The sequence below is a fragment of the Izhakiella capsodis genome (assembly GCF_900115045.1).
In the GTDB taxonomy this organism is placed as follows: Bacteria; Pseudomonadota; Gammaproteobacteria; order Enterobacterales; family Enterobacteriaceae; genus Izhakiella; species Izhakiella capsodis.
The window spans coordinates 1-339,167 of sequence record NZ_FOVC01000003.1 but is presented as its reverse complement, the minus strand read 5'-3'; the positions used below and the strand labels follow the sequence as shown (position 1 = coordinate 339,167).

General features: G+C 50.9%; 285 protein-coding genes, 4 tRNA genes, 12 pseudogenes, 3 CRISPR repeat arrays, 2 riboswitches and 1 other annotated feature. Of the genes and pseudogenes, 185 read left to right on the top strand and 116 right to left on the bottom strand.

Annotated elements, in window-relative coordinates:
- The first annotated feature begins 538 nt into the window (after window positions 1-538).
- Together metA and aceB are read left to right on the top strand one after the other, a co-directional pair.
- Window positions 539-1,468 carry a homoserine O-acetyltransferase MetA gene (gene metA, locus BM191_RS07575; protein ID WP_092876743.1) on the top strand — a complete coding sequence of 310 codons (930 nt, stop codon included), beginning with the start codon at window positions 539-541 and terminating at the stop codon, window positions 1,466-1,468.
- 256 nt (window positions 1,469-1,724) lie between these two features.
- Window positions 1,725-3,326, top strand: coding sequence for a malate synthase A (aceB, locus tag BM191_RS07570; protein ID WP_092876741.1), 1,602 nt, complete (start codon window positions 1,725-1,727; stop codon window positions 3,324-3,326).
- A gap of 471 nt (window positions 3,327-3,797) precedes the next feature.
- Here aceB and BM191_RS07560 read toward each other — a convergent pair whose 3' ends face one another.
- From BM191_RS07560 to iclR, 3 genes are all read right to left on the bottom strand, one after another.
- Window positions 3,798-5,099: a cytosine permease gene (locus BM191_RS07560; protein ID WP_092876737.1), complete on the bottom strand. Its 1,302-nt coding sequence runs from the start codon at window positions 5,097-5,099 to the stop codon at window positions 3,798-3,800.
- Window positions 5,100-5,107: 8 nt separating this feature from the next.
- Window positions 5,108-5,791: a helix-turn-helix transcriptional regulator gene (locus tag BM191_RS07555; RefSeq protein WP_092876735.1), complete on the bottom strand. Its 684-nt coding sequence runs from the start codon at window positions 5,789-5,791 to the stop codon at window positions 5,108-5,110.
- A gap of 717 nt (window positions 5,792-6,508) precedes the next feature.
- A complete protein-coding gene (gene iclR / locus BM191_RS07550; protein WP_092876733.1) occupies window positions 6,509-7,339 on the bottom strand; it encodes a glyoxylate bypass operon transcriptional repressor IclR in 831 nt (276 codons plus the stop codon).
- A gap of 197 nt (window positions 7,340-7,536) precedes the next feature.
- On the opposite strand from iclR, the pseudogene metH reads away from it, so the two are divergent.
- Window positions 7,537-10,791, top strand: a pseudogene (gene metH, locus BM191_RS07545) (methionine synthase); the annotation flags it as partial.
- A gap of 310 nt (window positions 10,792-11,101) precedes the next feature.
- On the opposite strand, the gene panS reads toward metH, so the two are convergent.
- Both panS and lysC read right to left on the bottom strand, forming a co-directional pair.
- A complete protein-coding gene (panS, locus tag BM191_RS07540; protein WP_092876731.1) occupies window positions 11,102-12,019 on the bottom strand; it encodes a ketopantoate/pantoate/pantothenate transporter PanS in 918 nt (305 codons plus the stop codon).
- A 269-nt stretch (window positions 12,020-12,288) separates the two neighbouring features.
- Window positions 12,289-13,641 carry a lysine-sensitive aspartokinase 3 gene (lysC, locus tag BM191_RS07535; RefSeq protein ID WP_092876729.1) on the bottom strand — a complete coding sequence of 451 codons (1,353 nt, stop codon included), beginning with the start codon at window positions 13,639-13,641 and terminating at the stop codon, window positions 12,289-12,291.
- Between the two features lie 82 nt (window positions 13,642-13,723).
- A riboswitch (Lysine riboswitch) is annotated at window positions 13,724-13,917 on the bottom strand.
- A gap of 413 nt (window positions 13,918-14,330) precedes the next feature.
- On the opposite strand from lysC, the gene pgi reads away from it, so the two are divergent.
- The 5 genes and pseudogenes from pgi to BM191_RS07510 form a co-directional block, all read left to right on the top strand.
- Window positions 14,331-15,977 (top strand): glucose-6-phosphate isomerase, encoded by a 1,647-nt coding sequence (gene pgi, locus BM191_RS07530; RefSeq protein WP_092876727.1) that lies wholly within the window; start codon window positions 14,331-14,333, stop codon window positions 15,975-15,977.
- A 121-nt stretch (window positions 15,978-16,098) separates the two neighbouring features.
- The gene (psiE, locus tag BM191_RS07525) at window positions 16,099-16,506 is read left to right on the top strand and encodes a phosphate-starvation-inducible protein PsiE (RefSeq protein WP_092876724.1); all 408 of its coding nucleotides are present in this window, start codon (window positions 16,099-16,101) and stop codon (window positions 16,504-16,506) included.
- A gap of 60 nt (window positions 16,507-16,566) precedes the next feature.
- Window positions 16,567-17,082: a chorismate lyase gene (gene ubiC, locus BM191_RS07520; RefSeq protein ID WP_092876783.1), complete on the top strand. Its 516-nt coding sequence runs from the start codon at window positions 16,567-16,569 to the stop codon at window positions 17,080-17,082.
- 14 nt (window positions 17,083-17,096) lie between these two features.
- Window positions 17,097-17,972 carry a 4-hydroxybenzoate octaprenyltransferase gene (ubiA, locus tag BM191_RS07515; RefSeq protein ID WP_092876722.1) on the top strand — a complete coding sequence of 292 codons (876 nt, stop codon included), beginning with the start codon at window positions 17,097-17,099 and terminating at the stop codon, window positions 17,970-17,972.
- Between the two features lie 349 nt (window positions 17,973-18,321).
- Window positions 18,322-18,741 (top strand): annotated as a pseudogene (locus BM191_RS07510) (amino acid deaminase); the annotation flags it as partial.
- A 155-nt stretch (window positions 18,742-18,896) separates the two neighbouring features.
- Here BM191_RS07510 and plsB read toward each other — a convergent pair.
- A complete protein-coding gene (gene plsB / locus BM191_RS07505; RefSeq protein ID WP_092876718.1) occupies window positions 18,897-21,371 on the bottom strand; it encodes a glycerol-3-phosphate 1-O-acyltransferase PlsB in 2,475 nt (824 codons plus the stop codon).
- Window positions 21,372-21,496: 125 nt separating this feature from the next.
- On the opposite strand from plsB, the gene BM191_RS07500 reads away from it, so the two are divergent.
- The 3 genes from BM191_RS07500 to dinF all read left to right on the top strand — a co-directional run bounded on the left by BM191_RS07500 (window position 21,497) and on the right by dinF (window position 24,002).
- On the top strand, window positions 21,497-21,856 hold the full coding sequence (locus tag BM191_RS07500) for a diacylglycerol kinase (protein WP_092876716.1): 360 nt from the start codon (window positions 21,497-21,499) through the stop codon (window positions 21,854-21,856).
- 116 nt (window positions 21,857-21,972) lie between these two features.
- Entirely contained in the window at window positions 21,973-22,587 is a 615-nt protein-coding gene (lexA, locus tag BM191_RS07495; RefSeq protein ID WP_092876714.1) for a transcriptional repressor LexA, read from the top strand.
- Between the two features lie 89 nt (window positions 22,588-22,676).
- Window positions 22,677-24,002 (top strand): MATE family efflux transporter DinF, encoded by a 1,326-nt coding sequence (gene dinF / locus BM191_RS07490; RefSeq protein WP_092876711.1) that lies wholly within the window; start codon window positions 22,677-22,679, stop codon window positions 24,000-24,002.
- Window positions 24,003-24,302: 300 nt separating this feature from the next.
- Here dinF and zur read toward each other — a convergent pair whose 3' ends face one another.
- The 5 genes from zur to betI all read right to left on the bottom strand — a co-directional run bounded on the left by zur (window position 24,303) and on the right by betI (window position 30,099).
- Window positions 24,303-24,824, bottom strand: a complete 522-nt coding sequence (gene zur / locus BM191_RS07485; protein WP_092876709.1) for a zinc uptake transcriptional repressor Zur — start codon at window positions 24,822-24,824, stop codon at window positions 24,303-24,305.
- Window positions 24,825-25,508: 684 nt separating this feature from the next.
- Complete coding sequence (locus BM191_RS07480; protein ID WP_143088802.1) at window positions 25,509-26,153, bottom strand: metal-binding protein ZinT; 645 nt, start codon at window positions 26,151-26,153, stop codon at window positions 25,509-25,511.
- 161 nt (window positions 26,154-26,314) lie between these two features.
- Complete coding sequence (betA, locus tag BM191_RS07475) at window positions 26,315-27,994, bottom strand: choline dehydrogenase (protein ID WP_092876707.1); 1,680 nt, start codon at window positions 27,992-27,994, stop codon at window positions 26,315-26,317.
- Window positions 27,995-28,009: 15 nt separating this feature from the next.
- Window positions 28,010-29,482 (bottom strand): betaine-aldehyde dehydrogenase, encoded by a 1,473-nt coding sequence (betB, locus tag BM191_RS07470; protein WP_092876705.1) that lies wholly within the window; start codon window positions 29,480-29,482, stop codon window positions 28,010-28,012.
- A gap of 2 nt (window positions 29,483-29,484) precedes the next feature.
- Complete coding sequence (betI, locus tag BM191_RS07465) at window positions 29,485-30,099, bottom strand: transcriptional regulator BetI (RefSeq protein ID WP_092876703.1); 615 nt, start codon at window positions 30,097-30,099, stop codon at window positions 29,485-29,487.
- Window positions 30,100-30,257: 158 nt separating this feature from the next.
- Here betI and BM191_RS07460 point away from each other — a divergent pair, with 158 nt between their 5' ends.
- On the top strand, window positions 30,258-31,814 hold the full coding sequence (locus tag BM191_RS07460; protein WP_092876701.1) for a BCCT family transporter: 1,557 nt from the start codon (window positions 30,258-30,260) through the stop codon (window positions 31,812-31,814).
- Window positions 31,815-32,271: 457 nt separating this feature from the next.
- Here BM191_RS07460 and BM191_RS07455 read toward each other — a convergent pair whose 3' ends face one another.
- The 3 genes and pseudogenes from BM191_RS07455 to BM191_RS07445 form a co-directional block, all read right to left on the bottom strand.
- Window positions 32,272-32,661, bottom strand: a complete 390-nt coding sequence (locus BM191_RS07455; RefSeq protein ID WP_092876699.1) for a hypothetical protein — start codon at window positions 32,659-32,661, stop codon at window positions 32,272-32,274.
- Window positions 32,662-32,967: 306 nt separating this feature from the next.
- Window positions 32,968-33,189, bottom strand: a pseudogene (locus BM191_RS17085) (ANR family transcriptional regulator); the annotation flags it as partial.
- A gap of 281 nt (window positions 33,190-33,470) precedes the next feature.
- Window positions 33,471-35,426: pseudogene (locus tag BM191_RS07445) on the bottom strand (DNA polymerase I).
- A gap of 149 nt (window positions 35,427-35,575) precedes the next feature.
- Between BM191_RS07445 and BM191_RS07440 the strand changes: the two are divergent.
- The gene (locus tag BM191_RS07440; RefSeq protein ID WP_092876697.1) at window positions 35,576-35,887 is read left to right on the top strand and encodes a hypothetical protein; all 312 of its coding nucleotides are present in this window, start codon (window positions 35,576-35,578) and stop codon (window positions 35,885-35,887) included.
- Window positions 35,888-36,038: 151 nt separating this feature from the next.
- Here BM191_RS07440 and BM191_RS07435 read toward each other — a convergent pair whose 3' ends face one another.
- The 6 genes from BM191_RS07435 to BM191_RS16775 form a co-directional block, all read right to left on the bottom strand.
- A complete protein-coding gene (locus BM191_RS07435) occupies window positions 36,039-36,731 on the bottom strand; it encodes a hypothetical protein (RefSeq protein ID WP_092876695.1) in 693 nt (230 codons plus the stop codon).
- Between the two features lie 107 nt (window positions 36,732-36,838).
- Complete coding sequence (locus BM191_RS07430) at window positions 36,839-37,387, bottom strand: DUF2815 family protein (RefSeq protein ID WP_092876693.1); 549 nt, start codon at window positions 37,385-37,387, stop codon at window positions 36,839-36,841.
- 394 nt (window positions 37,388-37,781) lie between these two features.
- Window positions 37,782-39,860: a GH39 family glycosyl hydrolase gene (locus BM191_RS07425; RefSeq protein ID WP_092876691.1), complete on the bottom strand. Its 2,079-nt coding sequence runs from the start codon at window positions 39,858-39,860 to the stop codon at window positions 37,782-37,784.
- A gap of 312 nt (window positions 39,861-40,172) precedes the next feature.
- The gene (locus tag BM191_RS16520; protein WP_143088800.1) at window positions 40,173-40,415 is read right to left on the bottom strand and encodes a hypothetical protein; all 243 of its coding nucleotides are present in this window, start codon (window positions 40,413-40,415) and stop codon (window positions 40,173-40,175) included.
- Between the two features lie 634 nt (window positions 40,416-41,049).
- Complete coding sequence (locus BM191_RS07420) at window positions 41,050-41,334, bottom strand: hypothetical protein (protein WP_092876689.1); 285 nt, start codon at window positions 41,332-41,334, stop codon at window positions 41,050-41,052.
- Between the two features lie 178 nt (window positions 41,335-41,512).
- Window positions 41,513-41,656 (bottom strand): hypothetical protein, encoded by a 144-nt coding sequence (locus tag BM191_RS16775; protein ID WP_177203308.1) that lies wholly within the window; start codon window positions 41,654-41,656, stop codon window positions 41,513-41,515.
- Window positions 41,657-42,260: 604 nt separating this feature from the next.
- Here BM191_RS16775 and BM191_RS17385 point away from each other — a divergent pair.
- On the top strand, window positions 42,261-42,392 hold the full coding sequence (locus tag BM191_RS17385) for a hypothetical protein (RefSeq protein WP_269017631.1): 132 nt from the start codon (window positions 42,261-42,263) through the stop codon (window positions 42,390-42,392).
- Between the two features lie 219 nt (window positions 42,393-42,611).
- Here the strand turns inward: BM191_RS17385 and BM191_RS07415 are convergent, their stop codons facing one another.
- From BM191_RS07415 to BM191_RS07395, 4 genes are all read right to left on the bottom strand, one after another.
- Window positions 42,612-44,366: a GH39 family glycosyl hydrolase gene (locus BM191_RS07415; RefSeq protein WP_230479541.1), complete on the bottom strand. Its 1,755-nt coding sequence runs from the start codon at window positions 44,364-44,366 to the stop codon at window positions 42,612-42,614.
- 42 nt (window positions 44,367-44,408) lie between these two features.
- The gene (locus tag BM191_RS07410; RefSeq protein ID WP_092876687.1) at window positions 44,409-46,163 is read right to left on the bottom strand and encodes a GH39 family glycosyl hydrolase; all 1,755 of its coding nucleotides are present in this window, start codon (window positions 46,161-46,163) and stop codon (window positions 44,409-44,411) included.
- Between the two features lie 47 nt (window positions 46,164-46,210).
- The gene (locus BM191_RS07405; RefSeq protein ID WP_092876685.1) at window positions 46,211-47,962 is read right to left on the bottom strand and encodes a GH39 family glycosyl hydrolase; all 1,752 of its coding nucleotides are present in this window, start codon (window positions 47,960-47,962) and stop codon (window positions 46,211-46,213) included.
- A gap of 574 nt (window positions 47,963-48,536) precedes the next feature.
- Entirely contained in the window at window positions 48,537-49,166 is a 630-nt protein-coding gene (locus BM191_RS07395; RefSeq protein WP_092876680.1) for a LexA family protein, read from the bottom strand.
- 112 nt (window positions 49,167-49,278) lie between these two features.
- Between BM191_RS07395 and BM191_RS07390 the strand changes: the two genes are divergently transcribed.
- From BM191_RS07390 to BM191_RS07280, 23 genes and pseudogenes are all read left to right on the top strand, one after another.
- Window positions 49,279-49,503, top strand: coding sequence for a helix-turn-helix domain-containing protein (locus tag BM191_RS07390; RefSeq protein WP_092876678.1), 225 nt, complete (start codon window positions 49,279-49,281; stop codon window positions 49,501-49,503).
- Between the two features lie 137 nt (window positions 49,504-49,640).
- Complete coding sequence (locus tag BM191_RS07385; RefSeq protein WP_143088799.1) at window positions 49,641-50,006, top strand: hypothetical protein; 366 nt, start codon at window positions 49,641-49,643, stop codon at window positions 50,004-50,006.
- Window positions 50,007-50,489: 483 nt separating this feature from the next.
- Window positions 50,490-50,900: an antiterminator Q family protein gene (locus tag BM191_RS07380; RefSeq protein ID WP_230479540.1), complete on the top strand. Its 411-nt coding sequence runs from the start codon at window positions 50,490-50,492 to the stop codon at window positions 50,898-50,900.
- A gap of 371 nt (window positions 50,901-51,271) precedes the next feature.
- Window positions 51,272-51,691 (top strand): NUDIX domain-containing protein, encoded by a 420-nt coding sequence (locus tag BM191_RS07375; protein ID WP_177203307.1) that lies wholly within the window; start codon window positions 51,272-51,274, stop codon window positions 51,689-51,691.
- Between the two features lie 227 nt (window positions 51,692-51,918).
- Window positions 51,919-52,368 carry a lysozyme gene (locus tag BM191_RS07370; RefSeq protein ID WP_092876670.1) on the top strand — a complete coding sequence of 150 codons (450 nt, stop codon included), beginning with the start codon at window positions 51,919-51,921 and terminating at the stop codon, window positions 52,366-52,368.
- Between the two features lie 310 nt (window positions 52,369-52,678).
- A complete protein-coding gene (locus BM191_RS07365) occupies window positions 52,679-53,371 on the top strand; it encodes a phage tail tip lysozyme (RefSeq protein WP_092876668.1) in 693 nt (230 codons plus the stop codon).
- Between the two features lie 117 nt (window positions 53,372-53,488).
- Entirely contained in the window at window positions 53,489-53,716 is a 228-nt protein-coding gene (locus tag BM191_RS07360; RefSeq protein ID WP_092876665.1) for an HP1 family phage holin, read from the top strand.
- 7 nt (window positions 53,717-53,723) lie between these two features.
- The gene (locus BM191_RS07355) at window positions 53,724-54,245 is read left to right on the top strand and encodes a lysozyme (protein WP_092876663.1); all 522 of its coding nucleotides are present in this window, start codon (window positions 53,724-53,726) and stop codon (window positions 54,243-54,245) included.
- Window positions 54,242-54,709: a lysis protein gene (locus BM191_RS07350; RefSeq protein ID WP_092876661.1), complete on the top strand. Its 468-nt coding sequence runs from the start codon at window positions 54,242-54,244 to the stop codon at window positions 54,707-54,709. The genes BM191_RS07355 and BM191_RS07350 overlap by 4 nt, the downstream gene beginning before the upstream one ends.
- 317 nt (window positions 54,710-55,026) lie before the next feature.
- A complete protein-coding gene (locus tag BM191_RS07345; RefSeq protein WP_230479539.1) occupies window positions 55,027-56,589 on the top strand; it encodes a GMC oxidoreductase in 1,563 nt (520 codons plus the stop codon).
- Window positions 56,590-57,052: 463 nt separating this feature from the next.
- Window positions 57,053-57,567, top strand: a pseudogene (locus BM191_RS07340) (phage gateway protein).
- 13 nt (window positions 57,568-57,580) lie between these two features.
- On the top strand, window positions 57,581-59,068 hold the full coding sequence (locus BM191_RS07335; RefSeq protein ID WP_092876659.1) for a DUF3383 domain-containing protein: 1,488 nt from the start codon (window positions 57,581-57,583) through the stop codon (window positions 59,066-59,068).
- A gap of 10 nt (window positions 59,069-59,078) precedes the next feature.
- Complete coding sequence (locus BM191_RS07330; protein WP_092876657.1) at window positions 59,079-59,531, top strand: phage tail fiber protein; 453 nt, start codon at window positions 59,079-59,081, stop codon at window positions 59,529-59,531.
- A gap of 40 nt (window positions 59,532-59,571) precedes the next feature.
- Window positions 59,572-60,030 carry a hypothetical protein gene (locus tag BM191_RS07325; protein WP_092876655.1) on the top strand — a complete coding sequence of 153 codons (459 nt, stop codon included), beginning with the start codon at window positions 59,572-59,574 and terminating at the stop codon, window positions 60,028-60,030.
- A gap of 82 nt (window positions 60,031-60,112) precedes the next feature.
- Window positions 60,113-61,789 carry a hypothetical protein gene (locus BM191_RS07320; protein WP_092876652.1) on the top strand — a complete coding sequence of 559 codons (1,677 nt, stop codon included), beginning with the start codon at window positions 60,113-60,115 and terminating at the stop codon, window positions 61,787-61,789.
- Window positions 61,786-62,292 (top strand): annotated as a pseudogene (locus BM191_RS07315) (phage baseplate protein); the annotation flags it as partial. The gene BM191_RS07320 and the pseudogene BM191_RS07315, both read left to right, overlap by 4 nt.
- A gap of 6 nt (window positions 62,293-62,298) precedes the next feature.
- Window positions 62,299-62,592: a phage baseplate plug family protein gene (locus BM191_RS17635; RefSeq protein ID WP_092876775.1), complete on the top strand. Its 294-nt coding sequence runs from the start codon at window positions 62,299-62,301 to the stop codon at window positions 62,590-62,592.
- Entirely contained in the window at window positions 62,585-63,400 is an 816-nt protein-coding gene (locus BM191_RS07305) for a baseplate hub protein (RefSeq protein ID WP_092876650.1), read from the top strand. The genes BM191_RS17635 and BM191_RS07305 overlap by 8 nt, the downstream gene beginning before the upstream one ends.
- Before the next feature lie 3 nt (window positions 63,401-63,403).
- Complete coding sequence (locus tag BM191_RS07300; protein WP_092876647.1) at window positions 63,404-64,096, top strand: Gp138 family membrane-puncturing spike protein; 693 nt, start codon at window positions 63,404-63,406, stop codon at window positions 64,094-64,096.
- Window positions 64,093-64,437 (top strand): hypothetical protein, encoded by a 345-nt coding sequence (locus BM191_RS07295; RefSeq protein WP_092876644.1) that lies wholly within the window; start codon window positions 64,093-64,095, stop codon window positions 64,435-64,437. The genes BM191_RS07300 and BM191_RS07295 overlap by 4 nt, the downstream gene beginning before the upstream one ends.
- On the top strand, window positions 64,430-65,617 hold the full coding sequence (locus tag BM191_RS07290; protein ID WP_092876642.1) for a baseplate J/gp47 family protein: 1,188 nt from the start codon (window positions 64,430-64,432) through the stop codon (window positions 65,615-65,617). Before BM191_RS07295 ends, BM191_RS07290 begins: the two co-directional genes overlap by 8 nt.
- On the top strand, window positions 65,614-66,267 hold the full coding sequence (locus BM191_RS07285; RefSeq protein WP_092876640.1) for a DUF2612 domain-containing protein: 654 nt from the start codon (window positions 65,614-65,616) through the stop codon (window positions 66,265-66,267). Before BM191_RS07290 ends, BM191_RS07285 begins: the two co-directional genes overlap by 4 nt.
- Before the next feature lie 3 nt (window positions 66,268-66,270).
- Window positions 66,271-67,209 (top strand): phage baseplate protein, encoded by a 939-nt coding sequence (locus tag BM191_RS07280; protein WP_092876637.1) that lies wholly within the window; start codon window positions 66,271-66,273, stop codon window positions 67,207-67,209.
- Between the two features lie 21 nt (window positions 67,210-67,230).
- On the opposite strand, the gene BM191_RS07275 is transcribed toward BM191_RS07280, so the two are convergent.
- The 4 genes and pseudogenes from BM191_RS07275 to BM191_RS07260 form a co-directional block, all read right to left on the bottom strand.
- Window positions 67,231-68,193: a glycosyltransferase family 2 protein gene (locus BM191_RS07275; RefSeq protein ID WP_177203306.1), complete on the bottom strand. Its 963-nt coding sequence runs from the start codon at window positions 68,191-68,193 to the stop codon at window positions 67,231-67,233.
- A gap of 41 nt (window positions 68,194-68,234) precedes the next feature.
- Window positions 68,235-68,627, bottom strand: coding sequence for a type II toxin-antitoxin system HicB family antitoxin (locus BM191_RS07270; protein WP_230479546.1), 393 nt, complete (start codon window positions 68,625-68,627; stop codon window positions 68,235-68,237).
- Between the two features lie 18 nt (window positions 68,628-68,645).
- Window positions 68,646-68,822, bottom strand: a complete 177-nt coding sequence (locus BM191_RS07265) for a type II toxin-antitoxin system HicA family toxin (protein ID WP_092876633.1) — start codon at window positions 68,820-68,822, stop codon at window positions 68,646-68,648.
- A gap of 107 nt (window positions 68,823-68,929) precedes the next feature.
- Window positions 68,930-70,013: pseudogene (locus tag BM191_RS07260) on the bottom strand (tyrosine-type recombinase/integrase).
- A gap of 115 nt (window positions 70,014-70,128) precedes the next feature.
- Here BM191_RS07260 and dusA point away from each other — a divergent pair.
- Window positions 70,129-71,130: a tRNA dihydrouridine(20/20a) synthase DusA gene (gene dusA / locus BM191_RS07255; protein WP_092876631.1), complete on the top strand. Its 1,002-nt coding sequence runs from the start codon at window positions 70,129-70,131 to the stop codon at window positions 71,128-71,130.
- A 581-nt stretch (window positions 71,131-71,711) separates the two neighbouring features.
- On the opposite strand, the gene BM191_RS07245 is transcribed toward dusA, so the two are convergent.
- Complete coding sequence (locus BM191_RS07245; RefSeq protein WP_092876627.1) at window positions 71,712-72,692, bottom strand: quinone oxidoreductase; 981 nt, start codon at window positions 72,690-72,692, stop codon at window positions 71,712-71,714.
- 99 nt (window positions 72,693-72,791) lie between these two features.
- Here BM191_RS07245 and dnaB point away from each other — a divergent pair, with 99 nt between their 5' ends.
- From dnaB to BM191_RS07190, 10 genes and pseudogenes are all read left to right on the top strand, one after another.
- Window positions 72,792-74,201: a replicative DNA helicase gene (dnaB, locus tag BM191_RS07240; protein WP_092876773.1), complete on the top strand. Its 1,410-nt coding sequence runs from the start codon at window positions 72,792-72,794 to the stop codon at window positions 74,199-74,201.
- A gap of 94 nt (window positions 74,202-74,295) precedes the next feature.
- Complete coding sequence (locus BM191_RS07235) at window positions 74,296-75,489, top strand: amino acid aminotransferase (protein WP_092876625.1); 1,194 nt, start codon at window positions 74,296-74,298, stop codon at window positions 75,487-75,489.
- A gap of 101 nt (window positions 75,490-75,590) precedes the next feature.
- Window positions 75,591-76,007 (top strand): secondary thiamine-phosphate synthase enzyme YjbQ, encoded by a 417-nt coding sequence (locus BM191_RS07230; protein ID WP_092876623.1) that lies wholly within the window; start codon window positions 75,591-75,593, stop codon window positions 76,005-76,007.
- A 1,439-nt stretch (window positions 76,008-77,446) separates the two neighbouring features.
- The gene (gene fimA, locus BM191_RS07220) at window positions 77,447-78,001 is read left to right on the top strand and encodes a type 1 fimbrial major subunit FimA (RefSeq protein WP_092876618.1); all 555 of its coding nucleotides are present in this window, start codon (window positions 77,447-77,449) and stop codon (window positions 77,999-78,001) included.
- A 69-nt stretch (window positions 78,002-78,070) separates the two neighbouring features.
- Window positions 78,071-78,607: pseudogene (locus BM191_RS07215) on the top strand (fimbrial protein).
- 125 nt (window positions 78,608-78,732) lie between these two features.
- Window positions 78,733-79,404 carry a fimbria/pilus periplasmic chaperone gene (locus BM191_RS07210; RefSeq protein ID WP_230479537.1) on the top strand — a complete coding sequence of 224 codons (672 nt, stop codon included), beginning with the start codon at window positions 78,733-78,735 and terminating at the stop codon, window positions 79,402-79,404.
- A 118-nt stretch (window positions 79,405-79,522) separates the two neighbouring features.
- Window positions 79,523-82,114, top strand: coding sequence for a fimbrial biogenesis usher protein (locus BM191_RS07205; protein WP_092876616.1), 2,592 nt, complete (start codon window positions 79,523-79,525; stop codon window positions 82,112-82,114).
- Window positions 82,115-82,135: 21 nt separating this feature from the next.
- Window positions 82,136-82,660 (top strand): type 1 fimbrial adaptor subunit FimF, encoded by a 525-nt coding sequence (gene fimF / locus BM191_RS07200; RefSeq protein ID WP_092876614.1) that lies wholly within the window; start codon window positions 82,136-82,138, stop codon window positions 82,658-82,660.
- A gap of 21 nt (window positions 82,661-82,681) precedes the next feature.
- A complete protein-coding gene (gene fimG, locus BM191_RS07195) occupies window positions 82,682-83,176 on the top strand; it encodes a type 1 fimbrial minor subunit FimG (RefSeq protein ID WP_230479543.1) in 495 nt (164 codons plus the stop codon).
- Between the two features lie 91 nt (window positions 83,177-83,267).
- The gene (locus tag BM191_RS07190) at window positions 83,268-84,134 is read left to right on the top strand and encodes a fimbrial protein (protein WP_407927865.1); all 867 of its coding nucleotides are present in this window, start codon (window positions 83,268-83,270) and stop codon (window positions 84,132-84,134) included.
- Between the two features lie 862 nt (window positions 84,135-84,996).
- On the opposite strand, the gene BM191_RS07185 is transcribed toward BM191_RS07190, so the two are convergent.
- Window positions 84,997-85,176, bottom strand: coding sequence for a hypothetical protein (locus BM191_RS07185; RefSeq protein WP_092876608.1), 180 nt, complete (start codon window positions 85,174-85,176; stop codon window positions 84,997-84,999).
- 62 nt (window positions 85,177-85,238) lie between these two features.
- Here BM191_RS07185 and BM191_RS07180 point away from each other — a divergent pair, with 62 nt between their 5' ends.
- Entirely contained in the window at window positions 85,239-85,583 is a 345-nt protein-coding gene (locus BM191_RS07180) for a hypothetical protein (RefSeq protein ID WP_092876606.1), read from the top strand.
- 133 nt (window positions 85,584-85,716) lie between these two features.
- On the opposite strand, the gene BM191_RS07175 is transcribed toward BM191_RS07180, so the two are convergent.
- Both BM191_RS07175 and uvrA read right to left on the bottom strand, forming a co-directional pair.
- The gene (locus tag BM191_RS07175; RefSeq protein ID WP_092876604.1) at window positions 85,717-86,778 is read right to left on the bottom strand and encodes an NAD(P)-dependent alcohol dehydrogenase; all 1,062 of its coding nucleotides are present in this window, start codon (window positions 86,776-86,778) and stop codon (window positions 85,717-85,719) included.
- Between the two features lie 335 nt (window positions 86,779-87,113).
- Complete coding sequence (uvrA, locus tag BM191_RS07170; protein WP_092876602.1) at window positions 87,114-89,945, bottom strand: excinuclease ABC subunit UvrA; 2,832 nt, start codon at window positions 89,943-89,945, stop codon at window positions 87,114-87,116.
- A gap of 252 nt (window positions 89,946-90,197) precedes the next feature.
- On the opposite strand from uvrA, the gene BM191_RS07165 reads away from it, so the two are divergent.
- Complete coding sequence (locus BM191_RS07165) at window positions 90,198-90,731, top strand: single-stranded DNA-binding protein (protein WP_092876600.1); 534 nt, start codon at window positions 90,198-90,200, stop codon at window positions 90,729-90,731.
- A gap of 426 nt (window positions 90,732-91,157) precedes the next feature.
- On the opposite strand, the gene BM191_RS07160 is transcribed toward BM191_RS07165, so the two are convergent.
- The 3 genes from BM191_RS07160 to BM191_RS07150 are packed head-to-tail and all read right to left on the bottom strand — an operon-like array spanning window position 91,158 to window position 93,345.
- Window positions 91,158-92,537 carry a PTS ascorbate transporter subunit IIC gene (locus BM191_RS07160; RefSeq protein WP_092876598.1) on the bottom strand — a complete coding sequence of 460 codons (1,380 nt, stop codon included), beginning with the start codon at window positions 92,535-92,537 and terminating at the stop codon, window positions 91,158-91,160.
- Between the two features lie 38 nt (window positions 92,538-92,575).
- A complete protein-coding gene (locus BM191_RS07155) occupies window positions 92,576-92,848 on the bottom strand; it encodes a PTS sugar transporter subunit IIB (RefSeq protein WP_092876596.1) in 273 nt (90 codons plus the stop codon).
- Window positions 92,849-92,859: 11 nt separating this feature from the next.
- Complete coding sequence (locus BM191_RS07150; RefSeq protein ID WP_092876594.1) at window positions 92,860-93,345, bottom strand: PTS sugar transporter subunit IIA; 486 nt, start codon at window positions 93,343-93,345, stop codon at window positions 92,860-92,862.
- A 502-nt stretch (window positions 93,346-93,847) separates the two neighbouring features.
- Here BM191_RS07150 and BM191_RS07145 point away from each other — a divergent pair.
- From BM191_RS07145 to licT, 4 genes are all read left to right on the top strand, one after another.
- The gene (locus tag BM191_RS07145; protein ID WP_092876592.1) at window positions 93,848-94,582 is read left to right on the top strand and encodes a GntR family transcriptional regulator; all 735 of its coding nucleotides are present in this window, start codon (window positions 93,848-93,850) and stop codon (window positions 94,580-94,582) included.
- Between the two features lie 157 nt (window positions 94,583-94,739).
- Window positions 94,740-95,177: a DUF3828 domain-containing protein gene (locus tag BM191_RS07140; RefSeq protein WP_092876590.1), complete on the top strand. Its 438-nt coding sequence runs from the start codon at window positions 94,740-94,742 to the stop codon at window positions 95,175-95,177.
- A 916-nt stretch (window positions 95,178-96,093) separates the two neighbouring features.
- Window positions 96,094-96,270 (top strand): hypothetical protein, encoded by a 177-nt coding sequence (locus BM191_RS16770; RefSeq protein ID WP_177203305.1) that lies wholly within the window; start codon window positions 96,094-96,096, stop codon window positions 96,268-96,270.
- A gap of 1,672 nt (window positions 96,271-97,942) precedes the next feature.
- Window positions 97,943-98,776 carry a BglG family transcription antiterminator LicT gene (gene licT, locus BM191_RS07135; protein ID WP_092876588.1) on the top strand — a complete coding sequence of 278 codons (834 nt, stop codon included), beginning with the start codon at window positions 97,943-97,945 and terminating at the stop codon, window positions 98,774-98,776.
- A 580-nt stretch (window positions 98,777-99,356) separates the two neighbouring features.
- On the opposite strand, the gene BM191_RS07130 is transcribed toward licT, so the two are convergent.
- Entirely contained in the window at window positions 99,357-99,971 is a 615-nt protein-coding gene (locus BM191_RS07130; protein WP_092876769.1) for a phage repressor protein CI, read from the bottom strand.
- 90 nt (window positions 99,972-100,061) lie between these two features.
- Here BM191_RS07130 and BM191_RS07125 point away from each other — a divergent pair, with 90 nt between their 5' ends.
- The 3 genes from BM191_RS07125 to BM191_RS07120 all read left to right on the top strand — a co-directional run bounded on the left by BM191_RS07125 (window position 100,062) and on the right by BM191_RS07120 (window position 101,751).
- Complete coding sequence (locus BM191_RS07125) at window positions 100,062-100,301, top strand: regulator (protein ID WP_092876586.1); 240 nt, start codon at window positions 100,062-100,064, stop codon at window positions 100,299-100,301.
- Between the two features lie 423 nt (window positions 100,302-100,724).
- Window positions 100,725-100,853 carry a hypothetical protein gene (locus BM191_RS17380; protein WP_269017629.1) on the top strand — a complete coding sequence of 43 codons (129 nt, stop codon included), beginning with the start codon at window positions 100,725-100,727 and terminating at the stop codon, window positions 100,851-100,853.
- Between the two features lie 709 nt (window positions 100,854-101,562).
- Window positions 101,563-101,751 (top strand): hypothetical protein, encoded by a 189-nt coding sequence (locus BM191_RS07120; RefSeq protein WP_092876584.1) that lies wholly within the window; start codon window positions 101,563-101,565, stop codon window positions 101,749-101,751.
- A 797-nt stretch (window positions 101,752-102,548) separates the two neighbouring features.
- Here BM191_RS07120 and BM191_RS07115 read toward each other — a convergent pair.
- Window positions 102,549-102,624: transfer RNA gene (locus tag BM191_RS07115), tRNA-Ile, on the bottom strand.
- 799 nt (window positions 102,625-103,423) lie between these two features.
- On the opposite strand from BM191_RS07115, the gene BM191_RS07110 reads away from it, so the two are divergent.
- The 4 genes from BM191_RS07110 to BM191_RS07095 all read left to right on the top strand — a co-directional run bounded on the left by BM191_RS07110 (window position 103,424) and on the right by BM191_RS07095 (window position 108,308).
- Window positions 103,424-104,809: an MFS transporter gene (locus tag BM191_RS07110; protein WP_092876582.1), complete on the top strand. Its 1,386-nt coding sequence runs from the start codon at window positions 103,424-103,426 to the stop codon at window positions 104,807-104,809.
- Window positions 104,810-104,840: 31 nt separating this feature from the next.
- Entirely contained in the window at window positions 104,841-105,875 is a 1,035-nt protein-coding gene (locus tag BM191_RS07105) for a LacI family DNA-binding transcriptional regulator (RefSeq protein WP_092876580.1), read from the top strand.
- Window positions 105,876-105,902: 27 nt separating this feature from the next.
- Window positions 105,903-106,889 carry a nucleoside hydrolase gene (locus BM191_RS07100; RefSeq protein WP_092876578.1) on the top strand — a complete coding sequence of 329 codons (987 nt, stop codon included), beginning with the start codon at window positions 105,903-105,905 and terminating at the stop codon, window positions 106,887-106,889.
- Between the two features lie 207 nt (window positions 106,890-107,096).
- Window positions 107,097-108,308: an MFS transporter gene (locus BM191_RS07095; RefSeq protein ID WP_092876576.1), complete on the top strand. Its 1,212-nt coding sequence runs from the start codon at window positions 107,097-107,099 to the stop codon at window positions 108,306-108,308.
- 46 nt (window positions 108,309-108,354) lie between these two features.
- Here the strand turns inward: BM191_RS07095 and BM191_RS07090 are convergent, their stop codons facing one another.
- Window positions 108,355-108,819 carry a YbaK/EbsC family protein gene (locus tag BM191_RS07090; protein WP_092876574.1) on the bottom strand — a complete coding sequence of 155 codons (465 nt, stop codon included), beginning with the start codon at window positions 108,817-108,819 and terminating at the stop codon, window positions 108,355-108,357.
- A 318-nt stretch (window positions 108,820-109,137) separates the two neighbouring features.
- Between BM191_RS07090 and BM191_RS07085 the strand changes: the two genes are divergently transcribed.
- A complete protein-coding gene (locus BM191_RS07085) occupies window positions 109,138-109,386 on the top strand; it encodes a DUF1435 family protein (RefSeq protein WP_230479536.1) in 249 nt (82 codons plus the stop codon).
- Between the two features lie 77 nt (window positions 109,387-109,463).
- On the opposite strand, the gene BM191_RS07080 is transcribed toward BM191_RS07085, so the two are convergent.
- The 4 genes from BM191_RS07080 to rsmC form a co-directional block, all read right to left on the bottom strand.
- Window positions 109,464-109,550, bottom strand: a tRNA-Leu gene (locus tag BM191_RS07080).
- A 32-nt stretch (window positions 109,551-109,582) separates the two neighbouring features.
- Window positions 109,583-109,669: transfer RNA gene (locus BM191_RS07075), tRNA-Leu, on the bottom strand.
- Window positions 109,670-109,701: 32 nt separating this feature from the next.
- Window positions 109,702-109,788 (bottom strand) — tRNA-Leu (locus BM191_RS07070).
- Window positions 109,789-109,942: 154 nt separating this feature from the next.
- Window positions 109,943-110,971 carry a 16S rRNA (guanine(1207)-N(2))-methyltransferase RsmC gene (gene rsmC, locus BM191_RS07065; protein WP_092876570.1) on the bottom strand — a complete coding sequence of 343 codons (1,029 nt, stop codon included), beginning with the start codon at window positions 110,969-110,971 and terminating at the stop codon, window positions 109,943-109,945.
- 106 nt (window positions 110,972-111,077) lie between these two features.
- Between rsmC and BM191_RS07060 the strand changes: the two genes are divergently transcribed.
- The 13 genes from BM191_RS07060 to deoD all read left to right on the top strand — a co-directional run bounded on the left by BM191_RS07060 (window position 111,078) and on the right by deoD (window position 122,973).
- Window positions 111,078-111,488 (top strand): DNA polymerase III subunit psi, encoded by a 411-nt coding sequence (locus BM191_RS07060; RefSeq protein WP_092876568.1) that lies wholly within the window; start codon window positions 111,078-111,080, stop codon window positions 111,486-111,488.
- Window positions 111,457-111,897: a ribosomal protein S18-alanine N-acetyltransferase gene (gene rimI / locus BM191_RS07055; RefSeq protein WP_092876566.1), complete on the top strand. Its 441-nt coding sequence runs from the start codon at window positions 111,457-111,459 to the stop codon at window positions 111,895-111,897. Before BM191_RS07060 ends, rimI begins: the two co-directional genes overlap by 32 nt.
- Before the next feature lie 31 nt (window positions 111,898-111,928).
- Window positions 111,929-112,627, top strand: a complete 699-nt coding sequence (yjjG, locus tag BM191_RS07050; protein ID WP_092876564.1) for a pyrimidine 5'-nucleotidase — start codon at window positions 111,929-111,931, stop codon at window positions 112,625-112,627.
- A 229-nt stretch (window positions 112,628-112,856) separates the two neighbouring features.
- Window positions 112,857-113,627 carry a hypothetical protein gene (locus tag BM191_RS07045; protein ID WP_143088797.1) on the top strand — a complete coding sequence of 257 codons (771 nt, stop codon included), beginning with the start codon at window positions 112,857-112,859 and terminating at the stop codon, window positions 113,625-113,627.
- A gap of 137 nt (window positions 113,628-113,764) precedes the next feature.
- On the top strand, window positions 113,765-115,354 hold the full coding sequence (gene prfC, locus BM191_RS07040) for a peptide chain release factor 3 (RefSeq protein WP_092876560.1): 1,590 nt from the start codon (window positions 113,765-113,767) through the stop codon (window positions 115,352-115,354).
- 284 nt (window positions 115,355-115,638) lie between these two features.
- Complete coding sequence (osmY, locus tag BM191_RS07035; protein ID WP_092876558.1) at window positions 115,639-116,253, top strand: molecular chaperone OsmY; 615 nt, start codon at window positions 115,639-115,641, stop codon at window positions 116,251-116,253.
- Between the two features lie 124 nt (window positions 116,254-116,377).
- Window positions 116,378-116,539, top strand: a complete 162-nt coding sequence (locus BM191_RS07030) for a DUF1328 family protein (RefSeq protein WP_092876556.1) — start codon at window positions 116,378-116,380, stop codon at window positions 116,537-116,539.
- Window positions 116,540-116,711: 172 nt separating this feature from the next.
- Window positions 116,712-117,764, top strand: a complete 1,053-nt coding sequence (locus tag BM191_RS07025) for a patatin-like phospholipase family protein (protein ID WP_092876553.1) — start codon at window positions 116,712-116,714, stop codon at window positions 117,762-117,764.
- Entirely contained in the window at window positions 117,761-118,540 is a 780-nt protein-coding gene (locus tag BM191_RS07020; protein WP_092876551.1) for a TatD family hydrolase, read from the top strand. Before BM191_RS07025 ends, BM191_RS07020 begins: the two co-directional genes overlap by 4 nt.
- A gap of 266 nt (window positions 118,541-118,806) precedes the next feature.
- Window positions 118,807-119,586, top strand: a complete 780-nt coding sequence (gene deoC, locus BM191_RS07015) for a deoxyribose-phosphate aldolase (RefSeq protein WP_092876549.1) — start codon at window positions 118,807-118,809, stop codon at window positions 119,584-119,586.
- 58 nt (window positions 119,587-119,644) lie between these two features.
- Window positions 119,645-120,913, top strand: a complete 1,269-nt coding sequence (gene deoA / locus BM191_RS07010) for a thymidine phosphorylase (protein ID WP_092876547.1) — start codon at window positions 119,645-119,647, stop codon at window positions 120,911-120,913.
- Window positions 120,914-120,975: 62 nt separating this feature from the next.
- On the top strand, window positions 120,976-122,199 hold the full coding sequence (gene deoB / locus BM191_RS07005; RefSeq protein WP_092876545.1) for a phosphopentomutase: 1,224 nt from the start codon (window positions 120,976-120,978) through the stop codon (window positions 122,197-122,199).
- Between the two features lie 54 nt (window positions 122,200-122,253).
- Complete coding sequence (deoD, locus tag BM191_RS07000) at window positions 122,254-122,973, top strand: purine-nucleoside phosphorylase (protein WP_092876543.1); 720 nt, start codon at window positions 122,254-122,256, stop codon at window positions 122,971-122,973.
- 225 nt (window positions 122,974-123,198) lie between these two features.
- Here the strand turns inward: deoD and BM191_RS06995 are convergent, their stop codons facing one another.
- Window positions 123,199-123,885: a YtjB family periplasmic protein gene (locus tag BM191_RS06995; protein WP_092876541.1), complete on the bottom strand. Its 687-nt coding sequence runs from the start codon at window positions 123,883-123,885 to the stop codon at window positions 123,199-123,201.
- A gap of 111 nt (window positions 123,886-123,996) precedes the next feature.
- Here BM191_RS06995 and serB point away from each other — a divergent pair, with 111 nt between their 5' ends.
- Genes serB through nadR form a run of 3 tightly spaced genes read left to right on the top strand, consistent with a single transcriptional unit; the run spans window position 123,997 to window position 127,665 of the window.
- Window positions 123,997-124,974 carry a phosphoserine phosphatase gene (gene serB / locus BM191_RS06990; RefSeq protein ID WP_092876539.1) on the top strand — a complete coding sequence of 326 codons (978 nt, stop codon included), beginning with the start codon at window positions 123,997-123,999 and terminating at the stop codon, window positions 124,972-124,974.
- A gap of 11 nt (window positions 124,975-124,985) precedes the next feature.
- Window positions 124,986-126,368, top strand: a complete 1,383-nt coding sequence (gene radA / locus BM191_RS06985; protein WP_092876537.1) for a DNA repair protein RadA — start codon at window positions 124,986-124,988, stop codon at window positions 126,366-126,368.
- 58 nt (window positions 126,369-126,426) lie between these two features.
- Complete coding sequence (nadR, locus tag BM191_RS06980) at window positions 126,427-127,665, top strand: multifunctional transcriptional regulator/nicotinamide-nucleotide adenylyltransferase/ribosylnicotinamide kinase NadR (protein ID WP_092876535.1); 1,239 nt, start codon at window positions 126,427-126,429, stop codon at window positions 127,663-127,665.
- 49 nt (window positions 127,666-127,714) lie between these two features.
- Here nadR and ettA read toward each other — a convergent pair whose 3' ends face one another.
- A complete protein-coding gene (gene ettA, locus BM191_RS06975) occupies window positions 127,715-129,382 on the bottom strand; it encodes an energy-dependent translational throttle protein EttA (RefSeq protein WP_092876533.1) in 1,668 nt (555 codons plus the stop codon).
- Window positions 129,383-129,736: 354 nt separating this feature from the next.
- Complete coding sequence (gene deoR, locus BM191_RS06970) at window positions 129,737-130,507, bottom strand: DNA-binding transcriptional repressor DeoR (RefSeq protein WP_092876767.1); 771 nt, start codon at window positions 130,505-130,507, stop codon at window positions 129,737-129,739.
- 271 nt (window positions 130,508-130,778) lie between these two features.
- Here deoR and sltY point away from each other — a divergent pair, with 271 nt between their 5' ends.
- A complete protein-coding gene (gene sltY / locus BM191_RS06965; protein WP_092876531.1) occupies window positions 130,779-132,701 on the top strand; it encodes a murein transglycosylase in 1,923 nt (640 codons plus the stop codon).
- Window positions 132,702-132,755: 54 nt separating this feature from the next.
- On the top strand, window positions 132,756-133,085 hold the full coding sequence (trpR, locus tag BM191_RS06960; RefSeq protein ID WP_092876529.1) for a trp operon repressor: 330 nt from the start codon (window positions 132,756-132,758) through the stop codon (window positions 133,083-133,085).
- Here trpR and yjjX read toward each other — a convergent pair.
- Window positions 133,077-133,604 carry an inosine/xanthosine triphosphatase gene (gene yjjX, locus BM191_RS06955; RefSeq protein ID WP_092876526.1) on the bottom strand — a complete coding sequence of 176 codons (528 nt, stop codon included), beginning with the start codon at window positions 133,602-133,604 and terminating at the stop codon, window positions 133,077-133,079. The genes trpR and yjjX overlap by 9 nt on opposite strands.
- A gap of 51 nt (window positions 133,605-133,655) precedes the next feature.
- Between yjjX and gpmB the strand changes: the two genes are divergently transcribed.
- The gene (gene gpmB / locus BM191_RS06950; RefSeq protein WP_092876524.1) at window positions 133,656-134,303 is read left to right on the top strand and encodes a 2,3-diphosphoglycerate-dependent phosphoglycerate mutase GpmB; all 648 of its coding nucleotides are present in this window, start codon (window positions 133,656-133,658) and stop codon (window positions 134,301-134,303) included.
- A gap of 125 nt (window positions 134,304-134,428) precedes the next feature.
- Here gpmB and robA read toward each other — a convergent pair whose 3' ends face one another.
- Window positions 134,429-135,313 (bottom strand): MDR efflux pump AcrAB transcriptional activator RobA, encoded by an 885-nt coding sequence (robA, locus tag BM191_RS06945; protein WP_092876522.1) that lies wholly within the window; start codon window positions 135,311-135,313, stop codon window positions 134,429-134,431.
- Between the two features lie 206 nt (window positions 135,314-135,519).
- Between robA and creA the strand changes: the two genes are divergently transcribed.
- Window positions 135,520-135,990, top strand: a complete 471-nt coding sequence (gene creA, locus BM191_RS06940) for a protein CreA (RefSeq protein WP_092876520.1) — start codon at window positions 135,520-135,522, stop codon at window positions 135,988-135,990.
- Between the two features lie 43 nt (window positions 135,991-136,033).
- Here the strand turns inward: creA and arcA are convergent, their stop codons facing one another.
- Window positions 136,034-136,750 (bottom strand): two-component system response regulator ArcA, encoded by a 717-nt coding sequence (gene arcA / locus BM191_RS06935; protein WP_092876765.1) that lies wholly within the window; start codon window positions 136,748-136,750, stop codon window positions 136,034-136,036.
- Between the two features lie 595 nt (window positions 136,751-137,345).
- Here arcA and BM191_RS06930 point away from each other — a divergent pair.
- The 5 genes from BM191_RS06930 to thrC all read left to right on the top strand — a co-directional run bounded on the left by BM191_RS06930 (window position 137,346) and on the right by thrC (window position 143,079).
- On the top strand, window positions 137,346-138,047 hold the full coding sequence (locus BM191_RS06930) for a tRNA/rRNA methyltransferase (protein WP_092876518.1): 702 nt from the start codon (window positions 137,346-137,348) through the stop codon (window positions 138,045-138,047).
- Between the two features lie 193 nt (window positions 138,048-138,240).
- Window positions 138,241-138,312 (top strand): thr operon leader peptide, encoded by a 72-nt coding sequence (gene thrL, locus BM191_RS17510; RefSeq protein ID WP_407927864.1) that lies wholly within the window; start codon window positions 138,241-138,243, stop codon window positions 138,310-138,312.
- Window positions 138,248-138,369, top strand: a sequence feature (Thr leader region). (Overlaps the previous gene by 65 nt.)
- 25 nt (window positions 138,370-138,394) lie before the next feature.
- Window positions 138,395-140,857, top strand: a complete 2,463-nt coding sequence (gene thrA, locus BM191_RS06920; RefSeq protein ID WP_092876514.1) for a bifunctional aspartate kinase/homoserine dehydrogenase I — start codon at window positions 138,395-138,397, stop codon at window positions 140,855-140,857.
- A gap of 2 nt (window positions 140,858-140,859) precedes the next feature.
- A complete protein-coding gene (gene thrB, locus BM191_RS06915) occupies window positions 140,860-141,789 on the top strand; it encodes a homoserine kinase (protein WP_092876512.1) in 930 nt (309 codons plus the stop codon).
- A 3-nt stretch (window positions 141,790-141,792) separates the two neighbouring features.
- Window positions 141,793-143,079: a threonine synthase gene (gene thrC / locus BM191_RS06910; protein WP_092876510.1), complete on the top strand. Its 1,287-nt coding sequence runs from the start codon at window positions 141,793-141,795 to the stop codon at window positions 143,077-143,079.
- Between the two features lie 69 nt (window positions 143,080-143,148).
- On the opposite strand, the gene yaaA is transcribed toward thrC, so the two are convergent.
- The gene (yaaA, locus tag BM191_RS06905; RefSeq protein WP_092876508.1) at window positions 143,149-143,925 is read right to left on the bottom strand and encodes a peroxide stress protein YaaA; all 777 of its coding nucleotides are present in this window, start codon (window positions 143,923-143,925) and stop codon (window positions 143,149-143,151) included.
- A gap of 238 nt (window positions 143,926-144,163) precedes the next feature.
- Here yaaA and tal point away from each other — a divergent pair, with 238 nt between their 5' ends.
- The 5 genes from tal to nhaA all read left to right on the top strand — a co-directional run bounded on the left by tal (window position 144,164) and on the right by nhaA (window position 150,881).
- On the top strand, window positions 144,164-145,117 hold the full coding sequence (gene tal / locus BM191_RS06900) for a transaldolase (protein ID WP_092876506.1): 954 nt from the start codon (window positions 144,164-144,166) through the stop codon (window positions 145,115-145,117).
- A gap of 145 nt (window positions 145,118-145,262) precedes the next feature.
- A complete protein-coding gene (gene mog / locus BM191_RS06895; RefSeq protein WP_092876503.1) occupies window positions 145,263-145,856 on the top strand; it encodes a molybdopterin adenylyltransferase in 594 nt (197 codons plus the stop codon).
- Window positions 145,857-146,279: 423 nt separating this feature from the next.
- The gene (dnaK, locus tag BM191_RS06890; protein WP_092876501.1) at window positions 146,280-148,199 is read left to right on the top strand and encodes a molecular chaperone DnaK; all 1,920 of its coding nucleotides are present in this window, start codon (window positions 146,280-146,282) and stop codon (window positions 148,197-148,199) included.
- Between the two features lie 111 nt (window positions 148,200-148,310).
- The gene (gene dnaJ, locus BM191_RS06885) at window positions 148,311-149,447 is read left to right on the top strand and encodes a molecular chaperone DnaJ (RefSeq protein WP_092876499.1); all 1,137 of its coding nucleotides are present in this window, start codon (window positions 148,311-148,313) and stop codon (window positions 149,445-149,447) included.
- Between the two features lie 255 nt (window positions 149,448-149,702).
- Entirely contained in the window at window positions 149,703-150,881 is a 1,179-nt protein-coding gene (nhaA, locus tag BM191_RS06880; protein WP_092876497.1) for a Na+/H+ antiporter NhaA, read from the top strand.
- Between the two features lie 87 nt (window positions 150,882-150,968).
- Here the strand turns inward: nhaA and rpsT are convergent, their stop codons facing one another.
- Entirely contained in the window at window positions 150,969-151,232 is a 264-nt protein-coding gene (gene rpsT, locus BM191_RS06875; RefSeq protein WP_078002786.1) for a 30S ribosomal protein S20, read from the bottom strand.
- Window positions 151,233-151,549: 317 nt separating this feature from the next.
- Here rpsT and ribF point away from each other — a divergent pair, with 317 nt between their 5' ends.
- The 8 genes from ribF (at window position 151,550) to carB (ending at window position 163,139) form a co-directional block, all read left to right on the top strand.
- The gene (ribF, locus tag BM191_RS06870; protein WP_092876495.1) at window positions 151,550-152,488 is read left to right on the top strand and encodes a bifunctional riboflavin kinase/FAD synthetase; all 939 of its coding nucleotides are present in this window, start codon (window positions 151,550-151,552) and stop codon (window positions 152,486-152,488) included.
- Between the two features lie 30 nt (window positions 152,489-152,518).
- Window positions 152,519-155,335, top strand: coding sequence for an isoleucine--tRNA ligase (gene ileS / locus BM191_RS06865; RefSeq protein WP_092876493.1), 2,817 nt, complete (start codon window positions 152,519-152,521; stop codon window positions 155,333-155,335).
- Window positions 155,335-155,841, top strand: a complete 507-nt coding sequence (gene lspA / locus BM191_RS06860; RefSeq protein ID WP_177203304.1) for a signal peptidase II — start codon at window positions 155,335-155,337, stop codon at window positions 155,839-155,841. Before ileS ends, lspA begins: the two co-directional genes overlap by 1 nt.
- Before the next feature lie 3 nt (window positions 155,842-155,844).
- Entirely contained in the window at window positions 155,845-156,315 is a 471-nt protein-coding gene (gene fkpB, locus BM191_RS06855) for an FKBP-type peptidyl-prolyl cis-trans isomerase (protein ID WP_092876489.1), read from the top strand.
- Window positions 156,296-157,249 (top strand): 4-hydroxy-3-methylbut-2-enyl diphosphate reductase, encoded by a 954-nt coding sequence (gene ispH / locus BM191_RS06850; protein ID WP_092876487.1) that lies wholly within the window; start codon window positions 156,296-156,298, stop codon window positions 157,247-157,249. Before fkpB ends, ispH begins: the two co-directional genes overlap by 20 nt.
- Before the next feature lie 214 nt (window positions 157,250-157,463).
- On the top strand, window positions 157,464-158,285 hold the full coding sequence (gene dapB / locus BM191_RS06845; protein WP_092876485.1) for a 4-hydroxy-tetrahydrodipicolinate reductase: 822 nt from the start codon (window positions 157,464-157,466) through the stop codon (window positions 158,283-158,285).
- Between the two features lie 466 nt (window positions 158,286-158,751).
- A complete protein-coding gene (gene carA, locus BM191_RS06840) occupies window positions 158,752-159,900 on the top strand; it encodes a glutamine-hydrolyzing carbamoyl-phosphate synthase small subunit (protein WP_092876483.1) in 1,149 nt (382 codons plus the stop codon).
- 14 nt (window positions 159,901-159,914) lie between these two features.
- Window positions 159,915-163,139, top strand: coding sequence for a carbamoyl-phosphate synthase large subunit (gene carB / locus BM191_RS06835; protein ID WP_092876481.1), 3,225 nt, complete (start codon window positions 159,915-159,917; stop codon window positions 163,137-163,139).
- 246 nt (window positions 163,140-163,385) lie between these two features.
- Here carB and BM191_RS06830 read toward each other — a convergent pair whose 3' ends face one another.
- Genes BM191_RS06830 through aldA form a run of 4 tightly spaced genes read right to left on the bottom strand, consistent with a single transcriptional unit; the run spans window position 163,386 to window position 167,594 of the window.
- A complete protein-coding gene (locus BM191_RS06830; protein ID WP_092876479.1) occupies window positions 163,386-163,979 on the bottom strand; it encodes a LutC/YkgG family protein in 594 nt (197 codons plus the stop codon).
- Complete coding sequence (locus BM191_RS06825) at window positions 163,972-165,363, bottom strand: lactate utilization protein B (protein WP_092876477.1); 1,392 nt, start codon at window positions 165,361-165,363, stop codon at window positions 163,972-163,974. Before BM191_RS06825 ends, BM191_RS06830 begins: the two co-directional genes overlap by 8 nt.
- 11 nt (window positions 165,364-165,374) lie before the next feature.
- On the bottom strand, window positions 165,375-166,121 hold the full coding sequence (locus tag BM191_RS06820) for a (Fe-S)-binding protein (RefSeq protein ID WP_230479535.1): 747 nt from the start codon (window positions 166,119-166,121) through the stop codon (window positions 165,375-165,377).
- Between the two features lie 36 nt (window positions 166,122-166,157).
- Window positions 166,158-167,594 (bottom strand): aldehyde dehydrogenase, encoded by a 1,437-nt coding sequence (gene aldA, locus BM191_RS06815; RefSeq protein WP_092876475.1) that lies wholly within the window; start codon window positions 167,592-167,594, stop codon window positions 166,158-166,160.
- A gap of 350 nt (window positions 167,595-167,944) precedes the next feature.
- Here aldA and rhaT point away from each other — a divergent pair, with 350 nt between their 5' ends.
- Window positions 167,945-168,979 (top strand): L-rhamnose/proton symporter RhaT, encoded by a 1,035-nt coding sequence (gene rhaT / locus BM191_RS06810; RefSeq protein WP_092876473.1) that lies wholly within the window; start codon window positions 167,945-167,947, stop codon window positions 168,977-168,979.
- Here rhaT and rhaR read toward each other — a convergent pair.
- Window positions 168,976-169,863, bottom strand: a complete 888-nt coding sequence (gene rhaR / locus BM191_RS06805; RefSeq protein WP_092876471.1) for an HTH-type transcriptional activator RhaR — start codon at window positions 169,861-169,863, stop codon at window positions 168,976-168,978. The genes rhaT and rhaR overlap by 4 nt on opposite strands.
- A 13-nt stretch (window positions 169,864-169,876) precedes the next feature.
- Window positions 169,877-170,704 (bottom strand): HTH-type transcriptional activator RhaS, encoded by an 828-nt coding sequence (rhaS, locus tag BM191_RS06800; RefSeq protein ID WP_092876469.1) that lies wholly within the window; start codon window positions 170,702-170,704, stop codon window positions 169,877-169,879.
- 311 nt (window positions 170,705-171,015) lie between these two features.
- Between rhaS and rhaB the strand changes: the two genes are divergently transcribed.
- From rhaB to folA, 5 genes are all read left to right on the top strand, one after another.
- Window positions 171,016-172,479, top strand: coding sequence for a rhamnulokinase (rhaB, locus tag BM191_RS06795; protein ID WP_092876467.1), 1,464 nt, complete (start codon window positions 171,016-171,018; stop codon window positions 172,477-172,479).
- On the top strand, window positions 172,476-173,732 hold the full coding sequence (locus tag BM191_RS06790) for an L-rhamnose isomerase (protein WP_092876465.1): 1,257 nt from the start codon (window positions 172,476-172,478) through the stop codon (window positions 173,730-173,732). Before rhaB ends, BM191_RS06790 begins: the two co-directional genes overlap by 4 nt.
- A gap of 8 nt (window positions 173,733-173,740) precedes the next feature.
- Entirely contained in the window at window positions 173,741-174,583 is an 843-nt protein-coding gene (gene rhaD, locus BM191_RS06785) for a rhamnulose-1-phosphate aldolase (protein WP_092876463.1), read from the top strand.
- On the top strand, window positions 174,573-174,887 hold the full coding sequence (gene rhaM / locus BM191_RS06780; protein WP_092876761.1) for an L-rhamnose mutarotase: 315 nt from the start codon (window positions 174,573-174,575) through the stop codon (window positions 174,885-174,887). The genes rhaD and rhaM overlap by 11 nt, the downstream gene beginning before the upstream one ends.
- Before the next feature lie 309 nt (window positions 174,888-175,196).
- A complete protein-coding gene (gene folA, locus BM191_RS06775; protein WP_092876461.1) occupies window positions 175,197-175,679 on the top strand; it encodes a type 3 dihydrofolate reductase in 483 nt (160 codons plus the stop codon).
- A gap of 111 nt (window positions 175,680-175,790) precedes the next feature.
- Here the strand turns inward: folA and apaH are convergent, their stop codons facing one another.
- The 6 genes from apaH to lptD all read right to left on the bottom strand — a co-directional run bounded on the left by apaH (window position 175,791) and on the right by lptD (window position 182,580).
- Window positions 175,791-176,621 carry a bis(5'-nucleosyl)-tetraphosphatase (symmetrical) ApaH gene (gene apaH, locus BM191_RS06770; protein ID WP_092876459.1) on the bottom strand — a complete coding sequence of 277 codons (831 nt, stop codon included), beginning with the start codon at window positions 176,619-176,621 and terminating at the stop codon, window positions 175,791-175,793.
- A 63-nt stretch (window positions 176,622-176,684) separates the two neighbouring features.
- A complete protein-coding gene (apaG, locus tag BM191_RS06765; protein ID WP_092876456.1) occupies window positions 176,685-177,062 on the bottom strand; it encodes a Co2+/Mg2+ efflux protein ApaG in 378 nt (125 codons plus the stop codon).
- Between the two features lie 4 nt (window positions 177,063-177,066).
- On the bottom strand, window positions 177,067-177,885 hold the full coding sequence (gene rsmA, locus BM191_RS06760; RefSeq protein WP_092876454.1) for a 16S rRNA (adenine(1518)-N(6)/adenine(1519)-N(6))-dimethyltransferase RsmA: 819 nt from the start codon (window positions 177,883-177,885) through the stop codon (window positions 177,067-177,069).
- Entirely contained in the window at window positions 177,878-178,870 is a 993-nt protein-coding gene (gene pdxA, locus BM191_RS06755; protein ID WP_092876452.1) for a 4-hydroxythreonine-4-phosphate dehydrogenase PdxA, read from the bottom strand. The genes rsmA and pdxA overlap by 8 nt, the downstream gene beginning before the upstream one ends.
- A complete protein-coding gene (gene surA, locus BM191_RS06750; protein ID WP_092876450.1) occupies window positions 178,860-180,155 on the bottom strand; it encodes a peptidylprolyl isomerase SurA in 1,296 nt (431 codons plus the stop codon). The genes pdxA and surA overlap by 11 nt, the downstream gene beginning before the upstream one ends.
- Before the next feature lie 52 nt (window positions 180,156-180,207).
- Window positions 180,208-182,580, bottom strand: a complete 2,373-nt coding sequence (gene lptD, locus BM191_RS06745) for an LPS assembly protein LptD (protein WP_092876448.1) — start codon at window positions 182,578-182,580, stop codon at window positions 180,208-180,210.
- 179 nt (window positions 182,581-182,759) lie between these two features.
- On the opposite strand from lptD, the gene djlA reads away from it, so the two are divergent.
- The gene (gene djlA / locus BM191_RS06740) at window positions 182,760-183,575 is read left to right on the top strand and encodes a co-chaperone DjlA (RefSeq protein ID WP_092876446.1); all 816 of its coding nucleotides are present in this window, start codon (window positions 182,760-182,762) and stop codon (window positions 183,573-183,575) included.
- A gap of 325 nt (window positions 183,576-183,900) precedes the next feature.
- Here djlA and rluA read toward each other — a convergent pair whose 3' ends face one another.
- The 3 genes from rluA to polB all read right to left on the bottom strand — a co-directional run bounded on the left by rluA (window position 183,901) and on the right by polB (window position 190,018).
- On the bottom strand, window positions 183,901-184,554 hold the full coding sequence (gene rluA / locus BM191_RS06735) for a bifunctional tRNA pseudouridine(32) synthase/23S rRNA pseudouridine(746) synthase RluA (protein ID WP_092876443.1): 654 nt from the start codon (window positions 184,552-184,554) through the stop codon (window positions 183,901-183,903).
- 54 nt (window positions 184,555-184,608) lie between these two features.
- Window positions 184,609-187,515: an RNA polymerase-associated protein RapA gene (gene rapA, locus BM191_RS06730; RefSeq protein WP_092876441.1), complete on the bottom strand. Its 2,907-nt coding sequence runs from the start codon at window positions 187,513-187,515 to the stop codon at window positions 184,609-184,611.
- Between the two features lie 142 nt (window positions 187,516-187,657).
- Complete coding sequence (polB, locus tag BM191_RS06725) at window positions 187,658-190,018, bottom strand: DNA polymerase II (protein WP_092876439.1); 2,361 nt, start codon at window positions 190,016-190,018, stop codon at window positions 187,658-187,660.
- Between the two features lie 187 nt (window positions 190,019-190,205).
- On the opposite strand from polB, the gene BM191_RS06720 reads away from it, so the two are divergent.
- Entirely contained in the window at window positions 190,206-190,973 is a 768-nt protein-coding gene (locus BM191_RS06720; protein ID WP_092876437.1) for a DedA family protein, read from the top strand.
- On the opposite strand, the gene thiQ is transcribed toward BM191_RS06720, so the two are convergent.
- The 8 genes and pseudogenes from thiQ to leuA all read right to left on the bottom strand — a co-directional run bounded on the left by thiQ (window position 190,960) and on the right by leuA (window position 199,857).
- Window positions 190,960-191,661, bottom strand: coding sequence for a thiamine ABC transporter ATP-binding protein ThiQ (gene thiQ, locus BM191_RS06715; protein WP_092876435.1), 702 nt, complete (start codon window positions 191,659-191,661; stop codon window positions 190,960-190,962). The two genes, BM191_RS06720 and thiQ, sit on opposite strands and share 14 nt — an antisense overlap.
- Window positions 191,645-193,255, bottom strand: a complete 1,611-nt coding sequence (gene thiP, locus BM191_RS06710) for a thiamine/thiamine pyrophosphate ABC transporter permease ThiP (RefSeq protein WP_092876433.1) — start codon at window positions 193,253-193,255, stop codon at window positions 191,645-191,647. Before thiP ends, thiQ begins: the two co-directional genes overlap by 17 nt.
- On the bottom strand, window positions 193,231-194,217 hold the full coding sequence (gene thiB, locus BM191_RS06705; protein WP_092876431.1) for a thiamine ABC transporter substrate binding subunit: 987 nt from the start codon (window positions 194,215-194,217) through the stop codon (window positions 193,231-193,233). Before thiB ends, thiP begins: the two co-directional genes overlap by 25 nt.
- Window positions 194,218-194,263: 46 nt before the next feature.
- Window positions 194,264-194,384, bottom strand: a riboswitch (TPP riboswitch).
- A 35-nt stretch (window positions 194,385-194,419) separates the two neighbouring features.
- A pseudogene (locus tag BM191_RS17080) lies at window positions 194,420-195,034 on the bottom strand (transcriptional regulator SgrR); the annotation flags it as partial.
- Window positions 195,035-195,173: 139 nt separating this feature from the next.
- Window positions 195,174-195,779, bottom strand: coding sequence for a 3-isopropylmalate dehydratase small subunit (gene leuD, locus BM191_RS06690; protein WP_092876425.1), 606 nt, complete (start codon window positions 195,777-195,779; stop codon window positions 195,174-195,176).
- Window positions 195,780-195,792: 13 nt separating this feature from the next.
- Window positions 195,793-197,193 (bottom strand): 3-isopropylmalate dehydratase large subunit, encoded by a 1,401-nt coding sequence (gene leuC, locus BM191_RS06685; protein WP_092876423.1) that lies wholly within the window; start codon window positions 197,191-197,193, stop codon window positions 195,793-195,795.
- A 4-nt stretch (window positions 197,194-197,197) separates the two neighbouring features.
- Window positions 197,198-198,289 carry a 3-isopropylmalate dehydrogenase gene (gene leuB / locus BM191_RS06680; RefSeq protein ID WP_092876421.1) on the bottom strand — a complete coding sequence of 364 codons (1,092 nt, stop codon included), beginning with the start codon at window positions 198,287-198,289 and terminating at the stop codon, window positions 197,198-197,200.
- Window positions 198,289-199,857 carry a 2-isopropylmalate synthase gene (gene leuA / locus BM191_RS06675; RefSeq protein ID WP_092876419.1) on the bottom strand — a complete coding sequence of 523 codons (1,569 nt, stop codon included), beginning with the start codon at window positions 199,855-199,857 and terminating at the stop codon, window positions 198,289-198,291. The genes leuB and leuA overlap by 1 nt, the downstream gene beginning before the upstream one ends.
- Before the next feature lie 460 nt (window positions 199,858-200,317).
- On the opposite strand from leuA, the gene BM191_RS06670 reads away from it, so the two are divergent.
- The 20 genes from BM191_RS06670 (at window position 200,318) to lpxC (ending at window position 222,562) form a co-directional block, all read left to right on the top strand.
- Window positions 200,318-200,536 carry a hypothetical protein gene (locus BM191_RS06670; RefSeq protein ID WP_092876417.1) on the top strand — a complete coding sequence of 73 codons (219 nt, stop codon included), beginning with the start codon at window positions 200,318-200,320 and terminating at the stop codon, window positions 200,534-200,536.
- A gap of 223 nt (window positions 200,537-200,759) precedes the next feature.
- On the top strand, window positions 200,760-202,484 hold the full coding sequence (gene ilvI / locus BM191_RS06665; RefSeq protein ID WP_092876415.1) for an acetolactate synthase 3 large subunit: 1,725 nt from the start codon (window positions 200,760-200,762) through the stop codon (window positions 202,482-202,484).
- Window positions 202,485-202,486: 2 nt separating this feature from the next.
- Window positions 202,487-202,978 carry an acetolactate synthase small subunit gene (gene ilvN, locus BM191_RS06660; RefSeq protein WP_092876413.1) on the top strand — a complete coding sequence of 164 codons (492 nt, stop codon included), beginning with the start codon at window positions 202,487-202,489 and terminating at the stop codon, window positions 202,976-202,978.
- Between the two features lie 192 nt (window positions 202,979-203,170).
- The gene (cra, locus tag BM191_RS06655; RefSeq protein ID WP_092876411.1) at window positions 203,171-204,181 is read left to right on the top strand and encodes a catabolite repressor/activator; all 1,011 of its coding nucleotides are present in this window, start codon (window positions 203,171-203,173) and stop codon (window positions 204,179-204,181) included.
- A 563-nt stretch (window positions 204,182-204,744) separates the two neighbouring features.
- Complete coding sequence (gene mraZ, locus BM191_RS06650; protein ID WP_092876409.1) at window positions 204,745-205,203, top strand: division/cell wall cluster transcriptional repressor MraZ; 459 nt, start codon at window positions 204,745-204,747, stop codon at window positions 205,201-205,203.
- A gap of 2 nt (window positions 205,204-205,205) precedes the next feature.
- Window positions 205,206-206,147, top strand: coding sequence for a 16S rRNA (cytosine(1402)-N(4))-methyltransferase RsmH (gene rsmH / locus BM191_RS06645; protein ID WP_092876407.1), 942 nt, complete (start codon window positions 205,206-205,208; stop codon window positions 206,145-206,147).
- A complete protein-coding gene (ftsL, locus tag BM191_RS06640; RefSeq protein WP_177203310.1) occupies window positions 206,144-206,464 on the top strand; it encodes a cell division protein FtsL in 321 nt (106 codons plus the stop codon). The genes rsmH and ftsL overlap by 4 nt, the downstream gene beginning before the upstream one ends.
- 15 nt (window positions 206,465-206,479) lie before the next feature.
- Complete coding sequence (locus BM191_RS06635) at window positions 206,480-208,240, top strand: peptidoglycan glycosyltransferase FtsI (RefSeq protein WP_092876403.1); 1,761 nt, start codon at window positions 206,480-206,482, stop codon at window positions 208,238-208,240.
- A complete protein-coding gene (gene murE, locus BM191_RS06630) occupies window positions 208,227-209,714 on the top strand; it encodes a UDP-N-acetylmuramoyl-L-alanyl-D-glutamate--2,6-diaminopimelate ligase (protein ID WP_092876401.1) in 1,488 nt (495 codons plus the stop codon). Before BM191_RS06635 ends, murE begins: the two co-directional genes overlap by 14 nt.
- A complete protein-coding gene (gene murF / locus BM191_RS06625; RefSeq protein ID WP_092876399.1) occupies window positions 209,711-211,072 on the top strand; it encodes a UDP-N-acetylmuramoyl-tripeptide--D-alanyl-D-alanine ligase in 1,362 nt (453 codons plus the stop codon). The genes murE and murF overlap by 4 nt, the downstream gene beginning before the upstream one ends.
- The gene (gene mraY, locus BM191_RS06620) at window positions 211,066-212,148 is read left to right on the top strand and encodes a phospho-N-acetylmuramoyl-pentapeptide-transferase (RefSeq protein ID WP_092876397.1); all 1,083 of its coding nucleotides are present in this window, start codon (window positions 211,066-211,068) and stop codon (window positions 212,146-212,148) included. Before murF ends, mraY begins: the two co-directional genes overlap by 7 nt.
- Window positions 212,149-212,150: 2 nt before the next feature.
- Window positions 212,151-213,467, top strand: coding sequence for a UDP-N-acetylmuramoyl-L-alanine--D-glutamate ligase (gene murD, locus BM191_RS06615; protein WP_092876395.1), 1,317 nt, complete (start codon window positions 212,151-212,153; stop codon window positions 213,465-213,467).
- Window positions 213,467-214,687, top strand: coding sequence for a cell division protein FtsW (gene ftsW, locus BM191_RS06610; RefSeq protein ID WP_092876759.1), 1,221 nt, complete (start codon window positions 213,467-213,469; stop codon window positions 214,685-214,687). Before murD ends, ftsW begins: the two co-directional genes overlap by 1 nt.
- A 3-nt stretch (window positions 214,688-214,690) precedes the next feature.
- Complete coding sequence (murG, locus tag BM191_RS06605; RefSeq protein ID WP_092876393.1) at window positions 214,691-215,749, top strand: undecaprenyldiphospho-muramoylpentapeptide beta-N-acetylglucosaminyltransferase; 1,059 nt, start codon at window positions 214,691-214,693, stop codon at window positions 215,747-215,749.
- Between the two features lie 77 nt (window positions 215,750-215,826).
- A complete protein-coding gene (gene murC / locus BM191_RS06600; protein WP_092876391.1) occupies window positions 215,827-217,302 on the top strand; it encodes a UDP-N-acetylmuramate--L-alanine ligase in 1,476 nt (491 codons plus the stop codon).
- Entirely contained in the window at window positions 217,295-218,215 is a 921-nt protein-coding gene (locus BM191_RS06595) for a D-alanine--D-alanine ligase (RefSeq protein WP_092876389.1), read from the top strand. The genes murC and BM191_RS06595 overlap by 8 nt, the downstream gene beginning before the upstream one ends.
- Before the next feature lies 1 nt (window position 218,216).
- Window positions 218,217-219,056, top strand: coding sequence for a cell division protein FtsQ (ftsQ, locus tag BM191_RS06590; RefSeq protein ID WP_092876387.1), 840 nt, complete (start codon window positions 218,217-218,219; stop codon window positions 219,054-219,056).
- Complete coding sequence (gene ftsA / locus BM191_RS06585; RefSeq protein ID WP_092876385.1) at window positions 219,053-220,309, top strand: cell division protein FtsA; 1,257 nt, start codon at window positions 219,053-219,055, stop codon at window positions 220,307-220,309. The genes ftsQ and ftsA overlap by 4 nt, the downstream gene beginning before the upstream one ends.
- Window positions 220,310-220,385: 76 nt before the next feature.
- Window positions 220,386-221,543: a cell division protein FtsZ gene (gene ftsZ / locus BM191_RS06580; RefSeq protein ID WP_092876383.1), complete on the top strand. Its 1,158-nt coding sequence runs from the start codon at window positions 220,386-220,388 to the stop codon at window positions 221,541-221,543.
- A 101-nt stretch (window positions 221,544-221,644) separates the two neighbouring features.
- Entirely contained in the window at window positions 221,645-222,562 is a 918-nt protein-coding gene (lpxC, locus tag BM191_RS06575; RefSeq protein ID WP_092876381.1) for a UDP-3-O-acyl-N-acetylglucosamine deacetylase, read from the top strand.
- Window positions 222,563-222,574: 12 nt separating this feature from the next.
- On the opposite strand, the gene BM191_RS06570 is transcribed toward lpxC, so the two are convergent.
- The gene (locus BM191_RS06570; RefSeq protein WP_092876379.1) at window positions 222,575-223,093 is read right to left on the bottom strand and encodes a DUF721 domain-containing protein; all 519 of its coding nucleotides are present in this window, start codon (window positions 223,091-223,093) and stop codon (window positions 222,575-222,577) included.
- A 21-nt stretch (window positions 223,094-223,114) separates the two neighbouring features.
- Here BM191_RS06570 and secM point away from each other — a divergent pair, with 21 nt between their 5' ends.
- The 3 genes from secM to mutT all read left to right on the top strand — a co-directional run bounded on the left by secM (window position 223,115) and on the right by mutT (window position 226,837).
- Window positions 223,115-223,621: a secA translation cis-regulator SecM gene (gene secM, locus BM191_RS06565; RefSeq protein ID WP_092876377.1), complete on the top strand. Its 507-nt coding sequence runs from the start codon at window positions 223,115-223,117 to the stop codon at window positions 223,619-223,621.
- Between the two features lie 61 nt (window positions 223,622-223,682).
- Complete coding sequence (secA, locus tag BM191_RS06560) at window positions 223,683-226,388, top strand: preprotein translocase subunit SecA (RefSeq protein ID WP_092876375.1); 2,706 nt, start codon at window positions 223,683-223,685, stop codon at window positions 226,386-226,388.
- 56 nt (window positions 226,389-226,444) lie between these two features.
- Entirely contained in the window at window positions 226,445-226,837 is a 393-nt protein-coding gene (gene mutT, locus BM191_RS06555) for an 8-oxo-dGTP diphosphatase MutT (protein WP_092876372.1), read from the top strand.
- A 28-nt stretch (window positions 226,838-226,865) separates the two neighbouring features.
- Here the strand turns inward: mutT and yacG are convergent, their stop codons facing one another.
- From yacG to coaE, 3 genes are read right to left on the bottom strand one after another with little or no spacing between them, the layout of a single operon-like run.
- Window positions 226,866-227,072, bottom strand: a complete 207-nt coding sequence (yacG, locus tag BM191_RS06550) for a DNA gyrase inhibitor YacG (protein ID WP_092876370.1) — start codon at window positions 227,070-227,072, stop codon at window positions 226,866-226,868.
- Between the two features lie 8 nt (window positions 227,073-227,080).
- Window positions 227,081-227,824, bottom strand: coding sequence for a cell division protein ZapD (gene zapD, locus BM191_RS06545; RefSeq protein WP_092876367.1), 744 nt, complete (start codon window positions 227,822-227,824; stop codon window positions 227,081-227,083).
- Window positions 227,825-227,828: 4 nt separating this feature from the next.
- Complete coding sequence (coaE, locus tag BM191_RS06540) at window positions 227,829-228,440, bottom strand: dephospho-CoA kinase (RefSeq protein WP_092876365.1); 612 nt, start codon at window positions 228,438-228,440, stop codon at window positions 227,829-227,831.
- A 211-nt stretch (window positions 228,441-228,651) separates the two neighbouring features.
- On the opposite strand from coaE, the gene BM191_RS06535 reads away from it, so the two are divergent.
- Window positions 228,652-229,692 (top strand): GMP reductase, encoded by a 1,041-nt coding sequence (locus BM191_RS06535; protein WP_092876362.1) that lies wholly within the window; start codon window positions 228,652-228,654, stop codon window positions 229,690-229,692.
- A gap of 31 nt (window positions 229,693-229,723) precedes the next feature.
- Here the strand turns inward: BM191_RS06535 and hofC are convergent, their stop codons facing one another.
- From hofC to nadC, 4 genes are all read right to left on the bottom strand, one after another.
- Window positions 229,724-230,920 carry a protein transport protein HofC gene (gene hofC / locus BM191_RS06530; RefSeq protein ID WP_092876360.1) on the bottom strand — a complete coding sequence of 399 codons (1,197 nt, stop codon included), beginning with the start codon at window positions 230,918-230,920 and terminating at the stop codon, window positions 229,724-229,726.
- Complete coding sequence (gene gspE, locus BM191_RS06525) at window positions 230,913-232,307, bottom strand: type II secretion system protein GspE (protein ID WP_092876357.1); 1,395 nt, start codon at window positions 232,305-232,307, stop codon at window positions 230,913-230,915. Before gspE ends, hofC begins: the two co-directional genes overlap by 8 nt.
- Window positions 232,307-232,750, bottom strand: coding sequence for a prepilin peptidase-dependent pilin (gene ppdD / locus BM191_RS06520; protein WP_092876355.1), 444 nt, complete (start codon window positions 232,748-232,750; stop codon window positions 232,307-232,309). The genes gspE and ppdD overlap by 1 nt, the downstream gene beginning before the upstream one ends.
- A gap of 191 nt (window positions 232,751-232,941) precedes the next feature.
- Window positions 232,942-233,832 (bottom strand): carboxylating nicotinate-nucleotide diphosphorylase, encoded by an 891-nt coding sequence (gene nadC, locus BM191_RS06515; protein ID WP_092876353.1) that lies wholly within the window; start codon window positions 233,830-233,832, stop codon window positions 232,942-232,944.
- 170 nt (window positions 233,833-234,002) lie between these two features.
- On the opposite strand from nadC, the gene ampD reads away from it, so the two are divergent.
- The gene (gene ampD, locus BM191_RS06510) at window positions 234,003-234,572 is read left to right on the top strand and encodes a 1,6-anhydro-N-acetylmuramyl-L-alanine amidase AmpD (protein ID WP_092876757.1); all 570 of its coding nucleotides are present in this window, start codon (window positions 234,003-234,005) and stop codon (window positions 234,570-234,572) included.
- Window positions 234,569-235,423, top strand: coding sequence for a beta-lactamase regulator AmpE (ampE, locus tag BM191_RS06505; RefSeq protein ID WP_092876351.1), 855 nt, complete (start codon window positions 234,569-234,571; stop codon window positions 235,421-235,423). Before ampD ends, ampE begins: the two co-directional genes overlap by 4 nt.
- Window positions 235,424-235,497: 74 nt before the next feature.
- Here ampE and aroP read toward each other — a convergent pair whose 3' ends face one another.
- Window positions 235,498-236,859 (bottom strand): aromatic amino acid transporter AroP, encoded by a 1,362-nt coding sequence (gene aroP, locus BM191_RS06500; RefSeq protein WP_092876349.1) that lies wholly within the window; start codon window positions 236,857-236,859, stop codon window positions 235,498-235,500.
- Between the two features lie 807 nt (window positions 236,860-237,666).
- Between aroP and BM191_RS06490 the strand changes: the two are divergent.
- Together BM191_RS06490 and BM191_RS06485 are read left to right on the top strand one after the other, a co-directional pair.
- Window positions 237,667-238,362: pseudogene (locus BM191_RS06490) on the top strand (IS1 family transposase).
- A 459-nt stretch (window positions 238,363-238,821) separates the two neighbouring features.
- Window positions 238,822-239,358 carry a hypothetical protein gene (locus tag BM191_RS06485; protein ID WP_143088795.1) on the top strand — a complete coding sequence of 179 codons (537 nt, stop codon included), beginning with the start codon at window positions 238,822-238,824 and terminating at the stop codon, window positions 239,356-239,358.
- Window positions 239,359-239,373: 15 nt separating this feature from the next.
- Here the strand turns inward: BM191_RS06485 and BM191_RS06480 are convergent.
- Window positions 239,374-239,773, bottom strand: a pseudogene (locus BM191_RS06480) (RNA-guided endonuclease TnpB family protein); the annotation flags it as partial.
- A gap of 364 nt (window positions 239,774-240,137) precedes the next feature.
- On the opposite strand from BM191_RS06480, the gene BM191_RS06475 reads away from it, so the two are divergent.
- From BM191_RS06475 to yacL, 15 genes are all read left to right on the top strand, one after another.
- Window positions 240,138-240,476, top strand: coding sequence for a hypothetical protein (locus BM191_RS06475; RefSeq protein WP_143088794.1), 339 nt, complete (start codon window positions 240,138-240,140; stop codon window positions 240,474-240,476).
- The gene (locus tag BM191_RS17505; RefSeq protein ID WP_177203302.1) at window positions 240,436-240,579 is read left to right on the top strand and encodes a helicase HerA domain-containing protein; all 144 of its coding nucleotides are present in this window, start codon (window positions 240,436-240,438) and stop codon (window positions 240,577-240,579) included. Before BM191_RS06475 ends, BM191_RS17505 begins: the two co-directional genes overlap by 41 nt.
- A 224-nt stretch (window positions 240,580-240,803) precedes the next feature.
- The gene (gene pdhR, locus BM191_RS06470) at window positions 240,804-241,568 is read left to right on the top strand and encodes a pyruvate dehydrogenase complex transcriptional repressor PdhR (RefSeq protein WP_092876755.1); all 765 of its coding nucleotides are present in this window, start codon (window positions 240,804-240,806) and stop codon (window positions 241,566-241,568) included.
- Between the two features lie 103 nt (window positions 241,569-241,671).
- Entirely contained in the window at window positions 241,672-244,335 is a 2,664-nt protein-coding gene (gene aceE / locus BM191_RS06465; RefSeq protein WP_092876343.1) for a pyruvate dehydrogenase (acetyl-transferring), homodimeric type, read from the top strand.
- A gap of 14 nt (window positions 244,336-244,349) precedes the next feature.
- Complete coding sequence (gene aceF, locus BM191_RS06460) at window positions 244,350-246,236, top strand: pyruvate dehydrogenase complex dihydrolipoyllysine-residue acetyltransferase (RefSeq protein ID WP_092876341.1); 1,887 nt, start codon at window positions 244,350-244,352, stop codon at window positions 246,234-246,236.
- 293 nt (window positions 246,237-246,529) lie between these two features.
- A complete protein-coding gene (gene lpdA, locus BM191_RS06455) occupies window positions 246,530-247,954 on the top strand; it encodes a dihydrolipoyl dehydrogenase (RefSeq protein ID WP_092876753.1) in 1,425 nt (474 codons plus the stop codon).
- A gap of 225 nt (window positions 247,955-248,179) precedes the next feature.
- Window positions 248,180-249,646: a CRISPR direct-repeat array (repeat unit 28 nt; unit sequence GTGCACTGCCGTACAGGCAGCTTAGAAA).
- Window positions 249,647-249,831: 185 nt separating this feature from the next.
- Window positions 249,832-250,545: a thermonuclease family protein gene (locus BM191_RS06450; RefSeq protein WP_230479534.1), complete on the top strand. Its 714-nt coding sequence runs from the start codon at window positions 249,832-249,834 to the stop codon at window positions 250,543-250,545.
- A gap of 772 nt (window positions 250,546-251,317) precedes the next feature.
- Window positions 251,318-253,915, top strand: coding sequence for a bifunctional aconitate hydratase 2/2-methylisocitrate dehydratase (acnB, locus tag BM191_RS06445; protein ID WP_092876339.1), 2,598 nt, complete (start codon window positions 251,318-251,320; stop codon window positions 253,913-253,915).
- A 290-nt stretch (window positions 253,916-254,205) separates the two neighbouring features.
- A CRISPR array of direct repeats spans window positions 254,206-254,713; the repeat unit is 28 nt; unit sequence GTTCACTGCCGTACAGGCAGCTTAGAAA.
- 256 nt (window positions 254,714-254,969) lie between these two features.
- Window positions 254,970-255,956 carry a type I-F CRISPR-associated endonuclease Cas1f gene (gene cas1f, locus BM191_RS06440; protein WP_092876337.1) on the top strand — a complete coding sequence of 329 codons (987 nt, stop codon included), beginning with the start codon at window positions 254,970-254,972 and terminating at the stop codon, window positions 255,954-255,956.
- A complete protein-coding gene (cas3f, locus tag BM191_RS06435; RefSeq protein ID WP_092876335.1) occupies window positions 255,953-259,195 on the top strand; it encodes a type I-F CRISPR-associated helicase Cas3f in 3,243 nt (1,080 codons plus the stop codon). The genes cas1f and cas3f overlap by 4 nt, the downstream gene beginning before the upstream one ends.
- Window positions 259,196-259,213: 18 nt before the next feature.
- On the top strand, window positions 259,214-260,539 hold the full coding sequence (gene csy1, locus BM191_RS06430; RefSeq protein WP_230479533.1) for a type I-F CRISPR-associated protein Csy1: 1,326 nt from the start codon (window positions 259,214-259,216) through the stop codon (window positions 260,537-260,539).
- Window positions 260,527-261,471, top strand: coding sequence for a type I-F CRISPR-associated protein Csy2 (gene csy2, locus BM191_RS06425; RefSeq protein WP_092876331.1), 945 nt, complete (start codon window positions 260,527-260,529; stop codon window positions 261,469-261,471). Before csy1 ends, csy2 begins: the two co-directional genes overlap by 13 nt.
- Window positions 261,472-261,484: 13 nt before the next feature.
- Window positions 261,485-262,483, top strand: a complete 999-nt coding sequence (csy3, locus tag BM191_RS06420) for a type I-F CRISPR-associated protein Csy3 (protein WP_092876329.1) — start codon at window positions 261,485-261,487, stop codon at window positions 262,481-262,483.
- 10 nt (window positions 262,484-262,493) lie between these two features.
- On the top strand, window positions 262,494-263,048 hold the full coding sequence (gene cas6f / locus BM191_RS06415) for a type I-F CRISPR-associated endoribonuclease Cas6/Csy4 (RefSeq protein WP_092876327.1): 555 nt from the start codon (window positions 262,494-262,496) through the stop codon (window positions 263,046-263,048).
- Between the two features lie 279 nt (window positions 263,049-263,327).
- A CRISPR array of direct repeats spans window positions 263,328-263,895; the repeat unit is 28 nt; unit sequence GTGCACTGCCGTACAGGCAGCTTAGAAA.
- Between the two features lie 147 nt (window positions 263,896-264,042).
- On the top strand, window positions 264,043-264,420 hold the full coding sequence (gene yacL, locus BM191_RS06410; protein ID WP_092876325.1) for a protein YacL: 378 nt from the start codon (window positions 264,043-264,045) through the stop codon (window positions 264,418-264,420).
- Between the two features lie 74 nt (window positions 264,421-264,494).
- Here the strand turns inward: yacL and speD are convergent, their stop codons facing one another.
- The 3 genes from speD to BM191_RS06395 form a co-directional block, all read right to left on the bottom strand.
- Entirely contained in the window at window positions 264,495-265,304 is an 810-nt protein-coding gene (gene speD / locus BM191_RS06405; protein ID WP_092876323.1) for an adenosylmethionine decarboxylase, read from the bottom strand.
- A gap of 26 nt (window positions 265,305-265,330) precedes the next feature.
- Window positions 265,331-266,188, bottom strand: a complete 858-nt coding sequence (gene speE, locus BM191_RS06400) for a polyamine aminopropyltransferase (protein WP_092876321.1) — start codon at window positions 266,186-266,188, stop codon at window positions 265,331-265,333.
- 104 nt (window positions 266,189-266,292) lie between these two features.
- Complete coding sequence (locus BM191_RS06395) at window positions 266,293-266,640, bottom strand: YacC family pilotin-like protein (RefSeq protein ID WP_092876319.1); 348 nt, start codon at window positions 266,638-266,640, stop codon at window positions 266,293-266,295.
- Window positions 266,641-266,803: 163 nt separating this feature from the next.
- Here BM191_RS06395 and cueO point away from each other — a divergent pair, with 163 nt between their 5' ends.
- The 4 genes from cueO to BM191_RS06375 all read left to right on the top strand — a co-directional run bounded on the left by cueO (window position 266,804) and on the right by BM191_RS06375 (window position 271,009).
- Window positions 266,804-268,429 (top strand): multicopper oxidase CueO, encoded by a 1,626-nt coding sequence (gene cueO / locus BM191_RS06390; RefSeq protein ID WP_092876317.1) that lies wholly within the window; start codon window positions 266,804-266,806, stop codon window positions 268,427-268,429.
- Between the two features lie 186 nt (window positions 268,430-268,615).
- The gene (hpt, locus tag BM191_RS06385) at window positions 268,616-269,152 is read left to right on the top strand and encodes a hypoxanthine phosphoribosyltransferase (protein WP_092876749.1); all 537 of its coding nucleotides are present in this window, start codon (window positions 268,616-268,618) and stop codon (window positions 269,150-269,152) included.
- Window positions 269,153-269,315: 163 nt separating this feature from the next.
- Window positions 269,316-270,242 carry an ABC transporter ATP-binding protein gene (locus BM191_RS06380; protein WP_092876315.1) on the top strand — a complete coding sequence of 309 codons (927 nt, stop codon included), beginning with the start codon at window positions 269,316-269,318 and terminating at the stop codon, window positions 270,240-270,242.
- Complete coding sequence (locus BM191_RS06375; RefSeq protein ID WP_092876313.1) at window positions 270,239-271,009, top strand: ABC transporter permease; 771 nt, start codon at window positions 270,239-270,241, stop codon at window positions 271,007-271,009. The genes BM191_RS06380 and BM191_RS06375 overlap by 4 nt, the downstream gene beginning before the upstream one ends.
- Before the next feature lie 70 nt (window positions 271,010-271,079).
- Here the strand turns inward: BM191_RS06375 and panD are convergent, their stop codons facing one another.
- The 8 genes from panD to sfsA form a co-directional block, all read right to left on the bottom strand.
- Window positions 271,080-271,460: an aspartate 1-decarboxylase gene (gene panD, locus BM191_RS06370; RefSeq protein ID WP_092876311.1), complete on the bottom strand. Its 381-nt coding sequence runs from the start codon at window positions 271,458-271,460 to the stop codon at window positions 271,080-271,082.
- A 99-nt stretch (window positions 271,461-271,559) separates the two neighbouring features.
- The gene (gene panC / locus BM191_RS06365; RefSeq protein ID WP_092876309.1) at window positions 271,560-272,414 is read right to left on the bottom strand and encodes a pantoate--beta-alanine ligase; all 855 of its coding nucleotides are present in this window, start codon (window positions 272,412-272,414) and stop codon (window positions 271,560-271,562) included.
- 15 nt (window positions 272,415-272,429) lie between these two features.
- The gene (gene panB, locus BM191_RS06360) at window positions 272,430-273,224 is read right to left on the bottom strand and encodes a 3-methyl-2-oxobutanoate hydroxymethyltransferase (RefSeq protein WP_092876307.1); all 795 of its coding nucleotides are present in this window, start codon (window positions 273,222-273,224) and stop codon (window positions 272,430-272,432) included.
- Window positions 273,225-273,269: 45 nt separating this feature from the next.
- Window positions 273,270-273,749 (bottom strand): 2-amino-4-hydroxy-6-hydroxymethyldihydropteridine diphosphokinase, encoded by a 480-nt coding sequence (folK, locus tag BM191_RS06355; protein ID WP_092876305.1) that lies wholly within the window; start codon window positions 273,747-273,749, stop codon window positions 273,270-273,272.
- Window positions 273,746-275,140 (bottom strand): polynucleotide adenylyltransferase PcnB, encoded by a 1,395-nt coding sequence (pcnB, locus tag BM191_RS06350; protein ID WP_230479542.1) that lies wholly within the window; start codon window positions 275,138-275,140, stop codon window positions 273,746-273,748. Before pcnB ends, folK begins: the two co-directional genes overlap by 4 nt.
- 58 nt (window positions 275,141-275,198) lie before the next feature.
- Window positions 275,199-276,107 (bottom strand): tRNA glutamyl-Q(34) synthetase GluQRS, encoded by a 909-nt coding sequence (gluQRS, locus tag BM191_RS06345; RefSeq protein ID WP_092876301.1) that lies wholly within the window; start codon window positions 276,105-276,107, stop codon window positions 275,199-275,201.
- A gap of 50 nt (window positions 276,108-276,157) precedes the next feature.
- A complete protein-coding gene (gene dksA / locus BM191_RS06340) occupies window positions 276,158-276,613 on the bottom strand; it encodes an RNA polymerase-binding protein DksA (protein ID WP_092876299.1) in 456 nt (151 codons plus the stop codon).
- Between the two features lie 179 nt (window positions 276,614-276,792).
- Window positions 276,793-277,497 carry a DNA/RNA nuclease SfsA gene (gene sfsA / locus BM191_RS06335; RefSeq protein WP_092876297.1) on the bottom strand — a complete coding sequence of 235 codons (705 nt, stop codon included), beginning with the start codon at window positions 277,495-277,497 and terminating at the stop codon, window positions 276,793-276,795.
- Between the two features lie 280 nt (window positions 277,498-277,777).
- Between sfsA and hrpB the strand changes: the two genes are divergently transcribed.
- From hrpB to BM191_RS17075, 3 genes are all read left to right on the top strand, one after another.
- Window positions 277,778-280,222, top strand: coding sequence for an ATP-dependent helicase HrpB (hrpB, locus tag BM191_RS06330; protein ID WP_092876294.1), 2,445 nt, complete (start codon window positions 277,778-277,780; stop codon window positions 280,220-280,222).
- 98 nt (window positions 280,223-280,320) lie between these two features.
- The gene (gene mrcB / locus BM191_RS06325) at window positions 280,321-282,828 is read left to right on the top strand and encodes a bifunctional glycosyl transferase/transpeptidase (RefSeq protein WP_092876292.1); all 2,508 of its coding nucleotides are present in this window, start codon (window positions 280,321-280,323) and stop codon (window positions 282,826-282,828) included.
- A gap of 174 nt (window positions 282,829-283,002) precedes the next feature.
- Entirely contained in the window at window positions 283,003-283,788 is a 786-nt protein-coding gene (locus BM191_RS17075; RefSeq protein ID WP_230479532.1) for an acid phosphatase, read from the top strand.
- Window positions 283,789-284,227: 439 nt separating this feature from the next.
- Here BM191_RS17075 and hemL read toward each other — a convergent pair whose 3' ends face one another.
- The 8 genes from hemL to BM191_RS16765 form a co-directional block, all read right to left on the bottom strand.
- Window positions 284,228-285,511, bottom strand: a complete 1,284-nt coding sequence (gene hemL / locus BM191_RS06315) for a glutamate-1-semialdehyde 2,1-aminomutase (RefSeq protein WP_092876289.1) — start codon at window positions 285,509-285,511, stop codon at window positions 284,228-284,230.
- Window positions 285,512-286,025: 514 nt separating this feature from the next.
- Window positions 286,026-286,289, bottom strand: coding sequence for a hypothetical protein (locus BM191_RS06310; protein WP_092876287.1), 264 nt, complete (start codon window positions 286,287-286,289; stop codon window positions 286,026-286,028).
- Window positions 286,290-287,066: 777 nt separating this feature from the next.
- Window positions 287,067-287,639: a class I SAM-dependent methyltransferase gene (locus BM191_RS06305; RefSeq protein ID WP_092876285.1), complete on the bottom strand. Its 573-nt coding sequence runs from the start codon at window positions 287,637-287,639 to the stop codon at window positions 287,067-287,069.
- Window positions 287,640-287,722: 83 nt separating this feature from the next.
- Entirely contained in the window at window positions 287,723-289,126 is a 1,404-nt protein-coding gene (locus tag BM191_RS06300) for a heavy metal sensor histidine kinase (protein WP_092876283.1), read from the bottom strand.
- On the bottom strand, window positions 289,110-289,811 hold the full coding sequence (locus tag BM191_RS06295; RefSeq protein WP_092876281.1) for a heavy metal response regulator transcription factor: 702 nt from the start codon (window positions 289,809-289,811) through the stop codon (window positions 289,110-289,112). The genes BM191_RS06300 and BM191_RS06295 overlap by 17 nt, the downstream gene beginning before the upstream one ends.
- The gene (locus tag BM191_RS06290; protein ID WP_092876279.1) at window positions 289,811-292,888 is read right to left on the bottom strand and encodes an efflux RND transporter permease subunit; all 3,078 of its coding nucleotides are present in this window, start codon (window positions 292,886-292,888) and stop codon (window positions 289,811-289,813) included. Before BM191_RS06290 ends, BM191_RS06295 begins: the two co-directional genes overlap by 1 nt.
- Window positions 292,888-294,018, bottom strand: coding sequence for an efflux RND transporter periplasmic adaptor subunit (locus tag BM191_RS06285; protein WP_092876277.1), 1,131 nt, complete (start codon window positions 294,016-294,018; stop codon window positions 292,888-292,890). The genes BM191_RS06290 and BM191_RS06285 overlap by 1 nt, the downstream gene beginning before the upstream one ends.
- A 492-nt stretch (window positions 294,019-294,510) precedes the next feature.
- On the bottom strand, window positions 294,511-294,675 hold the full coding sequence (locus tag BM191_RS16765) for a hypothetical protein (RefSeq protein WP_177203301.1): 165 nt from the start codon (window positions 294,673-294,675) through the stop codon (window positions 294,511-294,513).
- 337 nt (window positions 294,676-295,012) lie between these two features.
- Here BM191_RS16765 and clcA point away from each other — a divergent pair, with 337 nt between their 5' ends.
- Window positions 295,013-296,425, top strand: coding sequence for a H(+)/Cl(-) exchange transporter ClcA (gene clcA / locus BM191_RS06275; RefSeq protein ID WP_092876275.1), 1,413 nt, complete (start codon window positions 295,013-295,015; stop codon window positions 296,423-296,425).
- An 82-nt stretch (window positions 296,426-296,507) separates the two neighbouring features.
- Entirely contained in the window at window positions 296,508-296,852 is a 345-nt protein-coding gene (erpA, locus tag BM191_RS06270; protein WP_092876273.1) for an iron-sulfur cluster insertion protein ErpA, read from the top strand.
- A gap of 139 nt (window positions 296,853-296,991) precedes the next feature.
- On the opposite strand, the pseudogene btuF reads toward erpA, so the two are convergent.
- Window positions 296,992-297,821: pseudogene (gene btuF / locus BM191_RS06265) on the bottom strand (vitamin B12 ABC transporter substrate-binding protein BtuF).
- A 37-nt stretch (window positions 297,822-297,858) separates the two neighbouring features.
- Window positions 297,859-298,557, bottom strand: coding sequence for a 5'-methylthioadenosine/S-adenosylhomocysteine nucleosidase (gene mtnN, locus BM191_RS06260; RefSeq protein ID WP_092876270.1), 699 nt, complete (start codon window positions 298,555-298,557; stop codon window positions 297,859-297,861).
- 143 nt (window positions 298,558-298,700) lie between these two features.
- On the opposite strand from mtnN, the gene dgt reads away from it, so the two are divergent.
- The 3 genes from dgt to BM191_RS06245 all read left to right on the top strand — a co-directional run bounded on the left by dgt (window position 298,701) and on the right by BM191_RS06245 (window position 303,127).
- Window positions 298,701-300,206 carry a dGTPase gene (gene dgt, locus BM191_RS06255; RefSeq protein ID WP_092876268.1) on the top strand — a complete coding sequence of 502 codons (1,506 nt, stop codon included), beginning with the start codon at window positions 298,701-298,703 and terminating at the stop codon, window positions 300,204-300,206.
- 151 nt (window positions 300,207-300,357) lie between these two features.
- The gene (gene degP / locus BM191_RS06250) at window positions 300,358-301,782 is read left to right on the top strand and encodes a serine endoprotease DegP (protein WP_092876265.1); all 1,425 of its coding nucleotides are present in this window, start codon (window positions 300,358-300,360) and stop codon (window positions 301,780-301,782) included.
- A gap of 187 nt (window positions 301,783-301,969) precedes the next feature.
- Window positions 301,970-303,127, top strand: coding sequence for a CdaR family transcriptional regulator (locus BM191_RS06245; protein WP_092876263.1), 1,158 nt, complete (start codon window positions 301,970-301,972; stop codon window positions 303,125-303,127).
- Between the two features lie 28 nt (window positions 303,128-303,155).
- Here BM191_RS06245 and BM191_RS06240 read toward each other — a convergent pair whose 3' ends face one another.
- The 4 genes from BM191_RS06240 to map form a co-directional block, all read right to left on the bottom strand.
- Window positions 303,156-303,548, bottom strand: a complete 393-nt coding sequence (locus BM191_RS06240) for a DUF3461 family protein (RefSeq protein ID WP_092876261.1) — start codon at window positions 303,546-303,548, stop codon at window positions 303,156-303,158.
- 231 nt (window positions 303,549-303,779) lie between these two features.
- Complete coding sequence (dapD, locus tag BM191_RS06235; RefSeq protein ID WP_092876259.1) at window positions 303,780-304,604, bottom strand: 2,3,4,5-tetrahydropyridine-2,6-dicarboxylate N-succinyltransferase; 825 nt, start codon at window positions 304,602-304,604, stop codon at window positions 303,780-303,782.
- Between the two features lie 83 nt (window positions 304,605-304,687).
- On the bottom strand, window positions 304,688-307,315 hold the full coding sequence (gene glnD, locus BM191_RS06230; RefSeq protein WP_407927863.1) for a bifunctional uridylyltransferase/uridylyl-removing protein GlnD: 2,628 nt from the start codon (window positions 307,313-307,315) through the stop codon (window positions 304,688-304,690).
- A 212-nt stretch (window positions 307,316-307,527) separates the two neighbouring features.
- Window positions 307,528-308,322, bottom strand: a complete 795-nt coding sequence (gene map / locus BM191_RS06225) for a type I methionyl aminopeptidase (protein ID WP_092876255.1) — start codon at window positions 308,320-308,322, stop codon at window positions 307,528-307,530.
- Between the two features lie 345 nt (window positions 308,323-308,667).
- On the opposite strand from map, the gene rpsB reads away from it, so the two are divergent.
- The 19 genes from rpsB to tilS all read left to right on the top strand — a co-directional run bounded on the left by rpsB (window position 308,668) and on the right by tilS (window position 330,554).
- Window positions 308,668-309,393 (top strand): 30S ribosomal protein S2, encoded by a 726-nt coding sequence (rpsB, locus tag BM191_RS06220; RefSeq protein WP_092876253.1) that lies wholly within the window; start codon window positions 308,668-308,670, stop codon window positions 309,391-309,393.
- 186 nt (window positions 309,394-309,579) lie between these two features.
- Complete coding sequence (gene tsf, locus BM191_RS06215) at window positions 309,580-310,431, top strand: translation elongation factor Ts (RefSeq protein WP_092876251.1); 852 nt, start codon at window positions 309,580-309,582, stop codon at window positions 310,429-310,431.
- Between the two features lie 177 nt (window positions 310,432-310,608).
- Window positions 310,609-311,334, top strand: coding sequence for a UMP kinase (pyrH, locus tag BM191_RS06210; protein WP_092876249.1), 726 nt, complete (start codon window positions 310,609-310,611; stop codon window positions 311,332-311,334).
- A 141-nt stretch (window positions 311,335-311,475) separates the two neighbouring features.
- Entirely contained in the window at window positions 311,476-312,033 is a 558-nt protein-coding gene (gene frr / locus BM191_RS06205) for a ribosome recycling factor (protein WP_092876247.1), read from the top strand.
- A 129-nt stretch (window positions 312,034-312,162) separates the two neighbouring features.
- A complete protein-coding gene (ispC, locus tag BM191_RS06200; RefSeq protein ID WP_092876245.1) occupies window positions 312,163-313,359 on the top strand; it encodes a 1-deoxy-D-xylulose-5-phosphate reductoisomerase in 1,197 nt (398 codons plus the stop codon).
- Between the two features lie 182 nt (window positions 313,360-313,541).
- Complete coding sequence (gene ispU, locus BM191_RS06195; protein ID WP_092876243.1) at window positions 313,542-314,294, top strand: (2E,6E)-farnesyl-diphosphate-specific ditrans,polycis-undecaprenyl-diphosphate synthase; 753 nt, start codon at window positions 313,542-313,544, stop codon at window positions 314,292-314,294.
- Window positions 314,295-314,312: 18 nt separating this feature from the next.
- Window positions 314,313-315,170: a phosphatidate cytidylyltransferase gene (cdsA, locus tag BM191_RS06190; RefSeq protein WP_092876745.1), complete on the top strand. Its 858-nt coding sequence runs from the start codon at window positions 314,313-314,315 to the stop codon at window positions 315,168-315,170.
- 7 nt (window positions 315,171-315,177) lie between these two features.
- Complete coding sequence (gene rseP, locus BM191_RS06185) at window positions 315,178-316,527, top strand: sigma E protease regulator RseP (RefSeq protein ID WP_092876241.1); 1,350 nt, start codon at window positions 315,178-315,180, stop codon at window positions 316,525-316,527.
- A 111-nt stretch (window positions 316,528-316,638) separates the two neighbouring features.
- Entirely contained in the window at window positions 316,639-319,044 is a 2,406-nt protein-coding gene (gene bamA / locus BM191_RS06180; RefSeq protein WP_092876239.1) for an outer membrane protein assembly factor BamA, read from the top strand.
- A 124-nt stretch (window positions 319,045-319,168) separates the two neighbouring features.
- On the top strand, window positions 319,169-319,666 hold the full coding sequence (gene skp, locus BM191_RS06175; RefSeq protein ID WP_092876237.1) for a molecular chaperone Skp: 498 nt from the start codon (window positions 319,169-319,171) through the stop codon (window positions 319,664-319,666).
- Between the two features lie 3 nt (window positions 319,667-319,669).
- Window positions 319,670-320,692 (top strand): UDP-3-O-(3-hydroxymyristoyl)glucosamine N-acyltransferase, encoded by a 1,023-nt coding sequence (gene lpxD, locus BM191_RS06170; RefSeq protein ID WP_092876236.1) that lies wholly within the window; start codon window positions 319,670-319,672, stop codon window positions 320,690-320,692.
- A gap of 155 nt (window positions 320,693-320,847) precedes the next feature.
- On the top strand, window positions 320,848-321,303 hold the full coding sequence (fabZ, locus tag BM191_RS06165) for a 3-hydroxyacyl-ACP dehydratase FabZ (protein WP_092876234.1): 456 nt from the start codon (window positions 320,848-320,850) through the stop codon (window positions 321,301-321,303).
- Window positions 321,304-321,307: 4 nt separating this feature from the next.
- Window positions 321,308-322,096, top strand: coding sequence for an acyl-ACP--UDP-N-acetylglucosamine O-acyltransferase (gene lpxA / locus BM191_RS06160; RefSeq protein WP_092876232.1), 789 nt, complete (start codon window positions 321,308-321,310; stop codon window positions 322,094-322,096).
- Window positions 322,097-322,100: 4 nt separating this feature from the next.
- Window positions 322,101-323,246 carry a lipid-A-disaccharide synthase gene (gene lpxB, locus BM191_RS06155; protein ID WP_092876230.1) on the top strand — a complete coding sequence of 382 codons (1,146 nt, stop codon included), beginning with the start codon at window positions 322,101-322,103 and terminating at the stop codon, window positions 323,244-323,246.
- Window positions 323,243-323,869 (top strand): ribonuclease HII, encoded by a 627-nt coding sequence (gene rnhB, locus BM191_RS06150; RefSeq protein WP_092876228.1) that lies wholly within the window; start codon window positions 323,243-323,245, stop codon window positions 323,867-323,869. Before lpxB ends, rnhB begins: the two co-directional genes overlap by 4 nt.
- Before the next feature lie 28 nt (window positions 323,870-323,897).
- Window positions 323,898-327,380, top strand: coding sequence for a DNA polymerase III subunit alpha (dnaE, locus tag BM191_RS06145; protein ID WP_092876226.1), 3,483 nt, complete (start codon window positions 323,898-323,900; stop codon window positions 327,378-327,380).
- 12 nt (window positions 327,381-327,392) lie between these two features.
- Entirely contained in the window at window positions 327,393-328,352 is a 960-nt protein-coding gene (accA, locus tag BM191_RS06140) for an acetyl-CoA carboxylase carboxyl transferase subunit alpha (RefSeq protein WP_092876223.1), read from the top strand.
- A 408-nt stretch (window positions 328,353-328,760) separates the two neighbouring features.
- On the top strand, window positions 328,761-329,150 hold the full coding sequence (locus BM191_RS06135; protein WP_092876221.1) for a VOC family protein: 390 nt from the start codon (window positions 328,761-328,763) through the stop codon (window positions 329,148-329,150).
- A 54-nt stretch (window positions 329,151-329,204) separates the two neighbouring features.
- Window positions 329,205-330,554 (top strand): tRNA lysidine(34) synthetase TilS, encoded by a 1,350-nt coding sequence (gene tilS / locus BM191_RS06130; protein WP_092876219.1) that lies wholly within the window; start codon window positions 329,205-329,207, stop codon window positions 330,552-330,554.
- A gap of 114 nt (window positions 330,555-330,668) precedes the next feature.
- Here the strand turns inward: tilS and rof are convergent, their stop codons facing one another.
- Window positions 330,669-330,929, bottom strand: coding sequence for a Rho-binding antiterminator (rof, locus tag BM191_RS06125; protein ID WP_092876217.1), 261 nt, complete (start codon window positions 330,927-330,929; stop codon window positions 330,669-330,671).
- Window positions 330,910-331,116, bottom strand: a complete 207-nt coding sequence (locus tag BM191_RS06120; RefSeq protein WP_092876214.1) for a YaeP family protein — start codon at window positions 331,114-331,116, stop codon at window positions 330,910-330,912. The genes rof and BM191_RS06120 overlap by 20 nt, the downstream gene beginning before the upstream one ends.
- Window positions 331,117-331,249: 133 nt before the next feature.
- On the opposite strand from BM191_RS06120, the gene BM191_RS06115 reads away from it, so the two are divergent.
- On the top strand, window positions 331,250-331,804 hold the full coding sequence (locus BM191_RS06115) for a YaeQ family protein (protein WP_092876212.1): 555 nt from the start codon (window positions 331,250-331,252) through the stop codon (window positions 331,802-331,804).
- Entirely contained in the window at window positions 331,801-332,223 is a 423-nt protein-coding gene (arfB, locus tag BM191_RS06110; RefSeq protein WP_092876210.1) for an alternative ribosome rescue aminoacyl-tRNA hydrolase ArfB, read from the top strand. Before BM191_RS06115 ends, arfB begins: the two co-directional genes overlap by 4 nt.
- A gap of 110 nt (window positions 332,224-332,333) precedes the next feature.
- Here the strand turns inward: arfB and proS are convergent, their stop codons facing one another.
- The 6 genes from proS to metN all read right to left on the bottom strand — a co-directional run bounded on the left by proS (window position 332,334) and on the right by metN (window position 338,006).
- On the bottom strand, window positions 332,334-334,052 hold the full coding sequence (gene proS, locus BM191_RS06105; RefSeq protein ID WP_092876208.1) for a proline--tRNA ligase: 1,719 nt from the start codon (window positions 334,050-334,052) through the stop codon (window positions 332,334-332,336).
- A 107-nt stretch (window positions 334,053-334,159) separates the two neighbouring features.
- Window positions 334,160-334,867: a tRNA (N6-threonylcarbamoyladenosine(37)-N6)-methyltransferase TrmO gene (tsaA, locus tag BM191_RS06100; RefSeq protein ID WP_092876206.1), complete on the bottom strand. Its 708-nt coding sequence runs from the start codon at window positions 334,865-334,867 to the stop codon at window positions 334,160-334,162.
- A 52-nt stretch (window positions 334,868-334,919) separates the two neighbouring features.
- Window positions 334,920-335,321 (bottom strand): Rcs stress response system protein RcsF, encoded by a 402-nt coding sequence (gene rcsF, locus BM191_RS06095; protein WP_092876204.1) that lies wholly within the window; start codon window positions 335,319-335,321, stop codon window positions 334,920-334,922.
- A 150-nt stretch (window positions 335,322-335,471) separates the two neighbouring features.
- Window positions 335,472-336,290, bottom strand: a complete 819-nt coding sequence (locus BM191_RS06090) for a MetQ/NlpA family lipoprotein (protein ID WP_092876202.1) — start codon at window positions 336,288-336,290, stop codon at window positions 335,472-335,474.
- Window positions 336,291-336,328: 38 nt separating this feature from the next.
- Window positions 336,329-336,982 carry a methionine ABC transporter permease MetI gene (locus BM191_RS06085; RefSeq protein ID WP_092876200.1) on the bottom strand — a complete coding sequence of 218 codons (654 nt, stop codon included), beginning with the start codon at window positions 336,980-336,982 and terminating at the stop codon, window positions 336,329-336,331.
- Complete coding sequence (gene metN / locus BM191_RS06080) at window positions 336,975-338,006, bottom strand: methionine ABC transporter ATP-binding protein MetN (protein ID WP_092876198.1); 1,032 nt, start codon at window positions 338,004-338,006, stop codon at window positions 336,975-336,977. Before metN ends, BM191_RS06085 begins: the two co-directional genes overlap by 8 nt.
- A 185-nt stretch (window positions 338,007-338,191) precedes the next feature.
- Between metN and gmhB the strand changes: the two genes are divergently transcribed.
- Complete coding sequence (gene gmhB, locus BM191_RS06075) at window positions 338,192-338,752, top strand: D-glycero-beta-D-manno-heptose 1,7-bisphosphate 7-phosphatase (RefSeq protein WP_092876195.1); 561 nt, start codon at window positions 338,192-338,194, stop codon at window positions 338,750-338,752.
- The last annotated feature ends 415 nt before the right edge of the window (window positions 338,753-339,167 follow it).

The window sequence follows — 339,167 nt, the reverse complement described above, 5'->3', positions numbered from 1 at the left end:
GCCGATGGTAGTGTGGGGTCTCCCCATGCGAGAGTAGGGAACTGCCAGGCATCAAACAGAAGAAGAGACCCCGTGCCTGCGCACGGGGTTTTTTTATGGGCGTCATCCGGGCATGGGGTGTTGAGCAGGGGAAGAGACTCAGAGTAACCCTGTCAGAATGAACCTACTATCTGTATCTTTCTATAGTTGCCTCAGAGTATTTTGCAGTTTGTCTGGTATTTTCTCCACTGCCATCACCAACCACAGCAACTATCCGTAGGCTGTGTTCACAAAAGGCAAAATGCAGGGAAATACCTTATTTCCAGGAAAGTTTGGTCTGGCAGGTGTGATGCGTATGGAAAGGCAGCTGATCCCCTCGATGGTCCAGCTAGCGACGGCACGCTCATAATGGGCTATATTGACCTGCACATGTTAAAATCTGCGCCTGGTGAAACATTCTCAATCAACAAATGAACTCTCGACATTGAATAGTTTAGTGCGTATCTTTAGCCATCTGAATGTCTAAACGTAAGAGTGGCTGTGCTGAGGTTCCCCAACGATGCCAATAAGAGTTCCTGATGAATTACCTGCGGTAAACTTTTTGCGTAATGAGAATGTCTTTGTCATGACGTCCTCACGTGCGAAGATGCAGGAAATTCGTCCGCTCAAGGTGCTTTTACTCAACCTGATGCCGAAAAAAATTGAAACGGAAAACCAGTTTTTGCGGCTGCTTTCAAATTCACCGCTACAACTCGATATTCAACTGCTGCGTATTGATAACCGACAAACGCGTAATACACCCGTTGAGCATCTGGATACCTTTTACTGTAATTTTGAAGATATTCAGGAAGAGAATTATGATGGACTGATCGTTACTGGTGCGCCGCTTGGGTTGGTTGACTTTTGTGATGTTGCCTACTGGCCGCAGATTGCAAGGGTGATCAATTGGGCCAGGCAACATGTAACCTCAACGCTGTTTGTCTGTTGGGCTGTACAAGCCGCGCTGAATATACTTTATGGTATTCCCAAAAAAACCCGCCAGAATAAGCTCAGCGGTGTTTTTGAGCATCATATCCTTCATCCACATGCCCTGCTGACACGCGGATTCGATGATACATTCCTCGCACCGCATTCGCGCTATGCTGACTTCCCTACCCAGCTTATTCGTGATTACACTGACCTGGAAATATTTGCCGAAGCGGAACAGGTTGGAAGCTACCTTATGGGGACAAGAGACAAGCGTATGGCATTTGTTACGGGTCATCCGGAATACGATGCGCGGACGCTTGCCGACGAGTACTATCGGGACTGTGAGGTCGGCTTGACTCCGCAGATTCCTCATCATTATTTCCCGCAGGATAATCCGCAGCTTCCACCGTGCGCTAGCTGGCGTAGCCACGGCAATTTGCTAATCTCAAACTGGTTGAATTATTTCGTCTACCAAATCACACCATACGATCTGCGGCGCATGAATCCCACTCTGGAGTAATTAGAGTTCTGTCTCTATGACCCGGCGACAGCCGGTTTTTTATGCCCTGCAATCCTGTTGATATAGATAGGGTGTTATTTAAAAAAGAAATTTATGTTAAACATGCTCTTATGTTGAATCGAAATCAAAAATGGAAATAGTTTTTGATTTTAGCATTTCGATCGTTATGCTTGAGATCTTAAAGGTCAGCTATTTTTCATAGCTGATGCTGAGATGAACCGGCAATTTTTCTTCCTGACAGGTAGAGGAGCGAGAGATGACGCAACAAGCAATTAGCAACGATGAATTGGTATTTTTACAGGCTGCAGGTCAGGATGAGCAAAAAATTCTTACTGATAACGCCATTCAATTTTTGCGTGAGCTGGTCGAGCATTTCGCTCCCGAGCGTGAAGTGCTACTGGCTTCACGCCAACAGACTCAACGACGAATTGACGCCGGTGGGCTGCCTGGATTCGATAAGGAAACAGCTTCCATAAGAATGGAAAACTGGAAGATTCGCGGTATCCCCGATGATCTGCAAAAGCGCCGCGTCGAGATCACTGGTCCGGTCGAGCGCAAGATGATCATCAACGCTCTTAATGCTGACGTTGACGTATTTATGGCGGACTTTGAGGATTCTCTGGCACCTAGCTGGCAGAAAATTATTGAAGGTCAAATTAATTTACGCGATGCGGTTAACGGTACAATCAGCTATACAAGCAATGATGGTAAGATCTATCAGCTTCAACCCGATCCGGCAGTATTAATATGCCGCGTACGCGGTCTTCATCTGCCGGAGAAACATGTTTTGTGGCGTGATAAGCCGGTGCCTGGCTGCCTGTTCGATTTTGCCCTGTACTTTTTCCACAACGTGGATCGATTGTTAGAAAAGGGCAGCGGCCCCTATTTTTATCTGCCAAAAACGGAGTCATGGCAGGAAGCTGCATGGTGGAACAAAGTATTCAGTTACGCGGAAGATCGCTTCGCTCTGCTACGTGGAACAATCAAAGCCACGTTGTTGATCGAAACGCTGCCCGCAGTTTTTCAGATGGATGAGATCTTGTGGAACCTGCGCGATCACATCGTCGGCCTTAATTGTGGTCGCTGGGATTACATTTTCAGCTATATCAAGACGCTAAAGAACCACTCCGATCGCGTACTTCCCGATCGCCAGTCGGTCACCATGGATAAAGGTTTTCTGGACGCCTATTCCCGTTTGCTGATCCGAACTTGTCACCGTCGGGGCGCTTTTGCGATGGGGGGGATGTCAGCACTGATCCCTGTGAAAGATCCTGAGCATAATCGCGTGGTGCTTGAGCGCGTTTCTGCGGATAAACAGCGTGAGGCGAATAACGGACATGATGGCACCTGGGTTGCACATCCGGGACTGGCTCAAACCGCGATGGAGGTGTTCAATCGTGTGCTGGGAGACAGAAAAAACCAGCTGGATGTGAATCGTGCGGACGATGCGACTATCACCGCGTCGATGCTCCTGGAACCTTGCAAAGGGGAGCGAACAGAAGAGGGGATGCGCGCTAATATACGCGTGGCTTTACAGTACATTGAAGCCTGGCTCAATGGTAACGGCTGTGTGCCAATCTACGGTCTGATGGAGGATGCGGCCACTGCGGAAATCTCCCGTACTTCTATCTGGCAGTGGATCCATCATCGTAAAACATTATCTAACGGTAAAACCGTCACTCCTGACCTTTTTCGTCAGATGCTGGCCGAAGAGCTACAGGTTTTGCTGCAGGAACTTGGTGAATCTCGCTTCAGGCAGGGGCGTTTTGACGAAGCGTCACATTTAATGGAAACCATTACCACTTCGCCCGATCTGGTCAGTTTCTTAACCCTGCCCGGCTATCGCTTACTGGCCTGATGAAGTATGCCCACAACGCGCGTACTGACTGAATCGCACCGCTTAGCAGTGAGTGACAGCAGACGCGCTGTCCGGGATTATCCGTCCCTGCAGCGCCGAACAGATGATATCGTTGCGTTGCTCGTCGTATGCAGCCTTCAATCTGGCAAAACTGAAGAGTACGGCAATGACATCAAGCGGTTGGCAATGCCGATATTTCCGAAACTTTTACCTCATTACCTGTATTTCTGTCTGGATAAACATCTGGAAGACTCTCAGAAAGTCCGTACTCAGGGCTGCCCGATCCCGGTTAATGACAACATATATCCAGCAGCAGTAGCGTAACAGGCATAACAAAGATGTCGGCGGTGTCAGCGGTTGTTTCATTTTATTCACGCGGATTGTTCTGGATGGCTTCTACAACCCTGATCACATACTGTGGTGTATGCTCGCAGGAATGAACTTATTGCTGCTTTGCCAAGGCGTGAAAGTTTATTGTACGGGTTCTGCATCTTTTCGTGGTTCTGACATTTTTAGTCGGCTGGCGATGTATTTCAGAATGCCATAAGCCAGGCTGCCGACGAGCAGAGAGGTTAGTGCAGGTACGCCCTGGCTTATTACGTAACCAGCAATACCACCAGCGGCTGATGTCACAATAGCGCAGGTGCCAATTAGCGGCGCATCAGCGGGAAGCTCACCTTTCTGACGTGATTTTTCAAGTTCGCCACGGTGGGTGCGCAGAATGAAATAATCCGTTAGCATGACGCCAATCACAGGTGGGAAAAAGATGCCTAATAGCGTCAGGAAATCGACAAACCGATCGAGAATGCCAAATACCGATAGCAATGTACTCAGGATGCCGATTACCAGCGTCAGAATCAGGTATGACGATTTTTTACCACTGACTATTTCAATAAAGTTTGCCACGCCCAGTGATGAAGAATAGAGATTAAGATCGTTGACCCTCAGCGAAGAGAAAACCACAACCAGCAGGCCAACACCTGCTGAAGCTTGTGACATAATGGTCACGACATCGGGCGTATTCAGTTTCATTGCCAGAAATACCGCCAGACCATTTACGACATACTCACCCAGGAATATGGTTAGCAAAACCATCCATAGCACAGATGATTTGCTGCGACTGTAGCGAGTAATGTCAGGCGTAATCAGACTGGCTACAATAGCGCCACCAACGACCAGCGTAATCCCCGCGCTGAGCGTTAACTGTTGTTCTGAGGCTGCTGGCAGCGCAGGGCTGCCTTTGGCCAGTACAATGGATGTTATCCAGACTACGTTAATTAAAAACAGCGGGACGGCGATTTTGGCGGTGAAACGCAGCGCGCGGATACCGAAGGCAACCAATAATGTCAGAAAAATTCCAGAGAGTGCCGCCGCGGCTTTGAAGCTCAGTATGCCGCCAAGGGAAAAGCTTAAAGAGCGGGCAAACACCGCATTTTGCACACCGAACCATCCCATCAGGCTAACCGCCATGAGCAGACCAACAAGCGCAGAGCCGATGCGGCCGAATCCGCACCAACGGGATAGCATGCTACCTGATAATCCCTCTTTCATACCGGCGTAGCCGAGACCAAAAGTGGCAACGAAAAAGATGATGCTGGCAGCGCTAATCGCCAAAAATGCGTCTCTTATCGTCATTGAATGACCAAGAACGGCCCCAAGCATAAACTGATCCAGCGCGGTCAGCATTCCCATATGGATTAGCGCCAGGCTGAAGAAGGGCATTCTCCTTGTGACCGGTACCCTGCTGACGGTATAATTTTCTCCCGCGAGCATAAAAATCCTTATTTAATTAGAGTAATGCCTTTCTTTAAGAGTTTTGGTGGCAAATAATTAGCGAAGCCATGCTCATAACAGAAGGCTTTCAATTGAGATAACGAATGAACATCGGCTTTCTGAAAAATATTCTGAATACGGTTGTTGATAGTTTTCACCGTGTTTGTTCTTACACGGGCGATCTCTTTGGCTGATAAACCACGCATAAGATAGAAAATAGTTTCATTTTCCGCTTCGGTAAACAGATCGCAGTTCAAGGTAGTGGTGATGATTCCCGGGCTCTTGCTTTCGATGATAGTAACTAAATCGATTGCCAAAATTGGCTTGGCGCACCAAAGTATGGCAATGCAATCACCAGCATCATTGTATACAGGGTGTTTCTCACTGATGTATGGAATTAAAAACTTTGAACCAAACCAATAATGTGTTTCGATTACCGCAGACGATTTCCCGGTGCTTAACATTTGGTGATCGTGCTCAATCAACTCACCTTCCAGTTCAGCCCAACTTGCAGGGAACTCGCCATCTCTACGGCCTTCCACATCAAAAGACAATGGTGTATTTGTAAAGCGACGAGCTTCCTTATTCATAAATATGTGCGTTGAATCGGGTGCCTTGAGGCCCCAAGGATCGCTGAAGGCATTTATCATGGTGACCAGATGATTTATAGAGGAATTGTTGGGTCGTACCATAAATATTCAATCCTGCTGAGCATCTAAAATAATGATCCATCAATGAATCAGAGTTCTGAAACCGGCTGCCCTACTTAACCAACGACCTCATTTTGTTAAAAAATAATCTCGTGTCAATTACATACCATGTATAAGCTATCTGCATTTGATTAAATGGAGTGTTTCCCAAAAAACTGAATGCCAGAACGGTATTAGCCGATAAATGAGAGGGGATCAAGCGCTAATTAAGAACGACTTTAACTCTGCAACTCGCTCTGAGGGTTGAATGTTTTTTGACCAGATTCTTTTTAACCGATGGGTACTTTATTTTTTTACTTGGTTCAAAATTTGAATTAAGTCTTGACTTAATGAAGTCATTCATAAATACTTAGTTCCTTACCATATAGAAGTAAATTAAGCAAGAGTCGATTTATCTCTTGTTTCTCAACTAAAAAAATTAAGTTTAGAGTTGGTTACACCAGCGCCTTTGACTAATGAAAACTAGAAATTGTATCTTCGGCGTCAATTTAATAAGCTAACACCAGGGAATATATACAATTTATAAGGATTATTATGTATAAAGATATAGGAATCAGGGTGATACATATCTCTTCTTTATCATCACATATTGATTAAACTTAGTGATATGCAGGTAAGTATTTCTAACAACCTTACCTGGGGTAATTCCGTTAAAAACGAAGGGGCTATTGCTGCTCTTGCCATTTACCAGGGGGTTACTTAACTCGCCCCACCATATTGCTTAGTAATTTCCTTCGCCGCCTTAATCACCAGCGCGGCAAGCTCGGTAATACGGTCATCCGTGATACGTGAGGCCGGGCCAGAAATGGATATCGCCGCATAGGGTTCATGATATTCATCGTAGATACAGGCTGCAATGCAACGCAGGCCGAGCGCGTGTTCTTCATCATCCAGAGCGAAACCGCTACGACGTGCCTGTGCCAGGTCAGCTTTAAGATTCTGTGGGGCGGTCAGGGTTCGCGGCGTGAAGTGTCGCAATCCGCGCTGATGAAGCAGCGCTGAAACCCGCTCTTCACTCAGATTGGCCAGGAAAGCTTTACCCGCGCCAGAAGCGTGCATCGGCAACTTGCCGCCGATGGGTGCCGACATGCGCATTAGCTGGTGACACTGAACCTGATCGATAATCACCGCCTGATAATCGCTGTAATCCAGCACCGCCAGATTGACCGTTTCACCCGAGTCCTCCATCAGCTTACGCAGCATCGGATGCACCATTGCCAGCAGATTACGACTTTGCAGGAAGCTGCTGCCGATGACAAACATCCGGGCGCCAATGGTCCAGAGTCCAAGATCGCCAACCTGACGCACAAACCCCATCTGCTGCATGGTCATCAACAGGCGATGCGTGGTTGAGTTTGGCAGACCGGCCTGCTGAGCCAGTTCAGTCAGCGCGATGCTGCTCTGCGCTTCAGCAATCAACGCTAAGAGAGTCAGACCCCTGGTCAGTGACTGAACCTGGCCGGTTGGCTGTTGTGCCTGCGGTGCAGAGCGTGGTTTTTTGCCGCGTTTTGCGGGAGCGGGTGATGCCATGGCACATCTCCTGAATTTGTTTAGTGGAAATCATTTTCGTTTAGTGGAGGGGAATTGCAATCTATGGCTGACTGGTCAGATGAGAGAGCGGTCATTGATACTTCGCTCAGTACTGTTTGCTTTGCCGCCGTATAAAGTTATGACAGTAAGGACGGCTGGAAGTCATTTTTAATGAAAGCAGTACAAGGGGCGTCGCAGTGAGTGATAAAACGCTGGCGTTAACGCAGCAGTTAGCAAAGCGCATCATGGTTCTGGATGGCGGTATGGGAACCATGATCCAAAGTTATAAGCTGCAAGAGCATGATTTTCGCGGCGGGCGCTTCGCTGACTGGCAAAGTGACCTCAAAGGCAATAACGATCGGTTGGTATTGACCCAACCGGGTATTATCAGCGAAATACATAATGCCTATCTGGAAGCGGGCGCTGATATTCTTGAAACCAACACCTTTAACTCCACTCCCATCGCCATGGCGGATTATCACATGGCCTCGCTGTCGGCAGAGATAAATTTTGAAGCGGCCAGGCTGGCACGGATCTGTGCTGATGAATGGACGGCGCGAACGCCTGAGCGTCCACGTTTTGTTGCCGGGCCCCTGGGACCAACAAATCGCACCTGCTCAATTTCACCGGAAGTTATCGATCCCGCTTTTCGTAATATCACCTTTAATCAGCTGGTTACCGCTTATCAGGAGTCCACCCGTGCGCTGATAGAAGTAGGGGCCGATATCATTCTGATCGAGACTATTTTCGACACGCTCAATGCTAAAGCAGCGATTTTCGCCGTGCAGAGCGAATTTGATGAGCTTGGCATTCGGCTGCCGCTAATGATTTCCGGCACTATCACTGATGCCTCTGGTCGCACCCTTTCCGGTCAGACAACCGAAGCATTTTATAATTCTTTGCGCCATGCTGAGCCGCTTTCCTTTGGCCTGAACTGTGCGCTGGGCCCGGACGAATTGCGTCAGTATGTAGCAGAAATGTCGCGCATCGCCGAATGTTATGTCGCTGCTCACTCCAATGTCGGTCTGCCGAACGCTTTTGGCGAATATGATCTGAATGCGGATATTATGGCCGAGCAAATCGGCGAGTGGGCGCGCTCGGGCTATCTTAATATTGTCGGTGGCTGCTGCGGCACCACTCCTGAGCATATAGCGGCAATGGCGAATGTTGTCGCCGGCTTAGCACCACGTGCGTTGCCGGAAATGGCTGTGGCCTGTCGCTTATCGGGGTTGGAGCCGCTTGATATTAGCGCGGAATCACTGTTTGTTAATATCGGTGAGCGCACAAATATTACCGGGTCCGCCAGATTTAAGCGTCTGATTAAAGAAGGAAAATATAACGAAGCCCTGGATGTGGCACGTCAGCAGGTAGAAAGTGGTGCGCAGATCATCGACATCAACATGGATGAAGGGATGCTGGATGCAGAGGCGGCAATGGTGCGCTTCCTGAACCTGATAGCCAGTGAACCAGATATCGCCCGCGTTCCGATCATGATCGACTCCTCAAAATGGGCGGTGATAGAGAAAGGTCTACAGTGTATACAGGGCAAGGGTATCGTTAACTCTATCTCGATGAAAGAGGGCGTCGATATTTTCCTCCACCATGCCCGGCTGGTGCGGCACTATGGTGCTGCGGTGGTGGTGATGGCCTTTGATGAGGTCGGACAGGCTGACACTCGCCAGCGCAAAATCGAAATCTGCCAGCGTGCTTATAATATTCTGACCAAAGAAGTGGGTTTTCCGCCGGAAGATATCATCTTTGACCCCAATATCTTTGCTGTCGCGACCGGCATTGAAGAGCATAACAATTATGCAATGGACTTTATTGGCGTCTGTGAAGATATCAAGCGCGAACTACCCCATGCAATGATTTCCGGTGGTGTTTCTAACGTATCGTTCTCTTTTCGCGGCAACGATCAGGTGCGTGAAGCGATTCATGCAGTCTTTCTTTACTACGCCATTCGTAACGGCATGGATATGGGGATCGTTAACGCCGGTCAGCTGGCGATTTATGATGACTTATCGGCTGAATTACGTGAAGCGGTTAAGGATGTGATCCTTAATCGTCGCGATGACGCCACGGAGCGGAATCGTCGCGATGACGCCACGGAGCGGATGCTTGCGCTGGCGGAGAAATACCGTGGCATAAAAGACGACGCGCAAGGGAAGCCTGCGCTGGCAGAGTGGCGCGGCTGGTCAGTTGAAAGGCGGCTGGAATATTCGCTGGTGAAGGGCATCAATGAATTTATCGAACAGGATACCGAAACTGCACGCCAGCAGGTAACCCGGCCGATTGAGGTTATCGAAGGGCCGCTAATGGCCGGTATGAACGTCGTTGGCGATCTGTTCGGTGAGGGTAAAATGTTTTTGCCGCAGGTGGTCAAGTCAGCGCGTGTGATGAAGCAGACGGTAGCCTACCTCGATCCCTATATTGAGGCCAGCAAGGAAAAGGGGAGTAGCAACGGGAAAATAGTGCTGGCAACAGTTAAGGGTGACGTTCACGATATAGGAAAAAATATCGTAGGTGTGGTGCTGCAATGTAACAACTATGAAATTATCGATCTTGGCGTGATGGTGCCAGGTGACAAAATCCTGCAAACGGCTATCGACGAAAAAGCCGATATCATTGGACTTTCAGGTTTGATAACCTCTTCGCTGGACGAAATGGTTAACGTAGCCAAAGAAATGGAGCGGCGTGGCTTCAGCCTGCCACTACTCATCGGGGGAGCCACCACTTCAAAGGCGCACACGGCGGTAAAAATCGAGCAGAATTACAGCGGGCCGACGGTATATGTGCAAAATGCTTCGCGCACGGTGGGCGTCGTTTCTGCGCTGCTATCCTCAACGCTGAAAGAAAACTTCGTGGCACATATTCGTAAAGAGTATGAAACGGTGCGCATGCAATATGGTCGTTAAAAACTCCGCACGCCGCCGGTGAGTTTGCAGATTGCGCGTAACAACGGACTGGCATTTGACTGGGTAAATTATACGCCACCGCCTCCTAAAACAGTTGGCGTAAGCGAAGTGAGTGCTAACATCGACACCATGCGTGACTATATCGACTGGACGCCATTTTTTATGACCTGGTCGCTGGCCGGCAAGTATCCGCGCATTCTCGAAGATGATGTTGTTGGCGAAGAAGCACAGCGCCTGTTCGATGATGCTCACGTCATACTTGATATGCTCAGCGCGGAAAAAAGTCTTAATCCTCGTGGCGTCGTAGGGATTTTTCCGGCAAACCGGGTCGATGACGATATTGAAATATTCCGTGATGAGTCCCGTCAGGAGGTCATTGAAGTAAGTCATCACTTACGTCAGCAGACAGAGAAAATCGGGTTTGCTAATTATTGTATGGCGGATTTCATCGCAGAAAAATCCAGCGGTAAGGCCGATTATCTCGGCGCCTTTGCGGTGACCGGCGGCCTGGAAGAGGATGCGCTGGCTAAACGCTACGCTGGGTTACGCTACTGATTAGCGTCAGCTCTAATTGCTGGCGGAAAGACGCAGGAGTAAGCACGGTCACACCGGATGAATTTGCTTCTTGCCTTGCATTTCTCTCGCCTTACAAATAGTTGGTAAGCACTTACTTAATGTGTATTTTGTCGTCAGAAGGATTAATACCTTCACAAGTGCTTAAAGGCGGCACGGTTGCCGCGTCAATTTACAGTGGCCTGATAAGACGTGCCCGGCTGAAAGCGCCGTGTTAACAAAGTTAATCCGCGTCAGATAGAATTGCTATTTAACGGCCACGCCCCGAATAGGGCTATTTTTTTACCGTAGCCTTACCCGACCAGTAGCCCGCGAGCAGCGAACCGGACAGGTTGTGCCACACGGAGAACAGCGCGCCTGGCAGTGCGGCCAGCGGCGAGAAATAAAGGTTACCCAGTGTTGCCGCCAGACCAGAATTTTGCATACCGACCTCCAGTGACAGGGTGCGGCAGGTAGACTCATCAAATCCGAACAGTTTCCCCCCCCAGTAGCCGCCTAGCAGACCGATGACATTGTGCATGATTACAGCGGCAACAACGACCAGCCCTACCTGGCCGATAAACTTCTGGCTACCGCCAACTACCGCGCTGATAATCAGTAAAATACATACCATAGAGAAAGCAGGCAGGTAAGGCTCTACGCGCTTGACCAGGCGATTGAGTCCGTGATGAAAGATCAGACCCAACCCGATGGGAATAACGACGATTTGCACGATGCTCAGTAGCATGCCCGCGACATCGACCTGGATATGCGTATCCACATACAGACGCGTCAGCAGCGGCGTGGCAAATACGCCGACCAGTGCGGAAACCGAAGAGATAGTCACCGACAGCGCAACGTCCCCTTTCGCCAGATAGATCATCACGTTGGATGCGGTACCGCTGGCCACGCTGCCAACCAGAATCATCCCTGCGGCGAGGTCGGCAGACATGCCAAATAGCTTTGCCAGCGCCCATGCCGCCAGCGGCATAACCAGGTAATGTAAGAAGGTACCGGCGATGACCGGAGCCGGGCGTGCCATAACGCGTTTAAAGTCATCCAGGCTTAGCGTGACGCCCATGCCAAACATAATCAGCGTGAGCAACCAGGTAACGTATGGTCCGATTGGTGTGAAGACGCCGGGTGTATAATATGCGGCAACGGAAAGTAGGGCTGCCCAGAGTGGGAACAGTCGGGTGATATTGGCGAGCATAGCCTGTCCTGTTTTGAATTTTGTTTATTGGTTTTTAGCAGCGTATTTCCGGAACGAAAAAAATCCAGCGGGAGATCATTGCGCTATCAGGTTTCATCACGCACGATGGCGTATGTCACGCAGGGGATTGCGCTCATAATCATCGTTCGCCCGAAGGCTAAAAAGTATTGGCTGACCAAGCAGACGCACCTTAATAGCGAGTTTGAAACTCAGATAACTGTGCTTTGCCCGTCTCATGTGTTAGCTGACGGGCACGAGCGATGGATATATCAATCAAAAAGATTGTTGTGCAATGTCTGTATCACCTGCTCGGCATCGTCACCGGGCACTAAAAAGCAGAGGTTATAACTGCTGGCCCCATAGCAGATTAAACGCAGATTAAACGGCTCCAGTACGCCGAAAACTTCTTTGCCGACGCCGCGTGCCTGCGACAAGTTATTGCCAATCAGAGCCACCAGTGCCAGATTTTCTTCCACCTCCACCCGACACAGTGATGACAGTTCTGTCAGCAGCGACTGGGTGAGCAGATTGTCTTCCGTGGAGGTTGAGCCGGTGGTATCCAGGGTTAACGCAACGCTGACCTCCGAGGTGGTGATCAGATCCACTGAAATATTATGCCGGGCAAGAATGCTGAACACCTCAGCAAGAAAGCCACGAGCGTGCAGCATATTCAGGCTATGCAACGTCAGCAGCGTTTGTTTGCGACGTAGCGCAAGAGCGCGAAACAGCGGCGGGTTAGCGCTCTCAAGACAAACGCGGGTCCCACCTGCCTGTGGTGCCTTGCTGGAGCCAACAAAGACCGGAATGCCGTTGCGCACCGCCGGTAACAGCGTGGCCGGATGCAGCACTTTGGCACCAAACGTTGCCATTTCCGCTGCTTCTTCAAAGGTGATTTCATCAATGCGTTTGGCACCAGGCACAATACGTGGGTCGGTGGTGTAAATTCCCGGCACGTCGGTCCAGATATCAATGCGGCTGGCATACAGCGCTTCACCCAGCAGGGCGGCGGTATAATCACTGCCACCACGGCCAAGCGTTGTCGTGCGGCCTTTAACTTCACTGCCGATAAAGCCTTGGGTTACCATCAGCGCTTCATCGAGACGTGGCTTGAGCTGCGTGCCTGCAAGTTCCGCCAGTGTTAGGGTATCCGGCTCGGCGCGCCCGAAATGATCGTCAGTGCGCATGATTTTTCGGATATCAAACCATTGGGCATTGACACCGCGCTGGCGCAATATCTCCACGAACAGCAGGCTGGACATCAGTTCACCATGGCTGACCAGCTCATCGGTCAGCGCGTTGGACGTCGCTAATGCCGCCGCTTCGGATAGCATGGTAATGTTTTCCAGCATGCGATCGATTTCATCACAGATAATCTGCGGCTGTGCCAGTCGCTCGATAATCGCATGATGAATACGGCGGACTTCATCCAGCATAAAGACGCGCTGCGCCTGTTCTGGACCTTTAGCCAGCGAAACCAATAAGTTAGTGACGCCAGCCGCAGCAGAGAGCACCACTAAGCGGGAAGACGAATCGGAAAGTACCACATCAGCACTGCGGTTCATGGCATCAAAATCAGCCACGCTGGTGCCGCCAAACTTGGCGACAGTTAAAGCCTGGGACATAAAAAAACTACTCCGTGTCAGATGAGCCTTGGCACAAGGAAAGAGCAGGAACGGGGTAGACAGTAGAATAGAGAACTACGCGCCTCCCAGAAGCACCTCACCTTGCAGCGTATTCAATCGCAAATACGCCGGATGACAACCCAGGAGATTCAGCCCCTGTAGCCGATATGTACCACTCCGCATGGCACATATCTCGGCATCGCACCCCCCTCAGATGTGTTCACAGATTGCGGAATCTCCGACATCCTACCTGGGCGACGCGCCTCTTCTGGCTTGCGCTGCTGCGCAAGTAACGGTCTAGATTTATCGGGTAATCGCGTTACTGTCAATGACGGCTGTGTGACTAATTTTCATTAATAGTTACGATTTGACACTTATGACACAGCGCACCAGAAAGAAAAATGGGCTGAATGACAGTGACTATGCTGATCAACCTGGCTATTGATGTAACCAAACGTTGGTTGCCACGGAAGCACCAACGGTTGTAGCCTGCAAATGAGATGATGACGAACAGCAATGGCTCCCAGTGAGCGGATAAATCGAGTCATGGCGCATTGCAGCGGGTTTTCGACAGGTTCTTTTCAGTCCGCAGCGTGGCCCTGCAGAGATTTTTTCCTTTCGTCATCAGGAGTCGTCATACTACAACCAGCTGACCAGTTTTACGGTTTCTTAATGAGAAGAGTATCGTTATGAAAAATATCAACCCGACTAAAACCGCTGCCTGGCAGGCGCTAAAGCAGCATTATGAACAAATCAAAGATGTGCAAATTGCCGATCTTTTTGCGCAGGATAGCCAGCGTTTTTCTGCTTTTTCTGCCACCTTTGACGATCAAATGTTAGTGGATTACTCCAAAAACCGCATTACGCGCGAGACACTAACTAAGCTCCATGCGCTGGCGCGAGAGACTGACTTGCAAGGTGCGATCAAGTCGATGTTCTCTGGCGAAAAAATTAACCGTACTGAAGATCGTGCCGTGCTGCACATTGCATTGCGTAATCGCAGTAATAAACCGATTCTGGTGGATGGCAAGGATGTAATGCCTGAAGTTAATGCGGTGCTGGAAAAAATGAAAACGTTTTCCGAACGCATTATCAGTGGTGAATGGAAAGGCTATACAGGCAAGGCAATAACTGACGTGGTAAATATCGGCATTGGCGGCTCTGATCTCGGCCCGTATATGGTCACTGAGGCGCTGCGTCCTTTCAAAAACCATCTGACGATGCATTTTGTCTCCAACGTCGACGGTACGCATATTGTTGAAACGCTGAAGAAAACTAATCCTGAAACCACTCTGTTTCTTGTCGCCTCTAAAACCTTTACCACCCAGGAAACAATGACAAACGCCCACAGCGCGCGCGACTGGTTTCTGAAAACTGCCGGTGACGAGAAGCATGTGGCTAAACATTTTGCCGCGCTATCCACTAATGGCAAAGCGGTAAGCGATTTTGGCATCGACACTAATAATATGTTCGAATTCTGGGACTGGGTTGGGGGGCGTTATTCGCTGTGGTCAGCGATAGGCTTGTCCATCATCCTGTCCATTGGCTTTGATAACTTTGTCAGCCTGTTGTCAGGCGCGCACGCTATGGATAAGCACTTTTCAGAAACTGAACTGGAGAAAAACCTGCCGGTACAGTTGGCGCTGATTGGTATCTGGTACAACAATTTCTTCGGGGCGGAGACGGAAGCCATTCTACCCTACGACCAGTATATGCATCGTTTTGCCGCGTATTTCCAGCAGGGCAACATGGAGTCGAATGGTAAACATGTGGATCGCGATGGTAACCTGGTTTCCTGGCAGACCGGCCCAATCATTTGGGGCGAACCTGGAACCAACGGCCAGCATGCTTTCTACCAGCTGATTCATCAGGGTACGAAGCTTATTCCCTGCGATTTTATCGCCCCAGCGATTACGCATAATAAACTTGGCGATCATCATGAAAAATTGCTGTCGAACTTTTTTGCTCAGACCGAGGCGCTGGCCTTTGGTAAAACAAAAGAGGTAGTTGAAAAAGAGTATGCCGACGCTGGCAAGGACCCGAGCACTCTGAAGCATGTGGTACCGTTTAAGGTTTTCGAGGGCAACCGCCCAACCAACTCTATCTTGCTGCGGGAAATCACGCCTTACAGCCTGGGGGCGTTGATTGCGCTTTATGAGCATAAAATTTTCACCCAGGGGGCAATCCTCGACATCTTCAGCTTTGATCAGTGGGGCGTTGAATTAGGCAAACAGTTGGCAAACCGTATCCTGCCGGAGCTGAAAGGCAATGCGCAAGTTGCCAGCCATGACGGCTCAACGAACGGGCTGATTAACCGTTTTAAATCCTGGCGCTAGGCCGAAGGCTGGCTTAACCATTCAGGCTAATCAAGGCCAGCATTTATTTGCTGGCTTTTTGCCGTTTAGTTGTAGTGTCTTTTGAATTTTATTCAGATAATTCGCAGGTGGAGATGCATTTATGCATATTGGAAAGGTAGGGCTGAGGATTGCATTTGCAGGTCAGATGATATTAAACGTCGGTCTGATTGTGCTTGCATTAATTTTGATTACTTTTCTGGGTAAAGAGACGGTCTCTCTGGGAAAAGTATTATTTCTTGCGCCCGAGGACAGCTCTTCATATCTCTTGGTTGAAGGAATTGTTACCTATTTTCTCTATTTTGAATTTATTGCGTTAATTGTGAAATATTTCCAGTCTGGCTACCATTTCCCACTGCGCTATTTTGTTTATATTGGTATTACAGCCATTATCAGATTAATCATCGTCGATCATGATAGCCCGGCGGATACGCTGTATTATTCCGTAGCCATTCTGATCCTGATTGTGGGCCTGTTATTGCTTAACAGTTCGCGGCTGCAACGTGAATAATTCGCGCACACAGGCAAGCATCGGCGTTACACTATGGATCTGTTTTTACCGGAGAAAATGATGTCTCATCCCGCTTTGAATCAACTTTATACGCTGCGCTGGGCAGAGGCTGATAGCGCTGCGCCGCCGGATGCGATAAGTCACTGGCTGATGGAGGAGGACTCCATGACCCGCCGCTTTGAGCGTCATTGTCAGGCGGTGAGCGTGCGCATTCTGTGTGAAGCGTTTATTACCGCGCAACAGGTCGGCGAAGAGCGAACACTTTTTCCTGAAGAAGATGAGCGCTACTGGCTACGTGAGGTCATACTTTACGGTGATGACGAACCCTGGCTTGTCGGGCGAACGCTGGTGCCTGAATCAACCCTGAACGGGCCGGAAAAGATGCTACAAAACCTCGGTACCCGACCACTTGGACGCTATCTGTTTGCCAGTTCGACGCTGACGCGTGATTTCATTGAGATAGGTCGCAGTGAGGGCCTGTGGGGCCGGCGCTCACGGCTCAGACTTTCCGGTAAGCCGCTGCTGTTAACTGAGCTTTTTCTCCCTGCCTGCCCCCTTTATCATACGGTGCTTTAGCGGAGTTGCAGCGGATGGAACAGAGTTTAAAAATGAGTAAGTGGCAGGCGTACTGCCGCCTGATGCGTATCGATAAACCTATTGGTACCCTGCTGTTATTGTGGCCTACCGGCTGGGCGCTGTGGCTCTCCGGTCAATCGCTGCCGCCGTTGAAAGTGCTGGTGGTTTTCGTGCTGGGCGTGTTTGTCATGCGTGCCGCCGGCTGCGTGATTAATGACTTCGCCGATCGTCATATTGACGGGCATGTAAAGCGCACACGCGAACGGCCGCTGGCGAGCGGTGCGATCAGCGTCAAAGAGGCGAAAATTCTGTTTGTCGCGCTGGTTATTACCGCGTTTGTGCTGGTACTGACGATGAATAGCCTGACTATTTGTCTCTCTTTCGGTGGGCTGGCGCTGGCATCGCTCTATCCATTTATGAAACGTTATACCCATTTGCCACAGGTGGTGCTGGGCGCGGCCTTTGGCTGGGCGATCCCGATGGCATGGGCGGCGGTAAGCGATACGTTGCCGCTGGTCTGCTGGCTGCTATTTTTCGCTAATATCTGCTGGACTGTGGCCTACGATACGCTGTACGCAATGGTAGACAGAGACGATGATTTAAAAATTGGTGTGAAATCCACCGCCATTCTATTCGGACGTTATGACAAACTGGTCGTCGGATTACTGCAAATAGCTGCCTTGCTACTTCTGATTGTGGTCGGCGTGAAAATGCAGCTCAACGCTTTTTATTATGCAGGCCTGCTGTTCGCCGCCGCACTGTTTATTTATCAGCAAATAACCATCGTCGGTCGCGATCGGCAGGCATGTTTCCAGTCCTTTCTCAATAATAATTACGTTGGGCTGGTCATCTTTGCTGGCATCGTTGCTGCACTCATTACTCGCTCATGATCGCGCCTGAGCGCGATCATGAGCGGGCGGCAAGTATGGGTACTCAGCCTGATCCAAACGGCTACTTATACGCAATCGATGTATTCTTAACTGAGGCCTGTAAGCGTTGTCAAAAGTAATATTGGCGACATTTCTCATTTGGCTACGCTTCATGCTATTCCACTACCTTCGTTGGATAATAAAAAGAAGAAATGATGTTAGGTTTATTGATGGCTAATGTTTTTCAAACTAAGAATAACTGATTCAAAAAATTCAGCCAGGTCGGTCTTTCATCTGAGTAAATATTTTTAGGAGTAGCTGTATTATGAAATATTATGATGATTACTCCCGTGACCCATAAGTCTGCTTCACCCATGAAGGGGGGATTTATCAGCATGCGCTAAGGGCGAGAGATAATGTCGCAAACGATGCGGGAGGCAATTTAGTTTCGGCGCTGGAACTGGCGGCACTGGTGCAATCGGTACCGGAGCCGGACAGTGCCATTGTTAATTTCGGTAAGCGCGACAGCGCTTTTGATGCCGGCCTGCCACAGCCCGTTGCTCATTATCGTCAGGGAAAAACCTTGCCAGTCCCCACGTCGTTAGTTGAAACGGTGGGCATGATGGATCAGTATGCCATGCTGAAGTTAAAACATGGTGCACAGCTGCAGGTCGGCGACATGTTGCTGTTCAGCACTTCACATCCCTGCCTGACGTTCGACAAGTGGCAGGTGTTGCTGCTGGTGGATGATGATTATAACCTGCTGGATGAATTGGCAACGGCGTTTTAACTGCGTTACAGCGGCCTGTGTGAGGGTGCCGTGTTGATTTTTCAGGGAGGTGGCAGGCTTGGTTAGCGTGGTGCTCTGCGTTATCTGAGCGCTGGTAGACAGGCAGCGCGCCCCATAGCGGGGCGCGTAGGATCGAGCGACAGACTGCGGCTACTTTACGCCCGAGGCTCTTTTTCCGACAGTGAGGTATTGGCTAGCTGTAGCGCTCCTTCCGTCGAGGCGGCGCTTTCGATAGTCATACGTACATCCTGCATGATAAGGTCGGCCAACAGCTGATAAACCCGCTGGGTTCGATCAACCTGAGCATCACCGGTGTCGCTGATGTAGCCTTCATCGCGTAGCGTCAGCACCAGAGAGCTGAAAACCGCTTTATCAATAAACTCTGGTGCGTTAATACCATGCAGCACTGACAGGCGCTGTGCCAGAGTCCGGCTCTCTTTTTCCAGCGTTCCACGATTAATTGAGGGGTTAGCGCTGAGGATAGCGAAGGTAATGGCATAGCGCTGTAGCGTTTCACGCACCCCGGCGGCCAGCAACTGAAGAGTGCGCAATCTGGCATTGCTGATGCGCACCTTCTCTCCTTCAGTAATGAGTAGTTCCTGGCGGCTCATTTCGTCGATTAACGCCACAAGCAGAGCGGGTAAGGACTCTTTATCCCAGCGCAGGAATAGCTCGCTTTTCAGCATCGGATAAAGCACGCTAACCTGACGCAACAACTCTACGCGGGTAATTTCGCAATGTTGGGTGACGATTAGAGCCAGCAGCGATGGAATGACCAGCATATGATGGATATTGTTGCGGTAATAGGTCATCAACACCGCCTGCTCGCGCGGCAGAACGATAATTTCGCCGAAATTATCCTCTTCGATGTCGAATTTATTCATGCCAATGGCGTGCTCCAGCATGACTTCCGGAGTGAGGTCCGGCACTGTTGAGTATTCAGAGTAGGGAACGTTACGCAGTAACTCCTGATAGCAAGCAAGCTGCTCGATGAGCTGTTCTCGGGTCAGTGAACGCTGGCGTGAAGCCAGCAGCGCGGTTACGCAGAGGTTCATCGCGTTCGCAGCACCGGCATTATTAATCCGTACCATCACTTCATGCGCAATGTCATTAACTGTCGGCGTAAGCCATGCGGGTCGCTGTGCCTCGATAGGGTCGATCGCCTCACGCCATTCCGGAACCTGCTTGTTCAGATAGCTTACCAGAGGCAACGGCTCGCCGAAGTTAACGTAGCCCTGGCCGAGGTTACGCAGTTTACGCAGCCCGCGCAGCATCTGTATAAAGCCCTCTTTTTCTTTAGCCGCGCCGCGTAGCTCTTTGGCGTAGGTGGCCACCTCCATGACGTGTTCGTAACCGATGAAAATAGGGACCAGGGTAATCGGACGATTGCCGCCGCGTAGCATTGCCTGGAGAGTCATCGACAGCGTACCGGTTTTAGGATCGAGCAACCGGCCAGTGCGCGAGCGGCCGCCTTCGATAAAGTACTCTACTGAGTAGCCTCGGTTAAACAGCTCACCCAAATATTCGCGAAAGACCGTAGAGTAAAGCTTATTACCTTTAAAGGTCCGGCGGATGAAAAAGGCGCCGAGATGGCGGAAAATAGGCCCGGCAGGCCAAAAGTTCAGGTTGATGCCGGCAGCGATGTGCGGCGGGACCAAACCCTGATGATAAATCACGTATGAGAGTAGCAGGTAGTCCATATGACTACGGTGGCAAGGCACATAGACCAGCTCATGGCCGTCCTGCGCCAGCTGGCGGACACGCTCTGCGCCGCTAACGTTGATACCTTTATAAAGGCGGCTCCAGGTCCAGCCCATCACCCGGTCGGTGATGCGAATGGCTTCATAGGTAAAGTCGGCGGCGATTTCCTCCATCATCTCGATGGCGGACTGTTGCGCCTTATCATGAGCGATCTTTTTACTACGAGCTTCATCTTCAACTGCTTTGGCGATGGCTTTCGATTGCAGCAGCCTGGTGAAGAGATCGTGACGTACAGGCATGCGAGGCCCAACCGCCGCAAGACGCTGTCGGGCGAAGTGCATACGTGCTACACGGGCTAACTTCTGGGCGATAATTTTGTCGGTGCCGTGCTCGCTCGCCATGTAGCGCAGCGAGACGATGGCTGAAAAGCGTACAAAGCTATCGCGGCCGAGCCATAATATAGCGAAGAATTTCTGCACGCCGTTTAGCTCGCGCAGATATGGCTGCTGATGGCCCTGAATTTCGCGCCCTGGCGCACGGCCAAACATGACCGAAACCGGTATCATCTGTACGTCGAGATCGGGATTGCTACGGTGTAGATCGAGATACTCGTGGAATAACTTCACCGATTCAAGATTTGGCACGAAATAGGGGAAAACTCGTGGGCCATCGTGGATGAAAACGTAGCGAGGCAGTTCGGTGCCGTCGATCTCCAATGGTTCCAGCGGGTCTGGCAATTCATGTTTACGACATTCAGCACGCAGCGTTAGCAAATCGACCTTAGAGTCATATGGCAGTACGTACATGATAGGACGAGAGCGATCTAATCCCCGTTCAGCGAGCGGATCAGTCGGAATCGACTTACTTTTTACCAGGAATTTTAACGGAATATTCAGTAAGTTATAAAAAAAATTACGCCAACCTGACATAGACGGATAAAGCCTCTTGTTAGCAAAGCGCCGCAAGCATACCAGAATGCAGCGATTAAATCTGTTGGTGTGTATGATGTGCATCAACCAACATGGACGCCAATTTTCTCAAAGGGTTCCCTATCATGGCAAATAACACGACTGGCCTGACGCGCATTATTAAAGCCGCTGGATATTCATGGAAGGGGCTGAGGGCGGCCTGGCGCAGCGAAGCGGCATTCCGTCAGGAAGCCACGGTCGCGCTTATTGCTATCATCATTGCTTGCTGGCTGGATGTTGAGGCGATCGTCCGGGTTATGCTCATTGGCTCGGTAGTGCTGATTATCATCGTTGAAATCCTCAATAGTGCCATTGAATCGGTTGTCGATCGTATTGGCAGTGAAATTCACCCACTCGCGGGTAAAGCGAAAGATCTCGGCTCGGCAGCCGTACTGTTGACAATATTACTCGCGATTTTCATCTGGCTGACATTACTCTGGCCATAGCTGCGAAATCGCTTCCAGATATTGATATTGGTCGGCGATTACTAAAATTTTAAGTTTTCATCCATTAAATAGCTGTATATACTCACAGTCAACTGTATAAACAACCAGGGGGCAGGATGAAAGCGTTAACCGCAAGGCAGCAACAGGTCTTTGACCTGATACGAGAGCATATTAGTCAGACAGGAATGCCCCCAACGCGTGCTGAAATTGCCCGGCAACTTGGTTTCCGTTCGCCGAATGCAGCTGAGGAACACCTCAAGGCGTTGGCTCGTAAGGGCGTCATTGAGATCGTATCAGGTGCGTCGAGAGGCCTTCGTTTGCTACAGGAAGAGGAGGACGATCCGGGACTGCCGCTGATTGGTCGCGTCGCTGCGGGGGAGCCTCTGTTGGCTCAACAGCATATTGAAGGACATTATCAGGTTGATGCCAGCCTGTTTAAACCTCACGCTGACTTTTTGCTGCGCGTCAGCGGTATGTCAATGAAAGACATTGGGATTATGGATGGTGATTTGCTGGCGGTGCATAAAACTCAGGACGTTCGTAATGGTCAGGTGATCGTGGCGCGTATTGATGATGAAGTCACGGTAAAACGTTTGAAGAAGCAGGGTAATATTGTTCGGCTTCTGCCTGAAAACAGTGAGTTCAAGCCTATTGAGGTTGACGTTCGTCAACATAATTTAACCATCGAAGGGCTGGCCGTTGGTGTCATCCGTAACGGTAACTGGCTGTAGCTCGTTACTGAAACAACGTTGCTTTTGCTCACTGAACCTCATCGCTGCCCGTCAGGGTAGCATTGGTTATCCTATCCAATCTTATACCCATGCGATTTTTCTCTTCTGCGGATAAACAACTCTGGCTGTTAGCGCTGCCAATGATCCTTTCTAATATCACCGTGCCTATGCTGGGGCTGGTGGATACAGCGGTTATCGGCCATCTTGATAGTCCTGTCTATCTTGGCGGTGTTGCTGTGGGAACTACGGCGACCAACTTGCTATTTATGCTGCTGCTATTTTTACGTATGAGTACCACGGGCCTGACTGCCCAGGCTTACGGCGCTGACAATAAACCCGCGCTGGCCCGAGCGCTCATGCAACCTCTATTGATGGCAGTCATTGCCGGTGTTGTTTTAGTGGCGCTGAAAACGCCGCTAACACGGCTGGCGGTTAGCGTTGTTGGTGGTAATGAGGCGATATTAAATCAGGCCGCCGCCTTCATGCATATTCGCTGGATGAGCGCACCGGCAACGTTGGTAAATATGGTGCTTTTGGGGTGGCTGCTTGGCGTGCAGTATGCCCGCGCGCCAGTGATCCTGTTAGTGATTGGCAATCTGGTTAATATTTTGCTCGATCTGTGGTTTGTGCCGGTACTCGGGTGGGGTGTCAGGGGTGCGGCAGCGGCGACAGTTATTGCTGAATACTGCACCCTCGCCAGCGGGCTGGTTATGGTCTGGCATGTTCTGCGACTGCGTGGCGTAGCCCTGCGTCTGTTGGGTCAGGCCTGGCGTGGCGGCTATGGTTATTTGTTACGATTGAATCGCGATATCATGCTGCGTTCGTTAATGCTGCAGCTTTGCATGGCCTCCCTAACGGTAATTGGAGCCAGGCTTGGAAGTGATATTGTCGCGGCGAACGCGGTTCTGCTGATGTTTCTGACGTTTACCGCATATGCCCTCGACGGATTTGCCTACGCAGTAGAGGCCTGTTCAGGTAAGGCAGTTGGTGCAAAGGATTCAAGTCAATTGCTCCACGTCTGGCATGCAGCCTGTCGTCAGGCCGGGCTGCTGGCTCTGCTTTTTTCGCTGCTATATTTGGCTGCCGGTCGCTATATCGTTTCATTACTGACTTCGCTACCGGCAGTCCAGACCCAAGCCGGGCATTTTCTCGTTTGGCAGGTTATTTTGCCGTTGATCGGGGTTTGGTGTTTTTTGCTGGATGGCATGTTTATTGGTGCGACCCGCGCCAGAGATATGCGCAACAGCATGGCGGTAGCAATGGCGGGGTTTGGCTTGATGTTGCTGACTATTCCCCTATTAGGTAATCACGGCCTTTGGCTGGCGGTCACAACGTTTTTATTACTCAGGGGCGTAGCGCTCTGGTGGATCTGGCGTAGGGAATGGTTGCAGGGTCGTTGGTTTAACTATGTCTGACTGGCGAGACCTCTATCCGGCGTATTTTTAAACCTTTTCGACCATTAAGCTATCCCAACGTATGAGTGAGTGAGCGCCATTATTTATCGATCTATAACGTGAGATAGCTTCGTGGCGATCTACTAATGGAACTGGCAGGAAAATTTCAGGCATGTTACGGCTACGAAAAAGATCGGACTGAAAAAGAAGTGAGCGATGGGCAACGCACTCACCACTCTCAGGGGTAATCAGTGCTATGCTCTTTGCGGGATGAAGCTTCACCCCCCGCACGGGGCGTGAGCCTCTTTCGCATACCTTGTTCTATCTGCCTCGCTTTTTAGCCGCTACCGCTACGCTGTGATCGTGCTGGCAACTCTCCTGCTGCGTACAGGCTTCAACTTCTGAGCAATCAGCACAAAGTCCGTGGGCTTCAATAACCATGTTGCGCAGAGCAAATCTCTCCCTTGAAGCCAGGGTGGCAATAATGGCTTCGATACCGTCAGCATGCTGCTCTGCTACACTACCGCAACGCTGGCAAATCAGCATCGCGGAGATGTGGGCCGGCCCTTCAAAGTGATGGCAGACCATATAACTATTGGTTGATTCCACGCGATGAATGAAACCTTGTTCCAGCAGGAAATCAAGCGCACGGTAAATGGTCGGAGGCTTCGCCTGGGGTTCTGAAATGCGCAGTAAGTCCAGTAGATCGTAGGCACTGATAGCGCCACTCTGCAGTGTCATCAGACGAAGCACCTCCATACGCTGCGGCGTCATGCGCACATTACGCTGCTGACAAAGCTTCTCTGCCTGCCCAAGGATGTGTTCAGCACTCACCGTCGCCATCTTTTCTCCTGCCCTACGCCTGATTACGAACGTTATTTTATCACAGTTTTCCAGTCAGTACCGTGTAAAGCGCGTGGGCTCTTTTCTGCTTGCAGGAAACGTGTCTGGCGTGAAAAAGCTTATATAATATCGTCAGATATATAGATATTTAATAATGTTATTTTTGTCTGGGAAAGTATCAATGAAATAATTTTTAAAATGAGATTGACTCAATATTAAGACATATAACTCAGGATAAGGTTATCAGTAGAAATAGATATAATCTGTAGACTGAATATTCTTATAAATTATATCCGTTACAGCTCGATGATAAAGGAATAAAAATATTAATCCATTGAATAGCATCTTTCTTATTCGCTAAATATAAGTTAATGGCGCCTGGGTTTTGTCCTGCCTTTGTGGGGAGGGTTTCTTTGACCTTGCCGGTATGGCTGGGGAGGGCCGTACTTATGGCGTGATTGTCCAGGCTGGCTTTACGTTCTTATGCAAGCCAGGCCGGTGACGACGTTTAGCCTGACAGAACGGCGTTATTTTAACGCCGTGAGGTAATGCACCCACCGGCCTGCGATCCGTTATTGATATCAACTACGGGCGGTCGTTAACAGCGGAGCTTTCTTTTTTGCTTGAACCCCAAATGCTGCTGCTAACCCGGTTGACTGCACGTATTCGCTTCTTTTACGGTGTTCATTCCAGCATTAAATCCGCTACGATCTGTTCGTTATTCATTTTCGCCGGGAAGAATGTCGGCCAGTTGGTCAATTCTTTTTCCAGCTGAACATGACTTTCGTTGCCAAAGAAAATGTGAAAGTGCGCGGCTTGAGTGGGTTCAATGTCATGATCGCTAAACTGGACAAATTTTGGCGCGTTAGCATCGCCACTGCTGCGGGTGAACAAATAACGCACGCCTTTTCTGCCGGAAGGATAGTGTAAAATTTTGAATCCGCTATAGGCATAAATACCTTTCGATGTTTTTCCTTGTTGGGTAAAGCTAATGCTGTCAGGTGTAATCGTAATAGCCGTTATATCGCTGGCGTAGCCCTTCTTATAGTAAGCCTTGTACTCTGCAACGGTTTTGTCTTTATTAATTGCGGCCTTATGTTCAAAAACTTCATCCAGAGTACCGTTTTGCAACAGTGGGTAGAGTGATTTCCAGCTGCCCTGCCAGTCTGCTAATGTACGATTCTGCACGTCGGCATTATCAAATACTCCCTGGTGGATCTGCTTATGGTCATGATGATGATGGCCGTGCGCCAGCGCTGGCGTAGACAGGACGGCATAGCTCAGGCTGAGAGCCATCGCTGCGGACTTGAAAGAGATTGATCGTGTCATTACAGCTCCCGAAGTATTAAAAGTAAGTAAAAACCGCTGTAAATTATGTTATAACGTAACAAATTACAACCCTGTAATTCGTCAACCAATCAAGAAGTGTTCACTGATGGGGGAGGCGGGCGGTACGCGGCAAATCACCGCGCACCGGAGGAAAGGTGGAATTAAGCTTTACTGACGCGTACCGGCGCGCCGTTGGCTACGTAATAGGGCGTATCAACGCGCGGCAGTGCCGAGCGGCCACGGATCATATCGGCGATTTTCTCGGCAATCATGATGGTTGGCGCATTCAAATTCCCGGTCGTAATCTGCGGCATGATGGAAGCATCTACCACCCGTAATCCCTCCATGCCATGTACCCGACCATCATGACCTACAACCGCCATATCGTGATAGCCCATAGCGTTAGTACAGGAGGGATGATAAGCCGTCTCAGCATGTTGGCGCACAAACGCATCCAGCTCAGCATCGCTTTGCACGCTATCGCCAGGAGAAATTTCACGACCGCGATAGGCATCCAGCGCTGGCTGATGCATGATTTCACGCGTAATACGGATCGCGGCGCGAAATTCTTGCCAGTCTTGATCGTGCGACATGTAGTTAAACAGAATACTCGGATGTTCGTGAGGATCTTTTGAACGCAGATGTACCCGGCCACGGCTGGGAGAGCGCATCGAACCAACGTGAGCCTGAAAACTGTGTGATTTGATCGGGTTGCTTCCGTTGTAATTAATCGCCACCGGCAGGAAATGGTACTGAATATTCGGCCATTCGAATTCGGTATCGGAGCGGATAAATCCGCCAGCTTCGAACTGATTGCTGGCACCAATGCCGCTGCCGTTTAACAGCCACTCCACGCCAATCGCCGGTTGATTATGCAGTTTCAGCGCGGGCGAAAGTGAAACCGGCTGCTTACATTCATATTGCAGATACATCTCCAGATGATCCTGCAAATTAGCGCCCACACCCGGCAGCGCCTGCACAATTTTAATATCCAGTTGCTTGAGTAGCTCACCAGGGCCGACGCCGGAGCGCTGCAGGATCTGCGGTGAGGCGATGGCACCGGCACATAGCAGAACTTCACGACGCGCATGGGCTTTGTGAGACTGATTATGCTGCAACCAGCTAACGCCATAAGCACGGTTATTATCAAATAAAATGCGGTCGGTAGTGGCGTGTACCTCGATGGTCAGATTGGGGCGCGAACGGGCCTGATCTAAATAGCCACGGGCGGTGCTGGCCCGACGGCCTCGTGGCGTCACGGTGCGATCCATCGGGCCAAATCCTTCCTGCTGATAGCCATTCAGATCGTCGGTACGCGGATAACCGGCCTGTACGCCTGCGTCGACCATTGCCTGGAACAGCACATTGTTACCCTGTTCAGGGGTAGCAACGCTGACCGGGCCGCTATCGCCATGATAGGAATTGCCTCCGATGTCACGTGACTCGGCAAATTTAAAATAGGGCAGGCAGTCCAGATAACTCCAGCTCTCCAGACCTTGCTGCCGCGCCCAGTTGTCATAGTCCATCGCGTTACCGCGAATGTAACACATGCCGTTGATCAGCGATGAACCGCCCAATCCTTTGCCTCGTCCGCACTCCATGCGGCGGTTATTCATCCAGGGCTCCGGGTCGGTCAGATAGGCCCAGTTATAGCGACGTCCCTGTAGGGGATAGGCCAATGCGGCGGGCATCTGGGTGCGAAAGTCCAGACGATAGTCCGGGCCGCCGGCCTCCAGCAGCAGCACGCTAACGTCCTTATCTTCAGTCAGGCGGGTGGCCAGAACATTGCCTGCCGATCCCGCGCCAATAATGATGTAATCATATTCCCGGTTAGTACTCATAACGCGCTCCTTTTTTTAAAACACAGAGGCGAAGGGCATCAGCTCCACCTGAACTGATTTGATACGGGTATAGTGAGCCAGCGTGGAAAGGCCATTTTCCCGACCAACACCGGACTGTTTGTAGCCGCCAACCGGCATTTGAGCAGGCGATTCTCCCCAGCTGTTTATCCAGCAAATACCGGCCTCCAGCTGATGGATGATACGGTGGGCTCGTACCAGGTCCGGCGTCACTACACCGGCCGCCAGGCCAAAGTGAGTATCGTTAGCACGGCGAATAACCTCGTCTTCATCGTCCCAGGTCAGAATGCTCATTACCGGGCCAAAGATCTCTTCTTTAACGATGGTGTGACGATCTTCGCAGTCGGTGAAGATAGTCGGCTGGACAAAAGCCCCTTCGGCACAGTCCCCAGAAGTTTCTCGTGCTCCGCCAGTGAGCAGCGTTGCTCCCTCCTGCTGGCCTAGCCTAATGTAGCGCAATACATTTTCCATGTGTGCAAAGCTGACCAGCGGGCCGAAGTTAGTCTCCGCATGGGTCGGCTGGCCGAGGCGAATGCGGCTGGTTCGTAGCAGCAGGGCTTGCTCGAATGTCGCTTTTTGTGAACGATGAACAAAAACGCGTGTCCCGTTGGTACATACCTGACCCGAACTGTAAAAGTTCGCCATCATGGCGATATCCGCCGCCTGATCAATATCGGCATCCGGTAGGATGATGAGGGGGGATTTGCCACCCAGCTCCATGGTGACCTCTTTGAGCGTTGATCCGGCAGCGCTCGCCATAACTTTTTTGCCGGTTTCGACACCGCCGGTAAACGAGATCTTTTCAATGCGCGGATGCTCGGTTAGCCATTGTCCCACCTCGCGGCCTGCCCCCTGCACCACGTTAAATACCCCGTCTGGTAATCCCGCTTCGGTATAAATTTCCGCCAGTTTCAGCGCTGAAAGCGGCGTAACTTCACTGGGTTTGAAAATCATGGCGTTACCAGCGGCCAGGGCCGGGGCGGATTTCCACAGGGCTATCTGAATTGGGTAGTTCCAGGCGCCGATGCCTGCGGTAACGCCAAGTGGTTCGCGGCGGGTATAAAAGAAACTTGTTTCGCGCAGCGGGTACTGCTCGCCCTCAATGGCGGTGGCCAGACCAGCATAGTATTCCAGCACGTCGGCACCGGTGACGATATCAACGGCTGAAGTTTCTGAAATGGGTTTGCCGGTATCCAGAGTTTCCAGCTGGGCCAGTTCGTCATTGCGTTCGCGCAGGATAGCCACGGCGCGGAGCAGAATACGTGAGCGCTCGGTTGCGGTCATTGCTGCCCAGATACGCTGTCCTTGTTCGGCACTGGCTACCGCTCGCTCGACGTCAGCTTCGCTGGCGCGCTGTACCTGGGCAAGAACTTCGCCGTTAGCTGGGTTGATGCTCTGGAAAGTCTCATTGCTGCTGGCATCGCTTAGCTTGCCGTGTATATAGAGTTTTTGCAGAGAAAATCTAGCCATTATCAAATATCCTTAGGTTGATGCTTTATCGGAGAATCGCTTGAAGCCAGCTTCTGAGCAACATAATCACGGGCGATTAGGCTGGCTTGCTGAGCATCAAAATCCTGACCGGTCAGGCTGCCACGCAGCCAGAGACCGTCAATCAGCGCCGCCAGCCCCTGGGCTGCGGTGCGGGCGTCCTGTTTGCTTAACGCGCGCCGAAATTGATAGCTGAGGTTGGAATAAAGGCGGCGATCGTTAGCACGTTGCAGGCGGCGCAAATAGGCGCTATGCATACTGGCTGCCCAGAAGGCCAGCCAGGCGCGCATTGAGTTCTGGCTGGTCTGACTAAGGTGAAAGTTACCGTCAACGATGGCGATCAGCTGGGATTGAATATCGTGATCGGCCAGTGCCCGGCGCTCCGCGACGGCATCACGCAGTTCGCGCAGAATTTTGCGCATCGTGGCATGTAATAACCCTTCTTTATCGCCAAAGTAATGGCTGACGATCCCGGTCGACATGCCCGCCTCTTTGGCCACCAGCGATAACGTGATACCCGCCAGACCCACTCTGCCGATGGTTTCAAATGCGGCGTTAATTAACTGCTCCTTACGTTGCTCTGGGATGTCTTTGCGCACGTTGATGCTTCCCCTGATTAAATTTTATTTATTATTCTATTCATTGATTGAACGTTCAATCAATAGCGCATATGCTACAAATATGTCAAATAAATGTGGCTTTGTGTTAAATATTTGTTTTTTATAAGTCACTGTCACCTGCCTTGCGGAAAAACGTTATGACAGTTATCAGCCAGCAATCTGAAGAAACGAGTCTATCCATCAAGGTTAACTATCCGGTATTCATTGGGTCCGCCGCCGTGATCCTAATCCTCGGCCTGCTTATTGTTTTTTACCCACAAACCAGCCAGCAGTGGCTGAACAGTGCTCAAGGATGGGTCGCTGATGCCTTCGGCTGGTATTACATGTTGTTGATGGTGGTTTGTATGGTGTTCGTTTTCTGGCTCGCGTTGTCGCGTTTCGGCCAGTTGAAGCTGGGAAAAGAGGACGAAAAGCCTACTTTTTCTTATCTGTCCTGGGTGGCGATGCTGTTTTCAGCAGGGATTGGCATTGCGCTGGTTTATTACGGTGCTTATGAGCCGCTTGACCACTTCTTGCAGCCGCCGGAAGGGCAAGGGGGAACGGTTGAGGCGGCACGTCAGGCAATGGCGATTACCTTCCTGCACTGGGGGCTGCACGGCTGGGCGCTGTATGCGTTAATCGCCACTGCGCTTTGCTGGTTTGCTTATCGCCGCGGCCAGCCGCTGGCGTTGCGCTCCGCGCTGTATGCGCTGTTTGGCGAGCGTATTCATGGCTGGCGGGGGCACCTGGTGGACAGCTTCGGCATACTGGTTACGGTGATCTCGATGGTGACTAATCTGGGAATCGGTGCGCTGTTGGTTAACTCAGGGCTGCATTATCTGTTTAACATACCGCAGAACAACGCGGTGCTGTTAGTGTTGGTGGTGGTGATGATGATTGTGGCAACCCTTGCTGCGGTCACTGGCATCGAGAAAGGCATCGCCATGCTATCGAACGTGAATGTGGGTTTGCTCTGCCTGATGCTGCTGTTTATTTTTGTTAGCGGGCCAACCGTGAATATGCTTAACGGTTTACTACAGAATACCGGTGATTATCTGACCGCGTTGGTTGGTAAGAGTTTTAATGTTTATCTTTATGGTAAGGCCCGTCAGTGGCAGGGGGCATGGACGGTTTTCTACTGGGCGTGGTGGGTGGCATGGGCGCCGTTCGTTGGCCTGTTTATTGCGCGTATCTCCCGTGGACGCACTATCCGGGAGCTGATTTTCGGCGTACTGTTAATTCCTCTCGGCTTTACCCTCGCCTGGCTATCGCTATTTGGTAATACGGCTATCAGCCTGGTGCTGCAAAATGGCGAGGCTATCTTAGGCAAAATTGCGATATCTGATCCGCCGATGGCGGTCTTTAAGCTGCTGGAGTTCCTGCCCTGGAGCAATTTTACCGCTGGCTTTACCGTGGTGATTAGCTTCATGCTGTTTCTGACGCCGGTGGATTCCGGCACGCTGATGATTGCCAATCTCTCCAGCGTCGGCGGCGAGGTCAGCGATGATGCTCCCGCATGGTTGAGGATTTTTTGGGCGATTGTCACCACAGTGGTTTGTGTCGCGCTACTTTATGCTGGTAGCTTCAGCGCCATGCAAACTGCCGTGGTGTTATGTGGATTGCCGTTTTCGGTGGTCATTATTTTGTATGTCGTCAGCCTCTATCGTGATTTGCAGCAGACGATGAGGCTGCAGGTGAGTACGCAAACGCGTTGAATCTTAATAACCTTAACCAGGCCGACACGCCGTCGGGCTGGTTGGTTGGACTGACGGTATTGGACGGATAAATGTATGCTATTGCTGACGACACTATCGTCAGGCAATACATCCGTTTTTGCATTTCAATTTATTATGACCTGACGTTTTTATCCGCCCGGTTTTCCACGCTTTCGGTAAATGATTGAATTTACTCCGGATTAAATTGAAGTGCTATTTTAGGGTATTGCGGCGAGAGGGGAGACAGGCGGGATGTTGCACTTACTTTTATCAATAAACTTCGCCAGGTCGCTGACCTGAACCCGGTGAAGGGATTTTGGCGATGTTGCCAGTGTGAGGGGATTGTGTCAGATCATCCCATTTTGCCTTTTATCCGTGCTTTCCCGGATAACCTTCAGACAGGTAGGCCGTGAAATTGTTGAAATTACAAACGTCGCCATCAGCAAAAGTACCTTATTCATTTTAAACTCCGGCTTGCTACTGCCTTAGGCCAAATATCCTGCACTTCAGGTTTTGAAGCGTGCGGCTGCATAATCCGTTCGTTTACGGTATTTGCGGCAACGAATAAATACCGGATGATTTGTCCGGCCTGTATCTGACGGGTTGATTCTGCAGATTCGATAATTTTCGAGTGTGTTTCCAGCCTACCCGTGGGAGATAAGCGCCAGGATGTTGCGTCGTGAATTTCTGACCCGCTACCCTTAACGTCGGTATAAATAGCGCTTCTGGCGGTTTGCTGGCACTTCACCGCCTTAGCCGCGTTATTCTGTGCGTCAATATCTAAACCGTTCAGCTCGGGGAAAAATGAGGTTTGGTAAGCGTGGGTGAACGGGAATATCTGTCGCACGCTGTTATTCCTGTAACAGCCTCGCACGATGGCGGGGATGGTTTAGCAACGGTGTGACGCGTTACCATCCGACCGTATTCCCGTTTCGCTTGCGTTTCCTGTCGTCGACCCTTTAAGTATCTCTTGTGTCTGACTGGCGCAATTTTTGCGGCCTTAGCGTTGCATTCAATGAATATCGCCTTGCCTGCAGAGCGTGGAACCGGCTGGTCAGGAACGGCGAGCCTGAGGGATATAAACTCGCAGGCGATGGCGCACCCCTTTTTCCCCTTTGCTACCAGCGGCTTTTCGATGCGGGATTAATGCGCGCAGGTCATCGGCAAACGCCGCCTTGAGCTTTTCCCGAGCGATCTGCATCAGGCAAAAATCAGCGCGGTTTTCGCTCCACTGCTGGTTAGCTTCGTTGCGTGAAAAGCGGCTGGCTTTTGTCCATACCGCTGCCGCCTGGCGGTAATCACCCGCGCGCTCAATACGTGCAGCCTCACGCGCAGCCCGGTAATACAAAGGGCTGTCATAATTTTTAAAAGACATAAGGATTCGCCTCGGTCAGTTGATAACGCCGACAGTTTTCTTATCGGAATAAACATCTTCGCCGTCACTGTGAGACGGCGATACGGGATGAATAGGGTTTTGAGTTCACTTCAATCTTTGCGCAGAAATGTCAATACTGAGCGCAGCACGCCATCATTGCGGCCCGGTCAATGTTTAATTGAGCCAGGCTATTTTGCACCCGATACCGGGATGCTAAAGAATCAGTCCTTGCGGTATCGATATGCCTCGAACCCTTCCGCTGACAGCGGCAGGTCTGAAGCTCATGTAGGGGGAGTGGCGAGCAGGGTGCTCAGACGTTCGTGGGGATAATCCTCGGCGTCAGGCGTTCACGTTAAAATCTCATCATGTACCGTCAGTATGATGTCGTAGCCGTTGTCCTCGACGGCGGACATATTCGCTGCCATCACATCACGGGCGGTCGCCTGGGTTACATTTTCCGCCAATTTTCCGGCGTAGGTTTGCAGGCGCTGCCATTTGCGGGTGTAGGTGTTGATGCCTATATAGCTGATCTTGCCGCTGTCGTCGATACGTGCGCCGGGGTAGCAGACTGCCCGGCCAGATGGAAGTTGGATACGGAGCCAGCTTCCCTCGCGGCGAAGTTTTAGTTTGCGGCAGGAAAGGGTTATGCCGGGGGTAGCAATGGCACAGCGGGTGGCGTCCTCCAGCGCATATCAGAAAGATACCGTTTCAGGATGGGCGTTGCGCCACAAACGTTTCAGCGAATCGCAGGTAATAAAAACCGCCTGCGAAAGGCCGAAAGTATTGTTCTGTTCCGTTGAGACTTGCCACCAACTTCGGGCCTCGCGCTGTACCGCTGCGGGAACTTCCGGCAGGGCGATAGCGGCGGGTTCTTCCAGGTCCAGACCGTAAGCGGCGGCGAAGGTCAGAAACGCGGCACGCCTCCCTGGTAACCCAGCCCTAATTCTAAAACGTTACCCGTCTGGGGCAGGCCTTTCATGACCACATCAGGGCTGATGCGAAAAGCGCGGGCGTAAGCCAGTGTATAAAGGTCAGGCCCGGCGCCCGCATCATAATCCCGGAATGCCTCCAGCTTCCATTGTTCTCCGGCCAGCCACGCCAGTATGTGCCTCTCGATGTTGTTAAGATCGGATACCACCAGTTTTTTACCGGCGGAGTCCATGATGCAATCGCGCAGGGCGCAACCGGTCAGTTGCATCACATCCTCGTAAAGCAGGTCGGCGCACCCGGCTTTCAGAGCGTCAATGCCCGCGTCGATGTCGCCTTGTTCTAACATTGGACGGCTGAGATTTTGCGGCTGGAACAGCCGCCCGGCCCGCGATGCGCCGCAAAATAGCAACGTTCCGCGGAGGCGTCCGTCGCCGCTGACGCTTTTCAACAGGGCTTTGTACTTACTGGTGCTGGTGGCGCTGGCCTGTAATCGCAGGGAAAGTAATTCTTTTACCGCCGGGGGTAAATCCGGGTCGGCGATGCGCCGCTCCAGCGTACTTTTTTGTATATCCGGTAAAACCACGCCGTGAGACACAACGAGATGCTTTAGCAGGGCGTCGCGTTGCGTGGCCGTTTGTATTTCACCCTCCGTCATTTGTTGCGTTCGTTTTGCCAGGCTTTTTGTTTTTCCCTTACGGCGATAACCGTGCTCTCGGCCAGTGCCACATCGCAGCTGAAACTGCGATCGTTTATGCGCTGGTCCCGGTGCCACAGCGCCAGCTCATGGCCTGAGTAATTCAAGCCAGGTAGTTTTTTGTCGTTCTCGCGCATGGCGTCAATATCCAGCCGGCGTACTCAATGAATGGCTGCCAGTCAACAGAATGTGTTTTGACAGTAGCGCGGCGAATAGCGCTGTTTTATGGGCGTGGCTTGCAAAATAGCTGAATCAGTTGCTTACCGGCCTTATCTTTGGCTTTATCCTGAGAAACGCTGAGGATGTCGTATAAATCGCCCAGCAAACCCGGCAGGCCGTGCGCCAGCGATCTGACCACTGTATCCCGCCAGCGCTCAACGCCACCGGCGGCGACACCCGGCATGGTGTGATTCAACACTGTGCGGTCGAAATGGCTATTGTGGGCGTAAATCAGCACATCCGGGTTTTTTAGCGCCAGTCGACGTTTCAGAGGAATTTTGGTTCCGGCTGTAACGTCCTGTATCTGTACGGGGTCATCATCATCAATCGCCCAGGCAAAAAGCATAACTTCGGCATGCTCAGCTTAGGCGGGTGTACCATTATTGATTAGAATTTTACTTTAATCTTTAAGGGCCTAACCATAATATTTTGGGCATAAAGCAATCTTGCATATTTCTCTGGTCGAATAGTTTTGATTGTTTTTTTGTAGTGATTTTTGTTTTGTTTTGTTTTGTTTTTATCTTCATTTTTATGGGAGAAAATATGAAAATAGTAAGCAATTTGCGGGCAATAATTTTTAAGCGTAGCTACGGATCTTTTGATTTAGCCGGAAAGAATCCTAAAAAATCCGATGTTGCTAAAAATATAGATTCTGTTATACAAGCAAACGGCATTCGTTTTCTAAATGTTCCGCATTCTGATTCAAAAGCTGCTAATTCTACTCGAGTTGATGCTTCAATTGGATTGCCAGTGCTAAAAACACTAAGGTCTAATATTCATAGACTAAACCTTTTTTCATCTTACAGTAATAAAGGGGAGGGGGAGATTACCAAAATAGATGAAAGGCTAATCTGAAGTTATTAAGGTGTTTCTTGATTTTTAAATTATTACAAAATACGCTACCCGGTGTTTTACCGGGTAGCGTATTTTGACCATGATTGTGAGCCGAAGGTGCTGGCTTCGGTTAACTGGCTTTAATGCTGTCAATAAAAAATCAAAGCGTCAATTAATCAGTTTTACCTATATTGATCTGCGCCTGCATGGAAAGTTGTGACGAGATATCCATTAATACATATAAATCTCTGCGGCGGGTCCATAGTTGCCATGATTTTTCGTCATACCAACCGGGCAATCGTAAATTTTTAGGCGCATAAGCGGCTAATTTTCTATTCTCACAGGTCATAATGCAGCGCTTTACATGATCCCGATGTCCAATGACAGCGACACAGCCTAATGCCGATGGATTATTTTTGAAATGAGTTGTGATGATAGATTCAACCACACCATCAGTGCTCAAATAAATCAGCTCACCTTTCTCATTCCAGTAAGGTTCAATTGAATTAACATCACAAGATGGAATGTCCGGATAATCTCCAGCTTCGAAGTAGCGAGCGATTTCCCATTGCATAAACATAGGCACTCTTTTTTTACGATATAGATCAGCACAGCAATCTGCTAATTCCTTATTCATCGGCCCCGGTTCCGCCAGCGCATTTTTATCATCACTGGCGTTAGGACGATTGCCAAAAGCGAACGCAATGACGTTATCTACCGCACAGATGTCCATCTCTTTCGGGGTGAAGGTAAATATCTTATCGCTAATATAAGGCTCAAGAGTTTCTGCTGTTTTCTTATCAGATAATTCGAGCGTTAACTTGCTATCCAGAATTTTATCGAAATTAGATATTGGTAATGTCATTATATCTCCTGCAGACGTAGTGAAAAAAAAGATGTTCATAGATGTTACTGGAGCGATGTTACTGGCGCGGAGTAGCTGCCTTATTTTTACTGTATTAACATTGGCATTCAGATCAGCAATTCGGCGTCAACACCTGCACTCATATCGTCAAAATCGTTTTCGGTTGTCATGCCGCCGCCAGCGAACGCATCACCATCGCGGCAGAACTGCACGCCACCCAGTGACGCGTTAATACGTTTGCCAAAATTGTTATCCATCGCCCAGATATCGATTGTGGCGTTAACGTAGCAACCAGCATATGGCTTGCCATCGGCAGTGGTCAGCACCGAGCGATTACGGTCAATAACCAGTGGTCGTACTTTGTTGCTGGCGGAGAGAAACTTATTACCAGAATAGTCCTCGTATTCCACTTTTTCATCGCCATCGTGCAGGCAGACTTTCAGACCGGAGCGTAGGGATTTCAGAACGCTGTCGGCTTTCGGTCCCCATTTATCTTTAGCGACCTGCGCGATAGCTGCATCAATGTCTTTCAGGCATGGATGATCAACCGGAAAAATAAAGGTAGCGCTAAAGCGGGGAGCATCTTCACCGTTAACCGTTTTAGGTTCAAACAGAGCGGGAAAGGCTAATCGCACGTTATTCAGTTTAACTTTCATAAATAATTACCTTAATTTAGCTCAAGAGTCAGTATTTTTAATGCCATCAAAGCTATTTACGGTATTGCTATTGATTGAATATTTTGTGGAGGAATTAGGTGCTGTAATTTTTCGTCAGAATGAATAATTAGGTCTTTTAATTTATACAGCGCTATGTTTTTTTAAACCTAATTTACTTAGGTTAAATAATGGATGCTTTTTCACTTTCCATTAACTTTTACTTCGAATCTTTGATGAATTGAATTTTACCCATGCGCTAATCTGGATTAATATGCTATAGGTAAACGTTAATCTTTCGTTGAAAAAGAATGATAAATTTCGCCTTGATGCATATAACGATATCCAATTAATAGATTTCGATTCAAATATAGGATGCCTCAATATGAGTGGTCTTTCATTTTATATAAAAAGTTAATTCTCCTGTAGAGCTTCTTTTACTAAAAAAACGATAATAGATTATAAAATCTAACTTACCTATCAAAGCGCTTCTCAAGTGTCCGGATTGATTAAATTTCAGACTTCCTTCTACGATGTTTGATGCAGTGTTACGCGCTCTTACAAGTGCTGCATAGTTATTTTTTCTAAGTCTGAAGAGCCTACAATTGTAATTATTGTTAGTGTATTTGAAATAAACTACCTCACCGGCATTAACGTAAAAGTCCTGATTGGAAGGCCAATGACTGACATATACTCCTCTTTTCATTGTGTAAATATAAGTAGCTTTTCGATTAACAGGGACTGGATTAGGTTTAGGGCGGGATGTTACGTTACTCAGCTCCAACGAATAAAAAGTAACCGTTGATGTCTTCGCCCCAGAATCGTCTATTATCAAGTCATTATTTTCAAATCTGAAAGTGACTTCATTCGTAATGTCAGGTGCTAAGACGCTATCCAGATTACCCCCTTCTTTGATTCTATAGGCTGTCAGTTTGCAGGAGTTATAGCGCATGTTGCTGAGTTGAATGCTCAGACCATTATTGCTGCTTTTATAGTCTCGTGAGACTGCATTTAGCACACCATGTACAGGAAGCTGCCGCACTGTGCCTTTTGGTGGAACATAATTATCGGGATGTATAGTCGTAGGGTCAACGTTACCAAACCATTCCTTTTTACTCACGTCATCGGTTAACTGCTCAATCTGGCGATTCCCATCCACATAATGTTGAGGATATAGCGGTGATTCTTTAGGCGGATTTGCTGTTGAGAAATCACGATCGACAACATAATTTGCGGCCAAAATATTTATCTTGTTTCCTGCACTGCTCTTGCAAGCGATAACGCTTAGACCACTTGAAAAATCTTTGTTACCTGAGATGATATCAGGCGTTTCCAGCAGTCTGGAGAACATGTGAAAGGCCTGAGCGGAATAGGTAAAAAAATGGCCCGAATTATTAAAAAGACCGAATGATGAAGCGTCTCCACGATAATAATGCGCCAGATCAACTTTTGTATATTGCATATAGATCAAGGTTGAGGCTATATAAGCAGCATTCTTTGCGCTTTGAAGTTTTGAAAATATGTTTTTGTGAGCAAAGGGGGTTGAATTCCATTCGGAGCAAATACTTTCAATATCATCATATTTATATTTTCTTAATGTATTTTGGATTTGATTGCCAATGGTAATAATATTTTGCGGATCGGATGTGCTGTTTCCGTAATAGTGCCATGAAACGAAATCTATTGGCACGTTATTATTCCTACAATACTGTAGCAATCCTTCTATATACGCTCCTCCTGGGTTATAGCCATTCGCGACACCAGCACCACCGACTTTCGCTGATGGATCAATAGATTTAATCTTTTTTGCTATTTTTGCGTAGAATTCGTAATAATCTTGCGGGTTATTACTATTCCAGAATTGTGGTAGGTCTGGCTCATTCCATATCTCCCAATAGATTATTTTCCTGGGTAATCCTACGGCATCGTAGTTCAGTGAGTATCGTTTTACTAATGCGTCTACCAGCGTAGCATAGATATCGAAATTTTGCGGTAGTTCATTGCTCCCGCGATTTGTTCTACCCACTCTGAATAAAATATCACGCTGTACTTTTGGGTTTGAATTGTTGGATAAAACCTCAATAAAATGCTGATCTGTCATTGCATAGTTAGCATCTTTGAGAGCAAGTTCAGCATTATTACTTCTCATGCCTGCGGCTGCATTAGGAAAAATTGTCCTGATATTTCCTATAGATGAAATCAATTTCAATGCGGATTTTAGATAATTTGATGGGATGTTAGGAATGAACTGGCTACCTTGGTCGTTTTCAACAAAATAATTATCAAGGTCTCCAATGCCCAGATTATCGTGGAATCTGAGATATCTGATACCTAGTTGATTAAACTCATTATCCAAATTGGGTAACCCCGGAGCGATGCTTTTCGGGGTACCATTAACACCATTAATTTCTTTTAATTTTCCCTGCTTACCGGCGTTAGAATCCACTGTTAATGTATCAAAACTGATTAATTTCATTTATTTCCCTTTCCTACTTGAGCGTTCCGGCGGCAATGCCGGTGCTTTTATCTTAAAATTCGTTTTAGGTTGAAACTTGAACGTCAGCAAAAAATGCCCCTGTGGTGGAACTGCGCGTATACAGGTAATACAACGAAGAACAGTTTAATTGTTCAGGTTGAAACATAAGCCTGGAAGGCTAATGGCACGCTATCCCGTTTATAGGCATCAATAATTTCCCTGAATTTAAAAGCGAGGATTAGCGGCTTCAACATTATCGACGACATTCATGGAATTGACAGTTGATACCGGTTTCGAGTCAGGCTTCGGGGTTCATGCTGTTAGCCTTTTGGAAAAATTATCAGTGCAATAATCATCTTCCGGCAGCTGGCGCTGATAACCCCCGATGTGTACAGCTTCTGCGCCAGTAGGGCGTTGATAATCTCCCCAATTCAAATCGGCGCGTACAGTGATTGAGCAATATTTCGGCTTCTTCTCCGCTGCGACAGAGGCCGTTAGCGACTTACCCTGCACCAACTTATAACCCGATATGCAACGATCGGTTTTTTCTCTCAAGGGATAAGCGCCGGTCGAATAGCTTCGGAGCTGTCAATCGCAGCGCGAACGGCCAATTGCGGTAATTCCACCGTGATGTCTTTTACTTTCTGCCCAGAACCTCAGGATTCTACAGAGCATTCGTATTCTCTAATGTGGTTAATGATCGCAGCGTCTGCGGGAGTGAACTATTCGGAATGCTGAGCGTGAGGTCACACTTCTCTTTTACTATAAACAATGCACCTGCATCCACGTCGCCCAGATACTCATTAACGTTATCCGTTCTTTCTTGGAATGCAGGTGGCACCAGAAACATTTTGTCAATGAAAATATACACTGGAGTGCCGAGATAAGTGCGGGTATCACAGCCGACGTTATAGGGTGGACAGGTCAGGCAGTTACATCGCACCGCATCCGTCTACTGGTGTTACGTAGTCCTTCCTTCGATTAACAGGTTGTTTCGCCTGGCTCAAATTGTTCTGCGGAAAGCGGCTTGCCTTGTTGGAAAAGTCAAGCATGGCTGCGCAGTATTTTTGATACCTGCGCCAGCGTTTGCTATGCCAGCATCACAACGTCTGCAAGATTTTCCTGTGGTACTTACCCCAGCCTCTGCACGCTGGATCTGTTCAGAATTTCCACCGCTTTATGATGATAGTCAGCAGTTGACAACTTTATAATCAGCGCTCACGTTCGCGCGCGGGGCAATTTTTACCAGCTTGCAATCCATCAGCGCAAGGCGTGATGCTTCACTGAACCGATCGCGCTTAATGTCATTCTCATTAGAGCGCGCTTTTTTGACCTGTTCTGTCTTAAGATTTTTAGCGCTTTCGCCGAACAGCTTTGCCAGCGTGTGGATAAGGCGAATATCCAGCGATTCGATATCTGGCGGTTGTGGCTGCTGTTGTGGCTGATACCTACCCTGTTTAATCCTATTGTTCACATTAACATCAATTGTCGCTAATGACGCGCAGGTCTCTCCCGCTACGTCGGTTTTTATCTCGTTCGACGTTTTGCACCAGAAAGGGCCGTTGCATTTTTCTATTCTGGCATGGGTTTGCTCAGTCCCCAGCTGTGGCTAGGTAGCCGGGTAAAAAGGACTGTCGCGCTCATAAGCTATCTCAGCGATAAAGGATGATCGGAAAGCGAGCTTCAGGGTTTCGTTTCAGTTCGTCGCGTTTACGCAACCAGCGCAGGCGGCGGACAGTGTTACTGACTGTCGCGGTGTCCACTGGGATGGTGATGACTTTTCCGGAGTGTCGCATCGAGTGAGGTCTCCTCTCGTATCAGAAATCAGGTTTTAACCGGGTAACTCGGATTCGGCTAAAATACCGATGGCGTGGGAAAAAAATTTAACCTGGCGTTGAGTCAAATGCTGGTTAGTCATACAAAATATATTGGTATTTTAAACGGCATGATGAAGTATAATTTCACGTTGACATTCAGGAAGGCTCTGATGCCTTAAATTGGTAACAGATCGGTAACGGAGTAGCACTGGTTTGCCACGGTTTACGGATAAATTCTCTCCGCAGCGGATGAGCCATCGCTTGGAGATGCCTGAGCGTTATTCAGAGTCTCATGCAGACCCGGTCAATACCTGCCAGTGCAACCCGGACGCATTGGTGAGAGATGAATCACGGCATTGAGTCTGTATCTTTCGCAGGCCGATAATCTAGAATTCTGAATTAATTTATATTATTACGTTACTTCAGACTCAACGCTCCTCTACTGGTCTGTTCGCTCAGAGCGAGGCCGGAGCATCCTGTTGGGAGCGATTCATACCGGCATAGACGCCCCTGATTAGGCTTGGCGACGGGGGCCTGACGAAAGAAACACTGTTTGCGGCTCTGGGGGTAAACAGACATATGGATGTGTGGCCGTTCAGATCAACAGTCAGGTAAGGATGCTCCACTGGGTACTGATCTTGATAAAAGTTTCGAAGATTTGCTGCCGACACCCAACAAAGCTCATGCTGGCGAAAAACCCTATCCTGTGCTGTAAAGTAGTTTGGACAATAAAAAAATCGCGTGATGTCACTACTTCTTCAGGTTATACAGCTTAAGGGAGTAGTGAGATAGCCGCGAAAAGACCGGACAATAACATGCGTGCATTGGGGTAGAAGTTTAACTATCTTTTATCTGCGGCACGGTCAGATACTATTCTGAAAACGGTGAATTAACTGACAAAAGTTTAATGCAGCAGGGGCCGCCACATGCAATTTTAGCTTAATGAAATTGTGTATAGAGTTACTGTTGAAGTTATTATTGAATCATCTGTAAGTGTAAGGTCATTGCTTGCAATACGTACGGCAGGCAAAGTTCTTGTTGGTGGAGACATAGAAGACAAATCCCCCCCTTCTTCAATTCTGAAGGCAGTGATAGATATGTTATTGTAACCAATATTCTTTATGGTCAGGGAAAGACCATTATCACTTTCAGAGTAATTTCTACTGTGTGCGGCTAATTTACCGTATACAGGGGGATTAGGCACAAGATTTGTATTTTTTATCACGTTATCTGGTTTAATATTATTGGGATTCACGCCACCGAACCATTCATTGAGACTCCACTCATCGGTAAGTTGATCGAGCGTACGGTTAGTATCTAAATAATGTTGTTTATAAACATCCGTTTCTGCTGGCTTAAGGTTCGGATTTGAGAAGTTGTTGTCAACATGGAAATTAGATACCAAAATGTTAATTTTATTACCGGCTGCATTTTCACAAGCTAAAATTGTTATACCTGTACCAAAGTTTTTTTCCTGTTGAAGAATATAAGGTGTTTCAAACATTCGGGCATAGAGGTTGAATGCTTGGGCTGCGTAAGTACAAAAACTTTTGAAGTTTTTATTAACGGGGTTCGGATTATCATTGAAAAGGCCAAATGAAAGTGCATCTCCACGATAGAAATATGCTTTGTCTACTTTACAGTACTGCATATAACTGAGCGTTGAGGCTATAAATGCCGCGCCCTTGGCCATTTGTATTTTAGTAAATGTATTTACGCTTGCAAACGGTGATGAATTCCACTCTGTACAAATACTTTCTTTATCGCCATAACCATATTCAATCATAGATTTTTGTACTGCATTACCAATGTCAATAATATTTTGAGGATCTCCTGTCTCATGAGCATAATAATGCCAGGAAATAAAATCGAGTGGCGTGTCTGTTTCTTTACAATATTTAAGAAGGCCATCAATATAAGCGCCGCCTGGATTGTATCCAGCTGCTACCCCGGCGCCACCCACTTTTGCATCAGGATCTACAGCTTTTATCATTTTGGCCACTTTACTGTAGAATTTATAGAAATTCTGTGGATCATTATTGTTCCAGAAGATGTTGAGATCGGGTTCATTCCAAATCTCCCAGTACTTCACTTTTCTTGCTAATCCTGTTTTGACATAGTTCAGAGAATATCTGTCGACAAGTGTACTTATCAGAGTGGCATAGATGTCGGCGTCCTGAGGCATTTCGGATCCACCGTCCAACGTCCGGCCAATTCTGAACATCACCTGACGTTGTATATTTCCAGGATTGAGTGCTGGGTTATTAGCCAGAATGCGTTTAATATACATATCTGTCATAGTATAGTTGGCTTCTTTGAAGGCAAGATCAACATTGTTTGATCGCATACCGGCTGCGGCATTAGGATAAATAACCCGATGATTACCGATATCGGCAATAAGTTTTTTTGCTTTATCCCTCTCTGCTTCTGGAACATTTGGAATATACTGATCCTGATTCCCTCTGTTTCCTGGTTGAATATAGTTATCTATATCTCCGATACCCAGACAATCGTGCATTCGAATATGTGTTATACCCATCTGATTGAACTGGTCCTCGAGATCCGGAAAGCCAGGAGCTACAGAAACAGGTATTCCATTTACACCGTTGACCTCTTTTAGTAGACCGCCATTACCCGCTGATTGATCTCGTTTAGATTTATCAATCGTCATTTTTACTGGGTTTGACATTAGGACTCCTTACATTTAAAGAAAATAATATGTTTAGCTTAATTAAAAAAACTCAATGCTGTAGAGTGAAACAGTCGAGGCGGTTGCACCTGGATCTATGAATCTGAGTAATCCATCGTTTACATTTTTGATTCTTTCTCTCCTAAAAGTCGGAGGTGAAATGGAAGATAAATCTCCCCCCTCCTTAATTCTATAGGCTGTAATTTTTGCTTGAAAAAAATCGACATTTTCAATACGTATATCTACTCCCGAATCGCTACTCAGATAGTTTCTACGCTTAGCGACTACAACGCCGCTTGGGGGGATTTGTGAAACAACATTATTCTGTTGTACTTCATTATCTGTCTGAATAGTATTTGGTCTTATCCCGCCGAACCACTCGTTAATACTCCAATCATCATCAAGCTGGTCAAGGGTACGGTTACTATCAATATAATGTTGACGATATAGACTGGTATCTGATGGCGCGCTATCACCATTCGAAAAATCTTTATTTACTTTGTAATTGGCAACCAGAATATTGATTTTTGTACCGGTGCTATTTTCGCAGGCAAGCGTCGTAATGCCAGTGCCAAAATTATTATCCTGTTGAAGAATAAAGGGTGTTTCAAACATTCTAGTGAAAAGGTTGAATGCCTGTGCGGAGTAAGTACAGAAACTTTTGAAACTTGTATTAACGGGATTTGGATTGTCGTTGAAAAGACCAAAAGGAAGACCATCCCCACGGTAGTAAAAGGCTTTGTCAACTTTACAGTACTGCATATAACAAAATGTTGATGCTATATAAGCAGCATTTTTAGCACTCTGTACCTTAGTGAAAGTGTTTATCGTTGCGACCGGTGAAGAATTCCACTCTGTACATATACTTTCAATATCAGAATATCCATATCTAATCATTGCTTGTTGCACTGAGTTACCAACATCAATAACATTCTGGGGATCGGAAGTATTATTTGCATAATAGTGCCATGAAATAAAATCGATTGGTGTATCGGTCTCCCGGCAGTATCTGAGAAGGCCATCGATATAAGCGCCACCGGGGTTGTATCCGGCAGCCACACCGGCACCACCCACTTTTGCGTCTGGATCCACGGCTTTAATCATTCTTGCCACTTTTCTGTAAAAGTTATAGTAAACCTGTGGATTATTATTGTTCCAGAAAAATGTCAGATCAGGTTCATTCCAGATTTCCCAGTACTTGACTTTTCTGGGCAATCCTGTTTGAGCGTAGTTGAGTGAATACCTGTTGACAAGGGTACTGACGAGAGTGGCATAAATGTCTACGTTCTGAGGCACCTCATATCCACCATCCAACGTCCGACCAATTCTGAACATCAATTGACGTTCAATGTTTCCTGGATTGAGGTAAGGATTATTATTTAGAATGCGCCTGATATACGCATCTGTCATGCCATAGTTAACATTCCTGAAAGCAAGATCAACATTATTTGAACGCATCCCTGCTGCCGCATAAGGAAAAATAACCCGACAGTTTCCCATATCAGCTACAAATTTTTTAGCCCTATTCCTTTGCGATCTTGGTACATTTGGGATAAACTGATTCTGATTGTTTTTTCTGTTAATCTCAAAATAATTATCTAAATCACCAATTCCCAGTCCATCATGTAAACGGATATAAGTGATACCCATTTGATTAAACTGATCTTCCAAGTCAGGGAATCCGGGCGCGACAGAAACTGGAATTCCGTTAACACCATTTACTTCCTTCAACAGACCGCCGTGCCCAGCGTAATAATCTCTTTCAGATTTATTTATGTTTACTGAAAAGTAGGACATAATACCTCACTTAACAAAATGATAAGTAATATTTTCTTTTAAGAGATTTAATTCAGCTCAATCTCATACAATGTCACAGTGGATTCAGTGCAATTTTGATCACTAATTATTAGTTGTCCATTTTTTAAAATATAGTTAATTTCATAATTAGTATTTTTTATGTCAAAGGAGGATAGGCTTTTACCTTCCTGAATTCTTTTTACAGCAATGTTAACATTATTTGCTGCTATGTTATCCACAACAGTTATTAATCCACTATCACTGTGATAATAGTTTCTTTCATGGGCTGATAAATGGCCATTTACAGGTGGATTTGCGAGCTGAGCTTGTTGTTCTACAAAATTATCAGGTCTAATTAGATTGGGGTTTTTTCCGCCAAACCATTCATCCAGGCTCCACTGATCTGTCAGCTGTTTAAGACTTCTATTTGAATCTATATAATATTGCTTATAGATATCGTGTCCGGATGGGGGCACTCCACCATCGGTGAAATCCTTATCAACTTTATAATTTGAAATAAGAATCTTTAATTTTTTTTCATCCCAACTTTTACATGCAAGCATAGATATACCTGTATCTTCTGCTCCGTTCGTTTTCAGAATGACTGGGGTTTCCCTCATTTTCGAAAAAAGGTTGAAGGCTTGAGATGAATAGGTACAAAAACTCTTATATCTTTTATCCACTGGGTTTGGATTATCATTGAAAAGACCAAAAGAAAGACCATCACCTCGATAATAATATGATTTATCTACTTTACATTTCTGCATATAACAGAATGTCGATGCTATATAGGCTGCATTCTTCGCACTTTGTACTTTCGTATATGTATTCATCGTTCCTGTGGGAGATGAATTCCATTCTGTACAAATGCTTTCTATATCAGGAAAACCATATTTATTTAAAGCAGATTCAATTGATCTTGCAACATCTATGATATTTTTTGGATCACCAGTTCCATTTCCATAACAATGCCAAGAAATAAAATCAATTGGTGTTCCTGTTTCGTGGCAATATTTTAATAACCCATCTATATAATATCCACCAGGATTGTAGCCAAAGGCTACGCCAGCTCCACCTACTTTTGCCTCAGGGTCGACCGCCTTAATCATTCTTGCTAGTTTGCCGTAAAAGTCATAGTAGACCTGTGGATTATTACTGTTCCAGAAAAAAGTCAGATCAGGCTCATTCCAGATTTCCCAGTATTTGACTTTTCTTGGCAACCCGGTTTTATCATAGTTCAGGCAGTATCTGTCGACGAGGGTACTGACCAGAATGGCATAAATGTCGGCATTTTGGGGGACTTCACACCCACCATCCAGCGTTCGGCCAATTCTGAACATTAATTGACGTTCTAAATTCTGGGGATTAAGACCAGGATTATTGTTCAGGATACGCCTGATATAAGCATCGGTCATTGTATAATTTGCATCTTTGAAAGCAAGGTCAACATCATTCGAACGCATACCTGCTGCGGCATTCGGAAAAATAACTCGATGATTTCCCAAATCAGCTAAAAATTTCTTGGCCGTCCTTCTTTCATAATCTGGAACATTCTGAATTAACTGGTTTATATTATTTATTCTTTTTTCCGAGAAGTAATTATCGAGATCACCAATTCCCAGTCCATCATGTAAACGGATATCGGTAATCCCCATCTGATTAAATTGATCTTCTAAGTCAGGAAAGCCGGGTGCGAGAGAAACTGGTATTCCATTCACACCATTGATATTTTTTAAAATACTGTTTTTTCCGGCGGATAAATCACTTTGTGATTTATCTACTGTAATTATAATAGACATATCCTTATCCTCAATTAATTACATTTAGGGATTGATCGTCCTACCCATGTATAATCGCGTAGAAATTTAATTTTATTAACGATCACCTAGCTAACTCTTTATGAAAATCATTCTAAAGAGAGTTTATATTTATGGTAGGAACATAAACTGGATGAAGATTACTAACACGGTCAGATTAAAAGCTTTAACTATTTTTGTCCTGCTGCATTATGCTGTTATCAGCTTATTTGTCGTTTTCATAATGTTGTCTGATCATCTCGCAGATAAAGAGTTTTTAAACGCCTGCACTATTCAGCAGATATCTTTTTTGGTCTGTCATCTGCGGCGAATTTAATGAATCCGCACCGAGCTTGATAAGTTCACGTTGCCCCGTATTGCCGACATCCTGTCCCGCCACGGTTCCGACGCAGGGTTTAAAGTCGCGCCGTTCGACTCATGGTAAAATACAAGTAAAACTGTTAGAGGGTCAACAGGTTTTTGAGTATTTATGGGCATATTTAACTTAATTACTTGTTTTGAGGCCAAAAAAAAAGGAAGGCATTAGCCCTCCTTAGTTCGACAGGTGAGGTGCAGACTAGCGTTTTCTTCGGAAGATACGCTGTTCCACCATTGTACCCATCAGGGTTACCGGTTTTTCCCACGATCGGTAGGTGGGATAATCGCTATTAAGCGGGACAAGTTCGAAGGCTTCTTCTCCTTTAGCCCCATCCCCTACCGGTCGGTACTTTTTGAATGTGGCTACTGGGCTACCGTTGGAGGCAGCGACGAACTCACCGGGAACCGGGTACACATTTGCGTCGATGATCACAATATCCCCTTCCCGAAATTCTGGCTCCATTGCATCCCCCTGAATACGGAGCGCGAACGAACGCTCCGATAACGCCGAGGTCGTCAGCAGATAATCGCCATCCAGGGGCGCCGGTATGGGTCCGGCGTTGATGAGCGTCGCGGCTTGCGAATAACTCAGAACCGGCACTCTGCGTGCGATAAAACTGGAGTCGGGGACAACATCTCCGCCCAGTAGCAGCCATCTGGCATCGCATTCAAGAGCAGCAGCCAGAGCAAGAAGGTTGCGGGGTTTGAGCGTTTTTCCATTTTCGATAGCTTCTATCGATTGCTGGCTTATCCCGGCCCGTTTTGCGACTTCCGCTTGCGTCATGTCCAGTTCTGTTCTGCGCTTTTTTGTCCGACTGGCAAGATTCATGATTTGCTCCTTTATCTGGAGCTGATGGTTACAGATATATTTGTAATTGACAAACCGTATTGCTTGTGAATAAATAACAAGAAAAATTGTAAAAATACTGAGGGATTTCCCTATGAACCATGCCTCCCTTGCTTCCTGTATTAAAGAACGCTGCAAAACATTAGGCCTTATTCAGACATCCTTAGCTGAGCGTGTTGGTATGCGTCAGCAATCTGTTCAGCACCTGAAGTCCGGGGGGGCAACCCGTACCAGCTTCATTCTTAAACTGTTGAAAGTGCTGAAATGCGAGCCTGACTGGCTATTGCAAGGTGAAAACGCAGAGCAACAAGAGGCTTAACCCATGCCTATACATTACTCCGTGGGGCTGGGTGTAGACTGGCGCGGCGGTGGCAGTTGTTCACCTCAGTGGTAAGGACAGGAGATAAGGGATGCGCGGTTCTTCTGCTGCCTTTGCTAATGCCGATGCCATTCGCGTTGAGCGTAAACGAATACATCAGCTCTGAAGGGGAGATCTACGCTCCTGCCCGGCTGACCACGGAGCGTGTCTTTGAGGATGTGCCGCTGACGGAGATTGATCCGCTGATGCTGGAGAATAGCGATGCGGGGAGCAAAGGCAGCTGTGATGAATGCTGGATCAGGGAGAAGCTGGACGCTTCGGGCGGGTGTCTCAGCCGCGCTGTACTCCGCGAGCGATGGAAGAGTGAAACGGATAAAAGTGCGGGCCAGTTTCATACGGTTTTAGGGCGAATAAAAGGGAAGGCTCACATCAGAGAACATAACGGCGTAATTAAAAACGCTGCGGGGAGAGGTGTACCGGCAGGAGGGAATAACATTGTGTAATTTTACTCATTCTCCAGAGACGACAAATCCACATAAAATTGCAAATATTATGCAATATATATGCATAACTAACCAGTTCGACGCGGCATTTATTCCCTCGGCGCAACAGCAGGCGTCACAGCGCAACAGAAAATATTGCCCGGCTGATCCCACAGAATTAACTCCATGCAACACGCGCAACATGACGACCAGCGTTGCGCCTGGGTCGTTGCGTTTTTCAATCAATATTCAGAGGCAATGCATGTGTCAAATGCAGGTGAAAGACGGGGTGATAAAAACTACAGGTTTTGAAAGGAGAACATGGTATCCGGGATTTTGACTCAATGCAGCTTTTTGCTATTCGCCGCAGTGAGACGGGATCTCAGGCGCTCCCTGCCCGTAAACAGAGAGCCGCAGGGTGGGTTTAGCAATGAAAGACAGGCGCTACGGTGTTCAAAAAAATATTCCGGATATTTGCAGAGGTAAAAAGCGATGCGCAGAAATATGCAACAAGTTTTGGAGCGCTGGGGGCGGTGGGCCGCGAGCGAAGAGTATTGTTCGCTGCTGGATTGGCCAGCGATGTCAGTCACCTGTGTACGCAAACCGAAAGCCGGTAAGTCAGGTTGCTCTGACGAGGACGGATTGGCAATTGATACCTGCGTTGCGCACATGAGCACGGTCCGGCATGCCGAAGATATCCTGATCCTGGGGCAGCGTTTCATCGGGCACTATTCGCTGCGTCAGATCGCCGAAGTGATGAAAACCGATATCAACGTTGTGAGGAGGTCCCTACAAACCTCTGAAGCGTTCCTGTCAGGGTGCCTGGTTATGCTTGGCATCAGGCTGGATATGGACCTCGAAGTTGCAGAACAGGAACCTCTTGCGTGTACACAAAAACCTGTGCTATTCTTATAGCATCTAGAATAATAATTTGATTTCACAACCTCAATTTCAAAGCCCCGCCTCTTCGGATCCGGGGCTTTTGTGTTTCCGGACAACTGAAATACAAAACGGCTGGCGCGAAACGTTTATATGACGATTTTGCTGACCCCTACCTTGCGAGGTACTGAAATTGACAACATGAAAGTGCCATTTCCGCGCAATCTTTCTATTACTTGTTAAACGTCGTTGCCACCCTGTTTCTCACTGAAGGTCGGCTCCGGCGTGCAATGCACGGAACTTTTGCTTTCTGTATTGAAGTTATTCATCGTTTACTGGCTGGGGCGTCATTCAGTTTACATACCTTATACTACAGTAAAAGTAAGCATGAGGATGGAGATGAACTAATGCGTAAAAACTCAGTTTCTGACTTTGAATTCACAGGTGTCAAACTTGCCCTGATTTATAGAGATAAAATTGTCGTTATCCGCAGGGATAATAACCCCAACATCCCTTACCCTGATATGTACGATGTTACCGGGGGAACACGCGAGGGGAATGAGACTCCAATGGAATGTGCTTTTCGTGAGGCCAGGGAGGAACTTAATTTGTCACTGACATCGGAGTTAGTTATCTGGATGAAAAACTATTCTGATCATCCGCAGGGTTATTTTATGGTGTGTAACATCGAAAGATATCACGTGGATTCGATGAGGCTGGGTAACGAAGGTCAATACATTTCGCTTATGGATTTAAATAATTTCTTGAAATCTGAAAATGTCGTTCCTTTTGTCAAAGCAAGATTGAATGACTATATAACAAGTTAGAGATAAAACAGCTCTATACATTTTAAGAGGCACTGCTCAGGCGGTGCCTTTTTTCATTTAGTATCCCGGCGTTTTTTCTACCCTCAGTCGAGTCCGGGAATATATTAGCCGAAATGCAATGAATGCTGCTGCACAGATATTCCCGGTTTATTCAGGCTATGTGAGGAACAACTATATCAGCGAAAAAGTTCGCTGATGCGTCAACCGCAATACAGGAGATGATAATAATGCAAATCAGTAATAAAGGTCTTGATTTAATCAAAGAGTTTGAAGGGTGCAGCCTTGTCGCGTATCAGGATGCTGTAGGTGTCTGGACAATTGGTTACGGCTGGACGAATCCGGTCGATGGTGTGCCCGTTCACGTAGGTATGACAATTACCCAGGCAAAGGCGGATGAGCTACTGAGTGAGGGGGTTAAGCAATATGAGAAGCCAGTAAAAGACAACGTGACATACGCACTAACTCAGTATCAGTTTGATGCACTTGTCAGTTTTACCTACAACCTGGGCGCGACCAATTTCGCCAGTTCCACGCTGTTGAAAAAACTGAATGCGGGTGAAACCCAGGTGGCAGCAGATGAGTTCCTGCGCTGGAATAAAGCCGGTGGCAAGGTACTTTTTGGTCTGCTACGCCGTCGCGCCTATGAACGTGACATGTTCCTCGGTTATACAGCCTGATTATTGTTGATTAAGATTACGGCCTGAACCGATTTTGATGGGAAGGGGCCACCCTCTTCGATATCCAGAATGCGGGGGGATAGATCTCAATATTCAAGAGCGGATAGTTTCGCGTTCCGTGAATAACCGTTTAACGTAAATATGCCGGCCAGCCAAATATGAAAAGAGACGCAGAAAGTGGCGCGGAAATTGTGAGTTTATCTGCGTTAATCGAATTTACCTCTGACTACGCTCTGAATAATAACGAACATACTTATATAAGGAACCGACGAATAGCTATTCATATCATTTAAAATAAAGGAGGTTTGTTGTGGGACAAAAAGAGACAGCCACACAGATTTGGAGTTATCTCACCAGTCGAGGTTGGACGAAGGAATCTGTTGCTGCACTGTTGGGTAATATGCAATCTGAGAGCGGAATTATTGCTGATCGATGGGAGTCAGATTATGTAGGAAATATGTCAGGCGGTTATGGCTTAGTCCAGTGGACCCCGGCATCAAAATATATTAGTTGGGCTCAATCAAGCGGTCTTCGATATCAGGATGTCATCAGTCAATGTAAAAGACTGGAGTGGGAGGTTGTTAATAATCAGCAATTCTATCATCCGTCGATGACATTTGAGCAGTTTACTCAGAGCAGGCAATCACCTGAATATCTGGCGGATGTGTTTATACGTTACTATGAACGCCCGCTAAATCCGAATCAGCCTGCAAGGCAAACGCAGGCTCGCTATTGGTTCGACTTGCTAAATAAACTATCACCTAATGTGAAAACAGGAGAAACCACGATGCAATGTATTTATTGGAAACCAAATGCAAAGGGAACGGGTAATGATGGGTATTATTTTAATGGCGTCAGCTCAAAATATATTCCACATCCAGATTCAGTATCAATCTTGAAAACCATTTATAAAGATAACAATGGCAAGGACATTCCTGAATATCACTGGGTAAACAAAGCGCCATGGTGGATTAGGTTAGAAGCTGTTTGTGTAAAACAATAATTCATAGTCTATGCCCTCCTCCCGGAGGGCAAATTTACACAGTAAAAAAGACTTGGTTTCTGCCTGAGAGCTGGCGTTATTTCTTGCGAATGCCGCCCATGTGGGGAGGTGGAGATAATGAAAATGGATAAATACAGTTCCCAGATATCGTACTGGGTTGCCTCGATTTTAGCCGCCGCCGGGGCCATGACTTTACAGGATTGGGCCGTGCTGGTGGGGATTTTCGTGGCGATTGGTACCTTCGGTGTCAACTGGTACTACAAGCGCAAGTTGGTTAATAAGTTAACGGCTGCCGGCTATGACAAAAAAAAGGCGAGAGCGGCTTACCGGGCAATGAGCGAATGAGGCCACTATGTCAGCAAAAATGAAAACGAGTCTTGCTGGTGGCATGTGCTTCGTGGCGGTGATTATCGGAATGGTCATCGACAAAGGCCAGGTCCGCACCAATCAGCGGGGTCTTGAGCTTATCGGGAATGCTGAAGGGTGCAGGCGTGACCCGTATCATTGCCCGGCCGGTATCCTGACCGATGGTATCGGTAATACTCACGGCGTTAAACCCGGCATCCATAAAGCGGATAAGCAGATTGCCGTCGACTGGGAGAATAATATACTCGTCGCCGAGCGTTGCGTTAATCGTTATGCCAACGGTGCAAAGTTGCCGGAGAATGCATTTTCCGCCGCCGTAGAGATCACGTTCAATGTGGGCTGCCCGACCATGCAGAAATCAACGATGTTCCGTTTATTCCGACAGGGAAAGTTAGTCGCGGCATGTAACGAGCTACCGCGCTGGGTGTATGCCAACGGGAAAAAACTAAACGGACTGGTTACCCGGCGTGCGGAATCTGAGGCACTCTGCCTGGAGGGGGCGAAATGATTATCCCATTACGTCCGGGACAGATTGTGACGGGTCTGACGGTTTCAGTCATTATCGTTCTGGCGATACTGGCGTCTCACTACCGCAGTAATTACTACAAGGCGATTAAAAAGCAGCGTGAGTTTGTACAACTGGCAGAGGCCCGGCTGAATACGATAAATAACATGCAGCGCCAGCAGCGTGAAGTTGCCGCGCTTGATGCTAAATACATGAAGGAGTTGAATAATGCCAGACATGAAAATGATCGTCTTCGCGACGATGTGGCCACTGGCCGTCACCGGCTGCGTATCAAAGGCACCTGCTGTGTGCCCGAAACCTCCGCAAGTTCCGGCATGGGCAATGGAGGTACCGTCGAACTCAGTCGGGAAACTGGATCAACTCTTTTCGATATCAGAGCAGAAATAATTAACGATCAACATAAATTACGTTTTCTGCAGGATTATATAAGGTATCAGTGCCAGTAAAATACAGTCTGCAGATAATAAAATACCATGCCTGATTTTTCTTTGAATTTTCTTATAGTTATTAATTTGTGCAGTAATTATTTAAAATATCACGCTGAGTGTTTGATAAATTTAATATTCAATTCTCTTATTGCGCGACTGTTAATCGTTAGCGCGTAAAGCAGGGTTTGCTGAGAGTGATGTTTAAATATTAAAGTAATTCATAGGACATGCCGCTCAGTGACTGAGTTATATTAAAAATGTCATTATTAAATTATTTTTGCCACACCAGAAAATGTAGGTTATTTAAATTTTATCAACTGTGTGCAGGAGAATGTATGTCTATTTTTAACAAAATTAATTTCTATAAAAAAACTGTTCCGGAAATCTTTGAACAGAATGTGAAAGCGCCTGATGATGCTAAGGTCGTGATAATCGGCTCGGGATTTGGTGGGGCAGTTACCGCATTAAGACTGGCAGAAGCAGGTATTAAGTCCGTTGTTTTAGAGCGAGGGTTCCGCTGGCCAAAAGATGACCAGAGGAAGATTTTCACCAATGAAACACTGCCTGACGGCAGAGGGTTTTGGCATAAAAAAGGATTTTTTAAAGCGTTGAACACACTGCCAGTTTCGGTGGATGATTTTGGTGGGGTTGTTGACGTAACCAGCTATGAAAATATTGATGTCTGGAGAGGCGCATGCGTAGGTGGTGGCTCCATGGTTTATACCGGGGTGATGATTCAGCCGGAGCGTCAATATTTTGACCAGCTTTTCGAAGGAAGGGTTGATTATGATGAGATGAGCAATATTTTCTATCCAAAAGTAAGGAAAGCGCTTGAACTGAGCAAAATCCCCGATGATATCTATGAAAGTTCTCCTTTTGGTCATTCACGCGTATGGGATGAACAGTCCCGTAAAGCAGGATACGAACCTTATAAAGTGGATTCTGTTTTCAATGAAAATATTTTAAGGAAAGAACTGGATGGTGAATGCAGAGCGTCGGCTATTATAGGTGAAAGTACTTTAGGTAACAGCGATGGAGCAAAGTTTGACCTGACCCAGAATTATCTCCTGGATGCTGAATATTCAGGAATGACTGCGATATATCCTGGGCAAATAGTGGATAGCATTATTTCAGATGATGATGGATATCGTATTCAGGTGAAAAATACCGATCCGGAGGGTAACATTCTAGAATGCTATAATATTAAGTGTGATTACATATTTTTTGCTGCTGGATCAATCGGTACCTCTGAATTGCTAGTGAAAGCAAAAGCGCTTAATACTATCAAGGGAATGAATGAACATGTTGGAAAAGGATGGGGAACCAACGGTGATGCACTTGTTGTACGCTCTTTCAGTCAGCTAAAAGGCCTGACTCAGGCTGCACCCTGTGTATCAAAAATAGATGACGCTACTTCATCTGCAATGCCGGCCACACTTGAAAATTGGTATGCACCCGGGATACCGGTGAATATTGGGATCGCGGGTTCACTGGGGATGGCTTTTGATTTAAAAAATCGGGCAGAATTTAAATACAACGAGGAAAGTGATTCAGTTGATTTATTGTGGCCTGAAAACGGAAATGATGAAGCCGTTGATGCGATAAGAAAGGTTAATAATAAAATATGCCGTGAATCGCTCAGCATCCCCGGAGTACCCCTTCTGGTTCCCGATGTATCGGCCTCTTTTACTGCTCATCCGCTCGGCGGCATGGTACTTGGCATGGCGACTGATAATTACGGCAGAATTCATGGGGCGAAAAACCTTTATGTAATGGATGGCGCTGCTCTCCCCGGGAGTGCCGGGTTGGTAAACCCTTCTTTAACAATAGCGGCTCTGGCAGAAAGGAACATTCAGGAAATCATTAAAAATGACTTTCCTGATGAGTCTGTCATTTAAACAAAAGATTGCCTGCTGTCCTGATGAAGCAGGCTTAACCAGATAAATACACATTACCGATATTGCTGATACGCAATACGTTGTGCGGAGAAAGGATCATGTTTTCTTAATAAGATGAAAGAGGGTTTATCACGGTTAAGAAAATTAAAACTGATCCTGAAAAGTGGTAGTCATTATGTCAGCCTGCGGGCGGTCAGCGTCAGTCTGGTTCTAATCTCATCAAGCAGAAAACCCATAACAAAATCGCGGGTGGATATCGGGTAAATGTTGCAGAAGGGCACTTATGTGGTGGAGGAAAATTATGTCAGGCAATCTCTTTAATGCGACTGCATGGAGGAGTGGCAGCAGATGGCTATCTGGATTCGATTTATGTCTCATCTTTTAAACGAAGCCGGCAAATCGAAGGCGCAGAATCACCCGCCTGGATCGCTGGCATCTGTTCTTTGCTCTGAGGCTGTAAACTATGCTGGATAACGAGGTTTATACCGCCATCCGGCAACAGATACTGGTGCAAATGAATGACGCGGGATTTTCGCTGCCGGTTGTTGCCGGGTATCAGCCGATGAAACAGCAACAGGACGCACATTCAGTATTTTTTTTCCTGTTAGTGAGACAGGACGTGGATGGCCGGTGCGCAGCTATCAGGTGGTTGACGACGATGCGAACCACAAAGAAATCCAGTTAGTTGAAAAAACACTGCAGGTTCAGGGGCAGGTATCAGATAGCGATAAGTTCACGGCCACTGATCTTATTGCGACGGTTCGAATGATAGTGAACTCACTGTTTTTTGTTGATGCACTAAAAAAACACCGGGTAGGGGTACAGCGCGCTTCTGATATCCGAACCCCCTATTTTCTTAATGATCAGGGAGATTACCAACAAAGCCCCTCATTTGATTTTAATGTCACATTTCACCGCGAAATACGCCTGAACACCAAAGCAGTAACAGCGCTTTATCCTGATATTTATCGTATTTAATCAAGGTTTAACTATGCCAATTAAACAAACACGCTATGTCAGCATTGCGAGTGCGGTCATTGGCGCGTCTTCTGTACCGATGCGCAAACTGACGGGTCGCATATTTTCTCAACATGCAAAAATTCCAGCGGATGATGTGCTGGAACTCTCCAGCGCTCAGATTGATCAGTTTCTGGAGGCGAACTCTCCTGAAGCGAATTTTGCCCGACAATATTTCAGCTACACCAGTCCGGCTCCTGTTAATAAACCGAGGGCGTTGCAGGTCGCACCCTACAATCCGACCGGTCGTGCGCCAACTCTTTCGGGAGGCGATGCGGCCAGTCTGGATGCGTTGAAGGCGATCGCCAGCGGAACACTTAAGCTGACTATCGGTAATATCAGTAAAGTGCTGACCGCGATCGATCTTTCCAGTGTGATGGCCTATGCCGACGTTGCCTCGGCGATCCAAAAAAAGCTCAATGCTGAATCTGAACCCGCTTTTGCTTCTGCCAGAGTGTCCTTCATGGCCTCCGGCAGCACGTTTGAAATCAATGGCGGCGTGCCGGAGCAAGCCAGCATCAGCGTTGAGTCTTCCGCGCTCGCCGATGCGATGGGGTTGTCCCTCGGACAATCTCTACCGGGGAGTGCCGCACAAACCCCGCTTGAAGCCTTCATCGCGGCAGAGAACATCTCGGATTCATTCGGCAGTGCGACGTTCATTGACCCTTTAACGTGCGATCAGGCCGTTGTCCTTGCCCAATATGTGGCAGGTGAGAACGTGAAATACCAGTTACATCTGCATGTTTCCGCTGCGGATGCGGAGGCTTTCAGCGCGGCGCTGATCGGCACGGCGTCAACAGCGCTGAATCTTAAAACTGAGGATAACTTTTATGCTCAGGCGTTACCTATGGCGGTACTGGCGGCAACGGACTATGACCGCACAAACGCTACCACCAACTATATGTTTCGCCAGTTTGGCGTGACGTTCCCGTCACAGGTAACCACGGATCTGGATGCCGATAAGCTGGATAAGTTGCGCGTCAACTATTATGGAGAAACGGCGGTCGCAGGTTCACATATTGCGTTTTATCAACGTGGTTTTCTGTGCGGGCCGGATACCGCCCCACTGGACATGAGCGTTCATGCCAATGAGCAGTGGTTAAAAGCCTGGATTGCACAACAGTGGCTTTCGTTACTGCTGGCGACGCGTGGCGTCCCTGCCAACCGCGATGGTGAGGCCAGAGCAATGATGGTTCTCGCCGGCGCAGTGACCAAAGCGGTGGATAACGGCACCATTCTTCCCGGTAAGACACTATCAGATGCACAGAAACTCGCCGTCGTTGATGCGTCTGGCGACGATTTAGCCTGGCACGATATTCAGGATAAGGGCTACTGGTACAACGTACAGATCGTTGAAAATACCGGGCCGTCTGGTTCGCCGGAATACATGATGAAATATGTGTTGCTTTACGGTAAAGGCGACTGGGTACGTAAAATCGAAGGCTCTCACAACCTGGTGTAAGGAATAAATAATGAATGATGTATCCGCAACCGGTCTTAGCCTGCTGGTGCAGGCAAGCCAGACCTTTCCGTCAGGGATATTGCTAACGGCTTTCGCCGATGATGGCGATCCATTCGATTTGCCGACTGTCGATATCGCTAAAACCGGTATGGATATCAATGGCAATCTGGTGTGCTGGTCAACGCCCACCCCGCAGACGGTGACGATAAGCGTGCTGCCGGGCAGTGAAGAAGATCAGAATCTGGCGATCCTGTTGGAAGCTAACACGGCCAAACGTGGCCGCAGACATGCCGGAGATAACATTACGCTGGTGGCGTCCTACGGTGACGGCGCGACCACGACCGCGCGTAACGGGAAAATTACCAACGGCAGTCGGGGGAATTCTGCGACCAGCGCCGGGCGTCTTAAATCAAAGGTGTATACCTTTGTATTTCAGGACTTTGACTGTACGCGCGTTCGTTAACCTTCAGGCGGAATATTCCCGCCTTTCTATTGAGGTCATTATGCTGATTAAGCCAAAAGATATTGAAATAAAGGATGTTGACGGGGAGATGCACGCCTTTGTGATCAGTCGTTTACCCGCCACGCTGGGGCGTGAAATCCTGGCAAAATATCCGCTGTCAAACGCCCCTAAAATTGGCGACTACGAAATAAGCAAAGAAGCCATGCTAAAAATGATGGCCCATGTGGCGGTAATGCGCGATGGTGCGGAAATCTGTCTGAAAACTCAGACGCTGATTGATAACCATGTCCCGGACGGTGAAGCACTGATCCGTCTTGAGCTTGCTATGTTGAGGTACAACACCAGTTTTTTCGGCAACGCCGGGAGCAACGCTTTCCTGCCCTACCTGCTGGGCAAAATCAGCGATTCACTCCCGTCGATTATAAAAACGCTGATGGATTCTTTGCAGTCATCATCTCAGAAAAACTCGCCAGCTTCACCGAGCTCAAAACCTCTATAGATTTGGAGGAGGCGATGGACTTGTGGGAAATCGCTGTGACCAACCGCTATAACGAGGCGCTTGCCGCCGCAGGAAACCGATAATGCCGCTATTAGATGCCTTTGTGCAGGTGTATGAATTCGACACCCGGCAGGCTGATGCTGATTTTGATCATGTTCAGCATGCTATCGACGATATGATTGAGGGGATGAAACAGGCGCAAAATACCGGCGATAACGCCGCAAAAGTCGTCAGTAAATTTGCCGGCAGTGTGGAAGCCGGCATGGCGGTATTAGCTCAGAAAGCCCTTGGGTTGTTTGGCAAATTGTTGGATGTGTCATCACTCTTTAGCGACACCGCACTACGCGCACAGGAAGTTGAAGCGCTTGATCAGTTGAGTAAAAAATTAAACATGTCGGCGGCTGATGTGGATGCGTTTGCCGGCTCAGTTGCCGCGCTTGGCGGGACCAGAGAAAACGCGCAGGCGGATCTGACGGCGATGGCAAAAGCCTTTGGCGACACAACCGACTCGATGGAAAAAATTCTTGCGACAGCCGATGAAGTCAAGGGGATGAGCTTTGATGACGCGAAATCACGCCTTGCAGACTTTGGCGTGACGGACGACAAAACCATTGAGTTGATGATGAAAGGCCGCCAAGAGATGGCGCACATGATGAGCCTGCAAGAAGAGTACGCGAGCATCAATAAAGAGAGTATTGATCAGTCTCTGCGCTTCAACCAGGCCATGCGTGATTTAACGCAATCCTCCGTCCAGTTAAAAAACAGCTTTCTCGATAGGGTATTGCCGTTTCTGACTCAGGGCATGGAATGGCTGCGTCAATTTGTGCTGTTTTGCCAGCAGAATAAGAATCTGGTCAGCGGTTTTTTTCTTGCGATTGGTGCGGCGGTTGCCGCCTACTACGTGCCACCGATGCTGGTTGCGGCTGCTGCTACGCTGGCAGCAACCTGGCCGATACTCGCCATTATTGGCGTGATTGCTTTGCTTGCCGCCGCGTTCGCGCTGGTTTACGACGACATCATGAATTTTATCGACGGTAATGATTCGATGATCGGCCGCCTTCTCGATGCTTATCCCACACTTAAACAGGCCATTATGCTGCTGTGGGACGCATTCAAATTTCTGTTTGACTCCCTCACAGACACCGTGAATTTCGTTGCGGATACGGTGGTGGACGCTTACAGCAAAATGAATAACGGCCTGAACCAGTTTATTGGCTGGTTGTTGAACTCAGTAAACAGCCTGATTAAATGGGGATCACAATTTGGCAGCGTATTCGATCAGGTTGCGAATGCGGTTGTAGGCATATTCAGCTGGATGTGGGCGCAAGTGCAGAAGGTGATCGGCTGGATAAATGGCGGTCTGGATACAATTCAGAAAGGCTGGTCAAAAGTGAAGGGCTGGTTCGGTGCTGATGACGAAAAAGAACTCACCGTAGAGCGCAAAATCAGCGCTGAGGGAGAGGTAACGCACCGTATTCCCGAAGCTGAACGTCCCTTACCACAGCGGGATACTCAGAATATGGTCGAGCAGGGAAAAGCTCTGATTGCAGCAGCGAATAATCATCCCCTCAACTCCGTGACCAGCCAGGCAATCAGCAATAGTGCCAGCCTGAAGAATGAAACCACCCTGAATATCGGTGAAGTGAGGGTTGAAACAAAGGCAACCGATGCGGCAGGTATGGCGGCAGGCGCTAAAGAGGCGTTTCTGGAGCAGTTGCAGGATTTTGGGCAACAAACGCAAACGGGGCTGGCTATATGATCACTGACGTAAAAATCTTTGATATCGATAATTTTACCACGCTGTATGCCACCGCAAGCCCCATAAAAATCACTGTCAATGATGTGCGCAAGGCCACCATTTTTCAGGTCGAGTCAGGGGAAAATCGCAGCGATCATGTTGTTGTGCAGGCCGTAGAGATTAGCATGGACCTGATTTTGTCCGGTGATATCAACACTGTTTTTGGCCTGATGCAGCAAGCCTGGGAGCATAACAAGCTAGTGGGTATTCAGACCAAAGTCAAAATCTATCAACCTATGCTGCTCACTGATTTCAGTCACGACGAAAGCGTAGAAATGATCGATGCTATTCAGCTGTCTTTGCACTTCACCGAATGGCGTAGTGTGACCCCCGAATACGGCGCGCTTCCGCCAAAAAAAGTGCAGAAGCCGTCACAGTCCAGCACCGTCAAAAGGGGGTGTGCGCAGACCAAAGCTGTCTCAAAAGAACGGAAGAGTTCGTTGCTTGTCAGGCTAGCCGGAGGAAAAACAATGCGTGAAATACCGTTAAATCCGGTGCCAAACCAGCGCCTGCAAATCATCGTTGCGGATAATCTCTGGGATCTGACGATCAAAGCCGCGCGGAAGATGATGGTGTGCGATATTCGCTGCAATGAGAAGGTTGTCATGCTGGCAACCAGAGCGACAGCCGATGCGCCCTTGATCCCCTATACCCACCTGGCATTAGCCGGAAATTTTGCCTTTATCACCGAACAGGATGCCTTGCCCTGGTATGAAGCGTTCGGCAAAACGCAGAGCCTGATATTCTGGGGGCCAGATGATTGATTTACGACGGATCAGAGTAGGGATTGAGGTCAGCGGGCGCATGCAGTGGTACGAGGGGATGCGAGTACAGGCCAGCGGTACCAAATATGCGAATCCTTTGCAGAATGAATGCACCGTCAGTATTGATGGCCTGAATGCTACTACCCGCAATTGGCTTCTGACGGAAACCAGCCCTTATAACAAACGCAAACAGCCCGCCCGGCTAATACTGGAAGCTGGTCGGATAAGTACCGGCGTTTTTCGCCTTTTTTTCGGCGATATTGTCAGTGCTGAATCCTCCAGCCCGCCTGACGTGACATTATCGCTGAAAGCAAAAACGGGTAACGGCAGTGCCAGGGATATTGTGACAACGTCCTTCGGTGCCATGAGTAAGCTAAGTGACATCGCCGCAAGGATTGCACGAGACTGCGGTGTGCGGCTGGACTTTCAGGCGACGGATAAATATGTCGCTAACTGGTATTTTTGTGGCGCTACGCTGAAGCTGGTGGAGCGGTTGCAGGATGCGGGTGGCGTAAAAGCCTTTATTGATGATGATGTTCTGTATGTGAAGGATGCGGATAAAGCAGTCAAAGGGCGGATCAAGATCGTTAACCAGAATTCCGGGATGGTCGGGTTGCCCAAAGGCACCGAAAAAGGTCTCGACGTGAGCTGGCTTATCGACGGCGAATCCAGCCTGGGTGGTACATTACGGCTGGAGAGTAAATTCAATCCCACGTTGAACGGTGATTACCTTATCGAGCAGCTTAAATTCAATATCGCGTCACACGACAATCCCTTCTTCTATCAGGCCACCTGTAAACGGGTTTAACCAATGAATAAACCGAATAACGATATTGCCAGTGAATCCAGTCTGGCAGGGCAGCTTATGGGCGCTTTTCGTAACCTGATGATGAATACCGACGATATGTTACCCGCAACCGTGGTCAGTTATGACGATGCCACGAATCGCGCGGTGGTCAAGCCGCTGGTGATGATGGTGTCAACCGAAGGGCAGAGAATACCCCGTGCTCCGGTTCATAATATTCCTGTTTTCCGTTTTGGCGGGGGGGGGTTCTTTATCCGGGTTCCGCTTAAAGCGGGGGATTTTGGCTGGCTGAAAGCCAATGACCGCGATATCAGTCTGATTTTTCAGCGCGGGGGCCAGCAGGACGAGCCGAACACCCACCGATTGAAATCGTTCAGTGATGCGATGTTTTTTCCTGACAGCATCAAAGGCTGGGTGGTGGACGGTAAAAACATCGATGCACTGGTCGTGCAGACGCTGGATGGCAGTGTGTGCCTGGCGTTGCACAATGGGCAGGTGGTGCTCAATACACCTATGTTTGAAGTGAACGCCGCTGAGAGCATTTTTAATGGCAACGTGACGGTCAATGGCAACCATCAGACTCACGGTAACAGTGACGCAAACGGTGGACTGATGCGGCATAACGGTAAAAATATTGGTGCTCAGCACCTGCATGGCGGTGTTAAGTCGGGGGCGGACAGCAGTGGGGTGCCGGTATGATGACGTTTGATGTTACCGAAGGTAATGATATTTACCTCGGAAACGATGGCAACCTGGCGTTAGTGCGTGATGAAACGGCGGTGAAGAACTGCTGCATGCACTTTGCCAGAGCGTTACGGGGCGAGATGCTGCATAACATGGATCAAGGGATGCCGTACTGGAAAACCACCTTTGGTTGTCATGCTGATTTACCGATGTTTGAAGCCGCGTTCCGCGAGCGTATGCGCGAGATTTCACAGGTTCTGGCGATCGATTCTTTTTCTGCCTCTGTTGAAAACAATCAGCTCCATTACACCGCGGTGATCAGCACTATCTACGGGAGTATAACCTTCAATGTCTGATTATCAGTTTATAGCAAGCACAGGCGTGATTATCCCTGACACCTCCACGCTGCGTGAGCAGGTTGAGAATGAGTTCAGGGATGCGTTTGGTCAGGAAATCGACCTGTCGCCTGAAACCCCGCAGGGTGTGCTGGTAACCATGGAAGTGGAGAATCGGGATGCTATCGTCCGCAATAACGCAGAGCTGGCGAACCAGATTAACCCGGATATTGCCGGAGGGATCTTCCTTGATGCGATCTGGGCGCTATTGGGCGGGCAGCGATTGCCCGCCACGCCTTCCTTTTTGGCCAACGTTGAGTTTGCTGGCGTCCCACAAACCCTTATCCCGAAAGGCTCTCTGGCCACAACCGCGGCAGGTGATGCATTCGAAACGACACGCGTACTGATTATTGGTAATGAAGGGATCACTCAAGGGGATATGCGCTCGGTTGAAACCGGCGCGGTAGGTTGTGGTGCCGGAGAACTCGTCCGGGTGGCAAGTTCGGTTCTGGGCTGGGAAAAGGTAAGTAATCCAACCGGTGCGGTGCCGGGCAGGGTAGCGGAATCTGATATCCGTACCCGGCGGCGGCGCAGGAACACGCTTGCCAAAAATACCGTGAGTATTGGGTCGGCTATCACTTCCGCGCTGTACGATATCGAGGGCGTGGCATCGCTGTCGTATCGTGAAAATTATACCGATGCGGATCAGATGATTGATGGCGTTACGCTGGTCAAACACAGTATCTATGTTTGTGTCGATGGTGGGTTGCGTGAGGATATTGCTGCGGCCCTGCTACGAACCAAAACCGTCGGGGCGGCGTACAACGGCAGTGAAACGGTTGAGGTAACAGAGCCATACAGCGGTCAGGTGTATATCGTTAAATTTGACAGGCCAAAGGAAATTAATCTGCTCTGTCGGGTGACGGTGCGCAAAAGTGCCTATGACGCCCAGACGCTGATCCCCAATGCTGTTGAAAAGTGGGTAACGGGTGAAACGAACCTGGATGAAGGACTGGCGGTCGGGCGTGACGTTTCGCCGTTTGAAATTGCGGCGGCGGTCAATGCGGCTGAACCCCGATTGTTTGTGCTGAAGGTCGAGTTATCAACCGATGGGCTGAGCTGGTCCACCGCCGTGATCCCGGTGCAGATAAACGCGGTTGCCAGACTCCGGCGCAACGCCGTGCAGGTGGTTATCGTATGACAATACAGTCCTTCGATTTTCATTCAGACCTGCTGAGAGCCATCCTGTGGCAGTATGAAAATGCGGACAAGCTGAACGCGCTGGCCCGCGGTAAATCTGCGTATTTCAACCGGTCAACGGTCGCGTTCTGGCGCGACTGGTATCGCGATGTCTTCAATATCGATAGCGCGAATGATTTTGGTCTGGCGGTATGGGGACGCATTCTGGATGTACCGCTGGGTATTGATGTTCCTCCCAGCGACAAAAATAAAATCGGTTATGGTTTCGGCGCTAATAAACGCAATTTTAAAGCCAATTTCAGGCGCAACGCCGATTACACGCTGACGCTGACCACAGCGCAAAAGCGCCTGCTGGTGAGAATGCGCTATTTCACGCTAACGCAGAGTCCGACGATAACCAATATCAATCGATTCCTGGCGCGGTACTTCAGTAATGGAAACGGTAAGGTCGTTGTGCTCGATCCTCTCGATATGTCTTATATCTGGTATGTCTTTGATTTTAAGCCTGATGAAGGATTACGACTGCTGCTGGATAACTTCGATCTGCTCCCCCGACCTTCGGGCGTCGGGGTTAAATATCGTATTGTCACCCGCCCGGCATTTGGCGTTGGCGAAAAACGTAAAAACTTCACAGATACTTTCGGAAATTAAACCATGACAAAAATGTTTAAAACGCCCTTCGCTGCACAGGGTGACAGGGCTGTTGTGCCTGTTGAAACGCAGACTGACGGCTCGGTATCTTACACCCAGGGCTATGGCTATGATTATGAGCGTGACCAGACGACCGATCCGGCTGCGAAGGATATCGAGCGAGAGAAGATGAATGCGGTTTTCCACGATGTTACCGAGGCAGTGGGAGAGGTTCAGGCGTTCGGTGCCGCTGTTTGGTCTGAGGACGGTAAGCCTTACGCAATGCGGTCACAGGCTTACTATGGCGCAAAGCTGTGGCAATCGAAGATAGAAAATAATAACGAGGAACCCGGCAAAGGTAGCGGATGGATCGAATTTAAAGCGGATGTCGATCCCATTGAAATGCTTTACCCGGTCGGAATTGTGACCTGGTTTGCGCAGAATAAAGATCCGAATACGCTGTTTCCGGGAACAACGTGGAAATATATCGGTGAGAACCGCACGGTGCGTCTGGCCAGCGCCAGCGGCAGTGATGTGATGACCACGGGGGGGGCTGATTCGGTAACCCTGGCGGTAGATAATTTGCCAGCGCACGCGCATACTTTTTCGGCTAATACCAGTAGTTTTGATTATGGGACTAAAGGGACGAGTACATTTGATCACGGAATAAAACAGACTGATACGCAGGGGCAGCATACACATACAGTAAGTGCTGGTACGGCACAGGCCTATGGGACAGGGTCCTGTGACGCAAGGAGCGCGACACATGTGGATGGGACACTTACATCAGGATCTTCAGGAAATCATATTCACAATGTTTATATAGGTATGCATGGACATACAGTGGGTATTGGAGCTCATTCTCATTCTGTCTCGGGCACAACAGCAAATGCTGGATCAGATTCGGCAATGTCAGTAACCAACGCATTTATTAAGTTAATGGGCTGGTACCGTAGCGCATAAAATTCAGGCATCTTAGAATGCCTATTTTTTTCTAAAGGACAGGATGAGTTTAAAATATAATGGGAATAAATATATCGCAAGTCTCTTATGTGAAGGAAACTCCTGTGAGAAGTAAATCAATACTTTTTGCAATCTGATGATGTTAACAATCCCGACATCAAAGTTTTTACGGCTTATCATTAGGTATTTTATTAAATCAAAAATTCTTTTGGCTGCTGGATAAAGTACCTTTCTTATATCTTGATACTTATCTGTAGCCATTGACAGGCTTTTATATTTTTCAAGTATGCAAATTAAGTCTAAGATGTCCTTTTTTCTAAATGTTTGGCTTATGCTGCTTTCATTTGTACGATAATAAACAAGATTATTTTTAATTGGAAATACAGATTTTGAAGCTAAATATACTTGTGGAATGGTATACATGTCTTCGTAATGGTAGTTTTCAGGGAATTTAATTTTATGCGATTTAAATAGGTTGGCGTTGTAAACCCTTGCCCATGGAAACCACTGTGAATTTCTGAATGCCGGGGTTCGCTGGCTTACATTATTGAAACATACTTCATTGTCAAAGCTAACGATATTGAGTGTCTTATTTTTGTTGTCAGCAATGTTAAATTGACATGCGTTAAATTCGTATATATCATAATCGGAATATTCTAATATATTAGGGAATAACTCCCAAAAAAGTGGATAATAGTAATCATCAGAATCTAAGAAAGCAATATATTTTCCCGTACTGGCATTAATGCCGTTATTCCGAGCGGCGGACACCCCCAAGTTTTCTTGTGTCAATGTTTTTATTCTTTTAGTTGGATGTTTTTCAGATATTATTTTGATTTTTTCCAACGTATCATCTGTTGAACCATCGTTAACGATAATAAGTTCGCATGTTATTGGCATATAGTCCAAAACGGATGTCAGGCTTTCTTCAATGTATTGTGAACTATTATAGCAGGGTATTATAACGCTTAATAATGTTTCCAAATCGTTAATCCTTCTTTTATAATAAAAGCCCCTTGCGAGGCTTAACGTTTTTCGCGTCCAATCACTTTATCAGCCGCCACACGGGACAGGAAGCCGGAACGGCTACCGTACTCAGGGTGTGCAGCGACAAACTGATCGATACGGCGGATTAACAACGAGGGGAGCGTGACATTGATTTTTTCCACTTTACCCATCAACCGTGTAACGTCCACATCAAACAGCGCCCACAACACACCCGCATAATCGGGATCGGCCAGCCAGTTTTCCACGCTGGTGGCTTCCGGCACCGCTTCGCCATTTTCCACCAGTAATTCTATATGAGCATCGATAGCTTCACGCACGCTCTCAATCGCATCCTGAGAGTTGTCGCCGCCAGAGAAGCAGCCTTGAATATCGGGTACGCGAACGCCGAAGGATGAATCGCCTATATCAATAGCAACAGGGTATCACATTTAAACCTCCAGTAGATGGGGCTTAAGCACAGCCTGTTTTTTGATGCTTTTCAGTGTTGGTAGCGGTATGTCATTTTGTGGATGTTTTACCGTTATCCACCCTTTTTTCGTTGGGTGTTTGAACTGGTGATGGCTGCCTTTAACTCTCACCACATACCACCCATCGGCCTCTATCATTGCTGCTGCATTCTGCTAACCATCCTCCGACTCTCTGTGTTGATTTGATGGGGTTATAATAACCTTGGGTGTATTGAAGGTCAGGTATTTTAGGGTTATAGGGGTTATCATTTACAGATGGATTCGAATTTTTCAAGCAGGGATTTGGGGTATAGCTCCGTATAAACCTGCCATAAAACATTCAGCGAGCGACGGCCGGTAACCTGAGCAACTTCTTCAATGCTAAAACCTGCCTCAAAAGTCTGCTGGCGCCCTCACGGCGCAGATCGTGAAATCGCAGATCCTCAATGCTTAGTGAGTTCCTGACGCGTTGAAAATCCGCCGTTACGGAAAGGGAATTGTAGGGGAAAATCAACGCGCTGGTTTTGGGCTGGCGTTGCACTATGTCCCAGGCTTCGCCGAGCAGCGGAACCAGCATATGGTTACCTGTTTTTTTGCGCGGATCTTTTCTGTCTCTGACCAGTACGGCCTTTTGCTTTTCGTCCAAGTCTTCCCAACGGATTTTGCACACTTCGCCCACCCCCATACAACTGAGAATCGAAAAGTTCAGAATATCTACGAAGGGGATTTTTGCCGCGATGTGTTCGCTTCTGGACTCAAGCCCTGCCAGCAATCTATCCAGTTCATCGCTAACCGGGCGGCGGCTGCGCTTGGATTTGCCAATCAGCCCCATCTGGAGCAGTAACGGTCTTGCATCGGTTGCGGGGTTGGTTGTGTAGTCGATACCATAGACAGGTTTGGCAGACGCCAGAACGGAAGAAAGATAACTCACATCGTGGTTAACAGTGGAAGGGCCTGCACCAGCGCCGCATCTTTGGCGGCAATGCTCAATAACGTGGCTGGTCAAGAGGTCTGTGAGGGGGATTTTGGCTATATCGCAGTCCAGCAAATTATCATGTACATAGCGTTTAGTGTGCCCGGCTTTGCCGCCGAGGCTGGGATCATTGATGTAGCGTCTTAGCAGATCGCCAACGGCCATTTTGTTTGAGTCGTTGGCAGTCGGCACCCCATTTGTTTCCAGCTCAGCAACCCTGCCAGCACCCCATGTTTTTGCACGATCCTGTTTACTGAATGTCCGGTTCTGCCGGCAGATCTCTTACCCACCTTCTATCACGCCACGAAGTAACTGTAAGGTAACGTTCCGTCGGCGGTTTGGTGTTTTTCTATGCTATAGTAGGCCGCACTTTCCATTCAGCTCCCTAAAATAAGGGGGGCTGCTGGGGGCCCATAAAAAGCGACATTAAGATAAAAAATGCACGAAAATAGAGAATCTCCCAACCCGCACCAGAGCAGCGTAACTCGCGGCATGATGCCAAAATTCACCTCTCAACGATTCAGCGTGGCACCGATGCTTGACTGGACCGATCGCCACTGTCGTTATTTTCATCGTCAGCTGACCCGCCAGGCGTTGTTGTACAGTGAAATGGTGACGACGGGAGCGATTATCCACGGTAAAGGCGATTATCTGGCGTGGAATGAACAGGAGCAGCCGGTTGCATTACAGCTTGGTGGTAGCGATCCAGTCGCGCTTGCGCAATGCGCCCATCTGGCCGAACTGCGTGGTTATCATCAAATTAATCTTAACGTCGGTTGCCCCTCTGACCGTGTGCAAAATGGTCGCTTTGGAGCCTGCCTGATGGCCGAGGCGGTGCTGGTGGCGGACTGCATGAAAGCCATGCGTGATAAAGTATCCATCCCGGTTACGGTTAAAACCCGCATTGGCATTGATGAGCAGGATAGCTACGAATTTCTCTGCGATTTTATTGACACTGTCGCCGGTCACGGTGAGTGCGATACTTTTATTATTCACGCGCGTAAGGCCTGGCTCTCCGGCCTCAGTCCCAAAGAGAATCGCGAGATCCCGCCGCTGGATTATCCACGGGTATATCAGCTAAAGCGCGACTTTCCCCATTTGACGATAGCAATTAATGGCGGTATCAAAAGCCTTCAGGAAGCACAGCGTCATTTGCAACAGCTTGATGGTGTGATGATCGGTCGCGAGGCTTATCAGAATCCGGGACTGCTGGCCGGTGTCGATAGCGCCCTGTTTGGCGATGATTCTCCGGCCGTCAACCCTTTGGATGTGGTGCGCGCAATGTTTCCCTATATTGAGTGCGAGCTGAGCCGGGGGACCTGGCTTGGCCATATCACCCGGCATATGCTGGGCCTGTTTCAGGGGATACCGGGTGCGCGCCAGTGGCGTCGTCATCTGAGTGAAAACGCACACAAACCAGGAGCCGATGTTTCGGTCGTGGAAAAGGCGCTGTCGATGGTGGCCGATCGTCAGCCGCTGGTGGATAGGGTGTAAAACTCACTTTTATCACGTTATTTCCGCCAGTGTTTTGGACATGTCGATGTTCACTCTCACTGTAAATCAGCCTGTTAGTCAGGCCTGACCGTTGGCACGTATGATGAAATCCCTTCTTCAAGTCTTGTTTGCAGAACTGAAATGGAAATACTTTTAGTGCTGGTTTTTTTGGCGTGCTGGTGTTGATGGGCGTATCGCTATTTGGTGTGTTATTTGCGCTGCTGGCAGCCATTTTCTGATGTTTTTAGCGGCGCGCGGGTATTTGTTGTAAAAATGGTTCCCTGGGTGCTAATGACGCTGGCCGTTACCTGGATATGGCGTGCTCTCATTAAACTACGAGCCGGGAAGCGTTACCGGAATTACTGGCCTCAAATCGAAAAATTATTGAAGTATCGGGTCGCAACATGCGCGCGGGATCACATAGCGGCATTTTTTTTCTTTTTTCTGCATATAAACATTTTTTTTACTTATGGAATCTGTCAGGCTGACTTATAGCAAAGAATGAAGCTATTCATCGCGCAGTACCCTACATACCGCACGAACTAAAAAAATAAGCAGGGCCTCCGTCAGGAGGCCCTTTTTTATGGGATCAACAGGCAGGAACCTTGAGTTGCCCGACTTTCCAACGTGGCATGTGCCTTTTGTACCTCGCTGAGATCAAATTTCTGCCTCTCCGGCACATCGACATTGATTGCCCCACAGGCAATCAGTGCAAACAGTTCGTTGCTGGCAGTAACCAGCTCATCGTGACAGGTAATATAGCCGTCCAGGGAGGGGCGGGTAACGTACAGCGAACCTTTCTGGTTGAGGATCGCCAGGTTAACGCCGGTGACCGGGCCAGAGCTGTTACCGTAGCTGACCATCAATCCGCGCGGTTGAAGGCAGTCCAGTGACGCCTCCCAGGTATCTTTACCCACGGAGTCATAAACCACGCGGACTTTTTTATTATTAGTGAGTTCGGCAACGCGCTGCACCACATTTTCATGGCGATAATTGATCGCTGCCCAGGCTCCGGCCGCTTTCGCTCGTTGCGCTTTTTCCGCTGAACCGACGGTGCCGATTAACCGCGCGCCCAACGCTTTTGCCCACTGACAGGCGATCAGCCCGACACCACCAGACGCGGCGTGAAACAGGAACGTTTCTTCAGGTTGTATTTCATAGGTCTGACGTAGCAAATAATGCACCGTCAGACCTTTGAGAAAAGCGGCCGCTGCCTGTTCAAAACTGATGGCCGTAGGCAACTGGACCACTTTTTCTGCGGCAACGTTATGTAACGTGCTGTAAGCGCCCGGTTTCGACTGGGCGTATACCACACGGTCGTTGACCTTAATTCCCGTCACGCCAGCGCCTGTTTTAATCACTACCCCGGCGGCTTCTGTACCCAGTCCGGAAGGTAACGCAGTGGGGTAAAGCCCACTGCGTATGTAGGTATCGATGTAGTTAATGCCAATCGCTTTGTTTTCAACTTGTACTTCGCCGACACCTGGATCTTGTGGAGTAAATTCCTGAATTTCCAGTACTTCCGGTCCGCCATTGCGGGAAAACTGAATCTGTTTTGCCATGGTTATGCCTTTTGATTAGTCGGGGCTGGGGGGAGACGTCAGCTTGCTTAAAGGGTAAACTTGCGCGTCATCCATTCGATTTTTGGTAATGCATTCACTATGGCAGGAAATAAATCCACCAACAAATTTAACGAGCAGCCGCGCGATCGGCAGGTTGAAGGGCTGAAGCTGCCGCCCCATTCGCTGGAGGCGGAACAGTCGGTGCTCGGTGGGTTAATGCTTGATAATGAACGTTGGGACAGCGTATCAGAGCGGGTAGTGACGGATGATTTTTTCAGCCGCCCTCACCGTTTAATTTTCAGTGAAATGCAGCGCCTGCTGGAAGCCAGTCAGCCCATCGATCTGATTACGCTTTCCGAGTCTCTCGAAACCAGGGGTGAACTTGACATGGTCGGTGGCTTCGCCTATTTGGCTGAGCTGTCGAAAAATACCCCAAGCGCGGCGAATATCAACGCCTACGCCGACATTGTGCGTGAGCGCGCAGTCGTGCGCGAAATGATCTCGGTAGCTAATGAAATAGCCGATGCGGGTTATGATCCTCAAGGGCGATCAAGCGAGGACCTGCTTGACTTCGCGGAGTCCAACGTATTTAAAATTGCTGAAAAGCGCGCGAACAAAGATGACGGCCCTAAAAGCGTTGATCAGATTCTCGAAGCGACCATCTCACGGATTGAATCACTTTATCAGACGCCACATGACGGTGTTACCGGGGTGGATACCGGCTACCAGGACCTGAATAAAAAGACGGCGGGTTTGCAGCGATCCGATCTGATTATCGTTGCGGCGCGTCCTTCAATGGGTAAAACCACGTTCGCCATGAACCTGTGCGAAAACGCGGCGATGCTTCAGGAAAAACCGGTACTGATTTTCAGCCTTGAAATGCCCGGTGAACAGCTGATGATGCGTATGCTGGCCTCGCTATCACGCGTTGACCAAACCCGGATCCGTACCGGCCAGCTTGATGATGAGGATTGGGCGCGTATCTCCAGCACTATGGGCATTTTGCTGGAAAAGGAAAATATGTTCATCGATGATTCCTCCGGCCTGACGCCGACCGAAGTACGTTCGCGCGCGCGCCGTGTTTATCGTGAATGCGGTGGACTTAGCATGATCATGATCGATTATCTGCAACTCATGCGTGTACCTTCGCTCTCCGATAACCGTACGCTGGAAATCGCTGAGATTTCACGTTCGTTAAAAGCACTGGCGAAAGAGCTAAACATTCCGGTGGTTGCGCTGTCGCAGCTGAACCGATCGCTGGAACAACGCGCCGATAAACGCCCGGTTAACTCGGATTTGCGTGAATCTGGCTCTATTGAACAGGACGCTGACCTTATCATGTTTATCTATCGCGACGAGGTCTATCACGAAAACAGCGATCTCAAGGGGATTGCTGAGATAATTATCGGTAAACAGCGTAACGGACCGATCGGTAGCGTCCGTCTTACCTTTAATGGTCAGTGGTCACGATTTGATAACTACGCCGGGCCTGTTTACGACGAAGAGTAATTTTCTGGCGTCAGGCTGGCATCTGGCGGCCCGACCGCACCTACCTCTGCCTGCCGACAGAGCCTGCAACCCACGCAATATGGAGATCTGCACCATGTTCCAATACGTTGACGCCTACGCTGGCGATCCGATTCTCTCTTTAATGGAAAAGTACAATCAGGACGAACGCCTGCATAAGGTGAATTTGAGCATCGGCCTGTATTACAACGAACAGGGTGTTATTCCTCAACCGGACGCTGTCATTAAGGCTAAAGCTCGCCTGAATGCCCGGCCGCAAAGTGCATCAGTTTATCTGCCAATCGAAGGTCTGGCTGCATACCGCAGCAGCCTGGCGCCACTGCTATTTGGCGCTGACAGTTGCGCTTTAGCCGATGAGAGAGTGGCGACAGTGCAGACCCTGGGCGGCTCCGGAGCGTTAAAGGTGGGGGCAGATTTCATTAAACGTTATTTTCCTGACTCTCAGGTCTGGGTTAGCGATCCGACTTGGGAAAATCACGTGGCGATTTTTGCCGGTGCAGGATTTCAGGTTAACACTTATCCCTGGTATGACACACAAACTCACGGTGTTAACTTCTCCGCTTTTATTGCGGCGCTGAGTGCGCTGCCGGCGAAAAGCGTGGTGTTGTTGCACCCATGCTGCCATAACCCTACAGGGGCTGATTTAAACAATGCGCAATGGGATGAAACGATCGAGGTGCTGAAAGCGCGCGATCTGATCCCGTTTATGGATATCGCCTATCAGGGGTTCGGCGCAGGAATGGAGGAGGATGCCTACGCAATTCGGGCGATGACCGCCGCAGGTTTACCGGCGCTGGTCAGCAACTCTTTTTCAAAAATTTTCTCGTTGTATGGCGAGCGCGTTGGCGGATTATCCGTGGTCTGTGAAAGCGCAGAAGAAGCGGCGCGGGTACTGGGGCAACTCAAGGCCACGGTACGCCGAAACTACTCTAGCCCGCCGGACTTCGGCGCTCAGGTCGTTTCCTGCGTGCTGAATGACCCGGAACTTAAGGCAAACTGGCTGGAGGAGGTTGAGTCAATGCGCCGGCGTATTCTTAAAATGCGTCAGGCGCTGGTTTCGGCGCTGACGGCCGCGTTGCCCAGTAAAAACTTTGATTATTTGCTTACTCAGCGCGGCATGTTCAGTTTTACCGGACTCAGTGCGCAGCAAGTCGAGCGTTTGCGCGAGGAGTTTGGCGTCTATCTGATTGCGAGCGGCAGGATGTGCGTTGCCGGTCTTAGCAGCCGAAATGTTAATCAGGTCGCGGAAGCTTTTGCCGCTGTTATGTAACTCCCTGGTCGCACATCTTAGCAGGGCAAATGCGTGCCCTGTTTTTTATTCAGCTGACGGTGTACGGGCTTATCGCTAATATCTAACAAAAGGCAATCATCATGTGGTATCAGCAAACATTCTCCTTAACGGAAAAGTCACGTGGTTTTCATCTGGTAACGGATGAAATCGTCCACCAGGTTAGCGCTTTATCTCAGGTAGAAACGGGTCTGCTTCATCTGCTGCTTTTACATACTTCGGCTTCGCTGACGCTCAATGAAAATTGCGATCCGACGGTACGTTACGATATGGGGCAGCATTTCATGCGCTCTGTGCCGGAGGATGTACTCTGGCGGCATGATTATGAAGGCGCGGATGATATGCCCGCCCATGTTAAGTCTTCCACTCTTGGTGTATCGCTGATGCTGCCGGTAAGTAAGGGGCGCTTGCTACTGGGAACCTGGCAGGGCATCTGGCTGGGCGAACATCGTATTCGTGGCGGTGCAAGGCGTCTCGTTGTAACACTACAAGGTGAATAAAACCCATAAAGCGTCTCTATTTTTGTTTTTACCTGTCTGAATTACGCGATCCTCTTCGTATAACGGCCTGAGTTCATCGTGAAAGATGACTGGATGATATCACCGGCCATTAATCTGAATGGGATACCCCTTCATAACCTCCGCCATCCTGCTGAGACGATAAAAGTGCTGCCAGCAGGTACTTGACGAGTATGGCAGCTACGCAGAAAAGACTGCGTATGTAAAAGCCCATACAGAAATTAATAATTCGGGCATAACGTGCTTTTTGCGCGTGGCTATTCGTGAGTGTTTCTAAAGGGGATTTATACACTAACTTTTCATGTATCAGGATTATTCTTATAAACTCGCATTTTATTTATCAATTTGTTTAAGAAATCCTCTGGAGATTTTTATTAAAATATTATTATATCTATATTTTTTAGCTAATTATCAATTTAAGATTGTGATTTAATAACTTTTTAGTGTGAGTATTAAGATGGATTGTTAAGTTTTATTGATTTAATTTAGCGATCGATTTTTGTCTAAACAATAGTTTAAAGCTATCAATAAATTAATTTACGATGGTTAATAACGATTTTTCAACTAGTTGGAGTTTAGGTATTGTTTATCTTAATAATAGATGGAATTAATTTTTATTAATCTTTGGGGTATGTATAATTGTGGGGTATTTCCTGGTGAATGTATCTGCGCTTAGTTAGTACAGTTTTATCTCAGCATTTTAATGGTGTAGTTAATCATTCAACGTTATTTTTTGATTGAATGCTTAGTTAAGTAAGTAATTGGCTGGTTAAATATTTAATTTATTTGGTTCCGCTGTGGAAAACGAGGTTGTATCTACTTAGAAAGTATACATTTCGCGAAGTGCTGCTGCGCAACTGAATATATACAATAGATATGTTGTCACGATACATGATGACGCAGTGTTGTCGCTCGCTAAATATAACGCTCTGACACGATAAGGTAGCCATCATTTATTATCATATGGATACCAGTTCTCTATTGACTATTTCAAATGAAAAGGAGTTATAAATGTACTGAATAAATTTATTGGAGCGTTATCAGTGGGTTGTCACTATGCCTGCAGATTTTGCTGAAGACAGTTCCGCCGGTTGCACGATTAACTTTACCGGTGCTATTACTGGTAAAATATGTGCGATTAACGTCGACAAAGCTGCGTATTCCCGCGCGGTTGATATGCTGTCGTGTTATTCGACTGATAAGTTCCGTGGACGTAAGCATTTTGATTCAACAAGGGAATAAATTGACGTGACGATAAGCATACTCAAAAAACATATAAACAATTTAATTTGTTTTTGACTTTCCATCCTCTATTTTGCTCAAAAACACGCTGAAGAGAAACTGGAAAATCTGATTCATGTGAATCAAATTGTTACGCCAATTATTGGACTTTTCCTATCTAAAACATGGAGTTTAAACTTATGCGTAAGATCCGTTTTATAAATACCCTGATTGCTGCCTCTGTGATGACTGCCAGCCTGGCTCATGCAGAAACTACTCCCGTCACCGTTAACGGTGGTACCGTTCACTTTAAGGGTGAAGTTGTTAACGCTGCCTGCGCCGTTGACGCCGGTTCTATAGACCAAACCGTCCAGCTGGGCCAAGTCAAAAGTACCACACTGAGCGCGGTAGGCAAAACCAGCTCCGCTGTAGGCTTCAACATTCAGCTGGACGATTGCGATACCACCGTTGCCACCAAAGCGTCCATTGCATTCTCTGGTGTCACTGTCAATGCTGAGAACCCAACTGCTCTTGCTCTGGAGGGCTCTTCTGAGGGCGTCGCTACCAACGTGGGTGTGCAGGTTCTGGATAGTGCAGGTAAAGCGCTGGCATTCAACGGTACTGACTACAGTACTGCCGCCACCCTGTTTGACGGTAACAATACGTTGCCATTCCAGGCGCGTTATATCGCCACCGGTGCTGCCACCCCTGGTGCTGCCAACGCGAACGCCAACTTTAAGGTTCAGTATCAGTAATACTGGTTTGCAAGGATGCTTAATCAGGCCAGGGAGGCCTGATTTCAGCTATCGAAAAGGGAATAATCGATGTCCGAAGTCAGACTGAAACTTTTCCAACTTTTCATTGCTCCTCTGTCTATCGCCTGCAACAAGTGGGATCACAAATTACCTGTGGGGCAGTTGCACTCTCAGGGAGAGCTCATCGCTGAAGCCTGTATGGTTGAAGCGGGTGACAGGCAGCCAGTTGTTCGCATGGAACTGTTCAGCAGTAATCGCTTCGAGGATTCAGGGAATGAAGCCGAACCGATGCCATTCAGTTTGCATCTCCAGGGTTGTAATCCTAATGTCAGCGATCGCATCGGTATCGTCTTTTATGGCGTAGCCGATGGGAAAAAACCTGATGTTCTGTCGATTGGTGAAGGCGAGCGGACTGCGTCTGACATCGGCATCGGCCTGTTCGATGAACAGGGGAAACTCATACCCATCAATGCTGAACTTAAAACCTGGAAACCGCTGACTAAAGGAACGCGTATCTTGTAATTTGTTGCCAAATATCGGGCAACCGGCAATACGGTTATCGGTGGTGCTGCAAATGACCAGGCTTGGTTCTCTTTGACATACTAATAAAACTTTTGTCTTCGCGTATGACACTTTTATCTCAGATGAGATTAGCTCGCGCAAAAGGATAAAACGGCGGTTATCCGCCCCAAGAGGTTAACGTGATTAAAATGAAAACGACCGGAAAAGTCATGGGTTCACTGCTGGCTTTGGCAGTCTTATTTTTTACTTCGCATGCTGAAGCGGGCGTGGCTCTCGGGGCAACACGCGTTATTTATCCGGCAGGGCAGAAACAGGTCACTGTGGGTGTGAGCAATAATAATGATAAAGACACCTTTCTCATACAATCCTGGATCGAGAACGATAATGGTCAAAAAGAAGGCCGGTTCGTTATTACTCCGCCATTGTTTCTCATGCAGGGGAAAAAAGAAAATACGCTGCGTATTATCGATGCAACTAATAACGCCTTGCCTAAAGACCGCGAAAGTCTTTTCTGGGTCAACGTCAAAGCCATTCCTTCTCTGGACAAAGAAAAACAGAAAGAAAATACGCTTCAACTGTCGATAACGAGCCGAATCAAATTGTTGTATCGCCCACAAAATCTCAGTATGGCGCCTGATCAAGCCCCCGCAAAACTGACGTTTAAACGCGACGCGAACACACTGGTACTGAATAATCCAACCCCCTATTTTCTGACCGTCACAGAATTAAAAGCCGGCACACGTGTTTTAGCCAATGTCATGGTCCCACCTATGGGAGCGGCAACGGTGAAACTGCCAGGCGATGTTGGCAGTGTGATCACGTATCGCACGATTAATGATTACGGTGCGCTCACATCTGTGATGAAAGGCACTTTGCAGTAATGACCTGAGTTATTCACTAACACAATGGATTCAACAACGCAGGTAGCGTAGGACCGGCATTGAAGACGGTGTGCGATAGCGGCAAGTCTACCTGGTTTATGGAGCAGGCACGGATAACATGAATAGACACAACATCCAAGAGCGGGCGCTAAATAAAGCAATGCTTACGCCGTTGGTATTGCTCTTGGTGGTTTCGACATTTTCCGTGCGTGCAGACAAATACTTCAATCCCCGGTTCCTGTCTGACGACCCGGACTCAGTTGCCGATCTGTCCAGTTTCGAAAAGGGACTTGATGCGCCGCCGGGTACCTATCGTGTCGACATTTATTTGAATGGGGGTTACGTGACGACGCGAGACATCACCTTCGATAAAAGTGATGACGGTACGAAGTTGGAGCCGTGTCTCACTCGCTCTCAACTGGCTTCACTTGGCGTTAATACCCTGACCATTCCGGATATTGCCGCCATGAAGAGCACGGCATGCGTACCCTTTACACGAATTATTGCTGATGCCTCAAGTTCATTTGATGTCGGACGACAACGTCTTTCCATCAGTATTCCTCAAGCCTTCATGGGCAACCAGGCAAGAGGGTACATCGCCCCCGAGCTGTGGGATAATGGTATTACGGCCGGTTTGCTCAATTACAACTATACCGGCAGTGAAGTGCGCAGTCGCAATGGCGGCACCCGCAATTATTCTTATCTCAATCTGAAAACGGGTCTCAACCTGGGGGCATGGCGCCTGCGGGATAACTCAACCTGGAGTTACAGTAGCGGCACGGGATATAACGAAAATCGCTGGCAACATGTCAATACCTGGCTTGAACGTGAGATTGTACCCTGGCTCAGTCGGCTTACTATGGGTGACGGCTTTACGGCCGGTGATATCTTTGAAGGTATCAACTTCCGCGGCCTTCAGGTTGCCTCAGACGATAATATGCTGCCCGACAGTCAACGCGGCTTTGCTCCCGTTATACATGGAATAGCACGTGGTACCGCACGCGTATCGGTCAAGCAGAACGGATATGAAATATATCAGACCACGGTACCCGCCGGCGCATTCACTATCGATGACCTTTATGCGGCAGGAAACAGTGGCGATCTACAGGTGACGGTGAAAGAGGCGGATGGTTCCGTTCAGGTCTTTACCGTTCCCTTCTCATCCGTCCCGATGTTGCAGCGTGAAGGGCATGTGAAGTACGCGGTGGCTGCGGGACAATACCGCAGTGGTAATGAACAACAAGACATGCCGAAGTTTTTACAGGGAACGGCGCTTTGGGGATTGCCGAAAGGCTGGACGCTCTATGGTGGCACACGTGCCTCAAACAACTATCGTGCCTTTAACCTCGGTGTGGGGAAGAACCTGGGCTACCTCGGGGCGATATCCGCCGATATTACGCAGGCGAATGCTACCTTGTCTGATGGCAGCAAGCACCAGGGACAATCTCTGCGTTTTCTCTATAGCAAATCGCTCAATGAGTTAGGGACTAATTTCCAGCTGGTCGGATATCGTTATTCTACCCGGGGCTTCTATTCTCTGGCCGACACCGCGTGGCGGCGTATGAGCGGTTACTCCGTGATTAGTGAGGACGGGATCGTGAATCTCAAACCAAAGCTGACGGATTATTACAATCTGAATTACATCAAGCGCGGTCGCCTGCAGGCGACGGTGACGCAACAGGTAGGACGGACATCAACGATATACCTGACTGGCAGTCATCAAAGCTACTGGAATACCAGCCGTTATGATGAACAGCTGCAGATTGGTTATAACAGCACCATTCAGGATATCAGCTGGAGCCTGAGTTACAGTCTGTCCAAATATGCCTGGTCCGACGTTAAAGACCAACTTCTTGCTTTCAACATGAATATTCCACTTAGCCACTGGATGCGCTCCGATACCCCGTCAGTATTCCGAAATGCTATTGCCAGTTACAACACGTCGACAGATTTAAAGGGACGAACGACAAATACGGCCGGCCTTTACGGGACGCTTCTGGAAGACAACAACCTTAGTTATAGCGTGCAATCGGGCTATAACAGCGGTGGTAATGGCAACAGCGGCGCAACGGGCAACGCCACGCTGAATTACCTCGGCGCTTACGGCAACGTCAACCTCGGTTACAGCTACAGCGGTGACTATAAGCAGCTTTACTATGGTGCCAGTGGTGGTGTACTTGCCCACAGAAATGGCATCACCTTTAGCCAGCTACTCAATGACACCGTGGTGCTTATCAAGGCGCCGGGTGCGAAACACGTTTCTGTCGAGAATCAAACAGGGGTGCGTACAGACTGGCGCGGTTATGCCGTTCTCCCTTATGCGATGGAGTACCGTGAGAATCGGATATCGTTGAACACGAATACACTGGCGAATAACGTCGAGCTGGAGGATCCGGTATTAAGCGTCGTCCCTACACGGGGTGCCGTCGTGCGTGCGGACTTCAAGGCCAAAGTCGGGCTGAAGGTGCTTATGACATTGACAAACAACGGCAAGCCAGTGCCGTTCGGCTCTGTAGTCTCTTACGGAGATGGTCAGTCAGGCAGCATCGTGGCAGATGGCGGGCAGGTTTACCTTACCGGTCTTGCGCCAAAAGGTACCCTCAACGTGAAGTGGGGTGATAGCGAAAATGAGCGCTGCACGGCGACGTACAGTTTGCCGGCTGACAGTCAAAACCAGGCGCTGAGCTATGCCTCTGCCATTTGCCGATGATGAGTAAGAGATGAAAACGCAATGAAAAAATATTTTCTAATCCTGTGTTTATTGCCGTTTGCTGCCGGATATGTCCATGCGGCTGACAGTACTATCACCATCACAGGTTATTTAAAAGACAATGCCTGCTCGGTATCTGTTGACTCGCAGGATTTTACGGTGGATTTGCTGAGCACTGCGGCCAAGCAATTCAACCGGGTTGGGACCGTCACACCATCCATACCTTTCAAGATTGTCTTCGACAAGTGCGGCAGTTCCGTGACGGCAGTTCGCGTGGGGTATGTCGGAACCTCTGACAGCGACAACACTACCCTGTTAAAGATTGATGCTGGAACAAACGCCGCAAGCGGTATTGGGGTGCAAATACTGGATCGTGACCAGACTCCGATTCCATTAAATGCGGCTCAGGATTCCCTGAAGTGGATGACGCTGACGGCGGGCCAGCCCAATACGCTGGGCTTTTATGCCCGCTTAATGGCAACGCGCGCTCCCGTGATGGCAGGAACAGTGACAGCGACGGCCAATTTCACCTTAGAGTTTCAGTAAGGAAGTCTGAAGATGATCATTATGAAGAACATTATGCTGGCAGGGGCGTTGCTCTTTACTACAACATTCGCCGTGCATGCAGCTGACGTGACCATTACGGTCAACGGACGCGTAGTGGCAAAGCCCTGCACCGTATCCACGCCATCGGTAACGGTGAACTTGGGTGACCTTTTTTCTTTCAATTTTACACAGCCCGGTTCGGGCTCTGCCTGGCATCCGGTAACGCTGAATTTGACCAATTGTCCAATAGGTACCTCGCGAGTCACGGCCAAGTTCACGGGGACAACGGACAACACGGGATATTACAAAAACCAAGGTGGGGCAACCAATCTTCAACTGGAACTGCAGGACACCAGTGGCAATAACCTGAACAACGGAAAAACCAAGGCGGTTCAGGTTGATGATTCCACACAGTCAGCGAGTCTGCCATTACAGGTTCGTGTGTTATCAGTAAAAGGTAACCCGAAACAAGGCAGTATTCAGGCCGTGATTAATGTCACGTACACCTACGCCTAAATTGAGGAGTCACGTCATGACACTGGTTTCAAAACTAAAGAAAGTATTGAAGAAAAAAGAAGTTGCTGCCCTCGTGGCTTCTGTATGCCTGATGGCCTACTCATCCGGCGCTGATGCTTTTGCATGTCGGACTGCTGCTGGGGCTGAAATTCCAATTGGTGGAGGTAGCGCCGATGTGTATGTAACTCTAGCCCCTTCAGTTGGCGTAGGACAAAACCTTGTGGTTGATTTATCTACTCAAATTTCCTGCCGCAATGATTATCCAGATACATATATCGATTATGTATCTTTAATGAGTGGCTCTGCTTATGGTGGTGCATTAGAGAACTTTAAAGGAAGTATCGCCTACTCTGATAGAACGTACCCATTTCCTACTACTAGCGAGACAATAAAGTTAACATACAGATCTCGTACCCTTACTCCATGGCCAACTAAGCTATACCTAACTGCTCTTGGAAATGCAGGAAGCGGTGTTGCTATACAGGGAGGAAGTTTGATTGCAAAATTGAATATGTCTCAAACGAACAACTATGGTGATTTTAATACGTATGTATGGTATATATATGCCCTTAACTCTGTCGTTGTTCCCACTGGTGGCTGCGACGTGTCATCGCGCAACGTGACAGTGACTCTACCTGATTACCCCGGCACGGCTACTGTACCGCTGACTGTCCATTGCGGACAACACCAACAGCTGGCTTATTATCTGACCGGCACAACGGCTGATACGGCCAGCACCATATTTACCAATACGTCATCATCCAATCCAGCTACCGGCATTGGTGTACAGTTGTCTTCCCGAAATGGTGTACTAGCAGCCAATAAAAATGTGTCTCTCGGTACGGTCGGTACTAGTCCTGTCAGCTTGGGCCTGACGGCTTCCTACGCGCGAACCACGGGGCAGGTTGTAGCAGGTAATGTCCAGTCTATCATTGGAGTGACGTTCGTTTACGAGTAGTGCTGTTTAGGGTGTTATCAGGTTAATCGGTTTTGCTTCAAACGCGATACATGTGCACGTCATTTTCAGGCGACACATAACGCAATCTTTGAAACCTAAAGCTTCGAGGCGATGGTAGCGAATGGTGAGTGCTTCGCGTCGGTGAGAGGGTATAGAAAAGCAATTTCGAGTTTATGGATGCATGGTGACGAACCGTTTCAATATTTCGGGGGATCGACACCGCTACATAGTGCCTTCACGTTTTCACCAGGGAAGGTGGCTATTTGCAGCCCGATCGTTGGGGCTCTTATGCGGGGAGTGTTCAATACCATACCCTATACCCAAATATTTTATCTGCCCAGAGGCGAGAGGCGGCGATACCAACTGGAATAATTTACCGTTGAGAGATTTTTATAAGGTATCCGCAACCTCTGGCTCTCTGACGCGAATATCCCGTAGTGAGAGCTACTACTATCCGGCGTCATAAATATGCGCATTACCTGGGAGGATCAGCGCCTGACAAACCACGTGATTTTACGTGGGTGATCATTGCTGGCAATGATTCCATTTTTACTTCCTGAACTCGCGCTATTAACGAGGGCAAAAATATTGATAATGACTTCGGGCAAATTCCCGCATGACGTCTGTACGTGCCGGCAACGCAAAGTCGCTATCAGCGTCAGGGCAGTGTTCATTATTTCTGTAAACCCCGATCTGTATGCCTGTCAACATCACGTTATCTGCTGATGTTTAGCCTTTCTCCAATGCGGCGATAATGACCCTTAATCAGTATCCTGGCATTGAAATATATTAAGAAAATCATCAAATCAAGCCTGGCGATAGCATTCACACGCAGCAGCTAAACGGATTAGGCGCCACTCGACTAAATTTCTTGCGGGTGAAAATACCAGGGGCTGAAGTCAGCAAAGGCACGTTTATCAGTTCGGCAGTGTTGGTAATGAGTGCCGATTAAACGGTAAAGAGAATAGGCATTAGCATACTGAGAGACAAAGTTTTTCTGCGCCTGACTCGCTTTCGACAGCCAGGCGCTCTGTGTGATCATCGCAAACCTGCATACATCTCCGCCGACAGGGGGAATGGTAGCCATACTTCATAAACCGACAGATGAGTAATAGCGTTGTTACTGTCTGGCAGTGCGGCAAGAAAGCCCTGAGTGGTGGATATGGCGTGTATGAGCATAAAGCCATAATCCAGGACACTATCACAGGTCAGTATGGCTTTCACAGAAGTATCCTGCGTCAGCTCGCCCAGGCTTCAGTCCGCACCGATTCTTTTGCCAACTATCCTGTGCCGTTCGGGCGCATAATATTGAGAATGCTGATAGTCGGTCAGATAGTCCGCAGAGTGATTCGTGCCAGTGGCGATCTGACTGTCACACGAGAGATGGGTAAACACCTTCAGGTCGTTCGAAATAATGGTGCATCCAGCGGCGTGTTGGTACCGGACTAAATAGCGGTACTCTGCAGCTGCATGGGAGGGAAAAGTTATTTTTTCAGCATGTTGCGGTAAAATGCGGCTTTAGGGAGTTAATTATCCTCGTGCCCTGTAGATAAGGTGGACCGGGTTACCGGTCCACCGGTTATCAAGCTTTCTGATCACGCATCGATTTGATATCAATAACAAAGCGATATTTCACGTCGCTTTTCAGCATACGCTCGTAGGCGTCATTGATGTAGTCCATGTCGATCAGCTCGATGTCTGAGGTGAGGCCATGCTTACCACAAAAATCGAGCATTTCCTGAGTCTCGGCAATACCACCGATCAACGAACCGGCGATTGAACGACGCTTAAAGATCAAATTGGACACTGCCGGTGACGGGTGACTATGTTCAGGTACGCCGACCAGCGTCATGGTGCCGTCGCGCTTCAGCAGGGTGATGAACTGGTCCAGATCGTGCTGGGCGGCGACCGTGTTAAGGATAAAATCAAAGCTGTTGGTGTGCTGCGCCATCTGATCGGCATCTTTAGAAATAACCACTTCGTCTGCACCAAGACGCTTACCATCTTCTACTTTTGACGTTGAGGTGGTGAACAGCACGACTTTAGCACCCATTGCATGTGCCAGCTTAACGCCCATGTGGCCAAGTCCACCCAGGCCAACGATACCGACTTTATGCCCTGGGCCAACTTTCCAGTGGCGTAACGGCGAGTAGGTGGTGATCCCGGCGCAAAGCAGCGGAGCAACGCCTGCCAGCTCGAGATTTTCCGGTACGCGCAGCACGAAGTCCTCATGGACTACGATCTGGCTGGAATAGCCGCCATAAGTGTTGCTGCCATCGAAGCGGTCAGTGCCGTTATAAGTGCCGACGAAGCCGTTCTCACAGTATTGCTCCAGCCCTTCCTGGCAGCTGGGGCAGCTACGGCAGGAGTCAACCAGGCAGCCGACGCCAACGATATCGCCTTTCTTATATTTGCCAGCCTGTGAGCCAACGGCTGTAACGCGCCCGACGATTTCATGGCCTGGAACCACCGGAAAAACAGTGTTATGCCATTCGTTTCTTGCCTGGTGTAGATCGGAATGGCAGACGCCGCAAAACAAAATTTCGATCAGCACATCCTTCGCACGTAGTTCACGCGGCTGAAACGCAAAAGGAGCCAGTTTTGCTTTTGCGTCCTGAGCGGCATAAGCATGGGTTATCTTCATGATTTCTCCAGATTAAACGTTAAGAAGTGACGTTGAGATATATCCCACCAGCCAAAGACCTTGGATCACTGGCGGCGAGCGTGATGGGAAGCGGAGCAAAGCGCACCTGAAAACGCAGACCCCATCGAAGAACAGTAAGCATAGTCGTCAGAGCGCGAAGGGGGTATACCAGAAGCTGTTTAAATCTTGCCTGATTCTGCAAGAATTTAGCGGGTTCCAATAAGGTGGAGTAAAAAAAGATTTTTTATCATGTGATTACATCATGGCAAAATAACACGTTTGTACAAAACTCTTAACGGCGGGGCGGCATTGTTATGACCGCCCGCCGTTGGATCTCAACGCGGTTGGAGCATCGGTTTCAGAAAACGCGCGGTATGCGATTTTTCGCAATCGGCTACCGTTTCGGGCGTACCTGAAATCAGTATTTCACCGCCGCCACTGCCGCCTTCCGGGCCGAGATCAACAATCCAGTCAGCGGTTTTAATCACGTCGAGGTTGTGCTCAATCACCACGATGGTATTCCCCTGATCGCGTAGCTGGTGCAGTACGGCCAGCAGCTGCTGAATATCGGCAAAGTGCAAACCAGTTGTGGGCTCATCAAGAATATAGAGCGTCTGACCGGTACCGCGTTTCGATAATTCGCGTGCCAGCTTAACGCGCTGCGCTTCTCCACCGGAAAGGGTAGTTGCTGACTGCCCCAGGCGGATATAAGACAGACCAACGTCGATCAGCGTCTGCAGCTTACGCGCCAACGCAGGGACAGCATCAAAGAATTCACGGGCTTCTTCGATGGTCATTTCCAGCACCTCGTGAATGCTTTTACCTTTGTATTTGATTTCTAGTGTTTCGCGGTTATAGCGCTTGCCTTTACAGTGATCGCAGGGAACGTAGATATCCGGTAGAAAGTGCATTTCCACCTTGATCACCCCATCGCCCTGGCAGGCTTCACAGCGGCCGCCTCGGACGTTAAAGCTAAAGCGTCCGGGGGTATAACCGCGTGAGCGCGACTCCGGCACGCCGGAAAACAGCTCGCGCACCGGTGTGAAAATCCCGGTGTAGGTTGCCGGGTTAGAGCGCGGAGTTCGGCCAATTGGACTTTGATCAATGTCGATCACCTTATCGAAGTGATCGAGGCCGCTCACTGCACGATAAGGCGCTGACTCAGCCACGGTTGCGCCGTTAAGCACGCGTTGTGCCACCGGGAACAGGGTATCGTTAATCAGCGTTGATTTGCCGGAACCTGAAACCCCTGTGATGCAAGTGAACAGGCCCACCGGCAGCGTCAGCGTTACGTCTTTAAGATTGTTGCCGCTGGCTCCCACCAGCTTTAGCACCTTAGACGCATCGGCTTTAATCCGTTCATTTGGCACTTCAATTGCACGCTTGCCGCTCAGATACAGGCCGGTCAGTGAGTTTTCAACCGCCATGATTTCGTCTACGGTGCCTTCCGCGACGATTTCTCCGCCGTGAACGCCGGCTCCGGGGCCAATGTCGATAACATGGTCTGCCGCGCGAATGGCATCTTCATCGTGCTCAACGACGATCACGGTATTACCAAGGTTGCGCAGGTGGATTAGGGTCTCGAGCAGACGCTCGTTGTCGCGCTGATGCAGCCCTATTGAGGGTTCATCCAGTACGTACATTACGCCCACCAGACCTGCGCCAATCTGGCTGGCAAGGCGGATACGCTGTGCCTCTCCGCCGGAGAGGGTTTCCGCCGAGCGCGACATCGACAGATAGTTCAGGCCAACATTGACCAGAAAGCGCAGCCGGTCGCCGATTTCTTTAAGCACTTTTTCAGCAATTTTTGCACGTTGCCCGTTGAGTTTAATGTTTTGAAAAAACGTCATCGCATGACCGATACTCATATCTGAGATGGTCGGCAGCGTGGTATTTTCCACGAAAACGTGGCGCGCTTCGCGCCGTAAACGCGTTCCGTGACAGCTGGTACAGGAGCGGTTGCTAATAAATTTCGCTAACTCTTCACGTACCGCATTAGATTCGGTTTCTTTGTACCGGCGCTCCATGTTGTGCAGCACGCCTTCAAAAGCGTGACGGCGCACGGAACTGTCGCCACGATCGTTAATGTACTTAAACTCGATAGACTCTTTACCAGAGCCGTAAAGAATCACTTTTTTAACGTTTTCTTTCAGCGATTCAAACGGCGCGTCAACGTCAAAATGATAGTGATCCGCCAGCGAGCGCAGCATCTGAAAATAGTAGAAGTTACGGCGATCCCAGCCGCGAATGGCACCACCAGCCAGAGATAGCTCTTGGTTTTGTATGACGCGCTCCGGATCAAAATATTGCTGTACGCCGAGGCCGTCGCAGGTAGGACAGGCACCCGCCGGATTGTTAAATGAGAACAGGCGCGGCTCCAGCTCGTTCATGCTGTAACCACAAACCGGGCAGGCGAAGTTGGCCGAGAACAGTAGCTCTTCAGCCTTAGGGTTATCCATATCGGCGACTATGGCAGTTCCGCCGGAAAGCTCCAGCGTGGTCTCAAACGATTCCGCCAGCCGCTGAGCCAGATCGGCACGGACTTTAAAACGGTCGACCACGACCTCAATAGTGTGTTTTTTTTGTAGCTCCAGCTTGGGCGGATCGGAAAGATCACAAACTTCACCATCGATACGAGCGCGGATATAACCCTGAGTTGCGAGGTTTTCCAGCGTTTTAGTGTGCTCGCCTTTACGGTCTCGGACCACGGGTGCCAGCAGCATCAGGCGGGTGTCCTCTGGCTGAGAAAGCACATTGTCCACCATCTGACTGACGGTTTGTGCAGTCAGAGGCACATCGTGATCGGGGCAGCGTGGTTCGCCGACGCGGGCAAACAACAGGCGCAGATAGTCATGAATTTCGGTGATGGTACCGACCGTTGAACGCGGGTTATGAGATGTCGATTTTTGTTCAATTGAAATTGCTGGCGACAGTCCTTCGATATGATCAACATCGGGTTTTTCCATCAATGAAAGAAACTGACGCGCATAGGCGGATAGCGATTCGACATAGCGGCGCTGACCTTCGGCATACAGCGTATCAAACGCCAGCGAAGATTTGCCTGAACCGGAAAGGCCGGTCACGACAATGAGTTTATCCCGCGGGATGGTCAGGTTGATATTCTTTAGGTTATGGGTGCGGGCACCACGAACTTCTATCTTATCCATTCACTTTTCCCGGTTAACACAGATGCCGCCATGCCCCCGGCACGGCCAGAAAGAAACAGATTATTATGGCATAAAAATAACTGGCTGGATATACAGTGCAGCCAATGATAGCCAACGTTTTGTTCAACGAGGCGTTTTGGAATATGGGCCGTATAACACTAAAGCAAGTCGTTAACTCCGTATGCATATTTGCAATGTAATGATAGACTTTCTAAGTATAGAGTTGATTTAATTTCATCGGGAGAAATAAACATGGCCAGCAGAGGCATAAACAAAGTCATTCTGGTGGGGAATCTTGGTCAGGATCCAGAAGTACGCTATATGCCGAGCGGTGGCGCTGTTGCCAATATCACGGTAGCGACTTCGGAGAGCTGGCGTGACAAGCAAACCGGTGAACAAAAAGAGATTACTGAATGGCATCGCGTGGTGCTGTTTGGCAAGGTCGCTGAAGTTGCAGGTGAGTATCTGCGCAAAGGCTCTCAGGTGTACATCGAAGGCCAGTTGCGTACGCGTAAATGGCAGGATCAGGGCGGCCAGGATCGCTATACCACCGAAATCGTGGTGAACGTTGGCGGCACTATGCAGATGCTGGGTGGACGCCAGGGCGGCGGCGCACCGATGGGCGGTAGTGCTTCATCAGGTAACAATAATAACGGTTGGGGCCAGCCGCAGCAGCCGCAGGGTGGAAATCAGTTCAGCGGTGGCGGGCAGCCTCAGCCCCAGCAAAATAGCGCACCGTCTAACAACGAACCACCGATGGATTTTGACGACGATATCCCATTCTGAAACATGACAGATCGCTAACAACTTCTTTAACGTTAAGCCGCGCTCCGGGGTTTAACGTTATTCTCTCATCTGGCAACGTCTTAACCCTGCCATCAGACATGAAACAGGACGCACCCGGCGTGCCAGAAGGCCATTCAGGTGCTGGTAAGCCTGCAAGACTGAATTAACAGAGACAGATCTCTGCTTCCGGAATGCCTGCGAACAGGGTATCAGTACAATGTTTGAGTCGCCCGAAAAGCGCAGACAACAGCTTAGAGATGCTCTGTTTCTTCATCTCAAACGCACCTTTGGCCTTTGTATCTGTTAACGGTCTCTGGTTGATCCGCTGTTGAAGCGAACGGGCAAACTAATCCGGGTTAACTGGTTGGTCTGCGACGTATCACAAAGGCAGCTTGTGCTTTTCTCGGTTGATATGCCCCCGTTATATCAATTCTCACTCTTTTCGGTTGAGGTTCTATTTTTGCAGTGGGTCGAAAAATTAGAGATAACCAGCAAGGCAAAAATAGCAGTGATAATAGCGGTAATGGTGCCTTTATCCATAAAGCGCGCCATATTGCCGAGAATAATTCCCGCTACACCAAAATCGGTATCTGAGAACATGGTATTTGTCAGCCCCAGTGCGCCAAGCACCGGGAGCAGGGCGATGGGCAGGAAAGTAATTAAAATGCCGTGGGCGAAAGCGCCAAGGATTGCACCACGTCTGCCGCCAGTGGCGTTACCAAAGACGCCGGCTGTGGCACCGCAGAAAAAGTGCGGCACTACGCCAGGTAGGATCAGCACCCAGTGGAGCTGGCCAAGTAGGAATAGACCGACTAAGCCGCCGATAAAACTGGAGATAAAACCAACCAGTACCGCGTTGGGCGCATAGGGAAACACGATGGGGCAATCCAGTGCCGGACGGGCGTCCGGAACCAGTTTTTCTGAAAATCCAGTGAAAGCCGGGACGATTTCAGCCAGTATCAGCCGCACACCTTGCAAGATGATAAATACCCCGGCGGCAAAGGTGATAGCCTGAATAAATGAGTAGACCAGATAGTTTTGCCCCTGACTAAAGTGGCTTTCAACATACTGCTGGCCAGCGGATACGGACAGAATGAAATAAATTATCATCATCGTCAGGGAAATAGAGATGGTGCTATCGCGCAAAAAACTGAGGTTTTTTGGCATGTTCATCTCTTCTGTAGACTTTGACCCCTTGCCGACCAGAGAGCCAATCCAGCCCGAAAGGATATAGCCGATGGTCCCGGTATGGGCCAGTGCAACCTGATCGTTACCAGTGATTTTGCGCATGTGCGGCTGCGCCAGCGCGGGGAAAATAGCCATCATTAAACCCAACGCCAGAGAGCCGGTATAAATCATCTGTATGCCAGTAAAACCCGCTACTGACAAAATGATCGCCACCATACAAGCCATATAGAAGGTGACATGCCCTGACAGGTAGATATATTTCAGTCGGGTGAAGCGAGCAACAACAATGTTCGCTACCATGCCAAACGCCATAATCAGCGTGGTGGGTGCGCCATATTTTGCCAGGGCAATGGAGACCATTGCCTCATTATTAGGAATTATTCCCTGCACGTTAAATGCGTGCTTGAAAATATCCCCCAGCGGCGTGAGCGAGCCGACCAGCACCGAGGCACCACCGGCCAGAACTAAAAAACCCAGGATCGTTTTAACCGTGCCTTTAACTACGTCCGGGAACGGTTTCTTTTGTGCTATCAGGCCGCAAAGCGCAACCAGTCCGACCAGAATGGACGGCACCTTCATCACGTCTACAACAACCTGTAAAAGGCTTTGGATAAGCATATTAACCTCAGCGGTAAGGTTCCGAAGCAGTTTCGTTATCAGGCTTTGTTTAAGTAAGTGCGGAGCTTCTGCTCTAACTCTTTAATATCAATTATGCTGTTAACGATGATCATTTTATCTTCAGGTAAGTTAGCGCTGTAGGCGATATCCCTTCCCATGACAAAAACGTCGGCAATATCCGGGGTCACGGAACCCAGATCGGCGTGTTCGACTTCAGCAGAGATATCTAAATTCTTGAGAACCTTTTTAATATTCATTTCCATCATGAAGCTGCTACCAAGACCTGCACCACACACCGCCATGATTTTCATGTTATACCTCGTTAGTTATCAGCGTTAATTTGGGATAAACCCGCGTCATTTTCTGTCAGTAAAACGGCAGCCAGCTCCTGTTGGCTGCTGGTGTTGAAAATCTGCTGCATTTTTTCGTCGTCAGAAAGCACCTCAGCCAACTGCATCAGCATCTCAATATGGCTGTTGCTGTCTGGTGCGGAGAACATAAAAATAATGTCGACGGGATCGTTTTCACCGGCGTTGAAGTTGATGCCTGTGCCCAGCTTAACAACGGATAAGCCCAGTTTTTTAGCGCCTTCTTCTGGCCTGGCATGGGGCATTGCTATCCGTGGCGCGATGACAAAATAGGGTCCGATTTGCTGTTTTTGTTCGATAATTGCCTCAACGTAACGCTGCGAAATAGCTTCTGTTTTCAACAGTGGTCGACTCGCAAGAACAATGGCTTCCTGCCAGTCAGGGACGCTATCAGCGTACTGAATCGTATCTTTTTTCAACCAGTTAGTCAGATTTGCCATCGTGTTTTTTCCGCATAAGTCAGGGTGAAACAGTTTGTGTTGATTAACGCTTTTTTTAGTGCCCGCGTTGCACACGCATCTTGTGGCTAAGCTGTCCAGTCATCTTGTAACTTTCCCCTGGTTTTCTTCCCTCGCATTTCATAATGATCAATACTGACTCTCGATTGGTCAGGTTTATGATGAAATTATATTAATGTAACAAAAACAAAATACTAACGTATTTTATTAGCACTAGAGGCTACTATCTGCATTAACGTTTAGCGACTATTATCAGACTAAATAGCTTTAAGATGTATAGTCATCTTGATAATGAATCGGGATGTGTACAGATACAATATGCAGGATTAGAATCTATACTGAGACGCGGTTATCAAATGCAAATTCGTTAACCAGCTCACATTCTGATACGTCCGGGTAATTTGAAATAATTATTTTCTGACATATAAGGTCAGCTTTCTGGTCCGCCCCCGATATCCCTTCACATTGAGCAGGAAATATTCTGATGATCGATGGCATTACTGAAAAGCAAAAAGAAGTTGTCGATTACCTGCTGGAAAAAATTAAGCGGGAGGGGCTGTTGCCTGGAGATAAGCTTGATACTGAAATTGCCATTGCCAAAAACATTGGCATCACACGCGCGACTGTACGTGAAGCCACAAGGATTCTGATCGAAAACCAGCAAATTTATCGGGTTAAAGGTTCCGGGCTGTTTGTCGGATCAATCGGTAAAAATAATCATGCCGGCAGCTTTCATGCACTGTCTCCATTTGATTTTCAGGCGCAGAAGAAGGGCTATAAAGGCGTAAGGAAGGTGATCAACGCCAGCGTAATCAAAGTGCCCTCGCCGGATTTAGCCCAAGCGCTACGAATTAAAAACAGTGATAAAATATATAAAATATTGCGCCTTATGTGTTTTAACGATATCCCGGTGGCGCTGGAGTATATCCATTTACCGGTCAGTTTGTTTGAAAGTATGGAGTTCAGTCGGCTGGAGATCTCCAAATATTCTTACATTGAGCAAATCACGTCAAAGAAGGTGCAGCGTCGCGAGCAGAATCTTAATGCAATAAATGTCAGCGATATGCAGCAGATGACGCTGCTCAAACTGCAAAACAATGCTGCCGCTCTGGAAATAAGCGAGACGGTATATCTGGATGATGGTTCGCCCTGTGAAGTCAATATCGCCATTATCAACACCAACCTGTTGCAGCTGAGGCAAAATACCGAAAGAGTATAAACGCGGTGGATCGCCCTTTATTATCTTCAGGCCCAGTTTTTTGCCGGAGAGAGCAAGTTTTCTGGCTGAATTTTGTGCCGGTTTGCCCTACAATCTTCGGCGACAAGGGTATTTTGCGAACACAGTATGTCGTTTTCGCTTCACAGAGACAGTATTAATGAAAACATGGTTAACGGGGCTACTGCTTGGGCTGGCAGTTTTTCATGTTAGTGCACGGGATCCGGCATTATCACCGGAGATGACCAGTAGGGCATTTTACAGCTGGTATCTAGGCGCAATGAATAAAGATGAAAGCCCAATTGATGAGCACGACCCTAAGTTAAAGCAGTACGTGACGCAGCGCTTGATTGATCGTATTCAGGTACTCATTAAACGCCCTGAGGGAATGAATAATGATTACTTCCTGCAAGGTCCCGATTATGGCGATAGTTGGGTCGACAATATTTCAACACTGCCTTTTGAAGTGCATGGCGGCAGGGCTAACGGCGAAGTGTTGCTGGGATTGCCCGATGACCAGCAGCGACTTTTGTTGAAGATGAAAGATGAACACGGCGTCTGGAAGATCGATGATGTGGCAACGTTGACACCACGCTGATAACGGCGTGGAGTAAGAGACTAAATTCAGCGTTTTTCATACTGGCCCTTCGACATGCGCGGAAAGCTTAGCGGTAGTGAGAACAGATCGCAGGAGATAGGTTTAGCACTGATGGAGGCTCTGAGCTCTTCATCACTGACATAAAACGAACCTTTTTTGGTTATAGCGTAAATTCCGTCTTGTCATATTTTTTGCTCTGTAAATTATTCATGCAGATTAATAACTCCGGAGGCCGGGATAGGGCCAGTATTTTCGAATCAGCCTGAATACGATCTTCTGTTCTCTGAAAAGGAAGTGCAAACCTCGGAACCGATAGCTGGCAATGTATCATTATAATTTCTTCAGTATTACGATCTGTATTTAAGTTATTTGTTAATTAAATCTCATGTATTTTATATTATTTCCTGATACATCAATAATTTTAATTAGTTGTTTCGATAATGACAACCATCACAGAAATAAAAATCAAATCTATTTGGGGGTGGATAATTAATTTAACAGGTGATACTTTTCCTGAAGTAAATCAGGGTTGCTGCTGATTACAGGCAAAAATTAATCGGCTGACTTACTTGATGAGGTAATTTAAGCGGCTTAGGCTTTTTATTTTATGTGAGACGGATTAAGGTCAGATAAGCAATAGTCTTCACCAACACCAGGGTGGTTTTTTATAAAATATCAACAATAAATGACTGAGAAAAGCGAATGAAAGATACTCGCAATTTTTCTGATAATATTGTCATGGGGCGTCTTTACATCCTTTATCCGTTAGACGCGCCCTTTTAACATCGATGAATTACTGAAAAACAGTAAATTGGATATTATGTAAAAAATGTCTGGGTGCTAAATGCTACGGATTCACTATCCGGATCGGATATAGGAGAGCAGGTGGACTTGGTTCAGGGGTTATATCTGGATTATGACAGCGGATGATAGTGACGACATTCTGTTTTTTGCCGCTTCAAGGTACGGTGTGGCTAAACTCTATGAAAATAATAATTTTACCGGTAGAGACCTGCTTCAGGATAATAACGGTTATGCACAAGGTTTTAACAAGATCAGCCTGTTGTATGCTAAGGCCCTCTGGGGGAAATAAAGAACGTTACGCAGGTATCAATGTGGGTTGGAATCAATTTTAAAGGTTTTCGGCAATTAATATAATCCGTGGTCGCGCAGCATACAGTGCCAGTGAAGAAACAGAGCTTGCAACTGTCTGAGATAAATTCACATTTCGTGGGCAAGGGTTAACTTTTTTACGGCTTGAACTTACCAGATAAAAGTCGCTTTTTACACTGTCCAGTAATAAAAAAAATACCTTATAAAGTAACAAGTGCTGTTAGCTGGCAGCCTTTAAAAAGAAACTCTCAGGCTTATATCTGGAGTGACTGTAAGAGTAATAGCAGGCGACATGCCATTAAAGTGTTGGGGCATTTGATCTAAATTAGGATTCTGACCTGCTGGTTAAAGGCTAGGATTATCACAGTCAGGGGCAAGGAAATGGGGAAGTGCGCAAGAGATCAACTGCAGTGCGAGACATATCGTTGGCTTAATTGGTTATCGCTGAAAATCATCTGAAACCGGCCTGGCATGAATAATAAAACGCACATCTTGATAATACTATCGGTCGGTTTTACAGACATTTTGAAAAAAATACATGCGGTGCGTTCAACAATCCATCTGACGGTCCCGAAAATGATTGTATTAACAACGGCGAGAAAATGCTTTATCTGTAAATCCAGTATAAATTTAGTGACGGGTTTATCGACGGGATTAATGGCTATTACGTTTGTAAGGATGAGTAAATTGGTGTTAATTCAAAAAATCAGGAGTACGGTAGATTCTTTCGCTAGATGTAAAAATAAATATAGGACTTCTCATTCTCGTTAGTACCTGCTCATAGTTGATAATTAGAAAAGAAAAATCCTGATTAATCAGTGATAACAACTATTTCAATCTTGCTAAGGTGTGGGTGGCACTGTTGGTGTTAAGTACTGCGTAGATATTCTTCAAATAAACTTGAGTATAACATAAAAAACACTTAATTTTTTTGCATTGGTCAGTTGCTTTAGTTCAGATGTATGCGGGCCAATCCGTACTTATTATTCAATGACGATGGTTGTAAACAGGGGGGGAATAATTCTGGTACGGTTTCAGCTGCGGTACGTACGGTGCGTTAAGGTTATCCTTATATTGCTGTCGGCATTGATTACATTTTTACTAAACAGTACCAAAGATTAGATTGGCTATGTATCAAAAATATTTTATATAAGCATGTAAATACATATTTCTACTTATGGATATATTGGACCCAAAACTGCAGTGGGAAACGCCTGTATTACTGGGCAGAATTAACATGAGTATCAACAATCCGGCGTTGCCTGAATTGATAATGAAAGGGGCTGTGTACGTAGGTAATCAGCAACATCTGGCACCGTAATCTACTTATAAATATTATCGGTGGGTCGTACTCAACAGTTAATGAGTGAAGCATTTTTGGTTTCAGATGCTACTGATAGCAAAGATGCTGGTTGAATAAATGCTATACGTTTAGACCACCTTTGATGTCTTCTGGGATGGCCTGGCATAAAGACAGCCTGTGTAAAATACTGTCAAAACATTAGCCTCATCTTGGCACAATTTTAAAAACCTTATATTTAATAATGTTATAAGGGCATGATAATCTGACTCTAAAAATTATATGCGTTTACATATAAAACCTGATTTTTATGCCGTTGCATGAATTCAGGTTTTTTGTTTCCGGGGGGAAAATGAAAATTAGTAAAATTCTTAATAATAATGTGGTGTTGGTGTGTGATGAACATCAGCACGAGCAAGTCGTCATGGGGCGTGGTCTGGCATTTCAGAAACGGGTTGGTGAACTACTGGATGAAGCTAAAATAGAGAAGGTATTTCAACTGCAAAGCGATGAGTTGAGCCGTCGCCTGGGAGAATTGCTGGGCCGTATCCCGCTGGAAGTAATGACCACCTGCGATCGTATTATCGAGTTGGCCCGCACCAGACTAGGCAGCCTGCATGAAAGCCTGTATATCACCCTTACCGATCATTGTAATTTCGCTATTGAGCGTCACAGCAAAGGCGTTGAAATTAAAAACGTGATGCTCTGGGAGATAAAGCGTCTTTATCCACGAGAGTATGCCATTGGAGTAGAGGCGCTGACATTAATTGCACAGCGGCTTGGTGTGCAGCTAGCAGAGGATGAAGCCGGCTTTATTGCACTCCATCTGGTTACCGGACAGCTCAATAACCAAATGCCTGAGGTCGTGCATGTAACCCGTGTCATGCAGGAAATACTGCGACTGGTTAAATACCAGATGAATCTGGAATATGATGAGGAATCACTGAGCTATCAGCGGTTTGTCACACATCTGAAATTTTTTGCTCAGCGCATAATGACTCTGACTGTTGTTGCCGATAATGATGTCACTTTACATAGCGTCGTAAAGCGCAATTACTCCCGCGCCTGGCGCTGTGCGGAAAATGTTGGCCGCCATCTGCAGCAGAACTATCAACGAAAGCTGACTACTGAAGAGGTTATGTTTCTGGCTATCCATATCGAACGGGTGAGAAAAGAGGGAAGATGACCGCCGCGTCGCCAGGCGCGATTATCGACAGAGTGCGGTATGCGCTGCAGGTAAAATCTGCAATTTTCTGGTCAGCACCGGCGCTAAGTTGCCTGCATCGGTACCATACAAAAAAGAGACGAATCGCTGGAGTCTGAATGCCTGAGTGCGAAACCACAGTATGCTGCCCGACGACGCGTTTCAATATTACTATCAAAGCTAAGCAGTCTTTCCCCATTACCTCAGCCATGCCGCTATTGGCACCCAGCCTTGATCAATGGGATTATGGGTTAGCTTTATTAAACCAACGGTTGTGATAGGCTGGCCTCGCTTATCTCTACCGTTAAATAACAGCATTACCGTTAGCTAATTATCGTGCAGCTACAATTTGTTTTCTGAACAGATTCTTTTTTATTGTCTCACTGTACCATCATTGCCAGCGCATTTACTGCCTGATGCGCAGTCTGAACGCTCACCTTTTCCCGGAGTATGACTATTTTCGTATATATGATGGCTGTACTGTCAAAAACATCGGAGCCAAAGTGGCGATTGCACTTTATTCTCTGATGGCTGTTGTCTTGCCTTTAACAATTTATATTTGTCATTCCATGTACATTATTTTGCTGATCACTTTGCCGGTAACCTCAATATCCGATGTAGTACACTCGAAAGATGCCGGGCCATTCTCTACGCGCAGGCGGCCGCCCGGAAGACGGTAAACCTGCCTGATGCTCAAAAAACCATCCAATTCAATCAGCCAGATCCCATCGTTGATTTCACCCTTGAACTCATCCACCAGATAAAAAGAACCATCGAACTTTACCAGGAATACAGCCATCGCCCCCTGGGGAGTAAGACGCATGTCATAACGTACCTGTTCAATAGAGGAATAAACACCATTTGAGATTTCTTTAAGTTGCAAAAGCAACCCACTGTCGTCATGTGCGTTGTCTGTGGGTATTCCCTGACCCGTGGTAAGCCAGAGCATAGATACACCAGTATCAAGATGGCACGCAATAAGCCAGTCGTGTGGGTATGTGTCACGCATCCAACGGTTTGCCATTGTACTCTGAGATATGCCCAGCCGATCGCACAAAGCCTGCCGGGTACTGAACCCATAAGCCTGGAGAATACGGGTGATAGCTTCTTTACCGCCACTTTGAGATGTAAAGTGGTATTTTGATATCTCTGATGAGGTTGATTTAGGGCTTGTAATATTCAAAATGAGATCCTAATATCGGCCATGTGTTGTTGTGATAGTCCCGGATAGTGAAGTTATGAAACCCAAACTGAGGAATAGTGCATCATGAAAAGTAATTTTTCAATGCGCCCCAGCATCAATTTTGTGGTATCCGAACCATTTATTACACTGGATGAATTCTGTCGCCGCACTGGCTATAAACCGAGTTATGTCCGTCAGATGATTCGTGAAAATCGTTTGCCTTTGAGGAGAAACGCTGGCATCAGTAATCTTATTGAGGTCAACATGTTCGCGTTAACGATCGAAGCCGCTCAGGACTGCGAGTTCACAATGCATGCTTGTTAGTTTCATTTTGCGATGTTAAAGCTGGCATTAGGGTGTCCAGCTGGCTCATCCGAGCGCAATTAAGAGGAAATAAGGACAGGAAGGGTCGGAAGCATTTTTTCCCTATGGCAAGGATAAAATAGGTTTTTTCTGAAGAAAATGAAATATGCGGATTTGATAAAAAGGCACAGTGCTCAGTCTGTCACTCTGCCAGTGATGACTGGTGCTGGCGGCCTGAGGTGAACCTGGGGTAAGGCGATCCGCCCAGCGGCGATGTATATACGTTTATTACTCCGACGATTCTGCTCAGGACGATCGCTTTCATCTGAACTCAATTCCTGAACGCCCGCACCAGTAACCTGATATACCGCCACAGTGAGATGATAATCTGTGTTAACAGGTTATCGCTGGGGGCTGTAATGTGTGGGGATCGCGCAGCATACTATGCCATCATTAGCCGTGCTGCTGATTGCAGCACTCAGCGAAAGCAGCCCCGAATCTGAATTGATCGCCGCCACCGTTGAGCAAAGCAGTGCCATCTGGTTTTTATCTATCCCGCTCACCTTAAAATAGTGCAAAAGGCCGATGCGTTCCCGATGCCGCAATGCAGCATACTGGTGGCAATGTAAACTCACTTCGGTTGTGCTGTGTGGGCGAAAACAGCTGGCCTACAGGCTTAATGACGTTATGTCACTGGCCGCCTAATGTCGTGTGCAGAATTTGTACACATGGGACCCACTGAAAATAGGTTCGTTAAGCTGCAGGGGCTTATGAGGTAACCCCTGACCGTAGATTTGCATTTGCTGGATTCGGACTCGTTGAAATCATCACTTCCCTGTAAAAATTTGAACCAGCTAAAGCGCCCTTAACGAGTAGCCGTGATTGGTTTGCTCTCTGACAGTGAGATGTGGAAGAAAAAGCAGCTTCGTAAGTTGCGGATCTGGTTATCAGTCGTCAGGCCAACGTGTCCGAATAGTTACCAACAGGGCATAACACTTCAGGCAGCATAACGCAAACAAGCCTGATACGTTCGGCGGCAGTATACCGTTTGGTAGAGGAAGATTGGATAGTTTATATCGTAACCAATACTTATGTCAGGATGACAAAATGCGTCGACACTCAGGATGCGTTTGATCAGAGAAAAATAAAGATTAAAGAGACAGTTAAAGGAAAAACTTGTAAAAAACGCAAAATCATTTTACATAGTTACAGCCCTCATATACTGTATGTATAAACAGTATTGCTTAATGATTTTTACCCATAATGGCGACAGGAGGGAAGGATGATGGACTATCTTTCGGAGTCTTTAAAGCTTCAGCGTATAGATTTTTTTATTAAGCTGGTAGCAGCTACCGAATGCGACTACCAGGAAACGCGCATGGCTATCCAGTGGGTTTCCGAGTTGACTAATGAATTGGTAACAAATATCCGTGCCGATGAATGTAATCATTCAGCGGATGTTTCCAGATGAGGGAACTTTGGGCGACTTAAGATCAGGGGCGACCAGAATTAATGGGTTAGCCAGACCTCGCTGGATGCGGTTAAATCCACAATTCACCTTAGCTGGCGTCCTTTTATACAAGACCTAAGCCGTATCAATATACTAAGTACCCATGTACAGTCGCTAAGCAGAATGAATACTGGTTAAAGGAAAACCGCGTCCTGAATGTTGGACGGCAGGTATATCAGGACGATAGCGACCAGTATCAGAAAATTTTACCAGCGCCGGGACCTGATTCAAACGGCAGTAAAGTTGAGTAAACCGCGTAGCGCGGTGACCGAAACAATTACGAACGGTGTCTGTTGCGCTTCGTCGGCTAATTGTCAGATCTCCTCTCTTAGAGATGATCCGATAAGCTCAGGCTGCATCGGGACGGTTTTGTGTCCGTAGGCCTGTTCAACAACGTCGCGATAAAATCGGCATTACCGATGCGGGGGTCAATATCAGATAAACTATCAGTGATGAATCGAGGGATATCCTGATTAATGTTGTTACTTCTGCAGAAAAATTTCAGGAAAGGGTTAGCGCTGTGTGAAAAGGTAACGCCAGATTTGTTCAGTGTGGGGATACGTGGTGCATACGCAATTTCGCCATGACCATTCCTCTTCAGTGGTTAAGGGCTGGTAAATGTATGACATGAACTTACAGCGGTGAGTCTTTTGTGGGCAATTGAGATGCTGCCGCCATTCTATCGCCACTCGAAAACGAAGAAACAAAAAAGCCACCCTTGCGAGGTGGCTTAATTATATGATTCTAAAGCTAAAATTTGGTGGCCCCTGCAAGACTTGAACTTGCGACCAAGCGATTATGAGTCGCCTGCTCTAACCACTGAGCTAAGGGGCCGAGGCGCAGGATTATAAGATAACTGCGTTCGGCAATCCAGTGTTCAGCATACTGACTGCCGATTTTTCATGCGGTTGGCGCATTTTTCCTCGCTAAACGCGGAAAAGCGCGGGTGGCAAGCTAAATTGCTCCGCTTCCGTTTTCAGCCGCTATCACCTTGCCAGATAAGGGCCATTGAAGCTATTTCATTATAACCGTGCATTTTGTACTGGATTATGCATCAACAACCGACCTTATTTCATTGCGTTGCACCCAGAGTTGTCTGCCGTCCACTTAAGCAGATACGTGGTTTAGTCAGCCCTCCAGTCGTGGGATATGGCGCTATGGTTTCCCGGACACCCTGGCGATAGCTGGATCAATTTTCAATAATCAGCAACATTCGATGTCAGAAAAAGGCGATGTGGGACTGTGGGTACTACAAGCTCCCTAGATCCGTGAGGCCTTACGTGATTTGCTAAGTTTTCTATAACATATGAGTTTTCTTCATTATAAGACGACCCTACTTGCATAATCTACGCGCGTAGATATAATATTTTCAAGCAATCATCGCGGGATTATGCTGCATGAACGGCTCAGCAAGGTTTCACACACTTTTTGTATTGTTAAGAAAACCTGCTAAATAGTCGGAATTTAACGTTTTTGATACAGAATATGCGCGGATGCCAACACCAGGGGATCCTCTTCTGAACCTTCAGTTGGGTCAGTAAGCACGTATTCGCCGCGATGTTTGCTCCCTTCGCCAGTTGGGACATGTCAGGCGCAATACACCAACATATGCCTCAAAGAATGGATTGTTATCATGTCTGAAATACACCTTCCTGGCCATGCCGCTTCTGACGCGGCTGCTGATGCTCAATTAACGACTCCCCAGGGGCGCAAAGAGTTCTTGCGGGCCACGTTCTCATGTTGGTTAGGCACAGCGATGGAATACGCTGACTTCGCCCTCTACGGACTGGCGGCCGGCATTATTTTCGGCGATGTCTTTTTCCCACACGCGTCACCAGCTATGGCGCTGCTTTCCAGTTTTGCGACCTGGTCGGTAGGTTTTATTGCCCGGCCGATAGGTGCGCTGTTTTTTGGCTGGCTGGGCGATCGTAAAGGGCGCAAGGTGGTGATGATTGCTACCATTGTGCTAATGGGGCTTTCGACCATGCTGATTGGTCTTATACCCAGCTATAACTCAATTGGCGTCTGGGCGCCGATTTGTCTGGTGGCGCTGCGTTTCAGCCAGGGGTTTGGCGCTGGCGCTGAGCTGTCGGGCGGAACTGTAACTCTGGGTGAATATGCACCCACTCAAAAACGTGGCCTTGTGTCATCGATAATTGCACTTGGATCTAATACCGGTACTTTGCTGGCTTCATTGGTCTGGCTTCTGGTGGTACAAATGGATCCGCAGCATCTGCTCGCTTGGGGCTGGCGTATACCCTTCCTCTGTAGTGCGCTCATTGCGCTGGCGGCGGTGTGGCTTCGTCGTCAACTGCGTGAAACCCCCGTATTTGAACGTAAAAAACGTCAACTTGCTGCTCTGCGCGATGACTTGCAGACGCAGCAAAATCAGGCGAAAAATCCTGCGAGTGCCCATCGGGGTAATAAGGCTTTCTGGGTAATGCTCGGTCTGCGCATTGGTGAAAATGGCCCCTCTTATCTGGCGCAGGGTTTTATTGTCGGTTATGTGGTCAAAGTGCTGGCTGTTGATAAATCCATCGCAACGACGGCAGTTTTTATCGCGTCAATATTGGGTTTTGCCGTTATTCCTTTTGCCGGCTGGCTTTCAGATCGTTTTGGCCGTCGTATTACTTATCGTGGCTTCTGTTTACTGCTGATGCTTTATGCATTCCCCGCTTTTATGCTGTTAGATTCACGTGAACCCGTGATTGTTATTTCAACTATTGTGGTGGGGATGGCTCTGGCTTCACTGGGTATTTTTGGCGTTCAGGCGGCATGGGGCGTGGAGCTGTTTGGCGTGACCCATCGTTACACTAAAATGGCAATGGCTAAGGAGCTGGGATCGATCCTATCTGGCGGTACCGCGCCATTGATCGCGGCGGCGTTGTTCTCATGGAGCGGGCACTGGTGGACCATTGCCTGTTACTTTTTTGCTATGGCGACTATTGGTTTTCTGACAACATTTGTTGCGCCGGAAACACGCGGGCGCGATCTTAACTTACCTGAGGATGCGATATAGCCGCAGACCGAACAGATAAGGCAGGCAAATATTGGCAAAGCAGCAAGGTGCAGGGCGGGCAACACGAGCCGACGTGGCAAAAGAGGCCGGTACTTCTGTTGCGGTCGTGAGCTATGTCATGAATAACGGGCCGCGCCCGGTGGCGAAAGCGACGCGTGAAAGGGTGCTACAGGCGATTAAAAAGGTTGGCTATCGCCCTAACAGCGTTGCCCGCGCTTTGGCTTCTGGCACTACCAAGACCTTTGGTCTGGTAGTGCCGAATATATCTAACGTTTTTGTCGCTTCGCTGGCGCATGCTTTGCAGCAGGAGGTCCTGGCGAAAGGGCAGGTAATGCTACTTGGCGATGCCGGCGATAGTCGTCAGCGCGAATTGGAACTTATTAACAATCTGCTTGAGCGGCGCGTCGACGGGCTAATTTACATCAGCGTAGATCGTCACCCTTATATCGATCTGATCCAAGCATCGGCTACGCCGCTGGTGATGCTGGATCGCCTTGATCCTGGTGAGCACCATGTCAGTGTGTTACGCGTAGATGAACGTGCGGCAGCCTCTCAGGTCACCAGCCATCTGTTAAATCATGGTTATCAGAAGGTAGGAATTATCAGCGGCCCGCTTGAAATGATGAACGCTCAGGACCGTATAAACGGTTGGTGTGACGCGATGGCCGGGTTTGATCTGGCGGTTAATGAGCGCTGGATTTTTCCGGCGCCTTATACGCGTACGGGCGGTTATCAGGCGACGAAAGCGATGCTGGCGCAGGGGAGTTATCCACGCGCACTGTTTTGCAGTAACGAGCTACAGGCCATCGGCTGCGTGCGGGCTTTAGCCGATGCGGGGCTTAAGGTGCCTGATGACGTGGCGTTGGTTTGTTTTAACGGTACCGAACAGTCTGCATTCCATGTGCCCTCGTTAACCACCGTGCGTCAGCCGGTAAATGAGATGGCGCGTGCTGCTTTTGAAATGTTACAAAACTGGACGGCGGAGCCACTATTACGTGAATTCGCTCACCGTCTGGAAATCGGGGAATCCTGTGGTTGTCGCTTGCATAAGTTACCGCAGGAATAGCAATAAATCATAAACTTAAAGCTAAAAATGAACAGAGTTATTATCGATTGCGATCCGGGCAATGGCATCGCAGGATCGAATGTTGATGACGGTTTGGCGATTGCCCTCGCGCTGGCCGCACCGGAAATCTCACTTGAGCTGATTACCATTGTCGCGGGAAATACGCCGGTGACAACTGGCTATAGCGTTATTAAAGACCTGCTGCTCCGGCTCAATCTGGATATCCCCTTGGTGCGTGGCGCAAGCTGTGCGCTACTTGAACCCAGCCAGCCCTGGCGGGATATTTTGGATAATCGTCTGCAAGATCCGGCGCTAAAAAATTTGTGGCATGGAGTGCGTCAGCCGCAGCAATTTGACGCAGGTAGTGACGATGCAGCTGATGCGATCGGCCAGCTTATCTGTGATAATCCTGGTGAAATAACGCTGGTGGCTATTGGCCCGTTAACGAACGTTGCCCGTGCGCTGAAAAATTATCCGCAAATGGCCAAGGCAGTAAAAGAAATTGCCATTATGGGCGGCGTCTTTGCACTGGATGATTACATTAAAGACACCAATTTTGGCTTCGATCCGGAGGCCGCCTGGGAGGTATTGCACAGTGGTGCAAACCTTACGCTGGTGCCTATGGATGTGACCACTCAAACACTCATGACCCATCAGGATCTGCAGCGGCTGGCGAACATTGATCATCCACTGATGAATTTTGTTTGTGAAACGCTGCGCCCCTGGATTGATTACTCGATTGCTCAGCGTCATATTCCCGGCTGCTGGTTACATGATGCGCTGGTGGTAGCCTGGCTGTTGAATCCACGAGTTGCTACGGCCGCTGACTATTATGTCGATGTTGAATTACGTCCGGGCGTAACCCGGGGTAAGTCATGGCGCTACAGGCCACCATTGCGTCTTAACGTTGGTATTAATGAGCCAGCTGGTGGGTTGGTTCATGTGCTACAACAGGTTGATAATAGGCAACTTATCGCCATGCTTGAGCACTATTTCTCCGGCCTGATCCGCTGAAGATACCGGTGTTGTAATAGTTATTTACTTTCGGAATCGAACGCTGACAATTACTCTCGTTGTTGTTGTTTGTTACATGCTATAAACAACTGGTTAATATGTTTGCTGTGACGGCGCTGGCACGACTAACGGCCAGCGCTTGGTAACCGCGCTCATTTTAAAATTAGCCTGTGCCTGAGAGCCCGGCTGAATAAAGCGAGATAACCTATGTTTAGCTGGACACCGACTCAACGTAATGTGGCCTCGGCCTGCTTTGCGAGCTGGATGCTGGATGCGTTTGACTTTTTTATTCTGGTCTTCGTATTAAGCGATCTTGCCGATAATTTTCACACCAGCATTCCTCAGATTACGCTGGCAATAATGCTAACGCTGGCGGTACGCCCTCTGGGCGCTTTGCTGTTTGGCCGACTGGCGGAAAAATATGGCCGACGCCCGATTCTGATGCTTAATGTCGTTAGCTTTGCGCTGTTTGAACTGCTGTCTGCCTGGTCACCTACGTTAACGGCTTTCTTCGCCTTTCGGGTCATTTATGGCATTGCGATGGGCGGTGTCTGGGGTGTGGCCTCATCGTTGGCAATGGAGACCATCCCGGATCGTTCGCGCGGCTTAATGTCCGGTATATTCCAGGCTGGCTATCCTTGCGGCTATCTGCTGGCCTCAATTTGCTACGGCCTTCTTTACACGGTGGTTGGCTGGCGGGGGATGTTTCTTATTGGTGCTTTGCCCATTATGCTGCTGCCTTTCATCTATTTTAAAGTACCTGAATCGCCCGTATGGTTGGCGGCGCGCGAGCGTAAAGATAACGCAGCCTTAATGCCATTTATTCGTAGCCACTGGAAGCTCTGTTTCTATCTGGTCATTCTGATGGCGTGTTTTAACTTTTTCAGCCACGGCACCCAGGACTTGTATCCTACCTTTCTGAAAGTTCAGCACCATCTTGATCCTCATATCATCAGCCTGATCGCCATTGCCTACAATATTGCGGCTATGCTGGGGGGGATTTTATTCGGCGCGTTGTCGGAAAAGATCGGTCGTAAAAAAGCGATAATATTGGCGTCAGCATTGGCGCTGCCGGTACTGCCACTGTGGGCATTCTCCAGCGGTTCATTAATGATCGGTCTCGGTGCTTTTCTGATGCAGTTCATGGTGCAGGGCGCCTGGGGGATTATTCCTGGCTATCTGACCGAACTGGTGCCAGCAAACGCCCGGGCTGTGCTGCCCGGTTTCGTTTATCAGCTGGGGAATTTACTGGCATCGGTCAATGCCACGCTGCAATCGTCGATAGCGCAGAGGTTCAACGGCAATTATGGCCTTGCGCTGGCGTTGATTGCCGGGACAGTGGCGGTGCTAATCTGCGTTATTACATTTTTCGGACGTGAAACTCGAGGGATCGAAATATCGGGTGAGTCTGAGGCTTAAGATGACCGGTTCCGGTTCCGGTTCCGGTTGCGATCGGGAGCGGGGTTTATAACGGCTGGCAGACATCGACCCAACGAGCGTTGGTTAGCTCAGCCATACGCTGTGGGCTGATACGTACTGCGCTATTGATTGAGCCAGCGGCCGGCAGCACCTCATCATAGGTTTTTAATGAAAGGTCGCACAGGATGCTCAATGGGTTCTCTAACCCGAAGGGGCAAACGCCACCAACCGGGTGGCCGGTCCAGTTGACCACCTCGTCAACGCTTAGCATCCGGGCTTTAGCACCTAGCACCTCCTTCAACTTTTGATTATCAAGACGCGTGTCGCCCCGGGTAACAATCAGTATCACCTTATTCTTCACCATTAACGACAGTGTTTTAGCTATCTGGCCTGGTGAAACGCCGTGAGCACGGGCTGCCATCTCTACGGTGGCGGTGCTTTCGTTGAGTTCAATGATGGTCATATCGGGGGCGTGTTCGGCGAAGTAATCGCGCACGGACTCCAGGCTCATGGGGTGGCTCTCTACGGAAAAGCCAATGAATTTGCCATACTGTCAGCAATGTGTAAATCAGTCTGTCTATCCTGAGCGTTTTAGAATACCAACGGATTCAGCCTAATCGGATAAATAAAAAAATCTACCGGAAAGTTCAGCCAGATCGTTATTGAGAATATCGAATAGCGCGCCCAATGATTTTATCCCCTCCATGTCAGGTTAATTTGATGGCGATAAATTTGTCCCTATTTTGCACAATTAATAAAAGCTAGTATATGATTATGATAATCATTATCATTAAATCTGCATGGTAGTCATCGGCTGTCAATGGACGGGATGGGGGAAACGATGCTGGCTAAAACGCTTGAAAGTGGTTGGGGTGCAGTCGTAGCGCTGTTAGTGATGCCTTTACTTGCCTCAATGAAGCTTTCTTCTGAAACCTGGCGACTACTGATCGCACTGGGTTTACTGATGACGGTAGCGATGCTTTTCCATTCACGCCTGCGCCATTATATTCTGCTGCCTTCATGCATGGCGTTGGGTGCGGGATTATTGGCGGTTACGCTCCATGCTTCCTCGCAGTGAGCGTACAGGTAGCATAATCGCGATGAGTGGACTGCGGTTGAGAGAACGACGATATCTGATTTAAAACAAACAAGACGTGGTGCGAGGGGGGGGACTTGAACCCCCACGTCCGTAAGGACACTAACACCTGAAGCTAGCGCGTCTACCAATTCCGCCACCTTCGCACTGTATTATGTTGAAAGATTGAACCGTCGCATGGTGCGAGGGGGGGGACTTGAACCCCCACGTCCGTAAAGACACTAACACCTGAAGCTAGCGCGTCTACCAATTCCGCCACCTTCGCACTGTATTATGTTTTTCTATTTCTCCGTCGCATGGTGCGAGGGGGGGGACTTGAACCCCCACGTCCGTAAGGACACTAACACCTGAAGCTAGCGCGTCTACCAATTCCGCCACCTTCGCTTACCCGCAATACTCTTAGTATTGCAACCACGGGGGCGAATTCTAGTGTTTTTACAGGTCGCGTCAATGATTATTTCAATATGCTGATGAGATTACTGTAAAAACCACGCTACCACCGCCGCTAAGGATTACATCGACATCGCTAACTGATTAACTAACGTCGGGCTGTATGTCCATAGATGGCGCTATAGACTTTGAAACGCCCGGTTTGTGCCAATACCTGATGTTGGCCAAATACTTCATCCAGGATCTGCGCATAGGGCAAAAAAGCGTTAGCCACTATACGCAGCTCGCCGCCGCTGTTTAAATGCTTTACCGATCCGCGAATCAGCGCTTGTGCGGCATCCAGACTGGTTTGAGTGCCCTCATGGAACGGCGGGTTCGATAAAATGAGATCAAAGCGGGCAGTTACCTCGCTGAACACATTGCTGGCAAAAACCTCGCCGTCAAAGTTGTTGGCCGCCAGCGTGGCCTGGCTGGCGCTGATTGCGGTTGCGCTGGCATCGCACAGCCATAAGCGAACTTTAGGCGAATGGCTGGCCAGTACGGCAGACAAAACGCCTGCGCCGCAGCCGACATCCAGTACCTTCCCTTTCGTGTGCGGTTGCAGCGTTGAAAGCAGCAACGCGCTGCCTGCGTCCAGCCCGTCGCGACTGAACACACCTGGCAAGGTTTTGATTGTCAACCCGTTCAGCATGTAGCAATTCCACCAGGCGTCAGCGTCAAAGGTCGCCTGAGTTTCCAGTCTGCCGTGATAAAGCCCGCAGCGACGCGCGCTGTCAATTTTGCTGAGGCTACCAAAGTCTGAAAACATGTGTTCGGCGCTGCGCACGCCGCTGCGATTCTCGCCAACAATGAAAACATCGCTGCCTGCAGGTAGTAGTGACAACAGGTTTTGCAGCTGATAGCTGGCTTCTGGCTTATTCTTCGGCCAGTAATAAACGAGGGTATCGCAGTCTGCGGTTGTCTGGGCATCGGCTGTCAGGCCGTAGTGCGCACGTTCGCCCATCAGACGGTTCAGCGCCTGCCAGTGATGATATTGTTGACTGTATGCCTTGCTCAGCGCTGTATTCAGCTCGCCGGGCAGGCTATCTTGCAAGTCGCCGGCAAAAAGTACGCGGCGTTCGGTGAATTCATCACTGTGGCGCAGGATAACTTCGCTGGCCGGTGTATAAGCTGACATCAATGACTCCTGTGTAATCAGAACGGCGATTATAGTGGTTTGTTGGCACAGATTCGATGGGTTTGCTAGCATAGCCTGGCATTTGAACTGCCGGACAGGAGGCGTTATGTCGTCCAGACGCGACTGGTTATTAGAACAAATGGGGATAACCCAGTATCGCCTTCGCCGCCCTCAGGTACTGCGGGGGGAGATTGCCGTGGTAGTTCCGCCTTCAACGCAATTGCTAATTGTGACGGATGTGCCTCCTGCGGCGGATGAGCCTTTGATAGCCGATGTGCTTAAAGCGCTAATGCTGACTCCGGAGCACGTATTTACGCTGACACCCGATCAGCTGGCGATGGTTAGCACTACTCTCTCTTGCCCTCGGTGGTATCTGGGCGTTGACATTGCCAATTCGCAGGGGATTACGCTGGCCAGCCAGGCGCTGGAGACACTCTATTACGATGCCAATGCCAAACGGGCGCTCTGGCAGCAAATATGCAAATATGAACAACATTTCTTTACTGACAACCGCTGATCTTCAACGGGCGCTTGAAATCGAACGGCGAAGCCACGCTTTTCCCTGGAGCGCACAAACATTGAATGCCAATCAGGGCGAGCGGTTCCATAATTTGCGTCTCGAAAGTGATGGTGTTATGGCGGCATTCGCCATTACCCAGGTGGTGCTTGATGAAGCCACGCTTTTTAATCTTGCCGTCGATCCCGATTATCAGCGTCGGGGCTTAGGGCGCCAGCTGCTAAGCTATCTGCTTGGCGAGCTTCAACAGCAAAATGTTATGACGCTCTGGCTGGAGGTTCGGGCCTCTAATCAGCCCGCGTTGGCGTTGTATCAGCAGCTAGGGTTCAATGAAGTGTCATTACGACGCCATTATTACCCTACGGCGACGGGGCGCGAAGATGCCATCGTGATGGCGCTGACGTTATAACCTCTTTTTTTTTAATGACAGGATAAAAGTCATGCTGACAGACTGGGACTGGATCCTTTTCGATGCCGACGACACGCTGTTTCATTTTGATGCCTATGCCGGGCTTCAGCAGATGTTCAGGCGTTATGATGTCGATTTTACTCATGATGATTACACCGCTTATCAGGCGGTGAACAAACCGCTTTGGATCGCGTATCAGAATGGTGCCATTACCGCCCTGCAATTGCAGCACCGGCGTTTCGTCGGCTGGGCGGAAAAACTCAGGGTAGAGCCTCAGGAATTAAATGGCGGTTTTCTGGAAGCCATGGCGGATATCTGTTTGCCTCTGCCGGGAGCCGCCAGTCTGCTCAATGCGCTAAAAGATAACGTAAAAATGGGAATTATAACTAATGGATTCAGCGCGTTACAGAAGGTGAGGTTGGCGCGCACGGGTTTTATGGATCACTTCGAATTTGTTGTCATCTCCGAGCAGATTGGTGTGGCAAAGCCCCAGCCGGCCATCTTTGAGCATGCTCTCACGCTGATGGGCAATCCATCCCGCCAGCGGGTGATGATGGTGGGCGATAACCCTGACTCCGATATTCTCGGTGGCATTAATGCCGGTTTTACCACCTGTTGGCTGAACGCTGATGGCCGTGCGCAGCCGGAAACGATTAAGCCTGATTGGCAGGTTTCATCGCTCGCGGAGCTACAGGATCGCCTTCTGCCGGACGGCGTAGAGGGTCAATAATCAGTCCGGTATTCATCTTTGAAATCATCAATGAGTTTGTACAAAAGATGCAAATTATGAACCGCCGGGCGGGTTATTATGGAAACGTAAAAAGGGTGGCATTTTAACGGCCTTTCGGGCCACACTTCCAAAGCTGTCATCCACAAGGGGCCGGGACGAATGTCGCGCAGGTAAACGCCGTTTGTCTCAACGCGACAGCCCTTTGAGCGTGATGCCTCAGTCGGGAGCGATGTCTGCTGTGCAGGAAGACGATCACCTGACTGATATGCCGGGACTATATCTGAACAACGTCGATTTATCGAAAGGCTGTTGCTCTTTAATCGGAAACTCAATACACCAGGTAACTGCTGACCACTCTACATCTTTACTGTTGCAGCTGAGTCGGCGGCACCTGTCGTTGAGTGCTAGCGGAAGCATCGTAATGCTAAAAGTGATGATTGCAGTCATGATGGCTGCAGGCTTGACTTGCCAGCCAGTAGAAGCGGCTGAGGCCGCTGTATCCACGGGACATGATACCTTCGTCAACCAAATTGACAGATCGTTGCAGTTACACAAACAGGATTTTTTGGTGACGATCAACCAGCTTCCCGTGGCGCTGATGGAGCCGTGGAATGCGCAGCTCGCCGTTCGTCTGGGAACCATGTATAGCAGCCATTACGTCGGCGCCTCGCCGGAAAACAGTGAGTATAAGTTTTATCGCCATCGTTACGAAGACTTCACCCTCTACACCTCCAATCTTGATTGGGATAAGCAGCAGCGGAGTATCGACAGCTATCGCATTGCGCAGATTACATTGCTCTCCCCTGAGCTTATGACTGCTCGAGGGATCCACATAGGCTCTTCCGAGCAGGCGCTATTGCAAGCCTATGGTGCAGGGGTTCATGAGCGCTATAACGACGTCCAGCGTCGCACTTATCATTATCATGGTATGGAACTGGTGTTCACCCTTCAGCAGAGAGATGTCAGCGGTATCGCCCTGGTTTGGTCGGGGCGGCATTGATCCTCCGTTTGACAATCTCCTTACAGTGATTGTTTCTCATCGGCCAATCGGCGAAAATGCAGACCATTGTTATTAACGATGTGCTGTACGCTGGCCCTGAACTGGCGATGCGGCCTGACTGAGCGAATCAAATCGATATGTCTAATGCGCCATTTATGCAAGAGGTTGCGCGTCGCCGCACTTTTGCCATTATCTCTCACCCGGATGCCGGTAAAACCACCATCACTGAAAAGGTGCTGTTGTTCGGACAGGCAATTCAGACCGCAGGTACGGTAAAAGGACGCGGCTCCAGCCAACATGCCAAGTCAGACTGGATGGAGATGGAAAAGCAGCGTGGTATCTCAATTACCACTTCGGTCATGCAGTTTCCCTACCGTGAAGCGCTGATAAACTTGCTTGATACACCGGGGCATGAAGACTTCTCGGAGGATACTTATCGCACGCTGACCGCCGTCGACTGCTGCCTGATGGTAATCGATGCGGCAAAAGGGGTTGAGGATCGCACCCGTAAGCTGATGGAAGTGACGCGCCTGCGTGATACGCCCATACTGACGTTTATGAATAAGCTCGATCGTGATATTCGCGATCCGATGGAGTTGCTTGATGAAGTGGAAAGCGAACTGAAAATCGCCTGTGCGCCGATAACCTGGCCAATCGGCTGCGGTAAGCTATTTAAAGGGGTTTATCACCTTTACAACGATGAAACCTATCTTTACCAATCCGGTATGGGCCATACGATCCAGCAAAAACGCGTTGTTAAAGGGCTGAATAATCCTGAACTTGATGACGCCGTGGGTGAAGATCTGGCAAAACAGCTACGCGAGGAGCTGGAGCTGGTACAGGGTGCCTCAAATGAATTTGATAAAGACGCATTTCTGGCTGGCGCGCTGACACCGGTATTCTTTGGTACGGCTCTTGGCAACTTTGGCGTGGATCACATGCTCGACGGCTTGGTGAGCTGGGCGCCGGCACCGATGCCTCGGGTTACCGATACGCGTCGCGTTGAAGCTTGTGATGATAAGTTCAGTGGTTTTGTTTTCAAAATTCAAGCAAATATGGACCCTAAGCATCGGGATCGTGTTGCTTTTATGCGTGTCGTTTCTGGCAAGTATGAAAAAGGGATGAAGCTGCGCCAAGTGCGAACCGGTAAAGACGTTGTGATTGCCGACGCGCTGACCTTTATGGCTGGCGATCGTGCGCATGTTGAAGAAGCGTATCCGGGCGATATTATCGGATTGCACAACCACGGCACCATCCAGATTGGCGATACGTTTACCCAAGGCGAAAATATAAAGTTCACTGGTATCCCGAACTTTGCGCCGGAGCTTTTCCGCCGCATTCGCTTGCGTGATCCGCTGAAACAAAAACAGCTATTAAAAGGTCTGGTTCAGCTATCGGAAGAGGGGGCCGTTCAGGTGTTTCGCCCAATAGCCAATAACGATCTGATTGTTGGCGCAGTTGGCGTGCTGCAGTTTGACGTCGTGGTGGCCCGCCTGAAAAGTGAATATAACGTTGAGGCGATTTACGAGTCGGTCAATGTGTCTACCGCGCGCTGGGTTGAAAGCGTTGATGTTAAGAAGTTTGATGAATTTCAGCGTAAAAATGAAATAAATCTGGCACTGGATGGCGGTGATAACCTGACCTACATAGCTCCGACTATGGTCAACCTCAATCTGACTCAGGAACGTTTTCCTGACGTGACTTTTCGTAAAACCCGCGAACACTAAGCGCGTAAAACCCTGCCGTGCAGGTTTGTCTATCATGCTGGTGCTGATTTTCAGAGCCAGCTTTTTTTGGCTATTTTTGCAGAACCCTCCTAAAAAATCTGCTTTTCATCGTTTTTATACGCAAATCCTCCCTTTGCACAGGTGATATTCACCAAAAGCACTATATTAATTAACGCAGGACGCAAATTAATTCGGCATCAATGCCTTCATGTTTCCTGGTGGCCACGCCGTTTGTAGCTGGAAGTCTCACATTGTGGGCGGATTAAGTAAGAAGGAAGAGATCGATGAATAAAACGAAGCTGACAAAAAGCCTGATGGCAATCGTGATGGGGTCTGCCTTGCTAAGCGGTACCGCATTTTCAGAGGATACTTTTACGGGCCAGGCGAAAGCGGCGCTGAGCGATGCCGGGACGAAAATCGATAGTTCAATGAAAAAAGTCGATGGCTACATGAGCGACAGCAGTATCACCGCGAAAGTTAAAGCGGCCTTACTTAACGACAGCACAATTAAAAGCAGTGATATTTCTGTAAATACGCACCAAGGCGTGGTTACGCTGGAGGGGATTGTTCCTTCACAGGATCTGGCTGGAAAAACGGTGATGGTGGCGAAGGGCGTGACGGGCGTGCGGTCTGTCAGCGACAAACTGCGCGTTCAGGATAGCGCTCAGCAAACGTTCAAAGATTATGTGGGCGATGCTGCAACGACCAGTGAAATAAAGGCTAAGCTTATAGCTGATGACATTGTTCCATCAAGGAAAATCAAAGTAAGTACCACCAATGGCGTCGTGCAGCTCTCCGGAACGGTCGACAGTCAGGCGCAGTTACAGCGCGCCGAAGGGATAGCCAAAGCCATTGAAGGCGTCAAAAGCGTTAAAAATGATCTTACTGTAAAGCAGTAAAGTATTGAGACCGGGAGTGAGAGCACGGTTAGCCTGAAAGAATTCGGAAGAAATAGTCAGTGGCTATCTCGCGCTGATGAAAAACAGAAAGTAATTCAATTATTATTATGGTGAGGAGAGGCTTATGTTACGTTGGGGTATTATTTTTCTGATTATTGCTATTATTGCCGCCGCTCTTGGATTCGGAGGCCTGGCCGGTACCGCGGCGATGGCAGCGAAAATAGTGTTCGTTGTGGCAATTATTATTTTTCTGGTCAGCCTGTTTACCGGACGTAAACGGTTATAAGTTGGTAGGTCTTTCTGGTTTATCAGCCCGTACCAGCGACCGGCAATCAGGTTGAATGTAAAAAGGCATCTCTGCGGGATGCCTTTTTGTATTGGTGAATAGGCTTTTTTGGTACAGCGTTGCGCGTCATTTATCTGTTACGCTCAGGCTGTTTCGCTACGGAGCCAAGGATGTGGGTAAACATATTCCCGTCACGTTGGGTAACATCGAGCCGCTGATGCTGCAACCTTTCCGCTCAGGTAAACTGGCGCTGGTTTGTGAAGGGGGCGGGCAGCGCGGAATTTTCACCGCTGGCGTGCTGGATGCGTTTCAACGGGCGCGGTTTGATCCGTTCGATCTCTATCTTGGCACCTCAGCCGGTGCACAAAATCTTTCCGCTTTCGTCTGTGATCAGCCGGGTTATGCCCGACGTGTGATTACCTGTTACACCACCCGTAAACAGTTTTTTAACCCGTTGCGTTTTGTGCGCGGCGGCCATCTCATTGATCTCGACTGGCTGGTGGATACCACCAAAGCAGAGCTGCCGCTGGCGATGAATATTGCCGGTGTGCGTTTTGATAGTGGTAAAAACTTTTATATGTGTGCCTGTCGCAGTGATGATTATCAAGCTTTTTACTTTAAACCGACGCCGGATACCTGGCTGGATATCATCCGTGCTTCAAGCGCGATACCCGGCTTCTATCGACCCGGCGTGATGCTGGAGGGCGTGAGTTATCTGGATGGTGGTATTACTGATGCCATTCCGGTACGGGAAGCGGCGCGGCTGGGGGCGCAAACTATCGTTGTCATCCGAACCGTCCCCTCGAGGATGGTTTATGCACCGCAATGGATAAAGCGAGTGGAGCGCTGGCTAAGTGAAAGCGCTTTACAGCCGCTGGTCAATTTATTGCAGGTCCATGAGGCTAGCTATCGTGAGATCCAGCACTTTATCGATAATCCGCCAGATGGATTACGTATTCTCGAAATTTATCCACCGGAGCCGTTGATGAGCATGGCGCTGGGCAGCCGCGTCGCTTCGCTTAATAAGGACTATCACCTGGGACGTCGCTGCGGGCGTTACTTTCTTTCAACGATTGGGCGCTGGCTGGAAGGCGGTGAAATTTCCCTACCGCCACTTCCGGTGGTGCCGCCCGCGCCGGTAGCCAACTCGGTCAGTCTGAGGCCTCTGCCTGCTGATCCGTCGGTGGGAAACGATGCCGACTATAATGAGGGGTCGCGGGCATGAGCGCGACCTTTGTCGATACCCACTGCCATTTTGATTTCCCTCCTTTTAGCGGCAATGAAGCCCACAGTTTGCAACGCGCCGCCGCCGCAGGCATTGAAAAAATTATTGTACCCGCAACCGGGGCTGCCCGGTTTAACGGCGTGCTGAAGCTGGCGGATGCGTGGCCGCCGCTCTATGCGGCGCTGGGAATGCACCCCGTTTTTATCGACACTCATCGTGAGGATGACGATCTGGCCGTTCTGGCAGATCTCCTGCATCAGCGTCTCCCCAAGCTGGTGGCTATCGGCGAAATCGGCCTGGATTTATTTATCCCGCAGCCGCAGTTTGAGCGCCAGCTGGCGCTGCTGGATGCGCAGTTGCGGTTAGCCCGTGATTACGATCTTCCGGTTATTCTTCACTCCCGCCGTGCACACGATAAGCTCGCTCAGCGTTTGCGTCGAATCTGCCTGGGGCGCGGTGGCGTTATCCACGGCTTTGCGGGTAGCCTGGTCCAGGCCAGGGCTTTTATTGCACTTGGTTATAAAATTGGTGTGGGTGGCACAATAACCTGGCCACGTGCCAGCAAAACCCGCCAGACTATCGCTCAGCTGCCGCTCTCATCGTTGCTGCTGGAGACCGACGCGCCGGATATGCCATTGCAAGGGTATCAGGGCCAGCTTAACAGGCCAGAGCGTCTTGCTGATGTGTGGCGCGTGCTTTGCGAACTTCGCAGTGAATCACCACAGCTGATTGCCGAAACCATTCGCGCCAACACCCGCGCTCTGTTTGCTATCTGAGTCCGCCTTTTCTCTGAAATAACACCATCATCCGCCAGTAAAACAACCGCCGGGTCATTTCAATGTTATTTTTACAACATTCTCTGCCGGCGGGTTTTTTACCGGTTTCGAACTTTTAATTGTGATTAATAGTTAATTATTATCGAAATAATAACTTTTTAATTTCAGCGAGCCGATCAGAACCGTACGAATAGACTGATCGTAATGTTATAATAATCACATTAATCTCGATCATAACAATCCTGTCCTGTTAACCGGAGTACAAAATGACTGATATTAAAGCCACCGCCATTCGTGCGCTCAAGCTGATGGATTTAACGACCCTGAATGATGATGATACCGATGAAAAGGTCATTGCCCTTTGTCATCAGGCTAAATCTCCGGTAGGCAATACCGCCGCAATATGCATTTATCCGCGTTTTATTCCGATTGCGCGTAAGGCGCTGCGGGAGCAGGGAACGCCGGATGTGCGTATCGCCACGGTGACCAATTTTCCGCATGGTAATGACGATGTGCAAATTGCGCTGGCGGAAACCCGTGCCGCTATCGCTTACGGAGCCGACGAGGTCGATGTCGTGTTTCCCTATCGCGCCCTGATGGCAGGCAATCGGGATAGTGGTTTTGAGCTGGTTAAGGTTTGCAAAACCGCCTGTGATGAGTCCGGCGTACTGCTAAAAGTGATTATCGAGACTGGCGAGCTGAAACAAGAAGCATTGATCCGTGAAGCCTCAGAGATTGCCATTGACGCCGGGGCGGATTTTATTAAAACGTCTACCGGCAAGGTTGCGGTTAATGCCACGCCGCAATACGCCGAAATCATGATGCGCGTTATCAAAGATAAAGGCGTTGCGGACCGCGTTGGCTTTAAGCCAGCGGGGGGAGTACGAACTGTTGAAGACGCGGCGATTTATCTGCAGTTAGCCGATGACATTCTCGGTGCGGGCTGGGCTGAGGCGCGCCATTTCCGCTTTGGCGCTTCCAGCCTGCTGACCAGCTTGTTAAACGCAGCCGGTTATCGCAGCGTAGTCAGCGACAGCCAGTATTAATCTTTTTTCGCCCGCCGATCGGGCGCATTTTCTTTGTATGCCAGCACCGGAGGCACTGATGCTTCTTCCACAAGAAATCATTCGAAAAAAACGCGATGGCAGAGCGCTGGATGAGGAAGAAATTCGCTTTTTCATTAACGGCGTTCGTGACAATACTATTTCTGAAGGGCAGATCGCCGCGCTGGCGATGGCGATGCGCGACTCTGGTTCGGTGCTTAACTGGCAATCGCTCTCCCTTGATGGGCCGGTTGTTGATAAGCACTCCACCGGCGGCGTCGGCGATGTGACCTCCCTGATGCTGGGACCGATGGTGGCCGCATGTGGTGGCTACGTGCCGATGATTTCAGGCCGGGGCCTGGGGCATACGGGGGGAACGCTGGATAAGCTTGAGTCAATTCCGGGATTTGATATTTTCCCCGATGAAAGCCGCTTTCGCCGGATCATCAAGCAAACCGGCGTGGCCATTATCGGCCAGACCAGCGCGCTGGCCCCGGCCGATAAGCGTTTTTATGCCACACGCGACATTACGGCTACCGTTGATTCTATTCCGCTGATTACCGCTTCCATTCTGGCGAAAAAGTTAGCCGAAGGGTTGGATGCGCTGGTGATGGACGTCAAAGTGGGGTCGGGAGCGTTTATGCCGACCTTCGAACTCTCGCAGCAGCTGGCGCAGGCCATCGTGGGCGTGGCCAATGGCGCTGGCTGCCGGACCACGGCATTGCTCACTGACATGAACCAGGTACTGGCTTCCAGTGCCGGTAATGCGCTGGAGGTTCGGGAGGCGGTTGACTTCCTGACCGGCGAGCGCCGCCAGCCACGCCTGCTGGAGGTGACACTGGCGCTCAGTGCGGAAATGTTGATTTCAGGCGGTCTGGCGCAGGATGAACGCGATGCTCGCTGTCAGCTGCAGCGCGTTCTGGATAACGGCAGCGCAGCGGAAACCTTTGGTCGGATGGTCGCCGCACAAAGCGGCCTGAATGACTTTGTCGGGAGGATGGACAGCTACCTGCCCGCGCCGACGATAAGTAAGGCCGTGTTCGCTCAGCAGGCTGGCTATGTCACCCGGATGGATACCCGTGCGCTGGGAATGGCGGTGGTGAGTCTGGGGGGTGGGCGACGCCGCGCCAGCGATACCATTGATTACAGCGTTGGATTGAGTGAGGTGGTGCAAATGGGTGACTGGATCGATAGCACACGTCCACTCGCGGTAATTCATGCTGCCAGCGAAGATAGCTGGCTGGCAGCCGCAGAGGCCGTCCGGAACGCGATCATACCAGGCGATGAACCCGTAGATGAAACGCCACTTATTTATCGCAGAATTTCTTGAGAAACGGCATACTGATCTGATCGCTTAATTTCACCTGTCGCGTGTACACGCAGGAGGTTTGTATGAAACGTGCGTTTATTATGGTACTTGATTCATTTGGGATTGGTGCCAGTAAAGACGCCGATAAATTCGGCGACGCCGGATCTGACACCCTTGGGCATATCGCTGAAGCCTGCTTCAAAGGCGAGGCCGATAAAGGGCGCAAGGGACCACTCCATTTGCCGAATCTGACGGCCTTGGGGTTAGGTAAAGCGGCTGAAGAGTCAACCGGTCGCTTCCCGGCAGGACTCGACAGAAATGCAAAAATTACGGGCGCTTATGCTTATGCCAGTGAGCTATCCTCCGGTAAGGATACGCCGTCAGGCCACTGGGAAATCGCTGGCGTTCCCGTTCTGTTTGACTGGGGATACTTCAGCGATATTGAAAATAGCTTTCCGCAGGCGCTGCTGGATACCCTGGTGAAAAAGGCTAATCTGCCGGGTTATCTTGGCAACTGCCATTCATCGGGAACCGTTATCCTGGATAAACTCGGTGAGGAGCACATGAAAACCGGTAAGCCGATATTTTATACCTCCGCCGATTCGGTTTTCCAGATCGCCTGTCATGAGGAGACGTTTGGCCTGGATCGTCTGTACGCCTTGTGCGAAATCGCCCGCGAGGAGCTGACGAACGGGGGTTATAACATTGGCCGCGTTATTGCCCGGCCCTTTATCGGTAAAAAGGCCGGTGAGTTTGAGCGTACCGGTAACCGTCACGATCTGGCGGTGGAGCCACCCGCACCGACCATTTTGAAAAAGCTGGTTGACGAGCAGGGTGGGCAGGTCATTTCAGTGGGTAAGATCGCCGATATCTACGCCCAGGTGGGTATCACTAAAAAAGTGAAGGCAACCGGCCTTGATGCGCTGTTTGATGCCACGGTGAAAGAGATGAAAATGGCGCCGGATAATAGCATCGTATTCACTAACTTTGTGGATTTCGACTCGTCCTGGGGACATCGTCGCGATGTTGCTGGTTATGCTGCAGGTCTTGAGCTGTTCGATCGTCGGTTACCTGAGCTGATGGCGCAGATGAAAGAGGGCGATATTCTGATCCTCACTGCCGATCACGGTTGTGATCCCACCTGGCAGGGAACCGATCATACTCGCGAGCATATTCCGGTGCTGATTTACGGTCATGGGGTCAAGCCCGGTTCGCGCGGCTATCGCGATACCTTTGCTGATATCGGTCAGACGATAGCGAAGCATCTCGGTTTATCTGATATGGAATACGGTAAACCTATTCTGTAAATTTTGTTTATCACGCCGGATGGCTATCCGGCGAGCGCAATAATGAGGAATAACATGGCAACTCCACACATTAACGCTGAAATGGGCGATTTTGCTGACGTTGTTTTAATGCCTGGCGATCCACTGCGGGCAAAGCACATCGCGGAAAACTTTCTGGAAAGTCCGCGTGAAGTGAATAACGTGCGTGGCATGCTTGGCTATACCGGCAGCTATAAAGGGCGGAAAATTTCAGTCATGGGTCACGGAATGGGTATCCCTTCCTGCTCGATTTACACCAAAGAGCTGATCACCGACTTTGGGGTAAAAAAAATCATCCGCATCGGCTCCTGCGGCGCGGTACGCCCGGATATCAAACTGCGCGATGTGGTCATTGGGTTGGGTGCCAGCACCGATTCCAAGGTGAACCGTATGCGTTTTAAAGACCACGACTTTGCCGCCATTGCCGATTTTGACATGGCGCGCTGTGCGGTGGACGCGGCGAAAATGCTGGGCGTTGAGACGAAAGTTGGCAATCTGTTTTCCGCCGATCTGTTCTACAGCCCGGACCCGGAAATGTTCGATGTGATGGAAAAGTACGGCATTCTCGGTGTTGAAATGGAAGCTGCCGGAATTTACGGCGTGGCAGCCGAGTTTGGCGCCAAAGCACTGGCTATTTGCACCGTCTCCGATCATATTCGAACTCATGAGCAAACGTCGGCCGCTGAGCGCCAGACGACCTTTAACGATATGGTAAAAATTGCGCTGGAATCGGTGCTATTGGGTGATAAAGCCTGATACTGTTCAGGGGCTGGCCTCTTTCAGCCCCTTTTTTGGTTAACGGTATCTTCTCCGCTATCTTTTAGCCTGCGCTCTGAAGATCGACGTCAACCAGAACCTTGCAGACCAAACCAGCGTGAAAAATGGGGGAGTGGCTTAGCCAAAAGACGTTAATTTCGCCATTTGATCTAGGAAATGCTCAGGCGAAACGTCAGTAAACAGGTCCCGCGAAAATTCGTTTCGTTAATCTGAGGTTTTTTCGTTTTTCACATTCGGTTCGTTCGGCGGTAAATTTTCTTCTTTGATCTCATCTTCGCTAACCGGCTTACTGGCGGTCAAAAGAAAGGGCGATTGCTGCCAGTGAGTACGGCGATCGCGTAGCAGTGTGCGGGTCAGAATAATGCCGATGGCAAGCGACAGCAGCATCATTAAGCGCAGAACGTTGGTGGTGTTGTCCACCTGGCGTGATTCGGTTGCCAGCACGTGGGTGTCAAGGGTCAGGCGTAAAAATCCACGCGGCCCGCTTTTGCTTTCCAGCGGTTGTACAATCTGATGGTTGAAATAGCTGCCCGCACGCTTTCCGTCCAGTGCCAGCCGATCGCGCACGCTGATAGTCTGGCCGCTATGGGCGATCAGGCTTCCCTCACTGTCATAAACCGAAGCGTCAAGGATGCGACTGTTATCCGTTAATATGCTGAGTATTTCCGCGATTTTCGCCTGATTATCCTGCGGGTTATCCATCAGCGGCGTCAGGCTCCAGGCGACCTGACGGGTCAGGGTATGCGCCAGTTCCTCGCTTTGCTGCGACTGAACGCGCTGATGTCCCAGGCTGAACCAGGACGCACCCTGCATCAGTGCGACCAGCAGCGCGAGACAGATCAATACAATCACCGTGCGGTGCAAACGAAATTTGAGCTTGGTTTTAACCATGAGGCACCTTCATATTATGTACGGCCTTTCGACGCTTTATGTTGCCAGAAGCGCTGCGGACAAGGTAGCCTCTTGGGTGGTTAAAATATCCCCCTCTATACAGGAGCTGCGATGCCAAATCGTCTTACCTGGCGTGACCTGCCCGCCGATGTTTCCCTTTGGCCGGGATTACCCTTGTCGCTGAGCGGAGATGAAGTAATGCCGCTGGATTATCATGCCGGGCGTTCGGGCTGGCTGCTTTATGGCCGCGAGCTGGATAAAGCGACGCTGACCGCATTTCAGCATAGCCTGGGCAGCGCGATGGTGATCGTCAGCGCCTGGCGTATTGGGGATTACCAGGTCGTTCGCCTGGCTGGTCCGCTGACGCAAGGCGCGTTGATGCTTGCCCATGCATCAACGCTGGATGTGGCTCCGTTGACGAACCTTCCTACCCTGCGCCATCCCGGTCTGCTGGTCATGGATATGGACTCAACGGCAATCGAAATCGAATGTATTGATGAGATTGCCCGACTGGCCGGCTGTGGTGAACAGGTTGCGGACGTAACCGAGCGTGCCATGCGCGGTGAACTGGATTTTGCCGACAGTCTGCGCGAACGCGTGGCAACGCTTACCGGCGCGGATGCCGATATTTTGCATCAGGTGCGCGAAACCTTGCCGCTGATGCCGGGATTAACCGAACTGGTTGCCTTATTGCACGATCATGGCTGGCACGTGGCAATCGCCTCAGGCGGCTTCACATGGTTTGCTGACTATTTGCGAGACCGACTGCATCTATCGGCGGCGGTGGCCAATAAGTTGGAAGTAAAAGAGGGTAAGCTGACCGGCAGGCTGGTAGGTGACATCATCGATGCCCGTTTCAAAGCGGATACGCTGCTTAAATTGGCGAAGCAGTTTGAGGTGCCGCCTGAGCAGACCGTGGCCGTTGGCGATGGTGCCAACGATCTGCTCATGATGAAAACAGCGGCGTTGGGAATTGCTTACCATGCCAAGCCTAAAGTGAATGAGAAGGCGGAGGTTTCGATCCGTCATGCAGACCTGATGGGCGTCTGGTGTATGCTGAGCTGTACGTTCAGCGCAGATGAAAAATAGCAGAGGTTACGTTGGCGAAAGGGGCGAAACGCGCATTTGTTTGCAATGAATGTGGCGCAGATTATCCACGTTGGCAAGGGCAGTGCAGCGCCTGCCACGCCTGGAATACGATTACGGAAGTTCGGCTGGCGGCTTCACCAGGCGCTGGCCGTAATGAACGCCTGAGCGGCTATGCCGGCAGCGCTGGTGCCAGCCGCGTGCAGAAACTCTCCGAGATAAGTCTCGAAGCGCTGCCGCGTTTTTCCACTGGTTTTAAAGAATTTGATCGGGTATTGGGCGGCGGTGTGGTACCGGGCAGCGCGATACTTATCGGCGGGAATCCGGGTGCCGGTAAAAGTACTTTGCTGCTACAAACCCTTTGTAAGCTAGCCACGCAGATGAAAACGTTGTACGTCACCGGTGAAGAGTCGTTGCAGCAGGTTGCAATGCGCGCTCACCGGCTGGGATTGCCAACGGAGAATCTGCACATGCTGTCAGAAACCAGCATTGAGCAGATCTGTCTGATAGCGGAGCAGGAGCAGCCCCAGCTGATGGTGATTGACTCCATCCAGGTCATGCATATGGCGGATATTCAGTCATCGCCTGGCAGTGTTGCCCAAGTGCGGGAAACCGCCGCCTGGCTGACTCGCTTTGCTAAAACCCGTGGCGTGGCCATTGTCATGGTTGGGCACGTCACTAAAGATGGCTCGTTGGCGGGGCCGAAAGTGCTGGAGCACTGTATTGACTGTTCGGTCCTGCTGGATGGCGATGCCGACTCACGTTTTCGTACGCTTCGCAGCCATAAAAATCGCTTCGGCGCGGTGAATGAGCTGGGCGTATTCGCCATGACCGAACAGGGGCTGCGTGAGGTGAGTAACCCCTCAGCTATTTTTCTTAGTCGCAGTGATGAAGTCACTTCCGGTAGCTCGGTAGTGGTAGTCTGGGAAGGCACCCGGCCACTGTTGGTGGAGATTCAGGCGCTGGTGGATCATTCAATGATGTCTAATCCGCGCCGAGTGGCTGTTGGGCTAGAGCAGAATCGACTGGCTATTTTACTGGCGGTGTTGCACCGGCACGGCGGGCTGCAAATGGCCGATCAGGATGTGTTTGTTAATGTCGTGGGCGGGGTTAAAGTGACCGAAACCAGCGCCGATCTGGCGCTACTGCTGTCAATGGTGTCCAGCTTGCGTGATCGCCCACTGCCACAGGATTTGGTGGTGTTTGGTGAGGTGGGGCTGGCCGGAGAGATTCGCCCGGTGCCCAGTGGTCAGGAGCGTATTTCCGAAGCGGCGAAACATGGTTTTCGTCGGGCGATAGTTCCTTATGCCAATGTACCGAAGAAAGCGCCGGAAAATATGCATATTTTTGGGGTGAAGAAGCTGACTGATGCGCTGACGATCCTTGACGATTTCTAAGTTTCAGGCAGTGCTGCCATACTGAACAGCACTGCTTTTATTTTGCAGGAGGCGCAACTTGTCATCGTTTGACTATCTGAAAACGGCGATTCGTCAGCAGGGCCATACGCTACAGCAGGTGGCAGATGCCAGTGGGATGACCAAAGGCTATCTCAGCCAGCTGCTGAATGCGAAAATCAAAAGTCCCAGTGCGCTGAAACTGGAGGCGCTGCACCGTTTTCTTGGTCTGGAGTTTCCACGGCGCGAAAAAACGGTTGGGGTGGTATTCGGCAAATTTTATCCGCTCCATACCGGCCATATCTATCTGATTCAGCGGGCTTGCAGTCAGGTTGACGAGCTACATATCATCATGGGTTACGATGAACCGCGAGATTTACAGTTGTTCAAAAACAGCGCCATGTCTCAGCAGCCGACGATAAGCGACCGTCTGCGCTGGCTGCTGCAAACCTTTAAGTATCAGAAAAATATTCATATTCACTCTTTTAACGAGCAGGGTATGGAGCCTTATCCCCACGGTTGGGACGTCTGGAGCGAAGGCATCAGCGCCTTTATGGCTACGAAAGGGATCACGGCCGATCGGGTCTATACCAGCGAGGAAGGCGATGCACCTCAGTTTCGCCGCTGGTTGGGAATTGACGCGGTCGTCATCGATCCACTGCGTTCTTTTATGAATATCAGCGGCACACAGATTCGCCACAATCCATTCCGCTACTGGGAATATATTCCCACTGAGGTGAAGCCGTTCTTCGTGCGTACCGTCGCTATTCTGGGCGGCGAGTCGAGCGGCAAGTCAACGCTGGTGAACAAACTGGCAACAATCTTTAATACCACCAGTGCCTGGGAGTATGGACGGGATTACGTGTTTTCCCATCTCGGTGGCGATGAAATGGCTCTGCAGTATTCAGATTATGACAAGATTGCGCTAGGCCAGGCACAGTACATTGATTTTGCAGTTAAATATGCCAACCGTGTTGCCTTTGTTGATACCGATTTCGTTACCACCCAGGCGTTCTGCAAAAAGTACGAAGGCCGCGAGCATCCCTTTGTGCAGGCGCTGATCGATGAGTATCGTTTTGATCTGGTCATCCTGGTAGAAAACAATGTGCCCTGGGTTGCTGATGGTCTGCGCAGTCTTGGCAGCTCGGTCGATCGCAAAGAGTTTCAGTCGCTATTGGTTAGTTTGCTTGAAGCGAACCATATCCCCTACAAGCACGTGACCGAAGATGACTACGATCGACGCTTTATGCGTTGTATTGAGCTGGTACGGGAGATGCTGGGGGAGTCGGCCGGACAGTAAAGGCTCAGGAGACGCAGAAAAACGGCGGGAGATCCCGCCGTTTTTGCCGTTACTTGGTCATGCGCTTGTACTTCATGCGTTTGGGTTGCAACGCTTCGGCACCAAGCGTGCGCTTTTTATACTCTTCGTATTCGGTAAAATTACCTTCAAAGAACGCCACCTTGCCCTCGTCCTGATAGTCGATAATATGGGTGGCGATGCGGTCGAGGAACCAACGGTCATGGGAGATAACCATTGCGCAGCCCGGAAACTCAAGCAGCGCGGTTTCAAGGGCGCGCAGGGTTTCCACATCAAGGTCGTTGGTCGGTTCATCGAGCAGAAGCAGGTTACCGCCAACCTGTAGCAACTTGGCCAGATGCAAACGGCCACGTTCACCCCCAGATAGCTCACCCACGCGTTTTCCCTGATCCGTGCCTTTGAAGTTAAAGCGGCCAACGTAGGCACGACTGGGCATTTCAAAGGTACCGATTCGCATAATGTCCTGGCCGCCGGATACTTCTTCCCAGACGGTTTTTTTATCATCCATTGCGTCGCGGAATTGATCAACCGATGCCAGCTTCACGGTGTCGCCCAGCGCAATTGAACCGGAATCAGGTTGTTCCTGGCCGGACAACATGCGGAACAGGGTGGATTTACCGGCACCGTTCGGACCGATAATACCGACGATGGCACCTTTTGGCAGCGAGAAGGATAGGTTATCAATCAGCAGTTTATCGCCATAAGATTTACTCAGATTCTGTACTTCAACCACTTTGTCACCCAAGCGTGGGCCGGGTGGAATAAACAGTTCGTTGGTTTCGTTACGTTTCTGATAGTCAGTGCTGTTTAGCTCTTCAAAGCGCGCCAGGCGTGCTTTACCTTTAGACTGACGCCCTCGGGTACCCTGACGCACCCATTCCAGCTCTTTCTCGATTGATTTACGGCGAGCAGCTTCAGAAGAGGCTTCCTGCGCCAGACGCTGATCTTTCTGCTCCAGCCACGAAGAATAATTGCCTTCCCAGGGAATGCCTTCGCCACGGTCGAGTTCGAGGATCCAGCCGGCAACATTATCCAGAAAGTAGCGGTCATGGGTGATAGCGACCACCGTGCCTTCGAAATCGTGCAGGAAGCGTTCGAGCCAGCCAACTGATTCAGCATCGAGGTGGTTGGTAGGCTCATCGAGCAGCAGCATATCCGGTTTTTCCAGCAGGAGGCGGCAGATCGCGACGCGACGACGCTCCCCCCCGGAGAGATTTTCAATTTTTGCATCCCAATCTGGTAGGCGCAGCGCATCGGCAGCCCGCTCCAGCTGGTTATTCAGGTTGTGGCCATCATGGGCCTGGATGATCTCTTCCAGCTTGCCCTGCTCGGCTGCCAGTTTGTCAAAATCGGCATCCGGATCGGCGTACAGAGTATAGACTTCGTCCAGGCGTTTGAGAGCGTTGACGACTTCGGCTACCGCTTCCTCGACCGATTCACGAACGCTGTGCGTCGGATCCAGCTTTGGCTCCTGCGGCAGGTAGCCGATTCTAATGCCAGGCTGCGGACGCGCCTCGCCTTCAATATCTTTATCAATGCCTGCCATAATGCGCAGCAGGGTGGATTTACCGGCGCCGTTCAGGCCAAGAACACCAATTTTGGCGCCTGGGAAAAAGCTGAGAGAGATATTTTTCAGAATATGACGCTTCGGCGGAACGACCTTGCCGACGCGATGCATGCTATAGACAAATTGAGCCACGTTGCTACAAGCCTCTTAATGATAGGGTGGGTTGGGCGAAGCATGCCCACACTGAACCCGAAGTTTAGCCGTTTTCGCGGCTTAATCACAGCGATGTACCCAACCTCTTGCGCGATCCAGGTGTATGACTCCCTGTGTTTGCTTCTAATTTTTAACATTAAAAAAAATGCGATAGATATCAGGGGGGGATCGGTGCTAAAAAAAACCTGATGGCGGTCTGATTCAACAATTCCGCCAGATTTAGCGGAAGTGGGATTCATGGTCTCAGCGCAGAGCGATGAAAAGTCTGATCGGGTTTACTGTGCTAACCCCTGAGGGACGTGTTGCAAAATCGCCGGGCGCAAGTGGTGAAGCTCAGTTGTCGGCGACTGCCAGCCGCACCTGGTGTTCAGCCAGTTGGCGGTTCAAATCGCCTTGCGGAGCGAGATCGCTAATCAACATATCAAACTGCGAAAGCTCACCAATCCTTACGGGCAGTACCTTGTTGTATTTGGTGCTGTCGGCAACCAGGATTGACGTCTCGGCCCGCTGCAGCGCCCGATGTTTCATGGGTAGCTCGTTAAGGTTATAGCAGGTCACCCCCTGGTTCACGTTAATGCCGGCAGCGGAGATAAAGGCTTTATCAGGGCAAAGCGTCTCCAGCAAGCTGAGGGGACCCAGTGGCATGAAAATCGCGTTATCAGCGGAGAATTCACCGCCACTCAATAACACCCGGCAGGCGGGCTTTTCTTTCAGTGCGGCGAACGTATTCATGGCGTAACAAATAGCGGTAAAGGGGAGCTCTTCCGGTATTGCATCGATAATCCAGGGCATAGTCGTACCACAGTCGAAAAACAGAATGTCATCTGGCTCGATTAATTCTGCCGCAACACCAGCCAGCCGGCGTTTTCGCGCGACGTTTTGCGATTGCTGATCTGAAAGGAAATAGTGATGATGATGGTGGCGCAAATTGCTAACGATATAGCCGCCGAGCAGGACTAGGCCAGTGTTCTCTTCACTCATATCACGGCGTATGGTCATTTCTGATACACCAAGCAAGCGTGCCGCCTCTTTAAGGTGTATTTTATCTTTGCGTTTCAACGCATGGATAAGCTTACTGATGCGCTCATTGCGGCGGTTTTCCATCATAGCGTAGTCCGATTCCCGTGTTGTCAGCGCGTTACGTCACTATACATTTAACGCTGTTAGCCGCAAATAGTCGTTATCGACTGACACCACAGTCAGGCTTTATTACCCTCCTCTACAGGTTAACGGTGAAACCTTAGCCGTTAAAAGAGGTCAATTGCAGTGACAATTTGAATAATCGTCATGGTAACCAGCGCGCAGCCCGGTTAGCATGAGGAAAGATAACCCTGAAAGTTAACCCTATATTCCCGGGTAGCATGCGAGGACGGTCATGGTAAACAAATGGCAGTGGTGGATGGCGGGCACCTGTATGACGCTGGTGGTTGGAACGGCCCAGGCAGACTCGCTTGAGGCCCAACGCGATCGTTATCAGCAGATTAAGCAGGCCTGGGACAGCAATCAGATGGATCGGGTTGAGCAGTTGATGCCAGGCTTGCGCGACTACCCGCTCTATCCTTATCTCGAATATCGGTGGCTGACGCAGAATCTGCAAAACGAGACAAGCCTGGCGGTGCGACAGTTTATTCAGCGTTACCCTACCTTACCTCCAGTGCGCACGCTGGATTCGCGTTTTATTAACGAGTTAGCAAGACGTCAGGACTGGAAGGGGCTACTGAGCTTCAGCCCGCAAGAGCCGGGGCCCGTTGCCGCACGTTGTAACTGGTATTATGCAAAATGGGCGACTGGTCAGCAGGAGGTTGCCTGGCACGGTGCAAAAGATATCTGGTTACGCGGTACCGCTTTGCCTGCAGCGTGTAATAATTTATTTAACGTCTGGCAGGCCGCCGGGCAGCAGACTGCCGATGCCACGCTGGAGCGTATTCGTCTGGCAATGAAAGTCGGTAACGGTAGCCTGGTTGACGCTCTTGCAAAACAGCTTCCTGATGACTACAAAACCATCGGCCAGGCGATTATCCAATTGCAAAATGATCCCGACTCGGTTGAAAACTTTGCCGCTAAGGTGGGGCCTACCGATTTTACCCGTCAGCTGACCAGCTTTGCCTTCGCCAGACTGGCGCGCCAGAGCCCGGAAGATGCCCGCGCAATGATACCTACGCTTACCCGGCTGCAAAAGATGAGCGACCGGGAGGCTCAGGATCTGAAAGAGACGGTCGTCTGGCGTATTATTGGAACCGATGTGACTTCTGAGCAGGCGCGCTGGCGTGATAGTGTGATCATGGACAGTGAATCGGTATCTTTGATAGAGCGGCGGATACGTTTGGCGTTAGCCAATAACGATCTCCGGGGACTGAATACCTGGCTGGCACGTCTGCCTGTCGAGGCAAAAGAAAAGGAAGAGTGGCAGTACTGGCAGGCCGATTTACTGCTGTCTCAGGGGCGTAAAGACGAAGCGGATGCCATTCTGCGTAGGCTTATGCGGGAGCGGGGGTTCTACCCGATGGTAGCGGCGCAGCGATTAGGCGTCGCCTACCCTCTGCGGATTGATCCGGTGCCAGCAATCAGTGCAGAGGTCATTCAGGATGCAACGCTTGCCCGGATCCGTGAGCTGATGCATTGGGGAATGGATAACCTGGCGCGTAGCGAATGGGTTTCGCTGTTGGCTGGCAAAACTTCATTGCAACAGCAGGCGCTTGCCGGTTATGCGTTAAAGCATGACTGGTGGGATCTTAGCGTTCAGGCCACGATAACCGGCAAGCTGTGGAATAATCTCACCGAGCGCTTTCCCTTGGCATGGCGTGACGAGTTCACTCAATATACCCGTAATAAAGCGATTCCGGAAAGCTACGCAATGGCGATTGCGCGTCAGGAAAGTGCCTGGGACCCTAAGGCCCGCTCGCCGGTAGGTGCTTCTGGTCTGATGCAGCTGATGCCGGCTACGGCAGCTCAAACCGTGAAGATGTTCAGCATTCCGGGCTACATCAACAAAAGCCAGCTGTTAGATCCGCACACTAACATTGAAATCGGTACCGCCTATCTGGATTACCTATACCGTCAGTTTGGTAATAACCGCATATTCTCATCTGCCGCTTATAATGCCGGTCCTGGAAGAGTTCGCAGCTGGTTAAAAGCCAGTGACGGGCGTCTCGATCCCGTCGCCTTTATTGAAACGATCCCCTTCCCGGAAACCCGCCTTTACGTGAAAAACGTGCTGGCTTATAACGTCTATTATCGGCACTTTATGAAGCAATCGGACAAGCTGTTTTCCGCCGATGAATGGCAACGCCATTACTGAGGATCAAAACTGTGGTATGCTGCTGTACTAGTTAACGAGTATGGCAGCTTAAATATGTTTCAGCATCCGGCTTTTTCCGTCACCGATGATCGGCAGAGTGATGACTGGCTTCGCTTTGTGGCGCTGCTACAGCAGGCCTATGATGACGGCTTGCAGCTCCCGTTGTTACAACTAATGATGACCCCCGATGAGCGTGAAGCGCTGGGGACGCGGCTGCGTATTGTTCAGGAGCTGATGCGTGCGGAAATGAGCCAGCGTGAATTGAAGAATGAGCTGGGCGTCGGCACGGCCACCATTACCCGGGGTTCAAACAGCCTCAAAAGCGCGCCGCAGGCGCTGACAACCTGGCTTGAGGAGCGACTGCTTCAGCGCGGTTCAGTCTGAATTTTGCTGATAAATGGCATTGTGGAAAGGGCAGAGCGCCAGAATAACCGCCTGGTAATAAACGCGGGTGCGGCTCAGTTTCCCGGCGGTAAATGCGCCAATCGCGCCCCCTTTTTGTTTAATATTCTCAATGCCCGTCAGACGAGCCATCTCTTCACCCAGCTCTTTGCCATTAGCTATGCTCTGTACGATTACGCCGGGTAGCATAAAGCTGGCAGAGCGTGATTCACCGCGCTGAGTTTGATTTTCTACCACGACCCACGCAAAAGCGCTGCCATCTTCGACTCCTGCCTCGATCGCTACCCAAAAGTCAGCGTTTGGGCGAAGTCGACGAGCCTGAGCGACGCGCTGACGCGCCCCCGTACGTGTTTCCAGATTAGTCGTAGGCTGTGCTGCTACGCCACTGTCGACCTCAACCCCTTCTGTATGGCAGGATTGATGTTCAAATAAGTCGCTGAAGCCCTCAGAAATAGCCTGAATTTTGGCAGGATTAGTGGTGGCGGCGATAATTAGGTACATAATTATTCCAACGTAATTACGTGAATTTATTGCAGTATAACGGGAAAAAACATGTTACAGGTTTATCTTGTTCGCCACGGAGAGACTCTGTGGAACACCGAGCGGCGCTTACAAGGGCAATCTGACAGTCCCTTGACCGCTAATGGTGAATACCAGGCGCGGCAGGTGGCTGAGCGCAGCAAACAGCTCGGTATTACACATATTATTGCCAGCGACTTAGGACGCACCCGTAGAACGGCGGAGATCATCGCTAACGCCTGCGGATGTGAAACCCACGAAGACGCGCGCTTGCGCGAGCTTAATATGGGCGTACTGGAGCAGCGGCCGTTATCTTCACTGACCGATGAAGAAGAGGGATGGCGACGCGCACTATTGGACGGTACGGTTGATGGGCGTATCCCGCAAGGTGAGTCTATGGCGGAGATGGCAGCACGTATGCACGCAGTGCTGAATAGCTGTCTGGAACTGCCGCAAGGCAGCCGTCCATTGCTGGTTAGTCATGGAATGGCGCTGGGTGTGCTGATTGGTACCATTCTTGGGCTCGCACCATCCGCTGAACGTCGCCTGCGCTTGCGTAACTGTTCACTGTCTCGCGTCGATTATCAGCAAAGTCCCTGGCTGGCCCCCGGTTGGATAGTGGAAACGGCAGGCGATGTCACTCATCTGGACGGTCCGGCACTGGACGAGCTGCAACGCTGAGCAAGGCATTGTTGTAGTCGCCGACAATCCGGTCTGAGAAATCGTACCGCAAAAGATACACCCCGTAGACCGATGCAGCGGGGCGTCCTGCGGAGACTCATTTCTCACTACGCGGTTTTTCCGCGTTAGCCTAACAGCGTCTGGCGGCGGATAGGTATGAGATACTCACAGCGGATTTCGCTGGGTGGCTCCGGGCGCTTCTTACCGCCATGAGTGTAAAAGCGCTCGATGTCCTGACCAAAACGGCGCGTCAGCCCCAACGTTGGCATACAGGTGCCGTAAATCATCAGGATAAATTCCTGAAGCGCACCGGTCGGGCCTTCATAGCTGAACTGCACGTATTCTCCCGCTTCAAGCTGTAAAATCTGGCTGGACTGTAAATCCTGAGAAATTTGGTTTTCCGGCACCGCAGTGGTGTAAAGAATTTCCTGCTCGTCATCTTTCTCTTTGCTCGCACGCACCTGATGCAAGCCGTACAATACCGGCGGAACGGTATCGGTTTCCTGCAGAAATTGTTTCCAGAAATGGATTCGCATTTCGTCACGATAAAATGAGATTTGCTCAAGCGTGCAGCTATAGCTTTGCGTCTGTCCTATTAACCGCATTTCCGGCAGAGTGACATAAACGGGTTCGGGCAGCTTAAAATCATCCAGTCGGATGGGAGGACGTAATCCAAACGAATTCCAGTCTGAGGCGCGGCGATACCAGGCCGGAGTCTGATTAAATTGTTTTTTGAAAGCGCGGGTGAAAGTTTGCTGCGAATCAAAGCGATATTGCAGCGCGATGTCCAGAATCGGTCGGCTGGTTAAACGTAAAGCGACTGCAGCTTTAGACAGACGACGTGCCCGGATATAGGCGCCAATGGCATGGCCCGTTACGTCCTTAAACATCCTTTGCATATGCCATTTGGAGTAGCCTGCTTTCGCTGCAACGTTATCCAGCGATAAGGGCAGATCTAAGTGGCTCTCCAGCCATACAAGCAAATCACGAATGATACTGGCTTGGTCCATAATCGTCCTCAGTTTTTTGATCCTGGCGTGCCTGATGTAACTTCCTGAATAGTAGCATTGTTTGTAAAAAACGTTTCACGATCGAGTATTTCGGAATGTGTTCATCAACCACATATGTTGTTAATTCGACTGACAAGCGTTACATTCGGGCTGCGTCGATGTGGTTAACTTACAATGATGTTGATTTCACTAGCAATGGTAGGGTTATGAAAATACATAAAATTATAATAGTTTTAACGTTAATGGTATCGGCGGTGACGCATGCTGAAGAGATCGGTTCGGTGGATACCGTTTTCAAACTGTTTGGCCCGGATCATAAAATTGTCGTAGAGGCTTTTGACGATCCGGATGTCAAAAATGTAACGTGCTATATCAGTAGGGCAAAAACCGGTGGGATTAAAGGTGGGCTGGGCCTGGCCCAGGATACTTCCGATGCCGCCATCTCCTGTCAGCAGGTAGGCCCGGTCGCGCTGCCAGATAAAATTGTCCGGGGGAAAGCGCAGGGTGACGTGGTATTCCGCCAGCGTACGTCATTGATTTTTAAAAAGCTGCAGGTCGTTCGCTTTTATGACACCCGGCGCCATGCACTGGTATATTTGAGCTATTCAGATAAGGTAATTGACGGATCGCCAAAAAATGCCCTGAGCGCGGTACCAATTATGCCGTGGCATGAATAACAGCGCGGCAGGGTTGATTTGATGTCAGCCCTGCCGGTGACGCTTATTCTTGCAGATCACCGCAGAAACGATAACCTTCGCCGTGAATGGTGGCGATGATTTCCGGAGTATCCGGCGTAGATTCAAAATGTTTACGGATGCGGCGAATTGTTACGTCGACCGTGCGATCGTGAGGCTTCAGATCGCGCCCGGTCATCTTCTTCAGCAAGTCAGCGCGGGTCTGGATTTTTCCAGGGTTCTCGCAGAAGTGCAGCATGGCGCGAAATTCGCTACGAGGTAGCTTGTACTGCTCACCCTGTGGGCTCACCAGTGAACGACTGTTGATATCCAGTTCCCAGCCGTTAAACCTGTAGCTTTCAACCAATTTGCGATCATCATTTCCAACCGCCAGATTCATAGTGCGTGACAGCAGGTTGCGAGCGCGGATAGTCAGTTCACGTGGATTAAATGGTTTGGTGATATAGTCATCCGCACCGATCTCCAGACCGAGGATTTTATCCACCTCGTTATCCCGACCGGTAAGGAACATTAACGCGACGTTAGCCTGTTCTCTTAGCTCGCGCGCCAGCAATAAGCCATTTTTACCTGGTAAATTGATGTCCATAATAACCAGATTAATGTCGTTTTCCGTCAGAATATGATGCATTTCGGCACCGTCCGTAGCTTCATACACCATGTAGCCTTCGGCCTCAAAAATACTTTTGAGTGTATTACGAGTGACTAACTCGTCTTCAACGATCAGAATGTGCGGGGTCTGCATGAGTTCGCTACCTAAAATTGCCAACAAAAACGATATCAGAAAATTCGTCGCCTGCTGAGTGAGTAGCACTTAATATAGCGACGAGGCGAAAAATTATATTGCAAGTTATAACATTTGAATCACCAACATCTGCTTAACGATGCTACTGAAAGACTCCAAAACACGATTATCCGCCTGGCGAATATCCTATCCTATGAGCCGCGATATACCAGCAGAGACAGCATCCATTAAGTACAAAAACAACGCTAAGTTGACTTATATCAATTCAATTGTAGCATGTTAATAACGGCATGAAAAATGCCTGGTAGGATGGCATCCCGGTTTACAAAAACGCGTGTTTTTCCTGTTTTTTATATCAACACCGAATAACAAGCTTACTTACTCTTAAACAAAATCTATCCAAATGAAATAAAAGTAATTTATTAGTTTTTCTTTACCAAATAATGGCAGCGTAATCCTGAGGTTAACCAGGTTGAATAAATGGCGCTTTTAACCGGAGATTCTGTACGTTAATGTGATATACATTTGATGCCGCTATTCTTCGCGTCAAACCTGTCTAAATATTATATTTTTTCATGTCAGATTCAGGGTAGCTATGCAGTTTTCAATTATTCTTGTCTCTCCCGCGCGTCCGGAAAACGTTGGCGCGGCAGCCCGTGCAATGAAAACTATGGGCTTCAGGGAACTCAGACTGGTTGATTCCGGGGTACATCTGAGTTCGGCTGCGCGCGCCGTTGCACACGGGGCTAATGAGATCCTGGAGGCGGCCTCGGTTTGGCCAACTCTTGAAGCAGCGCTGGCCGATGTGGATTTCAGTGTGGCAACCACGGCCCGTAGTCGGGCAAAATTTCATTACTATGCAACGCCGCAGGAAGTGACCTCAATTCTTAGCGAAAAGCGGCGTTGGGCTGGGCGTATCGGTCTGGTGTTTGGGCGTGAAGATAGCGGCTTAACGAATGAGGAACTGGCGCTGGTTGATTTGCTAACTGGCGTGCCAATGATACAGGAATATCCCTCACTCAATCTCGGGCAGGCGGTTATGGTGTATTGCTATCAGCTTTCGTCACTGAGTCAGCACCCCGCGGGTACAGATGAGGCCTCGGACAGGCTGCAGCTGGCGGCTCTGCGTCGGCGTATGCATTGTCTCATCGGGCGGCTTGGTGTAAGCGATGATATTAAGTTGGTGGACTGGCTGGAGCAGCGCATTGGCTACCTGCAACAACGTGATACGGCGATGTTACATCGATTACTGCATGACATAGAAAAAAATCTTATAGATAAAAATAGTGGCGTATAGGCTTTTTAACAGAGTATTTACCTGGTAAATAGGGATAATAACCTCATATTCTTTATGCCTCGCTCTGAGTCGCGTTAAGGCATGTGGTTGCAAGTGGCTGGCTATTAAAATAAAAAAATTGACTTCATGGGCTGATTGCTTTACTCCTGAAAGCAGACGGATTTTTTATAACAGACAGATAACTCTACACAGCATGCGTAATCACAGCCTGACTATTACAACCATTATTACCACCACCCTTACCACAGGTAACGGTGCGGGCTGACGCATACAGGAAAAATAAAGAATAAGCCCGCACCTGACCAGTGCGGGTTTTTTTTTCGACTAAATTCAGGAGAAATCAAAATATGAGAGTGCTGAAATTCGGTGGAACCTCGGTGGCAAATGCAGAGCGGTTTCTGCTGGTTGCCAATATTCTGGAAAGTAACGCCCGCCAGGGACAGGTGGCAACCGTGCTCTCTGCTCCGGCTAAAATCACGAACCATTTGGTGGCGATGATTGAAAAAACCATCAGCGGTCAGGATGCACAGCCGAATATTAGCGATGCTGAACGTATCTTTAGCGATCTGCTAAAAGGCCTGGCACAAGCCCAGCCTGGGTTCGCCTACGACCGACTCAAGATCCTCGTCGACCAGGTATTTGCTCAGATCAGGCAGGTACTGCATGGTATCGTTTTGCTAGGGAATTGCCCCGATAGCATTAACGCCACCATTATCTGCCGTGGTGAAAAGCTTTCTGTCGCAATTATGGAGGCATTGTTGCAGGCGCGTGGTTATGCGGTTAGCGTCATCGATCCTGTCGAGAAACTGCTGGCTGTGGGCCATTATCTGGAGTCAACCGTCGATATTGCTGAGTCAACCCGTCGCATCGCTGCTACTCAGATACCGGCACAGAATATGATTCTGATGGCTGGATTCACCGCTGGCAATGAGCAGGGCGAACTGGTGGTTCTGGGACGTAACGGCTCAGACTACTCGGCGGCGGTACTGGCTGCTTGCCTGCGTGCTGACTGCTGTGAGATATGGACCGACGTGGACGGCGTTTATACCTGCGATCCACGCCAGGTTCCAGATGCACGCTTGCTGAAATCGATGTCTTACCAGGAGGCAATGGAGTTATCTTATTTCGGCGCCAAAGTGCTTCACCCACGTACTATCAGCCCCATCGCCCAGTTCCAGATCCCATGCCTGATTAAAAATACGGCCAAACCGGAGGCCCCGGGCACCCTGATTGGCGGCGGTGGCAGCGATGATGAAAACCCGGTTAAAGGGATCACCAACCTAAATAATATGGCGATGTTTAACGTCTCCGGTCCGGGTATGAAAGGCATGATTGGGATGGCGGCACGCGTGTTTGCCGCCATGTCCCGTGCGGGCATTTCGGTGGTTCTCATCACGCAATCTTCTTCAGAATACAGCATCAGCTTTTGCGTTCCGCAAAGTGAACAACAGCGTGCGCGGCGTATTCTGGAAGATGAGTTTTACCTTGAACTGAAAGAGGGTCTGCTGGAGCCTCTGGAGGTGATGGAGCGGCTGGCAATTATATCCGTGGTCGGAGATGGTATGCGCACGCAGCGCGGATTGTCCGCCAAATTCTTCGCAGCGCTGGCGCGCGCAAATATTAATATCGTCGCCATTGCTCAGGGTTCCTCTGAACGATCTATTTCAGTAGTGGTAAGTAACGACGATGTCACCACCGGCGTGCGCGTTGTGCATCAAATGTTATTTAATACCGATCAGATTATTGAAGTCTTTGTCGTCGGTGTTGGCGGCGTTGGCGCTGCGCTTCTCGAACAATTACAGCGTCAGCAACCCTGGCTCAAGAAAAAGCATATCGACTTGCGAGTATGCGGCATCGCTAATTCGCGAGCGCTACTGACAAATGTTCACGGTATTGATCTGAGCAACTGGCAGTCAGCGCTGAGTGATGTTAAAGAGTCATTTAATCTGGGGCGGCTGATTCGCTTGGTGAAAGAGTATCATCTGCTTAATCCGGTCATTGTTGATTGCACTTCCAGCCAGACCGTCGCCGATCAGTACGCTGATTTTCTGGCCAATGGTTTTCATGTTGTCACGCCGAACAAAAAAGCCAACACCTCTTCCTGGCGCTATTATCAGCAAATGCGTGCCGCCGCAGCGAAATCCCGGCGGAAATTCCTTTATGACACCAACGTTGGTGCCGGGCTGCCCGTTATCGAAAATCTGCAAAATCTCCTGAATGCCGGCGATGAGCTAATACGTTTTTCCGGCATTCTGTCCGGTTCACTGTCATTTATTTTTGGCAAGCTGGACGAAGGAGTTTCTTTGTCTGAAGCAACCCGCATGGCGCGCGAGTTGGGATATACCGAACCGGATCCCCGTGACGATCTCTCCGGCATGGACGTCGCGCGCAAGGTGCTCATTCTGGCGCGTGAGGCCGGATATCAGCTGGAACTTGAGGATATCGATATGGAGCCGATACTGCCGCAAGCGTTCAACGATATTCCTGACGTGGAGACCTTTATGGCGCGGCTCCCTGAGCTGGACGATGCTTTTGCTGCGCGTCTCGCTGCCGCCCGTGATGACGGACAGGTATTGCGGTTTGTGGGTGAAATTGCCGAAGATGGCCGCTGTAGCGTAAAAATAGCAGCGGTTGATAGTAATCATCCATTGTATAAAGTAAAAGATGGTGAAAACGCCCTGGCCTTCTACAGCCGTTATTATCAGCCGATCCCAATGGTTTTACGTGGTTATGGTGCGGGCAATGATGTTACCGCGGCCGGTGTATTTGCCGATTTGCTGCGTACGCTTTCATGGAAGCTGGGAGTGTGAAAATGGTAAAAATTTATGCCCCGGCCTCAATCGGCAATGTCAGCGTTGGATTTGACGTGCTGGGTGCCGCCGTCTCACCGGTTGACGGTACGTTGTTAGGTGATTGCGTAACGGCTGAACCGTCAATCGCGTTCCTGTTGAAAAGTGAAGGCAGGTTCGTCAGTAAACTGCCTGCTGATCCGAAAGAGAACATTGTCTGGCAGTGCTGGGATCGCTTCTGCGAGGCAATTGGTGAACGGGTGCCGGTAGCGCTAACGCTGGAAAAAAATATGCCGATAGGCTCCGGCCTCGGTTCCAGCGCCTGCTCGGTAGTTGCAGGGTTAATGGCAATGAATGAGTTTTGCAATAACCCATTGAGTGATAATGAATTGCTGGCACTAATGGGGGAGCTGGAAGGGCGTATCTCCGGCAGTGTTCATTATGATAATGTTGCGCCCTGTTTTCTCGGCGGCATGCAGCTGATGCTGGAGGAAAACGGCATTATCAGCCAGAACGTGCCTGGCTTCGGGGATTGGCTCTGGGTGATGGCGTATCCGGGAATCAAAGTGTCCACAGCGGAAGCGCGGGCGATTTTGCCCGCCCAGTATCGCAAAGAAGAGTGCATCCGTCACGGTCGTTACCTTGCCGGGTTTATTCACGCCTGCCATACAGGGCAGCCTCAGCTGGCGGCAACGCTGATGAAGGATGTGATTGCTGAGCCTTATCGCACCCGACTGTTGCCGGGATTTGCTGCCGCACGCCAGGCCGCGCAGGAAATCGGTGCGCTGGCCTGCGGTATCTCCGGCTCCGGCCCGACGCTATTTGCTGTGTGCGACAAGCCGGATACTGCGCGCAGAATGGCAGACTGGCTCAGTCAAAACTATGTACAGAACGATGAAGGATTCGTCCATATTTGCCGCTTAGATACGGCGGGCGCTCGTAAATTGGGATAATGCATGAAACTCTATAATCTTAAAGATCATAACGAACAGGTCAGCTTCAGCCAGGCGGTTAAACAGGGGCTAGGTAAACAGCAGGGATTGTTTTTCCCGCTGGAGCTACCGGAATTCGAATCCACCGATATCGACAACATGTTGGAAATGGATTTCGTCAGCCGTAGTAGCAAAATTCTTGCTGCTTTTATTGGTGATGAAATTACGCATCAGCAGCTTTCAGAACGTCTCAACGCCGCATTTAGCTTTCCGGCGCCGGTAAAACGCGTCACTGATGATATCGCCTGCCTGGAGTTATTTCATGGCCCGACACTGGCGTTTAAAGACTTTGGCGGCCGCTTCATGGCGCAGATGCTGCAATATGTCAGCGACAGCGAAGAACAAATCACCATCCTGACCGCCACTTCTGGCGATACGGGCGCCGCCGTTGCCCATGCTTTTTACGGTATGGAGAATGTGCGGGTGGTGATCCTCTATCCGCAGGGAAAAATCAGCCCGCTCCAGGAAAAACTGTTCTGTACTCTGGGCGGTAACATCCAGACGATTGCCGTTGACGGCGATTTTGATGCTTGTCAGTCGCTGGTTAAGCAGGCGTTTGACGATGAAGCGTTGCGTAAGGCGGTGGGGCTTAACTCCGCTAACTCGATCAATATTAGCCGCCTGCTGGCACAGATTTGTTATTACTTTGAGGCCGTGGCGCAGCTGCCGCAAGAGAGACGCAATCAGCTTGTTATTTCGGTGCCCAGCGGTAACTTTGGCGATTTAACCGCGGGCTTACTGGCTAAATCTCTGGGACTACCGGTGAAGCGCTTTATCGCCGCCACCAATGCCAACGATACCGTACCGCGCTTTCTGAAAAATAACGAATGGCAGCCTAATAAAACAGTGGCAACGCTCTCTAATGCGATGGATGTCAGTCAGCCGAATAACTGGCCGCGCGTAGAAGAATTGTATCGACGCAAAACCTGGCGGCTAAGTGAGTTGGTGAGTGCCTCTGTGAATGATGATACTACTCGCCGGGCAATGCGCGAGCTTAACAGCCTGGGCTATATTTCTGAACCTCATGCCGCTATTGCCTGGCGCTTGCTACGAGATAATTTGCAGGACGGTGAGTTCGGTCTGTTCCTCGGCACGGCGCATCCCGCCAAGTTTAAAGAGAGCGTTGAAGAAATTTTGGGGCAACAGCTGGTTCTGCCGCCGGCGCTGGCTGAAAGAGCGGATCTGTCGCTGCTTTCCCACCAGATGGCGGCTGATTTCAGTGCATTACGTCATTTTCTGTTAAAAAAATAGCGTTGCCCGTTTTAATGGCCCGGGTCCTGAAAAATTCATCAGGGCCTGGGAGTCATCACCCGATTTGATTCAGGCAGACTCCGGGCGTTTGAATACCAACTGGTTATCGTCGCTGCTCTGCGCATCAAAGCTATACCCTTCCAGATCAAACGCTTGAATCTGCTCTGGCTTAGCAATTCTATGTTGAATAATAAAACGACTCATCAAACCGCGCGCTTTTTTGGCATAAAAACTGATGACTTTGTATTTGCCGTTTTTCTCGTCAAGAAACACAGGTTTGATGATTTGCCCCTGTAATTTCTGAACTTTTACCGCTTTGAAGTATTCATCGGAGGCCAGATTGATGAGTATTTTATCGTCTTGCTCCGCCAGCGCCGCGTTCAGCATTTGCGTAATGGTTTCGCCCCAGAAGCCGTAGAGATCGCTTCCTGCCGGATTTTTTAGTTTAATCCCCATTTCAAGCCGGTAGGGCTGCATCAGATCGAGCGGACGCAGGACGCCGTATAATCCTGAAAGGATGCGCAGGTGCTGTTGAGCAAAATCAAAATCGTTTTCGCTAAAACTGTCAGCCTGCAAACCATTATAAACATCACCCTTAAAGGCCAGCAGCGCCTGACGGGCATTCTCCGGCGTGAAGTCGGGCTGCCAGTCGTTAAATCGATTTGCATTCAGTATCGCCAGCTTATCGCTGATATGCATCAGTGAACCGATTTTCGCCGGTGTTAGCTTACGTGCGATGTTAATCAATTTTTGCGCGTGATCGAGCAACTTAGGCTGAGTGAAACGGGTGGTTGCCAGTGGCGATTCATAATCTAGGGTTTTAGCCGGTGAAATGACCATTAACATGGTTGTATCCTTCAAAAATGGCTACCGCATGCGGCAGGTTCAGCAAAAGAACATTTTAACAAAAAACCGGCCAGGCAGGTGTAATTGCTGTTATAAGTCATGCTGCCCGTTCCGGCTCGCTTTTGATGCTGGGTGGCATGAATGCAGCGTTACCTTGCGCCCTCAGGCTCAAGTGATATTATCCCTCTCAGACATTTTCAACACCCCTGATGTATCCACTTTGATGAGAATGACAACTATGACGGACAAATTGACTTCCTTACGCCAGCTAACGACCGTTGTGGCCGACACCGGTGATATCGCGGCGATGAAGCTGTACAAACCGCAGGACGCCACTACCAACCCTTCGCTTATTCTCAATGCCTCACAGATTCCGGAGTATCGCAAGCTGATCGACGAAGCCGTCGCCTGGGCGCGCGATCAGAGCAGCAGTAAAGAGGAGCAGGTTCTCTATGCCTCTGACAAGCTGGCGGTTAACATCGGTCTGGAAATCCTTAAGCTGGTACCCGGCCGAATTTCTACTGAAGTTGATGCCCGCCTTTCTTACGACACCCAAGGCAGCATTAATAAAGCGCGCAGCCTGATCAAACTGTATAACGATGCCGGCATTAGCAACGAGCGTATTCTGATCAAACTGGCCTCGACCTGGCAGGGCATTCGCGCTGCTGAGCAGCTGGAAAAAGAGGGTATCAACTGTAACCTCACGCTACTGTTCTCCTTCGCTCAGGCGCGTGCGTGCGCAGAAGCCGGGGTGTATTTGATCTCCCCGTTTGTTGGTCGTATTCTTGACTGGTATAAGGCTAATACTGATAAGAAAGAGTATGCGGCACATGAAGATCCGGGTGTGGTATCGGTAACGGAAATTTACGATTACTACAAGCAACACGGTTATGAAACTGTGGTGATGGGGGCCAGCTTCCGTAACTCAGGCGAAATCCTTGAGCTGGCTGGCTGTGACCGCCTGACGATCTCTCCGTCTCTACTAAAAGAGCTGGCTGAGAGCGAAGGCAGCGTTGCACGTAAACTGTCCTATTCAGGCGAAGTGAAAGCGCGCCCGGCTAAGATGACCGAAGCTGAGTTCCTCTGGCAGCACAATCAGGATCCGATGGCAGTCGATAAGCTGGCTCAGGGCATCCGAAATTTTGCTATCGACCAGGGCAAGCTTGAGAAAATGATTGCAAGCCTGCTGTAATCCGGGACAACTTAACCAGGCGGCCTGTATGGAGTGCCTGGTTAACCCTTTATTGTTCTGGCACGTTGTATTCTTCCTGCTTTACAATCTCTTTAAAGTACGCAGCCCGTCAAATTGACGGCAGGACGGATATTGCGGTGACGCCATGACAAAATTACGTATAGGACTCATTTCTGTTTCAGACCGTGCAGCAAACGGTGTCTATCAGGATCAGGGGTTACCCGCGCTTGAAGCCTGGCTACAGAAAGCATTAATTACCCCCTTTGAGATAAAACAAAGGCTTGTTCCTGATGAGCAGCCGATCATTGAACAGGCTCTGCGCGAACTGGTTGACGAGCATTTTTGTCATTTGGTTCTCACCACAGGTGGAACTGGTCCGGCACGACGCGACGTAACTCCTGATGCTACCCTGGCTGTCGCCGATCGTGAAATGCCGGGATTTGGCGAGCAGATGCGACAGATTAGCCTCAACTTTGTTCCCACCGCTATCCTCTCCCGCCAGGTTGCCGTGATTAGAAAACAGTCGCTAATTATTAATCTTCCGGGACAGCCGAAATCTGTGCAGGAAACGCTGGAGGGGATTAAGGAAACGGAAGAACGTAAGGCGGTTCACGGTATTTTTGCTAGTGTTCCTTACTGTATTCAGCTGCTGGAAGGACCCTATATCGAAACCGATCCCCAGGTGATCATTGCATTCCGTCCTAAAAGTGCGAAACGCCAGACAAATTCCAGAACCTGATAACCTCAATGCCGCCAAGAATATTCGCGTATGTCAGCCGGGAAAATAGCGCCTTCAGGAGCGTGGTATAGCGTACAGAGACCGCACAGCGCGAAATAGATGTGCATGATGACAGTCTCGTCCGGCATCGCCGATCCTTGTTACGGTAGCACCTGAACACCGGCCACTCTCAGCCAGAGGGAACCCTATGATCTTCGTTATGCAAAGGCGAGGATAAAAGTCGCGAGGTTCAGCACTGCTGGCCGATAAAGCAAAATTTTTTTACCTTTCCCCCTTGATGCTGCCTAACCTGACCCCATCTTATTTGGCATCTGAGGCGCTGAACCTTAAAAAAGCCGGATGTCGGCGGTTGAAACTGCCAATTTAGCCCGCACTTATGGTTCATAACCTGATTAAAATCGAATTTTTGTAGGAGATGTTCAGATGGGTAAGATTATTGGTATTGACCTCGGTACGACTAACTCTTGTGTCGCGATCATGGACGGCGCTAAAGCGCGCGTGCTGGAAAATGCTGAGGGCGATCGCACCACGCCTTCAATTATTGCTTACACACAGGACGGTGAAACGTTGGTAGGGCAGCCGGCTAAACGTCAGGCTGTGACGAACCCTCAGAATACGCTGTTTGCGATCAAACGCCTTATCGGCCGCCGCTTTCAGGACGAAGAAGTTCAGCGTGATATCAAAATCATGCCGTATAAAATTACCCAGGCCGATAACGGCGATGCCTGGTTGGATGTAAAGGGCCAGAAAATGGCGCCGCCGCAGATTTCCGCCGAAGTACTGAAAAAAATGAAGAAAACGGCTGAGGATTATCTGGGCGAAGCGGTTACCGAAGCGGTTATCACCGTACCTGCTTATTTTAACGATGCGCAGCGTCAGGCGACGAAAGATGCTGGTCGTATCGCCGGGCTGGATGTGAAACGCATCATCAACGAACCTACGGCAGCAGCGTTGGCGTACGGTCTTGATAAAGGCCAGGGTAATCGCACCATCGCGGTGTATGACCTGGGTGGCGGTACCTTCGATATCTCTATCATCGAAATCGATGAAGTTGAAGGTGAGAAAACCTTCGAGGTGCTGGCAACTAACGGTGATACTCACCTCGGGGGTGAAGACTTTGACAGCCGTCTGATCAACTATCTGGTTGCTGAGTTTAAGAAAGATCAGGGCATCGATCTGCACAATGATCCGCTGGCAATGCAGCGCCTCAAAGAAGCAGCAGAGAAAGCTAAAATTGAGCTCTCTTCTGCCCAGCAAACTGATGTTAATCTGCCGTACATTACGGCGGATGCAACCGGTCCTAAGCATCTGAATATAAAAGTGACTCGCGCTAAGCTGGAGTCACTGGTAGAGGATCTGGTTAGCCGCTCTATCGAACCGCTGAAAGTGGCTTTGCAGGACGCCGGACTGTCAGTGTCTGATATCAACGATATTATCCTGGTTGGTGGTCAGACGCGTATGCCGATGGTTCAGGCGAAGGTTGCTGATTTCTTCGGAAAAGAGCCGCGTAAAGACGTTAACCCGGATGAAGCGGTGGCCGTCGGTGCAGCGGTTCAGGGGGGCGTGCTGGCCGGTGACGTTAAAGATGTATTGCTGCTGGACGTTACTCCACTGTCGCTGGGTATCGAAACCATGGGGGGCGTAATGACTGCGCTTATCAGCAAGAACACCACGATTCCGACCAAGCACAGCCAGGTGTTCTCAACGGCAGAAGATAACCAGTCAGCCGTAACGATCCACGTTCTGCAGGGTGAGCGTAAACGCTCTTCTGACAACAAGTCACTGGGCCAGTTTAACCTCGATGGCATTCAGCCCGCACCACGCGGTATGCCGCAGGTTGAAGTCACTTTTGATATCGACGCCGATGGTATCCTGCACGTTTCCGCAAAAGACAAAAATAGCGGTAAAGAGCAGAAGATCACCATTAAAGCTTCTTCCGGTTTGAGCGATGACGAAGTAGAAAAAATGGTGCGCGATGCCGAGGCTAACGCTGAGTCTGACCGTAAGTTTGAAGAGCTGGTTCAGGTCCGTAATCAGGGCGATCAGCTGTCTCACAGCACCCGGAAACAGCTGGATGAGGCGGGCGACAAACTGCCAGCTGACGACAAAACTGCTATCGAAACGGCGCTTAATGCTCTTGACAGCGCACTGAAAGATGAAGACAAAGCAGACATCGAAGCGAAAATCCAGGCGTTGGTTGAGGCGTCTGGCAAGCTGATGGAGTTTGCTCAGCAGCAGGCTCAGGCTGGTGCAGCAGAGGCGGGTGCTGGCGCGGATGCTTCAAAACGTGAAGATGATGTCGTTGACGCCGAGTTTGAAGAAGTCAAAGATAACAAAAAATAATGGCCCTTAGCGGGCGCAGATCTCTCCGCTCAGGGGAAGTCTGGTAACCAGCACGGGCGTCGGAGTTACATCCACGCCCGTGTACGCATGTTAAGGGGGATGAAAATAATAATGGCGAAACAAGACTACTACGAGATTCTGGGCGTTGCGAAGTCTGCGGATGAGAAGGAAATAAAAAAGGCGTATAAGCGTCTGGCAATGAAGTTTCATCCGGACCGCAATCCCGGTGATAAGGACGCTGAAAATAAATTCAAAGAAATTAAAGAAGCCTATGAGATCCTGACCGATGCGCAAAAGCGTGCGGCTTACGACCAGTATGGACACGCAGCTTTTGAACAGGGCGGAATGGGCGGTGGTGGCGCTGGTTTCGGTGGAGGCGGTGCTGATTTCAGCGATATCTTTGGCGACGTATTTGGCGACATTTTTGGTGGTGGACGCCGACAGCGTGCTGCGCGCGGTGCCGATCTACGCTATAACATGGAGCTGACGCTGGAAGAAGCGGTACGCGGCGTGACCAAAGAGATCCGCATACCCACGCTACAGGAGTGCGATGTTTGCCACGGTAGCGGCGCGAAAGCGGGTACGAAGCCGCAAACTTGTTCCACTTGTCATGGTGCCGGGCAGGTGCAAATGCGTCAGGGCTTCTTTAGCGTGCAGCAAGCTTGTCCAACCTGTCACGGTCGTGGCACGGTAATCAAAGATCCCTGCAATGCCTGCCATGGCCACGGTCGGGTTGAACGTTCGAAGACCTTGTCAGTTAAAATTCCTGCGGGTGTTGACACCGGCGATCGCATTCGTCTTACAGGAGAAGGGGAAGCGGGTGAGCAGGGTGCGCCAGCGGGCGATCTGTACGTTCAGGTTACGGTGAAAAAACATCCTATCTTTGAACGCGAGGATAACAACCTGTACTGCGAAGTGCCGATCAATTTCGCTATGGCAGCGCTCGGCGGTGAAATTGAGGTACCGACCCTGGACGGCCGCGTGAAGCTGAAAGTTCCGGCGGAAACTCAAACCAGCAAGCTATTCCGTATGCGTGGTAAAGGTGTTAAATCAGTACGGGGCGGTAGCGTAGGCGACTTACTTTGTCGCGTAGTGGTGGAAACGCCAGTGGGCCTTAACGAGCGACAGAAAGCGCTGCTTCAGGAGCTGCGTGAAAGTTTTGGCGGACCTACAGGTGAAAATAACAGTCCGCGGTCAAAAACCTTCTTTGACGGCGTGAAGAAGTTTTTTGATGACCTGACCCGCTGAGTTGTTGGCGTATCTCACGCGATAAAAAAACGGGAGCCTCAGGCTCCCGTTTTTTATGCCCGCAGACAGCAAGAAAATGGCACACCATCTTGACTATAGAGCGTGATAAATCAGAATAATATAAAAACTTTCAGCGTTAAAAATCGTCACGGGTGCCTGGAAATCGCGTGTAAAATTATCTGGAGCAATGTGGCTTTTCACCACCGGGGGCTGCGGTTAAACTGCAGAGCGCAATAATCTGTATCAGGACGAGCAGTGACACATAAACGAACTTTCAGCCATCTCATAAAAACTTTTCTTCACAGTGATGCCAGCAATGGCATTGTGATGATCATTGCGGCGCTGGGGGCTATTGTTCTCGCCAATAACGATGCAACGGTACAGGACTATCATCGTTTGTTGTCACAGCCGGTACAGATTCGCCTGGGCGTGCTGGAAATCAACAAGGATCTGTTGCTGTGGATCAACGATGCGCTGATGGCGTTGTTTTTCCTGTTGATTGGACTGGAAGTTAAACGGGAGCTGCTGATCGGTGAGCTGGCAAGTCGCAGCCGGGCAATTTTCCCGCTGATTGCCGCGCTGGGTGGCATGGTCGCTCCGGGATTGATTTTTTTCGCGTTTAATCATGCCGATCCCATTGCACGTAATGGCTGGGCTATTCCAACTGCCACCGATATTGCTTTTGCGCTGGGGGTACTGGCGCTGCTCGGTAGCCGGGTTCCTGCGGCGTTAAAAGTTTTTTTAATGGCGCTGGCAATCATTGACGATCTTGGTGCCATTATCATTATTGCGCTGTTTTATACTAATAACCTGTCGCTACTGTCACTCAGTATCGCGGCGGCGGCTCTCGTCGCGTTGGTGCTGCTTAATCTGTTCAACGTGCGTAATATTGCGGTGTATATGCTGGTGGGCGTTGTCCTGTGGACAGCGGTGCTCAAATCAGGGGTCCATGCAACGCTGGCCGGGGTGATTGTCGGATTCTGCGTGCCACTGGCGCAAAAGGAAGGATATTCTCCGGCTGAACAGCTTGCGCATAGCCTGACGCCCTGGGTTAACTGGCTAATATTACCGCTTTTCGCTTTTGCTAACGCGGGGGTGACTCTGGCGGGGATACACTTCTCGGATGTGCTGTCGCCTGTACCTCTGGGTATCACTCTTGGTCTGTTACTGGGTAAGCCTCTGGGGATCACGCTGTGTTGCTGGCTGGCTGTCAGACTGCGGCTGGCCGCACTACCCGACGGAACCCGTCTGAGTGATATTGCGGCAATCGGTGTGCTGTGTGGCATCGGCTTTACGATGTCTATTTTTATCAGCTCACTGGCGTTTGACGCCGCCCATGAGCAGCTGATGACATTCTCTAAACTGGGAATTCTGAGCGGCTCAATTCTTTCTGCACTGGCAGGCTATATGCTGCTGCGCACTAAGTTCAGATAGCAGACGTACGGACGAAGCACGATACGAAGGCAATAAAAAAGCCAACGCGGAGCGTTGGCTTTTCAAAGCTGATGATCAAACCGACCGTTAAGCCAGTTTGTTAATCTGCGCAGTCAGGCTGGCCTTATGACGAGCTGCTTTATTTTTGTGGATCAGACCTTTAGCAGCCTGGCGGTCCACGATCGGTTGCATGTCGTTAAATGCTTTCTGTGCTGCTTCTTTATCGCCAGTGGCGATAGCCGCGTGTACTTTCTTGATGAAAGTACGCATCATGGAACGACGGCTTGCGTTATGCTTGCGGCGTTTTTCTGACGTTACGACGCGTTTCTTAGCTGATTTGATATTAGCCAAGGTCCAACTCCCAAATGTGTTCTATTAGGACAAATCAAAGGCCGAGGACTATGCCTTTTCGGACTTCTGTTGTCAATGGATTTGTGCAAATAAGCGCCGTTTAAACCACAGCACCTGATTACGGATTCGATGGCGCAAGATCATACCAGCTTCGCCTCCGCGAATACAGCATTAAACGTAAAAAAGGATAGAAATCCGCCATAGCGGCGTTCTCCAGATTAAATGGTACCAGAAACAGGAGAAAGGGGGCATTCGCGGGTTAACCTTCCTCGCGGTACAAGGTATAATCCGCCGATTTCCAACCTGTTGGGTCAGCCATGAAGTTTATCCACGGCATACATAATCTGAAGGTACAGCATCGCGGCTGTGTGCTGACCATCGGTAATTTTGATGGCGTACATCGTGGCCATCAGGCGCTGCTTTTTCGCCTTTGCGAAGAGGGGCGGAAGCGTAAGTTACCGGTGATGGTCATGCTGTTTGAACCCCAGCCGATGGAGTTGTTCTCGCCGCAGATCGCGCCAGCAAGGCTGACGCGGCTACGTGAAAAACTGTGCTATCTGAAAAAGGCGGGTGTCGATGCGGTGCTTTGCCTGCGCTTTGACCGCAGGTTCGCCTCTCACTCTGCCGAAAGCTTTATCACCGATTTACTGGTCGACAAGCTGGACGTTCGTTTTCTGGCCGTCGGAGATGATTTTCGCTTCGGTACCGGGCGTGAAGGCGACTTCACGTTGCTACAGCAGGCTGGTAGCCGCTATGGCTTTGATGTTATCAGCACGCAGACCTTATGTGATAACGGCGTGCGCATCAGTAGTACCGCCATCAGGCAGGCTCTGGCGGACGATAAGCTGGATCTGGCGACCTCACTGCTGGGCCATCCGTTTAGCATCTCAGGTCGTGTTGTCTACGGCGATGCTCTCGGACGTACGATTGGTTTTCCCACCGCCAATATTCTCCTACGCCGTTCAGTGTCGCCGGTGCAAGGTGTTTATGCGGTGGAAGTGCATGGCCTGGGCGATAAGCCGCTGCCTGCTGTCGCAAATATCGGTAGCAGGCCAACGGTCGGCGGCGTACGCCGACAGCTTGAAGTCCATCTGTTTGATGTTGAAATGAATCTTTATGGCCGCCATATTAATGTGGTGTTAAAAGAGAAAATACGTGATGAGCAGCGCTTTGAGTCATTCGACGCGTTGAAGCAGCAAATCGCTAAAGATGTGGTGACCGCCCGACGATTTTTTGGGCTGAAAACACCGGTTTAAACAGAACCGAAATACGGAATCGAGAATCTGATGAGTGACTATAAATCAACCCTGAATTTGCCTGAAACGGGGTTCCCTATGCGCGGCGATCTGGCTAAACGCGAACCGGGAATGCTGCAACGCTGGAGTGATGACAACCTTTACGGCATTATTCGCGCGGCCAAAAAAGGGAAAAAAGCCTTTATCCTGCACGATGGCCCTCCTTATGCGAACGGCAGTATTCATATTGGTCACTCAGTCAATAAGATTCTGAAAGATATTATCGTCAAGTCAAAAGGCATGGCAGGGTTTGATTCGCCTTATGTGCCGGGTTGGGACTGTCACGGTTTGCCTATTGAGCACAAAGTCGAGCAGATGATCGGCAAGCCGGGCGAGAGAGTCAGCGCGGCTGAATTTCGCGAGGCGTGCCGGAAATACGCAGCAGAACAGGTTGAAGGCCAGAAAAAAGACTTCATCCGTCTTGGCGTGCTCGGCGACTGGGACCATCCTTATCTGACGATGGATTTCCAGACTGAAGCGAACATTATTCGTGCGCTGGCAAAAATTATCGGCAACGGTCATTTGCATAAGGGGGCTAAGCCGGTTCACTGGTGCCTGGACTGCCGCTCCGCGCTGGCAGAAGCCGAAGTCGAATACGATGACAAAATCTCGCCCTCGATTGACGTAACCTTTGATGCGGTTGATAAAAGCGCCGTGCAGGCTATATTCGGCGCGGCCGCGGTTAACGGTCCAATCGATCTGGTTATCTGGACTACCACGCCGTGGACAATGCCAGCTAACCGCGCTATTTCCCTGCATCCTGAATTTGATTATCAACTGGTGCAGATCGCCGATCGGGCGTTGATTCTGGCGAAAGATCTTGTCAGCAGCGTAATGGCGCGGGTTGGCGTTACTGAATGGACAGTGCTGGGCGAATGTAAAGGCACAGCGTTGGAGCGGCAACAGTTCAAGCATCCGTTTTTGAATTATCTCTCGCCGGTAGTGCTTGGAGAGCACGTAACGCTGGAAGCCGGTACTGGCGCTGTACATACCGCCCCGGGTCACGGTCCCGACGATTACGTTATTGGCCAAAAATATGGGATTGAGATCGCCAATCCGGTCGGCCCTGATGGATGCTACCTGCCGGGTACTTATCCGACGCTTGACGGCGTTAACGTATTTAAAGCCAACGATTTGGTTGTCGATTTGCTAAGGGAGAAAGGCGCGTTGCTGCACGTGGAAAAACTGCAGCACAGCTATCCGCACTGCTGGCGCCATAAAACGCCAATCATTTTCCGGGCTACACCGCAGTGGTTTATTAGCATGGATCAGAAGGGGCTGCGTGCGCAGTCGCTGAAGGAGATTAAAGGCGTGCAGTGGATCCCCGGATGGGGTCAGGCACGTATTGAATCGATGGTGGCAAATCGCCCGGACTGGTGTATATCCCGTCAGCGCACTTGGGGTGTGCCAATGGCGTTGTTTGTGCATAAAGAAACCGAACAGCTGCATCCCGATACTCTGGCGCTGATGGAAAAAGTCGCCCGACGTGTTGAGCAGGATGGCATTCAGGCATGGTGGGATCTCGATGCGCGCGAGCTAATGGGCGATGATGCCGACAGCTACACCAAGGTTCCGGATACCCTCGACGTCTGGTTTGACTCTGGCTCTACCAGCTTCTCCGTGGTGGATAACCGCCCTGAATTTGAAGGTCATCAACCGGATATGTATCTGGAAGGGTCGGATCAGCATCGCGGTTGGTTTATGTCGTCCCTGATGATCGGCGTGGCGATGAAAAATAAAGCGCCTTACCGCCAGGTTCTGACACACGGTTTCACCGTCGATGGTCAGGGGCGTAAGATGTCAAAATCCATCGGCAACACCGTGGCACCGCAGGACGTGATGGACAAACTCGGCGCGGATATTTTGCGTCTGTGGGTGGCCTCAACCGACTACTCCGGTGAGATGGCAGTGTCCGACGAAATTCTCAAGCGCTCGGCAGATACCTATCGTCGCATCCGCAATACGGCGCGCTTCCTGCTGGCAAACCTCGCTGGCTTTAATCCGGAAACCGATCGGGTGAAGCCGGAAGAGATGGTGGTTGTCGATCGCTGGGCCGTTGGACGGGCACAGGCCGCGCAGAAAGATATCATTGCCTCTTACGCCAGTTATGATTTTCATGAGGTCATACAGCGCCTGATGCAATTCTGCTCGATAGAGATGGGCTCTTTCTATCTGGATATCATTAAGGATCGTCAGTATACCGCTAAGAGCGATGGCCTCGCGCGGCGCAGTTGTCAAACGGCCTTGTGGTATATCGCTGAAGCGCTGGTGCGTTGGATGGCGCCGGTTCTCTCATTTACTGCTGATGAAATCTGGGGTTATCTGCCCGGCAAGCGTGAGCAGTATGTGTTTACTGGAGAGTGGTTCGACGGACTGTTTGGCCTTGAGGACGATGAGGCGATGAATGATACCTTCTGGGCCGATTTGCTGAGTGTGCGCGGTGAGGTAAATAAGGTGCTGGAGCAGGCGCGCAACGACAAACGCATTGGTGGTGCACTGGAAGCGGCGGTGACGCTCTATGCTGATGAAGCGCTGGCAGCCAAATTGATCAGCCTCGGCAATGAGCTGCGTTTTGTTCTGCTGACTTCCGGCGCACAGGTGGACGATTATGCTCTGGCCCCGCAAGAGGCCCAGCAGAGCGAATTGATAAAAGGGCTAAAAATCGGACTGCATAAAGCTGAAGGGAGTAAGTGTCCGCGCTGCTGGCACTATACTCATGATATCGGTCAGGATGCTGAGCATCCTGAACTCTGTGGCCGCTGTGTCACCAACGTAGCCGGGAACGGCGAAGAGCGTAAGTTTGCCTGATGAGTAAGCCTTTATTATCAACTGGATTACGCTGGCTCTGGCTGGCAGTGGTGGTGATTGCCGTCGATTTTGCCAGCAAACAGTGGGTTATTCACCACATGATGCTGCATGAGACACTGCCTGTTATGCCGTTTTTCAACCTGTTTTATGCTCACAATTACGGTGCAGCTTTTAGCTTTCTCGCCGACAAAGGCGGCTGGCAACGGTGGGTTTTTGCCGCCATTGCCATCGCTATTGTGATATCGCTGCTGGTGATAATGTATCGCTCAGCAGCGACGAAGTGGCTGAACAACGTCGCCTACGCGCTCATTATCGGTGGCGCGCTGGGTAACTTGTTTGACCGGGCATATCACGGATTTGTAGTCGATTTTATCGACTTCTACGTCGGTGAGTGGCATTTCGCCACCTTCAATATCGCCGACTGTGCCATCTGTATCGGTGCTTCGCTGATTGTACTGGAAGGGTTTATCACGCCGCCCGCTAAACAGGTGAAGGCCAAAGGGTAGGTTATGTCTGATTTTGTGCAGTGTGACAGTGCAGTACTTGTCCATTTTGTTATGAAACTGGAAGATGGCTCCATCGCTGAGTCGACAGCAGAGAATGGTAAACCTGCACTGTTTCGCCTGGGCGACAATAGCCTTTCAGACGGGATGGAAGAGCAGCTGCTCGGATTGCGTGCTGGTGAAAAAAAAAGCTTTTCGCTGGCACCTGATGACGCATTCGGCAAGATCAGTCCCGATTTGATTCAGTACTTCTCCCGGCGTGATTTTGTTGCCGCCGGGGAGCCAGAAATCGGTGCAATTATGTTATTTACCGCGATGGATGGCAGTGAAATGCCCGGCGTGATCCGCGAAATTTCCGGTGATTCTATCACCGTAGATTTCAATCATCCGCTATCCGGGCAGACGGTTCATTTTGAGGTTGAGGTGCTGGAAATAGATCCCAACCTGGAGGCTACCAATGCGAATACTGTTAGCTAATCCACGCGGCTTTTGCGCCGGTGTGGATCGCGCCATCAGCATTGTGGAGCGTGCGCTGGAAATGTATGGTGCGCCGATTTATGTGCGCCATGAGGTAGTGCATAACCGCTATGTGGTGAACAGTTTGCGCGAACGCGGTGCCATTTTTATTGAACAGATTTCAGAAGTGCCGGACGGTGCGATCCTGATTTTTTCCGCACATGGTGTATCTCAGGCGGTACGAGCGGAAGCCAAAGCGCGTCGTTTAACCATGCTGTTCGATGCGACTTGTCCTCTGGTCACCAAAGTTCATATGGAAGTGGCGCGAGCCAGCCGCAAGGGCGTTGAGGCGATCCTTATCGGCCACGCCGGGCACCCAGAAGTAGAAGGCACGATGGGCCAATATAATAATACTTCGGGCGGAATGTACCTGGTTGAATCTCCGGCGGACGTATGGAACTTGCAGGTTAAAGACGAGGATAACCTGTGCTTTATGACTCAGACGACGCTCTCCGTTGATGACACTTACGATGTCATTGATGCACTCCGCGCGCGTTTTACTAACATCGTTGGTCCGCGCAAAGATGATATCTGTTATGCCACCACTAATCGTCAGGAGGCGGTGCGCCATCTTTCTGCTGAAGCCCAGGTAGTACTGGTTGTCGGCTCCAAAAACTCGTCGAACTCTAATCGTCTTGCCGAGCTGGCTCAGCGTGCTGGCAAACTGGCAAAGCTGATTGATTCCGCAGAAGATATTCAGGAAGAATGGGTTAAAGACGTAGAGTGTATTGGCGTTACCGCAGGCGCTTCAGCGCCGGATGTATTGGTTCAGCAGGTTATTCAGCGCCTGCGTGAGCTGGGCGGTGAGCCTGCTATTGAGCTGATTGGCCGCGAAGAGAACATCGTCTTTGAGGTGCCTAAAGAGTTACGGGTTGATGTACGCCAAGTAGTATAACGGCAGTTCCTGCTTGTCTCACGAAACCCCGGAAGCGTGCAGCCCGTCTCCGGGGTTTATCTTTTCTGTCATTATATTTCCTGAACAAAATCTGTTTTACTGATACGACCTTTGGCTTAAATTCTTAACTCTGCGAGTTTAGAGGTGGTACAGGTAACGGCGCACCGTTAACCTGACGTTGTAATAACAGACAAGATTTCGGGAATGAATAGCTATGATTGAAGCACAGGTTCGCCTTGCCATTGTAGGGGCCTCGGGGCGCATGGGACGCCAGCTTATTGCCGCCAGTCATCAGATCCCTGGGGTTACGCTTGGTGCTGCGCTGGTGCGTGAAGGATCATCGCTGCTCGGCTCTGATGCAGGTGAACTGGCGGGCATTGGTGCTCTCGGTGTCAGGCTGCATCACAGTCTGGAGGCGGTAGCCGATGAGTTTGATGTACTGATCGATTTTACCCGCCCTGAAGCCTCGCTGCGCTATCTGGATTTTTGCCGACGCCATCATAAAGCGGTTGTTATCGGTACGACTGGGTTTGACGAACAGGCGCGTGCAGCGATTGAGGAGGCGGCAACTGAAACGGCCGTGGTGTTAGCGGCTAACTTCAGCGTAGGCTTGAATCTGGTACTCAAGCTGCTGGAAAAGGCGGCTAAAGTGATGGGTGATTACTGCGATATTGAAATTGTTGAAGCTCATCATCGTCACAAAGTAGATGCACCCTCAGGTACCGCGCTGGCAATGGGCGAAGCTATCGCCACGACAATGGGCTGGAAACTCAGCGAGCATGCTGTTTATGCCCGTCAGGGGGATACTGGCGAGCGCCCTTCAAACGCTATCGGTTTTGCGACGGTGCGCGCTGGCGATATTGTTGGCGAGCACACAGCAATGTTTGCTGACATTGGTGAACGTATAGAGATTAGCCACAAGGCTTCAAGTCGTATGACCTTTGCAAATGGCGCAGTTAGGGCTGCAATTTGGCTTAATGGTCGTAAAGATGGCTTATATGATATGAAAAATGTGCTGGATTTGGAAAATTTATAGTTTTTAATTATCGTCTCTATGCGATTTTTATTATTTTACTGGATTGTTTTTTATGGCAATAAGCATATTGCCATTTGTTTTTTATAATAAATGTGACTTTTCATCATTACTTATTGTTAAAACCTCAGTTTTATTATCTTTTCAGCTTAATTAATAGCACTTGAAAGTCAATTTTGATCATTTGGTTCGCTTTTCTTCCTTCTGAACAACTTAAAATGAATAACTTAGTCTGAAACGACACTTTTCCCACAATTATTACCTTTTTTCAGGGCAGAGAATCATTAAATGCACTGAATGACATAAAAATACAAAAAAATTACCCTCCGGAGTGGACAAGTATGAGGGCTAACCGTAGAATGCGCGCAATTTGCCAAAAATTGACCAGTCAGGCGGTTTTTGCATTGATTAGCCCCTGCCTATGAATTAATATGCAAATATATTGACTTTTTATTCCCTGGAGGACGTTTTGATTAAGTCAGCGCTATTGGTTCTGGAAGACGGAACCCAATTCCACGGCCGGGCCATTGGAGCAGAGGGGTCGGCCGTGGGGGAAGTCGTTTTCAACACCTCGATGACCGGTTATCAAGAAATCCTCACTGATCCCTCCTACTCCCGCCAGCTCGTCACTCTCACTTATCCCCATATCGGCAACGTCGGCACCAACGCCGCTGATGAAGAATCCACTCAGGTTCATGCGCAGGGACTGATTATTCGGGATCTTCCGCTCATCGCCAGTAACTTTCGTAATGAAGAGAGCCTGTCTGACTATCTCAAACGCCACCTTATCGTGGCAATCGCCGATATTGATACCCGCAAGCTGACTCGCCTGCTGCGTGAAAAAGGCGCGCAAAACGGCTGCATTATTGCCGGAGATAATCCGGACGCCGCGCAGGCGTTGCAGAAAGCGCAGGCGTTTCCCGGTTTAAAAGGGATGGATTTGGCAAAAGAAGTCTCGGTAACCAAGCCTTACAGTTGGCAGCAGGGAAGCTGGTGCCTTGAGAGAGTGCTGCCGGGGGCGCGAACCGCTGCAGAGCTGCCCTTACATGTGGTTGCGTATGATTATGGCGTTAAGCGTAACATTTTGCGTATGTTGGTCGATCGCGGCTGCCGCCTGACGGTTGTTCCGGCACAAACGCCAGCTGACGAAGTGCTGAAAATGAAGCCGGACGGCATCTTTCTCTCTAACGGTCCCGGCGATCCGGAACCCTGTGATTACGCCATCTCGGCGATTAAGCACTTTTTGACGACGCAAATACCGCTGTTCGGTATTTGTCTCGGTCATCAGCTGCTGGCATTAGCCAGCGGCGCGCGCACCATCAAGATGAAACTGGGCCATCACGGTGGCAACCATCCGGTAAAAGATCTCGATAATAACAGCGTGATGATCACCGCCCAGAACCACGGTTTTGCGGTTGATGAAAATGATTTACCGACAAATCTGCGGATAACCCATAAGTCGCTGTTTGATCACACGGTGCAGGGTATTCACCGTACCGATAAGCCGGCATTCAGCTTTCAGGGGCACCCCGAGGCCAGTCCAGGGCCACATGATGCTGCGCCGTTGTTTGATCATTTTATCGAGCTTATTGAAGCTTATCGTTCTACCGCCAGGTAACCAGGAGCTAATAAATGCCAAAACGCACTGACATAAAATCTATCCTGATCCTCGGCGCCGGCCCGATCGTTATCGGTCAGGCATGTGAGTTTGACTATTCCGGCGCACAGGCTTGTAAAGCACTGCGTGAAGAAGGTTATCGTGTCATTCTGGTTAACTCAAACCCCGCCACCATCATGACCGATCCCGAAATGGCTGATGCCACTTACATCGAGCCTATTCACTGGCAGGTGGTCCGCAAAATTATCGAAAAAGAGCGGCCGGATGCGCTACTCCCCACGATGGGGGGGCAGACGGCGCTTAACTGTGCTCTTGAACTTGAGCGACAGGGCGTGCTGGCGGAATTTGGCGTGACGATGATCGGTGCGACAGCGGATGCAATTGATAAAGCCGAAGATCGCCAACGCTTCGATAAGGCAATGAAAAATATCGGCCTGGGCACTGCCCGTTCCGGCATCGCTCATAACATGGAAGAGGCACTGGCCGTCGCCGCAGACGTTGGTTTCCCCTGCATTATTCGCCCTTCATTCACGATGGGTGGCACCGGCGGTGGCATTGCTTATAACCGTGAAGAATTCGAAGAGATTTGCGAGCGCGGCCTGGACCTCTCGCCAACCAGTGAGCTGCTAATCGACGAGTCATTGATTGGCTGGAAAGAGTATGAGATGGAGGTGGTGCGTGATAAGAACGATAACTGCATCATCGTCTGCTCAATAGAGAACTTCGATGCGATGGGCATTCACACGGGGGACTCGATCACCGTCGCGCCGGCACAGACCCTCACCGATAAAGAGTACCAGGTGATGCGTAATGCTTCGCTGGCGGTATTACGTGAAATCGGCGTTGAGACCGGTGGCTCTAACGTGCAGTTTGCGGTGAATCCACAAAATGGTCGGCTGATTGTAATTGAAATGAACCCGCGCGTATCACGCTCTTCGGCACTGGCATCCAAAGCGACGGGCTTTCCGATCGCCAAGGTCGCAGCCAAACTGGCCGTAGGCTATACCCTTGATGAGCTGATGAACGATATCACGGGTGGCCGCACGCCAGCTTCATTCGAGCCATCTATTGATTACGTGGTGACCAAGATCCCGCGCTTTAACTTCGAAAAATTCGCCGGGGCCAATGATCGTCTGACCACCCAGATGAAGTCGGTCGGCGAGGTGATGGCGATAGGCCGTACCTTGCAGGAGTCGATGCAGAAAGCGTTACGCGGGCTTGAGGTTGGCGTGAATGGATTCGATCCAAAAGTGACGGCAGAGGATGCAGATGCGGTAACGCGTATCCGCCGTGAGTTGAAAGATGCGGGTGCCGAGCGTATCTGGTACATCGCTGACGCTTTCCGTTGCGGGATGAGCATCGAGGATGTGTTTGCGCTGACCAACATCGATCGCTGGTTCCTGGTTCAAATTGAAGAACTAATACAGCTTGAAGCCAGCGTGGCACAGCAGGGAATAAAAAGTCTGAGTAAAGATGTTTTGCACGCCCTGAAGCGCAAAGGTTTTGCCGATGCCCGATTGGCCCAGCTGGTTGGTGTGGCCGAATCGGAGATCCGTCAGCTGCGCGATCAGTATGGCCTGCATCCGGTATATAAGCGTGTGGATACCTGTGCCGCCGAATTTGCGACCGATACCGCCTATATTTATTCAACCTGGGAGGAGGAGTGCGAGGCGAATCCTAACCCGCTGCGGGATAAGATTATGGTGCTGGGCGGTGGACCAAACCGTATCGGCCAGGGCATTGAATTTGATTATTGCTGCGTACACGCCGCGTTAGCGCTGCGCGAAGATGGTTTTGAAACCATCATGGTGAACTGTAACCCTGAAACGGTTTCAACCGACTACGATACCTCGGACAGGCTCTATTTCGAACCGGTCACATTGGAAGACGTGTTGGAAATCGTACGCATTGAACGTCCTAAAGGCGTCATCGTGCAATACGGTGGTCAGACGCCGCTCAAGCTAGCGCGAGCACTGGAAGCGGCTGGGGTACCCGTGATTGGCACCAGCCCGGATGCCATCGATCGGGCAGAAGATCGTGAGCGCTTTCAACAGGCGGTTGAGCGTCTTGGCCTGAAACAGCCAGCCAACGCGACCGTGACCACCGTTGAGCTGGCGGTAGAAAAAGCGGTCGCTATTGGTTATCCGCTGGTGGTGCGTCCGTCTTATGTGCTGGGTGGCCGGGCGATGGAAATCGTTTACGATGAAACCGATCTGAAGCGCTACTTTGCCAACGCGGTACAGGTATCTAATGATGCACCGGTACTGCTGGACCGCTTCCTGGATGATGCAGTCGAGGTGGACGTCGATGCTATCTGCGACGGTGAGCGGGTGCTTATCGGCGGCATTATGGAACACATTGAGCAGGCGGGCGTGCATTCCGGTGACTCAGCCTGTTCACTGCCGGCTTATACCCTGAGTCAGGAGATTCAGGATGTCATGCGCCATCAGGTAGAAAAGCTGGCCTTTGAACTTGGCGTACAGGGGCTGATGAACGTACAGTTCGCGGTAAAAGATAATGAGGTCTATCTGATCGAAGTCAATCCGCGTGCGGCGCGTACCGTTCCCTTTGTGTCTAAGGCAACCGGCGTACCCCTGGCGAAAGTGGCTGCGCGGGTGATGGCCGGGAAATCGCTGCTGAGTCAGGGGGTCACTGAAGAGATTATTCCGCCCTATTATTCGGTAAAAGAAGTGGTGTTGCCGTTTAATAAATTTCCCGGCGTAGATCCTATTCTTGGCCCGGAAATGCGCTCTACCGGTGAGGTTATGGGCGTTGGCCGGACGTTTGCCGAAGCTTTTTCCAAAGCGATGCTCGGTGTACAGAGTACGATGAAGAGAGGCGGGCGGGCATTGCTGTCGGTACGTGAGGCCGATAAGAAGCGAATTGCGGCCCTGGCAGATAAGCTACTGCAGTTCGGTTTTGAGCTGGATGCCACCCACGGTACAGCGGTGACGCTCGGTGAAGCGGGGATCAATCCACGCCTGGTGAATAAAGTTCACGAAGGGCGACCGCATATTCAGGACCGGATTAAAAATGGTGAGTACACCTATATCGTTAATACCACTGCCGGGCGCCAGGCCATTGAGGATTCAAAGCTCATCCGCCGCAGTGCTTTGCAATACAAAGTTCACTATGACACTACGATCAACGGCGGTTTTGCGACGGTGAATGCGCTCAACGCCGATGCGACAGGTCGGGTTATTTCAGTGCAGGAGATGCACGCGGAAATGCGGCGTTAATCCTTGCCAGAGGGGTTTAGAAATCCTCGCATTGCGGGGATTTTTTTCTCTGAGTGAAAAATTTTATTCGTCGCTCCGATGCAGAGGCGTAAGTCTAACGAGGTAGATTGCCTGACGCTCAGATGAATCGTTGCAGAAAATGAAACGGACAAATTCACACGGCGATTAAGTCAGAATTGGCCCGGCGACAGAAACCCTGACGGTATCGGTACAGTTGGACCATAAGTCGGACAGGCCGCATTACATTCAGTAAAAAATAACCCGCAGGCTGCGCACGCCTTGGGCGCCGGTAATCAATACACCTTCTATATCAGCGGTGGCCGAAGGCCCTGAAACCAGCACTGAATAATTGGCGCGCAAGAAATGTGGATTTTTATAGGCCTGGTGCAGATTTACAACAAGGGCATGGCTGTCGAGAAGCACCACCATATGCTGTGCCAGATATCCCAGCGCGTTTACGCAAAGCTCTTGCTCGCTGAAGTAAACAGAACCCGTTTCAATCACCCCGAAGCGCGCGCGCGCAATACCCACATCGACATCGTGCAGCGAAGCTGGCGAACAGTCAGACGTTATCGTCCGGTCACCCTGAACCTCATCAGTGGCAGAACAGAATACGCGCGCTTCAGGGAACAGGGATCGCACGTACGCTGTCAGGCGTTCGCGATCGAGGGGCTGGTCGATAAAGTGTCTGTCAGCAGTGCCGCCCATTAACTGCAAAGAGGTACTGAAAGCGGCGAGCGGGTCATCAACCTCCACCGCGAAGTCGGGAATATCAGGCAGCGGCTTACACGCAATGTGGTGCTGTCGCACCGCGTTGAGAATGGTTTCCCGACTACTCATGTTGTCCTCCTCTTTGTTTCTGACGCTGCTGATACCAACGGTGAAAGGATTGTTTGGGTATTTCAGGCAGCTCACGCTTCTCACCCCAGGCATTGAGTGGGTTATAAACCACGAAGCGCGGCAGTTTTGGCAAAAGTGTATTACTGGTATCAATCATTGCCCGATAAAGTTTGGGCGAAGCCAGCACTTTTCCAGCAGCCCGCATGGCAGCAGATTTAGCAAAGGGAAGTGCATTATTTTCGGCAACGATTTCACGCCATTTATAGATCTGTTCATGGATATTAATTCGCACCGGGCAAACCTGCGTGCAGCTGCCGTTGAGCGTCGAAGCAAAAGGCAGGCTGCTGTATTTTTTTAGATCCATCGTCGGATTGATAATGGCACCGATAGGCCCGGAGTAAACTGCGCCATAGCTGATACCACCGCTGCGCCGATAAACCGGGCAAGTATTCATACAGGCGCTACAGCGAATGCACTTAAGGGAATACCAGAAATCCGCCATAGCCAGCCGCTCACTGCGTCCATTATCCACCAGAATGAAGTGCATCTGTTTACCTGATCTGGGGGCGCGAAAATGTGACGTATACTGAGTGATTGGTGAACCCAGTGCGCTGCGGGAAAGCAAACGAATAAAAACGCCCAGATCGGCCACGCGGGGTATCACTTTCTCAATGCCAATCGAGGCGATGTGAAGATCGGGCACGTTGGCCGAGAGATCGGCATTGCCTTCATTGGTACACACGGTAAGCGTGCCGGTTTCAGCTACGGCGAAGTTGCAGCCGGTCATACCCGCCGTAGCGCCAAGAATGAGTGGACGGGTCTTTTCCCGTTGTTGGGCGGCCAGGTAGTAAGGATCGGCATTGGTAGCATCGGTATCGAGCGTTCTGGCGAAGACCTGAGCCACATCGCGCGCCAGTTTGTGTACCGCCGGTACGACAATATGGCTGGGCATCTCCTCATCTAACTGCTGAATGCGCTCGCCCAAGTCGGTTTCGACGACCTGAATGCCGCGCGCCTCCAGGTAGGGGCGCATATTGCACTCTTCAGTGAGCATGGATTTGCTTTTGACCAGCGTTTTCACCTGCTTTTCCGCCAGTATTTGATGAACAATCCGATTATGGCTATCGGCATTCTGTGCCCAGTGTACTTGCACTCCATTGGCAAGGGCATTCTGCTCAAACTGAACCAGATAGCGATCGAGATGGGCCAGGGTGTGCTCTTTAATTTGCGAAGCCAGGGTGCGAAGCTGCTGCCATTCTTCGGTGGATTTCATTTGCGCGTCACGTTTCTGACGTAGCGTCCACAAGCGATTATCCAAAAATTGTTGGTGTTCCGTACAGGCGAGAAACTGACGGGAATTTTTAGCATGATTAATCACTTTCACTGGCTGCCTCCTTAGTGCGTCGCGCCGTTCAGTATCTGAGCGATATGAATAAACTTGATGTTCATCCCCATGCGTTGCGCGCAGCCTTTTTGATGCATCAGACAGGACATGTCGGCAGAGACAATATATTCCGCCCCGGCGCGATGGTGATCATTGACTTTGTCGTAGCCCATCTTTGCCGAAACCGGTGCCTCGCTGACGCTGAACGTCCCCCCAAATCCACAACATTCATCGGGACGCTGTGGCGTGGTAAATTCAATGCCCTTAACCCTTTTCAGTAATGAAAGCGGCTTAGAAAAAAACGGGGCGTCTACCTCTGAGATTGAGGCTTGTTGTAGGCCGCGCAACGCACTGCAGCTGTTGTGCAGACCCACGCGATGAGGGAACTCTGCCCATGGAAATGACTGTACCTGAAGAACATCATGTAAAAACTCTACCAGCTCAAAGCTACTGGCCCGCACTTTTTTAACCTCTGGAGTCTGTGCTATGGCTGTGAGGTGGTGGCGTATGTGATGGATGCAGCTGGCGGAAGGACCCACAACGTAGTCATAATCACGAAAGTTATCCACCAGTAGCGCCTCGCAACCTGCGGCCGCATCCTTGCAGCCACTATTCGCCATTGGCTGACCACAGCAGGTCTGGTGCGGTGGATAATCAACATCGCAGTCCAAACGCTCCAGCAGTTCCAGCGTGGCGACCCCCACCTCCGGAAACCAGGCATCTATAAAGCAGGGAACAAACAGGGCGACTTTCATCATTTATCTGTCCTTGTTCCGGTGACGGTGTCGTCATCCTCAGAATTGTAAATAAGCGACGTGCGTTTGCAGATACTCATTCAGACCGTGGCGACCGTCAGCGCCGCCGGTCCCGGATTTACGCCAGCCGGCGTGAAATCCCTGCATTGCCTCAAAGTTTTCGCGATTGATGTAGGTTTCGCCGAACTTCAGCTGGCGCAGTGCCAGCATGGCAGTGTTCAGGTTCTGCGTATAGAGAGAAGATGTCAATCCGTATTCACTGTCATTAGCCATGGCGATAGCGTCGTCGAGCGTATCGAAGCGCGCGATGGGAAGCACCGGCCCAAATGTCTCTTCTTTCATGATGTCCATCTGTTGATTAACATCAGTCAACAGGGTTGGCGGGAAAAAATAGCCTTTACCTGGGTTACGCTTCCCGCCCAGTAGAAGCGTTGCGCCCTGACGTATCGCGCGTGCAACCTTCTCTTCCACAGCATTTAAAGCCGCATCGCTGATAAGTGGTCCCATATCCAGTCCGGAACGTGCGTTAGGATCCCCACACTGTACTCGAGCCATTTCATCAGTGATGCGGCTAATAAAGCGATCGTAAATACCGGACTGAACGTAAACGCGTTCAGCGCAGTTACAAACCTGCCCGCTGTTAATGACGCGCGAAGCCACAATGGCTTTGACCGCCAATTCCAGATCGGCATCGTCCATGACGATGGCGGGTGCTTTACCCCCCAGTTCTAACGAAACTTTGGTGATATTTTGCGCCGCGTTACGCATTGTTTCTGTTCCGGCACGCACGCTGCCCGTGAGGCTGACCATTGCCACTTTTGGATTGACAGCCAGCTCCTGCCCAACTTCTGGTCCGGTGCCGTAAACCACGTTGAATACCCCTTTTGGGAGTCCAGTCTCATGCACTATTTCGCAAAACAACGCGGCGTTAAGCGGCGTCAGTTCACTGGGTTTGATGACAATGGTATTGCCGGTGATCAGTGCAGGTGCCGCCTTACGGGCGATGAGGAAAAAAGGGAAATTCCACGGCAGAATGCCGGTAGTCACACCCAACGCTTTTTTAAAAACAAAGATATTTTCGTTAGGACGATCGCTATTGATAATCTCTCCCTCATAGCGCCTGGCCCATTCGGCCATGTAATCAAGATAATCGGCGGTGAAAAGCACCTCCGTTTTCGCCAGTTCCTGGGTTTTGCCCCCTTCAGCAACCAGCGTAGTACTGATGTGTGCCTGGCGCTGCCTTATGCCATCAGCGATTTTATGAAGCCAGACGCCGCGCTCTACTGCGGGTAATGCCTCCCAGCCTGCCTGCGCCTGTTCGGCGGCGAGCAGTGCCCGCTGTGCGTCCTGTCGGTTGCCCTCAGGTATGCGCGCAATGATTGCTTCGGTTGACGGATTAACCACTTCTATCCATTTGTCGTCCTGTGGGACGATGAATTCACCGTTGATATACATCTGTGACTGCGTGATAGCCATATCCGTCTCCGTAATAAATTAGTTACGCAATTGTTACTTTTTTGCTGCATCAGGACGAGGGTGCAGCAGTGACGTGGGTGTTACCTTTCTCTGGTTGCCATTTCGCTCTGAAAAGTGGCAATAAGTGCGATAAAGCCGATACCTCCCCGCTGCAGAGATCGAAGCACAGGCGCGATAAGGAGGAACTTCTTGAAACTGTGATCACAGTCAGTAGGAGTAGGCCATTATTGCCAGTTTTGAGCGCTGTCGGGCAGTCAGCGAAAGGCTGCCTGTTTTCACCCGGTCGTAGACTCAATCCTGTCCGGGCGGCATCAGGCTGCTCCTCGTCATCTGATCAAGGACAAATAACGATGAATAATGCCATTTTTGCCGGGATTCTATGGCACCTTGTGGGTGCAGCCAGCGCGGCCTGTTTTTACGCACCTTATAAAAAAGTACGGGGCTGGTCCTGGGAAACCATGTGGTCGGTAGGCGGTATAATGTCCTGGATCATTTTACCGGCGCTGGTGAGTTTCATCCTATTGCCGGATTTCTGGGGGTACTACCGGTCGTTCACCTCTTCCCAATTGCTGCCGATTTTTCTGTTTGGTGCTATGTGGGGTGTCGGAAACATTAATTATGGTCTGACGATGCGTTATCTTGGCATGTCGATGGGAATCGGGATTGCTATTGGTATCACGTTGGTCGTCGGTACGCTGATGACGCCCCTTTTACAGGGCCGCTTTATGGCACTTTTCAGTTCCACTGGCGGCCGTCTGACACTCTCAGGCGTGATGGTCGCGCTGGTGGGTGTGGCGATTGTCACTCGTGCCGGTATGATGAAAGAGCGGGCACTGGGCTTAGATGCGCAGGCGTTCAATCTGCATAAAGGCCTGTTGTTGGCGGCGATGTGTGGTTTCTTTTCCGCGGGCATGGCGTTTGCAATGCATGCCGCTAAACCTATGCATGTGGCTGCTGCTGCACTGGATGTCAACCCGCTCTATGTTGCTCTGCCCAGCTATGTGGTCATTATGGCGGGCGGTGCACTGGTTAACCTCGCGTACTGCTTCATCCGCCTGGCGGGGAAATCCAGCCTGTCATTGAAAGCGGATCTGTCACTGACCAAACCTCTGCTGATAAGTAATCTGCTGTTTGCCTTGCTGGGTGGAACAATGTGGTATCTGCAGTTTTTTTTCTACGCATGGGGACATGCCTGCATTCCGTCGCACTATGATTTTATCAGCTGGATGTTACACATGAGCTTCTACGTGTTATGTGGCGGTATTGTCGGGCTGGTACTGAAAGAGTGGAAAGGGGTTGGCCGCCGACCTGTAGGTGTACTCTCTTTGGGCTGCATAGTGATAATCATTGCCGCGAATATTGTCGGCCTGGGCATGGCAAGTTAGTCTGACGAGCGGCCTGAGGCCATCAGACGCCGCTTTTCTGTCTTCGTTTGCGTGGCGCCAATGAAACGCTGTCGCCATTCTGTGGGCGTCATCCCGGTTTGTCGGGTAAACACCACGGAGAAATAGTTGCTGTCGTCAAACCCGCAGCGAGCGGCGATTTCACCGATCAGGCCGTCACGGCTGCGTAGCAAGTGTCTGGCCTGGCAAAGTTGCAACTGACGAACATAGTGTCCGATAGTCATGCCGGTTTGTTGACGAAACAGCTGTTTTAATGCCCGCTCGCTGAGATGATGTCGCTGACAAAAACTGGCCAGATCGAGCGGTTGACCGGGATTGGCCTGGATTACTGCCATTAAAAGATCCAGCTGCTCTCCTTCAGGCAGTCGCAGCGAGTCGATAGCATAGCGATGCCGGCGCAGGACCAGCGCCAGCTGTAAAAACAGCGCTTCGGTCAGCTGTAAGGAGAGTAGATCGTTTTTGCGACACTCTTGCACCAGTTGTTTAATGACACTGCGGGCGAGCGCCATTCCCCGGGTTGTTAACCGCCAGTGAGCCGACTGTTTGTCATCATGGAGCGGCAGCAGCTGCGACCAGTCCAGTTCTAGTTTGAAGCGGTCAGGGCAATATAGAATATTATCCAGCACCAGATCATTCACCGAATCATAGCTGTGGCAATCCTGGTCTTTGATGTAAAAAAGATCGCCGCAGGTGACCAGCCAGGGGCGATCGTTCAGTACATGCTGTCCATTTCCCCGCCAGACCAAAACAATCTCACTGAACTGGTGACGATGTGGTGGAAACGATGGCTGGGGCGAGCGATCGACAACGGCGACAGGCATGCCGGGAGAAGGAAAGTAATCTTCACGCGTCAGAATAAGGGTCATGACGTCTTCCTTTTCATAGTGTCTGCTGACGCTCAGCGCGTGGCGTGCAGCCAAACTCGCGACGGAACAGGGTGGAAAAATGATTGCTGTCGGCGAATCCACAGCGAAAAGCGATATCCGTGATCCGGCTATCGCTGTGGCGCAGCTGATGGCGAGCCTGAAGCAGACGTAAACGCGTCAGGTATCGTTGCGGCGTACTGCCGGTGTGTTGCTTAAGTTGACGGTGCAGCGTACGTAGCGACAGTGAAAAACTCTGCGCCAGCGAGTGCCACTCCACCTCTTCACTGTAATGATTGTTCAGCCATTCCAACAGGCGAATCAGACGGGTATCAGCGCTGGTCGCGCCAGGCAATTCCTGAGCACTTTTATGCAGGCAGATGAGTAACTGCATAAATAGCGTTTCTTGCCACGCCTGGTTTTCCAGCGAATAGTGTTTGGATAACGCTGCCATATGATCGATTAAGTTTCTGGCCTGACGCAGCGCTGGCGGACTGATGCGCCAGCCCAGGCAATGATCGTGGGTTTGCTCATGGGGTAACCAATTTCGCAAGCCGTTAATGAAGTGAAACGCCTCAGGCCCCCGGTATAACACATTCGTTAAACAGAGATTATTTGTCTGTTCGTAAAGATGACGGTCTCTGTCACGTATGAAACAAACGCAACCTGTGGAAAGCGTTGCGGGCTTACCGTTAAGCACGTGTAAACCCGATCCTTGTTCAACCAAAACAATCTCATGAAAATCATGATGATGTTCCGGGAATATCTCCTGGGGTATTCGTGGTTCAATGGCGATCGGAAAAGCCCCGTCAGGAAAAAAATCAACGCTATGAAGTATGGCCATACTATCTCCTGCTTTAGAGAACCCGTCACCGATACTAAAACAGTGTTTCAAAGGCCTGCCTTAAATTTTGCGCGTTTAAGGACGGTTTTACCGCAGTAATTTTAAGAATTGTGAATGAATTTTTCCGAATTGCAGGCGCGATCAACTTTCTTTTAGCAAACGATTAACGTGTAACCGTTAGCAAAAATGTGAAAGTGCTCAGGCTTAACTTTCTCAGATTGCCAGCCGCAAGAGCCTGCTGGCAGCGCCAGGAAGGTAGCGGCAGTTAAGATTTGTAAACTGGCATTATTCTTTCTTCAGGATACAGTGCCATGACAATACGACACATTGCCGCCGTGGATCTTGGGGCATCAAGCGGCCGCGTGATGCTGGCGCGCTTTGACACCGTCAGTGGCGCACTTGGGCTGGTGGAGCATCACCGTTTCGTTAATCCGCTGCAAACCGGCCAGAAATACCAATGCTGGGATATTGATTTTCTTGAAAAGGAGATAGTGCAAGGTCTGAACACCTTGCCGGTGGTTCCATTTAGTCTGGGCATTGACACCTGGGGCGTCGATTTGGTGATGCTGGACAAACAGGCTGAACGACTCGGCCCGTGCGTGTCTTATCGTGATGCCCGTACAGACGGTCTGCTATCCCGGGCACAGCATGAGCTGGGATGCGAGCACATCTATCAGCGCACGGGCATTCAATTCCTGCCCTTCAACACTCTTTACCAGCTCCGTGCTTTTGCTGACACCGAGCCGGAACTGCACCGGCGTGTCGCCCATGTTCTGATGATCCCCGACTACCTGGCCTGGCGTTTGACGGGCGTAATGAATTGGGAGTACACCAATGCCACGACTACTCAGCTGCTCAATGTGCAGAGTGGTTTGTGGGACAAGCCACTACTGAACTGGTGCGGCGCGAAAGCGGCCTGGTTCGGAAAACCCTGTCAGCCAGGAAAACCTATTGGTCACTGGCAAAATGAGGCCGGTCAACGGATTCCAGTAGTAGCGGTGGCCTCGCATGATACCGCCAGTGCCGTATTAGCGACGCCACTTGAGGACAGAGACAGTCTTTTTCTTAGCTCCGGCACTTGGTCACTCATGGGCTTTGAGAGTGATAAACCCTGCATTGACCGGGCGGCCCTCGCAGACAACCTGACGAATGAAGGTAGCGTTGAAGGACGCTATCGGGTGTTGAAGAACATCATGGGTCTATGGCTGCTGCAACGGATGTGCGATGAACTAAACATCGGCGATCTGAGTGAGCTTATCAACGATGTCAACAGGCTACCCATCGGGCAATCGCTCATTCACCCCAATGACGCACGCTTTATTCATCCAACCAGTATGGTGAAGGAGATCCAGGACGCCTGCGCTGCCCAGAGTATGGCAATTCCGCAGAGCGGAGCAGAGCTGGCACGCTGCATCTTTGATAGTCTGGCACTGTTTTATCGTCAGGTTATGCAGTGTTTGACGCAGCATCATGGTCGGCCTTTCCGTTATATCCATATCGTGGGCGGTGGCAGTCAGAACAGGCTGCTTAACCAGCTTTGTGCTGATGCGTGTCAATTACCAGTGATTGCCGGCCCGGTTGAGGCATCGGCGTTGGGGAATATCGGCGCCCAACTGATCGCCAGCGGGGATCTTTACGATGCCGCTGCATTTCGTCACTGCATCAGAGATAACGCGCTGTTGACGCATTTTACTCCTCAACATAACCCCGCTCTTACTGCCTGCTGGCCACGCTTTCAGGCGCTGACACAACCGACCAAGGAACTTTGTCTATGACCAGGACCATCGAAGAGGCTTATGCGCTGGCGAAGCAACGCTTTGCGGATCACGGAGTCGACGTAGAGAAAGCGCTTACGAGACTGGATAGCCTGCCTGTATCAATGCATTGCTGGCAGGGAGATGACGTGCGCGGTTTTGAAAACCCTCAGGGAGAACTGACAGGCGGAATCCAGGCGACCGGTCATCATCCAGGGCGTGCTCGCAATGCCCAGGAGCTGCGTGCAGATATCGATAAAGCAATGTCGCTAATTCCAGGGCCTAAGAGACTTAATCTGCACGCTATTTATCTGGAGAGCGATGTTCCTGTAGCACGTGATGCGATCGAGCCACACCATTTTGCAGGCTGGGTTGACTGGGCGCGGCAGCAAGGTGTTGGCCTGGATTTTAATCCAACGTGTTTCTCTCACGCGAAAAGTGCGGATGGCTTCACTTTGGCGCATCAGGACCCATCGATAAGACGTTTCTGGATTGATCACTGTAAGGCCTGCCGACACATCTCTGCCTGGTTTGGTGAGCAGTTAGGTTCTCCCTCGGTAATGAATATTTGGGTACCGGATGGGATGAAAGATCTGACCATCGATCGTTACGCCCCGCGCCAGCGCCTGATGAGTGCCATCGATGACATCCTCAGCGAAAAGTTAAATTCAGCGCACCACATTGATGCGGTGGAGAGCAAGCTGTTCGGTATTGGTGCTGAAAGCTACACCGTTGGCTCAAACGAATTCTGTCTTGGCTATGCCGTCTCGCGTCAGATAGCGTTAACGCTGGATGCCGGGCATTTTCATCCTACCGAAGTCATTTCCGATAAGATCTCGGCGGCGATGCTTTATGTGCCTCGTTTGCTTCTGCACGTCAGTCGTCCGGTACGCTGGGATAGCGATCACGTGGTATTGCTGGATGATGAAACCCAGGCGATCGCCTGTGAAATTGTCCGACAGCAGTTATTTGATCGCGTCCATATCGGGCTGGATTTTTTTGATGCGTCGATCAACCGCATTGCGGCTTGGGTTATCGGCACCCGTAATAGTAAAAAAGCCCTGCTGCGTGCCTTGCTGGAGCCGGTTGATGCGTTAAAAAAACTGGAGTCAGAGGGAGATTACACTGCACGACTGGCCTCGCTGGAGGAGCAGAAAAGTCTGCCCTGGCAAGCAGTATGGGATCAGTGGTGCCTGCGGCATGACGTTCCGGTGGGTTCGGCCTGGCTGAGCGATGTCCGCCGCTATGAACAACAGATTCTGACTCAACGTTGAGGATTAGTATGCAAAATATTCTTTCATCCTGGTTTGTCCAGGGCATGGTTAAAGCAACCAGCGATATGTGGCTAAAGGGCTGGGACGAGCGCAACGGGGGTAATATCAGCCTGAGATTACTGGCCGAGGAGGTGGCACCCTTTCGTCAGGATTTCGTTGAGGAGCCTCGTTGTATAGCGCTGACTCAGCCAGCGCCTGAGCTGGCAAACTGTTGGTTCCTGGTAACGGGTTCAGGTAAGTTTTTTCGTAATGTCCAACTGGATCCCGCCGATAACCTGGTTTTACTTCAGCTCGATGAGCGAGGAGAGTCCTATCAGATTCATTGGGGGCTGACTCACGGTGGTTTACCCACCTCTGAACTCGCCTCGCACTTTCTGTCTCACGCGGTGCGTAAGACCCTGACTAATGGGCGTGATCGGGTGATTATGCATTGTCACGCTACCCACTTTATGGCGTTGAGCTATGTTGTTGAGCTTGATGAGGCGCGCTTTACCCGTTTGCTCTGGGAAGGGAGTACCGAGTGCCTGGTGGTGTTTCCCGAAGGAATTGGTATCGTTCCCTGGAGAGTGCCAGGCACGGACGGTATTGGCGCTGCGACTGCGGATAAAATGCAGCTGCACAGTCTGGTCATGTGGCCCTTTCACGGCATTTTCGGCGCCGGACCGACGCTGGATGAAACTTTTGGCTTGATCGATACGGCTGAAAAGTCGTCCGAGGTCATGGTGAAGGTGCTGTCAATGGGGGGAGTCCGCCAGACTATCAGTCGTTCGCAGCTGGTTGAACTTGGTAAACGTTTCGCCGTAGAACCCTGGGCAGCGGCGCTGAATGTCGAGGCAGCCGGTGTTTCGTAAAGCCTTCACGATGTCAGTTTATCCACAGTGTATTGCGGCCTATCAGCAGCGCCATAACCCGATCTGGCCGGAACTGGCCGCCATACTAAAAGCCCATGGCGCTCATAATTACAGTCTCTTTCTCGATGAACAGCGTTGTTTGTTGTTTGGCTATGTTGAGATCGAGTCTGAGTCCCGCTGGCAGGCAATCGCCCAAACTGAGATTTGCCAGCAGTGGTGGGCGTCGATGTGCGAGCTGATGCCGACTCATGCGGATAACCGTCCGGTGAGCGCCGATCTGCGCGAAGTATTTTTTCTTAAGTAATCGCATCGGATCGTCATCTCAGCGTTTCACGGATTTGGTAGTTGATACCCCACGTCGGTTTTCTTCAGCTATCGATGGCTAGCCCGATACTGTCAGCGCATACGGGAAATTTGCCGGGCGTCGACGCGTTGCTGATGACGATGTTAAGCGGCTTGATGTTTGTCCCGGCGCCTTAGAAAAACTGAGGGATAACCTGTCACAGGCAATGCTTAATACTGCCTTCATTGTTTAAATACGGACGGGAGGCTATCGACGAAAGTTTCGCCTTTGCGTATGATGGCGCGAATTTTCCACCCTGTGAGTTTACGGATGATGATAAGCCTGATTGCCGCTATGGCGGCAGACCGAGTGATTGGTATGGAAAATACAATGCCGTGGCATCTGCCTGCGGATCTGGCTTGGTTCAAGCAGCATACCTTAAATAAGCCGGTCATCATGGGGAGCCGTACCTGGGAGTCAATCGGTCACCCCTTGCCACTGCGCAAAAATATTGTTATCAGTCGTCAGCACGGCAGCGCCGAAGGCGCCATATGGGTCAACTCACTGCAGGAGGCGCTGGTGGCAGCCGGTGAGGCAGGGGAAGTCATGATTATCGGCGGTGGTGATATTTACCGTCAGTTCATCGATAAAGCGAACCGTTTGTATCTGACTCATATCGATGCTGAAGTGGAGGGTGATACGCATTTCCCTGACTACGAGCCAGCTCAGTGGCAATCTGTTTTCAGCGAATTTCACGATGCGGATGACAAGAACAGTCACCGTTGCTGCTGGGAAATACTTGAGCGTCGTTGAGATAACCGGTTGGCTTGCCGTTAGCACAGCGTTTGCTGCCAGAATTGATATGGAAAACGCCTGCCGATCAGCTTGTTGCGGCAGGCGTTTTTTGTTCAGGGGGGCGTATCGTTACTCATCAACAGATTGCTGGCGATTAGACGGCTGGCTGAAAAAGCGTCTGTCTTCCCAACGCAACAGGGTCAACGTACCACCCCAGCAGCAGCCGGTGTCCAGACCAACCACGCCCGGAGGGGTACCTTTGCCTTCCAGCGATGCCCAGTGACCAAAGGCCACCGTGTACTCACCGGTGACCGGACCCGGAATATCGAACCAGGGCTTAAGCGGCGGCGTTGCCAGCTCTGGCGGCTCTTTGCAGATCATATCCAGCTGTCCGTTAGGAAAGCAGTAGCGCATGCGGGTCAGCGCGTTACTGATGAAGCGCAAGCGTGATAAGCCGCTAAGTTCTTCTGACCAGTTATTCGGCATATCACCGTACATGGCATCAAGAAACAGTGGATAGCTGTCGCTGGCCAGCACTTTCTCTACCTCAGCGGCACAGCGTTTCGCGGTAGCAATATCCCATTGCGGCGTGATACCCGCATGGGCCATCACCAGCTTTTTCTCTTCATCTACCTGCAACAACGGCTGGCGGCGCAGCCAGTTTATAAGCGCGTCGATATCCTCCGCTTCCAGCAGAGAATTGAGCCGATCTTTAGGCTTGTTACGGGTGATGCCGGCGAATACCGCCAGCAAATGTAAATCGTGATTACCCAGAACCAGTCTGGCCGAGGAACCAAGTGATTTAATATAGCGCAGCACGTCCAACGAGGACGGACCGCGAGCCACCAGATCGCCGGTCAGCCAAAGTACATCCTGCTGTGGATTGAAATTTACCTGTTGCAACAACGATTGCAGCTCATCAAAGCAACCGTGAATATCCCCAATTAAGTAGGTGCTCATGCGTAAATCCTGGTGCGTCAGCGGCGGCCCTGCCGCTGTACAATGGAAAAAGATGTCTATGCGCTAGTGAATACAGGATTCAATGGCAAGGCGGAATACGGGAATATCAACCTGAAAACGCAGGCCTTCAGCATCCTGCATTTCATAATGGCCTTGCATCGTCCCCATCGGTGTTTCCAGAATAGCGCCGCTGGTATATTGAAATTCGCTGCCTGCAGCGATGTGGGGCTGTTCGCCAATCACGCCTTCTCCCCGTACTTCGGTTTCCCGCCCGTTACCATTGGTGATAAGCCAGTAGCGGTTAAGGAGCTGAATGCTATCGCGCCCAAGATTGCGAAGAGTAATGGTGTAGGCAAAAACGTAGCGCTCTTCAGCCGGTAAGGACTGCGAGGCAACGTAAACGCTCTGAACCTGAATGCAAATACGGGACGATTCATTCATGCTGTTACTCTCCAGGCGTCGGGTGGGCGCTCAGCCAGTTAGCTAACTGACAGTATTGCACGACGCTAAGATTTTCAGCGCGTAGCGTCGCGTTGATATTCATCGCATCCAGCGCGCTGGCGCTGAACAGATTGCTCAGCGAGTTACGCAGCGTTTTACGGCGCTGACCAAACGCGGTGGCGGTAATGTGGCTCAGCTTACGGATATCTTTAACCGGATGCGCCTGGGTTGCATGAGGTATGAGGCGGACGACGGCTGAATCTACCTTAGGCGCAGGCGTGAACGACTCTGGCGGTACTTCAAGAACCGGAATGATCTGACAATAATATTGCGCCATTACGCTCAGTCGGCCATAAGCTTTACTTCCTGGTCCGGCGACCAGTCGGTTTACCACCTCTTTTTGCAGCATGAAGTGCATATCCTGGATTGCGCCAGCATAGCTGAAAAGGTGGAACATCAGCGGCGTAGAGATATTGTAGGGCAGATTGCCAAATACCCGCAGCAACTGACCTTTTTCGCGGGCATATGCCGCGAAGTCGAAGCTCATGGCATCCTGTTGGAAAATTGTGAGCTTCGGCCCCAGAAAAGGGTGCGTTTTCAGGCGTGCAGCCAGGTCGCGGTCAAGCTCAATGACCGTCATGGCATCCACTTTTTCGCCTACAGGTTCGGTCAGCGCACCAAGACCTGGACCGATCTCAACAATCACCTGGTCTTTTTTGGGCTGAATAGCGGAAACAATGCTGTCAATAATATAGCTGTCGTTCAGGAAGTTTTGGCCGAAGCGTTTGCGGGCGAAATGGCCCTGATGAACTCGATTATTCATTGCTGGTTTTTATCATACTAATGGCGAGGTTAAGCGCTGTTATAAAGCTGCCCGCATCCGCCTCGCTCCGGCCGGCCAGTTCAAGCGCCGTGCCGTGATCGACGGAAGTACGGATAAATGGCAGGCCAAGGGTAATATTTACCGCGCGGCCGAACCCCTGATATTTTAGCACCGGCAGACCCTGATCGTGATACATCGCCAGTACTGCATCAGCATTTTGCAGATATTTGGGCTGAAATAGTGTATCAGCAGGTAATGGGCCGCTCAGTATCATTCCCTGCTCGCGTAGCTTGTTGAGTACGGGAATAATCGTATCAATCTCCTCCCGACCCATATGTCCGCTCTCCCCGGCATGAGGATTCAGGCCGCACACCAGAATATGCGGTTGGGCTTTACCGAACTTCTGCTGCAAGTCGCGATGGAGGATATGTATTACCTGAGACAGGCTTTCCCGGCTGATTGCAGCAGAAACATCTTTCAGCGGCAGATGTGTGGTTGCCAGCGCCACGCGTAGCGCTTCAGTCGCGAGCATCATGACTACCCGCTGGCAGCCTGCACGCTGTTCTAAGAATTCGGTATGGCCGGTAAAAGGGATGCCTGCATCGTTGATCACGCCTTTATGAACCGGGCCGGTGATCAGTGCCGCAAATTCGTCAGACAGGCAGCCATCGCAAGCGCGCGTCAGCGTTTCCAACACGTAATGACTATTTTCGACACAGAGTTCTCCGGCATTTACCGGATGAGGGAGATCAACAGGTAAGACGGTCAGCGTTCCGGCTTGCTGTGGTTGAGCCGCAACGTCTGATTGGTATTCACGCAGTCTGATATTAAGCCCCAACTGCTGAGCGCGTTCGCGTAGCAGCCGGGGTGAAGCACAGGCTACCAGCTCAACCGGCCATTGACGCTGGGCTAACGCCAGCGTCAAATCCGGTCCAATCCCGGCAGGTTCGCCGGGAGTTATCACCACGCGAACGTTATAAGGCATTCGGGGAGAGGATTTTCACGTAGGCGCTGGCGCGTTGTTCCTGCATCCAGGTTTGCGCTTCTTCGGCAAACTTACGATTAAAGAGCATGCGCCAGGCGCGCTCTTTCTCGGCCGCATTCGTATTATCAACCTTACGCGTACCCAACAGCTGGATCAGATGCCAGCCGTAGGATGAATGAACCGGGCCGCTTATTTCGCCTTTTTTCAGCTTAAGTAACGCATCACGGAATGCTGGATCAAACGCTTCTGGCGAGCTCCAGCCGAGATCGCCACCCTGGTTAGCGGAACCGGGGTCCTGCGAGTATTCGCGGGCAGCTGCGGCAAAGCTCAGCTTACCGCTGCGGATTTCACTTGCGATCTGCTCCAGCTTAGCGCGGGCTTGCTCATTGGTCATGACTGGCGATGTTCGCAGCAAAATATGCCGTGCGTGGACTTCAGTGACCGACACATTTTTATTGTTATCGCGGATGTCATTTACTTTCAGAATGTGAAAACCCGCACCGGAACGAATGGGCCCGATGATATCGCCTTTTTTAGCGGTCACCAGCGCTTCAGCAAACAGGGTGGGGATTTCTTGCAGACGTCCCCAGCCCATATTGCCACCTTTGAGGGCGGACTGATCGGCTGAATAGGTGATCGCCAGCTTGCCAAAATCATCGCCTTTTCTGGCTTCACCAATCAGTTTTTGCGCCAGTTTATCCTGCGTATCAACCTGCTGTTGAGTCGGATTTTCCGGCAGCGGCAGCAGAATCTGACTCAGATTGAATTCCGCGCCGGCGTCATTTTGTTTACTGATCTGCTTTGCCAGCGAATCCACTTCCTGAGGCAGGATCGTGATACGGCGACGAACTTCGGCGTTACGAATTTCCGCAATAGCCATCTCTTTGCGGATTTGCTCGCGATAAGCATTGTAATTCATGCCATCGCTAGCCAGTCTGCTGCGTAGCTGATCCATCGTCATGTGATTTTGTGAAGCAATATTGATAATGGCTTGATCCACCTGAGCATCCGTGATTTGTATGCCGGCCTGTTTTGCCATCTGCAGCAGGATTTGATCCATTATCAGCTTTTCCAGGATCTGATGACGTAGCACCTTGTCGTCCGGTAGCTGCTGACCCGCTTCATTCGCCTGTTTTTTCACCGACTGCATCATGCTGTCAACGTCACTTTCCAGGACTACGCCGTTATTTACTACGGCTGCAACTCTATCAATAACTTGTGGGGCTGCGAACGCGACGTTAGCGCTGAGCGCCAGGCCGAGAATCAACATTCTCCAGATCTTCATACATTTTCCATTCGTTTGTCTGCAATGCAGGTTTACTGGTCAATCGTCATAATCAGAATGCGGGCTGATAAGGCAGGATGCCCTGACGAAGCATCTTGTCCGTGCCCAGACTGTAGTCAGAACTCAGGCCGCGAAGTTCAATACTGAATGAGATTTGATTGTCATATTTACTTTCATCACGAGTGTAGTCCCAGTTAGTTATCTTACGTTCGTAACCAACGCGAATGGCATAGCAGCATGAGCTGTATTGTACGCCGAGTAGCTGGTCAGCCGGCTGTCTCGCTTTGGTGTCGTAATACCAGGCGCCCACCACTGACCAGGAGTCGGCAAATGGCCAGCTGGCGGTTGCACCCACCTGCGATATGCCTTGCTGATAGCCAGGATTCTGAATATTCGGCAGTGTTGCCTGAATATACTGTGGGCTGGTGTAACGATAGTTTAGCTGCAACACGCGGTCGGCATCGCGACGATATTCAAGTACCGCGTTGCCTGTGGTCACTGAGTTTAAACGGGCGTCATATTGCAGGCCGCCGCGCGTTGACCAGTTATCGTTTATCTTCCAGTAGGTATCCCCAGCCCATACGATGCTACCGGTATTATCTTTGTTACCATCAAAATAATTGTTCGTTACCCCGGTCCGCGAGGGAGTGAACGAATAGATTTGACCAATAGAAGCGTTAAAACGTTCCACCAGATCGTTATCAAAAATGCGTGTGGTGACCCCGGTTGTCAACTGGTTAGCTGAGGCGATGCGATCAAGACCACTGTAACTACGGTCGCGGAACAGGCCGCTATAGTCGCTTTGCAAGAGGGTTGAGTCATAAACGTTGATATCGCTCTGATTGCGATAGGGAATGTACAGATACTGTAAACGCGGTTCCAGCGTTTGGGTGTAGCCCGGCGACCAGTCCATGTTGCGGTCGAATATCACCCTACCGTCAGTTTTAAACTGCGGCATTACGCGATTTACCGTACCACGTAGCTGATTATTGCTGTCAACCTGCCGGTTATACCAGTTTATATCGTCCTGCTGATAGTGGGTGGCCAGCAGCTTGGCTTCAGTATTCAGGCTGGCCCAGCTGTTAGCAAGCGGCAAGTTTATCGAGGGCTCGATATGCAGGCGGGTTGCGTCAGGATAGTTTGAATTCACGTTGGTGAATTTTACCGCCTGAGCGTAAATGTGGCTGTCAAACGGTCCAAGATTATTTTTGTAATAATTCAGGTCGAGCTGCGGTTCGGCGCGATAGACGTTGTTGGTACTGTTGAGCTGGAATACCTGAAACTGTTTGCTCGATAAGGTGGCATCCCAGTTAGTGTCAGCGTAGCCCAGGCTGAACTTTTGCGTGGCATAGCCATCGGTTGAGTTGCCGTAGACAGAATCCAGATCGCTGAAATAGTAGGGATCGCTAACCCTGGTGTAATCGACGTTAAAACGCCAGTGTTGGTCATAGACGCCATTGTGCTGCCAGTAGAACATCCAGCGCTTGGTGTCATTTGGGTTACCGGCGTATTGACCATCTTCAATACGACTACGGTAAACTCTGTCCGATCCCATGTAGTCGAACTCCATCAAACCCGCGCCAGCTTTGCTCAGATAACGAAACTCGTTTTGTAACTGGAAGCCGCGCTTTTCGATGTAATGCGGGGTAATGGTCGCATCCGCTTGTGGCGCAATATTCCAGTAATAGGGCAGCATAAACTCAATGCCGCTGTTGTTTGCGAACTTCATGTTGGGGATTAAAAAGCCGGAACGACGGCGATCGCCCATTGGCAGCTGCAAATAAGGGCTATAAAACACCGGAATGGAGCCGATTTTAACGCGTGCGTTCCATATCTCTGCCAGCTGCTCTTTACGGTCCTGAATGATTTCAGAACCGGCGATACTCCAGCTATTGCTGCCCGGCAAACAGCTTGTGAAGGTGCCGTCTTTTAAAATGGTATAGCGACTGTTGTCGCGAAGTTCCATTTGCTCGCCCGTACCGCGCCCCTGGCGCCCGACCATCTGATAACTGCCATCCCAGACGTTAGTATCTTTGGTATTCAGATTTGACCAGGCTTTTGGCCCGCGCAAAATGACCTGGTTATCGTCGTAGTGAACATGGCCCAGCGCATCGACGGTACGCACCGTCGTGGTCTGACCATTCAGCTGCTTCTGGTGGAGTTGAACCTCGTCTGACCGCAGGCGGCGATTGCCTTGCTGAATGTCAACATCACCGCTGAAAACGGCGTTATCAGGAAATTTACTGTCGGCTTGATTTGATTTTATCGTTACCGGAAGGCTATTGGCATTGCCCTGGACAAGAGGGCGCGTATATTCGGGCACGCCAAGCATGCATTGCGATGCAAGGTCGTCGGCAAGTCCGCACTGGCTGTAAATTGCAGAGCCAATCAATGTGGCCAGCAGGGTTGGTAAACGTTTTTTCATACGAAGTATCAAAATTCCGTGATAACTGGTTTCAAGCCGACAAACGGTCAGAGACTAACTTACTCAACAGCGTTGCGCTAGTGTTAATCCTTGCTTTCCACGTTGCCGTTAGGCGCTGAGATAAATGACGGGTATGATAAAGCAATTTCTAGCCGGTTTCATGGCGAATTGAGGAGTTTATGCGCTACTGGGGAAAAGTTATTGGTTTAGTCCTTGGCTCACTAAGCGGCGGCGGTTTTTGGGCCGTGCTGGCAGGGATAATGATTGGGCATTTGGTCGATAAAACGCTTTCTGTCCCGCGACAGAGTTATTTTTCCAGTAATCAGGAACGCCAGTCTCTGTTTTTTCGAACGACCTACCAGGTCATGGGGCATCTGACAAAAGCGAAGGGGCGTGTCACCGACGTGGATATTCAGATGGCAACGCTACAGATGGATCGGATGCAGCTGCATGGCGATGCTCGTACCGCGGCACAGCAGGCTTTTCGCGAAGGTAAGCTAAGCGACTTCCCACTGAGACAGAAGTTACGCGAACTGAAAAACGCCTGCTTTGGTCGCTTTGACCTGATTCGCATGTTCCTTGAAATACAGATTCAGGCCGCCTTTGCCGACGGACAGCTGCATCCCAATGAACGCCAGGTGCTGTATGTTATCGCCGAGGAACTGGGTATCTCACGCATCCAGTTCGATCAATATCTGCGTATGATGACCAGCGGACAGCATTTTGGCGGCGCACAGGGGCAGAGCCGTCAGGGCAGATATCAGCAAGATGCGCGTGGGCCTACATTGCAGGACGCTTGCAGTGTACTCGGAGTCAAGGCTGATGATGACAATACCACGATTAAACGCGCCTATCGCAAGCTGATGAGTGAGCATCATCCGGATAAACTGGTCGCTAAAGGTTTGCCGCCACAAATGATGGAGGTGGCTAAGCAGAAGGCGCAAAGTATTCAGGCGGCGTATGATCTCATCCGCCGTGAGCGCGGGCTGAAATAAGTCCGGCTGACTGACCATTAGCCCTTTCAGCGGTGGGCTAATCAGGCCAGGCAACGGCGTTTATACACAACGGTTTCTGTTTGCTGTGAGGTCGATGATATATGGGGCGCTCTCTGCGCGCGGTCATCGCACTTACCGCTGCCGAAGAAGGGTTATTCTCATGCAGGTTACAACCTGCTTTCACTGCTTAAGTCTGTCAGATGAGCGATTCACCCTGTTTTTCCCGACGCGGTTTTCTCTTTTGCCGCATCCGGGAGAGTTTTAACCGCGTTGAGCAGAAAAATCGGGCAGGCAGCGGGTTCGCTGTGCTATCAGGCAGTGTGGATTAAAAATCTGCCGGTTGGCGAAAGGTCATGGGCGTGCCGTACCGGGGATGAGTGATAGTCAGCGATTCCGCATGCAGTTGCAGGCGAGGTGCCATCGCCAGCGCCGTTGGTGGCGCATAAAAGCCATCTCCGAGTATGGGATGACCGATAGCCAGCATATGCACACGTAGCTGATGTGAGCGGCCGGTAATCGGCTTGAGCTGGATGCGGGCGCTATTGTCCGGCTCAAGAGCAAGCACCTGCCATTCGGTCTGCGCGGGTTTACCGGTTTCGCTGCAAACTTTTTGTTTTGGTCGGTTAGGCCAGTCGCAGATCAGGGGTAAGTCTACCAATCCCCGCTCTTTTTCCGGATGCCCCCATATGCGCGCGATATAAATTTTTTGTGGTTCCCGCTCGCGAAACTGGCGCTTGAGGTCGCGCTCAGCGACTTTGTCGAGCGCGACTACTAAAATTCCGCTGGTGGCCATATCCAGGCGGTGAACCGACTCAGCCTGTGGGAAGTCACGTTGGATACGCGTCATAATGCTGTCATTGTGTTCAACCAGGCGGCCCGGAACTGACAGCAGCCCACTTGGCTTGTTGACCACCATAATATGCTCATCCTGATACAGGATATGCAGCCAGGGTTCGCGCGGCGGATGGTAGGGTTCCATTTACATGCTCACTCATTGATCAGAGAAAGGCTCCCCGTCCGGGGAGCGGGTTACTTACTGATGGGTCACCACAATCAGCCGCAGAGCGTCGAGCCGCCATCCGGCGTCATTGAGGCTATTGAGGACCTGCTGGCGGTTTTCCTCAAGCGCGGCAACTTCATCATCGCGGATGGTCGGATTAACCGCCCTTAGCGCTTCAAGTCGGTTCAGCTCTGCACTCAGGGTCTCATCAGCCTGATGCCGGGCATCAGCGATAATCTCCTGGGCCTTAGCAATAATGTGTGTCTCGCCCTGGATCAACATCTGATGCACTTCTTGCTGCACCGCGTTTACCAGCTTACTGCCGGTGTGGCGGTTAACCGCATTCAGCTGGCGATTAAAGCCCTCAAATTCTACCTTCTGCGCCAGATTGTTACCGCTGCTGTCGAGCAGCAGGCGTACTGGCGTTGGCGGCAGGAATCGCGTCAGTTGCAAATGCTTAGGCGCCTGGGCTTCAACGACATAGATTAGCTCAACCAGTAGTGTACCCACCGGCAGGGCCTTGTTTTTCAGCAGAGACAGGGCGCAGCTGCCGGTATCTCCGGACAGGATCAGATCCAGCCCGTTAAGGATCAGTGGGTGCTCCCAGGTCACATACTGTGCATCTTCACGCGACAGGGCCTTATGACGATCGAAGGTAATGGTGCAGCCATCTTCAGGCAGGCCAGGGAAGTCCGGTACCAGCATATGGTCAGATGGCGTCAGGACCAGCAGATTGTCGCTGCGGTCTTCCTGATTGATACCGACGATATCAAACAGATTCAGTGCAAAGTTCACCAGTTCAATATGGTTGTCTTGCTGTTCAATTTGCGCCGCCAGCTGCTGTGCGTGCTCACCACCATTGGAGTTGAGTTCGAGCAAGCGGTCGCGCCCCTGCTCCAGCTGCTGTTTGATCTGGCTATGCTGCTGGCGACAGGTTTGAATAAATGCATCCAGTCCGGCATCATTTTGCGGTTCGGCCAGATAGTTTATCAGCGTGCTGTAAACCTGATCGTAAATAGTGCGTCCGGTGGGACAAGTGTGCTCGAAAGCATCCAGCCCCTCGTGATACCAGCGCAGTAAAACCGCCTGGGCGGTTTTTTCCAGATAAGGCACCATGATCCGAATATCGTGGGCCTGACCTATGCGATCCAATCGACCAATGCGCTGCTCTAACAGGTCAGGATTAGCGGGTAGATCAAACATCACCATTTGGCTGGCGAACTGGAAGTTACGCCCCTCTGAGCCAATCTCGGAGCACAAAAGCACCTGAGCACCGTCCTCTTCGGCGGCGAACCAGGCGGCGGCACGATCACGCTCGATAATAGACAGCCCTTCGTGGAATACCGCCGCGCGGATCCCCTCACGTTCCCGCAAGACCTGCTCAAGCTGCAGTGCGGTTTCCGCCTTCGCGCAAATCACCAGGATCTTTTGCTGGCGGTTGCTGGTGAGGTAGCCCATTAGCCACTCAACGCGTGGATCAAAGTTCCACCAGGTGCCATTTTCACCCTCAAACGCCTGGTATATTTGTTCAGGATAGAGCATGTCACGGGCGCGATTTTCGGCGTTTTTATTGCCGTTCATAATGCCCGATACGTTAATTGCGGTCTGATACTGACTGGGGAGCGGTAGACGGATTGCGTGTAGCTCGCGATGAGGGAAGCCTTTTACCCCGCCACGCGTATTACGAAACAGCACCCGACTGGTTCCGTGACGATCCATCAGCATTGAAATCAGTTCGTGGCGGGCGGCATTTTTTCCTTCGCCCTGACCGTTAGCAACCTGTAATAGCGGCTCAATATCCTGTTCGCCGACCAGATCGTTCAGGCGATTCAGCGCCTGCCGATCTAACGCATTGTCGGCCAGCAATTCGGTCACCGCATCTGCCACCGGGCGATAATTCTGCTGCTCGGCAATAAATTGCTGGAAATCGTGAAAGCGACTTGGGTCAAGCAGTCGCAGGCGAGCAAAATGACTCTCCATGCCCAGCTGCTCAGGGGTGGCGGTAAGCAATAATACGCCAGGGATCTGTCGGACCAACTGTTCGATCACCTGATATTCACGGCTGGGATTAGCAGGCTCCCAGGCAAGATGATGCGCTTCATCCACCACCAGCAGATCCCACTCTGCTTCGGCCATCAAATCGAGACGCTGTTTATTACGCCTGACGAAATCCAGCGAGCAAATCACCAGCTGTTCGGTGTCAAACGGATTATCGCTATCATGCTGCGCTTCTGCATAACGTTCATCATCGAACAGGGCAAAACGCAGGTTAAAGCGACGCAGCATTTCTACTAGCCACTGATGTTGCAAGGTCTCAGGTACCACGATAAGCACCCGTGCGGCACGACCGGCGAGCAGCTGCTGGTGGATAATCAAGCCAGCTTCAATGGTTTTACCGAGGCCGACTTCGTCAGCCAGCAGTACGCGCGGCGCGTGACGGCGACCGACATCGTGAGCGATATGCAGCTGATGGGGGATCAGACTGGTACGCGCGCCGCGTAAACCGCTGATGTTCAGCCGGTATTGTTCGCTCTGATATTTACGTGCGCGATAGCGCAGTGCAAAGCGATCCATCCGGTCCAGCTGGCCGGCAAACAGCCTGTCCTGCGGTTTATTGAACACCAGCTTGCTGTCGAGCATGACTTCACGCAGCGCGACGTGCTGTTCACCGTTATCGGTGCGGGTGCCGAAATAGGTCAGTACGCCGTTCTCTTCGGTGACGTCCTCCACTTCCAGCTTCCAGCCTTCATGGCTGGTAATGGTATCACCAGGATTGAACATCACGCGGGTAACCGGGGAATCATTTCTGGCGTACAGACGGCTTTCGCCAGTAGCAGGGAATAGCAGGGTGATCATGCGTGTATCAATAGCGACCACGGTCCCTAATCCCAGTTCGCTCTCCGTGTCGCTAATCCAGCGTTGACCAAGTGTAAAAGGCATAAATAATCGGCTCAGCTCTCGTTTTGTTTAGTGCAGGCAATAGCCCGCGTGCCTGGCATTATTGCCCGGCTAATGATGAAGTATGGGTTATCTGTGACAGAAAGGGCGTTATGGTACTGGAAGGGAATGCTTTCGTCACCTGTCAAAAAAGCCCCGACTGCCCCGTAATCATGGTGGCAAAGTCCTCATGCAGAAATGGCAGTATGCCGTCAGCGACCGGCTGCAACTGGCGGGATAAATAATGCTCGTAATCAAGCGCTGTGGTACGGACCTCCAGTGGCTCCGGGCCGCTGGTGCACATCAGGTAGCGAATGCGTCCGCCGTTTTGATAGCGTAGTGGCCGTCCAAGTCGTTGATTCTGTTCATCGGCAATGCGGGCGGCGCGAACATGTGGCGGAACATTGCGTTGATAATCCTTGAGGGGGCGGCGTAGTCGTTTACTGTAAACCAGCCGATCGTCAAGCTTTCCGGCCAGCAGATCTTCCACCGTTTCCCGCACATAGTCCTGCCAGGGCTCGCCGCGAAAAATACGCCGATAAAGCCCCTGCTGAAACTGTTGTGCCAGCGGTGTCCAGTCGGTGCGTACGCTCTCAAGACCCTTGAACACCATGCGCTCCTCGCCGTCGTGGCGGATCAGACCCGCATAGCGTTTCTTGCTACCTTGTTCGGCACCGCGAATGGTCGGCATCAGGAAACGGCAAAAATGGGTTTCATATTCCAGTTCAAGCGCGCTGGTAAGGTTCAGCGTCTGACGCAGATGTTGCTGCCACCACAGGTTAACTGTATTAATCAGCTGCTGGCCGATAGCGTCGGCATCGGCTTCACTGTGGGCTGATTTTAGCCAGACGAAGGTGGAATCGGTGTCGCCATAAATGACGTCAAAGCCCTGATCCTCTATCAGACGACGCGTCTGCTGCATAATTTCGTGGCTGCGTAGCGTAATTGATGAGGCAAGGCGCGGATCAAAAAAACGACAGGCGCTGGTACCCAGCACGCCATAAAAGGCGTTCATGATAATTTTCAGCGCCTGCGACAGCGGTTTATTACCCTGTTTTTTCGCCCGTTCCCGCCCCTGCCAAATCTGGTTGACGATCGCCGGCAGGCAATGATGCTGCCGGGAGAAGCGCGCACCGCGAAAACCGGGTACCGAGTGGGCGTCATCCGGGTGCGCCAGACCGTCGCTCAGCCCGACGGGATCGATAAGAAAAGTGCGGATAATTGAGGGGTAAAGGCTTTTATAATCCAGTACCAGCACCGAATCATACAATCCTGGACGTGAATCCATTACGTAGCCGCCGGGACTGGCCTCCGGCGCCACCTCGCCCAAATTTGGAGCCACAAAGCCCATACGGTGCATTCGCGGCAAATAAAGATGGCTGAAGGCGGCAACGGAGCCACCGTGGCGATCGGCAGGAAGGCCGTTAACGCTGGCCCGCTCCAGTAAAAAAGGCATCAGTTGGGTATGCTGAAAAATGCGCGTAACCAGCTCGCAGTCTTTCAGGTTGTAGCGCGCCAGGGCGGGTTTATCTTGCGCAAATCGGCGATCTATCTCCTCCATGCGCTGCCAGGGATTATCGATTGCTTTACCCTCTCCCAGCAATGCCTGAGCAACACTTTCAAGGCTGAACGATTCGAAATTCCAGAAGGCCGACCTTAGCCCTTCGATGCCGTCAATGATCAGCCGCCCGGCAGCCTGGGCGAAGAATACGCCGGGTTTGAAACCGTGTTCCCGCCAGTCCAGCGGCTGCCTGCCACGGCCTAAAAGTAGTGCAACCCCATAGCGCTCAGCCTGCTTTTGTAGAACTTTGAGATCAAACTGGATCAGATTCCAGCCGATAATGACATCGGGATCATGGCGGACAAACCAGTCATTAAGCGCTGCCAGTAGCGCCGGACGGCTGGTAAAATAAACCAGATTGACGCCACTGTCGGCGGCATTACCGTTCTCCGGGCCAAGCATCAGCACATCGCGTTGCCCGCAGCCTTCCAGTCCGATACAGTAAAGCTCGCCATGGCGACTGGTTTCGATATCGAGCGATACCCATTTCAGCTGCGGGCGATAGTCCTCATTTGCTTTAAGGCGTACGTCAACATAGTGGCCTTGCTGGCGTTGAGCGCTAACCCAGACGGGGGCGGTAATAAATCGCTCCATCAGATATCGGTCGGGTGGTCGGATATCTGACTCGTATACGGTGATGCCTCCCTCCCTCAACCGTTTTTCCAGTTTCAGCAACTGGCGATACTGATGGCAGTAAAGCCCGACCACCGGACGCTGATGGAAATCGTTTAATTCGAGATGGACAAGGCGAAAATGCGACTCATTCTGCAGCAGCTCGCGTGCACGCCCCTGTTGATCTGCGGGAATAAAGGCGACCGACTCCTGTGCAGGTAGCACCAGCTGCTGTGGGCCGTGGTCTGTGGCCAGCCACAACGTTACCTGAGTTCCCGCCGGTGTATCACGCCAGTGGCGGGTGAGGACAAATCCTGCGAAAGGTTGCGTCATCAGAAAAACCGTTGAGAACTTTCATCTGTATAATCTGTTTATTTATACAGTATTTTTGACATATTACAAATTGGGTCGGCTAAAGATGCTGAAGATTTCGTTCGTAAGGCTATCAGATAATTTGTTGGCTTGACGCCTGGGGCGGCAGCCATGACAATTAGTTCCTCATTTTTCAGAGTGGTATTGAATGGAAGCCTGGCTGGAACATCTTATTACACAGTCTGCGGGCTGGGCGCTGTTTGCTATTGCGCTGGTGGTTTTTTTTGAGTCGCTGGCACTGCTGGGGCTGTTAATGCCGGGTACGGTACTGATGGCTTCTTTTGGTGCGTTGATCGGCAGTGATAAAATTGCACTATACCCCGCCTGGCTGGTGGCAACGCTCGCCTGTATGGCCGGTGACTGGGTTTCCTATCTGATTGGTCAGCGTTTTAAAGGGCCGTTGCACCGCTGGTCGCTTATTCAGCGTTATCGGCCTTTGATGGATAAAGCCGAGCAGGCGCTACACCAGCACAGCATGTTTACCATTATTGTTGGGCGCTTCGTGGGGCCGACCCGGGCTGTTATTCCGCTGGTGGCTGGCATGCTTGAGTTACCGGCGGCTAAGTTTGCTTTGCCTAACCTGATCGCCTGCTTACTCTGGCCACCACTCTATTTTATGCCGGGGATTTTGGCCGGCGTGGCAATTGATATCCCACAGGATGTTGGAAGTCATGCGTTTAAGTGGCTGCTGCTATTGGTGGCGCTGTTGGTCTGGCTGGCGGTCTGGCTATGCTGGCGCTGGCTGCGCGGTGAAAAACAACAGGATTGGGCCAGCGTCAGGCTACCGCCGTCACGCTTGCGCTGGCTGGCACCGCTGGTGCTGCTGATTGCGGCGCTGTCAGTGGTTGCCGGTGCTTTTCATCCACTTACGCCAACGTTTTTGCATCTGCTGGCGCAGGTTTTTATGGGCAGTTGATACCCAGAATGCGTGAGGCAACGCTGTCTGGGCGCTTTAGCTCGCTGCTGGGGCCATCCCAGGCAATTTGCCCGTCAACGATCAGCAACGAGCGTGTTGTAATGCGCAGTGCATCATCAATATTATGTGAAACCATAAGTAGCGTTATCCCTCGATCATCGCAAACGCGTTGTACCAGCTGTAACATCTCCTGTCGCAGTGCGGGGTCCAGCGCTGAAAACGGCTCATCCAGTAGCAGGATCGGCTGCTGGCGCACCAGGCAGCGAGCCAGTGCGGTACGTTGTCGTTGCCCACCGGATAGCTCTGCCGGTAGTCGGTGCAGCAAATCTTCTATCCCCGTCTGCCCGGCGATATCGCTTAACCTTTGCTTCTGAGCGCAGGTCAGCTTAAGACCAGGATGGATTCCGAGGCCAATATTTTCAGCCACGCTAAGATGAGGAAAAAGATTGTGCTCCTGAAACAGCATTGATACAGGGCGTTGCGCGGGCGTGCTGTTGGTGTGTGACTGACCGTTGAGCAGTAATTGACCGCTGCGAGCGGTCAGGAATCCGGCGATTAATGACAGCAGGGTGCTTTTACCTGCGCCACTCGGGCCGAAAATCGCCACCCGCTCACCTGGCGTCAGATGGAAGCTGAAGTTCATTAACAAAGGGTTGTACAGATAGGTCAGGTCAGTCAGGGTTAACATGGCGTTCCGGCAGTTTTTCAATCAGGGTAAACAGTAAAAAGCACATCGCCAGCAGAATCAGCGCGGTGACCGCCGCATCATTGCTACGATAGGAACCCATCTGCTGATAAAGGTAGAAAGGCAGGGTGCGGAAATTATCGTTTCCAAACAGAGCGACGATACCAAAATCGCCGATCGACATGACGCAGGCAAACGCCATTGCCTGCGATAAGGGGCGGCGTAAGGCACGGAGTTCGATTAACCGCAGTCGGTTCAGCCCAGAAATGTTCAGCGACAAGCAAAGGCGGTCATAGCGCCAGGCCAGATCCCGCATCGGGTGCTCCAGTACCTTCATGGCATAGGGCAGCGCCGCCAGCGCATTGGTAAACATCACCAGGCTGGCGGCAGACTGCGGCAGACCGACAGTGGCGTTAAGCAGTAAAAAAGCACCCGCTGCCAGTACAATACCCGGCATGGCAAGGATAAGCATACCGCTTAACTCCAGCATCTGGCCGGGCAGTGGGTGCTGTCGCATCCGCAGTTCGCGGCTGCTCCACAGTAGCATCATAGCCAGAATGACGCTGACCAGGCCCGCGCCCGCGGCAATGCGCAGCGAGGTGAACGCCGCGTCCCACAGTGCGGGTTGCTGTAATACTGTGCTAAAGCCACGGTGCAGGCCACTGGTGATCACCGCTATCAGCGGTGGCAGCAATAGCAGCAGTGTCAAAAGAATAATCACACCGTCACGAATGCGCTGCCACAGGCTGTCTTCGGGGTTGCGCCATCCCTGTCCGTTGCTTTCGCCAACGGGGAGCGCTCTGCTCAGGCGCTGGCTGAGCAGCACTAAGCCGAGGCAAAATAACAGCTGCAATAATCCCAGCAGCGCGGCGCGACCCGGATTGTAGTCGTAATTAAGCGCCTGATAAATAGCCAGCTCCAGGGTCGTGGTTTTCGGCCCGCCCCCCAGCATCATTACCGTGGCAAAGCTGGCGAAACAAAGCATAAATATCAGTGCGCCAACGGGCAAAACTTGTCGACGCAGCCAGGGCCATTCAACCAGGCGAAAATGGTTCATCCCACGTAGGCCAAGCTGTGCAGCCAGCTGGCGCTGCTCGCCGGGAATTTGCTCCAGCGTCTGTAGTAACAAGCGTGCGGCTAACGGCAGGTTGAAAAATACGTGCGCCAGTAAAATGCCTTGCAGACCGTATGGGCTAAAGCGCCACTCCACGCCAAGTGCGTTGGCTATCTGCGCCAACCAGCCTTCGCGACCATAGATGCTCAGAATGCCAAATACGGCTATCAGCGACGGCAATACCAGCGTCATGGCACACAGGCGCAATAGCTTCTCCCTGCCGGGAAAGCGGCGTTGATATAACGCTCTGGCTAATGGGATAGCCGGTAGTATTGACAGCAGGGCAGAGAGTAAAGCCTGAAAGAAAGAAAAACGCACCACGTGCCACAGGTAGCTATCCCGCCAGAGGGCGGAGAATGCACCCGGCGGGCTTTGCCACCAAAGCGCGCCAAATGCCGTTGCCGCTGTGGAGACCAGCAGCAGAGCGGCCAGCATGCCAGGGACAAGCCTGGCGATAATCAGCGGCTGACGGCGCGTTGCCATGCGGAAATCCATTTTGCACGTTGGCTGGCTACCTGCTGGGGGCTGTATTGTAGCGTGGCGACCGGTTTAATCAGCGTGGCAAAGCCCGCCGGCAATGGCACGTTGCCGACCGGATACATCCAGTTACCGGTTGGGATGGTTTTCTGAAAAGCATCGGAGACGATGAAGTGCATAAATTTCTGTGCCAGTTGCGGATGTTTGCTCGATTTAAGCTGCGCGGCGACTTCCACTTGCAGATATTGCCCTTCGCTGAAACTGGCCGCCGCATAATTATTTTTCTTCTCTTCTATCAGGTGATACGCGGGTGAGGTGGTGTAGCTGAGTACCATATCTGCCTCCCCTTTAAGAAACATACCATAGGCTTCACTCCAGCCTTTGGTGACGGTTACGGTTTTTTTCGCCAGCTGTTGCCATGCCTGGGGGGTTTGATCGCCAAATACTTTTTGCATCCATAGCAGCAGTCCCAATCCTGGGGTACTGGTACGTGGATCTTCGTATACCACTTTAATCGGTGCTTTGCCTTCAACCAGCGCTTTCAGACTTTTCGGTGGGTCAGGCAGGGTGTTTTTATTGTACACGAAGGCAAAATAACCGTAATCGAAAGGGACAAAGGTGCGGTTATGCCAGCCACCGGGTACGTTCAGCTGCTGGGTATCGACGTTGGATGGTGCAAAAAGACCGGTTTTCTCCGCTTCGGCCAGCAGATTGTTGTCCAGACCGACAACGACGTCAGCTTTGCTGTTTTTTCCTTCCATACGCAGGCGGTTCAATAGCGAAACACCGTCATCCAGCGTGACATACTTCAAACGACAATCGCACTGTTTATCAAAGGCTTTTTTAACCGCCGGTCCCGGCCCCCAGTCAGCTGAAAAAGCGCTGTAGGTATAAACCGTTAAAACTGGTTTATCAGCGAGTGCCGGGGCAGAAAAGAGAATTGCAGCAGGAAGAATATATTTTAACACTTTGCGCTCCAGGGCTTGATGTAAGAGATCGCAAAGGATTTGAGGGGATAGCCATAGTCTCAAATCCCTACGCCGGTATTGACCGGATCAGGTTCGACGGGTTTTCTCTCAGCCTGGTTTTAAACTTGCTGCGGCAAGTTTATCTCCTGGCACCCCGTTGAGAACGCCTGATTGTAATAGTTCCTGTGTCAGGGCGAAAGCTTTATGGCTGCGGTGGTGCAAACCAGGCGGATTTAAAATCAAACCAGCCGAGTGAGTTCATGCTCACACCGCGCATGCTGCGTTGATCGTGCAGCAAAAGCCAGTGATGAAAAAGAGGATGCAAGTATCCCTGTTCAATAAGCTGCTGGCACCATTCCGCCATAGGGAGCTGCCGTTGGCGCCAGCGCTGAGGGTCCTCTTCCCAAGGAAGATCAATGCAGTGCCGCAGTAGTGGAATGTCGTAGAGCATACTGAATAGAGAATATTCCAACGGCGGGGTGAAGTTTATACTGCCGAGCCAGAGATCGCTCTCTGTTTCGCCATAATACCCGCGGGCATACTCAACCTGGCGGGTCACCAGGGTGATACCTTAGGCAGCCAGTAAGGAGGCGAGCTGGTCGGCAATCGCCTGATGTTCGGTCTGATCGTGATACCAGGTGAGGGTGAGCATGGTCATGCCGTCGGGCTTCTCTTGAGGGGTTAGCTGTCGTCGGTGATGCCAGCGTGGCAGCAGACTATAAGCGGGTGACCAAAAGCGTTGATAGTTTATGCCGCTCTGACTCAGGATAGCGATGGGATTGAAGCGCGTGGTCACCGTTGCGCCCTGACACTCGTTAACTGAAAGGGGTATTTCCCGACCAGCGTGGGCGACGGTCTGCGCTGGAATTTTTTATGGCTGAATGAACCCGCTGGGGTTGGCATCGGAATAACCGCCAAAAGAGCGCGGCCCGCCGTCACGACGGGCGCGGATGGGATTAGTGCAGAAAAGCGGGCTGATTTGCTTCGTAGCGGGAAATCGCCTCTTCGTGTTGCAACGTCAGACCAATGCTGTCCAGACCGTTGAGCATGCAGTGGCGGCGGAAGCTATCAAGATCAAAAGCGTAATGTTTGTTTCCGGCAATGACGTCTTTCTTTTCCAGATCTACAGTGAACTGAATGCCCGGCTGGGATTGAACCAGACTGAATAACTCGTCAACCTGCTGTTCGCTCAGAATAACCGGCAGCAGCTGATTATTAAACGCGTTGCCGTAGAAAATATCGGCAAAGCTCGGGGCGATCACCACGTGAAAACCGAAGTCCGTCAGCGCCCAGGGGGCGTGTTCGCGCGATGAACCGCAGCCGAAATTCTCCCGCGCCAGCAGAATGCTTGCGCCCTTGAATGCCGGTTTGTTGAGTACAAACTGCGGATTCGGCTTCTCCCCGGCGTCATCCAGATAGCGCCAGTCGTTAAACAAATGAATGCCAAAGCCGGTACGCGTTACCTTTTGCAAAAACTGCTTAGGGATAATCGCGTCGGTATCAACGTTTGCCGCATCCAGCGGTGCAACAATGCCCGTATGCTGGATAAATTTCCTCGCCATGATTATCTCCTCCTCAGTTCAGTTGACGAATATCGGCAAAATGGCCGGTAACGGCGGCGGCAGCGGCCATCGCCGGGCTGACCAGGTGGGTACGGCCACCACGGCCCTGACGGCCTTCAAAGTTGCGATTGCTGGTTGACGCGCAGCGCTCGCCGGGTGCCAGCCGGTCATTATTCATCGCCAGGCACATTGAGCATCCCGGCAGGCGCCATTCGAAACCGGCTTCAAGGAAGATTTTGTCCAGCCCTTCGGCTTCCGCCTGGGCTTTAACCGGGCCGGAGCCGGGAACCACCATCGCCATTACGCCGGGTGCTACTCTGCGTCCTTTTGCGATTTCAGCAGCGGCGCGCAGATCTTCAATACGTGAGTTGGTGCAGGAGCCGATAAACACTTTATCGATTTTCACGTCGGTCAGGCGGACTCCCGGTTGCAGATCCATATAGGCCAATGCTTTTTCCGCAGAGGCGCGCTCAACCGGATCGGCGAAGTTGTCCGGATTGGGAATTTGCTGATCGACGGCGATAACCTGGCCCGGATTGGTACCCCAGGTCACCTGGGGGGCGATTTCAGCGGCATCAAGCGTGACAACGCTGTCAAATTTAGCGTTTGGTTCAGACTTCAGGGTACGCCAGTATTTAACCGCCTGCTGCCAGTGCTCCTCTTTCGGTGCAAACTGACGGCCTTTCAGATAGGCGAAAGTGGTTTCATCTGGCGCAACCAGACCCGCTTTAGCACCCATCTCAATCGCCATGTTGCACAGCGTCATGCGGCCTTCCATGCTCAGCGCTTCGATCGCCGATCCGCAGAATTCAACCACGTAACCGGTTCCCCCGGCGCTGCCGGTTTTACCGATGATTGCCAGTACGATATCTTTGGCGGTGATCCCCGGTGCGACTTCTCCTTCAACCTCGATCTTCATGGTTTTCGCCCGGCCCTGTTTCAGGGTCTGGGTTGCCAGCACGTGTTCCACTTCTGAAGTGCCGATACCAAATGCCAGCGCCCCGAAAGCACCGTGCGTGGCGGTGTGAGAATCGCCGCAGACAATAGTCATGCCGGGCAACGTCATGCCTTGCTCCGGCCCGATAACGTGTACGATGCCCTGATACGGGTGGTTAAGATCGTAGAGTTGAACGCCAAACTCGTTGCAGTTTTTAATCAGCGCTTGCATCTGGATGCGCGCCATTTCGCCGCTGGCATTGATATCACGCGTCTGGGTAGAGACGTTATGATCCATCGTCGCGAAAGTTTTTCCCGGCTGACGCACGGGGCGTCCATGAGCACGCAGGCCGTCAAATGCCTGCGGAGAAGTGACCTCATGGACTAAGTGACGGTCAATATACAGCAGTGGCGTTTCGTTGGGTGCTTCGTAGACGACATGTGCATCAAACAGCTTCTGGTATAAGGTTTTGCTCATTTTTTTATTTTCCTTCGGCGATGAAGCGGGCGATGATCGTGCCCATTTCATCGGTGCTAACAAACTGACCGCCGCCAGCCAGGTCGCGGGTGCGATAGCCTTTTTCTAACGCATTATTGATGGCGCTTTCAATCGCATTGGCGGCTTCATCGGCATTCAGGCTAAAACGCAGTAACAGCGAGAGCGACAGGATTTGTGCCACCGGGTTAGCAATATTTTTATCTGCGATGTCCGGGGCGGATCCGCCTGCTGGTTCATACAGACCAAAACCGTCGGCGTTGAGGCTGGCTGAAGGCAGCATGCCCATTGAGCCGGTTATCATGGCGCACTCATCGGAAAGAATATCGCCGAACAGGTTAGAGCAGAGCAGTACGTCAAACTGGGACGGATCTTTGATAAGCTGCATGGTGGCGTTATCAATGTACATATGGCTCAGCGCAACGTCCGGGTAGGCTTTAGCGATTTCGTTGACCACTTCGCGCCACATGACTGAGGTTTGCAGCACGTTAGCTTTATCAATAGATGTTACCTTGCGGCGGCGCTTACGCGCAGATTCAAATGCAACACGTGCGATGCGTTCGATCTCAAAGCGATGATAGACCTCGGTATCATAAGCGCGTTCATCAGAACCGCTGCCTTCACGGCCTTTGGGTTGACCAAAATAGATGCCACCGGTCAGCTCGCGTACGCATAAGATGTTGAAGCCGTTAGCGGCAATATCACTGCGCAGTGGGCAGAAAGCTTCCAGGCCTTTGTACAGGTTGGCAGGACGCAGGTTGCTGAATAGTTTGAAATGCTTACGCAGCGGCAACAGCGCACCGCGCTCTGGTTGCTCAGCGGGAGGCAGGTGTTCCCACTGGGGGCCGCCGACCGAGCCAAATAAGATGGCGTCAGCCTGTTCACAACCTGCGACAGTTGCCGGTGGCAACGGCTGGCCGTGACGATCGATGGCGATACCGCCGACGTCATATTCGCTGGTAGTAATAGGCATGTCAAACCGCTTACGTATCGCGTCCAGGACTTTTATTGCCTGTCTCATGACTTCCGGACCGATACCGTCGCCAGGTAATACCGCGATATGATAATCTTTAGACATTACACCGTTTCCTTCTGGTTCTGATTAGCTGATTTGCGTTGCAGTTCTTGTTCTACCTGACGTGCGCGCCAGATAGTATTCAGAGCGTTAATCATCGCTTTGGCTGAGGCTTCCACGATATCTGTTGCAAGGCCGACACCGTGAAACTTTCTACCGTTATAATTCACCACGATATCTACCTGGCCCAGCGCGTCCTTACCGTGACCTTTAGCGGTCAGCTGATACTTGATCAGTTCGGCATCATAGCCAGCAATGCGGTTAATCGCCTGATAAACAGCGTCAACCGGGCCGTTACCGTTAGCCGCTTCGGCTTTGATTTCCGAACCGCATTTCAGCTGTACGGAACCCGTCGCAAGGATGGTTGAACCGGATTGCACGCTGAAACTTTCCAGCTGGAAAAATTCTGGCTCTTCATGCTGCTTGTTGATAAATGCCAGAGCTTCCAGATCGTAGTCGAATACCTGTCCTTTCTTATCCGCCAGTGCTTTAAAGGCGTCATACAGCGTGTCCAGGTTATAGTCGGTTTCCTGGTAGCCCATCTCATCCATTCGGTGTTTCACCGCCGCGCGTCCTGAGCGCGAAGTCAGGTTCAGCTGCACCTGCTTCATGCCGATGGACTCCGGCGTCAGGATTTCATAGTTTTCGCGGTTTTTCAGTACGCCATCCTGGTGAATGCCGGAGGAGTGGGCAAAGGCATTGGTGCCGATAATGGCTTTGTGTGCCGGGATCGGCATATTACAAATCTGGCTGACGGTCTGGCAGGTGCGGTAAAGCTCGTGATGATTGATGTTCGTGTGAACATTCATCAGCTGACTGCGCGTTTTGATCGCCATAATGACTTCTTCAAGTGAGCAGTTACCCGCGCGTTCCCCCAGACCATTCATAGCCCCCTCAATCTGACGTGCGCCCGCCATCACGGCGGCCAGTGAGTTGCCTACGGCCATGCCCAGATCATCGTGGGTATGAACCGACAAAATTGCTTTATCAATGTTCGGTACGCGTTGACGCAGTTGAGCAAAAATAGTGGCGTACTCATGAGGCAGGGTGTAACCAACGGTATCGGGTATATTGATGGTGGTCGCCCCGGCATCGATTGCCGCTTCAACGACACGACACAGGTCGTCTATGGGCGTGCGGCCACCATCCTCACAGGAGAACTCAACGTCGTCAGTATAATTGCGCGCGCGTTTAACCATGTGTACCGCCCGTTCAATTACATCCGGCAGGGTGCTGTGCAGCTTGGTGGCGATGTGCATTGGCGAGGTGGCGATAAAAGTATGAATACGGAAGGCTTCAGCAACGCGCAGCGCTTCATAAGCGGCATCAATATCTTTCTCAACGCACCGTGCCAGTCCGCAAACGCGGCTATTTTTTATCTGACGGGCGATGGTCTTAACCGATTCGAAATCACCGGGAGAAGAAACGGGAAAACCGACTTCCATTACGTCAACGCCAACTCTCTCCAGTGCCAGCGCAATTTGCAGCTTCTCTTTAACACTCAGGCTGGCCTGTAATGCTTGTTCGCCATCTCGCAGAGTCGTGTCGAAAATGATGACTTGTTGGCTCATTGGATTGTTCCTTGTCGGTTTGTGTCGCCGTAGCAACATGCATAAAAAAACCCGCGACATGGCGCGGGTTTTTAGATCTTTTGCAGGTTTGGATTACTCAGTAATATCACCCACAAGTCTACCGCGCACAGTTAAGGCATCGAGTAGTAGACCTGATAGACGACGGGTATATGACATCACCTGCAAACCTCAATAAGTTATCAATGTATTAATTGGTACTTGATTTGGGGGGGGATGTCAACCACCAGGCAACCCCGGTTATTCACGCTCTACAGCGCGACAGGCTGTTCGAAAAAAAACGAGGCATCCAGCCAGGTGACTTTTGGTAATCTTATAATAATCAATGTTTTTATCATTTATATTCGACAGGATCGCTAAAAAATTAGCGTCATCAGGTCCTGATTCCATCCTTAGCTCAACAGCATATTTTTATGACGTATTGCCTGATTACCGGTGAAATATGTTGATTATATTTACTGTGCTGGTCGATCGAACTTTATCAGTGTCAGGCGATAAAAAAGTGCTTTGTGATGAGTCGGGGTTTCTTTCAATGACAAAATATAATCACGCCATGATTGTCATGTTGCAAAATAATCAACCAACGTTGGGCCTTTTTATTTTTCAGTTATGCGGCATTATTAGCTTTTGGCCAAAAATCATCAAAAAAGCATCAGCATAAACAGATTTAAATCATCCCCGATGGCGTTTGCCTGCCAGCCCTTCTGCGGTTAAGGTAATTTGGCAGATGCTATCAAATCATGCAGGGCAACGACTCTGTACCCAGCGTGGAAATGAATTCCATGCCCACAATAATGATTTCGACCTTGTCAGGCGGCCGTCACATCAGGCGTGTGGTCGTCGTTGCAGGTTAATTCGGTATCCCTTAAAGCCTGGAGGCAAAAATGGAGATGTTGTCAGGAGCTGAGATGGTGGTCCGGTCGCTAATTGACCAGGGCGTAAAACACGTATTCGGTTACCCTGGCGGAGCGGTTCTTGATATTTATGACGCTCTGCAAACGGTCGGCGGTATCGATCATATTTTAGTTCGCCACGAGCAGGGTGCCGTCCATATGGCCGATGGTTATGCGCGTTCGACCGGCGATACAGGCGTCGTACTGGTCACCTCCGGGCCGGGGGCCACCAATGCGATTACGGGCATTGCGACCGCTTATATGGATTCTGTTCCGCTGGTGATCCTGTCCGGTCAGGTGCCTTCTTCGCTGATAGGGTACGACGCATTTCAGGAATGTGACATGGTGGGGATTTCCCGTCCGGTGGTAAAACACAGCTTCCTGGTTAAGCAAACCGAAGACATACCCGGCATACTGAAAAAAGCCTTCTGGCTGGCGGCCAGCGGGCGACCCGGTCCGGTGGTTATCGATCTGCCTAAAGATATTCTTAATCCGGCCAACAAACTGCCTTACGCCTGGCCTGATAGCGTCAGTATGCGCTCTTACAATCCGACGACGCAGGGCCATAAAGGGCAGATTCGTCGTGCGCTTCAGACACTATTACAGGCGCAGCGTCCGGTGCTTTACGCTGGCGGTGGCGTGATTACTTCCGGCTGTGAATCGGCGTTATGCCAGCTGGCACAACAGCTTAGCTTGCCGGTGACCACGTCTTTAATGGGTCTGGGCTGCTTTCCGGGAACGCATCCTCAGAGCCTCGGCATGCTGGGTATGCATGGTACCTATGAAGCCAATATGACGATGCATAACGCCGACCTGATTTTTGCCGTAGGCGTGCGCTTTGACGATCGGACCACGAACAATCTTGCGAAATATTGCCCAAATGCCACTGTGTTGCACATTGATATCGACCCCACCTCGATTTCGAAAACCGTAGAGGCTGATATTCCTATCGTCGGCGATGCAAAGCGGGTTCTCGAGCAGCTGCTGGAACAACTGGCCCAGAGTGATAGCGGGCAAAATGACGATAGCCTGCGTGAATGGTGGCAGCAGATCGAACGCTGGCGCGGCCGGAAATGCCTGGCGTTCGATCGTCACAGTGAAACGATCAAACCGCAGGCGGTGATTGAAACTATTTACCGGTTGACAAAGGGCGAGGCCTATGTCGCTTCAGACGTGGGCCAGCATCAGATGTTTGCTGCGCTCTATTATCAGTTTGATAAGCCCCGTCGCTGGATTAACTCCGGTGGCCTGGGCACGATGGGCTTCGGATTACCCGCTGCGCTGGGTGTGAAGCTGGCCTTGCCGGATGAAACGGTTATTTGTGTAACCGGTGACGGTAGCATCCAGATGAATATTCAGGAGCTGTCTACCGCATTGCAATACGATCTGCCAGTGTTAGTGCTCAACCTCAACAACCGCTATCTCGGTATGGTCAAGCAGTGGCAGGATATGATCTATTCAGGGCGTCACTCCCAGTCATATATGCAGTCGTTGCCAGACTTTGTCCGCCTCGCAGAAGCCTACGGTCATGTGGGCATTTCGATAGAAAACCCGCCGCAGCTGGAAAGTAAATTAACGCAGGCGCTGGAGCAGCTTAGCAAAGGCCGGCTGGTGTTTGTTGACGTTGTCGTGGATGGCAGCGAACACGTGTATCCGATGCATATACGCGGTGGTGGTATGGATGAAATGTGGTTAAGCAAAACGGAGAGGACCTGATTATGCGTCGAATTTTATCGGTATTACTGGAAAACGAGTCCGGCGCATTATCCCGTGTAGTTGGCTTGTTCTCACAGCGCGGTTACAACATTGAAAGCCTTACCGTGGCACCGACTGACGATCCGACGCTGTCGCGAATGACCATTCAGACCGTCGGTGATGATAAAGTGCAGGAGCAGATTGAAAAGCAACTGCACAAGCTGGTTGACGTACTACGCGTCAGTGAACTGGTCCAGGGCACTTATGTTGAGCGCGAGATCATGCTGGTTAAGCTGCAGGCTAAGGGCTATGGTCGCGAAGAGGTTAAGCGCTGCGCTGAGATTTTCCGCGGGCAGATCATCGATGTCACGCCTTCGCTCTATACCGTGCAACTGGCAGGGACCAGCGACAAGCTGAATGCTTTTCTCGATACCGTGCGTGAAGTCGCAGAGATAGTCGAAGTGGTGCGCTCGGGCGTGGTGGGCGTCTCCCGTGGCGACAAAATTATGCGCTAGTCGAACCGTCAGCGAGTCAATGGTACGGAACCCGGCTGCGGCTGGGTTTTTTATTGTGCATAACAATAAGATCTCTCTGACGAAAGCTATTGCTCATCCACGCATTCTGCTATTGAATGTTAAGATTGATTTATCCATACCTGCACTATGGCTGGTAGAATGTCGGCGTAATAGGCGAATAATGGGGGATGTGTGAAACTGGATGAAATAGCGCGCCTCGCCGGCGTATCGCGCACCACGGCCAGCTATGTGATTAACGGCAAGGCAAGGCAGTATCGTGTCAGCGAAAAAACCGTCGAGAAAGTCATGGCCGTAGTGCGTGAGCATAATTATCACCCTAATGCGGTAGCGGCTGGCTTGCGCGCCGGGCGTACCCGTTCAATTGGTCTGGTGATCCCTGATCTGGAAAATACCAGCTATACCCGAATTGCCAATTATCTGGAGCGTCAGGCGCGTCAGCGCGGCTATCAGCTACTGATCGCCTGTTCTGAAGATTTGCCCGATAACGAAATGCGTTGCGTTGAGCACCTGCTACAGCGCCAAGTGGATGCCATTATCGTTTCCACATCGCTGCCGCCTGAGCATCCTTTCTATCAGCGTTGGATCAATGATCCATTGCCAATTATCGCGCTGGATCGCGCGTTGGACCGGGAGCATTTTACCAGCGTAGTGGGTGCCGATCAGGACGATGCCGAAGCGTTAGCCGGTGAACTGCGCAAGCTACCGGTAAACAACGTGCTTTATCTCGGCGCTCTACCGGAGTTGTCGGTGAGCTTTTTACGTGAAATAGGTTTTCGTCAGGCGTGGCAGGGAGATGAACGTCCCGTAGAATATCTGTATGCCGATAGCTTTGAGCGCCGCGCTGCGGCCAGCCTGTTTGAACAATATTTGCAGGACAAACCCATGCCTGAAGCCCTGTTCACCACCTCTTTTGGTTTATTACAAGGCGTAATGGATACCACGCTGAAACGTGAGGGGCGTTTACCGAAAGACCTGACCATTGCAACTTTTGGCGATCATGAATTACTCGATTTCCTTGAGTGTCCGGTTCTGGCTGTTGGCCAGCGCCATCGCGACGTTGCGGAGCGGGTACTGGAGCTGGTTCTCTCCAGTCTGGACGAACCGCGCAAGCCTAAGGTAGGTCTGACCTGTATCCGACGCAACCTGTTTCATCGCGGCTTGTTAAACCGCAGAACGTGCTAACTCTCCGTGGGGGTGACGCCCCCTTTCCTCCGGGTATGATTTAATATGCAATCTATGCTGTGGAATATAGTATTTATCCCTCAGCGGTACTTTCTGACAATAAAGGTTTCAAATTAATAGAAAACACAATATTCGGTACGGATTATTCTATTGGTTCTTTAAGAATAAACTTCCCCTGCCTTCTTGCGGGCATGCATCTTGTTCTGTTCGCGCGCGGCTTTTTGACATTACCGGATGGCGTTCTGCCGGGAAACATTTAGGAAATGACTTAAAATTCGCCTCGATCGCAAATTGAATGTATTAATTATTTTCCCCTCAATGTGGACGCTAATTTCCATTTTGCTGCGAAATTTTAGAAATTCTTGTCATTATTCATCGGGTTAATTTCTATTTTTGTTCAGGCTGATTTCATTTCTCACATTCTGATGCTTAAACCTGTTTAGAAATAATCACATTCGGCCGCGGCTGCGGCTTGACAATGATTTCCTTCGCTTCGTAAACTCCTTTAGTGGGAATTTGTGGGTTAAAGTGGCGAGAAAGGGTGACAGAGGGGTGAGGCTGGCATGTTCCGTGGAGCAACGTTAGTCAATCTCGATAGCAAAGGGCGGCTTGCGGTTCCAACGCGCTACCGTGAATTGTTAATCGGAGAATCACAGGGGCAAATGGTTTGTACCATTGACCTCCACCAGCCATGCCTGCTGCTTTATACCCTGCCTGAATGGGAAATAATCGAAGAAAAGTTGTCACGTCTGTCGAGTATGAACCCAGCTGAACGGCGCGTTCAGCGTTTGTTACTGGGTCATGCCAGCGAGTGTCAGATGGATAATGCCGGTCGCTTGCTGGTAGCGAATACGCTCCGCCAGCATGCCAGCCTGGTAAAAGAAGTGATGTTGGTCGGGCAGTTCAACAAGTTTGAACTCTGGGATGAGAAAGCCTGGTATCAGCAAGTCAAGGAGGATATCGACGCGGAACAATTGGCGCAGACACCCCTGTCTGAACGTTTGCAGGATTTGTCACTTTAGCTATGCAGGAAACTTTTAAACACACCACAGTGCTGCTGGATGAAGCCGTGAACGGCCTCAATATACAGTCCGATGGCATTTATATCGATGGCACCTTTGGACGAGGTGGGCATTCGCAACGGATCCTCTCACTGCTCGGCGAGGGAGGAAAGCTGTACGCTATCGATCGCGATCCACACGCCATTGCCGCCGCCGCTTTGATTACTGACCCCCGCTTTTCTATTATCCACGGTCCCTTTTCGGCGCTGGCTGAATACGTTGAAGAACGGGGTCTGAACGGCAAAATTAACGGCGTGTTACTCGATCTTGGCGTCTCCTCGCCGCAGCTGGACGATGCCGAACGGGGTTTTTCTTTTATGCGTGACGGTCCGCTGGATATGCGGATGGATCCCACGCGCGGGCTTTCGGCGTCAGAATGGTTGTTGCAGGCAGAGGAAAAAGACATCGCTTTTGTGCTGAAAACCTTCGGTGAAGAGCGCTTTGCTAAGCGTATTGCCCGTGCCATCGTCGAGCGAAACCGGATCGAGCCGATCGTTCGTACTAAAGATCTCGCGGCAGTTATTGATAGCGCTACGCCGGTTAAAGACAAATTTAAACATCCGGCGACACGTAGCTTTCAGGCTATTCGCATCTGGGTTAACAGCGAACTGAAAGAGATTGAGCAGGCGCTTAAAGGCGCGTTGGCGGTGCTGGCCCCGCACGGTCGTCTGTCAATTATTAGCTTTCATTCGCTGGAAGACCGGATTGTAAAGCGTTTTATGCGCGAGCAGAGCCGGGGTCCTCAGGTACCTGCTGGATTGCCGCTTACCGAAGCACAATTGCGCAGTCGCGGCGGTTTTCAGCTTAAAAATCTTGGGAAGATGATGCCGGGTGAGAGAGAAGTTGCCGCTAATCCGCGGGCACGTAGTTCAGTACTGCGCATTGCCGAACGGAACGCTTCCTGATGGCGGGAGAACGTCACAGCCTGCCGGGCGTTATTGGTGGCGATATTATGCGCCACGGCAAACTGGCCCTGCTGTTGTTGGCCGCAGTGCTGGTTTCTGCCGTACTGGTAGTGACTACCGTGCATAAAACCCGTCTGCTGACGGCGCAGCGCGAGCAGTTGATGCTGGAAAAGAATGCACTCGACATTGAATGGCGCAATCTCATCCTGGAAGAGAATGCGTTAGGTGATCACAGCCGGGTAGAAAGGATCGCGACGGAAAAACTGCATATGCAGCATGTCGATCCTTCGCAGGAACATATTGTAGTAGAGCCATAAGGACCGACGGACTCAATGAGAGCCGCAAACGCCCTGAAAAAGAAAAAGCAGGAACTGCATGCCAGCTTCGTAAGCTGGCGTTTTGCGTTGCTGTGCGGGGGAGTTTTGCTGGCATTGGGTGGATTACTGGCGCGGTTGGCCTGGCTGCAAGTTATCAATCCAGGCGAGCTGGTACGTGCCGGAGATATGCGCTCGCTGCGCGTCCAGGCAGTTCCTGCCGCGCGCGGTATGATTAGCGATCGTGCTGGTCGTCCGCTGGCGGTCAGCGTGCCGGTAAATGCCGTTTGGGCGGACCCGAAAGAGCTGAATGACCAGGGAGGCGTCAGTATTGATAACCGCTGGAGAGCGCTGTCCGACGCGCTTTCGATCCCGCTGGATCAGATCTCCGCACGCATTAACGTTAACCCTAAAGGGCGTTTTGTTTATCTGGCACGCCAGGTCAATCCGGACATCGGGGCCTACGTCAAAAAACTCACGTTGCCAGGGATCCACCTGCGCGAAGAGTCGCGTCGATACTATCCGGCAGGCCAGGTGACTTCGCACCTGATCGGCTTTACCAATATCGACGGTCAGGGTATTGAGGGTGTGGAGAAGAGCTTTGATAAATGGCTTACCGGTCAGCCTGGCGAGCGCACCGTGCGCAAAGATCGCTTTGGTCACGTCATTGAGGATATCTCTTCCGTCGATAGTCAGGCTGCACATAATCTGGTTCTGAGCATTGACGAGCGCCTACAGGCTCTGGTCTATCGCGAGTTAAATAATGCCGTTTCCTTCAACAAGGCGGAATCAGGTACCGCTGTACTGGTCGATGTTAATACCGGCGAGGTACTGGCGATGGCGAACAGCCCGGCATATAACCCCAATAATCTCAGCAACACGCCCAAAGACGTCATGCGTAATCGCGCAATTACCGATATTTTTGAACCCGGTTCGACAGTAAAGCCGATGGTGGTGATGACCGCTTTACAGCGTGGCGTGGTGCGTGAAAACAGCGTACTGAACACCGAGCCTTATACCATCAATGGCCATCCGATTAAGGATGTGGCGCGCTACAACGAATTAACCCTGACCGGGGTATTGCAGAAGTCGAGTAACGTAGGGGTTTCACGTCTTGCGTTAGCGATGCCATCCTCAGCATTAGTAGATACTTACTCTCGCTTTGGACTGGGTAAAACGACCAATTTGGGGTTGGTCGGAGAGAGCAGTGGCTTATATCCCCAAAAACAACGGTGGTCTGACATTGAGAGGGCCACCTTCTCTTTCGGCTATGGGCTAATGGTAACGCCGTTACAGTTAGCACGAGTCTATGCAACTATCGGCAGCTTTGGTGTGTATCGTCCGCTGTCAATTACCAAAGTCGACCCGCCTGTCGCCGGACAGCGCATATTTCCCGAGGACCTGGTGAAAACCGTGGTGCATATGATGGAGAGCGTAGCACTACCCGGCGGCGGCGGCGTTAAAGCCGCTATCAAAGGCTACCGTATTGCCATCAAGACCGGGACCGCGAAGAAAGTCGGTCCCGATGGCCATTACATCAACAAATATATTGCCTATACCGCTGGCGTTGCGCCTGCCAGCAAGCCGCGTTTTGCTCTGGTGGTGGTGATTAACGATCCCCAGGCCGGCAAATATTATGGTGGTGCAGTTTCCGCTCCGGTATTTGGCGCCATTATGGGCGGCGTGTTGCGAACAATGAATATTGAACCGGATGCATTGCCAGCCGGAGAAAATGAGATGGTTATCAATAAAAAAGAGGCCTCAGGTGACAGATCGTAATTTGCGAGCATTGCTGGCCCCTTGGGTAGCAAATGCGCCGGAGCGAGTGCTCCGGGACATGACACTGGACAGCCGCATCGCGGCTGCCGGCGATCTGTTTGTGGCTGTAAAAGGTCATACAGCGGACGGGCGCCGCTTTATCCCTCAGGCGATTGCTCAGGGTGTCGCGGCAGTGGTGGCTGAAGCGGAAGGCGAAGCCGCTGACGGGCAGGTAAGCGAAATGCACGGCGTGCCGGTAATTTATCTGGCTCAGTTGTCGCAGCGCCTGTCGGCGTTAGCCGGGCGTTTTTACGATAATCCGGCGGAAAAACTCAAGCTGATTGGCGTAACAGGCACTAACGGTAAAACCACAACAACGCAGCTGCTGGCGCAATGGGCGCAGCTGCTGGGGGATGTGAGTGCGGTAATGGGAACGGTCGGCAACGGCCTGTATGGCAAGCTGGTGGCAGCAGAAAATACCACCGGCTCGGCGGTGGACGTGCAGCATATACTTCATGGGCTGGTACGGGAAGGCGCTACGCTTGCAGCGATGGAAGTCTCCTCTCACGGACTGGCACAGCATCGGGTAGCCGCACTGCCATTTGCCGCCGCGGTATTTACCAACCTCAGTCGTGATCATCTGGATTATCACGGCGACATGGCGCATTACGAGTCTGCCAAATGGTTACTGTTTTCTGAACATCAGGTGGGTGAGTCGATTATCAATGCTGATGATGAGGTCGGGCGGCGTTGGCTGGATAATTTACCGGATGCCGTGGCCGTTACAATGGATAATAATCTGCGCCCTGGTGCTCACGGCCGCTGGTTACAGGCGAACGCGGTTGATTATCACGACAACGGCGCTCGTATCGTTTTTGATTCCAGCTGGGGTGCTGGCTGCATCGATAGCCGTCTGATGGGCGCATTTAACGTCAGCAACTTGTTGCTGGCACTGGCGACGTTGCTGGCACTTGGGTATCCGCTTGAGGCGCTGGTTAACAGCAGTCATCAGCTGCTGCCGGTATGCGGGCGGATGGAGGTATTTACTTCTCCCACTAAACCGACGGTGGTAGTGGATTATGCCCATACCCCGGATGCGTTGGAGAAGGCATTGCAAGCGGCCCGGTTACATTGCGAGGGTAAGTTGTGGTGCGTGTTCGGCTGTGGCGGTGACCGCGATAAAGGTAAGCGCCCACTCATGGGCGCGATTGCCGAGCAGTTTGCCGACGTTGTCGTCGTCACCGATGATAATCCGCGTAGCGAAGATCCGCAGGCAATTGTTCGCGACATTCTGACCGGATTGCTGGACCCCGGATGCGCCCGTGTGGTGATGGGCCGGGCGCAAGCGGTTACCCACAGCATTATGCAGGCAGCTGAAAACGATATCGTGCTGGTCGCCGGCAAAGGGCATGAAGATTATCAGATTATCGGTAACCGGCGGCTGGACTACTCAGACCGAACGACGGTCGCGCGCTTATTGGGGGTGATCGCATGATCAGCCTCACCCTGCAACAGCTGGCAACCGTGGTAGATGGAAAATTAATGGGTGACAGCCTGAACGTTGATCGCGTGACAACTGACACGCGCAGCGTAGCGTCGGGATCGCTGTTTATTGCCCTGAAAGGCGAGCGTTATGATGCTCATGATTTTGTTGGCGATGCTATCAGCGCAGGGGCAACATCTTTAATCGTAAGTAAGCACTTACAAGTAGAGGTGCCCCAGGTGGTGGTAGCTGATACGCGTATTGCCCTTGGGCAGCTTGCAGGTTGGGTGCGGCAGCAAAGCTCAGCGCGTGTCGTGGCGCTGACAGGCTCATCTGGCAAAACGTCGGTTAAAGAGATGACCGCCGCTATCCTGCGCTGCTGTGGCGAAACGCTTTATACCGCCGGTAATCTCAATAACGATATCGGCGTGCCGCTGACGCTGCTGCGCCTGACACCACAGCATCGCTACGCAGTGATTGAGCTGGGCGCCAACCATCAGGGCGAAATTGCCTATACCACTCATTTGGTGCGTCCCGAAAGCGCGCTGGTGAACAACCTTGCCGCCGCACACCTCGAAGGATTTGGCTCGCTGGCAGGAGTCGCGAAGGCCAAAGGCGAGATTTTCGCCGGTCTAACGCCGAAGGGTACCGCGATTATCAATGCGCAAAGTAACGATCGGGATAACTGGCAGACAGCGCTGGAAGATAAACGCGTCTGGCGTTTCTCCGCGGGCGATAGCTCGGGAGATGACTTCCACGCCAGTGACGTGCGTATCAGCGCGCAAGGATCGGCATTTACACTGCACACGCCTGTAGGTCACGTCGCCGTTCAGCTACCCTTGCCGGGGCGGCATAACATTGCGAATGCACTGGCTGCAGCGGCCCTTGCGCTGTCGGTTGATGCCCCGTTGACGGCGATCCAGCAGGGGCTGAAAACTTTACAGGCGGTGCCTGGACGCCTGTTTCCGATAGCACTGAGCCATGACAAGCTGCTGCTGGATGATAGCTACAACGCCAACGTTGGCTCAATGAAGGCGGCGGTACAGACGCTTGCAGAGATGCCTGGTTACCGGGTGATGATAGTCGGCGACATGGCAGAGCTAGGAGATGAAGCAGAAAGTTGTCATCGTCAGGTTGGTGAGGCAGCAAGGCAGGCGGGCATTGATAAGGTGCTAAGCACCGGTAAGCTGAGCCAAATTATCGCGGAAGCTAGCGGTGTTGGGGAACATTTTACTGATAAATCTACGCTGGCTGCACGCGCGCTGGCGCTGTTGAACGACCATCAGCAAGTGACTGTTCTGGTAAAAGGCTCGCGTAGTGCGGCCATGGAGCAGGTGGTGCATTACATGCAGGAGAAAGGCACATGTTAGTCTGGCTGGCCGAATATCTGGTCAAATATTACTCGGGTTTCAACGTCTTTTCTTACCTGACGTTTCGCGCCATCGTTAGCCTGCTGACTGCGCTGTTTATTTCTCTGTGGATGGGGCCCCGGCTCATCACGCGTTTACAGCAAATGTCTTTCGGCCAGGTCGTTCGCAGTGACGGACCAGAGTCACATTTCAGCAAACGCGGCACGCCGACGATGGGCGGCATCATGATCCTGACCTCAATTACCCTTTCAGTATTGATGTGGGCATACCCGTCCAATCCCTACGTCTGGTGTGTACTGGTGGTTCTGATTGGCTACGGCATCGTTGGCTTCGTCGATGACTATCGCAAGGTAGTCCGTAAGGATACGAAAGGGCTTATCGCCCGCTGGAAGTACTTCTGGCAGTCGCTGATTGCACTGGGAGTGGCATTTACGATGTATGCGGTCGGAAAAGATACCCCTGCTACTGAACTGGTTGTGCCGTTTTTCAAAGACATCATGCCTCAGTTGGGCCTGCTTTATATTCTGTTGTCCTATTTTGTCATCGTCGGCACCAGTAATGCCGTCAACCTGACCGATGGGTTAGACGGGCTGGCAATTATGCCAACGGTATTTGTTGCCGCAGGTTTTGCTCTTGTTGCCTGGGCTACCGGCAATATGAACTTCGCAAACTACCTGCATATTCCCTATCTGCGTCATGCGGGAGAGCTGGTGATTGTTTGCACTGCAATTGTTGGTGCGGGACTCGGTTTTCTCTGGTTTAACACCTACCCGGCACAGGTTTTTATGGGCGATGTGGGATCGCTGGCACTGGGTGGGGCATTGGGTACCATCGCGGTGCTGCTCCGCCAGGAGTTTCTGCTGTTGATTATGGGGGGGGTGTTTGTTGTCGAAACGCTCTCAGTGATTCTGCAGGTTGGCTCTTTCAAACTGCGTGGTCAGCGTATCTTTCGCATGGCGCCGATCCATCATCACTATGAATTGAAAGGCTGGCCCGAGCCGCGTGTCATTGTGCGCTTTTGGATTATCTCGCTGATGCTGGTGCTGATTGGCCTGGCAACGCTGAAGGTACGTTAACTATGGCTGAGTATCTGGATAAACAAGTTGTCATTATTGGGTTGGGCCTTACCGGCCTTTCCTGCGTTGACTTCTTTGTTGCCCATGGCGTGACGCCGCGGGTTATGGATACCCGAGTCGTTCCGCCCGGCCTTGAAAAACTGCCTAAAGACGTTGAGCGTTGGCTGGGATCGCTGAATAAAGAGTGGCTGCTGAACGCCGACTTGATTATTGTCAGCCCCGGCATCGCGCTCTCTACCCCTGAGCTGTCAGCGGCGGCAGAGGCCGGGGTTGAAATTATCGGCGACATCGAGTTGTTTTGCCGCGAAGCGCAGGCCCCTATCGTGGCAATTACCGGATCAAATGGTAAAAGTACCGTGACAACCTTGGTCGGTGAAATGGCGAAAGCCGCAGGCTGGAGCGTTGGCATAGGCGGTAATATTGGCTTGCCTGCTTTGATGCTGCTTGAACATCCCGCTCAGCTTTACGTACTGGAACTGTCCAGCTTTCAGCTTGAAACCACCTACAGTCTCCATGCCGCCGCCGCGACCATTCTCAACGTCACGGAGGATCATATGGACCGCTATCCGTTGGGGATGCAGCAGTACCGGGCTGCCAAGCTGAAAATTTATGAAAATGCAGGTGTCTGCGTAGTCAATGCCGATGACGCAATGACAATGCCGGTGCGCGGTGCCGATGCGCGTTGCGTAAGCTTTGGCATTGATGTTGGCGACTATCATCTCAATCGTCAGCAGGGGAGTACCTGGCTGCGTGTCAGAAGAGATAAGGTACTTGATACCGCAGAAATGAAGCTGTCGGGTCAGCACAACTATACCAATGCGCTGGCGGCGTTAGCGCTGGCGGATGCCGTTGGCCTGCCACGTGCATCCAGCCTGACTGCACTCATCAACTTCAATGGTCTCGCGCACCGTTTTCAGCTGGCACATGTTCACAACGGTGTACGCTGGATTAATGATTCAAAGGCGACCAACGTCGGCAGTACGGAGGCCGCCCTGAATGGCTTAGAGGTTGAGGGGACGCTCTGGTTACTGCTGGGCGGTGATGGAAAATCGGCGGATTTTACCCCGTTAAAACGCTACTTGCAGGGCGATAACCTGCGTCTGTTTTGTTTTGGGCGCGATCGTGCCGAGCTGGCGACGCTGCGTCCTGAGATCACCACGCAAACTGAAACCCTGGCGCAAGCGATGGCGCACATTGCACCGCAGGTCAAAGCGGGAGACATGGTGCTGCTGTCGCCGGCGAGTGCCAGCCTCGATCAGTTTAAGAACTTCGAACAGCGTGGCGAGGTATTCACACAACTTGCCAGGGAGTTAGGATGATGCGTATTCCGGGAATCACGCTGGTCAGCTCCCTGACGGGAGGCGTTGCAAACCGTCTTAAAGACTGGGTTATGGGGTCGAAGGAGAGCGACGCCAATGTCGTCGTTTTATACGATCGTACCCTGGTGTGGTTAACCCTCGGTCTGGCGGTGCTGGGATTCGTTATGGTCACCTCAGCATCAATGCCTATTGGTCAGCGTATGTCGAACGATCCCTTCTATTTCGCCAAGCGTGATGCACTTTACCTGGGCCTGGCGTTCCTTATGTCCTTAGTGACATTACGAATTCCCATGGAAGTATGGCAGCGCTATAGCAACGTCATGCTGTTGGGCACCATTGCCATGTTGCTCGTTGTTTTGGTGGTGGGGAGTTCGGTAAACGGCGCATCCCGCTGGATTGCGCTGGGACCGCTGCGAATTCAGCCTGCAGAGCTGTCGAAACTGTCACTGTTTTGCTATCTGTCCAGCTATCTGGTTCGCAAAGTAGAAGAAGTGCGTAATAACTTCTGGGGATTTTGTAAACCGATGGCGGTCATGGTCGTGCTGGCGGTGTTGCTGTTAGCACAGCCGGACCTGGGAACCGTGATCGTACTGTTTGTCACTACCCTGGCAATGCTGTTTCTCGCTGGCGCTAAGCTATGGCAGTTTCTGGCGATTATCGGCTCCGGCATGTTTGCCGTGGTGCTGCTGATTATCACTGAACCGTACCGTATACGCCGCGTGACCTCTTTCTGGAATCCTTGGGCTGACCCGTTTGGCAGCGGCTATCAGCTGACGCAGTCGCTGATGGCATTTGGCCGTGGTGAGCTTTGGGGGCAGGGATTGGGTAATTCGGTGCAGAAGCTGGAATACCTGCCGGAGGCCCACACTGACTTCATTTTCTCGATTATCGGCGAAGAGTTGGGATATATCGGCGTGGTATTAACGCTGCTGATGGTGTTCTTCGTTGCGTTTCGTGCGATGTCGATTGGTCGTCGGGCACTGGAAATCGATCAGCGTTTTTCCGGATTTCTCGCCTGTTCAATTGGTGTCTGGTTCAGTTTTCAGGCGCTGGTAAACGCTGGCGCGGCGGCAGGAATGCTGCCGACAAAAGGGTTGACGCTGCCGTTAATCAGTTACGGTGGCTCAAGCTTGTTGATCATGTCGACGGCGATTGTGCTGTTGTTACGCATAGATTTTGAAACGCGTCTTGCCAAAGCGCAGGCGTTTTCAAGGGGCTAATTGATGAGTGAAAAACGGCTGATGGTGATGGCAGGCGGAACCGGCGGACATGTGTTTCCGGGTCTGGCCGTGGCGCATCATCTTATGGAGCAAGGCTGGCAAGTGCGCTGGCTTGGCACCGCCGATCGTATGGAAGCTGATTTGGTCCCTAAGAATGGGATCGAGATAGATTTTATCCGTATCAGTGGATTACGTGGTAAGGGATTGAAAGCTCAGCTGTTAGCGCCGGTACGCATTATCAAAGCAACATGTCAGGCACGCGCCATTATGAAGCGCTGGCAACCCGATGTTGTGCTTGGCATGGGCGGTTACGTTTCTGGTCCCGGCGGTGTGGCTGCCTGGAGCTGCGGCATTCCGCTGGTATTGCATGAACAGAACGGTATTGCGGGAATGACGAATAAATGGCTGTCACATATAGCGAAAAAGGTTATGCAGGCGTTTCCAGGCGCGTTTGCGCATGCTGACGTGGTCGGTAATCCGGTCCGTAATGACGTGCTTGCATTACCGCTGCCTGAGGTGCGTTTTGCCGGGCGGGAAGGTCCGATACGCGTACTGGTTGTTGGCGGTAGCCAGGGGGCCAGAGTGCTGAACCAGGTAATGCCGAAAGTCGCAGCGCTGCTGGCAGGGAAAATAACCCTTTGGCATCAGGTAGGTAAAGGTGCGCTGGAAGAGGTAAATCAGGCGTATTTGCGGGCAAACCAGACGCAGCACCGGGTTGATGCGTTTATTGACGACATGGCCGCTGCCTACGCCTGGGCGGATGTCGTGGTCTGTCGTTCAGGCGCGCTGACGGTCAGTGAGGTCGCTGCCGCAGGACTTCCGGCGATCTTCGTCCCTTTTCAGCACAAAGATCGCCAGCAGTACTGGAATGCGCTGCCGCTGGAAAAAGCGGGCGCAGCAAAAATTTTTGAGCAGCCACAGTGTACCGCTGAAGCGATTGCCAGTACCCTGGCTGCGTGGGATAGGAATACCCTGATGGGTATGGCGAATAAAGCCAGAGGTGTCGCGATCCCGGACGCCACGGCGCGGGTTGCTGACGAAGTCATGCGGGCGGTTAAATAACCCAGTCACCATTGGGCTGAAACCCTTTTTTGTCCACAGATAACCAGAGCAAGGCGGATTAACCGCTGGTAGAGACGATGAATACACAACAACTGGCGAAACTGCGTTTAATTGTGCCCGAGATGCGTCGCGTCCGGCACATCCACTTTGTCGGCATCGGCGGTGCTGGCATGGGCGGTATTGCCGAAGTGTTGGCAAATGAAGGTTATCAAATCAGCGGGTCGGACCTGGCACCGAACGCGGTAACGCACCATCTGACTTCGCTCGGTGCCACGATTTATTTCAATCATCGGGCGGAAAACGTCAGTGATGCCAGTGTTGTGGTGGTTTCAACGGCGGTGTCTCAGGATAATCCTGAGCTGATTGCTGCACGTGAGGCGCGTATTCCGGTGATTCGTCGCGCTGAAATGCTGGCGGAACTGATGCGTTTTCGTCACGGCATTGCCGTTGCGGGTACGCACGGTAAAACCACCACTACCGCGATGGTCGCCAGTATTTACGCTGAAGGTGGTCTGGACCCAACCTTTGTCAACGGTGGATTGGTTAAGGCTGCAGGTACGCACGCCCGACTGGGAAGCAGCCGCTACCTGATCGCCGAAGCGGATGAAAGCGATGCGTCATTTCTGCATTTACAGCCGATGGTGGCCATTGTTACCAACATCGAAGCTGATCATATGGACACTTATCAGGGCGATTTTGAAAACCTGAAGCAGACCTTTATCAATTTCCTGCATAACCTGCCGTTTTATGGACGTGCCGTCATGTGCGTGGATGACGTGGTGATCCGCGATTTGATCCCGCGCGTGGGGCGTCAGGTGACGACGTATGGCTTCAGTGACGATGCGGATGTGCGGGTAGATAATTACCAACAGCGTGGCGCTCAGGGGCATTTTACGCTGGTACGTCAGGATAAACCGCTGATGCACGTTACCCTCAATGCGCCAGGACGACATAACGCGCTGAATGCGGCGGCGGCGGTGGCCGTTGCCAGCGAGGAAGGCATTGGTGATGACGACATTTTACGGGCGTTGGAAAGTTTCCAGGGAACCGGCCGTCGCTTCGATTTTCTCGGTGAGTTTCCGGTTGAGCCAGTGAACGGTAAGGCGGGAACGGCGTTATTAGTTGATGATTACGGTCATCATCCGACGGAAGTGGATGCCACTGTACAGGCCGCTCGTGCAGGCTGGCCGGAAAAACGACTGGTGATGATTTTTCAGCCGCATCGCTATACGCGAACCCGTGATTTATATGAAGATTTTGCCAATGTGTTGTCACAAGTTGATGTGCTGCTGATGCTGGATGTCTATTCAGCAGGCGAAGCGCCGATACCCGGCGCCGACAGCCGATCTCTATGTCGGACTATCCGCAACCGGGGCAAGATAGACCCGATTTTTGTTTCGGATCATGACATGGTGGCTGAAATGTTGTCACCGACGCTGAGCGGAAACGATCTTATTTTAGTACAGGGGGCCGGAAACGTAGGCCGTATTGCCCGCACCCTGGCGGAGCAGAAGTTAAAGCCTAATCCGATCAATGAGGAGCATCATGGCTGAGAAAGTTGCAGTATTGCTGGGTGGCACCTCTGCTGAGCGTGATGTCTCACTGCTATCGGGGCAGGCGGTACTGGCTGGTTTGCTGGAAGCTGGCATCGATGCTCACGCGGTTGATACGCGTGATGTTCCGGTACTTCGTCTGAAAGAGCTGGGTTTTGATAAGGCTTTTATTATTCTCCACGGTCGTGGTGGTGAAGATGGTCGTCTGCAAGCCGCGCTGGAGTTTCTCGGCATTCCTTATACTGGCAGCGGTGTGATGGCCTCGGCGATTGGCATGGACAAACTGCGCACCAAGCTAGTCTGGCAAGGTGCTGGCTTACCGGTTGCGCCTTACGTAACGCTTCATCGCCGGGATATGGCGCAGGGACTGCAGGCCGAGCATAAAGCAAATATTGATGCGCTGGGGTTACCACTGTTCGTTAAGCCAAGCAATGAAGGTTCCAGCGTAGGTATCACTCGCGTTAACCAGATGTCGCAACTGCAAGCGGCTATCGATGAAGCGTTTCGCTTCGACGATGAAATTCTGGTGGAGTCATTTCTGATAGGCCCGGAGCTAACGGTAAGTGTACTCGGTGATGAGGTGTTGCCATCGATCCGTATTCAGCCGGCTAGTGAATATTACGACTATGAGGCGAAATACATTTCTGATGATACGCAGTATTTCTGTCCGAGTGGGCTGAGTGCTGAGCAAGAAGCAGAGCTGAACGATATTGTGCTGCGGGCCTGGCGTGCGCTTGGCTGCCGTGGCTGGGGCCGGGTGGATTTGATGATGGGCGCCGACAATAAGTTTTACCTGCTGGAGGTAAATACCGCGCCGGGGATGACGGGCCACAGCCTGACACCTAAGGCAGCGAAACAAGCTGGCATGAGCTTTTCACAACTGGTAGTCCGTATTTTGGGGTTGGCCCGCTGATATGTCCCAGGCAGCGCTAAATGTACGTAACAAGAAAGCGGAACCTCATGTCCCGTCAGGACGTAGCAACGGATCGCGTCTGGCAGGGATCATTTTCCTGCTGTTCGTTATCGGCGTGATGCTGGCGTCCGGGCTGTTTGTGCTGAAGTGGATGAACGATTCGTCGAGGCTGCCGCTGTCACGTTTGGTGGTCACCGGGCAGACCCACTACACCACCACCGACGATATTCGTCAGGCAATATTGTCGCTGGGTGAGCCGGGGACATTCATGTCGCAGGATGTGAACGTTATTCAGCAGCAGATTGAGCGCCTGCCGTGGATTAAGCAGGTCAGCGTGCGTAAGCAGTGGCCAGATGAATTAAAGATCCATCTGGTTGAATATGTCCCGGTTGCGCACTGGAACGGTCTGCATATGGTTGATGCTGAAGGTAAATCTTTCAGCATTCCAGCCAATCGTATCGGCAAAGACAATCTGCCCTTGCTCTACGGGCCAGAAGGCAGTGAGAAGGAAGTGCTTGAAGGTTATTATCAGATGCGTGATTTGCTCGCGGCCAGCAAATTCAGCGTAAAGGCAGCTGCGATGACGGCGCGTCGCTCCTGGCAACTGACTCTAAGCGACAATATTCGCCTTGAGCTGGGACGAGATGACACGACCAGGCGGATTAAAACATTTATCGAGCTTTACCCGGTTCTGCAGCAGCAGGCCCAGAGTCAGAACAAGCAGATAAGTTATGTGGATTTACGTTATGACTCTGGCGCCGCCGTTGGTTGGGCACCGGCTCCGGTGACGCCACAGGTCAATAAACAGCAACAGAATCAGGCACAGGCTAAACAACAATGATCAAGTCAACCGACAGAAAACTGGTAGTTGGACTCGAAATTGGCACCGCGAAGGTGGCCGCTTTAGTAGGAGAAGTTTTGCCTGATGGCATGGTGAATATCATCGGGGTGGGAAGCTGTCCTTCCCGAGGCATGGACAAAGGCGGGGTCAACGACCTTGAGTCGGTAGTAAAGTGCGTTCAACGTGCGATTGATCAGGCGGAGTTGATGGCGGATTGCCAGATTTCATCCGTCTATCTGGCGCTTTCAGGTAAGCATATTAGCTGTCAGAACGAAATCGGTATGGTGCCGATCTCTGAAGAAGAAGTGACGGCAGAAGACGTTGATAACGTGGTGCATACCGCGAAATCGGTCCGCGTGCGCGATGAGCACCGTATCCTGCATGTTATTCCCCAGGAATATGCCATTGATTATCAGGAGGGAATTAAAAATCCTGTTGGGTTATCTGGCGTGCGTATGCAGGCGAAAGTCCATTTGATCACCTGTCACAATGATATGGCGAAAAATATCGTCAAAGCGGTTGAGCGCTGTGGCTTGAAAGTTGATCAGCTAATTTTTGCCGGTCTGGCCTCAAGCTATGCAGTGTTGACTGAGGACGAGCGCGAACTGGGCGTGTGTGTGGTGGATGTTGGCGGCGGCACGATGGATATTGCGGTTTATACCGGCGGTGCGCTGCGTCATACCAAGGTTATTCCCTATGCTGGCAACGTGGTTACCAGCGACATAGCCTATGCCTTTGGTACTCCCCCGACAGATGCGGAAGCCATCAAAGTTCGTCATGGCTGCGCGCTGGGTTCCATCGTCGGTAAAGACGAAAATGTTGAAGTGCCTAGCGTGGGAGGACGTCCGCCGCGTAGCCTGCAACGTCAGACCCTGGCTGAGGTGATCGAGCCTCGTTATACCGAATTATTGAACCTGGTGAATGATGAAATTCTCCAGTTGCAGGAGCAGTTGCGTCAGCAGGGGATTAAACATCATCTGGCGGCCGGAATAGTTCTCACCGGCGGCGCGGCGCAAATTGAAGGGCTCGCGGCTTGTGCTCAGCGGGTGTTTCACACCCAAGTGCGCATCGGGCAGCCACTGAATATCACTGGATTAACGGATTACGCGCAGGCGCCTTACTACTCAACAGCAGTAGGTCTGCTGCACTATGGAAAAGAGTCGCACCTTAGCGGCGAGACAGAGGTCGAAAAACGTGTTTCAGTTGGCAACTGGTTTAAACGGATCAACAGCTGGCTGAGAAAAGAGTTTTAATTTTTACAAAAGGAGATCATGCTAGCATTAATGAGTGATCTCCAGGTGAAATACGGGCACATAGCGGAGAGAAATTATGTTTGAACCAATGGAATTAACCAATGACGCGGTGATTAAAGTCATCGGCGTCGGCGGCGGCGGCGGCAACGCCGTAGAACATATGGTGCGTGAGCGCATCGAAGGCGTTGAGTTTTTTGCTGTAAACACTGATGCTCAGGCATTACGTAAAACGGCAGTCGGCCAGACTATTCAGATCGGTAATAACATTACTAAAGGTCTGGGTGCTGGTGCCAATCCGGAAGTTGGTCGCACTTCCGCTGAAGAAGATCGGGAGGCCCTGCGCTCTGCGTTGGACGGTGCCGATATGGTCTTTATCGCAGCGGGCATGGGCGGCGGTACCGGTACCGGCGCGGCGCCTGTGGTGGCTGAAGTGGCTAAAGACCTGGGTATCCTCACTGTAGCGGTAGTGACCAAGCCTTTTAACTTTGAAGGCAAAAAGCGTATGGCGTTTGCTGAGCAGGGGATCGCGGAGCTTTCCAAGCACGTAGATTCACTGATCACCATTCCGAACGACAAGTTACTTAAAGTGCTTGGCCGTGGTATTTCGCTACTGGACGCTTTTGGTGCGGCTAACGACGTATTGAAAGGTGCCGTGCAGGGTATCGCGGAGCTGATAACACGCCCTGGTCTGATGAACGTTGACTTTGCCGACGTGCGCACCGTAATGTCAGAAATGGGCTATGCGATGATGGGTTCTGGCGTCGCCTCTGGTGAAGATCGCGCGGAAGAAGCTGCGGAAATGGCTATTTCCAGCCCGCTGCTGGAAGACATTGATTTGTCTGGCGCACGCGGTGTGCTGGTTAACATTACTGCTGGCTTTGACCTACGTCTTGATGAGTTCGAAACCGTTGGTAATACTATCCGCGCTTTCGCCTCTGATAACGCTACCGTGGTGATCGGCACTTCATTGGACCCGGAAATGAATGACGAGCTGCGCGTAACCGTCGTAGCCACCGGTATTGGTATGGACAAGCGTCCTGAGATCACCCTGGTGACGAACAAGCAGCAGGCTCAGCCGATAATGGACCACCGTTATCAGCAACATGGCATGTCGCCGCTGCCACAGGAGCAGAAGCCTGCTGCTAAAGTGGTTAACGACACTGCTAACTCGCAATCGAACAAAGAGCCAGACTACCTTGATATTCCTGCGTTTCTGCGTAAACAAGCAGACTAGGAATTCACTCATAGTTAACATCTCCGCTCTTTGTGCTAAAATGTCCGACTGACAGTTCATTAAACTGTCGGCCGGGTCAGTAATTTTTGCGAGATAATGCGATGATCAAACAACGGACAATAAAACGGATCGTACAGGCGACTGGTGTCGGTTTGCATACTGGCAAGAAGGTCTCGTTGACGCTGCGCCCAGCGGCGGCTAATACTGGGGTCATCTATCGTCGCACTGACTTGAATCCGCCGGTAGATTTCCCCGCTGATGCAAAATACGTACGCGATACCATGCTGAGTACTTGCCTGGTGAATGATGAAGGCGTGCGTATTTCCACTGTGGAGCACCTTAACGCCGCCCTGGCTGGCTTAGGTATCGACAATATTATTGTTGAAGTCGATGCACCTGAGGTGCCGATTATGGACGGCAGCGCCGCGCCTTTCGTTTACCTGTTGGTGGATGCAGGTGTTGATCAGCTTAACTGCGCTAAACGTTTCGTTCGCGTTAAGCAGGCAGTGCGCGTTGGGGATGGCGATAAATGGGCTGAAATTAAGCCTTACAACGGTTTTTCGCTCGATTTCACTATCGACTTCCAGCACCCGGCGATCGACTCCAGTTCACAGCGCTATCAGATGAATTTCTCGACTGAAGGCTTTATGCGTCAGATCAGTCGCGCCCGTACCTTTGGCTTTATGCATGAAATCGAGTATTTACAGTCTCAGGGCCTGTGCCTGGGCGGTAGCCTGGATTGTGCCATCGGCCTGGATGATTTTCGCGTGCTGAATGAAGATGGTCTGCGCTTTGAAGATGAGTTTGTGCGTCACAAAATGCTGGATGCCATTGGCGACCTGTTTATGTGTGGCCATAACATTATTGGCGCGTTTACCGCATTCAAGTCAGGCCATGCTCTAAACAACAAACTCTTACAAGCGGTGTTGGCAAAACAGGAAGCCTGGGAATGGGCAACCTATGAAGATGAAGCCGATCTGCCTTTGGCGTTCAAAGCACCAAACCTGGTTTTAGCATAACCGCTGGTTGCCCTACTTATTACGACTGGTTTTACTGGTACCCCTCTCTCCGGCCAATGAGGCCAGTCGTTCTAATACTCCCCTTAATTTTTCCGGACTGCGTTCCGCAACGCTCAATAGCGCGGCCGCGCTGTCAGAACTGAGCTGACACCCCATATTTTTTTGCCCGCTCGATACCGGGTAGGCATGTTCTTGCGCAGTAGACGCCGTTTTCCCGGCCAGAGATGGATTAATACTGATGTCGATTGCGGTCAATGATGGTATTATCTGCGCTCGTAATGCAGAAAGCAGCTCAGGTTGTTCGTAGCGTAACCGCATCATCCAGCTGGCGTTGGCGACTTCCAGTACCAGTATACCCTGGCGGTAATTAGCCACCCTCACCCAGGGATGCATCTGAGAAGGTAGCAGCGCGCGAACCGTTTTGTTCAATTTGTTCAGAGCAACGGCGCGTTGCTGGATTTGTTGTAAGCATCCTGAATTTTGCGTTTCATCAAAAAGTTTTTCGATAGATTGTGGGCGACTGTTGCGCATCGCATACTCCGGTGGATAGGTGTGATTAGTATTTTAAATCGTTGGCGACAATTTGGCAGACGTTATTTTTGGCCGCACATCCTGTTAGGGATGGTTGCGACGGGCTTTGGTTTGCCAGTCGCTCACGCTAACGGGCAAAACAGCTTAACCGGCAGTGCTACCAGCAGCCTTAATATCCGGGCAGTCCCCCATCTTCATAGCCTGGCATTATGGCAGGAAACGCCACGACGTCCCGGCTTTTACGTCGATTACTGGCATCAGCATGCTATCCGAACCGTTATTCGCCATCTGTCTTTTACGCTGACACCCGCAGAATATTTACCTGCCAATGCGGATGTGTTACCGCTACACGTCGAGCGGCTTGCTTTACTGGATACGCTAAATGCCCTTTTAACCCACGAAGCCCGTCCGGCAGCGATCGTTCAGCTCAATCATACCTACCATTCACCCGCCCAGTTACCGTATCAGACCGCCAGCTGGCTGGCTGAGGTGGTGGGGATCCGCGCTGGTCCCTCTCAGCAAATCTGATCGAAAGCGTTTTTTATTTATATATAGCCGTCCGGAACGGTGCTGAGAGAATATTTTTATTATGTTGATTAAGCTATTAACTAAAGTTTTTGGTAGTCGTAACGATCGTACTCTGCGCCGGATGCGCAAAGAAGTTGAAACCATCAATCGTAAAGAGGTGGATTTTGAAAAACTCAGCGATGATGAACTGAAAGCTAAAACCGCCGAGTTTCGCGCCAGGCTGGAAAAAGGGGAAGTGCTGGAAAGCCTGATTCCGGATGCATTTGCTACCGTTCGTGAGGCCAGTAAGCGCGTATTTGGTATGCGCCATTTTGATGTTCAGCTGCTGGGTGGCATGGTGCTCAATGAGCGCTGTATCGCGGAAATGCGTACCGGTGAGGGTAAAACCCTGACTGCAACCCTGCCAGCCTACCTCAATGCCCTGAGCGGCAAGGGGGTTCACGTTGTCACCGTCAACGATTATCTTGCGCAGCGCGATGCGGAAAATAACCGTCCGCTGTTTGAATTTCTGGGACTGACGGTTGGCATCAACCTGCCCGGCATGCCTGCACCCGCTAAACGTGCGGCCTATGCTGCTGATATTACTTACGGCACCAACAATGAATACGGCTTCGATTACTTGCGCGATAACATGGCCTTCAGCCCTGAAGAGCGCGTCCAGCGTAATCTGCATTATGCACTGGTCGATGAGGTGGATTCTATCCTCATCGATGAGGCGCGTACCCCTCTGATTATATCCGGCCCGGCGGAAGACAGCTCAGAACTGTATATCAAGGTTAATAAAGTTATCCCTCATCTACAGCGCCAGGAAAAAGAAGACTCCGACACTTTTAAGGGGGAAGGGCATTTCTGGCTGGATGAGAAAGCGCGCCAGGTACACCTGACCGAGCGCGGTCTTGAGCTGATTGAAGAATTGCTGGTTAGTCAGAAGATCATGGACGAGGGCGAATCTCTCTATTCCCCTGGTAATATCATGTTGATGCATCATGTCACTGCTGCACTGCGCGCGCACGCGTTGTTCACTCGCGATGTTGATTACATCGTTAAAGATGGTGAGGTGATTATCGTTGACGAGCATACTGGCCGTACCATGCAGGGGCGTCGCTGGTCTGATGGTCTGCATCAGGCAGTAGAAGCAAAAGAAGGCGTGGAAATTCAGAACGAGAACCAGACGCTGGCCTCTATCACCTTTCAGAACTATTTCCGCCTATACGAAAAACTGGCTGGTATGACGGGTACTGCTGACACCGAAGCTTTTGAATTCAGCTCTATTTACAAGCTTGATACCATCGTAGTGCCCACTAACCGCCCAATGATCCGAAAAGATATGGCGGACCTGGTCTATATGACCGAAGCAGATAAAATTCAGGCCATTATCGAAGACATTCGCGAACGAACTGCTAAAGGTCAGCCGGTGCTGGTTGGTACTATCTCGATTGAAAAATCAGAGGTGATTTCTGAAGCATTAACGCGTGAAGGCATCAAACATAATGTCCTCAACGCCAAATTTCACGCCCGTGAGGCGGAGATTGTGGCTCAGGCCGGTCAGTCAGGTTCGGTGACTATCGCCACTAACATGGCGGGGCGCGGTACGGATATCGTATTAGGCGGTAGCTGGCAGGTTGAAATAGCTGAGCTGCAAGGGGCAACAGAAGAGCAGATTGCAGCGATTAAAGCGGCGTGGCAGGTACGCCACGATCAGGTGCTGGCAGCGGGTGGCTTGCATATTATTGGTACCGAGCGCCATGAATCGCGTCGTATTGATAACCAGCTACGCGGTCGTGCCGGTCGCCAGGGTGATCCCGGTTCATCACGCTTCTACCTTTCTATGGAAGATGCCCTGATGCGTATTTTCGCCTCTGACCGCGTGGCAGGCATGATGCGTAAACTTGGTATGAAGCCAGGCGAGGCCATTGAGCATCCGTGGGTAACTAAAGCGATCGCTAACGCACAACGCAAGGTCGAAAGTCGTAACTTTGATATTCGTAAGCAGCTGCTGGAATATGATGACGTTGCTAACGATCAGCGCCGTGCCATATACAGCCAGCGTAACGAGCTGTTGGATGTGTCTGATGTAAGCGAAACGATCGGCAGTATCCGCGGGGACGTATTTAAAACCGTTATCGATACCTATATTCCGCCACAGTCACTGGAAGAGATGTGGGATATTTCAGGCCTGCACGATCGCTTGAAAGCGGATTTCGATCTCAGTTTGCCGATTGATGAATGGCTGGATAAAGAGCCTGAACTACATGAAGAAACGCTACGCGAGCGGATTATGGAAAGCGCAGGCTCACACTACCTTAACAAAGAGGAAGTAGTGGGTGCTGAGATGATGCGTCACTTTGAAAAGGGCGTGATGTTGCAGACGCTGGATTCTTTGTGGAAAGAGCACCTCGCCGCAATGGACTACCTGCGTCAGGGTATTCATCTGCGTGGCTATGCTCAAAAAGATCCTAAGCAGGAATATAAACGCGAATCTTTCGCTATGTTTTCTGCGATGCTCGAAACGTTGAAATATGAGGTGATTAGCACCCTGAGCAAAGTTCAGGTGCGGGTGCCTGAAGAGATCGAGGAGATGGAAGAGCAGCGCCGTCTGGAAGCGGAGCGTCTGGCGCGGCGGCAGCAGCTCAGCCATGTTGATGATGATACCGAAGCCAGCATTGCCTTGGCCGCACAGGGCGGTGACCGCAAAATTGGACGTAATGACCCTTGCCCCTGTGGTTCAGGTAAAAAATACAAGCAGTGTCATGGCCGACTGGCCTGATTAAGCTAAGCTGTAAAGCGCCCGGCGGGGCGCTTTTTTATGACGGGAGATATGTAATGAAACACCTGCAGGTTGCCGTTGGTATTATTCGCAACGTACACGGTGAAATTTTTCTTACCCGGCGCCCGCCGACCTCACATATGGCGAATAGGTGGGAGTTTCCCGGCGGAAAAATTGAAGTAAACGAAACGGCACAGCAAGCGCTGGTTCGTGAATTACAGGAAGAAACCGGCATTGTGGTTACCCACTTCACGCCTTATGACCTGGTGGATCACCACTATTCTGATCTGCGGGTAACGCTGCACTTTTTTGTCGTCGAAGGCTGGCAGGGAGAGCCATACGGCCGGGAAGGACAGCCACAGCGCTGGGTTACGCAGCGGGAACTGGTTGCCGACGAGTTTCCACCGGCAAATCACAGCATCGTGGCGCGGCTTGTCGCCGAAGCCTGAAGCCTGGTAACTGCAGTTTCAGGCTGCTTTATTCGCGATCAAGCTGGTTTTCGCTCCAGTCGTCGCTGTCCGTTGAATCACTGCTGGCAGGTATACGCTTTTCTTCTGCTGCCCATTCGCCCAGATCAATCAGCTGACAGCGTTTACTGCAAAAAGGGCGCCACGGGCTTAGCGTTCCCCAAATTACCTGCTTACCACAGCTGGGGCAGACTACAAATGTAATATCGTCGGTCATGGTTTACCTCAGCAACAGGCCAGTTCAAAATCCAGTCGCGCTGGCACTGTACCGTGTTCATTGTTCAGCGGCATAAAGCGAATGGCGTAGCGGCTTTTATGGCCGGAGATCTGCGGATAAAGCGCATCCTCCAGCGTTAATTTAAGCCGCAGCAGATCGGCGCCTTCCGCATTATCCTGATAAAAGCCGTTAAGGCTGCTTTGATGATGAAAGACGCCAGACTGACGTATCAAATCCAGCACTAAAGTTAGCGCATCGCGTAGTGGTTCGAGCGATGCCAGCCAGCGCTCTGTCTGGGTATCACGGCTTTCCTGCGCCAGGTGGAGCCAGACATGAAGTGTTGGCAGATCAAAACTGCAACAGCCGCCAGGAATGCTCAGGCGCTGGCGGACCAAAGCAATCAGGCGGTCTTCGCGCAACAGCTGCCCTATCCGTGGAGCAGCCATCAGTCTGGCATGCTGCTGTATTAGTTTTTCAATTAGAGCAGAAATCACCTCTGTATCCGCGCCTGGTACGCCAATCCACGCCTGTAATTTATGCTGCTGACGATCCAGCTCTTTAATGATTTCAGTGCGTAGCTCACCGCGTTCAAAAACATCAAGCAGATCGGCAACATTACGAAAGAAGGCCATAGCGGTAAGATGATCGTTAATGGTGCGGCAGTGGTGAAGCTGCTGTAATAGAAATTCGATCCGCAGCCAGGTACGGATCTTTTCATTCAGAGGATGCTCAAAAAGTACCATTGTGGTCATACTGTTATTCCTGCTGTGCAGCAGCAGCCAGCGCCAGATAGCGCTGATGCAATTCGGTTACGCGGGGGATTACCGATTCCGGTGTCCCGCTGTTATCAATAATATCATTGGCTACGGCCATGCGTTCCTGGCGTGAAATCTGGGCCGCCAGAATATTTTCAGCCTGCTCCCGAGTCATACCGTCGCGGGCCATAGCGCGGATAAGCTGTGTTTCACGAGGCACGTCGACCACCAGCACGCGATTAGCCCGATGTTGCAGCTGGTTTTCAACTAGCAGTGGAACCACCCACAGGCGCCACGGTGAGCGCATCTGATCCAATTGCCGCTGGGTTTGCACATGGATGAGCGGATGGAGCAGGTTGTCCAGCCACAGCTTGTTTTCAGGATCAGTAAAAATGCGCTCGCGTAGCCTCCGTCGATCCAGAGTGCTGTCGGGCTGAAGGATCGCTGAACCAAAACGCTGAACTATCATTGCCAGTGCCTGGCTGCCGGGTTTGACGACCTCGCGTGCAACGTCATCGGCATCGATCCACTCAATTCCCAGCGAACCGAATGCTCTTGCAATTGTGCTTTTACCGCTGCCAATACCACCTGTCAGCGCCACGGTATAACGCATAAGCCTTCATTCCTTATTATGCTCTCCCGAGAGGGCCAGCGGTGAACATGTTTTGAACTGTTTGGATAATAGCAATGAAACGCCTCAAGGGAATGAATGAAATTGTAGCTTATCCCCGATAATTTTCGCAGTCTTGTCGCGGCGATTTTAGCGCGTATGATCGCAATGTATCGTGCGATATAACCCCCCACCGCGACAGGAATTTTGAGATATGCGTATAGAAGAAGATATCAAGCTCGGTTTTAAAGATGTGCTTATTCGCCCTAAACGCTCAACACTGAAAAGCCGTTCAGAAGTTGAACTAACGCGCACTTTTACCTTTAAACATTCTGCGCTTAGCTGGACTGGCGTCCCGGTGATCGCGGCGAATATGGATACCGTGGGCACTTTTCGTATCGCCGAAGCACTGGCAGAGTTCGATATTCTCACGGCTGTCCACAAGCACTACAGCGTCAATGATTGGCGAGCGTTTATTGCGCGTGCCTCTGTAAAAGTTCTGCAACACATCATGGTATCAACCGGTACTTCGGACGCAGACTTTGAAAAGTTACAGCAAATAGTCGCGCTTTCTCCGGCACTGAACTTTATTTGCATTGACGTTGCTAACGGTTACTCAGAGCATTTTGTCGAATTTTTGCAGCGGGCACGGGAAGCCTTCCCGACAAAAACTATTTGCGCAGGCAATGTAGTGACTGGCGAGATGGTCGAAGAGCTGATTCTTTCCGGTGCGGATATCGTTAAAGTGGGTATCGGACCCGGCTCTGTGTGTACAACGCGGGTCAAGACCGGGGTGGGGTATCCGCAGCTGTCGGCCGTGATTGAGTGTGCAGATGCCGCTCATGGTTTGGGCGGTCAGATTGTCAGTGACGGTGGCTGCTCAGTGCCGGGCGACGTAGCGAAAGCTTTTGGCGGCGGCGCAGACTTCGTTATGCTTGGCGGTATGCTCGCAGCTCATGATGAATGTGAAGGAAGCGTGATTGAAGAGCGTGGTGAAAAATTCATGCTGTTTTACGGAATGAGTTCGGAAACTGCCATGAAGCGCCATGTAGGCAGCGTGGCGGGTTATCGTGCCGCTGAGGGAAAAACCGTTAAGTTGCCGCTGCGTGGCCCGGTTGAAAATACGGCGCGCGATATTCTCGGTGGCCTCCGTTCAGCCTGTACCTATGTGGGGGCCGAACGGCTTAAAGAGCTGACTAAGCGAACTACGTTTATTCGCGTTGCCGAACAGGAAAACCAGGTGTACAACCGTTAACTTGCCATTCGCGCCCGCTTAGTGCGGGCGTTTAGCCCAGCGCGGAGCCTAGATTGAAAACCGGCAGATACATCGCAATGACCAGCGTACCGATAATGCCACCGACAACAACCATCATCATCGGTTCAAGCATGGCAGCCAGCGAATCTGCCAGATCCTGAGTCTGTACTTCATGCCATTTGGCAAGGCGACTTAGCATGTCGTCCAACGCTCCAGCCTCCTCGCCTACCTTAATGAGCTGATAACAAAGCGGCGTAAACTGTCGATGATTTTCAATTGCCAGATGCAACGGTTGACCCGCTTCAATATGGCGTTTAAGTGCGTTCAGAAGCGATTGCCAAATTCCAGAGGGCAGGGTTTCAGCTGTCGCGTTAAGCCCGTCAAGCAGAGGTAGCCCGGCGCGCTGTGTCAGGCTAAGCGTGATAAAGATCTGGCTGAGAACACCCCCGCGATACAGTGCTGAGATAAAAGGTAAACGTAGCGTAAGTCGCTGCGTAAAAAGGCGAACAGAGGGGCAACGCCGCTGCTGATAACGCCAGCCCAGCACCGCAAAAAAGAGCGTTACGATCAGCCATGGACTACTGCGCTGCAGTATGGATGAAAGTTGCATTACCGCACGGGTGAAGGCCGGTAGTTCGGCATCAAAATTTGCGTAGATCGCTACAAACTCAGGCAGTACAAACAGCAACATCGCGCTGCTGGTAGCTGCCGCTATCAGCAGAATAAACAGCGGATAACGTAGGGCTTTCTGCACTTTCTTTTGCAGTAAATGTTGGCGCTCCTGCTGTGCCGCAAGCTGCTGGCAACAGTTTTCCAGTTGACCGGTAAGTTCGCCAATGTGAACCATCGAGGAATAGAGCGGCGGAAAGACTTGCGGCCACTGTCTGAGCGCCTGAGCAAAAGAAATTCCCTGACTAATTTGGTCTGCCAGCTGTATCAGCAGGAGTTGCCAGGGCTTTTGCTGTCCTCTACTGAGCATAGTAAGGCTGGCTGACAGAGATAGTCCGGCTCTGAGCAGGGTGGCAATCTGTTGCATCAGCGTTATTCGTACCGCCTGTTGCCAGCTTCGGGAAAGATAGATCTGACGCAGGCGAATGCGCAGTGGTGTGAGCTGATTATCATGAAGATACTGGCAGAGGCGAGGGTAGTTTTGCTCAAGACGTTCCCCTTGCTGCCAGCAGCCAGCACTGTCTATCGCTTGCCAATGAAACAACATCGTTTTATTCATGGCAGCTGCCTGTAACCCGTTTAAGTTCCTCAAGGGTAGTATCGCCACGGTGCACAGCCTGAAGCCCTTCGGTAAATAATCGGCTGAGATTCTGCTCTTCCATCAGCGAATTTAAATGCTCCTGACTGGCATCATTGGCAATAGCTGCCTGTAATCGCCGGGTTACTGGTAAGACTTCGAACAGTGCCAGCCGGCCATAAAAGCCTGAAAAACACTGTTCACAGCCCGTGGCTTGCCAGTTTTGCAGCGGGCCTGACCAGAGAGAAGGTGAGAATGGATTGATACTGTCGCCGGACTGACGACAGTGAGGACATAAGCGGCGTACCAGACGCTGAGCAATCACCATTTTTAACGCCGGTCCGATCAGGTAGCCGGGCAATCCCATTTGCCGAAGTCGTACCAGCGTTTCCAGGGTGGAGTTGGTGTGCAGCGTGGACAGCACCAGATGACCGGTTTGTGCAGCATTGATGGCGATAGCTGCCGTTTCTGCATCGCGGATCTCGCCCAGCATGATGATGTCCGGGTCCTGGCGCAGCAGGGCGCGCAGTACCTGCTTGAAGCTTAAATCTATCTTGTTATTAACCTGGGTCTGAATAATGCCCCGCAGCGGGATTTCAATTGGATCTTCGACGCTGCAAATATTACGATGCGGCTGATTCAGCCAGTTCAGGGCGCTGTAAAGAGTAATGGTTTTACCGCTGCCGGTAGGTCCGGTGACCAGTATCATGCCTTGCGGCTGTTTTAGCGCCTGCTGAAAGTGTGTCAGCTGCGGTGCAGACATGCCTAGCTTATCAATATCGTGAGCATGATCCGTGTTATGGAGCAGGCGCAGCACGGCTTTTTCACCATATTGCGTTGGCAGGGTTGACAGACGAAATGATGTACTATGTCTTTGAGCATGTTGATGGGCAAACTGGCCGTCCTGAGGCGCACGCCGTTCGGCGATGTCGAGACGCGCCAGCACTTTAAGCCGGGCGATCAGCGCGTTACCGCTGGCAGGAGGCAGGGTGCTGGTTATCTGCAACACGCCATCTATGCGTAGCCGGATACGGCTCATATCAGCTTGTGGCTCAATGTGAATATCTGAAGCCCGACGTTCTAATGCCAGCGCCAGCAGGCGATCGAGCCTTGCGGCGGTCGCCAGATTTTCCTGATCGAGAAGGGGCGGTGCATCCGTACTGCTTTTATCCCGCCAGGCGGCCAGTTGTTCAACGCTCCAGTTGAGCAGCTCAACTGGAGCGCTACAGGTGAAGCGCAGCGCTTCAACCAGATCATCCTGTGGCAGACCTGCGGTTGCGACCTTAACGCGCTGCGTGCTGTTTTCGAGCAGAACAGCCTGGTAGCGCTGGCAAAGTGCATTCAGCATAGTTTCGTCAGCGATGCCCATCAGCGTTCGCTCTGGTCATCAAAACGAAATACCGATTCACACGCGCTTTTCAGCGAGCTCGCGGAGGTATTACAGACGCGCTGCCAGCGCATTATGCCTTGTTGAGCGTTCCAGTCCGGCGTCAGGGTTACTGTCAGGCCCTTCAGATTATCCTGCCCGCTAAGGGTAATGACGCCGGAGGCAACCTGGCTGCTGGCAATATAGCGGGACGATGTCGCGGGCGAAATGCCCGCGTTACCATCCGAGCAGTTACTGGTTTCGCCTTGTTCAACCGCGCAGATTTCAACCGCTGTTTTAAGCGGCATGGCGCTTTGTAGCATGTCCGTTAACGCTGCTTTTTGCAGGTAGTTTTGGTAAGCCGGCAGGCCAATGGCGCTGAGTATCGCCACAATAGCGATAACGATCATCAGCTCGATTAAGGTAAATCCTTGCTGGTCAGACATGGTGACTCCTGATAGTGAGTGGAGATCCCATCCTGAGCATTTGGCTGGACTTAACCAGCGCGTTGATTACGGTTATCGTGTTATCTCATAAGTAATTCATAGCGTTTCATCGAAGATGAGTAGTGGTGGAAGAGCACTCGCAAAAAAAGCCAGCATCAGGCTGGCTGTCAGGTGGAAAGTCACGAGCTGGCTCAGCGAAAGCGCATGGAGAGATCGAGGGCGTGAAGATGCTTTGTCAGGGCGCCAACAGAAATATAGTCAACGCCGGTTTCTGCAATAGAACGCAGTGTTTCAATAGTTACGTTGCCTGACACTTCCAGCAGTGCGCGACCGGCGGTAATTTTCACCGCTTCACGCAGATCCTCAAGGGCGAAGTTGTCCAGCATAACGATATCAGCGCCCGCATCCAGTGCTGCACTGAGCTCACTGAATGACTCCACTTCAACTTCGATCGGGATCTCCGGATGAAGCCATAACGCTTTTTCCACCGCCTGTGCAATCGAGCCGCTGGCGATAATATGATTTTCTTTAATCAAAAAGGCATCATAAAGGCCCAGGCGATGATTACTGCCACCGCCGCAAAGCACGGCGTATTTTAACGCGGTGCGCAAGCCTGGTATGGTTTTCCTGGTATCAAGCAGTTGGGTCTGGGTGCCTTTCAGCAGAGCGACATAGCGGCTCACCTGGGAGGCCACGCCAGACAGGGTTTGCACAAAATTTAGCGCCGTGCGTTCGGCGGTCAGTATCAGAGAAGCGGGGCCGCTGATTTCAAACAGCGGCTGGTTGGCCTGAATATCGTCGCCATCATCAACCAGCCAGGCGATCTGAGCACGGTTACCAAGCAGAATGAAAACCTCTTCAACCCACCGTTTACCGCAAAAAACGCCAGCCTCACGGGTTATCACTACCGCTTTTGACTTGGCATCAGCGGGTATTAATGCTGCGGTAATGTCACGCGATACATCAATTTTGTTGCCCAAATCTTCGCTCAATGCCTGGGCGACGCTGATGGGAATATCATGCTTAATACGTTCCATTAATATGTCTTTGCGGCTGTCAGGATCGTAACGGCGGCTGTTCATGGTACAAACTCCGGAAAACCAATAATGGGTCCGGGCATGCTAGCTTGTTTGCCCCGTGGTTACCAGCAGACGACCGAACGGAGAACGTTTAAATGGCTGGTCTGCGTTTACTCTCTTCCACGATAATTCATGCTAACCTGATGACAGGTCTGTTATATTCGGAGCAGCAGATGCAACTCGAAGCCGGTAGGCTAATCGGCGCACGTCAGGTCGCGTCGCCTCATCACAATTCCCGCCCGCACGGAGAACAGCCCTCTCTGCTGGTTATTCACAATATCAGTCTGCCGCCGGGTGAGTTTGGCGGCCCCTGGATTGATGCGCTATTTACCGGAACGCTCGATCCTGAGGCACATCCCTATTTTGCTGAAATTGCCGGGCTGTGCGTGTCGGCGCACTGTCTTATTCGTCGCGATGGTGAAATTGTGCAATATGTTCCTTTCAGCGAGCGGGCTTGGCATGCCGGCATTTCCTGCTGGCAGGAAAGAGAATGTTGCAACGATTTTTCCATTGGTATTGAGCTTGAAGGCACCGACACTCTGCCTTACACCGATCAGCAGTATCGCGCGTTGGTACAGGTTACGCGGCTATTAATGCAGCATTATCCACTGACTGTCGCCAATATTACTGGCCATAGCGACATCGCCCCGCAGCGAAAAACCGATCCCGGCGCAGCGTTCGACTGGCAACGCTACCATCAGATGCTTACCAAGGTTGCTCATCAGGAGGGTTCGAGCACATGACTCTTTTTAGTTTGTTACTGGTTTTAGGCTGGGAACGGTTATTCAAAATGGGCCAGCACTGGCAGATTGAGCACCGGATAGCGCCATTACTGCGTCGTCAGCGCCGCTATTCGCTGCTGCATACGCTGTTGCTGACACTCATGTGTATGGCGTTGACCGCAGTATGCATTCAACTACTGAAAGGATGGTTTTTTGGCGTACCCCTGCTGATTTTTTGGATTTTGATTGGGGTGCTTTGTATTGGCGCTGGCAGCGTGCGTCTGCACTATCATGCCTACCTGAAATCCGCCAGTCACGATGATACCGTTGCGCACCAGGCAATGGCGGAAGAGCTGACGCTTATCCACGGCGTACCGCACGATTGCGATGAGGTGACCTATTTACGCGAGCTGCAGAATGCGCTGCTGTGGATAAACTACCGCTTTTATCTCGGGCCAATGCTGTGGTTCGTGGCGGGAGGAAGATGGGGGCCGGTGCTGCTGGTTGGCTATGCCACGCTGCGTGCCTGGCAGAGCTGGCTGGCTCGCCACAAGACGCCTCTGGAACGCGCGCAATCAGGCGTTGATAACATTCTGCATTGGGTGGACTGGATCCCGGTAAGGCTGGTGGGGATTGCCTACGCATTACTTGGTCACGGTGAACGCGCATTGCCTGCCTGGTTTGCTTCACTTGGCGATCGGCACAGCGCACAATATCTTGTGTTGACACAGTTGGCGCAGTTTTCTCTGGCACGCGATCCCCATCGCGATAAGGTAGCGACGCCTCGTGCTGCGGTCAGTCTGGCAAAACGCATCTCCCTGGTGATGGTTGTGGTGGTTGCTTTACTGACGATTTACGGTGCACTGGTTTAAATACCCTCCGCACAGCGCAGGTAATGCATTAAAAAGGGAGCGTACGCTCCCTTTCTATCGACGTTCAGAATGCACTATTTCTTACGCTGCGCACTGATTTTCAACAGGTAGCCTATGGCCAGGATGAACAACCATACCGGGATCAGCCATACTGAAATCGCCATGCCGGGGGTGATAAGCATAATCACCAGAATGCCAGCGAGAAAAGCCAGGCACAGCCAGTTGCCGAACGGATAGATTAGCGCTTTGAAGCGGGTTTGAACGCCCTGCTGATCTTTCTTTTTACGAAATTTAAGGTGAGCGAGGCTGATCATCGCCCAGTTAATGACCAGCGTCGATACCACCAGTGACATCAGTAATCCGAAAGCTTCATCCGGCATCAGATAGTTAATCAGCACGCAGATAGCGGTTGCTGCCGCGGAAACCAGAATCGTGGTCACCGGAACGCCTCGGCGATCAACCCTGAGCAGCGACCTGGGGGCGTTACCCTGCTTCGCCAGACCAAACAGCATACGGCTGTTACAGTACACACAGCTGTTATAAACCGACAGTGCCGCGGTGAGGATAACCACGTTAAGCAGGTTAGAGACCGCGATGTCCCCGAGGTTGTGAAAAATCAGAACAAAAGGGCTGGTATCCTCGGTAACCTGCGTCCACGGCAACAACGACAGCAGCACGGCCAGCGATCCCACGTAGAAGATCAGAATGCGCCAGATAACCTGATTAGTGGCTTTTGGAATGCTTTTTTCCGGTTCGTCAGCTTCAGCGGCGGTAATACCCACCAGCTCCAGACCGCCGAACGAAAACATGATAATCGCCATCATCATCACCAGTCCGCTGACGCCGTGGGGGAAAAAGCCGCCCTGCGTCCAGAGGTTGCTGACAGTGGCCTGGGGGCCAGCCGCGCCGCTGAACAGCAAAACGCCACCGTAAATGATCATGCCAATGACCGCGATCACTTTGATAATGGCAAACCAAAACTCCATCTCACCGTATACTTTTACGTTGGTCAGGTTGATGGCGTTGATCAACACGAAAAACACCACAGCGGTGATCCAGCTCGGTATATCCGGCCACCAGAACTGTATATATTTACCGACGGCGGTCAGCTCGGCCATCGCGACCAGTACGTACAGCACCCAGTAATTCCAGCCGGAAGCGAAACCGGCGAAGTTGCCCCAGTATTTATAAGCAAAATGGCTGAAGCTACCGGCGACCGGCTCTTCGACAACCATCTCGCCGAGCTGGCGCATAATCAGAAAGGCAATAAAGCCTGCAATAGCATAGCCAAGTATGACGGCAGGACCGGCAGACTTAATTACGGAGGCGCTGCCCAGAAACAGGCCGGTACCCACAGCGCCCCCTAATGCGATAAGCTGAATATGGCGGTTTTTAAGCCCGCGCTTCAGTGTATCGCCGTTAACCTGACTATCCATTGTGTTTCCTCATCGCTAAGTTTCCTCACATCCGCAGGATGAATGTAAGTCTTTTTTCTCATTAATGTATTGAATAGTTTACACTATTTTCTACTGTGTTTTTTCTCTCTGCTGGTGTCGCGACAAGAATAGTGATAAGCGCGCGGCTTTGCACGCCCTTTCGCTTTCTGTGGATAATCAGGTTTGAAAAATTGTTACGCGTGCAGATGTTATCGCTGTTCTGTTAGCCATAACCGAAGCTGAGGAAGCCATAGGGCATGCCTTCCTCAGACCACCTGCAAACAAATACTGTATGGATATGGTTGGTTAACTCAAACTGGGCTGGTTCTATAGAATGACTCAAAATCTACCCAATAGATTTGTGAGAGCTTATTTGCGAGCTTCCCCACAAACCAGGAGGCTACCCGCGAACTGGAAACATTAAAAGCGATCCCTGAAACGTTGTTTCTGCACATAAGAAGCTAAGAGATACAAACAAAACTAACGTGGATTTTTCTAATTACATCCTAGAACCGCTACGCGAAAAGCGGGAAGAGACAGGGTTATCTGATCACTCACAGCATTCAACACCAATGCTTATGAGTTATATAAGATAACTCATGGGTTATGATGAGAATCACGTAAGGCATGTATTATGATGCCCGTCGTTTAGATGCTGTCCTGTAACGAGAAGCGCTGGAAGCATCTCAGGTACTGACAGGGCACAACAGCAGCTAATAGAAAATCAAATTAACACCGCCCGGTCTGAAAAGTCTTAACCTGCTTTGGTGATGCCTCCGATCGGTTGAGCTGATATGATGAACTCTTTTGAGACCTACAGCTTCATGGCATCCATCACCGTTCACTGTCATCGTTGCAACTCTGACCACGTATATCCCCATGGGAAGACCCCTGCCAGCCATCTTCGCTATCGTTGCCCTGTCTGTCCGCACGTGTTTCAGCTCACCTGCACCTGTGAAGCCCGCAAGCCTGGCGTCAAAGACAGGATTGTTGATATGGCGTTCAACGGCTCAGGTGTTCGTGATACTGCTCGCGTCCTCAAGATTGGCATCAACACCGTCATACGCGCCCTAAAAAACTCACCACAAGGCAAGTAACCTCCGATGACGTGGCGCTTATCTGTGAACCTGATGAGCAATGGGCCTGTGTCGGCAACAAACAGCATCGACACTGGCTTTGGTATGCCTTTGATACCAGGAGAAAACGAGTCGTGGCATATACCTTTGGCCCACGCAATGATGAGAAATGCCGTGGGTTGCTGAGCCTGCTTTCTCCATTGCAGACAGGCTTTATCACCAGTGGTAACGGGAAAGCTATGCCAGAGAGATGCTGAGCGAGATGCATCTGACCGGGAAGATATTCACCCGGCGTATCGAGCGTAATAACCTGACGCTCAGAACGCACATCAGTCGATTGGCTCGCAAGACCATCTGCTTCTCTCGTTCCATTGAACTCCACGAGAAAGTGATTGGTGCCTTTATAGGAAGGCACCATTTCAACTGATTGGAGGCATTACCCCTGCTTTTATAGCTTATGGAACAGTAGCGGAAGCCGTTTTCAGAGCCAGGGCAGTGGACACTTATCAGCGCTTAGGCTGAGCCAGACATTATTCCGTGGCGGAACCGTTGAGGAATGGGATCACATGTAAGTAAATGACAGATGAAATATTGTAAGGAAAACAGTTTAAGAAATATTTAGGGTTGAAATGGTATGGTAAAATGTGAAGAGTATTTTTGTAACCAATTAAAAAGGTACATGGAGATGATGCTAAAAAAAACGAATTGTACTTTATCAATCTGGGGCTTTGTGTTTTGTTTATTTTTTTCGTTCCCAACTTCTGCTCAAATCCTGAGAGCGTCATCCACTGGTTCAGGGTGGGGGGGAGTAAGGTTGTCAACATATTGGCCTACGCACTGGTCTGGTGTATCGTGCGACCCTCCTAAAGGAGCTGTATACGAGGGCTTGACTATTAAAATTACTAATTTTGGTGATTTTTCATGCAGTTGTGATGGAAAGATATGTTCGCTCACCGATGGTGGGACTGGGGACACGTATTTAAATTTTTCATTCCAGAACACGTCACCAAATTCATATTACGCACCTATTGTAAATATTTATGATGGAAAAAAGATAGTAGCACAAAAAGCTGAATCTGATATTTCTGCTTCAGTCAATGCATCGGTGGATGTAGTAGATAAAATTGATGTTCCAATAGGGATTAGTAATGGAAACTACACGGCAACACGCAATATTACCACTAACGCGTCAGGTGGTGGGATGTTAGTCTTCACTCCAGTAGGGGAGTCTAATTTTCAATTGAAAGACGCTGACAGTGTAATGAATTATACTATAACGCCTGTGAATGATCCCTCGAAAGAAGTAGGAGTAAATAAAGAAACTGAAAATGAGAGTTATAATATTAATTTTAACCCGGGAAACATGAAATTAACTCCGGGAATATATAGCGGTACTTTAACAGTCTTGTTGAAAGTAAGTTAACCCCGCTGAATACAGCAAGCGATATGTGGCTTCACGCCGGTTTGTACTGCCTTTTTTCTTACGTATTAACACTTTCTGTTTTCGGCGTAAATCACGACTGGCATTGACGAGATGGCGCGGATTAGCTTTTTTTACCATCCAATTCGATGGCAAGATGCGTTAGCGCCTTATCCAGCCCCGTGACATTTGATATCAATCTTAGTATTGGTGTCGCTCCTGTCCCGTCATCACAGAGTCACGCAGCATGATATTTCCCCGTTGCACTGCGGCTTAATGTGATGCTTTTTGACGTTCCAGTAATTTCACGGTGCAGCCGCGCTTCAATCGACGAGATTTTCGGCATTTCGATCGCACCGTCAAGCACTTTGACTCCAACACGGTGATAGCTCGACTGCTTGCCGTGTTTGCGTTTGAATGCAGCAAATGTGGCACTGACATATATGAATGTCACAGATAGTAAAAGTCATACCCAAGCGGGTGTTATCGAAACAATATTAACTATAAACAAAATTCAGCAGTTTATTCCACACTTGGAAATCTGGGATGTTCATAAACTTATAAATGAGATCCTTCAACCCTGAGCGAAAATTTAGCAGCCCTTCAATTTTCTGATACTGAACAATCTGGTAAGTTTGCTGCGGTCGATGTCCGCCGTGTCACGATTGATGTTTCAAATTTCGTACTTCTAACTTCCCCCTGCGATCGGTAATCTGATCGTGATTAGGAGCAGCGCCGACAGGGAGTCTCCGATCGCGATGGTGGAACGGGTAACCCACAGTATGCGTGATGAATTATCCGATGTTCTTCCAGAACAAAGTGAAGATGGAATACGGTTATCTATGCCCACAGATCTGGTTCGAGGAGTTTTGATTGGTACCTCTCGTACAGTTGATGGTGATAACAAAAATAGGTTCAAACGTGGAACCGATACTTTCCCTCTGATTGACCGTGATTGTTTCGTTATAGACGCGGCAAACTCCCAGAAGTTTATGGGTATCCCAGTTGCTGAATATACTGAAAACGAGCGTGTAAAGTTGGGGTATTTTGTTGCGGGCAGAAAGGCAGAGGCCGTTATTCGTGGGGACAAATTCTTCCCGCGCCCTCCTATTTTTATGTAGCATCGGCTCAGGTAAAAGCTATGCACTAGCTGTTATTTTAGAACGAGCATCGAAAATAAAATATCCGAACATCGTGGTATTTGATATGCAAACTTATGTCTAACCGCCGTGTGAGCGGTACTGATAGCGGAATGATACAAGTAATTAACAAGTTAGCGGCACATAGCACCAGATGAATAGGTTAAAAAAAAAGTGCTTGGGCAACATTTAGTCAACATTTTTAGCCAGCCAGGCGTATGGACACCAGGTGAATACTTTGTTACTTTAGCTGCTCAATTTGGTAATTGGTATTACCAATTTACTCTGGACAACGAACGTCGTGGGATGATGTCTTACTGTAAAATTCGCCAACCTAAATTATCGGATGCCATCGAACAGCAGCTTGAAACGCTCATCATGGAAGGCACGCTACGACCAGGCGAGAAACTGTTGCCCGAGCGGGAGCTGGCAAAACAGTTCGATGTTTCCAGACCCTCTTTGCGAGAAGCTATTCAGCGTTTAGAAGCGAAAGGCCTACTGCTACGCCGTCAGGGCGGCGGGACTTTTGTACAGCAAACGTTGTGGAAAAGCATGAGCGACCCGCTGATAGCGTTGCTGGCGAGCCATTCGGAGTCACAGTTCGATCTGCTGGAAACCCGCCACGCGCTGGAGGGCATAGCGGCTTATTACGCGGCCTTGCGCGGTACGGAAGAAGACCTTAAACGCATTGAAGATTGCCATGTTCAGATTCAGGCGGCGCAGCTTAGCGGCGACCTGGATGCTGAAGCCGATGCGGTCATGCAGTATCAGATCGCAGTCACAGAAGCGGCTCATAATGTGGTGTTGTTGCACCTGTTGCGTAGTATGAGCCCGATGCTAAAGCAAAACGTACACCAGAATTTTGAATTGCTCTATACGCGCCGGGAAATGCTGGCGCAAGTGAGCGAACACCGCGCCAGGATTTTTGCGGCAATAGTCGCCCGCGAGCCGGAAAAGGCCCGTGAAGCGTCACACCGTCATCTGGCGTTCCTTGAGGAAATCCTGCTGGAAAGAAGTCGGGAACAAACGCGGCGTGAGCGTTCGTTGCGACGGCTACAGCAGCGTAAGGATTAACGCGTCAGTAAATAAGACGCGGCAACAAAACCAGGAGCTGCATCTCAGCGTCAACAGGCTCCGGACTTATTCAACGTATTAGACACAGATAAGGAACACACCCATGTCAGAACTTTCACATAATGACGTGGACCCGATCGAAACTCGCGACTGGTTACAGGCGATCGAATCGGTAATCCGTGAAGAAGGTGTTGAGCGTGCGCAGTACCTGATTGACCAGGTGTTGGGACAGGCTCGGAAAGGTGGCGTAAATGTCGCTGCGGGCAGCACATCAAGCAACTACGTTAACTCTATAGCCGTTGAAGACGAGCCGGATTATCCGGGCAACACCGCACTGGAACGCCGTATCCGTTCAGCTATCCGCTGGAACGCGATTATGTCCGTGCTGCGTGCGTCGAAAAAAGATCTGGAACTGGGTGGTCACATGGCCTCATTCCAGTCTGCCGCCACCATTTATGAAGTCTGCTTTAACCACTTCTTCCGTGCGCACAATGAAAAAGACGGCGGTGATCTGGTCTATTTCCAGGGACATATTTCTCCGGGTATTTACTCACGTGCTTTTCTTGAAGGGCGTCTGACCGAAGAGCAGATGAACAATTTCCGCCAGGAAGTTCACGGTAAAGGGCTCTCTTCTTATCCACACCCTAAACTGATGCCGGATTTCTGGCAGTTCCCGACCGTTTCAATGGGCTTGGGTCCACTGGCGGCGATTTACCAGGCCAAGTTCCTGAAATACCTCAATCACCGCGGGTTAAAAGATACCGGTGCTCAGACCGTTTACGCCTTCCTGGGTGATGGTGAAATGGATGAGCCGGAATCCAAAGGCGCTATCACCATTGCCACGCGTGAGAAGCTGGACAACCTGGTGTTTATCATTAACTGTAACCTGCAACGCCTGGACGGACCGGTAACGGGTAACGGCAAAATCATCAACGAGCTGGAAGGTATTTTCGGCGGTGCTGGTTGGGAAGTGATTAAGGTTATCTGGGGCGGACGCTGGGATGAACTGCTGCGCAACGATACCAGCGGCAAGCTGATCCAGTTGATGAATGAAACTGTGGATGGCGATTATCAGACGTTCAAATCGAAAAATGGCGCCTACGTCCGTGAACACTTCTTTGGCAAATATCCTGAAACGGCTGAGCTGGTCAAAGACTGGTCAGATGATGATATCTGGTCGCTGAACCGTGGTGGTCATGATCCGAAAAAAGTGTATGCGGCGCTGAAAAAAGCGCAGGAAACCAAAGGCAAGCCAGTGGTTATTCTGGCGCATACCATCAAGGGCTATGGTATGGGTGATACCGCAGAAGGTAAGAACATCGCCCACCAGGTGAAGAAAATGAACATGGAAGGCGTTCGTTATATTCGCGATCGTTTCAATGTGCCTGTCGAAGATGACAAGATCGAATCGCTGCCCTATATCACCCTCGATAAAGATTCTGAAGAATACCAATACCTGCACGGTCAGCGTGAAAAGCTGGGTGGCTACCTGCCTAAGCGCCAGGCTAAATTCAGTGAAAAACTGGAAATACCTGCACTGGAAGAGTTCCAGCCGCTGCTGGAGGAGCAGAATAAAGAGATCTCGACCACCATTGCGTTTGTGCGTGCGCTGAACGTAATGCTGAAAAATAAATCTATCAAAGATCGCCTGGTGCCAATTCTGGCTGACGAAGCGCGTACCTTTGGTATGGAAGGCCTGTTCCGTCAGATTGGTATTTACAGCCCGAATGGTCAGCAATACATCCCGCAGGACCGCGAGCAGGTGGCTTACTACAAAGAAGACGAAAAAGGACAGATCCTGCAGGAAGGGATCAACGAACTTGGCGCGGGTGCATCATGGCTGGCGGCGGCAACGTCCTATAGCACCAACAACCTGCCGATGATCCCGTTCTACATCTATTACTCAATGTTCGGTTTCCAGCGTATTGGCGATCTGTGCTGGGCAGCGGGTGACCAACAGGCGCGCGGTTTCCTGGTGGGTGGTACCTCCGGTCGTACTACGCTCAACGGTGAAGGTTTGCAGCACGAAGATGGCCATAGCCATATTCAGTCTCTGACTATTCCAAACTGTATCTCCTACGATCCGGCTTATGCTTATGAAGTTGCTGTCATCATGCATGACGGTCTGGAGCGGATGTACGGTGAAGCGCAGGAAAACGTTTATTACTACATTACGACCCTGAACGAGAATTACCATATGCCCGCTATGCCGCAAGGTGTGGAAGAGGGGATTCGTAAAGGGATCTACAAGCTGGAAACGCTGAAAGGCAGCAAAGGCAACGTGCAGCTGCTTGGCTCCGGTTCTATTCTGCGTCACGTCCGTGAAGCGGCTCAGATCCTGGCGAAAGATTACGGCGTTGGCTCAGATGTCTACAGCGTAACCTCGTTTACCGAACTGGCCCGTGATGGTCAGGATTGTGAGCGTTGGAACATGCTGCATCCGGCTGCAGAACCGCGCGTACCTTATATCGCTCAGGTAATGAACGATGCGCCGGCGGTAGCCTCCACCGACTACATGAAGCTGTTTGCCGAGCAGGTTCGCAGCTATATCCCGGTTAGCGACTATCGCGTACTTGGAACCGACGGATTTGGTCGTTCTGACAGTCGCGAAAACCTGCGTCATCACTTCGAAGTTGATGCTTCTTACGTGGTGATTGCTGCCCTGGGTGAACTGGCCAAACGCGGTGAAATCGATAAGAAAGTGGTTGCCGAAGCGATCACAAAATTCAACATCGATGCCGATAAAGTCAATCCGCGTCTGGCATAAGAGGTAAAAGCGCAATGGCAATTGAAATTAACGTTCCGGACATCGGGACGGATGAAGTTGAAGTGACCGAAATCATGGTCAAGGTAGGCGACAAGGTTGACGCTGAGCAATCGCTGATCGTTGTTGAAGGCGACAAAGCTTCGATGGAGGTGCCTTCTCCACAGGCTGGTGTGGTGAAAGCGCTGAAAGTGGCGGTGGGCGACAAAGTCGAAACCGGCAAGCTGATCATGATTTTCGAAGCGGAAGAGGGCGTTCAGTCTGCCGCTGAAAAAGCGCCGGAGAAGGCAGGTAAAAACGAGGCCGCGCCAGCGACTTCTGCTGCGCCCGCCGCAGAACGCAAAGAAGTGAATGTTCCCGATATCGGCGGTGATGAAGTTGAAGTGACCGAAGTGCTGGTTAAAGTGGGCGACAGTGTAGACGCTGAGCAATCGCTATTAACGGTGGAGGGCGATAAAGCCTCAATGGAAGTCCCCGCGCCTTTCGCCGGTAAAGTGGCAGAGATCAAAGTCACTACCGGTGACAAAGTTTCAACTGGCTCGCTGATTATGGTGTTTGAGGTCGCAGGTTCCGGTACGGGTGTCTCTGCACCGGCAGCACCAGACAAAACGGCGTCCGCCGCCGCGCCTGCCCCCTCCGGCAGCAAGGAGGTCAATGTCCCGGATATCGGTGGCGATGAAGTTGAAGTCACCGAGGTGCTGGTAAAAGTGGGCGATAAAATCAGCGCTGAACAGTCGTTGATTGTGGTTGAAGGCGACAAAGCCTCAATGGAAGTCCCGGCACCTTTTGCTGGCAGCGTGAAAGAGATCAAAATCAGCATCGGCGATAAAGTAAAAACCGGCTCCCTGATCATGGTGTTTGAGGTTGAAGGTGCGGCCCCGGCGTCAGCGGCTAGCCAGCCAGCGGCACCGGCTGAGCAAAAATCTGCACCGGCCCCTGCCGCGGCGAACGCTTCAGGTAAAGAAGCGTTTGCTGAGAACGATGCGTATGTCCATGCCACTCCGGTGATCCGCCGCCTGGCGCGCGAATTTGGCGTTAATCTGGCGAAGGTGAAAGGCACCGGGCGTAAAGGGCGCATTCTGAAAGAAGACGTTCAGGCTTATATTAAAGAAGCACTGAAACGCGCCGAGTCTGCCCCAGCTGCTGCCGGCGGCGGTCTGCCCGGCATGCTGCCCTGGCCGAAAGTTGATTTCAGCAAGTTTGGCGACGTTGAGGAAGTTGAACTGGGTCGTATTCAGAAAATTTCCGGCGCTAACCTGAGCCGTAACTGGGTGATGATCCCGCACGTTACCCATTTCGATAAGGCTGATATCACCGATCTCGAAGCGTTCCGTAAGCAGCAAAATGTGGAAGCCGAGAAGCGAAAACTGGACGTAAAAATCACGCCGGTCGTGTTCATCATGAAAGCGGTTGCCGGTGCGCTGGAGCAGATGCCGCGTTTCAACAGCTCACTGTCGGAAGATGCGCAGCGCCTGACGTTGAAAAAGTACATCAACATTGGCGTGGCGGTAGATACGCCAAATGGCCTGGTGGTTCCGGTGTTCAAAGATGTGAACAAGAAAGGCATTATTGAACTTTCGCGTGAACTGATGGCGATGTCGAAGAAAGCGCGTGATGGCAAGCTGACAGCCGGTGATATGCAAGGCGGCTGCTTTACTATCTCCAGCCTCGGTGGACTGGGTACAACCGCATTTGCGCCAATCGTCAACGCACCGGAAGTGGCTATCCTCGGCGTTTCGAAATCCAGCATGGAGCCGGTTTGGAACGGTAAAGACTTCACGCCGCGCCTGATGCTGCCGCTCTCGCTTTCATTTGACCATCGGGTTATTGATGGTGCCGACGGTGCTCGTTTCATTACCATCATTAATAATCTGCTGTCGGATATCCGCCGCCTGGTAATGTAATCATTGTTAAGGCCGGCGTTTAGTCGGCCTTAATGTCAGTATTCAGGGAGCCGAAGCGGTTTGCAGTTTATTAACAATTCTGTAAACTCTAGCGGTGAAATTATCCCGGTTGAGAAAGGACTTAACGAGCCTGTTGTTTCAGGCGAGACTGGTGCAGTCAGTTTGTGTATTGCCCCGCATTAAGGACCCGGCGCGTACTGGACGTACGCAAAGCGTTCAGGCCTGGCAGAACGCAAAATGATCTTACCGGACAGGCTCTGCGTCTGACCGCCGGCAATAAACATGAGGTCATGATGAGTACAGAAATCAAAGCTCAGGTCGTGGTACTTGGAGCAGGCCCGGCAGGCTACTCTGCCGCATTCCGTTGCGCTGATTTAGGTCTGGAAACCGTCCTGGTTGAACGTTACAACACACTTGGTGGCGTTTGTCTGAACGTGGGTTGTATCCCTTCTAAAGCCTTGCTGCACGTGGCAAAAGTTATTGAAGAAGCCAAAGCGCTTGAGCAGCACGGCATCGTATTCGGTCAGCCGAAAACCGACATTAATAAAATCCGCACCTGGAAAGAGAAAGTCATTACCCAGCTGACTGGCGGGCTGGCGGGTATGGCGAAAGGCCGTAAAGTTAAAGTGGTCAACGGGCAGGGGAAATTTACCGGCGCTAATACGCTGGTGGTCGACGGAGAAAAAGAGTCCACCACGATCACTTTTGACAACGCCATTATTGCCGCTGGCTCCCGCCCTATCGAACTGCCGTTTATTCCTCATGATGACCCGCGCGTCTGGGATTCGACAGACGCTCTGGAGCTGAAAGTCGTTCCGGAACGTCTGCTGGTGATGGGTGGCGGCATCATCGGTCTGGAAATGGCGACCGTTTATCACGCCCTGGGTTCGCAGATTGACGTGGTTGAAATGTTCGATCAGGTCATCCCGGCGGCGGATAAAGACGTGGTTAAAGTCTTCAGCAAACGCATCAGCAAGCAGTTCAATTTGATGCTTGAAACTAAAGTCACTGCGGTTGAAGCGAAGAAAGACGGCGTCTATGTGACGATGGAAGGCAAAAAAGCGCCAGCAGAACCGCAGCGCTATGATGCGGTGCTGGTCGCGATTGGCCGCGTGCCAAATGGTAAAAACCTTGACGCCGGTAAAGCAGGCGTTGAAGTTGACGATCGCGGTTTCATCCGTGTTGACAAGCAGCTGCGCACCAACGTTCCGCACATTTATGCCATTGGCGATATCGTCGGCCAGCCGATGCTGGCGCATAAAGGCGTACATGAAGGCCACGTTGCCGCAGAAGTTATCGCCGGTAAGAAACATTATTTCGATCCTAAAGTTATTCCGTCTATCGCCTACACCGAGCCTGAAGTTGCCTGGGTGGGTCTGACCGAGAAAGAAGCGAAAGAGAAGGGCATCAGCTACGAAACGGCCACCTTTCCGTGGGCGGCTTCCGGTCGCGCCATCGCTTCTGACTGTGCAGACGGTATCACCAAGCTGATTTTTGACAAGGAAAGCCATCGGGTTATCGGTGGGGCGATCGTCGGTAGCAACGGCGGCGAGCTTCTTGGTGAAATCGGCCTGGCTATTGAGATGGGCTGTGACGCGGAAGATATCGCGCTGACTATTCATGCCCACCCGACGCTGCATGAATCTGTTGGCCTGGCGGCCGAGCTGTTTGAAGGCAGCATCACCGACCTGCCGAATCCCAAAGCGAAGAAAAAATAAGCCCATTCTGCTGACGAAGGCGGCTCCCGGATGGGGGCCGTTTTTTTTATGCCGCGTGACCGGGTCCCGGCGTCAGTCAGTGCGATTACTGGCATACCCTTTTTTTAAAGGCATTGCTAACACATTGATTTTATTAAGTCGTTCATTCGGGTAATAAAAAAGGGTTTGAGCGTAAAATTCACAGAAAATACTTTGCCGTCATTGTCTTAGCCGCTTATGATTCTTGTGCACTGCCGTACAGGCAGCTTAGAAATCAGTTAATCGTGACGACGGAGAAATAGTATAGTGCACTGCCGTACAGGCAGCTTAGAAAACTCACCAACAGAATCAAGCTGCGGCCCGTTAGTGCACTGCCGTACAGGCAGCTTAGAAAATTCCCGAAAGCTATGGATTTCAAGGATTTTAGTGCACTGCCGTACAGGCAGCTTAGAAACACCTGATGCAAAGGCTGAATGCCTTTGCCGAGTGCACTGCCGTACAGGCAGCTTAGAAATGCATGAATGGAGGTCATACTCCCTTCATGACGTGCACTGCCGTACAGGCAGCTTAGAAATTTTTATCTGTGCTCCTGGAATAGCTATTCCAGTGCACTGCCGTACAGGCAGCTTAGAAAGTAATATCTAACGGGATAAACGGGTGGCTTTCGTGCACTGCCGTACAGGCAGCTTAGAAATTCCGCTGCGGTGCCGATGTAGTTAATGTTGTGTGCACTGCCGTACAGGCAGCTTATAAAAGTCACGGCCGTCATCTGATATCAGAAATGACGTGCACTGCCGTACAGGCAGCTTAGAAAGCTACAGGATGCTGTTGATTTAGAAATAGCTAGTGCACTGCCGTACAGGCAGCTTAGAAAGTCTAATAAAATTTCAACAGACAGGATATTCAGTGCACTGCCGTACAGGCAGCTTAGAAAGCTGGTGGCAAGAAAAGACCAGACAGGCGCAAGTGCACTGCCGTTCAGGCAGCTTAGAAAGTTTCCTGTCCATCTTGTTCAAAGGGCGGGGGGTGCACTGCCGTACAGGCAGCTTAGAAATGCGGGGCCGGTTGTCAGATACCGTCCACGTAGTGCACTGCCGTACAGGCAGCTTAGAAAAATCACCGGCCACCGTCACCCGCTGTGAAACAGTGCACTGCCGTACAGGCAGCTTAGAAATTTTACGGCCCCGCAGGGCAGCAATACGCGACGTGCACTGCCGTACAGGCAGCTTAGAAATTCTCCCAAACCAAGGTTATCGAGAACCTTCTGTGCACTGCCGTACAGGCAGCTTAGAAAGGTTGGACCGGGCGTAAACTCATCAACGTCTGGTGCACTGCCGTACAGGCAGCTTAGAAAAATCAAAAATGCGCCAGTCGAATCAACTGTTGGTGCACTGCCGTACAGGCAGCTTAGAAACGTAACGCTATTATCATCTCCTGCAATAACATGTGCACTGCCGTACAGGCAGCTTAGAAAAAAAACCTGCGACGCATTAGAATCTACAAGAGGTGCACTGCCGTACAGGCAGCTTAGAAAAGCGACCTACCGCTTGAAGGCGGATGCTCTAGTGCACTGCCGCACAGGCAGCTCAGAGGATTGCATCATTTGCTTTCTTGTGTCCATATAGGTGTACTGCCGTACAGGCAGCTTAGAAATGCTGAACTTGCACCAGCGACCTAACGATCAGGTGCACTGCCGTACAGGCAGCTAAGGCGGTTTGCCAAGCCATTGCAGTACACGGATTAAACCGCCTGATTTATCTTTCCGCCGGTTTTTTCAGGCGTACCGCCCCTTTTTTGCGAGCGCCCTCGACGGGCTGTTAAAAAATCCAGATAAACGATGAGTCCCAGCGGTTAATTGGGTAGCCTGAACCGAAATCTACATCTCAGCGGGAGATTCGGTGACGGTGATAAAAAAGAGATATATTTTGCATTGCACCACCCGGCGCGTCAGGTTGCAAAAGGCTGTGTCAGAGCTGGCTGCGTTTTGCCGCCAGCCAGGGTCGATATTTCCCGCACTCTGCCGCAGAGCCGCTGACCTTTGTGCTTTGCACCACCGGCCAGTGAAAGGCTGGTCGCTTCTGGCGCTGAATCTCTTGCTGATAGTCATGCCCGTGCAGGCGGATATCCGTGGCAACGTGGTTTGGGTTTTCGACGGCGATACGGTGGCGATCTCTGACGGCCGCCAGCAGCGGCGCGTGCGACTGATCGGGATTGATGCGCCGGAGCGTAACCAGCCTTATGGAGAGCGTTCGCGGCAAGCACTCAACGTACTTATAAGCGGTAAAGTGGTCACCGCCAGGGGGGACACACAGGATAATTATGGCCGCCTGCTAGCGGTTATCTGGCTTAGTGGTCGTGATATGAATGCCCGGCAGGTGGCGGATGGCATGGCGTGGGCTTATCGCTTTCATCGTCAGGCCGGGGTGGCAGCCTATGCGCGGCTTGAAAAACAGGCCCGGCAAAACCGGCGGGGCTTATGGGCCGGAAAATCGATAATCGAACCCTGGCGCTGGCGTGCCGGCATTGTGAACCATGCAAAAAGGACGACACAAGCCTATCAATCATCACATCCGCGCCAGTCTGTCAGGTACGGAGAATTTATCCAGAACTGACTATTTTGCTGCTAACAGCAAAGGCGACAAAAGGCGTTGGATGGGGCGATAAATTTACTATGAGAAGATCCGTAAATCTGTCTGGCTGGGGGGTGTTTATCGCAAAAATGCGCGATGGTTTCTTCATGGCAGAAAGACCGTCCAAGCGTTATCTCCTTCTGTATTAACCATCACGCTTCTTTAGCTAACCGGAAGTTGAAAATAGCCAATTAATCTCTCCTGGCGAGGCGCTGTTATTCTGCGGTGCTGAAGGGTTTAACGGCAGAGCCAGCGAAAGCATGTCTGATCTGAAGTACCGCTGCGGTAGCGTTTCTGGCGTTAATGGTTTGGGAAGGTAATTAAATAAGCTGCTTTTTCAAAATGAATAAACCAGTGGAATCACCGACGTTCATTATTAATTCAGTCGTTTTATAAGTAGCTAAACATTAAATGGGTTAGCGCCAAAAAAACCCATGCCATCCTGTTTAATTTTTTAAAGATGGGCGTGATAAAAAGGGTTAATTAACCCGTGTTTTCTATCACTAAACGTCAATTTGTCGGCGGTTTGCTGCCCGGTATCTGGGTCATATTCGCAACGTTTGCCTGATAAATCGCGCGTCTTCAGGGAGTGATCTTGATGTTGCTTTTTTGTAAACAGATTAACATTGGCGGGGAACCCTGCTATGCTGGGCGACGCGGAACCGGGCGCTCTACCCTACCTTTCGAGCGTTATCACCGGCGGGAGCAGCTGGTGTCTCGGTAGCCACATAACAATGAGAGCGAGGAGAACGTCGTGCTAAAAGAATACCGTGAGCACGTTGAACAACGTGCCGCCCAGGGCATTGTCCCTAAACCGTTAGACGCTTCCCAGATGGCCGCGCTGGTTGAATTGCTGAAAAACCCACCCGCTGGCGAAGAAGAATTTCTGACTGACCTGTTAATCAATCGTGTACCGCCTGGCGTGGATGAAGCGGCCTACGTTAAAGCAGGCTTCCTGGCCGCCGTTGCCAGGGGTGAAGCCACCTCCCCACTGATTAGCGCTGAAAAAGCGGTTGCGCTGCTGGGGACTATGCAAGGCGGTTACAATATTCATCCGCTGATTGACGCGCTGGATAATGACAGGCTGGCACCCATCGCCGCCAATGCGCTCTCGCGTACGCTACTGATGTTTGACAATTTTTATGACGTTGAAGAGAAAGCTAAAGCGGGGAATCCGCACGCCCAACGGGTGCTGCACGCCTGGGCTGATGCCGAATGGTATTTAAATCGCCCGCCACTTGCCGAGAAAATTACCGTCACCGTGTTTAAAGTGACCGGCGAAACTAACACCGATGATCTCTCACCGGCACCGGACGCCTGGTCGCGCCCGGATATCCCGCTGCACGCGCTGGCGATGCTGAAAAACGCCCGCGATGGCATTGAACCTGATGAGCAGGGCAACATCGGACCCATCAGGCAGATTGAAGCTCTGCAGGCTAAAGGGTTCCCGCTGGCTTACGTGGGTGACGTCGTTGGAACCGGATCTTCGCGAAAATCCGCCACGAACTCGGTGCTGTGGTTTATGGGGGACGATATTCCCAACGTGCCGAACAAAAAGGGAGGCGGTGTGGTGCTGGGCGGCAAAATTGCGCCAATCTTCTTTAACACTATGGAAGATGCCGGTGCGCTGCCCATCGAGGTTGATGTTAATGAAATGAATATGGGTGATGTTATCGACATCTACCCGTACAAGGGCGAAGTGCGCAATCATCAGACCGGCGATCTACTGGCGACCTTTGAACTGAAAACGGACGTGCTGATCGACGAAGTGCGTGCCGGGGGCCGTATTCCGCTGATCATTGGTCGGGGTCTGACGACGAAAGCGCGCGAAGCGCTGGATTTGCCGCATAGCGATGTCTTCCGCAAGGCGAAAGACGTGGCGGAAAGCCAGCGCGGCTTCTCGCTGGCGCAAAAAATGGTGGGGCGCGCCTGCGGCGTGGAGGGTATCCGGCCTGGGGCTTACTGTGAACCTAAAATGACCTCGGTTGGTTCACAGGATACCACCGGGCCTATGACGCGTGATGAACTTAAAGATCTCGCCTGTCTTGGCTTCTCTGCCGATCTGGTGATGCAGTCATTCTGTCACACCGCGGCCTATCCTAAGCCGGTTGATGTGAATACGCACCATACGTTGCCTGACTTCATTATGAACCGTGGTGGTGTATCACTGCGTCCGGGTGACGGTGTCATCCACAGCTGGTTAAACCGTATGCTGCTGCCGGATACTGTCGGTACCGGCGGTGACTCCCACACGCGTTTCCCCATCGGGATCTCCTTCCCGGCGGGGTCTGGCCTGGTTGCCTTTGCCGCCGCGACTGGCGTGATGCCGCTGGATATGCCGGAGTCGGTGCTGGTGCGCTTTAAAGGTAACATGCAGCCGGGGATCACCCTGCGCGATTTGGTCCACGCCATTCCGCTGTATGCCATTAAACAAGGGCTGCTCACCGTTGAGAAAAAAGGCAAAAAAAATATTTTCTCCGGCCGCATTCTTGAAATTGAAGGTTTGCCGAAGCTCAAAGTTGAGCAGGCCTTTGAGCTGACCGACGCCTCGGCAGAGCGCTCGGCGGCAGGCTGTACTATTAAGCTGGATCAGGAGCCGATCATTGAGTATCTCAACTCGAATATCGTGCTGCTGAAGTGGATGATCGCTGAAGGCTATGGCGACCGCCGGACGTTAGAACGCCGGATCCAGGGCATGGAAAAGTGGCTGGCCGATCCGCAGCTGCTTGAAGGTGATGCCGACGCAGAGTACGCCTCGGTGATCGATATCGATCTGAACGAAATTAAAGAGCCGATTCTGTGTGCACCGAACGATCCGGATGACGCACGGCTGCTTTCTGAGGTACAGGGTGAGAAAATCGATGAAGTGTTCATCGGTTCCTGCATGACCAACATCGGCCACTTCCGTGCTGCTGGCAAGCTACTGGATAGCCACAAAGGTCAGTTGCCGACCCGCCTGTGGGTTGCCCCGCCGACTAAAATGGATGCCGCACAACTTACCGAAGAGGGCTATTACAGCGTATTCGGCAAAAGTGGCGCGCGCATTGAAATCCCCGGCTGTTCGCTGTGTATGGGGAACCAGGCGCGCGTCGCAGATGGCGCAACGGTGGTCTCGACCTCGACGCGTAACTTCCCTAACCGCCTCGGCACCGGCGCTAACGTTTACCTGGCCTCAGCGGAGTTGGCAGCCGTTGCGTCCTTGCTGGGAAAACTGCCGACGCCAGCGGAGTACCAGCAGTTTATGCATCAGGTGGATAGGACCGCCAGCGATACCTATCGCTACCTCAACTTTGACCGCTTGTCGCAGTATACGGAGAAAGCGGATGGGGTGATTTTTCAGACCGCAGTCTGACGCGAAAGCAACCCTGACAAAACCCGTGGCATAGCGCTGCGGATCTGCAGTAAAAACGGCCAGAGGTAACTCTGGCCGTTTTTTTGTGGGCAACGCTTAGTCTTATGAAGCGCGTCGCTGACGTTAGCTATGCCGGTGTGGAATACCTGTCCTCAGCAAAACCCTTTTTTATTCTCAATTTTTAACTCGTTGATTTATTGAATAAAGAAATGCCGCGCAGAAAAAAGGGTTTTTCCCGTCAGTTAGCGTTAAAGGCTTTACCAACAAGGCATTAGCGGATTATGATTCTTGTTCACTGCCGTACAGGCAGCTTAGAAATGTAACTAATAATAAAGGTGCTGTTTTCGGTGGTTCACTGCCGTACAGGCAGCTTAGAAATACGGTAGCAATACAGGTAACCGGATCAGATTGTTCACTGCCGTACAGGCAGCTTAGAAAATCGTCAAATTCGGATGGGGGTTTATCAGGTGGTTCACTGCCGTACAGGCAGCTTAGAAATGATAGACGCAATTAAAAATCTCCCTCTAAACGTTCACTGCCGTACAGGCAGCTTAGAAATGCATTCCAATTTGCAGCACTTCGCCGGTTTTGTTCACTGCCGTACAGGCAGCTTAGAAAGCCAGCGGCTTTTAGGAATAATTGGTGAGGGAGTTCACTGCCGTACAGGCAGCTTAGAAAATATCGACGCATGTTCCGGTATGCACCTCATGGTTCACTGCCGTACAGGCAGCTTAGAAATGTGCTCGCAAAACGTTTCGCCATCCAGGTTTGTTCACTGCCGTACAGGCAGCTCAGAAAAGTATTCGCTACCCGATTGAGTTGCTGGATGCTCACCGCCGCACAAAGGGTCTTTTCATTCGCCCTTCGCAGATTCATCACTCCGTTTAGATCAACGACGCCCCCCGCGCTATAACGTTTGGTGGCTAAAAGCGGGCCGCTTTTATCAGATTAATTCTCTGATAAGGAAACTTTATTTACAGAATGTTATTCAGATCTAATTTGTACGACATTCATTCCGGCTATTATTGATGTGAATTCTTGAAAGGATTTTGCCATGGGGACAGAGGACGTCAGGCCTTCGGATTTGAAAACTATTCTGCATTCAAAACGTGCCAATATCTATTATTTGCAACACTGCCGCGTGCTGGTTAAGGGCGGTCGGGTTGAATATGTTACCGAGCAGGGCAAAGAGTCGCTTTACTGGAATATTCCCATTGCTAACACAACGGTGGTGCTGCTTGGCACCGGAACGTCGGTAACCCAGCTCGCCATGCGGGAGTTCGCACGAGCGGGGGTGATGGTCGGTTTTTGCGGTGGGGGTGGAACACCGCTTTATGCGGCCAATGAATATGATGTGGCTGTTTCCTGGCTGTCTCCACAAAGTGAATACCGGCCCACCGACTATTTTCAAAAATGGGTTTCTTTCTGGTTTAAAGAGAAGCTGCGATTAAAGGCCGCAAAAAGTTTTCAATCGGTACGAATTAATCAAATTGAAATGCACTGGCACTGTTTAGCCTCAAAATCAGAAAACAATGTTAAGTTAGATCGGACACGCCTGAATACCCTGCTTGCGCAGGCGCGAGAAAATATGTCATCAGCGTCAACGCATAATCAATTAATGTTAGAGGAAGCGCGGTTAACGAAAGCGCTCTATAAAATCATGGCGCAGTCGGTCGGATATGGCGATTTTACCCGGGCAAAGCGCGGGGGCGGTAGCGATATGGCTAATCGCTTTTTGGATCACGGCAATTATCTGGCTTATGGTCTCGCAGCGGTGGCGGCATGGGTTAATGGTCTGCCCCACAGCCTTGCGGTGATGCATGGCAAAACGCGGCGTGGCGGACTGGTTTTTGATATCGCTGATTTAATTAAAGATGCATTGATCCTGCCACGTGCGTTTATTGCGGCCATGGCCGGTGAGGAAGAACAAGCGTTCAGACAGCGCTGCATGGCTGCTTTTCAACAGTGTGAAAGCCTGGATTTAATGATTACCACGCTGCAGGACGTGGCTGAAGAGCATGGACAGGCTGATTTGTCATGAATGTATTGCTCATTTCTCAGTGCACTCAACGCGCCCGTGACCAAACCTGTCGCATTCTCGATCAGTTTGCAGAACGCACCGGTACCGGTACCTGGCAGACGACGATTACATTTGAAGGGTTGAAGACGTTAAGAAAGCTATTGCGTCAGTCGGCCAGGCGTAACACCGCGGTAGCCTGCCACTGGCTAAGGGTCAGCGGTCGCAGCGAGTTGCTGTGGATTGTCGGTAATCTGCGTCGATTCAACGCCCTGGGCAGGGTGCCTACCAACAAAACCACGCTGGATGTGTTGCGCAACAAATCGGAGCATGGCTGGCACAGTGCTGAAAGTATCGCGCTGCTGGCGGCCATTGCCGGGCTTTTCCATGATTTTGGGAAAGCCGGAAGAAAGTTTCAGGAAACTCTTCACGAGATCAATAAACCGCGTTTTCAGCCCTACCGTCATGAATGGATCTCGGTCAGATTATTTCAGGCCTTTGTGGGCAAGCGTAGTGATGATGAGTGGCTTAGCAAGCTGGAAAACATTGAAGCGGATGATGAAAAAGCGCTATTAAAATGCCTGAAAAAGGATGATGCCGAAACCAGCGATAGCCCGTTTAAACAACTGCAACCAGTGGCGCAAGTGGTTGCCTGGCTGATTGTTTCTCATCACAGGTTACCGCAGCCAGTGTGTTCTGCTTCACAGCTGCCTGGCAGCGCCGACTGGTTGACGAAACAATTTATCGCTGACTGGAACGCGCTTAATCACCAGCATGCGATATGGAAGCAGCAGGATTTTACCCGCGTCTGGACCTTCCCGCACGGAACGCCGTTGCAGAGCGCCCACTGGCGTGAGAAAGCGCGGCAGATTGCAAAACGGGCAAAGCGCACGCCATCATTGAAAGCGTTTGGCTCACTGAGCCAACTGTTCAGTATGCATCTCGCCAGGCTGGTTCTGATGCTGGCTGACCACTATTACTCGTCACAGCCTGCATCACCCCACTGGCAGAGCGAGAGTTATCCGGTGTGGGCAAACAGCGATCGCCAAAGCGGCGAACTGAAACAAAAGCTGGATGAACATAATCTTGCTGTTGCCCATCACGCATTATTACTGGGTCGCTATCTGCCGCGAATGCGTCAGGATCTCCCGGCGATTGCCCGTCATAAGGGCTTCCGGCAGCGTGCCGCAGACGCGCGATTTTCCTGGCAAAATAGAGCCTGGGATGTGGCATCAGCTGTCCGTGAGCGAAGCGTTGAGCACGGCTTTTTTGGTGTTAACCTGGCATCAACCGGATGCGGTAAAACCTTCGCCAATGCTCGCATTATGTATGCGTTGGCGAATGAGGATGAAGGCTGCCGTTTCAGCATCGCTCTTGGGTTACGCACGCTGACGCTACAAACCGGTCAGGCACTACAATCCCGTCTGGGACTGGATGAGGACGATCTGGCGATGTTGACCGGCTCCCAGGCCGTCAGGGAGCTGCATCAACAGGCTGAAAAGCCCGAGCCCCCTGAGCGGGATGTCGGTAGCGCCAGTGCTGATGACTATTTCAGCGATCATCAGTATGTCCATTATGAGGGGATGGTCACTCATGGCCCCCTGCAGCGCTGGTTATCTTCGGATAAGCGCCTGAACCGGCTGGTCAGCGCACCGGTACTGGTGACCACCATCGATCATTTAATGCCGGCAACGGAAGGAGTGCGAGGCGGGAAACAAATCGCGCCCATGCTGCGCTTAGTCACCAGCGACCTTGTGCTTGATGAGCCAGACGACTTTGATGTTAACGATCTGTATGCCATGTGCCGCCTGGTTAACTGGGCGGGCATGTTGGGCGCACGGCTGCTGCTCTCCTCCGCAACCTTACCACCGGCCCACATTGAGGCGTTATTTAGCGCCTATCAGGCCGGGAGGATGGCCTGGAACCTGGCCTGTGGTGATGCGGCCGGCTCTGAGCGAATTTGCTGTGCCTGGTTCGATGAGAATGGCGCCCAGGCGGCGGAGGTTGCCGATATCGATCGCTATCGCGCCCGCCATTCTGCGTTTATCCGGCAGCGTGTTCAGGTGCTGGCAAAAGCACGGCGACTGCACTTTGCCAGACTGATAAATCCCGTCCCGGCCTCTTCGTTAGCAGAGGATGTTGTCGCGTCGCTGACCGAGGAAATCAGCCAGCAGATGCTGATTCTGCATCAATGTCACCACCAGATTCACCCCAGCGGTAAATCGGTATCACTTGGCCTGGTGCGGATAGCCAATATCAACCCCCTGGTCGCTATTGCTCGTGAGCTGATCTCACGCCCACTGCCGCCAGACTACGCTCTGCACTTTTGTGTCTATCACAGCCAGTTTCCGCTCGCCGTGCGTTCCCGTATGGAAAAACGACTCGACGCAGCGTTTGACCGCCACCAGGACGCGCATTTATGGCAGCAACCAGAAATTGCCCAGGCGATCCACGCTCACCCGGCGAAGCATCATATGTTTGTTGTGATAGGCACGTCTGTTATTGAGGTGGGGAGGGACTGGGATGCTGACTGGGGAATTATTGAGCCCAGCTCAATGCGCGCGTTGATCCAGTTCGCGGGGCGGATACAGCGCCACCGGCAACAGGTTCCACAGGTTGAAAATATCGTCATTCTTAACCGTAATATCCGGGCGCTAAGAGCGTTTGAACCAGCCTACTGCCAGCCTGGTTTTGAAACCAAACGCTGGCGATTGTTTTCACACGAGATAGGCGAACTGATAACGGATGGATCGGCGAATACGATCAATGCCATACCGCGGATTTCAGAGCAGGCTGAGGGAAACGCCTTTGCCGCGCTGGAACATCAGCGCCTGAGAAGTGCGCTGCTGGTCAGCCCCGATCCCCATCAGCCCGTCGCTGCACAGTGGTGGCAATTGCCCCTGACCTGGCATGCCATCATGCAGTCGCTGACGCCTTTCAGGCATTCGCAGCCAGAAGCGCAGTTTTTTCTGATGATGGATGACGATGACGAGGAGCCTGAATTTATGTTTCGCGATCGGCAAGGCGGCATGAAGGCCTCGGCCCAGTTCGAGTTTCAGAACCTGGCCTGTGGCGAACATATTCACCCCTGGTTTGAGATTGACTATCGCGATGTAATGCGCGATCTGGCAGAAGAACGCCGGATGGAGATAAGGGACGTTTGCCTGCGATACGGTGAGATCACGCTGGCGATCGGCAAAGACGACGCCGTCGATGACTGGTTGTACCACCCGTGGCTGGGGGTGTTCAGGAGTATCCGATGAGAGGGTTCAGGAGGAATTGTGTCTGAGGTTATTTTGAGGGATTTTATTTCCGACTATATTGCTGCCCGTAAGCAAGCCCGGCTGGAGGTTTTTGATAAAAGTGCCGCCCGCAGGCTGGCGGCTGATGCAGACCTGGCCGCTGAGCTTCAGCAGGAAAGGCAGGAACTGGAACAGCGTTACCAGCCTGCAAACTGGCTGACGGATGCCGCCCGACGCGCCGGGCAGATAAGCCTGGTGAGCCATGCGGCGAAATTTACCCATTCTGATTCAAAGAGCAGCAGCGTTTACAGTCGTCATCAGCATGATGAGGGGTATCTGGCCAGCGCCTCGCTGCCTAATCTGACAATGGACGCCGTTGGTAATGCGGCAGCCCTTGATGTGGCGCGCCTGCTACAGACAGAAACAGACGGAGATTCTCTTCTGGCCTGTTTACAGCGCGAGGATCACCGGCCTTTCGCCTTTTTCGCTCAGGATCGCCAGCAGCTGGACGAGTGGGTTCAGGGCTTCTCTCAGGTGCTCAATACCGGCGCGCCGGCGTCGCATAAGCTGTCTAAGCAAATCTATTTTCCTGTCGGAGGTGGTTATCATCTGCTTAATCCCCTATTTTCGACCTCACTGGCCCATGATTTGTATAAAAAGTTAAGCCATTACCGCTTTGGTGAAGAGGCAAAGACAATCAGACAGGCGCAGCGAAGCAAAACCTGGCACGATCAGCCGCTGGTCAGTTTTCCGGGTATTGCAGAGATACACTTTGGTGGCACCAAACCACAGAATATTTCGTCGCTCAACAGTGCACGGGGAGGGCGGCTGTGGCTGTTATCCAGCCGCCCTCCGATGTGGAAAAAGAGCAATAAGGCCCCGGAAAATCTCAAGTCATTATTCACACCAGGTGAGCGGTTTGATCGCGCCGCCACGGAAATCATAACCCTGATGGTGAACTTATTAACGCGCACGGGGGATTACACCAATCATCGCATCAGAGCGGCGATGGATGAGTATATTGATGCGCTGACCGACCGGTTATTTTTCATCAGCTACGAATTGCAACGGCCAGAATGGCGGGGCTGGACGCTGAAGTCTCCGGAATTAAAACGCCATCAGCAGTTATGGCTGGATCCCTGGCGTGGCAAAGACGATCGGCCGTTTCGTCTGGCGTGGCAAAACGACGACTGGCAGGAGGGGGTGACGGCTGATTTTGCGCGCTGGCTCAGCTTCCGGCTGAGTAAGCACTTGCCGGATATAGGTAGGGCAGAGAGGCAGCACTGGCAGAGCAGCCAGCACTTTCGCCGACGTTTACGCGAAATGGAAAGCATTATCGCGGAGGGGATCCGATGCGTACGTTAATTATTTTACCGCGTCTACAGATTGAAAATGCGAACGCGGTCGCCGGATTGACCTGGGGTTTCCCGGCGATTACCCATTTTCTTGGCTTTACGCATGCCCTGTCGCGAAAGCTAAGCCAGACACAGCGTTTGACGCTGGGGGGCTGTGCAGTCGTTTGCCATGATTACCAGGTCCACGCGTACTCCTCAGGCCGTGAGTATCAGTTCGCCCTGACGCGTAACCCGTTAACCAAAGAGGGTAAAACCGCCGCATTTAATGAAGAGGGACGGATGCATCTTACCGTCTCCCTGGTGATGGTGTGTGAGGGCGAAATTGAGGGGGGGACCTATGGCAGAAAGCCGTTAGCACAGCATCTGGCAAATCTGTGTCTGGGGATGAAGCTGGCCGGTGGTACCCTCGTTAATAAGACGCTGGATATCAGCGTGGTCGATTTCCCGGCCAGTGAAACCGAGCTGCGCTCAGCGCTGTGGCATTTGCTGCCGGGATTTGTGCTTTGCGATCGCACATCGCTGCTGGAGCAACATTACCGGGCATTACGATCTGAAAAGCCAGACGTGACGATGCTGGATGCCTGGCTTGATTTCTCTGCGTTGAAAATGCAGGCCGTGACGCCGGAAGCCGACGCGTCAGCAGCGGATATGCCCGCCCAATGGCGCTACTTGCCGAAGCCTGCCGCAGGCTGGCTGGTGCCGCTGTTGGTGGGTTATCAGCGTATTTCTCCGCTTTATCCACCTGGTCAGGTGTTAAATGCGCGTGACGCAGAGACTCCGTTCGCTTTCACCGAGGCGGTGTACGGCGTTGGCGAATGGTGCGGCGTCCAGCGGATCAACGAGTTAAACAGTGTTATCTGGCGTTATCAGACTTCTGAAAAGGGTTATTACTGCCGTAGCGAATCAGATGTTGTGGCGCACACTTCCTTACGACAAGGTTAAAAGGGACAACCACATGGCAAAGTCAACTTCAGCAATCAAAACCGCTTCTGTACTGGCATTTGAACGTAAACTGGCCGTATCGGATGCGTTTCTTTACGCCGGAAGATGGCAGGAAAATAACTGGCAGCCTGTTCCTGTCCAGCAAAAGGCGGTGCGCGGAACCATCTCTAACCGTCTGAAAAACCCAACGACGACCGATCCGGCGAAGATGGATGCGGATATCCAGAAAGCGAACTTACAGCGCGTGGATAGCGCGGCGTTATCTGCGGGTACCGATACCCTGAAAGTGGCGTTTACGCTACGCGTTTTAGGAAACTTATCAGCACCTTCCGTCTGTAATGATGTGGCTTATCAACAGGCACTGGGCGCCGTTATCGACGGTTATATTAGCGAGCACGGCTTTGATGAACTCTCCCGACGTTATGCGGCTAATCTGGCAAATGGCCGCTTCCTGTGGCGCAACCGGGTTGGCGCAGAGCATATCCAGATTAACGTCACCTCTGGCGAAAAAAGCTGGCTATTTAACGCCCATGATTATTCATTACGCGATTTTCCGAAAAATGATGCGCTTACCCCTCTGGCCAATGAAATCGCTAAAGGATTGAGCGGCGATCGCTTTGTGTTGCTTGACGTCGACGCCCGGATACGTTTAGGGGAGGGGCAGGAGGTGTTTCCCTCTCAGGAGCTGGTGCTCGACACCAATAGCAATAAAAGCCGGGTGCTTTACCAGATAAATAACATTGCAGGCATTCATTCACAGAAAATTGGCAACGCATTGCGGACGATTGATAGCTGGCATCCGCGCGTTGATGAACTGGGCCCCATTGCTGTCGAACCTTATGGCTCGGTGACCAGTCGCGGCGTGGCCTGCCGTCAGCCGAAAGAAAAACGGGATTTTTATACCCTGCTCGATAACTGGGTAATTAAAGGAAATAAGCCAGAGGTGGAACAGCAGCATTATGTTATGGCGGTGCTGATCCGTGGTGGTGTCTTTGGTGAAAAGGCGGAATGAGGAAACCGCGATGGATCACTATATTGATGTAACGCTGCTGGCCTATGCAGAACTGAGTGAAGAGACCTTAATGGCTACGCTGTTTACCCGGCTGCATCTGGCACTGGTCAGTCACGGATCAGAAAATATCGGCGTGAGTTTTCCTCTGCATGATATAAAGCCGGGCAACCTACTGCGTGTACATGGCGCTCACTCTGCACTGCAACAGCTTGAAAAAAGTGGCTGGCGAAACGGATTGAACGATTACTGCCAGGATTCCGGCATCCTGCCTGTTCCGGCTGGCGCTCAGTGGCGCACGGTGAACCGTGTGCAGGTTAAAAGCAATCCGGCGCGTTTGTATCGTCGCTCGGTGCGAAAAGGCTGGCTCACGCAAGAGCAAGCGGAAGAGCGACTGAATGCCGTAAGCGCTCAGCAGTGCCAGCTGCCTTATCTGAGTATCAAAAGCCGCTCTGGCGGACAATACTTCCGGCTTTTTATTCAGCACGGCGAGCTGGCTGAGTACCCGGTGGCGGGCCGGTTCAATAGCTATGGGCTGAGCCAGCAGGCCACTGTTCCCTGGTTTTAACGTCGAAAAACCGTTCCGCCGAGACGTCTGTTCTCCCGGGACGGTTTTCTCCGGTTATCAATAAACGCATGGTTGCTGCCGTAAAACTGGTCGGCACTGCCGCAGCGCCTCGGTGGGGTAACGCCGCACAAAGGCTAATTATCACCACACCCCTTTTTTATACGCCTGTAGTAACGCCTTGATTTATAAAGAGGGCATTCAGCGCCCGGAAAAAAGGGTTTTCGCCGCGAGCAGGCAAATAAGCCTGATAGGATAATGGGTTAGCGGGTAATCGCTCTTGTGCACTGCCGTACAGGCAGCTTAGAAAGAACTCGACGACGACACTTACCGCTTTATTTTGTGCACTGCCGTACAGGCAGCTTAGAAATTAAACGGCCCATTATCTGTTCCCGGAAAATAGTGCACTGCCGTACAGGCAGCTTAGAAAAGCTCCGCGTTGCGCTCAGTCGCTTCCATCATGTGCACTGCCGTACAGGCAGCTTAGAAAGCAGAGCTTGAAAAAATTCACGCTGAAATCGCGTGCACTGCCGTACAGGCAGCTTAGAAAGACTGGATACCAGATCGACCGGCCACTGCTATGTGCACTGCCGTACAGGCAGCTTAGAAATGCGAGTGTTGTCGCCGTCCGGCAGACGATCCGTGCACTGCCGTACAGGCAGCTTAGAAATTGCAGCCCCGGTCAGTGCAAAACGTCTTCAGGTGCACTGCCGTACAGGCAGCTTAGAAAGAAGTTGAGGATACGCCTGAGAACCGCCGAGCGTGCACTGCCGTACAGGCAGCTTAGAAACGTTTGAGAGCCGTTCGCCGCAAAGGCGTTAAGTGCACTGCCGCACTGGCAGCTCAGATAGGAAATAAATTGAGTTAACATCCGACTGTGCACACGCAAATTTTTGCAAGACAGCTGTTTTTCAGCGGCCCGGCTGCGATAATGCCCCTGTCAACGATAACGCTTACTGTGGAGCGTTAGTCGTACCAATCGTCAGAGGGCAGCGCTATGGAATATGAGCTATTACGCGATGTTACCGGCCAGCTAAAAATGCGTATGTCGATGGGCCATGAAGCGGTGGGCCACTGGTTTAATGAAGAAGTAAAACAGGATCTGGCGCTGCTTGCCGAGATTGAGCAGGCCGCCGCCAGCCTCAAGGGCAGCGAGCGTCAGTGGCAGCGTGTTGGCCATGAGTACACGCTGTGGATGGACGACCAGGAGGTGATCATTCGCGCCAACCAGCTCAATTTCGACGGCGATCAGCTGGAAGAGGGAATGCACTATTACGACGAAGAGAGCCTGGCGTTTTGCGGTGTAGAGGATTTTCTGCGGGTGATTACGGCCTGGCGTGAATTTGTCGTTCAGTATGGCGGGGGTCGCCAGTAGGGTTTTTTTCTAATGCTTGGGGGAAGGGCGAAACCAAAAGCGACCGCTGAGCGGTCGCTGTTAACATTAATCAATTACAGCGTTTTTAACCCAATTGTCGGGATATTACGGCCGTAATAAATCTCGCGCATCTCTTTCCACAGCAGGTCAGTAATGCGTTTATGCTCCTGCGGCGAAAGATCTTCTGGCCTGGTGTGAAACAGATAGTGCTTAAGATCGAACTCTTTCAGCAGCATCTTGGTATGAAAGATGTTTTCCTGATAAACGTTCACGTCAACCATGTCATACATCGATTTCATGTCTTCCGCCATGAAGTTCTGAATCGAGTTGATTGCGTGATCGATAAAGTGTTTCACGCCATTCACATCACGGGTAAAGCCACGTACGCGATAGTCGATGGTAACGATATCGGATTCAAGTTGATGGATAAGATAATTCAGCGCCTTCAGCGGTGAGATCACGCCGCATGTCGAGACTTCGATGTCCGCGCGAAAGGTGCAAAGCCCCCCTTCCGGATGGCTTTCAGGATAGGTATGAACGCAAATATGACTTTTATCGAGATGCGCGACGACCGCATTAGGTAGCGGGCCGGGGTTTTCCGATCTATCAATATCGCGCGGATCAACCGGCTCCTCACTGACCAGAATCGTCACGCTGGCACCCTGCGGTTCGTAATCCTGGCGGGCAATATTAAGAATATTGGCGCCGATGATTGAGCAGGTTTCACTCAGGATTTCGGTCAGTCGGTTGGCATTATATTGCTCATCAATATACGCGATATAGCCGTCACGCTCCGCTTCGGTATTAGCGTAGCAGATGTCATAGATACAAAAACTCAGGCTTTTGGTCAGATTATTGAAGCCATGTAGTTTCAGCTTTTGCAATTTCGTTCACCCCTTTAAATGGCTGCTCAGCTGCGCAGCGCATCCAACAGATATTGTGGCAAAGCAAAGCTTCCTGTATGAATTGCCGGATTGTAATAACGGCAGTTCAAACCAGCAGCATCAAAGCGGGCCTGGATCGTCCCGACGTCTAACTGGCGCAGTGCCGGATTATTGCTCGCCCAGGCAAAAGTCATAATCCCGCCGTAATAGGTGGGGATGGCTGCCTGATAAAAACTGACATCCTTGAAATAGTGGCTCAATTTACGATGGCTATTAACCGCCTCATCCTGTTGCAGGAAGCAGACGCCATTCTGGGCAACAAATATACCGCCTTCGTTGAGCGAGTTATAGCATCCCTGATAGAAATCGGACGTAAACAGACTTTCACCAGGACCGATAGGATCGGTACAGTCGGAGATGATAACGTCAAATTTCTCCTGACACTGGTTCACAAAATTGACGCCATCATCAATCATCAGCTTAAATCGCGGATCATCGTAGGCCCCTGCGCTGTGATTAGGCAGATACTGACGACAAAAATCGACCACCGTGGCGTCAATCTCGACCATGGTTATCTGCTCAACGTTTTTATGGCGCGTTACCTCGCGCAGCATGGCACCGTCGCCGCCGCCGATTATCAGCACCCGCTTTGCATTTCCGTGCGCCAGCAGTGGCACGTTGGTCAGCATTTCATGATAGATAAACTCATCACGTTCGGTGGTCTGCACCACGCCGTCCAGCGCCATAACCCGCCCAAGGGAGACGTTTTCAAAGATAATCAGATCCTGATGGTCGGTCTGATGGTGGTAAAGCACTTTATCAACGCTGAAGTATTGCCCGAAACCGTCATGAAGCGTTTCGAGCCAGGTCTCTTTACGAGTCATAGCGTGGTTCTCCTCATCTTCACCGCCACAAAAATGGCGCGATATGATAGCTAACTATGACCGTGGTTGCACGGTCAAGTTAGCAACAAAGAAAAGAAAAAAGATCACTTCACGTAGGCGAGCAGGCCGAGGGACTCCTGGGCCAGCTTTTTACATTTCGTCTCATTAGGAATCGCGATGCCGCTTAAGTCACGATAGCTGTATTCGTCCATCGCTCTCATATTGAAGCTATTATAGTTGCTGAGATCCCAGCGGTTCTGCTGGGCAAAAAACACTAGCGCGCGCCGTATCTGGGCGTCCGGCAAATTCTGATAACCACAATCATTTTTCAGATAGACGAAAACAGCGGTAAGGTCAGCCATATCTTCTGCCTCTGACTCGTTTAGCGCGAAGCTGCTAGCGGAAAATCCCAGCATTACCAGCAGCAACACCGCCTGAATACATTGCTTCATTACAATTCTCTTCTGTTCAACCTGCGTTGACGTTAGCACAGATAAAGACCTTTAATGAGACAAATATTATATTGTTGATAGTATTTTGTTGCCAAAATGATTGACCTTCCGCCAGGGGCAAGGGTTAGGCTGTGGTTTTCATGGCTACTGAAGGAGTTTTTGCATGCAAAGACGTGATTTCCTGCGATACAGCGCCGCGTTGGGCCTTACCTGTGGTTTTCCCTGCTGGCGCAGTGCGTCGGCGGCCGCGCAACCGCGTATATCTTTGCCCGTGCCGGATCTGCTCAAACCGGATGCCAACGGTCAGTTAACCTTGGTAGCACAGACCGGTGTCAGCCGCTGGCGAGGAACGTCCGCATCCAGCTGGGGCTACAATGGGAGCCTGCTGGGTCCGGCCATCCAGCTGCAACGCGGTACACCGGTTACGATAAATCTGCTCAACGCCTTGCCAGAGGTCACCACGGTTCACTGGCATGGGCTACTGATCCCCGGTAGTGCCGACGGCGGACCTCATTCACCGCTGGCTCCTGGCCAGCAGGTGAAAGTCCAGTTTACGCCGGATCAGCCGGCGGCCACCTGCTGGTTTCATCCTCATCTGCACGGCCGCACTGGCTACCAGGTGGCGCAGGGGCTGGCCGGTCTGCTTATGATTAATGATAACGCCAGCGGGCAAGTTAATTTGCCTCAGCAGTGGGGTGTCGATGATATCCCGCTGATTATTCAGGATAAGCGGCTGAATGGCCAGGGCCAGATTGACTATCAGCTTGATGAAATGGCGGCGGCGATCGGCTGGTTTGGCGACCTGCCATTAACTAACGGCGTGGTTTACCCCCACCAGGCGGTGCCACGCGGCTGGTTGCGCTTTCGTCTACTGAACGGCAGTAACGCCCGCACCTTAGACCTGAGAACATCAGATAATCGGCGGTTATATGTTATCGCCAGCGATGGTGGCCTGCTGGCCGAACCGGTCAGCGTTGAAACGTTGCAAATGCTGCCCGGTGAGCGCTTTGAGGTGCTGATTGATGCCCGTGATGGTAAAACCTTCGATATCGAAACGCTGCCGGTATCCCAGCCAGGGATGACGCTGGCTCCCTGGGATAAACCTCTGGCGTTGGTCACCATTCAGCCTCTGCACATTTTCAGCAGCGGCACGCTGCCAGATAGCCTGGTGAAGCTGCCGACGGTGGTCGTTCCTTGCGGGATAAACCAGCGTTTGCTACAGCTATCAATGGACCCGCAGTTAGATCAGCAGGGTATGGCGGCACTGATGGCGCGCTATGGCCAGCAGGCTATGGCGGGTATGACAATGGACAGCCACGGGCACGGCGAGATGGACGGCATGCCGGGGGCTAACCAGGCGCATGATAGTATGGCGGTTCAGCCGATGGATGAGCACGGCCACGGTGCGATGAACGGAATGCCAGCGAAAGAGCCACCCTACGATTTTCATCAGGGCAATAAAATTAACGGCCAGGCCTTCAATATGCACAAAACGGCGTTTGCCGTGCCGCAGGGCACCTATGAAAAATGGGTTATTTCCGGTGAGGGTGACATGATGCGGCATCCCTTCCATATTCACGGTACGCAGTTTCGCATTCTGTCTGAAAACGGCAAGCCGCCGGCAGCGCATCGTCAGGGCTGGAAAGATATTGTTGATGTCAACGGTGGACGTAGTGAGGTGCTGGTGCGTTTTGATCATCCAGCAGATGCCCAACATCCTTATATGGCTCACTGCCATTTGCTGGAGCACGAAGACACCGGCATGATGCTGAGTTTTACCGTCGCCTGAGGATCATGAACAGCCGATCGTGCGACTTTTCACATCCGACGGCAGTTGCTGATATAATCCGACGCCTACCTTATCCATCGATAACGTTAAGTTTATCGCCGTCGAGGGTTCCCTGACGTTTATTGGCAGGGGAGATCGATGCTGAACAGGAAACTAACTGATTAAAGTCAGTGAGATGTATTCATGATGAAACACACCGTTGATATTATGATCCCCGAACAGGAGATCGCCAGGCGCATTGCTGAACTGGGCAAGCAAATTACTGCTGATTACCGTGACCGTGGCACCGAAATGGTGCTGGTAGGATTACTGCGTGGCTCTTTTATCTTTATGGCCGATCTTTGTCGCGTCATTGAAGTTTCCCATGAAGTCGACTTTATCACCGCGTCCAGCTATGGCAGTGGCATGTCCTCAACCCGTGATGTGCGCATTCTCAAAGATTTGGATGAAGATATTCGCGATAAAGATGTGCTGATTGTTGAAGACATCATCGACTCCGGCAATACATTAAGTAAAGTGCGTGAAATTCTGCGTCTGCGTGAACCAAAATCGCTGGCGATTTGCACCCTGCTGGATAAGCCGGAACGCCGTGAAGTAGCGGTGGACGTTGAATATGTCGGGTTCTCTATTCCGGATGAGTTTGTTGTGGGGTATGGCATTGACTATGCCCAGCGCTATCGTCATTTGCCGTATATTGGCAACGTTATTCCGCTGAGCGAATAAGGTAGCACAATCAATTAAGGCCGGGCTTCCTGGCCTGCGTTATTATACTCCTTATAATTGCCGTTAATTCACCTGAATAGCATTGTGTTGCTGCACATGGCATCTGACACATGTTTTATATTACTCCCTCCTCATCGTACATTTAACAGGGTTTTACTGACTTATGATTTACGCTCTTGAGCTGGAAAAGCTCTCTAAAACCTACGCCGGCGGCGTTCAGGCGTTGAAGAGTCTCGACCTGAAAGTCGAGGCCGGTGATTTTTACGCGCTTCTTGGGCCGAACGGCGCCGGAAAATCGACCACCATAGGGATTATTAGTTCGCTGGTGAATAAAACCAGTGGCAGCGTGCGGGTCTTTGGTTATGACCTGAGTAAGGATATGGTGAACGCCAAACGGCAGCTGGGGTTGGTGCCACAGGAGTTTAACTTCAATCAGTTCGAGACTGTGCTGCAGATAGTGGTTAGTCAGGCGGGCTATTACGGCGTTGATAAAAAAGAGGCGCGCCTTCGTGCGCAAAAATACCTTACCCAGCTCGATTTGTGGGAAAAGCGCAATGAGCGCGCGCGTATGCTTTCCGGCGGAATGAAGCGGCGACTGATGATCGCCCGTGCACTCATGCACGAACCAAAACTGCTGATCCTTGATGAGCCTACCGCCGGAGTAGATATCGAACTACGTCGCTCGATGTGGAGCTTTTTGAAAGAGCTGAATGCACAAGGCACCACCATCATTCTGACCACCCACTATCTGGAAGAGGCGGAAATGCTCTGCCGGCATATTGGCATAATCCAGAGTGGCAAGCTGGTGGAAAATACCACCATGAAAGCGCTGCTTTCCAAGCTTGAATCGGAAACATTCATTCTTGACATCGCACCGAAAAGTGCGCTGCCGCAGCTGGAGGGCTATCGGTACCGACTGGTGGATACCTCAACGCTGGAGGTAGAGGTGCTGCGTGAACAGGGCGTTAACAGCGTGTTCAACCAACTTAGCGCTCAGGGGATACAGGTACTGAGTATGCGCAATAAAGCCAATCGCCTCGAAGAGCTGTTTGTCGATCTGGTTCAGAGCCACAAAGGAGAATCAGCATGAGCCATTTATATTGGGTAGCGCTGAAAAGCATCTGGGATAAAGAAGTTAACCGCTTTGCACGCATCTGGATCCAGACACTGGTGCCGCCGGTGATCACCATGACCTTATATTTTGTTATTTTTGGTAATCTGATCGGTTCGCGCATCGGTGATATGCATGGTTTCACCTACATGCAGTTTATCGTGCCGGGGCTGATTATGATGGCGGTGATCACAAACGCTTACGCTAACGTATCCTCTTCTTTTTTCAGCGCTAAATTTCAACGCAATATAGAAGAGCTGCTGGTCGCACCGGTGCCAACGCACATTATTATCTGGGGATATGTTGGGGGTGGCGTGGCGCGTGGCATATGCGTTGGTGTTATGGTGACGGCGGTATCTCTGTTTTTTGTTCCTTTCCATGTCTATAGCTGGACGATGGTGGCAGTAACATTGCTACTGACGGCGATCCTTTTCTCGCTGGCGGGTATGCTGAATGCCGTATTTGCCCGTACTTTTGATGATATCAGCCTGATACCGACTTTTGTGCTGACACCGCTGACCTACCTCGGGGGAGTGTTCTATTCACTGACGCTGCTGCCGGATTTCTGGCAGACGGTGTCTAAGCTCAATCCCATCGTTTATATGATCAGTGGTTTCCGCTATGGTTTTCTCGGCGTGAACGACGTCCCGCTTACCCTGACGCTTTCCGTTTTGATCGGTTTTATCGTGGTGTTTTACGCGCTGGTATGGCGCCTGATTGAACGCGGTCGCGGCTTACGTACCTGAGGTCTCGTGATAACCGTTGAAAAATCAGAAAAGCATTAAGGAAAGGGCGATAATATTCGCCCTTTTTTGATCAAGCCAGCTGGACAGGAAGCGCTTTAGCCAGGCGTTTCATCAGGTTATCACCTTCAAAATAAGCGACTTTGGGCTGCCACAAACGCGCTTGCTCATCCGCCACCTGTACGTAGGAGCAGATAATCAGGATATCGCCTTCACAGGCGCAGCGGGCAGCCGCACCGTTGACGGAGATAATTTTCGAGCCGCGTTCGGCGGCGATGGCATAAGTGGAAAAACGCTGACCGTTGGTCACGTTATAGATATCGATGGCTTCATATTCAAGGATGCCTGAAGCATCGAGGAAATTCTGGTCAATGGCGCAGGAACCTTCATAGTTAAGGTCTGCCTGGGTGACCTTAACGCGATGAAGCTTGCCCTGCAGCATGGTGCGAATCATACCTGTTACCTTCGTATTTACTCTGTTGCCATGATGCGTTCTGGCCGCGCTAACCGCGACGTGCCGCTGGCAAGTATTGTCAGAATTTGTGCAAAAAGTCTACCAGGTCAGTTCAACCTGCTGATTGTCGATAAGTCGGGTGTTTCCAAGCCAGGCGGCCATCAGGATCACCGCTCGCTGGCTGCCGTTGCCGGGCGTAAGCAGGCAGTCCGCGTCGCAGATGGCGATGCCGTCCGGGCGCAGGCCTTTCTCCATCAGCGCCTTTTCACCCTCAGCGATAATCTGTTCAATATTACGCTCACCGGCAGCCAGCCTGGCAGCCATTGATCCCATGACCTGGCTCAGGCCGGGGGCCAGCTTGCGTTCATCTTTCGTCAGGTTACCATTGCGTGAGCTGAACGCCAGGCCATCCGCCGCTCGCACTGTCGCTACACCTATTATCTCAATATCGTAACTCATATCCGCAACCATTTTGCGGATCAACGCCAGCTGCTGATAATCTTTTTCGCCAAAGCAGGCGATGTCTGGTTGAATCAGATTAAACAGCTTGCTGACCACGGTCGTGACGCCGCGAAAATGGCCGGGCCGACTGGCACCCTCAAGCCGCGAGGAGAGGCCCGGCACTTCCACAAAGGTCTGTTCATTGAAGCCCTGAGGATAAATGTCGGCCACAGTGGGGGCGAACACCAGATCCACATCGCATTTATTCAGCTTTTCGCAGTCGTCCTGTAGGGTTCGTGGATAGCGGACCAGGTCATCGGTACGTTCAAACTGCATTGGATTAACGAAAATGGACGCGACGACGATATCAGCCCGCGACCGCGCTTCGCCGATCAGACTGAGATGGCCATCGTGCAGATTTCCCATTGTGGGCACCAGCGCAATACGTTTACCTGCCAGACGCCAGCGGCGAATTACCCGGCGCAGCATGAGTTGTGTTTCAATAATCAGCACGGACACTCTCCTCCATTACTGGAAACTGTGTTCAGCGGCGGGGTAGGCAGTGCTTTCCACTTCCGCAATATACTGACGCACGGCGGCGCGAATATCGCCGCTCTGCGCAAGGAAATTCCTGGCAAATTTAGGAGTATGACCGCCGGTAATGCCGAAGGCATCGTGCATGACCAGGATCTGCCCGTCGGTGACGTTGCCGGCACCGATACCAATCACCGGGATCGACAACGCTTTAGTCACCCGTTCTGCCAGGGCCATCGGGATGCATTCCAGCACCATCAGCTGTGCGCCGGCGGCTTCCAATGCCAGGGCATCGGCCAGCAGGCGATCGGCTGTTTGATTATCACGCCCCTGTATTTTGTAGCCGCCAAAGATATTAACCGACTGCGGCGTCAGACCGAGGTGGCAGCACACAGGGACCGCGCGATCCGTCAGCCCCCGGACGGTACCGGCCAGCCATTCTCCACCTTCAATTTTGACCATGTTGGCACCGGCGCGCATTAACGCCCCTGCATTTTTCCAGCTTTGCTCTGGCGTGGCATAGGTCATGAAGGGCAGATCGGACATCAGCAGCGCCTGAGGGGCCCCCCGGCGCACAGCCTTTGTATGATAAACAATATCGTCGATCGTCACCGGTAGCGTTGAGTCATGGCCTTGCACGGTCATTCCCAGCGAATCACCAACCAGCATTACCTGAATGCCTTCTTCGGCAAACAATCTGGCAAAGCTGAAGTCGTAAGCGGTGATGGAGGCAAATTTCTTCCCCTGCTGCTTTAACTGGCGCAGTTGAGTGATGGTCATCGGTTTCATAATGCCCTCTGAGAAAATACGAATACGGCGCTATCTTAAAGGAAGTCACCAGAAGCGAATAGTGCTGCTATCGAGTCCGGCCAGCAGATCTGCTGCTTTTTTGCCGTTGGGTAAGGTGATCCCGGGTGAGAGTTCAACCAGTGGCAGCAGCATGAATGCGCGATTGTGCATATCGTAATGGGGGAGGATCAGGCGCGGCGTATTCAGCGTGAGATCGCCAAATAGCAGAATATCAAGGTCGATCGTACGTGGTCCCCAGCGCTCTGCTTTACGTTCCCGGCCCTGCTCCAGCTCGATACGTTGAGTATGGTCCAGCAGCGCCAACGGTGTCAGCGCGGTGTCCAGCTCAGCCACGGCATTGAGAAAATCAGGCTGGTACGGTGGACCGTACGGGGGCGTGCGGTAAAACGCGGAGAGGCGAATGAGCGACGTCTGCGGTACGGCATTCAATGCGAGCAGCGCGGATTCTACCTGGCGTAACGGTTCGGCCAGATTACTACCGAGCGCCAGATAAACCAGGGTCATTGGCTGGCGCCGCGGCGCGGTGCGCGTTGACGCGGGCGACGGGCGCGGCTGCGTGATGCCGGATCATTGCCAAGCTTATTCAACATCTCTTTTTGGTGTGGCGGCGTGGCGGCCTGAAATTCACCCCACCATTCGGCAAGCCGCTTCATTTCGGTATTGCCCTCAACTCCGGCACGCAGCGCCAGCAGGTCATAAGCCGCGCGGAATTTCGGGTGCTCCATCAGTTTCCAGGCGCGTTTGCCCTGACGCCGGGACATACGCAGCTGTAGCTGCCAGATATCACGCATCAGCGTGGTAAGCCGCTTTGGAATGGTCAGCGCGCGGCAGGCCTCATCAAGGACATCGTTAGTTGCCAATGCGAAGGCGTCAAACCAGGCGAGTCCGCCTTCCTGAGATATACGCTGCGCGGTTTCCATTACGGGATACCAGAACATGGCAGAAAATAAAAATGCCGGATTTACCCGCATTGCGTTGTGAATACGCGTATCGGTGTTTTTCAGCACCTGAACCAACATACGCTCCATTGAGGTATTACCCTCAGCAGTAAACAGGCGGTTGAGGAGCGGAAAAAGCGGTTGAAACAGCTGATATTCGCGTAGTTTAAGATAGGTGGCATGACCATGGCCTGCCTGAAGTAACTTGAGCGTCTCTTCAAACAGACGTGCCGGTGGAACATCGTTTAGCAAGGTTGCCAGACGTGGTAGCGGCTCTGCCGTTTCCGGCGCAATGCGCATATCCAGTTTGGCCGCAAAGCGTATAACGCGCAGCATACGCACGGGATCTTCGCGATAACGCATTTCCGGATCGCCGATCATGCGGATCACGCCCTGCTGTAGATCCTGTAGCCCACCGACATAATCACGTACGGTAAAATCGGCAACGCTGTAGTAAAGACTGTTAATCGTCAGGTCGCGGCGTTGGGCGTCGTCTTCGATCGATCCAAAAATATTATCGCGCAGTAGCATACCGTTCTGTCCGCGCTGCGAGCTAACCGATTCCTGCTCAGAGGTGTGATGGCCACGAAAGGTAGCCACTTCGATAGTTTCCGGACCGAACATAACGTGAGCAAGACGGAATCGACGACCAACTAAACGGCAATTGCGAAAAAGCTTCCGCATTTCCTCCGGGGTCGCATTGGTGGTGACGTCGAAATCCTTGGGCTTTTTATTGAGCAGCAAATCACGCACGCCACCGCCGACCAGATAGGCCTCGAAGCCCGCTTTGTTTAGCCGGTAGAGTACTTTAAGGGCATTCTCACTAATATCTTTGCGCGAAATGTTGTGGCGATCGCGAGGAATCACCGTCATCGGCGTGAGGTGGCTATTGTCAGCGGATGTCGCTTCATCGCGGTTCAAAATTTTGCGGCAAAAATTGGCAACTCGGGTAAAAATAGGACACCTCGACAGTGAGTCATTAACCTTGCGGTAAAAAACAGCGGCTAATCATAGCTCAGTGCGAATCATTTGAGAATGCTGTTGTGGCAACAAGGCCGTTTTGCGCATCATTGACCGGGATACTCGTTATATCCCATTGTGCAACGGCGGTGTTAAGCAGTGTTTCAACGGTCGTGTCCTCAACGCCTTCCGGTACCGCCTGACCTAAAAAGCGCAGTGCCTGACAGAGGGTAAAACGCGGATCGCCGTCGGGCAACGCGGCCGCATGATTCTGTTTGGAGAGCTTGTTGCCGTCAGCGTTGAGCGCCAACGGTAAATGTAGCCAGTGCGGTGCTTGCCAGCCTGCCTGTTGAAACAGCGTGATCTGACGCACGGTAGGTTCGATCAAATCGGCACCGCGTACCACCTCGGTGATCCCTTGAAAGTGATCGTCGACCACGACCGCCAAATTATAGGCAAACAAGCCATCGCGGCGATGAATAATAAAGTCTTCTTGCGCCAGCGCCGGTTCGCAAACGATTACCCCGCGGCGCTGATCGAAGAATTGCCGTATGGGATGATCCACTTTTAGTCGGATGGCGGCATTGTGCGGCCTCCGCTGGCGATAGCGACAGTCACCGTCATAATAGCCACCGATTTGCTGGATGCGGCTGCGATGACAGGTGCAGTAGTAGCTCATTCCGTTTTGCATTAGCTTGTCCAGCGCGGCGCGATAGGCTTCATGACGCTGCGACTGCCAGAGCACTTCACCGTCCCAGCGCAGGCCGTAATGTTCAAGCTGGGCGAGGATCTGGTCCGCGGCACCGGGCATCTCGCGCGGTGGATCGATATCTTCAATGCGCACCAGCCAGCGCCCCTGACGGGCGCGGGCCTGCAAATAGCTGCCAAGAGCAGCAATCAGCGAGCCAAAATGGAGAGGGCCGGAGGGAGAAGGCGCGAAACGACCGATATAAGGGCAGGTCATGGGTGTAATCTGTTCCGCAGCAAGATGATTGCTGCGGAACCTCAGGCTGATCAGCCAGCCATCTGTTTTTCGCGAATTTCGGCCAGCGTTTTGCAGTCAATGCACAAATCGGCGGTCGGACGCGCTTCCAGGCGGCGAATACCGATCTCAACGCCGCAGGATTCGCAGAAGCCAAAATCGTCGTCTTCCACTTTTTTCAGCGTTTTTTCGATCTTTTTGATCAGCTTTCGCTCCCGGTCGCGGTTACGCAGTTCGAGGCTGAACTCCTCTTCTTGCGCTGCGCGGTCAACGGGGTCGGGGAAGTTAGCCGCTTCATCCTGCATGTGTGATACCGTGCGATCCACTTCATCGCGCAGTTGATTACGCCATGCTTCAAGAATTTTCTTAAAGTGATTCAGCTGGGCTTCATTCATATACTCTTCGCCCGGTTTCTCTTGATATGGCTCCACCCCAGCGATGGCGAGAATACTCAGGGACGACGTTTTACGGCTTTGCCCTTCTTGCATGTTGTTTCTCCTGGATAACACGCCCAATCGATCCCCAAAGGGGAAAAACAGGCCGCTATAAATATCAGAAGCCGCTGAGGTTGGCAATTATTCCTGAACATGTCTTGACAAGCCTGTGAGGAAACGCGTAACAGTCTATTGACGCCAAACAGTCTTATAACAGTAAAGCAGCTAAATGATTACAGCTTTACCGCAACCGATGTTCTGAGCTGCATCCCTGTATGGGATAGCGACGCTTTATATGCCAGCACTTCAACGCCTTGCTGCTGTGCCTGTACCAGTAATTCTGCATAACGACTATCAATATGCCTGGCGGGGGATACGTCCTCAATTCCCGAGTGCATCACGGCAAACAGTAATACCGCCCGGTGGCCTTCTGAAGCAGCACTGATAAGTTCACGCAGGTGCTTCTGGCCCCGTTCGGTGACCGCATCCGGAAAGTAACCTTTACCTTGCTGTAACAGCGTCACGGATTTGACTTCAATATAGCAGTTAACCCGCCCTTCTGCCTGTAACATAAAATCAATTCGGCTGCGCTCGCTTCCATATTTAACCTCGGCTTTCAGCGTTTGATAACCAGATAGCGCCTGAACCCAGCCAGCTTGTAGCGCTTCTCTGACCAGCGCATTTGTTCGAAGGGTGTTGACGCTAATCCAGTGCCCTGCGCGGGTTTGGCTTAATTCCCAACTATGTGGGTATTTGCGCGTGCTGCTATCACTGGTTGAATACCAGACGGTATCGCCCGGTGTCGCGCAGCCGGTCATGGCGCCGGTGTTGGCGCAGTGAATGGTTAGCGTCTCGCCTTCGGCGCTGATCACGTCGGCCAGAAAGCGTTTATAACGGGTGATAAGCGTTGCCTGACGCAGTGCTGGGGAAAACTCCATAGGTTAATCCAGTTTCCAGTGTTGTAAGGCCTGATAGTCTGTTCGCCCAAGGTAAAGCAAGAGGCGTACAGGGTGACGCGAGCGGCGGGAAAATAGCATGAAGCCCGGAGGCGCTATCGCCACTGTTTCACGCGTGCTACGCCATGCTATGGCACCCACGCCGCAGGTGTAACGGCAAATAACCGCTGTCAGCTATCGGACATTTTGGGCTCAGACTCGCAGTCGTAAAGCTAAATGCTACAATGCTCGCCAGTTTGAGGCCAGTCCGGGGAGTAAGCAGGTGAATGATGGGGTACCCGTTAGTGAAGTCCTTTCCGAGGTGCTGGGTGCGCTGAGGCAGAACAATCAGGTGTTGCTGGCTGCGCCGACCGGCGCCGGGAAATCAACCTGGCTGCCACTACAATTATTGCAGCAGGCCTCGCTGCCGGGACGCATCATTATGCTGGAGCCGCGGCGGCTGGCGGCGCGTAACGTGGCACAGCGTCTGGCCGAACAGCTGGGAGAGCAGCCGGGGATCACGGTGGGCTACCGTATGCGCGGAGAGAGGGCGGTCAGTAAGGCAACCCGCCTTGAGGTCGTCACTGAAGGTATCCTTACCCGCATGTTGCAAAACGATCCGATGCTGGAAGGCGTCGCGCTGGTTATTCTTGACGAATTTCACGAGCGCAGTTTGCAAGCCGATCTGGCTCTGGCGCTGTTACTCGACGTACAGCAGGGGTTGCGCGACAATCTGAAAATATTACTGATGTCCGCCACGCTCGATAACAGCCGACTTCAGGAGCTGCTGCCTGAAGCACCGCTGGTCGTGTCGGCCGGGCGCAGCTGGCCAGTTGAGCGGCGCTATCAACCGCTGGATCTGGCCCTTGGATTTGAACAAAGCGTGGCGCGTCAGGCCAGTCAGATGCTGGTTGATGAAAAGGGGTCAATGCTGGTGTTTCTTCCTGGCATTGCGGAAATCCGTCGCGTTGAGCGTGAACTGCAAGCACGAGTAGCGCTGGATGTGGATATCTGTCCTTTATATGGCGCTCTACCGCTGGCTGAACAGCGTAAAGCGATATTACCGTCCCCTTCGGGACGGCGTAAGGTGGTACTGGCAACCAATATTGCCGAAACCAGCCTGACTATTGAAGGTATCCGGCTGGTGCTTGACTGCGCGTTGGAGCGGGTGACGATGTTCGATCCGCGTAGCGGGCTGAGTCGTTTGCAGACTCAACGCGTCAGCCAGGCATCAATGACCCAGCGTGCGGGGCGTGCGGGGCGGTTGTCGCCGGGGGTCTGCCTGCATCTGATTAGCGCGGAGCAGGCGGAGCGTGCTGCCGGACACGCCCAGCCAGAGATTTTGCGCTGTGACCTGAGCGCCTTCTGGCTGGAGCTGTTGCAGTGGGGGTGTGCTTCAGCGCAGGATTTAAACTGGCTGGATGCGCCACCGGAGAACAATCTACAGGCGGCGCGGCAGTTGCTTCGGCAGCTGGGCGCCACCGATGAACGGCATGCTCTGAGCCTGAAAGGTCGACGTATGGCAAAGCCAGGCATCGATCCGCGACTGGCCGCGATGCTGGTTACCGCCGCTGAGCTGGCACCCACGCAGCAGGCGACGGCGGCGCTACTGACGGCTATTCTTGAGGAACCACCGCGCGATGGCAGCGGTGATTTGTTAGCTGCTTTTCATCGGCCATCACCTCACTGGCAGCAGCGTGCGCGTCAGCTGGTCGGCAGTCCTCTGGACGCCGGGGTGAATGTCGATGCAATTGTCCCGCTGCTTGCCAGCGCTTTTGCCGATCGTCTTGCGCAGCGTCGTGGCGCGAGTGGCCGCTATTTGCTGGCAAGCGGTAGCGGTATCGCGCTGGCGTCGGATGCAGCGCTGGCGCACTATGAATGGCTGTTCGCGCTGGATGTCTTATTGCGCGATGGTCAGCCCGATGGCCGTTTGCGGCTGGGACTGGGCGTAGATGTCAATGCGCTTATCGCCCGATGTCCTGAATTGCTGCAAACGCAGACCGAGGTCGAATGGGATGAGGATCGGCTCACGCTGCGCGCCTGGCAACGAGAGCAGATCGGCCAGCTGATAGTCAAATCGCGCCCCATGCCACAGCCTGGCGAGGAGGAGTTGCATCAGGCTATGCTACGCTGGATAACGCATCGCGGTTTAATCGTGCTGAACTGGAGCAAGGCGGCAACGCAGCTACGACTGCGGCTTTACTGCGCGCACCGCTGGCTACCGGAACAAAACTGGCCAAAAGTCGAAGACGCAGACTTGATATTTACTCTTGATAAGTGGTTATTACCCGTAATGCGCGGCGTTAAGGATATAAAGGGATTATTAAATATCGATCTGTACCAGGCTCTCTTACACTTATTAACATGGTCGCAGCGCCAACAGCTGGATACTCTGTTGCCAACTCATTACACTGTGCCGACAGGAAATCGGCTGCCGATTGAATACCATGAAGACAAACCTCCTTTACTGGCGGTTCGGCTACAGGAGATGCTTGGTGAAGCGCAGAATCCCTGCATTGCACAGGGTCGTATTCCCCTTGTACTGTCCCTGCTGTCGCCTGCGCAGCGCCCGTTGCAGATAACACGCGACCTGGCTGCTTTTTGGCAAGGGGCTTATCATGACGTTAAGAAAGAGATGAAGGGGCGTTATCCTAAACATCTCTGGCCGGATGACCCAGCGTCGGCGTTGCCGACGCGCCGCACCAAAAAACACCTGCCGTCTAAGTAAACGGGAGTGCAATTCAGAAGGTTTCACTTCTGTCTGGCAATGAACAGTTGGAAAGTAAGCCGGTCTGGATGCCGGCTACCCCTGGAGAAAAGTAACCTATGTCTGGTAACGATCGCGAACCTATTGGGCGCAAAGGAAAACAGCCCAAACCGCCGCGCAGCCGCGTCAGGTGGGGTCGCCGGAAGGAAGAAGATTATGCAGATGATGATGATGAGGAGGTAACATTCGTGCCGCGTAAAGGTAAAGGTGGACCGCGGGGAGGTAAGCGACGCTGGCTTGGGCTGTTTATCAAGCTCTTTTTGCTACTCATCGTCATTATTATCGCCTACGGCTTCTGGCTGAATGCGAAAATTAGCAATCGCATTGATGGCAATGTGTGGCAGCTACCCGCGGCCGTATACGGTCGCATTGTCAGCCTTGAGCCGGGGATGACCTACAGCGAAAAAGAGATGATCGCGCTGCTGGATGGCACCCAGTATCGGGAGGTTTCCCGCATTACGCGTCCGGGAGAGTTTGCCGTCCACGGCAATAATATTGAGTTACTACGCCGTCCGTTTGACTTCCCCGATGGCGACGAGGGGCAGATCCACGCGCAGATGACCTTTAGCGGCAACACGCTAACAGAAATAAAGAATCTCGATAACGGCCGCAATTTTGGCTATTTCCGACTTGATCCACGTCTTATTACCATGTTGCAATCACCTAACGGTGAGCAACGCCTGTATGTGCCGCGTTCCGGCTTCCCAAATTTGCTGGTCGATACGCTGATTGCCACCGAAGATCGCCATTTCTATGAGCATGATGGTATCAGCCTCTACTCTATCGGCCGCGCTTTCCTGGCGAATCTTTCCGCCGGTCGAACCGTGCAGGGCGGCAGTACTTTGACGCAGCAGCTGGTTAAAAACATGTTTCTTAGCAGCGAACGTTCACTATGGCGTAAAGCTAACGAAGCTTATATGGCGCTGATCATGGATGCGCGCTACGGCAAGGAGCGCATTCTGGAGCTTTACCTGAATGAGGTTTATCTCGGTCAGGCAGGCAACGATCAGATCCGCGGCTTTCCGCTGGCCAGCCTGTACTATTTCGGTCGTCCCGTCGATGAGTTGAGCCTCGATCAGCAGGCGCTGTTGGTCGGGATGGTTAAAGGAGCGTCGTTATATAATCCGTGGCGCAATCCAAAGCTGGCACTGGAGCGACGTAACGTGGTGCTGCACTTACTGCTGCAGCAAAATTATATTGATCAGGATTTATATAACACCTTGTCAGCGCGTCCTCTCGGTGTGCAGCCCAGGGGGGGAGTACTCACTCCTCAGCCCGCTTTCATGCAAATGGTGCGTGAGGAATTGCAGGCTAAACTCGGTGACAAAATTAACGATCTTTCCGGCGTAAAAATCTTCACTACCCTTGATCCCATCTCTCAGGATGCTGCGGAAAAAGCGGTGGTTGATGGTATCGCGGCGCTACGTAAACAACGTGGTCTGAAAGATTTAGAAACGGCGATGGTGATTGTTGACCGCTTCACCGGAGAAGTGCGCGCGATGGTGGGCGGTGCCGATCCACAGTATCCCGGTTACAATCGCGCGATGCTGGCGCGTCGGTCGATCGGATCGCTGGCGAAACCAGCCACCTATTTAACGGCGCTGAGCCAACCGGATAAATACCGTCTGAATACCTGGCTGGGGGACACCCCAATCGCCATGAAATTACCAAATGGTCAGACATGGAAACCGCAAAATGACGATCGTCGTTTCAGCGGCCAGGTGAAGTTGATAGACGCGCTGGTAAACTCGATGAATGTGCCAACCGTTAATCTTGGCATGACGCTGGGGCTGGATTCGATCGTGAATACTTGGGGTAAGCTGGGAGCACCTGAAGATCAGATCCAGCCGGTGCCGGCAATGCTGCTCGGTGCGCTGAACCTGACACCGATCGAAGTGGCTCAGGCGTTCCAGACTATTGCCAGCGGCGGTGATCGTGCACCGCTATCAGCACTGCGTTCTGTTATTACTCAGGATGGGAAGGTGCTTTATCAGAGCTACCCACAGTCTGAACGCGTAGTGCCGGCTCAGGCAGCGTATCTCACGATGTATGCGCTGCAAAAGGTTGTGGTACGTGGTACAGCTCATGCTTTGGGTGCGCGCTTCCCGAATGCGCACCTGGCAGGCAAAACCGGTACCACGAATAACCAGGTGGATAGCTGGTTTGCTGGTATTGATGGTAAAGAAGTGGCTGTCACCTGGGTTGGCCGCGATAACAACAAGCCAACCAACCTGTATGGTTCCAGCGGAGCAATGCAGATTTATCGTCATTACCTGGATAATCAGCCGCCGCTGCCGCTGGTGCTGACACCGCCTGAAGGCATTACCTCAATGAATGTTGATGCCAACGGCAATTTTGTCTGCGGCAGTGACACTGACGTAGCGGGTACGCTGCCGGTTTGGACGACGGACGCGAATGCACTCTGCCAGCAGCAACAGCAGGATAGCCAACAGCAACAGTTACAGCAGCAACATATGTTGCCCGATCAACAGCCGCAACCTCAGGAGGAAAAAAAGGAGAGCGGCGGCGTAGCTGGCTGGATCAAGGAGATGTTCGGCAGTAAATAAGCGTATTTCACCTAACTTAAAAAGCCAGTCGCCTGCACGCCTGGCTTTTTTTTTAGAGGCAACACATTGAATTTTTAAGAAAATATGCAGGAAATTGTTGGTCACCGATCACAAATTTGGCTCAGTGGTTTTGGTAGCATTTGCGCGCTTTTTTAAAAAAACTAAGGAATAGAAATGAAAAAATCAGCATTGAGCGTAGCACTTTTTGCCGCATGTGGTCTGTTTATTACCACATCAACCTTTGCCGCCGATCAGTCAGGGAAAGACGCCGAAGTAACATGGCACAAGATGACCGGGCCAACTTTTCACGATGCGGCTCAGGCCTTCAGTAGCAAAGCTTATCTGCCGCCGCCGCCGAAAAAAGGCGACCCGCTGTTTGCGCTGGATATTGCTGAGTATAAAGCGGGCTACGCGCTGAAAGGTACACCGCGCTGGAAGCAGGCTACCGTGGATTCAGATATGAGCACGCCAAACGTGGCCCGCATTTTTTCCAAACCTTTTGGCTTAACGATCTCGCCGGAAACCACGCCGGCACTGTATCGGATCATGGATTATCTCAACGTAGATAGCGGCGACTATGCACCGGAAACGGCCAAGAAGTTTTATCTGCGTGAACGTCCTTTTGTTTACTTCAAACATCATACCTGCCAGCCGCTGGCGGAGGAGAACTCCATCCGAACTAACGGTTCTTACCCCTCAGGTCATACGGCCTATGCCACCAACATTGCGCTGATCCTGTCTCAACTGCGTCCGGATCGTGGCGACGCGGTGTTGAAACGTGCATGGGAGTATGGACAGAGCAGGGTTATTTGCGGTGCACACTGGCAAAGTGATGTGAATGCCGGGCGTTTCGTAGGCGGGGCTGAGTATTCACGTCTGCAAAGCATACCGGCGTTTCAGAAAGAGATGAAACAGGCACAGGAAGAAGTTAATCATCTTCTGAAAGAACAGCATGAGTAACATTGGCCGCTGAGGATTCAGCGGGGAGAATCCGCGTACTAATAGTAGCGCGTTGAGAACGTCGTCGTTGGCGGTTGCACCTCGCTGGATGCCTTAATGCAATGCGACGGGGACGCGCTGGTCTGTCTGCGTCTGCGACAGAGGGATATCAGCAATGTGTCTGATAGCAAACACATTGCCAGTCGTTAACAGACCGCTACTGGCGCTACGATTGCCAGATTGTTGCCAGTGTGCGTTTCCGCTTCTGATGCACAGACGAGCGCAATTTTTTGCGCCCGTCTGGCAGAAAATCATCCCATGTTCACGTGTTCCGACATGCAATCTTCAGGCTTAACGAAGCAGAGTTCAGCGTACCAAAGGAAGCCTCTGGCGGGCTGTTCGTCATTGGCAATTCAGCGCTTTATGGTCACTACAAGCTCCACGTAGTAAAAGCGAGTCGTTACGTTAATTTAGCAAACACCCGCCGGGCGGCAGCAACGGTGTCATTGATGTCCTGCTCATTGTGTGCAAGTGACATAAATCCAGCTTCAAACGCGGAAGGCGCCAGATAGACGCCTTGTTCCAGCATCAGATGGAAGAAACGCTTAAAGCGCTCCACGTCGCAGCGGGTAACATCCGCGTAGCAGGTGACGCGCTCGGCCTCGGTGAAAAACAGGCCAAACATGCCGCCAACGTTGTTAACCACCAGCGGAATGCCGTGCTCTTTGGCTGCATCAAGCAGGCCCTGAGCCAGCTGGTTGGTCAGCCCAGTTAGTGTTTCGTATACGCCGGTTTGTTTCAGCTCGTTGAGGCAGGCATAGCCCGCAGCCATCGCGATGGGATTACCCGAGAGAGTTCCTGCCTGGTAAACCGGGCCGGTCGGCGCTAATGCCATCATGATATCGCGGCGTCCGCCGAACGCGCCGACCGGCATACCGCCGCCGATAATCTTACCAAGACAGGTCAGGTCGGGCGTGACGTCATACCACTCCTGGGCGCCGCCCAGCGCTACGCGAAAACCGGTCATCACCTCATCGATAATCAGCAGTGCGCCAAATTCATCGCACAGACGGCGCAGGCCGGGTAAAAACGCCGGCTCCGGTGGTATGCAGTTCATATTGCCAGCAACCGGCTCGACGATGATGCAGGCTATCTCGTGTGGATGCTGAGTAAAAGCGGCGCGAACTGAGCTGAGATCGTTATAGGTGCACGTCAGGGTATGTTTAGCAAAGTCGGCGGGTACGCCGGGAGAGTTTGGCTGGCCCAGCGTTAGCGCACCGGACCCGGCTTTAACCAGCAGATGGTCAGCATGGCCGTGATAGCAGCCTTCGAACTTGATTAGCTTATCGCGGCCGGTAAAACCGCGCGCCAGACGAATAGCGCTCATGGTTGCTTCAGTGCCGGAGTTTACCATTCGCACCATATCCATGCTGGGAACCAGCTCGGTGACCAGACGGGCCATATCCACTTCCATCGCTGTTGGCGCGCCAAAGCTAAGCCCGTGGGTTGCGGCCTCAATGACTGCGTTGCGAATAGCGGGATGGTTGTGGCCCAGTACCATTGGACCCCATGAACCCACGTAGTCAATGTAGGCGTTATCGTCTGCATCGTACAGATAGGCACCGTTGGCGCGTTCAATAAACAGCGGTACGCCACCCACGCCGGTAAATGCACGTACCGGCGAGTTAACGCCGCCGGGAATGAGCTGCTGCGCCTGTGCAAACAGTTTTTCTGACTTACTCATGAGATCGCTCCTGAATCCGGGGAAGAGATATTACGCTCATTCTAAGAAATGCGGCGGGGTGGGGGAAGGGCTGATGGCATGACGGTTTTTTTAAATAGGAAATTTTCATCGTTTACGCCTTATCATGACTGAAGATTTCTTCAGATAAGGGCCCAAACTGCGTGATGTCTCGCAATGAGTACACATTTCGGCTTACAACCACGGAAAATGCATGTCAGGGACGCGTGGCTCGAACGAACAGGAATTCTTTTAATGGGAATGATATCGTTATGTTTGCCCGCAGTAACGGTATACGAAACCCCGAACGTCCTCGCCTGATGTTATCCGTAAAAACACGTCTGAAACTGCCCGACTGTCCGATATGTTAAGGGGGGGTAAGCCCCCCTGCGATTATCGATTAGTTTTCAACAGACCACTTACGTCAGTCGCTTACGGCCAGCGCGGCAATCATCAACACAATGCAATACCGTCAGGCATACTCACCACAGCCCGGTTAGTGTCTATCACTACTTTTCTATCCAACGAAAGAGGTTTTATTAGAGGTGTTATGTTGCTGATGCTTTCTGTTCTGTTTAGCAAGCTGATGTGAAGAACCCGTATTTATGGGAGTTAAATCAAAGGGATAGTCTGCATGCTCTTTATTCAGATCGGGATGCCAGGATACCGGTGAAAGTATCCAGGTTCCTCCCACCTTATTCACGCCTGCTTCGGCGACGCTTTGACCTGATGTGAATAATGTAGAAACCAGCAGTACCAGATAAATCATATTTCGTTTCATTGTGAGTGCTCCAGAAAAAATATCTTAGGTAGTTTGATTATCCTGGATGAGCAGTGACATGATGCAGTCTCAGGTATGACAATACTGTCATATTCGCATTACTCTCTCTTGGTTATTAATCTGCGATATAGCGAGAAACATATTGCAGTGGGTGTGAATACAGCAGCGGTGCGTAGTTTATGCTCTGAAACTGTGGTTTGGCTTAAATAGCCATGCGGCAACCTAGCTATTTAAACTTTTTTTCATTTTCTAATCGGAATGTAATATTCCACGTGGGATTTATTACCAAATAATCCTATTTATTTTCTCTGGGGGGTTGGATATAAGGAAATATTATTCCCGACAATTATTTTGCTGCTAAGGGTAGCGACCTTAATGGAAGGTGGAGCCTGTTGTGGATACCTGCAGAGGTTCGGGTCAGGAAAGCATCATCGGCTGATAGTATTGCGCCGTCGTATTGCAGGGCGTGGCATCAACCTGGCGCAGGTGAAGTCCAGTAAATATGGCGCAGAGCCGTGCTACGGATTTTTGAGGGATGGGAATATAGCGAGCGACTGTTTTTATCTGCTTAACGGCCAGGGTGCGGTCTAAGGAGCGGCTCAATGATAAGGATTTATTAGCGCTTTTCCCTTTGATGAAGCAGTGCGGTTAAATGCGCTAACTGCTATTCCACTCGTTCATTTTATCTCCGTTTTATAAGGAGCCTTATTATTGCATCCGCAAAGGCGTGGGAAGATAATAAAAAATAATTTCGTCCCCATACACTTAACTGAATTTTTATTTTCGTAGCGTACAGACATAGACCAGCGCCGGAGGTATGTTTTTTAACACCATTACACGCTGCCAGTCAAAATAGCGTGAGAGTAATTTTTCTGAAAATGGGCTGTACTGGAACTGGATAAATGTTCCCTGCGGTGACAAGTTGTGCTGGACCTGATGCATAATGCGTGTCACGACACGCAGCGGCATCGATAGCAGTGGCAGGCAGGAGAAAATAGCATCATAGGGGCGGATAAGCTGTTCTGCTGAGGCCGCAACAACGTTTAGCCTTTTGTTATTAATGGCCTGCAACTGTGGAATGAACTGTGGGTTAATCTCATAGGCATCCAACTGTGCGTCTGGGTGCATGCGCCACAGTACTTTTTTCGTCAGTACCCCGCTTGCCGAACCCAGTTCAGCAATAGTGAAAGTTTCGCTCCAGTCAATCTGGTTCATCATCGTGCGGCACAGGGTAGCAGAAGAGGGGATCACCGATCCCACCGTACGCGGAGAAGCGAGAAACTGACGAATATAGGATGTATAGACGTTAGACGTTGTTTTCGGGAGATCGGGTAAAGCGCGAGTTTGCATAGTATCCTCCATGGGGGAAGTGAATAGCGCGTATTATCCCCCTCTGGTAATGACCTGCACTCAACGGCCGCATGACAATCCTGTCATCTTAATGTGTTCTGTGGCAATACCAGTGTAAAACAACTACCTTTGCTTTCTTCACTGGTAACGATGATTTTACCGCCGTGCATTTCTGCGATAGTTTTTACCAGCGATAGCCCCAGACCGGTATTTTCAGCCTTGCTGCGGGCATCATCTCCCCTGTAGAAACGGTCAAAAATATGCGGCAAGTGCTCGTTGCTAATCCCTTCGCCGTTATCCTTCACGCTGAGCAATACCTCGTTATCTTTCTGTATTGCACTGAGCGTAATACAGCCCCCAACGGCAGTATGGCGTAACGCGTTAGACAACAGATTAGAAAGTGCTCGTTGTAAGTGAATTGGATCGGCGAAAAATGTCACATCACCTTCGCTGTTCAGGATAATTTGCTTCTCTTCTGCCAGCACGTCATAAAAATTCACCAACCGGGTAAACTCCGTTACACTGTTGAGTTGCTCAAGATGCAGCGGCTCACGACTGTTGTCAGCACGCGCCAGAAACAGCATGGAGGAGATCATCCGCGACAGGTGTTCTCCTTCCTCAACAATCGCGGCCAGGGTTTCGTTATATTCCTGCGGGCTACGGGCTTTGCTCTGCGTCACACTGGCAGCAGAGACAAGGTTATTGATCGGTCCGCGTAGCTCATGAGCAATATCTGAGGAAAAGCGGTTGAGCCGGGTAAAGGATGCCTCCAGCCGCATCATCATTCCATCGAATGAAGTAGAGAGAGTGTTGAGCTCCGAGGGCCACGCCTGGGAGGATAGCCGGGTATGCAAATCTTCAGCATGAATATGGGCGATTTCGTGACTCATGGTACGCAGTGGCGATAGCCCCCGTCTGGCAAGCCAGTAGCCAATAGCAGCAAACAGTACAATAGCCAGCGCGACGGCGCCCTGCATCCGTCCCCAGTAATCTTCAATTATCTGATTGTTTTGTGAAACATTAAGTGCAGCTTGTACCAGCCACTGATGATTGTCTTTAAGCGTAAAACTGGTGGAGGCTATCAGGTACTTCTCCCTGATATCATGATTACGGTAACGCCATGAAGTATAATTAAATGCTTTTGAGGGTGCAGGGAAGTCCTTCCGTGGCACCCGCATATTTTGCGACTGTGCCCATACTTTACCATCCGCGCTGATAATGCGTAGAGACAGTCGCTCCTGCCGTGCCACGGACTCAAACAACTCCTGTTGCCAGAGATCTTTTGAACCCTGCCGCTCGCTGATCGTGGTCGCAATTTCCTGTTGGAAATGCAGCGTACTGCGCAGCTCGTCCTCGTCCTTCTGGGTGAGCTGGCTACGCATAGTGGAATAAAGTAGGCCGGAAACACTGTACAGTACCAGCCCCATAGCGATGGAAAAGTAGAGCGTTAATCGTAAAGTAATGGGGTAATTACGTGGAAGCAGCATTGTTTCGCTCTTCCAGCACATAACCCGCGCCGCGCAGTGTATGTAGCAACTTTAGCTCATAGCCATCGTCAATTTTGCTGCGTAAGCGGCGGATCGCAACGTCAATAACATTTGTCTCCGGATCGAAATTCATATCCCATACCTGCTCCGCCAGTACCGTTCGTGACAACACTTCACCGCGGCGGCGCATGAGCAGGCTGAGCAACAGAAACTCTTTTTGGGTCAGCTCAATCCGTTTGCCGCTCCGTGATACGCGGTGCTTAAGGAAATCAAGTTGCAAATCGCTTATCTGCATGACTGACTCCTCCGCAGGGGAAGTCGCTACCGACTGCCTGCGCATAATCACCCGCACGCGCGCCAGTAGCTCACTGAAGGAGAACGGTTTAATCAGGTAATCCTCCGCGCCGAGTTCCAGGCCCCGCACCCGATCGTCAACATCGTCGCGTGCGGTCAGAAACATGACCGGCGTCAGCTTATCGGCCTGCCGCGCCAGTTCGAGGATTTTCCAGCCGTTCATCCCTGGTAGCATCACGTCGAGGATCGCCAAATCGTATTCATTAGTCAGCATATAATGCAGACCGTCAACGCCATCATTGGCGACATCTACGACAAAATCGTTCTCTTTTAGCCCTTTGGCAATATAGTCAGCGGCCATCGTTTGGTCTTCGACCAGCAGTAACCTCATTATGCCTCCACCCGCTCACAAAGCGGCGTTTGCTTGCCTGCGCTACGATCGAATAACAGATATAATACCGGGGTAATAAACAGGGTCACAAGCTGTGAGAATACTAATCCGCCAACCACTGTAACGCCCATCGGCTGACGTAGTGCAGACCCGGCTCCCCAGCCAAATGCAATCGGTAACGCCCCCATCATGGCACACATCGTCGTCATCATTATTGGCCGGAAACGCAGAATACAGGCCTGAATTATCGCGTCATGTGGCGATAATCCTTGAGTGCGCTGAGCAACAAGGGCGAAGTCAATCATCATTATGGCATTCTTTTTCACGATACCTATCAGTAGCAGAATGCCAATCATGGCGATAAAGGTCAGATCGAGATGTAGCAACCGTAGCGCCAGCAGTGCGCCGACAGCAGCGGATGGTAAACCGAGCAGGATCGTAAGCGGATGGACCCAGCTCTCATACAGCACACCCAGAATCACATAGATAACGGCCAATGCCATCACAATCAGCCAGATCTGGCTGGTCTGGGATTGCTGATACAGCGCAGCCTGCCCGGCATAGCTACCAAACACGGAATTCGGCATCTTGATCTCTTTCTGCACCTGGCTAATGGCGCGCGTGGCGTCAGACAGCGATTTACCCGGTGCCAGATCAAAAGATACCGTAATTGCCGGAAGTTGCCCCTGATGATTTACCGCCGTAACCCCCAGACTGCGCGTGATGTGAGTAAAGGTGGTTATCGGCAATAGCTGGTTAGACGACGATCGCACATAGATGTTCGACAAATCGCTCTCGTTTTGCCGGAATGCTTTACTGAGCTGCATGATCACCTCATAGCTGTCTTCCGGCGCATAAATCGTTGACACCTGCTGCGTACCAAAGGCGGCATACAGATTACTGCGGATCTGATTAATATCGACTCCCATCAGCGAGGCTTTGTTACGATCGATACGTAGATTCGCCTGTAAACCGTCAAGTTGCGCATCACTGTTAACGCCAACAAATACGCCGGTTTTTTTCATTCCGGCCATCAACGTGTTTGCCCAGTTATTTAACGATAGTCCGTTGCTGCTATTGACCGACTGCAGCGTGTATTGATAGGTGCTTTTTGCTGCGCGGCCACCTATCTTCAGATTCTGTACTGCGCTGAAGAACGGCGTTATTCCTGGCATGTAATTGGTTTCGGCGCGCATTCTCGTAATGACCTTCGCCATCGGTGGGCGCTGAGACTGATCTTTCAGCGTTAACATTAGCTGTGTGGTGTCGTGATCGACCTTCGACAGCACCGTACTGACTGCCGGGTCAGCAAGCAGCGTTTTGCCCAAACGCTCCGCTACCACCACTCTTGCTGCATAGGACATATCCTGCGGCGTATCAATATTGACCGTCAGCAGACCAAGATCTTCTTGCGGAAAAAATCCCTTTGGCGCAGTGATATATAGCACAGTAGTCAGGATCACTGTGGTCAGTGCTGCCAGTATCACCCACAATTTATGTTCTACTGCCCAGTACAGCGCCCGGGTATAGCTGCGCAGCATTGCGGCAAAGCCGCGTTCGAAAGCCTTACTCCAGGCCGGCTCTTGCACTTGCGTAGGCTTCTTTTTAATCAGCATCGGCACCAGCAGCGGGATCAGCGTCAGCGATGCTGCTGCTGAAACGACAATCGCCAGTGAAACTACCCAGGCAAACTCATGAAATAACAAGCCTAAGGTTCCGGGCATAAAGAAGATAGGAATAAACACCGCTACCAGCGACAACGATATCGACATGACAGTGAAAGCCACCTCACGCACGCCCAGTAGGGCGGCGCGCCAGCTCGTCTCCCCTTGCTCCCGATAACGCATAATATTTTCCAGCACCACAATGGCATCATCCACCACCAGACCAACGGCAATTGTCAGACCCATCAGCGAGATGTTATCAAGGCTCATGCCCAGTACATACATCAGCGCGAATGCCCCTAGCAGTGATACCGGAACGCTCAACGCCGGGATAAGCGTGGCACGGAAGTGTCGCAGGAACAGCATGATAACCATGATGACCAGCCCAATGGTCAGCACCAGTGTGATATTGACGTCATGTATCGCCTGGCGAATCGACACCGAGCGGTCATTAAGGAGCCGCATTCTGACCGAGGAGGGCATCTGCGCCTGCAGTTTGGGCAGCAGCTGCTTAATGGCGTCAATCGTGGAAACAATGTTTGCGCCTGGTTGGCGGTTAATACTCAACACAATAGCTGTATGACCGTTCACTGAGCTGTGGCTAAGTGTATTTTCGATGCTGTCCTGTACGTTGGCGATATCAGATAAGTGAATCGGATGTCCATTACGGGTGGCAATAATCACCTTGGCGAAATCGGCCGCATTCCTCAGATCGCCGCTCGTTTGTAGCATAATCATCTGTCGCTGGCCGTCCAGCTCGCCGATTGGCGAGTTGGAGTTGGCCGCTTTCAGTGCTGCTTGCACATCGGTGAGCGTGAGGCCCGCTGCGGCCAGCTTGTTCGGATCAACTTCCACCCGTACGGCATAACGTTTTTCGCCAATCACCGTCACTTCCGCCACGCCTGGAACGGTCGACAGCGCTGGCGAAATCAGGGTATCGACAAAACGGTCAAGGTTGGGGAGCGTCATTGATGGTGAATCGATAGCGATTGCGGCAATAGGTGCGTCGGCGGGATTGATCTTACGAAACGAAGGGGGGGTCGTCATCTGCGACGGCAGCTGTTTCATCGACTGATAGAGCGCCGACTGCACGTCTACGGCAGCAGAGTCAATATTTACCGATGAATCAAATTGAAGCACGATGCTCATTTCGCCCTGCTCACTTGCAGAGGTCATCATCGATAGCCCTGGCACTGTTGACAGGTTTTTCTCCAGCGGCGTCGCCACCGACGATGCCATGGTTTGCGGGCTGGCGCCAGACAATAACGCATCAACCTGGATAACAGGCATGTCAAACGATGGCAGCGCCGCTACGGGCAGTTTTGTCCAGCAGATTGCACCGGTAACAATCACCGTCAGCCACAGCAATATGACGGCAATCGGGCGCGAAAGGCAGCGTTCAGCAAATTTCATTAATTTTGCCCCACGGTCATCGCTTTCCCCACGACCTTAACGCTCATTCCTGGCCAGAGGTTATTACCACCTTCCACGACCACGTTCTCTCCTACTGTCACACCCTGGACGATTGCCATTCCCTGCTGTATGCGCAACAGTTTGACGGGGCGCGTGAATGCCTTATCCGCACTATCGACCAGATAAACAAATTGCCCCTGAGGACCGTTTTGTACAGCCTGGGGAGGAAGCACGACGGCATTTTGTGAACCCGCATCAATATGGACGACCTTATAGGTTCCAGGCCACAGTAAATTGTTGGAATTTGAGAATTGCGCCTTGAAGGAGATTGTGCCGGTATTGGTGCTGACGGCGTTATTGATAAAATTCAAATCCCCCGCGACCGCCTCTCCACGGGCATTTTTTACCCATACTTTTACCGGATCTTTTGATTGCGCAGAGAGTACGGCATTCAGATCAGCTTCCGGCAATGTAAACGAGACACCAATGGGATCGAATTGGTTAATGGTCACCATAGGAAGGCTACTTCCGGGCTGCACCAGACTTCCGGTATGTACGTTTAACGCCCCCGTTTTCCCGGATACCGGCGCATAAATACGCGTATAGCCAAGCTGCACCGCGGCAGTGCGGATATCCTGCTCTGCGGCATTACTTTGCGCACTATATTGCTGTACTGCACTTTTTAACGTATCCCAGTCAGAAGCCGAAATATAATGACGTGCTTTCAGGTCACGGCCTCGGGCGAGATCCTGCTGAGCTTTAACCAGTAATGCGTGGGATTCAGCAAAAGTTGCATTCGCGTGTCGCAATGATGCCTGCTGAGTACTGTCGTTCAAGGTAAACAATAGCTGCCCTTGTTTAACAAAATCGCCCTCTTTAAATGCCACTGACTTCACCGTTCCGTCGACCTGCGGCTGAATGTCTGCCTGATTTAGCGTGACGACATGCCCTTGTGTGGAAAATATAAGGGGAACCGACACGCTCTTCACTTGGGTCAGGCTGACGAGCGGTGCCGCTGTTTTATTTGCAGGCGCGGCATTATTGCTGTGACGAAAAATAAAAAAATAGAGAAGAAAAGCTGCCAATATCAGGCTGATAATAATCAGAGGCTTTGGGCGTGATAATTTCATAATGATTCACTTTCGGAGAAAAAGGGCATCATTCTATCCGGGGCGTCTCGACAGGGATCTGTTAGATAAATGACAATAATGTCATCTGATATAGCCGGATGGCTTTACACGACGTTTAACGACAGGCCTGACGATGCAGGGCTGCAGACAGGATAGGTCAACAGATAAGCAATAGTTGTATTTCAATTTAACCTGCCATGACATGGCTGGTGAAGGCTGAGTCGTAGTGAGATACCGGCCTGTATCAGACTATTTTCATAATAGACAATCATAAGAGGATCGTGCGGATTGACCTGATGATGCACCATCGACTGGCGTCGGTTGATCAGAAGAAATTGCCTTGTTTGCGGCACTGCGTGTTAATGAGGTGCATGGGTTGAATGGCAGCACATCAACAGGGCTTAAACGGCCGATGGAAGCGGTCGAAAATGGCAGCGGTTGACGGTTTTGTCCGATCATCTAAAGCTGCATAATGACTGGCGGCATCCGACGCTATAAAAGCGGGTTATAGGTACTGACATTTTCACGCCGGTCGTGAGTGTCGGCAACCAGCAGGGCTATATCCTGTGGCTGCTGAGTACCAGTACTGGTCAGATCGGATATTCTGACGACCGCCGCATTGCGCTGCAGAAAATATAACTGTGGACAGAGTTGCAAGTACTATTGCACCTGGCGCTGACAATGGAAACAGGATCTCAGTCAGTTGAAAAATGAATAACCAGCGACTCGGGTTGAGCCTTACTTTCACGCCAGCTGGCTAATTTCGAACCGGTACTAACACGATCACTGCTGGAAGACATGGTGGAGCAGTGTGACGCAAAACCGCTGAAATCAGAACATTGTTTAACCATCAGCTGGAGGCAGCCCGCACGGCGATCTGACAGAATACTGGTGGCCGGTATACCGAGATGACGATGTTGATTTACAGTTAATATGAGCAGAAATTCACGCTGACTACGAGTCGGAGGGATTTCGATTGCGAGCCGTGACAACGATGAACAGCAATACAAAATCACCTGAAGATCAGAAGGTCAATGCGCTACGTCGTACAGATTTCCTTCGTCTGGTACTGCGCCGAGACCATACGCCGATAAAAATACTGATGTTAGCGGCGCTGGTCGGTATTTTAGCTGGCCTACTCGGCGTAGGCTTTGAAAAAGCGGTTAATGCGATCATCGCGTGGCGACTGGGGATAGTATCCCACCGCGGGTATTGGTATCTACTCAGTGCTTCACTGGTCGTTATTATCTCCGCGCTTTTGGCGATGATCGGTTACTGGCTGGTACGTCGGTTTGCTCCGGAGGCCGCAGGGTCGGGTATTCCGGAGATTGAAGGCGCGCTGGAGGAGCTGCGACCAGTACGCTGGTGGCGGGTTATTCCGGTTAAATTCATCGGCGGTTTAGGTACACTCGGTGCTGGTATGGTGCTGGGACGGGAAGGGCCAACGGTTCAGATGGGCGGTAATCTTGGCCGTATGGTGGTCGATATATTTCGTATCAAACACCCGGAAACGCGCCATACGCTGCTGGCAACGGGGGCTGCCGCGGGCTTGTCAGCGGCGTTTAATGCGCCGCTTGCGGGCATTTTATTTATTATCGAAGAAATGCGCTTGCAGTTTCGTTACAGCCTGATCTCGATCAAGGCTGTATTTCTTGGCGTGGTCATGTCTTGTATTGTCTACCGGCTTTTCAACGGTGCCGGGGCGGTAATCGCAATGGGACGTCTGGGTGAAGCTACAATCAAATCACTCTGGCTTTATCTGCTGCTGGGACTGTTGTTTGGTGCCGTTGGTGCCGGTTTCAATAAGATGGTCTGTTGGATGCAAGATCGCTTTCTCGCTTTTCACAGTCGCGGGATGCGCTATACGTTATTAGCCGGAGCATTACTGGGAGGGCTTTGTGGCCTGCTGGGGATGATCGAACCTGAGGCTGCTGGTGGTGGTTTTAATCTGATACCGATGGCCGCGGCAGGTCATTATGCTCTCGGGACCCTGATGTTTATTTTTATTTCTCGTGTGGTAACCACGCTGCTGTGCTTTTGCTCCGGCGCTCCCGGCGGTATTTTTGCGCCGATGCTGGCGCTCGGAACGTTAGGCGGTACTGCATTTGGTATGGCCTGCAGCGCGCTATTACAAAGCTGGTCACTTGATCCCGGTACGTTTGCCATTGCCGGCATGGGGGCATTGTTCGCCGCATCGGTGCGTGCGCCGCTAACGGGTATCGTTCTGGTACTGGAAATGAGCGATAACTATCAGCTTATTCTTCCGATGATTATTACCTGCTTTGGCGCAACGCTGGTGGCACAGTTCTGCGGCGGTCAGCCGCTCTATTCGACACTGTTGGCTCGTACGCTTGCAAGGCAGCCAAAGCCGGAGAGCACCGCACAGGCTGCTCATTCTGGTCAATAATCAAACTTGCCAGCAAGGGGTGGGTAGCGGATAATAATTCGATGATGGTCGCGCTGCGGCCTGCAGTAGAATGGAGTAAGATATGAGTGACGATCTCGCGCTGCCCCTGCAATTTACCGAAGCAGCCGCAAAGAAAGTGAAAAACCTGATTGCTGACGAAGAGAACCCTGAGCTAAAACTGCGGGTTTATATCACCGGCGGTGGATGCAGTGGATTCCAGTATGGTTTTACCTTTGACGACCAAATTAACGACGGCGATATGACCATTGAAAAAGCGGGTGTAGCGCTGGTGGTTGACCCTATGAGCCTGCAATATCTGGTTGGTGGCTCGGTCGATTACACGGAAGGTCTGGAAGGTTCACGTTTTATTGTGACCAATCCAAATGCAAAAAGTACCTGCGGATGTGGATCCTCTTTTAGCATCTGATTAAGAACGCCTGAGCAATCCTCGGGCGTTAACATCTCACCTCTTTTATTGTGCTCAGCCGCTCTCGTTTTAGGTCCTGGTGTCGAAAAACTCTAAGGATGCAATAAACAGCGCAATAACTATCCCGGCCGTCTTACTCTTATCTATCGGCGATTTGTTGGTATGCTTTAATCAGCGCCGGCTGTTTTTTGTTGTTATTGTGCGGCGCGATAGATTGTAGCCGCTGACATAGCGATTGCGCAGCCAGCAGAATGCGCGGGCCAGCGCGGCTAAACCAGTCGTCATGGATAGTGATGATTGGCACTGTCAATTGGTGAGACCAGAAGGCCCGAATTGACGACATAAGCTGATCATCGCCGACAGCAATGATCAGCTCTGGATGACGTGTTAGCACTTGTTCACGGCTAACCTGTGGCCAGGGTGTCGGACTTTTAGCAAAGATATTATCGTCGCCGCAAAGCTAAACCACTTGATTTTGTATGGTATTGCCAGCAGTGGTGAACATCGGACGCAGACCGAATTGCAGAAAAACCTATCGATGCATCGGGTTAGCATAGCGTCGTGTTAATTCGCTGAGCTGCGCGTTCAGTCGACTGGCTTCCCGGTATGCCCGTGCCGGATCGGGACACTCCAATGCGCCAGGTTGCGCACACTCTGAACAACTTCCTGCAACGTTTCCGGTTGCAGCCATATCACCTTGACCCCCAGTTTTTCCAGCAGATTGATCTGACGCTGCGGATTACCACCACGCCATGCCAGCACGATATCGGGTTTCAGCGTGAGAATGCGCTCGACGTTAATACCCTGCCAGCTAGCGACGTGCTCAATTTTAGTGGCGGCGGCTGGAAAATCAGAATAGCTGCTGAAGCCTATCGGGGTAATTCCGGCGGCGAAAGCCAGTTATGTTAGCGCCGGGGCCAGCGTTATGACCCGCGGTGCGCTCTGTCCGGGTATCGCCAGGGCCAGCATAATCAGACCCGTACAGGCGAAAAACACGCCGGGTAATTTAACCACGGCTGAGATGGGTCAGCAGGGTTTCTACCATCAGAGAAGATTGTTTGGCAGCGGTCACCAGAAATTCGTCAAAACTCAGACGAGACTCACGGTCAGCCACATCCGAAATGGCGCGGATGACGACGAAAGGTATGCCAAATTGATAGCAGACGTGGCCAATTGCGGCCGACTCCATTTCAACGGCAATAGCCTTGGGGAAGGTCGAACGAATACGCGTCAGCGGCTCGGCACCGTTGATGAACACATCGCCGCTGACGACCAGACCGCGTACAGCATGTAGCGACAGCTGTGCGATGCAGTGTTCGGCAGCAACGATCAGCTTCTCATCAGCGTTAAATGCCGCTGGGCAGCCTGCCATTTGGCCGGGTTGATAACCGAAGGCCGTGACGTCGGCATCGTGATAGCGTACTTCCTCAGAGACGACAATATCGCCGACGTTCAATGATGGTGCCAGTCCACCGGCTGAGCCTGTGTTGATAATCAGGTCCGGTTTGCACAGCTCCAGTAACAAGGTGGTGCCGAGTGCGGCGGAGACTTTTCCGATACCAGATTTAAGCAAGGCAACTTCAACGCCATTGAGCATGCCGGTATAAATTTCGCAACCGGCCAGTGCTAAGGTCTTGCGGTTTTCGATCTTCTCGCGCAGCAGGGTAACCTCTTGTTCCATTGCGCCAATAATGCCTGCTTTCATAGCGTTACTCTCTCGATTTCATAAATTTCTTAGGGATTCGCCACATAGTTTATCAGTAGCTGGTGACAGGACACAGCCTGAAATGGCAGCATGCTCTTCAGGCAGCATGCTGAGTCAGATATGCGCAGACTAAGGAGCCTAAAATGAGCGGGATCGATTTCAGGAAAAAAATCAGCTATCTGCGCCGTTACCGGACAGTCCGGGTCGTTAAAGATGAACATGAAATTTTACGCATTTTTGAAAGCGATCGCGGAAGAATAATCAATTCTGCTGCAATACGTCGCTTACAGCAGAAAACTCAGGTTTTTCCGCTTGAGCGGAATGCAGCGGTGCGGTCCCGTCTGACTCATTCGCTGGAAGTGCAGCAGGTGGGGCGCTACATCGCTAAAGAAATCCTCACCCGACTAAAAGAGCAGCAGGGGCTGGAAAAATTCGGGCTGGAAACGCTGACAGGTCCTTTTGAAAGCGTGGTTGAGATGGCCTGTCTGATGCACGATATCGGCAATCCACCGTTCGGCCATTTCGGAGAGTCCGCCATCAATGACTGGTTTCGGGAGCAGCTTGCCCATCGCTGGCCGGAAGGGCTGATTGCTGAAGATCCCTGCAAAGTAGTCATTCTGCGTTATCAAGAAGATGGCCTGAACGATCTCCGTGCAAAGATTCGTCAGGATTTGAGTTTTTTTGAAGGTAATGCTCAGGCCATTCGCCTGGTGCATACCCTGATGAAAATGAATCTGACATGGGCGCAGGTTGGCTGCATTTTTAAATATACCCGCCCGGCCTGGTATCGCGGCGATCTGCCTGCCAGCCACAGCTATTTGATGAAAAAGCCCGGGTATTATCTGGCGGAAGAAGAGTGCATTTCTCATCTGCGTAATGCGCTTGAGCTGGAAAAATATAGCCGCTTCCCGTTAACCTATATTATGGAGGCAGCGGATGATATCTCTTATTGCGTTGCCGATCTCGAAGATGCGGTAGAAAAAAATATCTTTACCGTCGAGCAGCTCTATCAGTATCTTCATCAACTCTGGCCTCGGCATCAAAAAGGCGACCTGTTTGATTTAGTCGTTAATAATGCACAGGCTAAATCCAAAGCAAATCACCTGAGTCGCAGCAGTGAAGATCAGTTCTTTATGTATTTACGGGTCAACACCGTTGCCTGCCTGGTGCCCCAGGCCGCCGGTTGTTTCATCGCTAACCTTGAGGCAATCTATCACGGTAATTTAAATCAGGCTCTGCTGGAGGATGAGAGTCCCCACAGCCTGCTGCTGGGTATATTTAAAAAGGTTGCTATTCGCCACGTATTTAATCATCCGGACGTTGAACAGTTAGAGTTACAGGGTTACAGGGTTATCAGGGGGCTACTGGATATCTACAGTCCATTGTTAAGGTTAACGCACATTGAGTTTACCGAGCTGGTTGAAAACGATGTGTTAAAAAATTATCCGATTGAAACTCGCCTTTATCATAAGCTATCAACGCGCTTTCGCCTGGCCTACAGTGAAGCGGTGGCGAAGCTCAGTCCGCTGGCCGATGATTTCCCCCTGTGGGAATATTATTATCGTGCGCGTCTGATTCAGGATTATATCAGTGGCATGACAGATCTTTACGCCTGGGATGAATATCGCCGACTGATGGCGGTGGAATAATGGAGGTAGCGATGAAGGGGTTTGTAAATTTAAAATATAAATTTTTACTTTTATTAAATAGTTAAACATATTCTAAAGGATAAAAATTAACGTTCACCTTCACGGCCAGCAAAATGGTCTTGCTATCAGACACAGTAAGAGATAAAGACGAATGAAAAAGAACGCGTTAGTTTGCAGCGCTCTGGCTTTGAGCCTGTTTATGGCGATGAGTCCGCTAAGCGCATCCGCCGCCGAAACGGCCTCTTCCTCCAGCCAGCAACTGCCCAGCCTGGCACCGATGCTGCAAAGAATTATGCCCTCAGTCGTGAGTATCAGCGTTGAGGGGAGTACGACGGTACAAACGCCGCGTCTGCCTCAACAATTCCAGCAGTTTTTCGGCGACAATTCGCCTTTCTGTGTTGATGGCTCGCCTTTCCAGAGTTCCCCAATGTGCCAGGGCGAGAATAGTGGGGGGGGGACGCAACAGGAAAAATTCCGCGCATTGGGTTCCGGCGTGATAATCAATGCTGATAAAGGCTATGTGGTGACGAACAATCATGTGATTGCTAACGCTACTAAAATACACGTTCAGACCAGCGACGGTCACAGATATGAAGCTAAGGTGATCGGAAAAGATCCACAAACTGATATCGCTTTGCTGCAACTGAAAGATTTCAAAAACCTGACTGCGATTAAGATCGCGAATTCAGATAATTTGCGTGTAGGTGATTATGCTGTGGCTATCGGCAACCCTTACGGCCTTGGCGAGACGGTGACGTCCGGCATTGTTTCCGCACTGGGTCGTAGCGGCCTGAATGTTGAAAATTATGAGAACTTTATTCAGACCGATGCGGCGATCAACCGCGGCAATTCCGGCGGTGCGCTGGTTAACCTTAACGGCGAATTGATCGGGATTAATACCGCTATTCTGGCACCTGATGGCGGTAACATTGGTATTGGCTTTGCCATCCCAAGCAATATGGTGACAAACCTGACCGCGCAAATGATCAAGTATGGTGAAGTTAAGCGCGGTGAGCTTGGCATTATGGGTACTGAGTTAACGTCTGATCTGGCCAAGGCGATGAAGGTAAACGCCCAGCGTGGTGCCTTTGTCAGCCAGGTTCTTCCTGACACCTCGGCGGCAAAAGCAGGGATTAAAGCCGGTGATGTGATCGTTTCAATCAACGGTAAGCAAATTTCCAGCTTTGCCTCACTGCGCGCTGAAATAGGGACGCTGCCTGTAGGAACTAAACTTGCGCTGGGACTGCTGCGTGACGGGAAGCCGATGACGGTGGATGTGACATTGCAGCAGAGCTCCCAGGCTAAGATCGCCTCGGGCAATATTTTCAAAGGCATCGAAGGTGCAGAGCTGGGTAATTACGATGAAAAAGGCGTGTTGGGTGTTAAGATCGACAACGTTAAACCCAATTCTGCTGCTGCCGGTATTGGCCTGCAAAAGGGCGATATCATCCTTGGCGTTAACCAGCAGCCGGTGCATAACCTCGGCGAGCTGCGCAAAGTTTTTGACAGTAAACCATCAGTGCTGGCGTTGAATATTAAGCGCGGCAATACTTCTATTTACCTGCTGATGCGGTAAATTCTGAGGCGACCGGTTCCGTTTTCGGTCGCCTTTTCTTTTCATCATTCCTGCTGCACTTTTCCTTTCCCTTGGCTTATTGCCAGACGCTTCATGCAAATGCACAATACCAGATTGATAATCAGGCCTTATTAACAGGCGAAGCGCGTGCTTGTGCTGGGGCCCTTAATTCTGGCAGGAACGACCAATGGCTACTGACCACCTGGACGCACGTCTGGCACAGGATATTGTCGCCCGTACCATGCAAATCATCGATAGCAATGTTAACGTCATGGATGCACATGGACGGATTATTGGCAGCGGTAATTGTGAGCGTATTGGCGAGCTGCATGAAGGCGCACTGTTAGCCCTTTCACAGGGCCGTATTGTTCATATCGACGAAGGTGTGGCGCGCCATCTGCACGGCGTGCGGCCGGGGATTAATCTGCCAATGCGTATTGACGGAGAGATCGTTGGCGTTATCGGCCTTACCGGCGATCCTGTGAGCTTGCGCCACTACGGCGAGCTGGTGTGCATGGCTGCCGAGATGATGCTGGAACAAGCCCGATTGCTTCATATGCTGGCACAGGACAGCCGTCTGCGGGAGGAGCTGGTGCTTAATCTGATCCGCAGTGAGACGCCACCGCCGACGCTAACCGAATGGGCACAACGTCTTGGTATCGATCTGAATCAGCCGCGTCTGGCGGCGGTTGTGGAGGTTGATAGCGGACAGCTGGGTGTTGACAGTGCTATGGCGGAGTTACAACAACTGCAAACGCTGTTAACGACGCCAGATCGCGATAATCTCATCGCCATCGTTTCGCTGACCGAAGTCGTGGTGCTCAAACCGGCACTCAATGCGCACGGTCGCTATGATGCCGGGGATCATCGTAGGCGGGTTGAGAGCCTGATGGCGCGCATGAAAGAGCGCGGTAACCTGCGTATACGTATTGCGCTGGGAAATTATTTTACCGGGCCGGGCAGCATCGCACGCTCCTATCGCACGGCGCAGACCACGATGCTGGTGGGCAAGCAGCGTATGCCGGAGCAGAGAAGCTATTTCTATCAGGATTTGATGCTGCCGGTGCTGCTGGACAGTCTGCGTGGCGGTTGGCAGGCCAATGAGCTTGCCAGCCCGCTGGCGAAGCTGAAATCAATGGATAATAACGGCTTGTTGCGGCGTACGCTACGGACGTGGTTCAGCAATAACGTTCACTCTTCCGCGACGGCTAAAGCACTCTATATTCACCGTAATACCCTGGAGTACCGCCTTAATCGCATCTCAGAGCTAACCGGTCTTAACCTCAGCCAGTTTGATGATCGGCTGCTACTGTACGTTGCGTTGCAGCTCGATGAGCAGCCGTAAAGAACAAGTCAGCGTAGGGGAAAAAGCATTAGCGACCGTTGCTGGTCAGTTTTTCCAGGTCAGCTTCGATTTCTTTTATCTTGTGAGTGACAACGCTTTCCAGATGTTGCAGGTCATTGAGTATCTTACGTTTGAGATCGATTTCAATCTGATCGCGCAGGCAGAGCTGATCAAGTTCATCGATAACATAACGCAGATTCGGGCTTATTTCCTGAACTTCTTTATAGCCTTGTCCAATGCCATCAGAAACCACGGTTTTACGTTGACGTGGATATTTGAACTTAACGCTTTTGGCGAAGAACTCATCTTTATCCTTACGGAAGTAAATTTTCAAAATATCGTTGTTGGCTTCCTGACGCAGGCTGTAACGGTCAATGTCATCAGGGTTGGCGATACCCTGGCTTTTTAGACTGTCGTACATGAAAGATATCCAGATAAAAAAACAGGATGCAGCGCTATGTGTACTGATATTATTTGACTACGTACTTCTCTGGTTAGCAGTGAAACTACGCGGCTTGATTCGGGAATACACATTATGAATTGAGTGAAAAATAAACGCCAGATATAAATTGCCGTCACAATAAGCGCGGGCTGTCAGACAGGATCTACAGAGCAGGTCCCTCTGCCAGCGTTGGCCAGCAGAGGGGGACGATTAATCAATACTGCGTAGTAGTTCGTTAATGCCTACTTTACCACGGGTCTTTTCATCAACCTTCTTAACGATAACTGCACAATATAAGCTGTAACTGCCGTCTTTAGAAGGCAGATTGCCGGATACCACTACCGATCCCGCGGGTACGCGTCCGTAGTGAACTTCACCGGTTTCACGGTCGTAAATTTTGGTGCTCTGACCAATATAAACACCCATTGAGATCACCGCGCCTTCCTCTACAATCACTCCTTCAACGATCTCTGAGCGTGCGCCAATAAAGCAGTTATCTTCAATGATCGTCGGATTGGCCTGTAATGGCTCCAGTACGCCGCCAATGCCAACGCCGCCGGAAAGGTGGACGTTTTTACCGATTTGCGCACATGAGCCAACGGTAGCCCACGTATCGACCATCGTACCTTCATCGACAAAGGCGCCGATATTGACGTATGATGGCATCAGTACGGTGTTTCTGGCAATGAATGCACCCTGACGTACCGCTGCGGGCGGCACCACGCGGAAGCCCTCTTTTTTGAAGCGAGCGTCGTCATAGTTGCTGAACTTCATAGGAACTTTATCGTAAAAACGGCTTTCAGCGCCCTCAATCATCTGATTGTCATGAATGCGAAAAGAGAGCAAAACTGCTTTTTTCAGCCACTGATGAGTCACCCACTGGCCGTTAATTTTTTCGCAAACACGCAGCGTGCCGCTGTCCAGCAGCGCCAGAGTCTGGGTAACGGCTTCACGGGTGACAGTATCAACGCTGGATGGCGTAATTTCAGCGCGACGCTCAAAGGCGCTCTCAATAACACTCTGTAATTGTTGCATGGGTCTCTTCCTGAAATGTCATCACTGCAGTAACCGACTAAGGCAGCCGGCTGCCAGTGACCGATTAAAAAAACAAATCGCCATCACACTTTATCGTTTGGATTAAGGGCCTCTGTCAACCGTTGTCGCAGGGTCTGGCATAATTTGCTCTCCAGCCCACGCCGATCGGCGTTGGCCAGGATAAATAAATCTTCAACCCGTTCGCCGATAGTACTGATGCGGGCTCCGTGCAGCGAGATGCCCAAATCGGAAAATACTTCACCGACACGCGCCAGCAGACCGGGCTGGTCGAGCGCAACCAGCTCCAGATAGGTACGTCGCTCAGTATGGGTAGGTAGAAAATTGACCTGGGTATCAACATTGAAATGACGTAAACGGGAGTATGGCCTGCGTGGACGAGGTGCCTGCCAGTTAGTTTGGGTGATGGCCTGTTCTAAATCCCGGGCGATTTGCACATGTCTGTCAGGTGCCAGTGGATTGCCATCAGGCTCCAGTACGATAAACGTGTCCATCGCCATACCATCGCGACTGGTGAAAATCTGTGCGTCATGGACGCTAAGATTACGCCTGTCCAGCTCACCTGCCACGGTGGCGAACAGGTAAGGTTTGTCCGGGCTCCAGATGAAAATTTCTGTGCCGCCGCGTGTCGCTTGTGGACTGACCAGAACCAGCGGCTGGTCCAGCTCGTGCTGAAGCAGACTCCGCGCGTGCCAGGCTAGCTGATGGGGGCTGTGACGTAAAAAATAATCGGCGCGGCAGCGGCTCCAGATACGGCTCAATGCCTGCTCATCAATATTATCCATACGTAATAGTGACAATGCCTGCAAACGATGGTGGCGTACGCGTTCGCGTAAATCCGGGCTGTTCTCCATGCCACGCCGCAGCTGCTTCTCTGTGGCGAAGAATAACTCCCGCAGCAGGCTTTGTTTCCAGCTGTTCCACAGCGTTCCATTTGTGGCGCAAATATCAGAGACGGTCAGGCAAATAAGATAGCGCAGGCGATTTTCGTTACCGATAGTTTCGGCAAAGTGCTGGATAACCGTGGGGTCCTGAATATCACGGCGCTGTGCGGTGACAGACATCAACAGATGATGGCGCACCAGCCAGGAAACCAGCTGTGCTTCACGTGGATTCAGGCCGTGGAGTTCGGCGAACTCCTGTGCGTCCTGGGCGCCAAGAACCGAATGATCGCCGCCGCGCCCTTTAGCAATATCGTGAAACAGCGCCGCCATCAGCAGTAGTTCAAGCTGCGGAAGGCGTGTCCAGAGCTCAACGCAAAGTGGGTGAGCCGGGCGGGTTTCTTCGCGTGAAAAACTCTCCAGCTTTTGCAGCACGCGAATGGTATGTTCGTCGACGGTATAAGCGTGAAACAGATCGAACTGCATCTGGCCGACAATGTTGCTCCACTGCGGCATATAGGCCCATAGCACGCTGTGCCGGTGCATCGGCACCAGCGCGCGGCTGACCGCGCCGGGATGGCGCAAAATGGCCATAAACAGTCTGCGGGCTTCGGAGTAATTGCACAAAGGCTGCGTCAGATGGCGGCGCGCGTAGCGAAGCTGACGTAGGGTTGACGAGTAGATGCCGGTAATGTCGGCATTGCGCACCATAATATGAAACATGCCCATGATAGCCACCGGATCGCGCTCAAATAGCGTCTCATCTGACAGGTCTATCAGGCTGCCTCGCAGCTGGAATTCGTTATCCAGCGCGTACGGTTTTTCGGTCGGTTTCAGCGCAAGAATGGCCTCTTCGAATAGCTGCAGCAGCATCTGATTTAGTTCGCCCACGCGGCGCATAACGCGGTAAAAATCCTTCATCATGCGCTCGATCGGCTGATTGCCCTCACCTGAATAGCGTAGCCGCTGCGCTACGCTTAGCTGGCGATCAAACAGCAGACGATTATCACAGCGCGACAGTAAAAGATGCAGGGCGAAACGCACACGCCAGAGAAAATCCTGACATTCATTGAGTTCGTTGCGTTCTGCTTCAGTCAGAAAGCCGAAGCCGACCATTTCATCAAGCGAGGTGGCCCCAAAATGTCGGCGCGCGACCCAAAGCAGGGTGTGAATATCGCGCAGGCCACCGGGACTGCTTTTGATATCGGGCTCCAGGTTATAGCTGGTACCGTGATAGCGTTGATGTCGCTCCTGCTGCTCAGCGAATTTAGCGGCAAAAAAATGCGGAGAAGGCCAGAAACCATCACTGAATACGTGTTTTTGCAGTTCAAGATACAGCGCCACGTCGCCGGTAAGCATACGTGACTCAATAAGGTTGGTTGCCACTGTTAAATCGGACAGGCCCTCCAGCAGGCACTCTTCCAGGCTGCGCACGCTGTGGCCAACTTCCAGTTTGAGATCCCAAAGCAGCGTAATTAGCTCGCTGCTGCGCTGCGCTGCACTGCCGTCTAAGGGGGCACGGCTAAGGATCAGTAAATCAATATCGGAGAGTGGGTGCAGTTCGCCACGCCCGTAGCCACCCACTGCGACCAGCGCAACGTTCTGGTCATTTTCAAACCCAAGAAAACGCCACAGACGACGCAGCAGATGATCAATAAACAGCGTGCGGGCACCAATCAGCGTTTTGACATCCACACCGGCATCAAAGGCCAAGGCCAGCTGCTGTTGAAAAAGTTCCAGTTGCAGCCTGAGTCGATCGCGCGTGAGTACGTCGTCATGCCAGTCCAGCGGCGCAGAGATAAAGGCGTTCATGCAACCTGGTTCAGTTTGCTTGATACTCATAACGGCGCAACTCCGGTGGATTCACTGGTCTGTCTGGGTGCCTAAAAACCGGTCAGTACAATGGCGAATAGATCATTGATGCCGATAACCGAGTCGCACTTTTGTCGGCATCGCTGTTGCTCATGCCGAACTTTTTTCAGAATAACAAAAGCCGCTCAGGCCTGACAGTCCGTACGCCGTACTTATTGGCTGGCGATGAGTACGCGCTCAATGGTATCGTCTTTACGCAACGTCATGATTTCACAACCTGTTTCGGTGACGACAATCGTATGCTCGTACTGTGCCGACAGGCTGCGATCTTTTGTTTTTACCGTCCAGCCGTCTTTCATGTTGCGAATACGGAAGTCTCCGGCATTTACCATCGGTTCGATGGTAAATGCCATGCCAGCCTGCAGAATGACGCCGCCGTCATCAGCATCGTAGTGTAAAACCTGCGGCTCCTCATGAAACCCCTTGCCGATACCATGACCACAGTATTCACGCACCACAGAAAAATCCTGTGCTTCAACGAATTTTTGAATCGCCCGCCCCAGCTCGTGCAGACGAATGCCCGGACGTACCAACCGTAGCGCCAGATAAAGGCTCTCCTGGGTAACACGGCAGAGGCGTTCACCCAGGATCGTCGGTTTACCGACTATAAACATTTTGGAGGTATCGCCGTGGAATTCATCTTTTATGACGGTGACATCAATATTGACGATATCCCCCTCTTTCAGCATTTTCTCGTCGCTGGGAATGCCGTGGCAAACCACGTCATTGACGGAGATACAGACTGATTTTGGAAAGCCGTGATAGCCAAGACAGGCTGAAATAGCCTGCTGTTTTTCCGTAATATGCTGATGACAGAGACGATCAAGTTCGCCAGTGGACACGCCGGGTTGAACAAAAGGTTCAATCATTTCGAGCACTTCGGCGGCCAGACGGCCAGCGACGCGCATTTTTTCGATATCTTCTGGGGTTTTGATCGTAATCGCCATTAATTTTTTGTCCGCAGATGTCGTCATTCTTGACAATGATAATAATGACTAATGTTAACAGGCAGCTTCGGCGCTGCCAATTGCCGATTGACTCCTGGCGTGCAGTCTTTTACACCTCATCATCCAGGAAATGTTGGCTTCGATGTGGTGTTTGTGGTATAAAGCGCGCCGACGAATCTCTGTTCGCCTCAGGCTGACCGGGAAACGCATAAATCTCATTATGTGTCTAAAACACACATGTATCGACACGTGCACCGGGGTGCCTTACCGTCTGAAAGGGCGCGAAGGTCGGTTGCATGGGATACATGGAGGCTCAACCCCAGACAAATTTATTTAGAGGTAATCATGGCAACTGTTTCCATGCGCGACATGCTCAAGGCTGGCGTACACTTTGGTCACCAGACCCGTTACTGGAACCCGAAAATGAAGCCTTTCATCTTCGGCGCTCGTAATAAAGTTCACATCATCAACCTTGAAAAAACCGTGCCAATGTTCAACGACGCGCTGGCGGAGCTGAATAAAATCGCTGGCCGTAAGGGTCGCATCCTATTTGTTGGTACTAAGCGTGCTGCAAGTGAAGCGGTAAAAGACGCGGCGCTGAGCTGCGATCAGTTCTTCGTGAACCACCGCTGGTTGGGTGGCATGCTGACCAACTGGAAAACGGTTCGTCAGTCAATTAAACGTTTGAAAGATCTGGAGACGCAGTCTCAGGACGGCACTTTCGATAAACTGACCAAAAAAGAAGCGCTGATGCGCGCTCGCGAGCTGGCCAAGCTGGAAAACAGCCTGGGCGGTATTAAAGACATGGGCGGTTTACCGGATGCGCTGTTTGTTGTCGATGCGGATCATGAGCATATCGCTATCAAAGAAGCGAATAACCTGGGCATTCCGGTATTTGCTATTGTTGATACTAACTCCGATCCGGACGGTGTCGATTTTGTTATCCCGGGTAATGATGACGCCATCCGTGCTGTAAGCCTGTACCTGACCGCTGTTGCGACTACCGTCCGCGAAGGCCGTTCTCAGGACCTGGCTGAGCAGGCAGAAGAGAGCTTCGCTGCTGCTGAGTAATTAAGGCTTGCTCTGGCTCAGAGCCCTTAAACGATCGAGAAGGGGCCTGCACTGGCCCCTTTATTTTTATCTCTGTTTTGCCTGGACATAAGCGCCCGGCAGGGTAGAAAATTTCCCGATATCAGGTTCCTGCCAGCACGTCTATTTGACTGTATGGCAGAAATTACGCTAACCGAGGATTAAAGAATGGCTGAAATTACCGCTGCTCTGGTAAAAGAACTGCGCGAGCGCACTGGCGCTGGCATGATGGATTGTAAAAAAGCGCTTGGCGAAGCCAATGGCGACATTGAGCTGGCCATTGATAACATGCGTAAGTCTGGCCAGGCTAAAGCCGCTAAAAAATCCGGCAATGTGGCTGCAGATGGCGTTATTAAAACAAAGATCGATGGTAACTACGGTGTTATTCTGGAAGTTAACTGCCAGACCGACTTTGTCGCGAAAGATGCTGGTTTTCAGGCATTTGCTGACGAAGTGCTGGCCGCTGCTGTTGCTGAACACATCACAGATGTTGAAGCGCTGAAAGCGAAATTCGAAGAGAAGCGCGTGGCGCTGGTCGCGAAAATTGGTGAGAACATCAATATTCGCCGCGTATCGGTTCTAAAGGGCGATCTGCTCGGTAGCTATCTGCACGGTGTCCGTATCGGCGTTCTGGTTTCCGCTAAAGGTGGTGATGAGGAGCTGATTAAGCAGATCGCGATGCATATTGCCGCCAGCAAGCCGGAATATGTTAAGCCAGAAGATGTTTCAGCTGAAGTGGTTGAGCGTGAGCATCAGATCCAGCTGGAAATCGCCATGCAATCTGGTAAACCGCGCGAAATCGCAGAGAAAATGGTTGAAGGCCGCATGAAGAAATTTACCGGCGAAGTTTCTCTCACCGGACAAAATTTTGTTATCGATCCAAGCAAAACTGTGGGTCAGGTGCTGAAAGAGAAGGGCGCAGAAGTCGTCAACTTTATCCGCTTCGAAGTGGGGGAAGGCATCGAAAAAGCAGAGAGTGATTTTGCTGCTGAAGTCGCAGCAATGTCCAGGCAGTCTTGATCGACTGAAATAAAAGGACCGCCGACTGGCGGTTCTTTTTTGCCCAAAAATCGGGGCGCTTATAATTTATGCCATGAATATTCAGTCTCATCCCACTGGTAATCTGAATTGGCTAACGGGATGATAGATAAGATCTAACTTTTTTCAATTCAACGGTATCTTCCAGGAAAATTGACCATGGCTACCAATGCAAAGCCCGTTTATCAACGTATTCTGCTAAAACTGAGCGGCGAAGCGCTGCAGGGGTCGGAAGGTTTTGGTATCGATGCCAGTGTACTTGACCGCATGGCACAGGAAGTAAAAGAACTGGTTGAGCTGGGAATCCAGGTCGGGGTAGTCATCGGCGGTGGTAATTTGTTTCGTGGCGCGGGCCTTGCAGAAGCGGGAATGAATCGCGTCGTTGGCGACCATATGGGGATGCTGGCTACGGTTATGAATGGCCTGGCGATGCGTGATGCACTGCATCGTGCTTATGTCAACGCACGTTTGATGTCAGCCATCCCGCTTAACGGTGTATGTGATAGCTATAGCTGGGCAGAGGCGATTAGCCTGCTGCGTAATAATCGTGTGGTTATTTTTTGCGCTGGCACCGGAAATCCTTTCTTCACCACCGACTCTGCCGCCTGCCTGCGTGGCATTGAAATTGAGGCGGATGTGGTGCTGAAGGCAACGAAAGTGGATGGTGTCTATTCTGCCGATCCGGTTAAAAATCCGGATGCGACGCTGTATGAGAAGTTAAGCTATAACGAAGTACTGGAGCGCGAGCTGAAAGTGATGGACCTGGCTGCCTTCACTCTCGCTCGTGACCATAAGCTGCCCATCCGCGTGTTTAATATGAATAAGCCGGGTGCTTTACGTCGCGTGGTGATGGGCGAAAAAGAAGGCACCCTGATTACGCATTAATATCAGTCCGGGCGTAAAATAGGGTATATTCAGCCTGCGGATGGTAAAACCGGACGCGGGTACAAAACACTGCCGATTTAGACTTGAACGGGTTCTGGCTGTTCAGAGCCTGCCTGGTAACCAGAATTTAAGGGTTCCAACGTGATTAACGTCATCAAAAAAGATGCTGACACGCGCATGGACAAATGCGTTGAGGCATTCAAAAACAACATCAGTAAGATTAGAACAGGTCGAGCATCGCCTTCTATCCTTGATGGTATTACGGTTGAGTATTATGGTGCGCCAACGCCGTTGAAACAGCTGGCCAGTATTACCGTTGAAGACTCACGCACGCTGAAAGTGAATGTATTTGATCGTAGCGTCAGCGCCGCAGTTGAAAAGGCGATAATGTCGTCTGATCTCGGACTGAACCCAAACTCAGCAGGAAGTGATATTCGCGTTCCGCTGCCGCCGCTGACCGAAGAGCGTCGTAAAGATCTGATTAAAATCGTTCGTGGTGAAGCTGAGCAAGGGCGGGTCTCTGTACGCAATGTGCGTCGTGACGCCAACGATAAGCTAAAAGTACTGCTGAAAGATAAAGAGATCGGCGAAGATGAAGAGCGCCGCGCTCAGGACGATGTCCAGAAACTGACTGACGCCAGCATCAAGAAAATTGACGCAGCGCTTAGCGAGAAAGAAACGGAGCTGATGGACTTCTAAGTCTGTCCAGTTCCTGTCAACGCCGTACCGAGAGTCCCCTGATACGGGTGGCTGTCGTGCGGCGTTTTACGTTCGGTTTTAAGCTCTCCCCACCGGGTTGATCGGCGGGAGGAAAGCAGCGGGTAGGATATGAAGCAACTGACAATCTTAGGTTCGACCGGATCGGTAGGGATCAGCACGCTGGCGGTAGTTAAAGCAAATCCAGAGCGCTTTCAGGTAAAAGCGTTGGTGGCGGGTAATAATGCTGCAGTGATGGTCGGGCAGTGTCAGATGTTTAACCCCACTGTGGTCTGTATGGCGACAGAAAGCGCCGCCTCGGAGGTACGTCAGCAATTGCGTCAGCTGAATATTGCGACCCAGGTGCTAAGCGGAGAAGCATCGGCCTGCGAGCTGGCGGCGCTCGGCGATGTGGATATGGTGATTGCGGCGATTGTTGGTGCCGCCGGATTGCTCCCCACGCTGGCAGCGATCCGTGCCGGTAAGCAAGTACTGCTGGCAAACAAAGAATCGTTGGTCACTTGCGGCCGCTTATTCCTTGAGGCGGTGAATGCATCGGGCGCACAGCTCCTGCCGCTGGATAGCGAGCACAACGCTATTTTTCAGAGTTTGCCCGCTTCCCTGCAGCGTCAGTTAGGGTACGCGTCTCTGACGGATAATGGTATTGATAGCATTATCCTTACGGGATCTGGTGGCCCTTTTCGTGATACGCCGATGGACATGTTAAAACATGTCACTCCCGAACAGGCCTGCGCGCATCCGAACTGGTCAATGGGGCGAAAAATCTCTGTGGATTCGGCCACCATGATGAATAAAGGTTTGGAATATATCGAAGCCCGCTGGTTATTTAATGCCTCTGATGCGCAGATGGAAGTGATAATTCATCCACAATCCGTGATTCACTCTATGGTTCGTTACTGCGACGGCAGTGTTTTGGCGCAACTGGGAACGCCGGATATGCGAACGCCAATCGCACACGCGATGGCCTGGCCCGAACGTGTCCTCTCCGGCGCAGCGCCGTTGGATTTTGCCCGGATGAGTGCCCTGACATTCACAGAGCCTGACTATGTCCGTTATCCGTGCTTACAGCTTGCAATGGATGCCTGTAATGAAGGACAGGCGGCCACGACGGCACTGAACGCGGCTAACGAGATCGCAGTTGCTGCTTTTCTTGATGGGCAGATCCGTTTTACGGATATTGCCGCGTTGAATGTGTCTGTTTTGGAAAGCTTGCAGATCGCAGAACCCGAAAGTGTAAATGAGGTGCTGGAGATTGATCATCAGGCTCGGAATATGGCGCTTTCTGCCCTGGCCCGCTTCCGGCATTGAGTGCCTGGCATGCTTTGCCAGCTGCATTTGTTCGAGGCTGTTTGAGATGGTATAGTCTCCTGCCTTCGTTTCAGGATGACCTTGAGTTTCCGTGACAAACATGCCGCTGTTGTCGTCAGGTGTGTAAGCAGCCGAGATATTTCAGAAACCACTTTTTCTGATTTAAGGAATGTTAACGCGTTATGTCGTCCGAAAATGTATTAAAGACCGATGACCCGACAAGGATGACTCCCCGCCATGTGGCCATCATTATGGATGGCAATGGCCGCTGGGCCAAAAATCAAGGAAAGTTACGAATTTCAGGGCATAAAGCAGGTGTTAAATCTGTTCGTCGTTCCGTTAGTTTCGCGGTCAGCAACAACATGGATGCGTTAACGCTCTATGCGTTCAGTAGCGAAAACTGGAATCGGCCGCAGCAGGAAGTGCTGGCGCTGATGGAGCTTTTCGTTCGGGCGCTGGACAGTGAAGTAAAAAACTTACATAAGTATAATGTTCGTCTGCGAATTATTGGTGACATCAGCCGGTTTAATGTTCGTTTGCAGGCGCGAATACGCCGTGCCGAGGAACTGACTCAGCAAAATAATGGACTTACCCTCAACATCGCTGCCAACTATGGTGGCCGTTGGGATATTATAAACAGCATCAGACATATTGCCGAACAGGTGCAGGAAGGGCAGGTGCGTCCCGATCAGATTACTGAACAGACGCTGGAGCAGCACCTGTGTATGCATGATTTACCGCCTGTTGATCTGGTGATTAGGACCGGGGGAGAGCAACGGATAAGTAACTTTTTGCTGTGGCAAGTCGCCTATGCTGAATTTTACTTCACCAATGTTCTCTGGCCCGATTTTGATGAACAAGTTTTTGAAGGTGCACTGAATGCTTTTGCACAACGCGAGCGTCGTTTCGGTGGCGCAGTGCCTGATGGAGCCTGAATGCCCTGGGGGTACTCTTTGCTGAAGTCTCGCTTGATCGCAGCGTTAATACTGATCCCCCTTGTGATTGCAGCGCTTTTCTTGCTGCCTCCGGCTGGATTTGCCATTACCACTCTGATCGTTTGTATGCTTGCCGCTTGGGAGTGGGGGCAGCTAGCCGGATTCAGTTCACGATCTCAACGTATTTGGTTGGCCCTGGCATGTGGGTTTCTACTGGCGTTAATGCTGTTTACGCTGCCGGCTTATCAACGCGCTCTGCACGTTCCACAGGTTGAAGCCTCGCTTTGGGCTTCCGTTTTCTGGTGGCTACTGGCGTTGGTATTGGTGCTCTTTTATCCCGTATCCGCAGGCTGGTGGCGTGGTTCTCGCGCTTTGCGAGTCATATTTGGCATCCTGACCATTGTTCCTTTTTTCTGGGGGATGCTCACCCTGCGCCAGTTTGGCTATGAAAGTAATCATTACACCGGCGCCCGATGGTTGCTCTACGTTATGTTTCTGGTCTGGGCGGCAGATTCCGGCGCTTATATGTTTGGCCGCCTGTTCGGTAAACATAAGCTGGCTCCGCGCGTTTCACCGGGTAAAACCTGGGAAGGATTTATCGGCGGATTGTTAACCTGTGCGCTTATCTCCTGGCTGTTCGGACTTGTTGTGCCGTTGACGGTAGCCCCTCTGACGCTGCTTGCCTGTTCGCTGATAGCGGCGTTGGCATCGGTGCTGGGTGACCTGACTGAAAGCATGTTTAAGCGTGAAGCCGGAATTAAAGACAGCGGCAGCCTGATCCCCGGTCACGGTGGCATTTTGGATCGTATTGACAGTCTGACGGCGGCGGTGCCGGTATTTTCCTGCCTCCTGCTTCTGGTTTTCAGGACATTGTAAGGTTTCTATGCTGAGCATTCTCTGGAGTCTTGCCGCTTTTATTGTCGCTCTCGGTATCCTGATTACTGTTCATGAGTTTGGTCACTTCTGGGTAGCCAGACGTTGCGGCGTGCGCGTGGAGCGTTTTTCTGTCGGCTTTGGCAAGGCACTGTGGCGACGTCACGATAAACAGGGAACAGAATATGTAATCGCGTTAATACCGCTCGGTGGTTACGTCAAAATGGTTGATGAACGGGTAGAGAGCGTTCCGCCGGAGCTGCGCCACCTGGCGTTTAATCATAAAACTGTGCTGCAGCGGGCGTCGATCGTTGCCGCCGGACCGCTGGCGAATTTTATTTTTGCCGTTTTTGCCTACTGGCTGGTTTTTATCATCGGTGTTCCGGGAGTAAAGCCGGTTGTTGGTGAAATAATAACCGGTTCTGTAGCGGCAGAGGCGCAAATTTTGCCAGGGATGGAACTTAAGTCTGTTGACGGTATCGAAACGCCAGACTGGGATGCTGTGCGTATGGCTCTGATCGCTGATATCGGGAACCGCCAGGCAACGGTCAGTGTAGCACCTTATGGTAGCGATGCCGCTGTTGATAAGACACTGGATCTGCGCCACTGGCAGTTTGAACCCGATAAGCAAGACCCGGTACTGTCGCTGGGAATTGTGCCTAAAGGGCCGCAGATTGAAAACGTGCTGGCGCAGGTGCAGAACGGATCGGCTGCCAGCAAAGCAGGTTTGCAAGCTGGCGACAGGATCGTTAAAGTCGGTGGGCAGCCTTTAGTGCAGTGGCAGACCTTTGTGACAACGGTGCAAGATAATCCGGGCAAACCGATTACTTTAGAGGTTGAGCGGCAGGGAGTAACACGTAACCTGACGTTAGTTCCGCAAGTGAAAGAGGGGAGCAAGGTGGAAGGATTCGCAGGTGTTGTTCCACGGGTAGCTCCTCTGCCGGATGAGTATAAAACGGTGCGTCAGTATGGCCCTTTCGCCGCAATTGGTGAGGCAGGCGCGAAAACCTGGCAACTGATGAAATTAACCGTCGGTATGCTGGGGAAACTGATTACGGGTGATGTAAAGCTGAACAACCTGAGTGGCCCTATTTCGATCGCGCAAGGCGCCGGGATGTCAGCAGAATACGGCTTGATTTATTATCTGATGTTTTTAGCGTTGATTAGCGTAAACCTCGGAATTATCAATCTGTTCCCATTACCTGTACTGGATGGTGGGCACTTGCTGTTCCTGATGATTGAAAAAATCAAGGGTGGGCCAGTGTCAGAGCGGGTTCAGGACTTCAGCTACCGCATCGGCTCAGTATTGCTGGTGCTGTTAATGGGGCTTGCACTATTTAATGATTTCTCACGGTTGTAATGTCAGGGACTGGCAGATCGGATTGCCGCTAACGGTGTTAGCAGCAGTCTCACTGTATCCCCGGGTTGACCAGGCAGCTGTGGAACCAGTTAGGAAGAATGCATAACAACGATGGCGATGAAAAAGTTGCTCATAGCGTCGCTGCTGTTTAGCAGCGCTACCGTATACGGTGCTGATAACTTCGTAGTGAAAGACATTCATTTCGAAGGCTTACAGCGAGTCGCCGTTGGTGCGGCATTACTCAGTATGCCCGTGAGAGTCGGCGATACGGTCACTGACGAGGATATCAGTAATATTATCCGATCCTTATTCGCAACCGGGAACTTTGAAGATGTCCAGGTAATGCGTGACGGTAATACGCTGATTGTTCAGGTAAAAGAACGCCCCACGATTGCCAGCATTACATTTACCGGCAACAAAGCGGTAAAAGACGAACAGCTGAAGCAAAATCTGGAAGCTTCGGGTGTTCGCGTTGGTGACGCACTGGACCGCACTAAGCTTTCAGCTATTGAAAAAGGGCTGGAAGATTTCTATTACAGTGTGGGTAAATATAGCGCCAACGTGAAAGCCGTTGTCACTCCACTGCCACGTAATCGCGTCGATCTTAAACTGGTATTCACCGAAGGTGTTTCGGCCAGAATTCAGCAGATCAACATTGTCGGTAACAAGGCATTCAGCTCAGATGATTTAATTTCACGTTTCCAGCTGCGTGATGAGGTGCCATGGTGGAATCTTGTCGGCTCTCGTAAATATGAAAAGCAGAAGCTGGCAGGTGACCTTGAAACGCTGAGAAGCTTTTATCTTGACCGTGGCTATGCTCGCTTCAACATCGATTCGACGCAGGTCAGCCTGTCGCCGGATAAAAAAGGTATCTACATCACAATTAATGTGACGGAAGGTCATCAATATAAAATTTCTGGCACGGTAGTTAACGGCAACATGGCCGGCCACTCCGCGGAGATTGAAGCACTGGCACGCATTAAGCCCGGCGAGCTTTATAACGGTGCTAAAGTCACAAAAATGGAAGACAATATAAAAAAATTGCTGGGTAGCTATGGGTATGCCTATCCACGCGTTGTTACTCAGCCAGAAATCGATGACGCTAACAATACGGTTAAACTGCTCGTCAGTGTCGATGCTGGCAATCGCTTCTACGTACGCAAAGTTCGTTTTGAAGGAAATAACTCTTCCGAAGACCAGGTGTTGCGCCGAGAAATGCGTCAGATGGAAGGTGCCTGGTTGGGCAGTAATTTGGTAGAACAGGGTAAAGAACGTCTTAACCGTCTAGGCTATTTTGATTCGGTCAACGTGGAAACCCAACGAGTGCCAGGAACCACCGATGAAGTTGACGTCATTTATCAAGTGAAAGAACGCAACACCGGAACGTTCAACTTCGGCGTTGGTTACGGTACAGAAAGCGGGGTGAGCTTCCAGGTCGGCGTCTCTCAGGACAACTGGTTGGGAACCGGTAACCTCGTCAGCCTGAGTGGTACTAAAAACGACTACCAGACCTATGCTGAGTTCGCAATGACCGACCCCTACTTTACGGTTGATGGCGTCAGCCTGGGCGGTCGTTTATTCTATAACGATTTTCAAGCATACGACGCGGACCTCTCCGATTACACTAATAAAAGTTATGGTTTAGACGGAACGCTTGGTTTCCCAATTGACGAGAATAACTCGCTACACGTCGGCCTGGGTTACGTACACAACGACTTGTCCAAAATGCAGCCGCAAATAGCAATGTGGCGTTATCTGGATTCCGTCGGTGATCACCAACCGTTGAATGACGATGGCTCCTATTCAGCCAACGACTTCACGTTCAACTACGGCTGGACCTATAACAATCTTGATCGCGGCTTCTTTCCGACAGCGGGTAATCGCACCAATCTGAACGGTAAAGTGACTATTCCCGGTTCGGATAACAGTTTTTATAAGTTAACGCTGGATTCTCAACAGTACATGCCGCTTAATCAGGATCATACTTGGGTACTGCTGGGTCGTGGTCGTCTCGGTTATGGCGCTGGGATTGGCAGTAAAGAGCTGCCGTTCTATGAAAACTTTTATGCAGGAGGTTCGAGTACCGTTCGTGGCTTCCGCTCCAATACTATTGGACCGAAAGCGGCTTATTACAACGTTAACTCTGATAATTGCTCAGGCAGTAACACGGTATGTCGATCTGACGATGCTGTCGGTGGCAATGCAATGGCTGTAGCAAGCCTTGAGCTGATTACCCCTACGCCTTTCCTGAGTGAAAAATATGCTAACTCAGTGCGTACTTCACTCTTCGTTGATGCGGGAACTGTTTGGGATACCGAATGGCAAAATACAGCCGCAACGCGCAGCGCAGGTATTCCTGATTATAGCGATCCTGGTAATATTCGCATGTCTGCGGGCGTTTCTTTGCAGTGGATGTCTCCTCTTGGACCGCTGGTGTTCTCATACGCACAGCCATTTAAGAAATACGAAGGGGATCAGTCAGAACAATTCCAGTTTAACATTGGTAAAACTTGGTAATGCATCTTAGCATTGACGCATTATTTGCCGGTATCGCCTGAAAAAACGACGGATAGCACAGACTGGCCGACGCTTTCAGGCAAAACTGTGTCATTGACACAAACGTTGAGGTGAGGAGTTTATAGTGAAAAAGTTTTTGTGTGCTGCAGGTCTGGGTATTGCACTGGCGGCTTCCGCTGGTGCGCAGGCTGCTGATAAAATCGCAGTGGTAAACGTTTCCAGCATTTTCCAACAGTTACCGCAACGTGCCACGATTGCAAAGCAGCTTGAAAGTGAATTTAAAGGCCGGGCTACCGAGCTACAAAGTATGGAGAACGACCTGCAAACTAAAATGCAAAAGCTGCAGCGTGATGCTTCAACCATGAAGGCTTCCGAACGTAGCCGTATGGAAAAACAGATTATGGCCGAGCGCGCAACCTTCTCCTCTAAAGCTCAGGCCTTTGAACAGGACAATCGCCGCCGCCAGATGGAAGAGCGTAACAAGCTGTTGAGTCGTATCCAGGATGCCGTCAAGAAAGTTGCTAATAGCGAAGGCTATGATCTGGTTATTGATTCCAATGCGGTAGCTTACGCAGCTAAATCTAAAGATATTACTGCTGATGTTCTGAAACAGGTTAAATAATACATGTCTTTAATTCGACTGGCTGATTTAGCCCAGCAGTTGGATGCACACTTGTACGGAGATGGCAACCTTGCTATCTCCGGCATTGCTTCTATGCAATCCGCCCAATTCGGCCAGATAACTTTTCTTTCTAACAGTCGTAATCGTGAACAGCTGGTTAGCTGTCAGGCTTCGGCTGTCGTGTTGACAGAAGCGGATCTGCCGTGGTGCAACAGTGCTGCTCTGGTGGTAAAAAATCCCTATCTGACATTTGCCCGTATGGCGCAGATTCTCGACACCACACCGAAGCCTGCTGACAGTATTGCACCCAGCGCGGTTATTGACGCCAGCGCGAAGCTGGGTAAAAACGTTGCCGTAGGCGCCAATGCGGTTATTGAGTCTGGCGTTGAGCTAGGGGATAACGTGATAATTGGCCCCGGCTGCTTTATCGGTAAAAAGGCGCGCATTGGCACAGGGACTAAACTCTGGGCTAACGTCACGATTTATCATGAAGTACAGCTGGGTAGTGATTGCCTGGTGCAGTCTGGTGCAGTCATTGGTGCCGACGGTTTCGGCTTTGCAAACGATCGCGGTAATTGGATTAAAATACCGCAGCTTGGCACGGTAGTGATAGGCGACCGCGTTGAGATTGGCGCCTGCACGACCATCGATCGTGGTGCGCTGGATAACACCCTTATTGGTAATGGTGTTATTATCGATAACCAGTGCCAGATTGCGCACAACGTCGTTATTGGCGACAACACAGCGGTTGCGGGCGGCGTCATTATGGCGGGTAGCCTGAAAATTGGCCGTTATTGCATGATCGGTGGGGCAAGCGTGATAAATGGCCACATGGAAATTTGCGATAAGGTAACAGTAACGGGGATGGGAATGGTCATGAGACCAATCACTGAACCTGGGGTATACTCCTCAGGTATTCCATTACAACCTAATAAAACTTGGCGTAAAACGGCAGCGCTGGTAATGAATATCGATGATATGAGTAAAAGGCTGAAGGCCGTTGAGCGTAAAATCAGCAAAGATTGAGCATTCAGTGATCCCGCACTGACCGACCGGCTTCAAAACTTCTATAAAGAAGCAAGGGAACCCGGTATCCGGAAATTAATTTGCGGCCTGCGGGCGAGAAGCCGTTGCAGGCCGTGTTATTGATGCAATCAGATTTTTAGGACAGGAAGAGTATTTTGACTACTGAAACGCATACTCTGAAAATTGAAGAGATTATTGAACTACTTCCGCATCGCTACCCGTTTCTGCTGGTTGATCGCGTTCTTGAGTTCGAAGAGCACAAGTATCTGCGTGCGGTTAAAAATGTTTCTGTCAACGAGCCGTTTTTCCAGGGCCATTTTCCTGGCAAGCCCATTTTACCCGGTGTGTTGATTCTTGAAGCAATGGCTCAGGCAACAGGTATACTGGCGTTCAAAAGCGTTGGTAAGCTGGAGCCGGGCGAGCTTTACTATTTTGCGGGGATTGATGAAGCGCGCTTTAAGCGCCCGGTCGTGCCTGGCGATCAGATGATCATGGAGGTCACTTTTGAAAAAACCCGACGTGGCCTGACGCGCTTTAAAGGTGTTGCCACCGTTGACGGTAAGGTGGTTTGTGAAGCGACTATGATGTGCGCCCGCAGTCGGGAGGCTTGATTCTGTGATTGATAAAACCGCCGTCATCCATCCAAGTTCTGTCGTCGAAGAAGGCGCTGTTATCGGCGCTCGCACGCATATTGGTCCGTTTTGTTTTATCGGTGCCAATGTTGAAATCGGCGAAGGTACGGTGCTGAAATCCCATGTGGTGGTCAACGGTCACAGCAAAATTGGTAAAGATAATACTATTTATCAATTTGCTACCATTGGGGAAGTGAATCAGGATCTAAAATATGCCGGCGAGCCTACGCGGGTTGAGATCGGCGATCGTAATAGTATTCGGGAAAGCGTAACTATTCATCGTGGTACGGTTCAGGATAATGGACTGACTAAAGTGGGTAGCGATAACCTGCTGATGGTTAATGCTCATGTCGCTCACGACTGTATTATCGGGAACCGCTGCATCCTGGCAAATAATGCCACGTTAGGCGGTCATGTTACAATCGATGACTACGCGATCATTGGCGGTATGACGGCAGTGCATCAGTTTTGCATTATCGGTACACATGTCATGGTCGGTGGCTGCTCAGGTGTTGCGCAGGACGTGCCACCTTTCATCATTGCCCAGGGTAACCACGCTACGCCTTTTGGCGTTAATCTGGTTGGCTTGCAGCGTCGTGGTTACAGCAAAGAAGCGCTCCACGCTATTCGTAATGCTTATAAAGTGCTTTACCGCAGCGGTAAAACGTTGGACGAAGCCAAAGCGGAAATTGAGGAGATTGCTAAGGCGCAGCACGAAGTACAGCCTTTTCACGATTTTTTCAGCCGCTCAACACGTGGCCTGATCCGTTAAATCTATGCCATCGCAGCCACTAACCTTTGCTCTCGTCGCCGGAGAAACCTCCGGCGATATTCTTGGCGCGGGACTTATCCGCGCGCTGAAAGCGCGCCATCCCGATGCGCGTTTTGTTGGCGTTGCGGGTCCACTGATGCAGGCTGAAGGCTGTGAAGCCTGGTATGAAATGGAAGAACTGGCGGTAATGGGTATCGTCGAGGTACTTGGCCGGCTTCCACGTCTGCTCCACATCCGACGGGACTTACTACGGCGCTTTATTGAACTGCAACCAGACGTTTTCGTGGGAATTGATGCGCCGGATTTTAACATCACCCTGGAAGGACGTCTGAAACAGCGCGGTATTCGCACCGTACATTACGTCAGTCCGTCAGTGTGGGCCTGGCGGCAAAAGCGCGTGTTCAAAATTGGCCGCTCTACCAACCTGGTGCTGGCTTTTCTCCCGTTTGAAAAAGCCTTTTATGATCGTTATAACGTTCCCTGCCGTTTTATCGGCCACACTATGGCAGACGCGATGCCGCTGCAACCCGATAAGCTTTTCGCTCGTCGTGAATTAGGTATTGCTGAAGATGCGCGCTGTCTGGCGCTGTTGCCAGGAAGTCGTAGTACAGAAGTGGAAATGCTTAGCGCTGATTTCCTTAAAGCAGCGGAGATATTACGCAAGCAGCTGGGAGAGCTGGAAATTTTGGTTCCTCTGGTTAACCCGCACCGCCGTGAACAGTTCGAAAAAATTAAATCAGATATCGCACCGGATCTGCACGTGCATTTGCTCGATGGCAAGGGGCGTGAGGCGTTGGTGGCCAGCGATGCCGCGATCCTGGCGTCCGGCACTGCGGCGCTTGAGTGCATGCTGGCGAAATGCCCGATGGTTGTTGGATATCGAATGAAGCCGTTCACTTTCTGGCTGGCAAAGCGGATTGTTAAGACCGACTGGGTTTCTCTGCCCAACTTATTGGCAGGCCGCGAACTGGTAAAAGAGCTTTTGCAGGATGATTGTCAGCCTGAAATGCTGGCGAATGCCCTCAAGTCGCTGCTAAACGATGGCGAAGCGCGCCAACATCTGCTTACTACCTTTACGGAATTACATCAACAAATTCGCTGTAATGCTGATGAGCAGGCGGCCGAGGCTGTGCTGGAGCTGTGCCAATGAATCCCTTTATTTATCCCCAGGCGTCCCGCATAGCCGGTGTTGATGAAGTCGGGCGCGGGCCTCTGGTTGGCGCGGTGGTCACTGCTGCGGTGATCCTCGATCCCGCCCGACCAATTGTCGGCCTTGCCGACTCAAAAAAACTTTCAGAAAAGCGCCGTCAGGCGCTTTATGATGAGATCAAGGTTAAGGCGCTTAGCTGGAGCCTTGGTCGGGCTGAACCTGAAGAGATCGACCAACTTAACATACTGCATGCGACCATGCTGGCGATGCAGCGGGCGGTTGCCGGGCTTTCTCTGGTGCCAGATCTGGTGTTGATTGACGGTAACCGCTGCCCATCGCTGCCAATGCCTTCGCAGGCGGTGGTAAAAGGCGATAGCCTGGTGGCCGAAATAAGCGCCGCTTCCATTCTGGCGAAAGTGACGCGCGATCGCGAAATGGGCGAGCTGGATTTGCTGTTTCCGGAATATGGTTTTGCTCAGCACAAAGGCTATCCAACCGCGCTTCACCTGCAACGGTTGACGCAGCACGGGGCCACGCCGCATCATCGTCGTAGCTTTGCCCCAGTGCGTAATGCGCTGCTGGATGCACAAATGCGAGTTGCCTCCGCGGCATCCGGTTCGTAATCCCCTTTAAAATCGGTAACGGTAGAACATGGCTGAACCTCGTTTTATTCACCTGCGTGTACACAGCGACTACTCAATGATTGATGGCCTGGCGAAAGTCGGGCCGTTGATCAAAAAAGCGGCCTCGTTGGGGATGCCGGCCATTGCGATGACTGATTTCACCAATCTGTGCGGACTGGTGAGGTTTTACGGTGGTGCGCACGGGGCTGGAATGAAGCCGATAATCGGTGCTGATTTCCTGGTTCGCAGCGAGGCGCTGGGCGATGAACTTGCTCAACTGACGGTGCTGGCGGCGAACAATACGGGTTACCAAAATCTTACGCTGCTTATATCACGTGCTTATCAGCGCGGTTATGGCGCTGAAGGGCCGATTATCGATCGTGACTGGCTGATAGAACATCGCGAAGGCATTATTTTGCTCTCAGGTGGACGCGGTGGCGACGTCGGCAAGATGATACTACGTGGCAACACTACCCTGATGCACGAATGCCTGACGTTTTATCAACACTATTTTGATGAATGCTATTATCTTGAACTGACCCGTACCGGGCGTGCTGATGAAGAAACCTATCTGCATGCTGCGGTGGATCTTGCGATTGAACAGGGCATTCCGGTTGTCGCAACCAATGAAGTCTGCTTCCTGGAGGAGACGGATTTCGATGCCCATGAAATTCGTGTCGCTATCCATGACGGATTCACTCTCGACGATCCTAAACGTCCGCGAAATTACAGCGCTCAGCAATATCTGCGCAGCGAACAGGAGATGTGTGATCTTTTTTCAGACATTCCACAAGCGCTGACTAATAGTGTAGAAATTGCTAAGCGATGTAACGTTACCGTACGGCTGGGCGAGTACTTCTTGCCACAATTTCCGACCGGTGATCTCTCCACCGAAGATTTTCTGGTAAAAAAATCACAAGAGGGTCTGGAGGAGCGCCTGGCGTTCCTTTATCCGGATGAAGCGGAGCGAGCGCAAAAGCGCCCGCCCTATGATGAGCGCCTTGACGTTGAGCTGGGCGTGATTAACCAGATGGGTTTTCCGGGCTACTTTTTGATCGTAATGGAGTTTATCCAGTGGTCAAAGGACAACGGTATCCCTGTTGGTCCTGGACGCGGATCTGGGGCAGGCTCACTGGTGGCATATGCACTGAAAATTACCGATCTCGATCCGCTGGAGTTTGACCTGCTGTTTGAACGTTTCCTCAATCCGGAGCGCGTTTCAATGCCTGACTTTGACGTTGACTTCTGTATGGAGAAGCGTGACCAGGTGATTGAGCACGTGGCAGATATGTACGGTCGTGATGCGGTATCTCAGATTATTACTTTCGGTACGATGGCGGCAAAAGCGGTTATTCGCGACGTAGGTCGCGTACTTGGCCATCCTTACGGTTTCGTTGACCGAATAGCTAAGCTGGTGCCGCCCGATCCAGGCATGACGCTGGCGAAAGCCTTTGAGGTTGAACCGCAGCTGCCGGAAATTTACGAGGCAGACGAGGAGGTCAAAGCGCTGATTGATATGGCGCGCAAGTTGGAAGGCGTAACGAGAAACGCGGGTAAGCATGCCGGTGGCGTGGTTATCGCGCCAACAAAAATTACTGATTTTGCCCCGCTATATTGCGATGAAGAAGGACAGCATCCAGTGACTCAATTCGATAAGAATGACGTTGAGTACGCTGGACTGGTTAAGTTTGACTTTCTCGGACTGCGCACGCTTACGATTATCAATTGGGCGCTTAAGATGATAAACGCGCGCCGGGCTAAGCAGGGTGAGCCGCCAATTGATATCGCTGCCATTCCGCTCGAAGACAAAAAGAGTTTCGATATGCTGCAGCGTGCGGAGACAACGGCAGTTTTCCAGCTTGAATCGCGCGGCATGAAGGATCTAATCAAGCGGCTCAAGCCGGACTGCTTTGAAGATATGATTGCCCTGGTGGCCCTTTTTCGTCCTGGGCCGCTGCAATCCGGCATGGTCGATAACTTTATTGACCGTAAGCATGGGCGCGAGGCGATCTCCTACCCAGATATTCAGTGGCAGCACGAAACGCTGAAGCCGGTACTTGAGCCAACCTATGGCATCATCTTGTATCAGGAACAGGTGATGCAGATAGCCCAGGTTCTCTCCGGCTATACGCTTGGTGGCGCCGATATGTTGCGCCGGGCGATGGGGAAAAAGAAACCAGAAGAGATGGCTAAACAACGCTCTGTATTCCGGGACGGCGCAGAGAAGATGGGTGTTGATGGCGAACTGTCGATGAAAATTTTCGACCTGGTTGAAAAGTTCGCGGGCTATGGCTTTAACAAATCTCACTCTGCTGCCTATGCGCTGGTCTCTTATCAGACGCTGTGGCTGAAAGCACATTATCCCGCTGAATTCATGGCGGCGGTGATGACTGCCGATATGGATAACACTGAAAAGGTGGTCGGACTGGTGGATGAATGCTGGCGTATGGGGCTTAAGATCCTCCCGCCAGATATCAACTCCGGTCTTTATCATTTTCATGTTAATGATGAAGGTGAAATCGTTTACGGTATTGGCGCGATCAAAGGCGTTGGCGAAGGTCCGATTGAAGCGATTATCGAGGCGCGTAATCAGGGCGGCTATTTTCGTGAGCTGTTCGATCTTTGCGCCCGTACCGATACCAAAAAACTTAACCGGCGGGTACTGGAAAAATTAATTATGTCCGGTGCTTTTGACCGGCTTGGCCCCCATCGCGCTGCGTTAATGAGCGCGCTGAGCGATGCGCTGAAGGCAGCAGATCAGCATGCAAAAGCTGAGGCGACAGGCCAGACGGATATGTTCGGTGTGCTAGCGGAAGAACCCGAACAGGTTGAAAAATCCTATGCCAGCGTTACGCGCTGGCCGGAGCAGGTGCAACTGGATGGCGAGCGCGAGACTTTAGGTCTTTACTTAACGGGACATCCAATCAATCAGTACCTGAAAGAAATTGAACGCTATGTCGGAGGGGTTCGTTTGAAAGATATGCACCCGACAGAGCGTGGCAAAATTATCGTCGCAGCTGGACTGGTGCTTTCAGCGCGCGTAATGGTCACTAAGCGTGGCAATCGCATCGGTATCTGCACTCTTGACGATCGTTCTGGTCGGCTGGAGATTATGCTGTTTACTGATGCCCTGGATAAATACCAGCATCTGCTGGAAAAGGACAAAATTCTGATCGTCAGTGGACAGATCAGCTTTGATGACTACAACGGTGGCCTTAAAATGACTGCCCGTGAAGTGATGAATATCGACGAAGCTCGCGAAAAATATGCGCGTGGACTTGCTATCTCGCTGACGGACAGGCAAATTGATGACCAGCTATTAAACCGTCTCCGTCAGTCTCTTGAGCCTTACCGCTCGGGAACGATCCCGGTACATCTTTATTACCAGAGAACGGATGCGCGCGCAAAGTTGCGTTTTGGCGCAACCTGGCGTGTATCTCCCAGCGATCGCTTGTTAAACGAGTTGCGCTCGCTGTTAGGATCGGAGCAGGTGGAACTGGAGTTTGATTAAAACAGGAACATTATGAGTCTTAATTATCTGGATTTCGAGCAGCCTATCGCAGAACTGGAGGCGAAGATTGATTCCCTCAAAGCGGTTAGCCGTCAGGATGAAAAACTAGATTTCAATCTGGATGAAGAAGTCACACGCCTGCGCGAGAAAAGCGTTGAACTGACGCGTAAAATATTCTCTGACTTAGGTGCATGGCAAATCGCTCAGCTGGCGCGCCATCCGTTGCGTCCCTACACGCTGGACTATGTTCGCAACGTTTTTACCGATTTTGATGAGCTGGCTGGCGATCGCGCCTTTGCCGATGACAAAGCCATTGTTGGTGGAATTGCTCGCCTTGATGATCGCCCGGTGATGATTATCGGTCATCAGAAAGGCCGTGAAACCAAAGAAAAGATCCGGCGTAACTTTGGTATGCCGGCGCCGGAAGGTTATCGTAAGGCATTGCGCCTGATGGAATTGGCTGAGCGCTTTAAGCTGCCGATTATTACTTTTATCGATACACCGGGTGCCTATCCGGGCGTTGGTGCGGAAGAGCGTGGCCAGTCTGAGGCCATCGCCCGTAACCTGCGTGAAATGTCTGGTCTTAAGGTACCGGTCATTTGCACCGTCATTGGTGAGGGTGGCTCCGGCGGCGCACTGGCTATCGGCGTTGGCGATAAAGTGAATATGCTGCAGTACAGCACCTACTCGGTTATTTCCCCGGAAGGATGTGCTTCTATTCTGTGGAAAAGTGCCGACAAAGCGCCGCTGGCAGCGGAGGCAATGGGTATCATCGCTCCCCGTCTGAAAGAGCTGAAGCTGATTGACGCTATCGTGCCGGAGCCGTTAGGCGGCGCCCATCGTGATCCAGTAAAAGTTGCCTTATCGCTGAAGGAACAATTGCTGGCCGATCTCGCCGATCTTGATGTACTGAATACTGAAGAATTGCTTAATCGTCGCTATCAGCGCTTGATGAATTATGGCTACGCCTGATTGATTGAATGTAAAATAGCCATTAAAAGCAGCCTTCATAATGAAGAGACGATGACTGAGAATTGAATGCCAGTCAGTTAAGCTGTGATGGTAGCCGTAGTGCTTGGCGTTGCGGCTCTTTTTTTATTTATTACCCACGGTGAGGGCGAGCAAAACTCTCGATTTTTGCAGTATCTCATCAGTTGTCTTCGACGATTTCTCCGGCCGAGCCGTGCCATATTCTGCTCCATCGATCGTTCGCAACCTGGGGTAATTCATGCATATTCAGCGCGTAGGCAGACACGGCAATCTATCCCGTGTAACGTTAACTTGAATCGTTGCTATCTGGTGTAAATATGACAGCATTGCTGCTTTTTGCTCGACAGAGCATGATGCGTGAAAAGCGTCGTCTGACATCAGGAAACTCACATGCTTAAATTAAATCAGGTGCATCATCTTGCTATCATCGCCAGCGACTATGTGCGTAGTAAAATCTTCTACTGCGATATTCTTGGCTTTACGCTGCTTGGCGAAGTTTATCGTGAAGAGCGACACTCCTGGAAAGGCGACCTGGCGCTGAACGGAGAATACCTGATTGAGCTTTTCTCTTTTCCGTCTGCGCCAGCCCGCACGACGCAACCGGAAGCTCAGGGACTACGTCATCTGGCGTTTAGCGTAGACGATGTGGCAATCGCGCGAGCGCAGCTTGAATTTCGTGGCGTGCGCTGCGAGCCGGTGCGGATAGATCCGTTGACCGGCAAACAGTATACCTTCTTCTTCGACCCGGACGGTTTGCCGCTGGAGCTGTATCAGGCGTAGAATAGCCGTGATATTGATGGGGTAATATTGCCCCGTTTAAGACAGGGACTTGGTATGTCACCACTCTCCTCACTCTCCATCTCGATTCAGGGATACCGCCACGTACTGGTGGCCTTTAGCGGCGGCCTTGACTCTACTGTGTTATTGCATCGTCTTGTGCAGCTACGTTTAAACCAACCTGGATTGCAGCTACGTGCTATTCATATACATCACGGTCTGAGCATTAACGCCGATAACTGGGCTGAGCACTGCCTGAACATCTGTCAACACTGGCAGGTAGCTTGTGAGGTGGTGCGTGTGAAACTCGATGCCGACAGTGAATTGGGCATTGAAGGTGCTGCTCGGCAGGCTCGTTATCACGCCTTCAACCTGAGTCAGCGGCCCGATGAGTTGTTACTGACGGCGCAACATCTTAACGATCAATGCGAGACTTTTTTACTGGCGCTGAAAAGGGGCAGTGGCCCTGCCGGATTGGCGGCCATGCCTGCTTTTTTGCGGCGTCAGGGAAAAGCGCATGCACGCCCATTATTAAACGAAACGCGCGCTGAGCTGGAAGATTGGGCGCAAACGCATCAGCTCAGCTGGATTGAAGATGAAAGTAACCAAGATTGCCGCTACGATCGTAATTTTTTGCGTCAGGAGATTATTCCCGGGTTTGAAAAACGGTGGCCGCATTTTTCTGTTATGACGGCGCGTTCGGCGGCATTGTGTGGGGAGCAGGAAGCACTGCTTGACGAACTACTGGCACCACAGCTTTCTGCCTGTGTTCAGCCGGATGGCAGCTTTGATACACGCTCACTGTACGCGATGAGTCCGTTACAGCGTTTTGCTTTGCTTCGGCGCTGGATTGCCTCTCAGCAGATGCCTATGCCGTCCAGAGATGTGCTACAGCGTCTCTGGCAGGAGGTAGTGCTTAGCCGCGAAGACGCGACACCCCGTTTGCGCTGGGGTGCTCAGGTAATCCGGCGTTATCGCCAACGCTTGTGGCTACATTCTATCGAAGAAACGAGGCAGCCAGAGAGTATTGACTGGCTGCCGCCCTATACGCTACTGACGTTACCCGCGGGGCTGGGTACGCTGACGCGCTCTGATTATGGTCACTGGCAAATTCGCCCACCGCGCGCGGATGAGCAGGTTTCGGTGCGTTTTCGTGCTGAAGGTGAATTTTATATTGTTGGCCGTAGCGGCAAGCGGGCGGTGAAAAAGCTTTGGCAGGAGCATGGCATTCCTCCCTGGCAGCGAACCCGTACGCCGATGATTTTTTACAATGAGACGCTAATTGCTGCGTTGGGCGTTTTCATTACCCAGGAAGGGCAAAGCAATGCAGATAATCCACATTACTGGCGCTTGCTCTGGTTGCGTAATGCTCCAGGAGATAGCCGGTATGAACAAAACGATGGGTGATTGTGATAATGTTAGCGTGTATCTGAATCCACAGGCCCCGCTGGAAAAGTCGGCAGCCTGCCTGGCCAGCTAATATGTTGAAGTTGAGGGGGACCTCGCTGCCGCCCTGAAGGATTAGTCGTCGACGCTGACCAGCACGGTACCGAACTCCGGATGGTTAAAACTGGCAATATGATCAAGACGCAATTCACGAATTTCACCGCAGAGATCGACAGCCAGATATTCCACTTTTTTACGGGATATCATATCAAGGGCCTTCGCTTTCAGCTGCTCCCCGCTTTTCAACTCCAGAGTCAGGGTCCAGCTTTTCTGGCAAGCGAGTTCGAGATGGTCATAATCATCGCAATTGATGGGTTTATATTCTTTCGTCAACATAATCGCTCACCAATAAGTTTGCGGCAGCAAAGGCTGCTTGTTTCCTGATGGAAAAGTGTAGCTCATTATTAGCAGCTACCTCATTAAGCGTTCTGAGAGCACATCCCAGAGCATCCGGGACATGACCCGAGTCGCCGCTGGTGATGTCACTGTAAGTGCGACGAATTAACTCACAATTCTGCTGCATTTGCACCCCCTTGCAGAGTTTTCTATGGTGCTTCGGCGACTATAGCACAGGCTCTAACGTGAAATCAGCACGGCAGCGGTGAATTTGCTATAAAATTCGGGGTCTTGCTGGCTGACTTAACTTAAGGATTTTTATGGCGCTAAAAGCGACAATCTATAAAGCCCAGCTAAACATTGCTGATATGGATCGTAACCGTTTCCTGGACGCTTCGTTAACCCTTGCGAGGCATCCATCGGAAACGGAAGAGAGGATGATGCTACGCCTGCTTGCGTGGATTTGTCATGCTGATGCGCACCTGCAGTTCACACGTGGCCTCTGCGCTGACGATGAGCCAGAACTGTGGTTGATCAGCGACAGTCAGCAGATCGAGGCGTGGATAGATCTGGGATTGCCCGACGAAAAAAGAATGAAAAGAGCCAGCGCACGCGCTGATAGCGTCTCCTTATACGTATACAGCTCGCGGGCTGCCGCCGTCTGGTGGCCGCAGCATCGTAATAAGCTGGCTCGTCTGAAAAACCTGAATGTTCACTTTATTGATGATCCACAGTTGGCTACGCTGGCCACCTTTGCTGCCCGCTCAATGTCGCTGCAGGCAACGATTCAGGAGGGGGTAATCTGGCTTTCTGATGAGGAGCATCACGCGGAAATAAAACTTTCAGACTGGTTGATAAAGGGTGACGTGAAATGATCGTGCTAACGCGCAGCGCCGTCATTCACAGTGATGAGATCGAGATAACGTCGATCCGTGCGCAGGGCGCGGGCGGGCAGCACGTCAACAAAAATGCGACGGCGATCCATTTGCGCTTTGATATCCGTGCCTCTACGCTACCCGACTTTTATAAGTCGCGGCTGCTTGCTGCCGGCCACCACCTGATTACTCAGGAGGGAATTATCGTTATCAAAGCCCAACAGCACAGAAGCCAGGACCTAAACCGAAAGGATGCGCTGCAACGGCTGGAAAGCCTGATCCGTGATGCGACCAAAGTAAAAAAGACCCGGCGAGCTACCCGTCCGACACTGGCATCCAAGCAACACCGCCTGGAACGGAAGTCACAAAAATCGCAAACAAAATTACTGCGTGGTCGCGTTCGTAAATTTCCGGAATAGCGACCAAAATGGCTTAGCAAGTTGATAGATCCAAAAAAATAACCCGCCAATTACTGGGGATCCCTTAGCGCTCCGGCGGGATTATTTTAACGGGCAGCATTAACCCACGCTCAGCCCTTAATGGCTTTCACCAGGATGCTGACGATTTCATCAACTTTGATCATCTTTTTCTCACCTTCACGACGATGTTTATATTCAACGTCATCATTGTCGAGATTACGATCGCCGATGACAACCATATGTGGTACGCCGATGAGCTCCATATCGGCGAACATTACCCCGGGACGCTCTTTACGATCGTCGAGAATAACGTCAATACCCTGGGCGCGAAGCTTAGCATAAAGGTCTTCCGCAGCCTCTTTTACCCGAAAAGATTTATGCATGTTCATCGGCAGAATGGCGACGTTGAACGGTGCCAGTGCTTCAGTCCAGATAATGCCGCGCTCGTCGTGATTCTGCTCAATAGCAGCGGCAACGACACGGGTGATACCAATGCCGTAACAGCCCATCGTCATTACCTGATTGCGACCATCTTCACCTTGTACTGATGCTTTCAGCGCCTCGGAGTATTTAGTGCCCAACTGGAAGATATGCCCGACCTCAATACCGCGTTTAATTTGCAGCGTACCCTGGCCATCAGGACTGCTATCACCTTCTACCACGCAACGAATGTCAGCTATCTGTGGCAGCGGTAAATCACGCTCCCAGTTGATTCCGACATGATGTTTACCGTCGATATTGGCACCCGCACTGAAGTCGCTCATTACAGCCACGGAACGGTCGGCGATAATCGGCAGGCTTAAACCCACTGGACCCAACGAGCCGGGACCGGCACCAACCAGGGCGCGAATTTCCGCTTCGCTGGCGAAGGTTAGCGGTGTCGCAACGATGTCAATTTTCTCTGCTTTAACTTCATTTAACTCGTGGTCACCGCGCACCAGCAGCGCGATCAGCGTATGGCCGCTTTCCGCTGTTGCTTTCACCATCAGCGTTTTGATTGTCTTTTCAATCGGCAAATTGAAGCGAGCGACCAGCTCGGCGATAGTTTTCGTATCGGGCGTGTCGATTTGGCTTAGCGCCATTGAAGGCAACGCGCGTTCTCCTTGCGGAGCAACGGCTTCTGCCAGCTCTATGTTTGCCGCATAGTCGGAACCGGTAGAAAAGACGATGGCATCTTCACCGCTTTTTGCCAGCACCTGAAATTCATGGGAAGCGCTGCCGCCAATAGAACCGGTATCGGCCTGCACAGCGCGAAAATCAAGGCCCATACGACTAAAACTCTGGCTATAGGCGCGGTACATTACGTCATAGGTTTGCTGAAGTGATGCCTGAGTCGTATGAAATGAATAGGCGTCTTTCATGATGAATTCGCGTGAGCGCATAACGCCAAAGCGTGGGCGTACTTCGTCACGGAATTTCGTCTGGATCTGGAATAAGTTGATCGGCAGCTGCTTGTAAGAGCTCAGCTCATTTCTGATCAGATCGGTGATGACCTCTTCATGGGTTGGCCCCAGAACAAATGGGCGTTCGCCACGGTCAACAAAACGCAACAGCTCGGGGCCGTATTGCTCCCAGCGTCCACTTTCCTGCCACAGATCGGCAGGCTGCACCACCGGCATTGAGATTTCGATCGCCCCGGCGTTATTCATCTCTTCACGTACGATATTCTCAACTTTCTTAAGCACGCGCAGACCGGTAGGCAACCAGGTGTACAGACCAGAAGCTAGTTTGCGGATCATGCCAGCGCGTAGCATCAGCTGATGACTGATAACTTCGGCATCAGCAGGGGTCTCCTTCAGAGTGGAGAGCAGGTATTGTGTAGTGCGCATGCGTCACGGTTCCAGTTTATGCGGAGATATCGATGTCAGATAATCGAAAAAAAGAGTGGGCTAGTTTACCAGCGTAAGTGGTATGTCAAAAGAGTGCTCAGCATAAATTAGCGCGGATCGACAGCAATAACTTCAGTTCCTGAGTCGGTAATACGCCAGCGGACGTTAAAGTCGAGCAGCCAGGCCGCGTATTCACGTCCGGCTTCGGCACCTTTACGGTAGGCCGGGCGCGGGTCCTGCTCCAGCACCTGTATAATGAATCGCATGAGATCCGGATAGCGCAGGCGTTGGTTTGCTATCTGCTCCTTAGCGCAGTCAGAGAAGCACACCGGCATCATTGCCGCAGGTGCCTGCTGCGCAAAGCCCGCCTGAGCATCCGGCAGCGCTTCGGCAAACGGCAGATAGGGCTTTATATCTATCACCGGTGTTCCGTCGACCAGGTCCAGACTACCCAACTCCAATTTGACGCTCCCGCCAACGATTTTAACACCTTTTAACGCGACCAGAGACAGACCGATAGGATTGGGTCGGAACGTTGAACGTGTGGCCAATACGCCCATCCGCGTATTACCGCCGAGGCGAGGGGGGCGAACCGTTGGCCGCCAGCCCGCCAGCTGCGTTTGATGAAAAACAAACAGTAACCAGAGATGGCTAAAAGAGGTCAGCCCTCGCACGGCTTCCGGTTGATTATAGGGCGGCAACAGCTCGAGCGTGCCGCCGCCATCAGCGATCAAGCCCGGCTGACGGGGAACGGCGAACTTTTCTTTCCACGGAGAGTGGATAATGCCAATTTGCTGGAAAGAGAATGCTGTCATTCCACTACCTGACGCGGTGGGTTGCTAAAGCTGAAACAATATCTCATCTGCCTCATTGAGTTGTCTTAAGTGCAGACCCCTGGCACACTGCCTGGCGGTAACATCCGGACGTGGTAGTCATAATTTCGCACTTATGCAGCAGCACCGCGTTAGCTTTCATCCTGGAGGCGCGAATTTGCATGCGTTTACGTGCGGTATTGATATTAGCCGGTGAATCCTGGGTGGAGCTTTGACAATCCTCTCCGGAAACTTCGCCAAGGTCGCGAAACGGTTTGCTTACTAAATCAGTAGCTTCAGTATAAATCGTTACCTGAGGCGGACGTGAGACGGGTTTACTGCGCACAGAGTTTACCGGCTGTGAAAACAATGGTCTGTTATTCACTGGTTCAGGTAAATTGTGCAGTGAACACCCCGTCAGCATCAGCGCTAACAGACAGAGTGACGACGCGCGCATGGGAAGATCCTCATGTCCTTAAAAGTTGCGTTATTGAAGCAAGCAAACGTAAAAATAACAAGAAGACAGCATAAAATAACAGAGCGGGGTAAGCCCGCTCTGTTAATGAGTGGATCAGCTCTCACATTAAATGTGATCGAGTGACAGGAATTACCAGCCTTTAACTGCACCACCGTTAAAAATTTTGTTGGCCGCTTCATAGACTTCTTCAGACTGATAAGCCTTAACGAAATTTTTGACGTTCTCTGCATCTTTATTGTCTTCACGAGCGACAATCAGGTTTACATATGGAGAGTCTTTACCTTCAGAGAACAGGCCATTTTTGGCGGGAGTCAGACCAATTTGACTGGCGTAGGTCGTATTAATAACTGCCAATGCAATCTTCGGATCATCCAGTGAACGCGGCAGTTGCGGGGCCTCCAGTTCAATTATCTTAATGTGCTTAGGATTTTCGACAATATCCAGTGTGGTCGGCAGCAGTCCAACACCCGCTTTCAATTTAATCAGCCCCACTTTTTGCAGCAGTAACAATGCGCGTCCGAGGTTGGTTGGATCATTAGGAATGGCAACCTGAGCGCCATCCTGAAGTTCAGCAAGGGATTTGATTTTCTTTGAATAGCCAGCCATGGGATACACGAAGGTATTGCCGACCGGAACCAGTTTGTAACCACGATCTTTGATTTGCTGATCCAGGTAAGGCTTATGCTGGAAGACGTTAACATCGATATCGCCCTTACTGAGCGCCTCGTTGGGGAGAACATAATCGTTAAAGCTAACCAGTTCCACGTCGAGACCATATTTTTCTTTAGCAACTTTTTTCGCAACTTCAGCGACTTGCTGCTCTGCGCCGGCAATCACGCCGACTTTGATATGGTTTGGCGCTTCCTCTTTTTGACCGCAGCCAGCGATCGTTAGTGCACCAATTAATGCTAATGCGCCCAGAGCGGCACTTTTTTTTAATTTAGACATATCCCATTCCTTAATGATCTTCTGTGTTGTGTTTTGCGTTACTTGTGAGTGACCGCACGAACGATGCGATCACCACAGAACTGTATTAGCCAGACCAGGATGATCAGCAGTACCAGAACCGAGTTCATCACCGGAGGATCATAAGTATTATAGCCGTACTGAATACCAATCTGGCCAAGTCCACCTGCCCCTACAGCGCCGCCCATTGCAGAGTAACCTACCAGCGTAATTAGCGTAATAGTGGCTGCATTGATCAGACCAGGTAGGGCCTCCGGCAGCAATACCTTACGGATGATTTGTAGAGGTGTTGCGCCCATTGCCCGCGAGGCTTCAATTAGCCCGGTAGGGAGTTCCAACAGGGTGTTTTCCACCATCCGGGCGATAAAGGGGGCAGCCCCAACGGTAAGCGGAACAATGACGGCCTGAAGACCAATCGACGTTCCAACCACCAGGCGGGTAAAGGGGATCATCCACACCAGAAGGATAATGAACGGAATAGAGCGAAAAATATTAACGATGATTGATGTAATGCGATTCAATCCAGCGTTTTCCAATATCTGCCCGGGACGAGTGACGTACAGCATGACGCCGAAAGGCAGGCCAATCACAAAACCCATAAATCCCGAGACAAACGTCATGGTCAAAGTTTCTCCCAGCCCTCCTACCAGGATCCAAATCATTCCTTCAGACATAGCCCAGAACCTCTACTTTTACGTGGTGCTCCTGAAAGAAGGCGAGCGCGGCGACCACGTCGTCCTCTTTTCCATCGATCTCAACCAGCATAATGCCGAATTTTACGCCGCCGGCGTAATCCATCTGCGCGCTGATAATGTTATTGTTAACGTTAAAACGGCGCGCAGCCAGAGAGAGCAGCGGTGCGTCAACGGACTGGCCGGTGAATTCCAGCTGCAATAAAGGCGTCAGGTCCGGGCCTTTCTGGGGGACCATGCGCTGAATATAATCGTCCGGAATATCAAGGTGCAGCGTTGAGCGAATAAACTGTTGCGCCAGCGGTGTTTTTGGATGAGAAAATACTTCGCTGACTTTGTCTTGCTCAATAAGTTGTCCGTTACTGATGACGGCGACACGGTCGCAAATACGCTTAACGACGTCCATCTCATGAGTAATCAGCAGAATAGTCAGCCCGAGGCGTCGATTAATATCTTTCAGCAACTCTAGGATAGAGTGGGTAGTTGCAGGATCAAGCGCGCTGGTGGCTTCATCGCACAGCAGTACTTTCGGGTCACTTGCCAGAGCGCGAGCGATAGCGACGCGCTGTTTTTGTCCACCGGAAAGATTTGCGGGCCAGAAGTCTTTTTTATCTGCCAGCCCAACCAGATCCAGTAATTCAGTGACGCGTCGTTTGATCTCTGCACGTGAAGTATTATTCAGCTCCAGCGGGAGGGCTACGTTACCAAACACCGTTCGGGAATTAAGTAAATTGAAGTGTTGAAATATCATACCAATCTGACGACGAGCCTGGATAAGCTGGTTTTCTGAAAGGTGGGTGAGTTCTATGCCATCAACCGTAATACTGCCGGACGTCGGCCGTTCCAGCAAATTCACGCAGCGAATCAGCGTGCTTTTTCCAGCACCGGACGCGCCGATGACTCCGTAAATTTGTCCGGCGGGGACGTGCAGGGTGACATCATCGAGCGCCGTAATACGGCTGGCTCCTTGCTGGAATACTTTGGTAATATTAGAAAGTTTAATCATTGGCTTATGTGCAATCTAAAAACGCATCCGCTTAAATCGGATATATGTGGTGGCATAATAACATCATGGCTCGGATGGTAAGGTATCCAGACGTCTAAATCAATCGAAGTTAATCAAACTGACACTCTCTCTTTATATGTAAACATGCGATACTTTGCGCCATCTTTAGTAGCTGGAGTTTCTACGTGGCCGATCTTTTCCCCGCAATATTTCTGGATCGTGATGGCACTATTAATGTCGATCACGGGTATGTCTATGAGATAGATAACTTTGAGTTCATTGATGGCGCAATAGAGGCGTTGCGAGAACTCAAAGAAATGGGCTATTTACTTGTGATGGTGACCAATCAGTCGGGTATTGCCCGTGGCATGTTCAGTGAGGAGGACTTTGCGCAACTGACTGAATGGATGGATTGGTCACTGGCTGACCGTGGTGTTGATCTCGACGGCATCTACTATTGTCCCCATCATCCGCAAGCCAGTGTTGAAGAATTTCGTCAGGTCTGCAACTGCCGTAAGCCGCAGCCAGGTATGCTGCTCGATGCGCAAAAATATCTCAAGATTGATATGGCGCGTTCAATTATGGTGGGCGATAAACTGGAAGATATGCAAGCCGCTGCCGCCGCAGGGGTGGGCAAAAAAGCGTTGGTACGTACCGGTAAACCGGTAACGGTGGAGTCGCAGGCGACGGCTGACTGGGTTATTGAAAGCCTGGCTGATTTACCCGTGTATGTACGCAAAGGCTAAATCAGCCTAGTTTGTTCTAATTTTAAGCAGACAGCCAATAAAGTTTAATTTTACACTTGCGCTATAAAAATTCCTCCCTATAATGCGCCACCACTGACACGGTAAAGCGGTAACGCGGTCGGGTCAGCAAGGTAATGAAGTGATTCATTTTCTTGTGAGAGGGAAGGAAAAAAACCTTGACTCTTCAGCGGTGAAGCGTAATATACGCCACCTCGCGACAGCAGGCTCAGCGCCGCGTCGCACTGCTCTTTAACAATTTATCAGACAATCTGTGTGGGCACTCGCAGGATTGATATCGCAAAACTTTGATGTATCAAGTCTTGAAGAGTGAACACGTAAATTCATTACGTAATCATCCGTTTTAACGGATGAAGAGTTTAATTCTTTGAGCATCAGACGCTTTTAAATTGAAGAG

Coding starts and splice junctions, on each gene's coding strand:
- metA (WP_092876743.1), top strand. CDS start 539: ATGCCAATAAGAGTTCCTGATGAATTACCTGCGGTAAACTTTTTGCGT.
- aceB (WP_092876741.1), top strand. CDS start 1,725: ATGACGCAACAAGCAATTAGCAACGATGAATTGGTATTTTTACAGGCT.
- BM191_RS07560 (WP_092876737.1), bottom strand. CDS start 5,099: ATGCTCGCGGGAGAAAATTATACCGTCAGCAGGGTACCGGTCACAAGG.
- BM191_RS07555 (WP_092876735.1), bottom strand. CDS start 5,791: ATGGTACGACCCAACAATTCCTCTATAAATCATCTGGTCACCATGATA.
- iclR (WP_092876733.1), bottom strand. CDS start 7,339: ATGGCATCACCCGCTCCCGCAAAACGCGGCAAAAAACCACGCTCTGCA.
- panS (WP_092876731.1), bottom strand. CDS start 12,019: ATGCTCGCCAATATCACCCGACTGTTCCCACTCTGGGCAGCCCTACTT.
- lysC (WP_092876729.1), bottom strand. CDS start 13,641: ATGTCCCAGGCTTTAACTGTCGCCAAGTTTGGCGGCACCAGCGTGGCT.
- pgi (WP_092876727.1), top strand. CDS start 14,331: ATGAAAAATATCAACCCGACTAAAACCGCTGCCTGGCAGGCGCTAAAG.
- psiE (WP_092876724.1), top strand. CDS start 16,099: ATGCATATTGGAAAGGTAGGGCTGAGGATTGCATTTGCAGGTCAGATG.
- ubiC (WP_092876783.1), top strand. CDS start 16,567: ATGTCTCATCCCGCTTTGAATCAACTTTATACGCTGCGCTGGGCAGAG.
- ubiA (WP_092876722.1), top strand. CDS start 17,097: ATGGAACAGAGTTTAAAAATGAGTAAGTGGCAGGCGTACTGCCGCCTG.
- plsB (WP_092876718.1), bottom strand. CDS start 21,371: ATGTCAGGTTGGCGTAATTTTTTTTATAACTTACTGAATATTCCGTTA.
- BM191_RS07500 (WP_092876716.1), top strand. CDS start 21,497: ATGGCAAATAACACGACTGGCCTGACGCGCATTATTAAAGCCGCTGGA.
- lexA (WP_092876714.1), top strand. CDS start 21,973: ATGAAAGCGTTAACCGCAAGGCAGCAACAGGTCTTTGACCTGATACGA.
- dinF (WP_092876711.1), top strand. CDS start 22,677: ATGCGATTTTTCTCTTCTGCGGATAAACAACTCTGGCTGTTAGCGCTG.
- zur (WP_092876709.1), bottom strand. CDS start 24,824: ATGGCGACGGTGAGTGCTGAACACATCCTTGGGCAGGCAGAGAAGCTT.
- BM191_RS07480 (WP_143088802.1), bottom strand. CDS start 26,153: ATGACACGATCAATCTCTTTCAAGTCCGCAGCGATGGCTCTCAGCCTG.
- betA (WP_092876707.1), bottom strand. CDS start 27,994: ATGAGTACTAACCGGGAATATGATTACATCATTATTGGCGCGGGATCG.
- betB (WP_092876705.1), bottom strand. CDS start 29,482: ATGGCTAGATTTTCTCTGCAAAAACTCTATATACACGGCAAGCTAAGC.
- BM191_RS07460 (WP_092876701.1), top strand. CDS start 30,258: ATGACAGTTATCAGCCAGCAATCTGAAGAAACGAGTCTATCCATCAAG.
- BM191_RS07440 (WP_092876697.1), top strand. CDS start 35,576: ATGAAAATAGTAAGCAATTTGCGGGCAATAATTTTTAAGCGTAGCTAC.
- BM191_RS07435 (WP_092876695.1), bottom strand. CDS start 36,731: ATGACATTACCAATATCTAATTTCGATAAAATTCTGGATAGCAAGTTA.
- BM191_RS07430 (WP_092876693.1), bottom strand. CDS start 37,387: ATGAAAGTTAAACTGAATAACGTGCGATTAGCCTTTCCCGCTCTGTTT.
- BM191_RS07425 (WP_092876691.1), bottom strand. CDS start 39,860: ATGAAATTAATCAGTTTTGATACATTAACAGTGGATTCTAACGCCGGT.
- BM191_RS16775 (WP_177203308.1), bottom strand. CDS start 41,656: ATGCGACACTCCGGAAAAGTCATCACCATCCCAGTGGACACCGCGACA.
- BM191_RS17385 (WP_269017631.1), top strand. CDS start 42,261: ATGTGTGGCCGTTCAGATCAACAGTCAGGTAAGGATGCTCCACTGGGT.
- BM191_RS07415 (WP_230479541.1), bottom strand. CDS start 44,366: ATGTCAAACCCAGTAAAAATGACGATTGATAAATCTAAACGAGATCAA.
- BM191_RS07410 (WP_092876687.1), bottom strand. CDS start 46,163: ATGTCCTACTTTTCAGTAAACATAAATAAATCTGAAAGAGATTATTAC.
- BM191_RS07405 (WP_092876685.1), bottom strand. CDS start 47,962: ATGTCTATTATAATTACAGTAGATAAATCACAAAGTGATTTATCCGCC.
- BM191_RS07395 (WP_092876680.1), bottom strand. CDS start 49,166: ATGAATCTTGCCAGTCGGACAAAAAAGCGCAGAACAGAACTGGACATG.
- BM191_RS07390 (WP_092876678.1), top strand. CDS start 49,279: ATGAACCATGCCTCCCTTGCTTCCTGTATTAAAGAACGCTGCAAAACA.
- BM191_RS07380 (WP_230479540.1), top strand. CDS start 50,490: ATGCAACAAGTTTTGGAGCGCTGGGGGCGGTGGGCCGCGAGCGAAGAG.
- BM191_RS07375 (WP_177203307.1), top strand. CDS start 51,272: ATGCGTAAAAACTCAGTTTCTGACTTTGAATTCACAGGTGTCAAACTT.
- BM191_RS07370 (WP_092876670.1), top strand. CDS start 51,919: ATGCAAATCAGTAATAAAGGTCTTGATTTAATCAAAGAGTTTGAAGGG.
- BM191_RS07360 (WP_092876665.1), top strand. CDS start 53,489: ATGAAAATGGATAAATACAGTTCCCAGATATCGTACTGGGTTGCCTCG.
- BM191_RS07355 (WP_092876663.1), top strand. CDS start 53,724: ATGTCAGCAAAAATGAAAACGAGTCTTGCTGGTGGCATGTGCTTCGTG.
- BM191_RS07350 (WP_092876661.1), top strand. CDS start 54,242: ATGATTATCCCATTACGTCCGGGACAGATTGTGACGGGTCTGACGGTT.
- BM191_RS07345 (WP_230479539.1), top strand. CDS start 55,027: ATGTCTATTTTTAACAAAATTAATTTCTATAAAAAAACTGTTCCGGAA.
- BM191_RS07335 (WP_092876659.1), top strand. CDS start 57,581: ATGCCAATTAAACAAACACGCTATGTCAGCATTGCGAGTGCGGTCATT.
- BM191_RS07330 (WP_092876657.1), top strand. CDS start 59,079: ATGAATGATGTATCCGCAACCGGTCTTAGCCTGCTGGTGCAGGCAAGC.
- BM191_RS07325 (WP_092876655.1), top strand. CDS start 59,572: ATGCTGATTAAGCCAAAAGATATTGAAATAAAGGATGTTGACGGGGAG.
- BM191_RS07320 (WP_092876652.1), top strand. CDS start 60,113: ATGCCGCTATTAGATGCCTTTGTGCAGGTGTATGAATTCGACACCCGG.
- BM191_RS17635 (WP_092876775.1), top strand. CDS start 62,299: ATGCGTGAAATACCGTTAAATCCGGTGCCAAACCAGCGCCTGCAAATC.
- BM191_RS07305 (WP_092876650.1), top strand. CDS start 62,585: ATGATTGATTTACGACGGATCAGAGTAGGGATTGAGGTCAGCGGGCGC.
- BM191_RS07300 (WP_092876647.1), top strand. CDS start 63,404: ATGAATAAACCGAATAACGATATTGCCAGTGAATCCAGTCTGGCAGGG.
- BM191_RS07295 (WP_092876644.1), top strand. CDS start 64,093: ATGATGACGTTTGATGTTACCGAAGGTAATGATATTTACCTCGGAAAC.
- BM191_RS07290 (WP_092876642.1), top strand. CDS start 64,430: ATGTCTGATTATCAGTTTATAGCAAGCACAGGCGTGATTATCCCTGAC.
- BM191_RS07285 (WP_092876640.1), top strand. CDS start 65,614: ATGACAATACAGTCCTTCGATTTTCATTCAGACCTGCTGAGAGCCATC.
- BM191_RS07280 (WP_092876637.1), top strand. CDS start 66,271: ATGACAAAAATGTTTAAAACGCCCTTCGCTGCACAGGGTGACAGGGCT.
- BM191_RS07265 (WP_092876633.1), bottom strand. CDS start 68,822: ATGATAGAGGCCGATGGGTGGTATGTGGTGAGAGTTAAAGGCAGCCAT.
- dusA (WP_092876631.1), top strand. CDS start 70,129: ATGATGCCAAAATTCACCTCTCAACGATTCAGCGTGGCACCGATGCTT.
- BM191_RS07245 (WP_092876627.1), bottom strand. CDS start 72,692: ATGGCAAAACAGATTCAGTTTTCCCGCAATGGCGGACCGGAAGTACTG.
- dnaB (WP_092876773.1), top strand. CDS start 72,792: ATGGCAGGAAATAAATCCACCAACAAATTTAACGAGCAGCCGCGCGAT.
- BM191_RS07235 (WP_092876625.1), top strand. CDS start 74,296: ATGTTCCAATACGTTGACGCCTACGCTGGCGATCCGATTCTCTCTTTA.
- BM191_RS07230 (WP_092876623.1), top strand. CDS start 75,591: ATGTGGTATCAGCAAACATTCTCCTTAACGGAAAAGTCACGTGGTTTT.
- fimA (WP_092876618.1), top strand. CDS start 77,447: ATGCGTAAGATCCGTTTTATAAATACCCTGATTGCTGCCTCTGTGATG.
- BM191_RS07210 (WP_230479537.1), top strand. CDS start 78,733: ATGGGTTCACTGCTGGCTTTGGCAGTCTTATTTTTTACTTCGCATGCT.
- BM191_RS07205 (WP_092876616.1), top strand. CDS start 79,523: ATGAATAGACACAACATCCAAGAGCGGGCGCTAAATAAAGCAATGCTT.
- fimF (WP_092876614.1), top strand. CDS start 82,136: ATGAAAAAATATTTTCTAATCCTGTGTTTATTGCCGTTTGCTGCCGGA.
- fimG (WP_230479543.1), top strand. CDS start 82,682: ATGAAGAACATTATGCTGGCAGGGGCGTTGCTCTTTACTACAACATTC.
- BM191_RS07190 (WP_407927865.1), top strand. CDS start 83,268: ATGGCCTACTCATCCGGCGCTGATGCTTTTGCATGTCGGACTGCTGCT.
- BM191_RS07185 (WP_092876608.1), bottom strand. CDS start 85,176: ATGATCACACAGAGCGCCTGGCTGTCGAAAGCGAGTCAGGCGCAGAAA.
- BM191_RS07180 (WP_092876606.1), top strand. CDS start 85,239: ATGAGTAATAGCGTTGTTACTGTCTGGCAGTGCGGCAAGAAAGCCCTG.
- BM191_RS07175 (WP_092876604.1), bottom strand. CDS start 86,778: ATGAAGATAACCCATGCTTATGCCGCTCAGGACGCAAAAGCAAAACTG.
- uvrA (WP_092876602.1), bottom strand. CDS start 89,945: ATGGATAAGATAGAAGTTCGTGGTGCCCGCACCCATAACCTAAAGAAT.
- BM191_RS07165 (WP_092876600.1), top strand. CDS start 90,198: ATGGCCAGCAGAGGCATAAACAAAGTCATTCTGGTGGGGAATCTTGGT.
- BM191_RS07160 (WP_092876598.1), bottom strand. CDS start 92,537: ATGCTTATCCAAAGCCTTTTACAGGTTGTTGTAGACGTGATGAAGGTG.
- BM191_RS07155 (WP_092876596.1), bottom strand. CDS start 92,848: ATGAAAATCATGGCGGTGTGTGGTGCAGGTCTTGGTAGCAGCTTCATG.
- BM191_RS07150 (WP_092876594.1), bottom strand. CDS start 93,345: ATGGCAAATCTGACTAACTGGTTGAAAAAAGATACGATTCAGTACGCT.
- BM191_RS07145 (WP_092876592.1), top strand. CDS start 93,848: ATGATCGATGGCATTACTGAAAAGCAAAAAGAAGTTGTCGATTACCTG.
- BM191_RS07140 (WP_092876590.1), top strand. CDS start 94,740: ATGAAAACATGGTTAACGGGGCTACTGCTTGGGCTGGCAGTTTTTCAT.
- BM191_RS16770 (WP_177203305.1), top strand. CDS start 96,094: ATGACAGCGGATGATAGTGACGACATTCTGTTTTTTGCCGCTTCAAGG.
- licT (WP_092876588.1), top strand. CDS start 97,943: ATGAAAATTAGTAAAATTCTTAATAATAATGTGGTGTTGGTGTGTGAT.
- BM191_RS07125 (WP_092876586.1), top strand. CDS start 100,062: ATGAAAAGTAATTTTTCAATGCGCCCCAGCATCAATTTTGTGGTATCC.
- BM191_RS17380 (WP_269017629.1), top strand. CDS start 100,725: ATGCCATCATTAGCCGTGCTGCTGATTGCAGCACTCAGCGAAAGCAGC.
- BM191_RS07120 (WP_092876584.1), top strand. CDS start 101,563: ATGATGGACTATCTTTCGGAGTCTTTAAAGCTTCAGCGTATAGATTTT.
- BM191_RS07110 (WP_092876582.1), top strand. CDS start 103,424: ATGTCTGAAATACACCTTCCTGGCCATGCCGCTTCTGACGCGGCTGCT.
- BM191_RS07100 (WP_092876578.1), top strand. CDS start 105,903: ATGAACAGAGTTATTATCGATTGCGATCCGGGCAATGGCATCGCAGGA.
- BM191_RS07095 (WP_092876576.1), top strand. CDS start 107,097: ATGTTTAGCTGGACACCGACTCAACGTAATGTGGCCTCGGCCTGCTTT.
- BM191_RS07090 (WP_092876574.1), bottom strand. CDS start 108,819: ATGAGCCTGGAGTCCGTGCGCGATTACTTCGCCGAACACGCCCCCGAT.
- BM191_RS07085 (WP_230479536.1), top strand. CDS start 109,138: ATGGGGGAAACGATGCTGGCTAAAACGCTTGAAAGTGGTTGGGGTGCA.
- rsmC (WP_092876570.1), bottom strand. CDS start 110,971: ATGTCAGCTTATACACCGGCCAGCGAAGTTATCCTGCGCCACAGTGAT.
- BM191_RS07060 (WP_092876568.1), top strand. CDS start 111,078: ATGTCGTCCAGACGCGACTGGTTATTAGAACAAATGGGGATAACCCAG.
- rimI (WP_092876566.1), top strand. CDS start 111,457: ATGAACAACATTTCTTTACTGACAACCGCTGATCTTCAACGGGCGCTT.
- yjjG (WP_092876564.1), top strand. CDS start 111,929: ATGCTGACAGACTGGGACTGGATCCTTTTCGATGCCGACGACACGCTG.
- BM191_RS07045 (WP_143088797.1), top strand. CDS start 112,857: ATGTCTGCTGTGCAGGAAGACGATCACCTGACTGATATGCCGGGACTA.
- prfC (WP_092876560.1), top strand. CDS start 113,765: ATGTCTAATGCGCCATTTATGCAAGAGGTTGCGCGTCGCCGCACTTTT.
- osmY (WP_092876558.1), top strand. CDS start 115,639: ATGAATAAAACGAAGCTGACAAAAAGCCTGATGGCAATCGTGATGGGG.
- BM191_RS07030 (WP_092876556.1), top strand. CDS start 116,378: ATGTTACGTTGGGGTATTATTTTTCTGATTATTGCTATTATTGCCGCC.
- BM191_RS07020 (WP_092876551.1), top strand. CDS start 117,761: ATGAGCGCGACCTTTGTCGATACCCACTGCCATTTTGATTTCCCTCCT.
- deoC (WP_092876549.1), top strand. CDS start 118,807: ATGACTGATATTAAAGCCACCGCCATTCGTGCGCTCAAGCTGATGGAT.
- deoA (WP_092876547.1), top strand. CDS start 119,645: ATGCTTCTTCCACAAGAAATCATTCGAAAAAAACGCGATGGCAGAGCG.
- deoB (WP_092876545.1), top strand. CDS start 120,976: ATGAAACGTGCGTTTATTATGGTACTTGATTCATTTGGGATTGGTGCC.
- deoD (WP_092876543.1), top strand. CDS start 122,254: ATGGCAACTCCACACATTAACGCTGAAATGGGCGATTTTGCTGACGTT.
- BM191_RS06995 (WP_092876541.1), bottom strand. CDS start 123,885: ATGGTTAAAACCAAGCTCAAATTTCGTTTGCACCGCACGGTGATTGTA.
- serB (WP_092876539.1), top strand. CDS start 123,997: ATGCCAAATCGTCTTACCTGGCGTGACCTGCCCGCCGATGTTTCCCTT.
- deoR (WP_092876767.1), bottom strand. CDS start 130,507: ATGGAAAACCGCCGCAATGAGCGCATCAGTAAGCTTATCCATGCGTTG.
- sltY (WP_092876531.1), top strand. CDS start 130,779: ATGGTAAACAAATGGCAGTGGTGGATGGCGGGCACCTGTATGACGCTG.
- trpR (WP_092876529.1), top strand. CDS start 132,756: ATGTTTCAGCATCCGGCTTTTTCCGTCACCGATGATCGGCAGAGTGAT.
- yjjX (WP_092876526.1), bottom strand. CDS start 133,604: ATGTACCTAATTATCGCCGCCACCACTAATCCTGCCAAAATTCAGGCT.
- gpmB (WP_092876524.1), top strand. CDS start 133,656: ATGTTACAGGTTTATCTTGTTCGCCACGGAGAGACTCTGTGGAACACC.
- robA (WP_092876522.1), bottom strand. CDS start 135,313: ATGGACCAAGCCAGTATCATTCGTGATTTGCTTGTATGGCTGGAGAGC.
- creA (WP_092876520.1), top strand. CDS start 135,520: ATGAAAATACATAAAATTATAATAGTTTTAACGTTAATGGTATCGGCG.
- arcA (WP_092876765.1), bottom strand. CDS start 136,750: ATGCAGACCCCGCACATTCTGATCGTTGAAGACGAGTTAGTCACTCGT.
- BM191_RS06930 (WP_092876518.1), top strand. CDS start 137,346: ATGCAGTTTTCAATTATTCTTGTCTCTCCCGCGCGTCCGGAAAACGTT.
- thrA (WP_092876514.1), top strand. CDS start 138,395: ATGAGAGTGCTGAAATTCGGTGGAACCTCGGTGGCAAATGCAGAGCGG.
- thrB (WP_092876512.1), top strand. CDS start 140,860: ATGGTAAAAATTTATGCCCCGGCCTCAATCGGCAATGTCAGCGTTGGA.
- thrC (WP_092876510.1), top strand. CDS start 141,793: ATGAAACTCTATAATCTTAAAGATCATAACGAACAGGTCAGCTTCAGC.
- yaaA (WP_092876508.1), bottom strand. CDS start 143,925: ATGTTAATGGTCATTTCACCGGCTAAAACCCTAGATTATGAATCGCCA.
- tal (WP_092876506.1), top strand. CDS start 144,164: ATGACGGACAAATTGACTTCCTTACGCCAGCTAACGACCGTTGTGGCC.
- mog (WP_092876503.1), top strand. CDS start 145,263: ATGACAAAATTACGTATAGGACTCATTTCTGTTTCAGACCGTGCAGCA.
- dnaK (WP_092876501.1), top strand. CDS start 146,280: ATGGGTAAGATTATTGGTATTGACCTCGGTACGACTAACTCTTGTGTC.
- dnaJ (WP_092876499.1), top strand. CDS start 148,311: ATGGCGAAACAAGACTACTACGAGATTCTGGGCGTTGCGAAGTCTGCG.
- ribF (WP_092876495.1), top strand. CDS start 151,550: ATGAAGTTTATCCACGGCATACATAATCTGAAGGTACAGCATCGCGGC.
- ileS (WP_092876493.1), top strand. CDS start 152,519: ATGAGTGACTATAAATCAACCCTGAATTTGCCTGAAACGGGGTTCCCT.
- lspA (WP_177203304.1), top strand. CDS start 155,335: ATGAGTAAGCCTTTATTATCAACTGGATTACGCTGGCTCTGGCTGGCA.
- fkpB (WP_092876489.1), top strand. CDS start 155,845: ATGTCTGATTTTGTGCAGTGTGACAGTGCAGTACTTGTCCATTTTGTT.
- ispH (WP_092876487.1), top strand. CDS start 156,296: ATGCGAATACTGTTAGCTAATCCACGCGGCTTTTGCGCCGGTGTGGAT.
- dapB (WP_092876485.1), top strand. CDS start 157,464: ATGATTGAAGCACAGGTTCGCCTTGCCATTGTAGGGGCCTCGGGGCGC.
- carB (WP_092876481.1), top strand. CDS start 159,915: ATGCCAAAACGCACTGACATAAAATCTATCCTGATCCTCGGCGCCGGC.
- BM191_RS06830 (WP_092876479.1), bottom strand. CDS start 163,979: ATGAGTAGTCGGGAAACCATTCTCAACGCGGTGCGACAGCACCACATT.
- BM191_RS06820 (WP_230479535.1), bottom strand. CDS start 166,121: ATGATGAAAGTCGCCCTGTTTGTTCCCTGCTTTATAGATGCCTGGTTT.
- aldA (WP_092876475.1), bottom strand. CDS start 167,594: ATGGCTATCACGCAGTCACAGATGTATATCAACGGTGAATTCATCGTC.
- rhaT (WP_092876473.1), top strand. CDS start 167,945: ATGAATAATGCCATTTTTGCCGGGATTCTATGGCACCTTGTGGGTGCA.
- rhaR (WP_092876471.1), bottom strand. CDS start 169,863: ATGACCCTTATTCTGACGCGTGAAGATTACTTTCCTTCTCCCGGCATG.
- rhaS (WP_092876469.1), bottom strand. CDS start 170,704: ATGGCCATACTTCATAGCGTTGATTTTTTTCCTGACGGGGCTTTTCCG.
- rhaB (WP_092876467.1), top strand. CDS start 171,016: ATGACAATACGACACATTGCCGCCGTGGATCTTGGGGCATCAAGCGGC.
- BM191_RS06790 (WP_092876465.1), top strand. CDS start 172,476: ATGACCAGGACCATCGAAGAGGCTTATGCGCTGGCGAAGCAACGCTTT.
- rhaD (WP_092876463.1), top strand. CDS start 173,741: ATGCAAAATATTCTTTCATCCTGGTTTGTCCAGGGCATGGTTAAAGCA.
- folA (WP_092876461.1), top strand. CDS start 175,197: ATGATGATAAGCCTGATTGCCGCTATGGCGGCAGACCGAGTGATTGGT.
- apaH (WP_092876459.1), bottom strand. CDS start 176,621: ATGAGCACCTACTTAATTGGGGATATTCACGGTTGCTTTGATGAGCTG.
- apaG (WP_092876456.1), bottom strand. CDS start 177,062: ATGAATGAATCGTCCCGTATTTGCATTCAGGTTCAGAGCGTTTACGTT.
- rsmA (WP_092876454.1), bottom strand. CDS start 177,885: ATGAATAATCGAGTTCATCAGGGCCATTTCGCCCGCAAACGCTTCGGC.
- pdxA (WP_092876452.1), bottom strand. CDS start 178,870: ATGCCTTATAACGTTCGCGTGGTGATAACTCCCGGCGAACCTGCCGGG.
- surA (WP_092876450.1), bottom strand. CDS start 180,155: ATGAAGATCTGGAGAATGTTGATTCTCGGCCTGGCGCTCAGCGCTAAC.
- lptD (WP_092876448.1), bottom strand. CDS start 182,580: ATGAAAAAACGTTTACCAACCCTGCTGGCCACATTGATTGGCTCTGCA.
- djlA (WP_092876446.1), top strand. CDS start 182,760: ATGCGCTACTGGGGAAAAGTTATTGGTTTAGTCCTTGGCTCACTAAGC.
- rluA (WP_092876443.1), bottom strand. CDS start 184,554: ATGGAACCCTACCATCCGCCGCGCGAACCCTGGCTGCATATCCTGTAT.
- rapA (WP_092876441.1), bottom strand. CDS start 187,515: ATGCCTTTTACACTTGGTCAACGCTGGATTAGCGACACGGAGAGCGAA.
- polB (WP_092876439.1), bottom strand. CDS start 190,018: ATGACGCAACCTTTCGCAGGATTTGTCCTCACCCGCCACTGGCGTGAT.
- BM191_RS06720 (WP_092876437.1), top strand. CDS start 190,206: ATGGAAGCCTGGCTGGAACATCTTATTACACAGTCTGCGGGCTGGGCG.
- thiQ (WP_092876435.1), bottom strand. CDS start 191,661: ATGTTAACCCTGACTGACCTGACCTATCTGTACAACCCTTTGTTAATG.
- thiP (WP_092876433.1), bottom strand. CDS start 193,255: ATGGCAACGCGCCGTCAGCCGCTGATTATCGCCAGGCTTGTCCCTGGC.
- leuD (WP_092876425.1), bottom strand. CDS start 195,779: ATGGCGAGGAAATTTATCCAGCATACGGGCATTGTTGCACCGCTGGAT.
- leuC (WP_092876423.1), bottom strand. CDS start 197,193: ATGAGCAAAACCTTATACCAGAAGCTGTTTGATGCACATGTCGTCTAC.
- leuB (WP_092876421.1), bottom strand. CDS start 198,289: ATGTCTAAAGATTATCATATCGCGGTATTACCTGGCGACGGTATCGGT.
- leuA (WP_092876419.1), bottom strand. CDS start 199,857: ATGAGCCAACAAGTCATCATTTTCGACACGACTCTGCGAGATGGCGAA.
- BM191_RS06670 (WP_092876417.1), top strand. CDS start 200,318: ATGTTGATTATATTTACTGTGCTGGTCGATCGAACTTTATCAGTGTCA.
- ilvI (WP_092876415.1), top strand. CDS start 200,760: ATGGAGATGTTGTCAGGAGCTGAGATGGTGGTCCGGTCGCTAATTGAC.
- ilvN (WP_092876413.1), top strand. CDS start 202,487: ATGCGTCGAATTTTATCGGTATTACTGGAAAACGAGTCCGGCGCATTA.
- mraZ (WP_092876409.1), top strand. CDS start 204,745: ATGTTCCGTGGAGCAACGTTAGTCAATCTCGATAGCAAAGGGCGGCTT.
- rsmH (WP_092876407.1), top strand. CDS start 205,206: ATGCAGGAAACTTTTAAACACACCACAGTGCTGCTGGATGAAGCCGTG.
- BM191_RS06635 (WP_092876403.1), top strand. CDS start 206,480: ATGAGAGCCGCAAACGCCCTGAAAAAGAAAAAGCAGGAACTGCATGCC.
- murF (WP_092876399.1), top strand. CDS start 209,711: ATGATCAGCCTCACCCTGCAACAGCTGGCAACCGTGGTAGATGGAAAA.
- mraY (WP_092876397.1), top strand. CDS start 211,066: ATGTTAGTCTGGCTGGCCGAATATCTGGTCAAATATTACTCGGGTTTC.
- murD (WP_092876395.1), top strand. CDS start 212,151: ATGGCTGAGTATCTGGATAAACAAGTTGTCATTATTGGGTTGGGCCTT.
- ftsW (WP_092876759.1), top strand. CDS start 213,467: ATGCGTATTCCGGGAATCACGCTGGTCAGCTCCCTGACGGGAGGCGTT.
- murG (WP_092876393.1), top strand. CDS start 214,691: ATGAGTGAAAAACGGCTGATGGTGATGGCAGGCGGAACCGGCGGACAT.
- murC (WP_092876391.1), top strand. CDS start 215,827: ATGAATACACAACAACTGGCGAAACTGCGTTTAATTGTGCCCGAGATG.
- BM191_RS06595 (WP_092876389.1), top strand. CDS start 217,295: ATGGCTGAGAAAGTTGCAGTATTGCTGGGTGGCACCTCTGCTGAGCGT.
- ftsQ (WP_092876387.1), top strand. CDS start 218,217: ATGTCCCAGGCAGCGCTAAATGTACGTAACAAGAAAGCGGAACCTCAT.
- ftsA (WP_092876385.1), top strand. CDS start 219,053: ATGATCAAGTCAACCGACAGAAAACTGGTAGTTGGACTCGAAATTGGC.
- ftsZ (WP_092876383.1), top strand. CDS start 220,386: ATGTTTGAACCAATGGAATTAACCAATGACGCGGTGATTAAAGTCATC.
- lpxC (WP_092876381.1), top strand. CDS start 221,645: ATGATCAAACAACGGACAATAAAACGGATCGTACAGGCGACTGGTGTC.
- BM191_RS06570 (WP_092876379.1), bottom strand. CDS start 223,093: ATGCGCAACAGTCGCCCACAATCTATCGAAAAACTTTTTGATGAAACG.
- secA (WP_092876375.1), top strand. CDS start 223,683: ATGTTGATTAAGCTATTAACTAAAGTTTTTGGTAGTCGTAACGATCGT.
- mutT (WP_092876372.1), top strand. CDS start 226,445: ATGAAACACCTGCAGGTTGCCGTTGGTATTATTCGCAACGTACACGGT.
- yacG (WP_092876370.1), bottom strand. CDS start 227,072: ATGACCGACGATATTACATTTGTAGTCTGCCCCAGCTGTGGTAAGCAG.
- zapD (WP_092876367.1), bottom strand. CDS start 227,824: ATGACCACAATGGTACTTTTTGAGCATCCTCTGAATGAAAAGATCCGT.
- coaE (WP_092876365.1), bottom strand. CDS start 228,440: ATGCGTTATACCGTGGCGCTGACAGGTGGTATTGGCAGCGGTAAAAGC.
- BM191_RS06535 (WP_092876362.1), top strand. CDS start 228,652: ATGCGTATAGAAGAAGATATCAAGCTCGGTTTTAAAGATGTGCTTATT.
- hofC (WP_092876360.1), bottom strand. CDS start 230,920: ATGAATAAAACGATGTTGTTTCATTGGCAAGCGATAGACAGTGCTGGC.
- gspE (WP_092876357.1), bottom strand. CDS start 232,307: ATGGGCATCGCTGACGAAACTATGCTGAATGCACTTTGCCAGCGCTAC.
- ppdD (WP_092876355.1), bottom strand. CDS start 232,750: ATGTCTGACCAGCAAGGATTTACCTTAATCGAGCTGATGATCGTTATC.
- nadC (WP_092876353.1), bottom strand. CDS start 233,832: ATGAACAGCCGCCGTTACGATCCTGACAGCCGCAAAGACATATTAATG.
- ampD (WP_092876757.1), top strand. CDS start 234,003: ATGCAACTCGAAGCCGGTAGGCTAATCGGCGCACGTCAGGTCGCGTCG.
- ampE (WP_092876351.1), top strand. CDS start 234,569: ATGACTCTTTTTAGTTTGTTACTGGTTTTAGGCTGGGAACGGTTATTC.
- aroP (WP_092876349.1), bottom strand. CDS start 236,859: ATGGATAGTCAGGTTAACGGCGATACACTGAAGCGCGGGCTTAAAAAC.
- BM191_RS06475 (WP_143088794.1), top strand. CDS start 240,138: ATGCGTGATGAATTATCCGATGTTCTTCCAGAACAAAGTGAAGATGGA.
- pdhR (WP_092876755.1), top strand. CDS start 240,804: ATGTCTTACTGTAAAATTCGCCAACCTAAATTATCGGATGCCATCGAA.
- aceE (WP_092876343.1), top strand. CDS start 241,672: ATGTCAGAACTTTCACATAATGACGTGGACCCGATCGAAACTCGCGAC.
- aceF (WP_092876341.1), top strand. CDS start 244,350: ATGGCAATTGAAATTAACGTTCCGGACATCGGGACGGATGAAGTTGAA.
- lpdA (WP_092876753.1), top strand. CDS start 246,530: ATGAGTACAGAAATCAAAGCTCAGGTCGTGGTACTTGGAGCAGGCCCG.
- cas1f (WP_092876337.1), top strand. CDS start 254,970: ATGGGGACAGAGGACGTCAGGCCTTCGGATTTGAAAACTATTCTGCAT.
- cas3f (WP_092876335.1), top strand. CDS start 255,953: ATGAATGTATTGCTCATTTCTCAGTGCACTCAACGCGCCCGTGACCAA.
- csy2 (WP_092876331.1), top strand. CDS start 260,527: ATGCGTACGTTAATTATTTTACCGCGTCTACAGATTGAAAATGCGAAC.
- csy3 (WP_092876329.1), top strand. CDS start 261,485: ATGGCAAAGTCAACTTCAGCAATCAAAACCGCTTCTGTACTGGCATTT.
- cas6f (WP_092876327.1), top strand. CDS start 262,494: ATGGATCACTATATTGATGTAACGCTGCTGGCCTATGCAGAACTGAGT.
- yacL (WP_092876325.1), top strand. CDS start 264,043: ATGGAATATGAGCTATTACGCGATGTTACCGGCCAGCTAAAAATGCGT.
- speE (WP_092876321.1), bottom strand. CDS start 266,188: ATGACTCGTAAAGAGACCTGGCTCGAAACGCTTCATGACGGTTTCGGG.
- BM191_RS06395 (WP_092876319.1), bottom strand. CDS start 266,640: ATGAAGCAATGTATTCAGGCGGTGTTGCTGCTGGTAATGCTGGGATTT.
- cueO (WP_092876317.1), top strand. CDS start 266,804: ATGCAAAGACGTGATTTCCTGCGATACAGCGCCGCGTTGGGCCTTACC.
- hpt (WP_092876749.1), top strand. CDS start 268,616: ATGAAACACACCGTTGATATTATGATCCCCGAACAGGAGATCGCCAGG.
- BM191_RS06380 (WP_092876315.1), top strand. CDS start 269,316: ATGATTTACGCTCTTGAGCTGGAAAAGCTCTCTAAAACCTACGCCGGC.
- BM191_RS06375 (WP_092876313.1), top strand. CDS start 270,239: ATGAGCCATTTATATTGGGTAGCGCTGAAAAGCATCTGGGATAAAGAA.
- panD (WP_092876311.1), bottom strand. CDS start 271,460: ATGATTCGCACCATGCTGCAGGGCAAGCTTCATCGCGTTAAGGTCACC.
- panB (WP_092876307.1), bottom strand. CDS start 273,224: ATGAAACCGATGACCATCACTCAACTGCGCCAGTTAAAGCAGCAGGGG.
- folK (WP_092876305.1), bottom strand. CDS start 273,749: ATGACCCTGGTTTATCTGGCGCTCGGTAGTAATCTGGCCGAACCGTTA.
- gluQRS (WP_092876301.1), bottom strand. CDS start 276,107: ATGACCTGCCCTTATATCGGTCGTTTCGCGCCTTCTCCCTCCGGCCCT.
- dksA (WP_092876299.1), bottom strand. CDS start 276,613: ATGCAAGAAGGGCAAAGCCGTAAAACGTCGTCCCTGAGTATTCTCGCC.
- sfsA (WP_092876297.1), bottom strand. CDS start 277,497: ATGGAGTTTTCCCCAGCACTGCGTCAGGCAACGCTTATCACCCGTTAT.
- mrcB (WP_092876292.1), top strand. CDS start 280,321: ATGTCTGGTAACGATCGCGAACCTATTGGGCGCAAAGGAAAACAGCCC.
- BM191_RS17075 (WP_230479532.1), top strand. CDS start 283,003: ATGAAAAAATCAGCATTGAGCGTAGCACTTTTTGCCGCATGTGGTCTG.
- hemL (WP_092876289.1), bottom strand. CDS start 285,511: ATGAGTAAGTCAGAAAAACTGTTTGCACAGGCGCAGCAGCTCATTCCC.
- BM191_RS06310 (WP_092876287.1), bottom strand. CDS start 286,289: ATGAAACGAAATATGATTTATCTGGTACTGCTGGTTTCTACATTATTC.
- BM191_RS06305 (WP_092876285.1), bottom strand. CDS start 287,639: ATGCAAACTCGCGCTTTACCCGATCTCCCGAAAACAACGTCTAACGTC.
- BM191_RS06300 (WP_092876283.1), bottom strand. CDS start 289,126: ATGCTGCTTCCACGTAATTACCCCATTACTTTACGATTAACGCTCTAC.
- BM191_RS06295 (WP_092876281.1), bottom strand. CDS start 289,811: ATGAGGTTACTGCTGGTCGAAGACCAAACGATGGCCGCTGACTATATT.
- BM191_RS06290 (WP_092876279.1), bottom strand. CDS start 292,888: ATGAAATTTGCTGAACGCTGCCTTTCGCGCCCGATTGCCGTCATATTG.
- BM191_RS06285 (WP_092876277.1), bottom strand. CDS start 294,018: ATGAAATTATCACGCCCAAAGCCTCTGATTATTATCAGCCTGATATTG.
- clcA (WP_092876275.1), top strand. CDS start 295,013: ATGAACAGCAATACAAAATCACCTGAAGATCAGAAGGTCAATGCGCTA.
- erpA (WP_092876273.1), top strand. CDS start 296,508: ATGAGTGACGATCTCGCGCTGCCCCTGCAATTTACCGAAGCAGCCGCA.
- mtnN (WP_092876270.1), bottom strand. CDS start 298,557: ATGAAAGCAGGCATTATTGGCGCAATGGAACAAGAGGTTACCCTGCTG.
- dgt (WP_092876268.1), top strand. CDS start 298,701: ATGAGCGGGATCGATTTCAGGAAAAAAATCAGCTATCTGCGCCGTTAC.
- degP (WP_092876265.1), top strand. CDS start 300,358: ATGAAAAAGAACGCGTTAGTTTGCAGCGCTCTGGCTTTGAGCCTGTTT.
- BM191_RS06245 (WP_092876263.1), top strand. CDS start 301,970: ATGGCTACTGACCACCTGGACGCACGTCTGGCACAGGATATTGTCGCC.
- BM191_RS06240 (WP_092876261.1), bottom strand. CDS start 303,548: ATGTACGACAGTCTAAAAAGCCAGGGTATCGCCAACCCTGATGACATT.
- dapD (WP_092876259.1), bottom strand. CDS start 304,604: ATGCAACAATTACAGAGTGTTATTGAGAGCGCCTTTGAGCGTCGCGCT.
- glnD (WP_407927863.1), bottom strand. CDS start 307,315: ATGAACGCCTTTATCTCTGCGCCGCTGGACTGGCATGACGACGTACTC.
- map (WP_092876255.1), bottom strand. CDS start 308,322: ATGGCGATTACGATCAAAACCCCAGAAGATATCGAAAAAATGCGCGTC.
- rpsB (WP_092876253.1), top strand. CDS start 308,668: ATGGCAACTGTTTCCATGCGCGACATGCTCAAGGCTGGCGTACACTTT.
- tsf (WP_092876251.1), top strand. CDS start 309,580: ATGGCTGAAATTACCGCTGCTCTGGTAAAAGAACTGCGCGAGCGCACT.
- pyrH (WP_092876249.1), top strand. CDS start 310,609: ATGGCTACCAATGCAAAGCCCGTTTATCAACGTATTCTGCTAAAACTG.
- ispC (WP_092876245.1), top strand. CDS start 312,163: ATGAAGCAACTGACAATCTTAGGTTCGACCGGATCGGTAGGGATCAGC.
- ispU (WP_092876243.1), top strand. CDS start 313,542: ATGTCGTCCGAAAATGTATTAAAGACCGATGACCCGACAAGGATGACT.
- rseP (WP_092876241.1), top strand. CDS start 315,178: ATGCTGAGCATTCTCTGGAGTCTTGCCGCTTTTATTGTCGCTCTCGGT.
- bamA (WP_092876239.1), top strand. CDS start 316,639: ATGGCGATGAAAAAGTTGCTCATAGCGTCGCTGCTGTTTAGCAGCGCT.
- lpxD (WP_092876236.1), top strand. CDS start 319,670: ATGTCTTTAATTCGACTGGCTGATTTAGCCCAGCAGTTGGATGCACAC.
- lpxB (WP_092876230.1), top strand. CDS start 322,101: ATGCCATCGCAGCCACTAACCTTTGCTCTCGTCGCCGGAGAAACCTCC.
- rnhB (WP_092876228.1), top strand. CDS start 323,243: ATGAATCCCTTTATTTATCCCCAGGCGTCCCGCATAGCCGGTGTTGAT.
- dnaE (WP_092876226.1), top strand. CDS start 323,898: ATGGCTGAACCTCGTTTTATTCACCTGCGTGTACACAGCGACTACTCA.
- accA (WP_092876223.1), top strand. CDS start 327,393: ATGAGTCTTAATTATCTGGATTTCGAGCAGCCTATCGCAGAACTGGAG.
- BM191_RS06135 (WP_092876221.1), top strand. CDS start 328,761: ATGCTTAAATTAAATCAGGTGCATCATCTTGCTATCATCGCCAGCGAC.
- tilS (WP_092876219.1), top strand. CDS start 329,205: ATGTCACCACTCTCCTCACTCTCCATCTCGATTCAGGGATACCGCCAC.
- rof (WP_092876217.1), bottom strand. CDS start 330,929: ATGTTGACGAAAGAATATAAACCCATCAATTGCGATGATTATGACCAT.
- BM191_RS06120 (WP_092876214.1), bottom strand. CDS start 331,116: ATGCAGCAGAATTGTGAGTTAATTCGTCGCACTTACAGTGACATCACC.
- BM191_RS06115 (WP_092876212.1), top strand. CDS start 331,250: ATGGCGCTAAAAGCGACAATCTATAAAGCCCAGCTAAACATTGCTGAT.
- arfB (WP_092876210.1), top strand. CDS start 331,801: ATGATCGTGCTAACGCGCAGCGCCGTCATTCACAGTGATGAGATCGAG.
- proS (WP_092876208.1), bottom strand. CDS start 334,052: ATGCGCACTACACAATACCTGCTCTCCACTCTGAAGGAGACCCCTGCT.
- tsaA (WP_092876206.1), bottom strand. CDS start 334,867: ATGACAGCATTCTCTTTCCAGCAAATTGGCATTATCCACTCTCCGTGG.
- rcsF (WP_092876204.1), bottom strand. CDS start 335,321: ATGCGCGCGTCGTCACTCTGTCTGTTAGCGCTGATGCTGACGGGGTGT.
- BM191_RS06090 (WP_092876202.1), bottom strand. CDS start 336,290: ATGTCTAAATTAAAAAAAAGTGCCGCTCTGGGCGCATTAGCATTAATT.
- BM191_RS06085 (WP_092876200.1), bottom strand. CDS start 336,982: ATGTCTGAAGGAATGATTTGGATCCTGGTAGGAGGGCTGGGAGAAACT.
- metN (WP_092876198.1), bottom strand. CDS start 338,006: ATGATTAAACTTTCTAATATTACCAAAGTATTCCAGCAAGGAGCCAGC.